This window comes from Moheibacter lacus (assembly GCF_014042165.1).
Lineage (GTDB): Bacteria > Bacteroidota > Bacteroidia > Flavobacteriales > Weeksellaceae > Moheibacter > Moheibacter lacus.
The window spans coordinates 1-461,373 of the sequence record NZ_JACDZE010000001.1; the positions used below are offsets into that span (position 1 = coordinate 1).

Annotated in this window: 444 protein-coding genes, 3 tRNA genes, 1 other RNA gene, 2 pseudogenes and 2 riboswitches (1 of these 452 only partly in view); of the genes and pseudogenes, 228 read left to right on the forward strand and 222 right to left on the reverse strand. The window is 36.7% G+C overall.

Annotation, left to right across the window (positions count from 1 at the left end; genetic code table 11):
• The 15 genes from HU137_RS00005 to HU137_RS00075 form a co-directional block, all read left to right on the forward strand.
• A partial coding sequence (locus tag HU137_RS00005; RefSeq protein WP_182041761.1) for a hypothetical protein occupies positions 1-510 on the forward strand: 510 nt, incomplete at its 5' end.
• A gap of 5 nt (positions 511-515) precedes the next feature.
• A complete protein-coding gene (locus tag HU137_RS00010) occupies positions 516-929 on the forward strand; it encodes a YeeE/YedE family protein (RefSeq protein ID WP_182041762.1) in 414 nt (137 codons plus the stop codon).
• A 12-nt stretch (positions 930-941) separates the two neighbouring features.
• Entirely contained in the window at positions 942-1,571 is a 630-nt protein-coding gene (locus HU137_RS00015; RefSeq protein ID WP_182041763.1) for a Crp/Fnr family transcriptional regulator, read from the forward strand.
• A 7-nt stretch (positions 1,572-1,578) separates the two neighbouring features.
• Positions 1,579-1,908 (forward strand): DUF202 domain-containing protein, encoded by a 330-nt coding sequence (locus HU137_RS00020; protein ID WP_182041764.1) that lies wholly within the window; start codon positions 1,579-1,581, stop codon positions 1,906-1,908.
• Positions 1,909-2,019: 111 nt separating this feature from the next.
• The gene (locus tag HU137_RS00025; protein ID WP_182041765.1) at positions 2,020-2,565 is read left to right on the forward strand and encodes a DinB family protein; all 546 of its coding nucleotides are present in this window, start codon (positions 2,020-2,022) and stop codon (positions 2,563-2,565) included.
• Positions 2,565-2,930: a carboxymuconolactone decarboxylase family protein gene (locus HU137_RS00030; RefSeq protein ID WP_182041766.1), complete on the forward strand. Its 366-nt coding sequence runs from the start codon at positions 2,565-2,567 to the stop codon at positions 2,928-2,930. Before HU137_RS00025 ends, HU137_RS00030 begins: the two co-directional genes overlap by 1 nt.
• 127 nt (positions 2,931-3,057) lie before the next feature.
• Positions 3,058-3,639: a TetR/AcrR family transcriptional regulator gene (locus tag HU137_RS00035; protein WP_182041767.1), complete on the forward strand. Its 582-nt coding sequence runs from the start codon at positions 3,058-3,060 to the stop codon at positions 3,637-3,639.
• 18 nt (positions 3,640-3,657) lie between these two features.
• Positions 3,658-4,983, forward strand: coding sequence for a TolC family protein (locus tag HU137_RS00040; protein WP_182041768.1), 1,326 nt, complete (start codon positions 3,658-3,660; stop codon positions 4,981-4,983).
• Positions 4,984-4,987: 4 nt separating this feature from the next.
• Positions 4,988-6,079 (forward strand): efflux RND transporter periplasmic adaptor subunit, encoded by a 1,092-nt coding sequence (locus HU137_RS00045; RefSeq protein WP_182041769.1) that lies wholly within the window; start codon positions 4,988-4,990, stop codon positions 6,077-6,079.
• A 55-nt stretch (positions 6,080-6,134) separates the two neighbouring features.
• Complete coding sequence (locus HU137_RS00050) at positions 6,135-7,307, forward strand: ABC transporter permease (RefSeq protein ID WP_246361454.1); 1,173 nt, start codon at positions 6,135-6,137, stop codon at positions 7,305-7,307.
• 3 nt (positions 7,308-7,310) lie between these two features.
• Complete coding sequence (locus HU137_RS00055) at positions 7,311-8,003, forward strand: ABC transporter ATP-binding protein (protein ID WP_182041771.1); 693 nt, start codon at positions 7,311-7,313, stop codon at positions 8,001-8,003.
• Between the two features lie 5 nt (positions 8,004-8,008).
• Positions 8,009-8,377, forward strand: a complete 369-nt coding sequence (locus HU137_RS00060) for a carboxymuconolactone decarboxylase family protein (protein WP_182041772.1) — start codon at positions 8,009-8,011, stop codon at positions 8,375-8,377.
• Between the two features lie 75 nt (positions 8,378-8,452).
• The gene (locus tag HU137_RS00065; protein WP_182041773.1) at positions 8,453-8,650 is read left to right on the forward strand and encodes a hypothetical protein; all 198 of its coding nucleotides are present in this window, start codon (positions 8,453-8,455) and stop codon (positions 8,648-8,650) included.
• A gap of 185 nt (positions 8,651-8,835) precedes the next feature.
• Positions 8,836-10,302: an MBL fold metallo-hydrolase gene (locus tag HU137_RS00070; protein WP_182041774.1), complete on the forward strand. Its 1,467-nt coding sequence runs from the start codon at positions 8,836-8,838 to the stop codon at positions 10,300-10,302.
• A gap of 20 nt (positions 10,303-10,322) precedes the next feature.
• Entirely contained in the window at positions 10,323-10,790 is a 468-nt protein-coding gene (locus tag HU137_RS00075; protein WP_182041775.1) for a PaaI family thioesterase, read from the forward strand.
• Positions 10,791-10,815: 25 nt separating this feature from the next.
• On the opposite strand, the gene cydB is transcribed toward HU137_RS00075, so the two are convergent.
• Together cydB and HU137_RS00085 are read right to left on the reverse strand one after the other, a co-directional pair.
• Positions 10,816-11,892: a cytochrome d ubiquinol oxidase subunit II gene (gene cydB / locus HU137_RS00080; RefSeq protein ID WP_182041776.1), complete on the reverse strand. Its 1,077-nt coding sequence runs from the start codon at positions 11,890-11,892 to the stop codon at positions 10,816-10,818.
• 6 nt (positions 11,893-11,898) lie between these two features.
• Positions 11,899-13,236 carry a cytochrome ubiquinol oxidase subunit I gene (locus HU137_RS00085; RefSeq protein WP_182041777.1) on the reverse strand — a complete coding sequence of 446 codons (1,338 nt, stop codon included), beginning with the start codon at positions 13,234-13,236 and terminating at the stop codon, positions 11,899-11,901.
• 232 nt (positions 13,237-13,468) lie between these two features.
• Here HU137_RS00085 and HU137_RS00090 point away from each other — a divergent pair, with 232 nt between their 5' ends.
• From HU137_RS00090 to HU137_RS00135, 10 genes are all read left to right on the forward strand, one after another.
• Positions 13,469-14,272 (forward strand): sulfite exporter TauE/SafE family protein, encoded by an 804-nt coding sequence (locus tag HU137_RS00090; protein ID WP_182041778.1) that lies wholly within the window; start codon positions 13,469-13,471, stop codon positions 14,270-14,272.
• Positions 14,273-14,365: 93 nt separating this feature from the next.
• Complete coding sequence (locus HU137_RS00095) at positions 14,366-15,784, forward strand: MBL fold metallo-hydrolase (RefSeq protein ID WP_182041779.1); 1,419 nt, start codon at positions 14,366-14,368, stop codon at positions 15,782-15,784.
• Positions 15,785-15,810: 26 nt separating this feature from the next.
• A complete protein-coding gene (locus HU137_RS00100) occupies positions 15,811-17,193 on the forward strand; it encodes an MBL fold metallo-hydrolase (RefSeq protein WP_182041780.1) in 1,383 nt (460 codons plus the stop codon).
• Positions 17,194-17,218: 25 nt separating this feature from the next.
• The gene (locus tag HU137_RS00105) at positions 17,219-17,866 is read left to right on the forward strand and encodes a peroxiredoxin (RefSeq protein ID WP_182041781.1); all 648 of its coding nucleotides are present in this window, start codon (positions 17,219-17,221) and stop codon (positions 17,864-17,866) included.
• Between the two features lie 71 nt (positions 17,867-17,937).
• Entirely contained in the window at positions 17,938-18,252 is a 315-nt protein-coding gene (locus HU137_RS00110; RefSeq protein WP_182041782.1) for a rhodanese-like domain-containing protein, read from the forward strand.
• A 43-nt stretch (positions 18,253-18,295) separates the two neighbouring features.
• On the forward strand, positions 18,296-18,667 hold the full coding sequence (locus tag HU137_RS00115; protein ID WP_220457161.1) for a rhodanese-like domain-containing protein: 372 nt from the start codon (positions 18,296-18,298) through the stop codon (positions 18,665-18,667).
• A gap of 40 nt (positions 18,668-18,707) precedes the next feature.
• Positions 18,708-18,926, forward strand: a complete 219-nt coding sequence (locus tag HU137_RS00120; protein WP_220457162.1) for a hypothetical protein — start codon at positions 18,708-18,710, stop codon at positions 18,924-18,926.
• Positions 18,923-19,147, forward strand: a complete 225-nt coding sequence (locus HU137_RS00125; RefSeq protein WP_182041784.1) for a DUF6132 family protein — start codon at positions 18,923-18,925, stop codon at positions 19,145-19,147. Before HU137_RS00120 ends, HU137_RS00125 begins: the two co-directional genes overlap by 4 nt.
• Complete coding sequence (gene trxA, locus HU137_RS00130; protein WP_182041785.1) at positions 19,125-19,418, forward strand: thioredoxin; 294 nt, start codon at positions 19,125-19,127, stop codon at positions 19,416-19,418. The genes HU137_RS00125 and trxA overlap by 23 nt, the downstream gene beginning before the upstream one ends.
• Before the next feature lie 40 nt (positions 19,419-19,458).
• Positions 19,459-19,995, forward strand: coding sequence for a GNAT family N-acetyltransferase (locus HU137_RS00135; protein ID WP_182041786.1), 537 nt, complete (start codon positions 19,459-19,461; stop codon positions 19,993-19,995).
• On the opposite strand, the gene HU137_RS00140 is transcribed toward HU137_RS00135, so the two are convergent.
• Positions 19,992-20,816, reverse strand: coding sequence for a flavin reductase family protein (locus HU137_RS00140; RefSeq protein ID WP_394367600.1), 825 nt, complete (start codon positions 20,814-20,816; stop codon positions 19,992-19,994). The two genes, HU137_RS00135 and HU137_RS00140, sit on opposite strands and share 4 nt — an antisense overlap.
• 321 nt (positions 20,817-21,137) lie before the next feature.
• Here HU137_RS00140 and HU137_RS00145 point away from each other — a divergent pair, with 321 nt between their 5' ends.
• Entirely contained in the window at positions 21,138-21,329 is a 192-nt protein-coding gene (locus HU137_RS00145) for a CsbD family protein (RefSeq protein WP_182041788.1), read from the forward strand.
• An 83-nt stretch (positions 21,330-21,412) separates the two neighbouring features.
• Positions 21,413-22,060 (forward strand): leucyl/phenylalanyl-tRNA--protein transferase, encoded by a 648-nt coding sequence (gene aat / locus HU137_RS00150; protein ID WP_182041789.1) that lies wholly within the window; start codon positions 21,413-21,415, stop codon positions 22,058-22,060.
• Positions 22,061-22,073: 13 nt separating this feature from the next.
• Here aat and HU137_RS00155 read toward each other — a convergent pair.
• The 7 genes from HU137_RS00155 to purB form a co-directional block, all read right to left on the reverse strand.
• Positions 22,074-22,147 (reverse strand) — tRNA-Gln (locus HU137_RS00155).
• Between the two features lie 65 nt (positions 22,148-22,212).
• The gene (guaA, locus tag HU137_RS00160) at positions 22,213-23,745 is read right to left on the reverse strand and encodes a glutamine-hydrolyzing GMP synthase (protein ID WP_182041790.1); all 1,533 of its coding nucleotides are present in this window, start codon (positions 23,743-23,745) and stop codon (positions 22,213-22,215) included.
• A 63-nt stretch (positions 23,746-23,808) separates the two neighbouring features.
• The gene (gene mtgA / locus HU137_RS00165) at positions 23,809-24,498 is read right to left on the reverse strand and encodes a monofunctional biosynthetic peptidoglycan transglycosylase (protein ID WP_182041791.1); all 690 of its coding nucleotides are present in this window, start codon (positions 24,496-24,498) and stop codon (positions 23,809-23,811) included.
• 115 nt (positions 24,499-24,613) lie between these two features.
• Complete coding sequence (purD, locus tag HU137_RS00170; RefSeq protein WP_182041792.1) at positions 24,614-25,900, reverse strand: phosphoribosylamine--glycine ligase; 1,287 nt, start codon at positions 25,898-25,900, stop codon at positions 24,614-24,616.
• A gap of 131 nt (positions 25,901-26,031) precedes the next feature.
• The gene (locus HU137_RS00175; protein ID WP_182041793.1) at positions 26,032-26,526 is read right to left on the reverse strand and encodes a hypothetical protein; all 495 of its coding nucleotides are present in this window, start codon (positions 26,524-26,526) and stop codon (positions 26,032-26,034) included.
• An 82-nt stretch (positions 26,527-26,608) separates the two neighbouring features.
• On the reverse strand, positions 26,609-28,120 hold the full coding sequence (purH, locus tag HU137_RS00180; protein ID WP_182041794.1) for a bifunctional phosphoribosylaminoimidazolecarboxamide formyltransferase/IMP cyclohydrolase: 1,512 nt from the start codon (positions 28,118-28,120) through the stop codon (positions 26,609-26,611).
• 89 nt (positions 28,121-28,209) lie between these two features.
• Positions 28,210-29,643 (reverse strand): adenylosuccinate lyase, encoded by a 1,434-nt coding sequence (gene purB / locus HU137_RS00185; RefSeq protein ID WP_182041795.1) that lies wholly within the window; start codon positions 29,641-29,643, stop codon positions 28,210-28,212.
• A 147-nt stretch (positions 29,644-29,790) separates the two neighbouring features.
• Between purB and HU137_RS00190 the strand changes: the two genes are divergently transcribed.
• On the forward strand, positions 29,791-30,108 hold the full coding sequence (locus HU137_RS00190) for a hypothetical protein (RefSeq protein ID WP_182041796.1): 318 nt from the start codon (positions 29,791-29,793) through the stop codon (positions 30,106-30,108).
• On the opposite strand, the gene HU137_RS00195 is transcribed toward HU137_RS00190, so the two are convergent.
• Positions 30,109-31,395, reverse strand: a complete 1,287-nt coding sequence (locus HU137_RS00195; protein WP_182041797.1) for an adenylosuccinate synthase — start codon at positions 31,393-31,395, stop codon at positions 30,109-30,111.
• A gap of 222 nt (positions 31,396-31,617) precedes the next feature.
• Between HU137_RS00195 and HU137_RS00200 the strand changes: the two genes are divergently transcribed.
• From HU137_RS00200 to HU137_RS00220, 5 genes are all read left to right on the forward strand, one after another.
• Entirely contained in the window at positions 31,618-31,938 is a 321-nt protein-coding gene (locus tag HU137_RS00200; RefSeq protein ID WP_182041798.1) for a c-type cytochrome, read from the forward strand.
• A gap of 81 nt (positions 31,939-32,019) precedes the next feature.
• Positions 32,020-34,344: a penicillin-binding protein 1C gene (gene pbpC / locus HU137_RS00205; RefSeq protein ID WP_246361455.1), complete on the forward strand. Its 2,325-nt coding sequence runs from the start codon at positions 32,020-32,022 to the stop codon at positions 34,342-34,344.
• 67 nt (positions 34,345-34,411) lie between these two features.
• Positions 34,412-36,049, forward strand: a complete 1,638-nt coding sequence (locus HU137_RS00210) for a S8 family serine peptidase (protein ID WP_182041799.1) — start codon at positions 34,412-34,414, stop codon at positions 36,047-36,049.
• A gap of 81 nt (positions 36,050-36,130) precedes the next feature.
• Positions 36,131-36,268, forward strand: coding sequence for a hypothetical protein (locus HU137_RS00215; RefSeq protein WP_182041800.1), 138 nt, complete (start codon positions 36,131-36,133; stop codon positions 36,266-36,268).
• Positions 36,243-37,055, forward strand: coding sequence for a hypothetical protein (locus tag HU137_RS00220; protein ID WP_182041801.1), 813 nt, complete (start codon positions 36,243-36,245; stop codon positions 37,053-37,055). Before HU137_RS00215 ends, HU137_RS00220 begins: the two co-directional genes overlap by 26 nt.
• A 61-nt stretch (positions 37,056-37,116) precedes the next feature.
• On the opposite strand, the gene fumC is transcribed toward HU137_RS00220, so the two are convergent.
• The gene (gene fumC / locus HU137_RS00225) at positions 37,117-38,502 is read right to left on the reverse strand and encodes a class II fumarate hydratase (protein ID WP_182041802.1); all 1,386 of its coding nucleotides are present in this window, start codon (positions 38,500-38,502) and stop codon (positions 37,117-37,119) included.
• 152 nt (positions 38,503-38,654) lie between these two features.
• Between fumC and HU137_RS00230 the strand changes: the two genes are divergently transcribed.
• Together HU137_RS00230 and HU137_RS00235 are read left to right on the forward strand one after the other, a co-directional pair.
• The gene (locus tag HU137_RS00230; RefSeq protein ID WP_182041803.1) at positions 38,655-38,861 is read left to right on the forward strand and encodes a hypothetical protein; all 207 of its coding nucleotides are present in this window, start codon (positions 38,655-38,657) and stop codon (positions 38,859-38,861) included.
• Between the two features lie 192 nt (positions 38,862-39,053).
• Entirely contained in the window at positions 39,054-40,958 is a 1,905-nt protein-coding gene (locus HU137_RS00235; RefSeq protein WP_182041804.1) for an endonuclease, read from the forward strand.
• Positions 40,959-41,006: 48 nt separating this feature from the next.
• Here the strand turns inward: HU137_RS00235 and HU137_RS00240 are convergent, their stop codons facing one another.
• Positions 41,007-41,654, reverse strand: a complete 648-nt coding sequence (locus HU137_RS00240) for an OmpA family protein (protein ID WP_182041805.1) — start codon at positions 41,652-41,654, stop codon at positions 41,007-41,009.
• A 141-nt stretch (positions 41,655-41,795) separates the two neighbouring features.
• On the opposite strand from HU137_RS00240, the gene HU137_RS00245 reads away from it, so the two are divergent.
• Entirely contained in the window at positions 41,796-42,740 is a 945-nt protein-coding gene (locus HU137_RS00245) for a UDP-3-O-(3-hydroxymyristoyl)glucosamine N-acyltransferase (RefSeq protein WP_182041806.1), read from the forward strand.
• Positions 42,741-42,804: 64 nt separating this feature from the next.
• Positions 42,805-44,103: an L-lysine 6-transaminase gene (gene lat / locus HU137_RS00250; protein WP_182041807.1), complete on the forward strand. Its 1,299-nt coding sequence runs from the start codon at positions 42,805-42,807 to the stop codon at positions 44,101-44,103.
• Between the two features lie 74 nt (positions 44,104-44,177).
• Here the strand turns inward: lat and HU137_RS00255 are convergent, their stop codons facing one another.
• Together HU137_RS00255 and HU137_RS00260 are read right to left on the reverse strand one after the other, a co-directional pair.
• Positions 44,178-44,726, reverse strand: a complete 549-nt coding sequence (locus HU137_RS00255; protein WP_182041808.1) for a hypothetical protein — start codon at positions 44,724-44,726, stop codon at positions 44,178-44,180.
• A gap of 51 nt (positions 44,727-44,777) precedes the next feature.
• Positions 44,778-45,290: a hypothetical protein gene (locus HU137_RS00260; RefSeq protein ID WP_182041809.1), complete on the reverse strand. Its 513-nt coding sequence runs from the start codon at positions 45,288-45,290 to the stop codon at positions 44,778-44,780.
• A 184-nt stretch (positions 45,291-45,474) separates the two neighbouring features.
• On the opposite strand from HU137_RS00260, the gene purM reads away from it, so the two are divergent.
• The 3 genes from purM (at position 45,475) to HU137_RS00275 (ending at position 48,728) form a co-directional block, all read left to right on the forward strand.
• Complete coding sequence (gene purM / locus HU137_RS00265; RefSeq protein WP_182041810.1) at positions 45,475-46,464, forward strand: phosphoribosylformylglycinamidine cyclo-ligase; 990 nt, start codon at positions 45,475-45,477, stop codon at positions 46,462-46,464.
• Between the two features lie 5 nt (positions 46,465-46,469).
• Positions 46,470-47,450 carry a succinylglutamate desuccinylase/aspartoacylase family protein gene (locus tag HU137_RS00270; RefSeq protein ID WP_182041811.1) on the forward strand — a complete coding sequence of 327 codons (981 nt, stop codon included), beginning with the start codon at positions 46,470-46,472 and terminating at the stop codon, positions 47,448-47,450.
• A gap of 129 nt (positions 47,451-47,579) precedes the next feature.
• On the forward strand, positions 47,580-48,728 hold the full coding sequence (locus HU137_RS00275; RefSeq protein ID WP_182041812.1) for a multidrug effflux MFS transporter: 1,149 nt from the start codon (positions 47,580-47,582) through the stop codon (positions 48,726-48,728).
• On the opposite strand, the gene HU137_RS00280 is transcribed toward HU137_RS00275, so the two are convergent.
• From HU137_RS00280 to HU137_RS00295, 4 genes are read right to left on the reverse strand one after another with little or no spacing between them, the layout of a single operon-like run.
• Positions 48,729-49,448, reverse strand: coding sequence for a DNA alkylation repair protein (locus tag HU137_RS00280; protein WP_182041813.1), 720 nt, complete (start codon positions 49,446-49,448; stop codon positions 48,729-48,731). It lies immediately after the preceding gene.
• Between the two features lie 5 nt (positions 49,449-49,453).
• A complete protein-coding gene (locus HU137_RS00285) occupies positions 49,454-50,995 on the reverse strand; it encodes an acyl-CoA carboxylase subunit beta (protein WP_182041814.1) in 1,542 nt (513 codons plus the stop codon).
• Positions 50,996-51,001: 6 nt separating this feature from the next.
• A complete protein-coding gene (gene accC / locus HU137_RS00290) occupies positions 51,002-52,444 on the reverse strand; it encodes an acetyl-CoA carboxylase biotin carboxylase subunit (protein WP_182041815.1) in 1,443 nt (480 codons plus the stop codon).
• A gap of 53 nt (positions 52,445-52,497) precedes the next feature.
• Positions 52,498-52,980, reverse strand: a complete 483-nt coding sequence (locus HU137_RS00295; protein ID WP_182041816.1) for an acetyl-CoA carboxylase biotin carboxyl carrier protein subunit — start codon at positions 52,978-52,980, stop codon at positions 52,498-52,500.
• Positions 52,981-53,046: 66 nt separating this feature from the next.
• Between HU137_RS00295 and HU137_RS13035 the strand changes: the two genes are divergently transcribed.
• The 3 genes from HU137_RS13035 to HU137_RS00305 all read left to right on the forward strand — a co-directional run bounded on the left by HU137_RS13035 (position 53,047) and on the right by HU137_RS00305 (position 55,298).
• Entirely contained in the window at positions 53,047-53,169 is a 123-nt protein-coding gene (locus HU137_RS13035; RefSeq protein ID WP_262890122.1) for a hypothetical protein, read from the forward strand.
• A gap of 125 nt (positions 53,170-53,294) precedes the next feature.
• Positions 53,295-53,561, forward strand: a complete 267-nt coding sequence (locus tag HU137_RS00300; protein WP_182041817.1) for a phospholipase D-like domain-containing protein — start codon at positions 53,295-53,297, stop codon at positions 53,559-53,561.
• 51 nt (positions 53,562-53,612) lie between these two features.
• Complete coding sequence (locus HU137_RS00305) at positions 53,613-55,298, forward strand: AAA family ATPase (protein WP_182041818.1); 1,686 nt, start codon at positions 53,613-53,615, stop codon at positions 55,296-55,298.
• Between the two features lie 44 nt (positions 55,299-55,342).
• Here the strand turns inward: HU137_RS00305 and HU137_RS00310 are convergent, their stop codons facing one another.
• Positions 55,343-55,750 (reverse strand): protease inhibitor I42 family protein, encoded by a 408-nt coding sequence (locus tag HU137_RS00310; protein ID WP_182041819.1) that lies wholly within the window; start codon positions 55,748-55,750, stop codon positions 55,343-55,345.
• A 228-nt stretch (positions 55,751-55,978) separates the two neighbouring features.
• Between HU137_RS00310 and HU137_RS00315 the strand changes: the two genes are divergently transcribed.
• The 6 genes from HU137_RS00315 to tamL are packed head-to-tail and all read left to right on the forward strand — an operon-like array spanning position 55,979 to position 64,612.
• Positions 55,979-56,287, forward strand: coding sequence for a YtxH domain-containing protein (locus HU137_RS00315; protein ID WP_182041820.1), 309 nt, complete (start codon positions 55,979-55,981; stop codon positions 56,285-56,287).
• Positions 56,288-56,321: 34 nt separating this feature from the next.
• On the forward strand, positions 56,322-56,666 hold the full coding sequence (locus tag HU137_RS00320) for a phage holin family protein (RefSeq protein WP_182041821.1): 345 nt from the start codon (positions 56,322-56,324) through the stop codon (positions 56,664-56,666).
• Positions 56,656-56,985, forward strand: a complete 330-nt coding sequence (locus HU137_RS00325) for a hypothetical protein (RefSeq protein ID WP_182041822.1) — start codon at positions 56,656-56,658, stop codon at positions 56,983-56,985. Before HU137_RS00320 ends, HU137_RS00325 begins: the two co-directional genes overlap by 11 nt.
• 7 nt (positions 56,986-56,992) lie before the next feature.
• Entirely contained in the window at positions 56,993-57,244 is a 252-nt protein-coding gene (locus tag HU137_RS00330) for a SemiSWEET transporter (RefSeq protein WP_182041823.1), read from the forward strand.
• A gap of 40 nt (positions 57,245-57,284) precedes the next feature.
• Positions 57,285-62,288: a translocation/assembly module TamB domain-containing protein gene (locus tag HU137_RS00335; RefSeq protein ID WP_182041824.1), complete on the forward strand. Its 5,004-nt coding sequence runs from the start codon at positions 57,285-57,287 to the stop codon at positions 62,286-62,288.
• The gene (tamL, locus tag HU137_RS00340) at positions 62,288-64,612 is read left to right on the forward strand and encodes a translocation and assembly module lipoprotein TamL (protein ID WP_182041825.1); all 2,325 of its coding nucleotides are present in this window, start codon (positions 62,288-62,290) and stop codon (positions 64,610-64,612) included. The genes HU137_RS00335 and tamL overlap by 1 nt, the downstream gene beginning before the upstream one ends.
• A 917-nt stretch (positions 64,613-65,529) precedes the next feature.
• Here tamL and HU137_RS00345 read toward each other — a convergent pair.
• The 4 genes from HU137_RS00345 to HU137_RS00360 form a co-directional block, all read right to left on the reverse strand.
• Positions 65,530-66,429: a helix-turn-helix transcriptional regulator gene (locus tag HU137_RS00345; RefSeq protein WP_182041826.1), complete on the reverse strand. Its 900-nt coding sequence runs from the start codon at positions 66,427-66,429 to the stop codon at positions 65,530-65,532.
• 97 nt (positions 66,430-66,526) lie between these two features.
• The gene (locus HU137_RS00350) at positions 66,527-67,447 is read right to left on the reverse strand and encodes a sterol desaturase family protein (RefSeq protein ID WP_182041827.1); all 921 of its coding nucleotides are present in this window, start codon (positions 67,445-67,447) and stop codon (positions 66,527-66,529) included.
• Between the two features lie 356 nt (positions 67,448-67,803).
• Complete coding sequence (locus HU137_RS00355) at positions 67,804-68,166, reverse strand: nuclear transport factor 2 family protein (protein ID WP_182041828.1); 363 nt, start codon at positions 68,164-68,166, stop codon at positions 67,804-67,806.
• A 48-nt stretch (positions 68,167-68,214) separates the two neighbouring features.
• Complete coding sequence (locus tag HU137_RS00360) at positions 68,215-68,454, reverse strand: hypothetical protein (RefSeq protein ID WP_182041829.1); 240 nt, start codon at positions 68,452-68,454, stop codon at positions 68,215-68,217.
• 174 nt (positions 68,455-68,628) lie between these two features.
• Between HU137_RS00360 and HU137_RS00365 the strand changes: the two genes are divergently transcribed.
• The 10 genes from HU137_RS00365 to purF all read left to right on the forward strand — a co-directional run bounded on the left by HU137_RS00365 (position 68,629) and on the right by purF (position 93,621).
• Positions 68,629-71,127, forward strand: a complete 2,499-nt coding sequence (locus tag HU137_RS00365; RefSeq protein WP_182041830.1) for a type I restriction-modification system subunit M — start codon at positions 68,629-68,631, stop codon at positions 71,125-71,127.
• Positions 71,121-72,362 (forward strand): restriction endonuclease subunit S, encoded by a 1,242-nt coding sequence (locus HU137_RS12905; protein ID WP_220457163.1) that lies wholly within the window; start codon positions 71,121-71,123, stop codon positions 72,360-72,362. Before HU137_RS00365 ends, HU137_RS12905 begins: the two co-directional genes overlap by 7 nt.
• A 32-nt stretch (positions 72,363-72,394) precedes the next feature.
• Positions 72,395-75,913 (forward strand): AAA family ATPase, encoded by a 3,519-nt coding sequence (locus HU137_RS00375; RefSeq protein ID WP_182041831.1) that lies wholly within the window; start codon positions 72,395-72,397, stop codon positions 75,911-75,913.
• 17 nt (positions 75,914-75,930) lie between these two features.
• Positions 75,931-82,608, forward strand: coding sequence for an AAA domain-containing protein (locus HU137_RS00380; RefSeq protein ID WP_182041832.1), 6,678 nt, complete (start codon positions 75,931-75,933; stop codon positions 82,606-82,608).
• Between the two features lie 55 nt (positions 82,609-82,663).
• Positions 82,664-85,717 (forward strand): type I restriction endonuclease subunit R, encoded by a 3,054-nt coding sequence (locus tag HU137_RS00385; protein ID WP_182041833.1) that lies wholly within the window; start codon positions 82,664-82,666, stop codon positions 85,715-85,717.
• Positions 85,717-86,421, forward strand: a complete 705-nt coding sequence (locus HU137_RS00390; protein WP_182041834.1) for a M48 family metallopeptidase — start codon at positions 85,717-85,719, stop codon at positions 86,419-86,421. The genes HU137_RS00385 and HU137_RS00390 overlap by 1 nt, the downstream gene beginning before the upstream one ends.
• Before the next feature lie 214 nt (positions 86,422-86,635).
• Positions 86,636-87,205 (forward strand): phosphoribosylglycinamide formyltransferase, encoded by a 570-nt coding sequence (purN, locus tag HU137_RS00395; RefSeq protein WP_182041835.1) that lies wholly within the window; start codon positions 86,636-86,638, stop codon positions 87,203-87,205.
• 69 nt (positions 87,206-87,274) lie between these two features.
• Positions 87,275-87,372: riboswitch (purine riboswitch) on the forward strand.
• A gap of 48 nt (positions 87,373-87,420) precedes the next feature.
• On the forward strand, positions 87,421-91,131 hold the full coding sequence (locus tag HU137_RS00400) for a phosphoribosylformylglycinamidine synthase (RefSeq protein ID WP_182041836.1): 3,711 nt from the start codon (positions 87,421-87,423) through the stop codon (positions 91,129-91,131).
• A gap of 89 nt (positions 91,132-91,220) precedes the next feature.
• The gene (purC, locus tag HU137_RS00405) at positions 91,221-91,943 is read left to right on the forward strand and encodes a phosphoribosylaminoimidazolesuccinocarboxamide synthase (protein ID WP_182041837.1); all 723 of its coding nucleotides are present in this window, start codon (positions 91,221-91,223) and stop codon (positions 91,941-91,943) included.
• Between the two features lie 187 nt (positions 91,944-92,130).
• Complete coding sequence (purF, locus tag HU137_RS00410) at positions 92,131-93,621, forward strand: amidophosphoribosyltransferase (protein ID WP_182041838.1); 1,491 nt, start codon at positions 92,131-92,133, stop codon at positions 93,619-93,621.
• Between the two features lie 2 nt (positions 93,622-93,623).
• Here purF and HU137_RS00415 read toward each other — a convergent pair whose 3' ends face one another.
• The 4 genes from HU137_RS00415 to HU137_RS00430 are packed head-to-tail and all read right to left on the reverse strand — an operon-like array spanning position 93,624 to position 96,937.
• Entirely contained in the window at positions 93,624-94,097 is a 474-nt protein-coding gene (locus HU137_RS00415; protein ID WP_182041839.1) for a hypothetical protein, read from the reverse strand.
• The gene (gldG, locus tag HU137_RS00420) at positions 94,007-95,680 is read right to left on the reverse strand and encodes a gliding motility-associated ABC transporter substrate-binding protein GldG (protein ID WP_182041840.1); all 1,674 of its coding nucleotides are present in this window, start codon (positions 95,678-95,680) and stop codon (positions 94,007-94,009) included. The genes HU137_RS00415 and gldG overlap by 91 nt, the downstream gene beginning before the upstream one ends.
• Complete coding sequence (locus tag HU137_RS00425) at positions 95,677-96,405, reverse strand: ABC transporter permease subunit (RefSeq protein WP_182041841.1); 729 nt, start codon at positions 96,403-96,405, stop codon at positions 95,677-95,679. The genes gldG and HU137_RS00425 overlap by 4 nt, the downstream gene beginning before the upstream one ends.
• On the reverse strand, positions 96,398-96,937 hold the full coding sequence (locus HU137_RS00430; RefSeq protein ID WP_182041842.1) for a CopD family protein: 540 nt from the start codon (positions 96,935-96,937) through the stop codon (positions 96,398-96,400). Before HU137_RS00430 ends, HU137_RS00425 begins: the two co-directional genes overlap by 8 nt.
• Positions 96,938-97,059: 122 nt before the next feature.
• Between HU137_RS00430 and HU137_RS00435 the strand changes: the two genes are divergently transcribed.
• Positions 97,060-97,596, forward strand: coding sequence for a GNAT family N-acetyltransferase (locus HU137_RS00435; protein ID WP_182043275.1), 537 nt, complete (start codon positions 97,060-97,062; stop codon positions 97,594-97,596).
• On the opposite strand, the gene HU137_RS00440 is transcribed toward HU137_RS00435, so the two are convergent.
• Positions 97,589-98,413 (reverse strand): SAM hydrolase/SAM-dependent halogenase family protein, encoded by an 825-nt coding sequence (locus HU137_RS00440; RefSeq protein WP_182041843.1) that lies wholly within the window; start codon positions 98,411-98,413, stop codon positions 97,589-97,591. The genes HU137_RS00435 and HU137_RS00440 overlap by 8 nt on opposite strands.
• Positions 98,414-98,482: 69 nt before the next feature.
• Between HU137_RS00440 and HU137_RS00445 the strand changes: the two genes are divergently transcribed.
• Together HU137_RS00445 and HU137_RS00450 are read left to right on the forward strand one after the other, a co-directional pair.
• Positions 98,483-99,430, forward strand: a complete 948-nt coding sequence (locus HU137_RS00445; RefSeq protein WP_182041844.1) for a PhoH family protein — start codon at positions 98,483-98,485, stop codon at positions 99,428-99,430.
• A 189-nt stretch (positions 99,431-99,619) separates the two neighbouring features.
• Entirely contained in the window at positions 99,620-99,784 is a 165-nt protein-coding gene (locus HU137_RS00450) for a DUF5522 domain-containing protein (RefSeq protein WP_182041845.1), read from the forward strand.
• Between the two features lie 159 nt (positions 99,785-99,943).
• On the opposite strand, the gene HU137_RS00455 is transcribed toward HU137_RS00450, so the two are convergent.
• The 6 genes from HU137_RS00455 to HU137_RS00480 all read right to left on the reverse strand — a co-directional run bounded on the left by HU137_RS00455 (position 99,944) and on the right by HU137_RS00480 (position 106,975).
• Positions 99,944-101,740 (reverse strand): acyl-CoA dehydrogenase family protein, encoded by a 1,797-nt coding sequence (locus HU137_RS00455; RefSeq protein WP_182041846.1) that lies wholly within the window; start codon positions 101,738-101,740, stop codon positions 99,944-99,946.
• A 46-nt stretch (positions 101,741-101,786) separates the two neighbouring features.
• Positions 101,787-102,965 carry an acetyl-CoA C-acyltransferase gene (locus HU137_RS00460; RefSeq protein WP_182041847.1) on the reverse strand — a complete coding sequence of 393 codons (1,179 nt, stop codon included), beginning with the start codon at positions 102,963-102,965 and terminating at the stop codon, positions 101,787-101,789.
• A 41-nt stretch (positions 102,966-103,006) separates the two neighbouring features.
• Entirely contained in the window at positions 103,007-103,363 is a 357-nt protein-coding gene (locus tag HU137_RS00465; RefSeq protein ID WP_182041848.1) for a four helix bundle protein, read from the reverse strand.
• Positions 103,364-103,452: 89 nt separating this feature from the next.
• A complete protein-coding gene (locus HU137_RS00470) occupies positions 103,453-105,807 on the reverse strand; it encodes a 3-hydroxyacyl-CoA dehydrogenase/enoyl-CoA hydratase family protein (RefSeq protein WP_182041849.1) in 2,355 nt (784 codons plus the stop codon).
• A gap of 8 nt (positions 105,808-105,815) precedes the next feature.
• Complete coding sequence (locus HU137_RS00475; protein ID WP_246361456.1) at positions 105,816-106,217, reverse strand: MarR family winged helix-turn-helix transcriptional regulator; 402 nt, start codon at positions 106,215-106,217, stop codon at positions 105,816-105,818.
• A gap of 296 nt (positions 106,218-106,513) precedes the next feature.
• Positions 106,514-106,975, reverse strand: a complete 462-nt coding sequence (locus HU137_RS00480) for a type I restriction enzyme HsdR N-terminal domain-containing protein (protein WP_182041851.1) — start codon at positions 106,973-106,975, stop codon at positions 106,514-106,516.
• On the opposite strand from HU137_RS00480, the gene holA reads away from it, so the two are divergent.
• Together holA and nhaA are read left to right on the forward strand one after the other, a co-directional pair.
• Positions 106,974-107,981, forward strand: coding sequence for a DNA polymerase III subunit delta (holA, locus tag HU137_RS00485; RefSeq protein WP_182041852.1), 1,008 nt, complete (start codon positions 106,974-106,976; stop codon positions 107,979-107,981). The two genes, HU137_RS00480 and holA, sit on opposite strands and share 2 nt — an antisense overlap.
• Positions 107,982-108,041: 60 nt before the next feature.
• Positions 108,042-109,379 carry a Na+/H+ antiporter NhaA gene (nhaA, locus tag HU137_RS00490; RefSeq protein WP_182041853.1) on the forward strand — a complete coding sequence of 446 codons (1,338 nt, stop codon included), beginning with the start codon at positions 108,042-108,044 and terminating at the stop codon, positions 109,377-109,379.
• On the opposite strand, the gene HU137_RS00495 is transcribed toward nhaA, so the two are convergent.
• The 11 genes from HU137_RS00495 to HU137_RS00545 all read right to left on the reverse strand — a co-directional run bounded on the left by HU137_RS00495 (position 109,369) and on the right by HU137_RS00545 (position 120,276).
• Entirely contained in the window at positions 109,369-111,234 is a 1,866-nt protein-coding gene (locus tag HU137_RS00495; protein ID WP_182041854.1) for a tetratricopeptide repeat-containing sensor histidine kinase, read from the reverse strand. The genes nhaA and HU137_RS00495 overlap by 11 nt on opposite strands.
• Positions 111,235-111,249: 15 nt before the next feature.
• Positions 111,250-111,870, reverse strand: coding sequence for a response regulator (locus HU137_RS00500; RefSeq protein WP_182041855.1), 621 nt, complete (start codon positions 111,868-111,870; stop codon positions 111,250-111,252).
• Positions 111,871-111,923: 53 nt separating this feature from the next.
• Entirely contained in the window at positions 111,924-112,607 is a 684-nt protein-coding gene (locus HU137_RS00505; RefSeq protein ID WP_182041856.1) for a hypothetical protein, read from the reverse strand.
• Between the two features lie 15 nt (positions 112,608-112,622).
• Positions 112,623-113,243, reverse strand: a complete 621-nt coding sequence (locus HU137_RS00510; RefSeq protein WP_182041857.1) for a hypothetical protein — start codon at positions 113,241-113,243, stop codon at positions 112,623-112,625.
• Positions 113,244-113,245: 2 nt separating this feature from the next.
• Entirely contained in the window at positions 113,246-114,034 is a 789-nt protein-coding gene (locus HU137_RS00515; protein ID WP_182041858.1) for a hypothetical protein, read from the reverse strand.
• Positions 114,035-114,046: 12 nt separating this feature from the next.
• On the reverse strand, positions 114,047-114,988 hold the full coding sequence (locus tag HU137_RS00520) for a hypothetical protein (protein WP_182041859.1): 942 nt from the start codon (positions 114,986-114,988) through the stop codon (positions 114,047-114,049).
• 2 nt (positions 114,989-114,990) lie between these two features.
• A complete protein-coding gene (locus tag HU137_RS00525; protein WP_182041860.1) occupies positions 114,991-115,653 on the reverse strand; it encodes a hypothetical protein in 663 nt (220 codons plus the stop codon).
• Positions 115,654-115,657: 4 nt separating this feature from the next.
• A complete protein-coding gene (locus HU137_RS00530) occupies positions 115,658-116,980 on the reverse strand; it encodes an OmpA family protein (protein ID WP_182041861.1) in 1,323 nt (440 codons plus the stop codon).
• A gap of 157 nt (positions 116,981-117,137) precedes the next feature.
• Entirely contained in the window at positions 117,138-118,070 is a 933-nt protein-coding gene (locus HU137_RS00535) for a polyprenyl synthetase family protein (protein WP_182043276.1), read from the reverse strand.
• Positions 118,071-118,116: 46 nt separating this feature from the next.
• Positions 118,117-119,052 (reverse strand): hypothetical protein, encoded by a 936-nt coding sequence (locus tag HU137_RS00540; RefSeq protein WP_182041862.1) that lies wholly within the window; start codon positions 119,050-119,052, stop codon positions 118,117-118,119.
• Between the two features lie 51 nt (positions 119,053-119,103).
• On the reverse strand, positions 119,104-120,276 hold the full coding sequence (locus tag HU137_RS00545; protein ID WP_246361457.1) for a class I SAM-dependent methyltransferase: 1,173 nt from the start codon (positions 120,274-120,276) through the stop codon (positions 119,104-119,106).
• A gap of 185 nt (positions 120,277-120,461) precedes the next feature.
• On the opposite strand from HU137_RS00545, the gene HU137_RS00550 reads away from it, so the two are divergent.
• On the forward strand, positions 120,462-121,760 hold the full coding sequence (locus tag HU137_RS00550; protein ID WP_220457164.1) for a mechanosensitive ion channel family protein: 1,299 nt from the start codon (positions 120,462-120,464) through the stop codon (positions 121,758-121,760).
• Positions 121,761-122,052: 292 nt separating this feature from the next.
• Here the strand turns inward: HU137_RS00550 and HU137_RS00555 are convergent, their stop codons facing one another.
• Genes HU137_RS00555 through HU137_RS00575 form a run of 5 tightly spaced genes read right to left on the reverse strand, consistent with a single transcriptional unit; the run spans position 122,053 to position 126,047 of the window.
• A complete protein-coding gene (locus HU137_RS00555; protein WP_182041863.1) occupies positions 122,053-123,150 on the reverse strand; it encodes an AI-2E family transporter in 1,098 nt (365 codons plus the stop codon).
• A complete protein-coding gene (locus tag HU137_RS00560) occupies positions 123,147-124,412 on the reverse strand; it encodes a methylmalonyl-CoA mutase family protein (protein WP_182041864.1) in 1,266 nt (421 codons plus the stop codon). The genes HU137_RS00555 and HU137_RS00560 overlap by 4 nt, the downstream gene beginning before the upstream one ends.
• A gap of 6 nt (positions 124,413-124,418) precedes the next feature.
• Entirely contained in the window at positions 124,419-124,766 is a 348-nt protein-coding gene (locus HU137_RS00565; RefSeq protein WP_182041865.1) for an FtsB family cell division protein, read from the reverse strand.
• Positions 124,763-125,389: a uridine kinase gene (udk, locus tag HU137_RS00570; protein WP_182041866.1), complete on the reverse strand. Its 627-nt coding sequence runs from the start codon at positions 125,387-125,389 to the stop codon at positions 124,763-124,765. The genes HU137_RS00565 and udk overlap by 4 nt, the downstream gene beginning before the upstream one ends.
• A 1-nt stretch (position 125,390) precedes the next feature.
• Positions 125,391-126,047 carry a SanA/YdcF family protein gene (locus HU137_RS00575; protein ID WP_182041867.1) on the reverse strand — a complete coding sequence of 219 codons (657 nt, stop codon included), beginning with the start codon at positions 126,045-126,047 and terminating at the stop codon, positions 125,391-125,393.
• A gap of 208 nt (positions 126,048-126,255) precedes the next feature.
• Between HU137_RS00575 and HU137_RS00580 the strand changes: the two genes are divergently transcribed.
• From HU137_RS00580 to HU137_RS00590, 3 genes are all read left to right on the forward strand, one after another.
• Positions 126,256-126,858 (forward strand): DUF4126 domain-containing protein, encoded by a 603-nt coding sequence (locus HU137_RS00580; protein ID WP_182041868.1) that lies wholly within the window; start codon positions 126,256-126,258, stop codon positions 126,856-126,858.
• Between the two features lie 397 nt (positions 126,859-127,255).
• Positions 127,256-130,942 carry a T9SS sorting signal type C domain-containing protein gene (locus HU137_RS00585; protein ID WP_182041869.1) on the forward strand — a complete coding sequence of 1,229 codons (3,687 nt, stop codon included), beginning with the start codon at positions 127,256-127,258 and terminating at the stop codon, positions 130,940-130,942.
• Positions 130,943-131,236: 294 nt separating this feature from the next.
• Complete coding sequence (locus tag HU137_RS00590) at positions 131,237-131,596, forward strand: hypothetical protein (RefSeq protein WP_182041870.1); 360 nt, start codon at positions 131,237-131,239, stop codon at positions 131,594-131,596.
• 3 nt (positions 131,597-131,599) lie between these two features.
• On the opposite strand, the gene HU137_RS00595 is transcribed toward HU137_RS00590, so the two are convergent.
• Genes HU137_RS00595 through HU137_RS00610 form a run of 4 tightly spaced genes read right to left on the reverse strand, consistent with a single transcriptional unit; the run spans position 131,600 to position 135,308 of the window.
• Complete coding sequence (locus HU137_RS00595; protein WP_182041871.1) at positions 131,600-132,949, reverse strand: UDP-N-acetylmuramate--L-alanine ligase; 1,350 nt, start codon at positions 132,947-132,949, stop codon at positions 131,600-131,602.
• Positions 132,949-133,764 (reverse strand): lysophospholipid acyltransferase family protein, encoded by an 816-nt coding sequence (locus HU137_RS00600; RefSeq protein WP_182041872.1) that lies wholly within the window; start codon positions 133,762-133,764, stop codon positions 132,949-132,951. The genes HU137_RS00595 and HU137_RS00600 overlap by 1 nt, the downstream gene beginning before the upstream one ends.
• A 33-nt stretch (positions 133,765-133,797) precedes the next feature.
• Positions 133,798-134,427, reverse strand: a complete 630-nt coding sequence (locus HU137_RS00605) for an NUDIX hydrolase (protein WP_220457165.1) — start codon at positions 134,425-134,427, stop codon at positions 133,798-133,800.
• A 44-nt stretch (positions 134,428-134,471) separates the two neighbouring features.
• The gene (locus HU137_RS00610) at positions 134,472-135,308 is read right to left on the reverse strand and encodes an RDD family protein (RefSeq protein ID WP_182041873.1); all 837 of its coding nucleotides are present in this window, start codon (positions 135,306-135,308) and stop codon (positions 134,472-134,474) included.
• A 26-nt stretch (positions 135,309-135,334) separates the two neighbouring features.
• Here HU137_RS00610 and HU137_RS00615 point away from each other — a divergent pair, with 26 nt between their 5' ends.
• Genes HU137_RS00615 through HU137_RS00635 form a run of 5 tightly spaced genes read left to right on the forward strand, consistent with a single transcriptional unit; the run spans position 135,335 to position 140,740 of the window.
• Positions 135,335-136,417: a stage II sporulation protein M gene (locus tag HU137_RS00615; protein WP_246361458.1), complete on the forward strand. Its 1,083-nt coding sequence runs from the start codon at positions 135,335-135,337 to the stop codon at positions 136,415-136,417.
• Entirely contained in the window at positions 136,404-137,159 is a 756-nt protein-coding gene (locus HU137_RS00620) for a hypothetical protein (protein WP_182041874.1), read from the forward strand. Before HU137_RS00615 ends, HU137_RS00620 begins: the two co-directional genes overlap by 14 nt.
• Entirely contained in the window at positions 137,156-138,379 is a 1,224-nt protein-coding gene (locus HU137_RS00625) for a DUF4350 domain-containing protein (protein WP_182041875.1), read from the forward strand. Before HU137_RS00620 ends, HU137_RS00625 begins: the two co-directional genes overlap by 4 nt.
• On the forward strand, positions 138,354-139,412 hold the full coding sequence (locus tag HU137_RS00630) for an AAA family ATPase (protein WP_182041876.1): 1,059 nt from the start codon (positions 138,354-138,356) through the stop codon (positions 139,410-139,412). Before HU137_RS00625 ends, HU137_RS00630 begins: the two co-directional genes overlap by 26 nt.
• On the forward strand, positions 139,412-140,740 hold the full coding sequence (locus HU137_RS00635) for a DUF58 domain-containing protein (RefSeq protein WP_182041877.1): 1,329 nt from the start codon (positions 139,412-139,414) through the stop codon (positions 140,738-140,740). The genes HU137_RS00630 and HU137_RS00635 overlap by 1 nt, the downstream gene beginning before the upstream one ends.
• 18 nt (positions 140,741-140,758) lie before the next feature.
• Here HU137_RS00635 and HU137_RS00640 read toward each other — a convergent pair whose 3' ends face one another.
• The 8 genes from HU137_RS00640 to tig all read right to left on the reverse strand — a co-directional run bounded on the left by HU137_RS00640 (position 140,759) and on the right by tig (position 149,328).
• Entirely contained in the window at positions 140,759-142,060 is a 1,302-nt protein-coding gene (locus HU137_RS00640) for a TlpA family protein disulfide reductase (protein WP_182041878.1), read from the reverse strand.
• Between the two features lie 73 nt (positions 142,061-142,133).
• The gene (locus HU137_RS00645) at positions 142,134-142,346 is read right to left on the reverse strand and encodes a hypothetical protein (protein ID WP_182041879.1); all 213 of its coding nucleotides are present in this window, start codon (positions 142,344-142,346) and stop codon (positions 142,134-142,136) included.
• A 32-nt stretch (positions 142,347-142,378) separates the two neighbouring features.
• On the reverse strand, positions 142,379-144,391 hold the full coding sequence (locus HU137_RS00650; protein WP_182041880.1) for a T9SS type A sorting domain-containing protein: 2,013 nt from the start codon (positions 144,389-144,391) through the stop codon (positions 142,379-142,381).
• Between the two features lie 94 nt (positions 144,392-144,485).
• On the reverse strand, positions 144,486-145,709 hold the full coding sequence (gene clpX / locus HU137_RS00655; protein ID WP_182041881.1) for an ATP-dependent Clp protease ATP-binding subunit ClpX: 1,224 nt from the start codon (positions 145,707-145,709) through the stop codon (positions 144,486-144,488).
• Positions 145,710-145,764: 55 nt separating this feature from the next.
• Positions 145,765-146,595, reverse strand: a complete 831-nt coding sequence (locus tag HU137_RS00660; RefSeq protein ID WP_182041882.1) for a hypothetical protein — start codon at positions 146,593-146,595, stop codon at positions 145,765-145,767.
• Positions 146,592-147,185, reverse strand: a complete 594-nt coding sequence (locus HU137_RS00665; protein ID WP_182041883.1) for a hypothetical protein — start codon at positions 147,183-147,185, stop codon at positions 146,592-146,594. Before HU137_RS00665 ends, HU137_RS00660 begins: the two co-directional genes overlap by 4 nt.
• Positions 147,186-147,196: 11 nt before the next feature.
• Positions 147,197-147,859 carry an ATP-dependent Clp protease proteolytic subunit gene (locus HU137_RS00670; RefSeq protein WP_182041884.1) on the reverse strand — a complete coding sequence of 221 codons (663 nt, stop codon included), beginning with the start codon at positions 147,857-147,859 and terminating at the stop codon, positions 147,197-147,199.
• A 77-nt stretch (positions 147,860-147,936) separates the two neighbouring features.
• The gene (gene tig, locus HU137_RS00675; RefSeq protein ID WP_182041885.1) at positions 147,937-149,328 is read right to left on the reverse strand and encodes a trigger factor; all 1,392 of its coding nucleotides are present in this window, start codon (positions 149,326-149,328) and stop codon (positions 147,937-147,939) included.
• Positions 149,329-149,452: 124 nt separating this feature from the next.
• Between tig and HU137_RS00680 the strand changes: the two genes are divergently transcribed.
• The gene (locus HU137_RS00680; RefSeq protein ID WP_182041886.1) at positions 149,453-149,920 is read left to right on the forward strand and encodes a hypothetical protein; all 468 of its coding nucleotides are present in this window, start codon (positions 149,453-149,455) and stop codon (positions 149,918-149,920) included.
• 13 nt (positions 149,921-149,933) lie between these two features.
• Here HU137_RS00680 and metF read toward each other — a convergent pair whose 3' ends face one another.
• The 5 genes from metF to HU137_RS00705 all read right to left on the reverse strand — a co-directional run bounded on the left by metF (position 149,934) and on the right by HU137_RS00705 (position 156,483).
• Entirely contained in the window at positions 149,934-150,896 is a 963-nt protein-coding gene (gene metF, locus HU137_RS00685) for a methylenetetrahydrofolate reductase [NAD(P)H] (protein ID WP_182041887.1), read from the reverse strand.
• 101 nt (positions 150,897-150,997) lie between these two features.
• The gene (locus HU137_RS00690; RefSeq protein ID WP_182041888.1) at positions 150,998-152,257 is read right to left on the reverse strand and encodes a pyridoxal phosphate-dependent aminotransferase; all 1,260 of its coding nucleotides are present in this window, start codon (positions 152,255-152,257) and stop codon (positions 150,998-151,000) included.
• 77 nt (positions 152,258-152,334) lie between these two features.
• Positions 152,335-155,001: a methionine synthase gene (metH, locus tag HU137_RS00695; RefSeq protein WP_182041889.1), complete on the reverse strand. Its 2,667-nt coding sequence runs from the start codon at positions 154,999-155,001 to the stop codon at positions 152,335-152,337.
• Between the two features lie 45 nt (positions 155,002-155,046).
• Positions 155,047-155,424: a hypothetical protein gene (locus tag HU137_RS00700; RefSeq protein ID WP_182041890.1), complete on the reverse strand. Its 378-nt coding sequence runs from the start codon at positions 155,422-155,424 to the stop codon at positions 155,047-155,049.
• 60 nt (positions 155,425-155,484) lie between these two features.
• A complete protein-coding gene (locus tag HU137_RS00705) occupies positions 155,485-156,483 on the reverse strand; it encodes a homocysteine S-methyltransferase family protein (RefSeq protein WP_182041891.1) in 999 nt (332 codons plus the stop codon).
• A gap of 81 nt (positions 156,484-156,564) precedes the next feature.
• Positions 156,565-156,666: riboswitch (SAM riboswitch) on the reverse strand.
• 164 nt (positions 156,667-156,830) lie between these two features.
• Here HU137_RS00705 and HU137_RS00710 point away from each other — a divergent pair.
• On the forward strand, positions 156,831-160,547 hold the full coding sequence (locus HU137_RS00710) for a T9SS sorting signal type C domain-containing protein (RefSeq protein WP_182041892.1): 3,717 nt from the start codon (positions 156,831-156,833) through the stop codon (positions 160,545-160,547).
• Positions 160,548-160,598: 51 nt separating this feature from the next.
• Here the strand turns inward: HU137_RS00710 and fsa are convergent, their stop codons facing one another.
• The gene (fsa, locus tag HU137_RS00715) at positions 160,599-161,255 is read right to left on the reverse strand and encodes a fructose-6-phosphate aldolase (protein WP_182041893.1); all 657 of its coding nucleotides are present in this window, start codon (positions 161,253-161,255) and stop codon (positions 160,599-160,601) included.
• A 350-nt stretch (positions 161,256-161,605) separates the two neighbouring features.
• Here fsa and HU137_RS00720 point away from each other — a divergent pair, with 350 nt between their 5' ends.
• The 4 genes from HU137_RS00720 to HU137_RS00735 all read left to right on the forward strand — a co-directional run bounded on the left by HU137_RS00720 (position 161,606) and on the right by HU137_RS00735 (position 166,998).
• A complete protein-coding gene (locus HU137_RS00720; RefSeq protein WP_182041894.1) occupies positions 161,606-162,700 on the forward strand; it encodes a T9SS type A sorting domain-containing protein in 1,095 nt (364 codons plus the stop codon).
• A 185-nt stretch (positions 162,701-162,885) separates the two neighbouring features.
• Positions 162,886-163,662: a hypothetical protein gene (locus tag HU137_RS00725; RefSeq protein WP_182041895.1), complete on the forward strand. Its 777-nt coding sequence runs from the start codon at positions 162,886-162,888 to the stop codon at positions 163,660-163,662.
• A 179-nt stretch (positions 163,663-163,841) separates the two neighbouring features.
• Entirely contained in the window at positions 163,842-165,950 is a 2,109-nt protein-coding gene (locus tag HU137_RS00730) for a S9 family peptidase (protein ID WP_182041896.1), read from the forward strand.
• Positions 165,951-166,116: 166 nt separating this feature from the next.
• Complete coding sequence (locus tag HU137_RS00735) at positions 166,117-166,998, forward strand: DUF808 domain-containing protein (protein ID WP_182041897.1); 882 nt, start codon at positions 166,117-166,119, stop codon at positions 166,996-166,998.
• A 60-nt stretch (positions 166,999-167,058) separates the two neighbouring features.
• On the opposite strand, the gene HU137_RS00740 is transcribed toward HU137_RS00735, so the two are convergent.
• Positions 167,059-168,372 (reverse strand): ammonium transporter, encoded by a 1,314-nt coding sequence (locus HU137_RS00740; protein WP_182041898.1) that lies wholly within the window; start codon positions 168,370-168,372, stop codon positions 167,059-167,061.
• Between the two features lie 140 nt (positions 168,373-168,512).
• Here HU137_RS00740 and HU137_RS00745 point away from each other — a divergent pair, with 140 nt between their 5' ends.
• The 6 genes from HU137_RS00745 to HU137_RS00770 are packed head-to-tail and all read left to right on the forward strand — an operon-like array spanning position 168,513 to position 174,538.
• Positions 168,513-168,920 (forward strand): DUF6146 family protein, encoded by a 408-nt coding sequence (locus HU137_RS00745; RefSeq protein ID WP_182041899.1) that lies wholly within the window; start codon positions 168,513-168,515, stop codon positions 168,918-168,920.
• Positions 168,921-168,937: 17 nt separating this feature from the next.
• The gene (prfB, locus tag HU137_RS00750) at positions 168,938-170,038 is read left to right on the forward strand and encodes a peptide chain release factor 2 (protein WP_182041900.1); all 1,101 of its coding nucleotides are present in this window, start codon (positions 168,938-168,940) and stop codon (positions 170,036-170,038) included.
• 4 nt (positions 170,039-170,042) lie between these two features.
• Positions 170,043-170,771 (forward strand): hypothetical protein, encoded by a 729-nt coding sequence (locus HU137_RS00755; RefSeq protein ID WP_182041901.1) that lies wholly within the window; start codon positions 170,043-170,045, stop codon positions 170,769-170,771.
• A gap of 9 nt (positions 170,772-170,780) precedes the next feature.
• Positions 170,781-172,145, forward strand: a complete 1,365-nt coding sequence (gene trkA / locus HU137_RS00760; RefSeq protein ID WP_182041902.1) for a Trk system potassium transporter TrkA — start codon at positions 170,781-170,783, stop codon at positions 172,143-172,145.
• On the forward strand, positions 172,142-173,704 hold the full coding sequence (locus HU137_RS00765; protein ID WP_182041903.1) for a TrkH family potassium uptake protein: 1,563 nt from the start codon (positions 172,142-172,144) through the stop codon (positions 173,702-173,704). The genes trkA and HU137_RS00765 overlap by 4 nt, the downstream gene beginning before the upstream one ends.
• A 6-nt stretch (positions 173,705-173,710) precedes the next feature.
• On the forward strand, positions 173,711-174,538 hold the full coding sequence (locus tag HU137_RS00770; protein WP_182041904.1) for a class I SAM-dependent methyltransferase: 828 nt from the start codon (positions 173,711-173,713) through the stop codon (positions 174,536-174,538).
• Between the two features lie 569 nt (positions 174,539-175,107).
• On the opposite strand, the gene HU137_RS00775 is transcribed toward HU137_RS00770, so the two are convergent.
• The 6 genes from HU137_RS00775 to HU137_RS00800 all read right to left on the reverse strand — a co-directional run bounded on the left by HU137_RS00775 (position 175,108) and on the right by HU137_RS00800 (position 180,825).
• Positions 175,108-176,055: a transketolase family protein gene (locus HU137_RS00775; protein ID WP_182041905.1), complete on the reverse strand. Its 948-nt coding sequence runs from the start codon at positions 176,053-176,055 to the stop codon at positions 175,108-175,110.
• Position 176,056: 1 nt separating this feature from the next.
• Complete coding sequence (locus tag HU137_RS00780; RefSeq protein WP_182041906.1) at positions 176,057-177,562, reverse strand: hypothetical protein; 1,506 nt, start codon at positions 177,560-177,562, stop codon at positions 176,057-176,059.
• Between the two features lie 2 nt (positions 177,563-177,564).
• The gene (locus tag HU137_RS00785; protein ID WP_182041907.1) at positions 177,565-178,410 is read right to left on the reverse strand and encodes a transketolase; all 846 of its coding nucleotides are present in this window, start codon (positions 178,408-178,410) and stop codon (positions 177,565-177,567) included.
• Between the two features lie 100 nt (positions 178,411-178,510).
• Entirely contained in the window at positions 178,511-180,022 is a 1,512-nt protein-coding gene (locus HU137_RS00790) for an NAD(P)H-hydrate dehydratase (RefSeq protein ID WP_182041908.1), read from the reverse strand.
• Between the two features lie 71 nt (positions 180,023-180,093).
• Positions 180,094-180,513 carry a hypothetical protein gene (locus tag HU137_RS00795; RefSeq protein WP_182041909.1) on the reverse strand — a complete coding sequence of 140 codons (420 nt, stop codon included), beginning with the start codon at positions 180,511-180,513 and terminating at the stop codon, positions 180,094-180,096.
• A 72-nt stretch (positions 180,514-180,585) separates the two neighbouring features.
• A complete protein-coding gene (locus HU137_RS00800; protein WP_182041910.1) occupies positions 180,586-180,825 on the reverse strand; it encodes a hypothetical protein in 240 nt (79 codons plus the stop codon).
• A gap of 72 nt (positions 180,826-180,897) precedes the next feature.
• Here HU137_RS00800 and uvrA point away from each other — a divergent pair, with 72 nt between their 5' ends.
• The 6 genes from uvrA (at position 180,898) to secD (ending at position 189,648) form a co-directional block, all read left to right on the forward strand.
• Positions 180,898-183,693: an excinuclease ABC subunit UvrA gene (uvrA, locus tag HU137_RS00805; RefSeq protein WP_182041911.1), complete on the forward strand. Its 2,796-nt coding sequence runs from the start codon at positions 180,898-180,900 to the stop codon at positions 183,691-183,693.
• Between the two features lie 36 nt (positions 183,694-183,729).
• A complete protein-coding gene (locus tag HU137_RS00810) occupies positions 183,730-184,317 on the forward strand; it encodes a zeta toxin family protein (protein WP_182041912.1) in 588 nt (195 codons plus the stop codon).
• The gene (locus tag HU137_RS00815) at positions 184,304-184,453 is read left to right on the forward strand and encodes a hypothetical protein (protein WP_182041913.1); all 150 of its coding nucleotides are present in this window, start codon (positions 184,304-184,306) and stop codon (positions 184,451-184,453) included. The genes HU137_RS00810 and HU137_RS00815 overlap by 14 nt, the downstream gene beginning before the upstream one ends.
• Positions 184,454-184,458: 5 nt before the next feature.
• Positions 184,459-185,070 carry a hypothetical protein gene (locus HU137_RS00820; RefSeq protein WP_182041914.1) on the forward strand — a complete coding sequence of 204 codons (612 nt, stop codon included), beginning with the start codon at positions 184,459-184,461 and terminating at the stop codon, positions 185,068-185,070.
• Positions 185,071-185,223: 153 nt separating this feature from the next.
• On the forward strand, positions 185,224-186,549 hold the full coding sequence (locus tag HU137_RS00825; RefSeq protein ID WP_246361460.1) for a PhoH family protein: 1,326 nt from the start codon (positions 185,224-185,226) through the stop codon (positions 186,547-186,549).
• Positions 186,550-186,750: 201 nt separating this feature from the next.
• Entirely contained in the window at positions 186,751-189,648 is a 2,898-nt protein-coding gene (gene secD / locus HU137_RS00830; RefSeq protein ID WP_182041916.1) for a protein translocase subunit SecD, read from the forward strand.
• 61 nt (positions 189,649-189,709) lie between these two features.
• Here secD and HU137_RS00835 read toward each other — a convergent pair whose 3' ends face one another.
• From HU137_RS00835 to glmM, 3 genes are all read right to left on the reverse strand, one after another.
• On the reverse strand, positions 189,710-190,336 hold the full coding sequence (locus tag HU137_RS00835; RefSeq protein WP_182041917.1) for a metallophosphoesterase: 627 nt from the start codon (positions 190,334-190,336) through the stop codon (positions 189,710-189,712).
• A gap of 85 nt (positions 190,337-190,421) precedes the next feature.
• The gene (locus HU137_RS12945) at positions 190,422-191,804 is read right to left on the reverse strand and encodes a tetratricopeptide repeat protein (RefSeq protein ID WP_182041918.1); all 1,383 of its coding nucleotides are present in this window, start codon (positions 191,802-191,804) and stop codon (positions 190,422-190,424) included.
• 93 nt (positions 191,805-191,897) lie between these two features.
• The gene (gene glmM / locus HU137_RS00845) at positions 191,898-193,313 is read right to left on the reverse strand and encodes a phosphoglucosamine mutase (RefSeq protein ID WP_182041919.1); all 1,416 of its coding nucleotides are present in this window, start codon (positions 193,311-193,313) and stop codon (positions 191,898-191,900) included.
• A 117-nt stretch (positions 193,314-193,430) separates the two neighbouring features.
• Here glmM and HU137_RS00850 point away from each other — a divergent pair, with 117 nt between their 5' ends.
• Entirely contained in the window at positions 193,431-193,748 is a 318-nt protein-coding gene (locus tag HU137_RS00850) for a GlsB/YeaQ/YmgE family stress response membrane protein (protein ID WP_182041920.1), read from the forward strand.
• Positions 193,749-193,818: 70 nt separating this feature from the next.
• On the opposite strand, the gene lpdA is transcribed toward HU137_RS00850, so the two are convergent.
• The gene (lpdA, locus tag HU137_RS00855; RefSeq protein WP_182041921.1) at positions 193,819-195,222 is read right to left on the reverse strand and encodes a dihydrolipoyl dehydrogenase; all 1,404 of its coding nucleotides are present in this window, start codon (positions 195,220-195,222) and stop codon (positions 193,819-193,821) included.
• A 139-nt stretch (positions 195,223-195,361) separates the two neighbouring features.
• On the opposite strand from lpdA, the gene HU137_RS00860 reads away from it, so the two are divergent.
• Positions 195,362-196,072, forward strand: a complete 711-nt coding sequence (locus HU137_RS00860; protein WP_182041922.1) for a DUF4397 domain-containing protein — start codon at positions 195,362-195,364, stop codon at positions 196,070-196,072.
• Positions 196,073-196,156: 84 nt separating this feature from the next.
• Here HU137_RS00860 and HU137_RS00865 read toward each other — a convergent pair whose 3' ends face one another.
• From HU137_RS00865 to HU137_RS00875, 3 genes are all read right to left on the reverse strand, one after another.
• On the reverse strand, positions 196,157-197,416 hold the full coding sequence (locus tag HU137_RS00865; protein ID WP_182041923.1) for an aminotransferase class I/II-fold pyridoxal phosphate-dependent enzyme: 1,260 nt from the start codon (positions 197,414-197,416) through the stop codon (positions 196,157-196,159).
• Between the two features lie 102 nt (positions 197,417-197,518).
• A complete protein-coding gene (locus HU137_RS00870; RefSeq protein WP_182043281.1) occupies positions 197,519-198,550 on the reverse strand; it encodes a PLP-dependent cysteine synthase family protein in 1,032 nt (343 codons plus the stop codon).
• 131 nt (positions 198,551-198,681) lie between these two features.
• On the reverse strand, positions 198,682-199,848 hold the full coding sequence (locus tag HU137_RS00875; RefSeq protein ID WP_182041924.1) for a GlmU family protein: 1,167 nt from the start codon (positions 199,846-199,848) through the stop codon (positions 198,682-198,684).
• 86 nt (positions 199,849-199,934) lie between these two features.
• Between HU137_RS00875 and aroB the strand changes: the two genes are divergently transcribed.
• Positions 199,935-200,993, forward strand: coding sequence for a 3-dehydroquinate synthase (gene aroB, locus HU137_RS00880; protein WP_182041925.1), 1,059 nt, complete (start codon positions 199,935-199,937; stop codon positions 200,991-200,993).
• 71 nt (positions 200,994-201,064) lie between these two features.
• The gene (gene msrB, locus HU137_RS00885; RefSeq protein ID WP_246361461.1) at positions 201,065-201,481 is read left to right on the forward strand and encodes a peptide-methionine (R)-S-oxide reductase MsrB; all 417 of its coding nucleotides are present in this window, start codon (positions 201,065-201,067) and stop codon (positions 201,479-201,481) included.
• An 11-nt stretch (positions 201,482-201,492) separates the two neighbouring features.
• Here the strand turns inward: msrB and HU137_RS00890 are convergent, their stop codons facing one another.
• Entirely contained in the window at positions 201,493-202,173 is a 681-nt protein-coding gene (locus HU137_RS00890) for a hypothetical protein (RefSeq protein ID WP_182041927.1), read from the reverse strand.
• Between the two features lie 127 nt (positions 202,174-202,300).
• Here HU137_RS00890 and HU137_RS00895 point away from each other — a divergent pair, with 127 nt between their 5' ends.
• From HU137_RS00895 to HU137_RS00930, 8 genes are all read left to right on the forward strand, one after another.
• Positions 202,301-202,840, forward strand: coding sequence for a DUF4199 domain-containing protein (locus tag HU137_RS00895; protein WP_182041928.1), 540 nt, complete (start codon positions 202,301-202,303; stop codon positions 202,838-202,840).
• On the forward strand, positions 202,840-203,820 hold the full coding sequence (locus HU137_RS00900; RefSeq protein WP_182041929.1) for a glycosyltransferase family 2 protein: 981 nt from the start codon (positions 202,840-202,842) through the stop codon (positions 203,818-203,820). Before HU137_RS00895 ends, HU137_RS00900 begins: the two co-directional genes overlap by 1 nt.
• Positions 203,821-203,853: 33 nt before the next feature.
• Positions 203,854-204,558 carry a GIN domain-containing protein gene (locus tag HU137_RS00905; protein ID WP_182041930.1) on the forward strand — a complete coding sequence of 235 codons (705 nt, stop codon included), beginning with the start codon at positions 203,854-203,856 and terminating at the stop codon, positions 204,556-204,558.
• A gap of 7 nt (positions 204,559-204,565) precedes the next feature.
• Entirely contained in the window at positions 204,566-206,272 is a 1,707-nt protein-coding gene (locus tag HU137_RS00910; protein WP_182041931.1) for a phospho-sugar mutase, read from the forward strand.
• Between the two features lie 249 nt (positions 206,273-206,521).
• Positions 206,522-207,256 carry a lysophospholipid acyltransferase family protein gene (locus HU137_RS00915; RefSeq protein WP_182041932.1) on the forward strand — a complete coding sequence of 245 codons (735 nt, stop codon included), beginning with the start codon at positions 206,522-206,524 and terminating at the stop codon, positions 207,254-207,256.
• Positions 207,256-208,239, forward strand: coding sequence for an acyl-ACP desaturase (locus tag HU137_RS00920; protein ID WP_182041933.1), 984 nt, complete (start codon positions 207,256-207,258; stop codon positions 208,237-208,239). Before HU137_RS00915 ends, HU137_RS00920 begins: the two co-directional genes overlap by 1 nt.
• 7 nt (positions 208,240-208,246) lie before the next feature.
• Positions 208,247-208,828, forward strand: a complete 582-nt coding sequence (locus HU137_RS00925; RefSeq protein WP_182041934.1) for a thioredoxin family protein — start codon at positions 208,247-208,249, stop codon at positions 208,826-208,828.
• 9 nt (positions 208,829-208,837) lie between these two features.
• A complete protein-coding gene (locus HU137_RS00930) occupies positions 208,838-209,413 on the forward strand; it encodes a TlpA family protein disulfide reductase (protein WP_182041935.1) in 576 nt (191 codons plus the stop codon).
• A gap of 249 nt (positions 209,414-209,662) precedes the next feature.
• Here the strand turns inward: HU137_RS00930 and HU137_RS00935 are convergent, their stop codons facing one another.
• A complete protein-coding gene (locus HU137_RS00935) occupies positions 209,663-211,876 on the reverse strand; it encodes a zinc-dependent metalloprotease (RefSeq protein ID WP_182041936.1) in 2,214 nt (737 codons plus the stop codon).
• A 59-nt stretch (positions 211,877-211,935) separates the two neighbouring features.
• On the opposite strand from HU137_RS00935, the gene HU137_RS00940 reads away from it, so the two are divergent.
• From HU137_RS00940 to miaA, 3 genes are all read left to right on the forward strand, one after another.
• Entirely contained in the window at positions 211,936-212,406 is a 471-nt protein-coding gene (locus HU137_RS00940) for a hypothetical protein (protein WP_182041937.1), read from the forward strand.
• An 82-nt stretch (positions 212,407-212,488) separates the two neighbouring features.
• On the forward strand, positions 212,489-212,833 hold the full coding sequence (locus tag HU137_RS00945) for a YkvA family protein (RefSeq protein ID WP_182041938.1): 345 nt from the start codon (positions 212,489-212,491) through the stop codon (positions 212,831-212,833).
• A complete protein-coding gene (gene miaA, locus HU137_RS00950) occupies positions 212,823-213,734 on the forward strand; it encodes a tRNA (adenosine(37)-N6)-dimethylallyltransferase MiaA (protein ID WP_182041939.1) in 912 nt (303 codons plus the stop codon). The genes HU137_RS00945 and miaA overlap by 11 nt, the downstream gene beginning before the upstream one ends.
• A gap of 86 nt (positions 213,735-213,820) precedes the next feature.
• On the opposite strand, the gene HU137_RS00955 is transcribed toward miaA, so the two are convergent.
• Positions 213,821-214,156 (reverse strand): tRNA-binding protein, encoded by a 336-nt coding sequence (locus HU137_RS00955; protein WP_182041940.1) that lies wholly within the window; start codon positions 214,154-214,156, stop codon positions 213,821-213,823.
• Between the two features lie 102 nt (positions 214,157-214,258).
• Between HU137_RS00955 and HU137_RS00960 the strand changes: the two genes are divergently transcribed.
• The 3 genes from HU137_RS00960 to HU137_RS00970 are packed head-to-tail and all read left to right on the forward strand — an operon-like array spanning position 214,259 to position 217,613.
• Positions 214,259-216,250, forward strand: coding sequence for an AAA family ATPase (locus HU137_RS00960; RefSeq protein WP_182041941.1), 1,992 nt, complete (start codon positions 214,259-214,261; stop codon positions 216,248-216,250).
• 52 nt (positions 216,251-216,302) lie between these two features.
• Positions 216,303-217,049, forward strand: a complete 747-nt coding sequence (gene fabG / locus HU137_RS00965) for a 3-oxoacyl-[acyl-carrier-protein] reductase (protein WP_182041942.1) — start codon at positions 216,303-216,305, stop codon at positions 217,047-217,049.
• 57 nt (positions 217,050-217,106) lie between these two features.
• The gene (locus tag HU137_RS00970; protein ID WP_182041943.1) at positions 217,107-217,613 is read left to right on the forward strand and encodes a hypothetical protein; all 507 of its coding nucleotides are present in this window, start codon (positions 217,107-217,109) and stop codon (positions 217,611-217,613) included.
• 104 nt (positions 217,614-217,717) lie between these two features.
• Here the strand turns inward: HU137_RS00970 and HU137_RS13100 are convergent.
• Positions 217,718-217,825: pseudogene (locus HU137_RS13100) on the reverse strand (S1 RNA-binding domain-containing protein); the annotation flags it as partial.
• A 142-nt stretch (positions 217,826-217,967) separates the two neighbouring features.
• Between HU137_RS13100 and HU137_RS00980 the strand changes: the two are divergent.
• Complete coding sequence (locus tag HU137_RS00980; protein ID WP_182041944.1) at positions 217,968-218,330, forward strand: hypothetical protein; 363 nt, start codon at positions 217,968-217,970, stop codon at positions 218,328-218,330.
• 3 nt (positions 218,331-218,333) lie between these two features.
• On the opposite strand, the gene HU137_RS13105 is transcribed toward HU137_RS00980, so the two are convergent.
• Positions 218,334-218,453, reverse strand: a complete 120-nt coding sequence (locus HU137_RS13105; protein WP_182043283.1) for a S1 RNA-binding domain-containing protein — start codon at positions 218,451-218,453, stop codon at positions 218,334-218,336.
• 132 nt (positions 218,454-218,585) lie between these two features.
• On the opposite strand from HU137_RS13105, the gene HU137_RS00990 reads away from it, so the two are divergent.
• Positions 218,586-218,948 (forward strand): hypothetical protein, encoded by a 363-nt coding sequence (locus HU137_RS00990; protein WP_182041945.1) that lies wholly within the window; start codon positions 218,586-218,588, stop codon positions 218,946-218,948.
• 3 nt (positions 218,949-218,951) lie between these two features.
• Here the strand turns inward: HU137_RS00990 and HU137_RS00995 are convergent, their stop codons facing one another.
• Positions 218,952-221,081 carry a Tex family protein gene (locus HU137_RS00995; protein WP_182041946.1) on the reverse strand — a complete coding sequence of 710 codons (2,130 nt, stop codon included), beginning with the start codon at positions 221,079-221,081 and terminating at the stop codon, positions 218,952-218,954.
• Between the two features lie 142 nt (positions 221,082-221,223).
• Here HU137_RS00995 and lysS point away from each other — a divergent pair, with 142 nt between their 5' ends.
• Positions 221,224-222,912, forward strand: coding sequence for a lysine--tRNA ligase (gene lysS / locus HU137_RS01000; protein ID WP_182041947.1), 1,689 nt, complete (start codon positions 221,224-221,226; stop codon positions 222,910-222,912).
• A 138-nt stretch (positions 222,913-223,050) separates the two neighbouring features.
• On the opposite strand, the gene HU137_RS01005 is transcribed toward lysS, so the two are convergent.
• The 6 genes from HU137_RS01005 to gcvP form a co-directional block, all read right to left on the reverse strand.
• Positions 223,051-224,013: an EamA family transporter gene (locus HU137_RS01005; RefSeq protein WP_182041948.1), complete on the reverse strand. Its 963-nt coding sequence runs from the start codon at positions 224,011-224,013 to the stop codon at positions 223,051-223,053.
• Between the two features lie 58 nt (positions 224,014-224,071).
• The gene (locus tag HU137_RS01010) at positions 224,072-224,389 is read right to left on the reverse strand and encodes a DUF6122 family protein (RefSeq protein ID WP_182041949.1); all 318 of its coding nucleotides are present in this window, start codon (positions 224,387-224,389) and stop codon (positions 224,072-224,074) included.
• Positions 224,390-224,515: 126 nt separating this feature from the next.
• Positions 224,516-225,052, reverse strand: coding sequence for a pyridoxamine 5'-phosphate oxidase family protein (locus tag HU137_RS01015; protein WP_182041950.1), 537 nt, complete (start codon positions 225,050-225,052; stop codon positions 224,516-224,518).
• Positions 225,053-225,254: 202 nt separating this feature from the next.
• A complete protein-coding gene (locus tag HU137_RS01020; RefSeq protein WP_182041951.1) occupies positions 225,255-225,545 on the reverse strand; it encodes a type II toxin-antitoxin system RelE/ParE family toxin in 291 nt (96 codons plus the stop codon).
• Positions 225,538-225,762: a type II toxin-antitoxin system ParD family antitoxin gene (locus HU137_RS01025; protein ID WP_182041952.1), complete on the reverse strand. Its 225-nt coding sequence runs from the start codon at positions 225,760-225,762 to the stop codon at positions 225,538-225,540. Before HU137_RS01025 ends, HU137_RS01020 begins: the two co-directional genes overlap by 8 nt.
• Positions 225,763-225,912: 150 nt before the next feature.
• Entirely contained in the window at positions 225,913-228,756 is a 2,844-nt protein-coding gene (gene gcvP, locus HU137_RS01030; RefSeq protein WP_182041953.1) for an aminomethyl-transferring glycine dehydrogenase, read from the reverse strand.
• Between the two features lie 106 nt (positions 228,757-228,862).
• Between gcvP and HU137_RS01035 the strand changes: the two genes are divergently transcribed.
• A complete protein-coding gene (locus HU137_RS01035) occupies positions 228,863-229,660 on the forward strand; it encodes a UbiA prenyltransferase family protein (RefSeq protein WP_182041954.1) in 798 nt (265 codons plus the stop codon).
• On the opposite strand, the gene HU137_RS01040 is transcribed toward HU137_RS01035, so the two are convergent.
• A complete protein-coding gene (locus HU137_RS01040; RefSeq protein ID WP_182041955.1) occupies positions 229,651-230,049 on the reverse strand; it encodes a DoxX family protein in 399 nt (132 codons plus the stop codon). The genes HU137_RS01035 and HU137_RS01040 overlap by 10 nt on opposite strands.
• A 99-nt stretch (positions 230,050-230,148) precedes the next feature.
• On the opposite strand from HU137_RS01040, the gene HU137_RS01045 reads away from it, so the two are divergent.
• The 4 genes and pseudogenes from HU137_RS01045 (at position 230,149) to HU137_RS01060 (ending at position 238,244) form a co-directional block, all read left to right on the forward strand.
• The gene (locus HU137_RS01045; protein ID WP_182041956.1) at positions 230,149-231,132 is read left to right on the forward strand and encodes a DNA topoisomerase IB; all 984 of its coding nucleotides are present in this window, start codon (positions 230,149-230,151) and stop codon (positions 231,130-231,132) included.
• Between the two features lie 297 nt (positions 231,133-231,429).
• Positions 231,430-231,936, forward strand: coding sequence for a pyridoxamine 5'-phosphate oxidase family protein (locus HU137_RS01050; RefSeq protein WP_262890123.1), 507 nt, complete (start codon positions 231,430-231,432; stop codon positions 231,934-231,936).
• A 33-nt stretch (positions 231,937-231,969) separates the two neighbouring features.
• Positions 231,970-232,519 (forward strand): annotated as a pseudogene (locus tag HU137_RS01055) (type 1 glutamine amidotransferase domain-containing protein).
• A gap of 148 nt (positions 232,520-232,667) precedes the next feature.
• Positions 232,668-238,244, forward strand: a complete 5,577-nt coding sequence (locus HU137_RS01060; RefSeq protein ID WP_182041958.1) for an alpha-2-macroglobulin family protein — start codon at positions 232,668-232,670, stop codon at positions 238,242-238,244.
• 61 nt (positions 238,245-238,305) lie between these two features.
• Here the strand turns inward: HU137_RS01060 and HU137_RS01065 are convergent, their stop codons facing one another.
• The 3 genes from HU137_RS01065 to metX form a co-directional block, all read right to left on the reverse strand.
• Positions 238,306-238,566, reverse strand: coding sequence for a hypothetical protein (locus HU137_RS01065; RefSeq protein ID WP_182041959.1), 261 nt, complete (start codon positions 238,564-238,566; stop codon positions 238,306-238,308).
• Between the two features lie 103 nt (positions 238,567-238,669).
• Positions 238,670-238,997, reverse strand: an RNA gene (rnpB, locus tag HU137_RS01070) — RNase P RNA component class A.
• Positions 238,998-239,218: 221 nt separating this feature from the next.
• The gene (gene metX, locus HU137_RS01075; protein ID WP_182041960.1) at positions 239,219-240,280 is read right to left on the reverse strand and encodes a homoserine O-acetyltransferase MetX; all 1,062 of its coding nucleotides are present in this window, start codon (positions 240,278-240,280) and stop codon (positions 239,219-239,221) included.
• Between the two features lie 161 nt (positions 240,281-240,441).
• Between metX and HU137_RS01080 the strand changes: the two genes are divergently transcribed.
• Complete coding sequence (locus tag HU137_RS01080) at positions 240,442-240,882, forward strand: OsmC family protein (RefSeq protein WP_182041961.1); 441 nt, start codon at positions 240,442-240,444, stop codon at positions 240,880-240,882.
• Between the two features lie 12 nt (positions 240,883-240,894).
• The gene (locus tag HU137_RS01085) at positions 240,895-242,061 is read left to right on the forward strand and encodes a trans-sulfuration enzyme family protein (protein WP_182041962.1); all 1,167 of its coding nucleotides are present in this window, start codon (positions 240,895-240,897) and stop codon (positions 242,059-242,061) included.
• A 77-nt stretch (positions 242,062-242,138) separates the two neighbouring features.
• Here HU137_RS01085 and HU137_RS01090 read toward each other — a convergent pair whose 3' ends face one another.
• Positions 242,139-244,670 carry an ATP-dependent Clp protease ATP-binding subunit gene (locus HU137_RS01090; protein ID WP_182041963.1) on the reverse strand — a complete coding sequence of 844 codons (2,532 nt, stop codon included), beginning with the start codon at positions 244,668-244,670 and terminating at the stop codon, positions 242,139-242,141.
• Between the two features lie 409 nt (positions 244,671-245,079).
• Here HU137_RS01090 and HU137_RS01095 point away from each other — a divergent pair, with 409 nt between their 5' ends.
• The 7 genes from HU137_RS01095 (at position 245,080) to HU137_RS01125 (ending at position 250,062) form a co-directional block, all read left to right on the forward strand.
• Positions 245,080-245,586 carry a hypothetical protein gene (locus HU137_RS01095; RefSeq protein ID WP_182041964.1) on the forward strand — a complete coding sequence of 169 codons (507 nt, stop codon included), beginning with the start codon at positions 245,080-245,082 and terminating at the stop codon, positions 245,584-245,586.
• A 14-nt stretch (positions 245,587-245,600) separates the two neighbouring features.
• On the forward strand, positions 245,601-246,557 hold the full coding sequence (locus HU137_RS01100; protein ID WP_182041965.1) for a hypothetical protein: 957 nt from the start codon (positions 245,601-245,603) through the stop codon (positions 246,555-246,557).
• 67 nt (positions 246,558-246,624) lie between these two features.
• Positions 246,625-247,410, forward strand: a complete 786-nt coding sequence (locus tag HU137_RS01105) for a rhomboid family intramembrane serine protease (protein ID WP_182041966.1) — start codon at positions 246,625-246,627, stop codon at positions 247,408-247,410.
• 25 nt (positions 247,411-247,435) lie between these two features.
• Positions 247,436-247,843, forward strand: a complete 408-nt coding sequence (gene mce, locus HU137_RS01110) for a methylmalonyl-CoA epimerase (protein WP_182041967.1) — start codon at positions 247,436-247,438, stop codon at positions 247,841-247,843.
• A gap of 87 nt (positions 247,844-247,930) precedes the next feature.
• Positions 247,931-248,004: transfer RNA gene (locus HU137_RS01115), tRNA-Ile, on the forward strand.
• Between the two features lie 111 nt (positions 248,005-248,115).
• Positions 248,116-248,475: a 30S ribosome-binding factor RbfA gene (rbfA, locus tag HU137_RS01120; RefSeq protein ID WP_182041968.1), complete on the forward strand. Its 360-nt coding sequence runs from the start codon at positions 248,116-248,118 to the stop codon at positions 248,473-248,475.
• On the forward strand, positions 248,476-250,062 hold the full coding sequence (locus HU137_RS01125) for an ABC transporter permease (RefSeq protein WP_182041969.1): 1,587 nt from the start codon (positions 248,476-248,478) through the stop codon (positions 250,060-250,062).
• A gap of 37 nt (positions 250,063-250,099) precedes the next feature.
• Here HU137_RS01125 and HU137_RS01130 read toward each other — a convergent pair whose 3' ends face one another.
• From HU137_RS01130 to HU137_RS01140, 3 genes are read right to left on the reverse strand one after another with little or no spacing between them, the layout of a single operon-like run.
• On the reverse strand, positions 250,100-250,708 hold the full coding sequence (locus tag HU137_RS01130) for a DUF4230 domain-containing protein (RefSeq protein ID WP_246361462.1): 609 nt from the start codon (positions 250,706-250,708) through the stop codon (positions 250,100-250,102).
• Positions 250,705-251,247: a thioredoxin family protein gene (locus HU137_RS01135; protein ID WP_182041970.1), complete on the reverse strand. Its 543-nt coding sequence runs from the start codon at positions 251,245-251,247 to the stop codon at positions 250,705-250,707. Before HU137_RS01135 ends, HU137_RS01130 begins: the two co-directional genes overlap by 4 nt.
• A gap of 36 nt (positions 251,248-251,283) precedes the next feature.
• Entirely contained in the window at positions 251,284-252,441 is a 1,158-nt protein-coding gene (locus HU137_RS01140; RefSeq protein WP_182041971.1) for a M14 family zinc carboxypeptidase, read from the reverse strand.
• 344 nt (positions 252,442-252,785) lie between these two features.
• Between HU137_RS01140 and HU137_RS01145 the strand changes: the two genes are divergently transcribed.
• The 4 genes from HU137_RS01145 (at position 252,786) to HU137_RS01160 (ending at position 256,647) form a co-directional block, all read left to right on the forward strand.
• Positions 252,786-253,226: a helix-turn-helix transcriptional regulator gene (locus HU137_RS01145; protein WP_182041972.1), complete on the forward strand. Its 441-nt coding sequence runs from the start codon at positions 252,786-252,788 to the stop codon at positions 253,224-253,226.
• Between the two features lie 38 nt (positions 253,227-253,264).
• Positions 253,265-253,852, forward strand: a complete 588-nt coding sequence (locus tag HU137_RS01150; RefSeq protein ID WP_182041973.1) for an acyl carrier protein phosphodiesterase — start codon at positions 253,265-253,267, stop codon at positions 253,850-253,852.
• Positions 253,853-254,119: 267 nt separating this feature from the next.
• Positions 254,120-255,748, forward strand: coding sequence for an acyl-CoA carboxylase subunit beta (locus tag HU137_RS01155; RefSeq protein ID WP_182041974.1), 1,629 nt, complete (start codon positions 254,120-254,122; stop codon positions 255,746-255,748).
• A gap of 113 nt (positions 255,749-255,861) precedes the next feature.
• On the forward strand, positions 255,862-256,647 hold the full coding sequence (locus tag HU137_RS01160; protein ID WP_182041975.1) for a DUF3667 domain-containing protein: 786 nt from the start codon (positions 255,862-255,864) through the stop codon (positions 256,645-256,647).
• Between the two features lie 13 nt (positions 256,648-256,660).
• Here the strand turns inward: HU137_RS01160 and HU137_RS01165 are convergent, their stop codons facing one another.
• From HU137_RS01165 to HU137_RS01295, 27 genes are all read right to left on the reverse strand, one after another.
• Positions 256,661-257,125 carry a hemerythrin domain-containing protein gene (locus tag HU137_RS01165; RefSeq protein WP_182041976.1) on the reverse strand — a complete coding sequence of 155 codons (465 nt, stop codon included), beginning with the start codon at positions 257,123-257,125 and terminating at the stop codon, positions 256,661-256,663.
• On the reverse strand, positions 257,122-257,475 hold the full coding sequence (locus HU137_RS01170; RefSeq protein ID WP_182041977.1) for a DUF488 domain-containing protein: 354 nt from the start codon (positions 257,473-257,475) through the stop codon (positions 257,122-257,124). The genes HU137_RS01165 and HU137_RS01170 overlap by 4 nt, the downstream gene beginning before the upstream one ends.
• Positions 257,472-258,194 (reverse strand): iron-sulfur cluster repair di-iron protein, encoded by a 723-nt coding sequence (gene ric / locus HU137_RS01175; RefSeq protein WP_182041978.1) that lies wholly within the window; start codon positions 258,192-258,194, stop codon positions 257,472-257,474. The genes HU137_RS01170 and ric overlap by 4 nt, the downstream gene beginning before the upstream one ends.
• Complete coding sequence (locus HU137_RS01180) at positions 258,191-258,616, reverse strand: hypothetical protein (protein ID WP_182041979.1); 426 nt, start codon at positions 258,614-258,616, stop codon at positions 258,191-258,193. The genes ric and HU137_RS01180 overlap by 4 nt, the downstream gene beginning before the upstream one ends.
• A complete protein-coding gene (locus tag HU137_RS01185; RefSeq protein WP_182041980.1) occupies positions 258,613-259,011 on the reverse strand; it encodes a group III truncated hemoglobin in 399 nt (132 codons plus the stop codon). Before HU137_RS01185 ends, HU137_RS01180 begins: the two co-directional genes overlap by 4 nt.
• Positions 259,012-259,021: 10 nt before the next feature.
• Positions 259,022-259,456: an RrF2 family transcriptional regulator gene (locus HU137_RS01190; RefSeq protein WP_182041981.1), complete on the reverse strand. Its 435-nt coding sequence runs from the start codon at positions 259,454-259,456 to the stop codon at positions 259,022-259,024.
• Between the two features lie 305 nt (positions 259,457-259,761).
• Positions 259,762-260,370: a sugar transferase gene (locus HU137_RS01195; protein WP_182041982.1), complete on the reverse strand. Its 609-nt coding sequence runs from the start codon at positions 260,368-260,370 to the stop codon at positions 259,762-259,764.
• Complete coding sequence (locus tag HU137_RS01200) at positions 260,370-262,871, reverse strand: exopolysaccharide transport family protein (protein WP_182041983.1); 2,502 nt, start codon at positions 262,869-262,871, stop codon at positions 260,370-260,372. The genes HU137_RS01195 and HU137_RS01200 overlap by 1 nt, the downstream gene beginning before the upstream one ends.
• 19 nt (positions 262,872-262,890) lie before the next feature.
• Entirely contained in the window at positions 262,891-263,676 is a 786-nt protein-coding gene (locus HU137_RS01205; protein ID WP_246361463.1) for a polysaccharide biosynthesis/export family protein, read from the reverse strand.
• Between the two features lie 38 nt (positions 263,677-263,714).
• Positions 263,715-264,833 carry a glycosyltransferase family 4 protein gene (locus tag HU137_RS01210; RefSeq protein ID WP_182041985.1) on the reverse strand — a complete coding sequence of 373 codons (1,119 nt, stop codon included), beginning with the start codon at positions 264,831-264,833 and terminating at the stop codon, positions 263,715-263,717.
• Complete coding sequence (locus tag HU137_RS01215) at positions 264,802-265,569, reverse strand: glycosyltransferase family 2 protein (RefSeq protein WP_182041986.1); 768 nt, start codon at positions 265,567-265,569, stop codon at positions 264,802-264,804. Before HU137_RS01215 ends, HU137_RS01210 begins: the two co-directional genes overlap by 32 nt.
• A gap of 11 nt (positions 265,570-265,580) precedes the next feature.
• Positions 265,581-266,699: an EpsG family protein gene (locus HU137_RS01220; protein ID WP_182041987.1), complete on the reverse strand. Its 1,119-nt coding sequence runs from the start codon at positions 266,697-266,699 to the stop codon at positions 265,581-265,583.
• 1 nt (position 266,700) lies between these two features.
• Entirely contained in the window at positions 266,701-267,678 is a 978-nt protein-coding gene (locus HU137_RS01225; protein ID WP_182041988.1) for a glycosyltransferase family 2 protein, read from the reverse strand.
• On the reverse strand, positions 267,675-268,745 hold the full coding sequence (locus HU137_RS01230; protein WP_182041989.1) for a glycosyltransferase: 1,071 nt from the start codon (positions 268,743-268,745) through the stop codon (positions 267,675-267,677). Before HU137_RS01230 ends, HU137_RS01225 begins: the two co-directional genes overlap by 4 nt.
• Before the next feature lie 42 nt (positions 268,746-268,787).
• On the reverse strand, positions 268,788-269,555 hold the full coding sequence (locus HU137_RS01235) for a formyl transferase (RefSeq protein ID WP_182041990.1): 768 nt from the start codon (positions 269,553-269,555) through the stop codon (positions 268,788-268,790).
• Complete coding sequence (locus HU137_RS01240; protein ID WP_182041991.1) at positions 269,545-270,531, reverse strand: polysaccharide deacetylase family protein; 987 nt, start codon at positions 270,529-270,531, stop codon at positions 269,545-269,547. Before HU137_RS01240 ends, HU137_RS01235 begins: the two co-directional genes overlap by 11 nt.
• The gene (locus HU137_RS01245) at positions 270,528-271,073 is read right to left on the reverse strand and encodes a serine acetyltransferase (RefSeq protein ID WP_182041992.1); all 546 of its coding nucleotides are present in this window, start codon (positions 271,071-271,073) and stop codon (positions 270,528-270,530) included. The genes HU137_RS01240 and HU137_RS01245 overlap by 4 nt, the downstream gene beginning before the upstream one ends.
• Complete coding sequence (locus tag HU137_RS01250) at positions 271,073-272,224, reverse strand: glycosyltransferase (protein ID WP_182041993.1); 1,152 nt, start codon at positions 272,222-272,224, stop codon at positions 271,073-271,075. The genes HU137_RS01245 and HU137_RS01250 overlap by 1 nt, the downstream gene beginning before the upstream one ends.
• Positions 272,221-273,135 (reverse strand): glycosyltransferase family A protein, encoded by a 915-nt coding sequence (locus HU137_RS01255; protein ID WP_182041994.1) that lies wholly within the window; start codon positions 273,133-273,135, stop codon positions 272,221-272,223. The genes HU137_RS01250 and HU137_RS01255 overlap by 4 nt, the downstream gene beginning before the upstream one ends.
• A complete protein-coding gene (locus HU137_RS01260; protein WP_246361464.1) occupies positions 273,132-274,295 on the reverse strand; it encodes a glycosyltransferase in 1,164 nt (387 codons plus the stop codon). Before HU137_RS01260 ends, HU137_RS01255 begins: the two co-directional genes overlap by 4 nt.
• Before the next feature lies 1 nt (position 274,296).
• Positions 274,297-275,301: a glycosyltransferase family 2 protein gene (locus HU137_RS01265; protein WP_182041995.1), complete on the reverse strand. Its 1,005-nt coding sequence runs from the start codon at positions 275,299-275,301 to the stop codon at positions 274,297-274,299.
• Positions 275,302-275,303: 2 nt separating this feature from the next.
• Positions 275,304-276,212, reverse strand: coding sequence for a glycosyltransferase (locus HU137_RS01270; RefSeq protein ID WP_182041996.1), 909 nt, complete (start codon positions 276,210-276,212; stop codon positions 275,304-275,306).
• Positions 276,205-277,326, reverse strand: coding sequence for a polysaccharide pyruvyl transferase family protein (locus HU137_RS01275; RefSeq protein WP_182041997.1), 1,122 nt, complete (start codon positions 277,324-277,326; stop codon positions 276,205-276,207). The genes HU137_RS01270 and HU137_RS01275 overlap by 8 nt, the downstream gene beginning before the upstream one ends.
• Positions 277,326-278,606, reverse strand: coding sequence for an ATP-grasp domain-containing protein (locus HU137_RS01280; protein WP_182041998.1), 1,281 nt, complete (start codon positions 278,604-278,606; stop codon positions 277,326-277,328). The genes HU137_RS01275 and HU137_RS01280 overlap by 1 nt, the downstream gene beginning before the upstream one ends.
• Positions 278,603-279,304 carry a WbqC family protein gene (locus HU137_RS01285; protein WP_182041999.1) on the reverse strand — a complete coding sequence of 234 codons (702 nt, stop codon included), beginning with the start codon at positions 279,302-279,304 and terminating at the stop codon, positions 278,603-278,605. The genes HU137_RS01280 and HU137_RS01285 overlap by 4 nt, the downstream gene beginning before the upstream one ends.
• Before the next feature lie 10 nt (positions 279,305-279,314).
• Positions 279,315-280,388, reverse strand: a complete 1,074-nt coding sequence (locus HU137_RS01290; RefSeq protein WP_182042000.1) for a DegT/DnrJ/EryC1/StrS family aminotransferase — start codon at positions 280,386-280,388, stop codon at positions 279,315-279,317.
• Positions 280,385-280,921 carry an acyltransferase gene (locus tag HU137_RS01295; RefSeq protein ID WP_182042001.1) on the reverse strand — a complete coding sequence of 179 codons (537 nt, stop codon included), beginning with the start codon at positions 280,919-280,921 and terminating at the stop codon, positions 280,385-280,387. The genes HU137_RS01290 and HU137_RS01295 overlap by 4 nt, the downstream gene beginning before the upstream one ends.
• Before the next feature lie 83 nt (positions 280,922-281,004).
• Between HU137_RS01295 and HU137_RS01300 the strand changes: the two genes are divergently transcribed.
• The 3 genes from HU137_RS01300 (at position 281,005) to HU137_RS01310 (ending at position 283,981) form a co-directional block, all read left to right on the forward strand.
• Entirely contained in the window at positions 281,005-281,781 is a 777-nt protein-coding gene (locus HU137_RS01300; RefSeq protein ID WP_182042002.1) for a class I SAM-dependent methyltransferase, read from the forward strand.
• A gap of 56 nt (positions 281,782-281,837) precedes the next feature.
• Positions 281,838-282,890, forward strand: a complete 1,053-nt coding sequence (locus HU137_RS01305) for an NAD-dependent epimerase (protein ID WP_182042003.1) — start codon at positions 281,838-281,840, stop codon at positions 282,888-282,890.
• A 92-nt stretch (positions 282,891-282,982) separates the two neighbouring features.
• Positions 282,983-283,981: a glycosyltransferase family 2 protein gene (locus HU137_RS01310; protein WP_182042004.1), complete on the forward strand. Its 999-nt coding sequence runs from the start codon at positions 282,983-282,985 to the stop codon at positions 283,979-283,981.
• Here the strand turns inward: HU137_RS01310 and HU137_RS01315 are convergent.
• Positions 283,963-284,655 carry an NAD-dependent epimerase/dehydratase family protein gene (locus tag HU137_RS01315; protein WP_182042005.1) on the reverse strand — a complete coding sequence of 231 codons (693 nt, stop codon included), beginning with the start codon at positions 284,653-284,655 and terminating at the stop codon, positions 283,963-283,965. The two genes, HU137_RS01310 and HU137_RS01315, sit on opposite strands and share 19 nt — an antisense overlap.
• Before the next feature lie 97 nt (positions 284,656-284,752).
• Here HU137_RS01315 and menD point away from each other — a divergent pair, with 97 nt between their 5' ends.
• Complete coding sequence (gene menD, locus HU137_RS01320; RefSeq protein ID WP_182042006.1) at positions 284,753-286,426, forward strand: 2-succinyl-5-enolpyruvyl-6-hydroxy-3-cyclohexene-1-carboxylic-acid synthase; 1,674 nt, start codon at positions 284,753-284,755, stop codon at positions 286,424-286,426.
• 19 nt (positions 286,427-286,445) lie between these two features.
• Here the strand turns inward: menD and HU137_RS01325 are convergent, their stop codons facing one another.
• The 5 genes from HU137_RS01325 to HU137_RS01345 all read right to left on the reverse strand — a co-directional run bounded on the left by HU137_RS01325 (position 286,446) and on the right by HU137_RS01345 (position 290,292).
• Positions 286,446-286,970 carry a C40 family peptidase gene (locus tag HU137_RS01325; protein ID WP_182042007.1) on the reverse strand — a complete coding sequence of 175 codons (525 nt, stop codon included), beginning with the start codon at positions 286,968-286,970 and terminating at the stop codon, positions 286,446-286,448.
• 116 nt (positions 286,971-287,086) lie between these two features.
• Entirely contained in the window at positions 287,087-287,515 is a 429-nt protein-coding gene (locus HU137_RS01330; RefSeq protein WP_220457166.1) for a hypothetical protein, read from the reverse strand.
• Between the two features lie 2 nt (positions 287,516-287,517).
• Complete coding sequence (locus tag HU137_RS01335; protein ID WP_182042008.1) at positions 287,518-288,063, reverse strand: RNA polymerase sigma factor; 546 nt, start codon at positions 288,061-288,063, stop codon at positions 287,518-287,520.
• Positions 288,064-288,309: 246 nt separating this feature from the next.
• Positions 288,310-289,302, reverse strand: coding sequence for a porphobilinogen synthase (gene hemB, locus HU137_RS01340; RefSeq protein ID WP_182042009.1), 993 nt, complete (start codon positions 289,300-289,302; stop codon positions 288,310-288,312).
• Between the two features lie 75 nt (positions 289,303-289,377).
• A complete protein-coding gene (locus tag HU137_RS01345) occupies positions 289,378-290,292 on the reverse strand; it encodes a helix-turn-helix domain-containing protein (RefSeq protein WP_182042010.1) in 915 nt (304 codons plus the stop codon).
• Between the two features lie 125 nt (positions 290,293-290,417).
• Between HU137_RS01345 and HU137_RS01350 the strand changes: the two genes are divergently transcribed.
• From HU137_RS01350 to HU137_RS01375, 6 genes are all read left to right on the forward strand, one after another.
• The gene (locus HU137_RS01350; RefSeq protein ID WP_182042011.1) at positions 290,418-291,977 is read left to right on the forward strand and encodes an aldehyde dehydrogenase family protein; all 1,560 of its coding nucleotides are present in this window, start codon (positions 290,418-290,420) and stop codon (positions 291,975-291,977) included.
• 71 nt (positions 291,978-292,048) lie between these two features.
• The gene (locus tag HU137_RS01355) at positions 292,049-292,423 is read left to right on the forward strand and encodes a DUF779 domain-containing protein (protein ID WP_182042012.1); all 375 of its coding nucleotides are present in this window, start codon (positions 292,049-292,051) and stop codon (positions 292,421-292,423) included.
• 41 nt (positions 292,424-292,464) lie between these two features.
• Entirely contained in the window at positions 292,465-293,148 is a 684-nt protein-coding gene (gene trmD / locus HU137_RS01360) for a tRNA (guanosine(37)-N1)-methyltransferase TrmD (RefSeq protein ID WP_182042013.1), read from the forward strand.
• A gap of 77 nt (positions 293,149-293,225) precedes the next feature.
• Positions 293,226-293,642 (forward strand): hypothetical protein, encoded by a 417-nt coding sequence (locus HU137_RS01365; protein WP_182042014.1) that lies wholly within the window; start codon positions 293,226-293,228, stop codon positions 293,640-293,642.
• A 15-nt stretch (positions 293,643-293,657) separates the two neighbouring features.
• The gene (locus tag HU137_RS01370; protein ID WP_182042015.1) at positions 293,658-294,218 is read left to right on the forward strand and encodes an RNA polymerase sigma factor; all 561 of its coding nucleotides are present in this window, start codon (positions 293,658-293,660) and stop codon (positions 294,216-294,218) included.
• Complete coding sequence (locus HU137_RS01375; protein ID WP_182042016.1) at positions 294,215-295,684, forward strand: hypothetical protein; 1,470 nt, start codon at positions 294,215-294,217, stop codon at positions 295,682-295,684. Before HU137_RS01370 ends, HU137_RS01375 begins: the two co-directional genes overlap by 4 nt.
• A gap of 24 nt (positions 295,685-295,708) precedes the next feature.
• Here the strand turns inward: HU137_RS01375 and HU137_RS01380 are convergent, their stop codons facing one another.
• A complete protein-coding gene (locus tag HU137_RS01380; RefSeq protein WP_182042017.1) occupies positions 295,709-296,236 on the reverse strand; it encodes a hypothetical protein in 528 nt (175 codons plus the stop codon).
• Between the two features lie 46 nt (positions 296,237-296,282).
• Here HU137_RS01380 and HU137_RS01385 point away from each other — a divergent pair, with 46 nt between their 5' ends.
• Positions 296,283-296,618 (forward strand): MGMT family protein, encoded by a 336-nt coding sequence (locus HU137_RS01385; RefSeq protein WP_182042018.1) that lies wholly within the window; start codon positions 296,283-296,285, stop codon positions 296,616-296,618.
• Between the two features lie 8 nt (positions 296,619-296,626).
• Here the strand turns inward: HU137_RS01385 and HU137_RS01390 are convergent, their stop codons facing one another.
• From HU137_RS01390 to HU137_RS01405, 4 genes are all read right to left on the reverse strand, one after another.
• A complete protein-coding gene (locus HU137_RS01390) occupies positions 296,627-297,430 on the reverse strand; it encodes a formyl transferase (protein WP_182042019.1) in 804 nt (267 codons plus the stop codon).
• Positions 297,420-298,082: a polysaccharide deacetylase family protein gene (locus tag HU137_RS01395; RefSeq protein WP_182042020.1), complete on the reverse strand. Its 663-nt coding sequence runs from the start codon at positions 298,080-298,082 to the stop codon at positions 297,420-297,422. Before HU137_RS01395 ends, HU137_RS01390 begins: the two co-directional genes overlap by 11 nt.
• 117 nt (positions 298,083-298,199) lie before the next feature.
• Complete coding sequence (locus HU137_RS01400) at positions 298,200-300,926, reverse strand: PD-(D/E)XK nuclease family protein (protein WP_182042021.1); 2,727 nt, start codon at positions 300,924-300,926, stop codon at positions 298,200-298,202.
• On the reverse strand, positions 300,926-301,252 hold the full coding sequence (locus HU137_RS01405) for a DMT family transporter (protein WP_182042022.1): 327 nt from the start codon (positions 301,250-301,252) through the stop codon (positions 300,926-300,928). Before HU137_RS01405 ends, HU137_RS01400 begins: the two co-directional genes overlap by 1 nt.
• 92 nt (positions 301,253-301,344) lie before the next feature.
• Between HU137_RS01405 and HU137_RS01410 the strand changes: the two genes are divergently transcribed.
• Positions 301,345-301,701: a hypothetical protein gene (locus HU137_RS01410; protein ID WP_182042023.1), complete on the forward strand. Its 357-nt coding sequence runs from the start codon at positions 301,345-301,347 to the stop codon at positions 301,699-301,701.
• Positions 301,702-301,715: 14 nt separating this feature from the next.
• On the opposite strand, the gene HU137_RS01415 is transcribed toward HU137_RS01410, so the two are convergent.
• Entirely contained in the window at positions 301,716-302,138 is a 423-nt protein-coding gene (locus HU137_RS01415) for an NUDIX domain-containing protein (RefSeq protein ID WP_182042024.1), read from the reverse strand.
• A gap of 74 nt (positions 302,139-302,212) precedes the next feature.
• On the reverse strand, positions 302,213-302,911 hold the full coding sequence (gene mnmD, locus HU137_RS01420) for a tRNA (5-methylaminomethyl-2-thiouridine)(34)-methyltransferase MnmD (RefSeq protein ID WP_182042025.1): 699 nt from the start codon (positions 302,909-302,911) through the stop codon (positions 302,213-302,215).
• 159 nt (positions 302,912-303,070) lie between these two features.
• Here mnmD and HU137_RS01425 point away from each other — a divergent pair, with 159 nt between their 5' ends.
• Complete coding sequence (locus tag HU137_RS01425; protein ID WP_182042026.1) at positions 303,071-304,141, forward strand: branched-chain amino acid aminotransferase; 1,071 nt, start codon at positions 303,071-303,073, stop codon at positions 304,139-304,141.
• 47 nt (positions 304,142-304,188) lie between these two features.
• On the opposite strand, the gene HU137_RS01430 is transcribed toward HU137_RS01425, so the two are convergent.
• Positions 304,189-305,031, reverse strand: coding sequence for a TerC family protein (locus tag HU137_RS01430; protein WP_182042027.1), 843 nt, complete (start codon positions 305,029-305,031; stop codon positions 304,189-304,191).
• 74 nt (positions 305,032-305,105) lie between these two features.
• Here HU137_RS01430 and HU137_RS01435 point away from each other — a divergent pair, with 74 nt between their 5' ends.
• Positions 305,106-306,029, forward strand: coding sequence for a DMT family transporter (locus HU137_RS01435; protein WP_246361465.1), 924 nt, complete (start codon positions 305,106-305,108; stop codon positions 306,027-306,029).
• Positions 306,030-306,051: 22 nt separating this feature from the next.
• On the opposite strand, the gene HU137_RS01440 is transcribed toward HU137_RS01435, so the two are convergent.
• Complete coding sequence (locus tag HU137_RS01440) at positions 306,052-306,948, reverse strand: MBL fold metallo-hydrolase (protein ID WP_182042028.1); 897 nt, start codon at positions 306,946-306,948, stop codon at positions 306,052-306,054.
• A gap of 130 nt (positions 306,949-307,078) precedes the next feature.
• On the opposite strand from HU137_RS01440, the gene HU137_RS01445 reads away from it, so the two are divergent.
• On the forward strand, positions 307,079-308,449 hold the full coding sequence (locus HU137_RS01445) for an HTTM domain-containing protein (protein ID WP_182042029.1): 1,371 nt from the start codon (positions 307,079-307,081) through the stop codon (positions 308,447-308,449).
• Between the two features lie 455 nt (positions 308,450-308,904).
• On the opposite strand, the gene rplS is transcribed toward HU137_RS01445, so the two are convergent.
• The gene (rplS, locus tag HU137_RS01450) at positions 308,905-309,249 is read right to left on the reverse strand and encodes a 50S ribosomal protein L19 (protein WP_182042030.1); all 345 of its coding nucleotides are present in this window, start codon (positions 309,247-309,249) and stop codon (positions 308,905-308,907) included.
• An 84-nt stretch (positions 309,250-309,333) separates the two neighbouring features.
• Positions 309,334-309,570, reverse strand: coding sequence for a putative signal transducing protein (locus tag HU137_RS01455; RefSeq protein WP_182042031.1), 237 nt, complete (start codon positions 309,568-309,570; stop codon positions 309,334-309,336).
• A 109-nt stretch (positions 309,571-309,679) separates the two neighbouring features.
• Between HU137_RS01455 and HU137_RS01460 the strand changes: the two genes are divergently transcribed.
• From HU137_RS01460 to HU137_RS01485, 6 genes are all read left to right on the forward strand, one after another.
• Complete coding sequence (locus HU137_RS01460; RefSeq protein ID WP_182042032.1) at positions 309,680-310,129, forward strand: GatB/YqeY domain-containing protein; 450 nt, start codon at positions 309,680-309,682, stop codon at positions 310,127-310,129.
• Positions 310,130-310,240: 111 nt separating this feature from the next.
• Complete coding sequence (locus HU137_RS01465; RefSeq protein WP_182042033.1) at positions 310,241-313,069, forward strand: TonB-dependent receptor; 2,829 nt, start codon at positions 310,241-310,243, stop codon at positions 313,067-313,069.
• A 77-nt stretch (positions 313,070-313,146) separates the two neighbouring features.
• On the forward strand, positions 313,147-314,142 hold the full coding sequence (locus HU137_RS01470) for a metallophosphoesterase (protein WP_182042034.1): 996 nt from the start codon (positions 313,147-313,149) through the stop codon (positions 314,140-314,142).
• Positions 314,143-314,148: 6 nt separating this feature from the next.
• Entirely contained in the window at positions 314,149-315,207 is a 1,059-nt protein-coding gene (locus HU137_RS01475; RefSeq protein ID WP_182042035.1) for a phytase, read from the forward strand.
• Positions 315,208-315,395: 188 nt separating this feature from the next.
• The gene (locus tag HU137_RS01480) at positions 315,396-315,767 is read left to right on the forward strand and encodes a septal ring lytic transglycosylase RlpA family protein (RefSeq protein WP_182042036.1); all 372 of its coding nucleotides are present in this window, start codon (positions 315,396-315,398) and stop codon (positions 315,765-315,767) included.
• Between the two features lie 81 nt (positions 315,768-315,848).
• Positions 315,849-316,895 (forward strand): endonuclease/exonuclease/phosphatase family protein, encoded by a 1,047-nt coding sequence (locus HU137_RS01485; protein ID WP_182042037.1) that lies wholly within the window; start codon positions 315,849-315,851, stop codon positions 316,893-316,895.
• Between the two features lie 18 nt (positions 316,896-316,913).
• On the opposite strand, the gene rsmD is transcribed toward HU137_RS01485, so the two are convergent.
• A complete protein-coding gene (gene rsmD, locus HU137_RS01490) occupies positions 316,914-317,465 on the reverse strand; it encodes a 16S rRNA (guanine(966)-N(2))-methyltransferase RsmD (protein ID WP_182042038.1) in 552 nt (183 codons plus the stop codon).
• A complete protein-coding gene (locus HU137_RS01495; RefSeq protein ID WP_262890124.1) occupies positions 317,426-318,262 on the reverse strand; it encodes a DUF3822 family protein in 837 nt (278 codons plus the stop codon). The genes rsmD and HU137_RS01495 overlap by 40 nt, the downstream gene beginning before the upstream one ends.
• 148 nt (positions 318,263-318,410) lie before the next feature.
• Between HU137_RS01495 and kdsB the strand changes: the two genes are divergently transcribed.
• The 3 genes from kdsB to HU137_RS01510 are packed head-to-tail and all read left to right on the forward strand — an operon-like array spanning position 318,411 to position 320,918.
• Entirely contained in the window at positions 318,411-319,157 is a 747-nt protein-coding gene (kdsB, locus tag HU137_RS01500; RefSeq protein ID WP_182042040.1) for a 3-deoxy-manno-octulosonate cytidylyltransferase, read from the forward strand.
• Positions 319,157-320,230, forward strand: coding sequence for an iron-containing alcohol dehydrogenase family protein (locus HU137_RS01505; RefSeq protein ID WP_182042041.1), 1,074 nt, complete (start codon positions 319,157-319,159; stop codon positions 320,228-320,230). Before kdsB ends, HU137_RS01505 begins: the two co-directional genes overlap by 1 nt.
• Before the next feature lie 16 nt (positions 320,231-320,246).
• Complete coding sequence (locus tag HU137_RS01510) at positions 320,247-320,918, forward strand: LolA-like protein (RefSeq protein WP_182042042.1); 672 nt, start codon at positions 320,247-320,249, stop codon at positions 320,916-320,918.
• 195 nt (positions 320,919-321,113) lie between these two features.
• On the opposite strand, the gene dgt is transcribed toward HU137_RS01510, so the two are convergent.
• The 14 genes from dgt to HU137_RS01580 form a co-directional block, all read right to left on the reverse strand.
• Positions 321,114-322,478, reverse strand: coding sequence for a dGTP triphosphohydrolase (gene dgt, locus HU137_RS01515; RefSeq protein WP_182042043.1), 1,365 nt, complete (start codon positions 322,476-322,478; stop codon positions 321,114-321,116).
• A 174-nt stretch (positions 322,479-322,652) separates the two neighbouring features.
• On the reverse strand, positions 322,653-323,450 hold the full coding sequence (locus HU137_RS13040) for a TPM domain-containing protein (protein WP_220457167.1): 798 nt from the start codon (positions 323,448-323,450) through the stop codon (positions 322,653-322,655).
• Positions 323,431-323,862: a TPM domain-containing protein gene (locus HU137_RS01525; protein WP_182042044.1), complete on the reverse strand. Its 432-nt coding sequence runs from the start codon at positions 323,860-323,862 to the stop codon at positions 323,431-323,433. Before HU137_RS01525 ends, HU137_RS13040 begins: the two co-directional genes overlap by 20 nt.
• Positions 323,863-323,868: 6 nt before the next feature.
• Positions 323,869-324,471 carry a LemA family protein gene (locus HU137_RS01530; protein WP_182042045.1) on the reverse strand — a complete coding sequence of 201 codons (603 nt, stop codon included), beginning with the start codon at positions 324,469-324,471 and terminating at the stop codon, positions 323,869-323,871.
• 87 nt (positions 324,472-324,558) lie between these two features.
• The gene (locus tag HU137_RS01535; RefSeq protein WP_182042046.1) at positions 324,559-325,044 is read right to left on the reverse strand and encodes an ABC transporter ATPase; all 486 of its coding nucleotides are present in this window, start codon (positions 325,042-325,044) and stop codon (positions 324,559-324,561) included.
• A 67-nt stretch (positions 325,045-325,111) separates the two neighbouring features.
• Entirely contained in the window at positions 325,112-325,477 is a 366-nt protein-coding gene (locus tag HU137_RS01540) for a methylglyoxal synthase (RefSeq protein WP_182042047.1), read from the reverse strand.
• 24 nt (positions 325,478-325,501) lie between these two features.
• The gene (locus HU137_RS01545; protein WP_182042048.1) at positions 325,502-326,068 is read right to left on the reverse strand and encodes a hypothetical protein; all 567 of its coding nucleotides are present in this window, start codon (positions 326,066-326,068) and stop codon (positions 325,502-325,504) included.
• 62 nt (positions 326,069-326,130) lie between these two features.
• A complete protein-coding gene (locus tag HU137_RS01550; protein WP_182042049.1) occupies positions 326,131-326,454 on the reverse strand; it encodes a type II toxin-antitoxin system RelE/ParE family toxin in 324 nt (107 codons plus the stop codon).
• Positions 326,420-326,668: a hypothetical protein gene (locus tag HU137_RS01555; protein WP_182042050.1), complete on the reverse strand. Its 249-nt coding sequence runs from the start codon at positions 326,666-326,668 to the stop codon at positions 326,420-326,422. Before HU137_RS01555 ends, HU137_RS01550 begins: the two co-directional genes overlap by 35 nt.
• 23 nt (positions 326,669-326,691) lie before the next feature.
• Complete coding sequence (locus HU137_RS01560; RefSeq protein ID WP_182042051.1) at positions 326,692-327,483, reverse strand: (Fe-S)-binding protein; 792 nt, start codon at positions 327,481-327,483, stop codon at positions 326,692-326,694.
• A 132-nt stretch (positions 327,484-327,615) separates the two neighbouring features.
• The gene (locus HU137_RS01565; protein ID WP_182042052.1) at positions 327,616-328,062 is read right to left on the reverse strand and encodes an LNS2 domain-containing protein; all 447 of its coding nucleotides are present in this window, start codon (positions 328,060-328,062) and stop codon (positions 327,616-327,618) included.
• A gap of 124 nt (positions 328,063-328,186) precedes the next feature.
• Positions 328,187-329,512: a (Fe-S)-binding protein gene (locus HU137_RS01570; protein WP_182042053.1), complete on the reverse strand. Its 1,326-nt coding sequence runs from the start codon at positions 329,510-329,512 to the stop codon at positions 328,187-328,189.
• 6 nt (positions 329,513-329,518) lie between these two features.
• Entirely contained in the window at positions 329,519-330,475 is a 957-nt protein-coding gene (locus HU137_RS01575) for an MlaD family protein (RefSeq protein ID WP_182042054.1), read from the reverse strand.
• Positions 330,476-330,505: 30 nt separating this feature from the next.
• A complete protein-coding gene (locus tag HU137_RS01580; protein WP_182042055.1) occupies positions 330,506-331,819 on the reverse strand; it encodes an N-acetylmuramoyl-L-alanine amidase family protein in 1,314 nt (437 codons plus the stop codon).
• 178 nt (positions 331,820-331,997) lie between these two features.
• Between HU137_RS01580 and HU137_RS01585 the strand changes: the two genes are divergently transcribed.
• Positions 331,998-334,478, forward strand: coding sequence for a putative LPS assembly protein LptD (locus HU137_RS01585; protein ID WP_182042056.1), 2,481 nt, complete (start codon positions 331,998-332,000; stop codon positions 334,476-334,478).
• Between the two features lie 206 nt (positions 334,479-334,684).
• Here HU137_RS01585 and HU137_RS01590 read toward each other — a convergent pair whose 3' ends face one another.
• From HU137_RS01590 to HU137_RS01605, 4 genes are all read right to left on the reverse strand, one after another.
• The gene (locus HU137_RS01590) at positions 334,685-336,007 is read right to left on the reverse strand and encodes a hypothetical protein (protein ID WP_182042057.1); all 1,323 of its coding nucleotides are present in this window, start codon (positions 336,005-336,007) and stop codon (positions 334,685-334,687) included.
• Between the two features lie 120 nt (positions 336,008-336,127).
• On the reverse strand, positions 336,128-337,582 hold the full coding sequence (locus HU137_RS01595; RefSeq protein WP_182042058.1) for a choice-of-anchor B family protein: 1,455 nt from the start codon (positions 337,580-337,582) through the stop codon (positions 336,128-336,130).
• 75 nt (positions 337,583-337,657) lie between these two features.
• Positions 337,658-338,629 (reverse strand): cytochrome-c peroxidase, encoded by a 972-nt coding sequence (locus tag HU137_RS01600; RefSeq protein ID WP_317169880.1) that lies wholly within the window; start codon positions 338,627-338,629, stop codon positions 337,658-337,660.
• A 92-nt stretch (positions 338,630-338,721) separates the two neighbouring features.
• Complete coding sequence (locus HU137_RS01605; protein ID WP_182042060.1) at positions 338,722-339,504, reverse strand: MbnP family protein; 783 nt, start codon at positions 339,502-339,504, stop codon at positions 338,722-338,724.
• 201 nt (positions 339,505-339,705) lie between these two features.
• Between HU137_RS01605 and HU137_RS01610 the strand changes: the two genes are divergently transcribed.
• The gene (locus HU137_RS01610) at positions 339,706-340,086 is read left to right on the forward strand and encodes a RidA family protein (protein WP_182042061.1); all 381 of its coding nucleotides are present in this window, start codon (positions 339,706-339,708) and stop codon (positions 340,084-340,086) included.
• 2 nt (positions 340,087-340,088) lie between these two features.
• Complete coding sequence (locus HU137_RS01615; RefSeq protein WP_182042062.1) at positions 340,089-340,535, forward strand: hypothetical protein; 447 nt, start codon at positions 340,089-340,091, stop codon at positions 340,533-340,535.
• On the opposite strand, the gene HU137_RS01620 is transcribed toward HU137_RS01615, so the two are convergent.
• Both HU137_RS01620 and HU137_RS01625 read right to left on the reverse strand, forming a co-directional pair.
• Positions 340,495-342,279 carry an aromatic amino acid hydroxylase gene (locus HU137_RS01620; protein ID WP_182042063.1) on the reverse strand — a complete coding sequence of 595 codons (1,785 nt, stop codon included), beginning with the start codon at positions 342,277-342,279 and terminating at the stop codon, positions 340,495-340,497. The two genes, HU137_RS01615 and HU137_RS01620, sit on opposite strands and share 41 nt — an antisense overlap.
• Before the next feature lie 70 nt (positions 342,280-342,349).
• A complete protein-coding gene (locus HU137_RS01625) occupies positions 342,350-342,958 on the reverse strand; it encodes a hypothetical protein (RefSeq protein ID WP_182042064.1) in 609 nt (202 codons plus the stop codon).
• Positions 342,959-343,041: 83 nt separating this feature from the next.
• Here HU137_RS01625 and HU137_RS01630 point away from each other — a divergent pair, with 83 nt between their 5' ends.
• The gene (locus HU137_RS01630; RefSeq protein WP_182042065.1) at positions 343,042-343,263 is read left to right on the forward strand and encodes a hypothetical protein; all 222 of its coding nucleotides are present in this window, start codon (positions 343,042-343,044) and stop codon (positions 343,261-343,263) included.
• Entirely contained in the window at positions 343,260-343,556 is a 297-nt protein-coding gene (locus HU137_RS01635) for a type II toxin-antitoxin system RelE/ParE family toxin (protein WP_182042066.1), read from the forward strand. Before HU137_RS01630 ends, HU137_RS01635 begins: the two co-directional genes overlap by 4 nt.
• Before the next feature lie 99 nt (positions 343,557-343,655).
• On the opposite strand, the gene HU137_RS01640 is transcribed toward HU137_RS01635, so the two are convergent.
• The 6 genes from HU137_RS01640 to nusB form a co-directional block, all read right to left on the reverse strand.
• A complete protein-coding gene (locus tag HU137_RS01640; RefSeq protein ID WP_182042067.1) occupies positions 343,656-344,351 on the reverse strand; it encodes a response regulator transcription factor in 696 nt (231 codons plus the stop codon).
• 7 nt (positions 344,352-344,358) lie between these two features.
• On the reverse strand, positions 344,359-345,906 hold the full coding sequence (locus tag HU137_RS01645) for a sensor histidine kinase (protein WP_182042068.1): 1,548 nt from the start codon (positions 345,904-345,906) through the stop codon (positions 344,359-344,361).
• A gap of 59 nt (positions 345,907-345,965) precedes the next feature.
• Positions 345,966-346,562 carry a dephospho-CoA kinase gene (gene coaE, locus HU137_RS01650; RefSeq protein WP_182042069.1) on the reverse strand — a complete coding sequence of 199 codons (597 nt, stop codon included), beginning with the start codon at positions 346,560-346,562 and terminating at the stop codon, positions 345,966-345,968.
• A 94-nt stretch (positions 346,563-346,656) separates the two neighbouring features.
• Entirely contained in the window at positions 346,657-346,989 is a 333-nt protein-coding gene (gene yajC, locus HU137_RS01655) for a preprotein translocase subunit YajC (protein ID WP_182042070.1), read from the reverse strand.
• Between the two features lie 10 nt (positions 346,990-346,999).
• The gene (locus tag HU137_RS01660) at positions 347,000-347,488 is read right to left on the reverse strand and encodes a DUF1573 domain-containing protein (RefSeq protein WP_182042071.1); all 489 of its coding nucleotides are present in this window, start codon (positions 347,486-347,488) and stop codon (positions 347,000-347,002) included.
• Between the two features lie 85 nt (positions 347,489-347,573).
• The gene (gene nusB / locus HU137_RS01665; RefSeq protein ID WP_182042072.1) at positions 347,574-348,488 is read right to left on the reverse strand and encodes a transcription antitermination factor NusB; all 915 of its coding nucleotides are present in this window, start codon (positions 348,486-348,488) and stop codon (positions 347,574-347,576) included.
• A gap of 71 nt (positions 348,489-348,559) precedes the next feature.
• Between nusB and HU137_RS01670 the strand changes: the two genes are divergently transcribed.
• Together HU137_RS01670 and HU137_RS01675 are read left to right on the forward strand one after the other, a co-directional pair.
• Positions 348,560-350,332, forward strand: coding sequence for an ABC transporter ATP-binding protein (locus HU137_RS01670; RefSeq protein WP_182042073.1), 1,773 nt, complete (start codon positions 348,560-348,562; stop codon positions 350,330-350,332).
• Between the two features lie 122 nt (positions 350,333-350,454).
• Positions 350,455-350,850, forward strand: coding sequence for a PUR family DNA/RNA-binding protein (locus tag HU137_RS01675; RefSeq protein WP_182043288.1), 396 nt, complete (start codon positions 350,455-350,457; stop codon positions 350,848-350,850).
• 93 nt (positions 350,851-350,943) lie between these two features.
• Here the strand turns inward: HU137_RS01675 and HU137_RS01680 are convergent, their stop codons facing one another.
• From HU137_RS01680 to HU137_RS01725, 10 genes are all read right to left on the reverse strand, one after another.
• The gene (locus HU137_RS01680) at positions 350,944-351,729 is read right to left on the reverse strand and encodes a zinc ribbon domain-containing protein (protein ID WP_182042074.1); all 786 of its coding nucleotides are present in this window, start codon (positions 351,727-351,729) and stop codon (positions 350,944-350,946) included.
• A 3-nt stretch (positions 351,730-351,732) separates the two neighbouring features.
• Entirely contained in the window at positions 351,733-352,827 is a 1,095-nt protein-coding gene (locus HU137_RS01685) for a Nif3-like dinuclear metal center hexameric protein (RefSeq protein WP_182042075.1), read from the reverse strand.
• A 72-nt stretch (positions 352,828-352,899) separates the two neighbouring features.
• Entirely contained in the window at positions 352,900-353,448 is a 549-nt protein-coding gene (locus HU137_RS01690) for a hypothetical protein (protein WP_182042076.1), read from the reverse strand.
• 104 nt (positions 353,449-353,552) lie between these two features.
• Positions 353,553-354,632, reverse strand: coding sequence for a peptidylprolyl isomerase (locus HU137_RS01695; protein WP_182042077.1), 1,080 nt, complete (start codon positions 354,630-354,632; stop codon positions 353,553-353,555).
• A 109-nt stretch (positions 354,633-354,741) separates the two neighbouring features.
• Positions 354,742-355,278 carry an FKBP-type peptidyl-prolyl cis-trans isomerase gene (locus HU137_RS01700; RefSeq protein WP_182042078.1) on the reverse strand — a complete coding sequence of 179 codons (537 nt, stop codon included), beginning with the start codon at positions 355,276-355,278 and terminating at the stop codon, positions 354,742-354,744.
• Positions 355,275-356,291, reverse strand: coding sequence for a DHH family phosphoesterase (locus tag HU137_RS01705; RefSeq protein WP_317169881.1), 1,017 nt, complete (start codon positions 356,289-356,291; stop codon positions 355,275-355,277). Before HU137_RS01705 ends, HU137_RS01700 begins: the two co-directional genes overlap by 4 nt.
• A gap of 91 nt (positions 356,292-356,382) precedes the next feature.
• A complete protein-coding gene (locus HU137_RS01710; protein ID WP_182042080.1) occupies positions 356,383-357,222 on the reverse strand; it encodes an ABC transporter permease in 840 nt (279 codons plus the stop codon).
• A gap of 1 nt (position 357,223) precedes the next feature.
• Complete coding sequence (locus HU137_RS01715; RefSeq protein WP_182043289.1) at positions 357,224-358,120, reverse strand: ABC transporter ATP-binding protein; 897 nt, start codon at positions 358,118-358,120, stop codon at positions 357,224-357,226.
• Positions 358,121-358,227: 107 nt separating this feature from the next.
• A complete protein-coding gene (locus tag HU137_RS01720) occupies positions 358,228-358,524 on the reverse strand; it encodes a YHS domain-containing protein (RefSeq protein ID WP_182042081.1) in 297 nt (98 codons plus the stop codon).
• Between the two features lie 32 nt (positions 358,525-358,556).
• Positions 358,557-359,213, reverse strand: coding sequence for an SCO family protein (locus tag HU137_RS01725; RefSeq protein ID WP_317169882.1), 657 nt, complete (start codon positions 359,211-359,213; stop codon positions 358,557-358,559).
• A 171-nt stretch (positions 359,214-359,384) separates the two neighbouring features.
• On the opposite strand from HU137_RS01725, the gene HU137_RS01730 reads away from it, so the two are divergent.
• The 4 genes from HU137_RS01730 (at position 359,385) to HU137_RS01745 (ending at position 363,216) form a co-directional block, all read left to right on the forward strand.
• Positions 359,385-360,260, forward strand: a complete 876-nt coding sequence (locus HU137_RS01730) for a heme/hemin ABC transporter substrate-binding protein (protein WP_182042082.1) — start codon at positions 359,385-359,387, stop codon at positions 360,258-360,260.
• Positions 360,261-360,338: 78 nt separating this feature from the next.
• On the forward strand, positions 360,339-361,373 hold the full coding sequence (locus HU137_RS01735) for a FecCD family ABC transporter permease (protein WP_182042083.1): 1,035 nt from the start codon (positions 360,339-360,341) through the stop codon (positions 361,371-361,373).
• Positions 361,373-362,149: a heme ABC transporter ATP-binding protein gene (locus HU137_RS01740; RefSeq protein ID WP_182042084.1), complete on the forward strand. Its 777-nt coding sequence runs from the start codon at positions 361,373-361,375 to the stop codon at positions 362,147-362,149. Before HU137_RS01735 ends, HU137_RS01740 begins: the two co-directional genes overlap by 1 nt.
• Before the next feature lie 35 nt (positions 362,150-362,184).
• A complete protein-coding gene (locus HU137_RS01745; RefSeq protein WP_182042085.1) occupies positions 362,185-363,216 on the forward strand; it encodes a hemin-degrading factor in 1,032 nt (343 codons plus the stop codon).
• A 38-nt stretch (positions 363,217-363,254) separates the two neighbouring features.
• Here HU137_RS01745 and HU137_RS01750 read toward each other — a convergent pair whose 3' ends face one another.
• A complete protein-coding gene (locus HU137_RS01750; protein WP_182042086.1) occupies positions 363,255-363,686 on the reverse strand; it encodes a universal stress protein in 432 nt (143 codons plus the stop codon).
• A gap of 165 nt (positions 363,687-363,851) precedes the next feature.
• Here HU137_RS01750 and HU137_RS01755 point away from each other — a divergent pair, with 165 nt between their 5' ends.
• The 4 genes from HU137_RS01755 to HU137_RS01770 all read left to right on the forward strand — a co-directional run bounded on the left by HU137_RS01755 (position 363,852) and on the right by HU137_RS01770 (position 366,732).
• Positions 363,852-364,724: a ChaN family lipoprotein gene (locus HU137_RS01755; RefSeq protein WP_182042087.1), complete on the forward strand. Its 873-nt coding sequence runs from the start codon at positions 363,852-363,854 to the stop codon at positions 364,722-364,724.
• A 196-nt stretch (positions 364,725-364,920) separates the two neighbouring features.
• Positions 364,921-365,274 (forward strand): hypothetical protein, encoded by a 354-nt coding sequence (locus HU137_RS01760; RefSeq protein WP_182042088.1) that lies wholly within the window; start codon positions 364,921-364,923, stop codon positions 365,272-365,274.
• Positions 365,275-366,069 (forward strand): SDR family oxidoreductase, encoded by a 795-nt coding sequence (locus HU137_RS01765; RefSeq protein ID WP_182042089.1) that lies wholly within the window; start codon positions 365,275-365,277, stop codon positions 366,067-366,069. It abuts the gene before it with no gap.
• A 48-nt stretch (positions 366,070-366,117) separates the two neighbouring features.
• Entirely contained in the window at positions 366,118-366,732 is a 615-nt protein-coding gene (locus HU137_RS01770) for a hypothetical protein (protein WP_182042090.1), read from the forward strand.
• A 17-nt stretch (positions 366,733-366,749) separates the two neighbouring features.
• Here HU137_RS01770 and HU137_RS01775 read toward each other — a convergent pair whose 3' ends face one another.
• Both HU137_RS01775 and HU137_RS01780 read right to left on the reverse strand, forming a co-directional pair.
• Positions 366,750-367,814 (reverse strand): inorganic phosphate transporter, encoded by a 1,065-nt coding sequence (locus HU137_RS01775; RefSeq protein ID WP_182042091.1) that lies wholly within the window; start codon positions 367,812-367,814, stop codon positions 366,750-366,752.
• A gap of 19 nt (positions 367,815-367,833) precedes the next feature.
• Positions 367,834-368,478, reverse strand: a complete 645-nt coding sequence (locus HU137_RS01780) for a DUF47 domain-containing protein (protein ID WP_182042092.1) — start codon at positions 368,476-368,478, stop codon at positions 367,834-367,836.
• 209 nt (positions 368,479-368,687) lie between these two features.
• Between HU137_RS01780 and HU137_RS01785 the strand changes: the two genes are divergently transcribed.
• Positions 368,688-370,919 carry an inorganic phosphate transporter gene (locus HU137_RS01785; protein ID WP_182042093.1) on the forward strand — a complete coding sequence of 744 codons (2,232 nt, stop codon included), beginning with the start codon at positions 368,688-368,690 and terminating at the stop codon, positions 370,917-370,919.
• A gap of 438 nt (positions 370,920-371,357) precedes the next feature.
• Here the strand turns inward: HU137_RS01785 and porV are convergent, their stop codons facing one another.
• Positions 371,358-372,539: a type IX secretion system outer membrane channel protein PorV gene (gene porV, locus HU137_RS01790; protein WP_246361466.1), complete on the reverse strand. Its 1,182-nt coding sequence runs from the start codon at positions 372,537-372,539 to the stop codon at positions 371,358-371,360.
• A 10-nt stretch (positions 372,540-372,549) separates the two neighbouring features.
• Positions 372,550-376,425 (reverse strand): type IX secretion system sortase PorU, encoded by a 3,876-nt coding sequence (gene porU / locus HU137_RS01795; RefSeq protein WP_182042094.1) that lies wholly within the window; start codon positions 376,423-376,425, stop codon positions 372,550-372,552.
• A gap of 158 nt (positions 376,426-376,583) precedes the next feature.
• Between porU and HU137_RS01800 the strand changes: the two genes are divergently transcribed.
• From HU137_RS01800 to HU137_RS01810, 3 genes are all read left to right on the forward strand, one after another.
• Positions 376,584-378,329, forward strand: a complete 1,746-nt coding sequence (locus tag HU137_RS01800) for an SUMF1/EgtB/PvdO family nonheme iron enzyme (RefSeq protein ID WP_182042095.1) — start codon at positions 376,584-376,586, stop codon at positions 378,327-378,329.
• A 72-nt stretch (positions 378,330-378,401) separates the two neighbouring features.
• Positions 378,402-379,694 carry a UDP-N-acetylmuramoyl-tripeptide--D-alanyl-D-alanine ligase gene (locus HU137_RS01805; RefSeq protein WP_182042096.1) on the forward strand — a complete coding sequence of 431 codons (1,293 nt, stop codon included), beginning with the start codon at positions 378,402-378,404 and terminating at the stop codon, positions 379,692-379,694.
• A gap of 46 nt (positions 379,695-379,740) precedes the next feature.
• Positions 379,741-380,274 carry a hypothetical protein gene (locus HU137_RS01810; protein WP_182042097.1) on the forward strand — a complete coding sequence of 178 codons (534 nt, stop codon included), beginning with the start codon at positions 379,741-379,743 and terminating at the stop codon, positions 380,272-380,274.
• 53 nt (positions 380,275-380,327) lie between these two features.
• On the opposite strand, the gene HU137_RS01815 is transcribed toward HU137_RS01810, so the two are convergent.
• Complete coding sequence (locus HU137_RS01815) at positions 380,328-380,849, reverse strand: IS1096 element passenger TnpR family protein (protein ID WP_182042098.1); 522 nt, start codon at positions 380,847-380,849, stop codon at positions 380,328-380,330.
• Complete coding sequence (locus HU137_RS01820; RefSeq protein ID WP_182042099.1) at positions 380,839-382,272, reverse strand: CCA tRNA nucleotidyltransferase; 1,434 nt, start codon at positions 382,270-382,272, stop codon at positions 380,839-380,841. The genes HU137_RS01815 and HU137_RS01820 overlap by 11 nt, the downstream gene beginning before the upstream one ends.
• 107 nt (positions 382,273-382,379) lie before the next feature.
• Between HU137_RS01820 and HU137_RS13070 the strand changes: the two genes are divergently transcribed.
• Positions 382,380-383,513, forward strand: a complete 1,134-nt coding sequence (locus HU137_RS13070; RefSeq protein ID WP_182042100.1) for a glycosyltransferase family 4 protein — start codon at positions 382,380-382,382, stop codon at positions 383,511-383,513.
• Here the strand turns inward: HU137_RS13070 and HU137_RS01830 are convergent, their stop codons facing one another.
• Together HU137_RS01830 and HU137_RS01835 are read right to left on the reverse strand one after the other, a co-directional pair.
• The gene (locus HU137_RS01830) at positions 383,514-384,068 is read right to left on the reverse strand and encodes an L-threonylcarbamoyladenylate synthase (RefSeq protein WP_182042101.1); all 555 of its coding nucleotides are present in this window, start codon (positions 384,066-384,068) and stop codon (positions 383,514-383,516) included.
• Positions 384,069-385,130: a glycosyltransferase family 4 protein gene (locus tag HU137_RS01835; protein ID WP_182042102.1), complete on the reverse strand. Its 1,062-nt coding sequence runs from the start codon at positions 385,128-385,130 to the stop codon at positions 384,069-384,071.
• A 76-nt stretch (positions 385,131-385,206) separates the two neighbouring features.
• On the opposite strand from HU137_RS01835, the gene HU137_RS01840 reads away from it, so the two are divergent.
• From HU137_RS01840 to HU137_RS01850, 3 genes are read left to right on the forward strand one after another with little or no spacing between them, the layout of a single operon-like run.
• Positions 385,207-385,971 carry a lipopolysaccharide kinase InaA family protein gene (locus HU137_RS01840; RefSeq protein ID WP_182042103.1) on the forward strand — a complete coding sequence of 255 codons (765 nt, stop codon included), beginning with the start codon at positions 385,207-385,209 and terminating at the stop codon, positions 385,969-385,971.
• Between the two features lie 8 nt (positions 385,972-385,979).
• Positions 385,980-387,881 (forward strand): DUF3857 domain-containing protein, encoded by a 1,902-nt coding sequence (locus HU137_RS01845; RefSeq protein WP_182042104.1) that lies wholly within the window; start codon positions 385,980-385,982, stop codon positions 387,879-387,881.
• Positions 387,882-387,884: 3 nt separating this feature from the next.
• Complete coding sequence (locus HU137_RS01850) at positions 387,885-389,597, forward strand: DUF3857 domain-containing protein (protein ID WP_182042105.1); 1,713 nt, start codon at positions 387,885-387,887, stop codon at positions 389,595-389,597.
• A 155-nt stretch (positions 389,598-389,752) separates the two neighbouring features.
• Here the strand turns inward: HU137_RS01850 and HU137_RS01855 are convergent, their stop codons facing one another.
• From HU137_RS01855 to HU137_RS01885, 7 genes are all read right to left on the reverse strand, one after another.
• The gene (locus tag HU137_RS01855; protein WP_182042106.1) at positions 389,753-390,733 is read right to left on the reverse strand and encodes a LuxE/PaaK family acyltransferase; all 981 of its coding nucleotides are present in this window, start codon (positions 390,731-390,733) and stop codon (positions 389,753-389,755) included.
• 48 nt (positions 390,734-390,781) lie between these two features.
• Positions 390,782-392,422 (reverse strand): Na/Pi cotransporter family protein, encoded by a 1,641-nt coding sequence (locus tag HU137_RS01860; protein WP_182042107.1) that lies wholly within the window; start codon positions 392,420-392,422, stop codon positions 390,782-390,784.
• Positions 392,423-392,598: 176 nt separating this feature from the next.
• Positions 392,599-393,345: a nucleotidyltransferase family protein gene (locus HU137_RS01865; RefSeq protein WP_182042108.1), complete on the reverse strand. Its 747-nt coding sequence runs from the start codon at positions 393,343-393,345 to the stop codon at positions 392,599-392,601.
• Entirely contained in the window at positions 393,342-393,695 is a 354-nt protein-coding gene (locus tag HU137_RS01870) for a four helix bundle protein (RefSeq protein ID WP_182042109.1), read from the reverse strand. The genes HU137_RS01865 and HU137_RS01870 overlap by 4 nt, the downstream gene beginning before the upstream one ends.
• A gap of 77 nt (positions 393,696-393,772) precedes the next feature.
• A complete protein-coding gene (locus HU137_RS01875; RefSeq protein ID WP_182042110.1) occupies positions 393,773-394,198 on the reverse strand; it encodes a RapZ C-terminal domain-containing protein in 426 nt (141 codons plus the stop codon).
• Complete coding sequence (locus HU137_RS01880; protein WP_182042111.1) at positions 394,176-395,210, reverse strand: aminoglycoside phosphotransferase family protein; 1,035 nt, start codon at positions 395,208-395,210, stop codon at positions 394,176-394,178. Before HU137_RS01880 ends, HU137_RS01875 begins: the two co-directional genes overlap by 23 nt.
• A gap of 66 nt (positions 395,211-395,276) precedes the next feature.
• Positions 395,277-396,224, reverse strand: a complete 948-nt coding sequence (locus HU137_RS01885) for an NAD-dependent epimerase/dehydratase family protein (RefSeq protein WP_182042112.1) — start codon at positions 396,222-396,224, stop codon at positions 395,277-395,279.
• Positions 396,225-396,450: 226 nt separating this feature from the next.
• Here HU137_RS01885 and HU137_RS01890 point away from each other — a divergent pair, with 226 nt between their 5' ends.
• The 8 genes from HU137_RS01890 (at position 396,451) to HU137_RS01925 (ending at position 403,460) form a co-directional block, all read left to right on the forward strand.
• On the forward strand, positions 396,451-398,469 hold the full coding sequence (locus HU137_RS01890) for a M13 family metallopeptidase (RefSeq protein ID WP_182042113.1): 2,019 nt from the start codon (positions 396,451-396,453) through the stop codon (positions 398,467-398,469).
• Positions 398,470-398,522: 53 nt separating this feature from the next.
• Entirely contained in the window at positions 398,523-398,807 is a 285-nt protein-coding gene (locus HU137_RS01895; RefSeq protein ID WP_182042114.1) for a rhodanese-like domain-containing protein, read from the forward strand.
• A 74-nt stretch (positions 398,808-398,881) separates the two neighbouring features.
• Positions 398,882-399,505 carry an endonuclease III gene (gene nth / locus HU137_RS01900; protein ID WP_182042115.1) on the forward strand — a complete coding sequence of 208 codons (624 nt, stop codon included), beginning with the start codon at positions 398,882-398,884 and terminating at the stop codon, positions 399,503-399,505.
• 271 nt (positions 399,506-399,776) lie between these two features.
• On the forward strand, positions 399,777-400,850 hold the full coding sequence (locus tag HU137_RS01905) for a 3-oxoacyl-ACP synthase III family protein (RefSeq protein WP_182042116.1): 1,074 nt from the start codon (positions 399,777-399,779) through the stop codon (positions 400,848-400,850).
• Positions 400,851-400,995: 145 nt separating this feature from the next.
• On the forward strand, positions 400,996-401,565 hold the full coding sequence (locus tag HU137_RS01910; RefSeq protein ID WP_182042117.1) for an RNA polymerase sigma factor: 570 nt from the start codon (positions 400,996-400,998) through the stop codon (positions 401,563-401,565).
• 1 nt (position 401,566) lies between these two features.
• Positions 401,567-401,755 carry a hypothetical protein gene (locus HU137_RS01915; RefSeq protein ID WP_182042118.1) on the forward strand — a complete coding sequence of 63 codons (189 nt, stop codon included), beginning with the start codon at positions 401,567-401,569 and terminating at the stop codon, positions 401,753-401,755.
• A gap of 20 nt (positions 401,756-401,775) precedes the next feature.
• Entirely contained in the window at positions 401,776-402,585 is an 810-nt protein-coding gene (locus tag HU137_RS01920; RefSeq protein WP_182042119.1) for a mechanosensitive ion channel family protein, read from the forward strand.
• Positions 402,586-402,887: 302 nt separating this feature from the next.
• A complete protein-coding gene (locus tag HU137_RS01925) occupies positions 402,888-403,460 on the forward strand; it encodes a C40 family peptidase (RefSeq protein WP_246361467.1) in 573 nt (190 codons plus the stop codon).
• Here HU137_RS01925 and meaB read toward each other — a convergent pair.
• Positions 403,450-404,418 (reverse strand): methylmalonyl Co-A mutase-associated GTPase MeaB, encoded by a 969-nt coding sequence (gene meaB / locus HU137_RS01930; RefSeq protein ID WP_182042121.1) that lies wholly within the window; start codon positions 404,416-404,418, stop codon positions 403,450-403,452. The two genes, HU137_RS01925 and meaB, sit on opposite strands and share 11 nt — an antisense overlap.
• Before the next feature lie 80 nt (positions 404,419-404,498).
• Here meaB and HU137_RS01935 point away from each other — a divergent pair, with 80 nt between their 5' ends.
• From HU137_RS01935 to HU137_RS01960, 6 genes are all read left to right on the forward strand, one after another.
• Positions 404,499-405,422 (forward strand): S66 peptidase family protein, encoded by a 924-nt coding sequence (locus HU137_RS01935; protein WP_182042122.1) that lies wholly within the window; start codon positions 404,499-404,501, stop codon positions 405,420-405,422.
• On the forward strand, positions 405,423-406,052 hold the full coding sequence (gene upp, locus HU137_RS01940; protein ID WP_182042123.1) for a uracil phosphoribosyltransferase: 630 nt from the start codon (positions 405,423-405,425) through the stop codon (positions 406,050-406,052).
• 1 nt (position 406,053) lies between these two features.
• Positions 406,054-406,422, forward strand: a complete 369-nt coding sequence (locus tag HU137_RS01945; RefSeq protein ID WP_182042124.1) for a YraN family protein — start codon at positions 406,054-406,056, stop codon at positions 406,420-406,422.
• A gap of 82 nt (positions 406,423-406,504) precedes the next feature.
• Positions 406,505-406,933, forward strand: coding sequence for a DUF2147 domain-containing protein (locus tag HU137_RS01950; protein ID WP_182042125.1), 429 nt, complete (start codon positions 406,505-406,507; stop codon positions 406,931-406,933).
• Positions 406,934-407,015: 82 nt separating this feature from the next.
• Positions 407,016-407,939: an anti-sigma factor gene (locus HU137_RS01955; RefSeq protein ID WP_182042126.1), complete on the forward strand. Its 924-nt coding sequence runs from the start codon at positions 407,016-407,018 to the stop codon at positions 407,937-407,939.
• Positions 407,940-408,160: 221 nt separating this feature from the next.
• Positions 408,161-410,323, forward strand: coding sequence for a TonB-dependent receptor (locus HU137_RS01960; protein ID WP_182042127.1), 2,163 nt, complete (start codon positions 408,161-408,163; stop codon positions 410,321-410,323).
• A gap of 88 nt (positions 410,324-410,411) precedes the next feature.
• On the opposite strand, the gene HU137_RS01965 is transcribed toward HU137_RS01960, so the two are convergent.
• Positions 410,412-411,509 carry an endonuclease gene (locus HU137_RS01965; protein WP_182042128.1) on the reverse strand — a complete coding sequence of 366 codons (1,098 nt, stop codon included), beginning with the start codon at positions 411,507-411,509 and terminating at the stop codon, positions 410,412-410,414.
• A 186-nt stretch (positions 411,510-411,695) separates the two neighbouring features.
• Between HU137_RS01965 and rpsT the strand changes: the two genes are divergently transcribed.
• From rpsT to HU137_RS01980, 3 genes are all read left to right on the forward strand, one after another.
• A complete protein-coding gene (gene rpsT / locus HU137_RS01970; protein ID WP_182042129.1) occupies positions 411,696-411,950 on the forward strand; it encodes a 30S ribosomal protein S20 in 255 nt (84 codons plus the stop codon).
• A gap of 10 nt (positions 411,951-411,960) precedes the next feature.
• Positions 411,961-412,035, forward strand: a tRNA-Glu gene (locus tag HU137_RS01975).
• A 213-nt stretch (positions 412,036-412,248) separates the two neighbouring features.
• Complete coding sequence (locus HU137_RS01980; RefSeq protein ID WP_182042130.1) at positions 412,249-412,653, forward strand: IS1 family transposase; 405 nt, start codon at positions 412,249-412,251, stop codon at positions 412,651-412,653.
• Between the two features lie 136 nt (positions 412,654-412,789).
• Here HU137_RS01980 and purE read toward each other — a convergent pair whose 3' ends face one another.
• Positions 412,790-413,296: a 5-(carboxyamino)imidazole ribonucleotide mutase gene (purE, locus tag HU137_RS01985; protein ID WP_182042131.1), complete on the reverse strand. Its 507-nt coding sequence runs from the start codon at positions 413,294-413,296 to the stop codon at positions 412,790-412,792.
• 88 nt (positions 413,297-413,384) lie between these two features.
• Entirely contained in the window at positions 413,385-414,512 is a 1,128-nt protein-coding gene (locus HU137_RS01990) for a 5-(carboxyamino)imidazole ribonucleotide synthase (RefSeq protein WP_182042132.1), read from the reverse strand.
• Positions 414,513-414,657: 145 nt separating this feature from the next.
• Here HU137_RS01990 and HU137_RS01995 point away from each other — a divergent pair, with 145 nt between their 5' ends.
• A complete protein-coding gene (locus HU137_RS01995) occupies positions 414,658-416,490 on the forward strand; it encodes an ABC transporter ATP-binding protein (RefSeq protein WP_182042133.1) in 1,833 nt (610 codons plus the stop codon).
• A gap of 6 nt (positions 416,491-416,496) precedes the next feature.
• Here the strand turns inward: HU137_RS01995 and HU137_RS02000 are convergent, their stop codons facing one another.
• On the reverse strand, positions 416,497-416,940 hold the full coding sequence (locus tag HU137_RS02000) for a hypothetical protein (protein ID WP_182042134.1): 444 nt from the start codon (positions 416,938-416,940) through the stop codon (positions 416,497-416,499).
• A 214-nt stretch (positions 416,941-417,154) separates the two neighbouring features.
• Here HU137_RS02000 and queG point away from each other — a divergent pair, with 214 nt between their 5' ends.
• Positions 417,155-418,105, forward strand: a complete 951-nt coding sequence (gene queG, locus HU137_RS02005) for a tRNA epoxyqueuosine(34) reductase QueG (RefSeq protein ID WP_394367596.1) — start codon at positions 417,155-417,157, stop codon at positions 418,103-418,105.
• A gap of 11 nt (positions 418,106-418,116) precedes the next feature.
• The gene (locus tag HU137_RS02010; RefSeq protein WP_182042135.1) at positions 418,117-418,629 is read left to right on the forward strand and encodes a hypothetical protein; all 513 of its coding nucleotides are present in this window, start codon (positions 418,117-418,119) and stop codon (positions 418,627-418,629) included.
• Between the two features lie 18 nt (positions 418,630-418,647).
• On the opposite strand, the gene HU137_RS02015 is transcribed toward HU137_RS02010, so the two are convergent.
• Entirely contained in the window at positions 418,648-419,535 is an 888-nt protein-coding gene (locus HU137_RS02015) for a helix-turn-helix domain-containing protein (RefSeq protein WP_182042136.1), read from the reverse strand.
• Positions 419,536-419,720: 185 nt separating this feature from the next.
• On the opposite strand from HU137_RS02015, the gene hemA reads away from it, so the two are divergent.
• The 8 genes from hemA to HU137_RS02055 all read left to right on the forward strand — a co-directional run bounded on the left by hemA (position 419,721) and on the right by HU137_RS02055 (position 426,952).
• A complete protein-coding gene (hemA, locus tag HU137_RS02020) occupies positions 419,721-420,971 on the forward strand; it encodes a glutamyl-tRNA reductase (protein WP_182042137.1) in 1,251 nt (416 codons plus the stop codon).
• Positions 420,968-421,885, forward strand: coding sequence for a hydroxymethylbilane synthase (gene hemC, locus HU137_RS02025; RefSeq protein ID WP_182042138.1), 918 nt, complete (start codon positions 420,968-420,970; stop codon positions 421,883-421,885). The genes hemA and hemC overlap by 4 nt, the downstream gene beginning before the upstream one ends.
• Positions 421,882-422,556, forward strand: coding sequence for a uroporphyrinogen-III synthase (locus HU137_RS02030; protein WP_182042139.1), 675 nt, complete (start codon positions 421,882-421,884; stop codon positions 422,554-422,556). The genes hemC and HU137_RS02030 overlap by 4 nt, the downstream gene beginning before the upstream one ends.
• A complete protein-coding gene (hemE, locus tag HU137_RS02035) occupies positions 422,540-423,574 on the forward strand; it encodes a uroporphyrinogen decarboxylase (protein WP_182042140.1) in 1,035 nt (344 codons plus the stop codon). The genes HU137_RS02030 and hemE overlap by 17 nt, the downstream gene beginning before the upstream one ends.
• Before the next feature lie 108 nt (positions 423,575-423,682).
• The gene (locus tag HU137_RS02040) at positions 423,683-424,573 is read left to right on the forward strand and encodes a helix-turn-helix transcriptional regulator (RefSeq protein ID WP_182042141.1); all 891 of its coding nucleotides are present in this window, start codon (positions 423,683-423,685) and stop codon (positions 424,571-424,573) included.
• Between the two features lie 5 nt (positions 424,574-424,578).
• Entirely contained in the window at positions 424,579-425,319 is a 741-nt protein-coding gene (locus tag HU137_RS02045; protein ID WP_182042142.1) for a hypothetical protein, read from the forward strand.
• A gap of 67 nt (positions 425,320-425,386) precedes the next feature.
• Positions 425,387-426,139 (forward strand): hypothetical protein, encoded by a 753-nt coding sequence (locus HU137_RS02050; RefSeq protein WP_182042143.1) that lies wholly within the window; start codon positions 425,387-425,389, stop codon positions 426,137-426,139.
• An 81-nt stretch (positions 426,140-426,220) separates the two neighbouring features.
• Positions 426,221-426,952 carry a hypothetical protein gene (locus tag HU137_RS02055; RefSeq protein ID WP_182042144.1) on the forward strand — a complete coding sequence of 244 codons (732 nt, stop codon included), beginning with the start codon at positions 426,221-426,223 and terminating at the stop codon, positions 426,950-426,952.
• A 4-nt stretch (positions 426,953-426,956) separates the two neighbouring features.
• On the opposite strand, the gene HU137_RS02060 is transcribed toward HU137_RS02055, so the two are convergent.
• The 7 genes from HU137_RS02060 to HU137_RS02090 form a co-directional block, all read right to left on the reverse strand.
• Positions 426,957-427,349, reverse strand: coding sequence for a GreA/GreB family elongation factor (locus HU137_RS02060; protein ID WP_182042145.1), 393 nt, complete (start codon positions 427,347-427,349; stop codon positions 426,957-426,959).
• Between the two features lie 216 nt (positions 427,350-427,565).
• Positions 427,566-427,910 carry a T9SS type A sorting domain-containing protein gene (locus HU137_RS02065; protein WP_182042146.1) on the reverse strand — a complete coding sequence of 115 codons (345 nt, stop codon included), beginning with the start codon at positions 427,908-427,910 and terminating at the stop codon, positions 427,566-427,568.
• 127 nt (positions 427,911-428,037) lie between these two features.
• Positions 428,038-428,859 (reverse strand): translation elongation factor Ts, encoded by an 822-nt coding sequence (tsf, locus tag HU137_RS02070; RefSeq protein ID WP_182042147.1) that lies wholly within the window; start codon positions 428,857-428,859, stop codon positions 428,038-428,040.
• Positions 428,860-428,972: 113 nt separating this feature from the next.
• Positions 428,973-429,749, reverse strand: a complete 777-nt coding sequence (gene rpsB / locus HU137_RS02075) for a 30S ribosomal protein S2 (RefSeq protein ID WP_182042148.1) — start codon at positions 429,747-429,749, stop codon at positions 428,973-428,975.
• 207 nt (positions 429,750-429,956) lie between these two features.
• Positions 429,957-430,343 (reverse strand): 30S ribosomal protein S9, encoded by a 387-nt coding sequence (rpsI, locus tag HU137_RS02080; protein WP_182042149.1) that lies wholly within the window; start codon positions 430,341-430,343, stop codon positions 429,957-429,959.
• Between the two features lie 2 nt (positions 430,344-430,345).
• Positions 430,346-430,801, reverse strand: coding sequence for a 50S ribosomal protein L13 (rplM, locus tag HU137_RS02085; protein WP_182042150.1), 456 nt, complete (start codon positions 430,799-430,801; stop codon positions 430,346-430,348).
• A 163-nt stretch (positions 430,802-430,964) separates the two neighbouring features.
• Positions 430,965-431,846: a T9SS type A sorting domain-containing protein gene (locus HU137_RS02090; RefSeq protein ID WP_182042151.1), complete on the reverse strand. Its 882-nt coding sequence runs from the start codon at positions 431,844-431,846 to the stop codon at positions 430,965-430,967.
• Positions 431,847-432,042: 196 nt separating this feature from the next.
• On the opposite strand from HU137_RS02090, the gene HU137_RS02095 reads away from it, so the two are divergent.
• Complete coding sequence (locus tag HU137_RS02095) at positions 432,043-434,463, forward strand: thiamine pyrophosphate-dependent enzyme (protein WP_182042152.1); 2,421 nt, start codon at positions 432,043-432,045, stop codon at positions 434,461-434,463.
• Between the two features lie 295 nt (positions 434,464-434,758).
• On the opposite strand, the gene HU137_RS02100 is transcribed toward HU137_RS02095, so the two are convergent.
• Positions 434,759-435,634 carry a cation diffusion facilitator family transporter gene (locus tag HU137_RS02100; RefSeq protein ID WP_182042153.1) on the reverse strand — a complete coding sequence of 292 codons (876 nt, stop codon included), beginning with the start codon at positions 435,632-435,634 and terminating at the stop codon, positions 434,759-434,761.
• A 67-nt stretch (positions 435,635-435,701) separates the two neighbouring features.
• A complete protein-coding gene (gene pruA / locus HU137_RS02105; protein WP_182042154.1) occupies positions 435,702-437,333 on the reverse strand; it encodes an L-glutamate gamma-semialdehyde dehydrogenase in 1,632 nt (543 codons plus the stop codon).
• 205 nt (positions 437,334-437,538) lie between these two features.
• On the opposite strand from pruA, the gene HU137_RS02110 reads away from it, so the two are divergent.
• The 3 genes from HU137_RS02110 to HU137_RS02120 all read left to right on the forward strand — a co-directional run bounded on the left by HU137_RS02110 (position 437,539) and on the right by HU137_RS02120 (position 438,888).
• The gene (locus tag HU137_RS02110) at positions 437,539-437,703 is read left to right on the forward strand and encodes a hypothetical protein (RefSeq protein ID WP_182042155.1); all 165 of its coding nucleotides are present in this window, start codon (positions 437,539-437,541) and stop codon (positions 437,701-437,703) included.
• A gap of 71 nt (positions 437,704-437,774) precedes the next feature.
• Positions 437,775-438,179 carry an Rrf2 family transcriptional regulator gene (locus HU137_RS02115; RefSeq protein WP_182042156.1) on the forward strand — a complete coding sequence of 135 codons (405 nt, stop codon included), beginning with the start codon at positions 437,775-437,777 and terminating at the stop codon, positions 438,177-438,179.
• A gap of 58 nt (positions 438,180-438,237) precedes the next feature.
• Positions 438,238-438,888 (forward strand): NAD(P)-dependent oxidoreductase, encoded by a 651-nt coding sequence (locus HU137_RS02120; RefSeq protein WP_182042157.1) that lies wholly within the window; start codon positions 438,238-438,240, stop codon positions 438,886-438,888.
• Between the two features lie 87 nt (positions 438,889-438,975).
• Here the strand turns inward: HU137_RS02120 and HU137_RS02125 are convergent, their stop codons facing one another.
• Positions 438,976-441,414, reverse strand: coding sequence for a TonB-dependent receptor (locus HU137_RS02125; RefSeq protein ID WP_182042158.1), 2,439 nt, complete (start codon positions 441,412-441,414; stop codon positions 438,976-438,978).
• On the reverse strand, positions 441,365-443,059 hold the full coding sequence (locus HU137_RS02130) for a M23 family metallopeptidase (RefSeq protein WP_182042159.1): 1,695 nt from the start codon (positions 443,057-443,059) through the stop codon (positions 441,365-441,367). Before HU137_RS02130 ends, HU137_RS02125 begins: the two co-directional genes overlap by 50 nt.
• Before the next feature lie 144 nt (positions 443,060-443,203).
• Here HU137_RS02130 and HU137_RS02135 point away from each other — a divergent pair, with 144 nt between their 5' ends.
• The 10 genes from HU137_RS02135 to HU137_RS02180 all read left to right on the forward strand — a co-directional run bounded on the left by HU137_RS02135 (position 443,204) and on the right by HU137_RS02180 (position 453,095).
• Entirely contained in the window at positions 443,204-443,503 is a 300-nt protein-coding gene (locus HU137_RS02135) for a hypothetical protein (RefSeq protein ID WP_182042160.1), read from the forward strand.
• Positions 443,500-443,796, forward strand: coding sequence for a cell division protein ZapA (locus tag HU137_RS02140; RefSeq protein ID WP_182042161.1), 297 nt, complete (start codon positions 443,500-443,502; stop codon positions 443,794-443,796). Before HU137_RS02135 ends, HU137_RS02140 begins: the two co-directional genes overlap by 4 nt.
• Positions 443,797-444,048: 252 nt before the next feature.
• Complete coding sequence (gene rny, locus HU137_RS02145) at positions 444,049-445,623, forward strand: ribonuclease Y (protein ID WP_182042162.1); 1,575 nt, start codon at positions 444,049-444,051, stop codon at positions 445,621-445,623.
• A gap of 393 nt (positions 445,624-446,016) precedes the next feature.
• The gene (locus HU137_RS02150; protein ID WP_182042163.1) at positions 446,017-446,991 is read left to right on the forward strand and encodes a ribonucleotide-diphosphate reductase subunit beta; all 975 of its coding nucleotides are present in this window, start codon (positions 446,017-446,019) and stop codon (positions 446,989-446,991) included.
• A gap of 48 nt (positions 446,992-447,039) precedes the next feature.
• Complete coding sequence (locus HU137_RS02155; RefSeq protein ID WP_394367601.1) at positions 447,040-448,713, forward strand: ribonucleoside-diphosphate reductase subunit alpha; 1,674 nt, start codon at positions 447,040-447,042, stop codon at positions 448,711-448,713.
• A 121-nt stretch (positions 448,714-448,834) separates the two neighbouring features.
• The gene (locus HU137_RS02160) at positions 448,835-449,653 is read left to right on the forward strand and encodes a DUF4846 domain-containing protein (RefSeq protein ID WP_182042164.1); all 819 of its coding nucleotides are present in this window, start codon (positions 448,835-448,837) and stop codon (positions 449,651-449,653) included.
• A 54-nt stretch (positions 449,654-449,707) separates the two neighbouring features.
• Positions 449,708-450,166: a protease complex subunit PrcB family protein gene (locus HU137_RS02165; protein ID WP_182042165.1), complete on the forward strand. Its 459-nt coding sequence runs from the start codon at positions 449,708-449,710 to the stop codon at positions 450,164-450,166.
• Between the two features lie 19 nt (positions 450,167-450,185).
• Positions 450,186-451,343 carry a cysteine desulfurase family protein gene (locus HU137_RS02170; protein ID WP_182042166.1) on the forward strand — a complete coding sequence of 386 codons (1,158 nt, stop codon included), beginning with the start codon at positions 450,186-450,188 and terminating at the stop codon, positions 451,341-451,343.
• The gene (locus HU137_RS02175; protein ID WP_182042167.1) at positions 451,343-451,831 is read left to right on the forward strand and encodes a CvpA family protein; all 489 of its coding nucleotides are present in this window, start codon (positions 451,343-451,345) and stop codon (positions 451,829-451,831) included. The genes HU137_RS02170 and HU137_RS02175 overlap by 1 nt, the downstream gene beginning before the upstream one ends.
• 121 nt (positions 451,832-451,952) lie before the next feature.
• Complete coding sequence (locus tag HU137_RS02180) at positions 451,953-453,095, forward strand: acyl-CoA dehydrogenase (RefSeq protein WP_182042168.1); 1,143 nt, start codon at positions 451,953-451,955, stop codon at positions 453,093-453,095.
• A gap of 56 nt (positions 453,096-453,151) precedes the next feature.
• Here the strand turns inward: HU137_RS02180 and HU137_RS02185 are convergent, their stop codons facing one another.
• The 3 genes from HU137_RS02185 to HU137_RS02195 form a co-directional block, all read right to left on the reverse strand.
• Positions 453,152-453,586, reverse strand: a complete 435-nt coding sequence (locus tag HU137_RS02185) for a type II toxin-antitoxin system VapC family toxin (RefSeq protein ID WP_182042169.1) — start codon at positions 453,584-453,586, stop codon at positions 453,152-453,154.
• Entirely contained in the window at positions 453,576-453,830 is a 255-nt protein-coding gene (locus HU137_RS02190; protein ID WP_182042170.1) for a DUF6364 family protein, read from the reverse strand. The genes HU137_RS02185 and HU137_RS02190 overlap by 11 nt, the downstream gene beginning before the upstream one ends.
• 496 nt (positions 453,831-454,326) lie before the next feature.
• Positions 454,327-454,785 (reverse strand): DinB family protein, encoded by a 459-nt coding sequence (locus HU137_RS02195; RefSeq protein WP_182042171.1) that lies wholly within the window; start codon positions 454,783-454,785, stop codon positions 454,327-454,329.
• A gap of 63 nt (positions 454,786-454,848) precedes the next feature.
• Between HU137_RS02195 and HU137_RS02200 the strand changes: the two genes are divergently transcribed.
• From HU137_RS02200 to HU137_RS02230, 7 genes are all read left to right on the forward strand, one after another.
• Complete coding sequence (locus HU137_RS02200) at positions 454,849-455,445, forward strand: Crp/Fnr family transcriptional regulator (RefSeq protein ID WP_182042172.1); 597 nt, start codon at positions 454,849-454,851, stop codon at positions 455,443-455,445.
• A 154-nt stretch (positions 455,446-455,599) separates the two neighbouring features.
• Positions 455,600-455,950 carry a hypothetical protein gene (locus tag HU137_RS02205; protein ID WP_182042173.1) on the forward strand — a complete coding sequence of 117 codons (351 nt, stop codon included), beginning with the start codon at positions 455,600-455,602 and terminating at the stop codon, positions 455,948-455,950.
• An 18-nt stretch (positions 455,951-455,968) separates the two neighbouring features.
• Positions 455,969-456,838 carry a pirin family protein gene (locus HU137_RS02210; RefSeq protein ID WP_182042174.1) on the forward strand — a complete coding sequence of 290 codons (870 nt, stop codon included), beginning with the start codon at positions 455,969-455,971 and terminating at the stop codon, positions 456,836-456,838.
• Between the two features lie 243 nt (positions 456,839-457,081).
• Positions 457,082-457,978 (forward strand): pirin family protein, encoded by an 897-nt coding sequence (locus HU137_RS02215; protein WP_182042175.1) that lies wholly within the window; start codon positions 457,082-457,084, stop codon positions 457,976-457,978.
• 61 nt (positions 457,979-458,039) lie between these two features.
• A complete protein-coding gene (locus HU137_RS02220; RefSeq protein WP_182042176.1) occupies positions 458,040-458,726 on the forward strand; it encodes an META domain-containing protein in 687 nt (228 codons plus the stop codon).
• 52 nt (positions 458,727-458,778) lie between these two features.
• Positions 458,779-459,312: an NADPH-dependent FMN reductase gene (locus HU137_RS02225; protein ID WP_182043294.1), complete on the forward strand. Its 534-nt coding sequence runs from the start codon at positions 458,779-458,781 to the stop codon at positions 459,310-459,312.
• An 8-nt stretch (positions 459,313-459,320) separates the two neighbouring features.
• A complete protein-coding gene (locus HU137_RS02230) occupies positions 459,321-459,710 on the forward strand; it encodes an OsmC family protein (RefSeq protein ID WP_182042177.1) in 390 nt (129 codons plus the stop codon).
• A gap of 76 nt (positions 459,711-459,786) precedes the next feature.
• Here the strand turns inward: HU137_RS02230 and HU137_RS02235 are convergent, their stop codons facing one another.
• Complete coding sequence (locus HU137_RS02235; RefSeq protein ID WP_182042178.1) at positions 459,787-460,206, reverse strand: hypothetical protein; 420 nt, start codon at positions 460,204-460,206, stop codon at positions 459,787-459,789.
• Between the two features lie 145 nt (positions 460,207-460,351).
• Between HU137_RS02235 and HU137_RS02240 the strand changes: the two genes are divergently transcribed.
• Both HU137_RS02240 and HU137_RS02245 read left to right on the forward strand, forming a co-directional pair.
• Complete coding sequence (locus tag HU137_RS02240; RefSeq protein ID WP_182042179.1) at positions 460,352-460,633, forward strand: GNAT family N-acetyltransferase; 282 nt, start codon at positions 460,352-460,354, stop codon at positions 460,631-460,633.
• Positions 460,634-460,687: 54 nt separating this feature from the next.
• Positions 460,688-461,373, forward strand: partial view of a DUF7619 domain-containing protein gene (locus HU137_RS02245; protein ID WP_182042180.1) — the 5' portion only. Its footprint extends 1,876 nt past the window's final position; 686 of the gene's 2,562 nt are visible here — the first part of the coding sequence; the start codon lies at positions 460,688-460,690; its stop codon lies beyond the right edge, outside the window.

Here is a 461,373-nt window from a genome sequence, read left to right on the forward strand (position 1 = left end):
TATCAAAAGCAGCTTGCTTACGAAAGCCGCTATGTGCAACCAAATGAAAACGGACAGGTTGCCAGCTTTATGCTGAAATACAAAAATGGACATTCTCAAATCAAAGCGGCTTATTCCAAAGCTTTTGAAACGGGCAGGTATTTATTCCCGAAGGAATTAGGAAGGGATCAGTTTTATACTTCCATGCCCAGAAGTCGTATGGAAGGACTTGGAGAAATTGATGTCTTTGCCATTGGTTATCAGCACAATTGGAAGCATTTATTTTTGAATATAGATGCTACAACAACTCACGGAGCAGTAATAAATGATTATGTATTAAACAAATACAATATCGATGATAATTACCAGATCAATACACGATTGCATTATGAATTTTCCAATTTTTTAAAAGGTCTTCATATCGAGTTGCTGTATGTCTGGAAACAAAACAAAAACGAGCCTAATACAAAATTGGTTGCGCAAAGAAGCGATTACAACCAAATCAATCTAATAACAAATTTTAATTTTTAAAAGCAATGAAAAATATAGTTTACTTACTAATCGGAACATTTTTCGGAATTGTTATGTACAAATCCGAAGCGGCATCCTGGTTCAGAATATATGAAATGTTCCAGTTCCAATCCATTCACATGTATGGTTTAATGGGAACTGCTTTAGCAGTAGGAATAATCGTAGTACAATACATCAAAAGAAACAAGGTAAAAGATATTACTGGAAATCCTATTGTTATTGCAGACAAGGATAAAAGTATTCCACGCTATTTAATAGGTGGTATTCTTTTTGGTTTAGGCTGGGCATTGGCGGGTGCATGCCCAGGGCCTATGTTTGTAATGACAGGTGCGGGATATTTCCCAATTTTAGTTGTAATTTTAGGAGCGATATTAGGAACCTGGCTTTACGGTCTGATGAAAGATAAATTGCCTCATTAAATCAAAATAAATATGGAAGAATTAATCCGTGACACCTATAGAGGGATATTTGAAAAAGAGCTGATTGAAGAAATAATTTCAGTTGCGAAGCTGGTCGAATTTAAGGAAGGTGATGTGTTAATCGATATAGGAAAATATATCAAAACCATGCCTTTGCTTATTAGTGGTGCTATAAAAATAATGCGTGAGGATTTTGATACAGGTGAACTGTTGCTATACTTCATCGAAAAAGGAGATACTTGCTCTATGACACTTACCTGCTGTATGGGCGATAAAAAAAGTGAAATTCGTGCCGTAGCAGAAAACAATGGTTTGGTAGCGATGATTCCCGTAGGGAAAATGGAAGAATGGATGGGTAAATATAAAAGCTGGCGTGCTTTTGTTTTTGAAAGTTATAATAACCGTTTCAATGAGATGCTCGCAGCCATAGACAATATAGCATTTACCAATATGGATAAGCGACTTTATAATTACTTGTTTGAAAAGAGTAAAATAAACGACTCCAATATCATTACCAAAACCCATCAGGAAATTGCTTACGAATTAAACAGTTCCCGTGTAGTAATTTCACGATTGCTGAAAGCATTGGAAAATGAAGGAAAAATAAAACTGAACCGTAATAATATAGAGTTATTATCTTAATTGATAAATGGATAAAAAAGAAGTCAATCAAGTTTCGGTTTCATTCAAAAAAGATCTAATACTTCGGGAGCAATTAGCCATCCAGCGTACATTCCTTGCTAACCAATCTACCTTCTTATCATTTTTAAGAAGTTCCATGTATTTTTTGGTAGCAGGCTTAAGTGTAAATAAGTTGGTAGCAGGTGAAGAGGCGGTAATTTTTGAGTACATTTTGTTCGTTATATCTGGTCTTTTACTAATTGTGAGTATTATAAATTATTTCCGAAACCATAAGAAAATCAAACAAAGTGAAATTCATATCGGCGATTATAAGCTGAAATATGAAAAAGATAAATAAAATTTTCATCAACAGCACATTGTTCCAAAGTAAAGTTTTTCTTGTGTAACAATGGTTACTGTACCTATCTCGGTTTCAAGCTAATTTTCACTAACGAAAATTTTAAGAAAAATGGAAAATAAGGCAACAATACAGGAGTTCAATCGGTTTTTAAGCATTCATGAACAATTGTATCTTCAAACCCTGAAATTACTGAAAGATGTTCCCGATGAAGTGTTTAAAAGTACACCAATTGATAACGATGTGATGTATCTCGGAACTCGTGTGAACACGATTAATATAGGTGGATTAATCCGTCATTTTGTATTGGCAGAAATTCATTGGTTTCAGGCAATGAAAGAAGGCGAAAATGGATTGCCAATTCCAAAACCTGATAATGCTTCTTTGTTGGAAAACATTGCAGATGGAAAAGAATTGGTCGAGAAATACAAGGAAGTTTTTCCCAAAGGATTTGAAATATTGAAAAGCTATACCGAAGAAGATTTGAACAAAACCGTTTCTTTTATGGGTAGAACTTATTCCGTAATGGCATTTTTGTGGATTACGTTTGGGCATCATTCGTATCATTTGGGACAAGTGGATATGCTTATGCGTCAAAATGGAATTTATCCGGCTGAATATATGGAATGGCCCAACACTTCAACCTTAATAGGCTAATGGAAAACATTAGAAAAAAGTACGAAGAACTGCTGGGTTTCGTTCCGGAAAACATCGAAAAAAGGTTAAAATTGGCAGCACTTTCAGACGAAACAGATGCCATAGAAATCATCGAAAAATACCGTGAGAAGCTGATTTATAGAAATCCGTTGGACAAGAAAACCCAGCAATTGGTTCACTTTGCTTTACTGATTGGCGGAATGCACAAAGAACCTGCAAAATTGCACGCCAAAGGAGCATTGAAAGCCGGAGCAACCGTGAAAGAACTTTTTGGAGTTTGCGAAACCGCAGCCATTACAGGTGGAATGCCTGCATTTAGCATGGCAGTAGATTGTGTGTTTGAAGCAATTGAAAATCCTGGTTAGAAAGCTGCTTAATAGCTTTATTGAAAAACGAGGATTTAATGTCCTCGTTTTTTTTGCTCTGTAACTTATGTTACAGTGTAACTTAATGAGACAAACTACTTTTGCTTTTTTAAATAGTTTGGATTAAATGAATTTGTCTGAAAGACAGCTGGAAATAATAAAGGCATCAGGTAAAATATTGATGGAAAGCGGCATTGCAGGACTTACAACTAAAAATTTGGCTCGTGAAATGCATTTTTCAGAAAGTGCTTTGTATCGTCATTTCAAAAATAAAGAGGCAATCGTAATACTATTAATTGCTTATTTATCAGAAAATATTACCCAGCGTTTTGATGCCATTATCAATACAAAGCAATCACCGGAAGAAAAGTTTACAACACTTTTTAAAAGTCAGTTTTCGTATTTCAAACAAAATCCGTGTTTCATCAATATTGTTTTATCAGACGGGTTGATTGATAATTCTGATGAGGTAAAAAATGCCATACAGCAATTATTACAAACCAATTTCATCCGTATCAATTCCCTGATAAAGGAAGGACAAGAGACAGGGGGTTTTAGAACAGTAATAGCTTCAGAAGAACTCGTGCATATTGTTATGGGAACGTTTCGGCTGCAAATGCTGAAGTGGAAATTGGCTTCTTTTGAATTTGATATTGAGGTTCAGGGACAAAAAACAATGAATAGCATTTTAGCTTTAATAAAGGTCTAATTTATAATATTTTTTTGAATGAGAAAGTTAGTGAATATTCACAAACATAAATTGCTTATAGTCATCCTTTTCTTGCCTGTTATGGTATGGTCGCAAGAGAAGAAAGAATTTCATACGCTGGACGAAGTACTTGCCTTTGCAAAGGAGAAAAAAGTCAGTTTCAGGAATGACATCATCCAGCAAAATTTAGCAGAGCTGAACAGAAAAACAGCAGTTGGAAATGCCTTTAATCCGAGAATTCCTGTATCGGCTCAGGTAATTGATAATATGAATTTGCAAACCAATTATATTCCTGCCGAAGTTTTCGGCGGTTTGCCCGGTTCTTTTCGTGAAATCACAATGGGGTTGCAATATGTCAGTACATTCAGCATACAACCGCAGTTCGATATTATTAACCTTGGAAAAATAAGCCGTATAAAACTTGCCAAAACCAATCAGGAACTGGTAGCCAATCAGCAAAAAATAAACGAATGGACTATTTATGACCAATTGAACGGTATTTACTTTAATATCTTATCGTTTCAGGGACAGCAAAAGATGGTAGAGCAGAATATCGTCATTGCAAAACAAATTTTAACCATCGTAAACAACAGGTTTGAAGAAGGGATTGTGCGAAAACAAGATGTAAACGAAGCCGAGGTGAACCTCATTCGATTACAGGATCAGCTTTCGCAATTGCAATTTAATATCCAAATCCAACAGCAAAATCTTGCTTTGTTTTTCGAGAATGAAGCCAGTCCCATTTTAAATCAAAACATTCGAGATTTTGATCATAAACAAATATTGACAGAAGCAAAAAACAATTTATGGGTAAACCATTATCAGCTGAGAGAAAAAATGGCAGAACAGGAATGGAAAGCGGCACAGAAACAACAGTTACCCGTTTTGGGATTTGTATCTTCCTTTAATTGGCAAAACTTGAGTAATGAGTCCTTTTTTCACCCTAATTCCAATTGGATTGATTTTAATTACGTTGGTCTTCGTTTGAGTTGGGATTTACCTACTACCGTTTCAAAATATTCGGCGGTAAAAGAGAAAAAAATGCAATGGCAAATGGCCGAAAATGATCGTATTCATTTTTCGCGTGAGAACGAAACCCGCAACAACAATTTGTTGGTGGAGTACGAAAAAGCATCTTCACAGCTCGAAAACTTTAAGAAAATTCAAACCTTGAAAGAAGATACTTATCAGAAATACTTCGATCAATATCAGGAAAATATTCTGCCCTTAGACAAATTACTTACTGCACAAACGGATATGTTGCTGAGCCAGCTAAATGTTATTACAGCTTTGGCAGGCATTGGATTTAGTGAAAATAAAATTATCATCAATAATAAGTTTTAGACGTATGAAAATAAAGTTGTTCGTTACCATTGTACTGTTTGTTACACTACAATCCTGTGGTTCAAAGGAAGAAGCACAGCCGGTGGTAAAAGATATAAAAGAATTAGTTTTTGCATCGGGAATGCTCGATTGGGATGATGCCTATCATCTGACGGCACAAACAGATGGCATATTGACCGAAGCTAATTTTGAGGTAGGAGACAAAATGAATACAGGAAAGATCATTGCGATTATCGACAATCCGTCTAACCGTATCAATACGCATTCGGCAGAGGAACAATTAACCATTGCCAACGAAAACCTAACGGAAAATTCGCCTGCCATTCAGCAACTGGAACAAAACATTCGCTATGCAGAAAGCAAATACGAGCAAGACAAACAACAAGCTGAACGTTATGAACGACTGTTCCAAAAGCAAAGTGTAGCCAAGGTAGAATTTGAAAATATGCAACTGGCAGCAAAAAATTCACTGGCACAGCTGAATGCCTTAAAAAAGCAAAAAGCAGAACTATTGCAACGTGCCAAATCACAGCAGATTTCTAACAAAAATCAGCTACAAAACAGCAAAGTGATAGAACGATACAATCAATTGATAATACCTCAAAGTGGTACGATTGTCAACAAGCTGAAATCAACAGGAGATTATGTCAAAAAAGGAGATATTGTTGCTACAATTGCTGATGATAGCAAGCCGGAAGTGGTATTGAATGTAGATGAAAAAAGCATCGGAAAAGTAAAATTGGGACAATTGGTTTATATCCAGTTCAACACAGATAAAAGCAACGTGTACGAAGGCAAAATCAGTGAAATAGTGGCTGCATTTGATGAAAAAACACAATCATTTGTTGTAAAAGTGTTGCTGAATGAAGCACCTTCAAGTAGTATTTACGGCACACAGTTGGAAGCCAATATTTTGACAAGCGAAAAGAAGAATGCTTTATTAATTCCGAGAAGTTATTTGGGCTTTGGAAATAAGGTAAAACTAAAAGGAAAAGACGACCCCGTTGTTGTAAAAACAGGTATTATTTCTACCGAATATGTAGAAATATTGGAAGGAATCAGTAAAGATGATATTCTGGAACATATAAAACCTTAGGCTAATGAATATTAATACAGACATAGCCAGAACCTATCTGTTTTCGGGCAAAAAAATGACTGCTGTAGCCGTTCTTGGTGTGTTGCTCGGAATGTCGATCTATATTTTCATGAACAGTTTACTGGTTGGTTTTGATAAAACATCTGACGAAAATATTTTCAAAAATACGCCACATATTCGGTTGTTTAATGATGATGTCATCAGCAAAAATCTGGTAAGTGATACTGCTGCCGAATACCTGATTTCTAATCCGAAAGTAGTACCCAAAGTCAATACTATCATTAACCCGAACGGAATTGCAGAAATGGTACAACAACAGAAGGAAGTAACTGTGGTAACAGCCCAGGTCAACACAAGTGTGTTTTATAATAACGGAAGAACTCAGGTAAGTGGATTAATCATCGGGATAAAGCCAGATGAAGCAGATATGATGTACAGCATTACTTCATCAATGGTTGAAGGTAAATTTGAAACCCTGAAATCCGACCCGAACGGCATCGTAATCGGTATAGGAATAGCAGAAAAAATGAACTTGGCACTTGGTGATAACATCAATCTTACATCACAAAAAGGTGTAACTAAGAACCTGCGTGTAGCAGGTATTTTTCGATCATTTAATTCAACTGCCGACGACACCAAATCGTACGTTAATCTATACACCGCTCAGCAATTGCTCAAAGAAAACAATGTGTATGTAACAGACATCAGTGTCAATGTAAAAGATCCGCACCAGGCGGCAGCCGTTGCCGAAAAGTTATCTCAATTAACCGGATACAAATCCGAAGATTGGAAAGAGAGTAACGAATCGCTGATGGCACTCAGCAAAATGCGGTTCATTATGATCAATTTTGTCTCTACAGCCATTATGCTCATTGCCGGTTTTGGCATTTACAATATCCTGAACATGACCGTTTCCCAAAAAATAAATGACATTGCCATATTAAAGGCTATTGGTTTTAAAGGGAATGACGTGATACGGATTTTTGTAACGCAGGCATTATCTATTGGGTTGATCGGTGTAGTTGGCGGAATGTTGATGGCATTGCTAATGATTACCTTGTTGAAAAAGGTTTACATCGGTGGTGACATCGGATACTTTCCTGTAGATTATGAACTGCAGAAATTCATTCAGGGAATTGTTATGGGCTTAGTGATTACATTTTTTGCAGGATACATTCCTGCCCGTAAAGCAGCAAAAGTAGATCCGGTCAGCATTTTTAGAAAGTAAATCATGGATAAGAATATCGTTTTAAAAACAGAAAATATCGACAAGTATTTTTATGACCCGGTAGAATTTCAGGTGTTGAAAAATATTGGTTTTGAGGTAGAGAGAGGAGAATTCTTAACACTTGTCGGGAAGTCAGGGAGTGGCAAATCTACTTTGCTCTATATCCTCTCCACTATGGACAGAGACTACAATGGAAATTTAGTGATAGATAATGAATTAATTACCGGAAAATCGGTTGATGAACTGGCTGCGATCCGAAACGAAAAAATAGGTTTTGTATTCCAGTTTCATTACCTGCTGTCAGAATTTACCTGTCTGAAAAATGTTATGATTCCTGCACTGAAATTGGGTAGGTTTTCCCCAAAAGAAATAGAAGAACGGGCTTATGAAAAGTTAAAAATGCTGGGTATGGAAGATCAGGCTCTCAAACCTGCGAATAAACTTTCGGGTGGACAGCAACAACGTGTTGCCATTGCCAGAGCGTTAATTAATGATCCTTTGATTATTATGGGTGATGAGCCAACAGGTAATTTGGACAGTAAAAATACAGACATTGTTTTTGATATTTTCAAAGACCTGACCCACAGTTTCGGACAAACCATTATCGCTGTAACCCACGATGATGAATTTGCTCAAAAAAGTGACCGAACCATAGAAATGAAAGACGGCTACATCATTGGCGGACATAAAAATTAAGTGCAATGAATAATAACATATCTATACCTCAAAACATTGAAAATCAAACTTCGTATAAAAGAAAAGTTTCTTTATCAGAACTATTGCGTTCGCTGATGTTAGCACCGAGTTCGGCAATAGTATTTATCAAAAATAAAAAGCAGAAAACCATTGATGAGCAACTTTTAGAACGATTGCAACTGGCAGTAACTGAGGTCAACGCTTGTGCCGTATGTTCATACGCCCATACGCAGATGGCATTAAAAATGGGAATGAATAACGATGAAATATCGGGTTTCCTTACGGGAGACAAAAGCTTTGTCAATCCCGAAGAATCGAAAGCCATCCTATTTGCTCAACATTATGCCGAAACACGTGGATTACCCGAACAGTAAACATACGAAGCCATTGTAAAAGAATACGGAAAAGAAGAAGCAAGAATTATATTGGCTGCCATTCAACTGATGCTGATGGGCAATATGATTGGTTTACCAATGAGTGCACTCCGTGCCAGAAAGAAAGGGAAACCTTATTCAGATAGTTCTTTGTTGTATGAATACGGAATGATTATAGCCGCTATATTCATAATTCCGATTGCATTGGTTGTTTCATTCGTAAAATGGATTTTTGGAAGACCGAATATCTATTTTGAGACCAACAAAGAATAGGTGAAAGATTAAAACAAAGGAACAATTGCTTTTTTGAATGTTTTTTTATTCCTGCACCCTATGTAACCTATGTTACTTTCTGCCCAAACTGTAAGTGCTAATTTTGAGGATTTATTACTACACTAATAACGTACTAAAGTTAGTATAGACAGTTTTAAACATTGAAATTTTAAAGCAAATAATATATGAAATCCATCTTCTTAAAAAATAATTTTCTTTGGTTATTAGCCATTTTCTTCTTATCGAATTCCTCATTTGCACAAACTCTTTTCTTTGAACGTGTTTATGACGAAACATTATCACAGGCAAGTTATGTGATCGGCGATACAGAAACCAAAGAAGCGATTGTCATCGACCCTAAAAGAGATATCGACACTTATCTGCAAATAGCTCAGACAAACAATCTGAAAATAACGAAAATTACCGAAACTCATATTCACGCAGACTTTCTCAGTGGTTCGAGAGAACTCGCAGCAGTTACGAAAGCACCGCTGTATTTATCTGACGAAGGCGGCAGAGACTGGCAATACGATTTTCCACACACCGGACTGAAAAATGGCGATAAAATTTCGGTTGGAAGTATTACGATAGAAGTCATTCACACACCGGGACATACGCCCGAAAGCCTGACTTTTTTGGTTAACGACGGCACAAAAAATCCAATCAAAGCCATTACCGGAGATTTTATTTTTGTAGGCGATGTCGGCCGTCCTGATTTATTGGAAAAAGCAGCAGGACAAATTGGTTCGCAGGAAGTTGGAGCAAAACAACTCTATCATTCTATTGAAAAATTTTTGAAATTACTCGATAACACCGAAATCTGGCCGGGACATGGAGCAGGTTCTTTCTGTGGGAAAAGTTTGAGCAATATTCCGCAATCTACTTTGAAACAAGAAAAATTGACCAATCCGGCTTTGCAATTTTCGGGAAAAGAAACCGATTTTGTAGCCTATATTTTGAGTGAGCAACCCGCTCCGCCAAAATATTTTGCGATGATGAAACATCTGAACAAAGTAGATCGTACGCTATTGGTTGAAGTTCCGAAATTGGCTAAACTCAATCAAAAAGAAACAGAAAATGCGATTAAAAATGGTTTACTCGTAATAGATGCCCGTCCAAAAGCAGTTTCAGGTAAAGGATTTATTCCTGGGAGTCTTCTGATTGAAAATATGAAAACATTTTCTACGTTTGTCGGTTCGGTTGTTGATTATCAAAACCAGATTATTTTGGTTGCCGAAGAAAATCAAATCGAAGATTTGACCCGAAAACTAATGCGTATCGGGATGGACAATATCTATGGGTACGTTACCAATCCGTCTGAACAAAATTTGGCTTTGCAAAATGTAAAAACCATTGATATAGATACTTTCAAATCATATTTGGGAAACAAAAACATTCAGAAAATTGACGTTCGTACCGAAAACGAATACAAAAGCGGTCATATCAAAGGTGTTGAAAATATAGCACTGAATACACTTGAAAACAATTTTGATAAAATCAATAAAAAAGAACCTGTCATCATCCATTGCCAAAGCGGAACAAGAGCGGCAATTGCTTATTCTATTCTTGTGAAAAACGGTTTTGAAAACATTCTGAATTATTCCGGTGGAATTAATGATTGGAAAGATAAAAACAACGAACTTGTGAAGTAATTTCAAATTCTCAAACAAGAATGCATCATAAAAGAAAAGCAATCCAAGATTTGTATCCCGATGAACTGGCACATTGCTATGGATGTGGAAAAAATAATCCAGATGGTCATCAATTAAAAACATATTTAATGGGAGATGAAACAATCGCCCATTTTACACCAGACGAAAAATTTACAGCAATTCCTGGAAGTGTTTACGGTGGTTTAGTAGCTTCCTTATTAGATTGCCACGGAACTGGTTCGGCTGCGGCTTTTGCTTGTCTGGCAGAAAATATTGATCTTGAAAATGTAGCAATTATTCCCATAAGATGTGTAACAGCATCGCTTAAAGTTGATTTTAAAGTACCTACACCAATGGGTAAAAAGCTGGAGCTAAAAGGAAAACTCCGAAGTATCGAGGGCAGAAAAATCTTGGTAGATATGACACTTTCTGCTGAAGGAATTGTTTGTGCGACAGGAGAAATTTTAGCGATAAAACTCAAAGACTAAGTTAAATGCTTAGTCTTTGAGTTTTTTAATGCTCTCCGTAACCTACATCATCCATTTTACCTTTAAAAACTCTGAACTGAATGATGAAATATGCAATCACTAAAATAGCCGCAATAATAAACCAATACAATCCTACTGACAATCCATATTCATGAGCTGCCACATTATGTACAGTTAATGAAGGATTAATTCCATTTGTAGATGGCAATAGTGTCGGAAACAAAGAAGCTATAGTAGTAGCAAAACTCCCAAAAATAAACATAGAAGAAAATAAAAATCCGGTGCTGTCCTTTTTAAATTTGTTAATTCTGAACAACCCGATTAGACCTACTGCACCAATTATCGGGAATATCCAAAGCCAATAATGCGTTTGCAGATTATTTAAAGGAAAGGGTTTTACATAATGCCATAAACCAGCGGAAATGACGACTAATGCCAACAGTACGAAATTTAGTTTAAAAATCACTTTTTTAAGCCGCCCGTTGAGTGATGTAGATGTTTTCAAAATAATCCAATTGGCCCCGTGAATGGTTAACGTTACAACAGCAACAAGTCCCAATAACAAGGTAAACCAGTCAATAACCCCCTGATGCTCTGCAAGTGGGTCAAATGTAGGATTCCAAAGTGCTAAAAAGAAATAATGAGGTTCCTGTGTAGAGACACCATTTTCCACCATCCCGAGATTTACGCCTCTTACTACATTACCTAAAGCGGCTCCAAAAAACAACGCTAACAGAAGACTGGCTATACCAAATGCTTTATCCCAAATAGCTTCCCACATTCTGTGATGTACTTGTCCCCGCAATTCCAGCCCTACAGCTCTGAAAATCAACAACCATAAAACCAGCATCAAGGGCAGATAAAAACCACTAAAGGCCGATGCATATAGCGTAGGAAATGCAAAGAATAAAACACCACCAGCCGCAATCAGCCACACTTCATTAGCATCCCAGAAAGGACCGATAGCATTGGTTACGGCTTTTTTTTCTTGCTCAGTCTTAGCCAAAAATAAATGTACAATTCCGGCTCCGAAATCATACCCATCGAGGATAACGTAAATCCCCAACATAACCATTAATACAATAAACCAAAATATTTCCATAACCATTTATTTTAATGCCATTTTAGCTTCAGGACCTTTCCGTATAATTTTTAAAACAAGTAAAAGAAAAAGCAGTCCAAGAAGCAAATACAGTCCAACAAAACCCAAAAGTGTAAATAATGCATTTCCCGAAGATACGGTAGGCGAAACGCCATCAACCATACGCATCAGATTGTAAACCAACCAAGGCTGTCTGCCCAGTTCCGCTGTGTACCATCCTGCCGTATTGGCGATATAAGGAAACGGAATCATAAACATCAGAATCCACAACAGCCATTTTGTTTTATACAATTTGCCTTTCCAGAGTAAAAACGATGCAAGTACCATAATACCAATGAAAATAGTTCCCAAACCAACCATAATATGATAACCATAATACAAACCGGGGACATTGGTAGGATGTATGGATTCATCAAATTCATTCAAACCTTTAATTTCAGCATCCCAACGCTGATACGTAAGAAAACTAAGTACATTGGGTACAGCGATTTTATTGTCCAGTTTTTTGTTTTCCATATCGGGCTGACCCACCAAAACAATCTCAGACCCTCCTTTTTCAGTTTCAAAAATACCTTCCATCGCAGCAAATGTTACTGGTTGGTATTTGACGACATTTTTAGCTGCCCAATCACCTGTAGGAAAAGCTAACATGACAGAAGAAATTACCCCGAAAACGACTCCGCTCTTTACAAAAATCTTCCCAAAGCGACTATGCTTATTACTCAATAAATAGAAAGCTCCAACGGCTGCCACAAAAAAAGAACTCGTTACTAACGAACCCATTTGATTATGTAGATATGAAGGCCACAGCCAAGGATTATTGAATAGAGCACCAAAATTTTTCAATATAAATTTTCCGTTCTCCAAAATTTCGTAACCGACAGGATGTTGCATCCAAGAGTGTGTAGCGATAATCAAAAAACCACTTGCCCACGAACCAATGAAGACCATCAGTCCTGATAAAAAGTGTAGTTTCTGTCCAAGTAGCTTTTCACCAAAAAGAAACATGCCCAGAAAAGAAGATTCTAAAAAGAAGGAGAACATTCCTTCCATTGCTAACGTTTGTCCGATGATACCTCCGGTAAGCTCAGAGAACTTAGCCCAATTGGTGCCGAACTGAAATTCCATTGGAATACCCGTTACAACACCCATTGCGAAGTTCAATGCAAATATCTTCATCCAGAATTTTGATGCATTATTGTAATCTTCATTTTTAGTTCTGAGAAATTTCCATTTAAAATAAACAATCATTAAGGAAAGTCCCATAGTGAGCTGAGGGAACAAATAATGAAAGGTAATCGTAAAGGCAAACTGTAGCCGATTGTAAAGGATCATGTCTTCCATAAGGAATATTTTAAGCGTTTGAATATCACGTTTTGTTACCGCATATATCCACCTTTTATATGCATCTGTAAATGTATTTATAAATTACAAAAACGATTGTAACACTTGTTACACAATATAGAATTAATAACCATCCAATGATTTTTAGTTTTAATTTTTAGCTCTGTAACAATTGTTACTGCCTGCGTTATCGTGGTATTCTAATTTTGTCGCATCATTTAATCATTGAATTATGGCGACAGATCTTATAGGCTATTTATTGGCCGTTTTAGTAGGTGTTTCATTAGGACTTATTGGTAGCGGAGGTTCCATACTTACCGTTCCTATTTTGGTGTATGTCATGGGCGTTAACCCCATATTAGCGACAGCGTATTCCTTATTTGTAGTGGGTACTACATCCTTGGTAGGTGGCGTTCAAAACGCCATTCAGAAAAAAGTAGATTTCAAAACCGTACTTATTTTTGGTATTCCGTCTATTGTTGCTGTGTATTTGACCAGAGCTTATCTGATGCCTTTAATTCCTGATGTGATTATCTCTATCGGAAGCTTTGAATTTACCAAACCTATCGCCTTGATGGTGCTTTTTGCCATCGTAATGATTTTTGCTTCCATATCGATGATACGTCCTTGTCCGCATTGCAATGATGTAGACACCGGTGAAATAAAATATAACTATCCGATGATTCTTCTGGAAGGAGCATTAGTTGGTACACTAACCGGATTGGTAGGTGCAGGCGGTGGATTTTTAATTATTCCCGCATTGGTTCTATTAGCAAAAATGCCGATGAAGTTAGCTGTAGGGACTTCCTTGTTTATCATCGCAGCAAAGTCACTCTTGGGATTCACAGGTGATTTGCAAGGTAGCGAAACAATTGACTGGACTTTGCTATCCATCTTTACCGGATTATCTGTTGTCGGAATTTTTATCGGGATTTTTCTGTCTAAAAAAATAGAAGGCAATAAACTTAAAGCCGCATTCGGCTGGTTTGTACTCGTAATGGGAATCTATATCCTCATCAAGGAATTATTCTTATAAAAAAACAGTCTTGTAACTTATGTTACTGAACAGGTTATAAGCAGGTTGTAATTTTGTAGTATAAAATTTAAAACAATTAAAAAATCATAAAGAATGAAAGTAGAACAAATTTATACAGGATGTTTGGCTCAAGGAGCTTATTATATTGAAAGTAATGGAGAAGCTGTGGTAATAGATCCGCTTCGTGAAGTCCAACCTTATATCGAAAAAGCGGAAAAAGACGGGGCTAAAATTAAATATGTATTGGAAACGCATTTTCACGCTGATTTTGTGAGTGGTCATTTGGATTTGGCTAAAAAAACCGGTGCAACGATTGTTTTTGGTCCCACTGCAAAACCATCATTTGACGCATATGTTGCTGAGGATGGTGAAATTTTACAAGTTGGAAATATCCAAATCAAAGTCATACACACACCGGGTCATACGATGGAGAGTACTTGCTTTTTATTAATTGATGAAAGCGGAAAAGAAACTGCTTTGTTTACCGGTGATACCTTATTCATCGGCGATGTGGGTCGTCCAGATTTGGCACAAAAAGTGATTGCAGATCTGACACAGGAAAAATTAGCGGCTCATTTGTACGATTCATTGCACAACAAAATCATTCCGTTAGCAGATGATATCATTGTCTATCCAGCACACGGAGCAGGTTCGGCTTGTGGTAAGAACATGAGCAAGGAAACGACCGATACCTTGGGCAACCAAAAGAAAACCAACTATGCTTTACAATCAATGACCAAAGAAAAATTCATCGAAGAAGTGTTAGATGGCTTAATGCCACCTCCTGGATATTTTCCAGAAAACGTGCTGATGAACATCAAAGGTTACGAAAGTATTGATGAAGTATTGAACAAAGGAACGCAAGCTTTAAGTCCTGAAGCATTTGAAACTGCTGCCAACGAAACTGACGCATTGTTGCTGGATACTCGTGATGCACAAACCTTTGCTAAAGGATTTATTCCAAATTCAATCAATATCGGTATTGATGGAAACTTTGCACCGTGGGTAGGTACACTCATTCCGGATATCAAACAAACCATTTTATTGATTGCAGACGAAGGTCGTGAGGAAGAAGTCGTTACCAGATTGGCTCGAGTTGGTTACGACAATACTATTGGTTATCTGAAAGGTGGATTTGAAGCCTGGAAAAATGCCGGCAAAGAAACCGACACCATCGAATCTGTTTCGGTAGATGAACTGGCAAAACGAATGGAAGAAAATCCAAACCTGGACATTCTGGATGTACGCAAAAAGAGCGAACATTTTTCAGAACACGCAATCGGTTCAAAAAACATCGCTTTGGATTATATCAACGAACATATAGCTGAAGTGAATAAAGACAAAACCTATTACGTACACTGTGCCGGTGGTTACCGTTCAATGATTTTCAACTCTATTCTTAGAGCCAGAGGATATAACAAACTTATCGACGTTCAAGGCGGATTTACGGCAATCAAAGAATCGGGAAAATTCAAGGTAAGCGATTACGTTTGTCCAACAACTATGCTTTAATTAATAACATTAAAATCTAAAAAAATATGTTTTTTCAACACGTATATGATAAAAGTTTAGCTCAAGCGAGCTACTTTATAGGCTGTCAGGCAAAAGGAGAAGCCATTGTAATCGATGCACAACGAGATATAGATGTGTATCTGGAAATTGCGAAGCAAAACAATATGAAAATTACCCATATTACAGAAACGCATATCCATGCCGATTTTCTCTGTGGTTCACGCGAATTAGCAGCAGTGACCGGAGCACAAATGTATCTTTCAGACGAAGGAGGACCAGATTGGGAATACCAGTTTCCGCATCATGCCAAGCTGAAACACGGTGACAAAATCAGTGTAGGAAACTTGACATTAGAAGTATTGCACACACCGGGTCATACACCGGAAAGTATCAGCTTTTTGTTGACAGACCATCCGGCTACAGATAAACCAGTAATGGTATTCACGGGAGATTTTGTTTTTGTTGGAGACATTGGCCGCCCTGATTTATTGGAAAAAGCGGCAGGTTTAGTTGGTACACAAGAAAAAGGAGCCAAACAGATGTATGAATCTATACAACGCTTTGCTGAATTGCCTGAATACGTGCAGGTATGGCCAGCACATGGAGCAGGCTCAGCTTGTGGCAAGGCTTTGGGAGCAGTTCCAAGTTCGACCGTAGGTTACGAAAAAATCCGCAACTGGGCATTTCAATACGAAGATGATGAAGCGGGCTTTGTGAAATATCTTTTGGAAGGACAACCAGAACCACCAAAATATTTTGCGATGATGAAACACTTGAACAAAGTAAATCGCCCATTATTAGTGGAGGTTCCTAAACACCCAAAATTATCGAAAGAACAGTTTTTGAATGCTTATAACAATGGATTGAAAGTTATCGATGCTCACAATAAAGTAGATTATGCAAAAGGATTTATTCCGGAAAGTATCAATATACAAGGCAATAATTCTTTCTCTACATGGGCAGGCTGGTTACTGAACTATCAAGAACAATTTGTTTTAGTTGCCGATGATAATCAAATCGAAGATTTGACCAGAAAACTGATGCGAATAGGCTTGGATAACATATACGGATACATCTCCAACGTAGAAGACTTGGGATTGGAACTGGAGACAGAAGATATCATAGACATAGAAGAATTCAAATCGTACATCGGAAACCCGAATGCTCAAATTGTCGATGTGAGAGGATTGACGGAATATGAAACCTACCATGTAGAGGGTGCAGACCATGTTTTTGTAGGAACGCTACCAGATCATCTGGATAAATTCAGCAAAGACAAACAAATCGTCATCCATTGCCAAAGTGGAGATAGAGCAACAATTGCTCAGTCATTGTTGGCTAAATACGGTTTCAAAAATGTCAAGAACTATTCTGCCGGAATGAAAGAGTGGATGGAAGCAAATAGTTAATTTAATAATCTTAAAATTTTAAAAAATGGAAAATCAAATAAATACAATGCCAAGAATTGGCGATATGGCACCCGATTTTGAAGCAGTAACTACTACAGGAGTAATCAAATTTTCGGAATACAACAAAGGAAGCTGGGTGATTTTATTTTCTCATCCTGCCGATTTCACACCGGTTTGTACAACAGAAATGACGGGCTTTGCCAACGAAAGCGATTTCTTCGAAAAGCACAATACCAAATTGATGGGGTTAAGCATAGACAGCATTCATTCACACATCGCATGGGTAAATGCCGTTGACGAAAAGACAGGTGTATTGTTCAACTTCCCGATTATTGCAGATTTGGATATGAAAGTAGCCAAATTGTACGGAATGTTGCAACCGGGCGAAAGCGAAACTGCAGCTGTCCGTGCCGTATTCATCATGGATCCGGCAGGAAAAATCCGTTTGATTATGTATTATCCTTTGAATGTAGGTCGTAATATGGATGAAATTAAACGTTCTTTATTGGCACTTCAAACATCCGATGAATACAAAGTAGCTATGCCACTCAACTGGCAACCGGGCGACAAAGTAATCGTAGGAGCACCAAAAACATTGGAAGGATTAAAAGAACGTAAAGCCGATACAACTTTAGAGCAAGTGGATTGGTATCTGGCTAAAAAATCAATTTAATCATTAAGAATAAGGAGATTGGCTTTACGTAAATTTAAGGTCAGTCTTCTTATCATAAATATTTACATCATATGTTAGAGTTATTAGACAAACTTTCTAAAGATAAGTTTTTAGATAAAGATTTTCTTTTTTTGGTTGATGTACGCACTCCTGAAGAATTTAATTCGGGAAGTGTTGACGGTGCCATAAACATACCATTAAGCGTATTGGAACAGGAGTTTTCACAATTTAAAAACAAAGAAAATATTATCGTTTTCTGCCGTAGCGGAGCCAGAAGTGGAAACGCAAAATTGATATTGGAACAAAATGGTTTTGAGCGTGTCCTCAACGGAGGCCCTTGGCAAAATGTACAGCAAGCCTTGGATGAAATATTACAGAAAAAGTAAATGACATATCACTTTTTCACTCAACGGTATAAATCCAAAAAAGATGCAAAAACAAAGTTTCAAATTCATTCTCATTATTATAATCGGAGTAGTTATGTTCGGAATTTTTAAGTTTTTATTTGGTCAGCAAGACAATTCGCAATTAAAAGAAATAATTGCGGATAACGCTTTTTTAGTTGATGTCCGCACACCATCTGAGTTTGCTTCCGGAAGCGTAAAAGGAGCCGTAAACATTCCGTTGGATAAAATTTCGGGACAGCTTCCAAAATTCAAAAACAAAAAACACATCGTTGTATTTTGCAGAAGTGGCAACCGTAGCGGACAAGCAAAGAGTATTTTAGAAAAAAACGGTTTTAATAACGTTGTCAATGGCGGAACTTGGAACAATGTACAGAAAGTAATTACAGAGAATTAAGAACAGACAAGTGAAAAACTATTTAAGCAACTGGAATTTTATGCGGATTATCCGTCTGGTTTTGGGTGTTGTTGTGATTGTCCAAGGTATTCAGGCAAACGAATGGATGTTCGTTGCTTTAGGCGGATTATTTACGCTAATGCCTGTATTCAACATCGGCTGTTGCGGTACGGCAGGTTGTAGCACTACTTATAACTCAAGAAAAAACAAAGCTACAGAATACATTACCTATGAAGAAGTAAAACCAAAACAGTTATGAATACATTTATAAGAAAAAACCTTTTAACCATCATAGGAATACCATTAGGTGCCATAGCCGGATTTCTCTATTGGAAATTTGTCGGCTGCAACACAGGTACTTGTGCTATCACATCAAACCCTATAAACAGTACTTTATATGGTTCCGTAATGGGAGGCTTGGTATTCTCCATCTTCAAAAAAGATAAAAAAGAAAAAAATGACATTTCAGGAAATAATTAATCAAGACAAACCCGTGTTAGTCGATTTTTTCGCTACATGGTGTGGACCTTGTAAAATGCAGGCTCCTATATTAGAAGAACTAAAAGAGCGTATTGGCGATACAGCAAGTATCATCAAAATAGATGTAGATAAGAATCCGCAAGTTTCGGCACAATACCAAATACGTAGTGTTCCGACATTGGCTATCTTCAAAAATGGAGAAATCAAATGGAGGCAGTCAGGGGTTTTTCCTGCGAGCGAATTAGAAAGATTGATAAAAGAAAATCTATAAAAAAATATGCTGAAACGGATCTGCTTAAAACCATCATTATATGAAAATCCACCTCGAAACCGACCGTTTGATCATCCGCGAAATTGAATTGACGGATGTCGACGATTTCTTCGAATTGGACGCTGACCCGGAAGTTCATAAATACATCTTGCAAACTCCTGTAAAATCCAAAGATGAAATTGTAGAAATCATCAAAATGATTCGTCAACAATACCAAGACAACGGCATTGCGCGCTGGGCGGTTACAGATAAAGTTTCAGGAGAAATGTTGGGTTGGTGCGGGATTAAATATTTCACAGATAAACTCAACGGTCACCAGAATTTCTACGAACATGGTTACCGTTTCAAACAAAAACACTGGAGCAAAGGTTATGCAACCGAGTCCAGCAAAGCAATTCTGGATTGGGCTTTTGAAAACCTAAACACAGATAAGATTTATGCGATTACCGATTTGGAAAATATAGGTTCTATCCATGTTTTGATCAAATTAGGATTTGAATTGAAAGAAGTTTTCCAATATGACGAAAAACTAAAATGCAATTGGTTTGAGTTAGAAAAATATAATCTAAATGCTTAATTGATTTTCAAAATTTCCCAAGCACCTTCTACATCACCTTCTTTCAATAAATCTTTCGCGTGTTGGTGTGCCAATTCATCGTCTTTAAATTCTGTTCCGAAAACCGCTTCTACATTTCCAAGCATCGCCAATTCATTTCCGGTAAAAATTTTACTTAGACGAATTGCCTCTGGAAGCGCATCGACTCCAATTCCTTTTGTGACCAAAGGTTTGGGGATTTCAAAAAGGGAATCACCGTTTGAATGTGTATAATAAGATTCACCCATTCGCCCAACCAAATCGATTAATTTGGTATCGATTTGACCACGTTCATTTAAAACCGATTCGTCCACATGGATCATTAAAACTTCACAAACCACAAGGGTTCCGGCTCCACCTCCGTCACCTAAATAAATCAAATCTTTTACTTTGCATTCAAAGGAAGCTTTGGATTCTTTGACTCTGGGCGGTTTAACCTTTAAAGAAGGTACTTCCGTAAAACCGGCTTTATGAAATTCGTTTACGCCTTTGTCATATTCGGTACTGGACAAAGAACTTTGGTGAACGATGTCATAAGAAACGGTGTTGATCACACATTCTCGAACTTGTTCTATATTTTCCAAAGTATGTTTGGTTGTGGTATCGCGCACTCTTCTAGATGGAGAAAACACCAAAATCGGCGGATTGGAACTGAATACATTGAAAAAACTGAATGGACTCAAATTCACCTTTCCTTCTTTGTCACATGTGCTGACAAGCGCAATGGGTCTAGGCGCAACTGCATTTTGTAAATATTGGATGGATTCGGCTGGTGTGACCTGTGTTGTATCGATGGTTTTTATGGACATAAATTTTAATTGAAAATAACAAAGATAAGAATAAAGAATTTCTTGAACCGACTAACCACGAGCCAGAACCATATAGTCAAATTCACCTAAAGATCAAAACTGAAATGCTTTATTTTACCTCTCCCAAAAATGACAAGCAGTTTCGAACTCTCCAAAGGAGTGGTAAAAAGGAAAATCCGACGCATTGCTTCAAGAGGATTATATATTAAGGTTTAACACAATTTCAATTTATTTAACAGGATTTTATCAATTGGATTCTATCTTAGGAATAATCGTTGAAATATTATTTAGCATAAACCAATAAAATTATAAATGATGAATAAATTAGAATTAGAAGGAAAATGGAACCAAGTAAAAGGTGCTTTCAAACAGAAATATGGAGAATGGTTCAAGGATGATGAAAGTATTTTAGAAGGACAATTCGATGAAGTAATTGGTAAAATCCAAGAAAAATCTGGGAAAACCAGAGAGGAAGTTGAAAAGTTAATTGAAAATTGGAAAGACTAATCACATATTTCGATTTAGAATGAATTGAATGCCCTATTTGGGGCATTTTTTTATTTTACTTTTGTTCCAATTGAATTTTGAAAATGAAAAAATTATCGGAAGAATTGATTTTCCCGGATTATGCAGCAACCAATTCCTACGGCATCATCGCTTATGGTGGTGATTTAAGTGTGGAAAGATTAAAATTGGCTTACTCAAAAGGAATTTTCCCATGGTTCAATGAAAACGAACCGATTCTTTGGTGGTTCCCAAATCCGAGATTTGTATTGTTTCCTGACGAATTAAAAATTTCAAAATCCATGAGAAAAATTCTGCGAAATGAAGAATTCCAGTTTACAGAGAATAATTGTTTTGAAGAAGTCATTTACAATTGCGGTCAAATCAATCGTCCCGGTCAAAAAGGAAGTTGGATCACAAATGAAATGAGGGAAGCATATATCCGACTTCATAAATCAGGAATCGCAAAAAGTGTAGAAGTTTGGCAAAATGAAGAATTGGTCGGTGGATTTTACGGCATCGAAACAAATGGGATTTTTTGTGGTGAGAGTATGTTTGCAAAAGTTTCAAACGCCTCCAAATCAGGATTCATATATTTTGTCCAAAAATACGCGGAAAAATATGCCATCATCGATTGTCAAGTTTACACGGAACATTTAGAAAGTTTAGGCGCACGTGAAATTTCTTCCGACGAATTCCTCAAGCTATTAAACAAAAAAAGCAACTCGATTTGAGTTGCTTTTAAGATGGTAGACCCACAGGGATTCGAACCCCGACAAACGGTACCAAAAACCGGTGTGCTACCGTTACACCATGGGTCTCCGTAATTGCGAGTGCAAATATAATCGTTTTTTTATTTCTTCCAAAAAGAAAATTACTTTTTTTCTTATTCCCATTCTATTGTTGCTGGCGGCTTTGAGCTGATGTCATAAGCCACTCTGTTGATCCCTTTGACTTCATTGATAATTCGACTCGAAACCTTATCCAAAAACTCATACGGCAAACGTGACCAAGTCGCTGTCATAAAGTCAATTGTGTTAGCAGAGCGGACTACAGCCGTATACTCATACGTTCTTTCATCACCCATCACACCAACCGATTTGACCGGTAAAAGCACTACGAAAGCCTGACTCACCTCATCGTACAAATTATTTTTGTACAATTCTTCGATGAAAATCGCATCGGCTTCCTGCAAAATTCTGACTTTTTCTTCATCCACTTCTCCCAAAACCCTGATTCCCAATCCCGGTCCCGGAAAAGGATGACGGTAAACCAGTTCTTTTGGGATTCCCAACTTTACGCCTACCTTACGGACTTCGTCTTTGAACAATTCGCGAAGCGGTTCTAACAATTGCAATTTCATTTCTTCCGGCAATCCACCGACGTTATGATGCGATTTTATGGTCGCTGAAGGACCTTTTACCGATTGAGATTCAATCACATCCGGATAAATCGTTCCTTGAGCTAGAAAGTTTGCATCTTCAAACGCCAAAGCTTCTTGATTGAAAACTTCCACAAATTCACGACCGATGATTTTTCTTTTTTCTTCCGGATCTGAAATTCCTTTTAATTTCGATAAAAATTGTTCACGTGCATCCACCAATTTGATGTTCATATGGAAATGCTTTCCATAATTTTCCATAACTTTTACGCCTTCATCTTTTCTTAAAAGTCCCGTATCCACAAAAATACAAGTCAATTGATCTCCGATCGCTTTATGGATCAAAACCGCTGCCACAGAAGAATCCACACCACCTGACAATCCGAGAATCACCTTTTGATTCCCTACTTTTTCTTTGATGCGCGCTACTTCAACTTCGATGAAATCTGACAAAGCCCAATTTTCTTCCGCTTCGCAAATGTCAAACACAAAATTTCGTAACAATTGCGTTCCATATTCGCTATGCGAAACTTCTGGATGAAACTGAACCGCATAAAGCTTTCTGGATTCATCTGCCATCGCTGCGATGACCGATTCTGATTTTCCGGAAATTTCAAATCCTTCCGGAACCTGAAAAACCTCATCAAAATGACTCATCCAAACCGTAGAACTTTCCGAAAAACCGTATAGTAATTTATTGGAATTCAACACTTTCAATTCCGCTTTTCCATATTCGCCTTTCTGTCCTTTTTTCACTTCTCCACCGAGCAAATGCGCTGTCAACTGCATTCCATAACAAATACCCAAAACCGGAATACCCAATTCAAACAATTCTTTCTCCACCAAATGGGCATCTTCTCCAAAAACCGATGAAGGACCGCCAGAAAGAATGATTCCTTTCGGCTGATGTTGTTTGATTTCGTCTAATGAAGCATTAAAAGGAAGAATTTCAGCATATACCCCAAATTCCCGTACCCTTCTTGCTATCAATTGATTGTATTGCGACCCAAAGTCTAAAATTAGAATTCCGTTTGTCATTTAATGAAGTTTGCGCAAAAATACGAGTCAATTATGAAATATGTATGATGAATGATGAATTAATTATTCGCCATCCAACAATTTCTTAATCTCAACATCACCTTCCAAATTCCGCATCTGACGTTCCACCCAATTTGCGCGTTTGCTGACATAACCACTCGGAGGGTTCACTCGGTATTTTTTAGGATTAGGCATATTGACCACGATTCTTGCGGCTTCATTTCGAGTCAATTGCGAAGCCGGTTTTTTAAAATAGCGTTGCGAAGCTGCTTCGATCCCAAATGTCCCAATGCCCATTTCGGAGACATTCAGATACATTTGGAGAATTCTTTCTTTCCCCCAAACCAGTTCGATCATAAAAGTAAAATAAGCTTCCAATCCTTTTCTGAACCAACTTCTGCCTTGCCACAAAAAAACGTTTTTGGCGACTTGCTGCGAAATCGTACTGGCGCCACGCAATCTTTTTCCTTTCTTTTTTTCATTGAATTCCAATGCCTTTTCGATGCTTTTTCGGTCAAATCCATTGTGCGTCGCAAACAATTGATCTTCCGAACCTATCGCCGCCAACTTTGCATTTTTAGGCATTGCTTCGTAAGAAATATAATCACGTTTCAATCCGTTTCCTTCCACCAAACTCACGATTTGGGTTACCGTAATCGGCGGATTCACCCATTTCAAAACCACAATGTAAACCAATTGAGCTATGAAAAGAATGATGAAAGTTTTCTTAAAAATTCTCCAAAATTTTTTCATATTTCATTTTAAGAATTCTAAACAACATAAGATTTTACTTTGTGTTCCTTGTGATAAACTTTGTGAACCTCGTGGTTTATTTTACCACAAGGGACACTATGATTAACAAAGTTCACTATGAGATTAATCCTATATCCTTTCGGTAATATTCGTAATCAAAATTGATTTTTTTTATGTTTTCATAGGCAATTTCCCTTGCTTTTTCCATGGTTTCGCCGATTCCAACCACATTCAAAACACGACCACCGGAAGTCAGGATTTTATCATTTTCCAATTTCGCGCCCGCAATGAAATACGGACAATCGACCTTTTCCAAACCTCGGATTTCAAATCCTTTTTCATAATTCAACGGATATCCGCCCGAAACCATCACCACACAACAAGCTTGTTGATTGGAAAAATTCAATTCAAATCGTTCACCCCGATTGGATTTCGTAACGACTTCATACAAATCATTTTCCAACAATGGCAAAGTCGTTTGGGTTTCAGGATCGCCCATTCGTAAATTGTATTCCAACAGATAAACGCCTTTTTCCGTGATCATCAAGCCAAAGAAAATCACACCGGAAAACAACAAATTATCTGCGATCAAACCATTTAAAGTCGGATATAAAATTTCTTTTTGAAAAGCTTCGAAATGCTCTTTTTTAAACAAAGGATTCGGAGCGAGAACGCCCATTCCGCCTGTGTTCAATCCTGTTTCACCTTCTCCGATTTTTTTATGGTCTTTTGCAGAAACAAAAGGAACGATTTCTTTTCCGTTGAAAAAGGAAAGAATCGACGCTTCAAATCCATTTAAATATTCTTCGATTACAACTTCCGCTCCCGCATCACCAAAGGTTTTGTCTTCCATAATGTCCAAAACCGCTTTTTTGGCTTCTTCAAAATCTTGACAAATGATGACACCTTTTCCTGCCGCTAAACCGCTTGCTTTTACGACAATCGGGAAATCTTGTGTTTTCAAATATTCGATTGCTAACATCGGACCTTGAAAATTTTTATAGGCTGCTGTTTTTACACCGTATTTCGCCATAAAATCTTTGGCAAAAGCTTTACTGGCTTCCAATTGCGCTGCTTTTTGATCGGGTCCGAAAATCTCCAATCCGGCTTCTTGAAACAAATCGACAATTCCTCTGGACAATACGTCTTCCGGTCCCACAAATGTCAAATCGATCGATTCTTCCTTTGCGAAATCCCGCATTTCTTCAAGAGAATTCAAAGAAACATTTGTCCCAATTTGAGCAGTTCCGGCATTTCCTGGAACAAAAAATAGTTCTAAACTTTCTCCTTTCTTTTTAAAGTCTTCTGAGAATTTCCAACCGATGGCGTGTTCGCGACCGCCGGAGCCGATGATGAGGATTTTTTTATAGGATGTAGAATGATGGTTGTTCGATGAATTCATTTGATCAATTTTCTCTGCAAAGATTGAAAATTTTACTGATAATTTTAACAAGCGCTTAAAAAGATTGGAACTTAAAATTGAAATTCAATTGCTATAAATAAATCATTTTTTTTTACAGAATCAGATGAATGCTATGAATTTGAATTTCCAATTTTTTCGATTTGGTCTTTTTCTGCCAATATATCATTTCGTGATTGGTAAATTAAAATTATCATCAGTATATAAGTCAGAATCCCTATTCCGCCACTGATGAAGTGATAAGTTGTATTGGCGTAAAAAAGTTCTAGGTTTTCAAAATAGAATTCACTTCTGAAAAATTCTTCAAAACCAATAGGAATGATAAATTGAAAAATTTGACTTAAAAATAATAATCCGATTACCACAAAAAATAAGGTTTCAAGTTTTATTACTTTCGATTTCAATATATGAATCAAATATTTCAATCCGGCCAAGATAAAGACCAGTTCAAATGTTTCACCGATAATTCCAATCCAAATTCCATTACCATTTTCCATATTCATCATGAAATCCATGAAGAGTTTTTTGATCGCATAGCCAAAACCAGAGATCGCTAACCAAAAGAAAATACCGATGCCGAGAAGGAGAATGGGCTGATTATTTTTCATTGAAATAATTTGTTTTAAAAAAACCTTCCAAATTTAAAATCCGGAAGGCTCAAAAATATTCAAATTATTTTATTCTAATTCATCAATGCAAAAAATGCCGCATCCCGGTAAACACCATCGGAATTCCATGTTCGTTACAAGCATCAATGCTTTCCTGATCTTTTACCGAACCGCCGGGTTGAATCAAAGCTGTAATCCCATTTTCCGCCGCAAAATCTACGGTATCTCTGAATGGAAAAAAGGCATCAGATGCCAAAACCAATTCCTCAGTTTGGACGCGTTTTGCACGCTCTATGGCCTGTTGCGCCGCCCAAATTCGGTTGGTTTGTCCGCCACCGATTCCAAAAGCTTGTCCGTTAGTTGCGACTACAATGGCATTGGATTTTACCCATTTCACAATTTTTTGTGCGAATACCAAATCATCCATTTGTTTTTCAGTTGGTTGTTTTTCGGTTACGACTTTCAAATCGGTAGAAAATTGATTGTCCACGCTTTGAACCAATAAACCTCCATCCACTTTTGCATAACTGACTTTGTCCGAAACCGGATTTTTTACTTTGATGATGCGCAAATTCTTTTTAGCACTAAAAACTTCCAAAGCTTCCGTTGTAAAAGCAGGAGCAATCACAATTTCCAAAAATATTTTGTTCAGATTTTCTGCCGTCGTCTTATTAACTTCAGCATTAAATGCAATGATGCCGCCGAAAATCGAAACAGGATCGCATTCATACGCTTTTTGGTAAGCTTCGTCAACAGAATTTCCAATCGCAACTCCACAAGGCGTCGAATGTTTTACTGCGCAACAAGTAATTTCTTCAAATTCAGAAACCACTTTATACGCCAAATCCATATCGCGAATGTTGTTAAAAGAAAGTTCTTTTCCTTGCAGATATTCGAAATCTTTCATCGCTCCATTTCCGGTTTTGTCTACATAATAGGCTGCTTTCTGATGCGGATTTTCACCATATCGCAGATCCATCACTTTTTCATAAGACGATTCTAAAAAATGAGGAAACTCATCATTCAATATATAAGTTGAAATCGCTGCGTCATAAGCCGATGTCAAATTGAAAACTTTTCCTGCAAGAATTCTTCTGGTTTCTAACGAAGTAGAACCTTTGGTTTCGATTTCCTGTTGGACTTTTGCGTAGTCCGCTACATCTGTCAAAACGGTTACATCATAATAGTTTTTGGCAGACGAACGCAACATGGAAGGTCCTCCGATGTCGATGAATTCGATCATTTCAGCTTCTGAAAGTCCGGTGTTCATTTTGGCAAAAAACGGATACAAATTCACGATCACGATGTCGATCGGGTTAATTTGATGTTCTGCCAAAGTCGCCATGTGCTTTTCGTCAGCACGACGCGCCATGATTCCACCATGAATCGCCGGATGCAAAGATTTTACTCTTCCATCTAAAATTTCCGGAAATCCGGTTACTTCTTTCACTTCGGTTACTTCCAAACCATTTTCTTGAAGATGATTAAAAGTTCCGCCCGTAGACAAAAGTTTATAGTCTTTTGAAATTAAAAATTGAGCCAATTCCAATAAATTGGATTTGTCTGAAACACTGATCAGTGCTTGCTTTTGCATTTGTTTTGTTTTTAAAGTTTATGTGTTTGAAATTCAATCCCGAAGTATCGAGGCTAAATTCACTATTTCAAATTCTAATCGGAAAATTATTAAACCTTCAAATCGGTTTCCAGTCCGATTAATTCTTTATTGTCATCCAAAATTGGTTGAACGTGTTCTGCCAAAAATTCTTCGGTCTGAATCGGTGCAAATCCTATGAAATTCACCGGATCCAAAACCTGTTGTAATTTTTCTTTATCGATATTGAACCGTTCGTCTGCCAAAATTCTTTCGACCAAATCATTTGGTTTCCCTTCCATTTTCACTTGTTTCGCCGCTTCCATGCTGTGTTCACGAATTAACTCGTGTAATTCTTGACGGTCACCTCCATTTTTCACACCTTCCATGATGATATATTCGGTTGCCATAAACGGCAATTCTTCCATGATTCGTTTTTCAATAACTTTTGGATAAACCACCATTCCGTCCAGGATATTATTCCAAATGATCAAAATCGCATCAATTGATAAAAAAGCCTGCGGAATGCTCAAACGTTTGTTGGCCGAATCATCCAGCGTTCGTTCAAACCATTGCGTAGATGCCACCATTGCCGGACTTGAAGCGAGTGAAATTACAAATTTTGCCAAGGCTGAAATGCGTTCGCTACGCATCGGATTTCTTTTGTAAGCCATCGCTGAGGACCCAATTTGAGATTTTTCAAACGGTTCTTCGATTTCTTTTAAATTTTGTAATAAACGCAAATCGTTTGTGAATTTATGTGCGGATTGCGCAATGTTGGAAAGCGTTGCCAAAACTTCTGCATCGATTTTTCGGTCATACGTTTGTCCGGTTACGCCCAATACTTTTTTGAAACCAAATTGTTCAGACAATTTTCTATCCAAGGTTTTGACTTTTTCATAGTCTCCGTCAAATAATTCTTTGAAACTCGCTGCTGTTCCGGTGGTTCCTTTTACACCACGGAAACGCAAAGTATCGATTCGGAATTCCAATTCTTCAAAATCCAATAAAACGGATTGCAACCAAAGGGTCGCTCTTTTTCCAACGGTTGTCAGTTGTGCGGGTTGGAAATGCGTAAATCCAAGAGTGGGTAAATCTTTGTATTCTTGCGCAAAATCATTCAATCCTTTGATGACGTTAACCAATTTCTTTTTAACGATGATCAAACCTTCACGGATTTGGATCAAATCAGTGTTATCTCCCACAAATGCGGAAGTCGCCCCGAGATGGATGATGGGTTTCGCTTTTGGAGCGATATCACCTAAAGTATGCACATGCGCCATCACATCATGACGGAATTGTTTTTCGTATTTCGCCGCAACCTCATAGTCAATATTGTGAATATTTTCACGGATTTCCTGCAATTGTTCATCGGAAATATCCAATCCCAATTCTTTTTGAATTTCAGCCAATGCTAACCACAGCTTTCGCCAGGTTGAAAATTTCATATCAGGCGAAAAATTATACAACATTTCATCGCTACTGTAGCGGGATTCAAGTGGGTTTTGGTATTTGTGATGACTCATTTTTATGGATTTGATTTGCAAAATTAAGCTTTCATAAAGTTTGGAAAAAGTTTTTACACTATAATTTAAGGATAGTTTAAACAGAATATTAACTTCTTTTGATTTGCCAATCCACTTATTCTAATTAATTTAGATAAAATTTGATTTATGAACACAAAACAACAATACCGCTATGCCGGCGCTGAAGAAGCGCTAGAAGAATTAAAGAATGAAGGATTTGTAAAAGATTTCAACATCAATTGCTGCGAAATCGAACAAAATCCTTCCGTTTTTGAAATCATTTACATTTACCGCTACGAAGGAATGTCCAACCCCGATGATGAATCAACTGTTTATGGAATTCATAATGCTGAATCAGGAGAAAAAGGTGTTTTCGTAGCAGGTGATTTGGCTTTTAATGAGGAACATGCTGCCCGGGTTTTACTACAATTGGAAATCGAAGGAAGAAAAGAAGAGTTGGAATGATTAAAACAACTCTTTACGTATGATATTTTGTGATCTATCCGGCCCAACGGAAACCAAATAGATTTCAATTCCCAAATATTCTTCGATGAAATGGATGTAATCTTGCGCAGCATCTGGTAACTCCCTGAAGGAGTTGATGTTACAAATGTCTTCATTCCAGCCTTTTAGCTCTTTGTACACCGGATTGTATTGATCCAATTTGGTAGTGGAAGCGGTAAAATAATCGATGATTTGACCGTCTTCGGTTTCATAAGCCGTACAAGCTTTGATGGTTTCAAATCCGCTTAAGACATCCAATTTTGTAATCACCAAATGCGTGATGCCATTGATTCGGCAAGCATGTTTCAATGCCACCAAATCGATCCATCCGGTTCTTCTCGGCCGTCCGGTAGAAGCACCAAATTCATGTCCGACTTTGCGCATTTGTTCGCCGATTTCGTTGTCCAATTCTGTAGGAAAAGGACCATTTCCAACGCGCGTACAATAAGCTTTTGAAACTCCGATAAGATTTTTCAATTTCGTCGGTGGAACTCCCGCTCCCACACAAACACCACCTGTAGACGGTGAAGAGGAAGTTACAAACGGATAAGTTCCATAATCGATGTCCAACATCAAAGCTTGTGCACCTTCAAAAAGGACATTTTTTCCTTCATCGATGGCATCATTTACCTCGACAACTGCATCGATCAATCGGTGTTTGATTTGTTCGCCGTAAGCCAAATATTGCGTATAAATTTCATCAAAATCCAATGCCGGTTTGTCAAATAATTTTTCAAACAAAGCATTTTTGATTTTTAAATTGATTTCCAATTTTTCTTTTAAAACTTCTGGATTCAATAAATCGATTGCACGGATTCCTACCCTTGCTACTTTGTCTTCATAACAAGGTCCGATTCCACGCTTGGTCGTCCCGATGGAATCCTTTCCTGCCGCTTCTTCCCTGTAAGTATCGAGTAAAATATGGTACGGCATGATGATATGCGCACGTCGATCTATGAATATATGATCGCTGGACAAACCTCGGCTTTCCAACGAAGCTACTTCATCCAAAAAACTTTGCGGATACACCACAACGCCACTTCCTATAATGCATTTCCCTTGGGACTGTAAAACTCCCGATGGCAATAAATGCAAGACAAATTTATCTTCACCTACATACACGGTATGCCCGGCGTTATGACCGCCTTGATAGCGAACGACAAAATCGGATTTGGCAGAAAGTACATCGGTGATTTTTCCTTTTCCCTCGTCTCCAAACTGAAGACCAACAACTACGTAAGTGGACATTTTTTGAATCGAAATTTAGCGCGCAAATAAAATTGGCTTGTTACCGCACAAAAATAATGGATTCAACCATTGGACACAAATAAATTCGAAAACAAAATGGTGAAGTTTTCAAGAGAATAAATTTTTAATGAATTCCAACATAATTTGGTATAAATCTAAATTGAGTTCGGCCTTTCATTTCTATAATTCAATTCTTTATCTTTAGATTTATAATTCAATCATATGAAAACAATTTTTCAAACATTTGGTTTTGTGATTGCAAGTTTATTTGTGGTAACCTGTGCAACCAAAGCCGTGACAGTAGCCAGTGCAGAAACAGCGCCTACAAAGGAATTTGTAAAAGCCAATTTTACGGAAGACCAATTGGCACAAGGAAAAACACATTTCGAAAACAATTGCGCCCAATGTCATAAATTATTTGATCCGAATTCTCGTAATGCTGAGAAATGGAACAACGTCTTAAAACGCATGTTGCCAAAGACAGATCTTAGGTATGAAGACGGCCGTTTGGTTCAGGCATATTTAGTTGCGAATTCCGAATAATCTGCTTTTTTCTAAGAAATCTGTTGAAAATATCATTCCGACTCTTCAAATTTGAATTAAATTCGAAGAAAATTTAAACTTTTGTTTCAAAGATTGAAAAGATTTCATCAAAAATACAAAATCCCAATCTGGACGATGTTTGGGATTTTTTTCATTTGGTACCTTTTCTTTTCCCTTCCCAAACCACTTTTTAAAGAAGAAACTTCCACGCTGATTTACAGCGAAGACAACCGATTGCTAGGCGCCACGATTTCAGGTGACGAACAATGGCGATTCCCTGCAAACGATTCCGTTCCCAAACGTTTTGAAATCTGCATCACCCAATTTGAAGATGCGTATTTTCGTCGGCATCCGGGAATAAATCCGGTTTCACTTTTTCGCGCTTTACGGCAAAATCTAAAATCAGACGGAATCGTCAGCGGTGGTAGTACGATCACCATGCAAACCATTCGTTTGGCCAAACAAAATCCGGAACGAACCTATGGCCAGAAATTCCTCGAAATCATTCAAGCCACTCGTTTGGAATTGACCCATTCAAAAGATAAAATCCTAAATCATTATGTTTCCCATGCGCCATTTGGAGGAAATGTAGTGGGATTGGACGCTGCTGCTTGGCGGTATTATGCCAAATCGGCTCATCAACTTTCCTGGGGCGAATCGGCTACTTTAGCGGTTTTACCCAATGCTCCTTCGCTTATTTTTCCGGGAAAAAATCAGGAATTATTGCTCAAAAAAAGGAACCGACTGCTTAAAAAATTATGGGAAGAAAAATTCATCGATAAAGAAGATTATGATTTGGCTATTTTGGAACCATTGCCTGGAAAACCCAATGCTCTTCCTGAAATTGCGCCGCATTTGCTCCAAACTGCATTGAAAACCCAAAAAGGAAAACGTCTGAAAACGACGCTGGATGCAAATTTACAAGAACAAGTTAGTTTAATTGTGGAAAATCACAAACAGCAATTTCTAGCCAACGAAATCCATAATTTAGCCGTTTTGGTATTGGAAATCAATTCAGGAAATGTCAAAGCTTATGTAGGGAATACTTATGATCGTTACAATGCTTATTCCAATCAGGTAGACATCATTCAAGCCAAAAGAAGCAGCGGAAGCATTTTAAAGCCTTTTCTCTATGCGAGCATGATTCAAGAAGGAAAATTATTACCTAAAATGTTGTTGTCTGACACACCGATGGAAATTACAGAAAATTATGAACGAAATTATTCGGGAGCAGTTCCGGCGGACGAAGCGCTGGCAAAATCATTAAACATTCCGGCCGTTCATATGTTGGAAAAATACAGCGTTGCCAAATTCCACCATCAATTGAAAGAATTTGGTTTTACAACCTTTACCCAAACGCCCAAACACTATGGTTTGTCTTTAATAGTAGGCGGTGGAGAAGTCACACTTTGGGAATTGGCGCAAGCTTATCGAAATTTAGCTTATCGGGTATTAAAACCCAACCAATTTGTATTCAATCCCAACATCGGATACTTAAAAAACAAAGAAGATGATGTGAAGAAATATCCGTTAAATGCGCCATCAGCCTATTTAACCGTAAAAGCACTTCAAGAAGTCGCAAGGCCGGAATCAGAAACAGGTTGGCAGGTATATTCCGGAAAAAACATCGCATGGAAAACCGGAACCAGTCATGGATTTAAAGATGCTTGGTCGGTGGGAATTACGCCCGAATATGTCGTAGCCGTTTGGGTTGGAAATGCAGATGGAGAAGGAAGACCTGGGATCATCGGTGTAAAAGCAGCGGCGCCAGTTATGTTTGATGTTTTCGGGCGATTAAAATTGAATTCCAAATTTAAGCAACCTGAAAAAAATTGGATTGAAGTGAAAACTTGTAAGGAAAGCGGCTATTTATTGGGAGAAAATTGCTCAACTTTTAATCGAACTGAAATTCCATCCACAGCAGAAAATGGTCCGGTTTGTCCATATCATCAAAAAATTCATTTGGATAAAACCAAAACATTTCGGGTTACAAATGAATGTTATCCCATTAGTGAAATGGTTACGGAAAATCGATTTGTGCTTCCACCAATTGAAGGCTATTATTTTAAAAAAATCCATCCTGATTATCAACCCGTACCAAATTTCATGAAAGGATGTCTGAATTATGGTGATCAAAACACATTCGCATTTGTTTATCCTAAAAGATTTACCAACCTCTATCTTCCGAGAGATTTTTCGGGTGAATTACAACCGGTTATATTTGAAATCGCATACAATCAGCCTGAAAAATCGCTTTTTTGGTATTTGGATGGAAAATATGTGGCTACTACACAAAATATTCATAAACTTGCGCTGAAACCAGAATCTGGTCGACATAAAATTACAGTTAGCGATACAGAAGGAAACCGCATTCAAAAATATATTACGATTGTAAACAAAGAATGAAGTTATTTGTAACAAATTCTAAACTTCATAAACTAATTGACATATCAAATAAATTAAAATTAATAAAATGAAAAAACTAATTGCACCTTTGTTATTGTTGGTGATGGGTTTTCAAGTCTTTGCACAAGAGACTGTAGACCAACAAGAACTGGAAAAAAGAAATTGGTTCCACAGTGATTTCACCAAAACCGGCATCTACGGTGTGGGAACTGATTCGGCACTTGAATTTTTAAAATCAAAAAATTTAAAACCCAAAACTGTAGTAGTTGGTGTTTTGGACAGTGGTGTAGAAATCGACCATGAAGATTTAAAAAATGAAATTTGGGTCAACAAAAAAGAGAAAGCCGGAAATGGAAAAGACAACGATAAAAACGGATTTGTCGATGATGTTCATGGTTGGGATTTCTGTGCAGATGCTTCCGGAAAGGATTACAATGAAGATTCTTATGAAGCAACGCGTGTGATGACTTTGTACAAATCTAAATTTGATTCGGGAAACAAAGCTGCGGATATGGAAAATATGCGCAAAATGCCGGTCGAATACCAAATGTACCTGAAAGCCAGAAAAGTTTGGGCTGATAAATATTATTCGGCCAAAAACAAATCGGCAGGAAATGATGCTGAAGCCAACCAAATCATGGCATTTTTAGAGGAATTGGCGGCTTACACAAAAGACATGAAACTCTCAAAAGCCGGTGTTCAAGCACTTCCAGAAACTTCAGCTGAAGAAAAAGACAAAAAAGCAAAATTGGATTTCCTGATTTCAAATAATCCTGAATTCGAAGGAAAAACTATGGCTGAAATCATCGCTGAAGCCAAAAAAGAATTTGGTATGGTCGATGAAAGCGAAAACAAAGATTTGCTGTATGCTTATAATCCAGAATATGATCCTGCCAAAGGAAAATTTGACATAAAAGGATATGGAAATGCAGAAGTGGAAGGCCCGGATGCGTTCCATGGTTCGCACGTTGCGGGAATTATCGGTGCTACAAGAGGAAATAAAATCGGGATGGATGGCGTAGCCGGAGGTTTGGTTCAAATCATGTCTGTCCGCATGGTTCCGGACGGTGACGAAAGAGATGAAGACGTTGCAGCAGGAATTCGCTATGCAGTTGACAATGGAGCAAAAATCTTGAACATGAGTTTCGGAAAAGCATTTTCTCCCAACAGAGAATTGGTGTATGATGCGATCAAATATGCGGACAGCAAAGGCGTTTTGATGTTCCATGCAGCCGGAAATGACAATAAAGATTTGGATTATAACACCAATTATCCGAGTAATTTTAAAGACAACGAAATGGAATCCATCGCAAAAAACTGGATCACGGTTGGTGCAAGCTCCAGAAATCCTGAAAAATTGAAAGCTTCTTTCTCCAATTTTGGAACAGTAAAAGTGGATATTTTCGCACCGGGAACAGAGATTTATTCGACCATTCCAGATCAATCTTATAGTTATGCACAAGGAACTTCAATGGCTTCTCCGGTTGCCGCCGGATGTGCAGCTTTGGTTTGGGCGTATTTTCCACATATGACATCGGAACAAGTAAAAGAAGTTCTATTTGATTCTGTTAACAAATCAGATGTGGTAGTAGAAGTAGGATCTGAAAAAGACAAACGCAAATTCAGTGATCTTTCGGTTACAGGCGGCGTGATCGATGTGAACAAAGCGGTTCGTTTGGCGTATGAGCGTTACGGCAAGAAATAATTGAGATTTTTTTATAATTCAAATTCCCTGAGGTCAAGGCTTCAGGGAATTTTTTATTTTTGCGAACTTAAAAATTCCTCCATGAAACACTTGATCTGTGCAATTGTATTTTTACAATTATCCTTTCTTAATGCTCAAATTATTTTCAACATCGGTTCCAATGATTATTATGAAGCCAGATTGTATCTGGAAGATGGAACATCAAAAATTGGATTTTGATGACAAAAAAGTTGTTAATTCTCAACCCCAATTGATCGCTGAAGGATTTTCTTCTGTTGAAACCAAATTGGGTTTGACCAACAAATTTTATTATTTCAAAACTTCAGAAAAGGCAGAAGAAGAAAAAATCCTGTTCAGTGATTTAAAAAGAATCGAACGAAAAGAATACCTTCCCGGTTCCAAAGAATCCCATTGGGTTGTTTATGAAAAATTAAAATTGATCATATTTGACAATCATTTGGAAAAAGATTTGGAAGTACCAGAATTTTTTGCGCCTGTCCGTTTCACAAATGGAAAAATAAATGTTTTCAGTTTTATCGAATCAACTTGCAAATCAAAAAATTACAGCTCTTGTAACATTTCAGGGCTTCATTTCTATTTCAAACCAACCGATAAAAATGAAGGCATCAAACCGACCAATTTTACATTTGGGAACTTTTTCACCATTTCAAAATTGACCGAAAAATATTATCTCTCCTTTAAACTTTTGGGTGAAGATTGTCCTGCATTTCAAAAGTTTGTGGAACAACATGAATCCCAAAACAAAGCCAATTTCCAACCGGATTTCGTGAAATTGGTTAAGAAAATTTATTACAAAGAATTGACCGAAACCTATAAAGATGATTACAAAGATCAACTGAAAACCGCAAAAAAAGAATTAAAAGACGATGCATATGATCAATTTGAAGGAGAATTGTATCAGAAATACTTAAATGATAGTAGCGAATTATTTTACAATGAATTATTTGATGAAATGATTGTGAACTACATCAATTCCTGCGAATAAAAAAATCCCGAGCTTCAAACTCGGGATTTCTATTTTCATTCGCCGCGGCGGACAAATAGGCTTACACCATCTCTTCCGGCTTCACCCAAACATCAAAATCTTCCGGCGAAACATAACCCAAACGAACGGCTTCTTCTTTTAAAGTTGTGCCGTTTTTATGTGCCGTTTGTGCAATTTCAGCTGCTTTATAATACCCGATTTTTGTATTCAATGCCGTTACCAACATGAGTGAATTGTCTACCAATTCTTTGATTCTTTTATGATTCGGTTCGATTCCGCTTGCGCAATGTTCATCAAAAGAAACACAAGCATCTCCGATCAATTCCGCACTTTGCAAAAAGTTATACGCCATCATCGGTTTGAACACATTCAATTCATAATGACCTTGAGTTCCTCCGATGGTAATCGCCACATCATTTCCCATCACTTGGGCAGCGACCATGGTCATCGCTTCACATTGTGTCGGATTTACTTTTCCAGGCATAATGGAAGAACCCGGTTCGTTTTCCGGAATGAAAATTTCGCCGATTCCAGACCGCGGACCCGAAGCCATCATCCGAATGTCGTTTGCGATTTTATTCAAAGAAACCGCCAATTGTTTCAAAGCACCATGAGATTCAACAATCGCATCATGCGCCGCCAATGCTTCGAATTTATTTTCCGCTGTGATAAATGGCAATCCAGTAAATTCTGCAATGTATTTTGCTACAAGAACATCGTATCCTTTTGGTGCATTCAATCCTGTTCCAACGGCTGTACCGCCCAATGCCAGTTCAGAAAGATGCTCCAAGGTGTTTTTCAAAGCTTTCAATCCATGATCCAATTGGGAAACATATCCGGAAAACTCTTGTCCTAGCGTCAATGGCGTGGCATCCATCAAATGCGTTCGTCCGATTTTCACTACATCTTTAAAGGCTTCTGATTTGGCTTTTAAGGTATTTCTTAGTTGTTCAACTCCGGGAATTGTTTTTTCGATGACTGCTTTGTAACAAGCGATGTGCATTCCGGTTGGGAAAGTATCGTTGGAAGATTGTGATTTGTTCACATCGTCGTTGGCTTTTAAAATCGGTTCGCCTTCCCCTATTTTTCCTCCGGCAAGAACTTGTGCGCGGTTAGCGATCACTTCGTTTACGTTCATGTTAGATTGTGTTCCGGAACCGGTTTGCCAGATAACTAACGGAAATTCAGCATCCAATTTTCCTTCTAAAATTTCATCACAAACTTCTGCAATCGCATTTCTTTTTTCTTCCGGTAAAACACCCAATTCGCAGTTGGCATAAGCCGCAGCCTTTTTCAAATACGCAAATCCATAAACGACTTCTTTTGGCATAGAAGCTTCCGGGCCGATTTTGAAATTGTTTCGGGAACGCTCTGTTTGTGCACCCCAATATTTATCGGCAGGGACTTTCACTTCACCCATCGTATCTTTTTCAATTCTAAATTCCATTTTATAAAAATTCTAAATTATATGTATCTGTTTGATTTTTAAAGGTTCAAATTTAAGAAAGGAAAATTGATTTTTACGGACAACTGATAATTTTCAGTTTCGTTTTGGAAATGAAATATATTTTTTACTTTTGTCAAGTTAAAATTAGTGTTATGGCTCAGTATTTAGGATTTGTATTTTTCTTGTTTATGGCATGTTGTGGATTTTGGGGAATTTTATTCTTCAGTTCCATCATCCCTTTTTGGTTAACCGGATGGTTCCGTATGAAAGCCAAGGAAAGAAAAGATGGACTTCATTTAGAAGTGCGTCCGATGTTACCTGAACAAGAAGGCGTAACTTTATTGTACAGCAAAAATTAATTCGAATTCAATTTCAAAACATAAAAAATCCCGATTCAAATGAGTCGGGATTTTTCGTTTTTCAGTAATTTCATACATTAAAATTCTTCAATCATTTTTTCATCAATGATTTAAAATTTAACCTAAATATTTCATTCAAATTAAAACGTAAATTACTGATTCATAATATCTTTACAAATTAACAAAAAACGCATGAAAAAAAAATCACTCCTTTTATTCTTATTTATTTTCACTCAAATCAACGCCCAAATCCCTTCAGGTTATTATGATGCGACGGTTGGATTAAGTGGCTATGAATTGAAATCAGCACTTCATGAAATCATTTCAAAAAATCACAATTGGAATTATGACGATTTGCCGGAATATTATGAACAAACCGATTTGGATGTTTATTATGATCATGACCCTTCCAATAATCCATCAGATGGAATGTATATTTTATTGGATATTTATTCGGAAATCCCAACCGGAGCAGATGATTATGAATACTATTCCACAGAATTAATCGGCAACACAAATGCTGAAGGAAATGGATACAACCGAGAACACATGGTTCCTCAAAGTACATTTTCCATAGGAAGTTTGAGTAATTATCCGATGTATTCAGATCTTTTTCATGTAATTCCCGCAGATGCTCGGATCAACCAATTAAGAAGCAATTTTCCTTATGGTGTTTGCGGAAATACGGTTTACTATACGTTTTCCAATTCATCCAAAATCTGTAATGATGCAACTCCAGAATTGGCTTATAATGGTCGTGTTTATGAACCGATTGACGAATTTAAAGGAGATGTTGCGAGATCACTTTTGTATTTTGCGGTAAGGTATGAAGGGAAATTTGCCCAATTCAATCATGGTGGCGATACTCCACCTGAGACTGACCGGTCCCAATTTGATGGAACGGAAGAACGGGCTTTTGAGCCGGCTTACATCGAAATGCTAAAGAATTGGCATGTGCTGGATCCGGTTTCTCAACGAGAAATCGATCGAAATAACAAGGTTTACGAGATTCAAAAAAACAGAAATCCATTTATCGATCATCCGGAATGGGTGGCGCTCATTTGGGATATAACTACCGATGATATTCCGCCATCAGCACCAACAGATTTGAATTCTCCACAACAATTTGCGCATTTCGTCAATTTAAGTTGGAATGCAAGTCCTGAACCGGATGTTTTGGGTTATAAAATTTACTTGAACGGAGAAGAAACACCCATCATTTCAACCAAAGCCACCCATATTTCTATCGATCATTTGACGCCAGGAACTATTTATAATTTCACTGTAAAAGCCTATGATAAAGGCTATTTAGAATCGGAAAACAGTAATGACATAAGTGTAACAACTTTGGAAACTGATGAATTTGCAAAAGATTTAATCATCACCAAATATTTGGAAGGAAGCGGGAACAATAAAGCCATAGAAATCACCAATAAAACCGGTCATGAAGTGAATTTGAACCGTTATCATCTCAACATACAATTTTATAGCACAACGAATGAAACCTATTATTATGGTGATAGTTTTCAATTGGAAGGAAAATTGGATGCAGAAGAAACCATCGTCGTCATCCATCCAAATGCCAATTTCAGCTGTTATGAGGTTTCACAAGCCCAATTCGTCACTGCAGCGCCACCTTTGAATTTTTCCGGAATCCAGTATGTTGAACTCGCTTATAATGGATATACAACCGTCGATGCCATTGGTGTAAAAGACATGGATAATTCCCTTGAAAATGTTTCACTTTACAGACTTGAAACCATCAACCAGCCGACTGATGTTTTTGACATTACGCAGTGGGAACAGCATGAAATGGACTATTGTGCAGGACTTGGTGGAACGATGGAAACTTCAGAATTGGAAGATGTATACACAAAGTTTAGAATCTATCCAGTTCCGGCTCGAGATGAACTTTTCATAGCAGGAGAGGAATTTGAAAAAATCAAAAGTTTAAATATCATGGATTTGAATGGCAGAAAAATGATCGAATTAAAAAATCCATTTCAGACCCAAAATAAATTGGATATTTCCAATTTGAATACCGGAATTTACATCCTTCAATTGGACGATGAAACCCATCATTTCATCAAGAAATAAAAAAAAGCGCTCAAATCTGGGCGCTTTTTCTATTCTATTTATTTCAAATTACTTTTTTGTAATTCTCAAATCCACACGACGGTTTTGGGCTTTACATTCATCCGAATCATTGGCCGGACAAACAAAATGTTGCGCTCCATAGCCTTCACTTTCGATTCTTGCAGCTTCCACTCCACCCGCGATTAATTTATCGGCAACTGATTTGGCTCTTTCAGTAGAAACCTTTTGGTTGACTGCCGCATCACCGGTGTTGTCTGTATAACCACCTACTTTTACGGTAGCGGTTGGAAATGCTTTTAAAAGCGTGATGATATTGGCTACTTGCGCTTCAGAGTTGGCAGTCAAATCTGCTTTTCCAGTAGAAAAATAAACCCGGTCAAGCGTCACCCAACCTTGGGTTTTATCATCGCTCACTGCAAAATTGGCATCATTTAACATCGCAAATAATTTATTTTCAGTTGAATTCTCACCAACTGCCATTTTGGATCCATCTGGCAATGTAAATTCAGTATTGTCTCCGATGTCATAAATATAATTTCCGTCTGCATCCAATTTGGAAACTGTTGCAGTTGCAGTATCAACAGTTGCAGTTTCTTCAGCCGGAGCCACGATTCCTTCTTTTTTCTCACATTTACATGCTGTAAAAGCCAACGAACTAGCAACTAAAACAGCCAAAATTCCTTTTTGTAATTTCATGATCTATTGATTTTTAAAGTTTTTATATTTTAAATCTTTGGTTCAATTATTATTCCAAATGAATCCAATATTATTTCGAAGGTAAAAGAAACATTCCAAAAAGAAAAAAATATATTTGTGCTTCCAAATAATTCTGATCAAATGAAATTTCCACAAATCCATACTTTAAAAGAAATCGCCGAAATCATCCAATCCCAATATGTAGGCAATGAAAATTTTCCTGTCGAAGGGCTAAACGAAATCCATGTCGTAGAACCGGGTGATATCGTTTTTGTAGATCACCCCAAATATTATGATAAAGCACTACAAAGCGCAGCTACGGTGGTTTTGATCAACAAAGAGGTGGATTGTCCTGAAGGAAAAGCCTTGTTGATATCAGATGATCCATTTCGGGATTTTGTAAAAATCGGTCAGCATTTTAATTCGTTTAAAACTTCCAATCAATCCATTTCTCCAACAGCTCAAATCGGAGAAGGAACACACATCCAGCCTGGAGCTTTCATCGGTCAAAATGTGAAAATTGGAAAAAATTGTTTGATTCATGCCAACGTTTCCATCGGAAACGATTCGGTAATCGGTGACAACGTAATCATTCATTCGGGAACGGTTCTGGGTGGTGATGGATTTTATTACAAAAAACGAGAAACGGGATTTGACAAATTAAAATCCGTCGGAAATGTGGTGATTGGAAACGATGTAGAAATCGGTGCCAATTGTACGATTGACCGTGGTGTTACGGCTTCGACAACCATCGGTGACGGATCGAAATTGGACAATCTGATTCAAATCGGCCATGATACGCTTATCGGAAAAAAATGTTTAATTGCTTCCCAAGTCGGAATTGCAGGATGTGTGGTCATCGGCAATGAAGTTACGCTTTGGGGGCAAGTTGGGATCAAAAGTGGAATTACGATAGCCGATAAAGTTGTGGTGATGGCGCAATCCGGAGTCGGACATGATTTGGAAGAAGGAAAATCTTATTTCGGTTCTCCGGCTGAAGAAGCGCGAAAGATGTACAAAAAATTGGCAGCCAATCAAATTTTGGTCAACGATTATTTGAATCGCAAAAAAGAAGGGAATTCCTGATTAAAATCCTAAAATTTTTCCTATAAATTCTTATGTTTGCAATAAGCAGACAAATCAATTATTTATGGAAACACAAACAATGAACGTACACGAAAGATTAGGAAAACATATATTGGCCGATGGATATCCGATTGTAATGGATATCGTAAAATCAAATGGTTCGTATATCGTCGATGAAAATGGAGATGAATATTTGGATATGTTCAGCATGTTTGCATCGGCTTCCATCGGGTACAACCATCCGCATTTGGTGAAAAATTTAGAATTTCTAGGTCGAATGGCCATCAACAAACCAACGGTTTCGGATGTTTATACAGAAGAATATGCTGATTTTGTAGACACATTTGAGCGTGTCGCCATTCCAGAAGAATTATCCTACGCTTTCTTCGTAGAAGGAGGAGCGCTGGCAGTTGAAAATGCGTTAAAAGCCGCATTTGATTGGAAAACGAGGTTGAACAAATCCAAAGGAATTGAAACTGAAGCCGGAAAAGTTATCCATTTCCAACAAGCTTTTCACGGACGTACAGGTTATACTTTGACCTTGACCAATACCAAAGATCCGAGAAAATACATGTATTTTCCAAAGTTTGATTGGCCAAGAATTCTCAATCCTAAATTGTATTTTCCGATTACGGACGAAAATTTAGCCCAAACGATTGAAAATGAAAAAATAGCAATTGACCAAATCGTGAATGCGATTGCTGAAAATCCAAATGAAATCGCCTGTATCGTCATCGAAACCATTCAAGCGGAAGGTGGAGATAATTATTTCAGAAACGAATTCTTCAAAGAATTAAGACGAATCTGTGACGAAAACGAAATCCTTTTGGTGTTGGATGAAGTCCAAACCGGAATCGGATTGACCGGAAAAATGTGGGGATTCCAAAATTATGACATCACGCCGGACATCATTTCATTTGGAAAGAAAACCCAAGTTTGCGGGATTCTAGCCAACAAAGAAAAGTTGGACCAAGTTCCAAATAATGTTTTTCAAGAATCCAGTCGTATCAACTCTACATTTGGTGGAAATTACATCGATATGTTGCGTTTCAAATTGATTTTGGAAGTCATCGAACAAGAAAATCTTTTGGAAAATGTACGGGTTCAAGGAGAATTTCTAAAAGGAGAATTGGAAAAATTACAAGCCAAACATCCTCATATGACCAATGTGCGTGGAATGGGACTTTTTGTTGCCTTTGATCTACCTTCAGATGAAGATCGAAGTGCATTTATCAACAAATGTTTTGAAAACAAATTGATCGTGCTTCCTTGTGGAACGCAATCCGTACGTTTCCGTCCGCATTTAAATGTAAAAAGAGAAGATTTGGAAAAAGCTTTGGAAATCATTGAAAGCATTTTATAATTCGAATTTAAATTCAAATTAAACCACATAAAAAAGTCCCGATGAATTCGGGACTTTTATTTTATATAAATGGATTAGAATTTAAATGCGGCACCTACACCCACTGAACCTAAGTTCCAGTTATCATCCCAATCTTCCGGCCCATCGTATTCATCCCAATAATCGTCTGCATATGCATAATTAATGGTTTTAAAATATCCGTAGATATCCACCATCGGCAGACTGAATCCGATTTGTGGACGTGCTAAAAATCCACCCTTACCGGCAGCATCACTTACACCGATTGCATACCCTAAATCCAAACCGGCATAAAAACGCTCGGTAAAATTAAACTTTGCTGATGCAGCAATCGGAATAAAAGTTTTATCCTCTTTGTCAAAATGATACCCTCCTCGATCGTATTCTTTCCCGAAGAAATGATCCACACCGATCATAGGCCCCACTTTTAATTTAGGAATAACACCAAAATAGTATCCAAAAGTAACACCCGTATTTACACTTGTTCCGTCTGTATCACCCACCGGTGCTCCTAAATAAGGTCCAACTTCAAAGGTTCCTTCCTGTGCTTGTAATCCTGCAAAACTAAAAATACCAAGAAATGCAGCTAAAACGATTTTTTTCATAATTGTACTTTTATTGTTTGTGGATACAATTTTCAAATACAATGCCAAATGTTAAAATTTAAAATTCAATCCAAGCGCAACGGAGGATAAACTATTGACCGCGGTGAAATTATATTCCGTGTCCTGATAATAATCTTGTGTTGCCAAAATCCCTTTATATGAAATGTATACATCGGTCAATTTTGTACTCCAACCAAAACGTGGGCGCACCATAAATCCTCCGTTGTATCCATCTTCCAATGCCACGGCATATCCTAAATCCAAACCACCAAACAAAGCAGGAATAAAATTGTATTTGGCAGAAGCTGCAATATCCAAAAAGCCTGCATCAATTCCATAGGTGTCATTGCTTATAAATTGATCATATAAAACGAGCGGACCTAATCTTAAATTTTCAACAGGTTGAAAATAATAGGCAACACCACCTCCTATATTTCCGCTCCTGCTACCGTATACCTCATTTACGGTCGTGCCAAAAAATACACCGATTTCGAAATTATTTTGGGCATTCGAAAAACCAAAGGCAAATAAGCCCAATAAAGATCCAATTAAAAATTTTTTCATACTGATTACGTTTTAATTATGAATTGAGAAATTAATTCAGCGAAAATAAAAGGGACTTTTAAATTAGAAAATACCGACTAATGGGTATTTTAAAGAAGAATTGGAACTATATTTCCTATCATTCCATGCCAATTTAAAAGGGGAATTTGTCTATTTTTGCAGCATTCAATTTTCACAAAATAAAATGAGCAATACATACAAATCTGCAGGCGTTGACAAAGAAGAAGGCTACCAAACGGTATCCAAAATAAAAAAAGCCGTTTCTGAAACCCATAACCCAAATGTCCTCAACGGCATCGGGAGTTTTGGGGCTTTTTACCAATTGTCCGGTTATAAAAATCCGGTTTTGGTTTCCGGAACCGATGGAGTCGGAACCAAATTGCGCATCGCTTTGGATGTAAAAAAATACGATACGGTCGGTGTAGATTGTTTTGCGATGTGTGCCAACGATATTTTATGTCATGGGGCTAAACCATTGTTCTTTTTGGATTATTTGGCGTGTGGGAAATTGGATTCCGATGTGGCAGCAGAAATCGTCGGAGGAATCGCAGCGGCTTGTAAAGAAACCGGAACAGCGCTCATCGGCGGTGAAACGGCCGAAATGCCCGGAATGTATCAGGTCGGGGATTACGACGTTGCAGGATTTTGTGTAGGCGTTGTAGAAAAAGATGAAATCATCGACGGCTCTCAGATCAAAGAAGGTCAAACTATCATCGGTCTTCCTTCCAGCGGATTTCATAGCAACGGATTTTCATTGGTTCGAAAAATATTTCCCGATTTCAATGAAGAATTTGAAGGAAAACCACTTTGGGAAACACTTTTAGTTCCTACTAAATTATACCAAAACGATATTTTTAAAATTCAGGAAAAAGTCAAACTGACCGGAATTGCGCATATCACCGGTGGCGGATTGATTGAAAATGTTCCTAGAATTCTACCAAAAGGATTGACTGCTGTCATCGAAAAAGCGAATGTAAATGTTCCAACCGTGATGCAAGAATTGATGAAACGCGGTGGAATAGCGGAAAACGAAATGTTTGGAACCTTTAACATGGGCGTAGGAATGGTTGTGATTTGTGCAGAAGCAGATGCGCAAACTGTTTTGGAAACCTTAGAAGGAAGTATGTTGATCGGGAAAATTGAAAAAGGGGAAGAAGAAATTGTTTTGAAATAATTTTCATGACCCAAACCGAGCGTTTTCATATTCTGGACAAAGAGGTATTGCCGGGCGAAACCAAAACCGTCAATCTGAAAATTGCCCAATTGCACACCATGACGGAATTGAAAATTCCCATCATCGTTTCGCATTCAGATGTAAAAGGACCTGTGGTTTTACTTTCTGCAGGGCTTCATGGAGACGAATTCAACGGTATTGAAACCGTCCGACAAATCATCCGAAAAAAAATAAATCGACCTAAAAAAGGAACGATAATTTGTATTCCTGTGATCAACGTATTTGGATTTGTCAACCAATCCCGTGAATTTCCAGATGGACGCGATTTGAATCGGGTTTTTCCTGGAAGTCGTGAAGGCTCTCTCGCCAGCCAATTTGCCTATAATTTGATGGAGCATATCATTCCTCTAGTAGATTACATCATCGATTTTCATGCAGGAGGAAGCAGTCGATTCAATGCTCCTCAACTCCGGATTGAAGAAAATCAACCGGAATTAGAGAATTTAGCTAATGCTTTTCAAACTCCTTTCCTACTCTATTCCAAAAACATAGAAGGTTCATTCAGAGAATCTTGTGATAAATTGGGGAAAAAATATTTGTTGTTTGAGGGTGGGAAATCATTGGACATCAACAAAAAAATCGTTCAAGAAGCAATTGACGGAACTTTGAGATTTCTCAACCATCTGGATATGTTAAGAGATGAATTTGAAGTGCCAAAAGTTGACAATCAGATGATATATATTCAAGATTCCACTTGGATCAGAGCCGATCTTTCCGGTTTATTTCAGAGCATTTCTCCGACCGGAACATTTGTGGAAGAAGGCCAAACCATCGCTTGGATTACAGATCCCTATGGTTCAGTTGAAGTTCCGGTTCTCGCCCCAAATTCAGGCTATATCATCAATGAAAATCAGGGTCCAATTGCATTTCAGGGTGATGCTATTTTTCATATTTCCACAGCTTTGATTGCAAAAGAATTGAATTAAATTTCAATCAAATTCAAATCTTTCCATTTTGCCAAAGCATCTTTATCGATTACCTTTGCAGCATTCCAAATGACAAATACAAAAATCAACAAATCTTTCCTAATCATTCTATTGGGAATCTTGGCCGCATTGGGTCCGTTTACAATCGATATGTATCTTCCGGGTTTTCAAAGAATAGCGGAAGATTTGTACACAGATGAGCAACATGTTGCCTTTACGCTTACCTCCTATTTCGTCGGAATCGCAATAGGACAGCTGGTTTATGGCCCTATCGTGGACAAATATGGCCGCAAAAAACCTTTGCTTTTTGGGTTGAGCATTTATATGCTAGCGGCGTTGGGTTGTGCTTTTTCGGTCTCAATCGACATGATGATCGGCATGCGTTTTTTACAAGCACTCGGTGGATGCGTAGGAATGGTTGCTTCTGCGGCGATCATCAGTGATGTTTATGAAATCCAAGCAAGACCTAGGGCTTTTTCCTATATCATGTTGGTAATGGGCGTTGCGCCTTTGATTGCACCTTCTGTAGGTAGTTTTTTCGTTGAACATGCGGACTGGTATTATATTTTTTATTTTCTTTCCGGATTTGCTTTTATGGTTGCCATGTTGATCTATTTTTTCCTTCCGGAAACCAGTCAATACATACATTCCAACAAGTTGAAAATCAAAATAATAGCTCTTGATTATTACCAAATTCTAAAAAATAAAACCTTTTTATTTTATACACTTGCGGGAAGCATCGCCATGTCCATATTATTTGCCTACATATCTTCGGCTTCTTATGTATTTTTGACTTTGTACAAATTGGATAAAACGACATTTTCCATACTTTTTGCGATCAATGCTTCAGGTTTGATCATCGGTAGTTATGTCAACGGCATTTTGACCAAAAAAATGGATTATATCCGGATTGCTAATTTCGCTTCTGTTCTATTGACCATCATTTCTTTCATCGTATTTCTTTGCGCATTTTTAATCGAAAATTTGGCATATCAATGGATTGTCGGCGGATTATTTTCCATTTTATTTACCATCGGTTTCATCAATCCAAATGCCACTGCAGCCTCTCTTTCACCCTTTACCGGAAATTCAGGTTCAGCCTCGGCACTGGGTGGTGCTATGCGTATGGGTGTCGGTGCGATGGTAGCAGCTGCCATCGGACTTTTTCAAGGAAATTCTTCCGTAACAATGTTTTTGACCATTTTGGTTCTGGCGTTTCTGGCCATGGTATTTTTGATTTTTTCTTACAAAAAGGCCAAACCTATCGCAGAAAAATGATCATTTCTCCATGGCTATGACTTTTAAATCTTTGGATAATTTTTCGATGGCGTACCGATAAGCCGTTCTCGGCATGATTTCCTTCCTGGCAACCACAAAGTCAAAAACTTCGCTTTCATGTTTTTCACTTAAGGTTTTTAATAACCAACCATATCCTTTTTGCACCATGTCATCATGATCAGGAATCAACAAATCTGCAATCTCAAAGATTTCTTTTTGAAACAAACCTTTTCTCGCTGGAACAATTAAAGAAACAGCTGCGGCTCTTTTCATCCAACGGTTTTCCGACTTCGTCCAATTTTTCAATTCCCCTAAGAATTCAGGATATTTCATTAAAAAATTGCCAATAGTTTTATTGCAAAACGTATCACATATCGCCCAATTTTCGATGTAAGAATCGATCCATCTTTCAAATGTTTTAAAATCAGATAGTTCATATTTCTTCCCAACGGATTCTGCATAAATACAAGCAATTCCCGCTTCTTCCAAAAAATTGGATTTGAATAATTCTTCGCATAAATCCATCACTTCTTGTTTGGAAAAAGATTTGATTTCGGATTTAAAAGCTTTGGCAATTTCCTTTACCACAGCCGATTTCACCCCGTAAATTTTTAGGTTTTGGATTTCTTTAAAAAAACGTTGAGCCGATGATTTGGTGGTTTCATCGGCTCGTTCTTTTAATTTTTGTCGGATTTCATTTAGGATGAATTGCACTTCCATTTTCCTTATAATGGGATGTTTCCGTGTTTGCGTTTCGGACCTTCTACGACTTTTCCTTCCAGCATGGCAAAGGCTTTGATCAATTTCCGTCTGGTATTTTGTGGTAAAATGACTTCGTCTATAAATCCGCGTTTAGCCGCTTCATAAGGTGTAGCAAATAATTCTGCATACTCTTTTTCTTTTTCTGCCAATTTGGCTTCGTGGTCATCTGCCTCGGCGATTTCTTTTTTGAAAATGATTTCAGAGGCTCCTTTTGCGCCCATTACGGCAATTTCGGCCGTAGGCCAAGCAAAATTCATATCGGCTCCGATGTGTTTGGAATTCATCACATCATAAGCGCCTCCATAGGCTTTTCGGGTAATAACCGTAACTTTTGGAACGGTTGCTTCGCTTAAAGCGTACAATAATTTGGCACCATGAACGATGATTCCATTCCACTCCTGATCGGTTCCCGGTAAAAAACCCGGAACGTCTTCCAGCACCAGCAAAGGAATGTTAAATGCATCGCAAAAACGGGTAAATCGAGCGGCTTTTATCGAACTGTCCACATCCAAACATCCGGCGAGAAACATCGGATTATTGGCAATGATCCCGATGCTTCTTCCGCCCAGTCTTGCAAATCCCACGACGATATTTTCGGCGAAATCTTTGTGGATTTCGAAAAAGGAATCCTCATCGATGATTTCATGGATAACCTCTTTCATATCATAAGGTTTGGTCGAACTTTCCGGAATGATTTCATCTAAATTTGGACGCAATTCATCACCCAATTCAAATGGATAATTTTCAGGCAATTCCGAATTATTTTGAGGCAAATAACTCAATAATTTTTTCACATCTTCCAGACATTCGACATCGTTTGCTGAAGTCGTATGGGCTACACCCGATTTAGTCGAATGTGTACTCGCACCTCCCAATTCTTCTGCTGTTACGGTTTCATTAGTTACCGTTTTCACCACGTTTGGACCTGTCACAAACATATAACTGGTGTTTTCCACCATCATCGTAAAATCGGTCATGGCAGGCGAATAAACCGCACCTCCGGCGCATGGTCCCATAATCGCCGAAATCTGCGGAATCACACCGGAAGATTGCACATTTTTATAAAAAATATCGGCATATCCGCCCAACGAACGAACTCCTTCCTGAATTCTTGCTCCTCCGGAATCATTTAACCCAATCATCGGTGCTCCGACACGAAGCGCCATGTCCATCACTTTGCATATTTTTTCTGCATGGGTCTCGGAAAGTGAACCGCCAAAAACCGTAAAATCCTGTGCAAAAATGTACACCAAACGTCCGTTAATCGTTCCATAGCCAGTTATGACTCCATCACCCGGATATTTCTCTTTGTCCATCCCGAAATCCGACGTTCGATGTTCTACCAACATCCCGATTTCTTCAAATGAACCGTCGTCCAAAAGATATTCGACACGTTCTCTTGCGGTTAATTTTTTCTTTCCGTGCTGTGAATCGATTCTTTTTTGACCTCCACCTAATTTTGCTTGCGCTTTCTTATCTTTTAATATTTTAATTTTATCGCTCATGAAATTTTATGAATTGGGTAGTCTTACTATTTTTTTGTCTTCTAAATATTGTTTCAATGCAATCAAAGCCGCTATTTCCGCTTCTTTGGAAGATTGTTCTTTGATGATCTCAGGATTATAATATTTCTTCACAAAATTGGTATCGAAATCTCCTGATAGAAAAGCTTCGTGCTCAAACACATATTTCCCAAACGGAAGTGTCGTTTGAATTCCTTTGATTTTATAATCCTCGATGGCTTTCAGCATGATGTAAATCGCTTCTTCACGAGTTTTTCCGTAAGTGATCAATTTGGCGAGCATCGGATCATAATAAATCGGAACATCCATTCCTTCATCGATTCCGTTGTCTACGCGAATTCCTTCGCCCTCCGGTAATTCATATACTTCCAAATTTCCTACACTTGGTAAAAAATTGTCCAATGGATCTTCTGCATACACCCGCAATTCCATCGCATGGCCTTTGATTTGTAAATCTTCCTGTTTGATCGGAAGTACTTCTCCTCTTGCTACGCGAATTTGTAATTCGACCAAATCCATTCCGGTTATCATTTCCGTCACAGGATGTTCCACTTGAAGACGTGTATTCATTTCCAAAAAGTAGAAATTTTTATTTTCATCCAATAGGAATTCAACCGTTCCGGCACCTACATAATCACAAGATTCAGCTACTTTAACGGCGGCTTCTCCCATAGCTTGACGAATTTCCGGAGTCAAAACGGATGAAGGTGCTTCTTCGATTACTTTTTGATGACGACGCTGGATGGAACATTCGCGTTCAAACAAATGCACGATGTTTCCATGCGTATCGGCCATCACTTGGATTTCGATATGTCGAGGCGAACCTACGTATTTTTCGATGAAAACCGAACCATCACCAAAAGCAGACAAGGCTTCCGAAGTCGCACGCTCCATTTGGGATTCAAATTCTTCTTCTTTCTCTACGATACGCATTCCTTTTCCACCACCTCCGGCAGAGGCTTTGATCAAAATCGGAAAACCGATTTCTTTTGCAACTTCTTTGGCTTTTTGAACGTCTGTAATCGCTTCGTCTAGTCCGGGAACCATCGGAATATCATAGGCTTTCACAGCTTCTTTTGCTGCCAATTTACTTCCCATGATGTGAATGGCTTTGGAACGAGGACCGATAAAAGTGATGCCGTTTTCCTCTGCTTTTTCAGCAAATTCGGCATTTTCAGAAAGAAATCCATATCCGGGATGGATTCCGTCCACCTTCAATTCTTTTGCTACTTCTATGATTTTATCACCCAACAAATAGGATTGGTTCGACGGAGCTTCTCCAATCAATACGGCTTCGTCTGCAAATTTCACATGAGGTGCTTCACGGTCGGCAGTCGAATAAACCGCAACGGTTTGGATGCCCATTTTTTTGGCCGTTTTCATCACACGAAGTGCAATCTCTCCTCGGTTGGCTACTAATATTTTCTTCATAATTATTTTCCTTTTAAGTCCGTTTCAGTGTCACACTAAGCGGAGTCGAAGTGTTATTCGAATTCAATTAACAATTGTCCTTTGTCTACAGCCTGACCTTTTTCTACCAAAATGGATTTGATTTTCCCGGCTCTCGGCGATGCAAAATTATTTTCCATTTTCATGGCTTCCAGTACCAACAAAGAATCATTTTCTTCCACTTCCTGCCCGACTTCTACGTTGATATTGAGCACTAAACCGGGCATAGGAGCTTTGATCGCATTGACCAATTTCCCTGCGCCAACTTCAAATCCCATTTCTTTGATGAGTTGATCCAAATGATTGGCTATGGAAACTTCATACTCATTTCCATTTACATTGACCTTATATTTTCGGTTCAAAAAATCTTCTGAAATGATGGTTGCGGTAAAAGAAGTATGATTTTTTAAAATCTGAAATTGATTATCAGTCAATTGGATACAGTCAAGCGATTCCGAATTTTGTTCAGATAAATCAAATGAAAATTGATCGTCGACCGAAACTTTATATGTATTCATATTCTATTTGTAAAAAATAATTGGCTAAAAATACATTAATTTTAGAGAACTGAATTCAAATTCCATGTGTCAAATACTTCAAATTGGATCAAAATCGCACAAGGGCTTTATTTGGTTATCCTCCTTTTGGTTTCACTGCGCATCATTTGGGACACGCGATCCATAAGCAAGACGATGGGATATCTTTGATTGTTTTTTTTTCGTTCCTTTTTTTGGGATTTTCTTTTATTTTTCATTTGGGATCAAATATAGAAAACGGAACAACTGCAAAAAGAAATTAGAGGCTGACGAGGTATTTTTAGAAGAATTTAGAAATGAAATCCAAAAAAAAGAGGAAAATTTTATTGACCTCTCCAACTGATGCAGTAACTCAATTTCAACCTTTGCTCAAAATTTTCACCAATCCTTTGTATGGTCAATACAGTCTGGCGTTCCAGCACAATCAAGCTGAAATTTTGGCTGATCAATTTGAAATGGATTTAAAAGATGCAGAGAAATTGGATTTAATCCAATGGAAAAATCGGCCTCAATACCAAAAATTGACCGAAAGGATCATCAGACTTTTGTCGCCATTTTTATAAGACTCCCCAATCTAAACTTTTATATTTGTCCTCTATTCATAAAATGAAAAAATGATCCAATCCAAAGCACTTGCCATCCTCAAATCTGGTCGAAATGTTTTTCTAACAGGATCTGCCGGTGCCGGAAAAACCTATGTACTCAACCAATACATCCAATACCTCAAAGAACATAAAGTCGGCGTTGCCGTAACAGCTTCCACCGGAATTGCCGCGACACACATGAACGGCCAAACGATTCATTCCTGGTCGGGAATTGGGATACGGGATGATATTTCCATTCGACATTTGTCCAAATTGAAAGAGAAAAAATATTTCCGCAACAAAATGGATGCTGTAAAGGTTTTGATCATCGATGAGATCTCCATGTTGCATCGGAACCAATTGGATTTGGTGAATAGGGTCTTGAAGTTTTTTAAAGAAAACGAAATGGCATTTGGTGGAATTCAAGTGATTTTTTCCGGAGATTTTTTTCAGTTGCCACCCATTGGAAACGATTTGGAAACTTCCCGTCAGAAATTTGCTTTCATGTCAGACGCTTGGCTTGATGCCGAACCTGTGATTTGTTATCTGACCGAACAACATCGACAGACGGAAAATGATTTGAATTATATTCTAAACGAAATCAGAAATGGTGAAGTCACCCAAAAATCCATTGATTTACTCGAAACCCGAGTAGAATTTCATCCCGATGAAGGTGAACAAGAAACCAAATTGTTTACACACAATGCAGACGTAGACCGCATCAACCAAATGCATTTGGAACAAATCGGGAAATCCTCCAAATTCTTTCAAGCAACTGTAAAAGGAAACGAAACTTTGGTTGAAATGTTGAAAAAGTCGGTTCTGGCATTGGAAAAATTGGAATTAAAAGTGGGCGCGCAAGTGATGTTTGTCCGAAACAATTACGAAGTAGGTTTTGTGAACGGAACGCTTGGCCGAATTACAGGATTTACCGATAAAGGAAATCCGCTGGTAAAAACCTTTGACAACGATTTGATCGAAGCCAAAGCGGAAACTTGGGCGATTGAAGACGAAACCGGTAAAGCTTTGGCCTCTTTTGTTCAGATTCCGTTGCGATTGGCTTGGGCGATAACGGTACACAAAAGTCAAGGAATGACTTTGGATGCAGCGATGATCGATTTGAGTCGGGCTTTTGAGAAAGGGCAAGGTTATGTAGCGCTATCACGACTTCGGGATCTGAGCGGGTTAAAGTTAAGAGGTTTGAACCAAACTGCGCTAGAAGTGGATGAGTTGGCTTTGAAAGCCGATTTCCGTTTCCGAGAATTATCGCAAGAATGGGATGATTCGCTGGAAGAAAAGGATTTAGAGAACGAATTCAAAGGATTTATCAAGCATTCGGGAGGTACAGTAGACAAAAAAGAAATCGCCAAAACAAAGGAAAAATTGGCACAAAAAGGAAAAGCAGAAAAAGTTTCTACCTATCAATTGACCAAAGATTTGGTGAGAGAAAAATTAAGTATAAAAGAAATGGCTGAAAAACGGGGATTGGGAACCGGAACGATTTTGAGCCATCTCATCCGGATTGCAGAAACCGATGCTGAAATTGATTTAGAAATGTATCGACCCGATGAAATCATCATCCAAAAGGTCAAAAAAGCAGCGGAAATTCAAAAGGATGTTGAAAAACTCAGTTTGGGGAAATTACATGCAGATTTGAATAAAGAAATCAGTTTTGATCAAATCAAACAAGCGCAGATTTTTTTAAACAGACCATAAAAAAAGCCCGAAAAATCAGGCTTTACTTTTTGTATTTTCAGAATTCATTCGACGATAAAATAAATCGCTTTCTTTTCTTCCGGTTGGTCTTCTCCCGGTGCAAATTTTTTAAATTCGATCAAACAAACACCGCTTGACTCACCCGTAATTTCATAGGTATGAACCCCTGGAACGCCTACCATTCCTTCCGGCGCTTCATTTTGTTGATAACCTGCATCATTCATTTTCACGATGCATTCTTGTTGGGTTTCGGTTTGCCAACTGTATCCGGTTGATGGATTTTCTTCCAAATTCACCACTACAGTTTTCCCGTTTTTCACTTTGACAAATTCCAAATGATTGTATTCGTTCAGACTAACTTTGTCCGGAAAATAATCCCATCTCTCTTTGACAGTCGTTTTGCAACTCATAAAAGCTAGGGAAGCGATAGATAGTAAAAGAAGTTTTTTCATCTGTCAGTAAATTTTAAGTGAATTTAAAAGAAATTTCAGAGAAATCAAATCTCTTATAAGGAAAATATGATAGGACACTAAATTCTAACCGGATTTAGATGAGTTTTTGCAATCTGAATTTTATTCGTAAGGTTTAGCTATGGAAATGTTAATTTTTTTGGTATCGTTTTTGTTTGAAATTCACTACCTAACTTCCTGATTTAAATCATTTTTAAAAAATATAGTATTATGGCAAATAAAAATGACTCATTCATTCTATTAACGGGATTATTAATCGGAGCTACTGCCGGTGCTGCAGCCGGAATTCTCCTTGCGCCTTGTGCGGGAAAAGATACAAGAGAAAAATTCAGGCAGGGAAGAGAAAGTATGCGGAATCGGTTGAGAAAACAATTGGAGTGCTTCAGCGATTTATATTGCAGTACAGAAAATGAAGAAATAAATCCGGTTGTGAAAGCTTCCAAAAGCACAGGAAAATCAAAACCATCCAAAGCTAAAACATCAAACATTAAGAAATCAAATAAAGGTAAAGGGGCTTAATCAGATATGCCCTTTTCTGTTTAAAAATTTCTGTATGATAAATTACTTTAAGAAATACATAAATCATGTGATTGCTTACGCCAAACTCGAAATCACCGATTCGGTCAGCAATATGATCGGCGCGGGTGTATTCGGGATTCTGGCCGGAGTTTGCGGACTTATGATTTTGTTTATGGGAAGCATCGCCACGGCTTATTTACTGAGCAATCTGCTGGAGGATCTCGGTACGGGGTTTTTAATTGTAATGGGATTTTATGTGTTGTTGTTTGTTTTGTTTATTTTGTTTAGAAAGAAAATTAAACTCTTATTTACCAACAATGTAGTGGAAGCCGCAATGGAAGCAATGGATGACCCAGAATCTGAAAATTATGAAAACTAAAGACATCAATACACTTGCAGAATTGAGACAAGCCAAAATTGAGCTCAAAATGAAAATGAAGCGCAAAGACAATGAGCTCCAGGGCAATGTGATTAATTCGCTTGCCAATAAACTTTTCTCCGGAAAAGGAAAGGTTCCCAATTATGTTTCAACGGCTTTGGACAAGAGCACGAGAAATGCAATTCGATTTCTGGCTCACAGAACGAAAAGAAATCCGAGAATCAAAAGACTCATCAAACCGGCTCTTATTACAGCTTTGGCAATTGCTATTCCCGTACTGGTTACGAAAGCCGGCGGATTATTAAAGGAAAAAGCCTAGTCTTTATATGGAAAATATTGTGGGAGGCGCAGCAGGGATTTTGACATCGGTTTCGATGATTCCGCAATTAATCAAAGTATTGAAAGAGAAAAATGTCGAAGATTTATCAGCTGGAATGCTCATTGTCTTGATTTCTGGTTTGTCTTTGTGGGTTTGGTATGGCATTATGAAAACCGAATGGCCGATTATTCTTTCCAATGCTTTTGCCGTCATGGTTAATCTTTGGTTGGGAATTTGTTTAATTATTTACAGAAAATAAGCTTAATTTTAATTGTTGTTTTGGTAAACTTATATTCAATTTGAAATTCAAACTAAATAAGAGAAAACTTTTAAAATGGATTGGCATTAGTCTAGGTGCAATCCTGATTTTGCTTATTTTACTGATTTTGAGCTTACGAATTCCGGCTGTACAGAATTATGTAAAGGACAAACTCATTGTTTATCTGGAAGATAAAATTCAAACAGAAGTACATCTCGACAAAGTTTATATCGCTTTTCCCAACCGAATTCTGCTCGAAAATCTGTATTTACAAGGTCAAGAACTCGATACATTATTGGCCGTCCGAAATTTGGATGTAGGATTGAATATGTGGAAATTGCTTGATTCTCAAGCCGATTTCACCTCGATTGATTTGCAAGGCGTTCGCGCCAATGTCGTGCGAAACCCTGACGGAACTTTCAATTTTGATTATATTCTCGATGCGTTTGCAACCGACGAAAAAGAAGAAGAATCCAAGCCATTTATCATTTCGCTCGATAAAATCGAATTGCAAGATATTGGGATTAGTTTCATCGACAATCAATCTTCAAATGATATCAATGTGTTTTTCAATCACCTGAAAACCCGGGTAAAAACTTTCGACTTGGAAGAAAATTCTTATGCGTTAGATGAATTGAATCTCGATGGATTAAAACTACGATTGCATCAGGATTTTGTAGAAGAAGTGGCAGAAAATGTCGAGAAAACAGTGGACTCACTCAATCAGCAAAAACCGATGAGCATTGATTTAAACGCTGTTAAATTCACCAATTTCAATGTGGATTATGGCGATGACAATGCCCAAACCTATGCGAAAATCTTGTTCAAGGAATTAAGTGCCGAAATCGATGAACTTGATCTGCAAAATAATTCCTTCGAAATCGACAAAGTTCTTTTGTCCGGTGCACGCATAAAGGCTGATTTATTCAGCCCGGAAAATTCACAGACGGAAACTACCGATGATGAAAGAAATAAAACAATTACTTCTACTCCCAAATTGATTTTGAATCAATTGGTGTTGGAAGACGTAGAAGCGGTTTACAATAATACCGCAATGGCAAACACTCAGCAAGGAATCGATTTCAATCATTTGGATTTCTCCGATTTAAACTTGGAATTGAGAAATTTTCAGATGGAAAATAATGAATTTGTCGGGAGAATTGAATCGGCCGAGATCCAAGAAAAATCAGGCTTACATATTCAAGAATTTCGGACCGATTTTGCTTATCAAGCCCAGCAAGCTTTTTTGAAAAACCTTTACTTGCAAACGCCCAAAACCATTTTACGCGATGAAATTGTTTTGAATTATTCTTCCATTGCTCAATTAAGCGAAGACTTAAGCAACGTCGAAATTTCAGCTGATTTGTACAATTCCAAAATCGGATTTTCCGATATTCTTACCTTGGCTCCCGATTTACGAAATACAACACCCTTCAATAAATATCCGAATGCTTCGCTCCATCTCGATGCGGAAATCAATGGAATTATCAGTGATTTATTCATTCAAAATCTGGAAGTTTCCGGATTGGATGATTTAAAACTTAAAGTTCGCGGGCGACTTCGAAATGCGACAAATCCTGAAAATATTTATTACGATTTGAACATAGCGGAATTTTCTTCTTTATCCAAAACCATTTACAACCTGGTTCCGCCCAATACCATTCCGCCCAATATTTCCTTGCCTTCTTCTTTCACCCTTCGCGGAAAAGCCAAAGGCACAACCGAAATCATCTATGCCGATTTAAAACTCAATTCCACATTGGGAAATGCGGCCGTTTTGGCCAATTTGAATATGCGTCAGAAAAATCGGGAAACCTATGATGTAAAAGCCAATTTACGTGATTTACAAATCGGAAAAATCATTCAAAACAAAGAATTGGGAGCTATTTCGGCCGATATATCCGCAAAAGGTGAAAGCTTTGATTTTGCCCGGGCAAATGCCGATTTAGCGGGCGATGTAGCTTATGTGGATTACAATGGCTATCGCTATCGAAATATGAATTTGATAGGGAAAATCCGAAATGGAAATTACGATATCGAATTGATTTCCAAAGATCCAAATGCCGATTTGAATTTAGTTGCTTCGGGTATTTTCAATGAAGAAAATCCTACTGTAAAATTAGACGGAACCATTACCAAACTGGATTTGAATCAACTTGGGTTTTATGCCGATCCTATGATCTTGGCCGGAAATATAGCCGCCGATTTTACCAATTTAAATCCCGATGAATTGAACGGGTATTTACATCTGAAAAATTTTGCTATTTCCGATACAGAAGAAGTCTTTCCTATTCAAGATTTGACATTGAATGCGCTTTACACTGCAGATTCGACCAAAATTAATTTGCAATCGCAAGTAGTGGATTTGGAGTTGAACGGAAAATACAAAATCACCCAAATTTTTGGTTCGCTTCAACAAACGCTTAATCAATACTATGAATTCCAGCCAGTTGGGGATTCCGCCATCATAGATCCCAATCAGTATTTTACCTTGGATGCAAGAATCAAAAATGACGATTTGATTCGGAAATTCCTACCGGATTTACAGAGTTTTGAAACCATTGTCATTAACGGAAATTATGATGCCGACAGTCGGAAACTTGAATTGAATGCAGAAATTCCCCAAGTTTCCTATGGCGAATATTTGGTCGAAAATGCGCGTGTCCAAATTCAAAATGAAAATCAGGCCATTCACTACAAATTAAATGTCGCCGGATTGAACAGCGAAAGTTTTGCTCTGAACCGTTTGAGTTTGTTTGGCGATGTGGCCGATAATGTCATTCGCTACAATTTGATTAAAAAGGATGAAAAAGAAGACAACCAATTTTTAATTGCGGGAACGGCGGAATCTTTAGGTGAAGTTACCGAAATATCATTGAATCCGGACGGATTGAAATTGGATTATAAAGATTGGGCAGTGGCCGAAAACAATAAAATTCAAATTGGACCTGACGGCATTTTTGCCGATAATTTCCGTATTTCCAATCAAGGGAATGAAATCCTTGTTCAATCTGAATCCAATTCACCCAATAGTCCGCTCAATGTAGAGTTTACCGATTTTGAAATTGCCAATATCACCGAAATCATCCGCAAAGATTCTTTGCTAGCCGAAGGAAGAATCAACGGAAATGTGCAGCTGCGAAACCTCACCGAAAACCTGAACTTTACGTCCGATTTGACCATTCGCGAATTGGGTGTTTTTGGTAATCCAATAGGCGATTTGGCGGTTAAAGTAAACAATACCGCCGGAAATATCTTGAATGCCGATGTAGCCCTAAGCGGTAATAACAATGATGTGAAAATTCTAGGCGATTACAATTTGGAATCCGCTAGTTTTGATTTGGCGATGGACATCAACCGTTTACAAATGCAAAGTGTTCAAGGTTTATCGATGAACCAGATCATCGAGTCGGAAGGTTATCTATCCGGAAATTTGAACCTCACCGGCACAACAGAAGCACCGAGGATTTTAGGTTCGGTTCAGTTCAATGATGTAGGCTTGCAAATTGCCCAAACGGGTAGCGATTTCCGAAATATCAACGACGAAATTGATTTTACGCAAAGAGGAATCGAATTTGACAATTTTAAAATCAACGACAATGACGGGAATTCCCTGAACATCAACGGACAAGTGCTTACCCAATCTTACCGTGATTTTGCATTCAATTTGGATTTGACGGCCGATGATTTCAAGGTCGTAAATTCAGAGAAAAACAACGAAGCTATTATGTACGGTGTGCTGTCCATTGATGCCGATTTGCGCATTCGCGGTGATTTGGATTTACCTATCGTGGACGGAAATTTAGCCGTAGCAGACGATACCGATTTCACATTTGTCCTTCCCCAAGAGTCGCCTACACTTCAGGAAAGAGAAGGAATTGTGGAATTCATCGACAAAGACCAACCGGTACTCAATGAGACTTTGGTTGAAAATACCTTGAATTCCCAAACCAATTTTACCGGAATGGATGTCAACGTAAATATTGAAGTGAGCAAAGAAGCCAAAATGTCGATTATTATTGACAAAGCCAATGGCGATTTCGTGGAACTTCAGGGAGAAGCAGATTTAACGGGAGGAATCGATCCATCGGGGAAAATAACGCTCGTCGGTGTTTATCAGGTTGAAAAAGGTGGATACGAACTCTCGGTGAGTATGTTGCGAAGAAAGTTTGACATCCAAAAAGGAAGTACCATTACCTGGAATGGTGAACCCACCGAAGCAACGCTGGACATCACCGCCATTTATAAAACCGAAGCACCGCCGATTGATTTGGTGGAACAACAAATCTCCGGAAAGTCCAATTCCGAAATGAACCAATACAAACAACGAATTCCATTCAATACCTTATTGAAACTCAAAGGAGAATTATTGAAACCCGAAATTAGTTTTGATATTGAAGTCGACGAAGAAAATGCAGGGGTTTCCACAATGGTTTTGGACGATACCAAACAAAAACTTCAGCAATTAAGGAACGAAGAATCGGAGTTGAATAAGCAGGTTTTTGCTTTGCTTTTGCTCAATCGTTTTGTGGGCGAAAACCCATTTGACAGTGGTTCGGGGCTTTCGGCCGAATCATTGGCTCGTCAGAGTGTGAGCAAAATTCTTTCCCAACAATTGAACAACCTTACCGAAGATTTGATCGAAGGTGTCGATTTGAATTTCGATTTGGAATCTACCGAAGATTATACATCCGGACAAAAAAATACCCGCACCGATTTGAATGTGGGCGTTAGCAAAAGATTGCTCAATGATCGTTTGAAAGTTTCAGTAGGCAGTAATTTCGGGATTGAAGGCGATGCGCGTCAAAATGAAAATACAACCAATATCGCCGGGGATGTGACCATTGATTACAACCTTTCCAAAGACGGCCGGTATATGTTGCGCGCCTATCGAAAAGACGAATACCAAGTGGCTTTGCAGGGACAAATCGTAGAAACCGGCGTGGGCTTTATCATCACTTTGGATTACGATAAATTCCGCGAAATCTTTCAGCGAAGCAAGGAAAAAAAGAAAAACAGAAACAAAGAAGTAGAATTTAAATAATGGGGAAAATTCATACATACATTCGTACGACAATGGTTTCGGGATTGGTCCTTTTGATTTCTTCTTGTAGCAATACGAAATACTTGAACGAAGGCGAAATGCTCTTTACCGGAGCCGAAGTCAAGATTGAATCAGACTCAATTCCACGCAAAGAACAAAAGGAATTAAAAGAAAATTTAGAAGAGAATTTAACACCCAAACCCAATTCTTCTTTTTTGGGCCTTCGGCCGAAATTATTCTTCTACAACATCACCAAAGAACCCGAAAAAGACAAAGGATTGCGTTATTGGATGAAGTACCGATTGGGCGAAGAACCGGTTTTATTGCAAGATGTAGACCGAGAATTCAACCGAGAAATTTTGGTCAACTATGCCGAAAACAAAGGCTATTTCAATGCAACTGCATCCTACGATACGATTTCCAAAAATAAAAAAGCAGAGATTCATTACACCGTAAATCCGGGCGCACAATATAAATTGGGCTTGGTTGAATATGAAAAAGATACCACGCTGATCAATACCGAAATTCAAAAATTAACCGATAAATCACTGCTCCAAACAGGTGAACCCTTTGATTTGGATGTGATCAAAGCCGAACGGGAACGAATCGACCGAAATCTCAAAGAACGGGGATTTTATTATTTCAGTCCGGAGAATATACTCGTTCAGGCCGATAGTACTGTTTCCAACGACCATAGAGTCGATTTGAATGTAAAATTGAAAGACAATACGCCGCAATTGGCCAAAGAACAATTCACCATCGACAAAGTAATTGTTTTTCCCAATTACAGTATGGATGAAGTGAAACTGGGCCGATATGGAATCCCAATGCATATCGATACTCTTTCGGGATATACCTATGAAAATATATATGTGGTGGATCACGAAAATAAGTTCAAACCCAAAATTTTTGACCGTGCGCTTTATTTCAAAACCGGTGATTTGTACAATCGATCCAATCATAATTTAAGTTTAAGCCGATTGATTAATCTTGGCGTTTTCAAATTTGTGAAAAATGAATTTGTCGTTTCAGATTCGGTCAATCAAAAGTTTGATGCGTATTATTTACTCACGCCAAGAGAACTCCAATCATTGCGATTGGAAGCATTGGGCCGAACAAATTCTGCAAATTATGCCGGAAGTGAGTTAAACCTGAATTGGACCCATCGCAATATATTTCGAGGTGCCGAACAATTGAAAGTCGCCGTTTTTGGTGCTTTCGATGTGCAGATGGGAGGACCGAAAGATGCCGCCAATATATTCCGCGCCGGTGCCAATGCACAATTGTCTATCCCACGAATTGTCGCGCCTTTTCGATTTCAATCTTCCAGTGCATTTGTTCCCCGAACCAATATTTCGATCGGATATGAATTTATGAACCGAACCGAACTCTATACACTCAATAATTTCAATGCTTCATTTGGATATGTTTGGAAAGAAAATGAACGGAAAGAACACGATTTAAAAATACTGGACATTACCTATATTTCGCCTGCCAATATCACCGAGAAATTCGATTCGATTTCGGCCAATAATCCATTTATGCAACGAATCGTAGAACCGCAATTGATTTTTGGACCAGTTTATTCGTACACCTACACCAATACGATGTTGCCCAAGAAAAACACGATTTATTACAGAGGTCGTTTGGATTTAGCGGGGAATTTGGCGGGATTAATTTCGGGTGGAAATGCAAAAGAAGGAAATCAAAAAGAAATATTTGACGTTCCTTTTAGTCAATATGCCAAAATTGAAAACGATTTCCGATTTTACCATAAATTAAATGATAAAAATTCCATTGCTACTCGTTTAATCGCCGGCGTTGCGTATCCGTATGGAAATTCCGAATACATCCCTTTTTCACGTCAATTCTTCATTGGCGGAAGCAATAGTATCCGTGCGTTTCGTGCCCGAACTTTGGGACCGGGAAGTTTTGATCCGAGGACTTTGGACAATGCATTTTTCTTCGATCAATCGGGTGATATAAAATTGGAACTCAATGCTGAATACCGACTCAATCTCTTTAATTTCTTGAATATGGCCGTTTTTGCCGATGCAGGAAATATATGGTTGGTCAATGAAGACCCCGATCGTCCGGGAGGAAAGTTTTCCAAAAATTGGTTGGACGAAATAGCTGTGGGAGCAGGATTGGGATTGCGAATGGATTTTTCAATTTTAATACTTAGACTGGATTTAGCAATGCCGCTCAGGGTGCCTTACTTCGAAAAAGGAGATCGCTGGGCTTTTGACAAAATTGATTTCGGTAACAGCGACTGGCGGAAAGACAATTTGATTTTGAATATCGCGATTGGGTATCCTTTTTAGAAGGTAGAAATTAGAGGGTAGAAGTTAGAATTTAGATTGTTGATTGAAAACTCAAACTCAAAGCACAAAACTCAAAGCGAAAAACACACAACTCAAACTGCAAATCGCAAAAAAAACTGCACTGAGATTCAATGCAGTTTTTCAAAAAGGAAACAAAACATAAACGAAAACATTTTGAGGGAAAATTTCATTTTCCGTTCAAATACTTAGCAATGATATGAAAAGTTTTTATGCCGATTTATGATTGGAGTCATAAAGTATAAATATTTAAAAATTAGCTATTTAGGAAATATTAATCTTTTGTTAAAGCTTAAATTATTTGAACTGGAAGGCTCATTATTTGATTTGGCTTAAGAAAATCTAAAAATTATGGACTTGTAAATTTTAAATTCAGAAACGGAATATCCCGGCTGCTACTTTGTGGTAGACAAAGAGGCCACGTCGTTAAAAACAACCATTGACCCTCAGTTTGGGGTTGAGAGTGTGCCTTTTAAACGAATTCAAGAAAAGGAAGAGGAGCAAATTCTAAACCTGTATCGAAAAGGGGGCGCCCCCGAATGGGAGATAAATTTTGGGGGTGAAAAGGATTTTTACATTGCCCAGCTCAGAAAATGCAAACTCTTCTAAAAAAGAAAGAGGTACAATTGGCGCGATTTTGGGATTCCTAATTAGATCAAAGAATTTGTATATGTTTTATCCTTACACTTTTGGTTGGTCCAAAACATCGCAATCGGGCTATTTTCTCTGTTTTACTCTATTATTCCAATCATAATCCACAGCTGGTACGAAACTTATCTTTGAGTTGAATTCTATTATTATTTCCTCGATAGAATTCGTTGGGTGTTTTTGCGGGATGGTGGCTACGGCAAGGACTGAAAAATAACACTTCAATTCAACCGAAAATATAGAAACCGAATTTAAGTGTATAACTTCAAGGCCGTTTTCAATTTGTTTTGGATCTCATCGGCCAGGGATTTTGGTTGTAAAACTTGGATAAATTCGCCATGAGAAAGAATTTCCTGTACAAAATCATAAGTGGGAACAATTTTAAGTTGGACAATCATTTCACCATTTTTATCTTGTAAAATCTGCTGCGAATGATGAAGCGGCATGGTTCTGATATAATTTCCCTGACCATTTATAAATTTCAATCCAATGATTTGGGGAGATTTTTCTCCCGGACCGACGATCCCAAAACAATCTTTGAAAAATTCTTTTGCATTGATTTTTTGCGGAAATTGAAATTTGGTTTGGGTGATTTGCAAAGCAAATAATCTGTCCAATCCAAATGTCCTGAACTCTTTTCTCTCCAAATCATACACAAAAACATACCATCTTTTCTTGAATTCTTTGAGCAAATAAGGCTCAACTGTTCTGATTTCGACATCTTCTGACCAGAATTTCTGATAACGAAATTGGATCTGAAAACGATTTTGAATGGCATAGAGCAAACCGCTGAGATTTTCCGTCCCTTCCGGTTTTCGGGTGTCAAACTGGATGAATTCTGAGAAAGATTGATTCAGGTTCAGAACTTGAAAAACATCCAAAGCCTCAAACATCCGTTCGCTGTATTCGTCCTGTTGATCTTCGTTGATGAAATAAACTTTTCTCGATCGATCAAATTTGATTTCAATTCCATAAAGTGTTTCGATCTCCTTAAGATCTCGTTGAAAAGTCCGCAAAGAAACTTCCAAATTCAATTCATGGAGTTCTGATTCAGATTGGAATTTATCGAGAATTTCATCAAAAGAAGCGGGATGATTTCTGAGTTTCTGAATGATGATGCGGTGACGGGAAAGGGATTCTTGTTTGGACATAAGTTTTCTCAATTGTTTTCATTTTCAAATTTAAGAATTCAAAGCGACATAACACGTCGTTTGTCCAAACATATTGCAAATGGAAAACCAAAATTAATTATTCCTTAAGCTTTTTTTCTTTGATTTTATCCCGATAAATGGCACCCGGACTTCCAAACATAAAGAATAATTTTCTCCGAATTCCTTTTGCTTGTTTCACATCGGCATAGATGTCTTTGTATTCGTGAAAATTCAGGTAAAGCGGATTCATGCTGGTGTTGATTTTGGTCGTCAATCCGTAGGTGGGTCTTTCCTCCTCCGGTTGATAAGTCCCAAATAATTTGTCCCAAAAAATAAAAATGGCAGAGAAATTCTTGTCGATGTATTTTTCTTCCGATCCGTGGTGAACACGGTGATTGGAAGGTGTCACCAATAATTTTTCGATCCAAGGATGAAGTTTAGGAACATGGTCTGTATGTTGCCAGAATTGAAATAAGACCGAAATCTGATTGGCAATAAAAAAAATAACCGGATGAAATCCCACTATGGCAATCGGAATAAAAAAGATGGTTTTGAAATGTTGGATCCAGCTGAGCCGGAAAGACACCGTGAGATTGTAACTTTCCGCCGAATGATGCACCACATGCGTTGACCAAAAGAAACGGTTAAAATGGGAAATGCGGTGCGACCAATAACTGCAGAAATCATATAAAATTAGACAAGGAATCAGCGTCCACCAATTGAGCATCATGCGCCAGGGAACCAGGTTGTATAAAAAAATACTGCCATAAATGAGGGTAGCTTTAAAGAAAAGGTTAATGGCCACATTGCCCAATCCGACAAAGAGTGAGCCTAGTGCTTCGGTGGTATTGTAACTTTTTTTTCCTTCTTTCCAGGAATACCAAATTTCTATTAAAGTGAGAATTGCCATAACGGGAATCGCATATACAATCAAGTTGGCTGATTCGCTTTCCAGAGAAGTTACATCTAAATAATCAATTTTTGGGGCACCCAACAGTTCATTAAAATCATCAAACATCGCATGAAAGATAGGGTTTCTAAATTTAATGAGTAAATGAAGCCCTTTAACGGAAGATGGGGTTTAGAATTTCGATGTGTCGAAGTAATTCTATAACTGTAGTCAGACAGCGGTAAAAAAGTATTAAATAAAAAGATTGTCTGCTTCGCAGAGTTTCAGGTTTCAGAGTTTGAGGTTTCAGTTTTCAAAGTTTTTCTCACCAATTTACTTCATCGTATTGTATCACCACAAGGAACACAATTTTAAATAAAATAGAGCCCGGTATTCAAATAAATTTTCGTTAATTCCTTTTCATACTCTATCCATACTCTATCTATACTTTATCTTTTCCTGAAAATTCTTTGTTTTTAACCTACTTAAATGGCTACACCACTTCCGCCTACGACTTTGATTCCTTCCTGAAATCTTTTCCAAAATCGTATGTATTGGTATCGGGCTTCAAAGGGTTCGGCTTGGTAAGTTCCTTTTAAATCGACCAACAAAACCACAATGGCCAAATCATCCATTGTTTGAAGTTCTTTTATCTCGGGATCCAGCCGGTTAATTTTCAGATGACCGCTGCGGTAGGTTTCCAAATCTTTTTCTTTGGTGAGGATTTCTCCGCCGGGAGCAATAAAAAGTAAATCTTCATGCAAAAGCACATCCAACTCTTTGAGATCACTGTTTTTAATGGCTTCATATAGCCGGTTTTCCTGTTCTAAAATTTCTGTTTTTGTCATTTATATATCTTAATTTTTTGATAATTCTAATTGGAAGATTCATTAAAATTAGATGCCTTTTTCATTTTTTAAAACGATTATCGTATTCAATCGCATAAACGATCCCCTATTCCAATACATTCGGGTAGATTCTGGTGTAAAATAAAAATCCATATACGAACCCTCTATACTGTGCATATCATGATTGTTGCTGGAAAATTCTAATTGATAATGCAAATGTCCTGTGTTCTGCGCTTTTATCATTCCGAATACCATCAGAATGAGAAGCAGTAAAAGTAATGTTTTCATGCTCTTCGAGTTTACACAAAGTTGATGAAATTTACGATGGTAGAGAGAATTTATTTGAAGTGTGAATCAATTGAAGATAGGGTTTACGGGAATCCGTATTATTAGATGATAATTATTGTTTATTTTCGGGGATTAAAATTTAAAATCAAACAATTTTAGGGTTAAAATATAATAATGGCAATCAAAAAATCTGAATTATACAGCTCGCTATGGGCTTCTTGTGACGAATTACGTGGCGGAATGGACGCCTCTCAATATAAAGATTATGTGTTGACGATGCTCTTCGTGAAGTACATTTCTGATAAATACAAAAACGATCCTTTTGGGGCGATTGAAGTGCCTGAGGGCGCATCGTTTGACGATATGGTGGCGTTGATTGGAAATCCTGAAATTGGCGATAAAATTAATAAACAGATTTTAAACCCGATTAAAGAAGCCAACCGGTTGACCGATTTCCCGGATTTTAACGACGAAAGCAAATTAGGAAAAGGAAAAGATTTGGTGGATACGGTGTCGAACTTGATTCGTATTTTCAACGACCAAAGCTTGGATTTTACTAAAAACTCAGCCGAAGGCGATGATATTCTGGGCGATGCTTACGAATTTCTGATGCGTCATTTTGCCACAGAATCGGGTAAATCCAAAGGGCAATTCTATACGCCTGCAGAAGTTTCGCGGGTGTTGGCAAAGGTCATTGGCATCAATGCGAACAATTCATCCAACCAAACCACGGCGTATGACCCTACCTGCGGATCGGGATCGTTGCTCTTAAAAGTGGCCAACGAATCGGGCAAAGACATCACACTGTACGGACAAGAAAAAGAAACCACAACCGCCAATTTGGCCAAGATGAATATGATTTTGCACAATAGCCCAACGGCAGAGATTGTGGCAGATAATACCTTGACCCGTCCGGCCTATAAGGAAGCCGATGGCAGTTTAAAACGTTTCGAATATGTAGTGGCCAATCCTCCGTTTTCGTTGAAAAGCTGGAGCAATGGGGTGAATGTAGAGGCCGACGAATTTGATCGTTTTGCCTTGGGTGTTCCGCCCGAAAAGAACGGCGATTATGCCTTTTTACTGCACATCATCAAATCCTTGAAAAAAACAGGTAAAGGTGCGGTGGTATTGCCACACGGCGTATTGTTCCGTGGAAATGCCGAGGGCGAAATCCGTAAAAACATCTTGAAGAAAGGCTACATCAAAGGCATTATCGGTTTGCCGGCCAACTTATTTTACGGAACGGGCATTCCCGCCTGTATCATTGTGTTGGACAAAGAATATGCCGAGCACCGCAAAGGGATTTTTATGATCGATGCGAGCAAGAATTTTGTAAAAGACGGCAACAAAAATCGTTTGCGTGAGCAAGACATTCGCAAGATAACCGATGTATTTAGTGCACAAGAAGAATTGCCCAGATACAGCCGAATGGTGCCAATGAGTGAAATTGCAGATCCTAAAAACGATTATAACCTGAATATTCCACGCTATATCGATACCCAAGAAGCAGAAGATATACAAGATATTGCGGCGCACTTGCAAGGTGGCATTCCGGAGCGCGATGTAGCGGCTTTGGACGCGTATTGGAAAGTGTACCCCAATTTAAAACAAAGTTTGTTTACGCCTTTGCGTGAGGGCTATGTACAGCTAAATGTCGCCGCAACAGATATTAAATCCACGATTTTTAATCATCCCGAATACCAAGCGTTTGCTACGGCTTTGGCAGATACGTACACAAATTGGTTGCAAACCCAAGCGCAACGTTGGTTGGCAGTCGGCGAAGGCAGCAACCTCAAAGAGTTGATTGCACAAATGAGCGAAGATTTATTGCAAGCTTTTGCCGATAATCCTTTGGTGAGCAATTACGATTTGTACCAACACCTGATGAGTTATTGGCAAGAGGTAATGCAAGACGATTTGTACATTATTTCGTTGGACGGATGGAAAGCCGGAAACGAATGGAACCGTCAAGTGATAAAAGGCAAAACGGGCAAAGATGGCAAAGCCGGCAAAGACAAAGAAGTGGCCGGATTGGCAGGTGTACAAGGCCGATTGATTGCTGCCGAATTGTTGGCAAAGGTGTATTTTGAAGACCTACAAGTGCAAATCAATGCACAAGAACAAGTGATAGAAAGCGCACAAGCAAGCTTGACAGAGATTGAGGAAGAACAAAGCAGCGAAGACGGATTGTTTGCTGATTTGGAAAAGATTAATGCCACCGAAGTAGGAAAACTTTTGAAACAATTACAACCTACCAAAAAGGCAAAAGCTGCTGCGAAACACGAATACGCAATGGTAGCAGAACCGGAAGCGGTTTATGAGACCAAAAGCAGTTTTGATGTATTAGAAGAATACGTAGCCTTAGACATTTCCATTAAAAAAGCCAATGCCGAAATCAAGAAACTGCAAGCGGAATTAGAAAAAGCCGTGATCGAAAAGTACGCTGAGCTGAGCGAAGAAGAAATAAAAGACCTCTTGGTGAACCAAAAATGGACAGCTCATTTGCAAAGTACTTTGGTGCAAGAACAAGACAAAATCTCGCAAGCCTTAACCCAACGCATCAATGCTTTAGCCGAACGTTATGCGACGACCTTAGGCAAGTTGGAAGCTGAAGTTCTCGAAGCCTCCAATAACGTAAAGTCTCACCTTGAAAAAATGGGATGGATATGGTAAAGCAAGGGTATAAACAAACCGAAATTGGGGTAATTCCTGAGGATTGGGAGGTTTACACAGTACGAGATTTAATTACTCTTTTAACTGATTATGATGCTAATGGAAGTTTTTCATCAGTTGCAGAAAACGTTAAATCATATAATTATCCAGAGTACGCTTGGTATGTAAGATCAACAGATTTAGAAAATAAAACTGATTTGTCTAATGTCAAATATGTAGATAAACCTTCATATGACTTTTTGAAGAAAACTTCTTTATTTGGAGGGGAATTATTATTTCTTAAAAGAGGCGATATTGGCAATGTATATCTATTTGAAATGAAAACAAATAGGGCAACTTTAGCTCCTAATTTGTATTTGTTAAAACTAAATGATATTTCATCATCTAAATATTTATATCAATATTTTATCAGCGAAAATGGTCAAAAGCAATTAAAAAGTAAAAATGCAGGTTCAACATTAGGAGCATTATATAAAGATGATGTAAAAGCTATGCTAGTCCCACTTCCCCCATTAGCCGAGCAAGAAGCGATCGCTGCGGCATTGTCGGATGCGGATGCGTGGGTTGAGAGCTTAGAACAACTCATCGCTAAAAAACGCCTCATCAAACAAGGCGCTATGCAAACCTTGCTGACACCAAAAGATGATTGGGAAGTGAAGAAGTTGGGGGAGGTAGCATCGTATAGACGAGGAAGTTTTCCTCAACCATATGGATTAGATAAATGGTATGATGATACTAATGGAATGCCTTTTATTCAAGTTTTTGATGTTGCCAAGAATAGAAAATTAAAAATTGATACTAAAAGAAAAGTTAGTGAGTTAGCTCAGCCAATGAGTGTATTTGTTCCAAAGGGGACTATTGTATTAACTATACAAGGTTCTATTGGACGAATTGCATTAACACAATATGATGCATATTGTGATAGAACTTTGTTGATATTTGAAAAAATAGATAGTAGTTTATATAAATTCTATTTTTTGCTAGCCGTAGAACAAATTTTTGAAATTGAAAAAGAAAAAGCTCCGGGAGGTACAATTAAAACAATTACAAAAGAAGCATTGTCCGATTTTAAAATAACATATCCAAAATCCCTTTCCGAGCAAGAGCGTATTGCAAGGATTTTATCGGATATGGATGCGGAGTTGGAGGCCTTGGAGCAGCAATTAGCGAAAGCGCGGCAAATCAAACAAGGGATGATGCAGGAATTGTTGACCGGGAGAACGAGGTTGGTGTAGATAATTGTAAAAAACTAAATGATAAAATCAAAATGAAACATATCTCCTTACGGTTAGCTTGGCACGATGACGGCTGGAACGGTCACATTTGTAAAAATCCTAGAGCAAATACCCATTGTGTGGGACAACATTCTTATCCGGGCGATTTGATTTCGCAGGCCAGGGATTTAGACTGGGAAGAGCAAGAAAATGTAGCAGGATGTCATTGTTCGGCAATTGACGGTATACCACCTTGTTCTTACAGCATCAATGCTTTTGGAAACGCCGCAATCAAAGGAGAAAGTAATCCGCCTGATTTCTTTAAGGATAATTCCAAAGGCATAGCGTTTGAAATTCCGGCTTCTACAGCCTGTATTTGGCCTTATGAACAGATGTATTCTGACGATATTAAGGCTGATAAAGGTTCATCGCAGACCTATAATTATACGAAAAGATTGGCTGCAGCTAAAAATTTCTTTAAAGAAGTAACACCAAACGAAAGTCTTGTATTTTATTATGCCAACAAAAGCAATCCCTTCAGCGAAGAGGATGATAGAAATTTCGTGTTGGTAGGTATCTCCAGAATTAAAAAAATTGGAGAGGTAATGTATTATGAAAATGTATCTGAAGAAAATAAAAAGAAATATGCAGATGGGTTTGTATGGCAGTTGCCTATCACGTCTAAATTTCCTGACGAAGGATTTGCAATTCCTTACCATAAGTACCGAGACCAACCTGAAATATTAGAAAGGATAACGTACATACCAGAAATTTCAGACAATTTTAAATACGGCACCAAACATATATCTGATGATGATGCTTTGATTTATGTGGAACGTTTAACAGAAATTGTAGATTTTTTGATAAATGTAGATGATACAGAAAATTGGGTAGAACGAAAAACCTGGTTGGTATCCTTGCAAAATGAACTTTGGAAAAAAAGGGGGCCATATCCTGGGCTAAATTCTGCTTTAGAAGCTTTGGAAATGCCAGAATTTATGGATTTCTATAAAGAAGCGGTAGCCAAAAGCGAAGGAATTAAAGCAAAAGAAACTATTTTCAGATATCTCAATGATAAAAAACTTACGGATTTTGTAGATAATTCCATTCATCCAGCTACACTAAAATCTTACCAGAAAAACTGGTATATCAAGTTGGAAAACCAAAATAAGCGAGATTTAATTGAAAATGTACTTTCAAGAATTGATTTGAAAACCAGCCAGATCAAGCTGATATTGGATGATAAAAGGGAACAAAATAATATTTACTCATCTATCGATGCAATCCTTGAAAATCCTTTCATTCTTCAGGAGGAATACATTGGTACTGATGCAAGCGATATCATCAACTTTGAAAAAATAGACCACGCTGTTTTACCTTCTCAGGAGTTGAGTTTGGATATTCTGGTTCCCAAAGATGATAATAGAAGACTGCGTGCTTTGATTATTGATTGTCTCAAAAAAGAGGACGTTCATTCATTCGTAGATCAAGTAACATTGTTAGAAAAAGTCAATCAAAAAATAAGCGTATATCCCGATTGGAAAAACATTCAATTCAATAAAGGATATATTGATTTTGAAAAGGACTTTTTTGAAGAGAAGCTCTTTTTTAGAACAGCGGAGAATATCACTTATGTCTATCTGAAAGACATCTACGAGCAAGAGCGTATAATAGAAAAACAAATTCGAAATTTGGTTGGCCGGTTGCCAATAGATGTGCAAAGACCGTTTAACGAAGCGAAATGGCAAAATGAAATATTCAAAGCGGATTGTAATTTGGATAGAAAAGCTCCAGAAGAATATCGAACTGCTGTTGAAAGTCAGGTTTTGGTATGTAAACAAATTTTTAGAAAGCCTATTAGCATTTTATCGGGTGCAGCAGGCACTGGTAAAACTACAGTAATCAATGCCATTATTAAAGCCATAAAATTCAGTTCAAATAATACTGAAAAGTGTTTGCTTCTAGCGCCTACTGGTAAAGCGTCAGACAGAATGAAAGAAGCAACTGGAGAAGAGGCGAAGACCATTCATCAATTTTTGGCAAGTAAAGGTTGGCTCAATCCTAATTTTACTTTCAAAAAAGAAGGCGGCAAAAAAGAGAGTGATATCACAACCTACATTGTTGATGAAACTTCAATGATTGACTTGACCTTAATGGCAACCTTATTCAAAGCCATTAATTGGGATTATGCCAAGCGCATCATATTTGTGGGAGACCCCAATCAGTTACCACCAATTGGGAAAGGGAAAGTTTTTGCAGAAACTATTGAATTTATCAAAGAGATTGACGAGGAAGCGTACGGTCATTTGCGGGATAATATGCGCCAGATGGAAAATAAGATCGACGGCAAGGGCACAGGCATTATTGATTTGGCTTCTATTTATGTGCAAGAAGATGGACATTCTTTTGAAAGCAAATCTGACACAGAAGATATACTGAAAAAGATAAATGAAAATGGTGAATTAGATCAAGATGTAAAAGTTCTTATTTGGGAAGATAATGTTTCTTTGGAAGAACAACTAATCTCTTCTATAAAAAATGATATGGAAGAGAGCGGAAACGATAATATTATGAATTATCAAGTGGTTTCGCCCTATCGGGGAGAATTATTTGGAACTGAGCACTTAAATAAAGTACTTCAAACAAATCTGAATAGTAAGAATGCTCAAAAAGGACTGCTCGGCGGAATAACCTATTTTGATAAAATTATCCAATTTACAAATCGAGCTGGTTTAAACTCTTACTGGTATAATAATTTCAAAATCGATAAATGGGAACGTGTTGCTGTTTATAATGGAGAAATTGGTCAGGTATGGATGCATCCATTTGACAAAAAATCCTATCATTATTCTACTAACATCAAGAGATTTAATGTTAAATTCAACAGACAGCCCCAATATTATATTGAGTTTAATAACGAAAATCAAGTAGTTGAAAATATCGAATTAGGCTATGCTATTTCAGTTCATAAATCTCAAGGGAGCGAGTTCAGTTATCTATATTTAATTATACCACAATCTAAACAAACGTTACTTTCCACAGAGTTGATCTACACAGGAATTACTCGTGCAAAAACAAAGCTTAGAATTTTTATTGAGAAAGACTTGAGTATTCTTCAGTCGTTAAGAAGACCAGAACGCTCAAAATTAAAATTTATAAATTCTTCCTTATTTGCGTTTAGACCATTGCCGATGGAATTTTCAAATATGGGAGCCTGGTATGAAGAAGGAAAGGTTCAAGCAACTTTAAGTGAATATTTGGTGAGAAGTAAATCTGAAGTGATTATTACCAACCTCCTGGTTACTAATGAAATGACCAGCTTTAAATATGAAACGCTATTGTATGCTCCTGATAAAACATTTTATCTCCCAGATTTTACAATCAATGTCAATGGGAAAACATACTATTGGGAACACGTAGGAATGTTGCATATACCGAAATATAAACAGCGCTGGGAAGAGAAGCAGAAATGGTATGAAAAGCATTTTCCAAATCAATTGTTGGTTACTTACGAAAGTGAAAACCTCACGAAAGAAGCCCAGAGAATAATTGACGAGATAAAAAGAAATTAGATTATAAATATGGTTCAATGAAAATAAAAGATATCCAACAATATAGAGAAGTTTTCAAAAATGTTATACGTAATGTGCCAGATCGCAATGAAAATTTTATTGGGAATTATTATTATGACGAAGTACAACAGAAAAGGATAAGAGGATGGTTTGATCTGTATTTTGGCCAAGCGGATGGTAATTCGACCGCCCAAAAAGGTGTTGAAAATAAACTGATTTCTTTCTTGGATATGGCAAGGGATGGCCAAGCTATTTATGAATTTTTACAAAATGCAGTAGATGCTGGTGCTTCCAAATTCTTAATGTTTTATAAAACCGATCCTGATACTAATGAAGATTATTTATTGGTCATTAACAATGGGGAAATGTTTACTACGGAAAGCATCATTTCTATTTTAAACATTGGTTCTTCTACCAAAACAAATAACTCTGAAAAAATCGGTCAATTTGGTATAGGATTTAAACTTGCGCATCGATTGGTTGGGAAAGACAATGCTATTGCAGAACTCTTGAATGATTTAAATGGTCCTATTCTGTATAGTTGGAAAAACAATGAAATTGCAAACTTACAAACGCCACTATCGGTCGAGGAATTTAAATATTCTTTTGATGACAAGAGCCACAAATTAACAGTTCAGGACGAGAATTCTTGGCTTTTCAAAATCCTTCTTACTACTTTTCCTTGTGCTTATAATGAAAAGCCTGTGATATGGGATGGTGAGGTAGTTTCAGAACCACCCTTCTCTGAAAAAGATTTAAATTTTTTACAGGGATGGCTTAATGAAGAAAGCTTACAACTACATCTTAAAAACGACTTCGAACAAGGCGCTCTTTTCTTGATGAAACTAGGTGAAGGTAAATTAAAAGAGATTAAGGATGAACCTAATCTCAAAGAAGGTGTTCGCTTTTCACTTGCGATTTTAAAAGAAACATCAGGAAATGGAAAAGGGCTATCTACTGCCGTAATCAATGAGGAGAAGGTGTATCATCCTGAATTAGATTTCCATAAAATCACCATCCCAAAAGAAGATAAAGATCAATATGCTTATGTTCGATTTGGGAAACCTTATGATGAATTAGACCAACATCAAATCAATGAACTAGCTAATGAAAGTGCTATTCAAATTTTGTTTGGTTTCAAAAATTATAATGAAATTGCTGATTTTTTTAAAGGCTCACCAAGTTTTTATCTTTATTTTCCTGTAAGCCAAGAGGTTCACAATTTTAATTATATTTTTCATTCAAACGCTTTGTACAAAGGTTCCAGCAGGGTCTTTTTACAAGCTGGTGGAGGTAAAGGACTTAATGAGCGACTGTTTGAAAAGACTGTCGAGCTTTTGGAAAAAGATTTACGAAAATTATTTAATGAGGATCTTAAAAAGTTCAAAAACTTATATAGTGCCTTTTTAACATCTGGAAAAACTCAAAATAATGAAAGTGAGTGGATTACAAATAGCTACACACGCCCAATAGATGAAATGCTTAAACGCATTGTTCCAGTAAAAAAGGCTGAAGGGGAATTATTGTTATTAGACAGTACATCAACCCGCAGCCCAATTTACTTGATCGATACCGAAATCGGAATTCTGGAAGATCAGTATTATTTCCTGTTTGACAAGGCTGAACTTTCTCTGGAATATTCCTTTAAGGCAATTGATAAATTGAATTTAAAATCATACAACATCTATGATATACTAAATATTGAAAATATAAGTAATCGTCTGAATCATTGGATTGATCATGATGAAGATAAGGCTAAACTGTTTTATAAAGAACTTACAGAGAATCAAAATACGCATCGTCCTAATTCTCTTACTGATGTTCAGAAGGCAAATCTTGTAAAAATTAAGTGGATTCAATTATCAGATGATAAAACATTTAGCACAATTCAAGAAATAGAAAAAAACACGCCTGTTTTTTTATTGTCTAAGACGCTGTACTCAGTAAAGGAAATTTTCCACAAACTAAATCTCTCTACAAGTAAATATGATTTAAGTGCTTTTATTGATAAATATAGGGGTAACTTTCAACAAAATGAACTGCGCCAGTTTACGTACAGTACACTGACTTCTATGTTTAGCGAGCAAGTTGAAACAAACGATTTAGACCAATTAGATAATAATGAACGATTTGCTTTATTCGAGGCTTTCAGAACTTTGGATGATAATCCTGGAGGAAGATTAAGCTTATTAAAATTATACAAAAATAGACTAGGCAACTACCAACCTTTAGGTCGATTAGCAAATGTTCAAGGCGGATTGTTAGGGTTGTTCTCAATTGACACTTCCCAGTTAACTGGAATTGATAGTAGGATTTTACAAAACTATTTAAAAGTTGATGGGACTGTACTTTATGAAAAGATTTATTATCCTCAATGGAAGGATTTATTGGAGTATGTCATTACTAACACAGGTAGTATCACACCTTCTAAAATCGTATCCGAAATCAATTATGCTTTTAATCATTCAAACTGGTCTGAGAAAGAGACACATTTACTATCCTCACACCAAGTTGTAATATGCAATGGTAAAGTTTTAGAAACGAGTAATATTCTCATTCCGCACAATGGGGAAATCGAAGATTACGGAAAAAAGCAGGAAAGTTTAGAGAAGTTTTATAAAACATATTTACCAGACCAAAAATTCTTAGAGATATTTACCACAAACAGTCCATTTGGATATAAAACAGAATTAAATGACCCTGAACTTCTATTAGAAAATATTTCGGAACAAGATGTGTTTGAAGTATTGAACCTTGCTCGTCAGTTCCAATTAGATTTTTTCGAAGACAACACAATAGAGAAACACAATAATTCTTACAATATCATTTCATCACGCAACAAACAGCAATATTTTTCAGAGGATGATAAAATAATTGATTTGATGGATGATTTGTCTACAACAAAATACGAATTATTACCGAATGCGTTTAGAGAATTTGCCGAAATGGTAAGTACGAGAGGTATAGAGCTTCACAAGTTATTCATCAGTAATAGTAGCATCTATGAAAATAATGGAACTCTTCACAAACTTCTGGAAGTTGCCGTTTCATTTGCTGAAGAATCACGTATAGAATTGTTTGAAAAACTTGAAAAAATTACACTTGACTTTGACGAAGAGGCTGATATAATTAATAAATTGATCCAGTTTATTAATTCAATAAGACGTGTTGATATTGATGAATTGCAGTCTAAAGTTGTTTTATCTAGGGGTACAGATGAAATCGTTTTAAATGTTTTACGCCCATCAATTTCAACGTTAACACTAAATCAACGCGAAATCGATTTTGAAAAAATATTTGGAGCAAAAGATATTGATAACATTGCGACAGATTTTTATAATAAATTTATAGACCGATCAGAAATTGATAAGAAATTTTTTATAAAATTATTAAAACTCGAAAACGTAACTGATAATGGAGAATTAAAAGATGCATTTCTCAATTCCTTAAATGATGGGAACGAAATAGTTACAATTTATCAGTTGTACTATGCGGTATTCTCAGGAGCGTTTTCAAATGATGAACTTGGACAATTTTACTTAATAAATATTGATGGTGAATTTTACAATTTGGATCATTCGTGGATTTTTTCTGAAGATTTTGACACTAATCTTTTCAAAGATGAAAATTTGCTTCACCATTGCTACGCTGAAAATCGTGAGATGCTAACTGAGGTTATTCATTCTGAGAACACTGGTATCAAGTTTTTCAGGATGAATGATGTAGCTGATTATTCGATTCTAAATGCTGAAGTAGATTACGTCCTTAGCCAGAAACTTGATTTTTTATACGATGTTCATAGTAAAACGCTTTTGCAAGATCGTGTAATAAATTATATAGAAATAAATGAATTTTTAGGTATGACTTCCTATAATAAAATTATTTCGGAAGTTTTCGAACAAGAAAATAATCTATCTCGGGAATTACTTGATTGGTATGCCGGTGATTTAAGTAAAAAAACTTTTCTTGAAGAATTGGGTTACAAATTTGATGATAACCCTGCCATTTTGTTTTTGAACGCTTTAGTACTTAATAATGAAAATTTTTCGGAGTTCAACATTAACGTATTTGAAAAAGATGATATTGAGCTCATTGTCGATTATTTATATCAAAATGAGATTTCATTTAGTTTAAGCAATAGGACTTTGATTAATAAGATGGTCGAACTAATTAAGATTTATTGGAGCTATCAACAAAATAGAATTTTATGCTATTTAGATGGATCAAAGCTTGGTGTTGAGAGCTCAGAGGAACTCTATGATTTTGATTATAATATTATTGATCAGATTTTAAGTAATTCTAATAGTGAAATCTTGACTCAATTTTTTAAAAAATACACAATACCTTATAAAGAAATTGCAGATTTATTTGGTGATGAAGAATTAAATATAGTTGAATTAAACTTTGAAATTATTCAAGATAGGTCAAATCATTTGAACGAATATTTTTATCACGAATGGAAAAAGAGCGTAAAAAATATCAATATATACAAAGGAGATTTTTTAGTTTACAATATGTATGCTGAAATTGATGGTGAAGATGTGTGCCTATGCGAGATTAGTTATCAAGATGATTTTTGGTTAAATGCTAATGGAAATCAGTTAGCATTATACTACACAACCAACAAGTCTCTAAAATCTTTGGTAGATCATTTTACTTCAGATGATTATGATGAATATGAAAGTTACAATTTGAGAATTTCTCTTAAAAACTTGGAAGAGCTTTATAATTCCTTTAATGCGACAATCTCAGAAGTTCTAGAAAATACAGATATAGAAGAAATCAAAGGATATTTTCAATCACAGATCGAGAAAGAGGAACGTAGAGTCCATCGGGAAGCAATTACATCTGAAATTAGAGAGACAGCCAAGTATTCAAAATCGTGGTTTATAAAATACTTGGAGTACCTCAATACAGTTACAGAGAAAAACAGCTCGCAAGATTTGCAGTTTTTAAGATTTAGTAAAATCGAGAAAACAGATAAGCCTAATTTCTACAAACTATCTGGTTGCAGTGGTGCAATACCTGAGAACATTGACGAATCTACTAACGTAAATATTAAAATAATTTCAGCCAGTCAAAGGCAATCTTATAGTATCCAAAATATTTCGCAGAAGAATCAAACAGTACTAATACAACTTAACCAAATTTTACCCGATACTTTGGTTGACAATTTTTTCGTAGGAGAAATCACCTATTCTCCAACAATTGATTTATTAGGACGATTGACAAATGCTTTTCATTATTTAGAAGATTGGGAAGATATAAATGCGAAGTTTCCTCCAATTCAGTATATTTATGGTCCACCTGGAACCGGGAAAACTACTTCACTTAAAAATAAAATTATCGGCTTAACAAACGACAATCCCAATGTAAAGATTCTTGTTCTGACTCCAACCAATAAGGCTTGTGATGTATTAGCCGAAAAGCTTTATGAAGAAAATTATGATAGCTTTATACGTTTATCTTCTCAGACATCCACAGCATTGCCGGAAGAAGTATATACGAATGATTTGAATGATGTTTCACTAGAAAATTTAAATGTGCTTATTTCTACGATTCATAGACATTCTTACTTCAAAGTAAATACTGATCATTCTCAGTTCTATTTATACAATTATGAAGAATGGGATTATGTTATTATCGACGAAGCGTCTATGATTAATCTGCCATATATAACATTTAGTTCCTTAATTAGCCTACAAAACAACCCCAATTGTAAGGTAATTATAGCAGGTGATCCAAAACAAATTCCCCCCGTACCAGAATTGAAAGATGCAGAAAGAGAAGAAATAGGAGTAGAAACGGAGAATATCTATTCAATGTTTGGACTTAAAAGCTTTGATAAAGAAACTCAAAAATCTGAAATAAGAGATATTGATAAGGTTGATAATTTAGACATACAATATCGTTCATTGCCTGAAATCGGTAATTTATTTAGTAATTTTTCTTATGAAGGTAAAGTAAGTTCAAATCGATCGTTGGATTCTAAAAGAGCATTACCTAAGCAATTACAAAATCTGTTGTCCGATTCAATTACATTTTTAGATGTTCCGCTGGAAAGAGATAACCAGCTTTTTAGTGTCAATAAATTGATTCACAGTTCATACCATCTTTATTCAGGTTTGTTGGTTTACGAATTGATTCGATTTTTTGATAAACATAATAATGATGAAAAGCAGTGGACGATTGGAATTATTTCACCTTACAAAGCACAAGCTGTTCTAGTCAGTCGATTAGTCGTAGATTTAAAATTAAAAACTAATATTCGTGTCTACGCTGATACTGTTCACGGCTTCCAAGGCGATGAGTGTGATATCGTGTTTTTTATATGTAACCCGAGTAGCTATCAATCAAAACCACACGATAAATCTTTACTGGCTAATGATTTTATTTATAACGTCGCTATTAGTAGGGCTAAGGATTATTTGGTAATCGTAAATCCGTTTGAAAAGCAGACCGAAAATAAATTCTTAAACCGATTGAAAACTATACATTCCAGTTTTACACAGAAAAATGTTGTAATTCAAAAGTCGAAAAGTTTTGAAAATTTAATTTTCAGTAATAAAAATTTCTTGGATGAAAACACATTTATAACAAGGCACGACGATGTAAATGTATATACTTCGGATGTCTATAGGTATTATATTAAAAAAAATGAGATTTCTATTGATTTTCAAATAACAAAAGCTTAATATTTTTTATTATTAAGGCCTATCTTAGTTTAGGGAAATAACTAAAAAAAGAATTATGATTAACCCAATCGAACGCAATACCCAAAATCGTATCATTCAATTGTTTCAAGAGCAATTGGAGTACACCTATTATGGCAATTGGGAGAAGCGTGAACATAATAGTAACGTAGAGGCGGATATTTTAAAAAAGAATCTATTAAAACGTGGGTATTCGGAAACTTTAGCCAATAAAGCGGTGAAGGAATTGACGGATTTGGCAATGACCAGCGCAGGGAATGTGTACCATCGTAATAAAACCTTATATGAAACTATTCGCTATGGTGTGAAAGCCCGACCCGAATTGGGTGAACAATTTGATACTATTTTTCCGATTGATTGGAAAGACTGGCGAAACAACGATTTTGGCATTGCAGAAGAGGTGACCTTAACCAAGGGTCAGCACGTTCGTCGCCCCGATATTGTGTTGTATGTAAATGGGATTGCATTAGGTGTTTTGGAGTTGAAACGTGGGACAACAGATATTGCCGAATCGGTAAATCAATCGATATCAAATCAGAAAGAACATTTTAACGAGTGGTTTTATTCGACTGTTCAATTTATATTGGCCGGGAATAATACCCAAGGATTAAAATACGGAACCATCGAAACGCCTGCCAAATATTTTTTAAGTTGGAAAGAAGATGAACACGACAATACAGCGTATAAATTAGATAAATACCTGAAAAAATTGTGCGCTAAGGAGCGTTTCCTAGATATTATCTATAACGCTGTGGTGTTTGATGCGGGGGTGAAAAAATTACCTCGACCACATCAGTATTTTGCCTTGAAAGCCTCGCAAGAATTTATACGCCGGAAAGAAGGCGGCATCATTTGGCATACCCAAGGATCGGGCAAATCGTTGATGATGGTGATGTTGGGGAAATGGATATTGGAAAATGTACCCAATTCGCGATTGGTGATATTGACCGATAGAACCGAGTTGGATGGCCAAATTGAGCGGGTGTTTAACGACGTGGGCGAAACTGACATTGCCAAAACCCGTTCGGGAAAGGAATTGATGCAATTTTTGCAAGCCTCTAAACCTCGATTGATTTGTTCCTTGATTCATAAATTCGGAAATAAATCCGAAACCGATTTCGATGCGTTTTTAAAAGAATTACAAGAAAATCCGGTACAAACCCAAGGCGAAATTTTTGTTTTTATAGACGAAGCCCACCGTACGCAAGGGGGTAAACTCAATCAAATTATGAAAGCGGTATTGCAAAACGCCGTTTTCATCGGATTTACAGGAACTCCTTTGTTGAAGCAAGATAAAAAAACAACGATGGATGTTTTTGGGCGATACATTCATACGTATAAATTTAATGAAGCGGTTGAGGACGGTGTCGTGAAAGATTTGATGTACGAAGGACGTTCTATTGAACAGCGATTAACCTCTCAAACAAAAGTCGATCAGTGGTTTGATTCGAAAACAGCTGGATTAAATGATTTCCAAAAAAATGAGCTGAAAAAGAAATGGGGAACGATGCAAAATGTGTTGAGCTCAAAGAGTCGAATGGAAATGATTGTGTCGGATATCTTGTTGGATTTCTCTACCAAGCCCCGGTTGAAATCGCAAATGGGAAATGCAATTTTGGTGGCATCAAGCATTTACGAAGCGTGTAAATATTACAACTTGTTTTTACAAACCGAATTAAAAAACAAATGCGCAATTATCACTTCTTATAATCCCAATGCAAGAGATATTTCATTGGAAGATACGGGCGCAGATAACGAAACCGATAAGGAATATATCTACAATACCTATGTAGAATTATTGAAGAATGTAAGTGTCAAAGGCAATAAATCCAAAACAGAAACCTACGAAACCGATTCGAAAGAGCAGTTTAGAAAAGAGCCGGCACGGATGAAGTTATTAATTGTCGTTTCAAAACTATTAACCGGATTTGATGCGCCACCGTGCTCGTATATCTACATCGATAAAAAGATGCAAGATCATACCTTGTTTCAAGCCATTTGTCGCGTGAACCGTCTGGATACCGATGATAAAGATTATGGCTATATCGTAGATTACATGGAATTATTTGGCAATGTAACCGATGCCATTAATGTATATACTTCAGAGTTAGATTCGGAAGGTTTTTCGAAAGAAGAGGTCGAAATTCATATCAAAGACCGTTTGAAGATAGCCAAAGATAGATTGTGGACAGCGATGGAAACCGTAGAAAGCATTTGCGAAAATGTCGCTTTGCCTAAATCACAATTGGATTATATTCATTATTTCTGTGGCAATACAGAAAATGAAGACGATCTAAAGGCTAATGAATACAAACGTATGGCATTGTACAAAGCCATTGTAGAATATATCCGCGCCTATGCGAATCTGAAAGCTGATTTTTCGGAGGCTGGATTTACGGAAAAAGAAATCAACACGTTCCATCAGAAATTAGATGATTATTTGAATCTAAGAGAAGTCATCCGCATTGCCAGTGGAGAAACCATTGACTTGAAAGCCTATGAAGCCGATATGCGTTTCTTGATTGATACCTACATTAAAGCAGAAGAATCGGAAACGATTAGTCCTTTTGAAGATATTTCCTTGTTGGATTTGTTAGAAACCAATATGGAAAAAGCCATAGATTCATTGCCCAAGGGCGTCAAAGGGAATAAAGAAGCTGTTGCGGAAACGATTGAGAATAATGTACGAAGTAAAATTGTAGAAGAACATCTGTTAGACCCAAAATACTTTGATCAGATGTCTGTTTTATTGCAGGAATTGATTGAACGCAGAAAACAAGAATCTATCAATTATCAACAGTATTTAGTAGAAATGGCGGAACTGATTCGTCAAGTCAATAAAGGCAAAACAGATGACGTTCCCTCGTCATTAAACACCAAAGGTAAAGTCGCTTTATATCACACGTTGGATAATGATGAGACTTTAGCCTTAGCTTGTGAAGAGGCTGTTCAATATGCCAAACAAGAAGGTTTTCGAGAAAATATTGCCAAGCAGAAATTGCTGAAGAAAGCCATATTTAACGTGGTAAATGACGTGAACAAAGTAAACGAAATATACAAAGTTATCGAGGCTCATAAAGACGAATATTGATGCGAAAGGAACAATTGAAGATTGGGCAGGTGGATATAGAGGTAACTTTCAAGCCGATAAAAAATTTGCATCTGAGCGTGCATCCGCCAAAAGGGCACGTCACTATTGCTTCACCCGAATTTTATGATTTGGAGAAAGTGAAAATTTATGCAGCAACAAAATTAGCTTGGATAAAAAGAGAACAACGCAAATTTAAAGAGCAACCTCGCGAAGAACCTCGATTGTATGTCAACCGGGAAAGTCATTATTTATTTGGTGAGCGCTATTTGTTAAAATTAATAGGGGCTACAAAAAATAAGGTGCAACCTGAGGGAAAGAATCTTACGATTTACACCAAAAACACGAATGACAAGGCTTTATTAGAAAAACAATTGTACGCTTACTATCGAAATGAATTACGAGGACGATTGCAAGTAATGATTGAAAAGTATGCAAAACAAATGGATATTGAGGTGCCTGCTTTTAAAATTCGTAAGATGAAAACCAAGTGGGGCAGCTGTGCAACAGATCATTCACGGATCTGGTTTAATATTGAGCTAGCTAAAAAACCATTGGACTGCATTGAGTATATTGTCGTACACGAATTAGTTCATTTATTAGAACGAAATCACAACAAGCGTTTTATTGCGTTGATGGATCAATTCTTACCCAATTGGCGATTGCAAAAAAAAATATTGAATGAGCTGCCTTTATCAGCAAATTAATCCTTTCCTTTGATAAAATCCACCCAATTCCTCCCTTCACTCTTGGGCGTAAAGAATTGGGTTTGAAATAGAGCAAATAATAAATCCCAAATCTAAAATCATCAATCTCAAATCCTAAATTTAATTTCCCCATCTACCCTCAAAATCTCTATCTTTGTGTCCCAAGAAACTATACGATATACTTTCTACAAACCTACATTATACACACAAAGAAATGAAAATAGCCGTATTTGTCTCAGGTTCAGGAAGCAATTTACAAAACATCATCGATGCCATCCAAGACGGCAGTCTTCCCAACACCGAAATCGCAATGGTTATGGCCGATCGCGATTGTTATGCAGTAGAGCGTTCGTTGGATTACGACATCCCGACCTTTTTACTCGAAGAAAAAAAGACATTTTCAGAAGATGCGGATCATAATCTCGAGGGAGAAAACATCGATCTAATCGTCCTGGCCGGATTTTTATCTATCCTTTCCAAAGAATTTGTTGAAAAATGGCAAGGAAAAATCATCAACATTCATCCGGCACTTTTACCCAAATACGGTGGAAAAGGCATGTACGGCAAACACGTTCATCAAGCGGTTCTGGATGCGGGCGACCAAGTTTCCGGTGCCACCGTTCATTTTGTAACTGCCGGAGTGGATGAAGGCGAAATCATTTTACAAGGAGAATTCGCAGTAGAAAAAACCGATGAAATAGCAGATTTACAAAGAAAAGTAGCTGAAGTTGAAAAAGAAATCATGATCCAAGCGATTCAAAAATTGACGGAAAAAATCGGATAATTTTTCAAAAGAATTAAACCATAAATTCTATTCTAAAAACAAAATAATTTCCGTAAATTTGTCGCTTGTTTTTAAAGTTAAAATTTCACTTGTATAAACCCGAGATAAGGTCGGGTGTTTCTACGGAAAACCATTAATTTTCCACTACAAATGAAGTTTTATGAATTCGTTTTCATATACTTCATTTGCAGTTTTAAAAAAGAATATAAAACGCTATGAATAAACGAATTTTTATTCAAAAAAAATCAGAATTTGACGTTCACAGTAGAAAAGTCACAAAAGAATTACAAAACCTTGTCAGCGGAATTTCGTGCAAGGTTTTTGTCATTTATGACCTTTTTGAAATCACAGAAAACCAATTGGAAAATGCACTGTGCGAGGTCTTTGCAGATCCAGTGACCGATATCGTTTACCAAAATTTCGAAGAAATTTTAACTTCCGACACCGTAAATCCCAAATCCTACTTTGCAACAGAGCCGCTTCCCGGTCAATACGACCAACGCGCCGATTCTGCCGATCAATGTTTACAACTCATCGGTTACAGAAATCCAAAAGTGAAGTCCGGCTATTTGTATGTTTTTGAAGAAATTTCCGATTCAGAATTGGAAAAAGTAAAAAACTATTTGATCAATCCTATCGAAGCCAGAGAAAAGGATTTAAGCCAACTTTCTTATAGCGAATCAACCGAAATCAAACCCGTTCCAACGGTTGAAAGTTTCATTCAATTTGATGCAAAACAATTAGAAAAATTGCACCAAGAATTTGGATTTTCGATGGGAATGGACGATTTGGAATTCATCCAAAATCATTTCAAATCCATCGATAGAAATCCAACTGAAACCGAACTAAAAGTTCTGGATACTTATTGGTCAGATCATTGTCGCCATACGACTTTTGAAACCGAATTGACTTCAATCAAATTTGAAAACCAATTCAAAGAAACCCTTCAAAAAACCTTTGATTATTATCTCAAATTAAGAGAAGAATTAAATATCCAAAAACCCATTCGTCTGATGGATATGGCGACGATTATGGGAAAATATTTGAGTAAAACCGGAAAAGTCCAAAACATTGACGTTTCGGAAGAAATCAATGCTTGTTCCATCGTCGTTCCCATCGATGTAGATGGCGTGGAAGAAGAATGGTTGTTGCAATTTAAAAACGAAACCCATAATCATCCAACGGAAGTTGAACCTTTTGGTGGTGCTTCGACTTGTGTGGGCGGAGCGATTCGTGATCCACTTTCCGGTCGTGCTTATGTATTTCAAGCGATGCGGATTACCGGTTCGGCTGATCCTTTGGAAAAAATTGAAGATACTTTACCCGGAAAATTACCGCAAAGAAAAATCACCAAAGAAGCTGCAAACGGATACAGTTCCTACGGAAACCAAATCGGACTGGCAACGACTTATGTCAAAGAAATTTACGACGAAGGTTACAAAGCCAAACGAATGGAAGTCGGTTTTGTCGCCGGAGCGGTGAAAAAAGATTGGGTACGCAGAGAAGAACCCAAAGCGGGTGATAAAGTGATTTTGTTAGGCGGACGAACCGGACGCGACGGAGTCGGAGGTGCCACAGGTTCCTCCAAAACCCATGATGGACAGAAATTGGAAGAATTGAGTTCGGAAGTACAAAAAGGAAATGCAATCGTCGAACGTAAAATCCAACGGCTCTTCCGCAACAAAGAAGTGCTTGCATTGATTAAAAAATGCAATGATTTCGGTGCGGGTGGTGTTTCAGTTGCGATTGGTGAAATCGCACGTGGCGTGAACATCGATTTAGATACACTTCCGTTAAAGTATTTAGGATTGAACGGAACCGAGTTGGCGCTTTCTGAATCTCAGGAACGAATGGCAGTAGTAGTCGAACGTAAAGATGTCGAAAAATTCATCCAATTCTCCGAAATTGAAAATTTGGAAGCAACAGTCGTGGCCGATGTTACCGATGACGAAACGATGACCATGTGGTGGAAAGGCGAGAAAATCGTGGAACTAGACAGAAAATTCCTCGATACCAATGGCGTAAGAAAACAAGCGGAAATTTCTGTAGAAAACGGAGAAAACCACTCTCCTTTTTCAGCCCAAGAATTTACCAAAGAAAATTTCATAGGTCAATTAAAAAAATTGAACCATACTTCCCAAAAGGGAATGGTGGAAATGTTTGATAATAATGTCGGACGAAGTACCGTTTTAAATGCTTTTGGTGGAAAATACCAAGATACACCGGAAGACATCAGCGTTCAGAAATTCCCAACTGACGGATTTACCGAATCGGTAAGCATGGCGAGTTTTGGTTTCAATCCGGAAATCAGCCGATGGTCGCCATATCACGGCGCTTATTTTGCGGTGATGGACAGTGTTTCAAAAATTGTAGCCGGAGGAGGAAATTACAAAGAAATCCGACTGACTTTTCAGGAATATTTTGAGAAATTAAAAGACGATCCATCTCGCTGGGGAAAACCATTTGCAGCCGTTTTGGGGTCGATTGAAGCGCAAAAACAATTGGGAATTCCTGCGATTGGTGGAAAGGACAGCATGAGCGGAAGTTATCAGGACATCGATGTTCCCCCGACTTTGATTTCATTTGCGGTGAGTCCAAATAAATCTTATAAAATCAATTCGTCGACTTTACAGCATACGAATTCAAAATTGTCCGTTTTCATTCCTAAATTGAATAAAAATCATTTATTTGACGAAGAAAATTTAAAATCGATATTCTATTATTTGTACGCCAACAACGGAAAAATTGATTCCGCAATGGCGGTAAAATCAGGTGGAATTGCCGAAACATTGGCTTTGATGGGATTTGGAAATGAAATTGGTTTTGAAATTAATTCAGAATTAGAATTGGTTAAAAATTATCCAGGCGCAATCATCATCGAGCATCAAATTGATTTGGATATTCCGGAAGAATTGAAGGAAAATTACTTCGAAATTGGAACAACCCATAAATCTTCAGATTTTAATTTCAATTCAATTCAAATTTCCATTCGCGAAGCAAAATCGGCTTGGAAATCAACATTTGCAGAACTTTTTCCTTACGAAGTACGAGGTACGAAGTCCGATCCCGAAATTTCGGGACGAGGTTTAAAAAATAACATCTCAGAAATCTTAATTCGTAAATCCAACATCGTAATTCCTAAGGTTTTCATTCCCGCATTTCCGGGAACGAATTCCGAATATGATAGTGCAAAAGCTTTCCAACGAGAAGGTGCCGAAACGGAAATTATCGTATTTAAAAATTTGTCGGAAAAAGACATCGAAGAATCGGTAGCTGCATACGCCAAAGCGATTGAAAATGCGCAAATTCTTTTCATACCTGGAGGATTTTCCGCTGCGGACGAACCGGACGGATCGGGAAAATTCATTGCGACTGTTTTGCGAAATGAAAAAATCAAAGAAAGCGTCCATAAATTATTGGAAAGAGATGGTTTGGTTTTGGGGATTTGCAATGGATTTCAAGGTTTGATCAAATCGGGATTATTGCCTTACGGCGAAATCAGACCATTGGAAGAAAACACGCCGACTTTGACTTTCAACGAAATTGGGCGACACATCGCACAAGTGGCGAAAATTCGGGTGACCAATAACCTTTCCCCGTGGTTAAAAGGAATGCAAGGAGAGGAATATTGGGTGCCGGTATCACATGGAGAAGGTCGATTTATGGCCGATGAGGAGAATTTGAAAAAACTATTTGATCAAGGACAAATTGCTACGCAATTTATTGACTTAGAAGGAAATATAGCAGAAGAAATGCCATTCAATCCAAATGGATCCATGATAGGAATCGAAGGAATTACGAGTCCATGCGGAAAGGTTTTCGGAAGAATGGGACATCCGGAAAGATTTGAAGAAGGATTGTTCCAAAACATCCCAGGAATGGGATATATGAACATATTTAAGAATGGAGTAGAATATTTTAAATAATAATCTCTGGGAAATTCTCGGCGGGTAAATTTAACCTCAAAGAGTCAAAGGAAACCGCAAAGAGCGCTGAGCAATAAAATAAAAACACAATGAGCCACACAAAAAAAGATTTCATCTACGAAGGAAAAGCCAAACAAGTCTATGCAACTGAAGACCCGAATTTGGTGATCGTATATTACAAAGACGATGCAACAGCATTCAACGCGCAAAAACGTGGAACGGTTGCTGACAAAGGCGAAATGAACAATAAGATTTCGACGTTGATTTTCAATTATTTAATTGGGAAAGGAATTCCGACGCATTACATCGAAACAATAAACGAACGCGAACAATTGGTTAAAAAAGTGGACATCATTCCGCTGGAAATGGTCGTTCGGAACTATGTTGCCGGAAGTATGGCGCAACGTTTAGGTTTGGAAGAAGGCGCAAAATCGCCTGTTACGATTTTTGACATTTGTTACAAAAAAGACGAATTGGGTGATCCTTTGATTAATGATCATCACGCCGTTTTGCTTGGAGCAGCGACTTATGAGGAATTGAAAGAAATGTACGAGGTGACCGATAAAATCAACGAAGCTTTAAAAGAATTGTTCTTAAAAGCCAATTTGATTTTGATCGATTTTAAAATCGAATTTGGAAAGGATAGTGAAGGAAACATCATTCTGGCAGATGAAATCAGTCCAGACACCTGCCGACTTTGGGACAAAGATACTTTGAAGAAATTAGACAAAGACCGTTTCAGAAGAGATTTGGGTGAGGTTTCTGAAGCTTATCATGAGGTTTACAACAGACTTTTGGAAGCGGTAAAATAAATACGATAAGTTCCGAAAACCGCAATAAAAACATTAAGAAGTTAAAAATTTAAAATTAAGATATATTAAGATTCAAATCTTTCATTAAGAAATACCTTAAATCAATTATGATTCTTAACCTTACTTAAAATTTTCTAAAAACACTAAACTGCTTAATGTTAAAAATAAAAAATAAAGTACACGCAAAATGAAAATCTGCACAAAAACATCAAATTTTCAGAACCGAATCTATCAACGAAATTGGTTAAAAACTACTTTCAACGATTCTATGGACAGCATGGAAGAGGAATGTGGCGTTTTTGGGATTTATTCGCCCAACAACATCGACACTTTTTCATTGGCTCAGTTCGGGATGTTTGCGTTGCAGCATCGCGGACAGGAAGCTGCCGGAGTCTCCGTTTTGAAAGAAGGAAATATCAAAACCTATAAATCAACCGGTTTGGTTTTGGATGTTTTTAAACAAATCGAGGAAATTGAAGAATTTCAAGGAAATGCAGCCATCGGTCATACGCGTTATACGACTGCCGGTGGTGGAAGTTCGAAAAATATTCAACCGCTGTATGCAGTGAATTATTATGGGAAACCGCATTTTTCCATTGCACACAACGGAAATGTCATCGAAACCGACGAATTAAAAGAAGAATTATACAAAGAAGGTTTGCCTTTTTTGGCGACTTCTGATACTGAAGTGATTTTGCGTTCGATTCAGAAACATTCAGATTTAAGCGTTCAGGAAGCCATCCAAAAAGGATTGAAAAACATACGCGGTGCTTATTCGGTTTTGTTGTTGACCAAAAATTCATTGGCCGCTTTTCGTGATCCCAATGGAATTCGTCCTTTGTGCATCGGGAAAATTGACGAAGAAACCTATGTTTTCAGTTCAGAAAGTTGTGCGTTGGATGCAGTTGGTGCCGAATTCATCCGCGATGTAGAACCTGGAGAAATCATCGTTGCAGACAAAGACGGTCTTCACTCCTATTCGCTTGAACAACCTTCAAAACAAAGAATTTGTGCTTTCGAATACATATATTTTGCGCGTCCCGATTCCAATATCCAAGGAAAAGACATTTATGATTTGCGTGTGGAAAGTGGTCGGAAATTGTATGAACAATCGCCTGTTGAAGCCGATGTTGTGATTGGCGTTCCCGATTCCGGAGTTCCGTCTGCTATTGGATTTTCAAACGCTTCTGGGATTCCATTTGAACCGATTTTGGTGAAAAACCGTTATATGAGCCGTTCGTTTATCGTTCCATCGCAGGAAATGCGCGAACGTGTGGTGAATTTGAAATTGAATCCGATTAAAGATAAAATCAAAGGAAAACGATTGGTGATTTTGGATGATTCGATTGTGCGCGGAACGACAAGTAAATTGTTGATCAAAATTTTAAAAGAAGCCGGCGCCAAAGAAATTCATTTCCGAAGTGCTTCGCCTCCGATTATTGCGCCTTGTTTTTTGGGCATTGATATGCCGACGAAAAAAGATTTAATTTCAGCCAATATGAATAATAAAGAATTGGCGGTTTACCTCGGTGTGGACAGTTTGGATTTTCTTTCAGTTCCCAATTTGATCGAAATCATCGGTTCAACCAATCATTGTTTTGGTTGTTTTACGGAGAAATATCCGGTGCAACGAAATGCATCAAAAGACGAATTTTATCAGAAGAAGATTGAGTATTGAGGTTAAGTGGTTAATAGATAATATTCATTTTCCTTAATAAAAATTCTTACAACGTCATAAATGATTCCACCGCCAGATTGTCTTTTCAATTCACAGGAAAAAGACGCCATTTGAGTAACTGGATTATACAGACAGAAAAAATATTCAAAATCAAATTCCTCATTGATTGATTGTAAATCTAACTGAATAAATTTTATTATTTCATTAACTAAAATTTCTCTATCTGAAGTAATTAGATATATTTTACCCTGAATTTTATCGGGTTTTCCAGAAATAATTTTTTCGACAAATTTTATAATTGACTTTTCATTTAATGTCGTCAAATCTATTAATTCAGTTTTAAGTTTATTTGGATTATCTAAATTAAAATAATTCATAATCAATTTTAAGCAAACCTCCTTCTCCGCCACCAAATCATCCCCAAACCAATTACCCAAATCACCAAAGCCGGCAGGATCAAATTGATCATCTGCCATTTGGATTTATCGAGTTGGAGTTTGGTTTCATTTAAATCGGGGATTTCTAATTTTCGGTTTTTAAGGTTCAGGAAATCAGTTTCTCCGAGCAAATAATCCACGCAGTTCAACAAGAAATTCTGGTTATCATAAGCCACCGGACGTTCTTTGGGATTGTCGGGTCGAAGTGAAAATCGGTCTTCACCCAAACGCATCGGTCTTCCCGATAAAACGTGGTTTTTCGCCACATCACCGTCAGAAACCACGATCAATTTCCCGTTTTGGGTTTCCGATTTGAAATTGGGAATTTCGTTTCGTTCATAGCGAGAAGCATACATCGATTTGAAATTTCCTTCCGCCAAAACAGCGAGTGGAATTCTTCCCATTTGGTATTCTTCTTTGTTGACATTTCCCACTTCTGCCAATTCCACCAAACTCATCGATGGTTGCAAAGTTGTATAAGGCGAAGTTGCCAATAAAACACTGTGTTCTATGTTTGGATTGTCGAGAAGTTCCATCGGATTGGCAAATTCAAATCGGACAGAAGTAATGGATTCCGTTATGGGATTGGGATCTGCACCAAATCCACGCACGAAATACGGCCAAGTATACGCGTTATAACTCACATTTCCGGCGGTCGTTTCACCATCAGCCAAAACGATTTTTGCGGCTTCCAAATCTTTTACAATCGCTGGAATGATGCGGATTCCATAGTTGAATAGAAAATCATTCAATTTCAAATCTCTTGGAAAAGCCACGATTTTTCCGCTTCTGAAAATGCTGTCCATTTCGGCGTCTACCGTTTCGGTCAGGAACATCATTTTCCCACCATTCATGATGTATTGATCCAACACCAATTTGTCAGCATCAGAAAAAGGCAAAGTGGGTTTGGCCGAAATCAAGGCATCAAAATGTTTGAGCGCTTCCAAATCCGATTGTTTTAATGTATAAGTCGAATCTTGAATCGGTTGAATATATACATCAACGTTGTAATTGTCGGCCAAAGCACGTCCGAAACCATCCATGTAGATTTGGGGTAATTCGTCGTGATGTACCAGAAATCCTACATTTTTGCGATTAACTTGGGTAATTCGTCTTATGTCATCCATAAACAAATACTCCAATTTTTCTGTGGAAGCCGCCGCTAATTGGTCAAAAGACAAAGCAGGATCGTTCACCAAAGTTTCCATCCAACCTTCCTTTTCTCCGTATTTTAATTGGGCATACGGATAAACATTCAGCACGCCATCATCTGTTTTTACCGGAGCCGGCGCGAGTCCGTTCTCTTGCAATTGGGCGGATGTATAATCTTTTGAAGGATTTAAAAATTGATAAGAAATCTGAGGATTGATGTTTCTGAATTCATCCAATAAAAAACTGATTTCATTTTTCAAAGTCCGGTAATCTCCGGAAAGTTGCCCTCCGAGTAAAACGTTTATTTTTAAAGGTTTATCAATTTTTTGAAGAATCGTTTGTGTCGTTTGGCTTAACGTATAACGTTTGTCATAGGTCATATCCAATCGTTTGAAAATGAACTCCGACAATACACCAATTCCAATTAAAATTAGAATAACAACTAAACTATTTCGTGTTGATTTTTTCATTTTTTCCGCTCCAAATTAAAATTCGTCAACACCAAAAATATTCCTATCAATACCAGAAAATAAACCAAATCCCTCGTATCGATGATTCCTTTCAACAACTGCTGATAATGCGTGTAAATCCCCAATTTTTGTACATAATAATCAGCTCCACCCAATAAATTATATGATGCCAAACTTTCAAACGCATAAAACAATATGAAGCACAAAAATATCGCTAAAACATAAGCTGCAACTTGATTTTTGGTCATCGAAGAAGTGAAAATTCCGATCGAAGCAAAAGTCGTTCCCATTAAAAACAATCCCAAATAGCCGCTGAAAAACACGCCGTAATCGAGTTGTTGGGTTTCGTTGATGAATTGATTTAAAGTATAAATAAAAATTAAAGTTGGCAACAGACAAAAAACCAAAACGATGACAACCGCCAGAAATTTCCCCCAAACGATTCCACAGATATTGATGGGTTGGGTGAATAACCATTGCAAAGTACCCGAGCTTTCTTCTTCGGCGATGGTTCGCATCGTCAAAGCCGGAATCAAAAACAACAAAATCCAAGGTGCGACAAAAAAGAAACTGCTCAAAGTCGCCGTTCCGATGTTGAATATGTTGAATTCGTTGTCAAAAAACCACAAAAACAATACGCAAATCAGCACAAACGCCGATGCGCAGATGTAGGCCATAAAACCCGTGAAATAGTTCGTTACTTCTTTTTTGAAAATCTTAATCATTCTTTCTGTTCACTAAACGGACGATCAGCATAATTAGTACGCCAACGCCTACAAAACTAATCAAAATCCAATACCAATACGTCAAAAATAATCCTTTTAAAATCACCGCAAAAACGATGATGAAAAGCAACAAAGTTGCAACTTCGTTCATCATCCTTAAACGAACCGATTTCATTTTGAATTGGTCTTGTTGGATTTCTTTCAGAGTCTTCCAACTCCAAAGATGATAACCTATTAGCAATAAAACTGCCGTTAATTTGATATGCATCCAGGGTTGTGTAAGCAGCGACTGATTTAAAAATAACATTGTAATTCCGGTTATGAGAACCAGAATTCCCGCCGGAACCGTGATGATATTCCATAATTTTCTTTCCATCAACCGAAATTGATTACGCAAAATGGATTGTTCTGATTCTGGATTATTTTGGGTTTCCGTATGGTAAATAAAAAGACGGACGATGTAAAACAGTCCGGCGAAATAACTGACCACAAAAATGATGTGAATGGCTTTAATGATGGGATAGAATTCCATAGGACAAAAATAATCAATACCTTAATATATCATTTAAAGTTGATTTGATAATTTCAACCTTCAAAAACTTTTTTTCATTTCATTAAATTAAAGTACTTTTCATTTTATTTGATTTAATTATGATGCATTTTTCCTTTCAACCTCAACTCGAAAATGAAACCCTAAAATTGGTTCCTCTCCAAGAATCGGATTTTGAAAAACTTTTTGAAGTTGCTTCTGATCCTGCAGTTTGGGCGCAACATCCCAATAAAAATCGATACAAACGAGAAGTATTCCAAACCTTTTTTAAAGGTGCAATGGAAAGTCCAGGCGCTTTTCTTGTCGTTGAAAAATCTACCGGCGAAATCGCCGGAAGCACCCGGTTTTATGATTTTAATTCTGAGGACAATAGCCTGTACATCGGTTACACATTTTACGGCACAAAGTTTTGGGGAAAAGGAATCAATCCACAAGCAAAAAAATTGATGTTGGATTATATTTTTCAATTTGTCGACAAAGTCAATTTTCATGTAGGCGCTTCCAATTTTCGATCACAAAAAGCCATGGAAAAACTTGGCGCTGTAAAAACAATGGAATTAAATGTGGCCTATTTTGGAGAAGAGGAAAAAACGAATTTTCAATATGAAATCCAGAAAAAAGATTGGTTAAAATCTAATTGAATTCGACATAAATTTCACTTCCTTTTTTCAAACCATAAAGCGTACTTGCTGCTCCAAAAGATTTAGGATTGCTTTTATAAATGGCGATTTCCAAATAACCGGAAGAACCAATCAAAGCCAAACCTTTCCCTACATAATCAAATTCTTTTTCGAAATCTTTTACGAAATCACTGTAATTCCGATACAATTCTGTAAATTCTTGATTGCGATGCCAAATCCTGAAATTTCTTTTTTTCCCAACCTTTTCAAATATTTTCTCAGAAATATTGGTAATTGCATTTCCATAATTGTCAATATAAATGACCGTTCCGATAATTTGTTTATTGTCTTTGATGACAGGACGCAATGCAGAAAGTTCTCTAAATGACTTTAATTTTTGTCCCACCACGGCGAGCATACCTCCTCTTGCCAGATGGCAAGCAACCGGAACAAATAAATCACGCGTTGGGAATACAGAATTTTCCTGAACCTGAGGCAATTTTATTTCTACCAATTCTTTTGGTGTCACTTCAGAACAAATTAAGGAAAGAATTCCGTTATCACTCGTTATGAAATAATGATCATCAATCAATGCTGCAATTGGAACTTTCGTAGGATTGGTAAGCGCATCGACTCCTAGTATGTGAATGGTTCCTTTTGGGAAATCTTTGTAAGAATTTTTGACAATAAAAGCGCCTTCAGCTATATCAAATGGTTGGATTTCATGCGAAATGTCCACAATCGTCACATCAGAAAGCTCCGTATAAATTTTTGCTTTCAATGAGGCAACATTGGCATCTTTTATTCCAAAATCAGTTGTTAATGTAATAATCGGCATGAAAAATCTGTTCCAGCAAACAAATATATTGCGTATTTTTGTATTGAATCGAATTTAAACACAAGACATTTGACAGAATTAAATTTAGAATTGGTTGATGTAAACATTCAAGAGTTTTACGGACCCAATAATGAAAACTTTAAAACTTTAAAATCCTATTTCCCCAAATTAAAAATTGTAGGTCGTGGAAGGACTATTTCTGCAGTGGGAAATGAGGATTTACTTCAGGCATTGGATCAAAAAATCGCTCAAATCATCACGCACATACAACACTTTAACCAACTGAAAGAAAAAGATGTAGAACATATTTTGGAACTCGACAGTTCTACCCAAAAAACAATGACAAACGCAAAAGAAGTTTTGGTACATGGCGTCAATGGCAAACTCATCAAAGCCCATACTCCCGGACAAATCGAATTGGTAGACAAAGTTTATAAGAACGATATGGTATTTGCCATAGGACCAGCCGGAACCGGAAAAACCTACACAAGTGTCGCACTTGCTGTTCAAGCGCTTAAAAACAAGGAAGTTAGAAGAATCATCTTAACGCGTCCTGCTGTAGAAGCTGGTGAAAGTTTGGGTTTTTTACCGGGTGATTTGAAAGAAAAACTGGACCCCTATTTACAACCACTTTATGATGCCTTGAAAGATATGATTCATTTTGAAAAACTGAATTCTTATTATGAAAAAGGAATCATCGAAGTGGCTCCTTTGGCGTTTATGCGCGGACGAACTTTGGACGAAGCCTTTGTCATACTTGACGAAGCGCAGAACACCACACATGCTCAGATGAAAATGTTCCTGACCCGAATGGGTAAAAATGCCAAATTCATCATCACCGGCGACCCTGAACAAGTCGATTTACCACCCAAACAGAAATCGGGATTAAAAGAAGCCATGTCTATTTTGGACAATGTTGATGGAATTGGGATGGTGAAATTGACGGAAAAGGATGTGGTCAGACATAAATTGGTTGGAAAAATTCTTCAGGCTTATAAAAAAGTAGATAATCAGTAATGAAATGATATTAGGTCATAAAGTCTCAATTTTGAAATGGGATGATTATTTGATTTTATTTATTTTTCTCATTCTCATCATTTTACCTGAATATTTCTCTAATTATTATTTTCATTAATTAATTTTACAACAGGTCTAATTATTTTTTCATATATCTACTTTGGCTAAAAAATAACGAACTAATTTGGAATGAAACAAGTTTTACAAGAAGGCGATTTTTACAAAACACCGGAAGGTTACATCGTTTTTACGGAACAATATCATTTGCGTCGTGGCTATTGTTGCAAAAGCGGTTGCCGGCATTGTCCATACGGATATGACAAAAAAACGGATACGTTTAAAAAGAAAAATTAGAGTCGCTTTGAGCGGCTTTTTTGTTGAGTTGAAACCAAAAAAAACCCCGGCATTTCTGCCGGGACCCTCTCTACTAAAACTTAAGTACCATGAAAACTCAACTACCTTATGAAAAGAATAGTACTTAACTGTTTATATTCCAAACATCGTGCCAAAGATTTAAAAAGAGTATTTATTTTCTTTTATTAAAAATTCAGCTACTTCTGTTTTAAGTTGAACGACATTTGGAAAATCATTATATCGTGTAAATCTTCTTAATCCTGAAAGCATCATGCGCTGTTCATCTCCCTCTGTAAAAGAAATGATTCCAGCTATTGCATTTTTCTTAATCACCTCTACGGAGTCAAACAACTGCAATTTAGCAAATTTTATTGATACCGCAGCATTTTCTTCCGAATTAGATTTTGAAATCTTCTCAGCTCGCAATATAGTACTTTCCGCCATATAAATCTCAATTAAAATAGAAGATGCCCGTAAAATCAACTGTTGATGTTTCTCCAAATCTGCTCCAAATTTTTGTAAAGCCGCTCCAGCAACCATAAAGAATGCTTTTTTCAAATTCGTTAAAATTTCTTTTTCTTGCGCAAAAAGTTCGGTATAATCCGGCACATCAAAGGATGGAATACTCATCAATTCATTGGCGACATTCATCGCAGGTGTCATCAAATCTACCCTGCCTTGAAAAGCACGTTTCACTAACATGCTGACGCTGAGTAAACTATTTATCTCATTGGTTCCTTCATAAATTCTTGAAATCCTCGCATCTCTCCAAGCTGCTTCCATCGGCATTTCTTTAGAATAACCCATTCCGCCATAAATCTGAATTCCTTTATCAGCCGAAATTTGCGCCATATCCGAAATCCAAACTTTTAAAATCGATGCTTCAATCGCATATTCTTCAATACCTTTTAATTCCGCTTCATTGTGTGGCATACCATTGGATACATTTTCAGCAATGGCTTCCTCTATATCTTTTGCAGCCCTGTAAGCTCCGGCTTCTGAAGCAAATGTCGCCACTGCCATATCAGCCAATTTTTCTTGGATTGCTCCGAAAGTATTGATGGAAACGCCAAATTGTTTGCGTTCAGATGAATAATTTATCGCGTTGGAAACAATTCTTCTTTGGGCATCTAGACAAGCCGCCCCCAATTTAATTCGACCAACATTTAACGCATTCATCGCGATTTTAAATCCGCCGTTTCGTTCACCCAACATATTTTCAACCGGAACCAAAACCTCATTGAAAAAGACTTGGCGTGTAGAAGAAGAAACAATTCCGAGTTTATCTTCTTCCTCACCTAAAGAAAATCCGTCTCCAGCTTGAGATTTTTCAACAATAAATGCCGTGATGTTTTTATCGTCTTCAATTCGCGCAAAAACGATGAATAATTCTGCAAAACCGGCATTGGTAATCCACATTTTTTGACCGGTGATTTTGTAATGTTTTCCATCCTCGGTCAAAACAGCTTTGGTCTTTCCGGAGTTGGCATCAGAACCTGCTTCTGGTTCTGTCAAGCAATAGGAAGCAAACCATTCTCCAGTCGCCAATTTCGGCAAATATTTCTTTTTCTGTTCTTCCGTTCCGTAAAGCGTAATGGGCATGGTTCCAATTCCCGTATGCGCCCCATAAGCCGTTGCTAATGAACCCGTTGCGCCCGAAATATAATCACAAACCAACATCGTTGTGACAAATCCCATTCCCAATCCTCCATATTCTTCCGGAACTGAAATGCCCAAAAATCCAAGCTCCCCTAACTTTTTCATCAAATCTTCAATCAAGGCATAATCCTTTTTTTCTATCTGATGTTTTTTTGGCCAAACTTCTCTGTCGATGAATTCCTTGGCCGATTCCAGCATCATTTTTTGTTCTTCACTGAAATCTTCCGGTGTAAATATATTTTCCCAAGTCAAATCCTTCACCAAGAATTCTCCTCCTTTTAATCGATTATTGCTCATTTCGTAATATTTTTAAATTTAATAATTTGAATTTCAAATTCAACATTTATAATAGCTCAAAGACGGAAGCCGCTCCCTGCCCGGTTCCTACACACATGGTTACCATTCCGTATTTTTTGTTCTGACGCTTCATTTCATCCAAAAGTTGAACGGTTAATTTAGTTCCGGTACAACCCAGCGGATGTCCCAATGCAATTGCTCCTCCGTTTACATTCACGATTTCTGGATTCAAATCCAAACCTCTCATTACAGCTAAGGATTGTGATGCAAATGCCTCGTTTAATTCGATTAAATCAATGTCCGATTGTTTTAGTCCGGCTTGTTCCAATGCTTTTGGGATAGCATACAAAGGTCCAATTCCCATGATTCTTGGTGGTACGCCAACTGTTGAATAAGACAATAACCTCGCAACTGGTGTCAGGTTCAACTCTTTCACCATTTCTTCTGACATAACCAAAACGAAAGCTGCTCCATCTGACATCTGAGAAGAATTTCCAGCTGTGACACTTCCGCCATTTGCAAAAACAGGTCTTAGTTTTGACAATACTTCTAAAGAGGTATCGGCTCTCGGTCCTTCATCCTGATTGAAAGTAACTTTTTTGGTTTGTACTTTTTCTTTCTCATCAAGCGAAGTGAATTCAACGTCAATTGGAACGATTTGGTTTTCAAACTTCCCCGATTCAATTGCTTTCATCGCTTTTTGATGCGATTGATACGCAAATTGATCTTGATCCTCACGCGAAACTTTGAATTCGTTTGCAACCGCTTCCGCAGTCAAACCCATTCCCCAATAATAATCGGCATTTTTCTCCGAAACCTTTGTGTCCGGAATTGGTTTAAATCCGCCCATCGGGATATAAGACATACTTTCAGCTCCTCCGGCAATGATACAATCTGCCATTCCGGTTCTGATCTTCGCCGCCGCAATGGCAATGGTTTCAGAACCTGAAGCGCAATAGCGGTTGACTGTAACGCCTGGAACTTTGTCCGTATTTAATCCCATTAAGGAAATCAATCTTGCCATGTTTAATCCTTGTTCGGCTTCCGGCATGGCACAACCTACGATGACATCGTCGATTCGGTCTTTATCCAGATTGGGAACATCTTGCATCATTCTTTCGATGACTTTAGCAGCCAACTCATCCGGGCGTGTAAATCGCAAAGTACCTCTCGGCGCTTTTCCTACTGCTGTTCTATATCCTGTAACTATATATGCTTGTTTCATTATTTTAAGTATATTGTATTGTTGTATAATGTATATTGTAATTAATTCTTTTCCAAAGATGATTGAAGTTTTATAACCATATTTTGAATATGTTGAATTTCCGATTCCAAATAAAGAAATTGTTCATCCGACAGATAGCCTATATTTTTTGAAATAATAATTTGAGTTTCAAATTCAAAAGAAGAACCAAGTGCAACTCCCAAAAAGTTAGCGAAATCTTTCTTTGATTTTCTTCCACATCCTTCTGCAATGTTCGAAGGAATCGAAACCACACATCTTCTGATTTGGGAAACTAACCCAAAGATTTCATCCTTTGGAAAACTCTTAGTTACCATATAGGTTTCCGTAACCAAATCAATTGCCTTTTGCCATACTTTTAACTCTTTAAAATAATTCATATTTTTTTTCTTTAATGAATTGATGTAAATTGTATTTTGTTTTTCTCTATTTTTTTAAACTATACAGAAATACAATATACTTTATACAATTAATTTCTCAATGGTTTTCCTGTCTTCAACATATGCTGAATTCTTTCCAATGTTTTTCTCTCACCACAAAGCGATAAAAAAGCTTCTCTTTCCAAATCCAATAAATATTGCTGCGAAACTTCGGTCGCTTCCGTAAGATTTCCTCCCGTCATCACATACCCCAATTTATTGGCAATCAATCGGTCATGTTCCGAAATATAATTTCCGGCGACCATCTGGTCAGAACCGACATAAAACATTCCCATCGCTTCTTTTCCGAGCACTTTTACTTTTTCCGGAATCGGTTGCGTATAACCAGAGTCAGCCAATAAAATCGCTTGTTTTTTTGCTTCTGCAATTTGGCGGTCTTTATTGACAACGATGATGTCTTCGTTTCGTATGAATCCTAAGTTTTTTGCTTCATAAGCTGAAGTTGCTACTTTGGCCATGGCAATCGATAAATACGCTTCACGCAAATGATTGGTTTTTACATCATCCTGCATCAAATGAAGTGAAGCGCGTCGTGTCATTTCTTTGGTTCCACCACCACCCGGAATTACCCCGACACCAACTTCTACTAGTCCCATATAAGTTTCTGCGGCTGCCACTATTTTATCAGCATGAAGCGAAATTTCGCATCCGCCACCCAGTGACATCCCATGTGGCGCAACGACAACCGGAATCGCACTGTGGCGAACTTTCATCATCGTATCTTGAAAAGTTTTGATTGCCATGTTCAATTCCCACCAATCTTGTTCGGCAGCCATCATCATGATCATCGCCAAATTGGCACCAACCGAAAAATTATCGGCTTGATTTCCGATGACCAATCCTTTATGTTCTTTTTCTGCCAATTCAATCGCTTTGTTGATTCCAGTGATGACACCACCGCCAATCGAATTCATTTTTGAACGAAATTCTAAATTGAGAATTCCATCGCCTAAATCCTGAATACTGGCTTCCGGATTGCTCCAAACTTCCGTGGTTTTTCGGATGTTGTCCAATATGATAAAAGCATCTTGCCCTGGAATTAAGGAATATTGTTTGGATGTAATATCATAGAAATATTTCTTCCCATCTTTTACCTGATAAAAAGTTTCAATTCCTGACTCAAGCATTTGTTTTACCCAAGTTGCCGATTCATATCCTTCGGATTCCAATAATTCCAATCCTTGTTTCACCCCAACCAAATCCCAAGTTTCAAAAGGTCCGTATTTCCAAGCATAACCGGTTTTCATCGCGTCATCGATTCGGTAGAGCGTATCGGAAATTTCAGGGACTTTTCGAGAAACATAAGCAAACAAACTCGCGAAATGTTTTCGGATCAATTCTCCGTGTTTGGATTTGTCTTTTAAAATTAGTCCCAACTTATTTCGTGTACTTCCGGCTTGTTTGGCCATCTCTAAAACCGGAATTTTCGCTCGTTCTAACGGTCGATATTCCAATTTTTCTAAATCCAAAGCAAATCGGTTGGTATTGCCTTCTTTGTCTATTTCTTTATAATAAAATCCTTTTCGAGTTTTGTCTCCCAAAAATTTGTTTTCCAACAAAAAATCCATCACTTTGGATGGTTTCAAATCTTGAATCAACACGTCATCCGGACAGTTTTGTTGCAATCCTTTGGTTACGTTTGCGGCCGTATCCAAACCTACTAAATCGGCCAATTTAAAGGTTCCGGTTTTCGGTCTTCCAAGTATGCTTCCTGTCATCGTATCTGCCTCTTCTATGGTCAATCCTATTTCCTGCGCCAGTTCCATCACTTTGGCCATCGAATAAACACCTACTCGATTTCCTATGAATCCGGGTGTATCTTTACATAAAACCGGTGTTTTTCCTAAAAACTTTTCTGCATAATGCTCAAAAAATGAAATTATGGAAGCATCGGTTTTGGGACCGGGAATGATTTCAAATAATTTCAAATAGCGTGGCGGATTGAAAAAATGCGTTCCACAGAAATGTTTTTGAAAATCTTCTGACCTACCATCTGACATCAAATGAATAGGAATTCCGGATGTGTTAGAAGAAATCAGTGTTCCTTCTTTTCGGAATTGATCCACCTTTTCAAACATCTGCTTTTTGATATCCAAACGCTCGATGATCACTTCGATCACCCAATCCGAATTTTTTATTCCTTCTAAATCATCTTCAAAATTTCCAACCTCAATTCGCGAAGCAAATTTTTTATCATAAATCGGAGAAGGATTGGATTTTAGCGCATTGTTCAAATGATCTCTTGCTATTTTATTTCGGTCTGGTCCTTCGGATGGCATATCAAGCAACACCACTTGAACACCGATTCCGGCTAAATGGCATGCAATTCCTGATCCCATCACACCGGACCCCAAAACGGTTACCTTTCTTATGTGCCTATTCATTTTATATTTTATTTAAGCGTTAATTCTTTTTTTTTATCAAATGTTTTTTTGTCAGAAGCTATTGCATTTATTTTTTGCAGTACATTAAAAAATATGTTCAATTCTTCAACGGAAATCTTTTGATGGATGGAATCATAAAAATTCAATACTACTTCTTTTGAGACATTTCGCATGGTCAAACCATCTTCAGTAAGTACAATTAATACACTTCTTCCATCTTCCGGATTCGGCTTTCTGGTGATCAATCCTCTTTCTTCCAAATTTTTTAAGGTTCGAGACAAACTCGTTGGTTCAATTCCCATTTTAGGACCTAATGAGGTGCTTGGCGTCCCAGATTTTGGATCAATGGACAATAAAGTAAATCCCATGACCATGGTCGAATTGAATTTGGATGCTTGTTCGTTGTACATCTTTTGAATTGTCAACCAGGTAGACCTTAGATATTGGTCAATCGTTAAATCAGTATTACCCATATTTTTTCATTAGAGAATAACAAATATAATCAATTTTATTATGCACGCATAGTAAAATGAAATAATTTTCTTAATTTACAATTATTTAACGAAACTGACAAATAACCGATGAATTGATAATTTAAGTATCCTTTTCAATCAATTTCTAAGAAAATTGGCTGAATTAATTTCAAATCATCTACGCAAAACCAAAGTCATTCATCATTTAACTAAAATGAAATGATGTGAAAAATTCAATCAAGTTTTACTGGTAAATCTTTCAAGAAATGATATTTCTGATTTTCTAAATCCATTTGGCAATAATAATGACCCAAACCATTGGTAACCATCAAATAATCAGCATCTAATTGAAGATTATACCGAGCAATTTGGTCAAAGGTTTCCTGCGAAATTTGAATCGAAGGTGCTTTGCATTCGATGATGATAAAGGGTTTTTCTTTTTTGAAGACGATGACGTCGGCTCTTTTTTTCATACCGTATAGAGAAACGACAACTTCAGTGTTAATGGCTGATTTTGCATATTTTTTTTCCTCCATTAGAAATTGGACAACATTTTGACGCACCCATTCTTCCGGTGTCAGCACCAACCATTTTTTACGGATTGTGCAAAAGATGTAAACCAAATCCGCTTCTTGTTTGAATCGAAATTGGTAATTTTCGGGAAAATTTAATTGAGGTAATTTTAACGCATTCATGAGTCAGCCAAATAGCATCATCAAAGATATTAAAAACAAAAAAATTGCTCCCCTTTATTTTCTTTCGGGTGACGAAGCTTTTTTTATCGACCAAATTTCCAAAACCATCGAAAACGAAGTGTTGACTGATGATGAAAAAGGATTTAACCAATCCATCATCTATGGAAATGATACAGACATGAGTGCCATCATCGGTTTGGCCAAACAATTTCCTATGGGTGCTGAGCGACAAGTCATCATCGTAAAAGAAGCCCAGCATCTTTCCAGATCCATAGATCAGTTGGAATCCTATGCAGAAAACCCTCAACCTTCTACTGTATTGGTTTTCAATTACAAAGGAAAAACACTGGACAAAAGAAAAAAGTTGGGAAAAACTTTACAGAAAAATGGTATTCTTTTAGAATTCAAAAAATTATATGAAAATCAAATTCCAGATTGGATTGAAACAACTGCAAAAGAAATGGGTTTGGCTCTTGAAACCAAATCTAAATTCATGATGACAGAATTTTTAGGGTCTGATTTAGGGAGGATTTACAATGAACTTCAAAAGTTAAAAATCGTCGCTGAAGATGGGAAAATCACACCTGAAATCGTTGAAAAAAACATAGGCATCAGTAAGGATTACAATAATTTTGAATTGAGAAATGCCATCGAAACCCGAAATGCGCCAAAAGCCTTCCAAATCATCAAATATTTCAGCCAAAACCCGAAGGACAATCCTCTCGTAGTGACGCTTTCTATTTTGTATCAAACTTTTTCCAATATCATCATTTTCCATTCACTGACCGACAAATCCCAAGGAAATATAGCCAAAGAACTCGGCGTTCATCCATTTTTTGTGAAAGACGCAACAGTCGCAGCTAAAAATTATCCTTTAAAAAAAGCAACACGCATCATTTCACTTTTACGAGAAACAGATGTAAAAAGCAAAGGTGTAGGTGCAACCGGAAACACCAGTCAGGGAGATTTACTACAAGAATTATTATTTAAGATTTTCATTCAATAGTGCTCAACCCCTTCAAAATCCCTCAAAAATTTTATCTTTGCGGCTCTAGAAAATTGAATAATGAGTGCAACCCGAAAATTCCCAATTGACAAAGTCGTTCAACCAATCCAAAGTTTCATCGCACAAGAAAAATCGGGTGGATTGGTGCTCGGTTTAAGTGTCATCGTTGCGATGATTCTAGCCAATTCTCCATGGGCAGAAGAATATCATCATTTCTTTGAGCATAAATTGGGACTTTATTTTGACGGAGGAATCGCACTTGAATACAGCATCCATCACTGGATCAATGACGGTCTGATGGCCATTTTCTTTTTTGTCGTAGGACTAGAATTGAAACGAGAAATCGTAGCCGGAGAGCTTTCCAATCCCAGAAAAGCCATGCTTCCCATTTTTGCTGCTATCGGTGGAATGGTCGTCCCTGCTTTGATCTATCTTTCCTTAAATCCTAGCGGCGATGCGCACCATGGATGGGGAATCCCGATGGCGACTGACATCGCCTTTGCCTTAGGTGTTTTGTATCTTTTAGGAAATCGAATTCCGCTGACTTTAAAAGTTTTTCTTACAGCCTTGGCGATTGTAGATGATTTGGGAGCTGTTTTGGTGATTGCGTTTTTCTACACCTCCGAAATCTCCATGGTCAGTTTGGTCTTTGGATTGAGTTTTTTATTGATCATGTATGTCGGCAATAAATTGGGGATCAGAAATATTTTATTTTATGGAATTTTAGGGATTTTGGGCGTTTGGACATCTTTTTTAGTTTCAGGAGTTCATGCTACCATTGCAGCTGTTTTGGCAGCTTTTACCATTCCGGCTGATGTAAAAATTCGAGAAAATTATTACATCGAAAAAATTCAAGGATATTTGAATCGATTTAAAAATTTAGACCCTAATAATGCGATTTCAACTTTGACCAATGAACAATTACATGTATTGGAAAAGGTAAAAAAAGCGACCGATCATGCTACGCCTCCTTTACAAAAGTTGGAACATGCCATGCATCCATTTGTCACTTTTGTGATCATTCCGATTTTTGCTTTGGCCAATGCGAGTGTTTCATTGATCGACATAGAATTTGATCAAATATTTGAAACCAATGTAGCCCTCGGAGTCGCTTTAGGACTTTTGATCGGGAAAGTAGTCGGCGTCGTTGGATTTACTTGGTTGGCCGTAAAAATGAAAATTGCGGTTTTTCCGGACGGAATGAATCTCCGAAATTTATTTGGGTTGGGGCTTTTGGCTTCCATCGGATTTACCATGTCGCTTTTCATTACTTCGCTTGCGTTCCGCCATCCGGAATACATGACACAAGCCAAAATCGGTATTTTTACCGCTTCTATCGTAGGTGGGATTTTAGGATATTGGGTTTTGAGCAGAGAGAGCAGAAAAGCTACAACTTAATTTCGGCTACCGCTTGCATGCCTCGGTCTTTTTTCTTGGCAAATTTAAAATTCCCTCCTATGGATTTTAATCTTTGGGAAATGCTGTACAATCCTTGGTTTCCTTCACCTAATTCTCCATCAAATCCAACGCCGTCATCGGTGACTTCGATTTGAAGTCCATTTTGATTTCGACCAAATGAAATGACCGCATTTTCTGCTTGTGAATGTTTGATAATATTGTTCACCAATTCCTGAATGATCCGGAACAACATCAATTGAAGTTGTTGGGAAACCCTTTCTGCTCCGCTGTTTTCATCCACCACCGAAATATTGATCAAACGGGTTTGGTTGATTTCCGATACAAAATGATGCGTGGCTTTGATGATGCCTTCGTTTTCCAGAACAGTTGGCAATAAATTATGTGCGATATGCCGAACGTCTGCATGGGTATGATCAAGGATTTGAGCAACTTTTTGGATTTGTTCGGCTTGCTTTTCTTCCGGCAAATGGAGAATCGTTTCCAAACTCATTTTTGCAGCGCCTATCATCGCAGCAACTCCATCGTGTAACTCATAAGAAATCCGGTTCCGTTCTCGTTCTTCGCCTTGGATGAAGGAATTCAAAATGGCGTTTTCTTTTTCCTGTTGGAGTTTTTGGAATTTGAGTTTTTGGGTTTTCCGATTGTAGATGAAAAATCCGCCCAATAAGGAAACCGCTAATGCTCCACCCAAAATGACATACAATAAATTGGCGCGTTGCTTCTGGATTTTCAGGTCTTGTTCGGCGATTTGTTTTTCTTTTTTTTCGGTTTCGTATTGGGTATTCAGTTCAAATATTTCTTTTGCATTTTCACCGGCAGAAATGGAATCTTTAAAAAGAGAGTAGGTGTGATAATAGTCGGCAGCTTTGGTTTTATTTCCATTTTTGAAATTGATTTTGGCAGCGGTAAAAGATGCCTTCATCAAATTAACATTGTCTCCCGCTTCCTTTGAAGCCAGAACTGCTTTTTCAGCATAGTTCAACGCCTCAGCATCACGACCCAATCGATCCAAAACATCTGCATATCGATAATAACTTGAAGCCAAATAAATAGGATTGTTTAATTCTTCCGCAAACCGAATCGATTTCTCACTGTAGACCAATGCTTTCTTCTCCTCTTTTTGGATTAGGGATAAAACATTATTCGATTGGGTTTTGGCGATTAAATCATTGGATTGTTCTGCCAATTCTAATGCTTTTTTTGCCCAATTTTTTACTTCTGCCGTATCTTTTTTAAAATAATATCCTAATGCCAAATTACTGGCCACCGTTGCAATAAAACGCTGATCATTGTTTTCTTTTAAGAGTGCATAGGATTTTTTCAAATAATCGATTTGTTTATCATCATTTCCCGATTCTCCGAGTAAAGTAGCAATATTGGAATACAAATACCCCAAATGCAAAGGATTTCCTCCTTCTTCCAAAATTTCCGCCGCTTTCAAATAGGATTTTATCGCTTTATCCAAATTCCCTTTGTAATAATGTACATTTCCCAACAGATTAAACGCATCCAGATCGGACCGGTATTTTTTTACAGGATTTGGATTTTTTAACGCCAAATTTGCGTAGCGCATCGCCGAATCAATTTCGGTTTTGCTCATAAAATAATAGGCTTTTTTAAAATAGAGAAAATCCAGAAAATCTACTTTTTCCTTTTTTCCGTTATGTATCAATTTATCAAATAAAACGGTACAATTCGGATGTTCAGATTGCAAACAATTTTCTATTTCTTTGATCCTTTTTGCATAATCAGGACTGAGGTTTGGGTCTAGTCTATTTTGTGCCCACAAGGAAATCGAAATAAAACATAAAAAGAGAAGGCTTATTTTTTTCATAAGTGATTTTTTTTTTCAAACTTTTACCAATCCCAGCATAATCGCTTTCCTGACGATTCCGGCGATGTTTCGGGCCTCGAGTTTGAGCATGATGTTTCCGCGATGGGTTTCGATGGTTTTTTCCGAGAGAAACAATTGGTCGGCGATTTCTTTGGTCGTTTTTTCCTGAACGATCAATTGCAAAACTTCCAATTCCCGTTCGGTCAAATCTACATTTGTTTTGGTCGTTTGGGTTTCAAAAAATACCTGTTGGGTTTTGGAACTGAAATATTTTTCGCCTTCCATCACTTTTTGCAAAGCGCGCTGAATTTCATCTCGTCCGTCAATCTTTAATAAATAACCGTCAAAACCCGCATTTACAGCCGATTTTATGGTCGACGAATCAGAATGACTGGTCAGTGCGATGATTTTCATGGATTCATTTCGTTTTTTAATTTCCGAAATAATTTCGCGGCCGTCGTGCCGCCCGAAATGAATATCCAACAAGAGAATATCAAATTTCGCCTGTTCCATAGCCGATTTCAGTTGATTAAAATCCTCGCTTTTTACTACTTTTTCCACAAAATCAAATGTGTTCAAAAGCATTTCCAAACCTTCCAAAACCAAAAAGTGATCGTCAGCAATCAGAATTTTCATCCGTATATTTTAGAGAACTCTAAAAATAATGAAAATCTGATTGGTTTTCCATTTTAATTTTGGTGCAAATACACGAAATATTCCGTGTTTGAGATCTCTTTTAATTTATAGCGTATTTGACCGTTGGCCAGTTGAGTTTTATCTCCCAATACCAATTGGTTTCCGGGCAAATTATTTGGAAAATCAACGGGTATTTTGGCTTCTAAATTTAATTTGTTGAAAAAATAAATCGGATCAAAATTTATAGGAAATTCAGCTAAATGTATACAGGTTTCATCTTCCGTTTTTTCATATTTCATTTTGAATTCTTTTCCCAAAATAGGCTCATATCCCAAGTCATTTTGATTGAATATTTTTGTTTCACCGGTTTCAAAATAATATTCCGGAATGTGTTTTACTTCTTTAAATTCTAATTTTTCTTCCCAACGAATCGATTTCCCGAACTCGTCTTTTGCTTGCATCCAAAAACTTCCATCCGGTTTTGCCAGTATCCAATCAAACATTTCACCCGAAACTCCATACGCTTCCACTGTAAATAACCAATATTGGAGCTCCGGATGAAAATAAACCACCATTTCTCCCTGATGCCCGAATTCATTTTCCGGAATCAGCTCATTTTTATATTCCCAAACCCAAGCTTGGGTAAAATTGATTTCCGAATTTTCCTTGTAACTAATTTGCCCAAAGACAGAAGATGAAAAAAGAAGTAAAATCGGAATGAGAAAGAATGGTTTCATAAAATTTAGGTTGAATTAATAGATAAAATCATCTTTAGAACTTCCCAAAGCTTGAAAAACAGGATGATGCAACGTAATAGTTCCTTCATAGTCTTTCCAATTTTCCGGTTTCTCAACGTCCATCGCTGCTCCGATTTTTCCTTTTACTTTTATCACGACTTTGTCTTTTTGCAATTGGGTGATTTCACCTTCCGCCTCAAAAGACATTTGAATTTCCATCGAATTGTCTTTAATGAATGTTTTTGAAAAAGTAAATCCATCGTTCTCTCCCACCACCATTTTCCCGCTGATGGGACGCAGGGTTGTAAGATCTTTTCCTGTAAAAGCCATCAGGATATTGTCTTGCCCGTTTTCACTTCCCGCGATGGTAATGGCGATGGTTTCTTTTGAGGCGGTAATACTTCCAAATCCGTTGGTAAATTGATTTTGGATGTTTTCATCTCCTATTTGAATATCGACAACAGCAGCATTTTCTTCGACATGACTGATATCCAAAGCGTCAATTTCCTGACCGGAAGCCGTTTCAATTGCTTTCTCGATCATTTCGGTTTTTAGTTCGTTTTTCTTTTCCTCCCATTTATTACAACCGGTGGCCATAAAAAACAGGATCCCCAGCATTCCTACATAATTTTTCATATTTATTTACATTTGTTTAAAATAATTTGGGCTAAATCAAAAGCAACTTTTTGGTTGATCTTTGGGTCATTGCTTACGTCAATCATCAATTCGAATTTCACTCCGTTTTGCAAAACCACCAATTCATTTGTCACCAAATTCCATCGTGCTGCATCACCCAAATTCATTACTTTTCGGTAACCTTCTGAAACCTCCTTGAATGCATCCATTAATTTTCCGGAAACTTCTTTTACTTGTTCTTTGCTTATGTTTTGTTCCTCCGCTTTTTTTACCGCAGCTTCGGCTTCGGCTTCGCCCGATTTTCCTTCCAAAATATCGTCTACCGCTTGATTGGCCAAATCCATTTCTTCATCGGTCAAAGCCCGATAATTATTTTCAAAATCATTTAAAGACATCGCTTTTATTCCTCTTACCTTAACGATATCGGGAATTTCCATTTCACGCGTAAGTCCTCTGACTTTCCCTATACGTTTGTTTTTAAATTTGAATAAAAATTCATGGTATTCCGGACTTTTCATCACTTTTTGGTATTTGGTTTCCAATTTTTCTTTCGAAAATCCGGTAGCCTTAAGCACATCGATTTCGGAAACCAATTGGTCGTATTTTTTTTGGTAATCGAGCAAACAGGAATTTCCACCCGAAGCATTCGGATCCAATTTTCTTCGGCTTTCCGCATTTTCAATCGCCGATTCCAAATCGATTTCGCCTGAATATGTCAATTTGTTTTTATCCTCGCTACAACTTATCAAAATGAGCGATAGAAATAAAATGGTGTATAGTTTTGTTTTCATTTGATGTTATTTTTAGTCTTCAATTCTTAGAACATTGGGTTTTGGATCTTCAATCCTCGGAACATTGGGCTGATTTCCTTTTGGCTCAACGGGCAATAAATCATCCTCTTTTGGCACGACCGGCAACAAATCGTCTTCATCTTCCAGATAAGGAACATTGGGTTTTGGATCGTCTTCAATCAAGGGAACATTGGGTTTTGGATCGTTTTCAATCAAGGGAACATTGGGTTTTGGATTTTCATTTTCCAGGGCATCCCAATCCACCGGATCTTCCCATTCTTTTGGTTTTACACAGGTATAGGAAATCGGAATTTTATTGATACAATCCTCTTTTGTCGGCACCCGAATGGTTACCGTGATGAGACCTTCTATCAATTTTTCATTTTTCAATTCGGCGATAAAAACCATGTTCATGGCATGATTCCCGAAATAGCCTCTGTATAAATTTGGGCGGATGCGCATCCATTTCACATCGGAACTATTCATCAAAAAACGACCATGAAAGGGTTTGGGGAATGTAACGATTCCAGATTGGGATTTTCCTTCCAACATGGATTTGAACAAATTGGAAGTTTGACCATAACAAACATCGCCTACGACTGTTCCGATCGATATTTTCCATTGGCCATCCAAAGGTTGAAAATTAGGATTGAATGGATAAATCATCGTAAATCCATCGCCACCATAAAATTTATCCAACTGCGAACGACTCATCTCCAATTCGACATAATTTTCCCAATTTCCATCGACTTTGACATCAACCACAATGGCATTTTCCGGTAAATTGGCGTAATAATTTTCCGTATTTCCGTCGACAATATCGTATTCCGTAGCATCGAGTTCAGATAATTGAAATGTACAACCATTTCCCATCTCACACGTAGCCAATATCAGTTTTTTGGCCAAAATAATTGGCGAAATCATCAAAAATAAGGCAACTAACAATCGTTTCATATTCAATTATTTAATGGATTTTCAATTATTAACTTTGTAAAAGCTATTGCTTTATTTCGGCTCAATTTTTCGTCTGGGAAATTGGTGGTAACGGTAAAAGAAATCCCGTCTACAAAGACATGCAATGCATTTACAGGTGTTTCCCAATAAGCTGATTCTCCGATATTTTCCCATTTCTCAAATTTTTGGATTTTGGAATTTTTGGCCAAATATTTTGCTTCAGAAATGGCGATGTCTGCATCAACGGATTGATCATTTGTGATCCGATCAATTTCGCTTTGAACGAAATCTTTGGATTCAAATTGATTTTGAAAATCCTTTTTTGAAATTCGTTTGACCAAACCCATTCCCAAAGAATTAAATTTTTCTATGTTCAATTCTTTTCCTGAACGGGTTTTTATCGATTCCTTCTGTCCATTTGGCCAACTGTATAGAACCATACGTTTGGAAACGTCCGGTGAAAAATTTTCATTGTAAATCTTGATTTTTTCTTCATCTGCTTCGGCTATTTCCGCCAATTTCTCTTTGGAAATGGTTGTCGGTTTTTTCATGATTTCGATGATCGTTTGGATGGTAAAATCCTCCGAAATTTGAATAGAATCGCCTAAATCCTTACAGGAAAGAATAATCAGAAAACAACAACCGATTAAAATTGACCTCTTCATAGCATTAGATTTTGATAAATTCTACCCGACGATTTTGCGCCTTTCCGGAAGTGGTTTGATTGGAATCAATGGGTTGAGATTCCCCTTTTCCATCGGTTTGCAATCGGGAAGCATCGATTCCAAATTCGTTAACCAAAGCATTTTTCACCGATTCTGCTCTATTTTTTGACAAAGTCAAATTCGCTTCGTCCGAACCGTCGCCATCGGTATGACCGACAATGGAAATAGTACCGGAAATTGATTTTATGGCTTGAGCGGCGTTGTTCAAAATAGACCAAGATTCGGGTTTAATTCGTGAAGAATTGACATCAAAATAAATAGCATTGGTGACGAATTTCCCATCTGATTTTATTTCTTGCGTGGCATTGGGAACTTTTCCTCCTACGCGTACATTGGTAATATACATCCCGTTTCCCCATTGATTGGAACTCATCATAAACGTATAATTTCCCTTTTTCAGAAAAGCATTTTGAAGATTAACCAATTCTTTTCCATTGTGAAAAATCTTAATGGAATTTCCGTTTCTGGAGATTGCCATCCGGTTGATTTCATTTGATTTCCAGGTATTATTATAGGTTTTGGTATAGAAATTCTGAATTTCCGGGTCCAATCCATATTCGCGGGTAGCGGAAATATTGAGAAACCCTTCCGAACCATAGGGATGTACATCGAGGGTTACTTCCGGTTTTTCATTGAAATGCAAATCAAAATTTTCGCGGTCGTCTCTTGCAACAAAACTAAATCTTAATCCACTTTGCATTTCCGAAACCGTTTCTGCATCTATGTACATATCCCATTCGATGGTGCAGTTATCGGGAAGATTTTTAAATCCGTTTGGAAAAAAATGTCCGTATCTTGGGATTTTCAACCAGTTTCCATCCTTCCCATTTAAAGAAGTGATTTGTGCAGGATTTTCCTGATCCCAATTATTTACAAACCAATTCCCGCTACCAGAACTTATTTGCGCCGTACTGAAATCTTCAAAAAACAATACTTCTTTCCCCGACACGAAAGTAGATCCTTCGTATTCCGAAAAATCGGTTTCATCCTCATTCGGATTCGTGTTTGAATTCGAGGAATTTGTGTGAGAAGGTTTAGATTTTGGATTTTCCTTTTTACCACTGTCTTTCTTCTTGTCTTTCTTTTTAAAAACCGAATTGATCCCATCTTCTATAGCGTCGATTCCGGCATCGATGGCTTCGTCGGTTTTCTGGTTGACTTTTTGGGTTGCTTTTCCTTTTGCCACATCTGTGGGATTATTGATTTGAGCACTCACAAAACAGTTGAGTACAAGCATCATAAATAAAAATGTACTTATTTTTTTCATCTTTGAAATGGATTAAAATTTCAAAGACAAAATTGATGTGAAAACAAGGACTATATTTCGGGGAAAATATGGAAATTTCAATTCAGGGTTTTCCCTGACCGTGAAGTTGATGAGTGGTTATTTGATTGATTTATTGAGAAATTTATAAATCACAAGCCTACTTCTCCCGTTCCATCACATAGTTGACCATGGTGCGAAGTGAAGTTTTGTATTCGCTTTCAGGGAATTCATCCAAAATTTGAAGTGCGTCAGCCGTGTATTGCTCCATGGTTTTTTGGGTGTACTCGATCCCGCCGTTATCTTTCACAAACTGAATAACTTCACGCACACGTTTTTTATTTTGGTTGTGACGTTTCACCGAATTGATCAACCAATCTTTTTCTTGTTTCGACACTTTATTCAAAACATGAATCAGCGGAAGAGTCATTTTTTGTTCCTTGATATCGATTCCCACCGGTTTTCCGATGATATCCGAACTCGTATAATCAAACAAATCATCTTTGATTTGAAACGCAATCCCCACCAAATTCCCAAATCTGTGCATCTTCTTACAAATTTCTTCTTCTGCACCCACAGATCTCGCGCCGGCTTCACAACAAGCTGCAATCAACGTTGCGGTTTTTTGTCGGATGATTTCGAAATAAACCTCTTCCGTGATGTCGAGTTTGCGTGCTTTTTCGATTTGAAGTAATTCACCTTCGGACATTTCTTTTATCGCGACCGATACGACTTTCAACAAATCAAAATCTTCATTTTCAGTCGAAAGAATCAAAGTTTTGGACAATAAATAATCACCGACCAAAACCGCAATTTTATTTTTCCAAAGCGCATTGAGAGAGAAAAAACCACGACGCATATCGGAATCGTCCACGACATCATCATGAACCAAAGTTGCCGTATGAATCAATTCGATCAGCGCAGCTGCCCTGTAACTTCTTTCCTGAAATTGACCGGTCAATTTCGCAGTGAGAAATACAAACATCGGCCGCATCTGTTTTCCTTTTCTGCGTACGATATAATGCGTAATCCTGTCCAGAAGCGGAACATTACTTTTCATCGACTGATAAAATTTCGTCTCGAAAAGTTTCATCTCTTCCGCAATCGGTGCTTTTATATTTTCAACAGTTTTTTTCACTTTATTCGGCTAAAGAATGGATACATTGAACACTTTGTTCCACATGGAAGGTTTTAAATTTAAAATCTTCATTGCTGAAACAAATCACACTTGGTTTGTCAGGTTTTATAGAAATTCCTTCAGTTTGACCAACTTGCGCTGTAAAACCAAGTGGCAAATTAAACTTGTTCAATTTATTGCTAAACAACAGTTCTTTTCCATTTTTGGGCAATGAAAATCCTGAGATAAAAGCCACACCATCAGGCGTATAACCGATGAGATAAAAACCATGAGTATTGGAAATCGGATTGGTATCTATAGTGGCGCCGGTCACCAAATAATTGGTTTTAAAAGTTTCCACTTTTATTGCTTGTTGTTTTCCCGGTTTGATATCTAAAATATAATGGCTGGTAGCCAGATTGGACCATTCTTTTGTAAACAAATGCAATTTTCCTTTGTAATAAAACATGGCTTCGCAGTCAAAATTGGTTTTCTTATTTCCGGGGTCGAAATCTTTTTGTTCCGGAAAGGAAAATTCGATTTTCTGAACTTCTACTGAAATTTCTTTTTTCTTTGATTCCAATTCTGAAATTGGAAAATAAAAAATCGCCAAATCTTTTCGTTTCCCATTGTTATTCCCAAAATCTCCGATGAAAAAATACTGATCACTTACAGCCAATTCTTCCCAATCTCTATTTTCAGCATTGGTGATTTTAACCGTTTGAATGATTTTCCCGGTTTCTGGGTTGATTTTATAGAGTTCCGGTTTTCCGCCACTATCATTTTGTCCCCAATAATGACCATCTATGATCTCTAACGAAGAAATTTCTTTTAGTTTCTCTGAAATTTCCAACGTTTTGATTTGATAATTTTCGATATCCAAGGTATCGATTTTCATTTGAGCTGAAAGATTCAAAAAATTCAAAATAAATATGACAGCTACTGTATAATTCTTCATGGAAGTGAATTCTCCTTTTGCTCCCCAAAGGTATTAAAAAGTTTCAGGTTTTTATAGCAGTCTCACAGACTTCAGAATATGTTTCCCCGAAATACTTTGGGTAAAAATTAAAGTTTGCGCTTCCGATTCCTTTAAATTGTATTTTTTTCGAATCAACTCAACCGACATCGGGTAGTTCTTTGAAACCACATGAAAAGCTTGGTTTTGAATCGTTTTTTTCGCGTCTTTTATTTCTTCAATAATTTTAAAAACCTTTCCGGGAAAAGATTTCACCAGATTTTCTGAAGTATAGAGATGCGTGTTTTTCTCCAATTTATCCAAATCAAATTGATGCCCAACCAATTTAAAAGCACCCGATTTTAACACGGCAGAATTGGGTTCGTAAATGTATTTTTTCACAGAAGATAATTGGGATTCAACTTTAGATTCACCTAAAAATTGAAATACAAATTCAAATTGATTCGATTCTAAATTTACAGCTTTGATAATAGGATTGACATTGTTTTCTTTTTTGCAAATCAACAACAGTTCTTTCATTTCATTTTTTACCGCAACCAGATGAATTTCATGAATTTGTGGAATTTGGTCGATGAGCATTTTCAGATCCAAAAGAGGTGAAAGTTTGACCATCAAAGTTTCGGTTCGACTTAATAATTCAGTCATCCATTCCAATAAATTGGGCTCTAAATCTTCCAATAAAAATTTTTTCTGCGAACCTTTTCTTCTAGCCGGATCCAGATATATTACGTCCCATTTTTGATCAGGATTTTCATGAAAAAAGGTCTCGAAATCTATGGCTAAATATTTTAAATTACCTTGACCTAAAACATGATAATTATGCGCTGAGATTTCCGCTAATTCAGCATTTCTTTCCAATGCGGTAACGGACTCAAATTCTTTGGAAAACGCAAAAGCATCGATTCCCATTCCGGCTGTTAAATCGATCAACGTATTTCCTGAAACCAGTTTTGATTTGTATTGAGCTGTAGTCCATGAAGAGGCTTGTTCGAGATTTAAACTGGGCGGATAAAAAATCGCTTTCGTTTCCGACAAAAAAGGAAATTTGGATTTGGCGATTTGGAAACCTTTAATTTGCTGCGCCAATTCTGCAGAAGAAACAGTTGGAAAAGGAGATTTACGCAAAGAAATGACCCGAAAATCTTCCTTTTGGTGTTGTAAAATGAATTCTTGAACTTCAGTTTCCAAAATTTGATGGTTCATCATGGTGCAAATAAGGACAAAATTAATGGAAAAATAATATTTGAATACAATAGGATTTTTATAAGAAAATCAATCTTTTAAATGATGAATGTTGGGCGAAAATATTTTCATCTCCAAGCAATTTCTTCTAAATTTGCAATTACAAATTGGCTCCACCATTCCGTAGGAGCGTTCAATCAAAAAGTTTTATGAGTTTAATGAAAATGGATCCGCAAGATTATATGTATGAATTTACACATGCAAAAATCCTAGAATGGGGATGGCCTGAGACTTCTTCGCATCTTGCTACTACATTTGGACTGATGATCGTACTGGGCATTTTATTGTTTGGGTTGCAGTTTCTTTTGTGGAAATTTTTCTTGAATTTTTTGGTGAAAGTTTCTAAAAATTCAAAGAATCAATTTGATGATTATTTGGTCCGAAATAAAATGATGCTCAATCTTTCCAGATTGATATTGATCTACGCTTGTTTTCCGGTTGTGGAGTTGGTTTTTTCTCATTTCGAAGATTGGATTTCTCCACTTGAAAAGTTTTTCAACATCCTATTGGTTGTCGGTTGGTTGATGGTGATCAACTCACTTTTGCGTTCCTTAAGAGATTTATTCAAAACCCAAAAGGCATTTGAAGGAAAACCGCTGAACAGTTATTTACAGGTGATCAATATTTTACTGGTTTTCATAGGTGGAGTCGTGATTTTCACTACGCTTACCGGAAAATCACCTTGGGCGTTTTTGACGGCGATGGGTGCTGCTTCGGCGATTTTGATGTTGGTTTTTAAGGATACGATTTTAGGTTTTGTCGCCAGTATCCAAGTAGCTACAAATGACATGGTAAGAATTGGAGATTGGATCGAAATGCCCAAATATGGTGCAGATGGTGATGTTGTGGAGATCAATCTCAACACGGTGAAAGTTCAGAATTGGGATAAGACAATCACGACCATTCCTACTTATTATTTGATCACCGATTCTTTTAAAAATTGGCGAGGAATGCAGGATTCGGGTGGTAGAAGGATCAAAAGAGCGGTAAATATTAAGATTTCGTCCATCCATTATGTCAATTCTGAAGAAATTGAAGAATTGAAAAAGATCAAACTCCTCGCTCCATTTATCGAAAAAAGACAAGCAGAAATCGACCGATACAATTCAGAAAACTTCCCTGACAGAAGCATGCCTGTAAATGGTAGAAACATGACCAACGTGGGACTTTTCAGACAATACATCAAAAAATATGTCGAAAACCATCCGGGTGTTCATCAAAACATGACTTTGATGGTCAGACAACTTTCTCCTACAGAATTAGGCTTGCCACTTGAGTTATATATGTTTTCAACGGACATCAATTGGACGACGTATGAAGATTTAATGTCTGATGTTTTTGACCATCTTCTGGCTGCGGTAAAATTCTTTAATTTGGAAGTTTTTGAATCTCCGGCTTCAGATGACATACGGAAATTGGGAAGTTTCAAGGAATTTCAGTTGAGTTAATGCTTTAAACCTGAGTTTGCTAATGTTTAATCGAACTTTTCAGTACACACAAAAAAAAATAATAGATTGTAATTCAGCTACATAAATACATTGTTTTTTCTTTTTAATCAGTGCGTATAAGTTGAAATAGTTTCTAGTTTTCGTGAAACATAGAATCATGAAAATAAATGACGTATCTCTATACCGCCAAAGGCGGATACAATGAAAAATAAATCATCATAAAGATCCTCCTATGTCGTTAAGATCATCATTATCAACCCTATATAATTTTTATTGTGTACTAAATTCGAAGTTATAAATTCTTCGTGATGCTCTGCACGATTTTATATTCGGAAAAGAATTCTTTCAAAACAACTCGCAAAACCGTATAAGCCGGAACGGCGATGGCTACTCCGATTACGCCAAATAAAATCCCACCGATCAAGATGACCAAAAAGATTTCGAGTGGATTGGATTTTACGCTTCGCGAATAAATAAGTGGTTGGTTGATGAAATTGTCCCAAACATGCGTAAGGGTATACCAGAACATGATCCATAAAACCGTCGGGATGATTTCTGCTCGAAAATCTAAACCTAAACCATGCAAATCACTCATCGACAAACTCGCCATGATCACACCTCCCAGAAGTGGGCCGATGTAGGGAAGCGGATTGAGCAAAGCACAAATCAATGCAATTACCGCTGCGTAATTGATCCCAAATGAAAGCAATATGATAAAATAAAAGGTAAACATGATCAAGACTTGCAAAGTCAAACCGATGAAATACCTTGACAACAAATCTTTGGTTTTGTCCAGCACGTTTTCAAACCTCATTTCTTCACCTTTTGGAGCGATGGCGACGATCATTTTATTGATCAAATCCCTGTCGCGCAAAAAGAAAAAAGTGATGAACATCACAGAAAAAGTATCGATCATCAACACGCCCAATGTGGTGATCGAATCGCCAAACATTCCGGAAAAACTCTTGATGTTCACATTTTTCACAGCATCATTCAGAAAACTTTCCAAAAGAGGAATGTTTAAAAAACCTAAGGAATCTGACAGTAATTTGATTTGGTTAGAAACTGCATCTTCAAATCGATCCATATGAATGAAATTCCCTAACAACCGATAAGGTTCGTTGAGCACAAGCGAAATGAACAAACTCACAAATGCAAAAATCAGAAACACAAAAAGCGAAATCGTGACAATCGAGCCGATCCAGTTGGGAATCTTTAGTTTATTGTGCATCAAATTCATAAGCGGACGACCGATCATCGCCAACACAAATGCGATCGCGAGATACGCAAAAACGGAACGAATCAACCATAGAAAATACAATGCAAAACAAATCAAAGCAGCTATTCCTAACGCCCTTAAAATACCGTAGGATAGCTGTTTGGGTGTCATAAATCGGATTCTATTTTTTCTGCCAATCTTTTTCTGATGATAGGTTGGATTTGGGTCATGATCGGAAGGCTCGGTTTTTCTACTGGTTTGGGTTGATCGGAAGGATTTCGGAATTTATTGACACCGATTAAAATCATTTCACCTTCATCAAACGCCATTTGTTCTCGATCTGCACTTTTTTGAATCATTTTTTGAATTCTTCCTTCAAAAAGTCCTTTTAAAAACCCACCTTCTTCTTCTAATTTTTTAAACAAATCCAAAGCATTTCTGCTCATCAATTCGGTCAGATTCTCAATGAAATAAGTTCCCGAAATGGGATCCATCACTTTATCGAAATAAGATTCTTTTTGTAATAACAATTGTTGTTTGGAAGCCAATTCTTCACTAAAATCACTGGATTTTCCTATGGAATCATACGGAAAAGCATACACCACATCTGCTTTTCCTTGAACTGCGGCGGCGGCTTCAAGACCAGAACGAATCACATTATTGTACACATCCAAAACGGATTTGTTACGAAGCGAAGTTTCCGCCAAAATGTAAACTTCAGCGTCAGAATTGTATTCGGCCAAAATCAGTTCCCAAAGATTTCGAAGTGCTCTTAATTTGGCAATTTCAAAAAAATAATTTCCGCCAACTGCTACTTTGAAATATAATTTTGGAGCAACTTTTTCTCCCAATGTCTCTAGGTATTCGACCGCTTGAGAAATCGCCAAAGCGATTTGAAGTACATGATTGGCTCCCGCATTTTGAAAAAGGGAAGCATTTACTTCTACTGATTTTGCGAAATTTCCTTCATCTATTAATTTTTCAGCCAATGCTAAATCTTCTTCCTCTGATCGGTACCAATCTCCTGATTCAGCAAAATGTCCTAAAACATCCAATCCCAAATATTTGAGGTTTTTAAACGAAGCGAAATTATTTTTTGACAATACTTCAAATGGCTTCTCTAAATCAAAAAATAAATCCAAATATTCCGGTAAACTTTTCAGTTTATCAATTTGTTGGTCCTTAATTTTCAAACCATATAAATAAGATGTATCTTGATTTGCATCAGGTAAAAATTGACCGATGATTTTCCAATCTTTTGTAGTTTGAATCGGAAAAACGGTTTGCAAAAGATCTTCTTGGGTATAAACCGGTTTGATCTGAATTCCTTCAGCTGTATCCCATACCAGCACTTCATTGTAATCCAGTCCTGCCAATTCAGCTTGGACTTTAAGTTTCCATTCTTGTGGGTTCAGTTGTTTAAAATCCTCCATTTTCAATTAAGGTTGTTCCTGCTTTTTTACTTTTTGCTCCTCTACGATAAAAACGTCTTCATTTTCTTTTTTCAAATAATGCTTTTCTCTCGCAACTCTTTCTATTTCAGATGCATTTATTTTCATTTGATGAATTTGAATCGTTTCTTTTTCCAATTTTTCTTCATAATATTTTTTATCTTTTACCAATTCCTTTATTTCACTATCCAATTCTTTATGAATGAAATAGGAGTTTTGGTCAAAAAAGAACATCCAAACTACAAATAAAACGGTAACGATCAAGTATTTATTGAGAAAAAAACGGTACCATCTACCTGATTTGGAGGTTTGTATTTTATCTTTTTTGGGATTCATGATTCTACTGTTGAGGCTAATTTATCTTTTATCAAAGTAGAAAGCAGTCTTATCGCTGCTTCGTTTTTCTTTTTCATGTTTGGAACGATGATGTCTGCATGATTTTTTGATGGTTCGATGAATTGAACATGCATGGGCTTTAAGGTAGTTCGATATCGATTCAAAACTTCATCTAAATCCCGTCCTCTTTCAGAAATATCCCGTTGAATTCTTCTGATCAATCTTTCGTCCGAATCAGCATGAACATAAATTTTCAAATCAAATAATTCGCGAAGCGCAGGATCTGTCAAAACCAGAATTCCCTCTACGATGATGACATTTTTCGGAGGTGTAATCAGGGTTTCGTCTGTTCGGCTGTGGGTTATGAACGAATAAACCGGTTGTTCAACGGTCAGACCATTTTTTAATTGTTGGACATGTGAAGTCAACAATTCAAAATCGATGGATCTTGGATGGTCAAAATTGATTTTTTCTCTTTCATCAAAGGAAAGATCTTGATGGTCTTTGTAATAATTATCTTGTGAAACGACCAACACATTTTCAGTATTGAGGTGTTTCAAAATGTTTCGTACAACGGTTGTTTTCCCGGATCCGGTTCCACCGGCTATTCCTATGATAAGCATATTATTCTTCGTTTGGAAATGATTCTTTATCCTTATAAAATTTAGGCATAGTCTCCAAAATATAAACATCCAATAGGGCTTTTACCCTCGCAAAATATTCTCTAGTAATGGTGATCGTACTATAACCTTTTGGGACATTGTTTGCGTTAAATCCCAGGCTGTAAATATCGTGATTTTTACCAATAAATATGGCGCGTTCGTTATGAAATTCTTGGGAAATGATGGTAAGTGAATCTTGCCCAAACACTTCCTTGGCGCGCAAAACCGAATCGAGTGTGCTAAATCCTGCAAAATCCTCCACGATTTTATCTTCCGGAATTCCCATTTTGATCAGTTCATTTTTCATGTCTCGGGTCTCGTTGTACTCCATGATCGAATTGTCACCACTGACGATGAGAAATTTCACTTTTCCGGATTTGAATAATTCTACAGCGGCTTGCATCCGGTATTTGAAATATAAATTTTCACCTCCACCTCGCACTCTTTTACTTGTCCCGAGCACCAAACCAGTCGGATTTTCCGGAATTTCTTGAAGATCATCATAGGTTTTTCCTTTCGACTCATGTTCCACCCAAAAGTTGGAAAACAACAAAATACTGGTAAAAAGAATGATCCCTCCCAATACCATTTTCCAAAACCTTCTCAATATCGTTTTCATTTCCATTTTAATTCGCCAAAATGACTTTAACAATTTTTAAATACCTACTCCGATGTACCTTAATCTAATATCCGTCCAAACATCCAACATCCATTTTCAGTTATGCTGAGCGGAGTCGAAGCACATCACCCATCATGCATCCAAAAATAATCAACTAAACTGTACAAAAAAATGTATCTTTAGATTTAAATTAAACAACTTATCCGCAATGGACTTTTTCGATACTTCCACCATCATGTCATTTTTTTTGGGAATTGGATTGGCGGCATCAGCCGGATTCAGGGTTTTCCTTCCACTTTTTGCTTTGAGTCTGGGTGCTCATTTCGGGGCTGATGTTTTGAATCTGAACGAAAGTTGGCAATGGGTAGGAAGTTGGCCGGCGATGATTACGCTGGGCGTAGCCACTCTGATTGAAATTGCGGCTTATTATATTCCGGTGGTCGATAATTTATTGGATTCCATTGCCATACCGCTTGCGGCGATTGCCGGAACGGTTTTGATGGCATCCACCCTTTTAGATATGGGTGAGGTAGCTACTTGGGCGCTTGCAATTATCGCAGGAGGTGGAACAGCTGCTGCAGTTAGCGGAACGACTGCCACCACCAGAGCGGTCTCGACCGGGACAACAGCCGGAACGGGAAATTTCTTGGTCACAACTGGAGAAACTGCCGCCTCTTCCGTTTTGAGTATTACTTCGTTTATTTGGGCGCCGCTGGCTTTTGTTCTGGTGGTAATTACACTTTATTTGGTGTATCGACTTTGGAAGAAAAGCAAAAAAATTCTCCTAAATGATCCGAGCCAAAATCGTTAATTCATCTCGCATTGTGTATCTAATTTTTAAAAACTTAATACCAACCACTTCAGTCGTTTAACATTTTATTAAACCAGTTATAGTTTGAAATCTGCTTAATTCTTTTATTTTTGTGGGTGTAATTTAGACTTTAAAAACAATCATTTCTATCCTCTCTCTACCCAAAAAATGATTTCAACTAAATTGCTTCCCCCATTATTTTTTTTGAGAGGTCATGATAAAAATTAATTGAATTAATTCATTAAATTTTTGTAAATTTCCTTGATCTTTTTTCCAATTATTGGATCCCCATCCTTTCAAATGTTTTCAATTTAATAATTTCATAACCCGCTATTAAACTAATAGTTAAGGAGTGAAATTAAATTTATGACATCTAATTCTCTAACACCTGACCGATATGAGAAATGTCTTTATTATAATTTTCCTATCATTGGTTACAGCCTACGCCTCAGCTCAAAGTATTTTCATTAGCCAATACATAGAAACTAATTTTGGAACAACGCCAAAAGGAATCGAAATTTACAATCCAACAGAAAACCCAATTGATTTTTCAGTTACAAATCTTGAAATTCAACAGGGTACAAATGGCGTCTCATGTTCCGATTTGACAACAATTAATTCCGGAATTTTAAATGCAAACGAAGTCTGGGTAATCGGCACTACCGAATTAACTGATTATGCAACTTCAAACGGAAGTGACCTTAGTGGTACAACAGAATACAGTTTTCTGTTTAATGGAAATGACGCATTGAGAATTTATTTAGGCGGAGCTCTCCAAGATGTATTTGGAACCTGTGGCTCTGACCCTGGTAGCAATTGGAATGGAAATGGTGTTTCAACGGAAAATCATAATCTTCAGATTAAACAAGGAATTTGCACTGGAACTCTTAATTTTTGGACAGATCCGAGTATACGATTTGATCAAATTGCAAACGGATCAACGATGACGGGATTTGGTGATGCGCCCAACTGTAGCGATTCATCAGACCCAACCTCCAGTCCTACCGACTTTTTCCGTAGCAAAACTGCAGGACCCGCTAACTGGAATGTAGCTGCTTCGTGGGAGTCTTCGACTGATGGTGTAGATTGGATAGATGCCACGTTATATCCGGACGACAACGCCAGTGGTGTTGAAATACAAGTTGGTCACAACATTCGCATCAATTCATCTGGTGTTGAAATCACCAATACCCAAGTATTTGGGACAATTGAAGTCACGACCAATTCTTCTTTTGATGTAAGCGGCGAATTGGATGAAATAGAATTGACCATAGAAAATGGCGGTGAATTTATCGTGAATTCAAATGGGAATTTCAATTCTACAACAGGAAATGCTTGGGGCTTGATCAAAACAGGTGGTAAAATCATCGCCGGTCCTAATATGGGTAGCGGAACATCTTTTGTCGATGCATATGTCGGTTATTTCAATGGTCTTTTTTATTTCGAAAATGATGCGATTTGCGAATGGGACAACGGTAACACCACTTTTGGAACAAGCTCAGCCGACGACGACGATTTCTTTTCTCCATATCAAACAGGAGATTTGGCTATTCTTCGCATCTTGACTACACCCGGATTTTCGTTTGGATCCAATGTAGAGGACAATGTTTTCCATGCCGTTATCGAATTTGTCGACGGAACTGAATTTTCTTTGGCCAATTCAGGATCCAAAACATTTGTAGGTGGCGTACGTGGAGAAGGAAGTTTGATAATGGAAAATAGTTGTGAACAAGTGTACATCGGAAACGATGAAGTTATTCCAGAATTGGGTGGAACAGCCAAAATCATTGTCAATCTCACAAATGATCGACTCAATTTCCCAAATGGTGCTGAAGTCCTAGCCGACGCTCTTTTCACCATCGAAAGCAATGACAATTCATCCGTTGCAATCGAAAGAATTGGCGGCAACATCCAAATCAACGGCATCCTCGACATCACCAATCTCCGGATCACCAATACAGCTTCTGGTGGAATTTTCGTCAACAATGGCGGAACTTTAAGAACCAGAAACACCGGCGGACTTTTTGGTTCAGGTTCAGCGATCGTGAATGATGCCAATTTTACCATGGAAACGGGAAGCACAGTGGAGTATTATGCCGATGTAACACAAGCCATCAGTTCGGGAAAAGAATATTATCACCTTATTTTTTCCGGTAACGGGACCAAAAATCCACAGAGTGCTACAAATGTAAACACAAACGGTTCTATCTATATCACAGGCAATCCTACGGTAAATTACACAACTCATAATCTTGGTTCTACCGACGGTAACTCTACTGACTTCACAATGGATGGCGGAAGCCTGATCATCGGAACCGGGGGAACACAACCTCGTCCCGGAGGAAGTTATACTATCACAGGTGGTGAAATCGAATTCACCGGAAACTCCAATACATCTATTCGCGTCATTCCTGACTATTATAATGTTAGGATTTCCGGACGAAATAAACAACCCGGCGCAAAAGGATTTACCATCACCAATTTATTAAATGTAGAACCAACAGGCCAACTGACCATCCCTACTTCTACCGACACCGAATCGCCCTATGTGCTCAATGCACTAAATGGAATCTCCGTTGAATCTGGTGGTGAATTGATTCTCGAAAACAACGCGGTTCTCATGCAAAATCCTGGCATTTCCAATTCGGGCAACATCACCCAAATCAGAAAAGCTATCGTTCCTTCGAACCAATACAATTTCTGGGCTTCACCCGTTTCCAATCAGGATTTGTATACATTCTATCCCGACATTCCCACCAACCGCGTCATGGTCTATAACACGGAAACCGATTTTTATACCATCATTCCCAATAACCCAAGCAATCCACCCGAATTCCAATTCGGAATCGGCTATTCCATCAAAGGTCCAACTTCCAATTTCCCAGCAGACGATAATGGCACGACCGATGTCACCGCGACATTCATCGGTACACCGCATAATGAATCTATCAATTCTACCGAAAACCAAATCGCGCTTTCCAATCTGGGACAAGGCTTTAACCTTATCGGAAATCCATTTCCTTCCAATCTCGATTTGCATCTTTTCAATGAAACCGCCGGTAACTCAGGGAAAATTCTACAATCCACTTTTTACTTTTGGGACAATAAAGACAACGATGATTTCTACCAACAAGGATCGGAATACGAAAATCAAAATTTTGCGATTTACAATGCCAGTGGATTCGGAACCGGTATTTCCGCTCCACGATTTGGGACCACCGGTAAAAAACCAAACGGCATCGTCAAACCCGGACAAGGTTTCATCGTACAAGCTGCTCCCTCAGCTACTTTTCTTGAAGTGAACAATGCCATGCGTTCTTCTACCGTCCTTAGAAACAGCGAATATTCTCCCTATTTTAAAAACGGAATTTCAATGGATAGCGATGACGAATACAGAAGAATCGATCAATTTTGGATCGAACTCATCAATCCCAACCAACTCCATCTTCAAACTGCTGTCGGATATTTCACGGAAGCAGAGAATGAATTTGAAGTTTATGATTCTGAGATACTTAGCGAATCCGTTTCTGATAACATTTATACACTGAGTAAAGACGACGTCAAACTGGCTATCCAGGGTAGAAAAGGAGTTTTCCAAAACCATGATGAAATTCCGTTAGGTGTGAAAATATTTGAACACGACCGTTACAAAATCCAATTGGAAGAAACCAAAGGAATTTTCATCAGCTATCAAAATATCTATCTGAAAGATAAATCACTGAACATCATTCATAATTTATCCGATGATGGTCCTTATGAGTTTGAAGCGCCGGCCGGCGTTCATAACGATCGTTTTGAAATTGTATTTAAAAAAGATTTCTCGTCTAATTCAGTTTTGTCAGCTGCAAACGGAAATGCTGTCAAGATCATCAAAAAAGATGGAATGGTTCACATCAGTTCTTCTCTATCCAAAATTACGGAAGTTGAAATCTTCAATCTTTCCGGTTGGTCAATTTATAAAAACGAAAATGTAAACCAGCAAATTTTAGAAATTCCAGCTATTTCCTTAGACAAACAAATCATCATCGTTACTGTCCAAACGGAAAACGGTGAGATCGTTTCCAAAAAATTGGTCAATAATTGAATTCAAAAATAATCATCTTAAAAATCCGCTTGAAAAGGCGGATTTTTTATTTGTAACATCATGAAGTTGTTTAAGAAATGAATTGGAACAAAAAGTTTAGAAAGTTTATTTAATGATTTAAACTTCCATCCTTCAATCAACTTGATGATTCCTTAAAAATTTTTAACAAATTGAATTATAAATAAATAAGAGCTTGAGTTAATTCGCATCTACCTTAAATCTTAATGATTAAACTAGCGAGCCCATGTGCAAAAACAATTATTTCACTATTTTTACGACGAAGCACCACCCCCTATGAAAAATTGTTTGGCTTATGGATTGATTATTTTTTCCGGTTTATGTCCGGAGATTTATGGGTATGCTCAGTTTTATGAAGAAACAGAAGAAGTTCCTCAAGGAATCTATCAGAATTACGAACTCTACCACGATTTGAACAACCGATTTTATGAACAATCTCAGGAGTTTGAATATTTTAAAAGCGAACCTGTCCAAGAAGTACCAACAGAAAATTATGCAGATGACGGTCCTCAAGATCCACCGAACGATGATGATCCACCGGTTCCGATTGGGAAATTATGGATCGTTATGGTTTTCCTTTCAGGACTAGGATTAGGCGTTTTCTACCAATCAAAAAGAGCCAAAGAAATGATTTGAAATTTATTGAAATAATTCTTTCAAATCTATCCCGCCAAAGTTAGCCGAACTCATCATCAAAAAGACTTTCCCGGATTTATCCATCAAATCCAAATAAGCTTTTAATTCATTTGAAGAAGTAAAAACTTGGATATTTTCATCTCCAAAGGCATCTTGAATGTCTGTCGGGGAAATGTATTCCATCCTTTTGATCGCCAAAGCTTCAGGATTATAATAGATGATTTTTTCATCAGCCTTATCCAGTGCCCCTTTGTATTCCGATAAAAATTCCGGATTCAAACTGCTGTAAGTATGCAATTCCAAACAAGCGATGAGTTTTTTATTTTCAAATTGTTCCTTAACAGCATTTGTCGTAGAAATCACCTTACTCGGTGCATGCGCAAAATCTTTATACGCAACGAAATCAGCCGTTCTATTGATTAATTCCAAACGTTTGGAAGCGCCTTTAAAAGAAGAAATGGCTTCATAAAAATCCTCATCCATCACGCCCAATTGATTACAAATCAATCTGGCTCCTTCCAAATTATTCAAATTATGTTTCCCAAAAACTTCTAGAGGAGTCGGTCCATCTTCGGTTTCCAAAAAAGAAATTCCATCCTCAATTCTGAATTCAGGTGTTTGGTAAGCAAATTTTTTCAAAGCTTTCTCCGAACTCCCCACGACTTTCACCACATTTTCATCCTCAGAATTATAAATCAAAGCGCCTCCATCTGTGATGGAATCTACAAATAATTCAAATTGATGCACATAATTCTCAAAAGTTGGAAATACATTCACATGGTCCCATGCAATTCCACTGATCAAAGCGATATTGGGTTGGTACAAAAGAATTTTCGGTCTTCGGTCAAGTGTAGACGATAAATATTCGTCACCTTCCATCACCATGAAATCGTTTTCTTCGGTCAATTTCACCATGACATCAAAACCTTCCAACTGGGCACCGACCATATAATCGACCTCTTTTCCATGATAGTGTAAAACATGCAAAATCATAGAGGTAATGGTCGTTTTCCCATGCGAACCAGCGATTACGACTCGGGTTTTGTCTTTGGATTGTTCATATAAATATTCGGGATATGAATAAATCTTCAATCCCAATTCTTGTGCGCGCATCATTTCCGGATTATCGGCATGGGCATGCATACCGAGGATGACGGCTTCTAGATCTTCCGTAATTTTTTCAGGAAACCAACCATTTTCTTCAGGAAGCAATCCTCTTTGTTTCAAACGAGTTGCTGAAGGTTCAAAAATAGCATCGTCAGATCCGGTTACTTGATATCCTTTTTCATGAAGTGCTATGGCCAAATTGTGCATGGCGCTACCACCTATCGCAATGAAATGTACTTTACGCATTAACTAAAAAAATCTTGAGGTTCACGGTCTTCCATGATTTCTTCTATGGGTTTCACCTTTAAAAATTCGGGAGATTGTTCGATGGCATCCATTATTTTTCTCATGATGGCATCGTAATCTTCATTTTCAAAATCAAAAGTCAAAGGCTCTTTAAATCGCATTGTCGCTTTCACGCCACGCTTTTTCATTTTCAAACCTTTCTTATCAAATGCCCTTCTAAATCCGTCGATCACAACAGGAACTACGATCGGTTTTGATTTTTTAACCAAAAGAGCTGTGCCTCTTCTTCCCGGTGCAAAAGCTTTAGTCGTTCCTTGTGGAAAAGTCACAACCCAACCGTTTTCCAGAGCTTTTTCGATGTTGGTGATTTCAGAAACATCTACTTTTCGGTTGATATCTTTTCCTGCATCTCTCCAAGTTCTTTTCACCATGATAGCACCTGTGTAGGCAAATAGTTTGGTGAGGATGTTATTTTTCATGGTCTCCTCAGCAGCGATATAGTAAAAATCGGTTTTTGGATTTAAAAGATAAACCGGATTTTTTATCGTATCCACAAATCCATTTTTCACGCTACAAAAAACATGGTACATTGCAAAAACATCTGCAAAGTAAGTTTGGTGATTGGATACAAAAAGTACATTTGTATTGGGCAAATTCACTAAATGCTCTGTTCCGGAAACTTTTAGTTTATTGAAACCATTGTATCTGTTATAAGTAAATCCTCCAAAAAGAAAAATCAATGATCTTTTCAGAAAATACAAATGACCAAAAGCATCTCTGTATACATTTTTCTTAACTGCCTTTTGTTTCGCCATTATCTTTCCCCTCTTATTAAAATGAATACAAATTTAAAGTTTTTCCAGCAATGCACCGAATTCACTTAAAATCATTGCCGTCGCTCCCCAAATATAAGACTCGTCTCCCAATTCATATCCCGGTATATCAACGGTATATTCACCAAATACACGCTCAAAATTCATCGGTTCTGCTTGCAAAAATGCTTCTAAATCAATAGGAATGATTTCGGCTACTTCTGCTTCTTCCGGTAAAAATTCAGGTGATCCATGGTGAATGCCTATAAATGGATACACCACAAAATTACTCGGTGGAATATAGAGTTCGGACAATTGTTTCAAAATTTCGATATTTTCTTCTTCCACACCCAGTTCTTCTACCGTTTCCCGGATTGCCGTATAGGAAAGATTGATATCCTCCGGCTCAAAAGCGCCGCCCGGAAGCGAAAATTGGTTTGAATGAACGCCGTCATAAGTATGTCGAAGTGTGACCGGAAAAACGATTTCGCCATCTTCATTTTCGTACAATAAAATCATGACAGCTGCAATTCTCGGATTGGTCTTTTTGATTTCTTCCAAATCATATTTCTCCCGATAAGGAGGTGAAAGCCTGGCTTGCGCTTCCCAACCCGGAAGTTCAGATTCGTAGTTTTCCAATTTCAATTGTAAATCGTCTAAAAACAAGGCAATAAATTTTTCCGCAAATGTAGGTAAGCTAATTCTTTGAATTACAATTTCTGCGTATAATAATTAAAATCTTTCATCACCGTATCAATAAATTCCACATCAGGTTGATCTGTTTGCACATCCATTACGGTTTCCAATTTGGTTCGCAATCTCTTTAAAGTAACTAGATCCCTATTTTTTCTGGCAACCACAAAAGTGTCTTTGATGATCCTTGCATCATTATCGGTCAATCGCATTACCTGATTGTATTTAGGAACATAAGAAGCTTGAATTTCTTCTAAAATCGTGATGTTGATTGAATGTTTTTCTTTGATTTTCAAAACGGTAGTCCCAGCTACTAAATCACCAAGACGTTGTGCGTTTTTAGTTCGAAGTATAAAAACAAAAGCTACCATCCCCGACATCATGATCATCAATCCGGAAAGAATATAAGCGGTCTCTTCACCAAAAAGTGGAATAAAAAACAACAACATGAAACTTCCTGTCCAGAAATCGATGAACCGGAATGCCCAACGAGTGAAATACTCAGAAAATCCTGCTTTATATCCATCCAATTTCACGACTTTGATCCGGCAAATCATTTTTCCAAATGTTTGGCCATTGAACAGGAATTCTGTCCAGAGCGAATAAAACAAAGCCGGAAACAATAAAATGGTATACATCATCCCCAAAAAAACCTGAACATCATAGTGCAGTTCCGGATTTTCAAAAAAAGAAGTACTCGCTCCCAAAACATCAAAAAATGTATATGAAATGACTACGATATAAAGTCCTATAAAAAACAAATCCAATAAAAAAGCCAACAAACGCCAACCCACCCCTGCGTGCTGAACATCTACCTTTACATTTAGAGGTGTTTTTATTTGTATGAATTCCATATTTTATCGGTTTTCAGAAAAGAAAGATGGCTATAAAACTACCATTAATTCATCTAACTTTTTATATTTACATTCCATTAAACCCTGAAAAATTCCCTTTGAGAGAAGCTGCATTTATCAAACAAAATAAAGAAAAATGGTTGGAATTTGAAAAATCATTGTACAAAACTTCGGAAAACAAACCGGAAAGATTGGCAGAACTTTTTATTCAGGTAAACAATGATTTGGCTTATGCCCAAACTTATTATCCTAAAAGTAATGTCATCAAGTATTTGAATGCCATTACGGCAACGGCTTACCATAAAATTTATGGGAAGAAAAAATCCGGAAAGGGATTTACCGGTTTTTGGACTTATGAAATCCCGATGATCATGTACAGGTACCGTCATTATTTTTATTTTTCGTTTTTTGTTTTCTTTTTGATGATATTGATCGGTGTATTTTCTTCTATCTATGAGCCGGAATTTGTAAGATCCTTTTTAGGAGACACTTACGTTGACATGACGGAAGACAACATTCAAAATGGAGATCCACTTGCGGTTTATAATAATGCAACGACTTTTGGGGATTTTAATAGTTTTTTCAGAATTGCACTCAATAATTTACGCGTTGGATTGATGTCTTTTTTGTATGGAATTTTTGGAGGTATTGGTTCGCTCTATTTCATGTTGGTAAACGGCATCATGGTGGGGAGTTTCCAATATATGTTTTTTGAAAAAGGACATTTCTTTCTTTCCCTCCGTACAATTTGGATGCACGGTGCCATGGAAATTTTTGCAATGTGTATAGAAATCGGTGCCGGAATACTGATGGGAACCAGTTATCTTTTTCCGGGTATCCTCACCCGCAAACAAGCCTTTTTTCAAAAAGGAAAAGCTGCTTTAAAAATTGTCATCAGCACCATTCCTTTTACGATTTCGGCGGCATTAATCGAAGGCTATCTGACCCAATACGCAAACGAAATGCCGATTCCGATTGCAGGAATCATTGTTTTGGGAACTTTAGGATTCATTTTTTGGTATTATTTGGTTTTTCCTCATTTTGTTTACAAAAGAAATCAAAATGACATTTCGTATCTCTTAAAAGAAATTGGAAATGAAAAAGCTTAATCCATTGATATTTTGTATCACGCTAGTTTGTTCCATTTCTTTTGCGCAAGAAATTACAGAAACCATTTCACCTCCTGAAGCGCAAGAAAGTTATGTGGATGAATATACGGAATCGTACGATGAGCCCAATCCTACTCCATCTAAAGAAGAAATCGGAGAAGTTTATTTCGAGAAAAGAAGTTTAAACCCAGACTTTAAAGACCAATACAAAGGAAAAAAATTTAACTATGAAAGGGTGATTAAGCCACCGTCTCCTCCACTTTTTAATTTCCCGACCGGTCTATTCCAAATTTTAATGTATATCGTTTTGGGCGCTATTGTGCTGATCGTAATTTATCTGATCATCAAAAATGCAGGTGGATTCTCATTTGGAAGCGAGAAGAAGAAAATTAAATTTGAAACTTCAGATGAAACTGAATTGGAGGATGAAGAAAATATCGCCAACAATGATTTTCTAAATTTGATCAAAAAAGCAAAATCGGATAAGGACTTTAGAAAGGCTATCCGATATTACCATCTTTGGGTTTTACAATCATTGGCCGATAAAAAACTGATCCATTGGAACAAAGACAAGACAGATTATGATTATTTTTTAGAATTAGGACAGCATTTGATCAAAGAGGATTTTTCAAATGGCATGTATGTGTATGACTACATTTGGTATGGTAATTTCCAACTGGACGCTGACCAGTTTAACATCGCCGAATCTATTTTTCAACGAACTTTAAATAAAATCAGATGAAAAATAGCCTTTTAAAATATACTTTCCTTTTCGTCTCCTTTTTCTTATTGGGTTGTGGAGAAAAGCCTGTTAATTGGAGTCGAACTTTTGATTCAAAAGACACGATTCCATTTGGAACATACATTCTCCGTCAAGAATTGACTGAAATTTTCCCCGGTATCAAAGTCGAAAACATTTCTGAATCTACTTATGATCATTTTCAAAATATACAGTACAAATACCGAACGGATCATTATTTTTTAATTTATGATGAATTGATTTTTGATGATGCAACTTGGGAGAAAATTGCTGAATACGTTAACCAAGGTGGTTCTGCTTTCATTTCAAATTCTGCTGTCCATCCCATTTTGGAAGAAATTTTGGGTATCCAAATTTCAACATTGGCTTATGAAGCTGCTCATCCTGTTGCTTCTTTGTCCGTAAAAATTCCTGAAAAAGAAAATCAATATGTTTATGAAAAGGGATTTGATACTGCTTATTTTTCAAATTATGATGAAAAAACAACGGAGGTTTTAGGGAACTTGAAATACAATGATGAGAAAAAACCCAATTTTTTAAAGATTTATTATGGTGAAGGCTATTTTTTATTGCACAGCGAACCGATAGCTTTTACCAATTATCATATGCTGAAAAAAAATCACCACCAATATGTTACCGATGTTTTTTCCTATCTAAATCCTGAGAACATCATCTGGGATAACCATCGAATGTTAAGACGGCAAACCGGAGAACGAAATGATGGTGGATTTTTCAATGGTTTGAGTTTTATCATGAAACATGAAGCGCTGCGCTACGCTTTTTTACTATTGGTCGTCATGGGAATATTGTATCTGATTTTCAATTCAAAACGCAGGCAAAAAGCAGTTCCCATCCTACTTCCCTACACCAATTACACACTTGAATTTGCCAAAACTCTTTCCGAATTGTACCGTTATAATGCAGATCACACGGCCATGGTTCGTTATAAAATCAATTATTTTTTGGAACAATTGCGTACCCATTATCAAATTACAGCAAAAGACACGGAAAAAGATTTTTCAGAAATATTAAGTTCGAAATCGGGAGTAGATCAAGAAACTTGTAGAAAATTGGTCTTGAAAATTGATATTTTAAAAAGCAAAAATTATCTAGACAAAGAAGATTTTTTTGCGATACATACCTTAATTGAATCGTTTAAACAGAAATCAAAAAATTATGGAAGAGCTGCCACAAGAAAATAATCATTCTTATCAACCACAACCCCAGGGAAATCAACCGGAAACTACACCACAACATAGCTCTGGATTGGATTTTCAAAATCGTATAGATTTAAGCAAAATCCAAAAAGGCGTAGCTGAAATCCGAAACCAGTTGGGAAAAGTCATCGTCGGACAAGAAGAATTCATCGAATTGCTTATGGTCAGCATTTTTGCCAATGGTCATGCGCTGATTGAAGGTGTTCCGGGCGTCGCCAAAACGATCACTACCAAATTAATCGCTCGCACGATGGATGTTGGCTTTAGTCGAATTCAATTTACCCCTGATTTAATGCCTTCAGATATTTTGGGGACCTCCGTTTTTGATATCAAAAAAAATGAATTTGATTTTAAAAAAGGACCTGTTTTTTCCAATATCATTTTAATCGACGAAATCAACCGAGCTCCTGCCAAAACCCAAGCAGCACTTTTTGAGGTCATGGCAGAAAGGCAAATTACCATGGATGGTGTTCAGTATGAAATGGAACACCCTTTTTTGGTTTTTGCAACTCAAAATCCGGTAGAGCAAGAAGGTACCTACCGTTTACCGGAAGCACAATTGGACAGATTTTTATTTAAAATAGAAGTGGGATATCCTTCGCTAGATGAAGAAATTGCCATTTTGGATGGCAACCATCTTCGTAAAAACGAGGATCCTACTGAATTGATTGGCGCTATTTTCAGTGCTAAAGAAATAGCGGAATTTCAGTATATCATACAAAATGTTTTGGTCGAACCTAAACTCATCCGCTACATCGCTTCTATCGTCCATACTACCAGAAACAATCCTTTTTTATTTTTAGGAGCTTCACCTAGAGCTTCGATTTCTATTTTAAATGCTGCCAAAGCAGTTGCAGCGATCAGAGGTCGGGATTTTGTCATTCCAGAAGACATAAAATTTGTTGCAATTCCGGCTTTAAAACATAGAATTGTGGTTTCTCCCGAAAAAGAAATGGAAGGAATTTCATCTACACAAATTATCAACCAAATCATCGAAAGCATAGAAATCCCACGTTGATGAATCCTTTCAAACAAATATTTTTACATCGTTTTTTTTTCTATTCGTTCATTTTGGTGATCGTCGGATTTTGTTTTGGTTTTTATTTTCCCATCATGATTTCCATAGCTCAGCTGCTTTTATTTGCGGTCATTTTGATTACAATGATTGATTTCAGTTTGTTGTACTCAAATAAAAAAGGAATTTCAGGAGGGCGATTGGTTCAAGACAAATTGTCCAATTTTGATAAAAATCCGGTTAAAATCCAATTGAAAAATCATTTTCCATTTCGAATTAAGTATACTCTCTTAGATGAAATTCCGGAACAATTTCAAATTTTTGATTTCAAGATAAAAGGATTGATTTCTTCCAAAAAAGAAATCGAATTGTCCTATGATCTGATTCCTTCAGAAAGAGGCGTTTATCGATTTGGTGATGTGAATGTTTTTGTCACCACACCACTTGGATTTCTACAAAGAAAAATCATTTTAAAAGCTGAAAACCAGATCAAAGTTTATCCTTCATTTTTGCATTTGAATCAATTTGGATTAAAGAATTTCAAAGCGCATATCAACGAAATTGGACAGAAGAAAATTCGCCGAATCGGTCATAGCATGGAGTTTGAGCAAATTAAAAATTATGTAAAAGGTGATGATTTCCGCACGATAAATTGGAAATCCACTGCCAAACATCAAAAATTGATGGTCAATCAATATGTAGATGAAAAATCACAACAAGTCTATTGTGCAATCGACAAAGGTCGTATGATGAAAATGCCATTTAACGGTCAGACTTTATTGGATTATGCGATCAATTCCAGTTTGGTTTTTAGCAATGTGGTTTTGCAAAATCACGATCGCGCAGGGATTTTTACGTTTTCCAATCAATTGGAGAATTTGGTTAAGGCAGAAAGAAGAACCAATCAATTGCATAAAATTTCTGAAGCGCTTTATGGAATTCAAAGCAATTTTTTGGAAAGCGATTTCGGAAAATTGTACAATTATATCAAATATAAAATTCCACAAAGAGGTTTGATTTTATTGTATACTAATTTCGACAGCATGGATTCCTTACATCGCCAACTCCCCTATTTATTGGGTATTCATAAAAACCATTTGTTGGTTGTGGTTTTTTTCAGAAATACGGAATTAGAAAATTTTCTTCAAAATCCAATTCAAGAGAATGACATTTATGAAAAAACTTTGGTCGAAAAATTCATCTATGAAAAACAACAAATCGTATTAGAATTAAACAAACACGGCATCCAAACCATTTTGACCCGACCGGAAGATTTGAGCGTCAATACGATAAACAAATACCTCGAGATCAAATCCCGAGGTATGCTGTAATCCTTTGATTTCTATAAATTATAATTCTACCAACTCTGAAATATGAGAGGCTTTTTTGATCAATTTATTGTTTTTATCTACCAACAATAAAGTAGGCGTAGAAGAAATTCCATAATCTTTCACCGATTGTGTATCCCACTGAAGAAAATCGGAATAGCTGATCCATTCAAAATCATTTGAAGCCGCCTTATATTCTGTTTCATCTATATCCAAAGAAATACTTAGGATTTCACCGCCTTCGAGTTTAAAATTTCGATAGTATTCTTTCACAAAGGGCATTTCATCGTTACAAGCCGGACACCATGAAGCCCAGAAAATGATGATCTTTTTGTCTGCTTTTATATCATAAAGGGATTTAGCACCTTTGATGGTTTGATCAAAAACGATATTGGGAACGACATTTCCGATGGTAGTTCCATTATGCGCAGCTAAATTGGATTTCAATTCATCAGTGATTTCACAGGTAAGTGCATTGGCTTTTGCATAATATTTCTCTAAAAGTGTAGCAAATTGATCCTGTGGCAAAGCTAGAAAAACAGTTGAAAGGACTTTTTGACCTCTTGGTGTTTCCAAATCTGTTTTCACCAAAAGTTCATCGATTTCTTTCTCGATTGTTGAATTGATTTGATCTTGAGAAGTTGCTCCCAAAATAGAGGCTCTCAGATAATCCAAAACCAATTTGAACATGAAGCCCGTTCCTTCTAAATAATTATTATCATTTACCAAACGAGTCAGGACTTTATGTTTATGGGTTTCGGCAGAAATTTTAGTATCAAAGGTTGAATTGGCCAATTTGCTGATAGAAGCATAGTATTTCAGCAAAGGTAAATCAAATGAACTGTTCAATTGCCCAATTCTATTTTCTTCCTTTTCTATGGCTTTATAAAACTCATCATTTTCTGAATATAGAGATTTGATAACGGGGAAAATGTTGGATTTCATGTCCATTAAACCTTCTAAAGTACTGAACTTTTGAAATCCTTTTGCTGTTTCACCTTCCATAATCTGAAGGTCTACAAAAGCATTGTTCTCCAGTTTAGCGGAAAAATTTAAATCCTCGTTATCGCTTAACAAATCTAGTGCTGCATGTCTGGTAACATCCGTTAAGCGGACTATACCGCTAAATTTTTGTGGAATTTTCACTGAGAATTTCCCATTTTTATCGGTCTTTACTTTGTTGATTAAAACATCGGTTGGACCATCGAAAATTCTCACCAAGACATCTTTTTCAGGATAATTTTTGATTTCACCGGTCACTTTAAATTGAGCATTTAAGGTACAGGCAAAAATAATTACCAAAACAGCGATTGCTTTCTTCATTATATTAATTTTTTTCAAATGTAAAAAAACCCTTTCTGATAAGAAAGGGTTTGAAATATATTAAAATAGTTAATTATGATCTAACTAATTTCCTTTGGTTCCATACAAAATAGGCAACAAAAATCAAGGCGATCATCAATAGAATGAAAACATACTGATCGATTGGTGTACTAGGAGCACCAGGACCACCCGCATCTTCACCTTGATCTGGTGGTGGAGGAACTTGTGCAAATATTTTGACGACTGGTAAAAGGAATGTCAAGAAGGTTAAAATAAAGTTTTTCATCAAATTGTTTTTTGGGTTTGAGTTGATTGCTCTTATTTTATGATTTTTTGGGTATAAACATCTCCGGTATTGGATTCAGCTTTCACGATATAAACACCGGTATTTGGTAATTTTAACTCAAAATCTGCTTGTGTATTTACATTTTTATAAGACATGATATTTCTACCACTCATATCATAAACTTTGATATCTGCAGAATTCCACTGATCACTAAATCGGATTTTATGAGTTTGCTGATCTTTGTAAATAACTGTTGCACTTGCCAATGTTTCATCTAACTCCATTTCACCTTTGTTAAATGCCGGTCCACCATTCCAGTATACCGTGTATCTATCTTCAACTTGTTTTTCAGAAACATCAACATAATAATTAAATTCTGTTGTGATCGGCATTAAGACATCTTCTGTTCTGTCATAGAAAAAGAAAGAATTTCCATCTACAAAATTGGTTTCATCTCCAGAAACTTTTGTGAAAATATCTTGGTAAAATAAATCTGCTTTTACATAATAACCGTTTAAATCTCCAGATTTTCTGTTGAAAAACACCGGAATTGGTTTGTTCACATAAGCCATATTTACGGCATTGATATGCATTTTTCTTGTAGAACTAGGAACAGGAGTTCCATCTAAGTTTTCTTGTGCCAAAAAGAATCCAGTTTTTGCATTAAAATCTGAATACTCTGACTCAAGTGCATTATCAGTACCATTGGTCACACCTGAATTGGTTACAATTACATAAGCTTTATTTCCAGCTGGAGCACCATTGCTTTTGTACAAATTCAAACCAAGTTGATAAAATTTAGGACGAACAGTACTTGTAGATGAAAATCCAAATCCATTTCCATCTTCATTCATTTCACCACCATCTGATCCAGTATTTTTTGAAGTTGTCACGCCACTACCTAATGAATTAGGAGTCATGCTAAAGGTTTTCAATTTATCACTGAAATTAATGGTTCTATTTCCGGTATTGGTAGCAGCGGTATTTAATACAACGATAAATGGTTCAAATGGTTTCACCAATAAGGCTGATGCATCACCACCCCAAACATTAGTTGCTTCATTATAAGTAGCGACTACCATGGCAGAAGAAGTCGACCCACTTCCATCATAACTCAAATCAGCAACTCTGGCCACCGCCAATAGTCCGTCAATATCATTGCCGTCATCATAACCAGGCGATGCTGGTGAACCTATGTAGGCCAAATCAATATTGGACGTATAAGGATTTCCAAACTGGAAAAAATTTCTACCATATCCTGCGTCATCTGCAACGGTTCTTACTTTGTCGTCAATATAAGTTTGGTATTTTTCGTTATAAGTGTTCTTTTTCCCTTTCCAATTGCTCCAAGGCACACCTCCAAAATGGTACATATTGGTGTTCATCGGAATATTTAAAAAAGCTTCGTTTGAAGCTACCCCACGATAGGCCAATTTATCGTTGGCTTCCATAATCGATTTGATATTCCCAGAATTGTATTCTAAATTTAGAATATAATATGCCGTTGGGCTATTGGCATCCAAAGTAGCACCGGCATTGAAGTGATCAAATTCAGGTTTTTGCACATTGTCCCAAGCCATCATGGATTTTTGATAACGATTATTTGAAGATGAATAAGAAGTTCCAAATAGGAATCCCATTGCTTCATCTACATTGGCAAAATGGAAAGGCATCGCAAATTGACCCCAGTTAAAAACTGCTGGATCAATCGTTCCTTTTTCCATCGTAAGTCTATCAGAAGAACTCGCTTCATTGATGATGACTTGACCGTAACTCGTGTTGTTACTCGGCACATCCCAAGTGCTGACAAAGTTTGCTCCTGTTGCGCTTGGATTTACATAATCACCATCGATTTTCACGTTTCCTGCGTTTTCAAACACAGCATTCGTAGTGGAGGTAACGTTTAAATTATCACCAAAATAAACTAAAGTATTGGGTTGAACTTTAACTTTGGCGGTTCCTGTAACATAAGTTTCTTGTGCATCGGATATCCCATGAGCTAATCCCATACACATGGCTAATAAGAAGTAGTTGATACTTTTCATATGAATTATTTAGGGTTGGTTTAATATAATTCAACTTTCATTTGCATGAAAATTTGCTACAAATATAGGTTTTTTTTCTATTTGCGAAATCTATTTAAACGATTTTTCGCACTTTCTTATTCTCATTGTTTAATTTAACTTGGTTATCTATCGCTTCTCTTGTCAAAGAAAATTTCTCAGGAAGTTCATCAATTCCATACATTAAATCAGTAAAAATCTCCTCCGTAACTGAACGTAAACCTCTTGCACCTAATCCTAATTCGTCTGCTTTTTCTACAATATAATCCAAAGCATCTTCCTCCACAGTTAATTCTACTCCATCCAATTCAAACAATTTTTCATATTGTTTGATCAGGGCGTTTTTCGGTTCAGTTAAGATTTGTTTCATCGCTTGGTTATCCAGCGGAGTTAAATTGGCAATAATCGGTAATCGCCCGATCAATTCAGGAATCAACCCAAAGGATTTCAAATCCATCGCATTTACTTCTTTCAGTAAATCTTGAGCATGCTTTGCGTTTTCATCATTTTTAAAACCAATCACATGTGTATTGAGACGGTTGGCTATGTGTCGCTCGATTCCTGAAAAAGCACCACCGGCGATAAATAAAATATCTTTTGTATTGACCTCAACAAATTTCTGATCCGGATGTTTTCTTCCTCCTTTGGGTGGAACATTAACAACGGTTCCTTCCAAAATTTTCAACATCGCCTGCTGAACACCTTCTCCAGAAACATCACGTGTGATAGATGGATTGTCATTTTTCCTTGCTATTTTATCGATTTCATCGATGAAAACAATTCCTTGCTCCGCCAAATCCACATCATAATTGGCGTCCTGTAAAAGTCTTGTCAAAATACTTTCCACATCTTCCCCTACATATCCTGCTTCTGTCAAAACCGTTGCATCAACGATGGCAAATGGAACGTTTAACATACGGGCGATGGATTTGGCCAATAAGGTTTTTCCGCTTCCGGTTTCACCGACTAAAATCACATTGGACTTATCTATTTCAACTTCATTTTCATCACGAGAAGGATTCAAAATCCTTTTATAATGATTAAATACCGCTACAGACATGATTTTTTTTGCATGATCCTGTCCGATGATATAATCGTCTAAAAACTTTTTGATTTCTTTCGGTGATTTTAGTGGTAATGGATTGACCAGATTGCTCTTGTTCTTAAATGAAACTTCCTCCATGACGATTCCATGAGCTTGCTCTATACATTGATCACAAATATGACCGTCAATCCCTGCAACCAACAAATTCACTTCACTCTTTCCTCTCCCACAAAATGAACACTTATTTTCTTCCAATTTAAACTCAATTTAAGTGCACAAAGGTACAAATAAAAATATTTTTATCAGAAATCTAATTGGGACTTAAATACTTTAAAATCCTTTTGGGACATATTTTTTTGATTTCCTCATCATTCAATAAAAAACCATAAAGCAAAATCACGATGAGTTCAAATTTCCATAAACCAAATTGGAACAACATGATGATGTGAATAAGGATGGATAGTAGGATGGCGAATCCTCTTGTCTTTTTCCAAATCACCATCGGTACAAAGCTCAATTGTTGAAAGATGATCAAATAATTGATGAATTTAGCCATAAATTCATGAGAAAGAATTCCATTCCAAACACTATCTTGAAACCCTGCATATTGTGAAAAACTATAAAAAACGGCAATTCCTTGCTGCCAATCTTTGTCCAAGATTTTAAAATAAGTATTGTTCAAATAAATCAAAAAAACATGCAAAATAATCGACCAAACTGCCAGTTTTGAGATCAATTGGAATTCTCCTTTCGATTTCTGAATTGAAAAATACTTAAAACTATCTACAAAAATAAAATACAACAAACTGAATTTCAATATCGTCTCACCCCAAGTCATCAATGGAAGTGTCAATTGGATCATCCAAAAATGAAAAACAAATACTAAAAACGAACTGATATTTTTTCCAATTCCCAATATGAATGCAATTAAAATTAAACCACTGATAGAAAAAAACAGCATGGAATATTCCGATAAGTAAGGAACAAATCCAGTTGTAGGCAAAAAAGCATTGAATTCCGGATTATATAAAATATCTGAAGATGGAAAAATAGAAACCAAATCCACCAACAAAACCATTCCTATCAAAACCCTAAAAAGAGATGGATAAATCCTTCGTTCCGCTGCCCAAAACTCCTTCATGGTTGTATAGATTCAGACGTTTGGAAGAAGACTTTCTCTCCTATGAAATAAGTAAAATCATCCTTATAATCTTTGTCAAAAGGCAAGACCATCGGTTTCCGCATCACAGAAATCGAAACGCTGTCTGCCTTTATATTTGGATTTTCCTTTAAATAGACTTTCGGGAAGTTTTTCAGATTTTGAACGATGGGAATGAGTTCTTTATGGGAAAGCAGTTTTTTATCGAAATCATTTTCTTTTCCTTTGTAAAACTCATTATACAAGGAAGTTTGATAATGAAAATCCAAAGTTTTCATCCAACCCAAATACAATCTTTCTTTGACAAAATAAGATTTGCTCTGAAAAATAGATTTCTCATTTTCTTTTTCTAAATATTTAGAAATCAATATTTTACCTTTCAACTCACCTTTCTCATAAAATTCGTAAGCAACATCATAATTGGTATTGGTCACTGGCGCAAACATCCGGTATCCGGTCGGGATCCATTCTTTAATTTGAGTTTTAAAATGATCTCCAGCAAAAAAGGTTACTCCGTACACGCCTGCCCAGTACAGGACAAACAATGTAAAAAGTAACCTTTCGGGTTTCATTTGAATTATTTTTACGTTCTCGGCAACAAAACTTCGTCCACCATCCCGTATTCTTTCGCCTCTGAAGAAGTCATCCAATAATCGCGTTCTCCGTCTTTCTGGATTCTATCAACCGATTGACCGGAATGATGCGCGATGATTTCATACAATTCTTCTTTCAACATCAAAATCTGCTTCAACGTAATTTCCATATCAGTCGCTTGTCCTTGTGCTCCACCCAATGGCTGATGAATCATCACTCTGGAATGTTTCAGCGCCGAACGTTTTCCTTTAGCGCCCGCACATAAAAGTACCGCTCCCATGGAAGCTGCCATTCCGGTACAAATTGTAGCAACATCCGGTTTTACGATTTGCATCGTATCGTAAATTCCGAGTCCAGCATGAACACCACCTCCAGGAGAATTGATGTAAATCTGAATGTCTTTTGAAGCATCTACGCTTTCCAAAAACAACAATTGCGCTTGGATGATGTTGGCGATTTCATCGTTGATCGGCGTTCCCAAAAAGATGATTCTGTCCATCATCAATCGCGAAAAAACGTCCATTTGTGCAACATTCAATTTTCGTTCTTCAACGATGTAAGGCGTCATGCTTTCCACATAACTGTCCACATGAAGACTGCTGATGTTTTGATGACCTGTTGCGTATTTTTTAAATTCTTTTCCGTAATCCATAATTTTATTTGTTACAATTATAGTAAACAATTCAAAAATAATACAAATCTTATTTTACTGACGAATTGTCCACTCGATTAATGAGCGTGATCATGCGCGTGGTCATGATCGTGGTCGTGATCATGTTGATGGTTTTTTTGTTTTTCTTCCATCAATTTCACAAACGCATCAAATGTAACTTTTTTCTCTTTTAATTTGGCATTTTCTTTAAAAGTCTGCATCATTTTATCTGCAAATACTTGATCTGCCATTCTTTGAAATTCTTGTTGGTTTTGTAACGAACCCTGAACGATTCTTTCCAAATCCTCTTCCGGCATATTGGATTGTCCATACATCGCCAATTGTTCTTTGATGATGTTGCGCATCGCAGCTTCCACATCAGCAAATTCTACTTTCAAATCATAAGCCTCAGCCACTTTAGATTCGATCAATTGGTAACGCAAACCGTTTTCTTCTTTTTTCAATTGTTCTGCAGCATCTTCTACCGATTCGATTTTTTCGTTAGAGAAATGCAACCAACGCGACAAAAAGTCAGTAGGTAAATCAAATTTTGTTTCTTTGATCAATTCTTCTACCACTTCATTCATCATTTGTTTGTCGGTCTCACGGCTGTACATTTTTTCCGCTTCATCTTTGATTTTCTGACGAAATTCTTCTTCTGAACTCACTGCGCCTTCACCATAAACTTTGTCAAATAAAGATTGGTCAACTGCTGATGGTTCCATCGCCGTAATTTCCAAAATTTCAAATTGCAATTGCCCATCAAAATCAGCTGCTTTTTCTGCATCCCAATTCAGGATTTGCTCCAAATTCACAGCATCTTCAGAAATTTCTTTGGATTTAACCACGATTACATCTCCAACTTTTTTACCGATGAATTTTTTCGGCTTCGCCAATTCGTCTACAAAAAGATAAGACTCTTTTTCACTTCCTTCTACTTCATTTTTTTCCGCATCCAATTCTTTCATCAAAACCTTCACGTTTGCACCTTCTTCTACTTTTTCCAAAGTTTTCATCGTCCCGAAACGCTTCGCGAAATTGTCTATGTATTTCTGAACTTCTTCATCTGTTACTTCGATCGAATAAGTATCAGCTTTGATTTTACTCAAATCCACTTTAAAGTCAGGCGCCAATCCCAATTCGAATTCAAAATTCAACGTATCGGCATCCCAATCCATATCGTCTTGTGCTTTTGGAAGCGGATTTCCCAGGATGGAAATTTTTTCTTTTTGGATATGATCGTTGATCGCGGTTTGTAACAATTGGTTCACTTCGTCAAATATGATGCTTTTTTCAAATTGCTTTTTCACGAAACTCATCGGAACCTGTCCTTTACGGAAACCTTTTATGGTCGCGTTTTTTCTATAATTGTTCAAGGCTTTTTCTACCTTTTCTTTATAATCGTCTTTTTCAATCGTAACGGTAAGTACAGCATTTAAATCGTCGATACTGTTTTGGGTAATGTTCATCTGTCTAAAAATTTTGGTCTGCAAAGGTAATTATTTTAATGGAATTTACGATTTTAGATTTCAGTTTTACAAATTGAATTAGAAACGGTTATATTTAGGAAATGATGCAAGAATTTTAATCAAAATGAAAACAGGAAAATTAATTCTTAAAATAGTAGCAATTTTAATTATCTCCATCTCGCTTTTTTATGCTTTTTTATTTTGTACCAAAAATGAAGAAAGTGGAGTGAAATTCGGAAATATTTTTACAAATCACCAAAATTATATTTCAAATTTAGAATTTAGAAAAAATATAAAAAAGGCTCTAAATCAAGATGAAAATGGCATTATTTGGTTATATGAAGTTCCTGTAGATGGAGAGAGTAGCTATGAAATGGGATATATTATTACTCAAATAATTTACAAAATAGGTGAAGAAAAATATTTGAAAATGGTAAAAAAGTTAAATATAGATCAGCAGCGTTTTGCATTAGGCTATATTACTGTCGGACTTGAATATGGGGACAATGATTATGATGGTGAGATGGATAATACAAAGTTTGAAAATGAATTCCCGCTTCTTTATCAGTATTACAAAAATTTAAGCGATTAAAATTGGCACTAGTTTACATTACTCCTCTCAAAACCCTCACCACCACATCCGATTTGCTCATCGTATAATAATGAATCAGTGGAATTCCATTTTCTATTAACTCTTTACTTTGGTTGATCGTCCATTCTGTCCCGATTTCTTTTACTTCTTTGTTGTCCTTGGCTTTTACCAATTCATCTGCCAACTCATCTGGTAAATCCACATGAAAAGTTTTGGGGAGAGCCGTAATTTGGGATTGGGTGGTGATGGGTTTCAGCCCGGGAATGATGGGAACTTCGATGCCTATTTTTCGGCATTTGTCTACAAAATCAAAAAATCGTTTGTTGTCAAAAAACATTTGGGTCACGATGTATTCCGCTCCCAAATCGACTTTCTTTTTCAAATAATTCAAATCGATATTCAAATTGGGCGCTTCAAAATGTTTTTCGGGATATCCTGCTACTCCAATGCAAAAATCGGTTTTGGAACTGTTTTCTAACTCGTCATCCAAATATTTACCCTTATTCAAATTGGCAATTTGCTCAAGCAATTCCGAAGCATAGCGATGACCATTGGGCTCTGCCATAAAAGTCGATTCCGATTTCACCGGATCACCGCGCAGTACCAATAAATTATCGATACCCAAAAAATTCAATTCGATTAAGGCATTTTCCGTATCTTCTTTATCAAAACCGCCGCAGATGATATGCGGAATCGCATCGACTTTGTAATGGTTTTGAATCGCTGCACAAATCGCCACCGTTCCGGGACGTTTTCGTACGCTTTTTCGCTCCAGAAGACCATTTGGATGTTTTTTATAGACAAATTCTTCACGGTGATACGTAACATCAATAAACGCCGGATTAAATTCTACCAATGGATCCAACGTGTCAAAAATATGCTGAATATTATTTCCTTTGGTCGGGGGTAAAATTTCGACAGAAAATGTCGGTTTCTTTTGTTGAATTGCGTTTTCGATGTGTTGGGTTACTTTCATATTTTTTCGTTATCCGAAATTCGAAGTTCGAGTTTCGATTTTCTTACTTTTATTTAAATTTTCCTTTTGCGAATTTCGAACTTCGAATTTCGAATTTCATTTTAATACAAATTTTCCAATGCTTTTTTCAAATTCGATAAAATCTCCGAAATATCCGATTTCGAAGTTGTCCCAACGGAAAGTCGGAACCAAGTCGAGTCAATTGAAGCACCAAATGCACTAAACGGAACCAATGCGACTTTTGCTTCTTTCAACAAATAACTGGTGATTTCCTGAACCGTTTCGATTTTATTTCCGCTTTCTGTCATTTTTCCGATCAAATCAAATTTCACCGTGAGATACAAAGCCGCTTCCGGCTCGATTACATCTACCGGAAATCCTTCCGATTTCATCTCCGCAAAACCTTTGTAAAATTCATCCAAACGAAAAGACAATTCCGATTTAATTTGGGTTAAATAAGATGCTACTTCATTTTCTTTGGTCAAAAATTCTGCAGTTGCCAATTGCTCAGGTTTAGGCGCCCATGCACCGATGTGCCCCAAAATATCTTTCATTTTATGGATGATTTTCTCCGGTCCAAATGCCCATCCTACGCGGACTCCGGTTGCAGCAAAGGCTTTGGATATTCCATCGATGAAAATCGTGTAATCCCGCATTTCAGGATTGAGCGAAACAGGATTATAATGCTCTGTTTCTCCATAGGTTAGCTGCCAATAAATCTGATCATACAACAAATACAAAGGTTTTAAATCCAATTCCTTTCTTCGTTTATTTTCTGCTACTATCAAATCAGAAATTTTTGCCAATTCCTCTTTTTCAAAAGTCGTCCCGGTCGGATTCAATGGCGAACAAACCGCAATCAAATCTACTTCTTGCATATAAGGTTCGATTTCTGCAGCCGTCGGCATGAATTTATTTTCCGGACTTGTTTCGATGACGATTTCTTTGTTTCTTGCCAAATACGTATAAGCATCATTGTTCCAAGATGGCGTCGGATACAAAACCGTATCTTCCAAATCCAAAATCGTTTGATACACCGCATATATCAACGGTCGCGCGCCACCGGAAATCAAAATTTCGTTTTCCGAATATGTCAATCCCAAATTCTTTTTCAAATAGTCAGAAACCGATTTTCGGAGTTGGATTTCTCCGTTTCCAAGCGGATAATTGGTCAAATCTTTTTCATATGCCTCGATGATCAAGGATTTTAATCTGTCAGGAATGGGAAAAATTTTGGAATCAAAATCTCCGATGGTCAAATTGTAAATTTTTTCACCTTGCGCTTGTAAAGCTTTTACTTCTCCGGCCAATTTGATGATGGCCGATCCTTTTAAATTTTCAGAAAGTTGTGATGTTTTCATTTTTGATGGATGTTGGATGCTGAATGCTGAATGCTTTAAACTATTCAAAATTCAACTCAATTATTTTTTCTATTTTATTAGTAAGTTGCTAAATTAGGCGACAACCATTTTTCTGCCAATTCTATCTCTATATTTTTTCTTTTTGCAAAATCTTCTACTTGATCCATTTTAATTTTTCCTACGCCGAAATATTTCGCTTCCGGACTTGCGAAATAATATCCGGAAACGGAAGAAACCGGCAGCATCGCCAGCGATTCTGTCAATTCAATTCCCGTTTTTTCTTTTACCTTTAACAATTCCCAAATCGATAATTTCTCCAAATGATCTGGACAAGCCGGATACCCAGGCGCCGGACGAATTCCTTTGTAGGCTTCTTTTATCAAATCTTCATTGCTCAAAACCTCATCTGCACTATAACCCCAATATTCTTTTCGGACTTTTTCATGCAAAAATTCTGCATAAGCCTCAGCCAAACGGTCTGCCAAGGCTTTAACCATAATTGAATTATAATCGTCATTATTCTCTTCAAAAGCTCTCGCAAAATCGGAAATTTCTTTTCCGGCCGTTACCGCAAAACATCCAACATAATCCTCAATTCCGCTTTCCTTCGGCGCTATGAAATCGGCCAATGAAAAATTGGGTAAATTCTTTGATTTTTTGGATTGTTGGCGCAGCGAAATAAATTGATTGATCTTAGTACCATCTTCATCGTAAATTTCGATGGTATCGTCTTCTACTGAATTAGATTTAAACAACCCAAAAATTCCTTTTGGTTTGGCAATATTTTCATTTTCGATCCGATCCAACATTTCCAAGGTATCTTTGTACAACTTTTTAGCTTCTGTTCCAATTAATTCGTCCTCCAACAAATCGGGAAATTTTCCGTGCAATTCCCAAGTTTTAAAATAAGGTGTCCAATCGATATAATCCCTTAATTCCGAAACGGTTGCCTCATGCAAATGAACTCCCAAATTATGTGGTTTAAAGGGTTTATTTGCTTCGAAATCAACTTTGAACTTATTTTCTCTTGCTTGATCTATGGTTAAATATTCTTTCTGAACCGTTCGGGAAAGAAATCCGTCACGAATTTTGTCATAATCTTTATGCGTTTCGACCAAAAATTCGTTTTGATTTTCACTGATCAATTTAGTCGCGACCGGAACAGAACGTGATGCATCCAAAATATGAATCACGGACGAATATTCAGGTGCGATTTTCACCGCTGTATGCGCTTTGGAAGTCGTTGCTCCACCTATCAACAACGGTAAATTCATTTCTCGTTTTTTCATTTCGCGGGCGACGTGAACCATTTCGTCCAGAGAAGGCGTGATCAAACCGCTTAGACCGATCATGTCTACTTTATGCTGAATCGCTTCTTCCAGAATTTTTTCAGCAGGAACCATCACACCTAAATCGATGATTTCAAATCCATTACAACTCAAAACGACAGAAACGATATTTTTCCCAATGTCGTGGACATCGCCTTTCACCGTAGCCATCAACACTTTAGCAGCGGGTTTATCAGTTTTGTTTCTGCGTTTTTCTTCTTCCAAATAAGGTGTCAAATAAGCAACCGCTTTTTTCATCACACGCGCCGATTTTACGACCTGTGGTAAAAACATCTTTCCGGCTCCAAACAAATCCCCGACGACATTCATTCCGTCCATCAGTGGACCTTCGATGACTTTCAAAGGTGATTCGATTTTGGCTAAAGCTTCTGCAGTATCCTCGTCGATAAATTCGGTAATTCCTTTTACGAGCGAATGTTCAATTCGTTTTTCCAACAACCAATTTCGCCATTCATCGTCTTTCTTTTTGGTTTTGGCTTCGCCTTTTACATTTTCAGCATAATCTATCAATCGTTCCGTAGCATCTTCCCTTCTATCGAGCACTACATCTTCAACCAATTCCAACAAATCAGGCGGAATGTTGTCATACACTTCGAGCATTTCAGGATTGACGATTCCCATATCCATTCCGTATTTAATCCCGTGGTATAAAAACACAGAATGAATGGCTTCACGCACCAAATTATTTCCCCGAAAGGAAAAAGAAGCATTGCTCACACCACCGCTTACCAAAGCGCCCGACAAATTTTCTTTGATCCATTTGGTCGCTTCAAAAAAGTCCAAAGCATTTCGCCGGTGTTCTTCCATTCCAGTTGCAAGCGGAAATATATTCACATCAAAAATGATGTCGTTTTTTGGAAAACCAATTTGATTCACCAAAATATCATACGAACGTTTACAGATTTCGATTCTTCGTTCTAAATTATCGGCCTGCCCGATTTCATCAAATGCCATGACGATGGCTGCCGCTCCATATCGACGAATTTTTTTGGCTTGGTAAATAAATTGTTCTTCACCTTCTTTTAAACTGATGGAATTGACGATGGCTTTACCCTGCACATTTTTGAGTCCGGCTTCGAGAATTTCCCATTTGGACGAATCAATCATAATCGGGACTTTGGAAATATCAGGTTCAGCTGCAATCAAACGTAAAAACCGAACCATGGCTTGTTTGCCATCGAGCATTCCTTCGTCCATGTTGATGTCGATAATTTGCGCACCTCCTTCGACTTGGTCACGTGCAATTTGCAAAGCGGCTTCGTAATCTCCGGATTTGATGAGACTCAAAAATCGTTTGGAACCGGTGACATTGGTGCGTTCGCCGACGTTTACAAAGTTTGAATTGTCTCGTATGTAGAGCGGTTCTAATCCGCTTAAAGTTAATTTTAAACTCATTCTTTTTTTAATAGCACAAAGTATAATGTATCAAGTTTAAAGTATTTATTCTTTTAAAAACCTTTCTGGAATTGATGGAAAATCATAATTCCACTTATTAGTTTTAGAATTATAAAACAAGTAGGGTGGATCAAATCCTTCCACAAAAACTAATTCAAATTCTTCATCATTAATTAAAATATATTCCGGAATAGTAGAGCCTATTTCATTAAAATTAAAATGTAAATTTTTTAACGTTTTCCAATCTCCTTCTTCGGGTAATTTTTGATTTTCACCTTTATATTTTTTAATATTATCAATCAAAGAATTTCCATATTCGATTTCAGATTTATATTTCAATTCAATTGGTAGATTAAACCAAATAATTATCCCTAACAAAAGAGCTATAATTAAACCCAATATTAAGTAAATTACTTTTTTCATGTTTGCATTTTTTTTCAGCCCTGCCAGGGTTTAGAACCCTGGCAGGGCTATTAAGGTTTTTTACACCAATTCCGGTAATTTTCTCGATTGAAAATCCTTTGCGAATTCAGCAATCGCTTTTATATGTTCCGGCGTTGTTCCGCAACATCCGCCGATGATATTGACCCAGCCGTTTTCGATCATCGGTTTTACATTTTCCAACATGATTTCCGGTGATTCATCGTATCCGCCAAAAGCATTGGGTAATCCGGCATTGGGATATACGCTGACATAAAAAGGCGAATGATCAGCTAAAGTTTCCACATACGGAATCATATCGGTCGCTCCCAGAGCGCAATTCAAACCGATGCTTAACAATGGAATATGCGAAAGCGAAATCAGAAATGCTTCGGTGGTTTGTCCAGAAAGTGTTCTTCCACTTCTATCCGTAATGGTTCCGGAAGCCATGAGCGGAACCTGAATTCCGGTTTTGTCCATTGCTTCCATAATTCCGAAGAATGCGGCTTTGGCGTTGAGCGTATCGAAAATGGTTTCGACCAAAATCGCATGGACGCCGGTTTTCAACAAAGGGATGGTTTGTTCTTTATAAGTTTCGACGAGTTCGTCATAATCCACATTTCGAAATCCGGGATCGTTGACATCGGGTGAGATGGAAGCCGTGCGATTGGTGGGACCGAGAGAACCTGCTACAAATCGCGGTTTCTCAGGATCTAAGGCGGTGATTTCGGCGGCAGCTTCCAGTGCCAATTTCGCAGAAGCAATATTTAATTCTTCTACCAAATTAACCATATCATAATCGATCATGGAAATCCTATTCGCATTGAAAGTATTGGTTTCGATAATATCCGCTCCGGATTTCAAATAATCCAAATGGATGTTTTTGATGATGTCGGGTTGGGTAATGGAAAGCAAATCGTTGTTTCCTTTCAAGGATTGGTGAAAATTTTTGAATCGTTCTCCCCGATAATCCTCTTCGGTCAAATTATGCCGCTGGATCATGGTTCCCATGGCGCCGTCGAGAATGAGTATTCTGTCTTTGATGATGTTGGTCAAATTCATTTTATACGTATTTCGTAGTTCGTATATCGAACTTCGTAATTAACAATTGACCTTATGAAAGAAATATGTGAAGAAATTCTTTCCTTATCTTTTCTCGGCTGAACCGAGATAGGATGTAGCACCCGTCTCAACGGGTTGCTAAGGTTTCACAGGGCCTAATCCCTCCACCTTTCTCAATAAGGTTCGCCAAAGGTATCGATTAATTTTTGAAATGGGCAAATAAAATTGGATTTGCAAAGCTATATTTAATGCTATCAGCAAGATGAAATTTTTGTAATTTTGTTTTTCAACCTAACCTAATGAAGCAAAAACTCTACTTTTTTTTGATATTTTTTTTCTTTTCAATTTTGAGCAGTATAGGGTTTGCTCAAATTAGTATCATTGAAAATTTCAACTCAACAACTGTCAATACGTTACCTGATGATTGGACTGTAGATGACGAGGATATTTATCCATTTTCAACCCTAAACACACCACACTCATGTGATGGTAAAGGTTTATCTGATAATGTTTCTAGCTTTTCCTTAAACAAAACTTCCTATGTTCAAACCCCAACGGATGTATCAAATGGTGCAATCGTCAATGTATCTTTTGATTTCAAAGTAGTGAACAATAGTTTTGGACCTTTATCTGGAAATTGGGGTAATTTATACTTTGAATACCAAGTTGGTACAAATCCTTCTTGGACAATCGCTCAAAACATAAACAACTCGAATTATTCATCTTCAAATACTTGTGTAAATCGCAATTTTACAATCCCCGCAATCAATTTCCCAAATGGCCAAAATGTTCGGTTTCGTTTTCGTGATGTTTATGGAACTGCAGGAACACCTGATTTTATTGTTATTATTGACAATGTAAATATTACCCAAACTGCGTCCAATCCCCCAAATTGTGATGCCAACTTAACTTCTCCCATTAATGGAGCGATCAATGTCCCTATTTCTACAAATCAGATAAACTGGAGTTTTGCGACCGGAGGAGCGACAAATTATAGAATCAGTATGGGAACGACACCGGGAGGTTCTCAAATTGCTAATAACATTGATTTGGGGAATGTAAACACGTATACGATTCCCGTTCAATTATTATACGCCACAACTTATTATGTGAGGATTGTTCCCACCAATGCATCTGGACCGGCAACAGGTTGTGTAGAACAAAGTTTTACAACTATTGCACCCATCACCATTTCACGCCCTTGGGAAGAACCTTTTCAAAGCAGCTACTCTGGCCCGCCAATCAATATATATGGATGGGAAGTGGATGATTACATCGTTTCAACTATGCCTTCTCGTTTTGCGGTCAATCCTGATAATTTAAATGGATATATTTTACACCAACAATTAAATGAACCCAAAAATTTTCAAACCATTTCTGTTGGGGTGATCCAAGCCGGGGATTTATTGGAATTTGATTATGCTTTTGGGCCATATGATTCCGGAGTTATTCCTGGACCTTCAGATGCTGAAATCCGAATTTATATTTCAACGGATTATGGCATCACTTATCCATCTACTCCAATTGCGGTTTTAACACCTAATTCAACCAATAATTGGCGAGATTTCAGTTATGACCTCAGCAGCTATGCCGGTCAATTTGTCAAAATTAAAATCGAAACCAATCCTTTACTCTCTCGCTTTTCTGCTGGGTTTGATAATTTTTATATCGGTCATGAAATCACTTGTGAACGAGCTGAGAACGTAGAGTTGGTCTATGTCGGAAGCACTTCCGCTCAGGCGACTTGGGACGCAGTATCGGGCGCTTCAAGTTATGATTGGATGGTTTTTTTAGATGGAGATGATCCAGAAATAGATGTGCCTGTTTTTACGGGCAATACCAATTCTACTACGATTACTGTAAACAATTTGGCACCGGGAACTGCCTATGATTTTTATGTTCAAACAGACTGTGGTGTTGATGGAGAGAGTTTCTTATCAGAAGTTTTGAATTTTACCACCCGTTGTTCAGCGATAGATGATTTCCCATATATTGAATCCTTTGAAGACAGTAGTGCCAACCGTCCATGTTGGCAAAATGAATATGTCGTTCCAGGATCGCTTCCGTTAAATTGGCGGTACATGTCCCAAACAGACCCTTACAGCATCATCAATACGCATGATGGTGTAAAATATGCGTTCTTCCAAAGAGACGTAAAAGATGGAAATACGACCAAATTGGTTTCTATTCCATTGGATTTGAGTGGAGTTTCACAACCCAAACTATCCTTTTGGTATGTGAATATGTACAACGAAGCCCCTGAAAGTTTAAGCATCAACACTTTAAAAGTTTATTATAAAACCAGTCCAAATGGCAATTGGATTCAATTGGGAACTACGTTTGATTCCGATGTTACCGAATGGACTAATGTTGAATTTAACCTTCCGAATCCGAGCAGCGAATATTATATCGCCTTTGAAGGAATGAATGATTGGGGATTGGGAATTGGGATAGATTCCGTAGAAATTTATGATGATTATACTTGTCCATTTGAAACAACTTGGGACGGAATGGCTTGGAGCAATGAACTTCCGGATGCTGACACAAAAGCCATCATCAATGGTGATTTTGTTTTAACATCTGATTTGACTGCTTGTCAAATTGAAATCACCGCATTGGGTTCTTTGGAAATCCCATCCAATCTGACTTTAAATGTAGTGGACCGAATCACCAATCTGGCGACTTCTGAGGATTTTATCGTCCGGAACGAAGCCAATTTAATACAAGAACGCGACGTCGAAAATATTGGAGAAATCCGGGTTCATCGCATCGGGATTCCATACAAACGGCTGGATTATACGATTTGGGGTTCACCCGTTTTAGGACAAGAATTAAAGGCTTTTTCACCTATGACGGTGAACAATCGCATTATGACTTATAACGGGACCGACGGATACCAGCCGGTTCCCGACATTTATGCCGATTTCATTCCGGGACAAGGCGTGATGTTCCGTGCGCCCAACAATTGGAGTTCTACGACTCCAGCTGCCTATCACGGCGTATTTACAGGTGTTCCGCAAAATGGGACTTACAGTTATCCGACGTATGAGGACAGTTACACATCGATTGGAAATCCTTATCCATCCAATTTAGATGCTTACGAATTCTTTATCGCCAATCCTAAAGTGGAAACTTTGTATTTCTGGACCAATTTGAATCCCGTAGAAAATGGCTCTTATTCGGGAAATAATTATGCTACACTAAATCTCGCCGGTGGAACCATAACGCCGACTTCACCTGATAATGGCGGCGAAAACGAAAAACCCAATGGCATCATTTCAGTTGGACAAGGTTTTATAGTAAAAACTTTAGATACTGAAGAAGTCGTTTTTAACAATGAAATGCGAACGGACAGCGATGCTCCATTCTTTAAAGGAGAAATAGAAAGGCATCGTTTTTGGCTCAATTTGACCGATCAAAATGACTATGGTTTTAACCAAATTTTAGTCACCTACATGAACGGAGCCACTGAGGGAATCGATACCCAAATGGATGCCAAAATGCTGAATTATAACGGCCCTGCTATTTTTAACCAGATTTTAGAACAGCCTTTTATCATCCAAAGCAGACCGACTCCTTTTGATATTCATGATCGAATTTCATTAGGGTTTAAATCCAATCGCCATGATCGATTCAAAATCCAATTGGCCAATTTCGACGGACTTTTCTCCCAAATCGACATCAAAATATACATCAAAGACCTTTACGACAACAGCGTACATTGTTTATCTGATTCCGAATTTGAATTTGAAGGTTATGAAGGATTTGAACTGAAAAGATTTGAGGTTTTTTATCTTCCCGAATCTGTCAATTTACAAACTGATGAATTTGCTACAAATGGCATCATTTTATATAAAAGCAGAGCATACATCGAAATTCTATCTGAATTCCAACACATTGAATCTGTAGAAGTATTTGATTTGAGTGGACGAAAACTTTGGTCAGATCAGGATTTGAATGCGAAAAAACACCGATTATTGTCTGCCAATTTCGGTTCGCAAATCCTACTCATTCAAATAAAATTGGAAAATGGAGAAATGGTTTCGAAAAAATGGGTGAATTAAAAAATCCCACCAATTTTGGATTGATGGGATGCTATTATAAAAATCGATTTCTTATTGATTTCCTTTTGCATGGTCAGCCAGAAACTGCGCCAATCCAATGTCTGTTAAAGGATGTTTCAATAATCCCATGATGGAACTAAGCGGTCCGGTCATCACGTCAGCACCGATTTTTGCACAATTCACGATGTGCATGGTATGACGGATAGAAGCCGCCAAAATCTGCGTATCATACAAATAGTTGTCATACACCAAACGGATTTCTTCGATCAAATTCAAACCGTCAGTCGAAATATCATCCAATCTTCCCAAAAAAGGTGAAACATAAGTTGCGCCGGCTTTTGCAGCCAAAAGCGCCTGGCCTACTGAAAAAACCAAAGTCACATTGGTTTTGATGCCGTTTTCAGAGAAATATTTACAAGCTTTCACACCATCTTTGGTCATCGGGATTTTCACGACGATTTGGTCGTTTAGTTTTGCAAGAGCTTTTCCTTCTTTGATCATGCCGTCAAAATCCGTTGAGATAACTTCCGCACTTACATCTCCCTCTACGATTTTGCAAATATCTTTGTAGTGTTTCAAAATGTTTTTCTCGCCTGTGATGCCTTCCTTTGCCATTAAAGAAGGATTGGTGGTTACACCATCCAAAATCCCTAAATCCTGCGCTTCTTTGATGTCAGCCAAATTGGCCGTGTCGATAAAAAATTTCATTTGTTGATTGTTTCAAAAGTTGGCACAAAATTAAGGGTTATCTTCATTAAAACCTGAGTTCGATTAATATTTGTAGGTTCAGACTTTTGTAAGATGAAAAGTTCGAGGCGGGAATAGGTAGATTTATCGGGATAAATCAAGTATTTCCAACGAAAAAATTTTCATCTTACAAATAAGTCATTTTGAAAATTTAGAATTTACAAATCTTAAAACTCACACCACTTAAAAATAGCGATCTGAATCCTAAAGATTAATCGAACTCAGGTTGAAAACATTATTTCAGATGAAAATTGAATTCAATTTATTTCTCCCTATTTTATAAATCATTAAATTAGCTGTAAATCAACACCATGAAAACTTTCACATTGCTTTTATTCTTTTTATCCATTCCGCTATTTATTTCAGCTCAAACTGAAGAATTGACCGATGAGGTTTGGTATTTGCATTGGGTGAAATTAAATGATCAGACCATCGAAAATCCTAATTTATTAGAATCCAATTCCTATTTATGGTTTGGAGTTGATAGTTTTTTTTCTGAAACCTGCCTTTCCGGAGGTGTTCATGGAAATTTTTCCATACTAGAAAATGAAATCTCTCTTTCAAATGTTAATACCTACCCAGGTGATTGTGAAGCTGACGCATCTATCCTTTTTAGAGAAGCTTACTACGAAATCATGTTGCAAGATTCATCTTTTTCTTTTACAATCAATCCACAAGAAGGAGGATTAATTGAATCAATCTGGGTAAATGAAGCAGGAAATGAATTGTATTTTACCAATCGTCCATTTTATAATTCAGCACCAACTGAAATAGACCAAATGAGTTGGTTTTTACAGTATGTAAAAATCGACGATGTCATTCATTATACTCCAAACAATGAAGAAGTTAACAGCGTTGTACTACAATTAAATGGATATCATTTCTCAACTGGTGTTTGTGCGCCTTTAGACGGATCTTTTGGTTTTTTACCTGACACAAATAAATTTAATATTATTGAAATGGCTGAAGGAATGCTAGAATGTGGGCCTGTATATGGAAATAACCAATTCCAAAATCTTTATCATGGCTATTTTTGGACCAATCAATTGGAAGAACTTGAATATGAATATACAGAAAATAGCGACCAGTCTAAATCATTAGTCATAACCGATTCACAAGGAAACCAATTGGTATATGGAGATGTTCAATTAAATACTTCAGAATTTTCATTGAATTCATTTGAAATCTATCCTAACCCTGTAAAAGATTTTCTTTCCATAGAAAATCCTAATTTAAACATCGATAAAATTCAACTATTGGATTTACAAGGAAAAATTGTCCTAGAACAAATCATTTCTTCTGCATCCATAAAATTAGACCTAAAAAATTTATCCAAAGGCATTTACATTTTGCAGTTAAAATCCAACCATCAAATCCTTCAATCAGAAAAAATCATCAAAAAATAATTCAATTCAAAGTTGGAATTTATGACTTCGAGGACGCATTCCTTGAGGTCATTTTTTTATGTGTTTATTTTTTATTTTTTCAATGGACACATGGAACTTTAGATGATTAAAATAATCTTTACGCTGTTTGTTTAAAGATTATTTTAATCATGTCGGTTTCATTATATTTGAGAAAATTTATTTCCATGACAAAACAAATTATTTGTTTCATATTATTGGTATGTTCCACTTTTTCATTGGCTCAAAATGTCAGCGATTTTAAATATATCATCATACCTGAAAAGTTTTCTGAATTTGATAAAAACGAATACCGCATGAATTATCACCTGATGCGGCTTTTAGGTGAAAAAAAATATGAAATTTTAAATGCCAATCCTTCTGAATGGCCGGAAGAAGTCCAGAAAAACAGTTGTTTGGCGTTGAATTCTGATATCTTAAAAGGGAAAAAGTTTTTAAAAAATAAGGTTGAACTCCTTTTTACTGATTGTCAAGGAAAAGAGATAGATCGTCTTGAAGGAATTTCAAATGAAAAATCCTATGCCGTCGGCTACCCAGATGCTTTAAAAAATGCTGTTCAATCACTTCGCATTTCTTTTCCCAAAGAATTGGATTACCAACCCAAAACTACTACTATCCCGACTGTTCCAACTCCGGAAATAAAAACACAAGGAAATATCTCCGAAAATAGTTGGATCGATAGCGGAATCGAATTCCAAAATGATGGACAATCTATCATTTTAACTGAACAAAAAGATGGTTCGTTTATTTTGATCGATAAAAATACTTCATCCATTTTCGCGCAATTGAAACCCTCTTCGAAAAAAAGCGTTTACCATGTAACCATTTCAGATCCTTCTGGAAACTACCATACCATTGGGTTCTATGAAGATCAAAATCTTACCATAGAATTCAAAACCAAAGACAATCAATTTTCTGCCAAATCCTATAAAAGAAAACCATAAATTCATTTCTATGAAATGTCCATTTACAAATCGACAATGATAATTTGGGCATCACATCTCACCATTTTAGAACAATAAATATTAATCGATGAAACACCCATTATTAAGTTTTAATTACACAGCGGAATGTTAACTGGGTGTTCCATGTGACATTAAAAAAAAACAATAAATATTAACACATGAAAATAAAATTCTCTACCGTCCTGCTAACTTTGAGTACATTTGCGCTCTTAAATGCCCAAAATATGCAAGCCCCGAAAGCAAAAAAAATCGATAAAAAATTAGAAATACACGGTGATGTCAGAACCGACGAATACTATTGGCTCAACCAACGTGAAAACCCGGAAGTCATTGATTATCTGAATGCCGAAAACGCCTATACAGATGCCATGTTGAAAGACACGGAGAAATTTCAAAAAGATTTATTTGAAGAAATCAAAGGCCGAATCAAAGAAGATGATTCCTCAGTTCCTTATAAATACAATGGCTATTGGTACGTTACCCGATTTGAAAAAGGAGGTGAATACCCCATTCATACCCGAAAAAAAGAAAGTTTGGATGCCAAAGAAGAAATCCTCTTTGACGTAAATGAAATGGCCAAACCTTTTAGTTATTATAATCTAAATGGACTAAATGTTTCGGAGAATAATCAATTGGTGGCTTTTGGACAGGATACACTTTCCAGAAGAATTTACACCATCCAAATCAAAGATTTGAAAACCGGAAAAATTCTTTCCGATAAATTGGAAAACACGACGGGTGGTTCCGTTTGGGCAACGGACAATCAAACCCTTTTCTACACTAGAAAAGATGCTACTTTACGCTCTTATCAAATATGGAAACATAAATTGGGGACACCACAGAGCGAAGATCAATTGATCTTTGAAGAATCTGATGAAACCTTTGGAACTTATGTATATAAAACCAAATCAAAAAAGTACATCATCATCGGTTCTTCCAGCACCGTTTCCAACGAATACCGCTTCATTCCTGCGGACCAGCCAAATGCAGAATGGAAAGTTCTTCAACCCAGAGAACGCGATTTGGAATTCAGTATCGAACATTACGGAAACGACTTTTATATTCTGACCAATAAAGACAAAGCCACCAATTTCAAATTGATGAAAACGCCGGTCGATAAACCGGGAAAAGAAAATTGGGTCGATGTCATTCCGCATAGAAAAGATGTGTATTTAGAAAACTTCGAAATTTTCAACGATTATTTGGTTCTTGAAGAAAGAACCAACGGACTGACCGAAATCCTCATCAACAGCTGGGATGGTAAAACCAGTTACAAATTACCTTTTAAAGAAGAAGTTTATACAGCGTATATTTCCTATAACCCTGAATTTGATTCTAAAATTTTACGATATGGTTATACTTCTATGACAACGCCCAATTCGACCATCGATTTTAACATGGTAGACAAAACCAGCGAAGTCAAAAAAGAACAACCGGTTCTAGGGGATTTCAAAAAAGAAAACTACAAAACCAAAAGACTGTGGGTTACGGCACGCGATGGCGTAAAAGTACCGGTTTCTATCGTATATCGAAAAGACACCAAAATTAGCCAAAAAACACCCGTTTTGCTTTATGCGTATGGTTCTTACGGCGCTACAATGGATCCTTATTTCAGTTCGTCAAGACTGAGTTTACTCGACAGAGGATTTATTTATGCATTGGCGCACATCAGAGGTGGACAGGATTTAGGACGACCTTGGTATGATGATGGGAAAATGTTAAAAAAGAAAAATACGTTCAATGATTTTGTGGATGTTTCGAAATATTTAATCGACGAGCAATACACTTGTGCCCAGCACCTTTATGCAATGGGTGGTTCTGCCGGCGGACTTTTGATGGGAGCCATCATCAACCAAGCGCCGGAATTGTACAATGGCGTTGTTGCGCAAGTTCCTTTTGTAGATGTGGTAACCACGATGTTGGATGATTCGATTCCGTTGACCACCGGAGAATACGACGAATGGGGAAATCCAAACGATAAAGTTTATTATGACTATATGAAATCCTATTCGCCATATGATAATATCGAGAAGAAGAATTATCCAAACATGCTCGTAACCACAGGATTGCATGACTCACAAGTTCAATATTGGGAACCCGCTAAATGGGTTGCTCGATTACGGGATTTAAAAACAGATGACAATCTTTTGATTCTAAAAACTGATATGGAAACCGGACACGGAGGAGCATCCGGACGATTTGAAGCCTTAAAAGAAATTGCACTCGAATATGCTTTTATCTTTAAATTAGAAGGAATTACAGAATAATTAATAATTACTTAAATATTGAATTAAAGTTGGTTTAAATATTTGAACGAACTTTTTTTTTCATTAAATTATTCATACGCTATGAAATTTTAAACATGAAACTTTAAAAATTGAACTTTAGACTTTAATCAAAATCCTTATTTTTACTCCAACTTAAAACAGAAAAATGGCTTCAGGAATATTTGCAGTTTTGGATGATATCGCCGCTTTAATGGATGATGTGGCGATGGCGAGTAAATTGGCAACCAAAAAAACAGCCGGAATCCTTGGTGACGACCTCGCTGTAAATGCTGAGAAAGCGACCGGATTTCTAGAATCAAGAGAAATTCCTGTTCTTTGGGCGATCACCAAAGGTTCATTTGTCAACAAACTCATCATCGTTCCGGTAATCCTTGCCTTGAATGCCTTTCTTCCGATTGCGACCAAAATCCTATTGATCATCGGTGGGATTTATTTGGCTTATGAAGGTGTGGAAAAAATCATTCATTATCTATTCCATCGAGAGAAAAAAGCGGAAGAAGTCATAGCAGAAAATAATTTGGACAATCGAGACGCAGAAAAAAAGAAGGTCAGATCTGCAATTATCACAGACTTCATTCTTTCACTCGAAATCATCATTATCGCACTCAGCACTGTGCTTGAAGAATCTTTTGTAACCCAAATCTTAACAGTTTCGGTCGTTGCAATTCTAGCAACTATCGGTGTATATGGAATCGTGGCACTTATCGTCCGCATGGATGATGCCGGATACAAACTCATCAAAAAATCGGGTGAAAAAGGATTTTTAAACAGCGTTGGAAATCTATTGGTAAAAGCGCTACCGATAGTCATCAAAGGTTTGGGTATCGTTGGAACCATTGCATTGATCTTTGTTTCAGGAGGAATTTTCATTCATCAAATCGATTATTTCCATCATTTATTGCCTGAAATCCCATCTATCATCAAGGAAATCGCAAGTTCATTGATCGTTGGTTTGCTGGCATTTTTTATTATAGAAGGCGCAAAGAAACTCTTCAAAACTTCAAAAATCGAAAAAGAAATACCCTAAAGCCATGTGTAAAACTTTAGGGTTCAATTCAGAATTTAGTATTTAAAATTGAAATCAGTTTCATAAACTTTCCCCATGTTGAGACAAATCCAAACCTATGCTTTCCTTTTCAGGTTGAACACGAAGTGGTGTAATTTTATTGGTAATGATCAACAAAACCCAAGTTCCCACAAATGCAAATACTGATACAGCTACCATTGCAATCATGTGTTTAAAAAATAAGGCAGTTTCACCATAAAATAAACCTTCAGTTGTCACGACAGCATTGATTTCACTGGTAGCAAAAACCCCAGTTAAAATCATCCCTACGATCCCTCCGACTCCATGACAAGGAAAAACATCCAAAGTGTCGTCAATCCCTACCTTTGAACGAAGACGCACAACATAACTGCTCACCAAACTTGCAAAAATTCCGATGAAAATTGAATGTCCTATGGTCACAAATCCCGCAGCTGGTGTAATGGCCACCAAACCTACAACTGCTCCGATACAAACGCCCATTGCCGATAGTTTCTGACCATTAATTTTCTCCAAAAACCCCCAAGCAAGCGCCGCTGCTGCAGAAGCCGCAGTCGTATTGGCAAACGCCTGAACTGCCAATTCATTGGCCGCAAAAGAAGAACCCGCATTGAATCCAAACCACCCAAACCACAACAAACTCGTCCCTAAAATCACATAAGTAATCCGAGAAGGTTTATGCTCCGGAAAACTTCTTTTTTTCAAAAACATTGCACCTGCAAGAGCTGCCCAGCCTGCACTCATGTGCACAACAGTACCTCCTGCAAAATCTAAAACACCCCATTTAGCCAAAATACCTTCCGGATGCCATGTAGCATGCGCCAAAGGCGAATATATAAATATGGAAAACAAAACGATGAACAACAAATAACCCCAAAACCTTACTCTTTCTGCCCATCCACCTGAAATCAATGCTGGCGTAATGATGGCAAATTTCAATTGGAAAACAGCAAATAAAAGGATGGGAATCGTCGGCGCTCCTGCCCAAGCTGTTTTTGTACCTATATCTTTCATAAACAAATGAGGAATAGGATTTCCGATAACCCCATATAAATCCGGCCCAAACGCAAGCCCATAACCAAAAATAAACCATAACACTGTGATCACAACCATCGCGATAAAACTTTGCAAAATGGTGCTAATTACATTCTTTTTGGTCACCATCCCACCATAGAAAAATCCCAAACCTGGCGTCATCAACAATACAAATGCCGATGCAACCAACATCCAAGCCATATCAGCAGAATTGAACTCAGGTTGAATGGTTTCTACCGTAGAATTTTGAAATAAAAAGGGTGTCAGCAAACTTAACAAACCGACACTCACCAATAAAATAATTAATATAATTTTCCTCATACCCCTAATTTAATTGGGGTAAATTTATTTATTCAACAACAAATCAACTTACAAACCTTGATTTTTTTAATACAATGAATGAATTTTTACAAATTTCATAATGAAATGGATTTTGTATTTTTAAATTATAAAATTCAGTTATGAAATTTTCAATTTTAGCAATTTTTTTGACAATCCTATTTGTCGGTTGCAAGACACAGGTCCCTGCTCCTTCTAAAGATGCTGATAACAAAATGACATTTGAGAAAAATGAGGAGAACCAATATGATATCGTGGTTTTTGATGGGCAGTATGATGTATATTTGATGACCATTGCACGCCCAGAAAGCTTTTATTCGGAGAATTATTACAAAATGAAAAACCAACAATATGTCAACGTTTGGAACAATCGCCATGCGCAACCTTTACGATTTGATCCTGATTTGTATGCAGTTCAGATTGATTATAATCCTCGGACAAATTATGGCTTAAAGTTGGAATACAAACTCTATAATTTCTTCAAATTCATCGAATGGAAATACAAAGTTAATTTAGAATTTGGGGGATAAATTGTATCTTTGCCCCTATGTTTAATAATGACCTGACAAAGGATTTAAGTCAAAGAATCAAGGACTTACACACCTATTTGGAAATAGAAAAAAAGGAAATCGAAATCGCGAATGAGGAAGAAAAAGCGGCTTCACCTGATTTTTGGGACAATCCCAAAGAAGCGGAAACTTTTATGAAAACCTTACGTTCCAAAAAGAAATGGGTAGAAGATTACACCAGCATTTTAAATTCTTTTAATGATTTGGAAGTTCTCGCCGAATTCAACCGCGAAGGAGAAGTTTCTGATGAAGAAGTTCAAAATCAATACGATACCACACTCAAATCTCTGGAAGACATAGAATTCAAAAACATGCTTTCTGAAGAAGGTGACAACCTAAGTGCCGTTCTGCAAATCACTGCCGGAGCCGGTGGTACAGAAAGTTGTGATTGGGCAAGTATGCTGATGCGTATGTACTTGATGTGGGCTGAAAAAAGCGGTTACAAAGTAAAAGAACTCAACTTCCAAGCGGGCGATGTGGCCGGTGTAAAAACCGTTACGTTGGAAATCGAAGGCGAATTTGCATTTGGATACCTGAAAGGTGAAAATGGCGTACATCGATTGGTGCGGATTTCTCCGTTTGACAGCAACGCCAAACGCCATACGAGTTTCGTTTCGGTTTATGTTTATCCGTTGGTTGACGATACGATTGAAATCGAAGTCAACCCAAGCGATGTCGAATTGCAAACTTCCCGTTCAGGTGGAGCCGGTGGACAGAACGTTAACAAAGTCGAAACCAAAGTTCAATTGACCCATAAACCAACCGGAATTGTGGTGGTTTGTCAAGTAGAACGCTCGCAATTGGCCAACCGTGAACGTGCCATGCAGATGTTGAAATCTGAATTGTACAAAATCGAATTGGAAAAAAGAATGGCTGCAAGAAGTGAAATTGAAGCCAATAAAATGAAAATCGAATGGGGTTCCCAAATCCGAAACTATGTCATGCATCCTTATCAATTGGTCAAAGATGTACGTACCGGATTTGAAACCAGCGATGTACAATCTGTGATGAACGGAGATTTGGACGAATTTTTAAAAGCCTTTTTAATGCTGATGGGCCAAAAAGAAGAAGAAATTTAATACCATGAAAATCCTAGGTCTACTGCTTTTTTTAATTTCCAATTCTTTTGTTTTTTCGCAAGAAATTCCAAAATCCGGAAAAAGCATAAAAGATTTCGTTCCAAATAATTGGAAGATTTACGATCAAGCAGAAGGTGATTTAAATAAAGATAAAAAGCCGGATGTCGTCCTCATTATCGAGGAAAAAAATCCTGAAAAAATTCAAGAAAATAGCCTTTTGGGTAGCCCAACGCTAAATCTCAATCCTCGTTATTTGTTGATTCTTTTCAAAACTTCAAACGGTTATGATTTGGTAGAAATCAACAAAACTTTTCTTCCCTCAGAAAACGATGAAGAAAGCCCTTGCCTTTTTGATCCATTATCGGAAGGAGGAATCGATATTAAAAATGGCGTTTTCACCTTGAGTTTGAATTATTGGATGAGTTGCGGTTCATGGTACACGAGTACGAACCATTATAGATTTCGGTATCAAAAAAATAATTTTGAATTGATCGGTTTTGATGCGCAAGAATTTCATAGAGCTTCAGGCGAAATGTCAGCTGTAAGCATCAATTTTTCGACAAAAAAAATGAGCATTACAACCGGAGGAAATATGTTTGGAGAGGACGCTGATGGAAATGAAATTGAAATCGAAGAAAAAACAGAATGGAAAACATTTAAAATCGATACACTACAAAATCTTAATTCCCTTAAAACCCCTATGGAATGGGAGTTTATGGGCTATTTTATTTAATTAGAATTCATGAGAATAATTATAGGAGGAGCAGGCGAAGTCGGATTTCATTTGGCCAAATGGTTGTCCAAAGAAATGCAAGACGTGATCGTTGTCGATACCGACAAAGATAAATTGAATTCGATTGAGTCCAATTTGGATGTCTTGGTTCATAGAGGTGATATCACCTCTTTTGAAACATTAAGAACAGTAAAAATTGATGAAGCCGATATTTTTATCACGGTTACGCAATTACAAAATACCAACCTTACTGCCGCATTGATTGCTAAAAAATTGGGCGCAAAAAAAACCATCGCACGCATCGTCAATCCTGAATTTTTACGCCGTGAAAATGCGGTTCCGGTGCAACGTATGGGAATCGATGTTCTGATCAGCCCGGAACAATTGGCAGCTAACGAAATCCATCATTTGGTGGAAGAATCTGCTTTTAATACGATGCATAGTTTTGCCAACGGCGAATTGAAATTACTCGGTACCATACTGGATAAAGATTCAAAGATTTTGAACAAACAAGTACGGGATATTTTTGACATCAGCAAGCAAGTTCCTTCTTTTATGCCCATTGCGATCATCCGACACAATGAAGATTTGAACGCATATGAAACCGTCATTCCACGTGGAGATACGGTTTATAAATTATTTGATCAGGTCTATTTCATCGCTCTAAAACATGCGAATGCTGATCTCTATTCGATCCTTGGGAAAAAACAAGAATTCTATAAAAATGTGGTCGTTTTAGGTGGTGGAAGCATCGGTAAAAAATCGGTCAGACTGCTCAAAAATAGCAAACACGAGGTGAAATTAATCGAAATCGACCGAAACAAAGCCTTTGATTTGGCAGATGAAATGAGCGATATTTTGATCATCAACGGTGATGGTCGAGACGGAGATTTACTGGAAGAAGAAGGAATTGGGAATTCCAACGCATTTATCGCCGTTACCGGAAGCTCAGAAACCAATATCATGTCTTGTTTGGTCGCCAAATCAAAAGGCGTTAAAAAAACCATCGCCCTGGTAGAAAACATGGATTATATCCATCTGAGTCAGGAAGTTGGAATCGATGCGTTTATCAATAAAAAACTTTTGGCAGCCGATAATATTTTAAGGTACATCAGAAAAGGTGATATCGTAGATGTAGCTGGGCTTTCTGATGTAAATGCGGAAGTAATGGAATTTAAAATCGACGAAGCTTCCCAATTGGTCAACAAAACTTTAAAAGATGTAAAATTCCCAAAAGAATCCATCATCGCCGGCATTGTGCGAAAAAATGAGGGCATCATCCCGACGAGTGATTTTGTTATTCAAACCGGAGATCATGTTTTAGTCATGGCCAAACCGGAAGCGATTTCTAAAATTGAGAATTATTTTCAATGAAAACTTTGAACTTTAAAATCGTTATAAACCTAATGGGCATGATGATGCTCATGAATGCCTTGTTCATGCTTTTACCGGTCATCATTTCTTTGATTTATCGAGATGGTTTGCATTTCCATTTAATTCTTTCCAGTGTTTTGGTGGCTTTTTTAGGAGGAATCACCTATTTCTCAACTAAAAAAGCAAAAAAAAAGCTCGGAAAAAGAGAAGGTTATTTGGTAGTGGGAATTGGTTGGATCGTTTTGGTATTAACCGGGATGGTTCCTTATTTGATTTCATCTACGTGTTTACCTGAAATAGCATTGGAAAAAAACAGTTGGAGCCTTACCAATTTATTTTTTGAAACCATGTCCGGCTATACCACAACTGGTTCCACGATTTTCAATGACATCGAAGTCATTCCGGAAAGTATCCTTTTTTGGCGAAGTTTGACACACTGGATCGGCGGTATGGGAATCATCGTGCTGGCCATTGCCATCCTTCCCTTTCTCGGAATCGGCGGCATGCAGTTATTTGTAGCCGAATCTTCCGGAATTGAAACCAACAAATTGCATCCACGCATAACGGACACTGCCAAAAGACTTTGGTTTTTGTATGTTTTTTTGACCTTTGTTCAAACTATATTATTATGGATGTTTGGTATGAATTTGTTTGATGCAGTCAACCACTCTATGAGTTCCATTTCCTCCGGCGGATTTTCCACAAAAAATGCGAGTACTTCTAATTGGAACCATTCCGCAGCGATTCAATATACCATCATCCTCTTCATGTTTTTTGCCGGAACCAATTTCATCATGTTGTATCATCTGATGAAAGGTCGCTTCAAAACTTTGTTACAAAATGAAGAATTCAAATGGTATTTGGGTGTGGTCTTGTCCATTTCTGTTATAGTTTCTTGCATCGTCTTTCTACATTCAGAGCCCGGTAACAACAGCATTCCTTTTGCCCAAATCAATGCTGAAACGGGACGATATACGTTTGAAAATTCATTCAGGTATTCACTTTTCCAAGTAGTTTCCATCATCACTTCAACCGGATTCACATCAGCAGACCATGGAGCTTGGCCGCCGTTTGTGATGATGATTTTCTTCGCATTGCTTTTTGTCGGTGCTTCTGCTGGTTCTACTTCCGGAGGTATCAAAATTGTACGTCATGTGATTTTATTGAAGAATTGTTGGTTTGAATTAAAAAGACTTATCCATCCCAATGCGATCATTCCGGTTCGTTACAATAAAAAAGCAGTGAGCCAAACGGTTGTTTATAACGTCATGGCATTTTTTGCCACTTATATGTTCATTTGGATTGCGAGCTCCGTTTTGATGACTTTGTTGAATTCCAATTCATTTGTTAGCGAATTTGATTTTATTTCCAATGCAAGTTTGACTGCCTCAAGTTTGGGAAATGTTGGTCCTGGATTGGGACATTATGGTCCTGTCAATAATTTATCGGGATTAACAGACAGTGCAAAATGGTTTACTTCCTTTTTGATGATTTTAGGTAGATTGGAATTGTTTACGATTTTGATATTATTTACGCCTTTTTTATGGAAGTCTAACTAATTGAATATGTTGATAAAGAAATTATACAAAACCCGACATTGGTTAAAAAGCAATCTCAAGGAACAATCCTATATAAAAGAAATCCGTGCTATCGACCACCCTACACTTACAGCGGTTTTGGAAACCTTTTTACAAGTAAAAACTTCCGATTTTGATCAAGAGGATTTTAAAGTTTTCTCGACTATCAAAAAATACCGAAATTATTTAGAAACCAATACTTCAAAAATTGATTATTCGGTATTTGGCATAAAAGATAGAACTGTAAATGAAATTTATCGTTCTGCTTCTTCACCTGAAATTTGGAGTCGATTTCATTACCTTTTGGCAAAAAATTTAGGTGTAAAAAACTATTTAGAAATTGGTACCAATTTAGGTATTTCAGGTTCTTATATCATTTCCGCCTTATCCAAACAGTCGGATTTCAAATTCCTGACCATGGAAGGAATTGAAGGTTTAAGTGATTTGGCCGAAACTCAATTCATGACATTGACCCAACCAGAAAATTTCGAAATCATAAGAGGACTTTATGATCAAACTTTCCCTGAATTGCTCCAAAAGGAAATCGTTTTTGAGGTATGTTTTATAGACGGAAACCATCATTACGAACCCACTTTACAGTATTTCGAAAAATTAAAAGAGAAAACCGCTGAAGTTGCCGTTTTTATTTTTGATGATATTTATTGGAATGACGAAATGGTTAAAGTTTGGGAAGTCATCAAAAAAGACAAAGCGACAACTTTTGCATTGGATTTATTCAAAATGGGCATCATCATCCTAGATCAAAAAGAAAATCGGCACAAGTCCGATTTTAATTTCTTCCTAACCAAAATTTAATAAAATAGAAAACCCTGCAAAGCCGAAGCCAGACAGGGTTTTCACTTTTCGAAACATTTGATATGAAAAAGGATTTCTCCACTTTCATGTTACCTGTTATCTAATCTTTCCGAAGAAAGCGAATGCAGGTTGTCTCAAAAAATTTGAGAACTTGCTTGTGTAATCAATAAAGTTTCGCTTGTTCTATTTCCATATTTGAAAATCTAAACCGATTGATCATCGTAACGATCAAATCGTCGAAAAAGCAGCCTTAAAAATTAAGTAAGCTCTCATGCTCTTTTTTTAATTCCCTTCACCGCTAAAAAAACAGATCCGATCATCGTTTGGAGCACTATTTGAAAGAACGTTAGTTCTACCAAAATGACATTAATTCCTTACAAATTGTAATCTTAATTTCCTTCCTTTTGATGTAACATCAGGTCGAAGAATCATTTTGATATTTCAAAGTTAACTTCTCTTTTCAGTATTTGCAAATAAATTCTATCTTACTTATTTACATTGATTTAACATGGGTTTTCAACAATTGTTCATTACCTCTGTAACCCAAAGCTGAAAAGCCATGACATGATTTAAATCATTATTTTTTTGACTTTATCAACAATTGCTTTTGCATCCAATCCATATTTTTTCATCAATTCTGCTGGCGTTCCACTCTCTCCAAAAGTATCATTTGTCCCAACAAAAGCTTGTCTTGCAGGATAATGTTCGGTCAAAAGTCTTGCAACACTCTCTCCTAGTCCTCCATAAATGTTATGTTCCTCACAAGTCACAACTTTTCCGGTTTTTCTAACTGAACGCAAAATGATGTCTTCATCCAGTGGTTTGATCGTATGGATATTGATGACTTCTGCTGATATTCCTTCTGCTTCCAATTCGTTTGCTGCTAGCATCGCTTCCCAAACCAAATGTCCGGTAGCAACGATCGTGACGTCTGTTCCTTCCTGGATCATCACGCCTTTCCCGATTTGGAAATCCTGATCGGGTGAAGTGAATACCGGAACGGAAGGACGACCAAATCGCAAATAAACCGGTCCTTCATATTCGGCAATGGCTATAGTCGCAGCTTTGGTTTGGTTGTAATCACATGGATTGATCACGACCATTCCCGGCAACATTTTCATCATACCCAAATCTTCGAGGATCTGATGCGTTGCACCATCTTCTCCAAGCGTCACACCGGCATGAGAAGCACAAATTTTTACGTTTTTTCCGGAATAGGCGATCGATTGACGGATTTGATCATAAACACGTCCGGTCGAAAAATTGGCAAATGTCCCTGTAAATGGTATTTTACCACCGATGGTCATTCCGGCTGCGATTCCCATCATGTTGGCTTCTGCAATTCCGATTTGGAAAAAACGCTCCGGATTTTCCTTTTCAAAAACTTCCATTTTTAACGATCCGGTTAAATCGGCGCAAAGTGCGACAACATTTGGATTGGTTCTTCCCAATTCTGTAAGTCCATCTCCAAAACCGCTTCGGGTGTCTTTTTTCTCGGTAAATGTTACGTCAATCATCTTAATCTAAATTATTTAAAAATTCGTTTAACAATTCTCTATCTTTTTTGGAGAATTTGTCTCGGTTGTTGTTAAAATACAATTGTTCGGAACGGATAGCATCCAACGTTCCTTTGTGCCAAACACTTGTTCCTTCAAATTCGCCCAAATACATATCGCAAATTTGACCGGCATAGTTTTTTGCATGTTTGGTTATTTCTTCATCGGAAAATTGAGGAACGATGGTCTCTAATTTTTTACAATAAACTGGCATTCCTTTCCAATAATTAGAATCCTCATTTAAAGAAGTCACGGCAAAACTTGAATCTTCAGGTTGTAAAGTTTGATACGTAGAATTATAATCATAAACATAAGGTTCATACTCGTCATAAATACCTGCAGCGTCAGAAACAGCTTCCGCAGCCTCTGCCCCTGCTAAGTTTGCCGCATATTCTGCATCCAAAGCCGCATTTTCAGCCGCAATTTCTTCTTGGGTCAATGGTTCAGTAAGTTCGATCGCTTCAATGTCTTTTTTCAAAAATTCGTAGAACATTTCCGCATCTTTTTTAGAAATCAAACCGGTTTTAGGAAGATTTTTCTTCATTCCTTTAATTTCCTTCAACGCAAATTCTTTGTATTTTTCTTCGTCACCTCTTTTTAAATAATAGGTATAACTACAAATACTTCCTAAATATGAACTGGCCATAGTAGAGGCATCATCAGACGAAAATTTTAATTTATAAAAGTCCATATAATCACAAAACTTAGGTTGCGTCATATAATTATAATAACTATCATAAGCATCTGCTGCCATATCTGTTGTTTCCCAAGCCAATTCTTCCTCTTCTTCTACTTTTTGAAGAGAGTCTTTTCTCTCTTGATAAGCGGCCAATTCTTTATCTAAATTGAATTGGATTGTTGAAGCAACTGAATGGATGGATTTTAACAAAATCCGCTCATTTTCATTTCCTTCAGGTGAAGTTACCGCAAGGACCAATCCTTTGATCTGCTTGCCTTCTTGTTTTGGCAATAAAAATGAAGTATTGTCTATTTCGCTGGTTTCATCTATACAAAGAACAAAATCTGAAGGTTGCACTTCTCCATCTTTGGTGATCAGTACATCATAATGATTACAAGTTTTCCCTAAAACGGTCAATGGTTCACGCTCTATTTTTTTCAATTCCACTTTATCATAAGGCGTATCAACGGCTTTACCATAACCATAATAATCCATTTGTTGGATAGAAAAATTATTTTCCAAATCCACATTTTGAACATTTATAAATTGATTTCCGTCGATAAAGGTATATCCTGCCTGACCCGATGTCCAAATCGGGAAATAAATCAATGAATTTTTAGTACTCTCCGAATAAACAGATGGAATATAATGTTTGGCAAAAACCACTTCTTCGTTAATTCCTTCAATGGCAGGAAATGCATAATCCAACCTTTTTGTGAACGAATAACTATTTTGAGCCAAAGAGAATCCGCAAAGTAAAATAATCGAAAGTGAAGTTAATTTCTTCATTTTTAATAATCTTTCAATTCCGTTTCCGGATTTTGAGTCAAAGCTTTTTCCAATTGTTCGTCGTTTGGCGCTTTTCCATGCCAAGCATGTGTTCCCATCATATAATCTACTCCATTTCCCATTTCTGTATGCAAAATGATCACGACAGGTTTTCCTTTTCCGGTTGCTGATTTTGCTTTTTCAAGTATGGCAATTACCTTTTCCAGATCATTTCCTTCTTTTTCTTCCAAAACCAACCATCCAAATGCTTCCAATTTGGCATGCAAATCACCCAAATCCAACACATTTTCAGTCGATCCATCGATTTGTTGTCCGTTATAATCTATGGTTGAAATGATGTTATCCACCTTTTTGGCAGCCGCATACATCAAAGCTTCCCAGATTTGACCTTCTTGTAATTCGCCATCACCATGAAGCGAATACACCAACTTATCGTCGTTGTTCAATTTTTTGGAAAGTGCTGCTCCTATGGCAACTGAAAGCCCTTGACCTAGAGAACCTGAAGCCATGCGGATTCCAGGCAATCCTTCATGCGTGGTAGGATGACCTTGCAATCTTGAATCGATTTTTCTAAATGTGCTCAATTCTTCTACCGGAAAAAATCCAAATCTGGCCAATGTACTGTAAAATACAGGCGAAATATGCCCGTTGGAAAGAAAAAACAAATCTTCACCGTTTCCATCCATGGAAAAATCGGTTGAAAATTTCATTTGCGTACCGTACAAAGCGGTGAAAAATTCGGCGCAGCCAAGTGAACCACCTGGATGACCACTGTTTACGGCATGAACCATGCGCAAAATATCTCTACGGGTTTGCTGAACCTGGGTCTTTAATTGTTCTAAAGTCATTGAAAATTTCTTTGTGTGCAAAAGTAAGGCTTTGCTTTTAAATACCTTGAGAACTATTTCCTTAATTTTTAAGAATTAAAGATGATTTTTCAACATAGTTTTATCCAAATAATTTTTTCATTCCTGTCGGAATAAAATTCAATATGTCTGAAGCGATTAAACTTTCTTGACCAATTTGCGCAGCAGCTTCATCTCCACAAAACCCATGCAAAAACACCCCAAACAAAGCTGCCTCTTCTGCTGTAAATCCTTTTCCCAAATGACCTGCAATGATTCCAGTCAACACATCTCCACTCCCTGCAGTTGCCATCCCCGGATTTCCTGTCGAGTTAAAATAAATCTGGGCATTAGGTAAATAAGTTTGAGTATAAGCTCCTTTGGACACCACTATCAAATTGTTTTTTTGAACGAATTCTTTTGTTTTTTTAATTTTCTCAAAAGAATCATTCCAGTTCCCGACCAATCGCTCCAATTCTTTATTATGCGGCGTCAAAATTGTTTTTTCCGGTAATTTATTGACCAACTCAGGGTTTTTGGCCAATAGATTAATTCCGTCTGCATCTATTATCATTTTTTTATTGGTCAAATCATTTTCTTCCAGAAATTGAGCAAACGCTAAAGCGGTTTTTTCATCTGTTCCGATTCCCGGCCCGATTGCAATAGTATCAAATCCGTCAACACTTGGAAAAGCGATGATTTTATCTTCAGAAAAATCGGTCATCACCATGGCTTCCGGAAAAGAAGTCTGAATGATCTGACAACCGCATTTGGGAACATATGCTGTGACCAATCCTGCTCCCGATCGCAATACTGATTTTGTGGTCAATAAAATGGCACCGATTTTACCGTAACTCCCACCGATGGTCACTACATTTCCAAATTCATATTTATGTGAAAAGACCGTTCGCCCTTTATGAAACTGAGGAATTTGATCCATTGAAAAGTAATGAAAATCAGCATTTTGACTTTCCATAGATGCCCAATCCAAACTAATATCCAAAATCTCAAATTGCGGTACATACTTCTCATTTTCAGGCAGAAACAAAGCCAACTTTGGGGTTTGAAAAGTCAGCGTAACTTCTGATTGAACGACCGCATCTTCAGGAGAATTGAGTTGATCACAAAACAAACCTGATGGAACATCTATGGAAACAACTGCATTTTCTGCTTGGTTGATTTGGTTAATTATAGAAATCCATTCTTGTTCTATCGGTCGATTTAGTCCATATCCAAAAATGGCATCGATGATGATGGAAAAAGGTTGGAATTCAAATTTCGTTTCGGAATCGTAAAATTCGATGGGTATTTTTGCGTCTTTGAGCCGTTTTTGGTTCGTTAAATTGTCCAAAGAATAATTGTTATTTTTTTGGAGATATACTTTCACATGTGAATTTTCACTTGCTAACAATCGGGCCAAAGCCAAACCGTCTCCACCATTGTTTCCTACTCCACAAATAATGGTGAAGTGATTTTTACTGACGTCCATATGGTTTTTCAACCAATTTAAAACCGCAGTTGCCGCTCTTTCCATCAGATTAATCAGGTCTACATCTTGAATTTTGATGGTTTGGGTTTCGACTGCTTTTAATTGTTGGGGCGATAAAATTTTCATGGAATAAATGTACTGAATTTGCATAAAAAAACCGGCTAAATAGCCGGTTAAAGATTCAATTTTGATTGGAATTAGTTTACTTTTACGTAGGTATAAACAAAATCGACATTGTTAAACTCTTCCGTCAATGTAAATCTTGTTTCGCTTGTAAATTCAATATCGTAATTTTTGGTCGTTCCACTGATCGTTACATTTAAATTATCGCCAGATTTCGTGTAAGAACCAATTACGGGACTATTAAGGGTTTCCGTACAAACGCCGTTTTCATCCTCTATGAATTCATCTTGAAGATAACTTCCATCTGTTCTGAATTGACGCGTGCCATTGTTTGAACATTCTTCTACAACTGTACCATTTACCGTGTAATTTGTGATTTCCCATCTTCCAACTACCGAATAATTTGGTCCATCACCACCATCATCATCTGAGCTACACGACAGCATCCCTAACCCAAGAGACAAAGCAAACAACATTGCAAATACTTTTTTCATTTGTTTCTATTTAATTGTTTTTAAACTAAACGTAATTTTAAGGTTTAAATTTTATCAACCTGAAAATTCAAGTCAAACTTCATACCATTCTCCACGATGTGGCAAAAGCCTATCCCGCACCGAAATCATTTCGTTTTCATTTACAACTAAATAAACAATTGTATATACATCAGAGACCTTTTCCACTCCCGTGATTTGATTTTTTAGATTTTCCATTTGGATAAATTCTTTCAAATGAATTTCATGGTGTTCAGCCGTTTTCTGCGCATCCGGCCCCCTGAAATCCCAAATCAATTTTAATTGCTTTTCCATTTGCCAAATGTAAAAAATACTTTTTCACTCTTTTAAAATTCCTTTTTGGTTTTTGTACCTTTGCACGTTCTTATGAAAAAAGATATTTCCACATTAGACCCCAAAGAATTTATCATCATAAAAGGTGCTAAACTTCACAATCTTAAAAACATAGATTTAGCCATTCCAAAAAATAAATTGGTGGTAATTACAGGTTTGTCGGGTTCCGGAAAATCTTCTCTGGCGTTTGATACGCTGTATGCAGAAGGTCAACGTCGATATGTAGAAAGTCTTTCTTCTTATGCACGACAGTTTTTGGGAAAATTGGACAAACCCCAAGTCGATTACATCAAAGGCATCGCTCCGAGCATCGCTATCCAACAAAAAGTCATCAGTACAAATCCCCGTTCTACAGTCGGGACGACAACTGAGATTTATGACTATTTGAAATTATTATTTGCGCGAATCGGGAAAACCTATTCGCCGATTTCAGGAGAATTGGTTCAAAAAGATACCGTAACCGACGTGATCGACTACATCCAATCACTTCCTGCAGATACTAAAATTTTAATCCTTTCTCCCGTTCCTTTAAATGCGGAAAGAAGTTTTGAGGAAAATCTGATCATCCTTCAACAACAAGGATTTTCACGTTTGGAAGTGGATGGCAATCAAGTGAAAATCGAAGATTTAATCGAATTCAAATTTGAACCTAAAAAAGACACCAAAATCTATTTAGTCATTGATCGTGTTTCGGTTCAAGAAGATGATTCTTTTTATCATCGATTGGCTGATTCTGTCCAAACGGCATTTTTTGAAGGAGAAGGAGAATTGATTATTAAAAATACAGAAAATGGAACCGAACATTTCTTCTCCAATGCTTTTGAAATGGACGGCATGGTTTTCAACGAACCTTCCATTCATTTCTTTAGCTTTAACAATCCTTATGGCGCTTGTCCGACATGCGAAGGTTATGGAAAAGTGATCGGGATCGATGAAAATTTGGTCATTCCCAATAAAAAATTGTCCGTTTATGAAGATGCAGTTGTCGCGTGGAAAGGTGACAAAATGAGCGAATGGAAAGATTGGTTTATCAAATCGGCATCTAGATTTGATTTCCCGATCCATAAGCCTTATCATCAATTGACCGACCAACAAAAGGAGATTCTCTGGAACGGAAAAGGAAATTGGGAAGGAATCGATGGTTTCTTTAAAATGGTGGAATCCAATGCTTATAAAATCCAATACCGCGTCATGCTTTCCCGTTACCGTGGCAAAACCAATTGTCCGAATTGTAAAGGAAAAAGATTGCGCAAAGAAGCTTCTTATGTCAAAATCAATGATAAAGCAATTCAGGATTTGGTGGATGTTCCTTTGGACGAATTGAAAGTGTTTTTTGATCATTTGAAATTAAATGAATTTGAAGAAAAAGTAGCCAAACGAATTCTTCACGAAATCCGTAGCAGAGTCGAATTTTTATTGGACGTAGGATTGAGTTACCTCACGCTCAATCGCGCTTCCAATACCCTTTCAGGAGGAGAAAGCCAAAGAATCAATTTGGCGACCTCGCTCGGAAGTAGTTTAGTGGGATCGCTTTATATTTTGGACGAACCTTCCATCGGACTACATTCAAAAGACACCGAAAGATTGATTGGCGTATTACAAAAGTTGAGAGATTTGGGCAATACGGTTATCGTGGTTGAACATGATGAAGACATCATGAAAGCGGCGGATCACATCATCGACATCGGACCGGAAGCTGGAACAAATGGTGGAGAAGTTGTCTTTGAAGGAACTTATCAAGAATTACTCAAAACCAAAACGCTTACAGCTGAATATTTAAATGGAAAATTGGAAATCGAAGTGCCTAAAAATCGGGTTCCATTTAAAAATTATGTCGAAATCAAAGGCGCACGTGAAAATAATTTGAAAAACATCGATGTAAAATTTCCGTTAAATACTTTAACCGTCGTTACAGGTGTAAGTGGCTCTGGAAAAAGTACGTTGATGAAAGAAATTCTCACACCGGCTTTGCAAAGAAACTTTGGGATTTACGGAAATAAAATCGGTGAATTTGACGAACTTTCAGGTGATCTGCGCAAAATCCAAAACATCGAACTCATTGACCAGAACCCCATCGGCAAATCTTCTCGTTCCAATCCGGTGACTTATGTCAAAGCCTACGACGACATCCGTGCGCTCTACGCCAAACAAAAAGCGAGTAAACTCAACGGTTTTGAAGCCAAACATTTTTCCTTTAATGTTGATGGTGGTCGCTGTGATGCTTGTAAAGGAGAAGGTACCATCACCATCGAAATGCAATTCATCGCAGATGTGGAACTCGAATGCGAAACTTGTCATGGAAACCGATTCAAAAAAGAAGTACTGGAAGTAAAATTTCATGGAAAAAACATTTCCGATGTTTTGCACATGACCATAGACGAAGCGGTTGCTTTTTTCCAAAAACACAATGAATCGAAAATCGTAGAAAAAATATTGCCGCTTCAAGAAGTCGGTTTGGGCTATGTTCAATTGGGCCAATCTTCCAACACCCTTTCCGGTGGTGAAGCCCAACGCATCAAACTCGCTTCGTTTTTAACGAAAGGACAAACCATCAAACCATCACTTTTCATCTTTGACGAACCAAGTACCGGACTTCATTTTCATGATGTCAAAAAATTATTGAAAGCATTGAGGGCTTTAATCGAAATCGGGCACACGGTTTTTGTCATCGAGCATCATATGGACATCATCAAAGCGGCGGATTGGGTGATCGACATAGGACCTGAAGGCGGTAAAAACGGCGGAAACGTTGTGGTTCAAGGCACTCCGGAAGAAGTGGTCAAAGAAAAGAAATCCTTTACCGGACAGTTTTTGGAGGAGAAGTTATGAAATAATTTGTATTAATTATTCATATATTTGAGTTCGATGACTGAAAAAAATCTCTACATAATTGCAGGTTGTAATGGTGCAGGAAAAACAACTGCTTCTTTTACTATTTTACCTGAAATATTGAATTGTAAAGAATTCGTAAACGCAGATGAAATTGCCAAAGGGCTTTCTCCTTTTCAACCGGAAAAAGTAGCCTTTGAATCGGGAAGAATTATGTTGAAACGAATTGATGAACTATTGTTAGAAAATCAAACATTCGCTTTCGAAACAACACTTTCAACAAGAAGTTACAAGAATAAAATTTTGGGAGCAAAATCAAATGGATACACGATTACAATTTTATTCTTTTGGCTTCAAACGATTGAATTAGCTAAAGAGAGAGTAAGGAGTAGAGTCGCTGAAGGCGGGCATAATATTGAAGAAAATGTAATTGAACGGAGGTATAAAAACGGAATCAAAAATTTATTCGATATTTACATACCCATTGCAGATGAAGTTTTTCTTTTTGACAATTCGGTAGGAAAACCGATTCTTTTAGCTCAAAAATTGTATGAAGAAACAATAAATATCGTTGAAAATATAGGATATGAAAAACTGAAAAATATTTATGATGAAAACAGTTGAAAAGCATTTTGAAACCAAAGATAAAATATTAAAAGGGTTAGATCTTTCTTATAAAAGATTATTAGAATTCAAAAGACAAAAAAAATCTGAATTGGTAATTTTAAAAGATGGGAAGATTCAAAAAGTAAAGCCTTAAAAAAAATGGCCCAAATTATTTTAAAAATAACTTTTGGCATTTTTATGTTTCTATTATTTCTCTCTTGTAATAATGAATTTCCAAAGTCAGACGAAGGCCAATTAAGAGAAAATGTAAAATATCACTCTGAATTAGGTTGGAAAATGGAAATTCCGAAAGGTTGGGAAAATATTCCTGAAGATGAATTGAAAGAGCAAAGAAAAAAACTTGAATCACAATTTTCTCAAATTTCTACAGACTTTAAAGCTTTTGATGATTTTGGGATTACTCTGAGAAAAAATCGTTTTGACACTTTTAATTCCATTTATTTTTTAAATGAAAACAATTCCTACACGAAAACTGATTTTCAAAAAGAGAAAATCGAAAAGTACAGAATATTAATAGATCATAACTCTAATTTCACAATTGATTCAACTGTTACGAAATCACTCAAGATTGGGGGTAAACAATTTGATTTCTATACATTTCTCATGGAAATTAAATACGAAAAACCACTTAAAACAACAGTATATACAGGAAAAGTGGGCAACTATCAAGTTTTGATTACAGTTAAAACTGAAGATGCAGTTTCAGAATCAGAGATCCTAAAATGTTTTTACAATTCAACTTTTGATTAAGTCTTTTAACTTGAAACCTTAAACTTTAACCCTGAAACCCTTATCTCCATTTGTTAATACTTCGTGTAAAATTGTTGATAGATTTTAAATTAATTTCACATTGGTCATTTAAAAATTTTGTCAATTAGACAAATTGAAAAAATGAAAAGATCAATGAAAAAGAAAATATTTGTATTGGATACTTCGGTGATCATCTTTGACCATAAATCCATCATGAATTTCGCAGAGCATGACATCGTACTTCCCATCACGGTTCTGGAAGAATTGGACACTTTCAAAAAAGGAAACGACACCAAAAATTTCGAAGCAAGAGAATTCATCCGCTTTCTCGATAAAAATTCAAAAGATCATTTGATTCAAGATTGGATTCCGCTTCCTGGAGAGGATAAAGGTTCGTTTAAAATCGCAATGGAAACAAACGGAATCGAGAAATCGGCCGTGAAAATTTATGGTTCAGATTCCATGGACAATAAAATCCTGAATTCATGTTTAATTGTTCAAAAAGACGAACCCAAACGCCAAGTCATCCTCGTTACCAAAGACGTAAACCTTCGTTTAAAAGCCAAAGCTCTGGGCATCAAAGCCGAGGATTATGAAACCGGAAAAGTTCAGAACATTGACAACCTTCCAACGGGTATCACCACTTTGACCAATTTCGATCAGGAAATCATCGATTCGCTCTATAAGGATTATGCTGTTCCGCTGGACATGATCGAAGGAAAAATGGAAGTTTCGGCCAATGGATATTATATTTTACAAGGCGATAAATCCTCAGCATTGGCTTATTATAATCCATTTGAACAACAATTGGAACGTGTCAACAAACAAACGGTTTTCAATATCAAACCCAAAAATGCGGAACAGGCATTTGCTATACATTCGATTCTGAAAAAAGAAATCAAATTGGTGGCTTTGCATGGCGTTGCCGGAACCGGAAAAACTTTGATTGCGCTTGCTGCTGCCATTGCGCAGAAAAAAGACTACAAACAGATTTATTTGGCGCGACCGATTGTACCGTTGAGCAATAAGGACATCGGCTATTTACCGGGCGATATCAAATCGAAAATCGATCCTTATATGCAACCGCTTTGGGACAATTTGAAATTTATCCAATATCAGTTTGACGAACAAGACAAAGAATACAAACAAATCAATCTGATGGTGGAACAAGAAAAGCTGATGATCACACCACTTGCTTATATAAGAGGACGAAGTTTGTCAGACGTGATATTTATCGTGGACGAAGCCCAGAACTTAACGCCCCACGAAATCAAAACCATCATCACACGCGCCGGAGAAAACACCAAATTCATTTTTACAGGCGACATCAAACAAATCGATACGCCTTATCTGGATGAACAATCCAATGGTTTGTCGTATTTAGTGGATCGCGTTCAGGGGCAGAAATTGTTTTCTCACATTCAGTTGGTAAAAGGCGAACGAAGTGAATTAGCGAATTTAGCCAATGAATTGTTGTAAATAGACTTTAATTTCTTGTTAAAAAAATCGAATTATCCGGCTGCAATATTTTGGTTAAGTGTTCAGATACTTCTATATTTGCCCGTTAAAAAATTCTTAATAAGACACCAATTAGGGATTGTCCATCAAAGTTTTGAGGTGGAACATTCCTCCTGAGATTCAGGTAGACAATTGAAAAACTAAAAAAAAAAAAACGAACAGATGAAAGGAAAATGGCTTATAGCGGGTATTGCAATTATTCTGGGGATTCTCTCCATCCGACAATTGAGTTATACCTGGTACACCAACAAAGTTGAGTGTGAGGCATATGAAAATTCGACAGACGAAGCACATGAGCAGATTGTATTGGACAGTTTGGCTAACGACACCCTGGATTTAGGGATCATCAGCTATAATTACCGCGATGCAAAAAACAAGGAAATGAAATTAGGTTTGGACCTACGTGGAGGTATCTCTGTGATCCTTCAGGTTCAGGTTCGTGACCTTTTAGAAGATTTAGCGGATCATAGCGAAAATCCCATCTTTGTTGAAGCATTGAATTCTGCTGACATCAAACAAAGATCTCAAGGTAACCGTGCGTATGTGGATATTTTCTTTGACGAATTTGAAAGAATCAGATCTGAAAAAGGACAGCAAAACTTGAAATATGCTTCTGCAGACCTTTTCGGAAATCGTCAAAATGCATCTTTCATCGAGTTCAACGAAACAGACGAATCCATTAAAGAAAAAATAAAAGACGATATCGATGCAAAAATCGGTACGGCTTATCAAGTAATTTCTTCCCGTATCAACCGATTTGGTGTGGTAGAACCTGTGATCCAACGTTTAGGTGGAGCTGGTGACGGACGCATTTTGGTCGAAATGCCGGGTGAGAAAAACAAAGAAAGAATTAAAAATTTGCTACAAAGTACTGCGAAATTGGAGTTCTGGAAAGTTGAAGCCAACAACCCACAGGTTACTTCTTATTTCAGTTCTGTTAACCCACAGAGTTTAGGTGTAAAAACTGATGCGCAGAGTTTGGCAGGAATCATTCAACCAGCTTTGGAAGGAAATTCAATGTTTTCTGTAGCAACAAAAGATACTGCGGTGATCAATGGAATTTTGAATTCGGAGAATTTAAAAGCCAACATGCCATCCAGCATCCGAAACTTTAAATATTTCTGGGGACAAAAACCGGTTCAAACCAAAGATGCGAACACCAACGGAAAATTCCTTTCTTTATATGCTTTGAGCGGAGATGCTCAAAATGCTCCATTGCTTTTAGGTGATGTAATCGACCAAGCTTCTGGTGAAAGAAATTCAGGTTCTATCTCAAACGAACCGATTGTTTCGATGAAAATGAATGCAGAAGGTGCACAGAAATGGGGAAGAATCACGGAAGAAAACGTAGGGAATTCCATTGCAATTGTATTGGATAACACGGTATATTCTGCACCGAACATCAACGAACCGATCAAAGGAGGAAGCTCTCAGATTTCAGGAAACTTCACACTGGATGAAGCAAGAGATTTAGCTAACATCTTACAAGCAGGAAGTTTACCGGCTTCGTCAAAAATCGTACAATTGGAAGAAGTTGGGCCTTCATTAGGTCAAGAAGCGATCAATAGTTCATTGATTGCCTTTGTCGCGGTATTTGTATTGATTTTGTTTTGGATGGTATTTTACTACAGCCGTGCGGGAATCTATGCTGACATTGCCGTAACGGTCAATACTTTGTTCCTTTTAGGATTGATGGTTGGACTATTTGGTGCAACGCTTTCATTACCGGGTATTGCGGGTATTATTTTGACATTGGCGATTGCGATTGATGCGAACATCATCATCAACGAACGTGTGAAAGATGAAATGTTGCATCATGGAAAATCATTGAAAGAATCCATTTCCATTGCATATTCATGGAAAGGAGCGATTTCAGCGATTTTTGACTCCCACTTGACTTCCATTATTACAGCAGCTATCTTATTGATCTTCGGTAAAGGTCCAGTTCAAGGATTTGCAATTACATTATTGATCGGTTTATTCTGTTCCTTATTTACTGCAATTTTCTTAACCAAATTGTTCATCGACAGAAGATTGGATCAAGGAAAAGATGTGGCATTCTTTACTTCGATTACTAAAAATTGGTTCCAAGGAATGAACATCGATTTTATGGCGAAACGTAAAATGTTCTACATCATTTCGATTGTAGTTTCTATCGCTTGTTTAGCCATTATTGCAGTTCGTGGATTTGATATGGGTGTAGATTTTGAAGGAGGTCGTACCTATACCATCCGATTTGAACAACCGGTAAGTGCAAACGATGTTAGAGTGAATTTGGAAAAAACATTGACAGACGATGATGGAACGACTACTGCTCCGACTGTGAAGATATTTGGTCCATCCAATCAAGTTAAAGTTACGACGAAATTAAAAGCAGATCAGGAATCTACTGCCATCGATAACGAAATCAAACAAAAGATTTATGAAGGTGTAAAATCCTTTTTACCTGCTAATTATACTTACGAACAATTCTCAAAAGACGATACAGCTATCGGAATCATGTCTGTTGTAAAAGTAGGACCTACCATTGCAGATGATACGACCAGAGCTTCCATTTTAGCGGTAATTCTAGCATTAATCGGTGTAGGTGTTTATATTTTATTCCGATTCAAATGGCAATTTGGTGTAGGAATCGTTGCAGGTGCTCTGCATGATGTCATCGTAATTTTGGGATTATTTGCAGCTTTACATGGTATTTTGCCATTTAACTTGGAAATCGACCAGGCCTTTATCGCTGCGATTTTGACCGTAATTGGTTATTCCATCAATGACTCGGTAATTATCTTTGACCGAATCCGTGAATACATGGGCATGTATCCAAAAATGCCTTTTGATGAATTGATCAATAAATCCACGAACAATACGCTTTCCAGAACGATGAATACTTCCATCAGTATGATTTTGGTGGTCTTGATCATCTTCATCTTCGGTGGTGAAACCATCAAAGGATTTATGTTTGCGATGTTGATCGGGGTGATTGTAGGTACTTATTCGTCAATTTATATCTCATCACAAGTGATGTATGATTTGACCAAAAATAAAATCAAAAAGTCAAATTAATCTTTTAGATTAACTCAATATAAAAAGCACATGGATTGATTTTCATGTGCTTTTTTTTATTTCAATTGGCTTTGTCTTTATCGTGAACTTCTATTGTAAATAAGCCGTTTACATTTCCATCAGCATCTACTTTTGCAGCTGATAATTTTTTCCCAAATCCTGCTCCGGTATCCAAATACCAAGCATCTGAAACTTCATCATAAGCTGGTTCATCTGTTACGATATGTCCGATGAATTGTCGTTTACCGATGTTTTTTAAAGGTTTTCGATTAAACAATTCTTCCAAATTATCTTCCATCATAGGAAAATCTGCATCTTCCGGAATTCCAGCGTGAGAAGTATATACGACACCATTTTGCCAATGATGTGGCAGTTTCCCCATCCAATTCAAAGTTTGGATGTAATCCAAATTATAATTTTCAAATTTCTGCTTGCTGATCAAATTGATGGAATCCCGGTAATATTCTTCAAAAAGATATTCGTTGTTTCCTTTTAAAATTACCATATTTTTTCTGTGAAGACTTTGGAGATTCATCAGAAATTCGATGACCGCAAACGTATGTTTTCCTTTGTTGACAAAGTCTCCGAGGATGATCAATTTTTCCTTTTCCGTGTCCCAATGTTTGTCCAATAGTTCCCGAAAGGTAAAATAACAACCGTGTATATCGCCCACTATGAAATAATTCACAACTTGAGTTTTCTCAAATTTATCGAATTAAAAAATTGGAGGCTTTAAGTTTGGGTAAAATTTGGGTTGTTTCTAGGGAAATTCTTTATTTTCTCTTGGCTCGCTTACGGCCTCCAATTTGAAATCGGTTTTCCAGAATCGGGTATTTTTTAAACATTTCGACTTGAAGAGATTCGTTCATTTCTGAAGCTTTTTTAAAGGCCGCTTCCCCGTTTTCTTCCTCTCCTAACAAATAGAAACAATTACTCAATTGATAATACAATTCAGCGCGATTAAAATGTTTCAAACTTCTGTAAACCGCCTCTATTGCTTTATGGTAATCCCCAATCGTAATCAATGTTTCGGTTAGTCCCAACCAATTGTAAAAATTATTGGGTTCCAATTCTACCAATCGGTAATAATCCAGCGTCGACTCTTCAAAACGAACCAATTGAATATGTAGATACGCTCTGCGTTTCCAATAATCGATGTTCAAATTGTCCAAATCCAAAGCACGATTCAAATAATAAAGTGCCTCATCATAATTCCCGATGCTCTCATACAAATCTGAAGTCGCCACCCAAGCCTGATCCAATTGCGGATCTTCATGGATCGACTGATGGAAAGATTTTAAAGCCTTAAAAGGTTTGCCCAATTTCACATAACAACTCCCGACTTTCAAATAAGTATAAGCTGCAGAATCATCCAATTCAAGTGTTTCTTCATACACCTCAATTGCCTTTTCATAATCTTCTAACTTTTCCAAACAAGCTGCCTTTTGGGTGTAGGCCATGATGCTTTTGGGATTGATGATCGTAGCATAATCAAAAGCACGATGCGCCTCTTCATAATCTTTCATGATCACATATTGTTGCCCCAATTGCGCCCAAGCGATATCTGAATAGGGCCGTAAATCGATGTACTGCAAAAGGAATTCGATGCATTCTTTGTTCAAATGCAAATCTTCAAAACACTGGACACAAGAAAAAAAAGCAAAATCATCATCCAAATCCAATTCCAGTGCCTTTTTGAAACAATAAAGCGCTTGGCTGATTTCGTTGAGATTCAGGTATTCATTTCCCATGCAATTGTAAATATATTCGCGATCATCGCCTTGCTCCAAAGCTTTTTCATAAAATTGAATTGCTTTCTTCGGGTTATCTTTCAACGACCAAAATCGGGCTACACAAATCAAATAATCCACATCATTTGCGCCGACTTCTTTTAAATCTTGGATCAATCCGGCCGCAGCTCTCAATTTTTCAATCGAAAGCAAGTATTCCAGTTTTTTTATTTGGATTTCAGAACTCGTCGGGTGCATATCCAGCGCATAGTCTAGCGCCTTTTTGGCATACGGCAAATCACCTACATCGAGATAATAGGCAATAATTTCATAGAAATCTTCCGTATCAAAATAGAAGTTCTCCCGGTTATCGAGCATTTGCTCAAATCGCTCAATCAAATCATTATTTAAAAATCCATCTTCCACACTACGAATTTAAGGAATTATTTAGGGTTTTCAGGCTTGAGAAATATCAGTTTTACACAGTTAATGAACAAGGGAAATTTGAAACTAATTATCCTAACTCAAACTTTTCAACTCCTCTATAAACCTATCACCTAAATCATCTGCTTTTTCTTGTGTAGGTGCTTCGGTATAAATTCTGATGATCGGTTCTGTATTGGATTTCCGTAAATGTACCCATTGGTCAGCAAAATCGATTTTCACTCCGTCAACCGTTGAGATTCCTGTCACATTGAACGAAGTCGAAATATTTTGATTTTCATATTTCGATTGAATTTTATTTAACAATTCATCTACATTGATTTCCGGTGTCAATTCAATTTTCTTTTTGCCCATAAAATACGCAGGATAAGAAGCCCTCAATTCACTTACTTTCAATTCTTTTTCTGCCAAATGACTCAAAAACAAAGCAATCCCTACCAAAGAATCACGACCATAATGTAACTCCGGATAAATGATTCCGCCGTTTCCTTCGCCTCCTATTTTCGCACCGATTGCTTTCATTTTGGTTACAACATTGACTTCACCGACGGCAGAAGCTTCATATTTCTGTCCATGTTTTTCTGTAACATCACGCAAAGCTCTGGAAGATGATAAATTGGAAACTGTTGCCGAAGGAGTTTTCCCCAACACATAATCTGCAACTGCGACCAAAGTATATTCCTCGCCAAACATTTCGCCGTCTTCGGAAATGATCGCTAATCGATCTACATCGGGATCGACCACAATTCCAAAATCAGCTTTTTCTTCTACCACTTTCTTCGAAATGTCCGTCAAATGTTCTTTTAAAGGTTCCGGATTATGCGGAAAATCACCTGTCGGGTCGCAATACATTTTCACATATTCCACACCCAATTTGTCCAAAAGTGGCGGAATGGAAATTCCTCCGGTAGAATTTACCGCATCGATTACGACTTTGAATTTCTTTTCAGCAATGGCTTTTGCATTGACCAACGGTAAATTTAAAATTTGGTCGATGTGCAATTGAATCGCATTTTCAAAGGTTTCGTATTTTCCCAAATCATCGACTTCTGCAAACTTAAATTCATCTGCTTCTGCAATTCTCAAGATTTCAGCACCATCATCTCCTGAAACGAATTCGCCTTTGGCGTTCAATAATTTCAAAGCATTCCATTGTTTCGGATTATGGCTTGCCGTTAAAATAATTCCACCATCAGCCTTGAAGTGCGGTACCATCACCTCAACCGTCGGTGTAGTAGACAACCCCAAATCAACCACATCTATTCCCAACCCGATCAGAGTTGAACTCACCAAACTGGAGATCATTTCGCCTGAAATTCGGGCATCACGACCGATGATGACTTTCAATTTTTTATCGGTTGTGGAGATTGTTGAAGCAAGCCAAGTGCCATAAGCAGCTGCAAATTTTACAGTATCGATGGGAGTAAGGTTATTGTTGATGGCTCCGCCGATGGTTCCGCGGATGCCGGAAATGGATTTGATTAAAGACATATCGTATTTAAATTTGGATGCTAAAGTACATCATTTGGTGGAATTCCTTAAAGTCTTGAATTAACAGTTGGATTAAATTTTAATTACTAAATTTGATAAAATCAAAATCTTAAAATTATGGAAACAACATCTGTACTCATTTTCGGCGCCATCGAAGGCGTTTGGAGTTTTCTGGTTTATTTGGTATTCGGTTTGATTGCAGCCGGAATCGCAAAGGCGATTACTCCCGGTAAAGATCCCGGAGGCTTTATCATTTCTTCTATCATCGGTATCGTTGGTGCTTATCTTGGTCATAGCATGAGAGCATGGTTGGGGTTGGATACGGACAATGAATTGAATTTCCTGAGTATTTCTGACTGGATTTTTACGGTTGGTGGTGCTTTAATTTTATTGTTTGTTTGGAAATTGATTTCAAAAATGTTTTCTAGATCCTAATCAGATTTCATCTATATAAAAAATCCGGAAACCTAAAGTCTCCGGATTTTTTTATGTTTTAATTGTTCATCTAAACATGCAATGGGCGTTTTTCTGTCGCATCAAGTGCGGCTTCTTTAACGGCCTCAGCGTACGAAGGATGTGCATGTGACATTCTTGCAAGATCTTCAGCACTTGCGCGGAATTCCATGGCTGTAACGCCTTCGTGAATCAAATCGGCAGCTCGGGCTCCTATCATGTGGAAACCAAGGATTTCATCGGTTTTTGCGTCTGAAATGATTTTTACCAAACCGTCGATATCTCCTGAAGCACGGCTTCTACCTAGAGCACGCATCGGGAAACTTCCGACTTTGATCGCCACTCCTGCTTCTTTTAATTCTTCTTCCGTTTTCCCAACTCCGGCAACTTCCGGCCAAGTATACACAACTCCCGGAATCAAATTATAATTGATATGTGGTTTTTGTCCGGCCAATTGTTCTGCAACCAAAACACCTTCTTCAGATGCTTTATGCGCTAACATTGCTCCTTGAACCACATCACCAATCGCATAAATATTGGTCACATTGGTTTGTAGATGATCATTGACTTTTACTCTTCCGCGTTCGTCTAATTCTACGCCGGCATTTTCAAGTCCCAATCCTTCTGTATATGGTTTTCTTCCTACTGAAACCAAAACATAATCACCTTCGAAACTTAATTCTTCGCCTTTTTTATTTTTTGCGGTAACTTTTACATTGTCACCATTTCTTTCTACTGCAGAAACACCTGTAGAAAGTTGGAATTTCATTCCTTGTTTTTTCAATACTTTTTGCAATTCTTTGGACATCGTTCCATCCATTCCCGGAATGATTTTGTCCATATACTCCACTACGGTAACTTCTGATCCTAATCGCAAATAAACGGAACCTAATTCTAAACCGATGACTCCTCCACCGATTACGATAAGGTGTTTCGGGATTTCTTTCAATTTTAAGGCTTCTGTTGAAGTAATGATTCTTTCTTTATCCAAATTGATAAATGGTAAACTGGAAGGTTTAGAACCGGTAGCGATGATGGTATATTTGGATTCGATGACTTCAGCCGAACCATCATTTTTTGTCACTTTCACTTTTGTAGCACTTTCAAAACTTCCAACACCTTCAAAAACGGTGATTTTGTTTTTGTCCATCAAATACTTAATTCCACCTGTAGTTTGGTCTACCACTTCTTGTTTTCTTTCTATCATTCTTGCCAAATTGGCTTTGGGTGGATTGATTTCGATACCATGGTTTTCAAAATTATGCGCAGCATTATGGAAATGTTCTGAACTGTCCAAAAGGGCTTTTGAAGGAATACAACCAACATTTAAGCAGGTCCCGCCTAGTGTTGGATACTTTTCTATGATGGCTGTTTTAAATCCCAATTGTGCGGCACGAATAGCAGCAACATAACCTCCCGGGCCAGAACCGATTACCGTTATATCAAATGAACTCATAAATGATTTTTGTTTGAATTTTTAAAAGCCCAAATTTAACTATTATCTCCGAGTTTGTCGGAATGATATTAATAAAAAATCCAATTTACACGCAACCTTTTAAGCGATTTCACGTCATTACAACAGAAAATTAAAAAAAATGAAGAGAGCAATTCAATCAATTAAAATGTTTGGAAAATTGGGTGTCGGGATTTTGGCAGGTTTATCGGTTACTTCCTGTTTGAATAATGATGATAGTGGCGACATCCCTATGGAAGATTCAGGTTATGTTTTATTTTCCAACATTTCTCCCGGTTCAACAGGTTTAAAGTTATTTGACGATGGTGAGCAGTTTAACAATGTAGCATTAAATTACAACGAATTCATTCCATTTACTAGAATGGGCATTGGGAATAATGTTTTGACCCTACAAGGAAATTCGTCCACTACGGATTTAGACACCATTAATTTAAGTGTGGAATTAAACAAACTTTACAGTGTTTTTGCAGTTAATTCTGCTGAGAATGTAGAATTATTGGCGTATTTGGATAGTCCGGTTCAGGCTTCACATCCAAGCAAATCAGTAATTCGATTTATACAACTTTCCCATAATTGTCCTACCGTAAAAGTAGCAATTGAAGGAATGGAAGGTGATTTGGGTACTTATAATTTCCGAAATGCCTCCTCCTTTTTTGAAATTGATCAAGTTTTCAATAAAAATTTATACCTGATCAATGCTGAAAGCAATGATACGATTTTCTCCAAAGCTGTTACGCTAAATGGAAATTCGACTTATTCGATTTTCTCTCAAGGAGATATCGAATCTGAAAATGAAAATTTGGACTTGGATGTTCAATATTTTTTATACTAAATTCCATCATTACATTTATTTACAAAAAATCCCTGTAGAACTGAGGTCTACAGGGATTTTATTTATGCTTTAATCTATTTCAAATCAATACTGAACGTAATCTACATCCATTTGCTCTGCTGCTTTTTTATAATAACCGGAATCCAGTTTTTCACGAATCGCATCAAATGCATTTAAAGTAAATTCGATGTCTTCATCTGTATGTGCTGCAGTGGGGATGATTCGGAAGATGATCGTTCCTTTTGGAATCACCGGATACACCACTACCGATACAAATACGCCGTGGTTCTCGCGTAAATCTTTGGCCATGATGGTGGCTTCAATCGGACTTCCTTCTAAAATAATCGGTGTAACCGGCGTATTGGTCAAACCTAAATTATAATTTCTGGCTTTCAATCCGGATTGGATTTTATTAACGTTTTCCCAAAGTTTGTCTTTCAACTCAGGTTTGGTTTTCAACAATTCCAATCGTTTCAAACCGCCTAAAGTCATCGGCATACAAAGTGATTTGGCAAAGATCTGCGAACGCAAATTGTATTGTAAATAACGGATTACTGTTTTATCTCCAGCAAAAAAACCTCCGAATCCGGCCATTGATTTTGCAAAAGTAGAGAAATAAACGTCGATTTGGTCTTGACAACCTTGCTCCTCACCTGCTCCGGCTCCTGTTTTTCCTAAAGTTCCAAATCCATGAGCATCATCCACTAAAATTCGAAAATCAAATTCTTTTTTCAAATCACAGATCTCCTTCAACTTTCCTTGCTCAGCCATCATTCCAAAAACTCCTTCCGTGATCACCAAAATACCACCTCCGGTTTGTTCGGTAATTTTTGTAGCACGGGCCAAATTTTTTCTCAAACTATCGATATCGTTGTGCTGGTAAGTAAATCTCTTCCCAAAATGCAACCGCACACCATCTACGATACAGGCATGACACTCTTGATCATAAACGATCACATCATTTTTTGAAACCAAAGCATCTATGGCAGAAACCATTCCTTGGTAACCGAAATTCAACAAATACGCTGATTCTTTTCCTACAAATTCAGCCAATTCTTGTTCCAATTGGTAATGGTATTTGGTTTGACCTGTCATAGCGCGAGCACCCATCGGATAAGCCATACCATATTTTTCAGCTGCTTCTGCATCCGTTTTTCTTACTTCAGGATGATTGGCCAGCCCCAAATAATTGTTTAAAGACCAGACCACAACGTCCTTTCCTTTAAATTTCATTCTTGGTCCTAATTCTCCTTCTAATTCCGGGAAAATGAAGTAACCTTCTCCATAGTCCGCAAATTGCCCCAAAGGCCCCGGATTTTTCTTAATTCTTTCAAATATATCCATGATAATTCTTAATTCTAATTAGGTTTATGTATGCAAAATGCTCCACAATTTCATTGGGAGCATTTATAAAATATAAATTATTCAGATTTTGTATTCATTTCGTTATTTAACGTACTGAATTGTTGCATTGGATTCCAAACCGTTTAAACGGCTATTTGTAAATCCTTGTTCAGCCATCCAATCATCACTAAATACTTTGGTAATATAGCGAGATCCATGATCAGGAAAAATCAATACTACACAATCATCTTCCTTAAACTGATTGGCCAATTGACGATAGGCTTGAACTACCGCACCACAGGTATAACCTCCCATAATTCCTTCTTTCAAAGCAATTTCTCTCGTTCTATAAGCACTTTCCTCGTCAGAAACCTTTTCAAAATGATCGATGATTCCGAAATCCGTTGCTTCAGGCACCAAATTCTTTCCTAAACCTTCAATTCTATAAGGATAAATTTCATTTTTATCCAATTCTCCGGTTTCGTGGTATTTTTTCAAAATAGATCCATAAGCATCAACACCGATTATCTTAATATCTGGATTTTGTTCTTTCAAATATTTCGCAGAACCCGACAAAGTCCCTCCTGTTCCACAACAAGCAATCAAATGGGTGATTTTACCTTCAGTTTGTTTCCAAATCTCAGGCCCTGTGGTTAGATAATGGGCTTCAATATTTTTCAAATTAAAATACTGATTGATATAAATGGAGTTTGGAGTTTCCTCCGCAATTCTTTTGGCTACTTCATAATAAGATCTAGGGTCGTCAGCAGCTACATTTGCAGGACAAATAAACACTTTGGCTCCGAGTGCTTTTAAATAAGCGATTTTCTCGTGCTTTGTTTTATCTGATACTGCTAAAATGCATTTATAACCCTTTACGATACTCACCATGGCAACACTGAAACCCGTATTTCCAGACGTGGTTTCGACGATGGTTGCACCAGGCTTTAAAAGCCCTTGTCTTTCCGCTTCTTCTATGATGTGAAGCGCAATTCTATCTTTGGTTGAGTGTCCCGGGTTGTAACTTTCCAACTTAGCGTAAACCTCACCTGGAATTTCTTGGCCAACTTTGTTTAATCGAACTAATGGCGAATCACCAATTAATTCTAAAACGTTATTATAAGTTCCAGTCATTACATTTAGTTCTTTACTTACAATCGGCAAATTTAAGAATTTTTATGAATTTACCCATTTTTCATCTGAGTATTATCAACAGTTATTTTTTCAAACTTATAAAAATTCTTTTATCTCACGATCGTAATTGGTTAATATTCCGTCACTTCGAAATAAATATGTTTTAAAATTTTTTTATCTTCTTCGGTTAATATCTTTTTCCTCCTTTCCATCATTTTTTGGGCTGCTTCATAACTTCGATCCAAATCAAATTTTGGTGAATTTTCATTTCCTCCCCAACTAAAAGAAGGGATAAATTTAGGCGGAAAACCCACCTCAAACAGGTTGGAAGACACTCCGACAACTGTTCCAGTATTAAATTGAGCATTAATTGCCGATTTTGAAAAATCTCCCATCATCAATCCACAAAACTGCAATCCTGTATCCTGAAAGGATTTCGATGGATAATTCCAAAGATTTACATTCGAATAATTATTTTTCAAATTAGAATTATTGGTATCTGCACCTAAATTGCACCATTCGCCCAATACTGAATTTCCTAAAAATCCATCATGACCTTTGTTGGAGTAGCCCATCAAAATAGAATTGTTCACCTCTCCTCCTACTTTACAATGTGGCCCAATAGTCGTTCCTGAATAAATTTTTGCACCCATATTCAGTTTGGCATTTTCACATAAAGCCAAACTTCCTCTGACCAAACTTCCTTCCATGATTTCAGCATTTTTCCCGACGTATATGGGACCAGAATTAGCATTCAAAATAGAGAATTCGACAATTGCTCCTTCTTCCAAAAAAATATTTTCAGCATTTCTAACTCCATTTGTATCTGAAATCGGCTGAGATTCACGTCCTTTTGTCATCAATTCAAAATCAAAATGAATCGCTTGATCATTGACCGAAAATAAATCCCATAATTTTTGAATATGGAGAAGTTCGCCGTTATAACGTATGGAATTGCTTAATTTTTCTAAGTTTTGAAAATCCTCCAAACTGATTTTACCGGCGATGAGTTCTTCATCTCGCTTCAAAACATGACCTACTTCTAAATTTAGAATTAAATCAACTAGCTCTGAATTAGGGAAATAAGCAGGATTTATAAATAAATTAACCTCATCAACTTTCAATAGGAATTTCTCTGATAAATAATCTTGAGTCAAATAACTATAATTCCCTTCAATTAATTTCTCCCATCGCTCTTTAAATGTTAAAATCCCAATCCGCAACTCCCCAAAAGGTTTTGTCAGCGTCAGAGGATGTAGATTATCCCATTCTTTATGGTCAAATAAGACGATGTTCATTCAAGAATTATTTGGAACAAATTTAATATTATTTTGATGTGAATTTATTCAATTCTAAATTAAAAACGAAATCCTACATTTGGAATATGAAACAAACACCCATATTTTTCAGTCAAATTTTCAACCATTTTAACCAAAAATTAGAAGAGAAAAATTATCCGCTCATTTTCATTTTGGTAGATGAAAATACGCACGAACATTGTTTGCCCCAATTTCTATCCGAAATGGAGGGAGCGCATACAATTGAAATCATAGAAATTCCGGCTGGCGAAGAAAACAAAACCATCGACATCGCAATTCAAGTTTGGGAGACGATGACCGAAATGAATGCTACTAGAAAATCTTTGATGATCAATTTGGGAGGTGGAATGGTTACAGATTTGGGAGGATTCATTGCCTCCACTTTTAAAAGAGGCATTGATTTCATCAATTTCCCGACTTCCATTCTCTCAATGGTAGATGCTGCTGTGGGAGGAAAAACCGGAATTGATCATAATGGAATCAAAAACATCATCGGGACTTTTGCACTTCCGGTGGGTACATTTATCCATCCTGAATTTTTACAAACGCTTCCCAAACGTGAATTTTGGTCAGGTTTGGCAGAGATGCTGAAACATGGTTTGATTTACGATAAAAATCATTGGGAGAATTTGATCAATTTGGAAAACCTAAATCCGGAAAGTGTTTCAGTTCTCATCTCCGATTCAGTTCAGATCAAAACCGAAATTATCGATAATGATCCTTTTGAATCCGGTATAAGGAAAATTTTAAATTTTGGACATACGATTGGACATGCGATAGAAAGCGAGTTCCTGGAGACTGAAAATCATTTATTACATGGAGAAGCAATTGCGATAGGCATGATGGTCGAATCCATTTTGAGTTTTGAAAATGAATTGATTTCAAAGGAGGAATTGGATGAAATCTTTACTCATTTGGTGCGAATTTTCGGGAAATTTTCAATTCCTGAAGACCTCATCCCCAATTTATTTCACTGGATGAAACATGATAAGAAAAATCAAAACGATCAGATCAGTTTCAGTTTATTGGATGGAATTGGTAAATGCAAATATGATATTTTACTCAACGAAAATCAGATTTCGGAAGGAATTTTGATGTACAATAGGAAATTGGCAAACTCATGAAATTTTTTATTTTTAGCGCAATGCTATTATTTTCAATAGGTTGCTCCCAACATAAATTAAAAGACACTACAATGGAAAAATCAAAATCACCCAATTTCCATGTTCAAAAATCAGATGAACAATGGAAAAAAGAACTAACGCCTGAACAGTTTTATGTCATGCGAGAAGCAGGTACTGAAAGACCATTTTCCGGTAAATACAATATGCATTTCGAAAAAGGAACTTACACTTGCGGGGCTTGTGACACACCACTTTTCACTTCAGATTCTAAATTTGACGGACACTGTGGCTGGCCGAGTTTTGACAAGGAAATTTCAGAAGGAAAAATACTCGAAAGAGAAGACCATTCTCATGGAATGACCAGAACCGAAATTCTTTGCGCCAATTGCGGAAGCCATCTGGGACATGTTTTTGATGATGGGCCTACAGAAACTGGATTGCGCTATTGTGTGAATTCGCTTTCTTTAGATTTCGAAGAAAAAAATTAAGGATGAAGTATTTATAGCGTATTGATGTAATCCGCTACTTTTTTCAAATCCTTTTCTTTTGATAAATTGATTTTATTATCTTTTAAAAACTTCTCAATTTCTTTGTTTTTTTCTTTAAAAAGTTGAAGGAATTTGTTTTTAGAACTAGGAATTAATATAATGGCACCTTCCGGAGTCCCCAGGAAAAACTCATCTTTAAGTGGCTTATATTCAGCTGTAGTATCTATCCCAAATCCACTTGCAGATTTTTTCCCTTCTACAAAACCTATTTTTTCTCTTTTATAAAGTGAAACTTTTTCGCCAGAAGTTAACTCTATCAAAAAACCTCTTTTCACATCATTCCCATCTTGATAATCTACAATTACATATTTCTTTTTTAAATCATCAAAATTCACCAAATTATATTGGCCTTTATCCAAATCATACGTCACACCATCTTTCTCAAATTCCATTTCATCAAAGAAAGCATTGTACCTCATTTTGAATGGCTTTTCTAAATCGTCGACAAAAGCGTACATGAAATTTTCTTGAAAATATTGTGATCCTTTTGCTTCTTTAGGTTGATTAACTTCTTTGTTCATGGATGAAGTTCCATATAAAGTATTGTACGAATTTCTATTTTGGAAAATGGTTTGTTGACCAAATCCAACTCCAAATCCAAACAATAACAATAAACCCATTATTTTTTTCATAATCCTCAACTATATAATTATTCAATACTACTAAATTAACCGCTTAAAATCAAAATTTTTTCAATAAAAAATCAATAAGACTTAAAACCAATCAAAAAATTTCACAATTCCACTACCTTTGCAAGCTATGAATGCAAACAAACAAATCCTCCGTTTAGGCATCGGTTTATTTATCATGACAATGCTTTTGTTTTTTTTGTTGATCTTTTTATTTTCAACCCAAGGAAGCATTACTGAAGCCCAACTTTTCAACTATTCGGCTTTAATCAATTGTTTTGCTTTGCCGGGGATTTATGCAGGAATGGGTTTTTATAGCGCCTTTAGGGTAGCAAAACAACGCCCGATTTCCTTCAGACAAGCTTGGCAATTGAGTTTTGTACCGATGTTCATCGGTGGATTTTTAAGTTTGGCTGCGATTTTTATCTTTTTCAACACATCAGGCGCTTGGGTAGAAGATAGCCTACAGCGTGGCTGGCATGATTTGGTCATGTCCGGACCCAATGAAGAATTCATGGAAAAAAATGGAGATTTTGTAAAAAATATGACTGATTTGAAAATCAATATGTTTACTTGGAAAACCTTCTTCCTTTCATTTTCCGTCATTCTCTTTTTTTACTTTTTGATTTCGAGTATCTTCGCAGTATTCTTTAAAAACAGACACATCTGATGCATATTTCGGTCGTCATCCCATTATTAAATGAACAAGATTCTCTCGAAGAATTGTTCCAAAGGATCAAATCGGTTTGTCTGGAAAATGAATTCAAATTCGAAGTCATTTTTATCGACGACGGCAGCAGTGATAATAGCTGGAAAGTAATCGAATTCCTATCAGAAGTTAACCCTGAAATCAAAGGCATTCGCTTTCGTAAAAACTATGGAAAATCCCAAGCGCTCATGGCTGCTTTCAAACAAGCTCAAGGTGAAGTTTTCATCACGATGGACGCTGATTTACAAGATTTTCCGGAAGAAATTCCTGAACTTTATGGGGAATTAAAGACAAAAAATGCCGATATCATTTCAGGTTGGAAACAAAACCGACAAGACCCGAAATTGACCAAAAATCTTCCATCCAAAATTTTCAATTCCGTGGCGAGAAAAGTTTCAGGACTAGAATTGCATGATTTCAATTGTGGACTGAAAGCTTATCGAAATGAAGTTGCAAAAGAACTGGAATTGCATGGTGATATGCACAGGTACATCCCAGTTTTGGCAAAAAATTTAGGATTTGGCCGGATTTATGAAAAAAGAGTCCGTCATCAGGCGCGGAAATATGGAAAATCAAAATTTGGGAAACGTCGATTTGTAAATGGTTTTCTGGATTTGATCACGCTTTCCTTTCTGAATAAATTTGGTACCAAACCCATGCATCTTTTTGGTGCTATTGGAACTTTGATGTTTATCATCGGCTTTCTAGCAGCTGTTTATTTAGGTTTAGACAAATTGTTTAAAGTCTACATCCTCGAAAAAAATGCAAGATTGATTACAGACAATCCATTTTTTTACATTTCACTGGTTGCCATGGTTTTGGGAACCCAATTGTTTCTCGCCGGATTTCTGGGCGAAATTCTGGTTCGCTTCACAAAAAACAAACAAGAATTTGAAATACGGGAAACGCTAAATCTGAATTCTAAAAAACAATTTTCTTAAATTGTAACCAATTCTAATTCCAAATATAACCACATGAAAAATATTATCTTACTCTTTTCAATCGCAACGCTCGCAGTTTCCTGTAGTTCAGGAATTGAAGGCGAAGGAGCTGCTACAGCAAAAAAAGAATTCGCAGTGGATCATTTCACTTCATTGGAAACCCATTGTAATTGCGAAATAACTTTAATTCCTTCTGATATTTCAAAAGTGGTGGTAGAATCGCATCAGAATTTAATTGATAATATGGACATCAAAACAAAAGGAAATGACTTGGTTATCAAAGAATTAAAAACTGTTGACAATTATGATTTGTACAATGTCAATGTGTATTTCAATCCAAATCTTAGCGAAGTTGAATTGAACAACCAATCCAAATTAAAAACATCAGGAACGCTAAAAGCAGATCAATTTTCATTTGAAATAAACGACCAATCTTCCATAACCGAAACCTTTTTGGACATCAAAAATTTAGATCTTGATGTTTCGGATCAAACCCAAATCAAGATGACCGGAACTGCGATCAATGTTGAAATAAATGCCTACGATGAATCTCGCACAGATTTAACTGAATTACAAGCAGTGGAAATCGATTTTCATGCAAAAGACAATGCTTCACTTTCCATCTATGCGATGAAAGATTTAAAAGGAACTGCCAAAGATAATGCGCAAGTTTCCTACAAAGGCGATCCCAATAAAAATACAACTGAAAAAGACAGAGCTATCATTCAAAAAAAATAATTCGGAAATGAACAATGCAATGGAAAGAGCCAATCTTTGGCTCAGCGAACAATATGATGTAGAAACAAGAAAATCCGTTCAAGATTTAATGAATCAAGACCCGGCAGAATTAGAAGATGCTTTTTATAAGGATTTGGAATTTGGGACCGGTGGAATGCGCGGAATCATGGGTGTAGGAACCAACCGAATCAACAAATATACGCTCGGAGCAGCCACCCAAGGTCTAGCCAATTATCTCAAACTAACATTTCCTGAAAAAGAAAAATCAGTTGCCATTGCTTACGACGTTCGAAATAATTCCGAATCATTTGCCCGAATCGTAGCGGATATCCTGACCGGAAACGACATTAAAGTTTATTTGTTTGAAGGTTTCAGACCAACTCCTGAATTGTCTTTTGCAGTTCGAAATCTAAATTGCGATGCCGGAATCGTTTTGACAGCTTCGCATAATCCTCCCGAATACAACGGCTATAAAGTCTATTGGAACGATGGCGGTCAAATCGTCCCTCCACAGGACGAAGCCATCATAAACGAAGTCAACAACGTTAAAGCTTCGGAAATTCAATTTCAAGGAAAAGAAGATTTGCTTCAATTTTTAGGCAAAGAAATGGACCAAGCTTTCATTCAAGCTTGTGTCAACCAAATCGGATTTACACAAAAAGGAAAAGAAGAAATCAAAATCGTTTTTACTTCCATTCACGGAACTTCTATCGCCATCATACCAGACGCTTTAAAAGCAGCCGGGTTTACAAATGTGCATATCGTAGAGGAACAAGCCATTCCAAATGGCAATTTCCCAACCGTTAAATCTCCCAATCCGGAAGAACCAGCCGCACTGAAAATGGCAATGGATTTGGCAGATGAAATCGGGGCGGACATCGTGATCGGGACAGATCCGGACGCAGATCGACTCGGAATTGCCGTAAGAAATTTCGATGGGAAATTGGTTTTACTCAATGGAAATCAAACCAATACGGTTTTGGTCGATTATCTTTTACAACAACGACAAAATGACGGAATGGACGGAACAGAATTCATCGGTTCTACCATCGTTACTTCTGATATTTTCTTTGATTTGGCAGAATATTATAACGTCGAATGTAAAGTTGGACTGACCGGATTCAAATGGATAGCGGACATGATCCGAAAAGCAGAAGGAAAACAAACGTTCATAGGCGGAGGAGAAGAAAGTTTCGGATTTATGGTAGGAGATTTCGTTCGGGACAAAGATTCCGTAACCTCTACCCTTTTGGCGTGTGAAATTGCGGCCAATGCAAAAGCCAATGACAGTAGTTTTTATGAAGAATTGTTACATATTTATTGCAAAACCCAATTCTACAAAGAAGATTTGATTTCAATTACAAAAAAAGGAAAAGACGGTGCAGCTGAAATCAGTCAAATGATGGCAGAATTCCGCCAAAATCCACCGAAATCTTTTGATGGTTCGAAAGTCGTCAGACTGGATGATTATCAAATTTCGGTTTCAAAAAATCTATCTTCTGGCGAAGAAAATTCCATTGATATTCCGAAATCCAATGTTTTGATTTTCTATACGGAAGATGGAAGCAAAATCGCAGCAAGACCTTCCGGAACAGAACCCAAAATCAAATTTTATTTTTCAGTCAAAACCAATTTGGACGAAATTTCCGATTTTGAAATAAAAGAAGATGAATTGACTGCAAAGATAGAAAGACTTAAAATCGAATTGAATTAAGAGCCTGTTTTAAATTTTAACTGAATTAATTTCGTATAGTAATATATCTTAACCTTTAAATATCTTTTTATGCTCTTTTTACCGTATTTTATCCTTTTTAATTTTGTTTTAGCCCGCTAAAACTGCAATCAAAAAGAAAAAAATCCATCTAAAAACTGCTATAAAAATAATTATTTATAAAATTTTAAACAGGCTCTAATTGAAATTTAGTTCTTTTAGCCCTATTTTTTAAAAGAAGGTCTCCAGAATATGAAAATAATCTCCATTTTTTTATCCGCAATTTATTATGTGTTTTTTGGGCTCACATTGGTCATCATGCATGTAGTTCAATGGCTTTGCTACAATATAGGCGGCTATTACCCACATCATAAATCAGTTCAGGCGATGAACTGGATATTGGTTGGTTGTACCAAAATCCTCGGTACTTCGCATCGATTTTCAGGAAAAGAAAAACTGAAAGAAGGCGTTCCTTATATCTTTGTGAGCAACCATCAAAGTATGCTGGATATTTCGCCAATCGAATGGTATTTGGCCGATTTTCATCCGAAATTTATCAGTAAAATCGAATTGGGAAAAGGAATCCCGAGCGTTTCCTATAATTTACAAAAAGGTGGTTCAGTTTTGATCGATAGAAAAGACCCAAGACAAGCGCTTCCGGAAATCAAAAAATTGTCCCAATACATCGAAAAACACAAACGTTCTGCAGTCATCTTTCCTGAAGGAACCAGAAGTCGTGATGGGAAATTAAAACCTTTTCGGGACAATGGTTTGAAGATGTTGGTCAAATATGCTCCTTCGGCATTAATCGTTCCGATTACTATAAATAATTCGTGGAAAATCGTAAAAAACGGTTCTTTTCCACTAACTTTGGGAACAAGATTTTCCATTCAGGTTCATGATCCGATTTCACCTAAATCGTTTGAAACAGAAGAATTAATAGTGAAAATCAGAGAAAGTATAGAATCAACATTAGAATCCAAATAATGAATCCAAAAGAAAATGTGCGGCTTGAAGTAATGGAGTTTATCGACAAAGATGTCAATCAATATTTGGATAAATTCCTGATCAGCCCTGAGAAAATTTGGCAACCAACAGACTTCCTTCCTGATTCACAGTCAGATACATTCCTTGATGACATCAAAGAATTACAGGAATTGTCAAAAGATTTGCCTTATGATTTTTGGGTCACTTTAATTGGTGATACGATTACAGAAGAGGCTTTGCCTACTTACGAATCTTGGGTAATGGAAATCGAAGGCGTGGACAATGAAGGTCGAAATGGTTGGTCCAAATGGTTCAGAGCTTGGACTGCGGAAGAAAATCGCCATGGAGATGTTTTGAATAAATTCATGTATCTGTCCGGAAGGATCAATATGCGGGAAGTGGAAATTTCGACACAATATTTGATTTCAGACGGATTTGACATCGGAACGAGTCGTGATCCATATAAAAATTTCGTTTATACCAGTTTTCAAGAATTGGCAACTTATATTTCGCATAATCGGGTTTCAGAAATCGCGAAAAAGAATGGTGTTTTCAGATTGGCAAAAATGTGTAAAATCATTGCAGGAGATGAAATGCGTCATCATTTGGCTTATGTAGAATTCGTGAAACGCATATTTGAAGTTGATCCAAACGAAATGATGTTGGCATTCCAACATATGTTGAAATTAAAAATCGTGATGCCTGCTCATTTTTTACGCGAATCAAATGAACCAATTGGAAGAGCATTTGAAATTTTTTCAGATTCAGCGCAACGAATTGGTGTTTATACTTCCTCAGATTATGTAGACATCATTCGAAAACTAATTAAACTTTGGGGAGTGGAAACCATGTCCAATTTAAATGAAGAAGGAGAAAAAGCACGTGATTTCATCGTGAATTTACCGGATCGATTGGACAGGATTGCACAAAGAATTGTCATCCCAAAAGAATCTCCAAAACTGAAATGGATTAACTCAATTTAAACGACTTATGGATTTATCGACTTATTTAGAAAAGGGATTTTCTTATGCTGATTATATTAAAAAAATTGAAGATCAATTATTTGACTTAAATGAAATAGGAGATCCAAATGGTTTCTCTAAATATTATGCGATGAACTTGAAACGCATCGAAAGATTGGACAAAACATTTGAATTGTCAGCAACCCAAAAATCAAAACTTCAATCTATCCCATCCAATTTTTCCTTATTGGTCATCAGCGAAGGCTGGTGTGGCGATGCTGCTCAGAGCATGCCTGTGGTCAATGTGATCATGGAAGAATTGGGCGTTGAGCAAAAAATTGTATTTCGGGATGAAAATCCGGAATTGATGAATGCCTATTTAACGGATGGAGCCAAATCTATTCCTATGTTTATAGGAGTGGATGAACAAGGAAAAGAGTTGTTTCACTTCGGACCTCGACCGGCTGGCGGCATGGATTTATTGGCCAAACACAAAGAAAATCCGGAAGTTTATACAGCGGATGAATTCCATAAAGATTTACAAGTTTGGTACAATCAAGATAAGGGAGAGAGCATTTTCAATGAATTAATTGCTGAAATTCCCAACTAATTTTTTAACATGAAATTGGACAAAAGAATTTTATTTGGTGGAATCGGTTTGGTCATATTGGGCTTATTTTTCTTTACCCCGATTGGAGATTGGGCAACCGATATGTTGAATAAAAAGACCCTTTCCGGTCAAAGTGTTGAGAAAATCGACCGAAATTTCAATCTAAATGACGAAGCATTGGCCATTTCATTAAAAGGATACAATGGAACTGCTGATACAAATTTAGCTGAGCTCAGAGGAAAAGTGGTTTTCATCAATTTTTGGGGAAGTTGGTGCCCGCCTTGTGTAGAAGAAATGCCAAGCATCCAGAAATTGTATGCGTCCAAAGGTGATCAAATCGCAATGGTTTTGATTACGATGAAAGACAGACCGGAAAAATTCGTTCCTTATTTGCAAGAAAACCAATACACGATGCCGGTTTATGAAGCCAATAGTTTGTTACCTAAATCTATGATTCCAGGCTCTTTCCCGACTACTTATATTTTAAATAAAAAAGGAGAAATCGTTTTAAAAGAAATCAAATCCAAAGATTGGAATGCGCCTGAAGTTCATGAATTGATCGAAAAATTGATTCAAGAAAACTAAATTCTGTTTCTTTATTTAAAAAATTAATACGCTGATTTGATTATTTTTAACTCAAAATCGCATTCATCTTTTATTTTACTGAAATCTCTTTTTCATCACCACTGATAAAGTAATTGTACTGATGTGTAGAAAGTTACACCTAGATCATCTTCTATCTTTCTTCCATCTTTCATCTTCCAAATAAAAATATCACATAAAAAAATGGTCAGGATTTCTCCCGACCATTTAGTATTTGATTGGATCAAATGATTATTTGATAACCAATTTATGAGTTGATGCACCATTTGCAGTATCGATCGTTACCATATAAACTCCACTAGGTAGGTTTACTTGGTAAGACTGATCTAGGTTTCCACCGAAATGATTATTGGTTTTGCTGTAAACTAATTTTCCAGCAGTGTCAAATATTTTCGTAGTGATATCACCTTTAGCAACGTTGTTTGCTTTCAAATAGAATTGACCATTGTTTGGATTTGGATAAAGACCAACCATAGACAAATTCATATCGTTTACGCCCATCGTTCCAACAAGGTTAAATGGTCTAGAAACTGCATAATAGATATTTCCTTCTGCTTCAATCAAGATTCTGCAATCTTCTCCGGCAACTGTACCGGAAGGAATTGTGATCGTTTCAGAACCATCATTTGGCGTACTTGCAGCAACGACTGTAAAGTTCGCTCCATTATCAGTAGACAATGAGATTTTCACGTTTTCAGTGTTAATAGGATCAACATTTGTTCCAGCTACATCCCAAGTAACTTCCATAGTATTGGTACCCAAATCTACATTCAAGTCTTCAGTTGGGCTTGTTACAACAAAAGGACCTGCGTCTCTTACAAAAACGCGCATATCGTCTTCTTTGGTTTGACCTCCTTCAGCATTATTGTCTCTTGCAGTAAAAGTAAAATTAAATACACGTGTTACGGTTGTTATGGATTCCCATTTACTTCTCCAATAACCTAAAGTTTCATTTACCGGAGTTTCCAATACATATTCAAATTTAGGCATGTACCTTACTGGAACAGTTTCATGTGGGTTGGAACGGAAGTTTGGCCCAATTGTTTTGGTAAAGGAAACTCTACTGTTAGCACCTGTAGTTGAACTATTTCCCGTGTCATTTTGCTCCCAATTATAAACCAAAGGATCTCCATCTGGGTCACTACCTGTACCTGTTAAAACAAATGCTGTACCGGTAGGGATGTTATAATCCTCTCCTGCACTTACTTCTGGAGCTAAGTTTGCTAAATCGGTGTTGTTTGCACAAGGCTTGTTTTGTAAATTGTTTTGTACTTGCTGGATACTTCTATACGTAAAATAATCATCAGAATGCGCCTGAACATTTTGTGCTGTAATTCCAGCATACCCCATGATGGTTGATCCACTTCCAGGTTCTACATTTACACCTGTTCCTTCTACAGCATGTGAAAAAGTATGGTTGGCTCCTAATTGATGCCCAAATTCATGCGCTACATAGTCAATATCAAACCAATCCCCTTCAGGCCCTCCACTTCCTGGTGAAGTATAACCTCTTCCTTTAGTTCCATTGACACAAATACAACCGATACAACCAGCACTTCCTCCTCCTCCAGAACGGTGAAAGATATGACCAATATCATAATTGGCAGCACCAATTACAGCATCAAGATTACTTTGCAATTGACTCTGTGTTGTCCCAATACTTCCAGGGTTAGTGTATGGATCTGTTGCAGCATTTAAATAAACTATTTCGTCGTTGTTATCTATCAAAATGAGTTGAAGTGCAAAATCTTTTTCATAAACACCATTTACTCGAGTCATGGTTGCATTAATTCCTCCCATCGCACCAACTAAAGTACCTCCAAAATACTGAGAATACTCACCTGTTACAGACTGCGCCAAACGGAAAGTTTTAAATACACCAGCATCAGATTTGTTAGCATTTACAATTTCATCAGAATCTCCCATCAAAGCTGCAGTTTCTTCAGTTGAACACTCAAAAGGAATGTCTCCTTGATTTCTATGGGTCTTTGAATCAAAAACAACATATTTATTACCATCCTCACTATATTGCTCTATAAATTCAGATTTCCCTGCTCTTAAAGTCATGGATTGAAAACCTGCAGGAGAAGTACTGAAACGCAAATAAGCATTTGGATCGTCGATTCCTATTCCGACATAAGCCCTGATTTCAGGAAATTTTGCTTGCAAGGCAGGTGTAAAATTGGATGCTTCCCAAACTTCATATTTCTCCAATTCTCCATTAGCATTTGGGATAGAAATAATAGTTCCCGCAGAGTTTGTAAAACGTGAGTTTACATTAACCAACTGCTGGTCAAGTGCTTGTCTGTTTAAAGTATAAAGTCCACTTCCCTCTATCCTTTCTTTTCCTTCTTTAACTTTTGCATCACCCAGCTTAGTCGCTGACCATTGTGAAAACCCAACAAATGGTGATACAAACGCTAAAGCCAATAAAATTTTTTTCATGTGTAAGCGTTTTTTTAATTGAATTAATTTATTTTCGTAAATATATTAAATTTTTAAAAATGAGAACACTTCCCATCCGTATTGTTTTTTTTACTTTTATCGTTTTTTTTACGCTGTCTTCTTTTTCCTGTGAGTCATCAAAATTGACCTCAGAATCGGCAACTACAATTTCGATGAACCAAATTTCCATTTCCTATACCGGAATGAGTGGATTTGAACAACATCAAATCAACCAAAACGAAGTGATTACCTCTACAAAAGGAAGAGGTGAAACAACAGCTGACGCTAAAAAAGAAATTTCCAATAAAAATTGGAAACAATTAAATCAATTGGTTTCTCAATTGGATCTTACAAAATTTGAGACTTGGGAAAGCCCAACGCAAGAAAGATTTCATGACGGTGCACGTGCCACTATTATAACCATTGATGCTAATGGCCAAACTTATACATCCCAAGCCTTTGATGAAGGAAATCCACCTGCAGCGTTAAATGATATTTATAAGTATCTAGAATCTATAACCAAGTCATAACAAGAGAATAGATTTCTTTTTGTTCAAATTATTGGAATGCTTTTTGATTTTTATCGTTTGTTGTATACTTAAACTCTAGACAATGAACAAATTAAAATTATTCAAACTCGCAGGAATCATAGGCCTTCAAGCCAAAACTTCCGAAATGTCTGCTACAGAAAGTGCCAAAGCTTTTGCCCGCATGATGATCGATACCGTTTCCGGAAAATACAAACCAAAAAAACGAAACCTACTGATTGGAACTGCAGTAATCGCTTATGTCCTTTCTCCGATAGACATCATCCCCGGTTTTATCCTCGATGATGCCGCCATCGTACTTTTTGCTTTAAAATATTTCGGGAGAGAAATCAACAATTATCTCGAATGGGAAAAAACACAAAAATTCAAAACCATCGTTACCGACGCAGAAATTCTGAATGAACCCTAAAAAAAATACACTTATCGTCATCACAGGCCCCACTGCCATCGGCAAGACGGGGCTTGCTGTTTTTATCGCCAAACAACTCAAAACCGAAATTATTTCTTTTGATTCCCGTCAATTTTACAAAGAAATGAACATCGGAACTGCCGTTCCAACAAAAGATGAATTGGCAGAAGTTCCCCATCATTTTATCCATAATTTAAGTATTCACGAGGATTATACCGTTGGAGATTTTGAACAAGATGCATTGAAAAAACTGGAAGAATTGTTTCAAAAATACGATTCTTTGGTCATGGTAGGGGGTTCGGGAATGTTTGAAAAAGCCGTGACCGAAGGTTTGGATGAATTCCCGAATGTCGATCCCAAAATAAGAGAAGAATTAAACCAAGAATTTGAAATATTCGGCATCGAGAAATTACAGGAAGAAGTAAAAAATTCTGATCCTGATTATTACCAACAAGTTGATCTGAACAACCATCACCGACTCATTCGTGCGCTGGAAATCATTCGCGAAACCGGAAAACCTTTTTCTTCTTTTCGGATAAATAAATCGGCTGAACGGAATTTCAACATAATAAAAATTGGTCTGGAATTACCGCGTGAAGAAATTTATGAACGAATCAATCGTAGAGTGGATTTGATGATGGAAAACGGATTGCTCGAAGAAGTCAAATCTCTTTACGAATTCAAACATTTAAACAGTTTACAAACCGTTGGTTACAGAGAATTATTTGATTATTTGGATGGGAAAATCGATTTTGATTTTGCGGTTTCAGAAATCAAAAAAAATTCACGTCGTTATGCCAAACGACAACTCACTTGGTACAGAAAAGATGAAAACATCCATTGGTTTTCGCCTGATAAAAAAGATGAAATCTTGAATCTAATTTTGAATTTAAAGTCTTAGCGAACTTTGTGTCTTCTTTGTTAACTTGGTGGTTAATTTTACCACAAAGAACACAATGTCTTTTCACAAAGATCACTATTCTACTTTTACCCTAATCTACAACCATTCTCCGTTCCTCTTTCCGGCGAAATCAACACTACATCTTTATTTTCATTGTAAACACCAAGCACCAAACATTCCGACATAAAATCGGCGATTTGTTTTTTCGGAAAATTGACAACAGCCAATATTTGTTTTCCGATCAATTCTTCTTTAGTGTACAATTTCACAATTTGTGCGCTGGATTTTTTGATACCCAACTCACCAAAATCCAATTTCAACTGATAAGAAGGATTTCTCGCTTTCGGAAAATCATTCACTTCCAATATGGTTCCCACTCGAATGTCTATTTTTTCAAAATCTGCCCAAGTAATTTCGTTCATTTTTGTTACTTTTTTACAAATAAAAGATATTAAAGAGTTATAAACGAAAGATTTTTATATAGATTCAAATGTTAAATTTGAAAAATATCTAACTTATTTACTATGACTTCATACGATCTTGTCTTAGACAGTCCTGAAAATAAAGAACTTTTCAAAGATTATCTTTTAAATAGTTCTGATCAACCATTGGTTTGTTTACCAAACTTTAATAAAATCAACATTTTCATTGGGTCAAATAATAGTGGCAAAAGTCGTTTCATTAGGAACTTAATGAAAGTAAAAGAATTTGAAGGAATTAATGACTACATAGAAACAATGAAAAAAATTGATAGTTATAATGAGGAAATTTCTAATTTAAAATCAATAGCAATAAGAAATAAAAATGAAATTCATCAAGGATATGGAGTTATGGGAAGTCAAACTAGAAGACATATTATTAATTCAGATTCTAGTTTAATAGAATTAACAAAAGATTCAAAATTTTTAGATTCATTAGAAATAAACAACAGTAAATTTAATGATGAACACCTTGTTAACTATGTATATAAAGCCAAATTAAAACTTGATATTGTTAAAAATCCTATTAAAGAATACTTACGAGCAAAAACTTACTACATTCCAACACTACGAACAGCACATTCTTTATTTTATTTAGAAGAAAAGGAAGAAAATCAAATCATTCAAGATTCCGATTATCAAAAAATGGAGGAAGATATTTTCTACCATACATTATCCAAAAATTACAAAATAGATAAAGAAATAGAAGTTTTTACGGGGTTGCATCTGTACCGAGAAATTTTAAATGCAAGAAACTCAGAAAGATCAATTAGAAAAAGATTTGAAAAATTTGAATCTTTTATAAGTAAAAACTTTTTTGATGGGAAACCAATAGATATCATTGCGAGATTTCAGAAAGAAGAAAATTTATCGGGAAAGAATTATAGCGAATTGATAAGTATAGATATTGAGGATGACAAACAAACTCGTTATTTATATGATCTAGGTGATGGAATCCAAGCATTAATTATTTTAATGTACAAAATATTTATGGCCGAAGAAAATTCATTTATTTTTATTGATGAGCCGGAAATCAATCTCCATCCCGGAATGCAACGATTATTTTTAGAACAAATAACTACAAATGCAGATTTAAAAAAGAAAAATCTCACCTATTTCATAACCACACATTCCAATCATTTTCTTGATTTGACAATAGAAAAAGAGAATGTTTCAATCTATTCTTTCACTCCAAAAATTAGTGAAGAAAAAACCAAACAGTTTATTGTTAAAAATGTGAATGTTGGCGATAATGAAATATTGCAATCTTTAGGAGTAAATAATTCTTCAGTATTTATGGCCAATTCTAGTATTTGGGTGGAAGGAATTTCAGATAGAAACTATATTAAAGGTTTTTTAAAATCATATTGTAATTTTATTAATGAAACTCCGCCCAAAGAAGACATCGATTTCGCATTTTTTGAATATGCCGGTTCAAACATTGACCATTATTTATTTGAAAAAGAATTTTCAATAGAAGAAAGTAAAATAATAATTAAAGATATCAATGCTTTAGCCTTAAGTAATAAAATATTTCTTTTGGCAGATTCTGACAATGAAAAGAAATCAACTAAAAAAGGAAAACGATTAATAAAACTAGAAGAACAAAAATCGAAAAATTTCATTCCGAAAATTCTTTGGGAAATTCGAGAAATTGAAAATATTCTTCCCAATCAAGTCTGGAAAAAAATTCTGATAAATTTTTGCAATAAATCTTTGGTAAAAAATCACAAAGAAAAGGTTTTGGATAGAATTAATGATGCATTGATAAATATTAATAGTTTAAAATATCAAAAGAAATATATCGGTGAATTTCTAAATGATATAAATAATCAATTAGGGAAAATTAGTAACTCTAATATTTTGAACACTTCAATCTATGAAAAACAAAAAGATGGAAGTTTTGGAACTTTCATAAATAAAAGACAATTAAGCGAATACATTCTTGAGGAAAACATTTCTTGGGAAATCTTTTCTGAAAGTAAATTGATTGAAGAACTTACAATTAGTATTTATGACTTTATTAAAAAGAAATGATTATCTATCTATTAACGCGAAATGCTTAATTTAGCCAAACCAAAAAATCACTATGGAATTACTCAAAGGAAAAACGGCCATCATCACAGGTGCCACGCGCGGAATCGGAAAAGGAATCGCTGAAGTTTTTGCCAAAAACGGTTGCAATGTCGCTTTTACATTTGCTTCTTCAGTCGAAAAAGCCAAAATTCTCGAAAATGAATTGGCAGAATTCGGCGTGAAAGCAAAAGGTTATCAGTCCGATGCTTCGGATTTTGATGCTGCGCAAAAATTGGTGGATGATGTGTTAGAAGAATTTGGGCAAATCGACATCGTCGTGAACAATGCCGGAATTACGCGTGACAATTTGTTGATGCGTATGAGTTTGGAAGATTATGAAGAAGTAATCCGTGTGAATTTGAATTCGGCTTTCAACTTAACCAAAGCCGTGACCAAACCGATGATGAAAAACCGTGCCGGTTCCATCATCAATATGAGTTCTGTAGTCGGTCGTAAAGGAAATGCCGGACAAGCCAATTACGCCGCTTCCAAAGCGGGATTGATCGGGTTTTCAAAATCCGTAGCGCTCGAATTGGGTTCTCGAAACATTCGTTGCAACGTGATTGCGCCTGGCTTCATCGAAACCGAAATGACGGAAAAATTGGATCCAAAAGCAGTAGAAGCTTGGAGAGCCGGAATTCCTCTTAAACGCGGTGGAACACCGGAAGACATTGCAAACGCTTGTTTGTTTCTCGCTTCCGATTTATCCAATTACATCACCGGACAAGTGCTTAGCGTGGATGGTGGGATGTATACTTGATTTACGAAGTACGAGTAACGAAGTACGATTTTTTTAATTTGAAAATATAAGATTTAGATGGAGAAATATATCGTAGTCTATGATTTTTTGTCTTTTGATATTTTCCCAAAAATCTTATCCTTTTTTTTTCCGTTAATTTTCTATTTCATCTCGACCTATGTTTTAAAAAAAACAGAGCAAGGGATAGAAGTATTTGGCAGGTTGCATGATGGAGAAATGGAATATGCTATTTTAAAATTAATGCAATACTTAGGGATTTTTAGTTTTTGTGCATTAATAATCTCTTATTCCTATAAATATTACAATTCTTACCAAATTTTTCATAGCAAGGAATTAATCATAATAGAAGGCAAAATCACAGATTTTAAAGAACCTTATGAAGACGGAAAAAAGTCTGAAAGATTTAATTTGAAGGGTTTCCATTTTGATTATCTAAGTGGTTTGATGCAAGATTGGGGATATAATTCTGAAGGAAATATTAAATCTGACGATTACTTAAAAGTATATTTTTATCAAAAAGAAGATAAAAATGTAATTCTGAAATTAGAGAAGAAGAAAAAATAATTTAATAGAAATCTTTGTGTTCCTTGTGAAATCCTAGTGTCCCTTGTGGTAAAATTCAACCACAAAGTGCACAAAGGGAATCACAAAGGTCACTAAACTAAAAACTACTCCAACATCGACAACTGAATTCGCTTTCGTTCCAAATCCACATCTGTTACGGTCACTTCCACGATTTGGTTCAGGTGAACGACTTGGTTGACATCCGAAATAAATGCTTTGGTGATTTAAGAATATAAAATTGCATATACAACACATTCCGAAACGGTATTGGCGATATTTGACAGAGAAGCAACTCTAAGATTTAGTAATATAAAACAAATTAAAGTTTAATTTTATAAAATATAATTTCAATAAATGAATTGGGAAGGTTTTGTAAAAACTGAAAGACTTGAAATTCAGTCAAAATATGAAAGTGAAATAAGGTTCGGTCCAGCTTATTTTAAACTTAAGTCTATTCCTGAAATTAAGCTTTTAGAATTTGATATTTATGGAGATTGGTTTTATAGACACAAATCATTCCTATTTCTACAACAATGGAATTCAACAAAAACACCAAATACAAATTTGATTTGTATAAACCTTAACTCTTTTGAATATAAAATTGTCTTAGATCGAATTCAGTCTGTATTTTGGCTAATGGAATTCAAAAACGAAAAACTTTATTTCATTGATGATTATAACAAAAAAAAATATTTGATTGATTTGAGTAAATTATAATAATCACTCCACCATCGACAACTGAATTCTTTTTCGTTCCAAATCTACATCTGTAACGGTAACTTCTACAATTTGATTCAAATGAACGACTTGGTTAACATCCGAAATAAATGCTTTGGTGATTTAAGAATATAAAATTGCATATACAACACATTCCGAAACGGTATTGGCGATATTTGACAGAGAAGCAACTCTATAAGATTTAGTAATATAAAACAAATTAAAGTTTAATTTTATAAAATATAATTTCAATAAATGAATTGGGAAGGTTTTGTAAAAACTGAAAGACTTGAAATTCAGTCAAAATATGAAAGTGAAATAAGGTTCGGTCCAGCTTATTTTAAACTTAAGTCTATTCCTGAAATTAGGCTTTTAGAATTTGATATTTATGGAGATTGGTTTTATAGACACAAATCATTCCTATTTCTACAACAATGGAATTCAACAAAAACACCAAATACAAATTTGATTTGTATAAACCTTAACTCTTTTGAATATAAAATTGTCTTAGATCGAATTCAGTCTGTATTTTGGCTAATGGAATTTAAAAACGAAAAACTTTATTTCATTGATGATTATAACAAAAAAAAATATTTGATTGATTTGAGTAAATTATAATAATCACTCCACCATCGACAACTGAATTCTCTTTCGTTCCAAATCTACATCTGTAACGGTAACTTCTACGATTTGGTTCAGGTGAACGACTTGGTTGACATCCGATATAAATGCTTTGGTGATTTTTGAAATATGAACGAGTCCGCTTTGTTTGATGCCGATGTCCACAAAACATCCGAAATTCGTAATGTTGTTGATGATGCCCTGAACTTTCATTCCGATTTTTAAATCTTCGATCGATTTGAGGTTTTTATCAAATTGAACCATCACCGCTTTCTGTCTCGGATCCAGTCCCGGTTTCTTCAATTCTTCCAAAATATCTTTCAAAGTCGGCAATCCCACTTTATCTGAAACATATTTTTCTACATTAATTTGAGCAATTAACCCTTCATTTCCAATCAATTCTTCAGTTGAAACTTTTAAATCTTTTGCCATTTTCTCCACCAATTTGTAGGATTCCGGATGTACAGCCGAATTGTCCAAAGGATTTTTACCATTTGGAATTCGGAGGAAAGCAGAGGCTTGTTGAAAAGCTTTTTCGCCCAATCTCGGAACATTTTTCAAACTTTCCCTCGAATCAAATTGTCCATTTTCTGACCGATAATTCACGATGTTTTCCGCCATTTTCTCACCGATTCCCGATACATAATTCAGCAAATGTTTACTCGCTGTATTCAGATTTACTCCGACTTTGTTCACGCAAAGCATCACAGTTTCATCCAATTCTTCTTTTAAAAGTTTCTGATCGACATCGTGCTGGTATTGTCCCACACCGATGGATTTCGGCTCGATTTTCACCAATTCCGAAAGTGGATCAGCCAGTCGACGACCGATGGAAACCGCTCCACGAACCGTTACATCAAATTGCGGGAATTCATCTCGGGCAATTTTTGATGCCGAATAAATCGAAGCGCCTGCTTCATTGACCACAAAAACTTTTAGGTTTCGATCAAATGGAATCGACTGAATCCAGTTTTCAGTTTCTCTTGAAGCCGTTCCGTTACCTATGGAAATCGCTTCGATTTGATAAGCATTCACCAAAGATTTGATCTTTTTGGAAGCATCATTTTTCTGGTTTTGAGGTGCATGCGGATAAACCGTTTCGTTGTGAATCAAATCTCCTTTTTCATCCAAACAAACGATTTTACAACCGGAACGATAGCCCGGATCAATCGCTAAAATCCGTTTTTCACCGAGTGGAGCTGCGAGTAAAAGTTGTTTCAAATTATTGGAAAAAACCTGAATCGAACTTTTATCAGCCTGTAATTTCGCTTCGTTCAGTCTTTCGTTGGAAAGTGAAGGTTCGAGCAATCTTTTGAAAGCATCAGCAATCGCATCTTCTATGATTTCGACCAAATCAGTTTGATTGGTTTTAAGAATGATATTTTCAATAGTTTCCAAAGCCAATTTCTTTTCAATTCCGACAGAAACTTTAAGAAATCCTTCATTCTCTCCACGTAAAATCGCCAATAAACGATGTGGCGCACAGCGTTTCAAAGGCTCTGAAAAATCAAAATATTGGGAAAATTTCTGGGCATTTTCTTCTTCTTTTTTTGATTTGACCACTTTTGATTCAATTATCGTTTCATAATTGAATTTCCGGCGAAGTTGATTTCTGACGCGCTCATTTTCGTTGATCCATTCGGCCATGATGTACTTTGCGCCTTGAATCGCATCTTCGATTGAATCTATTTCATCCGTTAAATATCGTGATGCCAATTCGTCCAAATCCCGAATCGGATTTTGTTTCATGATAATTTTGGCCAAAGGTTCCAAACCCTTTTCTTTTGCGATCGCGGCTTTGGTTTTTTTCTGTTTTTTGAAGGGCAAATAATAATCTTCCAACAGAATTTCATCATAACAATTTTCAATTTTCTGTTTCAATTCTGAAGTCAAAGCATTTTGTTCTTCGATGGATTTTAAAATGGATGTTTTTCTTTTTTCCAATGCTTCAAAATTCACCTTTAATTTTGCAATCATGGAAATTTGAACCTCATCCAAATCCCCTGTCATTTCTTTTCTGTAACGGGAAATAAAAGGAATCGTACAATCCTCATTTAAGAGTTGAATGGTATTTTCAATCTGTTTTGTGGCAACTTGAATTTGATTTTGAATAAATTGAATGATGGTCATAATTGAATTTGAAAAGGGTTCAAAAATACATTTAAGAAATTAATTTATCGAAGTCATTATAATAATCACCTCAAAAAACCTGATTTCAAACTCTTAATATCTAATTTCTATCTTACCTTTGCAGCTTGAAAATTTTCAAAAAATGCAATTATCCGAACAAGAAATCATCCGACGAGAAAAATTAGCAGAACTCCAGAAAATGGGAATTGAGCCCTATCCTGCTGCCGAATTTGAAATCAATTCATCTGCCCAAGACATAAAACAGAATTATGAAGAAGGCAAACAGGTGAAGCTCGCCGGACGTTTGATGTCGGTTCGGGTGATGGGTAAAGCTTCTTTTGCCGAATTACAAGACAGTTCAGGAAGGATTCAACTCTATGTTCAGCGGGACGATATTTCGACAGATGAAGAAGGAACTGCTTACAACGTTTTGTTTAAAAAACTATTGGATATCGGTGATTTCATCGGGATTGAAGGATATGAATTCAAAACCAAAGTAGGTGAAATTTCCGTTCACGTCACCAAATTGACTTTGTTGTCCAAAACTTTGCGTCCGCTTCCGATCGTGAAAACTGATGACGAAGGAAATGTACACGATGCGTTTACCGATCCGGAATTGCGTTACAGAATGCGTTATGTAGATTTGGTGGTAAATCCGCACATCAAAGAAATCTTTGTAAAAAGAACAAAATTGTTCAATGCGATGCGTGATTTCTTTAATGAAAAAGGCTATTTCGAAGTAGAAACGCCGATTTTACAAGCGATTCCAGGTGGTGCTGCGGCTCGTCCGTTTATGACGCATCATAACGCTTTGGACATTCCGTTATACATGAGAATTGCCAACGAATTGTATTTAAAACGGTTGATTGTCGGTGGGTTTGACGGTGTGTATGAATTCTCTAAAAACTTCCGAAACGAAGGAATGGACCGAACACATAATCCGGAATTTACGGCAATGGAAATTTATGTTGCGTACAAGGATTACAACTGGATGATGGATTTCACCGAAAAGTTGTTGGAGCACTGTGCCGTTCAAGTTAATGGAACGACGAAATCGACTTTTGGCGAACATGAAATCGACTGGAAAGCGCCTTATCCGAGAGTTTCGATGCGGGACGCGATTTTGAAATTCACCGATTTCGACATCAAAGGAAAATCGGAAGAAGATATCAGACAAGCGGCTGTTTCTATGGGAATTGACGTCAACGATACGATGGGAAAAGGAAAACTCATCGACGAAATATTTGGGGAGAAATGCGAAGGAAATTTCATCCAACCGACATTCATCACAGATTATCCGGTGGAAATGTCGCCACTTACCAAAAAACACAGAAGCGAAGAAGGTTTGACGGAACGTTTTGAATTGATGGTTTGTGGAAAAGAAATTGCCAATGCTTATTCGGAGTTGAATGACCCAATCGACCAACGTGAACGTTTTGAAGACCAATTGAAATTGTCCGAAAAGGGTGATGACGAAGCGATGTTCATCGACCAGGATTTCTTGCGTGCGCTGGAATACGGAATGCCACCGACTTCAGGACTGGGAATTGGGATGGACAGATTGATCATGTTTTTGACCAATAACCCTTCGATACAGGAAGTGTTATTTTTCCCTCAAATGAAACCGGAAAAAAAACAAGTTCAGGTAAGTGAAGAAGCGAAATCGGTTTTAGAATTGTTGAATAAAATTGGCAAAACAGATTTAAACGAATTGAAAAACCAATCCGGACTTTCGGGAAAAAAATGGGACAAAGCCATCAAAGAACTGACTGCCAATAAATTGGCGAAAGTTGAAAAAACAGATGATGGGCTTTTTGTGGAAGTCGTTTAAAAGACTTGTGTTCTTTGTGAATCCCGAACTATAGGGACTTTGCGGTTAATTTCATTACCACTAAGTTCACAAAGAAGACACAAAGTTCACTATAGAAGATAGAAAAAAGAACTGCCGGATGGTAGTTCTTTTTTTGAATTAAATTTTCCGTTTCTTCCCTAAATTCATCAAAATAATCGCAAAAAGGATGATCGCGATTCCCAACCATTGAATCCCCAAAACCGGTTCATTTAATAAAACAAATGCCATGGTTACCGAAACCGGAAGTTCTATGGAGGAAATGATACTTCCCAGTCCCAGTCCCGTTCTAGGAAAACCCAAATTGAATAAAATCGGCGGTAAAATCGTTCCGAAAATGGCTAAAAACAAACCATATTTCCAAAAGATAGAAAAATCAAATGACCGCGTTTGGTAAAAGGTAAAGCCGATTTGGTGGTAAAAGTTAACCAATCCTTCTGATAAAGAAGGTACAAACTGAGTGAAAGTAGCAAAGGTCAAAATAACTATGGTTCCACCGCTCAACATCAAAAAACTCTTTCTGAAAACGGGAAGATAATTCCCTAATTTATTGGAAGTAAACATAGTAGTCGAGAAAGAGCAAGCAGCCAGCATCCCAAACAAAATCCCGCGCCAGTCCAATTCGATTTTAGAATGAACCAAATTGGTAGCCAAAACAGTTCCTAATAAAATAATAATCGTAGCAATGATTTTCCGAATTGTTGGCAGTTGTCTATGTAAAATACTCTCTACAACTACGCTAATCCAAACAGATTGCATCAGTAAAACGATGGCGATGGAAACATTGATAAATTGAACCGATAAATAGTAGAATAAGCTCGTGAAACCTAGTGAAGTCCCGGCCAGCATTAATTTGATAACATCTGATCGAGAAGGTTGAGGCAATGCTTTTTCTGAACGTTGAGTTTGAATGATATTTAACAATAATAAACCGATGAACCCAAGTGTAAATTGGGAAGTTGTGACCTCTGCCGTTGTAAATCCTTCTTGATAAGCGATTTTTACAATCGTAGCCAGCATTCCATAAATACTCGCCCCAAAACCCACCAATAAAACCCCCTTTAAAACCTCTCTGCTTGACATAATTCAAAAATGACCTGCAAAATTCCAATTATTTTATGCATTGAACAAATCATTTGCATTAATTTAAACCAAAATTCCACCAACAATCAATCTGATCGGTCATCATGTGCATCAAAAGTCCGATGGCCATGATTCTGGTTTTGGGAAAAAAAAGCATCAAAAAGTATATCCCAATTGCCCAATAGGTATGAAGTGGATGAAAATTGATGCTGCAACGATTGGGATCAAAAATGGGCGAAGCCAATAAATGATCCAAGTCTACCAACATGGTCAACAATAAAATGACGTAGACTTTTTTCCAATCCTTTCTAAAAAAAGAAAAAGCAACAATCAATGGAAATCCTAAATGCAAAAAATAATGTACAAAATCTTTCATTTTTTTAAAAAAGTTCAACGTCATATTTGGCGCTAAACTAGGAATTTCTACAATTGGTTATAAACGCAGAATAAAAAAACGCAAACCCCAAAAGATTTGCGTTCCTTATAAATAATAAAAACAAAATTATTTGCTTTCTTCCACATTATGCTGACCATGAGCTCCTTTTACATGCTCATTTACAGTCAAATCTGGATTTACCGAATAAGCACTTCCAAATCCATTTACATAAGAACCGGATTTTGGTCTCAAATCAAACAATACAAAATCATTTAATTCAGCTAGCATTTTTACGATGTTTCCATGTCTTGCTTCCAAAGCTTTAACGGATTCATTAAAAAATTCGCTTTCGTTATCCACCAAAACCGCTTCACAATCAAGTGTCAAACGATTTCTGGCATAAATTTGTTTGTGTGCGGTTTCGTCTTCGATCAACATCACCGAAACCTTTTTTTGGTCGCGTAAGTTTTTGGTGTGTTTGGCCATAAAGGAAACCAAAACCTGAAAGCTCCCATTTAAATTGGCAAACGGTGCATAACTGGAATTGGGATTTCCCTCTGCATCAATTGTTCCTAAAATAACCGATTTAGTATTTTCAATTAATTCACCAATTTTTGGTGCTTTTGGCTTTACTTTCTTTTGATCTTCTATTATATTACTCATGTCGAACGTTTTGAATTTATAGCTTCAAAATTAATCAATCCAATTGAGTTGAAATATGATATAAAATAGTTGGAGCAATTTTGTCTAATTATTCAAATTGGAAAATTATTCGGTTACATAACTCTCCACACTCGGAGAAGTACAAATCAGGTTTCGGTCTCTCGTCCATTCTATCAGTCAAACTGCTTTTTATGGAGAATTTCTAAAAAAATTTCTGAATATCTCTACTTCCATGTAATACGCGAACTATCCTGATGTGATTTTGTAAAATTCTATAAAAAATCACATGAGAAACAAATGGAAAACTAAATAGTCCTTGCTTAATTTCATTTCGATTTTTACCCATTTCAGGGTTTTCTGAGAGATTTTCAAAACAATTTTTTAATTCAATTAAATATTGAATGGCAACATCTTTTCCAAATCTAAAATTCCCATATTCGTAAATTGATTCGATATCTTCTTGGGATTTTTTAGATAAAATGTATTTATCCATTTCTTTTTGATGCTATGATTTGATCCATGGTCACGGAAGCATTTTCCCCTTCCCAACCCAATTCAATTTCTTTTCTCAAATCCTGAATTACCTTTTCTCTGTAGATTTTATGAAGTCGCAAAGCATCTCTAACCAATTCGCTGTTGTTTTGATATTCGCCAGAAGCAACTTGTTCAGAAATATATTCTTCTTGTTTTTTGGTCAAACTGACATTCATAAGAAATTAATTTTATCTAAATATAGCAAATTTAGACATGAAATAATGTAAAAGTTGGAGAGATTTTGATTTAAAATATCAAAAAACCTCACAGGTTTCGGAAACCTGTGAGGTTTAATTATCACATTTTCAAATTATCAAATTGGAAAATTATTCGGTTACATAACTCTCCACGCTCGGACAAGTACAGATCAAATTTCGGTCACCAAATGCATCGTCAATTCGCGCTACCGGCGTAAAGAATTTGCGGTCTCTCACCCACTCCAGCGGATAAGCCGCTTTTTCACGTGAGTAAGGGAAATTCCAATCATCAGCCGTTACGATGTCCAATGGATGTGGTGCATTTTTCAACACATTATCATCCTGTGGGAAATCTCCGTTGGCTACTTCATCGATTTCGGCTTTGATTTGGATCAAAGCTTCTACAAATCGATCCAATTCTGCTTTACTTTCCGATTCTGTCGGTTCGATCATCAAAGTTCCGGTAACCGGAAACGAAACCGTCGGTGCATGGAATCCATAGTCCATCAATCGTTTGGCAATATCAGAAACTTCGATTCCCAGTTTTTTAAACGGACGGAAATCCAAAATGAATTCGTGTGCTACTACATTTTGCGCATTGGTATACAACACATCATAGTATTTTTCCAACTTCACTTTCATGTAGTTCGCATTGAGAATCGCATGTTTAGTTGAATTGGTCAATCCCTTTTCACCCAACATACGGATGTAAGAATAAGAGATCAATAAAATCAAAGAAGAACCATAAGGCGCAGCCGAATAAACCGTATCGGACTTTTCGCCCCCTGTTTCGATCAATGGATGTCCTCCCAAATAAGGCGCCAAATGACTTGCTACGCAAATCGGCCCAACTCCAGGACCTCCACCTCCATGCGGAATCGCAAAGGTTTTATGCAAATTCAAATGACAAACATCGGCACCGATCATTCCCGGAGCCGTCAATCCCACTTGAGCATTCATATTGGCACCGTCCATGTAGATTTGACCACCGGCCTCATGAACCAATTTCGTTACTTCTTTGATGTTGGAATCAAATGCACCATAAGTCGACGGATACGTAATCATCAAAGCTGACAAATTATCTCTATGAATGCCAATTTTCGCTTTTAAATCATCGATGTCAGTCTCACCACTTGGTAAATTTTTCACTACGACGATCTTCATTCCAGCCATTGCCGCAGAAGCAGGATTGGTTCCATGTGCAGATTCCGGAATTAAAACGACATTTCTATGACCTTCACCTTGATCGATTTGGTAAGAGCGAATCACCATCAAACCTGCATATTCGCCTTGCGCTCCCGAATTTTGCTGAACGGAAGTTGCAGCAAATCCTGTGATTTCAGAAAGGTAATTTTCTAAATTATGGATCATTTCCTGATAACCCAAAGCATAGGATTTTGGAACAAATGGATGAATCGAATTAAATCCGCTCCAACTCAAAGGCAACATTTCTGTCGCTGCATTCAGTTTCATCGTACATGAACCCAATGCAATCATGGAATGGTTGAGTGCCAAATCTTTTCGTTCCAAACGTTTGATGTAGCGCATCAATTCTGTTTCGGTATGATAAGATTTGAAAACATCATTGGTCAAAAATTCAGAAGTTCTGACCAATTCCGAAGGAATTTTGGCTTCCTTAAATTCAACTTTATCAATGGATTTTCCTTTTATTTCTGCAAAAATCCCGATTAAATGTTCCAATTCTTCTTCTGAAACGACTTCATCAATTGCGATGCTGATTTTTCCGTCTTCAAAGAAGTTCAATAAAATATGATTGGCTTCGAATTGTTCTTTCGTAACACTTTCTGCTTCGATTTGAATGGTATCAAAGAAATGATCATGAATGGTTTTATATCCCAATTCGTTCAAAGCATCATTTAACCGAACTGCTTTTTTATGGATGGTTTGGGCGATATTTTCCAATCCGTTTTTACCATGGTAAACCGCATACATTGCGGCCATCACGGCAAGAAGAACTTGTGCTGTACAAATGTTAGAAGTTGCACGCTCGCGTTTAATATGTTGTTCACGGGTTTGCAAAGCCATACGTAATGCAAATTTTCCGTTTCGGTCTTGAGAAACACCGATGATACGCCCCGGAATCTGGCGTTTGTAATCTTCCGTACAGGACATGAAAGCTGCATGAGGACCACCATAACCCATCGGAACGCCAAATCTTTGGGAAGTCCCAACAGCAATGTCAGCACCCATTTCTCCAGGTGATTTTAATAAAACCAACGCCATCAAATCTGTTGCCACAACCACTCGAATTCCCTTGGCTTTTAAATCGGAAATCAAATCTGTATAATCTGTAACTTTCCCTGATTTCCCCGGATATTGTAAAAGCGCACCATAGAATTCATCTGTAAAATCAAAATCGTCTGGATTTCCAGTTACAATTTCAATCCCCAGTCCGCTGGCTTTGGTTTCACAAACCGCCAAACTTTGAGGAAAAATGTCTTCTGCAATAAAAAACTTATGGGCTTCTTTTTTGTCTTTCCCTTTGGTTTCGTTCATCATGTGCATGGCTTCTGCACAAGCCGTTGCTTCATCTAGAAGCGAAGCGTTTGCAATAGGAAGTCCGGTCAGGTCTGAAACGACAGTTTGATAGTTCAACAAAGCTTCCAATCGACCTTGAGCGATTTCGGCTTGATAAGGTGTATAAGCCGTATACCAACCCGGATTTTCCAAAATATTTCTTTGGATAGGCGATGGTAAAATGGTACGGTAATAACCGTAACCGATGAAGCTTCTCGCCTTGATATTTTTATCTGCCAGTCCTTCTAAATGCTGAAGAATTTCATATTCAGATAAAGCTGATGGCAAATTCAAAGGTTGTTCAAATCTGATTTCAGCGGGCATCGTCTCGTTTATCAATTCATCAATTGATTCTTTCCCAATTTCAGAAAGCATTTCTACCGCATCATTTGAAAGTGTTCCGATGTGGCGAAGTGAAAAATCTTGTGTGTTCATATTTGTATTGCGGTGATTTTAATTGAAGCCCAAATTTACGATTATAAATCGGATTAAAAACTAATCTTTATCAACCGTTGTTGATATTCATTTATCTTTGTTTGCGATGATTCAATACTTTGAAAAATACCTCATCAGAACCAATCTATGGGTCGCCTTTTGTTTTGGTGGATTATTGGCCTTTTTCCAATTAAACCTTTATGAATTAAACCCTTATGTACTCGGAATCGTCTTCTTCGGTACTTTGGCCATTTATAACTTCACCCGCATCAAACACATCAAAGAATTTCGGATTTCGTTTCAGGAAAATTCTACTCAAATCATACTAACACTCATCGGTCTCATCGGCACACTTATTTGTCTTTTGCTGCGCGGATTTGAACTCAAAACATTCTTATACCTCGGAGTTTTGGCGTTTGTCAGTTTTTGCTATTCCCTACCCTTCTCCAATTTAGGACTTCGGGGCATCCCTTTTTTGAAGCTATTTCTCATCGCATTCGTTTGGGCGGGAAGTTCTATCGGACTTTTACTGGTGGTTCACCATTCACTGATTCAATACGTTTCTTTGTTTTTGGCAGTGTTTTTCTTTGTCATCGGCATCACGATTCCCTTCGACATTCGCGACAAAATCACCGACGAATCTGAACTCAAAACCATTCCCCAAACCATTGGATTGAATTCCTCAAGAATCCTGTCCCTGCTTTGTTTGCTGTTGAGCGGAATTTTATTTTATGAAGAATTCGGACACATGAATGATTCGATTCTCGCTTGGTGGTTTACGCTTATCATTTCCGCAATATTGGTTATGAATTCAAATGAGAAACGAAGTGATTTTTACTTCTCCTTTTGGGTAGAAAGCTGTTCGGTTTTACCATTGTTGATTTACCTTTTGCTTCAATTTTGACGCTTCTCGAATACGCCGCAAGCATACAATGCCCAAAGCATCAAAACAGGTTGAAAGAACAAACGAATCAGCCTTTTTGTATCCGTATCCAGTCCAAATGCATCAATCCCATTGACGTATTGCGAAATATTTCCCGGAAAAACAGCCAGAAAAAATAAAGCAACGACCCATCCCACCCATTTTTTGCTTCTACCTAAAATGAGAATTCCTAAGCCTAAAATAATCTCAACCACGCCCGAGGCAAGTACCACAAAGTCCTTGCTAAACGGTGTCCAGTCCGGCACCTGTGCCTGAAATTCAGTTCTTGCAAAAGTCATGTGTCCGATTCCCGCCATCAAAAGACTGAACCCCAAAACCCATCTCGCTATATTTCTTAAATCAAATTTCATAACTCATAATTGAATCTTAAAGTTAAATGATTTGATTCAAATCTAAATCAATCGCATCTATATTTTATTTAACTTTCCCTTACCAAATAATAATTCGCAATGTACATCCGCAAAAAGCACGGCAAAGGTTTCCGTTATTCAGACCGAAACGGCAAAACCGTTTCTGACAAAGAACTGAAAGATTACTTCAAATCACTGGTCATCCCCCCTGCTTGGAGCGATGTGGAAATCAATGAAAAGAAGAACGCCAAGATACTGGTTACAGGTCGCGACGACAAAGGCCGCAAACAATACATCTACAACCCTAAATTCCGAACCAAACAAGACCAGAAAAAGTTTGACCGAATCATTGCTTTTGCAGAGCAACTCGAACATATGCGCCGCGTGACCGGACAACATCTGCGCAAGAAAAAACTGACTCGAGATAAAGTTCTGGCGTCTATGGTTAGGCTTTTGGAAACCGCATTTTTCCGCCCCGGAAGCGACAACTACGCTAAAGAAAACGAAAGTTACGGCATCACCACGATGCGCAGCAAACACCTCAGCATAGAAGGAAACGAACTCATCTTTTCCTATACTGGCAAATCGGGAATCGAACAGGAAAAGCATATTCTCGATGCTAAACTCGCCAAAATCGTCAAAGAAATCGACGAACTTCCCGGCTACGAAATCTTTAAATACTACGACGAAGACAACCAAATCCGCGATGTAAAGAGCGATGACCTCAACGCCTACATCCGCGACGTGATGGGAGAAGAATATTCCGCCAAGGATTTCCGCACCTGGTCAGGAACGATGATTGCCGCAATTGCGCTCGACGAATTAGGAACTGTGGAGCCTAAAGACCAAAAACAACTGGACAAGAACATCCGTCAGGCCGTCATTGCCGTAAGCGAAAAACTGGGAAATACGCCCGCAGTAGCGAGAAGTTCCTATATTGATCCAAGGGTTATTGACGAATATTTAGACGGAAAAACCTTGAATTATTTCAACAAAGAAGTCGACCGTTTGCTCAAAAAACAACAAAACCTTTCCCGTGCTGAAGTCGGCGTACTCTGCTTACTCAAAGACCGCTTAAAATAAAAAACCGAACTTCTCTCAATTTCGGAAGAATTTTCTTGGGGTTTTCTTCGCTTTTTTTTCGGGTCATGTTAGGGGTAAGTCCATAATAAGTCCATAGTTTATATAGAGATACTATAGTTTAATTATGGGTTAAAATTTGAGATTTTTACTACATAATTCGAAGCAATTTCGAATAAAATCCCTAATAACCTTCAGATTAAATTATGGTATCAAGTTTGTAATAATTAGGGAGAATAAATTGAAAATTAAAGCTTTCAAAAATTCGGCATCAATTTTTTAACTCAAAAACAAATCAAAATGAGCAAAGAAAATTTATACAATCAGGATGCAATCAAAAAGTTGCAGGATATGGTCAACAAGATTGACATCGGCATGCTTTGTACGCATACCGACGATTCCAAACACGTTCATGCAGTTCCGATGAGCCGGCAGGAAGTAGACGATCATGGGAATATATGGTTCATCTATTCGGCATTGAGCGAAAGTTTCAAACACCTGCAAAAGGACAGCTCGGTTTGTTTGCTTTACTCCGACCCGGGAAGCTATAATTTCCTGAGTATTCACGCGGAAACTGAGACAACTCAGGACAAAGCACGCATCGACAAGTATTGGAATAAAATGATGGACGGTTGGTTTGAGCAAGGTAAGGATGACGTAAATATCAGAATCCTGAAAGTAATGCCGCAGGAAGCTCATTACTGGGACACCAAGTCCAATAAGCTGGTGACCTTTTTCAAAGCTGCAGTCAGTGGTATTTCAGGTGAGGATTTGGATGTAGGTCGTGAGGGAGATTTGAATATTTAAAATTAAATGTTTAACTATATAAAATAAATAATTATGTCTAAAAGAATTGCAATATTAGCCACACATGGATTTGAAGAAAGCGAATTAAAATCGCCAAAAGAACACATCGAACAACAAGGATGGACGGCCGAAATCGTAAGCCCCGAGTCAGGAAGCATCAAGGCCTGGGCTGAGAAAGATTGGGGTCAGGAATATAAAGTGGACAAGGATTTGAGCGCTGCTTCAGCTTCAGATTATGACGCATTGGTTCTACCGGGCGGTGTAATCAATCCCGATCAATTAAGAACAAATGACAAAGCTTTGAGTTTCATCAAAGATTTCTTCCAACAAAAGAAACCCGTTGCTGCGATTTGCCACGGGACCGCAGCTTTTGATTGAAGCAGAAGTAGTGAACGGACGCAAACTGACTTCGGTTAAAAACATCAGCAAAGACCTCAAAAACGCAGGTGCAAACTGGCAGGACGAAGAAGTAATTGTGGACGAAGGTTTAGTGACAAGTCGTACACCTAAAGACCTTCCCGCCTTCAACGCTAAATTGGTTGAGGAAGTTCGAGAAGGAAAACATTCCGGTCAACACGCTTAAATTTCAGCGGTTTACAAATCAAACGTCATCGAGTAGATGGCGTTTTTTATCTCCTACAATAAATCATTGCTTTTGAATAAGATTAGTGGATTTGAATAAAATGAAAGCATGTTTTTTGTAATTTTAAAAACAATTTGATTCCGATAATATGAAAAAATCCGTTATACTCCTGCTCACAGCACTTTTGTTCTTGGGTTGTAAATCTAAAAAAGACAACCAACTTTTCGAGGTAAATCCTGAATTTGCAGCCTACGTATCGGCCTATACATCAGGATTGGTTTCGACGGAAAGCAACATCAAAGTCATTCTCCACACTGATATTCCACTGGAATTAAATGAAGATCAATCGCTCAAAAATGAAGTGATGAGTTTTTCGCCATCCATCAAAGGTAAGACCTATTTGGTGGATAATTCGACTTTGGAATTTCATCCGGAAGAGAAATTGGAACAAGGTGAAATTTATACCGGAAAATTGGATCTAACTTCTATTTACACCAAAATACCTGATGAACTCAAAGTTTTTGAATTTCAATTTCAAGCCAAAAAACAGGATTTCACAGTAAGTCTGGATGGTCTTCAAGATACCCAAGATGGACAAGGAAATTATCAATTTTCGGGAAATATCTATACCGCTGATTTTGCGAACTCTTCTCAAATCAATGAATTACTCGAAGCAAAATTGGATGGAAAAAAACTGCCTGTTTCTTGGGAACATTCGGATAATCAAAAAAACCATCGGTTTACAATCAAAGGTTTAGAATCTGATGAAACTGCAAAAAATTTGATCTTAAAATGGAATGGAAAACCTTTGGAAATCAAAAAAAACCTAAAACAGGAATTTGAAATTCCGGCAACAAATGATTTTAAAATCACCCAAATCAAATCCGTTTCGCATCCCGAACAATATATTTCAGTCAATTTTTCTGAATCTTTACGTAGTGATGCCTTTTTAGATGGTTTGATCGAAATCAACCGCACCAATAAAAGTGAACAAAACAACAACGATTATTATTACGATTCTCAACCCGACAATTATATCAAATCGACGGTCATCAATGGAAATGAATTAAAAATCTATACCGCAAAAAAAATCGGTGGCGAATACGAACTTTCCATTCATCCCGGAATTTCAAGTGCTTATGGCAATAAAATCATAGCAACTCAAAAGGAAAAAGTAAATTTCATCAATTTATTTCCCCAAGTGAAATTCGTAGGAAATGGCAATATCATTCCTTCCTCTGATGGTAAAATCAATCTTCCTTTTCAAGCAGTAGGACTAAAAGCTGTACGTGTTGAAATCACCAAAATTTATGAAAACAACGTGCATCAATTTTTTCAGTATAATCATTACAATCAATCCAATAACCTAAAACCCGTTGGTAAAAAAGTCTTAAATAAAATTATACCCATCACAAATTCTGATAATTTTAATATCCATGAGTTGAGTGTCTATCAATTGGAATTGTCAAAATTTATAGAACCAGAACCCGGAGCGATTTACAACGTAGAATTTTCATTTCAACAAGATTTTGCTTCCTATCCATGTTCCGGAAATTCAGGTGAATCTGAAATATTGGCGCATGTAGAACCCAAAAAAGATGATTATGATACTGATGCTGAAATGTACATTTACGATGATTATGATTATTACTACCCAGATGGCTACAAATGGCAAGACAGGGACAATCCATGTACGGTTTCCTATTATACTTCGGAAAAAAATGTAAGCAAAAACGTATTGGCCAGTAACATTGGTTTAAACTTCAAAACCGGAAAAAATAAAACCGGATACGCCACCGTAACCGACATTCTATCTGCCAAACCGATGGAAAACGTCATCATCAAAGCCTATGATTTACAAAATCAATTGGTAGGCGAAGGAAGCACTGACGGTCAAGGTTTTGCAGAGTTTAAGATGAACAGAAAACCATTTCTGATCGTTGCTGAAAAAAACAAACAAAAAGGTTATGTAAGGGTAGACAACGGTTCTTCTCTCTCTCTTTCCAATTTTGATGTGGAAGGCGAATCTTCTGCTTCAGGTATAGGCGGATTCATTTATGGAGAAAGAGGTGTTTGGCGACCAGGCGATAAAATGCATCTCACCTTTGTGATGGACCAATCCATGACCCAAATTTCAGATGAACAACCTGCCATCATAGAGCTAAAAAGTCCTGATGGACAATTGATGCAAAGAAAAGTCAACAGCAATCCGGTAAACGGTTTTTATACTTTCGAATTGGAAACTGCTCCTGATGCCAAAACAGGAAATTGGACTGCCCAAGTGAAAATCGGTGGCATGACTTTTTACAAATCACTAAAAGTTGAAACCATCAAACCCAATCGACTGAAAATCAACACCATTTTCCCGGAAGAAATTATCACCAAATCAACTACAGGTCAAGGGTTTAAAATCAAAGCCAATTGGTTAAGTGGTGCTGACGCACAAAATCTAAAAGCCAATGTCCAAGCCAATCTTTTCTCGGAATCAACTCAATTTAAATCTTTTCCTAAATATTCTTTTTCTGACCCTTCCCGAAATTTCCCCATGCAGGAAATGACAGTTTTTGATGGAGCGCTCAACTCAAATGGTGAAGCCAATATTCCAACAAACATCAACCTCGACATCACACCTCCGGGAATGCTGAAAATGGGATTGTTCACAAAAGTATTTGAGTCAGGAGGTGACTTCAGCACTTCTTATGTCACAAAAGAATTTTCACCTTATTCGACTTATGTTGGTCTTCAAATCCCAACAGATAACGAATTCTACGAAATGCTCGAAACAGGAAAAGAACATACAGTTAACGTCGCAACCGTAGATTTTAAGGGAAATCCTGTTTCGAAAAGCGGCATCAAAGTCTTCATTTACCGCATGAAAAACTCTTGGTGGTACAATTCTGATTCAAATGATTTGGCTTATTATGTAAACCGTTCTTATGAATTTTTAACCGAAGAAAAATTGATTTCTACCACAAATGGAAAAGGATCGTTTAAAATCAATATTCCAAACGATCAATATGGAAATTATTTCATCAGAATTTTAGATCCGGAAAGCGGTCACGCAGCCGGAAAAACGATTTGGATCGATTGGCCCAACTGGAGAAGCCGTGGTGACGGAGCTACTGAAAGTGCTGCCATTTTAAACTTTAAAGCGGATAAAACTTCCTATAAAGTAGGTGAAAAAGCCCAAATTACCATTCCATCTTCTGTCGAAGGAAATGCACTTGTTAGTTTTGAAAATGGCGTAAAAGTCATCGAAAGAAAATGGATCACCACAGAAAAAGACCAAACCAAATTTGAGGTGGAAATTACGGAAGAAATGGCACCCAATTTTTATGTCAACATCAGTTTACTTCAGCCTCATAATGCGACAATCAACGATATGCCCATCCGCATGTATGGCGTAATTCCATTAACCGTTGAAAATCCAAATCGGAAATTGAATCCTATTATAAAATCACCTGAATCCATCCGACCAAACAGCAATTATTCTGTTTCTGTTTCTGAAAAATCAGGAAAAGAAATGACCTATACTTTGGCTGTGGTGGACGAAGGTTTACTGGACATTACCAATTTTAAAACACCCGATATTTACAATTATTTTAACCAAAAACAAGCGCTTGGTGTCAATACTTGGGATATTTTCAATTATGTACTCGGCGCTTATGGAGGAAGAATTGAAAGTGTATTCACAATCGGTGGCGACATGGCGCTATCCAATTCAAACAAAGAAAAAATCAACAGATTTAAACCAGTTGTACATTTTCTAGGTCCATTTACAATTGGGAAAGGAGAAAGCAAATCGCATCAATTGAAAATGGACAATTACGTCGGATCTGTAAAAGTGATGGTCGTTGCCGGAAATGAATCAGGGTTTGGAAATGCAGAAAAAAATATTGCTGTCAAACAACCATTGATGACTTTGACCACTTTGCCGAGGGTTTTGAATCCGGGTGATGAAATCACGCTTCCGATCAATGTTTTTGCCATGGAGAACAACATCAAAAATGTATCGGTTGCTGTTAAGTCCAATTCATTGATTCAAATAGAAGGTGAAAAAACACAAAATTTGAAATTTGAAAAAACAGGAGATCAGTTGGCCAACTTCAAATTGAAAATCCCTGAAAAATTAGGCAAAGCAACCTTGACCATATCTGCGGTTTCAGGTGGAGAAAAAACTTCAGAAAACATCGAAATAGAAGTTCGAAGCCCCAATCCTCCGATGACTTTTACGACCAGTCAAGAAGTCAGTGCCAACCAAAGTTGGACCAGCGTTTATGAGCCATTTGGCATGACAGGAACTACTGATACAAAGTTGGTTCTCTCCTCAGTTCCCAACCTAAATTTAGATGAAAGGATGCGCTATTTGATCCAATATCCACATGGATGCATAGAACAAACCACTTCAAGTGTTTTTCCACAATTGTTTTTAGAGCGTTTGACCAATTTAAGCGATGCACAAAAAAAAGATGTTCAGTATAATGTCGAACAAGCATTGAAAAAATTCAAATCTCACCAAACTCCTAGTGGTGGTTTGGCATACTGGCCAGGAATGGGAGATGCAGATAAATGGGGAAGTACTTATGCTTTTCACTTTGTATTGAAAGCAGAAGACTTAGGGTATAAAATTCCTGCGGGACTAAAAGATGGATTGATTAGATACCAAAGAAAAATAGCCAAAGAATGGAATGGCTACAATGACAAATACTATTACAACGACCTAGATCAAGCTTACCGTCTGTACACCCTCGCATTGTCCGGAAATGCAGAATTGGGATTGATGAACCGATTGAAAGAAAAGAAAACCAGTGTGGCAACGCTTTGGCGACTTTCTGCCGCTTACCAAATGGCAGGACAACAAAGCATCGCAAAAAAACTGGTAGGAAATTTAGCTACAAATGTAAAGGAATATAAATTTAACCAATACACCTACGGCTCTTCTTTACGCGATAATGCAATGGTTTTAGAAACTTTAACGCTCATTGGTGAGCGAGGCAAAGCACAGAATTTAGTTCGTCAAATCGCAAAAAATTTAAATTCAGAATCCTGGTACAACACCCAGACTACAGCATTTTCACTTTTGGCAATTTCGGAATTCCTCGGAAAAAATCAATCCGGTAAAAACATTGAAGCCACGGTTTTCATCAATGGAAAATCCACAAAAATTTCAAGTTCCAAACCGTTTTACAACTTAGATTTACCTGAAAAATCAGGTTCATTTACGGTCAAGGATCAATCCGGCACGCTTTTATTTGTCGATTTGGTACGAACGGGGACTACTATGGATGAAAAATTAGAACCATCACAGTCTAATTTAAACATGAAAATTTCGTATTTCACGTTGGACAACAAACCTATCGATCCAAATAAACTCAACCAAGGAACGGATTTTAAATGTGTCGTCAATATCACAAATCCGGGAATGATGGGGAATTATAAGGAATTGGCTTTGACCCAAATGTTTCCATCCGGTTGGGAAATCATCAATACGCGTGTCAATAATCAAGCGACTTCTGTACAAAATTTAGGGTTAAACTATCAAGATTTCAGAGATGACAGGGTTTATTCCTATTTTGATTTAAGCGCAGCCCAGCAAGTATCGATAACCATTTTACTCAATGCAACTTATAAAGGGAATTTCTATTTACCCGCAACTTATTGTGAAGCCATGTATGACAATTCCATTCATGCAGTGCTTCCGGGAAAAAGAGTGACGGTAAATTAAAAGATTTTCAGGAACAAAAAAACCGGTGAATTTCACCGGTTTTTTTATGATTAGCTAAAATTTATTTAGCCTTTTCTTCTCTTACAGCATTCATTTTTTCAGATTCAGCAGTTGTTCTAGCTGCAGCTTTAACAGAAGTACCTTTTGCAGCAGTAGCTGTATTTTGTCTTGTTTTTGCAGTAGAAACATTGGCATCAGCTTTTTTCTCCACTTTTGAAGCTTCAATTTTCTGAGCATCAGAAACTTTGTTTACTGCTGCTTTTTCTTGTGCAAATAAAGCAGGCGCAACTGCAATAGCAAATAAAGCGATAAATTTTTTCATAATTTTTTGATTTTACGGATTAACATTATAACCAAAGCTAAAAAAATTTTCGATACCTTTTGAAAAAATCTTCAATAAATCCTTTCAAAAATCTGATGAATAGAAAAATAGCAAGCCATAAGCCGGATTCTGTTTCCAATTCATTGGAACTTTGTCATTTATCTGGTTTCGCCGTTACCGACGAAATCTATCTGCCTACCCCTTGGCGTTGGACGAGCAGCCCTCACCCGACTGAGTCGGGAACCAATATACATGGCATTGCACCGCATAGAGTTTACCTGGTTTCACTACAGCCTTACTGTACTTGCTTTCTGTTGCACTTGTCCTCTCTCGGCTGAGCCGAGAGGACGGGTGTTACCCGTTATGCTGCTCTTTGGTGTCCGGACTTTCCTCCCTCCGCCGTGACGGAGAGCGACAAAGTGGCTTGCTGCTACAAAGATAGAGATTTAGGAATTAAATTTAGAACACGACAAAAATTGTATATGGTTGATAAAAATATCTTTATGATATTTAAGAATTCATAGAATCTGCCTTTGGCGGTATAGGGGTATATAATTATTTTGATCATTCTATGTTCCACGAAATGTGGAAACTATTTTAACTAATGAGCACTGATAAAATAGAAAAAAAACTATGCGCCTATGTGGTTAAATTACAGTTTATTATATTTTTTATCGTGTGTTGAAGCAATAAATATTTTCTTATCAGAAATCCAATCCTGTAAAATATCTTTAATTTTTTCTGATTCAACTAAAAAACCATCGTGACCATAAGCTGAATCTATTTCCCGATATACCGAATTGGGTAAATGATTTGCCAGATAAATTTGCTCTTCCTTTGGACATAAAATATCACTGCTGATTCCTACCACCAATACATTTTGTTCAATGCTTTCCAAAACAACTTCCAATGATGCCCTATTTCTTGCCAATTGATGCGTATCCATCGCTTCTGAAAGTTTAAAATAGGTCAAAGCGTCGAAACGACCGGCTAATTTTTCTGCCTGATATTGAACATAAGTTGCTGCTCTATGATTTTGAAAGGTGGACAAATTTGTATCAGACTGTTGTGATTTGAATAATTCATAATTTCGATAAGTCAACATCCCAAATGCCCGAGCCGCTTTTAAACCATGATCACCTAAGCCAATTTCTCCTTTTGCCCAATTTGGATCTGCAGTAATCGCCATCCTTTGTGCGGCATGTATCGCTTTTCCCCAAGCACTTTCTTCTGCCGAAGTAGCTATCAAAAACAAATTTTCAATTGAAATAGCATCCATAATCGCCCATTCCAATGCCTGATAACCACCCATACTTCCTCCAGCCAGAATTTGAATTCGTTCAATTCCCAAATGTTTTTGTAACAATTGATGCGCTTTTACCATATCCCGAATCGTAAAAAAAGGAAAGTCGATTCCATATTTCTGCGCAGTTTTCGGATTTAAACTTGTAGGACCTGTCGTTCCATAGCAACTTCCCAAAATATTGGCACATACTATAAAATATTTTTCAGGATCAAATATTTTTCCTTTTCCAACCAAACCACTCCACCAATCCTCAACATCTGCCGAAGCCGTAAGTGCATGACATATCCAAATGACATTGTCTTTGTTTGCATTTAAATTTCCATAAGTATAATATGCAATTTCAATTTCAGGAAGTTTATCTCCCAATTCTAATTCAAATGAATTTGGATATTTGAAGGTTTCTTTCATCTTTTCTAATTAATTGCTCCGAAATTTGTCCAATAGAAACTCCATTTTTAATGGAAATTTTAAAATACCGAAGCTATTTGCTTAATTTTTAATACGATTAATATTGAGTCAAAATAAGATCAAATATAATTGAATTCTTAAATTGCACTGAAAATACACCAATGACAAACATTCAAATTAACTATCATAATGACAGCAATTCTTTCATAGCGGAAGATGAATTTGGCAATATCATTACGTTCAGATCCGATCGGGAAACACATGAAAATTCTCCGACATCAACCGGAAAAAATTTAGGACCGATGCTTAGCCTTTTGATGGCGGTTGGTGCGTGTAGCGGAATCGACATCGTCATGATTTTGGACAAACAACGACAAGAATTTGACCAATTATCCATAAAAGTATCGGGCGAAAGAGAAAAAGACAAAACTCCTGCGCTATGGGAAACCATCCATGTTGCTTATTATTTAGAAGGTGATTTGGATAAGGATAAGGCAAATCGCGCAGCCGAATTGTCCATTACCAAATATTGTTCGGTGCTGGAAACGCTTCGCAGAGCCGGAGCTGAAGTATCATATGAAGTTTTTGTAAATACTAAATAATTAGTTAAAAAAATGGACAAAATCACGCAAGCCATCCGCACCCAAATCAATCAAACTGGAGAAAAAGAACATTCAAATCCACTCTTTATGACCAGTAGCTTCTGTTACGATAATGCAGAAGAAATGCGTGCTGTTTTTGCAGACGAGAAAGAAGGTAATATTTACAGTCGGTTCATCAATCCCAATACCCAAGAATTACAAGAAAAAATGGCCATTTTGGAAGGTACTGAATCGGCGTATGCCGTCGCTTCCGGTATGGCTGCCATGTTTGCGACTTTTATGGCTTTACTGAAACAAGGCGATACCTTAGTTTCTTGCAATGCCATTTTTGGGAGTACACATACTGTTCTCACCAAATATTTACCGAAATACGGCATCAACCAACATTATGTTCCGGTTGATGCAACCGAAGCTGAATGGGAAGCTGCAATTGATGAAAATACCAAAATGCTTTTTCTGGAAACACCGACAAATCCTGCTTTGGACATTTTGGATTTGGAAATGGTGGGAAGAATTGCAAAAAAATACCATTTGCTTTTTGTGGTGGACAATTGTTTTGCGACACCATTGATCCAACAACCTCAGAAATTTGGAGCCGATTTGATCATTCACTCCGGTACAAAATGGTTGGATGGTCAAGGACGCGTTTTGGGTGGAATCATTTGTGGAAAAAAAGAATTAATACATGAAATATATTTGTTCAGTAGGAGTTCCGGACCGGCGCTTTCGCCATTCAACGCATGGATTTTGAGTAAAAGCCTTGAAACACTGGATGTCCGTATGGAACGTCATGCTTCCAATGCACTTTATTTGGCAGAAAAATTGGCGCATCATGAAAAAATTGAATGGTTGAAATATCCACAACTTCTCTCGCATCCGCAATATGCAATTGCCAAAAAACAGATGAAAAATGGTGGTGGATTATTTGCCTTTAATTTAAAAGGTGGACTGGAAGCAGGTCGCCAATTTCTAAACAATCTGAAAATGTTGTCCTTGACCGCTAATTTAGGTGATACAAGAAGTATCGCTTCGCATCCGGCGAGTACTACGCATGCAAAGCTGACGGACGAAGAACGCATGAAAGTAAACATCACGCCGGGACTGATCCGTATTTCAGTTGGTTTGGAGCATAGAGATGATATTTTGGCCGATATTTTACAGGCTTTGGAGAATGTTTAAATGGATTGCAAAATATATTAAAACAAAAAACCATACCCGAATTGAGTATGGTTTTCAATTGATTTTATTTTAACTTTCTACGATTCCTGCTGAGCCGACTTTCCTTTTACAGAAATCTGAACGCCATCTTTGGCTTCATTTAGTCCGATTAATAATTTATCGCCTTCCGAAATCTCCGAATTGATGATTTCTTCTGCCATCGGATCTTCGATGTACTTTTGAAGGGCACGACGTAGTGGACGAGCTCCATAATCTTTATCAAATCCTTTGTCGGCAATAAAATTTTTAGCTTCTTCGGTCAGTTCGACTTCGTAACCCAAATCGGCAAGTCGTTTGTACAATTTTTCCAATTCGATGTCGATGATGTTGTAAATATCCTCTTTAGAAAGCGGATTGAACACGATGATATCATCGATTCGGTTTAAAAATTCAGGCGCAAAAGTCTTTTTCAAAGCACTTTCGATTGTACTTTTCGCACGATCGTCCGCTGTATCTTTTTTGGCTGTAGTTCCAAATCCAACTCCATCTCCAAATTCTTTCAATTGACGTGTTCCAATGTTAGAAGTCAAAATGATGATTGTATTTCGGAAGTCAACTTTTCGACCCAAACTATCGGTGATATGACCATCATCTAGAATTTGCAATAAAATATTGTAAACATCCGGATGGGCTTTTTCGATTTCGTCGAGCAAAATAACCGAATACGGTTTTCTACGAACTGCTTCTGTCAACTGACCTCCTTCTTCATAACCGACATAACCCGGAGGTGCTCCGATCAATCGAGAAATCGCAAATTTCTCCATGTATTCACTCATATCAATTCGGATGAGTGCATCTGGCGAATCAAATAATTCTGTCGCCAGGACTTTGGCCAATTGGGTTTTACCAACTCCCGTCGTTCCTAAGAAAATAAAGGATCCAATCGGTCTTCCCGGATCTTTCAATCCTGCACGGTTTCGCTGGATGGCTTTTACCACTTTTCCAACTGCTTCGTCCTGACCGATGACTTTTCCTTTCATCAAAGCACTCATCTGAGAAAGTTTTTTCAATTCTTTCTCGGCTACACGATGCACCGGAATGCCGCTCATCATGGAAACCACTTCTGCTACATTTTCTTCCGTTACCGTTTCACGATTTTCTTTTGAATCCTGCATCCAGTCTGACTGGGCTTTTTTCAATTGGGCTTCAATTTGTTTTTCGGTATCACGTAAACGTGCAGCTTCTTCGTATTTCTGGCTTTTTACAACTTTGGTTTTTTCTTCCCGAACTTCTTCGAGTTTCTTTTCTAAATCCAAAATTTCCTGTGGAACTTTGATATTTTTAATGTGAACTCTGGAACCGGCTTCATCCATCGCGTCGATGGCTTTGTCTGGCAAATAACGGTCGGTGATGTATCGATTGGTCAAATTCACACAAGCTGCAATCGCTTCGTCTGTATAATTGACGTTGTGATGTGTTTCATATTTGTCTTTGATTTGATTCAGAATTTGAACCGTTTCTTCCGGAGAAGTCGGATCTACCATAATCGTTTGGAATCGTCTTACCAATGCGCCGTCTTTCTCGATGTACTGACGGTATTCGTCCAAAGTCGTGGCACCGATACATTGTAATTCACCTCTTGCTAAAGCAGGTTTGAACATATTGGACGCATCCAGCGAACCGGTTGCTCCACCAGCTCCTACGATGGTATGCAATTCATCAATGAAAAGAATGATGTCATCATTTTTTTCCAATTCATTCATGATGGCTTTCATTCTTTCTTCAAACTGTCCACGATATTTAGTCCCGGCTACTAAACTCGCTAAATCCAACGTTACCACTCGTTTGTTGTACAAAACTCTGGAAACTTTTCGTTGGATAATTCGAAGTGCCAAACCTTCTGCAATCGCAGATTTTCCCACTCCCGGCTCACCGATGAGCAATGGATTGTTTTTCTTACGGCGACTTAAGATTTGGGAAACACGTTCGATTTCCTTCTCACGTCCTACCACCGGATCCAGTTTCCCTTCGATAGCAACTTGGGTTAAATCTCTCCCGAAATTATCCAAAACCGGAGTTTTGGTTTTGGTATTTCCCTTTGGAGCTTGTCTTTCAAATTCACCTGTTCCGCCTGCTCTTTCATCATCATCATCGTAGTTGGACTCCGCTTTAGGTGATTCGTCGATTTCGTCTTCCATAAATTGAAAATTAAATTCTCCTTTAATGATGGCATAATCCACTTCCATTTTTTTCAGAAGTTTGGTTACCGGATCATTTTCATTTCGAAGTATACACAACAATAGGTGAACAGTGTTGACAGTCGAATTTTTAAACAATTTGGCTTCTAGGAACGTCGTTTTTAAAGCGCGTTCTGCTTGTTTGGTCAATTGGAGATTTTGATTTTGGTTGGAGAAACTTTCTTTTGGAGGTGCCAATAACTCAATCTTTTCTCTAACCTCCTTCAAATCCACATTTAAACTTTCCAAAATAGAAACGGCTTTACTATCACCATCGCGTAAAATACCCAACAGCAAGTGCTCCGTCCCTATCTGATCATGCCCCAATCGCAAAGCTTCTTCCTTGCTGTAAGCAATCACATCTTTTACTTTCTGTGAAAAATTATCGTTCATTTTTTATCTCTTGCTAACAAATATAAATTATTCTCTGTCTAATTCGCACAAATAATGCCATAGTTATTAACGATTTATTGATAGGCAATATCTGCCAAATCTGGTGAAATCCATAATTTAATCGGACAAAATTTCAGTTTATTATATAAAATTCTAATTTAAATTAGACCAATGCGAGAATTCTTTTTCAAATTTAATCAGCTCAATTCCAACGCCATTCACCTCAACTAAAAATCAATTTTATTTATCAGATTCAATAAATAATATATGATTGTATGAAAACACAACGCCAAAGCGTAATTCTTTTTACTTTTACTGTTCCAATGTTAAAAATTCCATGTTTAAAAAATTTACCATAACTGCTTTTTTGCTTTTTTTGATTTTGGGTTGCAAGAAAATTGAAAATACCATGGGTTTCTCATCTCATTCTTCATCTGAAATAGAATTGTTTGAACTTTCGTTTGAAAATGTTTTTTTGTCTAATTTTTCTGCAAAATTCACTGATTCAGATACCATTTTTATGCAATACAATTCGGTCGAAACCAAATTAAAAGACAGCATTCAGCCCAATAAGTTTTATTATAGTTTGGTTCCTAAAAAACAAAGAAATGACTTGTACGACTTTATAAAAAAGATTGATTTCTCTAAATCCAATCAGGAATTTGATGAAGAAAAAATACCGAGAGGAATTGAATATCGACTTTATTTCACAAAAGATGGAGAAGAATATTTCTATGTTCTAAACCAATTGGACAAAGCACCTGAAAACCTGGACAGTTTGGTACATAAAGCATTGCGGATCATCCCAAAAACTAAAGATTTAAAAGTCTACTCTAAATCCGTTTCATTTAAAAGTAAAATCACCACACCTCCTGAAACACCTGAGTTTGAAGTGGATTCTTTAAATTTCGAATAAACATTTCAAATTCAATGTCTCCAAAACGAAAACTTTTTGAACATGAATATTGGCCTTACTGGTTATTTTATGCGCCATTTGTTCCATATTGGATTTGGAATTCCGTAAAATCCGGTTCTTTTAGTTATTTCTGCAAAGTCAATCCGGGAATCAAATTTGGCGGATTTCTCGATTATTCTAAATTTAAAATTCTCCAACAAATTCCGGATGACTTCAAACCCAAAACCCAATTTCTAAAATCAAAATCTGATTTAACTTTTGATTTCCCATTTGTAATAAAACCGGATTTGGGGGAGCGTGGTAGATTTGTTGAAGTCATCAAAACAATTGAAGATTGGGAAAAATACCCCATCCAGAACCATTTAATCGCGCAGGAATTTGTGGATTTACCGTTTGAATTCGGGATTTTCTACGCCAAACTACCCTATGAAAATCAAGGTCAAATTTTATCCATCACCGGAAAAGAATTTTTGGTTTACACAGCCGATGGAAATTCGACTTTAAAAGCATTTGTAGAGAATCATCCGCGAACGGTTTCGAGAATAAACTATTTAAAAGAGAAGTTTAAAGACGTTTGGGAAATTATGCTTCCTGAAAGAACTGAAATTTTATTGGAACCAATCGGGAACCACAATCGTGGAACGAGATTTCATGATACTTCCAATTTGATTTCCAAAGAATTGGAAAATAAAATTGATGAAATCGCAAAAGGAATCGATGGATTTCATTATGGTCGATTTGATGTAAAAACTCATTCGGAAGAAGATTTAAAAAAGGGAAAAATTATCATTTTGGAAATCAATGGTGCCAATTCTGAACCGACGCATATTTACGATTCCAAATTCACTTTGATTCAAGCCTACAAAGAAGTGAAACAGCATTTGGACATCCAATTTGAAATTTCCAAAAAGAACCCGAAAACCTATTCGTCTTTTGATTTTTATAAAGCAGTTCTGAAACGGATTTTCTAATTTCAGCAAATTTGTCAGTTGAAATCAAGTCGGAATGGTTTGTGAAATTTTTCTCTAAATTCAACTGATGAAATATCCTTTCCCAAAAAACACCTTATATGTCCCCATCATCCTTCTATTTTTGATTTGGATCACTTTTTTGTTTCAAAATTTAGGATTGGGGAGGTTCAATTGCTATGGAATCGTACCGAGAAATGGGTTGGGATTAAGAGGTATTTTATTGAGTCCATTGTTTCATGGCGGTTGGAAGCACATCATCAATAATTCTATTCCACTTGCGGTTTTGAGCTTTTTTGCGGTTTTATTTTACCAGAGAACTGCTTATTATGTCATCGCGCTTGGATGGATTTTTTCCGGACTATTAGTATGGTTGTTTGGGAATTTATTGCCTGGTGATGGAATCGGATGCCACATAGGCGCAAGTGGATTGGTTTATTTATTGGCTTCCTATGTATTTTTTAGTGGTATTTTCAAGCATTCTAGAAATTTAATCGCAGTTTCACTCATCGTTGTTTTTCTTTATGGAAGTATGATTTGGGGTGTGTTTCCGGAAGAATTCTTACCTAAATTTTATAGAGAAGATAGTAGCCCGATTTCCTGGGAAGGACATTTAGCAGGTGCAGTTGTTGGATTTATTTTTGCGGTCATCACCCGAAACCATGGACCAAAGCGCCAAATTTATAGTTGGGAAAATCAATCAGAACCTGATGCCCGCGAAAAATGGTTATGGGAAAAATATAAAGAATCACTTCCTGAAGAAGAAAGAAAAGCCATAGAAGAAAAATATGGAGAACAAAGGAATGAGGAATCTGAAGATGAAGATTATTGGTATCGAAATGATACTTTCAAATAAGAATTGAAACGCTTACTTTTGGATGATGATAAAAATCGAACATTTAGGCATAGCGGTTAAAGATTTAGAAACTTCCAATGAATTGTTCAGAAAATTATTGGGAAAACCTTTGTACAAAGAAGAAACCGTAGATTCTGAAGCGGTCAAAACATCTTTTTTTGAATTGGGTGAAAGCAAATTGGAACTGCTGGAAGCGATGAATGAAGATAGCGCCATCGCAAAATATTTGGATAAAAACCGAGAAGGAATTCACCATATAGCTTTTGCAGTTGAGGATATGAACGCAGAAATCCAACGACTTAAAAATGAAGGATTTCAGTTTATCAATGAAACGCCAAAAGAAGGCGCAGACAACAAATGGGTGGTGTTTTTACATCCCAAAACGACCAATGGTGTATTGGTAGAATTATGTTCTGACCGAAAAATTTTGTAGAATTTATCAGATTGTCTTAATATTGCAGTCCCAAAATGCGATCAAATCGAAATTCATTATTGGAAATTCGCACATTGCAATTGGAAAGGTCCTATAGCTCAGTTGGTTAGAGCACCTGACTCATAATCAGGTGGTCCTTGGTTCGAGCCCAAGTGGGACCACAAGAAAGCTTCAACAATCGTTGAGGCTTTTTTTTCTTCAAACTCCCGAGAAATCAGAAAGTAATTTCGCAGAAAAAGCCGTAATTTCGCAGAAACCAATAGCATCAAATTTTGGAAACAAATAGACAAAAAAAAGTAGCCACCGTTTTTCAGGAAGAATTATCAGAAATTTTCCGCAAAGAAGCCAAAGAACTATTTCCGGGGAAATTATTGACCGTGACTGAAGTTGCTGTTTCACCTGATTTATCTGTAGCCAAAGTCTATGTGAGCGTTTTCCCAACCAATGAAAAGGAACAAATCATCCAATTGGTCAAAGAAAAAGCACCTTATTACAGATCATTATTGGCCAAAACCGCTGCCAAAACCATGCGGATAACTCCGGAACTTTTGTTCTATTTGGATTCTTCTTTGGATGATATTGATAAAATTGACAGAGCATTACGTGGAGAAGGAAACAATCCTGTTTTGTAAATGAAAAACGTATCGCTTTTCATAGCTCGCCGCTACAATACTTATACCCTGCTGATCAGTATGGCGCTGATCTTGATTTCGTCTTTAATGGTCGGAACCTTGATTTATTCTGGAAATTTATCCCTAAAAATCATTCGGGATTTACTTTTTCCGGAACAAATACTCAGCAACAACCAACAAATATTGATCGTGGTTTTAATGCTCGGTTATCTTTTGATTCAAACCACTGCTATTTACTTATTATTCAATAAATTACTAAAATCAATTCCGAAAAATTATAAATTGGGAATTGCATTTTTGATTGCGTTTATTTCACTTGGGACTGCCGGATTTTTGATATTTAAAAATCTAAACCAAAGCATCGGGATCAATGCCTTGAACTTGGTTTTGATCTCAACAGGATTGTTGTCAATTATTTTTGGTTTGCTCAATTATATTTTTTCAAAACGAAAAATTACAGGCGTCAACATCATCACTTCCATCGCTGTTTTTGCCATCACCATAGCCACTTGTGCGCTATTTGTCATTCTTTCCGTATTCTCAGGTTTGGAAAAAATGAACATCCAATTTTTCAGCAATGTGAACCCAGATTTAAAAATTTCTCCGTCAAAGGGAAAAACACTAACTGATCTTGAGGTAATTACAGCCAAATTGGACAAAAAACCACAGGTTCTTTCTTATTCAAAAGTAATAGAAGAAAAGGTTTCAGTTGAATTTGAAAACAAACAAGACATTGCCTACATCAAAGGAATTGATAAAAACTATACGAATGTTGTTAAAGTGGATACCTGTATCGTCCATGGCTCGTTTTTATCATTTGAAAATCCAAATGAAATACTGGCTTCTGATGGTATAGCCAGACGCTTGCAGATGTACATAGACCATCAACATGCAAGTCTTCTGCGCATGCCCAAACCCGGAACAGGCTTGATTTCATCTGAAAATGAAGCATTTAACACAGCACTTGCTAATCCGGTTGGGATTTTTATCATCAATGATCAATATGACAAATACATTTATTCACCTTTAGAATTGACCCAAAACCTTTTAGAACTACCTCCCAATTCAGCTTACAGCATCGAGATCAAACTGCAACCCGGATTGAATCTTAACACGGCAAAATCTGCGCTTCAAAATGATTTGGGAAATTCGGTTTTGGTTCAAACCCGACAAGATTTGGATTCGACATTTTTAAAGGTCATGAATGTAGAAAACCTGATTATTTATTTGATTTTCACATTGGTAATCATCATCGCTACATTCAATTTGGCTGGAGCAATCATCATCATCATTTTGGATAAAAAAACCCAAATCAAAACCATGTGGAGTTTCGGGATGCGACTATCTCAAATCAAAAGGATATTTTTCCAAACCGGATTATTGATCACGGTATTTTCCATTTTATTTGGTTTGGGCCTAGGTAGCGCACTTGGGATTTTACAAAATCAATTCCATCTGGTGATGGCCAATGCTTTTGTTGCATTTCCATTTGAATTCACTTTAACCAATTATTTCACCGTGATTTTGACTGTGTTTTGCATCGGTGGATTTGTTTCTTGGATGGTCTCTCGGAAACTACCGGTCTGAAAGAATGATTGAGTGGTTGAGTGGTTGAGTAATAAAATCAATTGAATTTTAACTCCAATTCCTTTGCCAGAGCGGTTTTGTCAATAATTTTCCAGTCGTAAATTTTTGCCAATTGATACAATTCTCCTAAATTTTCAATCAATTGTTGATGGGCCTGATCTTCTAATTTTTTCTGATCAATTGATTTTTCGATGTGTTCAATTGCTCGTTTTTTGATTTCATTCAATTCATCTTTCTCAAAAGTATTGAAACGGCTTTGATCCAAATCATAAATGCTCACGTCCGGGAAAATTTCCAATTCCATTTCCGGTACTTTTTGAATATAGATGGTTTTATTTTCCTCATCCAATTCTACTTCCAATTTTTTCAAATCATAAGTCGCCTGTACTTTCACATTGACCAAAAAAAGCACTTTTTTGTCAAAACTGAAATAATCCTTTAATCCAGGCACATAAGAACTACTTTTATGCGAATAAACATCGGAAAACATTTGTTCTGCCACGATCATTTTATTCATTTTCTGAATTTCGTAGGCGATGACATGGGATTCATTCGTAGAACTATTGGTTTGAAATTGCTTCATAATGAAATAAGTCAGCAAAGCACCAAAGAGAATTCCGGCGATGATATAAACTGTTTTTTTCAATCTTCAAAATAATTAGGCGTCAACGGACTTTCATTCACAATCATCATGATATCTTCTTCTAGCGAACCTGAAACCGGTGATTCCACGATTCTCCCGACCTCCTCACCTGCTTTATAAAAAATAAAAGTCGGGACAAAACGGACGTCTTTCCCTATTTCTTCACTATAAAAACTCTTTTTGCTTTCATTTACCGCATAGGTTAAAATTCGTTGTTTAGGGAATTTGGCTTCATCCAAAATTTTCATAAGCCTTGGATATTCGCGGCGAGAATCCTCCGACCAAGTTCCCATAAAGACTTCGATGCGGAACTTTTTAAGCTTTCCTTTGAATTCCTTTACTAAAGCAGGATTAGTCGTATAAGTATCATATTCCTGATGGAACCATTCTGAAAATGGTTCTTTTAAAAAAGCTGTTCGATCTACACCACCCAGCAACATTTTGTTTCCGTCCTTTAAATTCACGACACGGTTAAAAATATAAGGACCTTCACAACTTGTAATCAAAAGAAGGAAAATCAGTACAAATAAGGAGTTTTTCATTGGTCTAATTTGAGGAAGTAAAGATAAAAAAAATGATCAGCCTTTGAAATTTCCATTTTCAAAGTGAATATTTCCTACAGAAAAATCAGCCAGTTCTCCGATTACCGGAAAAACAGAGGATTTCCCATGGTATTTTTCACCTTTCATATCTTGATCCAAATGACCGTAATAAGCCGATAAATCGCCTATTTCTTCAATTTTAGAGCAATAAATCACCTCTTGACTTTCCAAATCTACTCTTTCTTCAAAATAAATCCCAATGTCCAATATAGCATGACTTTCGCTCGATTCAACTTGAACATTTCGCAATATGATGTCCAAATATTTCTTTTGATTCAGTGGAATGTTATCGTAGTTCCTTTTTTCCATCACATCAGAGCGGGAAATTCTCTCAAAAGCCAATAAAATAGCCAAAGCATTGAACTTTCTGACTTGATTTCTACTATAATCATTTGGAAAATGTCCGGCTTCAAACAAAATACAAGGAAAACCCAATTTGGTAAAATTATCTCCGGTAGAATTGGGGTAGAATTCATCCGTAAATCTCGAAAGATGCCCAGGAATCACTGCTTCCAAGCCTTTTACCATATGATCAATCACCGCCATCGCTTTTATGCGAGACTCAGTTACAGATCGAATTTCATCTGGGGAAGGGGCTAAAAAGGCCATTGTCGCAGGTTTTGACTGATCACCAACATTGAAAATCGATCTTTGATCATGTAAATTGAACATAAAATCAGGTTGAATTTCAGATACAGCAGCTTTTAAAACCTTAATTTCAGGTGAAGCTTCTTGCAAAAAATCACGATTTAAATCTATTCCGGCAGCATTTCGACGTGTATAAAGCGAAGAACCATCAGGATTCAACATAGGTATATAATAGATGCATAATTCCTTTAATATAACATCTGACCATGAAGTTTCAGATTTTAAGAACGAAAAAACATCCAACATCGCCCTTGTTCCGGTTGATTCGTTCCCATGCATCTGCGACCAAATTAAAATTTTGACTTTTCCGGTCCCGATTTTTAACTGAAAAATTTCATTGCCCAAAAATGATTTTCCGATAGAAATTTTGTCCGGAAAATTTTGATCTAAATAAGATTTCAATTTTAAAAAAGGTAAGTATTTGGATTCCAATCCATCTACACGATGTTTTTCGTAATTATTGTTAAAAAGTACTGTCAATCCCATAAAACGAAGTTACAATTTTTTGAAAAGTGATTTTAAAGCGATTTAAGCGACTTTCAATTTTTCCATGAATCTGGGTTTAGAAAAATTAAAATAATGGCTGAAACAAGAGCCGAAAACACAATTTACATTTGTAATTTACAATTGTAAATAGATGATCATGAAAATATGTCAGGTATAGACCAATTTATTGTCAATATTATATTATATTTTACTTAACTCCTTTTTATCAAATATATAATTGATATTATATAAATCATTAGTATAACTTTACTTTAAGTCAAATTGACAAAATGATGGTTGAATATACTATTGTGAATTGTAAATTTTTAGTTTACTTTTGTAAAATGGAACTAAAAAATAGAATTCTTGAAATTTTGGAAAAATCGGGGCTCACACCCTCCGAATTTGCGGACAAAATTGAAGTGCAGCGATCGGCCATTTCGCACATCACTTCCGGACGGAACAAACCGAGTTTGGAATTTCTGATCAAAATCAAACAAGCCTATCCGGAAATCGATAGTGATTGGTTGATTTTTGGGACTGAAAAAAAGATAGAGTTGGAAGAAAATTTGACCAAAAAAGAAACAGATGAAAAATCGGACGACTCCTATCCCACCCTTTTTGAATTATTTGATTCTGATGAAAAAATTGAAAAAGAAGAGGCCGTAAAGGATTTTCCTCCTACAGAAAATTTAAAAACGCCGGCTGTTGAACCAAAGAAAATCAAGAGAGCCTTGCTATTTTTTGAAGATGGAACTTTTGAAGATTTTGTTTCAGGGAACTAAGTATTGCTGTTAGAAAATTCATTAATTTCGTTTCCGAGATGAATTTTCTAGCACATCAATACCTTTCTTTTCATAACTCTGAAATTCAGTTGGGGAACTTATACGGTGAAATCGTCAGAGGAAAAGATTATCTTCATTTCGAGAAAGGTCTCCAAAACGGGATTTTGCTGCATCGTGAAATCGATACTTTTACGGATGCGCATGATTTGGTTAAAAATAGCACGCAAAAGTTTCATGAAAAATATGGAAAATATGCGCCGGTAATCGTAGATGTATTGTATGATTATTTATTGATCAAAAATTGGGAAACATATTCTCAAGTTCCTTTTGACCAATTCGTCCAAGATTGCTATGCCCTTTTCAGTGAAAATTTTGAAACTTTCCCACCAAAACTCCAATTCATCATACAACATTTGCTTGAACATGATTGGTTCCATAACTACACCAGCATCGAAGGAATCAGCCAAACACTAAAAGGAATCAGTCAGCGAAGCAAATTCAAAAACAATATTGAAGAATCTACTCATGAATTTCTTTTGTTTGAACAAGATTTGCAAGAAGATTTCCAAATTTTCTTTCCTGAACTGATTTCTCATTGCAAATTATTTATTGCTGAGAACCAATAAATTTACCTTGGGAATTGCCCAAAGCTACCAACATTGAATTCCAACGAAGTTTGACTTCGCTTAAATAAATAATGAATTTAAATCCTGATAAAGTTCGAGATGAGAATTTCAGCGGAAACCTCGAGGAATTCTTTATATTAAAAATTAGCACATTGAACCCACTACCTATTGTACCATAGCCTACTCTTGATAAATTCAATTTAATCCAATTTTTGGATTTTTGAATTCAACTGAAAATTGTATTTTTAGCCGTCAAACAAACAAAAAATGGATTTAACGTTCAATCAACGAGAAGATAAAAACAAATTATTGGTTTCCGATTTGCGTCGGAAATTGGCTGAAGTCTATGTGGGTGGAGGTGAAAAAAGAATCAAAAAACACAAAGAAAAAGGAAAGTTAACTGCCAGAGAAAGAATCGATTATCTTTTGGACAAAGGAAAACCGAGCATAGAAATCGCCGCTTTTGCTGGATATGAAATGTACGAAGAAGATGGTGGCTGTCCTAGTGGTGGCGTTGTCGTCAAGATCGGTTATGTTTCTGGTAAACAATGTATAGTAGTCGCAAATGATGCAACGGTAAAAGCCGGAGCTTGGTTTCCGATTTCCGGTAAAAAGAACCTGAGAGCACAAGAAATTGCGATGGAAAATCGACTTCCGATAATTTATTTGGTGGACAGTGCAGGTGTTTATCTCCCTATGCAAGCTGAAATTTTTCCGGACAAAGAACATTTCGGACGGATTTTCCGAAACAATGCTATCATGAGTTCCATGGGCATCACCCAAATCGCTGCGGTGATGGGAAGTTGTGTGGCAGGTGGTGCTTATTTGCCGATTATGAGCGACGAAGCGATGATCGTAGACAAAACCGGATCCATATTTCTTGCCGGAAGTTATTTAGTAAAAGCCGCAATCGGAGAAGACATTGACAATGAAACACTTGGAGGTGCAACGACACATTGTGAAATTTCCGGAGTAACGGATTATAAAGCCAAAGATGATCAAGATGCGCTAGATCGCATCAAATCCATCATGGGTAAAATCGGTGATTATGAAAAAGCCGGATACAACCGTGAAAAACCGGCGAAACCGGCGCTGGACGAAAAAGAAATTTATGGAATATTGCCCGTTTCCAGGGCGGAACAATACGATATGTACGACATCATCAAGCGTTTGGTGGACAATTCCGAATTTGACGAATACAAAGGGGATTATGGAAAAACACTGATTTGTTGTTATGCAAGGATTGACGGCTGGGCAGTAGGTATCGTTGCCAATCAAAGAAAAATTGTCAAATCCAAAAAAGACGGAATGCAGTTTGGAGGTGTAATTTATTCGGATTCTGCCGATAAAGCAACAAGGTTTATTGCCAATTGTAACCAGAAAAAAATCCCATTGGTCTTTTTACAGGATGTCACCGGATTTATGGTCGGCTCCAAATCGGAGCATGGTGGCATCATCAAAGATGGCGCAAAAATGGTGAATGCTGTGGCGAATTCTGTCGTTCCAAAGTTTACAGTTGTAATCGGAAACTCCTATGGTGCAGGCAATTACGCCATGTGTGGGAAAGCTTATGATCCGCGGTTGATTTTCGCTTGGCCTTCAGCACAATTGGCGGTAATGGGAGGTGAACAAGCTGCAAAAGTGCTTTTACAAATCCAAGAGGCCACTTTAAAAGCAAAAGGAGAAATCATCGACGAAGCCAAAGAAAAAAAATTGCTCGAAGAAATTACCGAACGATACACCAAACAAACCAGTCCATTTTATGCGGCTGCAAGAATTTGGACCGATGCGATCATCGAACCGACGGATACAAGAAAATGGATTTCGATGGGAATCGAGGCAGCCAATCATGCTCCTATCGAAAAACCGTTTAATTTAGGTGTAATTCAGACTTAAAATGATTTAGAATAAAAAAATAAAAGCCGAAATCTGATTAGCATTTCGGCTTTTTTATTGTCCCATTCTTTTTCTCAATTTTCTATATTTGTGGTGCTTAAAACTTTTTCCCGATGAATGAAAATTCAGTTTGTGCCAATTGTGGATTTGATATTTCGTATAATTTTTGTCCCAATTGCGGACAGAAAAAATACAAAAGAATAGATGGTAAATACATCAAAGATGAGTTTCAATATTCGATTCTTCACACCAACAAAGGATTTTTCTATACGATGAAAAATTTGGTGAAAAATCCGGGGAAAACAGCAAGAACGTATATAGAAGGCAACAGAGTGAGGCATTATAAACCGATTCTTCTCGCTTTTGTTTTAAGCGGTATCACGACTTTTATTTCGTATAAAATTCTAAATATAGGTGATGTGATGGATGCTTATTATCAAGGACTTAGTGAAACCGAAGAAAAGAATGCTGTAATGAATTCGCTTAATTCTTTTTTGGCCAATTACATATCATTTATCATGATGCTCTCCATACCATTCTTTTCAGTTTTTAGTTTTTTGGTTTTCAGAAAGAAAGGATTAAATTATTATGAACATGTAGTCGCAAACGCTTTTCTGTATTCGTTTTGGGCCATCTGTAGTATATTCATTATTTATCCTTTGATGTACATTTTTAAAGATTCCTCGAAATTCATGATCACGCTCTCCTTTATATCGCTACCGCTTTTCATTCCTTTAGTCATTTGGTTTTATAAAAACCTATTTATGCAATTAAGTTGGAAGAAAATAATCATCAGAGTAATTTTGATTTCAATTTTGACTTCGATTTCCTATATGGTTTTCTCGATGATATTTGGCGTTTTGTATATGATTTTTTATCAAATCTCTCATGGGCGATGAGATGAAATTTGGATCATTTCCAAAATTCATCTTCCCAATCATCAACCAAAAGTTCTTGGTGCATTTTTTCTATGGCTTCCAATTCTTCTTCGGTTGCAACTTTCTGAATTTCACCAAATAAACTTCGTTCTTCAAAACGTATATGTTGCTCCAATTCCTCTTCAATCAGACTCAAAGAACGCTTGACATCTTCATTTTCCTCAAATAATCTTTCCAGTCTCCGATGCTCTTTTATCGCCCGTTTCTTTAATTTATCCTCATCAGACAGCAATGTAAACATGTATTTTTCCTCCGCCTCAAAATGAGGTTTCAAATGCGTTTGAAAAAACCAGTCCGTATATTTTTTCATCCGTTCAGCTTCGATTTCTCTGCGGAATCCTTCTCGTATTTTCCAACAGAGTAAAAGTCCGAAATGATGTTCCCGACTGAATTGTTGCAAAGCCGGATGGCGTTTTATGGGTTTTTTCTTTTCACTCATCTTTTTTGATTTAAAACTTCCTGTAAAACAATCGCATGGTTGATTTTTGGATCATGCGCCGCATATAATAAAGTAACGATTTTATTATCAGCAATTTGTCGGATTGCGTTCAATTCTTCTTCCTTATTTTCCAACTCTTTTTTGTATAATTTTGAAAATGCTTCAAATCGATCCGGTTGATGTCCAAACCACTTTCTAAGCTCTGTAGACGGTGCAATTGCTTTATTCCAATCATCCAATCGAGCGCGATCCTTAGAAATTCCTCTGGGCCATAACCGATCTACCAAAATCCTGTATCCATCCTCCGGTGAAACATCTTCATAAATTCGCTTTATCTGAATGCGTTTCATGCGAATTCAGCTTCGAGTTCTATGGCTTTTGGAAATAAAATGTTGTTTTCCAAATGGATATGTTGATGCAAATCCTCTTCAAATTCTTTGATCAAAGAAAAACTAACCCTGTACGTATTACAAGCATCATCCGGCGCCGTATATCGGTTACTTAAAGCACTGATTTTACGGAAATTCTCACCTTCATTGTCATGCTCTTGCATCATCATCGCAATCGGATTTTTTACCGTCCCGAAATGAGCTGGATCCAATTCTGTTTGAGATTGTTTGGCCGCAACCATTTTGCGGATGCGTGGAAATAAAACCAATTCTTCTTTTTTCATGTGCATAGACAATTCTCCTGCAGAATGAAGAAATAATTCCTGAATTTGTTCCAACTCAGGGTGTTTTCCACCATGAACTTTTACGATTTTTTCCAAATAAGGTTTGATCTCCGTAATTTTTGTTTCGACATAACGGTGGTGTTTTTTTTCAATATAATCTGCCAATAAATCCAAAGGCCAAGTTTTGAAATCAATCGAAGCTTCATTGGGCGTTTCCATTTTTGACTCCAATTCACTCAAAATCAATTTAATATCCAAATTCTTTGATTCACAAGCATCTTGAATCGTTCGGTTTCCATTGCAACAAAAATCGATGTCATATTTTTTGAAAATTTCTGAAGTGCGGTAATCTTTTGCAACCAAGTCTCCAATTATTGTCGTTTCTTTTGCATTCATCGCTCTAATTTTAAAAGTTTAATTCCTATCGTGATCAATAAAATCAATTTAATAATCTCTGCTCCTACATAATAAAAATGAAGCGGAGAAGAAGGTAAATCTACACCACTGATAATGGCGTCGGCCCGGCTGTTTAGCTCCGGAAGTATCCAAATAGTTTGGATGAATAAGATGAACAAAACACCATAAAACCAATAATTTTTATACAATTTAATTCTAATCAAACACAGGAAAAATATTATCGCTAAAAACCATTCGACTTTATTCAACGCTCCAAAAACCAATTTCCCAATTCCCAATCCGATGGGCAAACTCACTCCCGGCGCTTGAAATTTCAACCAAGCTTCCATGAAACTGATCGCTCCTATAAACCCAATCCAGACAAATACTGCAGCTGTGCTGATGTTCAAAGATGTTTTCATAACAGCGGGGTTTGTTGGGAATTTTTACGGAAATACTCGATTTTTAATAGAAACATTTCCGCCATGCGATTGCCTTGCCATTTGGCTAAATCTGCTTTTTGACCCAAATAAAGTTCATCTACGGTTGCAAAAAACAATTCCAACCAACGATCAAAATGTTCTTTTTCAATCGGCATTTTTAAATGTGGAACAAAAGGTCTTCCGCTATAGGTATGCTCTTCCAGCAAAACGGTTTGCCAAAATTTGTACATTTTCTCCAAATGCTCCGGCCATCTATCCTGAATGATGTCATTAAAAATCCCTCCGATCAATTCATCTTGGCGAACTTTTCCATAAAATGTGTCGACCAAAACTTTCACATCATCCAATTTTTCTATGTCTTTTCTTTCTTCCATTGCTATATTTTTACCGAATCAAAACCGATTCTCCGTTTTTTAAATTCATTGCCAAATCAAGGACTGAAGTTGTTTCCAACATGAATTTTAATTTATTTCGAATTTCAACAAAATGTCCATGTAACGGACATGGATTTTCTGCATCACAATTGTCCAAACCCAAACCGCATCCATCATACACCTTATCTCCATCTATGGCAAAAACAATCTCGCATAATTTGATTTCCGAAATGCGATGGTTCTCTATAAAAAAACCTCCAAAAGGACCGGTTTGGGATTTAACGATGTTGTGCTTAACCAACGTTCCTAAAATTTTGGCGGTAAAAGCGGTAGGTGAATCTGTGCTTTCAGCAATTTCACCCACTTTGATCCGCCTTCCCTCCAATGACTGTGTGAGAATGTAGACCACGGCTTTGATTCCATATTCGCATGACTTAGAGAACATCCGTTTGTTTTCTACAAAATTAAGGATAATTCTATTTAAGACAAATTTATCTTAAATAAAAATAGATGATTTTCAGCAGGTTAAAAACCTGATATCCCTTGTTCAAATTACAAATAGATTTTATAAGAATTTTGTCATGATTTTTGATTGTTTCACATCAAAAATACACACCCAAATAATCAAATCACCTATTAAAAAGCTTACCAATATTTAACTCTACGTAGCTTTTTGTTCAGATAAAAAATTAATAAACAATGAATTAAGCTAAACTTCTATAGTATTTTACGGATTTTATAACTTACTTTCTAGTTTCGATTAAAAGCATTCGATGAAACACTTTGATTAAAAATAGTTTGAAATAAATAGTTTAAATCCTTTGAAAAAGTCCAATTTTCCACATAAGATTTATTGATCCGAACTTTTTCCGGCCAAAGCACCTCATCATTATAGCGCTGTGGATTTTCTACTTGATTTAAAATTTCCTCTTCATTTTGAAAGGCGATTTGTGCAGGACCTGTGATGCCTGGTTTTACTGTGAGGATGATACGATTTTCATCTTTTAATTGATCTGCATAGCCGGGGACGTCGGGCCGAGGGCCTACAAAACTCATTTGACCGAGGAGAATATTGAAAATTTGGGGGGTTTCATCCAATTTAGAGTTACGTAGAAATTGACCGAACCATGTGATTTTATGGGTCTTTTCTGTCGTGATATCCACTTCATGCTTCCCTTTCATCGATCTGATTTTGAATATTTTGAAGAATTCTGCATTTTTCCCTACCCTGATTTGGGAAAATAATCCAAATTGCCCGGTGTCAAGCGTAGCAATTAAAATTAGAATAAAAACAATGGGCAATAAAACCGGAAGCAGCAAAATCGCTAAAGCATAGTCTAACAAAGCTTTAACCTTCATTATTTGCGGTTCATATACTTTTTTAAACTAAAAATTCGTTTCACTTTCCCTACGATGCTTGGATCATAATTGGCATCTTCTTCAAAGTAACCATAACCGTAGCCATAGCCATAGCCATAGCCATAACCGTAGCCATAGCCGTAACCATAACTTCCTTTTATTTGGAAATCGTTCAGTATGATTCCTATATTGGACACTTCTTCTTCATCGTATTTATCGGAAATTCCTTTGAGCAAACCTCTGTAAGTATAGTCAAAACGGGTTACATACAGGGTTGCATCTGCAAAACGCATCAAATCATAGGCATCAGCCACCAAAACGACCGGTGGCGTATCGAGCACGATAAAATCATATTGGGTTTTGAGTTCAGCAATCAGATTATCCAATGTTTCTGAGAGTAAAAGTTCAGATGGATTGGGTGGAATGGGGCCTCCGGTAATAATGTCCAGCGATTCTACTCTCGTTTTTTGAATGACTTCTTCAAGCGAGGAATTACCTGCAAGATAATTGGACAATCCTTTTTTATTGGTCAACCCAAATTCGTCAAAAATTTTCGGTTTACGCAAATCCATTCCGATCAAAATCGTCTTTTTACCGCTAGAAGCAAGGGCTGCAGACATATTCATCGACACAAATGTTTTCCCTTCTCCTCCGATGGATGAAGTGATAAGCAAGGTTTTATTGTCCGATTGGCCGCCTTTTTTAAATAGAAATTGCAAATTACTTCTGACAGCTCTAAAAGATTCTGAAATACCCGATTTTGGTCTTTCCAGCACCACCAAGGGAAGGTCGTCTGAATTGTTCCCGATGGTTCCGAGAAACGGAATAGAAGTAACTTTCACTACATCCGGGATTCCTTTTATTTTGGTATCAAGTACTTCACGGACCAATAGAAATAAGGTTGGTAAAACCAAAGCTGCTAAAACCGCAATCATCATATTGGTTCTTTTATCTGGTGAAATGGGTCCTTGATTCAAAAATTTGGCTTTATCGATTGGCGTAACGTCAGACACGTTTGAGGCGATGGTCAATTCCGCTTGACTGTACCGGGTTAATAATTGGTTATAAAGCGCATCATTTACCGCATAGCCTCTTGAAGCATCAAAAAACTGTTTCTCTTTTTCGGGCAATTGATATGCTTTGCTGTCGTATTCGGCCAATTTCTTATTGATCACACCCAATTCTTGGTTGATTTTATTTCGACTTGTACTGACCAAATGTTGGATATTGGATTTGGTTTCACCAATTCGATTATCTAGCTCTTGGATTTCCCTAGATTCAGGTTTATACAACAAACGCAGATTTTCACGCTCCAATTCCATAGAGCGCAATTTGGCAACTTCTGCCCCAAAATTCCCTTCACTCAAACCAACGATTTGTAAATCGATCATTCCTTGTGAACCGGCTTGATAAACGCTGTTACTTACTGAATTTAAGGCATTTATCTTTTCCTGATATTCGATTTTTTGTTTTTCCAGTGCTTTTACATTGGCCAAAATTTCTCCTTTTTCACCTCCGAAATCATAGATTTTTTCTCTTTTTTGGAGATTTTGGAATTCTGTAGAAGCGCTGTCGACTTTTTGTTTGACGATTCCTATTTGTTCCCCTATATAGGCCAATGTATTTTTTGCGATCAGGTTTTTTTCTTCCAATTCGGTTTCTCGAAGCAATTCTAAAGAATTGTTCACGATCTCAATGGCTTCTTGTTGCGAATAAGCCGTTTTGGAAAAACGGATGATGGAGCTTCCTTTTGACATCGGTGCGACCGAAATATTGCTTTTCACTCTTGCCGTTGCAGCATCCAAATTGGTCAATACAAATGAATATTTGTCCTCGGGATTAAAGTTGATTTTTCCTTTTGAGATTTTAAATCGGAAATGTTCACTTGTGATCCATTGATCAAAATTGGCTTTTTCCGGTAAACTAACTTTTACATTTTTGGAAATATTCTGGTCTTTTGCATAATTGTATAAATGATTAGAAGTCGGCGAAGTGATGGGAACGATAGAAAATGAATTTTCATTTAATTTTTTGATTTCCAACTCTACACCAAGGATTTGGTTGTGCGTGGTATCTACCTCAACAATAAATGGTGAAATATTTTTATGTGTATTGGACTTTTTAAAAGTTCCCTCCTCTTTATAGGCGATGTAAGCGCCGATTTTTTTTGCGACTTCAAAAGAATGTGTTCTGGATTGTAAAACTCGCGTCAAGATATCAATTTTCCCTCCGGTTCCACCCCAAATGAAGTTGATGGAATTGCTCCCGAAATCTGTATTTCCGGAAGATTTTGTCGAAACATGAAAGGTAGTTTCCGCCTGATAAACTCTATCTAGATAATAGTTATTGATATAAATAGCGAGAAAAACGGCAAAAATGACACTGAATAAATACAAAGCCCAGTTTCGAAGAATACGCGGGATGAATCGGTCGATTTCAAAGAACATCGCAGCGTTTTTCTTTTGGTTTTTATCAGAATTTTTAGGTTGATTTGTTTGCATGGTCTTAAAAACGAAATTCTTATAAATTTTTAAAGAAGAAATAAATCCCAATGATAGCAGCAATACCACCAAAAATAGTTGTGATGGTTTGAATTGGGTTGATTCCTATACCCCATTGTTTCTGTCTTCTCGGATTGATGATGATCACATCGTTGGGTTGTAACCAAAAGTACTCCGAATTCATCACAGATTCTTTTGTGATGTCCACCACGGCTCTCTGCGTTCCTTCCGGTGTAGTCCTTAGAATCTGAATATGATTCCGGTCTGCTACCGGCGTCAAATTTCCGGCCATCGCAAAGGCTTCGATCAAATTAAAATCGTATTGCTGAACAAAATAATTTCCGGAAGCGGCCTCCCCAATGATTGTAAAATTAATCCCCGGCATATTGACTTCGATATATGCCGCAGATGGTTCATAAATTTTATAAAATTCGGATTCTACTGCTTCTCTGGCCTCATCCATCGTTTTTCCTTCTAAATGGATTTTACCGATTCTCGGCAATTCTATGTTCCCATCTTCCTGAACCCGAACAGATTTTCCGCCTAAACTATTTGTTCCACCTGCAGATGTATTGGTAAAATCTCTTAATTCTTGTAAACTTATTCCATCACGAGTTGAAACCCGTATGTTGATCATGTCGTTTGCCTGAATGTGGTACTCCGGACGATTGAACGCAATCATTCCATTTTCATTCAATTTCAATTGTTCATCGGGTTGTATGTATTTTACATCTTTCAGCGGGATACAAGAGGTCATCACCACTAAAAAGCACAATAAAATGAGTTGTATTTTGGTTGGTCTCAAGGGCATAAATTTAGTTGTCAAATATACTATTTTTCAAGTTATAGGGTTTGTTCTCTTTTTTTGATTTTGTTCCGATTGATTCCTTCTCCAATTACCAATGGCAAATAGGACAAAATCAGTGCAGCAAGCGTTAAAGCAAGCAACATCAAGGTGATATTGGCATGACGGATCAAATAAGCAAATGCGATCAATAGAACATTTGAAATACAAATAATTACAGCAGTTTGTACATGGGAAAATCCTAATCGCAATACCCGATGATGGATGTGGCTTTGGTCTGCTGAAAACGGTGACTTTCTTTTCATCAGTCTGATGATGATCACACTCAAAGTATCAATCAATGGCACAATCAAAATTGCAATCGCCACAACCGGAGCACTTTTGATCATCACATACGGCATGGAAGACAAGTCGATGAATTTGATGGCCATAAAAGCAATCAGATAACCTACGACCATGGAACCGGTATCACCCATGAAAATTTTGTATTGGTCCGACATATTGAAATACAAAAAAGCCAATAATGCTCCTAAAACCGAAATCGCCAGAAAGCCCATCGAATATTCGTACAATCGGAAAAATATAAACACAAAACAAAGCGAAATCAATATCCCGACTCCACTTGCCAGACCATCTATTCCATCAATCAAATTATATGAATTGATGATCAAAACGATGATGAAAGTCGTGAAAATTACACTGACCAAATAAGGCAAATCAAAGATGCCAAACAATCCAAAAAAGCTATGAATCCGCACATCTGAGCCTACGACGATCATCAATGCACTTATGATTTGGGCGACCAACTTTTTCCGTGGTGCCACAACGAGCAAATCATCCATTAACCCTATGAAAAACAATAAAACCAGTGCTGCTGAGAAAAAATGAACTTCAAATAGCATTTCCGGACTGAAAATTCCGGTAACGACGGTAATTGCAAAATAAATAGCAACTCCTCCCAATCTTGGTACTTTCCGAATGTGTGAACTTCTCACACCAGGAACATCCATCAATTGTTTTCGATAAGAAACACGGATGATTTTGGGGATGGCAATAAAGGTCAGTAAAAAGGAAATCGAAAAAGATAATATGACTTTTAGATAAAGCGACGAATACCCAAGGAAATTAGCGATTACCTCTAAATTTAAGTTTTTCATACTTTTTCATTCCGTTCAGCGCCCAATTGAGCGTATAATAAGTTGATTGAAGCAAAGATAAATTTAAAAATTTAGAATAAACGGCAAATTGCTTGCGAAGTATTCTAAACTTATTTCGGGAATAAGAAGTTTTTCTGATTCTATAAATCGCCAATGGTTCTTTGATCGCTCGGGCTTCCGGTATTTTTTTGAGGATTTCGATCCACATCGCATAGTCCTCTCGCATGTCCACCTCCGGAATCCTAATTTTTCCGATTCTCGCTGAATCATACATGGCAGTCAACATGGGAATAGGACAATTGTATAGAATTCGATTAAACGTAATATGATCTTCTGCTATAAAATCTTCCAGCAAAGGTTTCAATTCCTCATCATGTCTTTTATAAGATGCATAGACCAATTCTTCTTTGTTTTCTACAAGAAATCGATGTGCCGTTTCCAGAAAATTTGGCGACCAAACATCATCACTGTCCAAAAAAGTCACGTACCGACCTTTCGCATTTTCAATTCCTCGATTTCTCGCTTCGGCAGCTCCTGAATTTGTTTCCAATTGGATCAAATGAATCCTCGGATCATGAAATGCATTGATCAATTCAACTGAACGGTCAGATGACTGGTCATCTACGACCCACCATTCCCAGTTGGTAAATGTCTGATTGAGTACCGATTGAATGGTTTCAGAAATGTACTTTTCCGAATTATAACATGGCGTAATGATAGAAATTTCCGGTTTCAAAGGTCAAAGGTTTATCTGGATAAAAAGCCATAAGGCACCCAAGTATTTAATGAAGAAGTATAGTTTCCAAATCCGGAACGGCTTCCCCAATTATTGTAAAAATTGATGTATAGTAATAAGGTATATGTCGTAAATGCAATATAGACGATGTTTTTATATAATTTATTGTCTTGCAGCGCTTTCACCATCCTTGGGACCACAAATATGATGTAAACGGTAAAGAAACCGGGCAATCTCGCCGCAAAAATACCATTCCCAAAAAAGAAATAAATCACAACCCCAAACAAATAAATATTTCGGAAATAAATGAACAATGGATCATTTTCCGTGACCGATTTATTGAAAACCACAATGGCCAATACAGTCAAAATCTTTACGATATCTCCCAAAACACCACCATCTGAAGATAATTCATTTGCATAATCATTGTAAGTTTCGGCCACACCAAACGGCATGAATTGCATGATCCCATCTATGGCGCCACTTAAACCCGTGACATTTGCCAGTACTGCAGCAACTACTAACAATACGATGGTCAAACTATTGAACTTAATTTTCACAATCCAATAGGCCAATAAAAACGCCAACACAGCCTTATGAAACAAAAATGCTAACACGAAACACATGAAAAACTTCCAAAATTTCCGCTCGATGATAAATGGAATGGAAAAAAACATGATGGCATTGGCCAAACCTTGACGTACATGCACATGTTCCTCAAACAAATAAGTCGGAATAAAATACATCAACAGCGACATGAATGCATATCCACCGTATTTGTAAATGATGCCGGATTTTAACCAAAGTGCGATGATCGCAATGATCAGTGTAAAGGAAGCATATCCGAGACCTATCGTATTGACCAATTTGTTTAAAACGACATAGCCCATTTCCATATCGACCATCTCTGAAAAAATTGGCAATTCAGCCCAACTGCTTTGCGCAATTCCCTCAAAAGCATTCCAGTAAGCCACCCAATCCGGACTGATTCCATAAGCCAATCCCGCCGCTCCCATCATCAAAATCACGATCATATTGAACCATCTCCGGTTCGCATCTTCGTCTTTTCTGACCTGATAAATGGTCGAACCAAGCAATAAAATCACTATGAGATTGTATATAAAACTCATCTTATATCAATTGAATTAACTTATGGTGAATCAAACCCAAAGCATAATAAATTTGCTTATTCATTGGCAAAGAAAACAAATAATTTGCTGTGAATCTTTTATATCGGATGATTTTTAATTTCGAAATCCCATATTTCTCCAATTGCCTATCCAATTCAACTATCATTTCTTTTTTCAATTGCTTATCTCGAACAAAAGCAACATAAGCCAAAAACGAATAATAACCCTGAAAAATAAAAAAACGTTCAAATTCTTCTTCAAACTCAGAGTAACGACTTTCATCAAATGCTTCTTTGACGCTTTCTATCGCCAGAAACATATCCAGCCCCTTTCGCGTATGCGTTTTCGTAATGGAATCCTGTCTTTCCAAATATTTGTAAAAAGGAGAATTGATTTTTGCGATGAATTTTGCTTCCAAAACCAATTTTGGAATCAACTCAATGTCCTCAAAATGAATTCCTTTCCTAAATCTATGCTTTTCAAATAATTCTTTTCTGAACAATTTATTACAAGCAAAACAGGCCATTTCTCCAAATATCCGAAAATCTTTCTCCAACTCTATCCGCTCAGGCAACTGCGGTGATTGTGGCATACCACGAAATACTTCGCCACGTTCATTGACCTTTTCCAAATCGCAAATTGAAATTTCTGCCCCATGTTCCATCGCCTTTTCATACAGCATTTCAAACATTTCTTCCGAAACGCTATCATCGCTGTCCACAAAACCGATGAAATCTCCCGAAGCCCTTTCTATCCCATAATTCCGGGCATCACTCAGTCCGCCATTTGGTTTTTCATACGCTTTGATATTTGGATATTTTCTAGCAAATTCTTCTATGATTTTCTGTGAACCATCTGTAGAACCATCATTGACCACGATGATTTCCAATTCCTTCAATGTTTGATGAACCAAAGAATCCAAACATTTCTCCAAATATTCGGCTGTATTGTAAACCGGTACGATGACAGATACTTTCATAAATTGCCCAATATTTGGTTGTACTTTTCTAAAATGATCTCTTTTGAGAATCTCGAGATGATGCTATTTTGAATCAATTCTGCTTCTTTTTCCTTTTCTACCAAATCAGAAATCCGCTCTGCAAATCCTTTTACATCATGAATTGAATGAATTTCACCATTGATTCCCGACTGGATGATTTCGTTGATTCCGCCTGGACAATCATTTGCCAAAGCATAGGTTCCACAAACGCCCGCTTCCAACAAAACATTTGGAAAACCCTCATAACGAGAAGAAAGTACAAACAAAACTGCCTGATGCAAATACGGATAAGGATTTTGTTTCAAACCTAAAAATGCTACATTTTCAAGTCCTAATACTTCTTTTTGCTCCGCCAACTTTTCACGATCACGGCCATCGCCTATGATCCATAATTTGATCGGTTGGTCTTTTAATTCTGCAAAAACATTTAACAACAAATCAAATCCTTTTCGTTCCGTCAAGTTTCCAATTGCTACCACATTTATAAATTCGTCTGAAAACAATTCCTCATCCGAAATCATTTGATTTTGAACAAATTGAACATCAACCGGATTATTGATTTTTACAATTTTTTTCGGTTGGATTTTTAAATTTTGAATCAAATCATTCATCATATCATCGGACTGAGCGATGATTCGGTGAAAATTATTGTAAAAACGGTAAAAGAATTTTATCTCCCGCCGTTTCACATGCTCCGAAACCACATTGGTTTCTCTTGCTACGAATTTCGTTTTTCGAAAAAACGGAATCACCGGCGACAAAAACGCACTCACCTCTCCCCAACCGCCAAAAACGATTTCCGGTTTATCTTTTCGGATCAATTGGATGACTTTAAAAATCGCATAACGAATTCTTGCAATCTTCAAATCGATCACTTTCACATCCGGTTTCAACAATTCCAACGGCATTCCTTCTTGACTAAACAAAACCAAGGTCGGTGTAAATTTCGTTCGGTCCAAATCATTGCAAAGCGTAAAAATGACACGCTCCGCTCCGCCAAATGTCAGTCCGGGCAATAAAAAATATATTTTTTTTGGACGATTCAAATTATTCAAATCACTAATTACTATTCACTAATTTCTTCAAAATCACTTCACTCCTTTTGTCAAATAATTCCACAAATACCCCCAAATCGTCGGATGATACCAAATTTGACTCTCCAATTTAGGTTCGATTTTTTGAATCGAATTTTTCTCCACATCCTCAATTGCCTTTTGCATCAGCGGAATTCCCGCAGCAGTTTGATAATAAGGATAAGTTGTAAAATTATCGTTCTTTTCCGGTTGAATCCTAGCTTGATACAAAATTCCGCCCGTATCGACACCTTTGTCCACCAAATGAACCGTTACGCCTGCGTTCTCCAAGTCCCTGTTAACCAACGCCCAATATCCGCCGTGAATGCCTCTATACCTCGGCGTTATGCCTTCATGTGTGTTGAGAAAAACCGCATTTACAGCAGTGAGAACTTTCTTTGAAACAATCCTACAACCATTTACTATTACCACATCTGGATTTATTTTTTGTAGAACATCAATGGATTCTTTTGAATTCACACTCGCAACATCGATTAATTTTTCTGTTGGAATTTCATTTTGATTCAAACCCAATTTTGCAATCACTTTTGTTTTCTGTTTTTTAGAAGAATTTCGAAGAATCGGCAACACCAGAATTCCAAATCCGATTTGCCCAATCACATTTATCCAACCCAATTTTTTCGCCCGATTTTTCATGATCGTTTTCATCGGAACCGGCGTTTCTCTTAAGACCAAATCAATATCCAAATCAGCCGCTAATCCATGGTACATGAACCTTGACGAAACTGCCGGACCGGTTAACATGACGATTTTAAGACTCATATTTCTCTTTAAAAAGTTCTACAACCTCACGCATATTCGCACTTTGCATATCGTATTTCAAATTCAAATTTTGATAATGTCTCAGAATTTCTTCCAACATCTCAAAATTGATTTCTTGATTGATTCCTATGTCATGCGGATGAAACCAAAGATGAAAGATTTTGCCTTTTTTGGCTGCATGATACATTTGATTTTTAATTCTTCTCAATTTTAAAAAATCAAATTTTGACTCCGATTTTTTATAAGGTCGCAACCATCGACTTGCTCGGATAGCATACAAATTCCCTTTATTGATTTCATCTAAATTTTGACAATGCTGATCACCCAAACAAATAAAATAATCCAAATACCGAACGGCTCGTTTCAGAATTCCTTCTTCCGCGCCTCGCGCTGCAGCATGAAACCAAGCTTTTTCTGTTTCTCTGTAAATTGAAATTCCATTTTCAGATAGGATTTTTAAATAATCCGGATTGATTTGATGGCGAGGAAATACAAAAGATTTCAACTCGATTTCATTGGCTTTCGCAATTTTTACTGCAGCTTGTAAATCAGCTTCAAATTCTTCATTGGTTTGTCCCGGCTCCAATCCATAATAATGCGAAAACGTATGCGTTCCGATTTCGTGACACGCATCTGACTTTACCATTTCGATTAATTTTTTACCGAAATAATAACGAGAATCGTTTAGATTTGAATCAGAAATATATCCGTTATATGGTGAGAGATTTTGATCCAAATAATTGGGTTTCAAATCAGGTAGGAATGAATTTAATTCGTCTAAATTCCTTGAAAACATAGCTCCAACAGTCGCAAAAGTCGCATGAATATCATATTTCTCAAATAACTTTAACATCTTCGGAATCACTTCCCAAACGCCCAAAACATTTTGTCCATATCCTTTAAAACTGTATTTGTCGCGGATGCCCCAAAACAATTCAAAATCAAGCGAAATCACAAAAAGTCCTTGCCGACTCATACGCGATTGTTTATGTAGCCTTCTATCGCTGTTTCGTTTTTCATCATACGTGCGGGATTGCCAACTACGATGGAATCATCCTCCACATCTGTTGTGACATAGGCATTGGGCGCTATCAAAACATTGTTTCCTATTTTAATTCCGCCAACTATAACAGCATTGGTTCCGATCCAAACATTATCTCCGATTTCCGGAACACCTTCTTTTCCGCCGCGATTGGTCTGACCGATGGTTACACCGTGCGCCAAATTGCAATTCTTTCCGATTTTTGCTTTTGGATTTACGACTACCGTTCCCCAATGTCCGAGATACAATCCACCTCCGATTTCGGTTTTATAGGAAATTTGGAATCCATATAAAACTTGGTAGCGACGCAACATCACCCGATAAAAAATTCCAATTGGACTTTTGGAAGATGTGTTTTGGGATTTCCTCAAATAATACAAAAACAACAATCCTGGATCTGAAAAAACATCCCAAAAATGCACTTTTTTGTATTTTCCGTTTTTGCGGAAATAATCTTGTTGAAGTAAAGTTGGCATTATAAAAGATCTAAAATTTCTTCTATTTTCTTAACCGAATTGGACAAAGAAAATGGATGTGTAAAATTAAGGATTTTGTTTTGATAGGTTGTTGCCAATTCAGGGTCGGTCAACATTCTTTTCATCCCATCATAAATTCCTTGTTCCGAATTCTCTACAATCAAACCCAATTCGCCATCGTTTAACATCTCACGAACTCCCGAAACATCAGTCGCCACAATCGGTTTATTTAAAGTCAAGGCTTCATACAAAACAGTTGGAAAACCTTCATATCGAGAAGAAAGCACAAAATAATCGGCCGATTTTATATAAGGATAAGGATTATCTGTAAAACCAAGCATGGTTGCTGTTTCATCTACTTCTAATTCGGTTTTCAATCTTTTCACATTTTCGAAATCATATCCGTCTCCGAGAATCAAAATCCGATGTGCAAACCCTTCTTCCAATAATTTTTTATGTACTTTTAATAAGCGATCAAATCCTTTTTGCGGAAAAACGGTTCCTACGGAAATGAACAATGGATGGAAGTTGGAAGAGGGAAGATGGAGGGGAATTTTTGATTTTTCTAAAATTTCATGGGTATCCAAAGGATTGTAAATCCGGACGATTCTTTTTCGTTCGTCTTCGGTTCGGGCTTGGTTTTCAAAATCCTTTTGGATGTGTTCGGAAATGACCATGATTTTGTCGAATCCAAAGAATTTCCGGATTTCAGCATCGGTATAATCGTGAAATTCCGTTTTCCGCAAATCATTATGTATCCAAACGATTTTTTTGGAGGTTTTCTGTGGTGAATTTAAAATATCATCCCGCATTCCATGAATCGCCGCAAATTCAATATCGTATTTTTTTCCTTTTAAAATAAACCGATACAAAAGAGAAGGAAAAGTTCTAAGTATTTTTTGAAAAATCACCCGATAAGCCTTTTGTGGTATATCCTGAAAGCGATTTGTGGTGATCATTTCACCATGATTTAGATAATAAATATTGATCCAATCCGGTATTTCTTTCAGGTATTTTCCCGAGTACAAATTCAACAATAAATCGATTTCATATTTCTCCGGTGAAATGTTTTGTAGAAAAGTTGTCAGCACTTTTTCCGCTCCGCCATGACGGAGGGAACCGATACGGATAAGTATTTTTTTCTTTTTCATTTGAATTTTAATTGAGTATAGATCCATGAAAAAGGATAAACTAAACAAGACAAAAATTGAAATTGATTCAATCCTCGGTTGATTTCAACTAAACTTTTCTTATTAACGATCGCGTACATTTGATAACCAATCAAATTCCGGATTAGTGTTTTAGGATATTTATACAAATCCTTTCCATAACTATTTAAAAAAGATTGATGACCCAACATTAATCCGTATCGGTTTTTTCCGCTCCAGCGCGTGTTGGAAACGGAAGCTGCATCGTTTTCGTCTTTGTGATAAGTTCGGATGATTTTATTGATAAATCTCGTTTTCAATCCTTTTGCGTCGTAGGTATTAAAAAAAACACTTTGCGGAATGTAAATTCCTTTTGGAAGAGAATGATCGTCAAATTGATTCAATTCATTCAAATAAGATTTCGTAAAAAACACACCATTTTTATCACCTCTCACCTTGTATTTGTACCGCATCTCAAAAATGCTTCCATCAAATTCCATAGGATATTTATCGCCTACTACATTTCCCTTTTCATCACCCGAAAGCCCCATTACGGAAATAAAATCCTCTTGATTTTCTATTTTTTCAGCTTCGCCAATTAAGATTTCAAAGGCATCGTTGGGATAGGAATCATCCGAATCCAAAATGATAAAATAAGGCGTTTGGACTTTTTTAATTCCGTTAAAAACGGTGTGAAATTTATGCTGGTTTTCGTTATAGAAATAATCAATTTCAAACGGAGAAGATTGCTGAAATCTCGCCACCAACTCTTTTGTGCCATCTGAAGATCCATCATCCATGATGATCCATTTAAAAGTTTGGGCCGTTTGAGTTTTTAAGGAATCAAATGCACGTTGCAACGTATGTGCCCGGTTAAAAGTTGGTGTGACTACTGTTAATTTCAAATCCTTCATTTTTTTAAGGCAAATTGGTTTTCAAAAACTGCTGTGACTTGATTATAAATTTTTTGGGCATCAAATTTCTCTTTGGCTTTTTCTGTTCCTTTTATTATGCTTTCTACCAATTGCGGTTCGATTAAAAATCGTTTCATCGCCTCATAAATTTTCTCTTCATCAAAATTAACCAAAATTCCATCCACTTCATTTTCAATCATTTCTGATATTCCGCCAACATTTGTGCTGATGATCGGTTTGCCCAATCCCATCGCTTCACCGATGATCAAAGGATAGGATTCAGATCGCGAAGGCAAAATAAAAAAATCAGCCGCTTTCATGTATGCATAAGGATTCTTTTTTGTGTCCAACAATAAAAATGTTTTTTCCACGCCCAATTCCTTCGTTTGGTTTGTCAAATTCTCCATTTCATTTCCACCACCGATTACCGCAATGGAATGCTGCAATCCTTCATCCAACAATCGTTTATGAATCCGTATCAGCGTATCATATCCTTTGCGGAAATGGAGTCGTCCGACCGATGAAAAAACCGGATGAACATCATAATTCACTTCCATCAATTCGGCTTTTGTTCTGGCTTCATCGATGTTGATGACGTTATAAATCACTGAACTTTTCGGGTATTTCACTTGATACAAATCATCGATGATTTGTCTGGTTTGAGCCGACCCAAAGATCATCCAATCAAATTTTTTCATCAGATTGATGCGCTTCATCACTCGATTTTGATCTTTATCATAACTCACATCCGTATGAAACCAACCGATTTTTCTTGATTTTTTGTTCGGCGAATTCAACACCCATTCAAATTCGGTATAACCCGGAGCGACTTCTATATCAAAATCTTCTTTCAATTTCCGATTGTATAAAATCGATGGAAATTTTTCATAAAAAGACAATTTCAATCGCCTTAAAACCAATTGAATTTTTTGAATCAATGGATTTTTTGAGAAATCTTCTTTTCCGCTGGCAATCGTTACCAGCCTTATGTTTTTTGGGATTTCGCTTCGGAGTTCACCTTGAAATAAATTCAACAATAAAGTGATTTCGAATTTTTCTTTTGGTAAATTTTCCAATAGATCCAATACGACTCTCGGAACGCCGCCCATTTCGAGCGAACGCAGTCGAAAAAGAACTTTTATTTTGGGTGGGTTGGCCATTTTATTCTATTTCGGCGCCTAAATTACGATATTGTTCTTTAAACTTATCGGCCCATTTTTTCCATTCTGAATATTGGGCATCCGGATGATTAGCTTTTTCTAAAAACGATTGAATGTATTGATCCGAAAAATCTTTCGGGTAATTTTCCATCGCATCGAACTCACCTTCCAACCAAGCTTCGTTTAAAATATGATTAATCACAAAGACATCTAACTGAAAGCCATACTTGTGAAATGTATTGGTAGCTGAAGATTTATAGGTTGTTTTGATAATTTCATCTTTAAAATAAGCGATAAAGTTTTTAGATTTATTTTTTTTATAAAAACCTATGGCATTTTTTATCTGTTGCTTTTCGTTTACACTGGAATTTAAATTTTCCCAGGTTTTCAACCAATATTCTTTTCGGTGAATCCCTGAAGAAATACTGATAAACAAATAATATTTATAGAATTCTGATGGTGAAATCATTTTTAGTTTCTTCAAAATTGTATAAACTCTAAACTTATCGGCAAATAACCAATCGATGATGGTTGAGTTGAGACTGAACAATTTAACTTTACGCCTCAAAAAACTCTCATGAATCTTCACTAATTTTTTACTATCAAGCGACATACTATTCCACCCTAATTTCAATAGAAAAATTTGCATATTTTCCATCTCATTACAAACTTCTTCTATGTTAATTGGAGCTGTAAACCAAACATCGTCTTCGATAACCAATACATATTCAGTTGAATTTTTCACTGCTTCATACCAATCTCTGGAAGGTATAATGCCGGAAACTTTATCTTGATTTTGGATCTGAAGTGATTTTTCGGTGTATTTTTCAGTTTGAATAATTTCTATACCCGAATGTTTCTTTTGAATTAGCTCGAGGTATTTTTCAGGTGTCCCATCATCAATAATTTTTATATGAAACTTTCCCGAAACGTTCTTTTGGATGCTTCTAAGACATCTGTCCAAATAGTGGGGACGATTAAACGATTTGATAAGGATAGTCACCATAATTATTTCACAAAAACAGATTTAATTATAAATTTCAATCTTTTAAAGAGCGGCAAAACTCTGTAGATTTCCCGTCCCCGTAGCATAGAGATTGTCTCTACGCTAAAATCGAGTTTGACTTTGTCTTTGAAAATATAAAATAATAGATTGTTTCTGTGTGAAATTAAATTTTCCAATATTTTTCCTTCAAAACCAAATCTTTCTATAATTCCATCGAGCGTTTGGACTGTTCGCTGTCTTTGTATATATTTTTCTTTGCCGCTGAAAACTCCCACGTTGATACGATAAGCTGCCATAACTTCTTTGTGATAATGGATGAACCCTAGGCGTGAATTAGCCATGTGCATGGCATAATCCCCCAAGGGCATATTTTGAAGCAACTTTGTATCGATTTCTGTTTTTCTAAAAATAACCGAAAGATTGGGGATAAAATTATTTAGTGCTAAATCTTCAGTACTTAGTTTGGATTTTAAGTTCAATGAAGGAAATTCGTTTATTTTTTCTCCATCAGGCGTAATTCGCATTGCTCGGTGAAAGGAGATGGAAAAGTTAGGATTAGCTTCTAAAAAGTCAACTTGCTTTTGCAATTTCAATGGATCAGTCCAATAGTCATCACCTTCGCACATAGCGATGTATTTGCCCTGAGCACGTGAGAAGTTGTAGGTTGATTGTATTGTGCGAACACCTTTTGACCATTGATTTTCTGTTTGAAATATTGGCTTGATGATATGTGGATATTTTTCCTGATACTCCTTAATTATTTTCGCAGTGCCATCTGTAGAAGCATCGTCATGAATTAGAACTTCATATTCAAAATCACATTTCTGCATCAGAAATCCATCCAAGCATTCCCGAATGTAAGGAGCGTGATTATACGTAATAGAACAAATGGAAACCATTAAATTATCCATGATTTGAGATTTTATTTACAAGTTGATCAAATAAATTATTTAGGGAAGACTTCATAAATTTTGAGTAGTTCCTTAGCAACTCCGTTCCTTCTTCCTTTTCCTCAATCAAACTGCTTAACAAATCAGGCATCTCGCCCAGTTGATGTTTTAGCATATGTAATCGAAATTGATGCCCATATAAATCCTGTAATTTGGTTCCTTGCCACTTATTCATTATCCCTGCAGGAATTCCAGCTGATAAAGCTGTAATATTTGCATGTAGCGAAGATGTTAAAGTTAATGATGAGTGGACAATAGTATCTGCTATTTCTAGGATGTTTAAATCGTTGTTAAGCAAAATAAATTCATCTGGAAACTCGTCCCAAATCATTTTTAAGTATTTATAATCTTCCCAAGGTCTGATAACAGGTAATAATACTACTTGAATGTTCTCTTCTTTTTGAAATTGATATAGATACTGAGCTATTTCTTTTGCTTCCTCGATCGTGATATTATTGATTTGAAAAATAAGGTACTCTTCTTGGGGAACATATTCTTTGTAGAATTTTCCTTTTGTATTTGTATAATCCAACAAATTCGGAAAAAGCCATCCCATATCTGGGGTTATTTCTATTTTAGAATTATTTGTTTGAAGATTACCTCCTTCTAACATTTTCTTGGACAGGTTCCCTCTAACCGAAACATAGTTCAGGTTTTCTATCGCTTTCTGTATTTTTAAAAAGTGTTCTTCTTTTTCTATAGGACGCACTCCAACAGAAATCCAAGCTTTAAAGGGACCGACTAAGTCTGTCCAATCAAAAATTATATCTGATGGTAGTTCTGTTTCCAATATTTGATTGTTTTTAGTATAAATTGGCTTCCAAGTTCTTTCATCAAAAAGATGAATAACTTCGCCTCCAAAGACAATCAAAGCGTCATAAGCATTTTCTGCAATTTTTTCTTTGCTGTAAGCGATATAATCAATCCCCTCAACACTGTAATTGCTGGGAGAATAAAAGTCAATAATAGGATTTTCAATCCTCTTTTCCATCTCCATTTTAAAAATATGAGAGAAAAGAATATCTCCAAAATTATCTATATCGGCAAACGAGAAAAAAGCTATTTTAATTGACATTAGTTTTTTATTAAAGATTTAATTCCATCTACATCAAATACCGGCATTCCTATTTGCTCAAAGACTTCTTTTCTTTCTTTATAGAAATTGTCTACAAAGATGGATGCAGGTTGTTGCATGTATTTAAATTTTTGATCGTTCATTTCCATATGTATGATTTCGTCAAAAAGATTTTCGGCAATATGGTATTTTTTTAAAGTTTCTTTTAAATCGAATTCATGCTTGGTGATTAAATAAACTTTTTTTCCTTGATTTTTACTTTGGTACACAAGAGAAATGGCATCCAGACAAACTTTTCCATTGATAATCAAGGTGTCGTCAAAATCAATGAAAAGATTCTCATATTCGATTTTATATTTTGCTTTGGTTTGGGAATACCTATAAAGCTCAATGTCTTTGTGCATTACATTTATTTCAACATCCATGTCAAAATAAGCAAATGTGGTCAAAAGAGGAAGGTTAACACCCTTGTAACGATCAAAAGCCATCGTTGTGGCTATTCTTGGACAGATTTCAAGTAATTTTAAATCTCCTGACTTGTCTTCTTTCACTTGAAAAAACCAAAGTCCTTTGAACTTTAGTTCATCGTTTATTTTCTTTCCTATTTCAAAACATGCATCAATAGTTGCTTGGTCAGCTTCTACATTGATGTGTGAAACACCGTTTCTAACCAGATGTCTTTTTCTTGGAAAGGCGTATAAAAGTTCGTTGTTTTTATCAGAAAAACAATCAACCGTAAATTCATCCCCGGGTAAGAATTCTGTGACTACATTATTTTCAAATAATTCATCTTTCAAATCAGATGCATCATTTATTTTAAATGTTCCAATGCTTCCATGTCCTTTATCTGGCTTACAAAAAATAGGGTACTCGGAAATTTCATTGGATTTAAAATACTGTCTTGGTACAAAGTCATATTTACTTAGCAAATCATAAGTCTTACTTTTATAACGAGCTACTTGATTTATATTAGGATCTACACCTACGATTTTTGTATTTATCTCATCTTTATTTTTTGATAGAAAATAAACCACATCGTCATGCGTAGGAAAAATCAAGTCTATACTATAAGTGTTTATGATTCTATTTAACTCATCTACAAAGTTTGCTTCTGAAATATTGGGAAGTGTAATTACTTTATTTTCAATAATCAAATCAGCAATACTCTCTTTGGAATTCGCTCCATATACATTTAAATGTACACTATACCTCAAAGATTCGTAAATCTCCAATGCGTTATCAGCACCACATGGATAAATTAAAATATTTCTTTTCTTCATATCAATTCATATTTATCCAATAATTTCAAGGTTTCCTCTTTGGAATTGAACATCAAGACATCAATAATCGAAAGCCAAGGAACAAATTCATTTTTGAATTGTTTGTAGACTATCGGCTTTGATTTAATAAAGTTCAAACCAATTCCTTCTTTTTGAAAATCTTCTTTTTGATACAATTCCTGTCCCCCCAACGCATTGATATAGTGAGTTGCGTTTTCTTTTTTGCAAATGTCTATTAATCTTTCTTGTCTTTCCATTCCTCGATTTTGGTATGACTCAGATGATTTTTTAAATTTTGTAGTTAAACCTAAATACTTCGATATTTCTAAAATGCTTCTTATGGCCAACTCACTAATCGAATTGTATTCCGTATCTAAAAGATTTTGGATGAAAGGTTGAATCTCATTATAAAAAGGCGCCTTTTTATAGGATGACAATGTTTGTAAAAACTTGGTTTTCCATTCCGGATACAATTCGCTATGTATAAAAGACTCCAAAATCAAATTGTTTTGGGAAACTTTCTGCATCGGCACTGTGAAAGTATAATCATTTCCATTTACCAATATCCTGTTTCGGTTAATCCAACCTTTTTTTATAAAATTCACATCATCATAAAACACAAAGGTATCTACCGCTTTTATCATTTGAAAATAACCGATGTAAGGAAATATATAAGGTTGCATCACTGCAATGGTCATCTCTCTTTTTTTAGATGGTTTTTATAACTTCTGAAATTCTTTTAACTACTACCTCCTCCAAATCAAAATAGAACGGCAAACACAGCACTCTTTTTGAAACACTATCCGTTACTTCCATTTCTCTGGGATCCAAATAAGGAAGTGCCGTCGCCAAACTCGGATAAAAATAACGACGGGTCTGGATTTGATTGGCTTCCAATTTTTCTTTGACCTTCAATAAAACTTCTTCGCTTTCCAACAAAATAGGATAATAAGCATAGTTTTGAGTTGCTCCGGAATGCCAAACAGGTTTCTGATGCGGAAAATCCTTTAGATTTTCATCATAAGATTCGCTCAAGGCTTCTCGCTTCTGATGGATTTTTTCAATGTAATTTAGGTTTACCAATCCCATTGCCGCATGAAATTCGGAGTTTTTGCCGTTTATGCCCAATTCTGCAAAACTATCAAACCCCGAAATCCCAAAGTTTCGGATGTACTTTAATTTTTGATTTAATTCAGAATGATTGGGTATCACCAGTCCTCCTTCGATACAGTGGTAAAGCTTGGTTGCATGAAGCGAACAAGTGGATATATCACCGTATTCAAAAATAGATTTACCGTTTACTTGTACTCCAAAAGCGTGCGCACCGTCGTAAATGACTTTGAGATTGTGTTTTTGGGCTATTTTCTCAATCGCTTCTACATCACAAGGATTTCCATAAACGTGTGTAGCCAATATGGCGGAAGTTCTCTCCGTGATGGCAGCTTCGATTTTACGGGGATCGATGTTCAGCGAATTTTTGTCAATATCAACAAAAACAGGCTTACAGCCTTCCCAGACAATGCTACTTGTAGTTGCTACAAAGGAAAAAGGGGTGGTGATGATTTCTCCTTTCAGCTCCAATGCTTTGATCGCCATTTGCAATGCCACCGTTCCATTGGTCACAAAAAGAAGGTGTTCTACACCCAAATGGGTTTTTAATTTCTCTTCCAATTCATTGGCAAGCGGCCCCATATTGGTCAGCCAATTGCGCTCCCAGATTTCACTGATGTATTTTTTATATTCTTCTTCCGGCGGAAGAAAAGGTTGGGTTACTAATATCATTTAGGTTGGTTTTTTAATATCAATTCCTGCTTATTAACAATGACCGAATTCGCCGGAACGTCTTTATGAATCACACAGCCGGCACCAATGATGGAATTATCCCCGATGCTTACGCCTTTCAAAACCACCGAATTACTTCCCAACCAACAGTTTTTCCCAATTTTCACAGCTCCATAAGTAAATTCTTTCCGATTTACGTTGAGTTCACCGTTTCCGTGGGAATAGGCATGATTATGGTCATAGACTTTTACACCTTCTCCAAAAATGGTATTCTCTCCTATTTCTATGGATTTCAAACAATTGACCGAACAAAAGTTATTCATAAAAACATTCTCGCCCATTTTTAATTCGGCATTTTTGCCCACCCAAATACTAATGTAATTCCGGAAATCAAGATTTTTCCCAAACTGAAGTTTCGCCGTTTCTGAAATTTGGGCAACAAAGCCAATTCCAATTTTCACACTTTTGGCTTGGCTACGGAACCGCTTTTCACTTTCACTTCTCAGCAGGTATATCAATAATTTCTCAAGCATAGGCAGGCTTATTTAAGAACAAACAAAGATATAATTTTTAAATTCTTCTAACTTATTATCTTTGTGCTCACAACATCAAACCCATGAATAAAATTACCGAAGTCGTAAAAATCTTCTTTGCTTATTTAGTCAGACCTCATCTTTATCCCGAATTGGGAAGAAAAATCATAAAAAATACGTTTCAACGCGGTTCAGCCACCAAAGGAAAAGAAACAGCGGAAAAATGGTGCAAAGAACGTTCAATCAGTCAGGAAGAAGCGATTCAATCCATCACAGGAAATCTTAATTATCCGAAATTGAATGAGAATTATTCAGAAATTCTTCAAAATGCTCAAAAAATAGAAGAAAATACACCCGTCAAAATGGGCGGTGCAGGCGCTTTGGATTTGATATATAATCTCTGCGAATTCACCCAAGCCCAAAATGCTTTGGAAACAGGTGTCGCTTATGGCTGGTCATCGCTTGCCGCTTTGCTTTCGCTATCCAAAAGAAACGGGACGCTTTATAGTTCCGATATGCCTTATCTGGGAAAGGATAATGACGTTTACGTAGGTTGCGTAGTACCGGAAAATCTTCGGAAAAACTGGAAGCTTTTTCGTTTTGCAGATCGGGAATCACTGCCGAAAATATTCAAAGAACAATCAGAATTTGATTTTGTTCATTACGATAGCGATAAATCCTACAACGGACGTATGTGGGCGTACAATGTCCTTTGGGACAAGGTCAAATCCGGCGGCGTTTTTATGAGTGATGATATTGCTGACAATGCAGCTTTTATGGATTATTGCCTTCAAAACAAAAGAGAACCTATTATTGTAGAATTTGACGGGAAATACGCCGGATTAATTCTCAAATCCTAATTTTTCTTTACCTAAAGACTAAATTAGAATCACCAAAATAATCCTAAATTTGTCGCATGAAAATTCTTATCACAGGTACAGCAGGTTTCATCGGATTTCATCTTGCTACGAAACTAATTGCAAGAGGAAATGAAATCATCGGATTGGACTCCATCAATGATTATTATGACATTCGCGTGAAATACGGACGCCTCGAAAGGACCGGAATTTCAAAAGAATCTATCGAATATAATAAATTGGTTCCGAGTTCAATTCATCCGAATTATCAGTTCATCCAACTTAATTTGGAAGACAAATCCAACCTGGAAAAAGTTTTTGCCGAACATAAATTTGACAAAGTCATCAACTTAGCGGCTCAAGCCGGTGTTCGCTATTCGCTTACCAATCCAGATGCTTATATCGATGCCAATATCGTCGGATTTTTGAATATTTTGGAGTGTTGCCGTCATCATCAAATTAAACATTTGACCTATGCAAGTAGTTCAAGTGTGTATGGTTTAAATGAAAACCAACCTTTTTCCACTAAGGACAATGTGGATCATCCAATCAGTTTGTATGCAGCGAGTAAAAAATCAAACGAATTAATGGCGCATACCTACAGTCATTTGTTTAAAATCCCTACGACCGGATTAAGGTTTTTCACGGTTTATGGCCCTTGGGGTCGCCCCGATATGGCATTGTTTCTCTTTACAAAAGCCATTTTGGAAAACCGACCGATTGATGTGTTCAACTACGGCGAAATGCAGCGTGATTTTACGTATGTGGATGATATCGTGGAAGGAATTATTCGTGTAAATGACAATCCGCCCAAGGAGAATCCGGACTGGAATCCGAATTCGGACGATGCTTCGGTTTCTTCTGCGCCTTATAAAGTTTACAACATCGGGAACAATAATCCAGTGAAGTTGATGGATTTCATCACGGCTTTGGAAAATAAATTAGGTATTACGGCAGAAAAAAATATGCTACCCATTCAGGCAGGTGATGTACCTTCAACTTATGCTGATGTTTCTGATTTAATCCGGGATTTGAATTATAAACCCGAAACGACCATACAAGAAGGAATCAATAAATTTGTTGATTGGTATCGGGATTTTTTTAAGGTTTAATTTCGTTCAAAATCGAGTTGTCAAGCAATCCTTGATAGTTGGATTTGCCAAATTATTTAGTCAAAATCAATTTGTTCTATAGATCTAAATCAATGCCTTTAGTCTCCATCAATATCCCGGTTTATAAATGCGAAAATTATATTTTACGCTGTTTGGAATCTGTGAAAAATCAGACATATAAAAATCTGGAAATCATATTGGTGAATGATGCCACACCCGACAACAGCATTGAAATTATTGAAAAATTCATTTCGGAAAATCCCGATTTGAACATTCAACTGCTTCACCACGAAAAAAATTCTGGATTATCGGTTGTCCGAAATACGGGAATTGATAATTCCAGCGGGAAATATATTTATATGCTCGATAGCGATGATTATATTTCAAATGATTGTATCGAAAAATTGGTTGAACTGGCCGAAAAAGAAAATACAGACATCGTCGTTGGCGAAACAATTTGCTTAGACTCGACTGATGGACAGGAAAAGTTGTTGTTTCCAATTCGTGCCGAAGAAAAAGCTTACGAAGGAAATGACTTTATTTTCGAAAGATTTATTGCGGGAGACTGGCCAATCATTGCTCCAAACAAATTATATAACCGTGAATGGATTTTAAAAAATGAGTTAAAATTCATACCCGGACTTTATTCACAGGATGAACTTTGGGCTTTTCATTGCGCCTTCAAAATCAACAAAATAGCTTTCCTAAAAGAGGTTACTTATATTTACTATCTGCATGGTGCCTCGACTATTTACAACAAAACCAAAGTCAATTTCGAAAACCATCAAACCATTGTCGAATGGTTTATAAAAGCTTATCAAGAAACCAATTCCAAACGAAAACAACTCATCAAAAAAAAGTTAATCGGCTTCAAGGAAACTACTTTGCAAATGCAATGGAAATCAATGCGGGACGATGTTCCTTACTGGAAACAAAATTATGCACGACTGAAAAAAGCGCCCAAATTGAGCCTTTCGGACTATTTTTCTTCGGAATTTACAACAGACCAAAAAAAGAGAAATTTATTCCTGAATTTGCCCACCGAATTAGGTTTCCGACTTTTTAAATGGCGTTACGAAAGAAAGTTCTGATAATATTTTTTCAAAATCCCCGACAAATAATTTTCCTTGTCCTGTAAATTATTTTTTCGGAAATAATTCTGAACATCGGGAATGTCAATCGAATAACTTTGTCCGGCCTTTAGCAATTCCAGTTCGGCTTTTTGTTGTAGAAATGTTTCGATGATTTGGATGATTTGAAGGATCGAATAATTGGACAAATAAGCAACATTGACGATCTGATTAAATCTTTGATTTTCTATCAATTCCAAAACAATTTCAACTACATCTTCCACATCGATTAAATTTCTCGAAGCCTCTATATGCGTCTTTATAACTTTATTTCCCCGAATTGAATTCACCAAAAAATTGATCAACGTATTTTTATTCCCGCCCTTTCCCACAGCATTACTTATGCGAACGATTAAATAATTTTCTGCTTCTGTCGCAATGATGTGTTCCATCGCCAATTTATGATTGACATACGCACTTGCATTTTTTGAAGAATCGTAAATACTACAGGTACTGAAATAAACAAAGAGTTGGTTTGGGTTTTCAAAAATGGTTTTTCGGATCAAATTTTCTTCCCGTAAAAATTGTTTTTCATCGGTCTCCAACGAATTGGAAACACCTGAAGCAAAAAAGACAATGTCCTTTTTATCAAAATTTCGGAACGCATTTGCGATTAAACCGTTTCCTATGATCATGGTTTAAGGATTGGGATTTTGAAACACAAATCTACAAATTCCAATCGACCCGATTCATAAATTCGTCCTACATTTGCGGAGCAAGAAGCACAGCAGATTGAAAAAATTTTCTAAAAAACTAAATGTTCAACTCATCGCCGAAACTTTTAAATCTTTCGGAATTGATCACATCGTACTTTCTCCCGGCTCAAGAAATGGCGCTTTGGCGACTCATTTTTCGCATCATCCCGACTTTAAAACCTACAGCATCGTGGATGAACGTTCGGCAGGATTTGTCGGTTTGGGCATGGCGCAACAACTGAAAAAACCCGTTGTGTTATGTTGCACATCAGGCTCTGCAGTAGTGAATTATTATCCAGCTGTGACTGAAGCTTTTTACCAAAACGTTCCGCTGATCATTCTTTCAGCTGACCGTCCGGAACATTTGGTGGATAATTTTGACGGCCAAACGATACGTCAAAAAAATGCTTTGGATCTTCACTGTTACCATAGCACGCAATTGACTGAAGATGAGTCAACTCAATCGCTGACAGAAAATTTAGGGCTCATTAAAAAAGCGGTCAGAAATTCGATTCAAAATTCCGGTCCGGTTCATATCAATATGCCTTTTTCAGAGCCTTTGTATGAATTTCAAGAAACGATAGACATTCAGTTTGAGGAATTTAAAATTCCGGATTTAGCTAAAGAAAATGACGAAATTGATGATGAAAAATTGATCCAAAAGTGGAATGCTTCACAAAAGAAATTGGTGCTCGTCGGCATGCAATTTCCGGATGAAAAATTAAATGAATGGATAAAAAAATTGGCGGATGATGATTCGGTTGTGATTTTAACCGAAACGACTTCCAATTTACATTCGCCCAGATTTTTCAATAAAATTGATTCGGTAATATTTTCGTTAAAAGATGAAATTTTAGAACATTTAAAACCTGAAATTCTTTTAACGGTTGGACAAAATGTAATTTCGAAAAAAGTGAAATCTTTCCTTCGAAATCACCAGCCACAAGAACATTGGCATTTGGATGAATTCTGGCAACCCGATACTTATCAGTGCCTTACAGAGAAAATTCAAATTAATTCAATTGAATTTTTAGAAGAATTCGTTCCGAAAATTATTCAACAAAAATCGCAGTATTTTAACGATTGGAATTCGATCCGAAAAGAAAAAGAAATTCATCAAAATGAATTTGCCGAAAACCAAACGTTCTCGGACTTCAAAGCGATGGAAAAATTAGTCGAAACTTATCCTGAAAATGCACAGATTCATTACAGCAATTCGGCGGTCATCCGTTACGCACAGCTTTTTTCTCATTCCGATAAAAATTCAATTTTCTGCAACCGCGGCACAAGTGGCATCGACGGATGTACCTCAACAGCGGCCGGAGCAGCAATTGTCAATGATATACAAACCGTTTTGGTAACAGGCGACATCAGTTTTTTCTACGACAGCAATGGGCTTTGGAACCCTTATATTCCCCATTCTTTCCGCATTATTTTATTGAACAATGGTGGAGGAAATATCTTTAAAATCATTCCGGGACCAGAAAATTCAGGTGTAGTTGAAACGGTTTTTGAAACAAGACACCATTTAAGCGCTGAACATTTGGCCGAAATGTTTGGATTTGAATATAAAAAGGTAGAAAATTTAGATCAACTAGAAGATGTTTTGGAAGATTTCTACGCCATTTCAGAAAAACCTAAATTACTGGAAATCAAAACATCAGAAATAGATAACGCAAAAATCCAACGTGATTATTTCAATTTCATTTAAGTTGAAACTTCGTAATTCTTTATAAAACTCGAGTGGCTTTTACAAATCTTTTGTTCCAATAGGTTTCTTCTAGAGAACTGACGATGACGCCTTTTGAAGTGGACGAATGGATAAAGAAAACCTCGCCGTTTTTCACTTTTTCAACAATTCCGACATGGCTGATGCTGGAACCGGAGGTTTTAAAAAACACCAAATCTCCTTCTTTTACTTCACGCAGTCGGATTTCTTTTCCTTGTTTGGCTTGGTCACGGGAGATTCTCGGCATTTTGATTCCGGCTGCGTCAAATGCATTGATCACCAAACCGGAACAATCTAAACCGCTTTTTGTCGTGCCACCGTATTTATAAGGCGTTCCGAGGTACCGATACGCTTCTTTCACAACCGAATTGGCTTCTTTATGAGCTGCATTGGATTTAGAATTCGTACGATCCCTAACTTCTCGTTTTTTGTATTCGGAAGATTTATAGGAGATTTTTCTGGATGAATTACAAGCAGTTATCGACATTAAAACCAAAACCAAAATAGTAGATCTCCAAATCCTCATACATCCGTTTTTTAAATTCAATTTAAATTTACAACGGATAAAATTAGAAATTCTTGTAGATATGAACAATTAATCAACAGGTTTTTCAACAGTTTTCAGCTAAAATCATACCTATCCTACTCTGGTTCAACTCCGGGCGGATTAAACAATCCCCAATCATCCAAAATATAATGCCAAGGATCGAAAGTTTTCACCCAGTTTCTAAATAAGATTTTAAATTCTTCAATTTCATTTCGTATAAGCTGAATATAATCTTGCTCACCCTCGATTCCAAAAATTTCCAACGCGCCAACTGAAACATAAATTTCTCTAGCTGCCTTTCTAATGATCGCTGCATTTTCCATCCTGATATCATAAATATCGGCTCCTTCTGCTCCTGCTATTTTTGCGGGAATAAGGATAGCATTTTCTAATAATAACGCAATCTGAAAATCTAAAAATTCCTGCTGATCTCCATCTAAAGTTTTCACAAATCGGTGTATGATTTCTGAAATTTCGATAGCCTTGATGAAAATAGGCAATTCTTTATGTGACGAATCCTTCATCCCTATCCATTTAATATTTCTTGAAGCAATTGTTTGGCTCTTAATATCCTAACTTTTACATTGGCCAATGTCAAATCCAATTCTTCTGCAATTTCTTTGTAGGTTTTTTCTTCTAAAAATCGAAGTTCTATGATTTTTCGGTATTCGGGTTTTAGTTTTTGAAGATGCAAAATCAAAGCATCATTGTCCTGTTGTTGAATCAACGAATCTTCAGGGCTTGGCAATTCTTCTTGAATTTCAATTACATAATTTTCGTCATCGAGCGAGATTTTCAAAGCCGGTTTTTTACGGATGTGGTCAATCATCGTATTATGAGCGATAGAAAGAAGCCAAGTTTTAAAATCAAAATCAGCATTATACAACTTTAATTTGGCAAAAACTTTTGTAAAGGTTTCGATGGCAATGTCTTCCGCCTCTTCTTCGTCCTTAATTTTCTGATAAACATAATTGAAAACATTGTCCCAAAAAATATCCATCAGCAGATTTTGCGCTTGACGTTTTCCTTTTTTTGCTTCGAAAATGACGGTTTGAAGTTTCTTTTTTTTCACAGTTTAAAAGACTAATTTACAGATAATTGGATTGACCTAAAAGTATCAAGTAAAAATCAAAGGGTTTACATTCTCTAAACACCTATCCCCTATTTTTAAATTAATTTGAATTCGATTTTCATTTAAATTAATTTAAAAACCGTGTTTTCTCTATAGATTTCACTGCAAAATACGCAAAAAAATAATTCACAGTTATTCCTCCGCTCTTCTTATTCAACCTAGGCTGCAATTTTTTTGCAGCCTTTTTTATGTTTGTAAAAGTTTCGCTGCTTCTTTCGCAAAATAAGTCGAAATCAAATCGGCGCCGGCCCGTTTAAATGCGGTCAAACTCTCGATCATCACTTTATCATGATCGAGCCAACCGTTTGCAGCAGCGGCTTTGATCATGGCGTATTCGCCACTGACTTGAAAAACAGACACCGGAATATTGTAATTTTCCTTCACCAATCTCACGATATCCAAATAAGCCATTCCGGGTTTTACCATCACGATATCAGCGCCCTCTGCGATGTCTTCTTCCACTTCTCTTAGGGCTTCATAAGCATTATGGTAATCCATCTGATAGGATTTTTTGTCTTTTGGAATTTCTTGGTTATCAACCGGCGCACTGTCAAGGGCTTCACGGAAAGGTCCGTAAAAAGCACTAGCATATTTTGCAGCATAGGACATGATACCAACATCTGGGAAACCACTTTCTTCTAGCGCTTCGCGTATGGCTCCAATTCTACCATCCATCATATCGCTTGGCGCGACAAAATCAGCTCCCGCTTCTGCATGAGAAACACTCATTTTCACCAAAGCCTCAACGGTTTCGTCATTTAAGATTTGGCCATTCCCGATGATGCCATCGTGACCATAAATTGAATAAGGATCAAGCGCAACATCAGGCATTACGATCATTTCCGGAATGGTATCTTTTATGGCTTTGATGGTTTGCTGCATGAGTCCGTCGGGATTCCAAGCTTCTTTTCCTGTATTGTCTTTTAAATCAGAATTGACTTTGACATAGATGTTTACGGCTTTGATTCCTAAATCCCAGATTTCTTTGACTTCTTCTATCGTCAAATCCAAGGATTGCCTGTAAATACCGGGCATCGATGAAATTTCATGTTTGACATTTTTTCCTTCCGAAATAAAAATCGGGAGAATAAAATCATTGGGTGACAAACTGCATTCTCTGACCAAACTTCTGACAGATTCATTTTTTCTAAGTCTTCTGGGGCGATTATAAGGAAACATGTAAAAATTTTTAAAGCACAAATTTAAGCAATTAGAAAAGGATTTACCCCAAATCTGTTCAAGGAATAATAAAAATCAATTTTCCGATGAAAGTCCTTTTTTGTATTTCAAAGGCGTAAATCCGGTCAGCGTTTTAAAGTGTTTGATGAATTGGCTGGGCGAAGCAAATGCGAGCGAATAAGCTATATCGGCTATGGAATTTTTAGTGTTTTCCAGTAAAAATTTGGCTTTCTTAATTTTTTCAATAAGAATAAATTCGTTGGGCGTCATCCCGATTTCTCTTTTAAAATGCCGGTGAAAAGTCGATTTGCTCATAAATGCCTTATCGGCAATTTCGTCGATAGTTAGTGCTTTGTGGTGATTTCTCCGAATGTAGTCGATGGCAAAAGCCAATTGATTGACATTGGAAAAAGATTGTGTTTTTTTCAACAATAGGTTCCTCGCATTGGATTGTAACAAATTTATAATCAACTCTTTGGTCGTCAATTTGCTGAGTGTGTCTCGGTATTGCGTATTGGAATTGGCCAATAAAATAATACGTTCGATGTTTCTGGAAAGAATAAAGTCATTTTCGAATTTAATAGAAGACAAATCCATCGCCCAAAGCGAATCATCCAATTTTGGTGCATTTTCATTGAGCATCATCAAGGTATCTTTTATTTCTTCAGGCGAAATTATCAGTGCCATACATCGCGTTGGATTTTGGTTTTCCGCATCTGGGAAATCAATCTGCATGGCTTTATGTCGATCCAAAACTAATGATTCTTCCGGTAAAAATTCAAAGGAATGTTCACCGCCGAAATGCATCACCTTTTTCCCGGAAAGCATGGTCAATAATGACATTTCATCAAATTCCAATTCAAAACCAAATGTTCTCATTTTGGTTTCAAATAAATGCAAATCCACCTCATCGGTATGAAAACTCAATTGATTTTCAATCGGCGTGATGACTTTTCCTTCTTCATAAATTTTTGAAATAGACGAATTCATAATTTTACTACTCGGTGTATCCTTGACACTAAAATAGTATTTTTTGACACATATCCATCTATTTTTTCATCAATTCAATTTCTAACTTTATCAAAATTAAAATTTTAACTTAAAATAAAGGAATTATGGACAATGAAAAAGAACAGGTTTTGGATGCTCCTACAGCAAGTCAAGCTCAAAATTCGACCGTAAAAAACTGGCCTAAATTTAAAGAACAATATGACAATTATATCGATGGAAAATGGACTCCACCTGTAAACGGAAAGTATTTTGACAATATTTCTCCGGTGAACGGAAAAGTTTTCACAAAAGCGGCGCATTCTTCCAAAGAAGATTTGGAATTGGCTGTAAATGCAGCGCATGAAGCTTTTAAAACTTGGGGGAAAACTTCAGCAACTGAAAGAAGCATCATATTAAATAAGATAGCGGATAGAATTGAAGAAAATCTCGAATATCTGGCAATAGTTGAAACCATCGACAACGGAAAAGCTGTGCGTGAAACTTTGAATGCAGACATTCCTTTGGCGATAGATCATTTCCGCTATTTTGCAGGTGTAATCCGTGCAGAAGAAGGCTCGCATGTAGAATTGGACGAGAATACGGTTTCTTTAATCGTTCATGAACCCATCGGAGTCGTTGCGCAAATCATTCCTTGGAATTTCCCGATTTTGATGGCCGTTTGGAAATTGGCTCCTGCATTGGCAGCCGGAAACTGTGTAATCCTGAAACCTGCTGAAAGCACACCAACTTCGATTATGGTGATGATGGAATTAATTGGTGATTTATTGCCTCCAGGAGTCGTGAATATCGTCAATGGTTTCGGTTCAGAATTAGGCCGCGCATTGGTCACCAATCCAAAAGTCAAAAAAGCGGCTTTTACAGGTTCTACGCCTACTGGTCGTTTGGTGATGCAGTATGCAACGGAAAACATCATTCCAGTAACCTTAGAATTGGGTGGAAAATCTCCCAATGTTTTCTTCAGTTCCGTAATGGACAAAGACGATGAGTTTCTCGATAAAGCTATCGAAGGAGCGGTTTTATTTGCTTTTAACCAAGGTGAAATCTGTACATGTCCTTCGCGTATGTTGATTCAAGAAGACATTTATGAAAAATTCATCGAAAAAGTAATTGCAAGAGTAGAAGCCATTAAGGTGGGTGACCCATTGGATACAACGGTCATGATGGGCGCGCAAGCTTCAAAAATTCAATACGATAAAATTGACAATTACATCAAATTAGGAAAAGAAGAAGGCGCAGAAGTGTTGACCGGAGGTGATGTCAATCAATTGGGAGGAGATTTGGAAAATGGATATTACATCAAACCGACGCTTTTCAAAGGACATAATAAAATGAGAATTTTCCAAGAAGAAATTTTCGGCCCTGTTCTAGCAGTTACGACATTTAAAACGGTAGATGAAGCCATCGAAATCGCCAACGATACATTGTATGGTCTGGGTGCAGGAGTTTGGACGCGTGATGCACATGAATTGTATCGAGTACCAAGAGCCATCGAAGCCGGAAGAGTTTGGGTGAACAATTACCATGCTTATCCTGCAGGAGCTCCATTTGGTGGTTACAAACAATCTGGAATTGGAAGGGAAAACCACAAAATGATGTTAGGTCATTACCGTCAAACCAAAAATATGTTGATTTCGTACAACAAAAATAAGTTAGGATTCTTTTAAGAATTGGGGGAAAGGAAGGTTAAGGGTAGTCTTAGGATTACCCTTTTTTGTAGAATATTAAAAGCAAAAAAATGATAAAAAGACTAGATGCCACAGAAAAAGCGGTGGATTTGATTCTAGAGTTAAAAGAAGCCCATGGAGAATTGATGTTTTATCAGGCTGGAGGTTGTTGTGAAGGCACTCAACCTCAATGTTTTGAAAAAGGTGGATATTTCCCGCGAATGAATGATGTGATGATCGGCGAAATTCTGGGTGCAGAATTTTGGGTAGACCGAGATTTGTTTGAATATTGGCAATACAGCCATTTCACATTGGATGTTTTGGATGGATTTGGGGTAGGCGGGTTTTCTTTGGAAACACCACTTGGAAAAACATTTAAAATTCATTATCGGCTATTTACAGAAGAAGAATTAAAAGAATTGGAACCCATTCGATTGATGGAATAACCAAATTTCCATCCCTACCAGAAATGTATTAATTTTGCCGGATGCGAATTGATATCATAACCGTTTTACCGGAACTTTTGAGAAGCCCTTTTGAAGCATCTATTTTAAAACGTGCACAAGACAAAGGACTAGTAGAAGTACATTTCCATAATTTACGCGATTATTCCACAGGGAAATACAAAAAAGTAGATGATTATCAATTCGGAGGTGGTGCCGGAATGGTGATGATGATCGAACCCATCGACAAATGCATTTCAAAATTGCAATCTGAGAGAAATTATGATGAAATCATTTACCTTACACCTGATGGTCAAACATTAAATCAAAACATAGCAAATGAACTTTCTTTAAAAGGCAATCTCATCATGCTTTGCGGACATTATAAAGGCGTCGACCAACGTGTGCGAAATCATTTTGTGACCAGAGAAATCTCCATAGGAGACTATGTTTTAAGCGGAGGAGAATTGGCGGCAGCTGTACTCGCAGACAGCATCATCAGACTTCTGCCGGGAGTTTTGAACGATGAAACTTCTGCACTTTCTGATTCTTTTCAAGATGATCTTTTGGCTCCCGAGGTTTATACAAGACCTGCCGAATACAAAGGCATGAAAGTGCCTGAAATCCTTCTATCAGGTGATTTCCCAAAGATCGAAGCTTGGCGCCATCAAAATGCTTTGGATAGAACGACAAAAAGACGTCCAGATCTACTCAACGATAAAAATTAATTTGTAACTTTCTGAATTCTTAATTTTTAACGCAACCTTTTCCATTTTTCACGTCTTAAATGAAAGGTTTATGGATTATGAAGAATTTTAAATGGATAGTAGCATTGATGTTGGCAGGACTGTTTGTAACCTCCTGTTTGGATGACGAGCCCACATTAAATGTCGATTATGTTTATGCACCTATTGACAGTATCATGATTGGAGAAATTCATCCAGCAAGAGAAGTGACGGAAATCAGGACTTATTTCACACGAAACAGCGAATGCGAAGCATTTTTTGACTATGATTACCAGATTGTTGGAAACGAACGGACGGTTTCGATTATTGTGTCCGATTTACAAAATGAAAACTGCTTAGATATTTCTGAAGCGGCTTCACAGACGTTACAATTTAGACCTGAATCTGCGGGAGATTATACTTTTCGTTTCTGGGCCGGAAATGATGAAAATGACGAACCCATTTTTATCGTCCAGGAAATCACAATTCCAGAATAACCAAAATAAAATGGATTGGATGAAAATCTGAAAATATTGGTCAAAAAATGTCAGGAAAACAAAACTTCTGCTCAGGCTGAATTGTACAATCAATTCTCTTCGCAACTTTTTTCTGTCTGTCTTCGGTATGCAGACAATGCAGATGACGCTCAGGACATTTTTCAAGACGGTTTTATCATGATTTTTCAAAAAATTAACCAGTTCCGTTTCGAAGGTTCTTTTGAAGGTTGGCTACGCCGAATCATGGTCAACTGTTGTATAGAAAAACACCGAAATAAAAACCACCTTTATGTCATCAATGAAGAATTGACCCCAGATGAAACTGCTGAAAATGATGATGAAGAATTTGATACAGAAGAATATACTTATGATGAGCTATTGGAAATTATCCGCTCATTACCAGACAGATACAATCAGGTTTTTAATTTATACACCATAGAAGGATATTCGCACCAACAAATTTCAGAAATGCTAAATATTTCTGTCGGGACTTCCAAGTCCAATTTGTCACGCGCCAGAGAAAAATTAAAAGAATTGATAAAAAAAAATAAAGAAATAAATGTTATGTCAAAATGAAAAATAAAATTGACCAATATTTTAAAAATATATTAAATACTCCACAAGAACCGCCTTCAGACGCTTGGGAGTACATCAAAAGCCGTATCCCAAAAGAAGAGAAAAAAAGATTTATTCCTTTGTGGGCTAGACTTTCCAGCATCGCTGCATTGTTATTGTTTTTAGTTGGAGGAAGTTATATGTTGAATTTATTTGAATTCAATTCCAATCAGAATTCATCTGAAAATCAAAATTCATCCAATTTCACCAAAGGAAATTCGACTTCAGATGGCGCTGTGGAAATTTGGACTCCAGCCAATTCTAATCCTGAAAATTTAAATCAAGTCGATCAAAATAGAAGTTCTTATCCAATCAATGGACAAAACAAAACCTATTCGTTTAAAAATCAACCCAATACAAACCATAATTCTCAATTCATTCAAAATCATTCTCAAAAAGCCCAATCTGATTATAATTCTACTTTAAATAACAACAACTCATCATCCGACCTCTCTGAAACGAGCCAAATACTGGATCAAAACCAAAACAACATGAATTGGGATCCAATTCTAGGACAACCAAAAATTGCCTGGAATACTCCGGATTGGGAAAATGAAATGTCGACTCCAAATCTTCAAAATTTAGCTGAAAACCCAATTAACAACCCATATTCAGGAAAATTAGAAAAAGAAGAACCTGAACTTTTGGCGCTTAACGCCGAAGAAAATAAAAAGAAAAAATCTAAAAACGATTTTAAAAAGAAACCTGAATTTGATCGATTTTACATCAGTGGATTTGTTTCGCCCATGGCGCTCAACACTTTTGTCGGAAATTCTATGCTCGCAGATGATATGAGCCAGTACAAAACTGAGAACAATATCACGTTGGCGTATGGACTGAAAGGTGCTTATGCAGTTAGCCCAAAAATCAAAATCAGAACAGGTGTTTCCGTGATTGGTTTTGAACAAATCACAAAAAATGTCCCGCTTTCTGTCAGCGTAGAAAATGGGGCTATGGCCTCCAGACATGATGCAAAAAACAACGTGCAATATAATGGCAATCTGCGCATAGATAACACCCAATCTGCTTCATTGGTTGAATCAGAATTAAATAATAAAACTTTAAATGGCGATATTCAACAACAATCCCAATACATAGAAATCCCGGTGGAAGCAGAAGTTTCTTTGTTCCAAACCAACTCGATTGGGATCAGCGCAACAGCCGGTGGAAGTACATGGTTGCTCTCTAAAAATAAAATTTTCGCACATACGGACGAATACACAGAAGAATTAGGAAAAGCTGAGAACCTGAACAACACTTCTTTCAGTGCCAATGCAGGTTTGAAATTTGACATGAAAATTTCTGAAACAGTTAACGTCAACGTCGAGCCTGCTTTCAAATATTTGATCAATCCTGTAAGCGATATCGAGAAATACAATCCTTACACCGTCGGTGTAAATGCTGGAGTGACCGTTTCATTGAAATAAAACCCTAAAAATCATTTCAGAAATTTATACTGAGATGATTTTTTCTTCCAATAAAACACGCTCTATAAAACTGCGAAGGATTTCCATATGGTTTTTGGCAATACGCTGACCGATTTGTGCCGAAACATAAGGGCCAATGATCAACAACAACCCAATTAAATTGGTCCAAACCCAAAATTCCCCAATCCCCAAAGCCAATTCGATCCAACCATACAATCCGGTTGTCAATAAAACCGCCGCGCCCAAACCATAAGAAAAAGCAAACAACGTCCAAACTGAAGATCTCGGCCCAAAAACGCCTCTGATGGTTAAATTACCAGAGGTTTCAGGTTCAATTTCCATACGCAATTGCAATTGAGGTGCCCAATATTCATCTCTGTTTTTCAAAACATAAATCGTCCCAACTTCCTCGTTACAATAACCTCCAAGTACTTTAAACCGATTTTTTAAGTGGATATTTAATTTTTGAGAAAACTCTTCTGCCGTCATTTCGGCCCTAACCTTAAACCTCGGCCGACTCCTGATCGCATGGATTTCTATTTCATTACTCATCAAATTATTCGAATTGGATGATTAAATTTACAAACAAATCATTTAGATGAATTCTAAAAATAAATTTGAACCTTCATTTTATGATAAGGTATATGAAGTCACTCGGAAAATTCCGTTTGGAAAAGTGACTTCCTATGGTGCAATCGCTGAGTTCCTCGGAAGAAAAGGTTCAGCTCGAATGGTGGGTTATGCGATGAACAATGCACATTATTTGGACGATGTTCCTGCTCATCGCGTGGTCAATAGAAACGGATTGCTCACCGGAAAACATCATTTCTCGCCACCCGATCTGATGCAACAATTGCTTGAAAATGAAGGAATAGAAGTAGAAAACGATAAAGTTTTGAATTTTAAAGAAGTCTTTTGGAAACCGGAATTTTAATTTAAAAATCACCTCACTTCTTTTTGAATTTTTCTATACTTCCAATATTGAAAAATCGTCGGATGTGTATAATTGGTAGAGTCATCCACTTCACCAACTTTTCTGGATTTTGGCTCTAAACCAGATTCCATTTCTTTAATTATTCTCGCTTGATTTTCTGCAATCCCGACCATTCCCTTCCAACTCAAAGTGAAATAACTATCTCCGTTCTCAATTGGTACGCTTGACTGATACAAAATATCGCCGGTATCCACTCCACTATCCAACCAAAAAACCGAATAACCTACTTTTTCCGGTTCTCCATTAAAAATCGCCCAAAACGGCGAATGAACACCACGGTAATCTGGTGTAATACCGGGATGACCTCCGATTACTCGACCATTGACGATGTTCCGAACTTTTTTTCCAACCCAATATCCACTATGAACCAAAATCAAATCCGGCTGTAAATTTTGGATAAACGCCATCGTTTCCGGTTTTCCATAATCTTCAGTTTGATGCGTCAAATAAGTATGTTTTTTTAAAATATTTTGGATTTCCGATTCTCTATAAATCTGATTGAAAATCTGGCGGTCTTTTTGTGAATTGAAGATTTTGTAATAAATTCTTCCTAAAACCTGCAAAAAAACACGTCCATATCCATGTTTCTTTCCGGCTATTTTCAAATAAGAAAAATCCACACCATTTTGGTGTTTATTGGCATTTACAACGCCCACCACATTCACATTTTTTTCTAACAAAACACTCAATGTTTTGTCAAAAATAATTCCGGTTCCAAAAAGGCAAACGACACGCAATGGTTTAGGATTCATATTTCTTGTTTTGAATGTATTGATGTATTGGAGAAATCATTTTTTTTATGGTTGATTTCATCTTTCGTTTGCGCTGTAAAGCGGATAAATTCTCCAATCCCAAAGTCTTAATAAACTCTGCATCTGACATTTGTACCTTTATAGAAAATCTCCCGAAAATTTCAGTTTCATTAAAAAACCTAGTTTCCGGAATGGGCTCAGAATCAAACACATACTTAAATCCGGCGGCTGAAGCTGTTTCATACGTTTTCTCATCAACATCACCTCCGGGAACGGAACAATGTGTAATTTCTTCTCCTAATATTTCTTCTAAAATAGCCTTTGAAGTTTTCCATTCGTCCAGCATTTGATCAAAGGTCAAACTTCTAAAAATCATGGGATGCGTATGTGAGTGAGATCCGATTTGATGACCGGATTGATGTAATTTCAAAATATCATTTTCAGATAGAAAACCTTTGGTACCGATTCGGTTTGTCGTGATAAAATACAATCCTTTCAACTCATTTTCTTCTAGAATTTTAGCCGATTTCAAATTGGAAATCCCACCATCATCAAAAGTGAAAAGAAATTGATCTACACTTAATTTTTCAGCCGAATTCACATAATTTTTAAAGATTTCTATATGATTTAAAAAAACTTCTTTTTTGTGCATATAGGCCAAATTGTCTTTGTTTTGAAATCCGGATTCCGAATATTCATCGATGACTTCATGGTATAAAAGGGCAAGTGTTTTCAGTTCAGGGATTTTTTCAGTTTTTACAAAGATAATTTATTGAAATTCGCTTTCAGACAAATCATTTAAAATACTTTCTCGACTCTCAACAAAGGGAATTTCCGGATTTAAAATCTCCTCAATTAAGTTGTTTAACGGCGATTTAATTTCATTTAAAATTTGGTTATCCAAAAAAGCCTCTTTTTCAAAATCCAATGGAACTACTCCTTTTTTTGGATATTTCAGCGGATAAATCCCAAATTGAACGTATTGATTTTCATGCTTTCCAAAAAACAATTGAGCATATAAAAACAATTGTAAAGCTTTTGAAAACCCACCTTCCAGAAAGACTTTCGGTACTTTCTCTGAAGTAATTTTCAGTTCGGTTTCATTCAAATAGCCGGTTTTATAATCAATCACCCGTTTCTGTCCATTTATCGCATCGATTCGATCAATGTAACCTTTTAATTTTACAATTTTTCCAGTTTCCAGCTTAAAATCTACCTCATATTTCTCTTCCAAACTTAAAATGACCAATTCCGATTCTTCAGCTATTTTCAAATCATTTTTCAATACATTTTCTACAAATGAATAAACGATTTTGTAGACCAAAAAATTCTTTCCTCTTTTAAAATCCTCACTCTTGTATTCATCCTTAAAATACTTTTCTACAACAGGTTCTAAATTTTTTATCAATGGAGAAATATCTGCAGGAATCAAGATTTTACCCAAAAGATTTTTGTATAATTCTTCAAGTGATTTGTGTACGATATTCCCCAAAATCCTTGCACCAACAGTTTCTTCTGCCTCTTCAAACTCCTCCAGATTCAACACTTTTTGTTGATAAAATTCGATAGGATTTCTCAAATACGAATTCAATGACGATGGAGAAATTCCTTGTTCAATCCAGTTTTCTAATGCTTTTTGTACTTCTTCTGACTTATGAATGACCAATTCTTGATGATCAAGAGATTCAAATTTAGGTAATGCAATTTGATGTCCAATTTCATGACCAGATTCTATTTCCATCTGGGTAATAAAACGACTTTTCTCACCCGAGCCAAACACATCCGGCTCCGAATTATAAACCAATTGGATGGTTTCGGCACGCTGCATCAAACGATAAAAATGATAAGCAAAAACCGCATCATTTTCCATGAATGTATTCAATCCCATTTCCTGTCTTATGTCGTAAGGAATAAACGAGTTTTCCACTCTTCCAGGCGGAAGAATTCCATCATTTGCTGACAAAAGAATTATATTTTTAAAATCCAGCAACCTGGTTTCGAGCAATCCCACGATTTGCAATCCTTCCAAAGGCTCTCCCACAAAGGAAATCGTTTCGTTTTGCAACAAACGATTGTATAGAACATAAAGCGTTTTAAAATCCTGAATATGCGGGTAGTCATTTAATTCTTTTTTCAATTGTGCAAAAAGCAAACTGAACCGATAAAGGTATTCCTTATCCAATTCATTGACCTGAATATCAGCTGATTCCATTTGAGCATCTATCCACCTTTGTAATTCATCAACAAAAAAGCTACAGTTTTCAGGAACATTGAAAAAATCAGAAAAAACACTTCCTTTTAGTTGTTCTTTTAAAAATTTGGGAGTGGAAAAAATATAATTTTCTCTTCTGATTTTTAAGGATAATTTTTCAGCCGCACCCGATTTTTCTTTCAAAATCGAACTGTCCAAAATATCCAATACATTTTTAAAATAATAGGTTTTTCCATTGCCCAACTTCTCCCGGTTCATTTGCAATTCAAAAACCGAACGAAAGAAATAAGCCATCGTAGCTTTGTTCAAAGGAAATCCCATGGTGATATTGACTTTCGGGATTTTTTCAGGAACCGAACTCAGAACCGCCGGAAGTAAAGTTTCTTCTGCCAAAACCACGGCAGTTTCTGTATACTCATCCTCCGGAATTTTTTCTAAAATTTGATGAAGGTATTTGGCTTGTCCCACTCTTTTTCCTATACCGGTTACCTCTATATTTTTAGGTTGTGAAAAATGGTCAAATTCCCAATTCCACTCTGAAAGACTTGATTTGTATTTTCTTAAAAAATAACCTGCTTCTTGATTGGAGTCTTCAAGATAATAACGATCCGCATCCCAGAAAAGTTTGGCTTGACCCGACTTTTCCAATTCAAAAACTATTTTCTTTTCGGCATTTGAGAGAGCATTTAGACCAACAAATACCAATTCATTGGTTTGACTTTCTATAAACTCAGGTAAATTCTCCACTGCTTTTTTGTACAATAAACCGCGGTAACCAAGACCTTTATTTTCTAAATCTCCATTGAGTTGGAAAAATAATTTTTTTGCCATTTCCCAGAATTGAAGATGGTTTTTCATCAAATCATTGCTTCCAATTTCCAGTTCTTCTTGCCCCCATTTTTTAATTCGTTCCAATGAAACCAAATAATCAAAAATCTGATTGGGATCGACCAAAGAAGTTTGGATGTCATCAAAATCTTTCTGCAAAGTAGGTATCCATTTCAAAAATTCTTCAAATAAAAGCGGTTTTTCAGCAATTTTCAGGTAAGCTTCATAAGCAGAGAACCAATATTGAATTTGCGAAACAACTTGTAAATCGGAAAGAGATGAAATAAAATCATCTATGCTGACAAACTGCGGCAACAACGCATTTCTCAAGTTTTTCTGAAAACTTTTTCTAAAAAAAAGAATGGCACGATTTCCAGGTAAAATGATGGTCGTATTTTCAAAACTTTTTTGGTTTTGAATCAATTGAGCAACAACTTTGTCGATGAATTTTTCCATCAGTTTGAAACGGCTTTAAGTCCTACAATAGAAGCAATCAAAGTGCAAATAAAGAAAATCCGCCAAAAAGTCGCCGGTTCATGAAAAACAAAAACCCCCATCAAAACCGTCCCAACTGCTCCAATTCCCGTCCAAACAGCATAAGCAGTTCCGATCGGAAGCGTTTCTGAAGCTTTGATCAATAAAACCATGCTGATGGTCAGACAAATTAAAAATCCACCATACCAAATGTAAGATTCGGCGCCTGAAGTTTCTTTTGCTTTTCCTAAACAAGAAGCAAAACCGACTTCAAAAAGCCCTGCAATAACCAGAATAATCCAGTTCATTTTCTTTGAAATTTAAGGAGGGAAAATTAAGAAATTTAAACCATGGCAAAAAACTTTGAATCTGAAACTTGAAACTTTAATACCTTTGCGCCATGAATAACACCGAATTGACATCCAAACAGAAATGGGAAAAAGTAGAACAGTTTTTTACTGAAAATTTTACCGATGGGGAAAAGCCCGATTTGGATACGATTTTATTTCTCATCGGTGTACAGGAATTGGGAAAAGGAAAACGCCGTTTCAAAAAAGATGACAAAGTAAATCTGCTCCACATTGCGGTTTGCAGGATTTTGGAACCATTTGGCTACTATCGTTTTGATGGTTTGGATAAGGATGGTTGGCCGCAATTTGAGTTTCTAGAACCTCTTCCCGATTTAAAAGCAAACGAACAGTCTATTTTAATGAAAAACGCTGTCATTCAATATTTTGAAGACAGAGAAATGTTTTAAATCACTTTCGAATTCTAAATAATATTTGAAGAATTCAATAACATTTCAACGACCAATTGATCTGTTTCCAACGTCAAATTTTCTGAAGCAAGTTCATCCAAATCTACCCAAATCAATTCTTGAATGTCCTGATCAAGCACTTTCAATTTGGAAATATCAATTGCCCGAACTTTATAATAAATCATCAAAATCTGTTCGTTTTCATCAAATCTGGATGCTAAAAAATAATCCTGTGTATAAAAATGTGCCAAAACCTCAATTTCCAGATTGAGTTCCTCAATAAACTCACGTTTCAAACAATCGATCAGTCCTTCTCCATATTCCAGTCCACCACCCGGAAACTTATCGATGATCATTCCTGCAAAAGGTTCGCGGATGATGAGCATTTGGTTTTGCTCCACAAGAAGCCCATATACTCTGACATTAAATGGTTTCATTTTGCACTGTTTTTTTTTAAATTCGAATTTAAAAATTCAACCCTATAAATCAAAACTACTCCACCATTCAACTTCTATTTTTTTCTCGCAACCAACATTTCACGTTTCCCCGGTGGCCCAGGTCGTTTTTCCACATCGAGACCAACCGTTTGCAGTGCGCGACGTACGCTTCCTTTTGAAGAATATGTGGTAAAAACTGCCTCATTTTTCATGGAATGGTATATTTTCTCAAATAATTCTTCCGTCCATAAATTGGGCTGAACACGAGCACCAAAGGCATCAAAATACACCAAATCAAATTCAGCAGTTGGAAAATCAAATTCAAGAAAATCGGCTTGGACTTTTTTGAGGTTGAAATTGGGTTCAATCGCTACGATTTCTTCCCAGTTTGCATGCATTAAATCGAAATAGTGTTTTTGGATTTCAGTCTCTGAAATTGGAATATTTAAATTGAATTCTTTTAAAGTTTTAGCATAATTTAATTTGGAAAATTCTTCTTCCGTAACCGGATATTTTTCTATTCCGGTATAATTCACTTTTATAGATTTTCCTAAAACTTCCAAAGCCGTAATCAAAGCATTTAATCCTGTCCCAAATCCGATTTCAAGTATGGAGATTTCGTTTTTATCCATAAAATCGGTCAATCCATTTTGGATAAAAACATGATAGGCTTCTTGGATCGCGCCATGTTTGGAATGGTAAGATTCGTTCCATTCCGGAATAAAAATCGTGGCGGAACCATCTTCTGTCTGAATTATTTTTCTATCTAACATTTAGAGAAAATCATGAATTGAATACTAATTTTATGGCGTTAAACCCATTGGGTTTCGGTCGATTCAAAAGTAATCAATAATAAAAAGTTGTTTACAACTTCATTTAGAATTATTATAAGTAAATTTGCGAAACGCAAAATAAAAGTAAAAATTGAGAGTATGATTATAGAAAAAATCGATAAATCAAGATTCACCCCTGAAATATTTAATATTCAATCATTTGGGACGGCATTTGCAGACCATATGTTGGTATGTTCGTACAAAGATGGAAAATGGGGAGAGCCCATTATAAAACCTTATGGAAAATTAGAATTTACCCCTGCGATGTCCGTTGCGCATTATGGTCAAGGGATTTTTGAAGGAATGAAAGCCTATAAAGGTTCTGAGGGAGATGTATTTCTTTTCCGTCCTGAAAAAAACTTTGAAAGAATGAACAAATCGGCAGTTCGTTTGGATATGCCGGAAATTCCGGAAGAAATTTTCATGGAAGGTTTAAAAGCTTTGGTAGATTTGGACAGACAATGGGTTCCGGACATCTACGGCATGTCTTTGTATTTGCGTCCTGTTATGTTTGCTACAGAAGAAGCCATCACCGCGCGTTCTGCCAATGAATATTTATTTGTCATCCTTACGGCAGTCGCACCAAATTATTACAACAAACCTCTTTCCGTTAAAGTTGCAGATCGTTATAGCCGTGCTGCAAATGGAGGTGTTGGTTACGCAAAAGCCGCCGGAAATTATGCAGGTTCTTTTTATCCGACGCATATCGCCAGAGAAGAAGGTTATGATCAAGTGATTTGGACCGATGATGCTACGCATACTTTGATTGAAGAAGCCGGAACCATGAATGTAATGGTTAGAATCGGGGACAAATTATTGACCGCTCCAACTTCTGAGCGTATTTTGAATGGTGTTACACGAGATAGCATGATCGAATTGGCCAAAAGCAGCGGAATTGATATTGAAGTGAGAAAAATTACGGTTGAAGAAGTTTACAATGCTCATAAATCCGGAGAATTAAAAGAAGTTTTCGGTGTTGGAACTGCAGTCGTTGTTAACAATTATGTGGCGGTTGGATATGGCGACGAAAGATTGGAATTGCCAGATTTACCATTGGAAGAATCCTATGGGAAAAGTTTGAAGAAAAAATTGGTCGATTTACAAATGGGCATCAGCGAAGATCCATTTGGATGGAGAATCAAAGTAGAAGAGAAATTGGTAGAAGCTTAATTCACTTCTTAAATCATAAAAAAAGCCGGAAATTTCCGGCTTTTTCATTATTCTTTTTCTTCGAATTCGGGATTGTTCAACTTCAGTTGTTTGGCTTTTTTACTCAATCTCATATTCAAGAATTCTACACCGAGCGAGAAGAAAATAGCGAAATAAATATAGCCTTTCGGAATCGCCCCCACATACGATCCAAACATTTTCAGGTGGGACAAATGCGCAGATTCGGCCAAAAGCATCACGCCGATTAATATCAAAAACGACAAAGCCAACATCTGAATCGTCGGATTATTATTCACAAATTTACTAACCGGACCTGCAAACAACAACATCACCAAAACTGCAATCACCACAGCCGTAACCATAATTGCCATCGCCGCTTCATGTGTCCCAAATTCAGCCGGGGTCACCATTCCAACTGCCGTCAGCACGCTGTCCAACGAGAACACCAAATCTACAGCAAGGATCTGAACGATTACTGAAACCAAACTATTTCCAGCTTTTTTGTATTCCGATTCTTCTTCATTGGGTTGATTTACTTCCAATTTATGATGGATTTCTGTGACACTTTTGTACAATAAAAACAGTCCTCCCAATAAAATAATCAAACTCTGACCGGTCATCGCACCTTCTAAAAAAGGTAAATCAAATGTCAACCAGCTGATGGGTTTGGTCAATGTCATCAACCATGTAATCCCAAATAAAAGACCTATGCGCATGAACATCGCCAAAACCAATCCTACATTTCGGGCCGTTTTCTGCTCTTTTCCTTTTAGTTTTCCGGATAAAATGGATATAAAAACGATATTGTCAATTCCCAATACGATTTCCAAGAAAGTTAGGGTAAGCAAAGCTACCCAAGCTGTCGGCTCCATTAATATACTTAAATCCATCGGTCAAAAATTTTTCGCAAAATTACAAAAAGATTTATCCCAGTTGATCGAAATTCAATAGGAAGAACCTAATTTTGAGGAAAATTTCCGATTTGATTTCAGCAGCTCAATTTCGTTTACAATTCATCGTCCTTTTATGGGGTTTTACGGGTGTTCTAGGAAAACTCATCGAAGTCGAAGCCGTACCGTTGGTTTGGTACCGCGTTCTGGTGGCTGCTCTTGTTTTGTTTTTCATCTTGAAAATCAGAAAAATTGATTTAAAATTAAATACACGAGATTTTGCGATGCTGTTGGGAATCGGCGTGATCATCGGACTGCACTGGATGGCATTTTTTGGTGCGATAAAAGTATCAAACGTTGCGGTTGCGCTGAGTACGCTTTCCACTGGTGCTCTTTTTTCTGCATTCCTCGAACCGCTTTTTTTTAAACGAAAAATCATTCTCTCCGAAATCATCCTCGCCGTTATCGTTTCGGGTTGTATTTTATTGATTTACAACGCCAGTCCGGATTATTGGCTTGGAATTGTTCTCGGTGTGATCTGCAGTTTTCTGTCAGCTTTATTTTCTGTATTGAACGGAAAAATCCATACGCGTTTTCCATCGCAAAAAATCATGTTTTATGAAATGCTCGGTGGATGGCTTGTCGTTTGTCTTTTTTTACCTTTTTTCGGCGGATTTTCTACACTCGTAGATGTTTCTTGGAAAGATTTGGGATTATTGATTTTGTTGGGCAGTTTATTTACCGCTTATCCGATGATCGAATCGGTAAATCTCATGAAATACATCAGCCCGTTTACTTTGTTGCTCAATGTCAATCTCGAACCGGTTTACGGCATCATCATCGCCTATCTCATCTTTGGAGAATCGGAAAAAATGACACCGCTTTTTTATATCGCGACGGTAATCATGGTTCTGGCGATTTTGGTAAATGGCCTATTAAAAAAACAAGCCGGAAAACCATTGCGCATGAAATGGAAATTTTGGGATTTTAGGAATTGAAACTATTATTAATTCTAACTTTCTAAATCCTCCCCTGCTCTTTCAATTTCCAATACCGCAAAAGTCCTGCAACCGACATCCAACTTGGGTTGGCATATTCGTAGCGAATTAAATCTTCATCAGAAACACCCGCTTTTTTCAATTGATTTTTAGTGTAGTCCATAAATTTTGGCGTGATTTCCTCCGCTGAAGTTTCGGCATCAAAATAGGGTTTCATCCAATTCGCCCAATCCTCCAAAATAATTTCCAATTCAGATAAATGTTTTTCAACCTCCTCCACAATCCCGAAATGCGTCAAATACAATTTTTCCGGTTTCAAATCTTTTAATTTTTGAATCGATTTTTTCCATTTCCCCAAATCAATATCGGGCGGCGGACAAGGTGGAACCACAGGTCCGTTGTTGATTTTCACGCCGGCAACATCTCCCGTGAAAATGATATTTTCAATCTGATAAGCATTGTGATGTACCGCATGTCCCGGCGTATAATGTACTTTAATTTCCAAACCGCCAATTTTCAAAACTTCGCCATCGTCAGCAGCCACCAAAAGTTTTTCATCAATCGGTTTCATCTCGCCCCAAAGCCTGTCCATATCGTCACCATAAATCATTTTGGCCGAATTCCAAAGCTTTTCCGGATTTTGAAGATGAGGCAAACCTATCGGATACACATAAATTTCCGCTCCATTTTCTGCAAATTTCCAAGCCGCTCCGGCATGATCAAAATGGATATGGGTCAACAATACATGACGCACATCTTTCCAATCAAATCCTTTCCTTTCGATGGCTATTGTCAAATGGTCAAAAGTCGTTTCAGGACCGGATTCGATAAGGATCAAACCATCAGAAGATTCGATTAAAAAAGAAGCGATAGAAGATGATTCGTCCAAAAAGTCCAAATCCATAATATGGGTTTGCATAAAAATTAGTTTCTAAAATTATTTGGAACAATTTACTAAAGTTTTTCAGAAATGGTACATTCTGAAAACAAAATCAAAGCAAACGCTGTTTCTATCTGAATTTTTAATAGTTTTGATTGGCTAAAATTCTATGTTAAGTAATATTTTATTTCAACGAATCGATAATTCACAAATCATCATCTTCCGCATCTTTTTCGGATTATTGATGGCGGTAGAATGTTGGGGTTCAATCGGTACCGGATGGGTTACGGAAACATTTGTTGAGACCAAATTCAGTTTTACTTTTATAGGATTTGAATGGACGAGATTTCTACTGGGAGAAACCATGTATTATGTCTATGGCTTTCTTGGTTTGATGGGCATTTTCATCATGTTGGGCGCATTTTACAGAATCACAACGGTCATATTTGCATTGGGTTGGTCGCTGGTATATTTCATGCAAAAGGAACATTATAACAACCATTATTACCTGGTGATGCTGATTGCTTGGTTCATGGTTTTCATTCCTGCAAACCGATACAAAGCGGTAGATGTTTGGCTTTGGCCTCAGATCCGTTCCAACTACAGCTATCTCTGGACGAGATTGATTTTCATACTCCAACTTTTGATTGTTTATACATTCGCAGCATTGGCCAAACTCTATCCGGGCTGGATGAACGGTGATTTTTTGATGATCCGTTACCGAAGTGTAGCGCGATGGGCGCATGAAAACATCGCTTGGGAACCGCTCACGGAAATGTTCCGGACAAGAGAATTTGCGCAGGTTTTTTCATGGTTGGGATTTGGATTTGATTTATTGATCGTACCCTTATTGTTATGGAAACGAACGAGAGTTTTCGCCTTTTTTGCAGCATTATTTTTCCATATTTTCAATTCGGCCACATTACACATTGGCATATTTCCCTATTTCGCTTTGGCTTTGGCGATATTTTGTTTCCCGGCAGAATCCATGCGGAAATTGTTTTTCCCTAGAAAAACTTCTTTCGTTCCCGGTTCAACCGAATTTCAACCTAGACATAAAAATCAGGTATTTTTCAGTTTTGTTTTTTCGGTTTATATCATTTGGCAAATTTATTTACCGCTACGTCACTGGCATATACCGGGTGATGTTTTATGGACCGAAGAAGGACACAGGCTTTCTTGGCGCATGATGTTGAGAACCAAATCTGCTACTACTCAATTTTTCATGGTGGACAAGGCTACAGGTGAAAGAAATTCGGTCAATTTGAACGAATACATGACCGGATTACAGCGAAATCGTGTTGTCACTCGACCTGATATGATTTGGTATTTCGTACAATACCTCAAAAAAGACCAATTGAAAAAAGGTAAAGAGATAGAAGTTTATGTACATTCCCGTTTATCTATCAACCGGGGTCCTTATCATAATTATATAGACAGTTCAGTGGATTTGGCAGATACCAAATGGGAATATTTCGGTCATCAAGATTGGATCCTTCCGGAACCGGAAGACTATTCGAAAAAAGAACCGATTCGATAAAAGACTTGAGATAAAAAAACATTAAGATTTCAGCACATGAAAAAAAACACAAAATACTGTAATGCAACCACATAGGCGCATAGTTTTTTTTTCTTATTTATCGGTGCGCATTAGTTAAAATAGTTTCCACTTTTCGTTGAACATAAAATGATCAAAATAATTTATTTAACCATATACCGCCAAAGGCGGCTACTATGAAAACTTAAATATCTTAAAGATCCTATTCCTATGTGGTTAAAGTTATTTTCATCAACCTTATACGATTTTTTTCGTGTACTAAACATTAAGATTTAAAGTTGCTGCGAATTCATACCAACTCATATTTGTCTTTCATTCAAAATCATTAAGATTTAAGAAATCAACATCTTAAATCGATCCGACGTTAAATCATTTGAATTCATTCCATTAAAAAACTCCCAACTTTCGAAGGGAGTTTCACTGAGAAATTAAATTTCTTATGCTTCTTTGATACGGGCTTTTTTACCTCTTAATTCTCTGAAGTAATAAATTCTCGCACGTCTAACTTTTCCTTTCTTGTTCAATTCAATTTTTTGAATCGCTGGTAAATTTACCGGGAAAATTCTTTCTACTCCTACCTCACCGCTCATTTTACGGATGGTAAAAGTTTCTGTAGTTCCTTGTCCTTTACGTTGGATCACTACCCCTTTGAAAAACTGGGTTCTGGTTTTACCACCCTCAGAAATTTCTGAATAAACCGTAATGGTATCACCTGTTGAAAATTCCGGAAATTCTTTTTTCGTTACAAATTTGTCTTGTACGTATTTTACTAAACTTTCCATTTTGATTATGTAATTTGTTAACATTGAGAAACATACACGGATTTCGTCAGAGGTTTGTCAATGGTGTGCAAAAGTATAAACTTTTTATAAATCTTGCAACGAATTCTTATAAATATTTAAAGCCTTTAAGAACTGACTTTGATCAACTTGAAGTCGAAATCCTTCTAAAAAAGTTGGACCAAATGAATAATTGATGTTTTCATTTAAAATAAATGCGTGGATGCCTTCCTCTAACAAACGATTTTTAACCACCTCAGCAGTCCAAAGGTTGGAGAAATTTTCAAGGGTCACAAACCGACGGTTTTCAAGTTCTTTGTTCATCTAACCAATTTAGTAAATAATTGGAAAAAATCAATGAAATAATTTCAAAATAAAATTGATCAAATAGAAATAATTTGAGGTTTGTATCTTTGTATAAAATTTAGAAAAAATGAGCATAGAAACCAAGATAATGGACCAGATGAAAGAAGCGATGAAAGCCAAAAACACCATCGCTTTGGAAGCATTACGCGCTATAAAATCCGAAATACTTTTAGTGAAAACTTCGGGTGGAAACGGAGAAATTTCGGATGTACAAGAAATCGCCATGCTTCAAAAATTGATCAAACAAAGAAAAGAGGCGGCTGAACAATTTTCTGCAAACGGCAGAGCTGAATTAGCCGAAAAAGAATTGGCGCAGGCGGAAGTCATCCAAACCTTTTTACCACAACAACTTTCCTCTGAAGAATTGGAAACAACCATAAGAGAAATCATCGCAGAAGTAGGCGCAACATCTGGAAAAGATATAGGAAAAGTAATGGGTGCTGCTTCTTCAAAACTGGCCGGAAAAGCGGAAGGGAAAGCCATCGCTGAAACAGTTAAGAAGTTGCTTAACTCTTAAAGCCTGTTTAAATATTAAAACAGAATCTTAAATATTTCTTTAAAAACTATTAATTTTCCCTTAACAGAAAAGATTTGACTTCAACATAGTTTTGCGGTAAAATTATTTTTTATGAGGTTCTTTCATCTACTTTTATTTCTTTTATCTCTCAATTTTTCATTTGCCCAGTCTTCTGGCATTATTTCAGGAAAAATTACGGAAAAAGACGGAAATCTATCATTGCCGGGAGCAGTAGTAACACTTAGCGAGGGGAATCGTTACACGATTTCCAATCAAGATGGCTCTTACGAATTCTTAAACGTTCCACAAGGAAATTATACCATCGAAGTAGATTATTTGGGTTATGAAATTACGCAACAAACTGTTACAGTAATAGGAAATGAAAATTCAGTTATCGATTTTCAATTAAGCGCTGAAACTCACATTCTTTCAGAAGTAGTCATATTGGGAGATCGATTGAAGGGACAAGCCAAAGCTTTGAACCAACAAAAAAACAATCAGAATATTACCAATGTGATCTCTTCAGATCAGGTTGGTCGTTTTCCCGATGCCAACATTGGCGATGCTTTGAAGCGCGTCCCGGGAATCACGATGCAAAATGACCAAGGAGAAGCAAGGAACATCATCATCAGAGGTTTGGCTCCCAATTTAAATTCGGTTACACTCAATGGAGACCGCATTCCTTCAGCGGAAGGTGACAATAGAAATGTGCAGATGGACCTCATTCCTTCTGACATGATTTCGACAATCGAAGTAAATAAAACCCTTACGCCAGACATGGATGCAGATGCAATCGGTGGCTCTGTCAACTTGATTACAAGGGCTTCGCCAAATGGTGAGCGTATTTCAGCAACACTTGCGGGCGGATACAATCCGATCAGAGAAAATGGAAATTATACGGCAGGATTTGTTTATGGCAATCGATTTTTTGATGAAAAATTGGGCTTGGTTTTCAGTGGTTCATATAACAACAATAATTTTGGATCTGATAATGTGGAAGGAGTTTGGGCAGAATATGAAGATGAAAGTAATGCAAACGATAATTTTGCATACATCGAGGAAATGGACATCCGTAAATATGATGTCCAAAGAATTAGAAGAAGTGTGGCAATTGCACTCGATTATGAATTCAATCAAAATCATAAAATCTATGCAAATGGTATATACAACTGGCGAGATGACCGAGAAAATCGTTTCAGAACAAGATACAGAAATATAGAACCCATTTTTGAAGGAAATAATGTGGTAGGATATGAAGGAAACATACGCCGTCAGACCAAAGGCGGTATAGACAATAACAAAAATAAAAATACCCGTTTAGAAAGACAGATTGTTCAAAATTACGCCATCGGTGGTGAACATTTATTGGGCTCAAAAATTGACATGGATTGGTCTGCAAATTATGCAACTGCAAGTGAAGATCGTCCAAATGAAAGGTACATCGAATTTCAAGGTTCGGGTTACACTTTTGAATCAGGTTTGAGTGATCCTAAAAAATTCAATTTAACACCTATCGGTGAATCGATTGAACAATATTCGCTCAAAGAAATTTCTGAAAACAATGATTGGACAGAGGAGAGAGAATTCGGTGCAAAACTAAATTTCAGAATTCCACTTTCTGTTATTACTGATCAAAAAGGACGTTTGCGTTTTGGTGGACGTTTGAGAATCAAGGACAAAGAACGGGACAACATCTGGACAGAGTATTCTCCAGTGGGAGATTTCGGAAATTTAAATCAAATCCCCAATGTATACTTTGATGGAGAAGGATACCAAGCTGGATCTCAGTATGTCCCCGGTTACTTTGCCTCTCCAGAATTTTTAGGGAATTTGGATTTAAACAATCCCAATTTGTTTGAAGGTGAATTGGTTCCGGCCGAATACCTTTCTCAGAACTACAAGGCAAAGGAAAATATTTATGCAGGTTATTTCAGATGGGACCAAGATTTCACCAATAAACTTTCCATGATTACCGGAGTCCGGGTTGAACATACATCGATCGATTACACTGGAAATTATGTTCAAGATGAAGAGGATTTAATCGGTGAAATCAACAATAAAAATGATTATACCAACATTTTACCGAGCATTGCTTTTAAATACAGTGCGAATAAAGATTTGATTTTCAGAGCTGCCTTCACCACTGCATTGGCGCGACCTAATTATTATGATTTGGCACCTTATGTAAGTTCATTTGTAGAAGACATGGAATTATTTGCAGGAAATCCAGATTTAGATGCAACTTATGCCTATAATTTTGATTTGATGGCAGAGAAATATTTCAAATCTGTCGGAATTCTTTCAGGTGGTGTTTTTTACAAAAATTTGAATAATTTCATTTACACTTATCGAAACAATCGATATTCAAGAGAGAATTTCGCCAATGATTTTCAAGATCAATTCAATCCGATTGAAGGTTCAGATGAATGGAAATTTATCCAAAAAAGAAATGGTGACAATGTAGATGTGTATGGGTTTGAAGTAGCTATCCAAAGACAATTCGACTTTATTCCAGGCAAGTTTTGGAAAGGATTAGGAATCTATCTGAACTATACTTTTACAGAGTCAAAAGCCAAAGGGATTACCAATGAAGATGGGGAAGAACGTACGGATGTTAACCTTCCTGGAACGGCTCCTCATATGTTCAATGGATCTCTTTCATGGGAAAACAATAGATTTTCGGCACGTGTTTCCCTGAATTATGCCTCAGATTATTTAGATGAATTGGGAGGTAGTGAGTTCGAAGATCGTTATTATGATGAGCAACTCTTTTTGGATGCCAATGCTTCCTTTAAGATTACTAAAAACTTCCGAATTTTTGCTGAAGCCAATAATTTAACCAATCAACCTTTGCGGTATTATCAAGGAATTAAGGACAGAACCATGCAGATGGAATACTATCAGCCAAGGTATAATTTCGGAGTAAAATTTGACTTTTAATTCATTCTTTAAAACATTATCAAATGCCGGCCGATGAGTAAAATGCCTCATCGGCTTGGTCATCAAAATAAATACCAATGAATAGATTTATATTTACATTTTGCCTTCTAATTTTCATCTCAAACTTATTCGGCCAAACTCCCTTTGAGTACGAAAAATCAACCGGATATTCCGGAAATGATATTCCAGGTTTAAAATATGAAGATGACAGTTTTAGTTTTTTGGTTTTGGGTGACTTTGGCAGAGTAGGAGATTATTATCAAAAAGATGTTGCGCGTGAGTTAGGTAACGCAATGATCGTTCTCGAAGGAGAGTTCATCGTTTCAGTGGGTGATAATTTTTATCCAAATGGAGTTCAAAGCACACAAGATTACCACTGGATTTCTTCTTTTGAAAATGTATTTACCAATCCTGCTTTGTACGCTGACTGGTATGTAGCCTTGGGAAATCATGATTATCGCGGCAATGTTCAAGCCCAAATTGCGTATTCTGATGTTAGCAGAAGATGGAATATGCCGGCGAGGTATTACAGCAAAACATTTGAATTGGAAGACGGTGAAAAATTATTGATGGTCGTGATGGACACCAATCCTTTTATTGACAGCTATCATGATAATCCTGAAAAATACAGGGAAATAGATACTCAAGACACTACTAAACAAAAAAACTGGTTGATCAAAACTTTAGAAACAAAAGATCCTGCGATAAAATGGAAAGTTGTAGTAGGTCATCATCCATTGTACAGCGGCGGAAAAAGAAAAACGAATCAAGACACTTTAGAATTTGAGAAAAAATTCGCCGATTTATTTGACCAATATAAAGTCGACGCCTACATCTGTGGTCATGAACACGACCTGCAAATCATCCAACCAAAAGGCAGATATACAACTCAGTTTCTTTCCGGAGCGGGAAGTGAAGTCAGAGAATCGGGTAATCGTGAAGGAACAATTTTTGCAGCAGCAGAGCCCGGATTTATGACATTTTCTTTTTTAAAGAATAAATTAATAGTACAAACTGTAAAAGCCGGAAAAGAAAAAGCGGAAGTTTTACATTCTTATGAAATCAAAAAATAAATTCGCATGAAAAATTTAATTATATCATTATCCATCATCACCTTAACTTTCTCATGTTCAGAGAAATTAGCGCCGGTTTTACCGGGTGCATTAACACCAGAAGTTATAACCGAACCCACTGAACACGACACTGACGATCCTGCAATTTGGATCAATCCTAATGATTTTTCAAAAAGTCTAATTATCGGTACCGATAAAGAAGTCGGCGGCGGACTATATGCTTATGATTTGGATGGAAAAATCGTCCATAAATTTCTCGATATGCAACGTCCAAATAATGTGGATGTGGCTTATGGACTAAATTTTAATGGGAAAAAAGTGGATATAGCAGTCACAACGGAACGTAAATCCCATAAAATCAGAGTTTTCAGCTTACCTGATTTGACACCAATTGACAATGGAGGTATCGAAATCTTTGAAGGTGAAACCGGTGAAGGATTCCGTGACGGAATGGGAATTGCCCTTTACACCAATCCAAATGGGGAAATTCACGCCATAGTCGGAAGAAAAACAGGCCCTTCAGAAAATTATCTTTGGCAATACAAACTTGCAGATGACGGAACCGGTAAAGTAATAGGAGAAGTAGTTAGGAAATTTGGGAAATACAGTGGTAAAAAGGAAATAGAAGCCATCGCTGTAGACAACGAACTGGGTTTTGTTTATTATTCGGACGAACAAGTTGGCGTGAGAAAATACCAAGCAAATCCCGAAAAAGGCAATGAAGAACTCGCATTTTTTGCACAAAAAGATGCAAAATCTGACCATGAAGGAATTGCCATCTATAAAAAAGACGATTCAACAGGATATATTTTGGTTTCCAATCAACAAAGAAATACTTTTTTGGTATATGAAAGAGAAGGACATAATGGAAATCCAAATGACCATCAATTGATAGCTGAAATTCCGGTCTCTACCATAGAGTGTGACGGCGCAGATGCCTCAAGTGTGAATTTCGGCTCAAAATTCCCCAATGGATTTCTGGTTGCCATGAGCAATCCTAAACTTTTTCATTTGTATGAATGGAATAAAATCCAAACCTTAATTGACCAAAATTATAAGCCCTAAAAAATTAGTTGTTAAAAAAATTAACAGTTTTTTAATTTTTAACAGAAGTTTAACCACACACTCAAACTTGCTTAAATAAAGCGTTTACAGCGATTTTCGGACTTATAATAAGTAGCAAAAAAAGCAAGGAGATGTTCAAAAAGAGGAAGCTTCGTACTTTTGCCGAGCAAATCTGAAATAAACGAATAATGAAATCAGTAATTACATTTGTATTGCTTATCGGATTTATCGCCTTCGGTGGTGCTGCTCTTTATAATGGGACCACTTGGTTATCCGGTAGTGGAAAAGCTTCTTGGTATGGAGATAAATTCCATGGTAAAAAAACAGCAAGCGGTGAAAAATATGATATGCATGATTTTACAGCTGCACATAAAACACTTCCGTTTGGAACAAAAGTAAAAATCACCAACCACAGAACAGGAAAATCTGTAGTAGTGGAGGTAAATGACAGAGGTCCATTTGTGAAATCCCGTCAATTTGATTTGAGCAAAGCTGCTTTTAATGAAATTGGTGATGTAAACAGAGGGATCATGTCCATAGATTATGAAGTGGTTAACTAATATCTTTATAAAAGAATTATCAAAAAGAGCTCCTGATTCCGGGAGCTTTTTTTGTATCTTAATTTAAAAATTCTTGAATCCATGGCCATTGACCTTATTTTTTATTTCTCTTCCTTTTTATGGATCAGCCTCAGTTTAATTCCTTTAATTCAATCACCCAAATGGTACATCAGAATCTGGGACTATCCTCGTTTTCAGTTTTTTTGCATTTCCATCCTTATCCTTTTGTATGCGGGAATCTTCGTGAAATTTGATCAACCTATGAAATGGATAATTCTGGGATTATTAATTGCCAATACCAGTTATTTATTTTGGTTCATCTATCCCTATTCTTTTTTTTCAAAAAAAATGTTGAATTCTGAACAGGAAAAAAACCCCAAACACAGCATTAAATTCCTCACCATCAATGTTTACCAAAAAAACACAGCCTTCCAAAAAGTCTTAACCAGAATTCAAGAAGTTCAAGCAGATGTTGTATTTTTATTGGAAACGGATGAAAAATGGAAACATGAAATGCAATCCCTGAAAAGCAACTTCCCCTATTTTATTGAAGTCCCAAAAGAAAACACTTATGGTTTATTGTTTTATTCTAAATTTCCAATTCAAAATAAGCAGGTCAATTATTTAATCGATAAAGAAATTCCATCCATCGTTGCAGATCTGGAATTGGGAGAAAAACGGATTCGAATATTTGGCATCCACCCCACTCCACCGGTTCCTATTGAAAATCAGGAAAGCACAGAAAGAGATGCAGAACTATTGATCGTAGGCAAAAAAGCCAAAGAATTTGATGGTCCTTCCATCGTCTTTGGAGATCTAAACGATGTTGCTTGGAGCCATACGACACGTTTGTTTTTAAGAATTAGCGAAATGCTTGATCCTCGTATCGGTAGAGGAATGTTCAATACTTTTCATGCCAAATATCCATTGATGCGTTGGCCGCTTGATCATTTTTTTGTGAGCAGTCATTTCAGATTAATTGACTTAAAAATTGAAAAAGAAGTTAATTCTGACCATTTCCCGATCAGCATCCACCTTTCAGTGAAATTTGAGGACAAAGAAAAAGAATTAGATGCCACTCAGTCCGACCATAAAGAAGCCAATAAAATCATTTCGGAAGCGAAATAATTTGAATTTTAATGAATGTTAAGACTCAAAATCAAAAAATGAAAAATGGACATTTCCATATTTTCGGGTTTGAAGCAAATGCGGATGCTCATCAAATTGAATATGGGACGAATGCTCCAAAACCAATTCTCCTTCCGGTTTTAACCAATCATTTTCTTTGACCAATTGAATGATTTTATCATAATCCGTTTGTTCAAAAACAAATGGCGGATCTGCAAAAATCACTTCAAAATTTCCAAACGAATTGCGATTTAGAAACTGAAAAACATCATTGCGCACGATGGAATTCACCTCACCTAAATTCATGCTTTGAATCATTTCACTTAAAAATTTCACACAACCAGCATCTTGATCCACAGAAACGATACGTTTACTTCCTCTTGACGCAAATTCAAGTGAAATACTACCGATCCCCGAAAATAAATCCAATATCGAAATTTCATCAAAATCATAATGGTTGTTCAGAACATTGAACAAAGCTTCCTTCGCAAAATCTGTCGTGGGACGAACGGGAAGGTTGGATGGAGCGTTTATTTTTTTCCCTCTGAATTGACCTGAAATGATGCGCATTTGGATATAGAATAAATGGTGAAATGTCTTAAAAACGCTTCGTCTTTTGAAGCCGCATATACATGACGAACGTATTTTCTTAGAATTTGGAACACTTTGGTCTCCGGCATCAATTCGCCGTAAGTTTTGACAACAACTTTGTTGGTGTCCAACTCCAATTGTTCCATAACAAAAAGCGTGAAAAACAATATATCCTCGCCCGTTGGGGTTTCAAATAGATTATAAAACAATACTTTGGATTCAGATGTTACGGCAATTTCCAATTGATGCTGATTCAAATTCAAATGAACTGTGGTTGGCAGTCCATTTTCAATCGACTTTAAAAACACCTCACCCGAATGAAAAAACTGAACCTTTCCATACTGTTCCTTGAGCTTTTTGATCAAAACAGAAGAAGTTCCATAAACAAAGGAAAATTCAGCCTCAGAAACTGAATGGATCAATTGATTGTCTTCGAATTCTGCTTCAGAAAAATTCAATAAAACTTCAGGATTTTCAGCTGCATAATCCTTGGGCACCAAACTGAAAAAAGAAGAAATAAAAGCTGCCTTGACCTCATCAAAATTTCTTTTCAACCTGAGGTTTACTTCCAATTCTTTGATGATTTCGGTTTCCCAAAGATTAAAGTGTGTGACTTTAAAATGAGAAACTTTATCGGTTTTCGTTGCTGAATCTGCTATCCAGAATGAAAAACCTTCTTTGTAAAAAAGAAAGTACAAGGATTTATTATGTTCTTTTTGAGCTAAAATAGTATCAAATTTTTCGGCGTAAAGATAATGTATTCCTGCAAAACCCAATTGTAAACAACGTTCAAAAAATCCACTCTTCCATTTGGATTCAAAAAATCATCTGAAAACTTGAATTGAAATTAAAGAATGAATCGCTTATTTGAACTTCTTTATTAATTGGATTTTCGTACTTTTGGTTTAAAGCAAAATCAAATATTTGAAAACAATTGCAGTAATACCGGCTAGATATGCCGCCTCTCGTTTTCCCGGAAAATTAATGGCGCAATTAGGTGCAAAATCCGTCATCCTTACGACTTATGAAAACACCTTAAAAACGGAACTTTTTGACGATGTTTTTGTGGTTACCGATTCTGAAATCATTTTTAAGGAAATTACAGGAAATGGAGGAAAAGCCATCATGAGTCTGACTGAACATCAAACCGGAAGTGATCGGATTGCGGAAGCAGTTGAAAATCTGGAATGTGATATCGTGGTCAATGTCCAGGGTGATGAACCATTTGTTAAAAAAGAAGCACTACAAAAATTGGTTGATGCGTATCAAAATGATTTGAATGATGAAATTTCTTTAGCCACTTTAGCGCAAGAAATCACAGAAGAAGAAGACATTTACAATCCAAATAGTGTAAAAGTAAATTGGGATGTCAATCTTTTTGCACTTTATTTTTCAAGAAGTCCAATTCCTTATCCACGAGAAACCAATTTTAAAGCCAAATATTACCAACACATCGGAATTTATGCTTTCCGAAAAACGGCTTTGTTAAAGTTCGCAAAATTACCTATGTTGCAGAACGAAAGAGCTGAGAAATTAGAGCAATTACGGTATTTGGAATACGGCATGAAAATCAAAGTATTGGAAACCGGATTTATGGGGATAGGAATCGATACAGTAGAAGATCTGAATAAAGCCAATGCTTATTTAAAAAAACAACAAACAACGGAGTGATGAGTTTCAAAAATTTCCCCATGGTGCCGCGCGTCGTTTATGGACGTGGAAGTGCTGAGCAAATTGAAGAAATAGCGGAACCCATTCGTAAAAATGGTTATCCGATTATTTATTTTGCAGACCATTGTTTTGAAAACAAATCACTTGCTCATCATATTCCGGTCAAGCGAAATGATAAAATCATTTTCATCGACACCTCTGAAGAACCGAAAACTTCTTATGTTGACAAAATCCGCGATGATCTTAAAGAAGAGTTTGGGAAAATTTCCGGCATCATCGGTTATGGAGGCGGAAGCGTCATGGACATGACCAAAGCCGTTTCGCTGATGATGACCAACCCTGGCTCGTCTGCAGATTATCAAGGTTGGGATTTGGTGAAAAATGAAGGCGTTTACCATGCCGGAGTTCCCACTTTGAGCGGAACCGGTGCTGAAGTTTCCAGAACTTGTGTGCTGACCGGACCGGTTCGTAAATTGGGGATGAATTCAGATTTCACGCCATTTAATCAAGTCATTTTAGATCCAAATTTAACACAAGGCGCACCAAAAGACCAAGCCTTTTTTACCGGAATGGATTGTTACATCCATTGTATAGAATCGCTAAATGGTACTTTCCTAAATGCTTTCAGTAAAAGCTATGGCGAAAAGGCACTCGAACTTTGCAAAAAAAATTATCTGGAAAAAGCCGAATGGGACGATGAATCCAACGAAGACTTGATGATGGCTTCCTGGCACGGCGGCATGAGCATTGCTTATTCGCAAGTTGGTGTAGCACATGCTTTAAGCTATGGACTTTCTTATATTTTAGGCATCAAACATGGAGTAGGAAACTGCATTGCTTTTGACCAAATTGAAGAATATTATCCGGAAGGCGTACATGATTTCAAAAAAATGGTCGATAAATTTCAAGTCGAAATCCCTAAAAATGTTTGTGCTCATTTAAGCGATAATGAAATGAATAAAATGGTGCAAGTCGCTTTGAATTTAGTTCCGCTTTGGGAAAATGCTTTGGGAAAAAACTGGAAAGAAAAAATCAATGAAAATACGCTGAGAGAATTGTATGAAAAAATGTAAAACTGAAGGGAGAATTATGAGATTTGATTTACGAGTTAAAATTTTATTTTTTATTGTTTTTGCTTCGCTAATTGGTCAAGCACAAACAGCAGAACAAATCATCCACCAGCATCTGGAAAATTCAGGTGGGATTTCCAATTGGAAAAAACTCAACAGCCTGATTATCAAAGGAGATGCGGTACTTGGACTGGAAGAATCCTATCCCATGACCATTTACCATCGTCGTCCTTACGATAAAAAAGTAACTTTTATGGTTCAGGGAAAAGAAATGCTCAACGAAGGTTTTGATGGAAAAAACGGTTGGACTTATAACGAAATCTCTGGTAAAAATGAAGTCTTAATCGGTTATGAACCTGATAGTTTCGATTCGGACATGATGGATTTTCAGAAAAAAGGATTTACGGCAGTTTATACCGGAAAAGCCAATTTCGAAGGAAAAGAATGCTACAAAGTAGAACTGACCAAAAATGTCAACAAAGTTACGTATTGCTTTTCCACAAAAGATTACACATTACTTTGGGAAGAAAATCAGGAAGAAAAATTGATGTATTACGATTATAAAAAATTCAACGGTTTGGAATTTGCTACGCGAATTGTGGGGCAACCCAAAGAAGGCGGCGAATACGTCATTCAATTTTCTTCCATTCAAATCAATCCGACAATTGACGATAAGGTTTTTAAATTTTAATTGAGATTTCATTTAAAACTAAGCTAATTTCTGCTTCTTCTTATAAATATTGCATTAAATGAAACATTATCGTTGTGAACTTTGTGAAATACTTTGTGACCCTAGTGGTTAAATTTTACCACAAAGAAACACGAAGTAGAAAACACAAAGTGCACTATAAAAGTTTATTATTTCAGAACTAAATCTTCAAAAAATCTATCGTCTCATCCCGATTTCGATTCCTTTGATTCTTCTGTACAATTCTGTTGCGTAATTATCTGTCATTCCTGACACAAAATCGAGCACACCCAGCATTTTTTCATAATCCGTTCCTTCTTCATAGATGAATTGAGTCGGAATTAATTTGATCGCTTTTTCTTCTGATTTGCTTCGATCAGTTTTTAAAATCGGTCCTGCAAAATGAGAAAGCAATTCATACATCACATTATAACCTGCATTTTCGATTTCGACTACCGAATGATGGTTGTAAATGAATTCGATAGAAAAAGCTTCAATTTCCTTTAAAACTTCAGCCGATTTTTCGTTTTGAATTTTCACCAAATCCAATAAAGATCGTTCAAGATTTCCTTCTAAAATTGGATCCAAGTGCGTTTCATAAACTTTAGCCGTTTCTCGAATCAAATTGCCAATGGATTTCGCACGTAAGTAAGCTATTTTCTCATTTCGATCAGAAATACCGTCCAGTCTGGATTTGACTTTATCAACTCCTTTTGGATCAAAAGATGCAATTAAACTCATCATCAAATCCTTGCATTTGTCATGGTCGATGATCCCCAGTCGATGCGAATCTTCCAAATCAATGATGTTGTAACAAATATCATCAGCCGCTTCCACCAGCCAAACAAAGGGATGTCGTTTGTAAATTTTAGGATCTTCACCATCTTGAATCATATGGGTGGTCGAAGCTATTTTCTCGAAATTCTCTTTTTCCGATTGAAAAAAACCAAACTTTTTACGATGAAGAAATTTTTTGTTTCGAGCGGTGGATTCACAAGGATATTTGGCGATGGCGGCCATCGTGGCAAAGGTCAAACTCAGCGCTGATTCGGATTTGCCATTTTGCTTGTGTGTGAGAATTCTTATCGCATTTGCATTTCCTTCAAAATGAACAAAATCGGTCCATTCCTTTTCCGAAAACCGACTTTTCAAGCTCTCCTCATTTCTTTCAAAATAAGAAGCAATCGCATCTTCACCCGAATGTCCAAATGCAGGATTTCCGATGTCATGACACAAACAAGCTGAGGAAATCACGTTGTATAAATTGTGCTGATAAAAATCAAGCGATTCTGGTTTTAAGACTTCTTTGAATCTATCTACGATAAATTCACCGGCTAAACTACCTAGCGAACGCCCAACTGAAGCCACTTCCAATGAATGCGTTAATCGATTATGCACAAAAACGCTTCCCGGCAATGGGAAAACCTGGGTTTTATTTTGCAAACGACGGAAAGCCGAAGAAAAAATAATTCGATCAAAGTCGCGCTGGTATTCGCTTCTCGTATCTTTTGTATGGTTAATTCCCAACCGTTGGGAAGAAAATATCTCGTTGATATCTGTCATGGAACAAATATAGAATTTGGGAATGAGTTAATTGGAAATTTAGAAATAAACTTATGATGGATGTTGGGAGTTGGATGTTGGATGATGGATGTAAGATGTAAGATGTAAGATGTAAAGTTATAAAGACTTGAAACCTTAAACTTTAAACCTTAAACAAAAAAGATTTTTGAGAATTTACCAACTACCACTGGCTCCACCGCCACCGAAGCTTCCACCACCAAATCCGCCAAATCCTCCTCCGGAACTTCCGCCGCCCCAAGAAGAACCGCCGCCGCCCCAGGAGCTGCTTCCGCCACTGGTAAAAATCACATCGCCCCAATTGAATCCTCGTCGGGAACGCGAACCTCCACTTCCACCACCTCCTTTGCTGGCGATAATGATGAAAATGATGATGATCCCTACAAAAAATAGAAAGACCAAAATTCCACCCAAATCACCTTTAGAAGATTTGGGTTCAGCTTCATATTGACCAGCCAATTGTTGCTGAATGGCATTGACCGCATTATCCAATCCTTGGTAATAATTGCCGTTTCGGAAAGAAGGAATCATTTCCCGATCGATGATGAGTTTCTCAATCGTCGGAGGCATTTTTGCCTGGAGGCCGTAACCGCCTCGCAAAGTTACCTTCCGGTCTTCATCGCTTACCACGATAACGATTCCATTGTGTTTATCTTTTTGACCAACGCCCCAATTCTCCCCTATTTCATTTCCAAGCAATTCGATCGGATAACCTTCCAAATTTTTGAAAGTTACCACGACGATTTGGGTTGAAGTAGAATCGTTAAAAGCGACCAATTTATTTTCCAATTGGCTGCGTTCAACCGGATTTAAAATTTCTCCAAAATCATGCACCAATTTTACTTCATGCTCATAATTTTTATCGGTAACTTGATAAGGTGTAACCTGCGCCCATGAAAAGATGGCACAAAGCAAAAACGATAAAAAAACTAGTCTAACTCCAACTGATCTCATCCGGCAATTCATTTTTATCATCGTCTTGATAAGGAAAATGTTGTTGTAAAGCTTCACCGGCCATTTTGATGCCAAGTGTCAATCCTTTGACATATTTTCCTTTTTTAAATTTTTTGATTACGGTTTTCTTGATTTCATCCCAAAAATCATCTGAAGTTACGGCATCGATGCCTTGATCGCCGATGATCGTGAAATTATGATCTGTAGGTGAAACATGAAAAAGAACACCGTTGCGGTCTTTGGTTTGGTCCATTTTGAGCGAATGAAAAACCGCAGCGGTAGTCTCAAGGTGATTTTCAGAAGGTTCAGCGTCGATGTGTACACGGATTTCGCCGCTTGTATTTCGCTCTGCTTCTTTAATCGCCTTGATGATTTTTTTTTCTTCCTTTTTGGATAGAGAAAATTCTTTCAAAGTAAATTAGTTTGAAAAGTCAATAGTTGGTGCTTTATCAGCTCCTTCAGCTGCTTTGAAATATCCTTTATCTTCAAATCCTCCGAAATTTGCAATCATATTGTTCGGTACTTTTTGGATATAATTGTTGTATCCTTGCGCAGTATCGTTAAATTTTCTTTGTTCAAACCGGATTTCGTCTGCCATACTTTCCAAACTGGTTTGGAGATTTAAGAAATTTTGATTCGCTTTTAATTCCGGATATCTTTCTACAACCACCATCAAACGGCTCAAAGCACTAGAAAGTCCATCTTGAGCTTGCTGAAATTGTGCAATATTTTCAGGAGTTAAATTGGTCGGATCAATTGTCGTTTGCGTGGCTTTTGAACGGGCTTCGATTACTTGTGTCAACGTTTCTTGTTCAAAATCTTTTGCTCCTTTTACGGTTTGAACCAATTGTTCAGTAAGATCAGCACGTTTTTGGTATGCAGTTTCCACATTTCCCCATTGGCCTTTCACAGCATTGTCAAGTGGAATGATCCCATTGTAAATGCCTACGCCCCATAAAACTCCGATTACAACCAAAGCCAAGAGCCCTACTATTCCACCGATTAAACAACCTTTTTTCATCTGTTTTCGTTTTTAGTTTAAATTGAATTGTAAATGTAAATGTAATTAATTTTTGGTTTTTTATTAAAATCTAAATTTGCTTGAAACTTAAGAAGTTTGTGCAGTATCTAACAAACTCCCAACCCAACTCTCTGAAATAGGCAATTCCCATCCTTCTTCAAATTCGCCAAGCGATGTAATCCCGTTATGAAAAACACTTGCATGAAGTGGAATTTCTCCGTTTTTTACTTTTTGTTTGAATTCGTTTAATGGTAATGTGATAATTTCTTCTCCTAAATTATAGGAAACCAACATGCGGTTGAGCAATCCGAAGTTGTATTTTTCTTCCAATCTTTTCACAATTCTGGTCATACTGTCGATGGAACAACCCGAAGCCATTTCTACATTTTCATCTACTGCAAGCACGATGAATCGATCATAAGGAATGGCATAAGCAGCGGTTAATTTCGCTCCGTGTGCGTTCCATTCTAGCATGAATTGATCGAGTGTTGTTTCGATTTCGGAAATTTCTTCTGCATTAAAATTTCGGGTGGATTGGAAAATCCATATTTTGGAATCTGATGGTAAATTCATCTTAAATAATTTTATACAAATATCTTGAATTTGTATAAAATTCGACTAAAAAGCTGATAGGAAATCTCTATTTCAAATGATCAATCAACAAAGATGCCGTAGCAGGATTGGTCGCAAGCGGCACATTCCAAACATCGCATAAACGGAGCAACATGTTGATATCGGGTTCATGCGGATGTTTATCCAGCGGATCTCTGAAAAAGAAAACCATATTGGTCTTTCCTTCTGCAATTCTGGATGCGATTTGGGCATCACCACCTCTTGGGCCTGAAAGCATTTTGCTTACTTGAAGTCCGGCTTTTTCCACAAAACTTCCGGTAGTTCCGGTTGCGATGATGTGGACATTGTTGTTTTTCAATTTATCGATGTTTTGCATCAAGAAGTTGACCATTTCGGCCTTTTTTCCGTCGTGTGCGATGATGGCGAGTTCCATTCTTTACTTTTAATTTTTGTAAAATTAAGGTTTCAATCTAAAATACTGCGCATTAATCACATAAAAAACGAAATTGATTTCTTTATCAAATCGCTCTGAGTTGATTTTATTCCATTCGGGGTTTCCAATGGCCATGAACCTTAAAATACCACCGGAATGGGGAATGTAAAAATCAGCGATTTGTTTTTCATTGAATTCGTATTGATAGCCTAAACCAGATGTTAAAGGAATCGACTGGAAACGGGTTTTGGGCTTTTTAATTTCATTTAACAATAAATCGGGATAATAATAACCGATGATGTTCAAGTAATAAGGTGTATCATTATGCAAAAACAAGGTTTGTTTATTTTTGGAAGAATGAATAGTGGATCTTTTGAGTTGATTTAATTCTTTGGCATTGATGTAGACGACATCGAGGTTGATGGTGTCGTGATAATAATCTTTGTATGCATTAAATTCCAATGTTTCTCCTCCAACAGGCATTTCAAAGGCTCTGTACATTTCTTTTTCTTCTGTTGGATTGGAAAATTCATAAAAGTTTGAGCAAGAAATCAGGAGTAGAGTCGATATAAGGAAGGGAATTATTTTCATCGATAAATGTTCATTTAATATTTCAATTTATTAATTTTTGTGTGAAATATTAGCGTTTTGCATTAAAGAAATTGCATAGGTCTTTTTCGATTGTCGAAGAAAAACATTAGATAAATTTCATTATTTTCTTGAATGATTTTGAAAAACAAGCTGACGTTTTGATGTACTAATGCTCTGCGAATATTTTTTGAATCTGGATAAATCGGAAATTGCAAAGGGTTTTCTTGAATTCTATTAATCGTTTTATCGGCCAGAAAATAGAAATCATCAATTTGTTTTTGCCCCCATTTGAATTTTAAAAATTCGAGTATTTCTTCAAAAGTAAATTTAGCAGCTTCAGTCCAAATGACTTTATTTACCGATTCCATATTGCTCTTTGAATTCATTCATCACATTTTCATGTTTGAATACTTTTCCATTTTGAATATCGGCTTCACTTTTTTCCAATAGTTGAAGGATTTTTTGCTTTTCTTCATCTGAAAATCTAAATGAATGAAGCGCGGTTTTTTGTTGGATGGATTGTAATAATTCTATTAAGGAAATGTCTTCTAAGGAAGTGATCCATTCAATTAATTTATATTTTTCGGCTTGGACATCCATCCTAACAAATTTAAAGAATTATTTTACAAATCCTGCGCCTCCGCAATTAATTCCGCCAAATCTTTCACCAAAACTTCTGACTCTTTATTGGCGTGTTTGATGCCGTCTGTCATCATCGTATTGCAAAACGGACAGCCGGTTGCGATGATGTTGGGCTGGATTTGAAGGGCTTCTTCTGTACGTTCGATATTGATGTCTTTGTTGCCTTTTTCTGGTTCTTTGAACATTTGTGCACCGCCGGCTCCACAACAAAGACCACGGGTTTTGCAACGTTTCATTTCGACCAATTCGGCATCCAATTTTTCAATCAAAGTTCTCGGTGCTTCATATACATTATTTCCTCTTCCCAAATAACAAGGATCATGAAACGTAATCCGTCTTCCTTTAAATGGCTGATTTCCCTCGATGGTCAACTTTCCTTCGTTGATGATTTTTTGTAAATATTGAGAATGGTGAAGCACCTCATAATTTCCACCCAAAGATGGATATTCATTTTTCAAGGTATTGAAACAATGCGGACAAGTCGTCACGATGGATTTGATTTCGTAGGCATTGAGGACTTCGATGTTCATCATGGCTTGCATCTGAAATGCAAACTCGTTTCCGGCGCGTTTTGCAGGATCACCTGTACAGCCTTCTTCCGTTCCCAAAACGGCAAATTCAATCCCTACTTTATTCATAATTTTCACAAAAGCTCTTGTGATTTTTTTGGCCCTGTCATCAAAACTCCCGGCACATCCTACCCAAAAAAGGACTTCGGGTTGAGTTCCTTCGGCCATGTATTGCGCCATCGTTTTTACCTGTAATTCTGCCATGAAAAAAGTTTGAACCAAAAGTAAGAAAATTTCTAATTTATCAATCTTTCAAAACAAGCAATAGCTTGTCAAAACCATATTTATTGAGAATTTGGAAATAATATAAATAAGAAATTCTATATAATTAAAAATTTACAACCCAGAATCATCATCAAAAACCTCGATGGTCACTTCTTTTTCGATCAAATCAGTAAATTTTCCTTTGTATCGGGTGGCTTTCACCAAATGGTTGTCGATCCAATGGTAATTTCCGCCTCTTGGTTTTCCAAAAAGAATTCCATGGTATTTGAATCCGTGTTTTTTCAACCAGGTTTCTGTGTATCCACGATGCGCTTCCGTTCGAGAAGTAAAGAAAAAGATAACATGCCCTTCGTCATACCAGCAATTTAAAGTTTCCAAAGCATCTGGATAAACTTCAGCCGTAAGCATGCGCTCCGGTTCTTCATTTGGGATGTCATCACAGATGGTACCGTCTATGTCTATCAGATAATTTTTAATCCCTTCTGGCAAAACCGGACTGATGTGCTCTCCATCTTGTAATTTTTCTTGCAATAATTTTTTGACTTCTTCGGTATTCATGATCGATTTCTTAAATTTCAAACAGATCGTAAAAATAGAAGAATACTAAATTTAATCGTATAAAATCTCAGATTTTATTCAAGTATTTATAAACAAATCAAAAATTAATTGAAAAATCAACAAATTACTCCACCCAATTCAAACGATCTTGTTGATTGAATTGCCATGGTGCGCTGTTGTTTTCGATGTTGGACATCATCAGGTTCAATTCTTGTGGAGCAGCAGACTGTTCCATCACCAAATAACGACGTAAATCGATGATAATGGAAAGCGGATCGATGTTGATCGGACAGGCTTGGGTACAAGCATTACAAGTCGTACAAGCCCAAAGTTCTTCGGCAGAAATATAATCGTTTACCAACATTTTCCCATCATCTTCCCATTTTCCCTTTTCATCGATGATTTTGCTGACATCTTCCAACCTATCACGCGTATCCATCATGATTTTACGTGGAGACAATTTCTTTCCGGTGATATTGGCAGGACATTCCGAAGTACAACGCCCACATTCGGTACAAGTATAAGCATTCAAAAGTTGAACGGCATTTAGGTCAAAAATATCTTTTGCTCCAAAGGTTTCCGGAACGGCTACTTCTGCTCCTTCAGCCGGTACTGCAAAAGGATCTGCGTTGGGATCCATCATCAATTTCACTTCGTTGGTAACGGATGCTAAATTGGTAAATTCGCCTTTAGGCAATAATTTGGAAAAATACGTATTGGGGAAAGCTAAAATGATGTGCAAATGTTTGGAATAGTATAAATAATTCAAAAAGAATAAGATTCCAACGATGTGAAACCACCAACAAATACGTTCGATTACCACTAAAGTTGTTTCACTCAAACCACTTAAAAACGGTTCGGTCAACCATCCACTGATGAAAAAACTTCCGGTTTGGGAATAATGATCAGCGCCTAATTTTTGCAAAGCTGTGTCGGCTCCGTTCATCGTCAACAAAGCCACCATAAAGGCAACTTCCATGTACAAAATATAATTGGCGTCGTTTTTCGGCCAACCTTTCATTTCAGGGTTCAGAAAACGTTTGACTTTGACGATGTTTCGTCTGATGAGAAAAATAACACAAGAAATCAAGGTCAACAAGGCCAATACTTCAAAGAAACCGATCATTCCTTTATAAAATCCGCCTAAAAATCCAAAGATACGGTGCGTCCCAAAAATCCCGTCGATGAGGATTTCCATGACTTCGATGTTGATCAAAAGAAAACCGACATAAACAAAACCGTGAAGGATAGCGGGAATGGGACGAACGCCCATTTTTCCTTGACCCAGCGCTACTCTAGCCATGGTTTTCCATCGATCAGCAGGACGATCAAAACGATTGATGGGTTTGCCCAATTTGATATTGCGAATCAGTTTTTTAACGTTTCGGCTGAAAAACCAAACCGCAAAAACTAACAATAAGGTAAACAGGATGTTATCGATGTATTGCATACATTATTATTCTTCTGGTGGCGCTTGCTTTTTACCAAAGATAGAAAATTGAACATATCGGTTGGGATTTTCTTTCAAATCGGCCAATAGTTCATCGAGCGTATTTGATGTTCTAGCCAAATTATCATAGAGCTCACGATCGTTCATAAGCGCTCCCAGCGTGCCTTTGCTGTTGTTTACGTTATCAAGCGTAGTATTTAATTTGGTAGATGCTTCTTCAAAGTTTTTGATAATTTTTTCCAATTCTAAATTATTGAACTTATTGGCAACCGTCCCAAATTTATCCATGGTTTGTTCAGCCGAAGCCAGGGTTGCTTTCAATTGTTCATTGTTGTTGGCAATCATTTGGTTGGCTTGGTCAGAAGTTTGGGTCAGGGATTTTGAAGTTTGTCCAAATGAAACCAGTGTTGCATCTAAATTTTTCAAAACTTGCTTCAGCGTTTGACGATTTTCTTCATCGAGCATTTTATCTACACTTCCCATCGTAGAATTAAAGGTCACCAAAAGCGAATCCAATTTTTGTTTGGTAGGTTCCAATTCTTTTGAAAAAACGTCAGTCAAAGAGGACTTCACTTTACCTCTTAGTGTATCACCGCTTTCAGCAGTTTGACCTTGATAATCCATTAACAACCTGACTTCGGCGCCGGACATCAGTCCCGGCTCATAAATTTCAGCTTCTGTATTGGTTGAAAAATTTAAATCTCTATCCAGCTTGATGGTCACCACAAAATAAATGGGCGAAACGTTGTCGATGATTTTGATTTCATCGACTCTACCGATGCGCAAACCGTTTACAGTAACAGGTTTTGAAGGAGCTAAACCACTTACGTTTTCATATTTGACATAGTATGTATTTCCACCTGAAAAAAGGTTTTTCCCTTTTAAAAAATTATATAAAGCATAGAAAGCTACCAATGTAACAATCACGACAAACCCCGTTTTCACTTCTTTTGTGATTCTCATTTTTCGAAAATTTTTGGCCAAAATTACGGATTATTTTTTGGCCGATTCATCAATTAACTTTTCTCCGTCAAAAGTGACAATGATGGCAGACTTAAATCCTTTGTCTTGTGCCAATTTTAAATCTTTTTGGGCTTGTTCATAGGTTTTAGTTGAACCATAGAAATATAGGTGCATATTTCCTTGTTTCACACGCAACACATTTTTCAAACCTCCAAATTTATTATCACGATCCCGGTATTTTTTATTGGAAGCTAGGAACTGGATACGGTAATTTTGGTTTCCTTCCAGTTTTTCATTGTTGATGAATTCAGCTACAAAGGCATCTTTAAATCCTTTTCTAATCGCATAAGCCAATAAATCATCGCGCTCAGAAGCCAGGTTGGTATTTCCATAATAATATTTAAATACATCTCCGAACTGAACCACTTCAACTCCGGTCAAACCGTTGAGTTGTTTGGCACTTGGTCCATATTTATTTTTTGAAACTAAGATTTGAATTTTAAAGGTTTTACCCGCAACCGGTTTTTCAACTTCTTTGGGTTTAACTTCTTCTTCTCCTGTGATACCATTTTTACGGTCGTATTCTTTTTTAAATTTTTTAAACGCCTCAAATAAACTTTCTGTTGCTTTCCTTTTTCCTAATTCTGAACCGAGGAAATTTCCTTCATCTTGATTGGAAATAAATCCAAGTTCGACTAAAACAGCCGGAGAACCATTGGTACGCAAGACGTGAAAATTACTTTGCTTCACACCACGGCTGGAACGACCATTTTTCACAAATTCTTCTTCTACCAATCTGGCATAGTCCAAACTTTGGTCTTTAAAAGCTGAGAACATAATTTCAAATGCAATGACAGCTTCCGGATCATTCGGGTCAAATTTTTGGTATTTTTCCTGATTGTCTTCCAATAAAATCACACTATTTTCCCGCTTGGCCACATCCATGGTTTCGTTGCTTCTACTTAGTCCCATCACAAAGGTTTCCGTTCCATACGCACTGCGATTGGTAGCTGAATTACAGTGAATGGACACGAACAAATTGGCATGATGGTGGTTAGCGATTTGCGTGCGTTCCCAAAGTTCTAGAAACACATCCGTTTTCCGTGTATAGACCACTTGTACATCTTTGAATTCTTTTTCAATCATTTTACCCAATCTCAAAGAAACATCCAGTACGATGTGTTTTTCATCTTCTACTACACCTCTGGCTCCCGAATCTTTCCCGCCATGTCCAGCGTCAATTACGATGGTAAATGACTTTTTTTGGGCGTTTATAGACACTCCCAGAAATAGGGTTAAAAGAAATGATAATAAAATTTGTTTGTTAATCCTTGTTAATCTCATTATTCAGCCACAATTTTTGATTACTTTTGACACGATTTAGCGCAAAAATAAGTTTATTACTTTGCATAAAAGATTTTTTAAATATCTATTTGCATTATTTTTTCTACTGCTTTTCAACAGTAAGGGATTTTCGCAAGTCGAGCCCGAATCTCCGGGTAAGACGGATTCTACTATAAATGTGGTAGATACCATCAAAATTGATACCGTTCGGGAAGAAAGGTTGGAAGATATTTTGGTTTATAATTCTGATGATCAAATTCATGAATGGCGCAAAAAGATGAGTTATTTGCTCCGAAATGCCATCGTTCAGTATACCGATATGGAAATCCGCGCGGACTATATCGAGATCAATTGGGAGACCGGCGATGTATATGCCGATGGAAAAAGGGATTCGCTCGGCATGATTACCGAACCTACCATTTTTAAACAAGCCGGAACTGAATACGAGCAACATAGCTTCAAAATCAATTTCAAAACCAAAGTCGGAATTGCTTATAATGTCCGAATGGTGGAAGGAGAAGGCGTCCTCATAGGTGATCGAGTGAAGAGAGCCAACGATAGTACGATGTACATCCGAGGTGCAGACTATACAACTGATACCTATTTTAAGGATAAAAAAACGGATGATCCGGATTATGTTTTGCGCACTCAGACTGCAAAATTCATAGACGGTAAAAACAAAGCCATGGTCACTGGCCCTATCAATATGCGAATTTATGATGTACCTACTCCTTTGACGTTGCCATTTGCTTATTTACCGATGGGTGAAACGAGATCTGCCGGTATCATCATTCCTTCCTTTGGGGAAAGAAATGATGTCGGATTTTTCTTAGAAGGTCTCGGTTTCTATTTGCCGGTTGGTGAATATTTGGATCTTTCTATTTTGGCAGATATTTACACCAAAGGAAGTTGGGGAATTCGTGCCAATTCCACCTACAAAAAAAGGTACAGATACAACGGTAGTTTTGGGCTAGATTACCAAAACAGAATTACGGGAATAAAAGGACTAGATGATTATTCCAAAACCAAGTTGTATTCACTAACCTGGAGACATTCACAAGATTCAAAGGCCAATCCCAATTTGATTTTTAATGCGAGCATCAATTACCAGAGTTCAAGGTATTACCGTGATGGAATCAATAATGGGAACATCATCAACGGAAATGTTTACCAAAACAATAGTAGTTCGTCGATTTCGGTTAACAAAACTTTTCCAAATTCTCCTTTCAGTTTGGCATTGACCGCTTCTAACAACTCCAATTTCAACACTGGAGTCATGCAATTTATGCTTCCACAATTGACTTTTAACATGAGTCGGATTTATCCGTTTGCGCCAAAAGCAGGAAGCAAAAAAGGATTGATTAAAAATTTGGCAGTAGGTTATAATTTAAATGTCATCAACAGCATCAATACAACGGAAGATGATTTATTTACAAGCCGCATGTGGGATGAAGCCAAAAATGGAGCCCGCCACAGGGTCGATTTGAACACGGGTATGACGCTTGGGTCTTATTTCCCAATCACTTTTACCGCCGGATATGAAGAAACATGGTATTTAAAAACATTTGAAAAATATTATGATCCAATTGAAGAAGAAGTTGCCGAATTGGATCAGAATGGATTTGATTCCTACCGTACATTTAATATGGGAGCGAGTGTAACGACCAATCTATATGGAACTTATCTGGCACCGGAAGATAAAGATGCAATGATCAAGGGAATTCGTCACGTGATTTCACCTACGGTTGGGCTTGGTTACAGACCTGATTTCGGGACGGAAGAATGGGGATATTATGATTATTACCGAGGTGCTGATGGTCGAAAAGTTTTGTATTCACGATTTGAGGGAGGTTATTATGGAGCACCACCGACTGGTCAAAATGCTTCATTAAATTTCAGTTTGCGCAATAATTTGGAGATGAAAGTTCGTTCCAAAACAGATTCGACCGGTTTTTCAAAAATCAAAATATTTGAATATTTGGACATTACGTCTTCCTATAATATGGCGGTTGATGAGTTCAATTGGTCTGATATCAACATTTCGGGTATGACCAGATTGTTCAATCAGAAATTGAATTTACAGTACCGAGCATCATTTGATCCATATAAAATCGTGTTTGAAGAAGGAGAAACCATCGGAACGCCTATCAATGAATTTGGTGCTTTTCGATTGAGCAGTTACAGCATCAATTTCGGTTATAATTTTGACAATAAAACTTTTGGTGGCGGAGAAATCGATTCAAAAAAATACAAAAAGCGAGGTGAAGTTAGAAATGAGAATTTCTATTTTGATGATGAGGATTATGCTCATTTTTCGATTCCTTGGAAATTGGGCTTAAATTTTACACATAATTACACACGAGGAGATAACCGAGAAGGCACACATGCGACTGTCCTTGCGCTAAATGCTTCTGTTTCACCATCTCCTTTCTGGAGCTTGAGCACTTCTACTTCTTATGATTTCCGTTCAAAAGAATTCTCCCAAGCTCGAATTTCGTTTAACCGTGATTTGAGAAGTTTTAATATTTCCTTTTCTTGGGTGCCATTTGGCCGATACAAAACATGGGATTTCTTTATCGGTATCAAAGCCAACATCCTGAAGGATGCAGTGAAATACGACCAAAATGCTTCTACACAATTGAGAGGTGGAAATTTCTAATTCTTTTTCATAAAACAATTCTCCTACTCATATGGACAATCTTTGATTTAGTTTTCTGACCCAAAAAATTAGTCTAAATAAATCATTCATAAAATTTTATGGCCTATGGATTATTAAAAAATTTCCATATAGATTTTCTCCTTAAAATCAGTGCATAAAAAAAACCGGAAACAATGTCTCCGGTTTCAATTTATTTCAAATAAACATTATCTCAATTTGATAATCAACAAATCATCCAAACCTTTATTCGTGGAAATATCCCCATCACTACTGGCCGAATTCCCGACAGCGACAATGGTATTGTCCGGTTTTTGAATGGCATCAAAAGCGAAATCCAATTGAGTTCCACCAACTGATTTCTGCCATAACAATTCCCCATTTGAATCAGTTTTTAATATCCAGGCATCATTTGAACCTTGATTTTGTCCTACGTCTCCATCTCCACTTTTTGAACTTCCTGAAACCAAATAGCCGTTGTCAGAGGTTCTCATCACGGAACGACCTACATCAAATCCGGTTCCGCCGTAGGTTTTACTCCAAAGAATTTCTCCATCCTGATTCATTTTGATCATCCATAAATCTGCAGATCCCTTGTTTTCCGGCACATCTTGATCGTTGCTTCTTGTATCACCTATGATGATGAAATTCCCATCACCGGAGTCTGTAATTGCTCGTGCTTCATCGATCCCAGATCCTCCGAAGTTTTTGTTCCAAACCAATTCTCCATTTTGGTCAATTTTAATCACCCAAACATCATAAGTTCCTTTGTTGTCAAACAACTCTACTTCATAACTATCTGAAGAACCGACGATAATATAACCATCATCTTCTGTTTGGATCGCTCCATAGGCTGTATCTGTGAAATATCCGCCATAATGACGACTCCATTCCTTATTTCCTTGTGCGTCCAATTTGATCATCCAATAATTTCCACCAGGATGTTTATTGAAAGTATTTCCCTCTCCACCAGATGCAAATGCGTCCAGCACGCCGGTCAATAAATAACCACCGTCATGCGTCGGAGTCAGAACCGTTCCTGCATCACCACCCACATATCCAAATGATTTCTCCCAAAGCAAATTTCCTTCAGCATCCAATTTGGCAATCCAATAATCTGACATCCCTGCATTTTCACTTACATCTCCATCGCTGCTCTGACTGTACCCCAAAATGGCATAACCTCCATCTGTCGATTGAACCAAATCAAAACCATGATCATTCTGGCTTCCACCATAGGTTTTAGTCCATTGGACACTGTCTTGATTGTCAAATTTAATCAGCCAAAAATCATAACTATCGTCATTTTTATCGGTAATATTACCGTCCATGCTTTGGGTTGATCCCAAAATGGCATAACCACCATCAAGGGTATTGATAATCGCTCTTGCATCATCGTTTTTTGAACCACCTAGAGTTTGGGTGAATTCGATTTCGTTGGCAAATTCTTCATCAGAAGAAGATGAAACGTCGTCATTTGAACAACTCCAGACCAAAATTCCTGACATCAATATTTTAAATACTAATTTCATGTGTATATTTTTAATTTTTTTAATTGACACATGCAACCTTAGATGATTAAAATAATCATTACGCTGTGTGTTTAAAGATTATTTTAATCATGTCGGTTTCATTTTTCTGTTTTTCAACAATTATCGGACGACCAATTTTTTGGTAGCTCCTTCATTGATTTTTACGATATAAACTCCTTTTGAAAAATTAGTTACAGGCAATGTAAATTCTTTTTGATTGATCCGGGTTTGAGTAAAAATCTCTTGCCCCAAAATGCTGTAAACCTTCACACTTTCTATCTGAGCATTTTTTCCTGCAACCAATTTGGCAAATGATGTTGCCGGATTTGGATAAATAGAAAAAGTGCCCATATTCATATCGTTCACGCCCATGGTTCCGTCACTTGGACGTACCAAAAAGAAACCTCTTGAAATATCACTGATGACGACGTTTCCACTTTCAAAATAAGGATAAACACTCCACGCACCGTCAAAATCGGCCACGTTGCTTTGCGGATAGGTATCAAAATACCCTATTTCTTCCATCGCATTATTTGAACTCGCTACATTAGAAACATCCACTACACGTAGTCCTGCTGTATAATTGGCCAAATAAAATTTATCTTCCAAAACATATCCATTATGATCGATGGCTTCAGTTGGGCCATAATATTCATTGTGAACTTGTGGATTATCCAAATCCTGAACATCAAAAATGATGGTTCTGGTATTGATCCCAAAGCTCTGCTCATCCAATTCATCGCCCAATAATAAATAATTTGAATCCTCTGTAAGCCAAGCTTGGTGCGTATATCCGGGACTATCGTAATCAATATCAGAAATTAAAACCGGATTGTTTTTATTGGTTACATCCACAAATACCACTTTGTTATTACTCCCAAAACTTCCATTGCTACCTATATAAATCTCACGACCGGTATAATCTGCGTCAGGACCATCATAAGTAACAACTTGCGCATCATGGGTATAGCCGCTATCTGCATAACCACCAGCTCCTTGAGGATTGAGAGGATCTGAAATATCAACAAATACTGCTCCACCTGAAAAATCATCACAACCTACCAAATAAGCATAAGGCTCAGATGGATTGATCACGATATTATGGCAACTTCCAATTCCTCCATAGCGTGCATCGGCATCAAAAACAACCGGCGGATTTGCGACATTTCTCAACCTCGTTAAATCAAAAACCTGCATTCCATGATTACCGGCAGCATCTGCTACGATAAAAGCATAATTTCCATAGACTTTAATATCTCTCCAAACACTGGAAAAAGTTTCCGTTTCTACTCTTCCTAAAAAAATAGGATTGATAGGATCGGAAATATCTATAAAAGCTGTACCATTGGTAAGCCCAACAATGGCATATTCCTTTCCAGAATCAGGATCTGTCCATCCCCAACTGTCATTTCCACTTTCCTGATTGCTTCCTGCCAAAACATTTAAGGAAAGTTGAGATAGCAAATCATATCCATTACAAGGATAATTCCCAGCCATTCCGTTTTCACAGGGAGTTTGTCCCATAAGGTTGATGGCATTTGCGCCAATGGCAAAAAGTAAAAGTAATTTTTTCATTTTCTATGTGTTAATTAAATTTTTAAGGGTGAAAGTTAATGAACTTCAATTCATTATACAATTTAAATTCATAAGTTAAAATTCTGAAAATGCTGGATTGCTTATAAAGTCTTGGTCCGTTAAAGTGTTTAAAAATTGAATCAAATCTTGTTTTTCTCCATCTGAAATAGGAATTCCAACTTGATCTCCATTTCGCAAAAGTGGATCTAGCCTAGGATTGTCTTCGATTCCTTCTCTATAAAAATCCAAAACAGCTTCCAGCGAATAAAATCTACCATCATGCATATAAGGTGAAGTAATGGCTATATTTCTCAGGCTTGGCACCCTAAATTTCATGGAGTCTTCCGGATTTAACGTCACCCTAAATAATCCTGCATCTGCCAATTGTTCATTAAAATACAAACCGGTATTTCGAAAAGATTCATCGGTTTGAAGCGCTCCGGCATGACAAGCACTGCATTTCTGTTCAAAAAGAATCCTTCCATTTTCTTCTGAATCGGATAAACTGATTTCTCCTTTTTTATATTGATCAAATTTGGATTGATCCGAAATCATGGTTGCCATAAATTGACCCAAAGCCATCAAAATCCGGTCGGCATTAATTTCTGAATCACCATACGCTTCACTAAACATATTTGGATAATTTTCATCTTCTGAAAGTTTCTGAATGATGTCCGGAAAATTGGAATCCATTTCTTCGAAAGCGCTAATCGGACTTATGGGTTGATCATTCAGTTCGTGAATCACACCATCCCACATGAAGCGGTTTAAAAAGGCAAGATTTTGTAACGGTGGCGCATTTCTCAAACCCAACCGATCATCTATCCCATGACTGATACTATGTCCATGATGCGTAAAAGCAAATTCCTGAATGTGACAAAAACCACACGAAATGGCATTGTTTCTGGACAATTTTCCTTCATAAAATAACTTCTTGCCGAGTGAAATTTTATTTCGGGTCAAAGGCGTTGATGCATAGGTAAATTCCGGGAAATAATTGGGAAATGAAAGTGTAACTATTTCATCTACCGGCGATCCTTCCTCCACTTCATCTTGACAAGAATTGATCAGAAAAAAACTAAAAATACAAATCCAAAAAACAATTTTTAAATGATTTACGGAGTTGGGGTTCATTAATTTTAATTATTATGAATATGCGAAATGCTGAACATCTTGCTTAAATTATTGGTCACATTTACCAAATGTTCAGATGATCCCATCGCTTCATGATTGGTATCATCCAAAATTAAATCTGTCTCTCCACTTAGATAATGATTCAAATCTGCTATGAAATGAATGCCTGGAAAAGTTTGGGGTGTAACGACCAATTGGTCCGGTAAATCCAATTCTATTTCTCGGTACAAATCTGGAGTTTCCGTTACGACCACATCACCCATATTTCCAGTATGATTGATAAAATTAACATCCAGAGCATCTGTTCCGTATTTCCCTTCTAATTTCGCAAAAATATATCCTGCCGCCCAAGACCAGTTCATCCCTTCTGCTCCGGCTTCAGCCCAAAATTCTCCCTGACTTTCTCCACCTAGCAAATAGGCGTCTTGACTGATTCCCAATCCAAATTTCACCTTATTGTAAACCCCAGCCGGAATCGAATCCAATTCTAAACTCACCTCATTATTGAAATTCGCATCGCTTTGGTCCACGATAAAAGCGCCTTTGTCAGGATCGTTTAAATGGAATGTGAAATTAACCCCTTCAGTATTGGTCAATGTAAAATTGCTCACGATATATTTCAAGGTAGAAAACTGGTGTTTCTGCCCACTGGAAGAAGTCTGTGTTGTATTGTTCAAAATGATCGGACTCAAACCTTCAAATCGATTGTCAAATTTAATTTGAACAGCTCCCCATTGCTCTTCAGGCGGATTTTGATCTGAATTTTCATCATCAGTTGAACAATTCAAAATGAATAATGAAAATAGCACGAACATTGAAGTTCTAAATAAATTGAGTCGCATGTATTGTGTGTTAAAAATAAAATTCAATACAAAAATAAAAAATTTTAGTTCATTCAATTCTAATTTACTAGAATTCCATTTCTTCATAAAAATGTCCAATTAAGAAGATTTAATTTCGAATAAATGAAACTTCAATATATTTGCAAAATGAAAAATACGATCAATACCCTAAACGCACCACAAGCCATCGGTCCATATAGTCAAGCCATTTCTTTTGATAAAATCCTTTTTATTTCAGGACAAATTCCTGCAAATCCGGCGACTGGAGAAATCGTTTCTGGTGGTGTTGCTGAAGAAACCCATCAAGTCATGAAGAACTTGAAAGCCATTTTAGAAGAAGCAGGAAGCCATTTTTCAAACGCAATCAAAACCTCCATTTTCTTAAAAAACATGCATGATTTCGCAGTAGTAAATGAAATTTATGCTTCCTATTTTGAAGAAGGAAACTATCCTGCTCGTGAAACCGTTCAGGTTGCAAAACTTCCGAAAGATGTTAACGTAGAAATTTCCATGATCGCTCACCTTTAATTATGGGGACATTTTTACGAAATTTTATTGCCGTCATTCTAGGACTAGCCGTTGCGCTGGTCATCATCACATTTGGGATTACATTAAATGACAATTGGATTGAATACGATTATTCAAGATTTCCGTATGAACACTGGAACCGTGTGATCCGCTATGCGGCTCGTACACCAGAAGTCAGAGATGAATTCTTTCTCGCACTGTTGTTTTCAAATGGTGTCGGTGCTATTTTTGGCGGATTGGTCACTGCCATGATCGTCCCAAAAGCCAAAAAAGCCTATGCCGTTTTTGTGGGATTTATTTTATTCCTCATCGCCATGGGTGATGTGATATTTACGCCAAATCATCCCACTTGGTATGAATTGGCCATTTTGCCGGTACTCTTTTTCTTTTCCTGGCTGGGAGGATTGATCACAGATTTGGTGTCGAAGAAACTGGCTCGTTTATCCTAACCGGATTTTCTGACAACCAAATCCCATCTTCAATCAGATGCGCCACTTCTTTTTGTTGCGAAATCAACTGAAGCAAATAGTCTTTGACTTCATGTTGTAAAACAAATTTGTTGAAAAAAGCCAATTCGTAGATTTCTACCGGAAGCAACCATTCGGTCGGATATTCCGATTTCATAATCTGAAAAATTTCGGACAATTTTTCTTCTACCACCAAATTATTTTCACGCATTCCCTTAAGTTCCTGGTACAATTCTCTGCGTTTTTGTTCCTTCGGTTCGATTTCCAATTTCTTTACTTTCGTTTCCAATTCGTGAGAAATCATGTTAAAAGAAGTAAAATCGGCCGGTCCGGCGTAAGCCGAAACGATGGATTTCCCAATCGCCATGTCATAAATTCCCCAATCCGGATGAAACAGAACTTCATCATGATGTTTAACTGTACAATTTTTAAAGGAAACGATCAGAACTTTTCCTTTTCGGTTTCGGGTTCCGGTGATGACTTCGCCTTCTACTGTGATTCCACCTTCAAATTCAAGTTGGGTCATTTCACCTTCCTTGATTTTATAGGCTTCCAAATCATAAGGCGACATATTTTCAATGGCGATATTGATGTTTTTTAATTTGCCTATCGGCGAACCAAATCCATGCGCATGATAATTCGTTCCGTGTCCGATCAATTCTTTTTCATGGTACGAAAGCGCCGTCGGACCTTCTGTTTGGATATAAACCGGATTGTCATGACCATCTGTAATGACACGTTTGAAAACACCAGAAACCTGAATTCCGGTGTTGTATTCGATCGTTCCGAGATTTTTAGATTCAATCAATTGTTTTATGCCTTCCGTCCCTCCGGTTCGCAATCCCATTTGGTTGGCAAATTGTTCCAAAACAAAATTCAAATGTGCAAAATCGGGCGTTACAAACAATTGCGGTTGTGGTTTGGTGATGTCAAAGGAAACGTCTGCCGCCGATAAATCATAAGGCAATTTTTTAACCTCATCTGTCATGCACCATTTGCTCTCACCGATGGACGAAAGCAGTCCCGCTCCATAAATCTTCGGATTTTCCAGATCGCCGATCAAACCATATTCTACTGTCCACCAATGTAAATTTCGGATTTTTGCCATTTCGGACAATTCGGTCATGGAATTTTGTAAATCCAATACTTTTTGCTCCGCCCGGTCGATGACTTTGGGATCGCTTTCCCTATCTTCCTTTACGATCGACAAATGCCGAATCGCTTCGTACATTTCATAGTCCAAAGCCGAAGAAATCGCTTTGCTCCCGATTTCCCCAAATCTTCTTAAATATTCAGCATATTCAGGATTGGCAATAATCGGTGCATGACCGGCCGACTCATGGATGATATCCGGCGCAGGTGTGTATTCTATATTTTGAATTTGTCGGATGTCTTGAGCGATTACGAGAACGTTATAAGCCTGAAATTCCATAAAAGCCGTCGGCGGGATAAATCCATCTACGGCAACTGCTGCCCAGCCTATGTCTTTCAGGATACGGTTCATCCCGTACATACTCGGAATGTTCTCGATGGAAATTCCGGTTTTCTGTAGTCCGTCTACATAACTTCCATGGGCTACTTTTTTCAGATAATCCACATTTTTGCGCATCACATACCGCCAAACCTCTTGATCCACCGGTGTGTAATTTTTATAATCCTGATCATTTATAAATTGTTTCAAATGCTCCGGCAATCGCCTCAATACTTCATTTTCTTCGTAAGCCATTTTGTTTGTTTTGGAAAAGCTAATTTACGGTTTTAATTTGAGAATGGTAAGGTTTGGAAGTTTGAAATTGTCATTCTGAATAGTTTTCAACCGCTTCTAATTCTTTGTTGTTAATGCGTCGAATCATATAAGCATTCATCCCATTGTCCTCCATAAAATTCAGAATATCATGCATAAAACTTCCTTTTAAAGTATCGTTTTTTAGGGCAAACGTAATATTCACCGGAGATTGTCTGTATTCTTTTCCGGCAATGATTTCATCTCTATTTTCAGTCAAATATTTTCTTATGTCGGTTAATTTAATGGGTTGAATACTGTCTAAATATTTATTGAAACTTTTTCGTTCTCTTTCTATATCGGAATTATCAATTACACCACAAAGTAGAACATCTGGGTAAGTTTTGGCTTTTGAATAATAAAAAGCATCCTCTTCATCCAAAATTATAAAATGAAATTTTCCAGAAACAAAGTCAGAAGGAATTCCTCTTAAAGTTTTTTGCTCTATTTCAAGACCTTTATCAAAAGCAGCATTTTTAATACTATCCAACCATCTATTATTTTCCGAAACAATGAATCGGTCTTTTCTTGGATAGTTTTTTTCATCTTCAACTGTCGCTTCTTTAGGTTGACAACTCAACAAAAAAATTAGTCCAAAAAATAAAATCCCAATTTTTTTCATAATCCCAAATTACAAAAAATCCCTTTCCGTAAAACGAAAAAGGATTTTCATTAACTTTGACTCAATCAAATTTTTCAAAAATCATGGACATACAAGCAGACATAAAATGGATACAAAATGAATTGAGCAATGTGAATGATCCGGATTTGATAGAGGCATTTAAACGATTGTTGCAGTTTCGAAAAAAAACAGAAACATTTACCTTAGAACAATACAATCTCGAGCTTAAAGAAGCTGAAAACCGAATAGAACAAGACAACTATTTAACTCAAGAACAGGTTGAAAAACGTTTAAGAGGATCATGAAAAAAGAAGTTGTATGGGATGAGTTGGCTGTACTTCAATTGGAAAGTCAATTGGATTACATCAAAGAAACATCCATTTTACAAGCAGAAAAAGTGAGAGAATATATTCTAGAGCAAACAGCAGAATTAGCAACTTTCTCAGAAAGACATCCAAAAGACAAATACAAAACGGATAACGATGGTACTTATCTTACGTTCGAAATTTACCATTACCGAATCTCTTATCGTATTACCCAAAATCAAATCAGAATTCTTCGATTTAGAAGCACTTACCAAAACCCGAAAGAATTTTAAGTTCAAAAAGTCGATAATTTGGGAGTTTGAAAATTATTCAATCAAAAATCCCTTTTCGTCAAACGAAAAGGGATTCAAAACGATTCCTATAAATGGAAATTATTCAGATACCAACAACCTAAACCCTTCTCCATGAATATTGACAATTTCCACGTTGGAATCGTCTTTTAAATATTTTCTTAGTTTGGCGATGTACACATCCATACTTCTGGACGTAAAATAATTATCATCATGCCAAATTCTCGTCAGTGCCACTTCTCTCGGCATCAAATCATTTCTGTAAACCGCAAGTAAGCGTAACAATTCACTTTCCTTTGGTGACAATTTATGCGAAATACTTCCAATTTGCAATTGGCGAAGCTTTGCATTGAAATGAAATTTCCCGATTTTGAATTCGTCCTGTTCAAATTTCTCTTCATCGGCCGAATGTCTTTGCAGTACGGCTCTGATTTTGTGAAGCAAGATTTCGGAATCAAAAGGTTTGGTGATATAATCATCAGCCCCGATTTTGTATCCGTTTAGCACATCATCGCGCATATTTTTTGCTGTAAGAAAAATGATCGGTTGTTCATTTTTCAAATCTTTGATTTCTTTCCCGAGTGTAAATCCGTCTTTTTTAGGCATCATCACATCCAGGATACATAGGTCGTATTCGGAAGATTTAAATTTTGACAAACCATCCTCGCCGTCAACAGCGTGGGTCACGTCAAAATCATTTATAGCAAGATAATCTTTCAAAACAGCTCCGAAACTCGGATCGTCTTCCACCAAAAGTAGTTTTTGCTTATCGTTCATGTTCTCGTTATTTAGTGGGCAATTTGATATAGAAAGTACTTCCTTTTCCCGGTTCACTTTCCGCATACACCTGCCCTTTGTGTAATTCTACTATTTTTTTAACATAAGCCAATCCCAGTCCGTGTCCTTTTACATTGTGCACATTTCCGGTTTCTTCCCGGTAGAATTGGTCAAATATTTTTTTCAAAACCGATTTGGACATCCCGATTCCTTCATCTCTCACTTCTATAACGTACATTTCTGCTTCGTTGTATGTTTTAACAAAGATTTGGGGATTTTCGCCCGAATATTTCCTTGCGTTGTCCAAAATATTGTTGATCGTATTTTCCAAATGGAAGGCATCACCATCCACTAAAGATCGACTCGCCTGATAATCTTCAAAAATAATGCCATTCAAATTATCTACGATGAATCGCATGGTCGATACACTTTTCTTTACCAGATCGTTAAGGTCAAATTCTTGTAAATGGATATCGACTTGATTTCGTTCCAATTTGGCCATTCGCAACACCATTTCCACTTGTGAATTCATCCGTTTGTTTTCCTGTTTGATCAAATCGGCATAATAACGAATTCGCTCATGATCAGAAATCACCTTATCATTTTTCAAAGCATCTGAAGCGATGTTAATCGTCGCAATCGGCGTTTTGAATTCGTGCGTCATATTGTTAATGAAATCGGTTTTGATTTCGGAAATATTGCGCTGCAGCTGCATATAATAAATCGCCAATGAAAACACCGAAATGATGATGATGGTAAAAATAATGGTCAACATCACGATGGGGATAATCGGTCCGAGAATCGACAATTGCTTGTCCGGAAAATAAGTCGTGAGCAGATATTGAGGTTTATCCGTATTGTCATAAAAAATCGGAATGGTGTATTCGCGGTCTTTCAGATCAAATTCTTCCGTCGCCACTTTGGTTTGGGAGGAATCGGCTTTTAAAATGGCCAATTGCGGATGAGATTGAACACCTCTTTTGCGCAATTGTTTGGTGAAAATAGAATCCAACGCATTGATATCAATTCTTGCATCAATCGGTCTGTTTCCCGCATCCAATCTCGCCAAACGCTCAATCGTATAAGTTGAATTTTTAAAATTCTCTTCCGTGTCCAAACTTAGGTTTTGGATCATATTGGCACCTGAATCTTTTGGGATTTTCAGCACTTTTTCTTGCGAATATAAATTGGCACTGATCAAACTATCGTTGTATTGTTCCGACATAGGCACGACTGAACGCTCTAAAATATAGCGGGTTAACGTGATGTAGGTAGTTCCTGCCGAATCCTGAATCAACTGAGATGACATCACTTGCGGTTTGTCGGTTGTAGATTTGAAATCGTTGTGTACATTTTCAAACCGCGTATAGTACAATTGCAATTCTTTCTGATTGATTTCTTCCGCTGTTTCGTTTAAGGCTTGATAAACGCGGCCGTTAAACTCTTCTGTATGCGAAACAAAGACCTTTTGCGTCCAATAAAACTGAATGATGACAAGGCCGATCAAAGCCACGCTCATTAAAATGATCAATATCTTATTGAATCCTTTTCTCATAGATAAGTAGTTACAAACTTAAGGTTTCCCGAAATGTTAAAATAAGGTTTAACATGCTATTAACTTGATCGAAATCGCTTTAACAATTTCTTATAAAGTTGGTCAAATTTTATTTTTAAATCTTCTAAATTTGAATTATTTTCAATCACAAAATCAGATTTTTCAATTCTTTGTGTATCTGTCCATTGATTGTTTATGCGTTGTCTGATTTGTTCTTCTGAGATTTCATCTCTTTTCAAAACTCTCTTGATGCGAATCTCTTCATCAGCAACCACTGAAACCACTAGATCACAGTCTTTATAAGAACCCGATTCAAATAAAATTGCCGCTTCTTTTACAACGAAATCGGATGCTTGATTTTCTACCCAATTTTGAAAATGTTTAAAAACTTCCGGATGAACAATTTGGTTTAATTGATGGAGTAATTCTTTGTCTTGAAAAACTTTAGACGAAACGAGTTTACGGTTATAGATGCCATTTTGATAAACTTCTTCACCAAATAATTCGGTTAATTCAGCAATGATTTTTTCATTTTCATTCATCAATTTTTTGGCTTCCAAATCTGCATTGTAAACCGGAATTCCCAGTTCCAAAAACCATTTGGCTATCGTGCTTTTTCCCGATCCGATTCCACCAGTAAGTCCTACAATTTTCATTTCTAAATTCGAATTTGAAATGTTAAAATTAATCTATTTCTACCAAAAAAAAGCCGAAGTTCAAACCCCGGCTTCTGAATTTATTTCGTGAGAATTAATCCTTTTTCTCGGTTGCAGCCGAATATCGACTAGCACTCAATTCTTTTGAAATCGCAGCACGTTCAAATTTGATTTTACCGGCCCCGGTTTCCAAAACAACCGTATCGTTTGATAACTCAAAAACTTTTCCATGAATACCGGAAGTTGTCACGACCCAATCTCCTCTTTTCAATTCTTCTTGGTATTTCTTTTCTTGTTTTTGTTTGCGTAAGTTGGGCCTGATCATCAAAAAATACATGATGATGAACATCCCACCAAACAACATCAATGTTGACCAACCTCCACCAGCATCTCCTGCTTGGGAAAAAATATAAGCTATTTGATTCATTTATTTAAAATTAAGATCCTGTCAAAGGATTTGGTTTTGCTGCCGGAGCTGCATCATTTGGTAAAGTTGCGATGAAAGTACAAACTTCTTTTCCTTTTACCGTGTTTGTCGTTAAAGTAACCGTTTTTTGTTGTCTTCCTTTTTGGGAACCTGCATCATAAGTGATTTTGATGGAATCTGTAGCACCTGGTGCGATTGGCTCTTTTGGAAATTCAGGAACGGTACAACCACAAGAACCTTTTGCATCTTTGATGATCAAAGGTGATTTTCCCGTGTTGGTGAATTTGAAATAATGGTCCACTTTTGCAGCAGCCGGAAGATTTCCGAAATCATAAGTTTCAGATTCAAAAGTCAACACAGCTGCGGTTGCAGGATCTACTACAGATTCGGCTTGTTCTTGTTTTTCTGCATCTGTAAACAATTCTGATGCTTTCTCGTCTTTGCATGAAGTCAATGCAAATGCTGCCAAAATCCCGACAGCCAATAGTGTATGTTTCATTTTATGTGAATTTAAATTTAAATTAAAGCGCCTAAATTTACTGAAACTATTTGATTTGACGCTATATGAAATATCTAAAACTAAGTTAAAATCCTTTCAATTCTTTTAAAGATCGATCCAAAATCCCATTCACAAAAATCTTACTCTTTTCTGTAGAATAAATTTTGGACAAATCGATGTATTCGTTCAGCGTAACTTTTGGTGGAATATTTTGGAAATAATGGAATTCAGTCAAAGCCATCTGCATCAACACCAAATCCAAAACCGCAATTCGATCCAGTTCCCAATTGGTCGCTTTCTCTTCGATCATTTTCAGCGTTTCTTCGCTATATCGGATGGTTTTTCGGAATAATTCGATGATAAACTCTCTATCATCATCGTCTTTGTATACTTTGAACAATTTGATTTTACCCGAACTTTTTGGTACAAAAGACTTTAGAGTTGTAACTACCATAGAATTGGCAATATGCAAATCATCTGCCCAATACAAATTCTTTTCCTCTAACCAATCATGAAGATTTTCATTGGGTGCGATAAATTTTTCATACAATCCGATAACGAAATCTTTGTCTGCGTCAAAAGAACGCTGAGGGTTATTCATGTAGGCTGCATACTCCTCAGTTGCGATGATTTCTTTGAAAATAGAATTGGGATAAGTATCCAATAAATCCCATTGTAATTGTTTGTTTTTTGAAGAATAGGCATTTAGTTCTTCGTTTTCATCCAAAATTCTAAAAATTGGATTTTCTACAAATTTTAAATTGGGATTTAAATCTTCAGGAGTTGGAAAATTCTTGTTTTTGGCCAATTCCATTTTATGTTCCGCTATGGATTTTTGAAATTCTAAAAGATTAAGAAGATAAATGTATAAATCATAAATTTCATCAACTCCTTTTAACATATTTCTCTCGATGGACCGTTGGTCTGCATCCTCACCTGAAGTCTTCCAAGCATAAACGGCTTGCATGGCTTTTTCACGAAGTTGTCTTCTTCCTAACATAATTTCAATTTTCAGCTTTTAATTCTGGATAAGCGACTGCAAAGGTAATCAAAAAGACGTAAATTTGCGCCGTGAAAGAATTATTGTCCTTAAATAAATTTCTTTGGAAATACCGTTGGGAGTTGATTGCAGGCTTTGTAATGATCATTTTGTCCAATTTTGTTTCCATCTTTTCTATCAATTATGTCGGAAATGCTATCGACGGAATCGAATCCCTTTTAACCAAATTCAAATCTGGCGAAGCTTCTGAATTAAGTGAAGTAAAAAAAGGACTGATGAACGCTGCATTGCTTTTCATCGGCCTGAAAGTTCTTGCCGGACTATTATTGGTCGGTGTTCGTTTGATGATCATCGCAACTTCCCGACACATTGAATATGATTTGAAAAATGACATTTATGAACATTACCAAAAACTTTCGCTTTCTTTCTACAAAAAAAATAAAACCGGTGATTTGATGAACAGGATTACGGAAGATGTGGCATTTGTTCGTCAATATTTAGGTCCCGGAATCATGTATCCGATGGATTTGATTTCGAGAGCAACCATCATTTTGGCATTTATGATCAACATCGATCCGCTGTTGACTTTATACACTTTAGGACCACTTCCGATTCTTTCTTTTTTGATTTATAAAGTGGCTTCTACGATCAATAAAAAAAGTACCGAAGTCCAAAAACAACAATCCAACATTTCTTCCATCGTTCAAGATACTTTTTCCGGCATACGTGTGATCAAATCGTTCAATACGGAGAATTCAACCCAAGAAAATTACGCAAAAGAAGCGGAGCTTTATGAGAAAAAAGCACTTTCCCTCGCCCAAACTGAAGCTTTCTTTTTTCCGCTTATGGTGCTGATTGTCGGTATCAGTAATTTATTGATTTTGTATATGGGAGGTGTTCGGTATGCCGAAGGAAAATTAAGCATCGGTGTGATCGCCCAATTTTTCATGTATTTGAATATGTTGATTTGGCCGTTTACGAGTTTGGGTTGGGTGACGATGTTGATTCAACGAGCAGAAGCTTCCATGACGCGCATCAACGAATTCTTAAAACAAAAACCGGAAATCCAAAATGCAGTAGAACATGAAACGCCGATCGAAGGAAAAATTGAATTCAAAAATGTAAGTTATACTTATGAGAACACCGGAATTGAGGCTTTAAAAAACCTTTCATTTACCATAGAAAAAGGGAAATCACTAGCGATTATGGGTAAAACCGGATCAGGGAAATCTACGGTCGTTTTATTGTTGGCCAGATTATTACAACCTACATCCGGACAGATTTTGATCGATGGCGTTCCTTATGAGAATTTGAATTTAAAATCGCTTCGCAAAGCCATCGGATTTGTTCCTCAAGAAGCTTTTCTATTTTCCGACACCATTCAGCAGAATATTTTGTTTGGAGCAGAAGATGGCAAAAATTTAGATGACGCAAAGAATTTTGCAAAAAAAGCAGCTGTTCATCAAAACGTCGAAGGGTTTAAAGATCGTTATGACACGATTTTGGGTGAAAGAGGCGTAACGCTTTCCGGTGGTCAAAAACAACGGATTTCCATCGCTCGTGCTTTGATCAAAGAACCGGAAATTCTAGTTTTTGATGATAGTTTATCAGCCGTTGATACGGAAACAGAAGAAGAAATTTTACGCAATCTGAAGTCTGAAATGAATCAAAAAACGACACTCATCGTAACGCATAGGATTTCTTCCGCCAAAAATGCTGATGAAATTTTGGTGTTGGATGATGGTCAAAAAATAGAATTAGGTTCTCATTCAGATTTGGTAGCAAAAGAAGGCGCTTATTTTTCTTTGGTCAAAAAACAATTAATAGAAACGGAAAACTTATAATTCAATTACACTTCCTAACTCCAAATGGCTTCAATCCTTTAAATTTTGATAGAAGAATTGTTATTTAACAAAATTTTTATAGTTTTGTTAGCAAAGTATTAACACTTCTTAAATTACACATGATGGGCGAAAATGAAAATTTTGAAAGATCTGAACCGGATGGAATTTACTCCAAAGTACTCAGAGCAGGTAGGAGAACTTATTTTTTTGATGTAAGAGAGACCCGAGCGGGTGATTATTACCTGACGATTACGGAAAGCAAAAAGAACACAAATGAGGATGGTTCTTTTTTCTACAAAAAACACAAAATTTATTTGTACAAAGAAGATTTCGGGAATTTCAAAGAGATTCTAAATGAAATCACTTCGTATGTAGTGGATGAAAGAGGTGAAGAGGTCATCTCTGAAAGACATCAAAAAAACTTTGATGGTTTTACAGAAACGCCTGTTTCCACAAACGGGGAGGCATCAAAACCTTCTACCGAATCTTTTACCGATGTAGATTTTGATGACATCTGATGATGTCATCTGAAATTTCAAGATGATTTAAAAGCACAAAAAAACCGTCTCGGCTAAGCCAAGACGGTTTTTTTTATGGGTTTGAGTGAAATTTTAACCTTTAAGCAAAGCTTCGATTTTCTCTTTTTCTTCTTGTGCCAATTCTCCATCAACTAAAATTCGTCCGCTGTGCTCATCAGAAATGATTTTCTTGCGCTGTGCGATGTCCATCTGTCTTTGAGGCGGAATCGTAAAGAAAGAACCTACAGAAGCATCTCTATGAACCGGAACTACGGCCAAACCATTTTTCATATTGCTGCGAATTCTCGTATAGGCTTTGAACAATCTTTCGTCCAAAATACCAGAAAACTCTTCTGATTTTTTGATCAAAAATGCTTCTTCCTTCTCTGTTTCTTTGATGATCGCATCCAACTCAGATTTTTTATGGTCCAAATGCGATTTCATCGAATCCAATTTGGTGTTGATCTCCTCTTGGATTTGTTTTTTATGGTCAATCTTTGCGTTGAATTCTTTGATTCTTTTTTCAGACAATTGGATTTCCAATTCTTGGTACTCCACTTCTTTTGCCAAAGAATCAAACTCACGGTTGTTTCTTACGTTATCCTGTTGCTTGGTGTATTTTTTCATCAAAGCTTCAGAATTTTTGATGGCTTCTTTTTTTAGCTTGATTTCACCATCCAATTCTTTGATTTCATCATCAATTTTATGAATTCGGGTTTCCATCTGAGCAACATCATCACTCAAATCTTCCACCTCCAGCGGTAATTCTCCACGTGTATTACGGATTTCATCCAAACGGGAATCAATTAATTGTAAATCATACAAGGCGCGCAATTTTTCTTCTACGCTCATTTCTTTTTGCTGATCTTTCTTTGCCATATCTTATGTGTAATGAACAGGATTCGTATTAATCTCTGATTTTTGGACTGCAAAATTAGGAAATTTTTCTGATAGATAAGCAGTTAATAAATTTTTAGTGAATTGTTCCGACTCATAATGACCGATATCTGCCAATAAAATTTCGTTTTCTGCTTGAAAAAAGTAATGGTATTTTAAATCGGCCGTCAAGTAAACATCCGCTCCTGTCCTTTTTGCATTTGCGATCGCAAAACTTCCAGAACCGCCTAGAACCGCTACTTTTTTGATTTTTTTGTTCAAAAATTTAGAATGACGGATCATTTCCGTCTGCATTTTTTCTTTTACAAATTTTAAAAATTCTTTTTCTTCTAATTCATTTTCCAATTCGCCTACCATCCCAATTCCGATCGTTTGGTTTTTATTTTCCAATTTAAAAATTTCATAAGCCACCTCTTCATAAGGATGATTTTTTTTCAAAGCCGATAAAATCTTTCCTTCCAAATCTTTGTTAAAAATGACCGAAATTCTCGTTTCCGGTTCATATTGGATTTTCCCGATTTCGCCTATATGCGGATTGGCGCCTTCTTTTGGTCGGAAAGTTCCCGTTCCCTCCAGATTAAAACTGCAATAATCATATTTACCGATGCTTCCTGCACCGGCTTCTGATAATGCTTTTCGCAAATTTGCCGCATCAGCAGTTGGAACATAGGTCACAAGATGACGCAATGTATCGTTTTGTGGAATCAGGATTTCGGTGTTTTTTAAATCCAATTGTTGAGCGATTTGATGATTCACCCCAAACTGCGAATTGTCCAAAGCCGTATGCGTCGCATAAATGTTGATGTCGTTTTTGATCGCCAATTGCACCACACGTTCTACATAATTTCTCCCGGTGATTTTTTTCATTCCGGAGAAAATAATCGGATGAAAACTTACAATCAAATTTGCACCTTTTTCGATTGCTTCTTTTACGACTTCTTCCGTCGTATCCAGCGTTACCAAAACCTTTAAAATTTCCGCATTTGGGTCACCGACCAGAAGTCCGACGTTGTCAAAGTCTTCAGCATAGGTCAAAGGTGCTAATTTTTCGAGTTCGGAAGTTATTTGGGAAAGTTTCATAAGGAACAAATATATCAATTCATTTTATAAAAAAGTAGAGCCGCATTGCAATGCATCTTTACAACGTATTTATTAATTTCTAAAATTCCATTCAACCATTAAAAAATTTTCTTCAGTCAACCCAAACTCAAGTGACGACTTTAGCCATTTATTTTGAGTTGATTGAATGTAATCTTTTTTCGATCTTTTACTTTCAGCAAAAATTATTTGATCATTTTTCCAAGCAACTACATCCCAGATTCCACCAAAATTGTGTGCATTAATCTTTGCAATTTCATTCAATAAATTTTGAATTTTATCATCGTCAATTGCATTATGAGTTTGATGTTTAAACCCTTCTTCATTCCATTCCGTCAAATGAATTGGTTTTAATTTTGGTTTTCCATACGTTTCAATCCACCTTGCATTCCAATTGTCCTGCAAAAATAAATTCATAATTGCCAGTTCAGCAAATATTCCAACATTATTAAAATCGATACAAGGTTTGCCTCCAAAAGTATTTTTAATTGGAGTTCCGTTCCATTTTTCAAATTCAATTTTGACTTTTGGAATTGAAATTATTTGATTATTTAATTCAAAAATTTCGACTGAATTAGGTTTTAGTTTTTCAGGATAAATCATTTATAAAAAATGTTTTTGAGATTTATATAAAACAAATCTCAAATATAAAAAAGTAGAGACGCAATGCATTGCGTCTCTACGAAATATTGGTATCTAAAATAGTTTTACTCCAAAATCTCCATATCGAAATAAAGCGTTGCATTTGGTGGAATCACACCGCCTGCGCCTTGTGGTCCATAACCCAAATCAGCCGGAATGATCAAGAAAACTTTTGATCCTTTTCTAAACAAAGTCAAAGCTTCCATCCAACCTTTGATCAATTGGGTTTGCCCTACGATCGCATCCAATGGCTGGTTTCTGTCATGCGAAGAATCCAATTTCTCACCGTCCTTCAGACGCAACGTATAATGTACTTTAACTTTTTCACCATTTTTCGGAACAGCTCCATTTCCCTCCTGCTCAATTACATACATCAATCCGGATTCTGTTTTCTGTGCATTGGCAGTCAAATCTTTCTGGCGTTGGATTTCTTTGTCTTTTTCGGCTTGTGCTTTGGCATTAATTTCTGCCAATTTCGCTTCATGAGCCGCTTCCGCTTTGGCAAAAGCTTCTCCTCCATCGTATTTTTTATATTGGTCACCTTTTTTGATGATGTGAACATGGTTGATCACGACATCTTCAACCGGACGATCTTGCGCACCTTTTTTCACATTGGCAATCGTATCGATCACATCCAGTCCGTCGACCACTTGACCGAAAATCGTGTGTTTTCCATCCAACCAAGGTGTCGGAACTTCTGTGATAAAAAACTGGCTTCCGTTGGTTCCTGGACCTGCGTTTGCCATGGAAAGAATTCCTTTTTTGTCATGCTTTCTATCAGAGAAAAATTCATCTGCAAAATCATATCCGGGACCGCCAGTTCCTTTTCCGTCGGGATCTCCACCTTGGATCATGAAATCTTTGATCACACGGTGAAATACGATTCCGTCGTAATAAGGCGTTCCAAGTGGTTTGGCTTTATTTTCTTTGGTTCCCTCGGCCAGACCGACGAAATTGGCTACCGTAAGTGGCGCTTCTTGCTCAAATAGTTCGATGGTCATGTTTCCTTTGTTTGTTTCCATTTGGGCATACAAACCATCCTTTAAACTGCTGTATTCTTCTTTACTCATTGATTCTGGTATTTTGACTGTAGAACAACTCGTTACAAGCGCTGCTACGGTCAGGATTGTTATTAATTTTTTCATCTCTTACTCATTATTGTTTTTAAAGGTCAGATGGAATTTGCTTTTAATTTTGAATTGTTTTTCGATTCTAAAAGCCAATTTCATTTTATGTCAATTATTTCGGTCAAATTTAATTCGATTTCTTTTGAATTTCCTGTATTTTGATTTTAAATATCAAAGGTTCATTTCCCAGTATTTTATTACGGTCGCCATATCCGCCATAAGCCAAAAAAGAAGGCAATAAAACCGTTGCCGCATCTCCTTTTTCGATCATCTGCAATGCAAATTGAATGCCTCTAGGCAAATCGGACCTTCCCATCATGATGGTTTGGGTTCCGGTTTCGGCTTCTGAATAAATTATTTCGTCATCAAAATTGGAAACCGAATAAGCATATTTCACCACATCACCTGATTTGGCCATGGTTTGGGTGGTTTCACCCGAATTGGAAATCCAAAATCCATATGAAGTTCTTTGAAATTTCAAATCTGAACGATCGATGTAATTTTGAATCAACGCATTGTCTTCATCCAGAATTTGTTTGTTTCGGTCATGCGAAAATTCCATGAATTTCGCACGGTCGTCATCATAACTCACCGGATATTGCACCACTTTATTTTTACAAGCTGCAAGACTTAATATTGCGCATATTAAAGCGATTTTTTTCAAATTTCTACGGCTTTTAGTTCTTCTTGATAATCATTCAATAATGCTCGGAATTTCGCCAAAGTTTCTTCTTTGCTCAATTCTGAGCGACCTCCGGCTGCATTGATGTGTCCGCCGCCGTTAAAATGTTTACGAGCAAATGTATTGACGTCAAAATTTCCTTTGGATCGAAATGAAATTTTGATGTAATCATGTTGTTGATCTTCAATAAAAATAACGGAAAACACAAAATCATTGATCCCCAAACCATAATTGACAAAACCTTCTGTATCACCTTTTTGTGAACTGAATTCCAGTTGTTGCTCACGCGACAAAAACATACAAGAAGCCCGATGTTCCGGAAAGGTTTCCATAGAATCCAGCGCGAGCCCCAAAAGCTTTAAACGATTGGGGGATTGCGTATCAAAAACGTTGTTGTTAATTTTATCGATTTCGATCCCGCGATCGAGCAATTCTGCAACCACTCTATGCGTGGCAGATGAAGTATTTCGGAAACGGAAATTCCCGGTATCGGTCATGATGCCGGTGTAAATGCATTCGGCAATGGTTTTATCGATCAAATCCAAATCGCCCATTTTCTCGATGAAATTATAAATCATCTGACATGTGGCAGGAATAGTGACGTCCGAATACATAAAATCAAATTCTTCCGGTTCTTGATGATGGTCGATCATGACTTTTGGTGCCGAAGAACGTTGCAACCAATCTCCCACTTCATCAATCCTGGCAATCGAATTGAAATCGAGAATGAAGATCAATTCGGCTTTTTCAATCAAAATTCTGGATTTCGCAGGATTGTATTCGCCGATGTTGATTTTCTTTGCACCGTCCATCCATTTCAGGAATTTGGGGAAGTCATTGGGCGCAACGATTTCACATTCATGACCCAGTTTGGATAGATAATGTAACATCGCTAAAGTCGACCCAATTGCATCACCATCCGGATTTCGGTGTGGAATCAATACAATTCGTTTGGGCTGGCTGAGCAAGTTTTTCAGCTGATCAAAATTCTCCATTTGCATAGTTTGCGAAGATAAACTATTGTGTAGAATTGAACAAAGTATAATTCGAAATCTGGTATTGAGAACCTTAACTACTTAATAAATATCACAAATCTCTCTTTTTCAATAACCTATAAGAAAGAAATAAAAATATGAAGGTATAAATAATGGAAGCTACTACAAATGTCCAATCTACTGTTGAATATTTAAAAACAGAACCTCCAAACACAAATCCTTCCATGCTCATTTTTGGGAGGTCAATCAATTTGGAAGAAGTGTTTAATGGAAGATAGTTGGAAATAAAAACACCATATGGATCTACTTTTTCGAGTCCTTTTTCCATCCAAGCTTTAAATAAAAATTCAACAGCCGAAATTGTTCCTTCTCCCATCCAAAGCACGATCAATCCCAAAAAAGCAAAAGCCGCTTTACGCAGTAAAATTGCTAAGAACAAAGCAATAGCAAAAAACAAATTCAACTTTAAAAAATAGGCTCCTACGAACTCCATTCCTTTAAAAATCCCTTCTTCAGATTGCGAAAAAGTCAACCCCAGAAACAAACAAATGCCCAATACAAAAACCGTGGAAAGGGAAGCAAATATCAAATTGGTTAAAATTTTTGAAGTCAAAAATTCTTTTTTGCTCAAACCATCGATCAAATTTTGTTTCAAAGTCCCGTTGGAGAACTCATTGGTCACGTTGGTAATAATGATAACCGCAATGAAGATTTTAGCAATTGCCACCAAAAATGTAATGTTTTGCCAAACAAAAGGAAAATCAAAAGTTCCGAGTTTCGCTATATCCAATTTCATCCCACCTATTTCAGGCTTGATCAGCGATAAAATCCCGCCGATCGCAAGCAGCATGAGGAAATAAATGATGGTGAAAATTCGGGTGGCTTTGTAATAAAAAATCTTATTCCATTCTATTTTGAGTAATCTGAGCATCTTAATTTTGGTTTTGGGTGATTTGTAAAAATTGGTTTTCCAGGCTTTCTTTTCGTTTCACCAAATGGGTCAAAACGATTCCTTTTTCAAACAATATCCGGTTCAAACTTTCTGCGCTTAAATCTTCTTTTAAAATGGCTTTGATCTGGCTGCCATTTTCCGCAATTTTATCAAAAGCGGTTATGGAATTCAAGGCTTGAAATAAAACGGAATTATCCGCAGAAGAAAGTTCAAAATACCCAAAACTCGCCGTCATTTCGTCTACACGACCACTGTAAAGCGTTTTTCCTTTTTCTAAAATTACCACATGCGAACAAACTTTCTCCACTTCATCCAACAAGTGACTTGCCAGAATGATCGTCGTTCCTTTTGCTGCAATATCGAGTATGATTTCACGGATTTTGATGATACCTTGCGGATCGAGACCGTTGGTCGGCTCATCCAAAATCAAGACATCGGGATCATTTAACATCGCAGCAGCAATCGCCAAACGCTGTTTCATCCCAAGTGAAAAAGTGGAAAATTTGTCTTTTTTACGGTCTAACAATCCTACGATTGATAACTTCTCATCGATCTTAGATTTGGAAGCACCTTTTATCAAAGCTACATTTTCCAGATTTTTCTCAGCCGACAAATAAGGATAAAAATTAGGTCGCTCGATGATGGCGCCAACTTTTTTAAGCGAATCAATGGAATGTTCTTTTTCAAACCACCGCCAGTGACCGTCCGTAGGATTTACCACGTTCAAAATCATCCCAAGTGTAGTGGATTTCCCACTTCCATTTGGACCGAGCAATCCATAAACATTTCCCTTCTCGACCGAAAAACTGAGGTTGTCCACAGCGGTCATACGTCCAAATTTTTTGGTGAGATGGTTGATTTCCAATACTTTTTCCATAGCCATAGTTCAATTCGAAGTTTAAATTTCGTTTGTTATTTAGTAGTCGTTTTGATAAAAATGTAACAGTTGAATGGGAATTTTTCCTAAATCCTTCTTTTTTAGGATCAATTCATCTTTGAAAGAAAGTTTTCCGGGTTTTCAGCAAAGGTTTCTTTGCAACCTGCGCTGCAAAATCCATAAACCTTACCTTGATACTGAATCGTGTCGGACAAATGTTCGGCCGTTTTCATCCCACAAACCGGATCCAAATCATTTTCAACCTCCACATCTAATTTATGTGCAGCATGCATCATCTGCTCATCTGCCTTGTGAACCTCAATTTCAGTTTGTTCCTCCTTTTGATTACAAGAAATTGCCATAATGGATAAAATACTAACCGATAAAATTTGGATGGTTTTCATATTTGAAATGTTTTTTGAATTTTAAATTTAAATTATTCTTCTAATAGTTTTTTGATGTCTTCTTTCAGCCATTCGATCTGCGGATGATATTGCCCGGCAAGACTTCCGTTTTTCCCTTCCGGATCTGTATAATTAAGCCCCGAATAATATAAAATCGGAAAGCCCCGTTCGTCATATCGAGATCGAATTTTCCCGTTTTTATCGATAAGAGCCAATTTACCACTGTGATTCAATCCTTCGGCTGTCGACTCGTCTTCGCCTACATAAATATTAAATTCAGTACTCAGCTTGTAGATATAATCACGATCACCGGTAAGGAAATGCCAATTCGGATTTTGAATCCCCAAACGGTCTGCATGGATTTTCAGATTTTCAGGCGTATCTCTTTTTGGATCAATCGTGATGGAAATCACCCCAAAATTGGAATCGGAAATAGCCTTTTCCACTTCTTTGAGATTTTGATTCATGATCGGACAAATCGTAGGACAATTGGTAAAAAAAAATTCGACGACATAAACTTTCCCGAGCATATCTTGATCGGAAATCGTTTGATTATTTTGGTTGGTCAATTCAAATTTCGGGACATCCATGACCTGAAACAATTCCTCATTTGTTTGATTTCGCCAAATATAAACCAGCAAAGGGACTATGGTTACGAGAGCCAGTATTAAACCTAATTTTTTCTTCACTTTACAAATTTAAGGTTTAAATGATTTGAACAAACGAACTTAACCTGATTAGAATCATGGTTAAAAAAAGTATAAAATCGGGGATTTCTGATCGAGGCGCTTAACTTATGTAAAATTAATTCAATAGTTTTGCGCTTATTTAGATTTAATAAAAATTAAAAAACCTCACGAATGAAAAAAATAACTTTAATGTTAGCGGTAGCTGTTTCGTTATCGGCCATTTCATGTAAAACTGATAATAAAGAAGTTAAGGATAAAGACGCAACCGAACAACCGGTTTCTGAAAACAAAATCGTCACCTTAAATGGTGCGATCACAGAAACGGTTGCGGCGCTTGGAAAAGGTAGTGAAATCGTAGGAAAAGACGTGACCAGCACTTTTCCGGCAGATTTAACTGCAAAAGATTTGGGACATGTAGGGAGAGGAATGACGATAGAAGGATTGATGTCTGTTAATCCAACTTTGATCATCGGGACTTCAAAAGAAGAAAATCCTGATTTGATGGGAAAAATCAAAGAATCAGGAATCCAATTGGAATTGATCAACCAAGAATATTCGGTTGAAGGCGCAAAAAAATTGATCAAAGACGTTGCTGGAATCGTTGGCGTAACTGAATTTCAAAATTTAAATGATAAGATCGATGCAGACATTGCGCAAATCAAACCTTTTGAGAAAAAACCAAAAGTACTTTTCATTTATGCACGTGGCGCCGGGAACTTAATGGTAGCCGGAACTGGAACGCCGATGGAGGCTTTGATCAAAATCGCCGGAGCTGAACCTGCCGTTACTGAATTTGCAGATTTCAAACCTTTGACACCAGAATCTTTGGTTCAGGGAAATCCAGATGTGATTTTGATGTTTGATTCAGGCGTTCAGAGCATGGGCGGAGTCGATGGACTTTTAAAAGTTCCAGGTGTAGTACAAACCAATGCAGGTAAAAACAAAAAAATCGTAACCATGGACGGTGGTTTGATGTCCAACTTCGGACCTAGAGTGGGTGAAGCTGCTTTGGAGTTGAATCAAAAATTAGCTGAAGCTACTAAATAATAATCATTTCAGATCTCCAAACTACTCCTTCAGATTTTACAAAAGTCAAGGTAATTTTGTAAGTCTTTTTTTTATAAAATGCAAAACAAATTATTCCTATATCTCAGTTCTGGTATCCTTTTGCTCATTCTTTTGGCGATTGGATCTTTGTACATGGGTGTTTATGATTTTGGTGGGAAATCACCCTTAAATGTTTTGCAAGGAATCCTATCAAATGATCCTAACATTTCACCCAGTGAAAAATATGTACTATGGGATGTACGGATGGCCAGAATCATCATGGCGATTTTGATCGGAAGTATTCTAGCCGTTTCTGGAACAGTGATGCAAGGGATGTTTAAAAATCCATTGGCAACTCCTGATTTAATTGGAATCACAGCCGGTGCTACTTTAATGGCTGCGATTACCATCGTTTTGGGTTCTTATTTTAGAGAATATTTACCTGAATTTTTGCAATTATCACTTTTGAGTATTGCCGCATTTATCGGCGCTTTGGTGACGACTTTTGCGGTTTATCGAATTTCCACAACCCAAGGAAAAACCAATGTGGTGATCATGTTGCTTTCAGGTGTTGCGATTTCGGCATTGGGTTTTGCGATCGTAGGATTTTTGATTTATTTATCGAAAGATGAACAGTTAAGAGATTTGACCTTTTGGAATTTAGGAAGTTTAGGAGGAGCTACTTGGACCAAAAATGGCATCCTGTTAGCAGTTTTGGTTCTTTCTTATATTGTTTTGATCAATAAAGGAAAAGCGCTAAACGCCATGATGTTAGGCGAAAAAGATGCCGAACATTTGGGTATTCCGGTTGAGAGAATCAAAAAACAAATCGTCGTTTTAACAGCTTTGATGGTCGGAGCATGTGTGGCATTTTCCGGAACCATTGGATTTGTCGGTTTGATTGTTCCCTATATTTTGCGTTTGATATTTAAATCCAATTATCAACTCGTCCTTCCACTTTCTGCCGTGATGGGAAGTATTTTGTTGTTGGTTGCCGATACCTTTAGCCGTACAATCGTTGCGCCATCCGAAATCCCAATTGGCGTTATCACAGCGTTTTTAGGTGCTCCGGTATTTATCGCAATTTTGATTCGTTTTAAAAATTCCATGTGATGATCAAAGGGAAAAACATCAACTATTCGCACAAAGAATTTGACATTTTAAAAGAGGTCAATGTGGAAATGCTAAAGGGAGAATTTCTCGCTATCGTAGGACCAAACGGCGCCGGTAAATCGACTTTGTTAAGTATTTTGGCCAATGAATTAACAGCCAAAAACAAAAATAAAATTTGGTTTAAAGAAAAAGAATTCAAACACTGGAATTTAAAAGATTTGGCTAAAAACAAAGCCAAATTTTCCCAGCATAACCCAAATGACATCACCTTAAACGTAAAAGATGTCGTGATGATGGGTCGCTATCCTTATTTCTATACGACACCTAATCACGAGGATTTTCAAGCAACTGAAGATGCGATGAAAGAAACAGATGTTTTTCATTTAAAAGAGCGGGAATATAACCATCTTTCAGGAGGTGAAAAACAAAGGGTGCATTTGGCAAGAGTCTTGACACAACTTAAAAATGAAGTGGCAGAAAAGCTTTTATTTTTGGATGAACCATTGAACAATTTGGATGTAAAGCACCAATACAAAGTTTTACAAACCATCAAAGATTTTACGCTAAAGTCCAATTCGGCCATCGTGGTTTTACACGATTTAAATCTGGCGGCGCAATTTGCAGATAAAATAATATTGATGAAAAACGGGAAAATTACAGCAGACGGAAAACCCCAAGATGTTTTTGTAAAAGAAATCATCCAAGAAGCTTATAATTTCCCTTGTGTTATTTTTAACAATCCGGTTACCCAAAAACCCATGATCGTGTTTGGGTAATCTTAATTTAATTTGAATTAAACGAAACAAAAAATATGAATATCGAAGCCAATACTTTAAAAGAAAAATGGAATGCTTTAAAAGCAGAACAACCGCAATTGCGCATCAGAAATGCTGCTGACGCACTTGGTGTAAGTGAAGGAGAATTATTGTCCACTCAAGTTGGAGAAGAAGTTACCGTATTAAAACCTGATTTTCCGGCGATTCTTTCAGAGATAGAATCTCTAGGAAAAGTAATGGCTTTAACGCGAAATGACCAATGCGTTCATGAAAGAAAAGGTGTTTATTTGAACGGAGATTTCAGTAGCCCTCATGCCCAACTTTTTGTAGGAGAAGACATCGATTTGCGTATCTTTTTAAGCCAATGGAAATTTGCTTTTGCTGTAGTAGAAGGTGATAAAAAATCATTGCAATTTTTCGGCAAAGACGGATTGGCGATTCATAAAATTTATTTGACCAAAGACAGTAATCCGGAAGCTTTTGATGCTTTGGTAGAAAAATTCACAGCTGAAGAACAACCTACAGGAATCCAAACCGAAGCCATTGCGCCAAAAGCACCAGAAAAACCGGACAGTGAAATCGACGTTGCAGGTTTTCAAACGGCTTGGAAAGAACTAAAAGACACCCATGATTTTTTCATGATGTTGCGCAAATTTGGGGTAAGCCGTGTGCAAGCATTGCGTTTGGCTCCAGATGCTACTTTTGCTAAAAAAATAGACAATGAAAAAGTGGTAAGCCTTCTAGAACAAGCTTCTGCAAGAGATTTACCGATCATGGTTTTTGTTGGAAACAGAGGAAACATCCAAATCCACACCGGAAACGTAAAAAAAGTAATGTGGCATGGTCCATGGTTCAATGTGTTGGATCCTAATTTCAATTTGCATCTCGATACTTCAAGAATTGCTGATACCTGGGTGGTACGTAAACCCACCGACGACGGAATGGTCACTGCGGTAGAAGTTTTTGATAAAAACGGCGAAATCATCGTCCAATTTTTCGGAAAAAGAAAACCGGGCATTCCTGAATTGGAAACTTGGAGAGATTTAGTAGCTGAATTGGAAGCTTAAAACAAAACGAAAATGAGACCTCTATTGAGGTCTTTTTTTTATTCGTTTGGAATCAACATCATCGGAATTTTTGATTTTTTGATTACTTGATCAGCAACACTTCCAATTAAAAACCGATAAGCCGCCGAGTGTTTGTTCAGCCCCATAAAAATCACATCGATGTTTTCGTCCTCTGCAACTTCCAAAATTTTTTCATGTGGCGTGCCGGATTTTAAAACATGCCGAAATGGAATGGCTGCTTCATTTAGTTCATCTTCTATCGCTTTGAGGCGCAAAAGGATTTGATGTTTGATATCATCAGCATGATGCGCCATGACCGGCTCTATTTCCAAAGAACGATTGTCCAACTCAATCGGATCTACATTCAACAAAATGATTTTACCGTCAAAAGCCTTTGCCCAATTTTTTGCGGCTGTCAAAACTTTCTGTCCATTTCCTTTAAAATCAACCGTTACCAATGCTTTTTTCATTTCTCTTTCATTTTTAGAATTCTTTTAAATTTAAGGATTTTGATGAGAATTCTCTCCAATTTTTTCCAAAAATTGATTTTATTAACATGAGAAATATTTTCTCTAATCATTTGGCAATTTGATGGTTCTGACGTTTTTTTGTATCCAATCAAATATTTGAATTTTATGAAATCTCTTGCTGCAATATTCTTCTTTTTCTCCTGCCTTTCATTTGGTATTTCTCAAGAAACCCTTCCTTATCAATTGTACAATAAAAAAGGAAAAACGGTGAAATTTGAAAAAATGGTGAATGATTTGGCCAATTACGACATCGTATTTTTTGGTGAACACCATAATAATTCCATCAATCATTGGCTGCAATTGCGTTTAACAGAAGCGCTGTATGCCAGAAAGCAAAACCGTTTGATCCTAGGCGCTGAAATGTTTGAACGTGACAACCAGTCTCAGTTATCGGATTATTTAAATGGAGAATTGGATGAAAAAGTACTGAAAGATTCCATGCGTTTGTGGAACAATTTCAATACAGATTATAAACCATTGGTCGATTTCGCAAAAGAAAAAAAGCTAAAATTTATCGCAACCAACATTCCGCGACGCTATGCTTCCATTGTGGCAAAAAAAGGATTGGATAGTTTGAATACGGTTACTGCAAAGGAAAAAGCATGGATGATGCAATTGCCGGTGGAAGTTACTTTGGACACGCCGGGCTATCCTGAAATGAAAGAAATGATGGGTGATCATGCTGGTTCAATGGTGATGAATTTCATTGCGGCTCAAGCGGTGAAAGATGCTACGATGGCCGAGTCCATTGCAGATAACTATCAAAAAGGACAATTGTTTCTTCATTATAACGGAGATTTTCACAGCAAACAATATGGGGGAATTTATTGGTACCTGAAAAAAATCCATCCCGAATTGAAAATTGCGGTGATTTCAGTTTTCGAATCGGAAGATGATGGACTTCCCGTTCCAAAAGAAGATTTTATTCCGACAGAATACAATTTGGTGTTTCCTGCAGATATGACCAAAACCTATTAATCTTCCCCCAACCCCTCCAAAGGAGGGGAACTTTAGTAAGAACGCTAAAATGTCCAATCCCGAGAAGAAATAATAAAGATTTCGGACACGTGGAAAACCAATCGCTCTTATATGCGGCATTTTTATCTAAAAAAAGAGAGGAAGAATTGCAATTTATTGATTATCTTTAGTAGCCCTAATCCAAACCATAAGTAATATGAAACCAATTGTACTATTGACATTCATCTTGTGTGGACTTACATCGGCGCAAGAAAATCTAAACGAAGCGGACTTAACGCAATATGTCGACAAACAAGTCAGGTATTGTGATTATGTTTATGGATCTCACGTCACGAAAGGTGAAAAACCTGTTATTTTATTGAATTTAGGAGCGGATTATCCAGATGCGAAATTGGTCGTGGCGATTTTCCATGATGATTGGAAAAACTTTGACTATCAACCGGAAGAATTTTTAAAAGAAAAACAAATCTGTGTCAAAGGGAAATTGGTTTTATACAAAGGAAAACCGGAAATCATCGTAAAAGGCCCCAAACAAATTGAAGTAAGATAAATGAATTTAGAAAATAAAATCGTCTGGATTACCGGTGCTTCAAGCGGAATCGGGAAACAATTGGCTTTGAATTTGGCCAAAAGGAATTGCAAACTTATTCTTTCTTCCCGAAATCTTGAAAAACTAGATGAAGTCAAAACCGAATGTCAAAAATTCACCTCTGATGCCGTTGTTTTACCACTTGATTTAGAAAAAATTGAGCTTTTAAAACCCAAAGGAAATGAAGCAGTCGAGGCTTTTGGGAAAATAGATGTTTTGATCCATTGTGGCGGCCTCAGTCAGCGTTCATTGATTGCAGAAACAGAGATTGAAGTCGACCAAAAATTGATGAATGTGGATTATCTCGGTACAGTGGCGCTGACGAAATCCATTCTTCCGCATTTCAAGCAAAACCAAACCGGAACTTTTGTGGTGATATCCAGTGTGATGGGGAAATTCGGTTCGCCTTATCGGTCAGGATATTGCGCCGCCAAACATGCGCTTCATGGATTTTTTGATGTTTTGCGAATGGAACATGAAAAAGACCAAATTAAGGTAACGATTATCTGTCCCGGATTTGTCAACACAGATGTCACGCGAAATGCAGTGATGGGCGATGGTTCTATTTACCGTCAACAAGACAAAAAAACGGAAGAAGGACTGGATGTAAAAGATTTTACGAAACGGATGATTCGAGCGATTGAAAAAGAGAAATTTGAAGTGTACATCGGTGGAAAAGAAGCCAAAGCGGTTTATCTCAAACGGTTTTTTCCAAAATTGCTTCATAAAGTAATCATGAAAAGTCAGGTGAGGTGATGAACTATTTCAAATTATTTTTCGTTTGAAAATGGAAACTTTCTTTACATGAAAAAATTACCCGCTCTATTTTTTATTTTCGTCATATTTTGGAGTTGTCAAAATACTAAACCAAAGAAGAAAATTGAAATTGATCATTCAAAAACCCAACCCATATTCATAAAACTAGGTTTATATCCTTCTTTTAACCAACCAGGAGAAATTCTCATTAATTTTAATGAAAAGTATATTTTATTTTATAATGCTTCTCCCTATTCTTATGAAGAATTATGGCGTTCAGAATACAATCAAAATATACCTGAAAAACAAAATAATTTATATTTTGAAAATCATTATACAATCGTCCCTTATCACTCGAAACTCTCTGATGATCAAATCAATCCGATTATCCAAAAAATCAACTCTTTATCAGAAAAGGATTATCAATTTGATCCAAATTTTATGATGCTAGATGGAATGTGTTATTATTTTCAAATTCTCTTTTCAGATCATACTTTTAGAGAAATCAATCCATTAAATTATCCAAATAAAAATCAATTCGAATTGAGCAAAATGATCATTGATTTAGTAGAAGAAAATTCTTTAAATGAAGCAAATGACCAAGTCTTAAATACTTTTAAAGATTATCAAAAAGGCTTAGAGAAAAGATACAACGAAGAGTAATTTATTCGAAATAAACTTTAAAACAACCTAATAAAATAATAAATCAACGCAGCGATCAAAGCTGAAACCGGGATGGTCAAAATCCAAGCCCAGAGCAAATTAATCGTTACGCCCCATCTTACAGCTGAAACTCTTTTCGTAATTCCAACTCCGATGATGGAACCCGTAATCGTATGGGTAGTAGAAACCGGAATCCCCAAATATTCCATGATATAAAGTGTCATTGCGCCGGAGGTTTCGGCAGCAACACCTTCAAGCGGAGTAACTTTTGTGATTTTGGTACCCATGGTTTTGACGATTTTCCATCCGCCGGACATCGTTCCCAAACCTATCACTAAGAATGAAACAAATGGTACCCAACCCCATTGGTCCACAAAATAATTGAATTGATTTTCAGAGGTGATCCAGTCTTGATGTCCTGCTTGCACATGATAAAATATAACCGCTGCACCTATGATTCCCATAACTTTCTGCGCATCGTTACCTCCGTGACCTAAACTGAACAAAGCCGAGGAGACCAATTGCAATCTACGAAACCAGTTTTCCGCCTTTTTATGGTTAGACCGCCTACAAATGTTCATGATGAGAATCGTGAGAAAATAGGCTATGAACATCCCGATCATGGGCGCAAGGAAAATACAAAGAAAAATAGGAATCACTTTTACATAATTGATGACGTCTTGACCATTTTCTGCAAAAGCTCCGGCATGTGCTATCGCTGCTCCCATAAATCCACCGATTAAGGTATGTGAGGAAGAAGAAGGAATCCCAAACCACCATGTCAATAAGTTCCAAATGATCGCCGCAATGATTCCGGCGAGAATGACTTCAAGTGTAATGAATTGTTCATTGACCGTTTTGGCGATGGTATTTCCAATTTTAAATTCGCCGATCCAATATTTGGAAATAAAATAAGCTGCAAAATTAAAAGATGCAGCCCATAAAACGGCTTGAAAAGGTGTTAAAACACGTGTTGCGACAATGGTTGCGATGGAATTGGCAGCATCGTGAAAACCATTTATAAAGTCAAAAGCCAATGCCAAAACGATGATCACAATCAGCAGTATCAGTTGAGTATCCATTCTGTTGAAATAATAAAATTTAGGAGTGTTTTACAGAAATTCCTTCCAGCACATCTGCAACGTATTTGCATTTGTCAGTCGTGGTTTCCAAAGCAGAAAATACTTCTTTGTACTTGATGATTTCTTTTACATTTTCGTTTTCATTAAAAATGTCAAAGATTTCTTTGTCGTAGATATTGTCCACTTTATTTTCCAATTTATTGATTCGCTCACAACATTTGATTACGGTTTTTGAATCTTTAAATCCTTCCAATGCTTCTATCGCTTTTTGAATATTTTCACAAGCTTCTAGATTTGCTTCGGTAATTTTCCGGATGGATTTTTTCACTTTTTCGACCTGATAAAGTTTCATTCTGCTTGCACTAGCATCGATAAAGTCGGTCACTTCATTCATTTTACTGGTCAAAGCATAAATATCCTCGCGGTCAAATGGCGTCAAGAAATTTTTACTCAGCTCAAAATTAATTTTATGGGTCAACTTTTCACTTTCTTCTTCTAATTTTCCAATTTTTGTGAAATATTTTTCCCGATCTTCGGCTTTTACATTTACCGCTTCATGAAGCGTTGAAGCCATTTCAACTAAAATTTTGGCATGTTGATGAAATAAAGGGAAGAACTTTTTATCCTTTGGCACTAGAAATTGTAGAAAACTATTCAACGACATAATTATTTTTTAATTGGTTGCAAATATCGCTATCTCAATATTAAATTAAAGTTAATTTAACTTATATTCAATATTAATTCATTTGACTTAAATTTAGACAATATAAATAGATGTCCTTTTATTTAAATTAAGGTTATGAATTTGAATTTTATTTAAATATAAGTTGAGTTGGTCGTAAAATTGCAAAAAATTTATTGGTACTTTTAAAAATGGAAACATCCTTTATCATTTTCATCGTCGTATTGTTATTCATTCTTGCCATTTCCGATTTGATCGTTGGGGTGAGTAATGATGCCGTAAATTTTTTAAATTCAGCCATCGGATCAAAAGTTGCGCCTTACAAAGTGATCATTTTAACGGCTATCGCCGGTATCATTTTGGGGTCGCTTTTTTCCAGTGGAATCATGGAAATTGCAAGAAAAGGGATTTTCCATCCCCAATTTTTTACATTTGACAAAATACTCATTGTTTTTCTGGCCGTGATGTTAACGGATATCGTTTTGCTCGACATTTTCAACACACTTGGCCTTCCTACTTCCACAACGGTTTCCATTGTTTTTGAATTACTTGGAGCAGCGTTGATGGCAGGTCTTTTGATTACGATTGATCAGAACGGTGTCATTTCTGATGCTTTTAAATTCATCAATTTCGAGAGTACGGGGTCTATTGTGTCAGGTATTTTCCTCTCCATAATTATTGCTTTCACCGCAGGTATTGTCATCCATTATTTTACGAGATTGGCATTTACCTTTCAATATGCCAAAAATTTAAATAAATATGGTTCTATTTACGCCGGACTCGGACTAACATCCATTGTTTATTTCTTGTTAATCAAAGGATTAAAAGGAACGACTTTATTGTCTTCAGAGACAAAATCATTTATCGACGAACATACCATCATCCTCCTTATCGCATTATTTTTCATTAACTTTTTGATCAGTTTTATTCTTCAAAAATTTTGGAAAGTCAATCCATTAAGAGTTGTGGTATTGGCCGGAACTTTTTCATTGGCCATGGCGTTTGCAGGAAATGATTTGGTGAATTTCATCGGGGTTCCTATTACCGGATTTTTGGCGTATGAAAATTGGAGTGCTTCTGGCGTTGCTCCAGAAAGTTTGTACCAAGATTATTTGGCCAGTAGCGATGTAATCGTACCCAATTATATGTTGCTCATTGCTGGAATTGTGATGGCATTGACGATTTGGTTGAGTGCAAAAGCAAAAAAAGTAACAGAAACAGAGGTAAACTTAGGAAGACAAGATGAAGGAGAAGAACGATTCAGACCTAACGAAGTTTCCAGAAATATCGTGACAACTTCCATGAGGATTGGAAATTTCTTCAACCTATTGGTTCCAACGCGTTTCCGCAATCGATACAATGTCAGTTTTGAAAAAAGCAAATTAAAAAAAGCGACCAAAACCCAAGAGTTTCCGGCATTTGATTTGGTGAGAGCTTCTTCCAATTTGATCATTGCTTCTATTTTGATCGCTTGGGCAACTTCTTTAAAACTTCCACTTTCCACTACTTATGTTTCTTTTATGGTGGCAATGGGAAGTTCACTTGCTGATAAAGCTTGGGGTAGAGACAGTGCTGTTTACAGAGTTGCCGGTGTAATGAGTGTAATCGGAGGATGGTTTATCACCGCATTCATTGCTTTTAGCGTTGCGGGAATATTTGCGTTAATCCTTTATAAAGGTGGAATGATCGGAACGATTATTTTGGTTTTAGTTGTGTTGGTTTACATCATTTTTTCCCATGTTTCTTTTAATAAAAAAGAAAAAAGAGCCAAAGAAAATAAAAACAAACTTTTGGATTTGGACGAGTCAGACATGGACATTTTAATGAAAAATCAATTGAAAACCTCCAGAATCATAACTGACATACAACAAGCTTATTCTCAAATATTTACCGGATTAAAGTCCAGCGACAAAAAGAAATTAAAAGAAGCGCTAAAAACGGTAAAAGACTTAGAGGACTACGCCAATAAAATGCGCAATAAAAACATCAAACTCATCCGAAATTTACAAACGGAAGATAGAAAACCAATTGAAGTTTTGATTTACAGTCCGGATTTGGTTCAAGATTTACTCCAATCTTTGGTTCAGATTTCCGAGGACAGTTTAAGTTATGTCAAAAACCTGCACAACCCTCCTACTGAGAGCTTTATCCTCACCGCAAAAGAAATGGAAGGGAAAATGCATTTGCTTTTTGACCAAATTACTCAAGCTTTGAACGAACCTGATACTGCTTCGCTAAAAGAAATTTCAGAAGTCAGAAACGAGGTTAGAAAGTTCATCAACAACTTTTTGGATGAACAAATCATAGACATCCAGAAAAATAATTTAGGTGTAAAACAAAGCGTTTTCCAAACCGCTATTTTCTTACAAAGCCGTGACATACAAGCTGTGTTGATGCGGATTGCTAAAATTTATTTTAAATAAGCTGAATTGATTTAGGTTTTTGAGAGTGTTTATTCTCACTTTATTTTTTGCAATTACAACCAAAATAAATTGTATTTAAATTTCTACAGATATAGCTAAGTCGATATAAAATGGCATAGAAATTTTGAGAATTTCAAGGCAAAAAACGCAGGCATAGCTTAGTTAAATCGAGTATTTTAACGAAAAAAATCAGTTTAATACACTAAAGATTTCAGTTGTATCTCTCTATTTTAAAACGTTCTGAATCCTAAAGATTAATCGAACTCAAGTTAAAAGTTCTCGATACATTTTTTGTTTCATTTCATTACACAAAAAACACTCGAACTGACGTAACCAAATAATTATCAATCAAGTTGAATTTGAAAGTTCAGAAATAGAATCATAAAAAAATGCCTGATCAATCACTCGATCAGGCATTTCCAATTCGTATAACAGAAATTAATAATCCCAGTTGTTATTGGTTTCACCTCCAAATTCCCAAGTAAGGGCAAAACGAAGGGTATTTTCAAGCGCATTATTGGTATCAGACATCGGAATCAAATAAGAGAAATCCAGCCCGAAAGCATTGTATTTCAAACCTGCTCCCAGCGTAACATGCTGTCTGTCTCCTTTCATAGGGCTTTCATGGAAATAACCACCACGTACAAATAAAACGTCATTGTAGGAATATTCAGCAGAAGCTCCCCAAGTGAATTCTTTCATTTCTTCGCCAAATCCTCCCGGAGCATCCCCAAATGAAGAGAACATTCCTTCTACTACACCTTTGTTTGGAATGTATCTAGACCCTGGCACTTCAGCCCCTGTGCTATCCGTTTCATATTGCGGAGTTGGTACGAGAAGTTTATTGGCTTCAAGCGTTACGGCAACGGTGTTATATTCGTCCAAAATAAAGTCATATCCAGCACCGATTCTTAAATTCGTAGGCAAATAAGCGGCGTTGTCCTCAGAGTTGGAATAATCCAATTTCGGACCGATGTTGCTGATGTTGAATCCGGCTCTTGCGCGTCCTTCAAAATTGCTAAAGCTATGTCTCGGCGTCTGATAAAAACCGGAAACGTCTACTGCAAAGGTATTGGCAGGTTGAACAGTTCCGTCGTCTATGTTGTTAAACAAATCGGAACGGATGAAACGACCTGTAACCGCCATGGAATAAGTATCTGACAATCTCAATCCATAAGACAAATCAAAGGCAAATTCGTTGGGTTTTGCAATCCCGGTATTTACAATTTGGGTTCCGACTAATTCGGTCAAATCGATTTCACCGATGTTGAAATAATACAAACTCGCGGACAACGTACTTCTTTCTTCTTGTCCCAAAAAGGTGTAAAACGAAGCATTTAATAAAAATACGTCATCTGTAATGCTACTCATATAAGGTGTATAGGAAACCGCTACACCAGAATAACTTTTACTGAAAGCATATTTAGCCGGGTTCCAATATTGTGAAAATGCGTCTGTTGAAGTTGCCGCCCCCATATCACCCAATGCGCCTGAACGGGCGTCTGGAGATACGCGTAAAAACGGCGCACCGGTTAGAACAGGGTTAGGCTGCTCTTCTTGTGCAAATGCCATCGCTGAAGCCAGCATAAGACATCCCATCGAAATTTTCTTTATCATCATCTTTAATTAATTATTTTAATATCACTAATTTTTCTATTGCTGTTGCGGATCCTTTGCAGGTCTCCGGATTTACCCCCCTCGCTGTGACGCGGTAAATATACACACCTTTTCCTATTTTGTCACCAAAATCATCCAATCCATCCCATGGAATTGCAAATCTTCCCGTCCTGTATCCTTCTCGCCAAGGCTCTGCTGAAACAGTTTGGCGAATGGTTTTGACCAATTTTCCTGAAATGGTAAAAATCTGAACCATGACTTCCAATTCTGTATCACAATTGTGCTCAAAATGAAAATAGGTCTGATTGGTAAAAGGGTTGGGCCAGTTCAATAATTTTTCGATGTGAATATGATCCGAGCCTTCTTCCATCACTACGAAATCTAACGTTTGCTCAGAGGAATTATTGTTGATATCCCAAGCTTTGAATACGATTTGATGATTTCCTAACTCCAAACTATTCAACCTGTACATCACTTGTCCTTTTTGGTAATCGAGTACTTGAGGGTTGGTACAAGGATTATTGTCGCCTCCTTCATAATATTCGTTCAACACATAAGTTCCTTCTACATTTTGGTCCAAAACTCCCGTTATATCGTGACCTATGGCAATTCCACTCGTATTGATTCCCGAACTGTCCACTAAACATGCCAACAAATAAGGATTTCGGTTGGTGATTCCGCCATCTACAAAGTTTAGATTGTTCATGTACAAACCGATTGTAGGGCCGTCATCATCATTGAGTCCTTCCGGATTTTGATCACCGACTTTTACGGTTTTGGTCGTTACACCATCGATGACATTATTATGCGCATAAACCGTAAATTTCCCATCACCAATTTCGTAGTTGATATCTTTTGGGATATAAAATTGGAATTTAAATTGACCATAAGTCACGTTGGTTCCACCTTTAAAGATTGAATTGATTTGTTCTTGATAGTCCATCACTTGCGGCGTTACAGAAGTACCCCAACCGTTATTGTTCAAAGTAGATTTGTTCACCGGTTTATCAAAAAGCACTCCATTTGCTTTTCCATTAAAGGAATTGTCGCGCATGGTTCCATTTTCATCTAGCACTTCACCTTCGATTTCGACAAAGTCCATCGCACGTAAAACTCCGTCAAAAGTATCGGCATCTTCTCCATTGATTTTGGTAATTTTGATTTGCCTTGGCGGTCTGGCGATGCTCATCATGGGATCACCTAAAAGGTTAACACTCAAATTATAACCAGAACTATCCATTACTTTTGCATTGGTCAAAGCCTGTCCAAGAGATTGATATTGGTCTCCCTGAACTTCCAAAACTTCTTCGATCACGTTTTCATTGAATACACCACCGAAATAAGTTCCAACCGGTCGGCTGGTCGTCAACATCGCAGAGGCACCACCCTGGGGTGCTTTGTACATATAAACTCCAGCCGATGGCAAATAATTTAAATCCCAAACGGTAAATTCACATGTGATGGTCATGACCACAGGAAGTCGGGAGTATAGTCCAGAAAAATTAGAGAAATTATTGATTTCTTCATAGGTGATCACCCTTTCTTGCGACCAACTCCTCGGGCCTCCATGTCCGAAATAAACGATCAGTGCTGTCCCTAAATTAAATCCATTTCCTATGATTTGGTTGACTTGAGGATAACGAGGACCGGCAGATGTGCTTTCTTCAACAAAAGAATCCAAATAGCCTTTTCTCAAAGTTGCATAACTGATATTATTTTCAATGAAAGTTGCAGAGGAGTTTTCAATATTGGCGTGAAATGGAACAGACCCAGACAAATCATCATCTACTATCAATAAAAATCTGGTTTTCCAATCACCAAATGAACTTCCTTGCCCCGTCAGTTTCTCATAGTAAGCTAAGGTTTTGTCCACCATCAATTTGGCTTCTTCAAGACTATGCGCCGGCATACGCCCAATGGCGATGTCCATCTCGTTGGAATTACTGGTTTCATATTCAACCGCCTGCCTTACATTCCCCAAAAGCACATCTGTATCATCCAACATTGCAAAAAAATCGTCCGACACAAAAGAAGCGTCCAAATTGGCTGAATTAAAACTGATATAAGCCGGAACGTAATTTGTATTGTCCACTACACGATCTTTATAATCAAAAGAAGCTCCACCCATCATCAACACATACTTCAATGGATTTCCGGTATCTCGTAGATGTTTAAAAAAGTCGCGGATCGCTGAAATATCAGGTGCACCAGAGGAGAAATCATTGTAAACTTGATCTGTTGTTACGACAATTGCTTTGACACCATCGTTCATGATTCTGAAATTGGCCAAACGAGAGGCTTCACTTAAAAAATTGGGATGGGCGACGATGACATATTCGACATCGGTATAGGACCGTAAATTTTGATTGGCGACATTTCCTACAAATTCAATTTCTGTAAAAGCCGCAGCCTCATTAAAGGCAACAAATTCGTTTAAAAAATAAGGACTATTGGATTGGTATTTAAAAATACCACCAGCATTTGTTACATTCATTGCAGTAGTATGGTCTGAAATGTTCCAAACCTTTGATGCCCCAGACAACGCAAATCCATAGACACTTCCATCGTTTAGATTTTGCAATTGACGGAAATTCATTTGGGTTCCATTAAAATTCAAATTGGCACGGTACCGCACTTCCAAATAATCCAGAAAAACAAAGGAAGCCGGATTGGAACTATTATTGGACGTCACAGTAAAATTAAAAGTATTTCCGGAAGTGGCAATTGATTCATTTGTAGCTCTAGAAACAAAATCTCCACCTGAAAAACTTTGACTTCCTGCAGATACGCCATTGACTGAGACATTAAAATTCACATTCGCAGCATTTTTCCCGATCATCTGACAAAGCGCATATACAGTCCCTGAAGCAGCTCCATTACCGTTGAGTGTAAAACTTTGACTTGGCTCGACGTTAAAGGACTCACCTACCCATTGTTTCCCTACTTGATTGACACTTAAGGAATCTTTCTCATAAAACTGGTAATCATCATATTGTGAAAATGTTTGAACCGGATTTCCCTCTATGGATTGGTCTTGAACTCTTTTTCCTTCATTTCCACCAAATGTGATGAAATAATAAGCATGGTCAGCATATTGATTGAATTTATGTCGAAGGTTTTCTAACGTAGAATCTGGCAATCTAAACCAATCATGTGGTCCTTGCGCATAAAAAAGGATGAAATCTCCATTGTCAAAACTTCCATCTTCCTCTCCTATAAATTGGATGGCATTTTCTTGAAGCGCTCCATATCGGAAATCTCCAGGATTCTCATTCAGTTGTTTCCCACCGTTTCCATAAATCTTTAAGGTAAGCGGATTAAAGTTGGTCGGAATTCCATTGGCATCAAAAAAGGATTTGTCCAATCTGAAAACACCAGATTTTGCCACCCTGATTTTATACCAATTCCCACTACGCAAAGCAGATGTCGTAGCTGGATCAAAAACATCATCTGTCCCCATATCAGAACTCTTTCCGGCTTGAGAAACAATCTGAAAGGAAGTGACTTTTTTGATTTGATTATTTTCTTTGACAAATGGAATCATGCTCACAGAAACAAAAAAACGGCCTCCGGCTTGACTTACTTTTGCTTTATACTCTAATTGATTGGGGATTTTTTCTACATTCAATTCACCACGTTCATTGGCAGAAAGGTTTTCAAATTGGATATTTTGAATCGAAATATTTTTCCATCCATCGGTCTCTTCCGAATAGCTGTATCTAGGCAAATTTTCACGTGCTGAATACCCTGGATTTGAGAAGAAAGGGAGTCGGCTGATGTTGTCCGGCCCTTTTTCATGGCTCTTCACTCCTTGCCATTCGATGCGAACGGTTTGGGCACTTGAATTCAATAGAGATAAAAACAGAAGAAAAAGCAAATATTTTTTCATGTTGTCTAAACGATATTTTGACAAATATATTCTATCTCACAATAAAAAAAGATTAAGCTCGTTAAAGATAGGCAGAGTAAAGTTGTCGAATTCGCAAGAATTTATTTTCTTTGCAAATCGTTTTTCGAAAAATTAATTGAAACAACACATATTATAATATGAACAAGGGTAGGATTTTAGCAATTCTTTTAGTAGCTATTTCGGTTACGGTAGTCAGTTGTACAGGTCACGGAGGTGGCAGGAAAAAAGGTGGTGGAACAAAAAAGTTCACCAGTACAACCGGATGGAAGCCCAATGACCAGAAAGGTTGGTTTTTCAGTGGGAAGAAAAAACCAAAAGTGAAAGCTTGGCCAGGAATGGTGTTTATAGAAGGTGGTTCGTTTACCATGGGATTGGTTAAGGATGATGTGATGCGGGATTGGAACAACACCCCAAAACGTATGCAAGTTCGTTCTTTCTACATCGGTGAAACCGAAATTACCAATTATCAGTACCGCGAGTATTTGACTTGGTTAAAAGTTGTTTTCCCTCCAGAGGAAGAACAATACAAACACATCTATGAAGGATCTGTTCCAGATACTGAAGTGTTCAACAACAAATTGTCTAGAAATGATTTTGACAATGAAACTTATTTGTTTTCTACTGAGTTCAGTTATTATCCCGTTGTAGGTGTTACTTGGCTTCAAGCAAGTAACTACTGTGATTGGTTAACTGACAGAGCAAACGAAAAAGCTTTGATGGACAAAGGAATTTTAAGCAAAGATTATTATTCAAACGAAGAATACAACTACGGTTCAAAATATTTTGATGCTGAATCTTACAAAAACAGTGACAGTAACGTAAAAGAAGCAATCGATACGACGAGATTGGCCAAACAAAACATGATCAAATCAACCAATCAACGCATCCAAAAAGCAAACCGTGCGACTGCTGCTCTTGACGTAAGTCCTTTCCGTTTACCTACGGAAACGGAATGGGAATATGCTGCTCTTGCGCTTCCTGCTGACAGAGAATACAACGAATATGAAGGAAAACCGGTAGTTCAAAATGAATTAAGAGGTGAGAAAGGACGTGCACGCGGTCAGTATATGGCCAACTTCAAAGTGGGTCGTGGTGACTATTCCGGAATCGGTGGATACGGAAATGACGGTTCAGCAATCACAAGTGATGTGAAAAAATTCCAATCCAATGAATTCGGAGTCTATGGAATGTATGGAAACGTTGCGGAATGGACAGCTGATGTATACCGTCCGATCATCGATGAAGAAGCAAGTGACTTTAACTATTTCCGTGGAAATGTGTATGAAACGACCATTGACAATGAAAACGGAGGTTTTGAGAAATATGAAGATGATGTAGAATTTGACACCTTAAACAATGGGAAATTGGCCTACAAATCTTTACCTGGGAAATACAAAAAACAAGTTGACCAAAACAACATCAACTACAGAGATGGTGACCGTATGTCATCATTAAACCCAAGACCGGAAGATGAGTATTTTGACGAAGGTTTTGCAACCACTATGATGGACTCACTTGGAAACATCGTCGAAGTTCCAACTACAGACTCTGCTTCAGGCGATTCATCTGTACTGGCTATGATGGGAGGTGGAACATCTGGAAGTTCTACTGACGAAATGTACAACGCTCCTAAAAGAAGATTCTACGTAGATGAAAAAGGTCGTATCATCCTTGAAAAAGATGATGAACAAAGAACTTCCAATATCAGCGACGAAGTTCGTGTAGTAAAAGGTGGTTCTTGGAAAGACCCTATCTATTGGTTAGATGCTGGACAGAGAAGATTCTTGCATCAAGCAGAAGCAAACAGTTGGATCGGATTCCGAGTTGCGCAAGATTACCAAGGTTCATTTGAGTCAAAAAGATCCAAATCTGGAACGAAATAATTCATTTGAATTCCAATAAAAACTTATCCCAATCTGAAATTTCAGATTGGGATTTTTTATACATTTACGCTTATGAACATTGAGAACCTTTATGCGATGTATTTGCGTTCACAGACCGTATCTACAGACACCCGAAACATCCCGATGAAATCCATTTTCTTTGCTTTAAAAGGAAATAATTTCAATGGAAATAAATTTGCAAAACAAGCCATTGAATCAGGAGCGCTATTTGCAATCGTTGATGAAAAAGAATATGCTGACGAGAGCGAAGACATTCATTATGTTGAAGACACCTTGAATGCTTTACAAAAATTGGCTGAATTTCATCGAGAAAAATTAACCATTCCCATCATCGCACTGACTGGAAGCAATGGAAAAACAACCACCAAAGAACTCATCACAGCAGTTCTGAGCAAAAGGTACAATGTTGCTTCTACTATTGGGAATCTCAACAACCATATTGGTGTTCCATTGACCTTGCTTTCCATTCATCCTAACCATGAAATAGCCATTGTGGAAATGGGTGCCAATCACCAAATGGAAATCGATTTTTTAAGCAAAATTGCCAAACCAGACTTTGGATACATCACCAATTTTGGAAAAGCACATTTAGAAGGTTTTGGAGGTGAAGAAGGCGTCATCAAAGGAAAATCTGAATTGTACGATTATTTGAAAAAAAATGAAAAAACCGTTTTTGTAAATTGTGACGATAAGAAACAAGTTGAATTAACGGAGGGCATACGAAAAATCACGTTTGGCTCAGACCCAAAAGCTGAATTCTCTTTCAAATTCTCCAAAAGTATAAATGGAGATTGTCCTGAAATCATTTATGATTCCACCCATTTTAAAAGCCAATTGACCGGAGATTACAACCAAAGTAATGTGGCAGCAGCCATCGCCATCGGACTGAAATTCGAAGTACCCATCGAAGACATTAAAGCCGCAATTGAAGAATACATCCCGGACAATAACCGTTCTCAGATCATCCATCAGAATGATCTAAAAATCATTTTGGACGCCTATAACGCCAATCCAAGTAGTATGCAAGCCGCTTTACTCAACTTCAGTAAAATGAAAGGTGATAAAGCAATCATTTTGGGCGATATGTTTGAACTTGGAGATGCTGCTGCAAAAGAACATCAAGCCATCATCGATTTAGCAGAAAAATTAGAATTTCAAACTATTTTCCTGATTGGAAAATTTTTTCATCAAATCGCCGTTAATTATAAGAATATCAGATCTTTTGAAAACCGAGAAACAGCAGAAAAATATTTCTCTGAAAATCCAATTCAAGAAAAACAACTGCTCATTAAAGGTTCCAGAGGCATGGCATTGGAAAAATTATTGGAAATTTTTTCCAGCTAAAAGAAAATTTATACATTTATAACACACATAAATTGACCGAAAAATAATGAAAAAGTTACCTAGCGCACTATTCCTTCTCGTTTTTATCTTTTTTTCATTTTCATTTTTTAGCCCGGACTATTTAGAATGGTCTTCTGAAAGAAATTTGACCTTTGCAGATTTTAAAGGATCGGCACCAAAATCGGCTTCCAAAGGCTCTGCCGTAAATTTATCTACGGTTTTTTCCTACCAAACCCAACATGTTCAAGGAGAAGTTCCAAAAATTACAATTCTGAACTATATCGATCGGAATTCCTCTTGGATCAAAGTAAAAAAACCGGAAGTGTTGGAATTGCAACAAATCAAATTTGATTATGCCGAATTGTATGCACGAAAAATCAGAAAAGAAATGGCACTTATGAACAAAAAAGGCATCAAAGACAAACAAAAATACCTGGATGTCATCGCAAAAATTGCTAAATCTTCGGAAAAAAGACAAAGAGCCAATAACGTCTTGCTGGAAGACCAGCCCCATTTGATCAAAATCATTAAAAAAGATATCAGTGATTCACTGAGTCTCTATAAAGAATTCAAGAAATAAAAAAGCGGCTTAATTGCCGCTTTTTTTATGATAAATTGAATTGAATCTTTATTTTAATAATCATCCATATCCATTTCAGAATCGATTTCTAAATCATCAAATGCAGCATCATCATCCTCATTACCATCCATACTTTCTTCTTCGTCCAGATTTAAAATCTCCATATTTCTTTTTGGAGCCTTTAAAGGCATCGCTCCATAGCGATAAACGGTCAAAGGATAATTTAAAACCGCTTTTTTATCCTCAATAGACACAACTTCTACCGAAAAAGTCCACATGTTCAAATAATCATAAACAAAGATCAAACGAGCCCCTACTTCCGGCAATACTTCATGAATGTGAAAATCGGCCATCGTTTCGTCCTCATTGGACTCATCCATGTTTTCCAACGGAATTTCTTTACCCTGACTCCAAGCTTCATCAGAAATGTAAAAAGAAGCCAATTCTTCTCCTTGCAAACTGAATGCACTCATTATTCCTTTGTACAACGTAAACAAAGTCTGTTTGTCACGAATTTCAATGTCCCTGAAAACCTCATCTTTTGTGTCGAGAATTACACGAATTTTATAAATCACTGTTCTTTAATTTTGGTGTCAAATATAATTTTTTTCCTAATTCCATCATATACTTTATCGCAGATTCGTAATTATTTTCAATTTCTCCCTCCAAAATGGCTTCCTTGATCGAATTCTTAATCAAACCCACTTCTTTACATGGCTGAATACCAAATGTTTCCATGATTTCTTCTCCTGAAACCGGCGGTTGAAAATTTCTTACTTTATCCCGCTCTTCTACCTCTTTTATCTTTTGTTCGACCAATGAAAAATTTTGCTTAAACCTTCTTTGCTTCCTTTCATTTTTGGTCGTTATATCAGCTTTACAAAGCGTGATCAAATCATCAAAATCCTCTCCCGCATCAAACAATAATCTCCTCAATGCAGCATCTGTAACATTTTCATCTACCAAAGCAATCGGTCGGGAACTCAATAAAACGATTTTTTGAACAAATTTTAAAGGATGACCCAATGGCAACTTCAATCGTTTGAACAACTTGAAAACCATTTTTGAACCGACAAATTCATGCGAATGAAAAGTCCAGCCTATCTTTTTATCATAACGTTTGGTCGGTGCTTTTCCTATATCATGCAATAAAGCCGCCCACCTCAACCAAATATTTTCAGTATTGGGCGCAATATTGTCAACGACTTCCAGCGTATGGTAAAAATTATCTTTATGCGTCTGTCCTTCCACCTCTTCCACTCCTCTTAGCGCCACCAACTCCGGCAAAATAAACTGCATCAAACCCGCATCATCTAACAACTTCAAACCAGTGGAAGGCTTTTCTGTCATCATGATTTTTTGGAATTCATCCATCACGCGCTCTTTTGAAACGATATCAATCCTTGAAGCATTTTTCTGAATGGATTGAAAAGAATTTTCTTCAATTTCAAATCCCAATTGCGCTGCAAATCGTATCGCTCGCATCATCCGCAAGGGATCGTCCGAATACGTGACATCAGGTTCAAGTGGTGTTCGGATGATTTTTCGTTCCAAATCTCCGATTCCATCAAAAGGATCTATCAATTCACCATAATTCTCTTCATTCAGAGAAATCGCCAAAGCATTAATCGTGAAATCTCTTCTTTTCTGGTCATCTTCCAGCGATCCATCTTCCACAAATGGTTTCCGGCTATCTTCAGCATAACTTTCTCTTCTAGCGCCCACAAACTCCAGATCGATTCCTTCCCATTTAAAATTGGCAGTACCAAATCTTTTGAAAACACTAAGTTTGGAAGCATCTGTAATTTTTGAATGAACTTTTTCAGCCAATTCAATTCCACTTCCCACTGTCACAAAGTCAATGTCTTTTTTAGAATCCCTTTTCAATAAAAAATCACGGACAAATCCGCCTACCACATAAGTTTCTTGTCCCAATTCTTTTGCAGACTGAGAGATGATTTTAAAAACTTTATGGGAAATGGCTTCCTGAAGATTCATTTTGCAAAGGTAAAATTTCATGTTAACTGAAAAAGCATTCACCGAAATTTATAAGAAGGATTTTAATTCTTTCTAATTTCTCTACATTTGAAGATCAAATTTGAACTGTGAAAATCGTTTATGTCATAGGATATATTCATGGTTGGGGTGGAATTGAAAGGGTTCTCGCCGGAAAAGCCAATTATTTGGTGAATAAAGGTCATGAAGTTGCTTTTGTAAAAATCTATCGGAACCAAGAAGAAAGGTATTTTCATTTTGACCCGAGAATCCAATTTTACGATTTGGATTTTGATTTTGACCAACAAAAAGGTTTAAGCAAAAAATTGAAATTCAATCAAAATAAAAAAGATTTCGTCCATAAAATCAACCAAGTTTTTCATGAAATAAAACCTGACATTGCCATTTCAACTTTTTGTAAGTATTCGCGGTTCATTTATCTATGCGATGACGGAAGCAAAAAAATCATCGAACGTCATTTCGCCAAATACAAACGCAATCAAATTTTTGTCAAATTCGACCGACTTCCATTCGGTAAAACCATTTCGTATTTGTACCGAAAAAAAGATTATGATGTAGTCAAGCATTTTGACCGATTTGTGGTTTTGACTGAGGAAGACAAACAAGATTGGGGGAATCTAAAGAACATCCTCGCCATCCCAAACCCGGTCACATTTGTTCCTAAAACCATTTCTGATTGCGACCAAAAACGCGCCATCGCGCTTGGCCGAATTTCCAAACAGAAACAATATGAAGTGATGTTAAAAATCTGGAAAGAAGTAGTAAAAAAACATCCGGAATGGACGCTTTCCGTTTATGCCAATGGTGGAAATCCTGAAAAATTGAGAAAATTGGCAAAGGAATTGGGGATTGAAAAGAATTTTGAGGTTTTTCCGACCACAAGAGAAGTGGAAAAAGAATTGACTTCAAGCTCCATTTATCTAATGACTTCGAAATATGAAGGCTTTCCTTTGGTCTTGCTCGAAGCAATGCGTTGTGGACTTCCCGTTGTGAGTTTTGCATGTAAATGCGGTCCTCGTGATATGATTTCTAATGGAGAAGACGGATTTCTAATCAAACCTGGAGATACTGAAAGTTTCGCTAAAAAAATCAATTATCTAATTGAAAATAAAGAAATTAGAAAAGAAATGGGACAAAAAGCTTCTGTCAGCATCCAAAAATTCTCAGAAGAAAAAGTCATGCAAAAATGGTTGAATCTCTTTGCGGAATTGATGAAAAAATAATCATTCTCTGATCACTTTTACTTGTCCGTCTGCCGATAATTTGATGATGGACGAACCTTGAAATTTCGGTGAAAATGTTTCAGTTTCCGGAAAAACAAAATCAACTTCCGTTTTTATTTTCTGCGAAATTTCTGCAAAAGAATGAGGTGTAGGTTCGCCGGAAATATTGGCAGAAGTCGAAACCAAAGGTGCATTGATTTTGGAAATCAATTTTTTACAAAACAAATCATCGGTCAATCTTATGGCGATCGTGTTGTCTTCTGCAATTAATTCTTTAGGTAAATTCTTCGGATTGTCATAAATAATGGTCACCGGTTTTTCAGACAAATCCATGATGTCCCAGGCCAAATCGGGAACATCTACAATTTTTTGCAGACGTGCCGGCGTATCGACCAAAATGATTAAAGATTTAGAATCTGGACGGTTTTTTATTTGAAAAATCTTTTGGATGGCTTCTGGATTGGTCGCATCACAACCGATTCCAAAAGTGGTGTCAGTCGGATACAAAATCGTTCCGCCGTTTTTCAATAATGCTATGATTTCGTTTGTTTCCATTTAGTCTCTGTAACAATTTACATATTGTTTTGCTGCCGTTTCCCAGCTGAAATAATCGGCTCTATTTTTTAGTTTTTCTTCGAATTCGAGTGGATTGGATGCAAACTCATTTAACTTTTCCATCAACAACTCCTTCATATAAACCGGATCAAAGTTTTCCCAATAAAATGCTGCATCACCTCCGATTTCCGGCAAAGAAGCCAAATTGGATAAAAATACAGGTTTCCCAAAACGCATCGCTTCAATCGGTGGCAATCCAAATCCCTCTCCTATTGATGGAAACAGAAATGCTTTGGCATTTTTGATGTAAAATTGTTTGCCCAATTCACTTACTCTTCCGGTCAGAAAAACACGGTTTTCCAATTTCAATTCTTGAATCAATGAACGGATAAAATCGCCATAAGGTTTTTGATTGGAACCGGAAATGATCAAATGATGATCCGGAATTTCTACCATCATCCGGACCAAAGACTCAAAATTTTTCTTTTCCAGAAAATCACCGATCGAATAAAAATAAGGCTGATCTACTGGAACTTCCGGCTGAAATGCAGTCGTATCCAAAAACGCTGTAATCGGATTTCCATTGTAAATGATGCGTTCTTCGACATTTGGCACCTGAAAATTTCGATGCGTTTGGTCTTTTGCATATTGCGAAATGTAAGTGATCAAATCAGCCCTTTTCAGTTTGTCTTTGAATCTTTCTGAACGCTCGATGTTCTTTTTGTTTTGTTCGTCTTCTGCAAAATTCACATCATGAACCGTCAAAATATATTTACCGGGTTTGACCATTGGTTCGACGCGGATATTCTGGTTCATGCAATGCCAAACATCGTATTTTTTGCGAATTCTAAAAATTTTATGTCTCTGGAAATCTACGTATTGCTTATACTTGAATGTCTTTCCAAATTCTTTTTTAAATCGTGAAGGATGTTTAAGATTTAAGGTAATTTCTACATCAGATGGAATGATTTTGGCGATGGCTTTGATGAGTTCGTAGTTAAAAATACCAAATCCTGTTGCTAAATTTTTTGCGTTATGCGATTCCAAAAAGACTTTTTTCATCTGTTTTATAGATAATTGTCCAAATATAAGTTGTCCGAACTGAAATACTATCATTATTTTTGCGCAAATCTGATCCATGATTTTTGAAATACATCCTGATTTTAAACCGAAGGAAGCCCAAATCAAAGCAGCTTTTGAAAATTTCGATAACACTGGAAACGACTTCATCATCGGCGAAAGAAACCGTATCAAACTATTTGAAATCGGGAATCAAACGGTGAATGTAAAATCCTTTAAAGTTCCCAACAAACTCAACCAATTCGTTTACAGATATTTCCGCAAATCCAAAGCGAGAAGGTCTTTTGAATATGCCAATTATTTATTGGAAAAAGGAATCGGCACACCAAAACCCGTGGCATTTCAGGAAAATCATGGAGGATTGGGTTTGCAAAGAAGTTTTTATGCCAGTTTGCATCAAGACTATGATTTAACATTTAGAGAATTGGTTGAAATCAAGGATTTCCCTGATGAAGAATTGATCTTAAGACAATTCACCCGTTTTTGTTATAAATTACACGAAGCCGGAATCGAGTTTAAGGACCATTCGCCCGGAAATACACTGATTAAAAAAATTTCGAATGAGTACTACGAATTTTATTTAGTAGATTTAAACCGCATGAATTTTCATGAAAACATGAATTTGGAACTCCGAATGAAAAACCTCTCTCGATTGACGCCAAAAAAGGAAATGGTCAAAATCATGGCTGAGGAATATGCCTCAATTTCAGGAGAAAATCATGAAAAACTTTTTACATTGCTTTGGGGATTTACAGAAAAATTCCAAACGAAATATCACAGAAAATTAAACGCCAAAAAGAAAATCAAATCGATCTTTAAATAAACCTCATTATGAAATTCAACATCTCTCTATTCAGCTTATTCTTTTCCATAATTTGTTTCGCCCAGCTCAATCCCAAAACCAAATGGGGTGAAGTTTCACAAGCAGAGATAGATTACAAAAAAGTATCATATGAGCCAGATGCTGGCGCAGTGATTCTTTATGAAGAAGGAAAGACGATCATATCAGGTTCTTTTCAAACCAAGGTGTACAGAAGGATTAAAATTTTAAATGAAAAAGGAATAGACGCCGCCAACCAACAGTTGACATTTTATGCTGAAAAGAACAAGGAAAAAATAGAGGGACTTAAAGCCCAAACTTTAAATATTGAAAATGGTCAAGTAAAAGCCTATCCAGTTGAGAAAAATTCAATTTTTGACATCAATCTTAACGAATTTTATGGTGCCAAAAAATTTACATTTCCCAATGTCAAAGTTGGCTCCATCTTAGAGTTTGAGTATGATTTTTATGATGAAAATGCATATCTGATAGACGCTTGGAGATTTCAACATGAACATCCGACTTTATTCAGCCAATATAGTTTGACCAATGAAACGCATAGAGAATATGCTTCTTTAATGGTGGGAGAAAAAATTGTTCAGCAATCTAAAAACAATAAATCAAAGGACGCAAGTAAATGGACCTTAACAAATCTGACAAGTTATTCATCCATTCCTTATTTGTACAATCCGGCTGATATGGCAGAGGGAATCATCCTTCAGCTAATGGGCTATTTTACGGATTCAAAAGGTGCTTTTAGCGAGATTGTTTTTAAAGAAGCGATTTCCAATTGGGCTGATGTTTCAAAAGAATTACAAAACTATTACAATGGTTTTGCAAATGCAGGTTTCGGAAAAGAAATTGCCAACTCCATCCCAAATGGAAATTCAGAAAAAGCCACCATAGAAAATGTGCATCAATATATGAAGCAAAATTATAAATGGAATAATTATCAAGCGCTATATCCACGTAAAACCAATAAAGAAGTTGAAAAAGACAAAACAGGATATTCTGCAGATTTAAACATTTTGTTGAACAGCATTCTGAAAGGAAAAGGTCTGAAAGCTGAATTGGTCATCATCAGTACCAGAGACAATGGAAAGTTGATCATCAATTATCCTTATTTGGGACAATTTAATACGATTGTCAATATGATTAGCCTAAAAGATGGATCAGTTATCTATATGGATGCCAGCGACTTAAGCAATGGTTTAGGTTTTATGCCCCTGCGTGATTACAACCATTATGGTTTAATCCTCAATTCCAAAGACAATAATTTCGCCAATTTGACCCAACCTATTTCTGAGTTTTCATCTGTCCAGCTTTATAATTTCAAAGAAAATCAATTTATCCTTTCTCGAAATGATAAAGCAAATGGCTATTTTCTTCAACAACAAAAAAAAGAAGCATTACCAAAAGGTCAAGAACAATACCATGAAGTAAAAAATGCATTGGATCTTTTGATGAATGAAACCAAAAAGGATTCAAAAATGGCAGAAGATGGAACTAGGATGGAACGGACTTTTTATGAGTCTGCCCCAATTCAATCTCAAAACTTCTTCACCATAGAAAATCCTTTAAAATCAACGGTTTCCTTTTTTAAATTGTCTGAAAACACCAGAGAAAGAGCATTAGAATTTAATTTTCCTTTTTATTATAAAACAGATGTCATCATTCCGATTCCGGATGGATATGAAGTACAAATCCCTCAAGATTTCCAGAGCAACCATTCAGCTTCAAGAAAAGAATTAAACTACTACCAAACTGCTGAAGTGAAAGACAATAAAGTCATCCTACATGTAGAATTCATCGTCACAAAACCAGCCTTTAGCTATGGTTACAAAGAAATCAAATCCTTCTTTGAAAAAGTCAACTTAGACGCCAGCAAAACGATTTTGATGAAAAAATCCTAAAAAATGAAATTCTTACTGCTCACTCTCTTCATTTTCCCCATTTTCATTCAGTCGCAAATTAATCCCAAAACCAAATGGGGCGATGTGTCTGATGCTGAAATCAATTTGAAAGAAGTGCCCTTTGAAAAAAATGCCGATGCTGTTGTGCTGTATGAATCCGGAGATTTGACCGTGGCTTATCAGAATTGGGGCAATAAAATTTATAAACGCATCAAAATCCTGACAGAAAAAGGAAAAGAAATGGCCGATTATGACCTGATCTATTTTAGTTTAAATGATTTTGAATCCATTTTAAGTCTCAACGCCCAAACCATCAATTTTGAAAATGGAAAAAAGGAAATTACGCCAGTTAAAAATAAAGACATTTATGATTTGCCCTATTCCGGTTATTACCGAACCAAACGTTTTGCTTTTCCAAATGTGAAAGTCGGTTCCATCATTGAGTTAGAATACAATTTGGTGAACCGTTTTCATTCCTACATGGAAGGTTGGGTTTTCCAGCATGAAATCCCAACGCTTTACAGTTCGCTTTCAGTGGATGTTCAAGCACCGGTGGATTATATCCCAATTTTACATGGCGAGAGAATCATTGCCGAATCCAAAGAAGAGAAAAAAAGAAAAAACCATAAAAACCATTGGACGCTTACGGACTTGCCTTCAATTGACCAACCCGAATTTTTATACAATCCCAGAGATTTTGAAGAACGAATCGATTTCCAACTCCGAGGTTACCACCATAAAAATGGAAGCTATGTCAACGAAGTCATCCATTGGACCGACATCAACCGAATTTTCAAAAAGGATTTCGTGAATTACTACGACGAAAAAACCACTCAAAATATCGGCAGAAGAATTCTAAATAAATCCGATGAAAAAGAACAAATTCAAGCCGCACTCGAATATTTTAAAACCAATTACCATTGGGATAATTTTACCAATGTCATTCCGCGGAAAAGCCTTTTAGAAGTGGATCAATCCAAAAAAGGTTCTACATCAGAAATCAATCTTTTGTTGCATTATGTACTCTTGGAAAAAGGCATCAGATCCCAATTGGTTTTGATCAGCAAACGGAAAAACAAAAAGCTACAAACCGCCTATCCTTATTTCAATCAATTCAGTTCCATCATCAATTTGATCACGCTGGACGATGGAAATACTTTTCTGATCGATGCCTCCCAACTGGCCGACTATGGTTTTCAATTCATGCCTTTGTACAATTACAACCACATCGGCTTGGTTGTCAATTCCGACAAAGCAGATTTCATTTCGGTAACGCCTCCTCTTTCTGAATTTCACTTAACGGAATCCTATCATTTCACTGAGCATAAAATAAATTCGCAAAAAATCGAGAAAAAATCAGGCTATTTTTTGGATGAAACCATATCAACCAATTATCCAACCCAAAAAGCTCTGGACATTCATTTTTCAGAAACCAGCCAATCTCCTGATTTAAAATTGGAAAACAACTTCATTTCTTCCAAAAAACAATTCCAATCTGAAAACCAAAATCCCAATTTTTTCACCTTTCAAAATCCTTTAGTTCCTAGCTTAAAACCATTCAATTTTACTGATGCACACCGTGACAAACCTATAGAATTTGATTTTCCCATGTACCAGAAAATCATCATTTCTTCTAAAATTCCAAAAGGCTTTCAAGTCGTTCTCCCAAAAGATTTCAATGCGCATTATCAATTGGGTGAAAATGATTTGATGTAATACCAAAACGCAGAAATTCAAAATGAAACTTTGGTGATTTCAATTGAATTCCTCATCAAAAACCTGATATTCAATGAAAAAGAATACTCCGAACTCAAATCCTTCTTTGAAAAAGTCAATCTTGATGCTTCAAAATCAATCTTGATGAAAAAGAATTAAACATCCGCAACCATCAAATTACAGCCGCGCACATCAGACTGATCAAACCGGCCGAGGATTTCAAATGAGCCATCCTCATGGATTTTCCCCAAATCATCGGTCGCAATGAAACTGCAAGAATTCAGATTGGCCAGATCGATTACATTGATTCCACCCGTTTTTCCATTATCCAAAATGGAAAACGGATCTTCTGTATCCCGAATCAGGACTTGCATCCAATCAGGCGTTTGAAACCTTGAATTTCCTTTGGAATAAGCCTGCGACAACAATTCCGTCATCCCATATTCCGAATGAATCTCCTCCACCCCAAAACCTTTTTTTAGAATTTGATGCAATTCTTCTCTGGTGATTTCTTCCTTGCGCCCCTTCATCCCACCGGTTTCCATTACGATGGTGTTTTTTAGTCCCAATTGATATTTCTCAACAAAATCAAGCATAGCAAATGAAACTCCGATCAAAATGGCCTTTTTCCCTTCCTTTTCATTTCTAATTAAATCATGGTACAATTTTTCATGATCGTACAAATAAAATCCGCCTTTTCCCGATTTTTCGATCCAGAATTCAACCATATCGATTAGCGAAGAACCTGTTCTTTCCAAATAGGAAGGCAACAAAGCAAAAATCGTATACTCAGAAAAATCGCCATAAAAATGCTGAAAACTCTTTTCCAAACTCGTTCTATAAAATTCCAAATCCGCAACCAAATGTCTGCTGGTCGCTGCCCCGGTCGTTCCGGAACTTGTGAAGATTTTTTCGAATTTTTGATTGCTTAAAAGAATTTCATGCGTTTTGAAAAATCGGATGGGTAAAAAAGGAATACCAGAAATCGATTGAATTTCCTCCGGATTGACCTTCAAAAACTTCAAATATTTCGCATAAACCGGATTTTCAATTGACTGAAAACGAAATACTTTCAACGCTAAACTTTCAAATTCTTCTTGATTTTGAATGGAAAAAATTTCTGCTTTTGAAATCATCTGTCAAATGTACCAACTTGAAACCTTAAACTATAAACTTTAAACAATTTATTTCCCCAAAGCCCGATTGGCTTGGTACAAATGATCGCCGATCAATTCATAGTTTTGAATCAATTCGGTATAGAAAAGTGCACTTCTCGCTGATAATTTTTCAGATTCAATTGCCTTTAAAAGAGCTTCTTCTGCTTTCTCGAATTTTTTGTCGATGGATTTCTCTATCTGTTTGGCTTCCAGCAAATCTACATTCCCATCGGTTTCATTTAAATTTTGAACCAAAGTCGTCGTAGCCATGGAAAGCGAATCTTGTAATTCCAACAACAATTCTCTCAATTTGGGCGTGATGAAACTATTGCTTTTTCTTCGCTCTTGATGGATGCTCGCAATCTTTATCGCCAAATCACCTACGTTCTCCAAATGATGACAAATCTCGATCAAACGATGGATGTTTAACGCCACTTCGCCGGACATTTCAAAATTATAAATCGAATTCAAATAATTCAATATACTTTTCTCCAATTCGTCACTTTCCTTTTCCAAAGTGAAAATCCGTTTGCGCAATTCTTTCAACTTTTCTTCATCGCTTTCAGAAATCATACGCCCCAAATTACTGATGATCTGACGTGTAATTCCGGCAAATTTCACGATTTCGCGATTGGCTTCATACACATACATTTTGGCCGTTGGACCAAATGGCCTTGCGATCAATTTCAACGAAGATTTGTCTCTTGAACTTTTCCAATATTTGTTTTCTGCCCAATCTGCCACCGAATTAATAAATGGCAATATCAAAAATGCAGAAACGACATTGAAAAAAGTATGGAAAGAAACCAATAGAATTTCGCCATCAGTTGAAACAAATTCCCTTAAAAAATCGATGATAAATGGAACAAAAAAGAAGATCAAAACTACACCTGCCAAATTAAAAAAGAAGTGAAACCAAGCGGTGATTTTTGAGGCCCTATTTCCTACCGTTGAGGCAATCAATGCTGCTGAAGTCGTCCCGATGTTGGCTCCCAAAACCATCATCGCAGCCTGTTCTATGTTCATTCCTTTTGAAACCAAAACCGCTGCCAATAAAGTAAATGCACTGGAAGAATGGAATAAAAAAGTAACGAAAATTCCGATCAATACAAATATGAGAGAAGAACCAAAACTCGTGTTTCCACCATGCTCTTGGATGTATTTGTAAAAGAATTCATGTTCGGTTAAATCAGGGAAAAATTGATTTAAAAAATAAAATCCGATGAAAATCAATGCCAATCCGATGAAGAAATCAGACCATTCTTTGGCCCTTTGGTTCCGGAAAAATAAAATGGTTACGGCAACGGCAATCATCGGCAATGCAAGCGATTCTATATGCCAAACCGTACCCAAACCGATGATGAACCATAGTTTAATTACCGTTCCGACATTGGCTCCAACGATGATTGAAAATGCACGCCGTAGGTTCAAAAGCCCTGCATTGACAAAACTTAACGTCAAAACACTCACGATGGAAGAGGATTGTAAAGCGCCGGTAAATACCGTTCCTGCCAGAACTCCCGAATATTGATTTTGGGTCATCCGATTCAAAAACTTTTGCAATTGACCGCCGGCAGAACGCTGCACACCTTCACTCATCACTTTCATTCCATAAAGGAAAAGCGATACAGAACCCAAAACATTAAAAATGAGTAAAAAGGTGGACATACTCTTATATTCAGTTTGCAAAATTAGGCGGTCTTATGTAAACTGATTGTTAAGGATTTGGGGATGAGAAATTAGATCTAGTTAGAATATTCTGCAAAATCAGCGAGATAGATTTGCGAGAGGATTTTGCCCGCCAATTGCGTAGATCAACGCAGATTTTAAAATTATTGCAAAATTTAAACGAAAATTCGCTCCGCTTCTAGCACACTTTCCGGTCGACCTACATCGATTAAAATCCCTCCACTATGATCAAAACCCAATATTTTTTCTTCTTTCATCAACTCCATATAAGTTGTCATGATAGAAAATTTCCCTGATTCAGGCATTTGTTTAAATAACTTTGGATCGATGATATGGATGCCACTAAAAGCCAGTTCTCGTAAAGGATTATCCGATACGATGATGGATTCTCCTGAATTTAAATTTCGCCAACCTTTTAATTCTAAATCCTTTTCAAACAATAATTTTCTTGAGCTATTTCGGTCAGAAACCGCCATTGTCACCAATGGCTTATTCCTGAGATGAAATTGAATCATTTCCTCAATATTTAAATCGGTCAAAATATCCACATTCATCACCAAAAATGGTTCATTTCCCAATAAATTCTTTGCTTTTACCAATCCTCCTCCGGTTTCCAGAACCTCATCAGATTCATCAGAAATATGAATTTCCACTCCGAAATTATTTTTTGAAACCAAAAAATCTTTGATTTGATCAGCAAAATGATGCACATTGATCACAAATTCATTGACCCCAAATTCTTTTAAATATTCGATATTTCTTTCCAGCAAAGGCTTTCCATTCACCATTGCCAATGCTTTGGGATGATGATCTGTAAAAGGCTTTAAGCGTGTGCCGAGACCGGCGGCGAATAGCATTGCTTTGGTGATGGAAGATGGAGGATGGAGGATGGAAGTATTCATTTTAAATTATTTCTAAATGCAATTAAAGAATTCATCAAATCATAAGCTAGTTTATAATTTTGATTAAATTCTTCATCGTTTATATAATATCTATTTTTTGCTTTATAAAGACAAGTAACAACTTCAGCTAAAGAGCGAATGGAATAACCCAAGAATCTTTGGAATTCGGGTTTTGATTGTAGAATTGAGCCTTCAGCAATATTTAAAGCTATTGAATCAACTGCGCGACGGATTTGAGAAGTCAGATTAAATTTTTCTTCGTCAGGAAATTCCTTAGAAAATTCAAAAATTATCTCTCCAAACTCCATGGAACGATGCCAAACTATAATTTTTTCAAATTTAAAACTCATCAGAAATCAATTTTCATATTCAAAAAACTTCCATCCTCCATCATCCATCCTCCATCTTCCATCTTCCATCTTCCATCCTAATAAACCTCATTCACCCAGTTCTTCGCTTCCTGCTCCACATGATGAACCACAACATTCACTTCCGGAAATTTTTTTTGAATGTGTTTTGCCATCGCATCAGCCGAATAAACCGAACGATGTTGACCGCCGGTACAACCAAAATTGATTTCCAAATTGGCGAAATTTCGACTCAAATAATCTTCAATCGAAATATCTACAATACTAAAAGCTGCAGTTAAAAAATCAGCCATTTTGGTTTGGGTTTCGAGATAATTCTTTACCGCTTCATCACGACCGGTTTGGGTTTTGTATGCTTGAATTCTACCCGGATTCAAAATTCCGCGACAATCAAAAACAAAACCACCTCCATTTCCTGATTCGTCCTGTGGAATTCCTTTTTTATAGGAAAAACTTCTTACGTTAATGTTTAATTTGTCGCTCATCGATGATTTGTTTTATGGTTTGAAGTGTTGATGTTTCAGTTAATTTTATGATTATTTTTTTCAATTCAGGATAATTTTCCAAAACTGAATAATTTTTTATTTTTTCTAAATTTTTCAATCCAAATCCTATGCTTTCTACGAAATGCTTTTTCCCTTCATAAATTCCTCTAAATCCATAAGTACCCAAAACCTGCAAAAGCCTTTCCAGCACGCATAAATCATATCCTTTTCTGAATTGAATTCCGTCTAAATCTTGACGTGTCAAATCGATGAATTTCTTGACATAAATTTCATAGCATTCTTCTTTCCAAATTTCCGACAAATCAGTTTTGGCCTGCCATAATATCGATACCAAATCATATTGAACCGGACCTTTCAAACCGCCCTGATAATCGATGAAATAAGGTTCGTTTTCATGGACCATGATGTTTCGGCTTTGAAAATCACGGTAAACGAAGTATTGTTCCGGAATTCGTTCAAAATCGTATGCAAATTTTTCAAAGTCCTGAATCAATTTCCCTTGGTTGAATTCAATTCCGAGAAGATTTAGAAAATAATTTTTAAAAGAAAATAAATCTCTTAAAACCAATGTAGAATTGAATTTCGGATAACTGAAAGATTTCGAATAATCTAAATTTTCATCTCCTAAAATCTGCATTCTTGCCAATTGACGAATGGATTTCTCATATAAAACTTTCGCTTCATCAGGTGATTTCAAAACGACATCGAGCAAAGTTCGGTTACCAAAATCGGACTGCACATACAAAGTGAAATCGTCTGAAACCTGAAAAATCTCTGGCAAATTTTCAATGACTTTGGAGAAATGCTCCGTGAAATAAATAAACGTTTGATTTTCTGCTACATTTTCACTTTCGGTCAGAATAAAGGATTGATCCGAATTATAAAATCGATAGTACTTCCTCGACGAGCCGCCACCAGAAAGCAATTCTAAAGTTTCAACCGCTTCTCCGTTGTAGTGTAAATTCAGGAATTCTCGAATTTTTTCGTTCATCAAAATACTTTCCCCAAAGTTATAATTTTAAACGACGTATAGACGCAATGCATTGCGTCTATACATTTATGAATTTAATTTCACTTTTAAATTCGCCAACATGGCTTCGGTCATTTTCCCCAAATCAAACTCCGGTTTCCAGCCCCATTCTTTTTGTGCAACAGCATCATCGATGCTCGCCGGCCAACTGTCAGCAATGGCTTGGCGGAAATCAGGTTTATACGTTATTTCGAAATCAGGAATTTGCTTTTGAATTTCTGCGGCGATTTCTTTCGGAGTAAAACTCATTCCATTTAGATTATAAGAAGTTCGGACAGTTAGTTTTTCAGCATCTGCCTGCATCAATTCAATGGTCGCCCGGATCGCATCATCCATGTACATCATCGGCAAAGCGGAATTTTCAGAAAGGAAACATTCATATTTTCCTTCTTCCAGCGCCTGATAATAAATATCTACCGCATAATCGGTGGTTCCGCCGCCCGGTCGGGTTTTCCAGCTGATCAATCCCGGATAGCGGATGCTGCGCACATCTACTCCGAATTTTTCATGGTAATAATTGCACCAAAATTCTCCGGCTCGCTTGGAAATTCCATATACCGTAGTTGGAATAGCCAAAGCATTTTGATCGGTATTTACCTTTGGCGTATCCGGTCCAAAAATGGCGATACTACTCGGCCAATACAATTGTTTGATTTTTTTATCTTTTGCTAAATCTAAAAATGTCAACAAAGATTCCATGTTCAGATCCCAACCTTTTCTCGGGTATTTTTCTGCAGTTGCAGAAAGCATGGCAGCGAGATGGTAGACAACTGTAATTTTATGTTTGGAAACAATTTCCTCAATCTGCGCATCATCCATCACATCCAATCTTTCATAATAAGGGTCACTCACTTTTTCTTTTTCCTGGATATCGGTAGAAAGCACATTTGCCTCACCATAAATTGTTCTTAAAGCCAATGCTAATTCAGAACCGATTTGTCCTAAAGCCCCTGTAATTAAGATTTTTTCTGACATAAATATTGTTTGTTTTGCAGCACAAATATAGCATTTATCCACATTGTCCCTTTTAAAAAAACTTTTTAGATTTGTAACATCTCGGTAAGGAGATGGACTAATTACACACCAAATAATTTAGAATGAAACCGACAAGATTAAAATAATTATTTGCCACACAGTGAAATAATTATTTTTAATCATCAAAGGTTACATGTGAACATTGAAAAGCAATAAAAATAACCACATGAAAAAACAAATTTTTCTAGGCTTGAGTTTAATCGGTTGTCTGTCTTTTGGGCAAAACGATTTTCATGCCGTAAAGCTTGAGTTTATGGACAATTCGGTTCGGCCTCAAGATGATTTTTACAATTTCGTGAACGGAAATTGGATGAAAACGACAGAAATTCCTTCTGATAGAGCGAGATGGGGTAGTTTTGATGAATTACGTGAAAATACGGATGTCGTATCATTGAATATTTTAAAAGGTTTGTTGGGTCAAAATCATCCAAAAGGAAGTGACCAACAAAAGATAGGTGATATTTATGAATCCTATGTCGATTTCGACTCCAGAGACAAAGCCGGATTAAAACCCATTCAGCCCTATTTGAACAAAATCGACAAAATAAAATCTGTAAAGGATCTTGAAACCTATTTGGCTGAAGTAACACCGATCGGATTGAATTCACTTTATGGATTTTATGTGCGTTCTCACATGAAAAACAGTAGCCAGAACGCTGTTTATTTGGGAGATGCAGATTTAGGAATGGGTAGAAATTACTACCAAAAAGAGGATGAAAACAATAAAAAATCACTGGAACAATATTCAGCTTACATTGATAAAATCTACCATTTCACAGCTGAAAAAACCAGGGATTTAAAAGGGCCGAAAATCATAGGTTTTGAGAAAGAAATTGCATCAACTTTATTTACCATTGAGGAATTACGCGATGATCGTTTACAATTCAATCCCTATGCAGTAAAGGATTTAAAGAATTTATCAAAAAACATAGATTTAGCTAAATTCATAGGAGATTTGGGGGTAAAAACGGACTCTGTGATCATCGGTGAGATCAATTATTTCAAAAAATTGGATCAAATCATCAATGAAAAAAACATTCCGATCATCAAACAATATTTGAAATTTCATTTGATCAATGGTGCAACCGGATATTTGACAAAAGAATTGGATGAATTGAATTTTGATTTTTATGGTAGACAATTAAGAGGACAGAAAGAGCAGCGTTCATTGGACAAAAGAGGTTTGGAATATGTCAATCGTTCTGCAGGCGAACTTTTAGGTAAAATTTATGTAAAAGACAACTTCCCACCGGAAGCCAAAGCCAATGCAAAGGAAATGATCGATTATTTATTCAAATCTTTCAGGGTACACATCAATGATTTGGAGTGGATGTCTGCAGAAACCAAAGTCAAAGCGATTGAGAAACTGAATAAATTTACAGTCAAAATAGGCTATCCCGACAAATGGAAAGATTATTCCAATCTTGAAATCGTTTCACACGATGAAGAATTCGCCTTATTCAAAAACCAAATGAATTTAAGAAAATGGCGATATGATTATATGTTCAACAAAATAGGAAAACCGGTTGATAGAACAGAATGGGGCATGTCACCTCAAACCGTAAACGCCTATTTCAATCCATCTAACAACGAAATCGTTTTTCCGGCTGCTATTTTACAATATCCGTTTTATGATTACAGAGCTGATGCTGCAGTAAATTTCGGAGGAATCGGAGCGGTAATTGGTCATGAGGTTTCACATGGTTTTGATGATAGCGGAGCGATGTATGACGGTGATGGAAACCTAAAAAATTGGTGGACTGAAGAGGATTTTACCAAATTCAATGCTGCCGGAGAAGCACTGGCCAATCAATACAGTCAATATGAACCGGTAAAAGAAACTTTTGTAAACGGGAAATTCACTTTGGGAGAAAACATCGGAGATTTGGGTGGATTAAACGTTGCTTATGATGCACTTTTGATGTATTTAAAAGACAAAGGAAATCCTGGAAAAATAGATGGATTTACACAAGAACAAAGATTCTTTATTTCTTGGGCAACGATTTGGAGAACCAAATCTACAGATGCTGCATTGATCAATCAAGTGAAAACAGACCCACATTCGCCCGGATATTTCAGAGCGATCGGACCACTGGAAAACATAGAAGGTTTTTATAAAGCTTTTGATGTAAAAAAAGGAGATAAAATGTTTAAACCTCAGTCAGAGAGAATCATCATTTGGTAATTATGGTTATCCCAAAAATATTCCGATGGCTATTTTTTAGAAAAATAATAAAGATGACAACATTAGATGCAATAAAGAACCCGAATGCAACATTGATAGACATTCGCGAACCTTACGAATTAGAAATCGACGGAAACGTTGAAAAAGCGATCAATATTCCGATGGGAGAAGTCCCGGACAGGTTAGATGAAATCAAAGCCATGCCCAAACCTATCGTGATTTTCTGCAGAAGCGGAAAAAGAGCTTCCTCCACTTTGAATTTTTTAAATGAAAATGGATTGGAAGAAGCCTTCAATGGAGGTGGATTTGCTGATGTAAATGAGATTTTAAACAGCTAAAAAACTAAACGGTATAAAGCAACTTTGTCAAAGTCTAGTATTTTGACAAAGTTTTTTATTTAATTTAATAAGGAATGACTAAAAAAGAAAGAGCGTTATTTGTTGTTGAAGAATTGGAAAAACTTTTCCCAAATCCTGCGATTCCACTAGATCATACAGATCCATATACGCTATTGGTTGCGGTGATGCTTTCTGCACAAACGACCGATAAAAAAGTAAATGAGGTTACACCTGACTTATTTGCGAGAGCCAATAATCCAAAAGCCATGCGTTTACTGGAAGTTGATGAAATCAAAGAAATCATCAAACAAATCGGACTTTCCAACACCAAAGCCAAAAACCTAAAACGACTTTCTGAAATCATCGAAGTAAAACACGATGGAGTTGTGCCTTCTACTTTTGAGGAATTGGAAGAACTACCGGGCGTAGGACATAAAACAGCCTCTGTGGTGATGTCACAAGCATTTGGACATCCTGCCTTTCCGGTCGATACGCATATCCATCGATTGATGACCCGATGGAAATTGACCAATGGTAAATCGGTAGAACAAACAGAAAAGGATGCTAAAAAATTATTTCCAAAAGAACTTTGGAACAAATTGCATTTACAGATCATTTATTATGGCAGAGCTTATTCACCTGCAAGAAGTTGGGATCTGGAGCGGGATTTTATTAGTAAAAAAATTCTTTCTAAATAAGAGCCTGTTTAAAATTTTATAAATATTTATTTTATAGCAATTTTTAGATGGATTTTGTTCTTTTTGATTGCAGTTTTAGCGGGCTAAATCAAAATTAAAAAGGTTAAAATACGCTAAAAAGCGCATAAAAAGATATTTAAGGCTAAAATATTATTCTTGTTCGAAATTAATTCCTTTAAAATTTAATCATGCTCTAAGTTCAATTTAAACTTAACGTTAAAAATCCAGTATAATTCTTAAATTTGCCGGTAATATATTTGAAATTTCCGCTATGTTAAATACAGTCATCACCGGTTCAGGACATTTTTTACCTGAAAAAATCGTAAAAAATTCAGATTTTATCAACTACGAATTTTATGATGAACAAGGTGTTTTTATTGAGAAACCCGTTTCGGAAATCATTCAAAAATTTCAGGAAATCACTGAAATTGAAGAGAGAAGGTATGCAGACGCAGGAGATTTCACTTCAGATTTAGCGGTGTATGCTGCAAAAAAAGCCATCGAAGATGCCGGAATCGACAAAGAGGATTTGGATTATATCATCGTAGCCAATAATTATGGTGACATCGACGCCATTTATCGTCAAGTGGACAATATGCCGTCCGTAGCAACACGGGTCAAACATAAATTGGGCATCAAAAACAACCATTGTCGTCCTTATGATATGTTATTTGGTTGTCCGGGATGGATTGAAGGATTGATTTTGGCGCATCATTTATTTTTGTCGGGAACTGCAAAAAAAGCATTGGTCATTGGGGCGGATACACTATCTAGAGCAGTAGACCCGCATGACAGAACTGCGATGATTTTTGCAGATGGAGCCGGTGCGGTAGTGCTTGAAGCAGTAGAAGATGAAGCCAAATACGGTATCATAGGCTATGATACGATTGCAGATAGTTTAGATGAAATGACGTATTTGTCCAATGATGTTTCTTTAAAGGAAGGATATGAAGGATCTAAAGTCAATATCAAAATGCGTGGAAGAAAAGTGTATGAATATGCTTTAAGAAAAGTTCCTGCATTGATAAAACGCGTGATTGACAATTCAGGGTTGGAGATCAACTCCATCAATAAAGTATTGCTACACCAAGCCAATGCAAAAATGGATCATGCTATGGTTGAAAGATTATTTAGACTGTATAATATAGATGAAATCCCTGAAGGAATTGCACCGATGACCGTTCAAAAATTGGGGAATTCTTCAGTCGCAACCGTACCTACGATGTACGATTTGATTTCCAAAAAGCAATTGGGCAATCATGAATTCCATGCAGGAGACCATATCATTTTGGGCTCAGTTGGTGCAGGAATGAACATCAATGCCATTCTGTATCAATTTAAATAATTTTAGGTTGAATTGTGTCATACCGATATTTTCTTAAATTCTAAAAACGGCAAATTTCTTAAACAAATGGATGATGAATTTTATAAATTCAAAATTATTTGTGACCTTTTTAAATTTCTGTGTCAAATAAGGTGAAGACAAGTTTATGGCGCCCCCAAAATCGTTTGAAATTATAACTGACGAGGAGCTTATACAGAAAATCACCCGAACAAATGACACGCATTTATTTGGAGTTTTGTATGATCGCTATACTTCTGTCGTATACAATAAATGTTTGGGATTTATCGGATCAAAAGAAGAAGCTCAAGATCTTACGCATGATATTTTCGTGAAGCTCTTTGTCAAATTAAAAACTTTTAAAGGTGAGGCTAAATTTTCAACATGGCTATATTCTTTCACTTATAATCACTGTGTAAATTATCTTCAGCGAGAAATTAAAGGAAATAAAAACACATTTAGTATTGATGAAAATCATGTAGGAGAAGCAGAGGAAGAAGAAATTTCAGATGCCCAAATATTTGAAATGAAAGCTGAAAAACTATACCGCGCCTTACAACTCATTTCTCCCCCTGAACGAGCAATCTTATTATTAAAATACCAAGATGATTTAAGTATTAAAGAAATATCAACCCTCTATTCGATAGGAGAGAGTGCCGTAAAAATGAGACTGAATAGATCAAAATTGAACCTTATCGAACTATATAAATCCTTATAAAATGGAAAATCCATTTAAAAATATAATTGAAAATCAACAGGTCCCGGAAATTATCCGTGACCATGTCATGAAGGATATACGCATGATAAAATTGGCTTTGGACATGACTGATTTGGTTTCGGTTAAATATCCTGCCTCTATTATCAATTTATTGAGTACGACTGAAAAAAAGAATAAGAAAAAAGATTAATACAAAGAAAACCACCCAATATGGAACTCCCATTTTACATAGTTGAAAATTTTTATGCTAATTTTTTAGAAGCCTTACCAGAAATTCTGAAAGGAATTGGCTTTGTGGTAGGCGCATTTTTATTGTACTATATTTTAATATGGATCGTCAAAAGAATTTTAAAATATTCGAAAATCGAAAAAGCCAATGATTTGTTGAATGAAATGGATTTCCTACAAAACATGAACATTCAGTTGAATCTATCTAAAATCATACTGGGCGGCCTAAAATTTATTTATGTCCTCATCGTCATGATCATCGGCTCTGAATTTCTTCAATTGCATATCGTTTCGGAACAAATAGGAAAATTACTGGAATACCTACCCAAACTATTTGTAGGTTTGGTCATTTTCATATTAGGCGTGTATTTGGCATCTCAAGCCAGAAAGTTGATTTATGCTATGATAAAATCGATTGACTCTGGAGGCGCAAAAGCCATCAGTTCATTGGTTTTTTATCTGATTTTTGTTTTCGTGTCGATTACGGCATTGAACCAAGTCGGCATTGACACTAAAATCATTTCTGATAATTTAACCTATATCATAGGAGCGGCATTGATCGCCGTTACCATAGCCGTAGGTTTGGGATCAAAAGATATCGTGTACAGACTCATCCTCGGATTTTATACCAAGAAAAATTTGGAAATTGGAATGAAAATTCAAATTGGACAAGAAATCGGCATTATAGAAAACATCGACAATATATGTTTGGTCCTCAAAACAAATAAAGAAAAAATCGTTTATCCCATAAAAAATATAACCGACTACGAAATCAAAATTTTAAATACCTAAAAATTACGAGTATTTAACCTAAACTCTAACCAGTTTAACATTCCCTAACCATTCAAAAATGTTGAACAAAAGGCTGTCGTCACCTAAGCGGCAGCTTTTATAAAAAATCGTTAAAGAAATTTAACATTCGTTAATGTTTTCATAAAATTAAACGATCCGAAGTTAACGACTCACTATTCCGATTAGATTTGCGTTTGTAAAGAAAAAAAACAAACAATTATTCTTGAAAGGAATCCGGTATGAAAGGACTTAAAATTCTAATCATCTTACTAGCCTCAACGTTCATAACCTCTTGTGGATCAATGATCTCCACAACTCAAGCAAAATCGAGTTATATTCCACTTGAACGTTCTTATTATACCCAAAGTTCCATTATCAATAAAAAATTATTTGCTGAAAATAAATCAGAAGAAGTCAAAACTGTTAAAGTTCAACCTGAGAAATCTGCCATCGAAGAATTAAACGAAATTCACTCCATGGCGATGAACTCTTTTGTTACCCAAATCCTTTCAGAAGCTGAAACCTATTTGGGAACTCCTTATCGATATGGTGGAACTACGCGAAATGGAATTGATTGTTCTGCTTTTGTTCAGAGCGTTTTCCAAATGTTTAACCACGAATTACCTCGTGTTTCTGCCGCTCAAGCCAAAGAAGGTCATGTCGTTTCAAAAGAAGAACTTCGAGCCGGTGATTTGTTGTTTTTCGCAACCAATGGTGGAAGCCGAGTTTCACATGTTGGAATTGTGCACAATGTTTCAGATGAAGGAGATATCGAATTCATCCACGCCTCAACTTCACAAGGCGTAACTGTTTCACCTCTGAGCATGACTTATTGGAACAAAAGATACCTTTACGCCAAAAGAATCATTGACTAATCACCATTTTTTTCGCCAACCATTCTTCCGCAATCAAATAAGGATTATTTTCTAAATCCCAAATTGGTGTTTCCTCATGAATCATCTTCATTACCTTTTTGACAGTTTGTTCTTTAATGTATTCTTGAATCCTCAAAACATTTTGTCCTTTTCTTCTTTTCTCTAAATATCCGGATTTTTCAACCCAACTAAAATAATCCAAAATCGCATCCCAAACCTCTTCCAAACCTTTCCCGGTCAAACCTGATCCTAAATAAACTTTTCGCTTCCATTCTGATTCCTTTTGTGGCAAAAACTGCATAGACCTTGCCAAAGTCACTTTTACTTCTTTGGCTTTATCAGAACCAAATTCATCCGTCTTATTGATAAAAATCAAATCCGACATCTCCATGATTCCTCTTTTGATCCCTTGCAAATCATCTCCAGCACCAGGAATTTGTAAAAACAAAAAGAAATCTGTCATTTCATGTACCAAAGTTTCAGACTGCCCTACTCCTACCGTTTCGATCAAAACCACATCAAATCCAGCCGCTTCACATAACAACATCGCTTCATAAGTTCGCGAAGCAATTCCACCTAGAAATCCACCAGTTGCAGAAGGACGGATGTAAGCTAACGGATTTCTGGCCAATTCTTCCATCCTCGTTTTATCTCCCAAAATACTTCCGCCGGACAAAGTACTGCTCGGATCAATCGCCAAAACCGCAACCTTCAAACCTTTATCGGTCAACAATTGCCCAAAACTTTCTATAAAAGTACTTTTTCCAACGCCCGGAACTCCTGTAATTGCGATTCGTTTTGATTTGCCCGTCTCCGGCATGAGTTCTTGGATCAATTGATGCGCACATTTTTGATGTTCAGCAAGTGAACTTTCGGCCAACGTAATTGCTTGACTGAGCATAACACGGTTTCCATTTCGGATGCCGTCTGCCATTTCTTGAATATTGAAAGTTTTCATTTCAAACAAATGTATGAAAATGGCTGTAGAATTTGGTTGGCAGTTATTTCTCAATTTTATAATTTTATCAAAAATTCAATTTGAAACCCGATTTTTTACTAGCCGGTGACCATGTTGCCATCATCGCTCCTTCCGGACGCGTTTTCAAAGAAGAACTCCAAGAAAATTTAGCATTTCTAAAGTCAATGGAATTAGAACCCGTTCTCGGAAATCATTTGTTTGAGGATTATGACAATGGTTATCATTACGCCGGAAAAATAGAGGATCGTCTTTATGATTTCCAATGGGCAATAGATGATGAGGATATCAAAGCCATCTGGTGTGCAAGAGGCGGATATGGTGCAGTCCAATTGATAGATCGACTCGATTGGGACCGTTTCATCCAAAATCCTAAATGGCTCATCGGTTATTCTGACATCACTGTTTTTCACAACCATTTGAACAATTGGGAAATCCCGACCATTCATGGTTTGACCATCAAAAAATTGAACACGGAATATCATCCCGAAACATTTTCAACGCTACAAAAAGCATTATTTGGTGAAAAATTAAAGTATGAAATTCCTTCCCATGCTTTGAATCAAATCGGCAATGCAAGAGGAAAATTAGTCGGTGGAAATCTATCGATCATTTATAGTTTGATGGGAAGTCTATCCACCATTCAAGGCGAAAACCTGATTTTGTTTATCGAGGACTGGAATGAAAACTGGTACCATTTGGATCGGATGATGATGAATTTAAAACGTTCCGGATTATTGAAGAAAATCAAAGGATTGATCGTCGGTAGTTTTACCAAAATGGATTTGGAAAATGAAAATCCCGATTTCCATACCGATTATGATCCGATGAGTTTTCAAATCATCCATCAATTCATGGAAAATTATACCATTCCGATTTGTTTCGGGTTTCCGGCAGGTCACATCGGTGACAACCGAGCGCTGATTTTAGGAACTGAAGTTGAATTCAATATCTCAAATGAAATCGTTAAATTAGAATTTTATTAGATGAAACAATTACACATCATACAACATCCGCTTATCCTTTCCAAAATGACGCAAATCCGCCGGAAAGAAACACCGACCAAAATGTTCAAAGAATTGGTCAATGAAATTGCTTCGCTCATGTGCTACGAAATCACGAGAGATTTGGAAACGGAAACCTTTGAAATCGAAACGCCGATTTGCAAAACGACCGGATATCGGATCAAAGGTGAGGATTTGGTTTTGGTGCCGATACTCAGAGCGGGACTTGGAATGGTGGAAGGCATCCAGAATCTCATTCCCAATGCCAAAACAGGACACATCGGGATTTACCGCGACCATGATAGTTTGGAACCGGTAGAATACCTCTGCAAACTTCCTCCAAACATGGAAAACCGAGACATCATCATTTTAGATCCGATGTTGGCAACAGGTGGATCTGCGGTGAAAGCAATTGAAATTTTAAAAGCGCATCAAGTGAAATCCATCCGTTTGGCTTGTTTGGTAGGCTGTCCGGAAGGTGTAGAATTGGTACATCAAAACCATCCTGAAATCCCAATTTTCCTTGCGGCAATGGATGAGAAATTAAACGAAAAAGGCTATATCGTTCCCGGATTGGGTGATGCAGGCGACCGGCTATTTGGAACAAATTAAGATGGCAGATCATATTGAATTTGGAATCGAAGCTGAAAAAAGAGCAGCCCAATTTTTAGAAGAAAAAAATTACAAAATTCTAAAAAGAAATTGGCGCTACATGAAAGCGGAAATCGACATCATCGCTGAGGATTTGAGTCGAAATCAAATCGTCATCGTTGAAGTAAAAGCCCGGAAAATCAATCCACTGGTCGATGCTGAAATTGCGGTTACATCAAAAAAAAGAAAACTTTTAATCAAAGCTGCCGATGCATTTATCGTAGAAAACGAAATCGCATTGGAAACCAGATTTGACATCATCAGCCTTTACAAGTCCAATTCTGGTTGGGAAATCCAACATTTGGAAAATGCATTTTTTGCCTACGAATAATTGGTATATCATTTGAATATGAAAAAATCATTATTTATTTAAAAAATAATGCTATTTTAGTATCAATCAAATTAAAGAAAAAATGAAAAAATTACTAACTGCTTCCATGGTATTGATGTTTGGCGTCATGGCATATGCGCAATCTCCATTAGGTACATGGAAAACTATAGACGATAAAACCGGAAAAGAAAAATCCTATGTGAAAATCTATGAAACCAAATCAGGGAAATTACAAGGTGATGTTACCAAAATTTTGACCGCCGGAAAAGAAGATGCAAAATGTACGGAATGTGAGGGCAACAACAAAGACAAACCCATCAAGGGTTTGACCATCATGTGGGGGATGGAAAAAGATGATGACGAATGGACAGATGGAAGCATTTTAGATCCCAACACGGGAAAACAGTACAAATGCAGTATGAAATTAAAAGACAAAAACACACTGGAGGTGAGAGGATATTTAGGTATTTCACTTCTGGGTAGAACCCAAACTTGGAAAAGAGTAGAATAAATGATGCTTTTTCCAATTCAAAAATCTCTTTCCACCAATACGAAGGAGATTTTTTTTATTTTTGATGCGTAAACAAAATCCGATGAAAAAAATAATGCTGATCCTGAGTGTGAGTTTGTTTTTCTACAATTGTAGTGAAACAGAAGTGCTGGATGAAACAGGAAGAATGGAGGTGACCGATTTTAATTTGCCGGAATTACCGGAGAATTATCATTATGAAGGATGGCTTTTGGTGGATGGAAGTTATGTTTCTGTAGGTCAAATCACCAATGATTCCATACAAAACAATCGGGCAAGATTTGACGAAATTGAAGTAACGGATTTGGCGACTGCCCAATCTTTTGCGATAACTGTAGAAGCCAGTGGATCTGCTGCGCCCTCCAATTATGTTTTAATTTTGGGTGATTTTAATGGAAATTCAGCCACTTTAACTTCAGATGCTCAAGTTTCAAATGGTGTAATGGGATTAGCCAAACGCATTTCCGCATCTTATACCGTGCAAAACGCTTCTGTTCCTTCGGAAGATCAGGGCAATTATGGCGTAAATGGTATTTGGTTTTTTAAAGGAACTGATGATACGATGGAAACAACGATCCAATTGGAATATGGAGACATCGATTACCAAGCTTGGCTAACCAAAACCGGAAGTGATGGTTTGGAATATGATTTAAATATGGGTGTGATAGAAAATGATACGATAGGTGATAATTCCCGAATTTTCATTCCGTCAGCTTATGCTTCAAACATTCCTGATTTCTCCGGTGAGGATTTTTTACAATTGCCCAGTGCTAATGCCGGTTCATTTCCTGAAGGCTTTTTTCCGGTTGACGTGCGTGGTGCGAAACTCATTTTAACACCAATCCCAAATGGGTACAATAATGTCACTGTTCCATTTCCAATTTCCATTTTGGAAACTACAGTTCCAAATGATGCAGTAAAAGACCCTAATTTAGTACGTGATTTTCAGATCAATACCAATTTTGGCGCCACAGCCACCAAATTATAAAGCTAAAATCCTTTGTGAAACAAGCAAAAGCTCTACCTTTGCCGCAAAATAACCAGAAAGGGGTGCTTTTTCAACTCGTTTGAAATGGCTGAGATTATACCCAAAGAACCTGGGCGGGTAATGCTGCCAAGGGAAATTGAGAAGATTTCATTGTTATTTCTGAAATAAAAAATATCTTCCATCTAGGGTAAATCCACCTTTCATTTAAGAATTTATTAAAAATGAAAAGTAGGATTTTTTTATGCGCTCTTGCGAGCGGAACTTTGGCTTTTGGTCAAGTTCAGGATTCGATCCAATCCAATGACAGTAAGGTAATTGAGCTTGATTATGCCAACATCGTCCAACGACTTCCGGTGACTTCGGAAAAGATCAGCAATCAAAAATTAAACGAAAGAAATTTAGGTCAAGACATTCCGACACTCATCGGGAACGCCACTTCAGTTGTCACCACGACTGATGCCGGTGCCGGAATCGGATATTCTTCTTTAAGAATTCGTGGGATAGAACAGGATCACATCAACATCACACTCAACGGTGTTCCGATCAATGATGGCGAATCTCAAGGCGTTTTTTGGGTAAACATGCCCGATTTGGTTTCCTCCACCAATTCCATTACCATTCAGCGTGGAGTGGGAACTTCCACTTCCGGAACCGGCGCTTTTGGGGCGATTGTCAACATCGATGCGACACAGCCTTCAAGAGAAATGTTCCTGGAATCAGCCAATTCTTGGGGAAGTTTTGCTACGCAAAAATATTCGCTTCAGGGAGGAACCGGTGCTATTCTAGACGGGAAATTGAGAATTGACCTAAACGCATCTTTAATCAAATCAGACGGCTACATCGATCGTGCATCCAGTAACATGCACTCCTATGGAATGAATGCCAAATATGATTTGAATGAAAAAACCAGCTTCCGCTATTGGACCTTTTTTGGGAAACAAGAAACCTATCAAGCTTGGAATGGAATCGATGCGGAAACGATGAAAGTCAACCGTACTTTTAATTCAGCCGGCGCCATTTATGATGCGGACGGAAACATCGTAGATTATTATGATAATGAAGTAGATAACTACCAACAACACCATAATCATTTGGTTTGGGATCAGCGTTATGGAAAAGGTTGGAAAAGTAATGCTACACTTTTCTATACCAGAGGAAAGGGTTACTACGAAAATTACAAACAAGGCGAAAATCTAGCTGATTTTGGTTTTGACAGTGAGATCGAAGGAACAGATGTGGTGCGTCAAAAATGGCTGGACAATCATTTTTATGGTTTAAATTTCAATTTAGAAAATCAAAATTTGGGGAATTTAAGTTTGGTGACCGGTGTATCTGCTGCGCAATATGTCAATGATCATTTCGGGAAAATCATTTGGGTGAAAGATTTTGACAACCAAAACACCAATCAGGAATACTACCGAAACGAATCCACCAAAAACGACGTATCTGCTTATGCAAAAGCACTTTACAAAGTCAATAATTTTGAGTTTTTTGGAGATATCCAATACCGATTTGTGGACTATAAAGCAGCATTAGTTCCGGGTGGTGAAAGTGGAGAAGAAGATTTCAGACCTTTTGAAGATGATTTCCATTTCATCAATCCTAAAGCCGGTTTGAATTATTTCGCATCGCAAAAAGACGTTTTCTATTTCTATTATGGCATGACCCACCGTGAGCCGAATCGTTCAGATTATATGGACAATCCTGATTTCATCAACAATGGAAATGCGCCGAAACAAGAAAAATTGCATGATTTTGAATTGGGTTATAAAAAATCGGGGAGATTCAATTTCACTGCCAATGCTTTTTACATGTATTACATCGACCAACTCGTTTCAACCGGAGAACTCAATGATGTGGGCGAATATATCCGTAAAAATGCCGGAGAAAGCTATCGCGCCGGAATTGAGCTAAGTGCAAATTATGGTATCTTACCACAGAAATTGTCGGTTTTCGGAAATCTTACTTGGAGTACCAATAAAATTTTGGATCATAAAGAAATCGGATATGATGCGGATTGGAACGAAGAGATCCAAGAATATGGTGATATGGACATCTCCTTTTCTCCTGACTGGATCGGTTCTTTCGGCGTGGAATACAGACCGGTTAAAGCTTTATCGCTCAATGTTGTCAACAAATATGTCGGTGAACAATTCATGACCAATACAGAATTGGAAGATGGGAAATTGGACAGTTATTTCCTGACCGATGTAGTTGTACGTTATGCACCGAATTGGTTCAATCTGAAAAACCTAGAATTTTCAGTTTTGGTCAATAATTTATTTGATGTGGAATATGAAAGCAATGGATTTTACTATGAAGGGCCCTATTATTATCCTCAAGCCGGTATCAATGTTTTGGGCGGATTTAAAGTTCGATTGTAAGAAAAACAGCAGATTACTTTTTATTGAATTACAAAAAAAGTTCCCGATGATATTTCAAAGGGAACTTTTGCATTTTATCTATTTGAATTTATTGCTTGATAAATTTCTCTGAAGTTTGATTTCCATCGACCGTCAATTTCAACAAATAAGCACCTTTGGCTAAATGACCTACGTTGATTTCAACATCTTTTGAATTTGGTTTTCCGGTTTGAACTTTTGCTCCTGAAACTGAAAAAATCTCCACTTTCTCAATATTTTTTTCCGCTTTCAAATTCAACATATTTTTTACAGGATTGGGATAAACCTCAACTTTCACATCCGTATTTACGTCAGCAACACTCATTCCTTCTCCCCAAATCTCATTTACCCATTCCGGATGATCTACAAATGGATTTCGGTTATGTTGGATATTATACACCGCATTATTTCGGTCTATTTCTTTCTGACTTACAGGATCTTGATTGTGCCAATTCAATAAAACAGCCACAAACCAATCTTCATAAACCTGATCATTGGTACCATTCAACGGATTATTTGAATCTGAATTAGGATTGTCCCAAGAGCTAGAAGTTACTTCATTTTCATATCGCGTTGCGAAATAAAACAAAATACGGGCGATATCCCCTTTGAACTCATCGATCGGCTCAAATACAACTCCGGTATGTCCGGGACTTGCAGAATTCCCTCTTTTAGAGCCATTGGTAGAAGTCCAAGAAGCAGTACCCACTTCACCAAATGGATAATTGCTTCTCATACCATTTACATAACCATCAGTTGGTAAAACTTGGTGCAAATCGGTACGCATGGGCAATTGTTCATTAAAAAATCCTTGAGGAAAGATATGTTCTTTGTTCCAGCAATCTGCTTCACTGTTATAATTTCCGCATTGATCACCTTCTCCGAAACCATAGTTATAAGCATCTGCCTCAGAAGGTCTTTCCGAATAAACATCCAACAAACTTCCGTCATTTTCAAAATAAAGGTCCTTATCGGTTTGGCTGTATTTACTATCCAAACTACCATAGGAAAGCACAGTGTGTCCATCGATGATATTTTTCAATGCGGTTTTTAAAGCATAACCTTCAAGTCCATCTGCATCATCATAATAACCAGATGGCACTTGCGCGCAAGCAACGGTAGAAAAGGCAACAAAAAAGAGTAAATTGTTAAATTTCAATAATTTCATTGTTTAAATTTTATTTGAAATGCAAAAGTATAAATTAACTGAGTAGGAAAATATGAAAACTTTTAAATTTTTTTTTGATAAACTATTGCAGATATCAAAATTTGTTCTAATTTTGCGCTCTCATTCAGTCAAACACTGATGAACTAGAAACAAAGAAATTTCAGATTTCACAAAGAATTAAATTTTATGGCAAATCATAAGTCAGCATTAAAGAGAATTAGACAAAACGCAGTAAAGAGAGATCGTAATCGTTACTATCACAAATCAGCTCGTACTGCAATCAAAAATTTGCGTGCTGAAACTGAAAAGTCAGCTGCTGAGGAACAATTTCCAAAAGTTTCATCTCAGATTGACAAATTAGCGAAACGCAATATCATTCACAAGAATAAAGCGTCTAACTTAAAGAGCAAATTGGCTAAGCACATCGCGGCTTTGGCTTAATATAAAAGTTGGCCCGTTCGTCTATCGGTTAGGACTTCAGATTTTCATTCTGGCAAGAGGGGTTCGATTCCCCTACGGGCTACCAAACAGGACAAATGATCAAATTGATTGTTTGTCCTTTTTCTTTTTGGGTGAAATTCATTGTTAATCTGAAAGATGGCGCTGTATCAAATATGTTGATTTAATACTTTTATTAAACCTGAAATCTGATTATCAATAATTTAAAATTTTTAAAATACAGAATGAGAGACAACCTTCGGGTTGTTTTTCTATTATTGGAAGTCTTAAATCTACTAAAATGGCTTCGATTACAATAAGGTGCATCAAATCTGTTGATGGAAATAATTCTATGGTTAAAAATGGAAAAACATCTTACGGCAAACAAAGGTTCATTTGCAAAACTTGTAAAAAGTCAAGAGTAGAAAATTATAAATCCAACGCATATCAGTCCGAATTAAACCAACAAATCATCTCATTAACCAAAGAAGGTCTAGGCATCAGAAGTCTGTCTCGGTATTTGAAAGTCTCTGCGACAAAAATTATCAGAAGAATAATTGAAATCGCCCGAACAATTAAGAAGCCTATGATTTCACTTGGAAAAGAATACGAAGTGGATGAAATTTGTATTTACATCGGAACTTTCATTCTATACCGTTTTCTTTTTTTCAATTTTAAGTTTCCTGATCAATTGAATAAAAATTAAGATGGCGCAAACCCAAGTCATTTCCTCGATTTAATTTGTTCAAAATTAAACAAGCTGTTTTAAAGAAAATTTAATCCAACATTATCTAATTCTAAATTCAAAAAAAACCACAATTTTAATAATTGAGGCTTTAAACTTATTGCTTATCAAAAGAATTGGGGAAATCCTTTTTGACCAAATCTATCTTTTCTTCTACTGCCTTTTTTAAATTCACTTGGTAAATCCCTACACGTTTTGCAATTTCGTCTTCAAAAGCTCCAATCATCCTCGCAGCCATAATACCTGCATTTTTAGCAGCATTCAGCGCAACGGTTGCTACTGGAATGCCATTGGGCATTTGTAAAATGGAAAGAATAGAATCCCAACCATCAATAGAATTGGAAGATTTAATTGGAACACCGATAACAGGCAATGAGGTCAAAGAAGCAACCATCCCTGGCAAATGCGCAGCTCCTCCGGCTCCGGCAATGATGATTTTCAAACCTCGACTCCTAGCCGATTGAGCATATTCTACCATCCTTTCTGGAGTTCGGTGAGCAGAGACGATGGTCAATTCATATTCGACCCCGAATTCATCTAAAATTTCAGCTGCTTGTTTCATGATCGGCAAATCACTATCGCTGCCCATGATAATTCCTACCATAATTTTTGTTTCAAGTTTAATGTTTCAAGTCTCATTTTCAAAGTATCAATATAATTATAAAGCAAAATATAGTTCATTTTCAAATTAACTAAACTTTCGCAGTAACCTTTACGGTTTGATTTACTTTTTCTATATTGGACTTTAACCGTTCCAAATCAGCATCTACCAAAGTTACATGACCCATTTTTCTACCTGGACGTGTTTCTTCCTTTGCGTACCAATGCAGGTAAATACCCGGAATCTCCAACATTTCTTCTAAATTTTCGACCTGAGCTTTTCCAGTTTCTCCCTCTGCTCCGATCAGATTGACCATCGCCGAAGTTGCATATAAATCTGTACTTCCCAATGGCAATCCTGCTAAAACGCGTAACATCTGATCAAACTGCGAACTTTTTGCTGCTTCAATGGTCGAATGTCCACTGTTATGAACCCTCGACGCTGTTTCATTTACCCAAATCGTTCCGTTTTTATTCAAAAACATTTCTACGGCAAAAACGCCGGGCGAATTTAAATTGGCAACTACCTTTCTCGCTATTTTCTCTGCTTCTATCGCATGCGTTTCCGATAAATTTCCGGGAACCAACAAATAATCCAGCAAATTGTATTCTTGATTAAAAACCAATTCCACTACCGGATAATTCACCAGATTGCCTTGATCATCCGCTACCACAACCACCGCAATCTCCTTTTCTAAATCGGCGGGCGTTTCATAAATCGAAGGAACCCTTAGGATTTTTTCGATTTCGTTTCTGGAATTCAAATATTGAACGCCTTTTCCGTCATATCCGCCTTTATTGGCTTTTTGAAAAAGCGGAAATTCCGTAACGACACAGATCAATTCTTTCCAATCTTCCAATACGAAATAAGGTGCAGTCGGAATCTGATGATCTACATAAAATTGTTTTTGGATGGATTTGTCTTGAATGATCGCCAAAGCTTCCGGATCAGGAACGATTCGTTTTCCTCTTTTTTTTAATTCGCGAAGCGCATCCACATTAACGTGTTCTATCTCAATCCCGATTGCATCCAAATCTTTTCCGAACGCTAAAACGGTTTCAAAATCTGCAAAATCACCCTGAACAAAATGATGCGCATGTTTGGCACAAGGCGCATTTACAGAAGGATCCAACACATGAATTTCATAAGGATATCGCAAAGCATTTTGCAAAAACATATATCCCAATTGTCCTCCGCCTAAAATTCCGATTTTCATCATACTGCAAATTTACTTCATATAGTTTAAAGTTTAAAGTTTCAGGTTTCAGGTTTTTCCAAAATCTTAATAGTCATCAAGTGAAATACTGATGACTTTTTACTTTTTACTTTTTACAATTAGTACCTTTGCTCAAATTTGACTTTCAATGAGCTTGTTAAAAAGAGCAATTCAATATACAAAACCTTATCGGTCTTCTTTTTTCATTGCCATCATCTGCAATTTTCTCTATGCGATTTTTAATGTGCTGGCATTGGCTTTTATGATGCCGATTCTCAATATTTTATTTGACGAGAAATCTAAACCTATTACGGAAAAACCAATTTATTCAGGCAATTTGCTTGAATTGAAAGATTACGCATCAGACTATTCTGCTTACAGCATGAGCCAAATCGCAATGGAAAGCGGACCTATTCAAGTTCTATTGATTTCTTGTATCGCTTTTATCATTTTGTTTTTCTTTCGAAATATATTTAGTTATTTATCGGAATTCTTTTTAATCGACTTACGTTCTGGCGTTTCTAGAGATTTCCGAGTAGATATACATAATAAAATTTTGGCGCTACCGGTTTCTTATTTTACAGAAAAGAAAAAAGGTGATATGCTGGTCAGAATTTCGAGTGACGTAGGTGAAGTTGAGGGAAATATCTTAAATGGTTTAGTGGAAATCATCAGAAGCCCAATCATGATCATCGTATTTGTCACTTCATTATTTTTAATGAGTTACCAATTGACTTTATTTGCATTATTGGTTTTTCCGATCATGGGAACGATCATTTCTTTGATTGGGAAAAGCCTAAAAAGAGATGCCGGAAAAGCCCAAGTCGAATTGGGAAACATCATGTCTTATGTAGATGAAACCTTGAATTCTTTAAAAATCATCAAAATTTTCAATGCAGAAAACCAAATCACCAACCGATTTGACGCTTCCATCAACCGCTACAGAAAATTGCTCCAAAAGGTCATGAAAAAACGCGCATTGGCTTCGCCTACAAGCGAATTTCTCGGTGCGATTACGATTGGGATGATCGTGTTTTTTGGTGGTAAATTGAGTTTGGAAGGAAATGGATTAAAGGGATCTGAATTCATCTTCTACATCGGAATTTTTTACACATTGCTCGATCCTATCAAAAGGTTTTCTCGTTCGCTTTCTGACATTCAGAAAGGTCAAGTTTCTGCGGAAAGAATATTTGAGCTTTTGGACACAAGAGTGTTGATCAAGGATGACGAACATGCCGTGGAGTTAAATGAATTCAAAGACAAAATCGAATTCAAAAACGTATCATTTGGCTATGCTGAAAAAAATATCATTCAAGATTTCAATTTGACGATAAAAAAAGGAGAAAGTGTAGCATTGGTGGGGCATTCCGGAAGTGGGAAATCAACTATCGCCAATTTGATCACCCGATTTTATGATGTAAGAGATGGCGAAATCCTCATCGACGGCATCAACATCAAAAATATCCAATTAAAAAGTTACAGAAAATTATTTGGATTGGTGACCCAGGACAGCATACTTTTCAATGACACTGTTTTTAACAATATCGCTTTGGGTGATGAAAATCCTTCTTTGGAAAAGGTTAAATCGGCAACACAAATCGGAAATGCACTTGAATTCATAGAAAAATTACCATCAAAATTTGAAGAATCGGTCGGTGAAGGAGGCGGAAAACTCTCCGGTGGCCAAAAACAAAGATTGAGCATTTCAAGAGCCGTTTATAAAAATCCACCGATCATGGTTCTGGACGAAGCGACTTCTGCTCTGGATACACAGTCAGAGAAACTGGTTCAAGATGCGCTTGAAAATATGATGCACAATCGGACTTCTATCGTCATTGCGCACCGGCTTTCGACCATCGTAAGTGCAGATAAAATCATCGTGATGGAAGAAGGTAAAATAAAAGAGTCCGGCACACACACCGAACTCATGAATAGAAATGGAGTCTACTCTAAATTAATCCAATTACAGAATTTGGATTAAAACAACTTATTGTCTTGTAAATTCCAGCAATACACTTTGCCCTTGAAAAATTGTTTGGGTCGTAAAAGTATTGTCGTTTTGAAAAGTTACGGTTGAGCTACTGGTTTCGCCAGATTCATCAAAAGTCACCGAATAAACATCATCGGTTTTAGTCCAAGTACCGGTTTGGGTCACGCCGATCACACAATTTTCAGGCGTAATCCCTTCTTCAAAAGTGTCAATTTCCAAAGAATTATCGTTCATGAAATTGTACAAATTCTGCATCGCACAGAAATTGGTTTGTAAAAGTTGATCATAAATACTTTCTTCTCCTATCCACGCATTTGAAACTTTCCAAGTCCCTACGATCAAATCATCATTTCCACTGGAGGAATCATCATCGTTGTTACAAGATACCGATAGAAATCCCAAAAGAAGCATCGGTAAAATCATTGCTCTGAATTTTTTCATCTATTTATTTTTTTCAAGAACCTGAGGTTCAGTTACATAATTATTTCGGAGGGATAGAACTTTGCCCTACCAAATGCCCATTATGGGCTTTTATTTTACTAAATTTAAATTGCAAAATCAATTTGGTATTCAAATCTTTTTACAACTGATTTAGTCCTATAACGAAATTCATTTTCTATATATTTCTAAATTTGCATAGTTATAAGACAATTTTGTGGAATTTTTAACAACATATCAGCGCAAAACAGGTCCTGCAGAACGCATCAAAAAGCGCGCTATGGAGCTGGGTTTCAATGCTTGTGGAATTGCAGAAGCAGAATTTCTAGAGGAAGAAGCGCCACGACTGGAAAGTTGGTTAAAACAAAACCTTCACGGAAAAATGGCGTATATGGAAAATCATTTTGATATGCGTTTGGATCCAAGACTTTTGGTTGAAAATGCGAAGTCTGTCATTTCATTGACTTATAATTATTTCCCGGAAAAAACCCAAACAAACGAAACTTACAAAATCGCCAAATATGCGTATGGCGTTGATTATCATTTCATTGTAAAAGAAAAACTGAAAGAACTTTTGGCCTTTATTCAAGAAGAATTTGGTGAAATTAACGGTCGGGCATTTGTAGATTCAGCTCCGGTTCTTGAGCATGCTTGGGCCAAAAAGGCAGGAATAGGATGGGTTGGAAAAAATAGTTTGACCATTTCCAAACAGAAAGGATCCTTTTTCTTTTTAGCAGAAATTATCCTCGATTTGGCCTTGGAATATGATGATCCTATTCAAACCGACCATTGCGGAAATTGTACCAGATGCATTGATTCCTGCCCTACAGAAGCCATACTTCCAAATAAAAAAGTGGATGGAAGCAAGTGCATTTCATATTTCACCATAGAATTAAAAGAAGAAATTCCATCTGAAATGACTGGAAAATTTGGAAATTGGATTTTTGGTTGCGATGTTTGCCAAGATGTTTGTCCTTGGAATCGATTTTCACTTCCAACGCAACAAGAAAAATTTAGTCCTAAAGAAGAAATCCTTCAATACACCAAATCGGATTGGGAAGAAATTACGGAAGATGTATTTCGTAGTATTTTTCAGAAATCTCCGGTAAAAAGAACGAAATTTGAGGGATTAAAACGCAATATTAAATTTGTTTCACAAAACAAATAAAACTTATCCAAATGAAAGCAAATCTCCTTTTCTTCTGTTTGTTATGGATCTCCTACACAAACGGACAAATTTCAACCACGCGGATGAATGATATCAGGATCAATTCAAGCTTATCCGAAGTTGAAACAGCTGTGGGGCAAAAATTAGAATTGTCTAAAAAATTGGATGATTGGTTATATACAACTACCGTTAACCAAAAAGGTTCAGAAATTGAATTGGGTTTTACGCAGTATACGGATGAAAATGGACAAAATACTACACAATTGTATGAAATCAAAACCAAATCCTCCAACATCAGAACCTTATCAAAACTGGGAATTGGCAGTAGTTTAGACGATTTATGGAAAGCTTATAAAAATTACAATGTGTCGATTTGGAATGCCTGGAATCCCGATACAGAAAAATATTCGACTACTGAAAGAGTTTTTCAGTTAAACGATAATGATGCTGCAACGGCTCTTTATTTTTATCTCAGAAATGGAAAGGTCTACGAAATCGTTTTATCTTTTAATGAAGGTTGCTAAGGCCACAAAAAATGATTTTCAAACTTGTTTTGAAAATTGTTTGGGGGTGATTCCATATTTCTTTTTAAACGCAGCGATAAAATGTGAGGGATTTTCATAGCCGATTTCGAAAGCGATTTCTTTTACCTGAAGCTCACCATTCTCCAATTTCTCACGTGCAAATTCTAGCTTTTTGTCTAAAACAAATCCATAAACCGTCGTTCCATAAACTTGTTTAAATCCTTCTTTCAATTTGTATTCGGAAAGACCGGTAATCTCAGAAAGTTCTTTTAAAATGGGCGGATTATCCATTCGGTCCAATAAAATATCCTTTGCTTCTTTTAGTTTTCTGGCATCTTTTTCATTGTCAAGAAAAGGACAATTTTCTTTTTGATTGGCTTCAGACTCGGAAAAATACAGCGTAAATAACTCAAACACTTTCCCAAGTACATATAAATTTTCAAAATGAGTAGAAAGGTTATGGTTTTCGATTTGGTTCAAAACCATTCTAACCGTGGTAGAAAAGGCTTGTTGGTTATAATATTTTTCGTTGGAATTGGAACTGTTTAAAAATTCCGCTCTGATATTATGATTGGAAAACAAATGATGCAATTTCTCTACAGAAACGAAAATCATACAAACCTTAGAATCAGCATTTAAACTTAAGTTCAATGGCAATTCCATTTTAGAGTTGTACATCAAAAAACTCGAACCATCAGCTAAACTTATGTTATATCCGCCATTGTTAAAATGAAAAGTCATCCCACCTTTGGTACAAAAATAAAATTGAATGTATTTTTTTTCAATTTTACGGGACAATGTGTCTGTAAATGCCGTATTATTATCCACATAGGCAACGTACATTTCAGAATCCGGCCAATATTCACTCACCCTACTTTTATGGGTATTTTCCAATTTATTTTCCATAGATGACATCCATCATAAAATCGTCCAAATTTACGAAACTCTTTTATGAATACACATTTAAACATGGATTTTTAGGTTTTTGTTTAGAATTATTCTAAAAAAAGAAATTTCGACAGATAGAGGTATTTTTACTGTTTTAGCGTTATTTTCCAAAGCCAAAGCCCTTTACTTTTGTTTTTGAATATATGATAGTAAAACCCTATTCAGATAAAGCGTTTTTTGCCATCGGTGTCAGCTATGAAAAAGCAGATGCAGAAACACGTGGTAAATTTACTTTTTTCCCGGAATCTGTTCCTGATTTTGTGCGTGAAGCAAAAGAAATCGGGATTGACAACTTTTTTATCGTTTCCACTTGTAATCGTTCAGAATTCTATGGTTTTTCCGAGAATCCGGAAACCATGATGGAACTTTATTGCAAACACTCAAAAGGGACCATGGAAGAAATGAAGGAAGTGGTTTCCATCAAAAAAAATGATGAAGCTATCCATCATTTATTTCAAGTTGCAGCAGGATTAAAAAGCCAAATTTTAGGAGATTTTGAGATCATCAGCCAAATTAAAATTTGGTTCAAAAGGTTTAAAAAACAAGGTTCGTCAGGAGCTTTTTTAGAAAGGTTGATCAATACAGCTATCCAAATCAGTAAAAAAATCAAAACCGAAACTACGCTAAGCAATGGCGCAGCTTCTGTTTCTTTTGCTGCAGTGCACTATATTATGGCTACCGAACCAGCCGTTTCGGAGAAAAATATATTGTTGTATGGAATAGGGAAAATTGGTCGAAACACTTGTACCAATTTGATCAAACATACGCAAAACGACCATATTACGTTAATCAATCGATCCAGAGAAAAAGCAGAATTGATGACGGAAAAATACGATGTCTTGGTAAAAGATCATACTGAATTGATCGATCAATTAAAATCAACCGATATTTTAATTGTCGCTACAGGCGCTGAAAGCCCGACTATTACAGAAGAAATGATCCCTTATGATAAAGAAATGACCATCATCGACCTTTCTGTTCCAGAAAATGTGATGCATACTTTGGGTTCTAGAGAAAACATTCAATTGATCAATGTAGATGGCTTATCCAAAATGGTGGACGACACCATCGGATCTAGAAAAGACGCTATACCAGCTGCCCAAGAGATCATCGAAACCTGTAAAACGGAATTTGACGAATGGTTAAAAACGCGTGAATACGTTCCCGTTATTCAATCATTCAAGGAGCGTCTTGAGTTTTTACAAGCATTTGAAACCAAAAATTTAAAGAAAAAAAATCCACAGATCAACGGAAAGGAGACATTAATTGCAGAAAAATTGGTTCAAAACTTGACCAATCAGTTCGCTTCCTATTTATTGGAAAATCGAGAAAATGCAGGGGAAACTATCGCCATGATGGAAGAAATTTTTCGATTAAAACAAATCAATGAATGAAACCCATAAGGATTGGTACAAGAAAAAGTCCATTGGCGCTTTGGCAAGCCCATTTGGTTGAAAAAAAATTAAATGAATTTCAAATTCCAACTGAAATCGTTCCGATCAGTTCTGAGGGAGACCTAAATTTAAAACAACCCATTTATCAACTCGGTATTACAGGCGTTTTTACGAGATCACTAGACATAGCGCTACTCAATCACCAAATCGACATTGCAGTACACAGTTTAAAGGATGTCCCAACTCTTCTTCCTGAAGGAATAAAACTTTCAGGGTTCATGAAAAGAGGCAATCCTCATGATATTTTGGTGTACAAATCAGATGATATCTTCCAAAAAGAAAAACGTACCATCGCAACCGGAAGTTTGAGGAGAACTTCATTTTGGTTACAAAAATACCCTCAGGATTCAGTTGTTGATTTACGTGGAAATGTTCAACTTCGAATTCAGAAATTAGTCGAATCCAATTGGGATGGGGCTATATTTGCCTATGCAGGTTTAGACAGAAGTGAAATACTGAATGAGCTAGTGGCTAAAAATTTAAAATTTAAAATTCTCGATTGGATGATTCCTGCTCCATCTCAAGGTATCGTAGGAATCACATCTCGATCCGGATTTGAAATGCCGGAAATTTCTGATGAAAATTCAAAAATTTCTGCCAATATAGAAAGACAATTTTTAAATGTGCTAGAAGGTGGATGTACAGCTCCTATCGGTGCTTACGCTGAAATTCAGGATGAAAAAATTATTTTTAAAGGTGCGATTTTATCTCTTGATGGTCAGAAAACAATATCAGTTGATGAAGTTTTTCCAACATCAAATTTCGAAAACAAAGGAAAAGAATTGGCTGAAAAATGTTTAGAAAAAGGTGCTAAAGAATTGATCCAACAAATAAAAAAACAGATCCAAAATTGAAAAAGGTTCTTTTCACAAAAGGAATTGACACCATTTGGTTAAGAGAAAATTTGACTGAAAATTTGGGATTTGAAATCGTCCCATTTTTAGAAATTAAATCTTTATCATCTGAACATTTTATTTCAAAAATAGACCCTAACTCCAATCGATTTATTATTTCCAGTCAAAATGCTGTGAAAGCAATTTCTAATTTGAATTTGGAAGGAGAATTTTTCGTTGTAGGACAAAATACTGCTAAAAAATTAACAAAAAACAACTCTAAAGTAGTTCATTTTAAGCATTATGCATCAGAATTAGGACAATACATAGTTCAAAATTATGAACCTCAAATTTGGAATTTCTTTTGTGGAAACACGCGCAGAGACACCTTATTTGAAATTTTAATTCCAAATGGTCATCAGATCAATGAAATGATATGCTATGAATCTACACCAAAGGATTTAATCATTGAAACAGGAAATTTTGATGCACTGGTTTTCTTTAGTCCTTTAGCGGTAAAAACCTTTTTTTCCAAAAATCAGCCTGCCGAAAAATCCATTATTTTCAGCATTGGAAATACGACCACAGCAGCATTGAAAAATTATACTAATAATCAAATAATTAATTCAGACATTCCTACCAAAGAAGATCTGATAAACAAAATAAACCAATATTATGACTCCGAAAAATGATTTATTGCTAAAGGCATTGCGTAGAGAAGAAGTAGAAAGACCTCCGGTATGGATGATGCGTCAAGCAGGTCGATATTTACCTGAATTTATCTCCTTACGTGAACAATATGATTTTTTCACTAGATGTCAAACCCCAGAATTGGCTGCAGAAATTACGGTTCAACCGATCAGAAGATTTCCGCTGGATGCAGCGATTTTATTTTCAGATATTTTGGTAATTCCACAAGCGATGGGCATGGATTTCGAGATGAAACCCAATGTAGGACCTTGGTTGGAAAAACCCATCAGAACTGCTGAACAAATCAAAGCGATTCAAATTCCGGATGTAGAAGAAACGCTTCATTATGTTTTTGAAGCCATAAAACTCACCAAAAAGGAATTGAACAATGAAATTCCTTTGTTTGGTTTTGCGGGTTCTCCCTGGACGATTTTGTGTTATTGTATAGAAGGAAAAGGATCCAAGGCTTTTGACACAGCAAAGAGTTTCTGTTTTCAACATCCCATTGCGGCGCATGAATTGCTTCAAAAAATAACAGATACCACGATTGCTTATTTACTGAAAAAAGTAGAATATGGTTGTGATGTGATTCAGATATTTGACAGTTGGGGCGGGATGCTTTCACCGAAGGATTATGATGAATTTTCCTGGCCATACATCGAACAAATCGTCAATGCAGTTGCTGAAAAAGCTCCTGTTACAGTCTTTGCCAAAGGTTGTTGGTATGCATTGGAAAAAATGAGTCAATCCAAAGCTTCTGCTTTGGGAGTTGACTGGACTTGTTCTCCCAAAACAGCTAGAAAATTGACTCATAATAACATTACTCTTCAAGGAAACTTTGATCCTTCTAGATTATTTTCCACTCCAGATACCATCCAGAGAATGGTCAAAGAAATGATTGATGAATTTGGAACAACAGGCTATATCGCCAATTTAGGCCATGGCATTTTACCAAACGTTCCGGTAGAAAATGCACAGGCTTTTATAGAGGCTGTGGTAGGTTATAAAAAGGTTGGATGAAGAAATCAATATTCTGAATTTTATTAGAATTCTAAATTAATAACTTGCAATGCCATAATTTAGCACAATGAAATTGCATCTTTGCTTTTCATGACTATAAATTAAATTATGGCAGTCAATTTATTTAACCGTTACATATGGCTGGTTGACACAATCAACCGAGCTGGTCAGATTAGTATTGATGAAATCAACAAAAAATGGTTGCGAACCGATTGGAGTGAAGGGCACAAAATTCCTTTGCGCACTTTTCATAATCATCGGAAAAAGGTTGAAGAACTATTTGATATCAATATCGAATGTAATGGCTTTAACCAATATTTCATTGCAACCGACATCGACAACGGTTTACGGAAATGGCTCCTTAATACATTCACAATCAATAATATTATCCATGAAAATTATTCAATAAAAGATAGAATTTTATTTGAATACATTCCTTCAGGACAATCATTTTTAACTACTATTATTGAAGCAATGCGAGATGAAGTTGTTATAAAATTTCATTACAAACCTTTTTGGTATAGCGAAATTCCGGAAATTGAAATTGAACCTCTTTGCATTAAGATTTTCAAACAACGTTGGTATGTCTTGGGGAAAAATTTAAAATTAAATGAACTACGAATTTATTCACTCGACCGAATTCAAAGCATTAATTCCACAAATACAAAATTTAAATTACCGAAAGGTTTTATACCTGCTGAATATTTTGAAAATGCTTTTGGAATTGTTGTTCATCCTCAAATTGAACCATGTTTGGTAAAAGTAAAAGCTTTAGGCAAGAGCATTGATTATCTGAAAAGCCTGCCATTACATCATTCACAACAAGAAATTGAAAGTAATAAGAAATATTCTGTATTTCAATATTATTTGGCTCCAACTTCCGATTTTAAACAACAGATTTTATCGTACGGAAACGATTTAGAAGTAATCACTCCCGAATATTTTAGAAAGGAGATATCTGTAACTATTAACAAAATGAAAAATTTGTATAAAAATTAGTGATCATGAATCCATCTGATAAAAACGAATTACTTAATTTAATTGAAAATGCTAAAGAGTTCGATAAAACTAAAAATTTAACCTTTCTCAAAAATGTTATACTCAATTATGAAAAACAAAAATACCATACATCACCAGGTAAATTTTCCTTTGATAAAATTAAATCAATAGGCGAAACTGCCTATCAACGCGCCATATTTTCATCGAATAAAGCGTCCTTTGAAAACTTAGGAGAAGTTGTTTGGAACGATTTGGAACTTCCAGTTAATTTTAGTAAAAGATCAAGACGAAGATGTGTGGATTTGATAGGCACACTAAAAAATGATAAACTGGTTTTATGTGAACTCAAATTTGCATCAGAAAAAAGTAATTCCAATAATCCAATTTACACAATTATCGAATTACTATTTTACTATTTTCTCATCAAAGAAAATAGAGCGGAACTTGATCATCATAAGGTTTTCCATAAAAACGAAGGATTAATATCATTTAAGTGGAGTAATTTTAATAAAGATTCAATTTTCATTGTTGGGGCAAATGAAAAGTATTGGACTTATTGGTTAGAACGGTATAAAAATCAAATAGATAAAATAGATGAATGGCTAAAAAAATTACCAATAGTAGTTCATTTTTTTTCTTCTAATAATTATGATTTTAAAAAGCAAAAAGGAAATTATGAAAAATATACCCCGAGCATTTTAGGAAAAACAAATTGGAAAGAAATTTTTGTAAAAGGAGAAAAATAATTTGCTCTGCCTGAATTTGGCATATCATACTTCTAATTTTGCTTCATAATTAATAAAATAAAGAAATATGAACACGATAAAATTAGTTAAGGATTATGGTGAGATTTACGATCATCTATTGTATAAGATCCGCAGTTCCAGTGAAAATTGGCTATATGACACTATTATTGAGCTAATTATTCGTAAAAAAATAGTACATGGTAATCTAACTATCCCTGAAGATGCAGAATGGCAATTCAAAAAGAATTATAATACGTTTCGGTACTTTGAAAATGATGAAAGAGATATTAATAACGTAATTGCAGGTGGCCCAGTGATAAAAGCAGTCGGTCATCTACAAGAAAATGAAATAGTTAAAAAATTGATTGAACTGAGACAAGACTGTTCTTTCCTTTATTTTATTATAGAAAATTTTTATGGAGAGGAGCCTAGTCTGTCTTTAATGGAAACAAATACGATGCTTTTAATTAAATTGATTTACGAAGGAATTAAGAACCAAAAGATTAAAGAATTTCCCGAGGACTATGGATTTTACATCTTTACAACCAATAAAATTTCTATGGATGTAACTCAATTAAAAGAAACATTAAAAAATAAAGTTTGTACAGAAATAAATTCTAATTTTCAGGATTCACCTATTAAAAATACCTTTGTTAATCCTGAAGAACTCATTTGGTTTAACAACAATATAGATGCTATTATTGAAAAACTTAACATTAAACAATTTGAATGGATAGAACTGATTGGATCCATCACTGATTTGAGAACTCATTTTGATCTATTAAATTGCTATTACCTATTTAAGCGTTTTGAGAAATAATCATGAGTTTAATAATAAAAATAGATCAATTCTTTCAAAGAACTTAAATTAAAATTATTAGTTAATTAAGTACTTAAAACTATGAACTATACTAACCACGAAAGAAATCACGCAATTTTACCTGGCAGAGAACAAGAATTATTTGAATTTCTCAATGCTTCTATAGTTTGCAATGGGAAAGCAGAACAACATAAACTAAAATATGCCAACAATTCCAATAGTGAAGATGCCCTTACATGGAGTTGCTTTGACAGGTTAAGAAACTTACCCAAAGAAAAAATTGAAGTTGCGCTCGAAGAAATTTTTGAAGATGCTTTTGGAGATTTCAAAGAAATAAATCAGCCAGTACCTGTTCCATTTTCTTTTGCAGATGAACAGAGTATTGAGATCTCTATTGGGAAAAATTTCACCGCTAAATCGGTAAAAGAAAGTACAGAAGTAGACATTTGCATCGAAACTAATGACAAACTTGTATTCTTCGAAGCAAAATTATACAGTAAAATTTCAGAAGCCAATGAAAAACACAAACATGACCAAATAGCCCGAAAATTGCACATAGGTATCGATGTAGCAAATGCTTCTAATCGTGAATTTTATTTCATATTTTTGGATATTGCACCTTGTAAAGAAATCCTGAAATATGGAGAGAAAAAACAAATGAATGCCAGAAGATTCTTGTACTACCGAAATCATCCCGAAAACCTAGTAAAACAACTGAAAGGCGTACCTTTTTCCCAAATTGAAGAAATTTCAAAAAACATGGGTTGGCTTACTTGGGCAAGTTTATATAAAACACTATTGCGCGTAATTTAAGATATCACTCCACCAAATGCTCGTTGGAAACATTTAAGATTTTGATCATCGTGCTTCCGCCAGGCATTTCCCAGTTGACTTCATCATTTTCTGAGAATCCGATTAATGCCACACCCAACGGTGCCAAAAGCGACACTTTACCTGCAGGTAAATTTGCTTCTTCCGGAAGGACCAATTGGATTTTCATTTTTCTTTTGGATTTTGCTTCTTCAATTTCAATTTCAGATCCGATGCGTATGATTTTGGGGTTTAATTCTTCATTTTTGATCACGATAGCACGGTCGAGTTCATCTGACAATTGTTTTGCTTCTTTCAGCACTTTTTGGTCTTGATTTCTCTTAATCAGATTTCGTAAAATTTGATAATCTGCCAATTCAATAATAGGCTTTAATTTCATGATGATAAATTTTTAATCAATAATAAATAGGTAAAACCTCATTTAAAATAAATGAGTAGAAATAAGAAATCTCCCGCTAAATTTAACGAGAGTGCTTAAGAAAGAAAGGCTTTATTATGCGCAAACAAAAGCGCATCTACAAGTTTTATAGATTTAACAATATTCAGTATGTAGGCCTTAAACGGCATAATGAATTGCTTTAAAAATATAATAAGATTATTGTTTGATCAGCGTAGCAACTTCAGAGGAGTTGTCAGAAAAGATTACTCGAACTAAATATTTGCCTTTTTTTAAGTTGCGTACATTTAGGTCGATCACTTTTGCATTGGTATTATACTGCTGTGAAAAAACTTCACTTCCTATGATGCTGTAAATAGAAATTGCTTTAATCTCTGCTTGACTTCCTTCAATTGCCAATTTTATATCAGTAATAGCCGGATTGGGTGAAATTTTTAAATTTTTGTCGCTTAAATTAGATGAAATAGCAATTCCATCCTTTGATTGTGCGTACACACTCAAGGTGGAAAAACATAAGAACATTAAAAGTAGAATTCTTTTCATCTCGATTGATACAAATTTAGGATTTATTTTTTCAATTACCAATATCTATACCAATAAATTTTCTCATAAAAAAAAATGCAGCTCTATATGAACTGCATTTCTAAATATTATATTTAAAAGAATATACTTACAAACTATAACGGATATAACCGGTAACAGTCAAATCAGCGTTTACAGATTTCACATGTTCTGATACAGAAACTTTTGCATCTTTGATAAATGGTTGGTGAACCAAAGTATTGTCTTTAAAGAATTTCTGTAATTTTCCTTTAGCGATGTTCTCAATCATATTTTCAGGTTTCCCTTCTTGACGCAATTGGTCTTTTGCAATTTCCAATTCCTGATCGATTACAGACTGAGAAACTTGACTTTCATCTAAAGCTACTGGGTTCATCGCCGCAACTTGCATAGCGATTTCTCTTGATACTTCTTCGGCTCCATCAACAGAAGCAGAAAGTGCTACAACTGCTCCGATTTTATTTCCAGCATGGATATAAGCGTTAACAAAAGGACCAGCCAATACTTGGAAAGTACCGATTTCGATTTTCTCTCCGATTACTCCGGTTTGCTCTGTCAATTTTTCTGCTACGGTGATTCCATCCAATTGAGCATTCAATAATTCTTCTTTATTTTCAAAAGTAAGCGCCATATCAGCCAATCTTTGTGCCAATGCAACAAAGTCTTCGTTTTTAGCAACGAAATCAGTTTCACAATTCAAAGAAACGATTACTCCTTTTGTGTTGTCACCATTTACTTTTGCAATCACAGCTCCTTCTGTACTTTCTCTATCAGCACGATTTGCAGCTACTTTTTGTCCTTTTTTACGAAGGATTTCGATTGCTTTATCAAAATCTCCACCTGCTTCTTCCAAAGCCTTTTTTGAGTCCATCATACCCGCTCCGGTAGCATTACGAAGTTTACTTACTTCTGCGGCAGTTGCTTTATACATTGTTAATTTATTTAATGGTTAATATTGAATTCTAAAATAAAAAGTAGTTCTTCCATAAGCGAAAGAACTACATTAATTTATGATTAATTTTGATGATCAAACATCATGTATGATTATTCAGCGTCGTTCGTTTCTTGCGCTTCAACTTGAACCTGAGCTTCTTCTGCCCCTTTTGGTTCATCTTTGGATTTGTCTTTTTCCGCTTTTCTTGCAGACAACCCTTCTTTGATAGCATCTGTAACATTTTGTAAGATGATATCAACTGATTTTGAAGCATCATCATTTGCAGGAATAGCAAAATCAACTTCTCTTGGATCTGTATTGGTATCTACCATAGCAAAGATTGGAATCCCCAATTTTTGTGCTTCAGCAACTGCAATATGCTCTCTTACAGTGTCTACGATAAAGATTGCAGAAGGAATACGTGTCATATCTGATATAGATCCTAAATCTTTTTCCAATTTAGCTCTTTGACGATCTACTTGTAAACGCTCTTTTTTAGACAAAGTTTCAAATGTTCCATCTTTTTTCATTCTGTCGATGGAGTTCATTTTTTTAACCGCTTTACGGATGGTAACAAAATTAGTCAACATACCTCCCATCCATCGTTCAGTGATGTAAGGCATATTTACTTCTTCTGCATGTTTTGCTACAACTTCTTTTGCTTGTTTCTTCGTTGCTACAAAAAGAATTTTTCTTCCTGAAGAAGCGATTTTCCCAAGTGCATTGGAAGCTTCTTCCAATTTTACAGCTGTTTTATGAAGATCGATGATGTGGATTCCGTTTTTCTCCATGAAGATATAAGGAGACATATTAGGATTCCATTTTCTTGTTAAATGACCGAAGTGTACTCCGGCTTCTAACAATTCTTTTACATTTGCTTTTGCCATTTTCTTTGTTTTTAGTTTACGTTCCGCTTATTCAGCAAGCAATGTTTGAGTGGTTGAAATGATCTCGCCAAAAACATTTAGATGCTAAACCAACCGGAAAATGGTTTGTTTAATATTTAGTTTAAAGTTCAATGTTTAAGGTTTGAAGTTTTTATGACAATTGGTCTGATTCAAAACTTCGTGCGTTAAACAACAAACAAATTCTTCTTAACGTTTTGAGAATTGGAAACGCTTACGAGCTTTCTTCTGACCAAATTTCTTACGCTCTACCATACGAGGATCACGAGTCAATAATCCTTCTGGTTTCAATTGAAGTCTGAAATCTGCATCTACTTCGCAAAGTGCTCTGGAAATCCCCAAACGGATAGCTTCCGCTTGACCGGTAATTCCTCCTCCAAAAACTTTCACATCTACATTGTATTTTCCTTTGTTTCCGGTAATAGCCAAAGGCTGCTCTACCTTATATTGTAAAACACCTGTAGTGAAATAGTCTTTCAATTCGCGACCATTGATGTAAATTTCGCCGTTACCTTCTTGTAGATAAACTCGAGCTACTGAAGTTTTTCTTCGGCCTATTTTGTGAACGATTGCCATAATTATAAATATGCTTTAATGTCTATTGATTTTGGTTTTTGACCTTGATGTGGATGCTCTTCACCTGTGTAAACATAAACGTTTGACAAGATTTGAGCTCCTAACTTGTTTTTTGGAAGCATCCCTTTTACTGATTTTTCAATCAAACGGATCGGATCTTTATCAAACAATTGCTGAGCAGTCAAACTTCTCTGCCCACCTGGATAGCCTGTGTGACGAATGTATAATTTTTCGTCCCATTTTTTTCCGGTTAACTGAATTTTATCGGCATTTAACACCACCACATAATCTCCACAATCAGCATGAGGTGTAAAACTTGTTTTGTGTTTTCCTCTTGCCAATTTAGCAACTCCTGATGCCAATCTACCTAAACTTAGGCCGGCAGCATCTACTTGAATCCACTCCTTTTGTGCGGTTTCTTTATTTGCCGATATTGTTTTATAACTCAACGTATCCACTGTATTGATTTTTAATAATTTATATATTGTGAATGAAAATTCGGGTTGCAAATGTAGGAATTCATTTTGTTTTTCCCAAATGCTTTTCAGATTTATTTTAATTAATTGAAAATAAAAGTGCCCCGACACTCGGAGCACTTTAAAATTTTATGTCGTGAATTAATTATTTAACCACAACTTTTTTCGTCAACGTTTCATTTCCAGCTTGGATTTTTACGATGTAAACTCCAGATGGCAATGCACCCATGTTAACTTGAGTAGATTGAGCATTTGGATTAGCTTTCAAAACTTGCTGACCCGCAGTATTAAATACCGCAACATTTGAAATGTTTCCTTTTGCAGAAATGTTTACGTTATCTTTCACAACGGTTGGGTAAACTGCAATTGAAGAACCTGTCATATCACTAACACCCATTTGGTCAGTAAATACGATATCGTCTACATAGTAAGAGTTGTTTGCGTGGATACTGAAGAAGTCAACACCACCGATTTGAGGCGCATTTGGAGACTCATCCAAACCAGCCAATCCATTGTAAACTTCAGTTCCATCTAAAGTTACAACTACTGTGTTTGCATCAATGTCATAAACAAATTTCAATGTAAACCACTCATCATATGGAAAATCAAATGGATAGAAGAAGTCATCGCCTCCATATAAGATTCCTTGATCTGGATAATCTTCATAATTAACTTGATCATTAAAGTGGAAACTCAATCCCCAAACTCCTCCAGTAGTAGCTGGATCTTGATCCTCTTGGAAGTTAAAATAACCAGTTAATCCAAATTCAATGAACAATTTCATTTCATATTCCCAAACTCCAGAATTTTTATTGCCAAGCATTAAAATCGCATCTTGCACACCATCATTCCCAATGTATCCTGATTGTGAACCAGAAGAGGCTTGATCGTTTGCAATGATAATGTTCTCTGCACCAGAAGCTCCAGACCAAGTCGTCCAATGACCACCGAAATATGGACCCAATGGATACGAATCAAAGTTTTCTGTTAACTGCGCATTTGCCGAAAATCCAATGACTAATGACAATGCTAAAAAATAGATTTTTTTCATAATTTTCCTTATTAATTTATAGTTATAGACTGTAAAATTATTTAAAACTTTCTTAAAATCAAAATTCATTTCAGTTAAAATTTAATGTTTGTAGGCTGAAAAAACACCTACCCCAGTTTATTTCAATCTTATTTAGTATTTTTGCCTTCTTATAATTTTATAGATTATATCCATGCAAACACAAACAGAAAATAAACTTTCCTTTCAAGAATTTAAAAATCAAATATTGGATGATTATAGAACCGCAATTCTTTCTCGCGAAACCAGTTTACTGGGAAGAAGAGAGGTTTTAACGGGAAAAGCCAAATTTGGAATTTTTGGAGATGGAAAGGAATTACCGCAGATTGCGATGGCTCGCGTTTTTAAAAATGGAGATTTCCGCTCTGGATATTACCGTGACCAAACTTTTATGTTTGCAATTGGTCAATTGAGCATAGAAGCTTTTTTTGCGCAATTGTATTCCAATACCAATTTAGAAAAAGAGCCTTCATCAGGGGGGAGACAGATGACTTCCCACTTCGGTACGCGTTCTCTAAATGAAGATGGAAGCTGGAAGAAATTGACCGAACAAAAAAATTCAAGTTCCGATATCTCACCTACTTCCGGTCAAATGCCTCGTTTACTTGGTCTTGCGCAAGCTTCGAAATTTTATCGAAACCATCCCGACGCCGATGCTGAAAATAATTTTTCTATATCCGGGAACGAAATTGCATTTGGAACCATAGGTGACGCAAGTACCTCCGAGGGACCATTCTGGGAAACCATTAATGCAGGTGGCGTACTTCAAGTTCCCATGATCGTTTCCATTTGGGATGATGGCTACGGAATTTCAGTTCCCGCCAAATACCAACGTACCAAAGCCAATTTAAGCGAATTGCTCTCCGGATTTGAACGAAATGAAAACCAACGTGGCTATGAAATCATCACCGTAAAAGCTTGGGATTATCCGGCGCTAATCGACGCCTACCAACGCGCAGAAAAACTAGCTCGTGAAGAACATATTCCATGCGTAGTTCATGTAAGAGAGTGTACGCAACCACAAGGTCACTCTACATCCGGATCGCATGAACGCTACAAATCAGAAGAACGTTTGAACTGGGAAAAAGATTTTGACGGCATCACAAAATTCAAAGAATGGATCCTCAATTTTGATGCAGGAGATGAGAAAATTGCCTCAATAGAAGAATTAGAAAATATAGAAGCCGAAGCCAAAAAAGAAGTGAAAACGGCTCAAAAACAAGCTTGGGACGATTATTTGAATCCAATTGTTGATCTAAAGAATAAGGCGGTTGAATTGCTAGAAAATTTAGCCAACAAAAGTTCAAATAAAACCTTTATCGAAACCGAAATCAATTCGCTGAAAGCCAAACAAACACCTTTCAAAAAGGACATTTACAGTGCAATTCGAAAAGTTTTCCGATTGACTAGAAGTGAAAACATTTCAGCAAAAGAAGAATTGAAAAATTGGTATGACGAACGAATGAAAATCGAAGAGGATATTTATTCGTCGCATTTGCATAGCCAGTCCCAATGGAGCGCAACAAGCGTCCCACAGATTCAACCAGAATTCTCCACTGACCAAATGGAGGACGGTCGTGTCGTATTGCGAGATAATTTTGATAAAATATTTGAAAAATATTCCAACGTATTGGTTTTTGGTGAAGATGCCGGAAACATCGGTGATGTCAACCAAGGACTCGAAGGTCTTCAAGAAAAATATGGTGAAAGCAAAGTAGCCGACACCGGAATTCGTGAAGCTACGATTATGGGACAAGGAATCGGGATGGCGATGCGTGGACTTCGTCCGATTGCGGAAATCCAATATTTAGATTACGTATTGTATGCATTGCAATTGATGTCTGACGATTTGGCAACGGTTCAGTACCGAACCAAAGGAGGTCAAAAAGCACCGGTAATCATCCGTACACGTGGACACCGACTAGAAGGAATTTGGCATGCAGGTTCACCGATGGGCGGAATCTTGAATTTGGTACGTGGAATTTATGTTTTGGTGCCAAGAGATTTGACCAAAGCTGCAGGTTTTTACAATACGTTGTTGCAGTGTGACGAACCGGCTATCGTTGTGGAAAGTCTGAACGGATACCGCTTAAAAGAAAAAATGCCTTCCAATTTAGGTGAATTTACTACACCAATCGGTGAAGTCGAGATCACCAAAGAAGGTTCTGACGTTACGCTTGTAACTTATGGTTCAACTTGGAGAGTCGTGACGGAAGCCGCAAAAGAATTGGCGCAATTGGGCATCGATGCAGAAGTGATCGATATTCAGTCCTTGTTGCCATTTGATTTGAAACATGACATCGTAAAAAGTTTAGAGAAAACCAATCGTTTGGTAGTCATCGATGAAGATGTTCCGGGAAGTGCTTCTGCTTTTATGTTGCAACAAATTTTAGAAGTACAAAACGGTTATTTCCATTTGGATAGCAAACCGACTACCATTACGGCTAAACCACACAGACCGGCTTATGCGACCGATGGTGATTATTTCTCCAAACCTTCTGTAGATGACATCGTGGAAAAAGTCTATGAATTGTTTCATGAAGCAAAACCCCAAGATTTCCCTGAATTATTTTAAGAATTAAGTTCAAAAATAAATATTTCAAATCCGTCAGAAATGGCGGATTTTTTTTTCCCATTTTATTAGGATACTCAATTTGCGTGAGGGATGGAGGTATTGTTTGACTACGTCGAACCACTTCGTTAGGTTTGAGCTCTTTCTTTTTGTTGACTGAGGTTCTCATTGTTGACTGAGGTTCTCGAAGTCAAACAAAAAGAAAAGCGAGTGCCTAGAGCCCGACCCCGTTGCGGAACGGAATTCTAAATTGGTTCAAATCTGAATCGCAACGGGGTCACGCCTAAATTTATATGATTCAATTCACCACTACCCTATCAGGCTCCACATGAATAAGGACATCGGCTATTTCCGGCAACCTCTTCCTAACTTCATCTTTGAGATTATGCGCAATGGTATGGCCTTGCATCACCGTAAAATTGGCATTGACGATCAAATGCAGGTCGACATAATAGACCATCCCCATCTTTCTGACATGGATTTTCTCGATGGCAATGACATCTGAAACCGACTTTGAGATTTGGATAATTTCGTTTGACAATTCTTCATAAATCTGTTCGTCAGAAATTTCACTGATGATCGGTTTAAAAATTCGATAAGCATTGTAAATAATGATCCCTGAAGCAATCAAGGCCGCAACATCATCTGCCGCCTCAAATCCATCACCAAATAAAATCGCCACCGAAATCCCGACGAATGCCAAAACGGATGTAATCGCATCACTCCGATGGTGCCAAGCATCTGCTTTTAAGGAAGAACTATTGGTTTCTTTGCTTTTCCGCATGACGTAATGGAAAGCCAATTCTTTGAAAAGAATGATTCCGCCGAGTACAAAAAGCGTGAAAACTTTCGGACCTTCATGTGGCGTTTGGATGTTTTGGATACTTTCGTAGGCAATTACCGTCGCTGAAATCACTAAAAACCCGATAACCGCGAAAGTGGACAAGGTTTCAAATCGACCATGTCCATAAGGATGATTTTCGTCGGGCGGTTTGGTCGAATATTTCAGTCCGATCCAAACGAGAATCGAAGCAAAAACGTCAGCAGTCGATTCAATCGCATCTGCAATCAACGCATAAGAATTTCCCAAAACACCGGCAACGAATTTAATTGACGCAAACGCAATGTTGCCGAGAATACTGAAAACCGAAGTTTTAATCGCTTCTGAACTCATGTTTTTCTTTTCTAATAAAAAACCTCAAAGATTTGAACTTTGAGGTTTTATGTTTGAATGATCTAATTTAATCTTTCGCTAAAAACGGATAGCGGTAATCCTTTGCCGGAACAAAGGTTTCTTTTACCGTTCTCACGGAAACCCATCGCATCAAATTCATCGCTGAACCAGCTTTATCGTTTGTTCCGGAAGCTCTCGCTCCACCAAATGGCTGTTGTCCTACAACAGCTCCGGTTGGTTTGTCATTGATGTAGAAATTTCCTGCCGCATTTTCCAAAGCTTTGATTCCTTGGTTTAACACATATCGGTCTTTGGCAAAAATCGCTCCTGTCAATGCATAATCAGAAGTCGTATCGACCAATTCCAATGTTTTCTCCCAATTTTTATCTTCAAATACATAAATGGTCAAAATCGGGCCGAAAATTTCCTCTACCATACTTTCATAATGAGGATCTGACGCTAAAATAACGGTTGGTTCTACAAAATAACCGACTTTATCGTCACATTTTCCACCGAAAACGATTTCTGCGTTTTTGGATTTTTTTGCTCGGTCGATGTAACCTTTGCATTTTTTAAACGAATTTGCATCGATTACCGCCGTCACAAAATTGGAGAAATCTTCCGGAGAACCCATTGTGATGGAATCCAATGCTTTTTTCATTTCTTTTTCAACTTTTGGCCAAAGACTTTTGGAAACATAAGCCCTTGAAGCTGCCGAACATTTCTGACCTTGGTATTCAAATGCTCCGCGAACCAAAGCTGTTGCTACTTCTTGCGCATCTGAAGATTTATGTGCGATGACAAAATCTTTTCCGCCTGTTTCTCCAACGATTCTTGGATAGGTTTTATAAATATCAATATTGTTTCCAATTTGTTTCCAAAGTGATTTAAATACCGAAGTTGATCCTGTGAAATGCAATCCTGCAAAATCAGGATGTTCCATTACGGTTTTTGAAGTTGCTGCTCCGTCTGTCAAAACCATGTTGATCACACCATCCGGTAATCCTGCTTCACGGAAAACTTCCATGATGATTTCTGCCGAATAAATCTGCTTATCTGAAGGTTTCCAAACGACCACATTTCCCATCAATGCCATCGAAGCCGGAAGATTGGCTGAAATTGCAGTGAAATTAAATGGGGTGATGGCAAATGTAAATCCTTCTAGTGGTCTATATTCTACTCTGTTCCAAACGCCTTCAGATGAAATCGGTTGGTCAGCATAGATTTGGGTCATGAATTCTACATTGAATCTTAAAAAGTCAATCAATTCACAAGCAGCGTCGATTTCCGCTTGAAAAACGTTTTTGGATTGACCGATCATCGTTGCGGCATTGATTCTTGCACGGTAAGGTCCGGCCAATAAATCTGCTGCTTTTAAAAAGATCGCTGCGCGATTTTCCCAACTCATATTTGCCCAATCTCTTCTCGCTTTCAACGCAGCATCGATTGCGGCTTTCACGTCATCTTGGGTTCCTTCGTGGTAATACCCCACGATGTGCTGATGGTCATGCGGCGGACGGATTTCCTTTTTGTTTCCGCTCTTTACGACTTTACTCCCGATGTACTGAGGAACTTCGATTACCTGTTTGTACATTTTTTTATAAGTTGCCTGTAGTTCTTCCCGTTCAGGTGAACCCGGAACATAGGATTTTACTTCTTCATTGGCTACAAAGGGTATTTGATAGATTCCTTTTGGCATAATGGATTTGTTTTGATTGTTTTGTGAAAAATTTTGAAGTGCAAAGGTACGAAGGAAAGTTTTAAATTCGGAGTTTTGAACTCTAAAATACAATTCTCATCATACAGAAACAGCAGAATTGAACATTTTTGAATTTCGAGTTTTAAACGATCTGAAACCAAAAGGTTTATCCAACCCAACTTGTAAAGAAATAGCTGATTGATCCTTGAAATCACAATCAGACCGACGGGATTTTCAAGTCGGTTATTTTGCAGTCAATAAAAAAGGGGAAGTCGGCACCTATTCGATTCGCAAAGGATTTTCCTATACGATTTACCAAAACGGTGAAAACAAACGAGTGGATCCGGGGTTTTATTTGGAAGGGAAGTGATTTTTAAGTTAGAATTATGAATTTAATGTAATAAAAATTGTTACAATTAAAAATTTATCTATATTTGCAGCATGAATAACACAAGATTTGCAACGGCGATTCATATTTTGACTCTTTTAAAACAGAGTGATTCGGACTGGCTTTCTTCGGAATGGATAGCGGGAAGCATCGGTGTGAATCCGGTTGTGGTTCGTAAGGAAATCGGTGTTTTAAAAAAAGCGGGATTGATTGAAAGTCAAAGAGGAAAGGAAGGTGGTTGTCGTTTGAGGAAAACGGAGATAAATTTGGCTGAGATTTATTTGGCAGTGAAAAATTCGGAAGTTTTGGGAAAGAAAAATTTGACGCCCAATCCAAATTGTGATATAGGTAAAGATATCAATAAAAATTTGGATAAATTGTTTCAAGAAACGGATGAACAAGTCGTCGGGTTTTTAGGAAATTGTTCTCTTGAAGAATTTGCTTTGCTATTTGCTTAAAAAAATTTGAATTAATATGTAACAAAAATTATTACAAATAAAATAAAATTAAATGAATATGAAAAAAGTAGCAGTAATAGGTGCAACCGGGTTTGTCGGTTCAAAAGTGGTAAATGAATTAGCCACTCGTGGTTACGAAGTAAAAGCTATCGCAAGAGATACTTCAAAAGTGGACCAAGCGGAGAATGTACATCCCGTAAATGTGGATGTTTACAACGAAGTGGAATTGGCAGAAAAATTAAAAGGTAGTGATGCTGTAATCAATACGTTTAATGCAGGATGGACAAATCCAAATTTGTACGATGATTTTTTATTTGGCTCAAGGAATATTGAAAAAGCAGTTGAAAATGCTGGAATTAAGAGATTTATAACAGTAGGTGGTGCAGGAAGTTTATTTATAGATGGAAAGCAGATTGTAGATGGTTCAGATTTCCCTTCAGAAATTAAACCTGGTGCTACAGCTGCGAGAGATTTTTTGAATGAATTGAAACAAAACGAAAAGTTGGATTGGACTTTTTTTTCTCCGGCTATCGAAATGCATCAAGGTACTTCTGGCGTAAGAAAAGGTACTTATAGAACTGGAACAGAAAATCCGGTTTTTGATGAAAATGGACGAAGTGTTTTATCTGCTGAAGATGTAGCTGTTGTCTTGGTAGATGAACTAGAGAACGAGAAATTCATTAAACAACGATTTACTGCAGCTTACTAATAAAAAAGAGTATTCTTAATTAATGCAAAAAACCTCGAAAATCTCTATTGTTTTCGAGGTTTTTTGTATTAAACAAGTCAAATATTATTAAAACTTCATCCTGATTTTCGCATTGATAAAACGTCCGGTCAAACGGTTTGGAACACCATAAATCATCGAACTGTTTACATCACGTACCCACGTATTGGAAATTTCGTTTCGGATGTCGAAAATGTTGAATAAGTCAACGCCTAAGGATAGTTCTTTAAAGTTTTTCCAGAAATTTCCATTTGCTTTTAATTCTTTTTGGTTGATGAATTCTTTGATAAATCCGATGTCAACACGTTTGTAATCGGTCAAATAATTTTGGAAATCATACGGATCGGTTAAAGGCGGTGCGCCGTTTGGCAATCCTGACGCATACACCAAATTCACATTGACTTTAAACGACGGTAAAATCGGCATATAATCTTGGAAGAAAATCGAAGCTTTGAACCTTGGGTCAGTCGGCAATGGAATATTTCCACGATCGTCGATGTTTTGGAAAGCGCGTGCATACGACAAACTCAACCAAGAATCCACGCCCGGTACAAATTCACCGAACAAACGCATATCCACACCATACCCATATCCTTTTGCGTTGTTGTCAGCCGTGTATCGGATGCGCACATTGTCCACAAAATACGGATTCAGGTCGTTGAACATTTTATAATAGGCTTCTGTCGTCAATTTAAACGGACTGTTCCACATCGTAAATTCATAGTCATGACCTAAAATGAAATGAATGGATTGTTGGGCTTTTACTTCATTGTTCAGCGTTCCATCCAATCGTCTTACTTCTCTGTAAAAAGGCGGCTGATAATAAATTCCGGTGTTAAAACGGAAAGTCATGTTTTCTTCCCAGTCCGGTTTGATGGCGATTTGCGCGCGAGGTGAAATGTTGAATTCTTCATTGAAATCCCAATAAGTTGCTCTAACACCTCCGTTTACCAAGACCTTTGAGCCACCCCAATTGAATCTTTTGGTATATTGCGCATAACCTGAAAAACGGTTGGTTTTTAATTCGTTACGTGCATGAACGCTGTAATTTAACACCAAATCGGATTCGTCCAAAACGCCCGGCTGGTAATTGCCCGGAACTGAATATCCGGTGGAATCCAATAATTGCCATTCGCTCATCAAATCACGGATGTCTTCCTGTTGGTACTTCACGCCCCATTCGATGTCGGTATTGACATCCAATTTGTATCGACCACGATGTTGTGCACCGACCACCAACGCATCAAAATTATTTCTAGCATGGTCGATTTGGCTTCCGATGTCGTAAGTAACTTCTATGTTTCCTTCACCGTCCAATTCGTTCAAACGGTAAGCACCATAAATATCAAAGTATTCGCGTTCTTTTGAATGAAAAGCAAAAGCATCTACAACCAAATCCAATTTTGAATTTGGGGTATGCCGAACGGTTATGGATCCTGATTCCGTCGCAAAACGATCTTCTTCATTTCCGTCATAAAAAACGGTCAAACTCATCGGTGTATCAAGCGTTCCAAATTTGGTATCGCGGTTTTTTGGGACCAATTCAAATTTGCTATCGGTCTTTGCACCTAGAAAGGAAACCTCCCATTTCGAATTGAATTTATAATTGATATTGGCTTGAACGTCATAATAAACCGGATTGAAATCACTTTCACCGTCCAATGTGTTCAAAACCAAATTTCGATTTTGATAGCGTGCCCCGACGATTGCCGATAATTTTTTATTTTTAGAAGCACCGCCTACGGTCAAACTCCCACCCATCAAACTGGCTTCGAGTGTTGCTTCGAATTCTTTTGGGCGTTTGTAAATGATGTCGAGAACAGAAGACATTTTATCGCCATATTTGGGTTCCCAACCACCGGCTGAGAAATTCACGGCATCTGTCATTGCCGGGTTTACAAACCCCAAACCTTCTTGTTCGCCCGAACGAATGAGTTGTGGTTTATAGATTTCGATTCCGTTGACATAAATAAGATTTTCATCAAAATTCCCACCGCGCACTCGGTATTGGGAGGTCAATTCTGAACCGATGCTCACCGACGGTAAACTTCCCAACATTTCAGCAACACCACCGGTCATCCCGATGGAGGTTTCCATCGCAGCCGGATCAAGTGAAATACTGTTCAGGGGTTTCTCATTGGTTCTACGTAAAATCACAGCGCCTTCGAGCTGGACGCTATTGGCGAGAATGATGTATTTTTCCAAAGTTTCGCCTTCGGCTAAATTGACCGTTTCGGTAAAAGTAGATTTCCCTTCTTGTTCAAATTGAATTTCCACATCAGATCCAGAGGAAATTTCTATCGAGAAATCCCCATTTCCATCTGTGTAAACTGTATTGATCCCGTCCGAAACCGAAACATCCATGAGTGGAAGTTGGTATTCGTCAAAAACTTTTCCTTTAAACGTGGCTTGCTGTGCATAGATAAATCCGGCAAAAAATAAAAAGAGAAAAAATAAATTAACTCTTGTTGAAATTGACGGTGTAGGTGGCTGTATTGTTCTTTTCATCCCAAACTTTTAATTCTAAATTATGTTTTCCGGAGGCAATTCCTTCACGGTTTAAATCGATGGTCAATGATCTCGTTTTTTGATCATAATTGGACAAAATCCATTTTCCATCTACATAAGCATCAAAATCCTCAATCCCTGACTCACTGTCGCTTATGGTAAAACGAATGACTCCTTTGGCGCCCGTAAATGTACTATTTTCTTTGATATTAACGGGATTTATTGTCGGTTTCGTATTGTCGATTCCGACAGAAAAAACACCGAAGTCACGGGTTTCGCCCACAACTTTTCCGTTTTTGTACTCCGCCGTGATGTATTCCTTTTTCCAAGCACCCCGTTTTTGGTATTCAAGAATCAAAATCGCTTTGTCCAATTGAGCGGTTGGAATTCCTTCCGGTTCTATTGAGATGGTATAATAGTTATGAACAGGTATGTTCCAATCGTGTACCCAATGTTTTCCGTTTTCTGATTTTCTGTATTTGAATTCTAAATCTTCATAAATCACACCTTTAGGCATAGAGATTTCGATTCCGTCTTGTTTGAAATGATTTTCCTTGTCCCAATTTAATACGATAGTAGATTCATCTATCGGCTTTTCAGCGGGAGGTTTTTTACCGGAAATTTTGAATTTGGATTCTTTTTTATTTCCTGCATAATCGAGGACTTCGATTCGGATGGCGTAGGTTTTTCCTTCTTCCACATCGAGAATGCCGTTGTTTTGAAGATTGGAATACATTTGAATCGGATCTCCTTCTTTTTTATACAATTGATAGACCCAACTGTTGTTTCTCAAACGATCTTCATAGTCCACCAAACAATTGATGGCGCGAGACCAATTGAAATTCAAACGTTCAGCAGTATAAGTATAATGTGGTTGCTCATCTACAAAGACATTGATTTGGTAAACACCATTCATGTTGGAAGCGCCGTTGTGCTTGTCATAAGCTTTGATACCCAAACCAACTTTTCCAGAAACTGAAAGCGTGGTTCCGGCAGAAACGACTTGACGGGAAGTTTTTCCGTTCACATTTCCGTTGATCGGATAAATATAAGTTCCATTGATCAAAGGCGCACTGGTGTCGGGAACATCAAATCCGAAGAGAAATGGGTTGATCGGTTCTTCGGTTTTGGTATCGCGAATTTCAAAGTGTAGATGTGGACCACCTGAACCGCCAGAATTTCCGGAAAGCGCTACGATATCAGCTGAATTTACTTTTAATTCGTCTTTTTTCGGATAAATTTCAACCGAGAAGGTTTCGTTTTTATATTGATATTGACGGACGTATTCTTCTATTTCAGGACTAAATTTCTGCAAGTGTCCGTAAACGGAAGTGTAACCATTTGGATGGTCGATGTAGAGTGCATTTCCATATCCGCGAGCCGAAACATTGATTCGGGAAATAAAACCATCACCAACTGCATAAATATTATAGCCTTCTTTTTGATTGGTTTTGATGTCGATTCCGCTATGGAAATGGTTGTTTCTGAGTTCAGCGAAATTACCGGAAAGATAGTTGGTAATCCCGAGTGGATTACGAAATTCGCCTTTTGGATACTCCACTTTTGATTCCTCTTTTTCGGGCGAATTTTGGGCGCAAGTACTTAAAAATACCAATCCGAAAAGCAGAACATTTAATTTCTTCATTTAGGTCAAATTTGGACAAAAATAAGGATTTATATGAAAGAGGAATTCTTGAAATTCGAAATTAAAATTAGAATCCTTTATTTATTTATACAAAAAAAGTTACCTTTGCGTTAAATAAGTTAGGACAAAAAGTTCTCTTATCAAATGGATCAAAATGAGTCAAATTTCATAAATCTTGAACAAAAGCTCTATCAACTGGTAGATGCTTATAGAAATATTAAAAAAGAAAAAGAGTCGCTGAAGGAGGAAATAGATGCGTTGAAAGATAGTTTAAAAACATCGAGATCAGAAGTGTTAAAGTTAAAGGATGATAATGATCGGCTGAAAGTGGCAAATGCCATGTTGGGAGATGAAGAACACAGAAGATTGATGAAATTGAGGGTTAACAAACTTATAAAAGAACTGGATGTTTGTATCGCTCAAGTGAAAAAGGAAAAAGGATGAGTACGCTAAAAGTGAAAATCAACATAGCCGGAAGACAATATCCTTTGAATATCAATGCAGAAGAGGAAGAAGCAGTGCGAAATGCAGGAAAGGAAATTAATAACCTGATTCAAGAATTTGAAGACAGATATGCAGTAACGGACAAACAGGATGCAATTTCAATGGTAGCCCTTCAGATGGCTTCAAAATACAATTTGCTTAAAAAGTCCGGCTCAGGAAATGAAGTTCAAATGAATGAAAAATTAGATCAATTGATAGATCTCATCGATAGAGAATTAGAAGAAAATAAATAAAATTAAGACGTTCAGCTGTTTGAATACAGTAAAAATACTATCCCACATTAGTTCTAACATTTTGGTAAGCTCAACGCCAGTTTTGTAACCGGGTGAAAGTTGTCCGGAAAGCGGGCCGCAACAACGCAAGTTGTTCAAATTTATTTGACAGCGGATTCTTGACTGACAAAATAGCCTAAAACCTGTTTTCAGGAGCTTACGCAAAACTTATTTAACTAGTGTGGGATTTTTTATGACCTAAAATGAAAAAAAATGGACACAACTATGACAATAATTGTAGGTATTGCAGGGCTCGTAATCGGAGCTGTTTTAAGTTATTTCCTTGCGAAAAAATCAGTTGATAAAGAGAACCAAATACTGGTTGATGATGCGAAAAGAAAAGCCAAAGAAATAGTAGGAGATGCCGAAAAAGAAGGCGAAGCCATCAAAAAAGAAAAAATATTTCAAGCCAAAGAAAAATTTCTAGAATTAAAATCTGCTCACGAAGAAGCCATCAACCAAAGAGAAAGAAAAACGGCTGAATCTGAATCTAAAGTAAAAGAAAGAGAAGATAAATTAAAATCGGATTTTTCAGACATTCAAAGACAAAGAGATTTGTTAAAAAATGAATTGTCCAATCTTCAATCTCGTCAGGACAAATTGAACCTGAAACAGAAAGAAGTCGATACGATGCATAAAAAGCAAGTAGAGGTTTTGGAAAAAGTTTCCAGTTATACTGCTGAAGAAGCCAAAGCTGAATTGATGGAAACGCTTAAGGATGAAGCGAGATTGAAAGCCCAAGCCCATATCCAGGAAATCATGGAAGAGGCAGAATTGAATGCAAAAAACGAAGCGAGAAAAATCATCATCGGTTCGATTCAAAGAATCGGAACAGAACAGGCTGTTGAAAACGCCGTTTCTGTGTTTAACATAGAGTCAGATGAAGTAAAAGGACGCATCATAGGCCGTGAAGGTCGAAATATCCGCGCGATAGAAGCTGCAACCGGAGTTGAAGTTATCGTAGATGATACGCCGGAAGCGATCATTCTCTCTTGTTTTGATCCGGTAAGACGTGAAATCGCCCGGCTTTCATTACACCGATTAGTAACAGATGGGAGAATTCACCCTGCAAGAATCGAAGAAGTCGTTGCAAAAACGACCAAACAAATCGAAGATGAAATCATCGAAGTAGGTAAAAAAACCATCATGGATCTCGGGATTCATGGTTTGCACAAAGATTTGGTAAAAATCGTAGGTCGCATGAAATACCGTTCTTCTTATGGTCAAAACTTGCTACAACATTCACGTGAAGTAGCGCATTTGGCAGGAACGATTGCAGCTGAATTAGGTTTGAACCCTAAACTGGCCAAACGAGCTGGTTTATTGCACGATATAGGGAAAGTTCCGGATCAAGAATCCGAATTACCACACGCTATTTTAGGAATGCAATGGGCCGAAAAGTATGGTGAGCATCCAGATGTAGTCAATGCCATCGGAGCGCATCACGACGAAATCGAGATGACAGCTTTGATTTCGCCGATCATTCAGGTAGCCGATGCGATCAGCGGCGCAAGACCGGGTGCAAGACGTCAAGTGGTAGAATCTTACATCCAACGATTAAAAGATTTAGAAACAACGGCTTTGAGTTTTGATGGTGTAGAGAAAGCATTTGCGATTCAAGCCGGACGAGAATTAAGGGTCATGGTGGAAAGCGATAAAGTAGACGACGCAAAAGCATCAGAATTGTCCTTTTTAATTACCGATAAAATCCAAAATGAACTCACCTATCCTGGACAAGTTCGGGTAACTGTAATCCGAGAAACAAGAGCAGTCAATGTAGCGAGATAGATCAGAATATTTTGATAAAGATTTAAAAAAATCCGAACAAAAATTGAAGTTTTAGTTCGGATTTTTTTCATGACGAAAGTCAGCTTCTATCGCTTTACAGTAAAATGTTTTAGCTGAATCAGTTCGTAAATTTAAACAAAATTTAAAATTCGCAATTATTTGATTATCAGATTTTTAATTCAATGTTAATAACCTTTTGATTACTTTTCATGAAAGAGTCGTCAAACTTTCATTTGAAATTATAATTTTGAAAATACCTAAGTACTCAAGCAAAAAACAAGCAATGTTTTGACTATGAACAGATTCAGTTTTTGACAATTGAATCCATAAGATCGACACCGTTATTTTTTTGAGACTTTAAATGTTTGAATTAAAAAAAAATCAGTTTGCCCTATGTCCATATTTGACAAAAGAATCAATTACAAGCCGTTTGAATATCCAGGCATTTTCCAATTTACAGAAGCCATCAATAAATCCTATTGGGTACATAGTGAAGTAGACTTTACCGCAGACACCCAGGATTTTCATTCTCACTTAAATGTTGCAGAAAGAACAGCCATTAAACACAGTTTACTTGCGATCGCCCAAATTGAGGTAGCAGTTAAAACCTTTTGGGGCGACATTTACCAACATTTCCCAAAACCTGAGTTTAACGGTTTGGGCGCTACTTTTGCAGAATGTGAATTTCGTCACTCAGAGGCTTATTCGCGACTTTTGGAAGTTTTGGGGTATAATGAAGAATTTGAAGGCTTACTCGAAGTTCCCGTGATCAAAGAAAGAATAGAATATCTTTCTGCAGCTTTAAAAGATGCTCGATCTCAAGACCGTAAAAAATATGTAGTCTCTTTGATTTTGTTTTCCATTTTGATAGAAAATGTTTCCCTTTTCAGCCAATTCGGGATCATCCTTTCCTTTACCAAATTCAAAGGATACATGAAAAATGTAAGCAACATCATTGCTTGGACTTCAGTTGATGAGCAAATTCATGCAAATGGTGGAATCTATATCGTCAATAAAATCAGAGAAGAATTTCCTGACTTTTTTGATGAAGAAACGGTCAACTATATCCTTGAAACTGTTGAAAATTCGATTGACATAGAAAGTAGAATCCTCGATTGGATTTTCATTGAAGGTGAAATTGAAACCGTCAATAAAACCAATTTGCTCAATTTTATGAAATTTAGAGTAGATGATAGCATGAAGAAAATTGGATTAAAACCGATTTACCATATTTCTCAAGAATTATACAAACCAATGGCTTGGTTCGAAGAAGAAGTTTTTGCCAATAGCTTAGACGATTTCTTTGCCAAAAGGCCAACTGATTATACCAAACACGACAAACCGATTACCGCAAACGATTTATTCTAACCCCAAAAAGAAACAAACTATATGGAACCAAACAACAGCGAACTCCCAATGCAAGCAGCAATACAACCTGAGTTAATGGAAAAACTTTGGTGGAAAAATGAAGAAAGTGAACAGATCTTAAACAGAGGTTATCTGTTAAAAGGAGAAACAGTAGAAGGCGCAATTGAAAGAGTAGCAACTGCAGCCGCAAAACGCTTGTACAAGCCGGAATTGATCGAACCTTTCAAAGAAATGATCGAGCGCGGATGGATGAGTTTGAGTTCACCGATTTGGGCCAATATGGGTACGCAACGAGGATTGCCTATTTCTTGTTTCAATGTTTTTATTCCGGACAGTATAGAAGGGATCACACACAAATTGGGGGAAGTGATCATGCAAACCAAAATAGGTGGAGGAACTTCCGGTTATTTTGGTTCTTTAAGGGAGCGCGGAAGTGCGGTAACAGACAATGGAAAAAGTAGTGGTGCCGTAAGTTTCATGAAATTGTTTGACACTGCCATGGACACCATTTCTCAAGGTGGTGTCAGAAGAGGTGCCTACGCAGCTTATTTGGATATCGACCATGCAGACATCGAAGAATTCTTGAAAATAAAAAGCATCGGTAACCCGATTCAAAACCTATTCACAGGCGTTTGTGTGCCGGATTATTGGATGCAGGAAATGATAGATGGAGATACGGAAAAACGCCAGATTTGGGCAAAAGTGATAGAAAGTCGTCAACAAAAAGGATTGCCTTATATCTTTTTCTCAGACAATGTAAACCGTAACAAACCACAAGTTTACAAAGACCTGAACATGCGCATCCATGGAAGTAATCTTTGTTCCGAAATTATGCTTCCGTCCAGTGAAGAAGAATCATTTATCTGTTGTTTGTCTTCAATGAATTTAGAATTGTATGACGAATGGAAAGATACAGAAGCCGTTAAATTGGCGATATTCTTTTTGGATGCCGTATTGCAAGAATTCATCGAAAAAACAGAAGGAAACCACTATCTGGCATCAGCAAACCGATTTGCTAAACGACACAGAGCACTTGGTTTGGGCGTTTTAGGATGGCATTCCTACTTACAGAAAAATATGATCCCATTTGAAGGTTTGGAAGCCAAAATGAAAACAAGCGAAATCTTCAAACACATTCAAGACAGAGCCGATAAAGCAACGCAAGAATTAGCGAGAATTTATGGAGAACCGGAATTGCTTCGCGAATATGGAAGAAGAAATACCACGACATTGGCAATTGCTCCAACCACTTCATCCTCAGCTATTTTAGGACAAACATCACCTGGGATTGAGCCTTTTGCTTCCAATTATTACAAAGCAGGATTGTCCAAAGGAAATTTCATGCGGAAAAATAAATATTTGGCCAAATTACTTCAAGAAAAAGGTATGGACAACGAAGATACATGGCGAAACATCATGTTGAATCAAGGAAGTGTACAAGGATTGGATGGTTTGACCGAACATGAAAAAGCAGTTTTCAAAACTTTCCGTGAAATCAGTCAGTTGGAAATCATTCAACAAGCGGCCATCCGTCAAAAATTTGTAGACCAAGCCCAAAGTTTGAACCTCAATATTCCTGCAGAATTGCCAATCAAAGATGTAAACAACCTGATGATAGAAGCTTGGAAGTTGGGTGTAAAAACCTTGTATTACCAACGTAGTCAAAGCGTTTCAAAAGAAATGGTAACCAATTTGGTGAGCTGTAGCAGCTGCGAATCTTAATTAAAATGAAATAAAATGAAAAGCCATGATTGAGGCAATCATGGCTTTTCTTGTTAGAAAACAGATTGGAATAGTTTTTGTTATCATTTGAAGTTGGGGCATAAAAGGAAGCGTTTATCTGATGAAAAAACTACTATTTATTTCGTTTATTTTAGTTTCAGCTGGTTCGTGTAACACATTGAACCAGGAAAGTGTGCTCTATCCTAATTCCATGAACTTGGTTGAAAGTACACCTTTGATGAACGACCATGGGAAAACCGTTTTAGAGCGATTTGATGCACCACTTGGATACAATCGCGTTGCTGTTTCGCCCAACACTTTCCCACACTATTTGAGAACTTTAGAGTTGAAGCCGGAAGGCTCCATGGTTCAATTTTATGATGGAAAAACCAAACCCAACAACAACGTTTATGTCTCGGTGGTAGATTTACCGATTTCCAAACAAAATGTTCAAATTTCTTCAGATTCCGTCATCCGACTTATTTCCGAATACCTTTTCAAAACTGGTCAATACGATGAAATAGGCTTTCATGCCAATAAAGAAAAACTGGCTTTCAGTGAATTTGCCAAAGGAGATTTTTCCAGAAAAAATTTTGAAAAATACATGGACTTCGTGATGGAAAAAGTATCCACACCTAGTTTTTGTGCAGATTTAAAACACATTCCTTTAAAAGAAATCAAAATCGGAGACATTTTTGTACAAAACACCCAGCCAAACGGACATGCCGTTATCGTTGTGGATTTGGTTGAAAATGCAAAAGGAGAAAAACTATTTCTATTGGCCCAAGGATTTCAACCGGCGCAAGAAATTCAAATTCTGGCCAACCCAAGCCGAGAGGATATCAGTCCTTGGTACGCATTAAAAGAGGGAGAACTTTTGACTCCTGAATGGCGCTTCATGACTTCAGACCTCATGAGGTTTGTGTTTTTACCAAATTAATTTCCATTTCGTCCCAAATTATTTCTGTAAATTTGGGGTTAAAATCATTTCGAAATGAAAAAAATAATTTTTTGTTTTGGGATTTTGCTTTTTGCAGTTTCCTGCAGCAATTCTCAAGCAACCTCAGATGAAGCCTCAAAAATGAAAAATTTCGAAATTCTTTACCAATCCGAATATGGCGGAATTGGAGTTGAAAAAACAGAAATTTATACTGAAGCGGAAACCTTTGCCAAAATGTGGAACGAAACCATCAATGTTTATTCCGAATCCGCAGAAATTCCGACAGTAGATTTCGATAAAAAAATGGTCATCGCCAAACATTTTCAAAGCCAAAATAGCGGTGGAACCGAATATGAAATTCAATCTGTCAATCAAACCGGCAATAAAACAGAAGTTTTATACAAAGCAACTCCACCTGATGGAATGGCAACCATGGCGATCACCAATCCGCTGATCATTCTCGTTGTCAACAAAGTCCAAAGTCCGATGGTAGAATTTAAAGCGCAAAAATAACACACAAAATAACACATAAATGCGAAAAATTTATTTGGACAATGCTGCAACTACACCTATCCACGAGGAAGTGATAGATGAAATGGCAGATTGTATGAAAAAAACATTTGGAAATCCATCTTCCACACACGTTTTTGGACGGGAAGCAAAAGCCAAAATGGAATTGTCAAGAAAAAAAATCGCTGAAGCTTTACAAGTATCACCTGCTGAAATCGTCTTTACTTCCTGTGGAACCGAATCCAATAATTTGATCATTCGTTCTTCTGTTGATCATTTGGGAGTCAAACGCATCATCACTTCCAATCTCGAACACAAATGTGTAAAAGAAACGAGTTTGGAAATGGGCGAATGTAGAAATGTGGAAGTTGTAAAAGTAAAAACCGATGTAAATGGATCTGTTGATTTAGAAGATTTAGAAAAAATACTTAAATCTTCCGATCAAAAAACTTTGGTGACTTTGATGCATGCCAACAATGAAATCGGAAATCTTTTGGATGTCAAAAAAGTACAGACTTTATGTGAAGAAAACGCAGCGCTATTCCATACCGATACCGTTCAAACTTTGGGTCACTACCCCATGGATTTGAGTGAATTGAAAGTAGATTTCGCATCTTGTAGTGCACATAAAATCCATGGCCCGAAAGGAATCGGATTTGCCTACATCAAAAAATCAACCAGACTTCGCCCCCAGATTACCGGTGGAGGACAAGAACGCGGATTGCGTTCAGGGACCGAAAATGTCTATGGTGTAGTTGGGTTGGCGAAAGCATTTGAAATGGCAATTCAAGATTTGGACAAACATAAAACTCATATTGAAAGCCTAAAAAAATATACCATTGACCAATTAAAAGCGACCATTCCTGGTGTGGAATTTAACGGACTTTCTGCCGATTTGGAAAAAAGTTTGTACACGGTTTTGAACATCCGTTTGCCGTTCAAAGATGCTTTAATCGGCTTCGAATTGGAATTAAAAGGAATAGCAGTTTCGCAAGGAAGTGCTTGCAGCTCAGGTGCAGCCAAAGTCTCTGCAGTGATTGAATCCATTTTAACACCGGAACAAATCGAAACGACCACACCCATCCGTGTTTCTTTTAGTTGTTATAACACCAAAGAAGACATCGATGCATTGGTAGGCGTTTTGAAAAACATCTCCGAGAAACATTTGGTGCCGCATTGATGAATTATTTGGATTGGTTTTTTGTATTCATTTTAGGTTCAGGCGCAGTTTGGGGCTACCAAAAAGGATTGATAAAAGCAATATTAGGTTTTTTAGGAATCGGATTGGCGATTTGGATCGGATTTAAATTCTCCGAATTCGCAGTGCCTTATGTCGCTGAAGTGGATTTTATTCCAATCGAATTAGTGAACCTTGTTGCTATCGTCCTTACGATCATCCTCATTTATTTCGCTGTGAAAATCATCGCAAAAATTTTGCATTCCATTACGCATACCATCGGATTGGGAATTTTCAACCGATTGGGAGGTGTAGTGTTCGGAATATTAATTAACTTATTTATGCTGGGCGCTTTGGTGTATTATGTTTTGCCGTTTTTTGACTCGATGATCGGTTCTGAAATGATTTCACAAAGTAAATTGATGCCGTACTTACATGATGTAATCGATTTATTTAAAATGAATTTCCATTTGGTAAAAGAATCTTTGTGAGACTTTGAGGATTCTAAGTTTTATTGTGTTTAATTTTCCAAATAAGAAATTGTTTTAATTCTTAATCAACCTTAGATTTTTTTTCTAGAAACCTTATATTTGAACCACAAAAACGAACAAAATGGATTTCCAATTATCAGAAGAACAGTTGATGATACAACAAGCCGCAAGAGATTTTGCGCAAAATGAATTATTACCCGGCGTAATCGAACGCGACGAACACCAGAAATTTCCGACCGAACAAATCAAAAAAATGGGCGAACTCGGATTTCTTGGGATGATGGTCGACCCGAAATACGGAGGTGCCGGACTCGATACGATTTCCTATGTTTTGGCGATGGAAGAAATCTCCAAAGTTGATGCATCGGCTTCTGTGGTGATGTCCGTCAACAATTCATTGGTTTGTTGGGGATTGGAAAAATTTGGAACAGAAGAACAAAAAGAAAAATATTTGACCAAATTGGCGACCGGTGAACAAATCGGTGCATTTTGTTTGTCCGAGCCGGAAGCTGGTTCAGATGCAACTTCACAACGCACCACAGCGGAAGACAAAGGCGATTATTATTTGCTAAATGGAACCAAAAACTGGATCACAAACGGTGGAACGGCTTCGGTTTATTTGGTGATGGCGCAAACCGATCCGGAGAAAGGCCACAAAGGAATCAATTGTTTGATCGTGGAAAAAGGAATGGAAGGTTTCCAAGTTGGTTTGAAAGAAAATAAATTGGGAATCCGAGGTTCCGATACGCATTCCTTGATGTTTACGGACGTAAAAGTTCCCAAAGAAAACAGAATCGGTGAGGACGGATTTGGATTTACCTTTGCGATGAAAACCTTGTCCGGCGGACGAATCGGGATTGCATCTCAAGCCTTAGGAATCGCAAGCGGCGCTTATGAATTGGCACTAAAATATTCAAAAGAAAGAAAAGCATTTGGGAAAGAAATTTCTCATCATCAAGCAATCGCTTTCAAATTGGCCGATATGGCGACCAATATCGATGCAGCTCGTCATTTATGTTTACACGCAGCTTGGTTAAAAGACCAAAAACAAAACTTCGACAAAGAAGGTGCAATGGCCAAATTATTTGCCTCAAAAACGGCGATGGATGTGACGGTAGAAGCCGTTCAAATCCACGGCGGATATGGATACGTGAAAGAGTATCATGTAGAGCGATTGATGCGCGATGCAAAAATTACGCAGATTTACGAAGGAACATCCGAAATCCAAAAAATCGTGATTTCAAGATCGGTTTTGAAGGATTAATTTCGAAAAATATTAAAAAGAAACCATCGAGGAATCGGTGGTTTTTTTGTTATTTCCTATTGATTTTCTTGACTTTCTTTCCATTTTAAAAAATTCAATGGGGTCATAACCGCAATGGAAGAATTTTGGTAATCCTTTGTGTTTCGGGTGATGATCGCATCCAAATCTTTTATGGTCAGCGCAGAAGAATATTGAATTGAATCTTCAAAATCTGAAAAATTATTTTTTAAAGCCTGAAGAATTTCTGTTTTTGTCGTTCCTACTATTTCCGTCATATTTAGTAAAGTCGCCACAACTTCCAAGGTTTTTTTATGCCCTAAAAATTTTCGAACGATGTAATAAATATTGTTGATACTTACGGCAGATAAATAGAGACTTAAAACGCCCTGTTCATTTAATTCAAAGAGTTCACTTGCCGGATTTGCGTGTGGTTCTCGATCCGTGAAAAAATCGATGACAACGTCCGAATCAATAAATAATTTAAACGCCATATTTTTTGGAAAGTTCTTCGGTTAAGATTTTTTTGTAATCAAAATCTTCGTTGGAACTGATAATTCCGCGTAGTTTTTTGACATTGGGAGAAAGTTGTTTTTTTTCTATTCTTCTTCGGTCAACGGTAACCAATTTGAAATAGTTTTCCACTATTTCAGATAAACTCTGCCCTTTCTCTTTTGCGTATTCTTTTGCAATCTCGATGACTTCTTTTTCAATGGTCAATGTCAGTTTTGTATTCATAACCAAACGCTTTGCTAACAAAGGTAGGGATTTTATAACACGTGTTATAAAATATTTTTAAGCACGTGTTAGAATTTTTTGTACAATCACTCAACTACATTGCCGTTCCTTCTAAATAACATTTTTCCTTGATTTTTAATTTGATAGGAATAATTTTCAAAGCATATAGGAATTGAATCACTCCGAACACTTTGATTAAATAAAAAAATACTATCTTTTTTAATTTCAAATTTACCTTTTGATCGACACTGACAATTATATACAGTATAAGTTGAATCACGTAAAAATTTAAAATTGTAATGAAATTCCAAAGTGTCTATTCCACGAACAAGAAATATTGGCTTTTCATACAAAGGAACAGATAATTTATTTTCATAATTTCCTACTAATTCAATTTGTGGTGCGCAAGAAAATAGTGAAAACACTACTAATATATAGTATTTAAATCTATGGACATATATGTTATTTTTCAGAAATATACTCTTCATTATTTTTTTCAAACCACCCCAAACTGCTCAAAATGATGCGTAAAATGTTTGGAATGAAAGATTTTCCATTCGTCATAAATCAACCAATTCAAAACCGGATGCAAGGTTTTCTGCTCCGGATTTTCCGTAAAAAATGAATGAAAATCATCGATTTCAGAAGTCAGTTTGTCGATGGCAACTTCCAGATTTTCATAACGCAGCGGAAGTGGTTGATCTTCCGGAATTCCTTTGGCTTTTACGCCTTTTGGGAATTTCATATCGGTATAAATCAATTGTTGTTTAAAAGATTCTGCCGATTCCTCGCTTCTGGAAAGTGGAAAATTGAGCTTCCCAGTCGAAATTTTCATCAAGACAATCAAGTGTTCCACCATGTGTTGCGCCGTCATCACACCAAATTTGGCGGGTGTTTCCGGTGTTATTTTTTCTAATTGAGGAAGAATATCATTTTTGGATGTAAAGTTTAGCATCATAATTATTTTTCAAATGGAAATGTACAAAGAAAGCCGTATTTTCAACCAAAATTTAAAAAAATGTTTGATGAGCTTTTGGTTTATTTAGAAGGAAAGTTGGTAGAGGTAACACCTGAAATGAAAAATTTGATGAACGAACATTTGATTCGTCAAACGGTCAAAAAAAACCAAATTATTTTGCGTCCGGGAGAAGCTTGTCATCATACATTTTTTGTTGCCAAAGGATTGTTGCGCGCCTATACGATCGATGAAAATGGGAAAGAACATATTTTGCAATTTGCACCGGAAAATTGGTTGATATCAGATCGATCAAGTGTTTTGTTCAATGAAGTTTCGGAGCAATTTATCGATGCAGTAGAAGACTCAGAAGTGATTTTGATCGAATCCGGATTTTTTGAAAAATTAGCGGAAATCAGTCCGAGTTTTCAGCGTTTCAATATGTTGGCGTTGAACAATCACATTCGGCATTTGCACAAACGCATCAATTTATTGATCAGCGCATCGGCAGAAGTTCGTTATATGGATTTCATCAAATTATACCCCGATATTTTGTTGCGCGTTCCCCAATTGATGGTCGCTTCTTATCTTGGCATCACACCGGAATCGCTCAGCCGTGTTCGAAAAGAATTGGCACGAAAAAACTTCAAACCCAATTGATTTTCATTCTTATCTTAGATCAATCCCCCACCCAATTGTTTGTTGTATTTTAATGACATAATTAAAAGAAAATCAATAAAATACGTTCTTATCCTACATCAATTTTCAGCTGAATTTCGCATTGTAATTTTGTTGAACAAATAAGAGATAAACAATGAGAAATTTAGAAGTTTTGGTCGTTATTCCTTTCCAAAAAATGCCTAAAGTTTTAAACTGGAAAGTTACCACCACAAACAATGTAGATGCAGCGATTGAAAAAATTCAAACCTCTGCTTTTAAAGTATTGGCTATTCACAACTCAATTGACGAATTGGAAAAAATAAGAGGTAAAAAGCTTGCTTATTTATTGGATTCCGATTTGGTGGTTGTCGAATTTGAAAATGCGAATGAATTGGACAGAAAAGTCAATGAAACCTATTGGAAATCAAAAAAATATTCGTCCAATTTGGTGTATCACGATAATTCGTTTGGATTGGAATTAAACGATTTTATAAAATTCAAATAAAAATTTAAGAGATTAAAAATGAAAACAAAAAGCATAGAAAAAATCACGAGACCGGGAATTCCACATTTCGTAGGGGATGGATTTAGAGTACATAACTTTATTCCCGGCACACAGACGATGCAAAGGATGGATCCGTTCATCATGCTGGATTACAATTCCAAATACAATTTCCCGCCATCCGAAATCCCAAAAGGAGTCGGCGTGCATCCGCACAAAGGATTTGAAACGGTTACCATTGCGTACAAAGGCAGAATCGAGCACGGCGACAGTTCCGGTGGTGGTGGCGTAATCGGCGAAGGCGATGTTCAATGGATGACGGCGGCTTCGGGTGTTTTGCACAAAGAATTTCACGAAACCGAATGGAGTAAAAAAGGCGGTGAATTTCAAATGGTGCAATTATGGGTCAACCTTCCGGCAGAAGACAAAAAAGGACCGGCCAAATACCAAGCAATTTCCAAAAACGAAATTAAAAAAGTCGAATTGAGCGAAGGTCGTGGTCAAGTACAAGTAATCGCCGGAGAATTTAATGGTGAAAAAGGTCCGGCTAGCACATTTACTCCGATTTCTATGTACAATATAGAATTGAAAGCCGGTAAAAAATTGGAGTTGAATTTTCCTGCGAATTATACGACCGCTTTGGTTGCGATTGAAGGTGATTCTAAATTGAACGACACTGAATTACCACAGGATCATTTTGCGCTTATGGCCAATGATGGAGAAGAATTTTCTATCGAAGCAACAACCGATTCCATCGTTTTGGTTTTAAGTGGTGAACCGATTAAGGAGCCAATTGCAGCGCATGGCCCATTTGTGATGAATACACGAGATGAATTGGTTCAAGCTTTTGAAGATTTTAATTTGGGGAAATTCGGGTATTTAGAAGATTAATTGTAATGGTTGTCCTGAATTCTCGGGATTTGATTCTGAATGATTAAATTTGTGAGAAAGCATTTAACATTTTATTATCAATACTCATGAAGACCTGAAAGGAAACAACAGTTTTAAAAACTGCGTTACAAACGCTGTGGAGGCAAGATGCTCGTTGCAAACGAGCACCTGTTGTCCAGTTGTTCAAAATCTAACGTCAATCGTAAAAACATCACAACAAAAATTGTAATTAAAAATTAAAAAATGCAATCCAACGTAGGTTTAATTTTAGAAGAAAAAGCGGCAGACATCGGCAATTTTTTGGTCGGAAGATTATTGCCATTTAAAGAAAAAAGAGCCGTAGGTCCGTTTGTTTTCATCGATCACATGGGACCGACTTGTTTGAAAGAATACCAGAATTTTGATGTTCCGCCCCACCCACACATCGGGCTTTCCACTTTGACCTATCTTTTTGAAGGCTCTATTTTTCATCGGGATTCGATGGGAAATGCTGTGGAGATCAAACCGGGTGAAGTGAATTGGATGACTGCAGGAAAAGGTGTCGTACATTCGGAAAGAACGCCGGATTATCTGCGAAATTCACCTCAATTTTTACATGGATTTCAAATTTGGATTGGGCTTCCAAAAGCATTGGAACAAAGCGATCCGAGTTTTTTTCATATCGATAAAGATCAAATTCCGGTTTGGGAGGAAAATGGAATTCAATTCAAATTGATCGCAGGCGAATTGACCGATAAAAAATCGCCGGTTCCAGTGCATAGTCCACTTTATTTTTTGGAGATTAAAACGAAAGAAGCACAGAAAGTTAATATTGGTCATAAATTATTTGGAGAAGTTGGGATGTATGTTTTGGACGGAACGGTAAAAATTGAAGGAAATGATTACGGCTCCAAACAATTGTTGATTGCAAAAAATGCTTCGCTTTGCGAATTTGAAACCAATGGAGAAACGACTCTGTATTTGTTTGGTGGAGAACCTTTTGAAGAAGAACGATTGATGTTTTGGAATTTCGTGAATTCAGACAAGGAAATTCTGGAAGCAGCAAAGAAAAATTGGCGAGAACAAAATTTGGATGCTTTTCCAAAAGTTCCGGGAGATGAGGAAGAATTTGTTCCTTTTCCTGCTAAAAAATTAAATTAAATAAAAATTGAATTGGCTCAATCTAGGAATAGTTCTTGCCAAATGTTCTAAAAAATAAACAATGAAAAAATTTGCAAACCTATTTTCCATCGCTTTTCTACTCGTATTTTTATCGGCATGTTCCAATTCAAAATTGAATTCCAATTCCACTAAGATTTGGGTGAGCGGTTATAAAGTGGTAGCTTCAGCCGGTGCAGGAAAATCGATGGTTTATTTGGTGAATAAAAATTTGGATTATAAAGAAGGGAATTGGGAGTATTTCTATGCACCGATTGATGGTTTCTCCTTTGAGGAAGGCGTTTTAAAACAAATTGAAATGACTGAAGAGAAGTTAGACCCATCAACGGTTCCAGCAGACGCTTCTTCCATCCAATATACTTTTGTGAAAGATGTTCAGGCGTTCCCAGACCCACGTTTGAAGTTGAAAGGAAAATGGGCGATATCAAAGATAAATGGCGAAACTTTTGATGAAAAAATTGAAATGCCGACCATGGAAATCGATTTCAATCAATTAGTGGTTTCCGGTAGTGATGGCTGCAATCAATACTCCGGAAAAGTCCTAGAATTGACTGCTTCAGAAATTCAAATTGGGGAGTTGGCATCCACAAAAAGAGCTTGTTTAAAAGCCGATATTTCGCATTTGTTTTATCCGGCGATGAAAGGAAAATTGACTTATGAAGAAAAAAACGGATCATTGATTTTGAAAAATGCTTCCGGAGAATTGAATTTCATTTTGAGCTCCAAATAAACCTAATTAATTGATATTCTAATCTTTATAAAAAACTAAATACTTCTAAATGATGAAAATACTTGCCTTTGCAGGAAGCACCTCTTCCACGTCCAGAAACCGACAATTGGTAAAATATGTTTTGAAAAATTTCGAAAGCGACGAAATCAATCTCATAGATTTAAATGACTACGAAATGCCCATTTTTTCTGTAGACAAAGAAAAAAAAGGCTTTCCTGAAGCTGCTAAAAAATTCTTAAAAAACATAGAAGAATGCGATGTGATCATCTGCTCTTTGGCAGAACATAACCGGATTTATGCTGCAGCATTTAAAAATATTTATGATTGGGCTTCGCGAATTGAAGTAAAAGTTTGGCAAGGAAAACCCATGTTTTTGATGACGACTTCCACCGGAAAATACGGTGGCGGAAATGTGATGGAACATGCAAAAAAACATTTTCCGGGTTTTGGTGCCGACATTAGGGAAACTTTTTCTTTACCGCAATTTGATGAGAATTTTGATGTGGAAAAAGGGGAAATTACCAATGAAGATTTGGCTAAATCGCTTCAAGAAAAAATAAAAAATTTCAAGAAATCTTTGAATTAATTAGATCAATGCATACAGTAAAGGCAAAAATTGGAAAAGAAAAATATAGAACGGTTATCGAAACCGACACCCATAGTTTTGTGACAGATGAACCCATGAGTTTGGGAGGAAAAGATTTGGGTCCAGATCCTGGGGAATTACTCTCTAGCTCTTTGGCAGCCTGTTCTGCTGCCACAATTAAAATGTATGCAGATCGAAAAGGTTGGGAGCTAGAAGAGGCTGTGGTAGAAGTTGATTTTAAAAAAATTGAAAAAACCGATACAACTCAGTTCTCCAAAAAGATTTATTTAAGCGGAAATCTGGATGAAGAGCAGAAAAAAAGGCTACATGAAATCGCTTCCAAATGTCCCATCCATAGATTGTTGATGGGAGAAATCAATATCGATTCAGAATTATAGCTAAATCAACATAAAATGGCATAGAATATTTTGACATAAAAAAAACCCTGACTGTCAGGGCTTTAAATATTAGTTCTTATTTTTTGTCTCGGCTAATTTTCTTTCTTTTTTCCATTTCTTCGTGTCGTTTTTCACGTTCAATGGTAAATTGTTTGTACTGATCAGCTGTCAAAATCGTTTTTAGTTTAGCGTCCATTTCTTGACGATGCGCATCTTTTTTTGCTTTGAATTCTTTTTTCTCTTCATCGGTCAATGCTCTTTTTCCAGTTTCAGATTTTAAAGAATTGCCTTTTTCATTTCGCATAGCTTGACGATCTTCTTTGTTTTCTTCAAACATTGTTTGGATTTCAACTTTCTGTTTTTCAGTCAGATTCAAATTTTCAAACATTTCCATTTTATCACGTGGTGGTTTTGGTCGATCCTCTTTTTCTGTTTTCTCTTGGGCTGAAACGGCGATGACCAATGTCAATGCAGTTAGTGTGATGGATTTTTTCATTTCTAATGATTTTAATTTGTTGAATAATTTAGTTGTTAACTGAATTTCAATTTATGTGCCTAAAAAACAATCTTTTAGAAATATATAGACAAACTGTCCAAATTTGTCGACGAATTCCCTAATTTTATGATTTCAATAAGAATTTATGGACATTCAACGAATCAACAACGGGAACAAAGGCTTTTTTCAAGCGATGGAAAATGGTGTTCAAGCCGGACTTATGACCTATTCTTGGGCCGGAAATGATAAATTTATCATTGACCATACAGAAGTCGATGAAAAGTTCAATGGTCAAGGTGTCGGAAAAAAAATGGTGATGGAAGCGGTAGATTTTGCCCGATCCAACAACCTGAAAATCATCCCGCTCTGTCCTTTCGCTAAATCGGTTTTTGATAAAGTCGCTGAAATTCAGGATGTGAGAGGGTGACTTTAACATTTCAAATTGTAAAAATGTTTATTTTTGCTCATCTAGAATTTACCCATGAAAAAAATCTATTCTCTTCTATTTCTTTTGTTCTTTCTTACACTTCAGGCGCAAATCGTTAATATTCCAGATCCGAATTTTAAGGCGAAGTTGTTGGAGGCAAGTCCTTCAAATAATATTGCTAAAGATGTTAATGGGAATAATATTACTATTGATGTGAATGGAGATAATGAAATACAAGTTAACGAAGCTTTAAATGTATATTATTTAGATGTGAGTTTTACATTTAGTATAACTAATATTGAAGGAATTAATTCATTTTCAAATTTAGTTTTTCTTGATTTTAGTGAACAAAATATTTCAGAAGTAGATTTAAGTAATTTAATAAATTTAAGAATACTTAATTGTACTGAAAACGACTTATCTTCAATAAACCTTTTTGCACTTACAAATCTTGAACATTTTGAAAGTGTAAATAATCATTTATCTAGTGTGGTTTTTTCAAATTCTGGAACCTTAAATTATTTGGATTTAAGTAGTAATTCTTTTCAACACATTAATTTTGCTAACCTACATAACTTAGAATATTTAGATTTATCATCTAACTTCTTTGATTCTCTTGACCTCTCAAATCTTTCAAATTTGAAACATTTAGATTTGTTTAATAATGGATTGAGTTCAGTTGATTTATCAAATTTGAATGTTTTAGAGTATTTAAATTGTGAAAGTAATGATTTGACTAA

Bases quoted from the DNA above. Each gene is read 5' to 3' on its own strand.
- HU137_RS00010 (WP_182041762.1), top strand. From the start codon at position 516: ATGAAAAATATAGTTTACTTACTAATCGGAACATTTTTCGGAATTGTT.
- HU137_RS00015 (WP_182041763.1), top strand. From the start codon at position 942: ATGGAAGAATTAATCCGTGACACCTATAGAGGGATATTTGAAAAAGAG.
- HU137_RS00020 (WP_182041764.1), top strand. From the start codon at position 1,579: ATGGATAAAAAAGAAGTCAATCAAGTTTCGGTTTCATTCAAAAAAGAT.
- HU137_RS00025 (WP_182041765.1), top strand. From the start codon at position 2,020: ATGGAAAATAAGGCAACAATACAGGAGTTCAATCGGTTTTTAAGCATT.
- HU137_RS00030 (WP_182041766.1), top strand. From the start codon at position 2,565: ATGGAAAACATTAGAAAAAAGTACGAAGAACTGCTGGGTTTCGTTCCG.
- HU137_RS00035 (WP_182041767.1), top strand. From the start codon at position 3,058: ATGAATTTGTCTGAAAGACAGCTGGAAATAATAAAGGCATCAGGTAAA.
- HU137_RS00040 (WP_182041768.1), top strand. From the start codon at position 3,658: ATGAGAAAGTTAGTGAATATTCACAAACATAAATTGCTTATAGTCATC.
- HU137_RS00045 (WP_182041769.1), top strand. From the start codon at position 4,988: ATGAAAATAAAGTTGTTCGTTACCATTGTACTGTTTGTTACACTACAA.
- HU137_RS00050 (WP_246361454.1), top strand. From the start codon at position 6,135: ATGACTGCTGTAGCCGTTCTTGGTGTGTTGCTCGGAATGTCGATCTAT.
- HU137_RS00055 (WP_182041771.1), top strand. From the start codon at position 7,311: ATGGATAAGAATATCGTTTTAAAAACAGAAAATATCGACAAGTATTTT.
- HU137_RS00060 (WP_182041772.1), top strand. From the start codon at position 8,009: ATGAATAATAACATATCTATACCTCAAAACATTGAAAATCAAACTTCG.
- HU137_RS00065 (WP_182041773.1), top strand. From the start codon at position 8,453: ATGGGCAATATGATTGGTTTACCAATGAGTGCACTCCGTGCCAGAAAG.
- HU137_RS00070 (WP_182041774.1), top strand. From the start codon at position 8,836: ATGAAATCCATCTTCTTAAAAAATAATTTTCTTTGGTTATTAGCCATT.
- HU137_RS00075 (WP_182041775.1), top strand. From the start codon at position 10,323: ATGCATCATAAAAGAAAAGCAATCCAAGATTTGTATCCCGATGAACTG.
- cydB (WP_182041776.1), bottom strand. From the start codon at position 11,892: ATGGAAATATTTTGGTTTATTGTATTAATGGTTATGTTGGGGATTTAC.
- HU137_RS00085 (WP_182041777.1), bottom strand. From the start codon at position 13,236: ATGGAAGACATGATCCTTTACAATCGGCTACAGTTTGCCTTTACGATT.
- HU137_RS00090 (WP_182041778.1), top strand. From the start codon at position 13,469: ATGGCGACAGATCTTATAGGCTATTTATTGGCCGTTTTAGTAGGTGTT.
- HU137_RS00095 (WP_182041779.1), top strand. From the start codon at position 14,366: ATGAAAGTAGAACAAATTTATACAGGATGTTTGGCTCAAGGAGCTTAT.
- HU137_RS00100 (WP_182041780.1), top strand. From the start codon at position 15,811: ATGTTTTTTCAACACGTATATGATAAAAGTTTAGCTCAAGCGAGCTAC.
- HU137_RS00105 (WP_182041781.1), top strand. From the start codon at position 17,219: ATGGAAAATCAAATAAATACAATGCCAAGAATTGGCGATATGGCACCC.
- HU137_RS00110 (WP_182041782.1), top strand. From the start codon at position 17,938: ATGTTAGAGTTATTAGACAAACTTTCTAAAGATAAGTTTTTAGATAAA.
- HU137_RS00115 (WP_220457161.1), top strand. From the start codon at position 18,296: ATGCAAAAACAAAGTTTCAAATTCATTCTCATTATTATAATCGGAGTA.
- HU137_RS00120 (WP_220457162.1), top strand. From the start codon at position 18,708: ATGCGGATTATCCGTCTGGTTTTGGGTGTTGTTGTGATTGTCCAAGGT.
- HU137_RS00125 (WP_182041784.1), top strand. From the start codon at position 18,923: ATGAATACATTTATAAGAAAAAACCTTTTAACCATCATAGGAATACCA.
- trxA (WP_182041785.1), top strand. From the start codon at position 19,125: ATGACATTTCAGGAAATAATTAATCAAGACAAACCCGTGTTAGTCGAT.
- HU137_RS00135 (WP_182041786.1), top strand. From the start codon at position 19,459: ATGAAAATCCACCTCGAAACCGACCGTTTGATCATCCGCGAAATTGAA.
- HU137_RS00145 (WP_182041788.1), top strand. From the start codon at position 21,138: ATGAATAAATTAGAATTAGAAGGAAAATGGAACCAAGTAAAAGGTGCT.
- aat (WP_182041789.1), top strand. From the start codon at position 21,413: ATGAAAAAATTATCGGAAGAATTGATTTTCCCGGATTATGCAGCAACC.
- guaA (WP_182041790.1), bottom strand. From the start codon at position 23,745: ATGACAAACGGAATTCTAATTTTAGACTTTGGGTCGCAATACAATCAA.
- mtgA (WP_182041791.1), bottom strand. From the start codon at position 24,498: ATGAAAAAATTTTGGAGAATTTTTAAGAAAACTTTCATCATTCTTTTC.
- purD (WP_182041792.1), bottom strand. From the start codon at position 25,900: ATGAATTCATCGAACAACCATCATTCTACATCCTATAAAAAAATCCTC.
- HU137_RS00175 (WP_182041793.1), bottom strand. From the start codon at position 26,526: ATGAAAAATAATCAGCCCATTCTCCTTCTCGGCATCGGTATTTTCTTT.
- purH (WP_182041794.1), bottom strand. From the start codon at position 28,120: ATGCAAAAGCAAGCACTGATCAGTGTTTCAGACAAATCCAATTTATTG.
- purB (WP_182041795.1), bottom strand. From the start codon at position 29,643: ATGAGTCATCACAAATACCAAAACCCACTTGAATCCCGCTACAGTAGC.
- HU137_RS00190 (WP_182041796.1), top strand. From the start codon at position 29,791: ATGAACACAAAACAACAATACCGCTATGCCGGCGCTGAAGAAGCGCTA.
- HU137_RS00195 (WP_182041797.1), bottom strand. From the start codon at position 31,395: ATGTCCACTTACGTAGTTGTTGGTCTTCAGTTTGGAGACGAGGGAAAA.
- HU137_RS00200 (WP_182041798.1), top strand. From the start codon at position 31,618: ATGAAAACAATTTTTCAAACATTTGGTTTTGTGATTGCAAGTTTATTT.
- HU137_RS00210 (WP_182041799.1), top strand. From the start codon at position 34,412: ATGAAAAAACTAATTGCACCTTTGTTATTGTTGGTGATGGGTTTTCAA.
- HU137_RS00215 (WP_182041800.1), top strand. From the start codon at position 36,131: ATGAAACACTTGATCTGTGCAATTGTATTTTTACAATTATCCTTTCTT.
- HU137_RS00220 (WP_182041801.1), top strand. From the start codon at position 36,243: ATGGAACATCAAAAATTGGATTTTGATGACAAAAAAGTTGTTAATTCT.
- fumC (WP_182041802.1), bottom strand. From the start codon at position 38,502: ATGGAATTTAGAATTGAAAAAGATACGATGGGTGAAGTGAAAGTCCCT.
- HU137_RS00230 (WP_182041803.1), top strand. From the start codon at position 38,655: ATGGCTCAGTATTTAGGATTTGTATTTTTCTTGTTTATGGCATGTTGT.
- HU137_RS00235 (WP_182041804.1), top strand. From the start codon at position 39,054: ATGAAAAAAAAATCACTCCTTTTATTCTTATTTATTTTCACTCAAATC.
- HU137_RS00240 (WP_182041805.1), bottom strand. From the start codon at position 41,654: ATGAAATTACAAAAAGGAATTTTGGCTGTTTTAGTTGCTAGTTCGTTG.
- HU137_RS00245 (WP_182041806.1), top strand. From the start codon at position 41,796: ATGAAATTTCCACAAATCCATACTTTAAAAGAAATCGCCGAAATCATC.
- lat (WP_182041807.1), top strand. From the start codon at position 42,805: ATGGAAACACAAACAATGAACGTACACGAAAGATTAGGAAAACATATA.
- HU137_RS00255 (WP_182041808.1), bottom strand. From the start codon at position 44,726: ATGAAAAAAATCGTTTTAGCTGCATTTCTTGGTATTTTTAGTTTTGCA.
- HU137_RS00260 (WP_182041809.1), bottom strand. From the start codon at position 45,290: ATGAAAAAATTTTTAATTGGATCTTTATTGGGCTTATTTGCCTTTGGT.
- purM (WP_182041810.1), top strand. From the start codon at position 45,475: ATGAGCAATACATACAAATCTGCAGGCGTTGACAAAGAAGAAGGCTAC.
- HU137_RS00270 (WP_182041811.1), top strand. From the start codon at position 46,470: ATGACCCAAACCGAGCGTTTTCATATTCTGGACAAAGAGGTATTGCCG.
- HU137_RS00280 (WP_182041813.1), bottom strand. From the start codon at position 49,448: ATGGAAGTGCAATTCATCCTAAATGAAATCCGACAAAAATTAAAAGAA.
- HU137_RS00285 (WP_182041814.1), bottom strand. From the start codon at position 50,995: ATGAGCGATAAAATTAAAATATTAAAAGATAAGAAAGCGCAAGCAAAA.
- accC (WP_182041815.1), bottom strand. From the start codon at position 52,444: ATGAAGAAAATATTAGTAGCCAACCGAGGAGAGATTGCACTTCGTGTG.
- HU137_RS00295 (WP_182041816.1), bottom strand. From the start codon at position 52,980: ATGAATACATATAAAGTTTCGGTCGACGATCAATTTTCATTTGATTTA.
- HU137_RS00300 (WP_182041817.1), top strand. From the start codon at position 53,295: ATGAAATCCAAAAAAAAGAGGAAAATTTTATTGACCTCTCCAACTGAT.
- HU137_RS00305 (WP_182041818.1), top strand. From the start codon at position 53,613: ATGATCCAATCCAAAGCACTTGCCATCCTCAAATCTGGTCGAAATGTT.
- HU137_RS00310 (WP_182041819.1), bottom strand. From the start codon at position 55,750: ATGAAAAAACTTCTTTTACTATCTATCGCTTCCCTAGCTTTTATGAGT.
- HU137_RS00315 (WP_182041820.1), top strand. From the start codon at position 55,979: ATGGCAAATAAAAATGACTCATTCATTCTATTAACGGGATTATTAATC.
- HU137_RS00320 (WP_182041821.1), top strand. From the start codon at position 56,322: ATGATAAATTACTTTAAGAAATACATAAATCATGTGATTGCTTACGCC.
- HU137_RS00325 (WP_182041822.1), top strand. From the start codon at position 56,656: ATGAAAACTAAAGACATCAATACACTTGCAGAATTGAGACAAGCCAAA.
- HU137_RS00330 (WP_182041823.1), top strand. From the start codon at position 56,993: ATGGAAAATATTGTGGGAGGCGCAGCAGGGATTTTGACATCGGTTTCG.
- tamL (WP_182041825.1), top strand. From the start codon at position 62,288: ATGGGGAAAATTCATACATACATTCGTACGACAATGGTTTCGGGATTG.
- HU137_RS00345 (WP_182041826.1), bottom strand. From the start codon at position 66,429: ATGTCCAAACAAGAATCCCTTTCCCGTCACCGCATCATCATTCAGAAA.
- HU137_RS00350 (WP_182041827.1), bottom strand. From the start codon at position 67,447: ATGTTTGATGATTTTAATGAACTGTTGGGTGCCCCAAAAATTGATTAT.
- HU137_RS00355 (WP_182041828.1), bottom strand. From the start codon at position 68,166: ATGACAAAAACAGAAATTTTAGAACAGGAAAACCGGCTATATGAAGCC.
- HU137_RS00360 (WP_182041829.1), bottom strand. From the start codon at position 68,454: ATGAAAACATTACTTTTACTGCTTCTCATTCTGATGGTATTCGGAATG.
- HU137_RS00365 (WP_182041830.1), top strand. From the start codon at position 68,629: ATGGCAATCAAAAAATCTGAATTATACAGCTCGCTATGGGCTTCTTGT.
- HU137_RS12905 (WP_220457163.1), top strand. From the start codon at position 71,121: ATGGTAAAGCAAGGGTATAAACAAACCGAAATTGGGGTAATTCCTGAG.
- HU137_RS00375 (WP_182041831.1), top strand. From the start codon at position 72,395: ATGAAACATATCTCCTTACGGTTAGCTTGGCACGATGACGGCTGGAAC.
- HU137_RS00380 (WP_182041832.1), top strand. From the start codon at position 75,931: ATGAAAATAAAAGATATCCAACAATATAGAGAAGTTTTCAAAAATGTT.
- HU137_RS00385 (WP_182041833.1), top strand. From the start codon at position 82,664: ATGATTAACCCAATCGAACGCAATACCCAAAATCGTATCATTCAATTG.
- HU137_RS00390 (WP_182041834.1), top strand. From the start codon at position 85,717: ATGCGAAAGGAACAATTGAAGATTGGGCAGGTGGATATAGAGGTAACT.
- purN (WP_182041835.1), top strand. From the start codon at position 86,636: ATGAAAATAGCCGTATTTGTCTCAGGTTCAGGAAGCAATTTACAAAAC.
- HU137_RS00400 (WP_182041836.1), top strand. From the start codon at position 87,421: ATGAATAAACGAATTTTTATTCAAAAAAAATCAGAATTTGACGTTCAC.
- purC (WP_182041837.1), top strand. From the start codon at position 91,221: ATGAGCCACACAAAAAAAGATTTCATCTACGAAGGAAAAGCCAAACAA.
- purF (WP_182041838.1), top strand. From the start codon at position 92,131: ATGAAAATCTGCACAAAAACATCAAATTTTCAGAACCGAATCTATCAA.
- HU137_RS00415 (WP_182041839.1), bottom strand. From the start codon at position 94,097: ATGGCAGATGATCAATTTGATCCTGCCGGCTTTGGTGATTTGGGTAAT.
- gldG (WP_182041840.1), bottom strand. From the start codon at position 95,680: ATGAAAAAATCAACACGAAATAGTTTAGTTGTTATTCTAATTTTAATT.
- HU137_RS00425 (WP_182041841.1), bottom strand. From the start codon at position 96,405: ATGATTAAGATTTTCAAAAAAGAAGTAACGAACTATTTCACGGGTTTT.
- HU137_RS00430 (WP_182041842.1), bottom strand. From the start codon at position 96,937: ATGGAATTCTATCCCATCATTAAAGCCATTCACATCATTTTTGTGGTC.
- HU137_RS00435 (WP_182043275.1), top strand. From the start codon at position 97,060: ATGCATTTTTCCTTTCAACCTCAACTCGAAAATGAAACCCTAAAATTG.
- HU137_RS00440 (WP_182041843.1), bottom strand. From the start codon at position 98,413: ATGCCGATTATTACATTAACAACTGATTTTGGAATAAAAGATGCCAAT.
- HU137_RS00450 (WP_182041845.1), top strand. From the start codon at position 99,620: ATGAAACAAGTTTTACAAGAAGGCGATTTTTACAAAACACCGGAAGGT.
- HU137_RS00455 (WP_182041846.1), bottom strand. From the start codon at position 101,740: ATGAGCAATAATCGATTAAAAGGAGGAGAATTCTTGGTGAAGGATTTG.
- HU137_RS00460 (WP_182041847.1), bottom strand. From the start codon at position 102,965: ATGAAACAAGCATATATAGTTACAGGATATAGAACAGCAGTAGGAAAA.
- HU137_RS00465 (WP_182041848.1), bottom strand. From the start codon at position 103,363: ATGAATTATTTTAAAGAGTTAAAAGTATGGCAAAAGGCAATTGATTTG.
- HU137_RS00470 (WP_182041849.1), bottom strand. From the start codon at position 105,807: ATGAATAGGCACATAAGAAAGGTAACCGTTTTGGGGTCCGGTGTGATG.
- HU137_RS00475 (WP_246361456.1), bottom strand. From the start codon at position 106,217: ATGTACAACGAACAAGCATCCAAATTCAATTCGACCATGGTCATGGGA.
- holA (WP_182041852.1), top strand. From the start codon at position 106,974: ATGAGTCAGCCAAATAGCATCATCAAAGATATTAAAAACAAAAAAATT.
- HU137_RS00480 (WP_182041851.1), bottom strand. From the start codon at position 106,975: ATGAATGCGTTAAAATTACCTCAATTAAATTTTCCCGAAAATTACCAA.
- nhaA (WP_182041853.1), top strand. From the start codon at position 108,042: ATGAGTGCAACCCGAAAATTCCCAATTGACAAAGTCGTTCAACCAATC.
- HU137_RS00495 (WP_182041854.1), bottom strand. From the start codon at position 111,234: ATGAAAAAAATAAGCCTTCTCTTTTTATGTTTTATTTCGATTTCCTTG.
- HU137_RS00500 (WP_182041855.1), bottom strand. From the start codon at position 111,870: ATGAAAATTCTGATTGCTGACGATCACTTTTTGGTTTTGGAAGGTTTG.
- HU137_RS00505 (WP_182041856.1), bottom strand. From the start codon at position 112,607: ATGAAACCATTCTTTCTCATTCCGATTTTACTTCTTTTTTCATCTTCT.
- HU137_RS00510 (WP_182041857.1), bottom strand. From the start codon at position 113,243: ATGAAAAATTATGTAGGAATGCTGGGGATCCTGTTTTTTATGGCCACC.
- HU137_RS00515 (WP_182041858.1), bottom strand. From the start codon at position 114,034: ATGAAAACAAAACTATACACCATTTTATTTCTATCGCTCATTTTGATA.
- HU137_RS00520 (WP_182041859.1), bottom strand. From the start codon at position 114,988: ATGAAACGATTGTTAGTTGCCTTATTTTTGATGATTTCGCCAATTATT.
- HU137_RS00525 (WP_182041860.1), bottom strand. From the start codon at position 115,653: ATGAAGAGGTCAATTTTAATCGGTTGTTGTTTTCTGATTATTCTTTCC.
- HU137_RS00530 (WP_182041861.1), bottom strand. From the start codon at position 116,980: ATGAAAAAAATAAGTACATTTTTATTTATGATGCTTGTACTCAACTGT.
- HU137_RS00535 (WP_182043276.1), bottom strand. From the start codon at position 118,070: ATGAAACTTTTCGAGACGAAATTTTATCAGTCGATGAAAAGTAATGTT.
- HU137_RS00540 (WP_182041862.1), bottom strand. From the start codon at position 119,052: ATGAAGAATTATACAGTAGCTGTCATATTTATTTTGAATTTTTTGAAT.
- HU137_RS00545 (WP_246361457.1), bottom strand. From the start codon at position 120,276: ATGATGAACCATCAAATTTTGGAAACTGAAGTTCAAGAATTCATTTTA.
- HU137_RS00550 (WP_220457164.1), top strand. From the start codon at position 120,462: ATGAGTTTAATGAAAATGGATCCGCAAGATTATATGTATGAATTTACA.
- HU137_RS00555 (WP_182041863.1), bottom strand. From the start codon at position 123,150: ATGACACCCAAACAGCTATCCTACGGTATTTTAAGGGCGTTAGGAATA.
- HU137_RS00560 (WP_182041864.1), bottom strand. From the start codon at position 124,412: ATGGAGGATTTTAAACAACTGAACCCACAAGAATGGAAACTTAAAGTC.
- HU137_RS00565 (WP_182041865.1), bottom strand. From the start codon at position 124,766: ATGAATCCCAAAAAAGATAAAATACAAACCTCCAAATCAGGTAGATGG.
- udk (WP_182041866.1), bottom strand. From the start codon at position 125,389: ATGCTTATCATAGGAATAGCCGGTGGAACCGGATCCGGGAAAACAACC.
- HU137_RS00575 (WP_182041867.1), bottom strand. From the start codon at position 126,047: ATGAAAACGATATTGAGAAGGTTTTGGAAAATGGTATTGGGAGGGATC.
- HU137_RS00580 (WP_182041868.1), top strand. From the start codon at position 126,256: ATGGACTTTTTCGATACTTCCACCATCATGTCATTTTTTTTGGGAATT.
- HU137_RS00585 (WP_182041869.1), top strand. From the start codon at position 127,256: ATGAGAAATGTCTTTATTATAATTTTCCTATCATTGGTTACAGCCTAC.
- HU137_RS00590 (WP_182041870.1), top strand. From the start codon at position 131,237: ATGAAAAATTGTTTGGCTTATGGATTGATTATTTTTTCCGGTTTATGT.
- HU137_RS00595 (WP_182041871.1), bottom strand. From the start codon at position 132,949: ATGCGTAAAGTACATTTCATTGCGATAGGTGGTAGCGCCATGCACAAT.
- HU137_RS00600 (WP_182041872.1), bottom strand. From the start codon at position 133,764: ATGGCGAAACAAAAGGCAGTTAAGAAAAATGTATACAGAGATGCTTTT.
- HU137_RS00610 (WP_182041873.1), bottom strand. From the start codon at position 135,308: ATGGAATTCATACAAATAAAAACACCTCTAAATGTAAAGGTAGATGTT.
- HU137_RS00615 (WP_246361458.1), top strand. From the start codon at position 135,335: ATGGCTATAAAACTACCATTAATTCATCTAACTTTTTATATTTACATT.
- HU137_RS00620 (WP_182041874.1), top strand. From the start codon at position 136,404: ATGAAAAAGCTTAATCCATTGATATTTTGTATCACGCTAGTTTGTTCC.
- HU137_RS00625 (WP_182041875.1), top strand. From the start codon at position 137,156: ATGAAAAATAGCCTTTTAAAATATACTTTCCTTTTCGTCTCCTTTTTC.
- HU137_RS00630 (WP_182041876.1), top strand. From the start codon at position 138,354: ATGGAAGAGCTGCCACAAGAAAATAATCATTCTTATCAACCACAACCC.
- HU137_RS00635 (WP_182041877.1), top strand. From the start codon at position 139,412: ATGAATCCTTTCAAACAAATATTTTTACATCGTTTTTTTTTCTATTCG.
- HU137_RS00640 (WP_182041878.1), bottom strand. From the start codon at position 142,060: ATGAAGAAAGCAATCGCTGTTTTGGTAATTATTTTTGCCTGTACCTTA.
- HU137_RS00645 (WP_182041879.1), bottom strand. From the start codon at position 142,346: ATGAAAAACTTTATTTTAACCTTCTTGACATTCCTTTTACCAGTCGTC.
- HU137_RS00650 (WP_182041880.1), bottom strand. From the start codon at position 144,391: ATGAAAAGTATCAACTACTTCTTATTAGCCATGTGTATGGGATTAGCT.
- HU137_RS00660 (WP_182041882.1), bottom strand. From the start codon at position 146,595: ATGAAGGAGTTTTGGGCAGCGGAACGAAGGATTTATCCATCTCTTTTT.
- HU137_RS00665 (WP_182041883.1), bottom strand. From the start codon at position 147,185: ATGAAACCCGAAAGGTTACTTTTTACATTGTTTGTCCTGTACTGGGCA.
- HU137_RS00670 (WP_182041884.1), bottom strand. From the start codon at position 147,859: ATGGATTACGGAAAAGAATTTAAAAAATACGCAACAGGTCATCAAAAC.
- tig (WP_182041885.1), bottom strand. From the start codon at position 149,328: ATGAACATTACCCAAAACAGTATCGACGATTTAAATGCTGTACTTACC.
- HU137_RS00680 (WP_182041886.1), top strand. From the start codon at position 149,453: ATGAAAACAGGAAAATTAATTCTTAAAATAGTAGCAATTTTAATTATC.
- metF (WP_182041887.1), bottom strand. From the start codon at position 150,896: ATGAAAGTAACCCAACACATCGAAAACGCAATTCAACAAAAGAAACCG.
- HU137_RS00690 (WP_182041888.1), bottom strand. From the start codon at position 152,257: ATGAAAACATCACAACTTTCTGAAAATTTAAAAGGATCGGCCATCATC.
- metH (WP_182041889.1), bottom strand. From the start codon at position 155,001: ATGAGTTTAAAATTAACTTTAAGCGGATTAGAACCGCTCTACATACGA.
- HU137_RS00700 (WP_182041890.1), bottom strand. From the start codon at position 155,424: ATGAAAAAAGTAATTTACTTAATATTGGGTTTAATTATAGCTCTTTTG.
- HU137_RS00705 (WP_182041891.1), bottom strand. From the start codon at position 156,483: ATGAATTTGACCAACATCATCAAAGACAGAATACTCATTCTCGACGGC.
- fsa (WP_182041893.1), bottom strand. From the start codon at position 161,255: ATGAAATTTTTTATCGACACGGCCAATTTGGCTGACATCAAAGAAGCG.
- HU137_RS00720 (WP_182041894.1), top strand. From the start codon at position 161,606: ATGAAAACTTTCACATTGCTTTTATTCTTTTTATCCATTCCGCTATTT.
- HU137_RS00725 (WP_182041895.1), top strand. From the start codon at position 162,886: ATGACAAAACAAATTATTTGTTTCATATTATTGGTATGTTCCACTTTT.
- HU137_RS00730 (WP_182041896.1), top strand. From the start codon at position 163,842: ATGAAAATAAAATTCTCTACCGTCCTGCTAACTTTGAGTACATTTGCG.
- HU137_RS00735 (WP_182041897.1), top strand. From the start codon at position 166,117: ATGGCTTCAGGAATATTTGCAGTTTTGGATGATATCGCCGCTTTAATG.
- HU137_RS00740 (WP_182041898.1), bottom strand. From the start codon at position 168,372: ATGAGGAAAATTATATTAATTATTTTATTGGTGAGTGTCGGTTTGTTA.
- HU137_RS00745 (WP_182041899.1), top strand. From the start codon at position 168,513: ATGAAATTTTCAATTTTAGCAATTTTTTTGACAATCCTATTTGTCGGT.
- prfB (WP_182041900.1), top strand. From the start codon at position 168,938: ATGTTTAATAATGACCTGACAAAGGATTTAAGTCAAAGAATCAAGGAC.
- HU137_RS00755 (WP_182041901.1), top strand. From the start codon at position 170,043: ATGAAAATCCTAGGTCTACTGCTTTTTTTAATTTCCAATTCTTTTGTT.
- trkA (WP_182041902.1), top strand. From the start codon at position 170,781: ATGAGAATAATTATAGGAGGAGCAGGCGAAGTCGGATTTCATTTGGCC.
- HU137_RS00765 (WP_182041903.1), top strand. From the start codon at position 172,142: ATGAAAACTTTGAACTTTAAAATCGTTATAAACCTAATGGGCATGATG.
- HU137_RS00770 (WP_182041904.1), top strand. From the start codon at position 173,711: ATGTTGATAAAGAAATTATACAAAACCCGACATTGGTTAAAAAGCAAT.
- HU137_RS00775 (WP_182041905.1), bottom strand. From the start codon at position 176,055: ATGATTGACGTAACATTTACCGAGAAAAAAGACACCCGAAGCGGTTTT.
- HU137_RS00780 (WP_182041906.1), bottom strand. From the start codon at position 177,562: ATGAAGAAATTAACTTCACTTTCGATTATTTTACTTTGCGGATTCTCT.
- HU137_RS00785 (WP_182041907.1), bottom strand. From the start codon at position 178,410: ATGACTTTAGAACAATTAAAGACCCAGGTTCAGCAAACCCGTAGAGAT.
- HU137_RS00790 (WP_182041908.1), bottom strand. From the start codon at position 180,022: ATGAAAATTTTATCGCCCCAACAATTAAAAGCAGTCGAAACCCAAACC.
- HU137_RS00795 (WP_182041909.1), bottom strand. From the start codon at position 180,513: ATGAAAAAAGTATTTGCAATGTTGTTTGCTTTGTCTCTTGGGTTAGGG.
- HU137_RS00800 (WP_182041910.1), bottom strand. From the start codon at position 180,825: ATGGAAAAGCAATTAAAATTGATTTGGGATTTCAGGGGGCCGGATGCG.
- uvrA (WP_182041911.1), top strand. From the start codon at position 180,898: ATGAAAAAAGATATTTCCACATTAGACCCCAAAGAATTTATCATCATA.
- HU137_RS00810 (WP_182041912.1), top strand. From the start codon at position 183,730: ATGACTGAAAAAAATCTCTACATAATTGCAGGTTGTAATGGTGCAGGA.
- HU137_RS00815 (WP_182041913.1), top strand. From the start codon at position 184,304: ATGAAAACAGTTGAAAAGCATTTTGAAACCAAAGATAAAATATTAAAA.
- HU137_RS00820 (WP_182041914.1), top strand. From the start codon at position 184,459: ATGGCCCAAATTATTTTAAAAATAACTTTTGGCATTTTTATGTTTCTA.
- HU137_RS00825 (WP_246361460.1), top strand. From the start codon at position 185,224: ATGAAAAAGAAAATATTTGTATTGGATACTTCGGTGATCATCTTTGAC.
- secD (WP_182041916.1), top strand. From the start codon at position 186,751: ATGAAAGGAAAATGGCTTATAGCGGGTATTGCAATTATTCTGGGGATT.
- glmM (WP_182041919.1), bottom strand. From the start codon at position 193,313: ATGTCTTTAATCAAATCCATTTCCGGCATCCGCGGAACCATCGGCGGA.
- HU137_RS00850 (WP_182041920.1), top strand. From the start codon at position 193,431: ATGGAAACAACATCTGTACTCATTTTCGGCGCCATCGAAGGCGTTTGG.
- lpdA (WP_182041921.1), bottom strand. From the start codon at position 195,222: ATGAGTTCATTTGATATAACGGTAATCGGTTCTGGCCCGGGAGGTTAT.
- HU137_RS00860 (WP_182041922.1), top strand. From the start codon at position 195,362: ATGAAGAGAGCAATTCAATCAATTAAAATGTTTGGAAAATTGGGTGTC.
- HU137_RS00865 (WP_182041923.1), bottom strand. From the start codon at position 197,416: ATGGATATATTTGAAAGAATTAAGAAAAATCCGGGGCCTTTGGGGCAA.
- HU137_RS00870 (WP_182043281.1), bottom strand. From the start codon at position 198,550: ATGACTGGAACTTATAATAACGTTTTAGAATTAATTGGTGATTCGCCA.
- HU137_RS00875 (WP_182041924.1), bottom strand. From the start codon at position 199,848: ATGAACATCGTCTTATTTGACCATAAAGAATGGGATAATCTACATCCT.
- aroB (WP_182041925.1), top strand. From the start codon at position 199,935: ATGAAACAAACACCCATATTTTTCAGTCAAATTTTCAACCATTTTAAC.
- msrB (WP_246361461.1), top strand. From the start codon at position 201,065: ATGGAAAAATCAAAATCACCCAATTTCCATGTTCAAAAATCAGATGAA.
- HU137_RS00890 (WP_182041927.1), bottom strand. From the start codon at position 202,173: ATGAAAAAAATAATGGGTTTATTGTTATTGTTTGGATTTGGAGTTGGA.
- HU137_RS00895 (WP_182041928.1), top strand. From the start codon at position 202,301: ATGAATGCAAACAAACAAATCCTCCGTTTAGGCATCGGTTTATTTATC.
- HU137_RS00900 (WP_182041929.1), top strand. From the start codon at position 202,840: ATGCATATTTCGGTCGTCATCCCATTATTAAATGAACAAGATTCTCTC.
- HU137_RS00905 (WP_182041930.1), top strand. From the start codon at position 203,854: ATGAAAAATATTATCTTACTCTTTTCAATCGCAACGCTCGCAGTTTCC.
- HU137_RS00910 (WP_182041931.1), top strand. From the start codon at position 204,566: ATGAACAATGCAATGGAAAGAGCCAATCTTTGGCTCAGCGAACAATAT.
- HU137_RS00915 (WP_182041932.1), top strand. From the start codon at position 206,522: ATGAAAATAATCTCCATTTTTTTATCCGCAATTTATTATGTGTTTTTT.
- HU137_RS00920 (WP_182041933.1), top strand. From the start codon at position 207,256: ATGAATCCAAAAGAAAATGTGCGGCTTGAAGTAATGGAGTTTATCGAC.
- HU137_RS00925 (WP_182041934.1), top strand. From the start codon at position 208,247: ATGGATTTATCGACTTATTTAGAAAAGGGATTTTCTTATGCTGATTAT.
- HU137_RS00930 (WP_182041935.1), top strand. From the start codon at position 208,838: ATGAAATTGGACAAAAGAATTTTATTTGGTGGAATCGGTTTGGTCATA.
- HU137_RS00935 (WP_182041936.1), bottom strand. From the start codon at position 211,876: ATGAAAAAAATTTTATTGGCTTTAGCGTTTGTATCACCATTTGTTGGG.
- HU137_RS00940 (WP_182041937.1), top strand. From the start codon at position 211,936: ATGAGAACACTTCCCATCCGTATTGTTTTTTTTACTTTTATCGTTTTT.
- HU137_RS00945 (WP_182041938.1), top strand. From the start codon at position 212,489: ATGAACAAATTAAAATTATTCAAACTCGCAGGAATCATAGGCCTTCAA.
- miaA (WP_182041939.1), top strand. From the start codon at position 212,823: ATGAACCCTAAAAAAAATACACTTATCGTCATCACAGGCCCCACTGCC.
- HU137_RS00955 (WP_182041940.1), bottom strand. From the start codon at position 214,156: ATGAACGAAATTACTTGGGCAGATTTTGAAAAAATAGACATTCGAGTG.
- HU137_RS00960 (WP_182041941.1), top strand. From the start codon at position 214,259: ATGACTTCATACGATCTTGTCTTAGACAGTCCTGAAAATAAAGAACTT.
- fabG (WP_182041942.1), top strand. From the start codon at position 216,303: ATGGAATTACTCAAAGGAAAAACGGCCATCATCACAGGTGCCACGCGC.
- HU137_RS00970 (WP_182041943.1), top strand. From the start codon at position 217,107: ATGGAGAAATATATCGTAGTCTATGATTTTTTGTCTTTTGATATTTTC.
- HU137_RS00980 (WP_182041944.1), top strand. From the start codon at position 217,968: ATGAATTGGGAAGGTTTTGTAAAAACTGAAAGACTTGAAATTCAGTCA.
- HU137_RS00990 (WP_182041945.1), top strand. From the start codon at position 218,586: ATGAATTGGGAAGGTTTTGTAAAAACTGAAAGACTTGAAATTCAGTCA.
- HU137_RS00995 (WP_182041946.1), bottom strand. From the start codon at position 221,081: ATGACCATCATTCAATTTATTCAAAATCAAATTCAAGTTGCCACAAAA.
- lysS (WP_182041947.1), top strand. From the start codon at position 221,224: ATGCAATTATCCGAACAAGAAATCATCCGACGAGAAAAATTAGCAGAA.
- HU137_RS01005 (WP_182041948.1), bottom strand. From the start codon at position 224,013: ATGTCAAGCAGAGAGGTTTTAAAGGGGGTTTTATTGGTGGGTTTTGGG.
- HU137_RS01010 (WP_182041949.1), bottom strand. From the start codon at position 224,389: ATGAAAGATTTTGTACATTATTTTTTGCATTTAGGATTTCCATTGATT.
- HU137_RS01015 (WP_182041950.1), bottom strand. From the start codon at position 225,052: ATGAGTAATATAATAGAAGATCAAAAGAAAGTAAAGCCAAAAGCACCA.
- HU137_RS01020 (WP_182041951.1), bottom strand. From the start codon at position 225,545: ATGGATAAATACATTTTATCTAAAAAATCCCAAGAAGATATCGAATCA.
- HU137_RS01025 (WP_182041952.1), bottom strand. From the start codon at position 225,762: ATGAATGTCAGTTTGACCAAAAAACAAGAAGAATATATTTCTGAACAA.
- gcvP (WP_182041953.1), bottom strand. From the start codon at position 228,756: ATGAACACACAAGATTTTTCACTTCGCCACATCGGAACACTTTCAAAT.
- HU137_RS01035 (WP_182041954.1), top strand. From the start codon at position 228,863: ATGATTCAATACTTTGAAAAATACCTCATCAGAACCAATCTATGGGTC.
- HU137_RS01040 (WP_182041955.1), bottom strand. From the start codon at position 230,049: ATGAAATTTGATTTAAGAAATATAGCGAGATGGGTTTTGGGGTTCAGT.
- HU137_RS01045 (WP_182041956.1), top strand. From the start codon at position 230,149: ATGTACATCCGCAAAAAGCACGGCAAAGGTTTCCGTTATTCAGACCGA.
- HU137_RS01050 (WP_262890123.1), top strand. From the start codon at position 231,430: ATGAGCAAAGAAAATTTATACAATCAGGATGCAATCAAAAAGTTGCAG.
- HU137_RS01060 (WP_182041958.1), top strand. From the start codon at position 232,668: ATGAAAAAATCCGTTATACTCCTGCTCACAGCACTTTTGTTCTTGGGT.
- HU137_RS01065 (WP_182041959.1), bottom strand. From the start codon at position 238,566: ATGAAAAAATTTATCGCTTTATTTGCTATTGCAGTTGCGCCTGCTTTA.
- metX (WP_182041960.1), bottom strand. From the start codon at position 240,280: ATGAAAGAAACCTTCAAATATCCAAATTCATTTGAATTAGAATTGGGA.
- HU137_RS01080 (WP_182041961.1), top strand. From the start codon at position 240,442: ATGACAAACATTCAAATTAACTATCATAATGACAGCAATTCTTTCATA.
- HU137_RS01085 (WP_182041962.1), top strand. From the start codon at position 240,895: ATGGACAAAATCACGCAAGCCATCCGCACCCAAATCAATCAAACTGGA.
- HU137_RS01090 (WP_182041963.1), bottom strand. From the start codon at position 244,670: ATGAACGATAATTTTTCACAGAAAGTAAAAGATGTGATTGCTTACAGC.
- HU137_RS01095 (WP_182041964.1), top strand. From the start codon at position 245,080: ATGGGTTTCTCATCTCATTCTTCATCTGAAATAGAATTGTTTGAACTT.
- HU137_RS01100 (WP_182041965.1), top strand. From the start codon at position 245,601: ATGTCTCCAAAACGAAAACTTTTTGAACATGAATATTGGCCTTACTGG.
- HU137_RS01105 (WP_182041966.1), top strand. From the start codon at position 246,625: ATGAAATATCCTTTCCCAAAAAACACCTTATATGTCCCCATCATCCTT.
- mce (WP_182041967.1), top strand. From the start codon at position 247,436: ATGATAAAAATCGAACATTTAGGCATAGCGGTTAAAGATTTAGAAACT.
- HU137_RS01125 (WP_182041969.1), top strand. From the start codon at position 248,476: ATGAAAAACGTATCGCTTTTCATAGCTCGCCGCTACAATACTTATACC.
- HU137_RS01135 (WP_182041970.1), bottom strand. From the start codon at position 251,247: ATGAAAAACTCCTTATTTGTACTGATTTTCCTTCTTTTGATTACAAGT.
- HU137_RS01140 (WP_182041971.1), bottom strand. From the start codon at position 252,441: ATGGGATTGACAGTACTTTTTAACAATAATTACGAAAAACATCGTGTA.
- HU137_RS01145 (WP_182041972.1), top strand. From the start codon at position 252,786: ATGGAACTAAAAAATAGAATTCTTGAAATTTTGGAAAAATCGGGGCTC.
- HU137_RS01150 (WP_182041973.1), top strand. From the start codon at position 253,265: ATGAATTTTCTAGCACATCAATACCTTTCTTTTCATAACTCTGAAATT.
- HU137_RS01155 (WP_182041974.1), top strand. From the start codon at position 254,120: ATGGATTTAACGTTCAATCAACGAGAAGATAAAAACAAATTATTGGTT.
- HU137_RS01160 (WP_182041975.1), top strand. From the start codon at position 255,862: ATGAATGAAAATTCAGTTTGTGCCAATTGTGGATTTGATATTTCGTAT.
- HU137_RS01165 (WP_182041976.1), bottom strand. From the start codon at position 257,125: ATGAGTGAAAAGAAAAAACCCATAAAACGCCATCCGGCTTTGCAACAA.
- HU137_RS01170 (WP_182041977.1), bottom strand. From the start codon at position 257,475: ATGAAACGCATTCAGATAAAGCGAATTTATGAAGATGTTTCACCGGAG.
- ric (WP_182041978.1), bottom strand. From the start codon at position 258,194: ATGAATGCAAAAGAAACGACAATAATTGGAGACTTGGTTGCAAAAGAT.
- HU137_RS01180 (WP_182041979.1), bottom strand. From the start codon at position 258,616: ATGAAAACATCTTTGAACATCAGCACAGCTGCAGTATTTGTCTGGATT.
- HU137_RS01185 (WP_182041980.1), bottom strand. From the start codon at position 259,011: ATGGAAGAAAGAAAAGACATAGAAAAATTGGATGATGTGAAAGTTTTG.
- HU137_RS01190 (WP_182041981.1), bottom strand. From the start codon at position 259,456: ATGTTCTCTAAGTCATGCGAATATGGAATCAAAGCCGTGGTCTACATT.
- HU137_RS01195 (WP_182041982.1), bottom strand. From the start codon at position 260,370: ATGAAGGTTAAAGCTTTGTTAGACTATGCTTTAGCGATTTTGCTGCTT.
- HU137_RS01200 (WP_182041983.1), bottom strand. From the start codon at position 262,871: ATGCAAACAAATCAACCTAAAAATTCTGATAAAAACCAAAAGAAAAAC.
- HU137_RS01210 (WP_182041985.1), bottom strand. From the start codon at position 264,833: ATGAAAAACTTAAATTTAGAGGTAATCGCTAATTTCCTTGGGTATTCG.
- HU137_RS01220 (WP_182041987.1), bottom strand. From the start codon at position 266,699: ATGAGTTTTATATACAATCTCATAGTGATTTTATTGCTTGGTTCGACC.
- HU137_RS01225 (WP_182041988.1), bottom strand. From the start codon at position 267,678: ATGAAAGTATCTGTCATCGTACCGGTTTACAATACAGCCGAATATTTG.
- HU137_RS01235 (WP_182041990.1), bottom strand. From the start codon at position 269,555: ATGAGTCTTAAAATCGTCATGTTAACCGGTCCGGCAGTTTCGTCAAGG.
- HU137_RS01240 (WP_182041991.1), bottom strand. From the start codon at position 270,531: ATGAGTCGGCAAGGACTTTTTGTGATTTCGCTTGATTTTGAATTGTTT.
- HU137_RS01245 (WP_182041992.1), bottom strand. From the start codon at position 271,073: ATGCCAACTTTACTTCAACAAGATTATTTCCGCAAAAACGGAAAATAC.
- HU137_RS01250 (WP_182041993.1), bottom strand. From the start codon at position 272,224: ATGAAAAAGAAAAAAATACTTATCCGTATCGGTTCCCTCCGTCATGGC.
- HU137_RS01255 (WP_182041994.1), bottom strand. From the start codon at position 273,135: ATGAAGGATTTGAAATTAACAGTAGTCACACCAACTTTTAACCGGGCA.
- HU137_RS01260 (WP_246361464.1), bottom strand. From the start codon at position 274,295: ATGGCCAACCCACCCAAAATAAAAGTTCTTTTTCGACTGCGTTCGCTC.
- HU137_RS01265 (WP_182041995.1), bottom strand. From the start codon at position 275,301: ATGGTGACTATCCTTATCAAATCGTTTAATCGTCCCCACTATTTGGAC.
- HU137_RS01270 (WP_182041996.1), bottom strand. From the start codon at position 276,212: ATGGATAATTTAATGGTTTCCATTTGTTCTATTACGTATAATCACGCT.
- HU137_RS01275 (WP_182041997.1), bottom strand. From the start codon at position 277,326: ATGTCAATTAAAATAGCTTTTTTCTCGTTTGCCGATATAGATAATTTT.
- HU137_RS01280 (WP_182041998.1), bottom strand. From the start codon at position 278,606: ATGAAGAAAAGAAATATTTTAATTTATCCATGTGGTGCTGATAACGCA.
- HU137_RS01285 (WP_182041999.1), bottom strand. From the start codon at position 279,304: ATGACCATTGCAGTGATGCAACCTTATATATTTCCTTACATCGGTTAT.
- HU137_RS01290 (WP_182042000.1), bottom strand. From the start codon at position 280,388: ATGATATTAGTAACCCAACCTTTTCTTCCGCCGGAAGAAGAATATAAA.
- HU137_RS01295 (WP_182042001.1), bottom strand. From the start codon at position 280,921: ATGCTTGAGAAATTATTGATATACCTGCTGAGAAGTGAAAGTGAAAAG.
- HU137_RS01300 (WP_182042002.1), top strand. From the start codon at position 281,005: ATGAATAAAATTACCGAAGTCGTAAAAATCTTCTTTGCTTATTTAGTC.
- HU137_RS01305 (WP_182042003.1), top strand. From the start codon at position 281,838: ATGAAAATTCTTATCACAGGTACAGCAGGTTTCATCGGATTTCATCTT.
- HU137_RS01310 (WP_182042004.1), top strand. From the start codon at position 282,983: ATGCCTTTAGTCTCCATCAATATCCCGGTTTATAAATGCGAAAATTAT.
- HU137_RS01315 (WP_182042005.1), bottom strand. From the start codon at position 284,655: ATGATCATAGGAAACGGTTTAATCGCAAATGCGTTCCGAAATTTTGAT.
- HU137_RS01325 (WP_182042007.1), bottom strand. From the start codon at position 286,970: ATGAGGATTTGGAGATCTACTATTTTGGTTTTGGTTTTAATGTCGATA.
- HU137_RS01330 (WP_220457166.1), bottom strand. From the start codon at position 287,515: ATGAAGGATTCGTCACATAAAGAATTGCCTATTTTCATCAAGGCTATC.
- hemB (WP_182042009.1), bottom strand. From the start codon at position 289,302: ATGTTTCCTTATAATCGCCCCAGAAGACTTAGAAAAAATGAATCTGTC.
- HU137_RS01345 (WP_182042010.1), bottom strand. From the start codon at position 290,292: ATGAATTCGTCTATTTCAAAAATTTATGAAGAAGGAAAAGTCATCACG.
- HU137_RS01350 (WP_182042011.1), top strand. From the start codon at position 290,418: ATGGACAATGAAAAAGAACAGGTTTTGGATGCTCCTACAGCAAGTCAA.
- HU137_RS01355 (WP_182042012.1), top strand. From the start codon at position 292,049: ATGATAAAAAGACTAGATGCCACAGAAAAAGCGGTGGATTTGATTCTA.
- trmD (WP_182042013.1), top strand. From the start codon at position 292,465: ATGCGAATTGATATCATAACCGTTTTACCGGAACTTTTGAGAAGCCCT.
- HU137_RS01365 (WP_182042014.1), top strand. From the start codon at position 293,226: ATGAAGAATTTTAAATGGATAGTAGCATTGATGTTGGCAGGACTGTTT.
- HU137_RS01375 (WP_182042016.1), top strand. From the start codon at position 294,215: ATGAAAAATAAAATTGACCAATATTTTAAAAATATATTAAATACTCCA.
- HU137_RS01380 (WP_182042017.1), bottom strand. From the start codon at position 296,236: ATGAGTAATGAAATAGAAATCCATGCGATCAGGAGTCGGCCGAGGTTT.
- HU137_RS01385 (WP_182042018.1), top strand. From the start codon at position 296,283: ATGAATTCTAAAAATAAATTTGAACCTTCATTTTATGATAAGGTATAT.
- HU137_RS01390 (WP_182042019.1), bottom strand. From the start codon at position 297,430: ATGAATCCTAAACCATTGCGTGTCGTTTGCCTTTTTGGAACCGGAATT.
- HU137_RS01395 (WP_182042020.1), bottom strand. From the start codon at position 298,082: ATGCACAAAAAAGAAGTTTTTTTAAATCATATAGAAATCTTTAAAAAT.
- HU137_RS01400 (WP_182042021.1), bottom strand. From the start codon at position 300,926: ATGGAAAAATTCATCGACAAAGTTGTTGCTCAATTGATTCAAAACCAA.
- HU137_RS01405 (WP_182042022.1), bottom strand. From the start codon at position 301,252: ATGAACTGGATTATTCTGGTTATTGCAGGGCTTTTTGAAGTCGGTTTT.
- HU137_RS01410 (WP_182042023.1), top strand. From the start codon at position 301,345: ATGAATAACACCGAATTGACATCCAAACAGAAATGGGAAAAAGTAGAA.
- HU137_RS01415 (WP_182042024.1), bottom strand. From the start codon at position 302,138: ATGAAACCATTTAATGTCAGAGTATATGGGCTTCTTGTGGAGCAAAAC.
- mnmD (WP_182042025.1), bottom strand. From the start codon at position 302,911: ATGTTAGATAGAAAAATAATTCAGACAGAAGATGGTTCCGCCACGATT.
- HU137_RS01425 (WP_182042026.1), top strand. From the start codon at position 303,071: ATGATTATAGAAAAAATCGATAAATCAAGATTCACCCCTGAAATATTT.
- HU137_RS01430 (WP_182042027.1), bottom strand. From the start codon at position 305,031: ATGGATTTAAGTATATTAATGGAGCCGACAGCTTGGGTAGCTTTGCTT.
- HU137_RS01440 (WP_182042028.1), bottom strand. From the start codon at position 306,948: ATGCAAACCCATATTATGGATTTGGACTTTTTGGACGAATCATCTTCT.
- HU137_RS01445 (WP_182042029.1), top strand. From the start codon at position 307,079: ATGTTAAGTAATATTTTATTTCAACGAATCGATAATTCACAAATCATC.
- rplS (WP_182042030.1), bottom strand. From the start codon at position 309,249: ATGGAAAGTTTAGTAAAATACGTACAAGACAAATTTGTAACGAAAAAA.
- HU137_RS01455 (WP_182042031.1), bottom strand. From the start codon at position 309,570: ATGAACAAAGAACTTGAAAACCGTCGGTTTGTGACCCTTGAAAATTTC.
- HU137_RS01460 (WP_182042032.1), top strand. From the start codon at position 309,680: ATGAGCATAGAAACCAAGATAATGGACCAGATGAAAGAAGCGATGAAA.
- HU137_RS01465 (WP_182042033.1), top strand. From the start codon at position 310,241: ATGAGGTTCTTTCATCTACTTTTATTTCTTTTATCTCTCAATTTTTCA.
- HU137_RS01470 (WP_182042034.1), top strand. From the start codon at position 313,147: ATGAATAGATTTATATTTACATTTTGCCTTCTAATTTTCATCTCAAAC.
- HU137_RS01475 (WP_182042035.1), top strand. From the start codon at position 314,149: ATGAAAAATTTAATTATATCATTATCCATCATCACCTTAACTTTCTCA.
- HU137_RS01480 (WP_182042036.1), top strand. From the start codon at position 315,396: ATGAAATCAGTAATTACATTTGTATTGCTTATCGGATTTATCGCCTTC.
- HU137_RS01485 (WP_182042037.1), top strand. From the start codon at position 315,849: ATGGCCATTGACCTTATTTTTTATTTCTCTTCCTTTTTATGGATCAGC.
- rsmD (WP_182042038.1), bottom strand. From the start codon at position 317,465: ATGCGCATCATTTCAGGTCAATTCAGAGGGAAAAAAATAAACGCTCCA.
- HU137_RS01505 (WP_182042041.1), top strand. From the start codon at position 319,157: ATGAGTTTCAAAAATTTCCCCATGGTGCCGCGCGTCGTTTATGGACGT.
- HU137_RS01510 (WP_182042042.1), top strand. From the start codon at position 320,247: ATGAGATTTGATTTACGAGTTAAAATTTTATTTTTTATTGTTTTTGCT.
- dgt (WP_182042043.1), bottom strand. From the start codon at position 322,478: ATGACAGATATCAACGAGATATTTTCTTCCCAACGGTTGGGAATTAAC.
- HU137_RS13040 (WP_220457167.1), bottom strand. From the start codon at position 323,450: ATGAGATCAGTTGGAGTTAGACTAGTTTTTTTATCGTTTTTGCTTTGT.
- HU137_RS01530 (WP_182042045.1), bottom strand. From the start codon at position 324,471: ATGAAAAAAGGTTGTTTAATCGGTGGAATAGTAGGGCTCTTGGCTTTG.
- HU137_RS01535 (WP_182042046.1), bottom strand. From the start codon at position 325,044: ATGAATTTACCATCAGATTCCAAAATATGGATTTTCCAATCCACCCGA.
- HU137_RS01540 (WP_182042047.1), bottom strand. From the start codon at position 325,477: ATGGAACTCGCCATCATCGCACACGACGGAAAAAAGGCCGAAATGGTC.
- HU137_RS01545 (WP_182042048.1), bottom strand. From the start codon at position 326,068: ATGAAAATAATTCCCTTCCTTATATCGACTCTACTCCTGATTTCTTGC.
- HU137_RS01550 (WP_182042049.1), bottom strand. From the start codon at position 326,454: ATGAATTCAAAGAGCAATATGGAATCGGTAAATAAAGTCATTTGGACT.
- HU137_RS01555 (WP_182042050.1), bottom strand. From the start codon at position 326,668: ATGGATGTCCAAGCCGAAAAATATAAATTAATTGAATGGATCACTTCC.
- HU137_RS01560 (WP_182042051.1), bottom strand. From the start codon at position 327,483: ATGGCAGAATTACAGGTAAAAACGATGGCGCAATACATGGCCGAAGGA.
- HU137_RS01565 (WP_182042052.1), bottom strand. From the start codon at position 328,062: ATGAATACCGAAGAAGTCAAAAAATTATTGCAAGAAAAATTACAAGAT.
- HU137_RS01570 (WP_182042053.1), bottom strand. From the start codon at position 329,512: ATGCAATACATCGATAACATCCTGTTTACCTTATTGTTAGTTTTTGCG.
- HU137_RS01575 (WP_182042054.1), bottom strand. From the start codon at position 330,475: ATGAGAATCACAAAAGAAGTGAAAACGGGGTTTGTCGTGATTGTTACA.
- HU137_RS01580 (WP_182042055.1), bottom strand. From the start codon at position 331,819: ATGAGATTAACAAGGATTAACAAACAAATTTTATTATCATTTCTTTTA.
- HU137_RS01590 (WP_182042057.1), bottom strand. From the start codon at position 336,007: ATGAAATTAGTATTTAAAATATTGATGTCAGGAATTTTGGTCTGGAGT.
- HU137_RS01595 (WP_182042058.1), bottom strand. From the start codon at position 337,582: ATGAAAAAATTACTTTTACTTTTTGCCATTGGCGCAAATGCCATCAAC.
- HU137_RS01610 (WP_182042061.1), top strand. From the start codon at position 339,706: ATGAAAAATACGATCAATACCCTAAACGCACCACAAGCCATCGGTCCA.
- HU137_RS01615 (WP_182042062.1), top strand. From the start codon at position 340,089: ATGGGGACATTTTTACGAAATTTTATTGCCGTCATTCTAGGACTAGCC.
- HU137_RS01620 (WP_182042063.1), bottom strand. From the start codon at position 342,279: ATGGCTTACGAAGAAAATGAAGTATTGAGGCGATTGCCGGAGCATTTG.
- HU137_RS01625 (WP_182042064.1), bottom strand. From the start codon at position 342,958: ATGAAAAAAATTGGGATTTTATTTTTTGGACTAATTTTTTTGTTGAGT.
- HU137_RS01630 (WP_182042065.1), top strand. From the start codon at position 343,042: ATGGACATACAAGCAGACATAAAATGGATACAAAATGAATTGAGCAAT.
- HU137_RS01635 (WP_182042066.1), top strand. From the start codon at position 343,260: ATGAAAAAAGAAGTTGTATGGGATGAGTTGGCTGTACTTCAATTGGAA.
- HU137_RS01640 (WP_182042067.1), bottom strand. From the start codon at position 344,351: ATGAACGATAAGCAAAAACTACTTTTGGTGGAAGACGATCCGAGTTTC.
- HU137_RS01645 (WP_182042068.1), bottom strand. From the start codon at position 345,906: ATGAGAAAAGGATTCAATAAGATATTGATCATTTTAATGAGCGTGGCT.
- coaE (WP_182042069.1), bottom strand. From the start codon at position 346,562: ATGAAAATTGTAGGACTTACTGGTGGAATCGGATCGGGAAAAAGCACG.
- yajC (WP_182042070.1), bottom strand. From the start codon at position 346,989: ATGAATCAAATAGCTTATATTTTTTCCCAAGCAGGAGATGCTGGTGGA.
- HU137_RS01660 (WP_182042071.1), bottom strand. From the start codon at position 347,488: ATGAAACATACACTATTGGCTGTCGGGATTTTGGCAGCATTTGCATTG.
- nusB (WP_182042072.1), bottom strand. From the start codon at position 348,488: ATGTTAGGAAGAAGACAACTTCGTGAAAAAGCCATGCAAGCCGTTTAT.
- HU137_RS01675 (WP_182043288.1), top strand. From the start codon at position 350,455: ATGGGCGAAAATGAAAATTTTGAAAGATCTGAACCGGATGGAATTTAC.
- HU137_RS01680 (WP_182042074.1), bottom strand. From the start codon at position 351,729: ATGGCAAAGAAAGATCAGCAAAAAGAAATGAGCGTAGAAGAAAAATTG.
- HU137_RS01685 (WP_182042075.1), bottom strand. From the start codon at position 352,827: ATGAAACTTTCCCAAATAACTTCCGAACTCGAAAAATTAGCACCTTTG.
- HU137_RS01690 (WP_182042076.1), bottom strand. From the start codon at position 353,448: ATGATTTATCCTGAAAAACTAAAACCTAATTCAGTCGAAATTTTTGAA.
- HU137_RS01695 (WP_182042077.1), bottom strand. From the start codon at position 354,632: ATGAAAAAATTAATAACAATCCTGACCGTAGCAGCGCTTGTAACGAGT.
- HU137_RS01705 (WP_317169881.1), bottom strand. From the start codon at position 356,291: ATGGAGAATTTTGATCAGCTGAAAAACTTGCTCAGCCAGCCCAAACGA.
- HU137_RS01710 (WP_182042080.1), bottom strand. From the start codon at position 357,222: ATGCTCAGATTACTCAAAATAGAATGGAATAAGATTTTTTATTACAAA.
- HU137_RS01715 (WP_182043289.1), bottom strand. From the start codon at position 358,120: ATGGAAAAAGTATTGGAAATCAACCATCTCACCAAAAAATTTGGACGT.
- HU137_RS01720 (WP_182042081.1), bottom strand. From the start codon at position 358,524: ATGAAAACCATCCAAATTTTATCGGTTAGTATTTTATCCATTATGGCA.
- HU137_RS01730 (WP_182042082.1), top strand. From the start codon at position 359,385: ATGAAAAAAATAACTTTAATGTTAGCGGTAGCTGTTTCGTTATCGGCC.
- HU137_RS01735 (WP_182042083.1), top strand. From the start codon at position 360,339: ATGCAAAACAAATTATTCCTATATCTCAGTTCTGGTATCCTTTTGCTC.
- HU137_RS01740 (WP_182042084.1), top strand. From the start codon at position 361,373: ATGATCAAAGGGAAAAACATCAACTATTCGCACAAAGAATTTGACATT.
- HU137_RS01745 (WP_182042085.1), top strand. From the start codon at position 362,185: ATGAATATCGAAGCCAATACTTTAAAAGAAAAATGGAATGCTTTAAAA.
- HU137_RS01750 (WP_182042086.1), bottom strand. From the start codon at position 363,686: ATGAAAAAAGCATTGGTAACGGTTGATTTTAAAGGAAATGGACAGAAA.
- HU137_RS01755 (WP_182042087.1), top strand. From the start codon at position 363,852: ATGAAATCTCTTGCTGCAATATTCTTCTTTTTCTCCTGCCTTTCATTT.
- HU137_RS01760 (WP_182042088.1), top strand. From the start codon at position 364,921: ATGAAACCAATTGTACTATTGACATTCATCTTGTGTGGACTTACATCG.
- HU137_RS01765 (WP_182042089.1), top strand. From the start codon at position 365,275: ATGAATTTAGAAAATAAAATCGTCTGGATTACCGGTGCTTCAAGCGGA.
- HU137_RS01770 (WP_182042090.1), top strand. From the start codon at position 366,118: ATGAAAAAATTACCCGCTCTATTTTTTATTTTCGTCATATTTTGGAGT.
- HU137_RS01775 (WP_182042091.1), bottom strand. From the start codon at position 367,814: ATGGATACTCAACTGATACTGCTGATTGTGATCATCGTTTTGGCATTG.
- HU137_RS01780 (WP_182042092.1), bottom strand. From the start codon at position 368,478: ATGTCGTTGAATAGTTTTCTACAATTTCTAGTGCCAAAGGATAAAAAG.
- HU137_RS01785 (WP_182042093.1), top strand. From the start codon at position 368,688: ATGGAAACATCCTTTATCATTTTCATCGTCGTATTGTTATTCATTCTT.
- porV (WP_246361466.1), bottom strand. From the start codon at position 372,539: ATGATGATAAAGAAAATTTCGATGGGATGTCTTATGCTGGCTTCAGCG.
- porU (WP_182042094.1), bottom strand. From the start codon at position 376,425: ATGAAAAAATATTTGCTTTTTCTTCTGTTTTTATCTCTATTGAATTCA.
- HU137_RS01800 (WP_182042095.1), top strand. From the start codon at position 376,584: ATGAACAAGGGTAGGATTTTAGCAATTCTTTTAGTAGCTATTTCGGTT.
- HU137_RS01805 (WP_182042096.1), top strand. From the start codon at position 378,402: ATGAACATTGAGAACCTTTATGCGATGTATTTGCGTTCACAGACCGTA.
- HU137_RS01810 (WP_182042097.1), top strand. From the start codon at position 379,741: ATGAAAAAGTTACCTAGCGCACTATTCCTTCTCGTTTTTATCTTTTTT.
- HU137_RS01820 (WP_182042099.1), bottom strand. From the start codon at position 382,272: ATGAATCTTCAGGAAGCCATTTCCCATAAAGTTTTTAAAATCATCTCT.
- HU137_RS01830 (WP_182042101.1), bottom strand. From the start codon at position 384,068: ATGGAAACAAACGAAATCATAGCATTATTGAAAAACGGCGGAACGATT.
- HU137_RS01835 (WP_182042102.1), bottom strand. From the start codon at position 385,130: ATGAAAAAAGTCTTTTTGGAATCGCATAACGCAAAAAATTTAGCAACA.
- HU137_RS01840 (WP_182042103.1), top strand. From the start codon at position 385,207: ATGATTTTTGAAATACATCCTGATTTTAAACCGAAGGAAGCCCAAATC.
- HU137_RS01845 (WP_182042104.1), top strand. From the start codon at position 385,980: ATGAAATTCAACATCTCTCTATTCAGCTTATTCTTTTCCATAATTTGT.
- HU137_RS01850 (WP_182042105.1), top strand. From the start codon at position 387,885: ATGAAATTCTTACTGCTCACTCTCTTCATTTTCCCCATTTTCATTCAG.
- HU137_RS01855 (WP_182042106.1), bottom strand. From the start codon at position 390,733: ATGATTTCAAAAGCAGAAATTTTTTCCATTCAAAATCAAGAAGAATTT.
- HU137_RS01860 (WP_182042107.1), bottom strand. From the start codon at position 392,422: ATGTCCACCTTTTTACTCATTTTTAATGTTTTGGGTTCTGTATCGCTT.
- HU137_RS01865 (WP_182042108.1), bottom strand. From the start codon at position 393,345: ATGAATACTTCCATCCTCCATCCTCCATCTTCCATCACCAAAGCAATG.
- HU137_RS01870 (WP_182042109.1), bottom strand. From the start codon at position 393,695: ATGAGTTTTAAATTTGAAAAAATTATAGTTTGGCATCGTTCCATGGAG.
- HU137_RS01875 (WP_182042110.1), bottom strand. From the start codon at position 394,198: ATGAGCGACAAATTAAACATTAACGTAAGAAGTTTTTCCTATAAAAAA.
- HU137_RS01880 (WP_182042111.1), bottom strand. From the start codon at position 395,210: ATGAACGAAAAAATTCGAGAATTCCTGAATTTACACTACAACGGAGAA.
- HU137_RS01885 (WP_182042112.1), bottom strand. From the start codon at position 396,224: ATGTCAGAAAAAATCTTAATTACAGGGGCTTTAGGACAAATCGGTTCT.
- HU137_RS01890 (WP_182042113.1), top strand. From the start codon at position 396,451: ATGAAAAAACAAATTTTTCTAGGCTTGAGTTTAATCGGTTGTCTGTCT.
- HU137_RS01895 (WP_182042114.1), top strand. From the start codon at position 398,523: ATGACAACATTAGATGCAATAAAGAACCCGAATGCAACATTGATAGAC.
- nth (WP_182042115.1), top strand. From the start codon at position 398,882: ATGACTAAAAAAGAAAGAGCGTTATTTGTTGTTGAAGAATTGGAAAAA.
- HU137_RS01905 (WP_182042116.1), top strand. From the start codon at position 399,777: ATGTTAAATACAGTCATCACCGGTTCAGGACATTTTTTACCTGAAAAA.
- HU137_RS01910 (WP_182042117.1), top strand. From the start codon at position 400,996: ATGGCGCCCCCAAAATCGTTTGAAATTATAACTGACGAGGAGCTTATA.
- HU137_RS01915 (WP_182042118.1), top strand. From the start codon at position 401,567: ATGGAAAATCCATTTAAAAATATAATTGAAAATCAACAGGTCCCGGAA.
- HU137_RS01920 (WP_182042119.1), top strand. From the start codon at position 401,776: ATGGAACTCCCATTTTACATAGTTGAAAATTTTTATGCTAATTTTTTA.
- HU137_RS01925 (WP_246361467.1), top strand. From the start codon at position 402,888: ATGATCTCCACAACTCAAGCAAAATCGAGTTATATTCCACTTGAACGT.
- meaB (WP_182042121.1), bottom strand. From the start codon at position 404,418: ATGAAAACTTTCAATATTCAAGAAATGGCAGACGGCATCCGAAATGGA.
- upp (WP_182042123.1), top strand. From the start codon at position 405,423: ATGAAACAATTACACATCATACAACATCCGCTTATCCTTTCCAAAATG.
- HU137_RS01945 (WP_182042124.1), top strand. From the start codon at position 406,054: ATGGCAGATCATATTGAATTTGGAATCGAAGCTGAAAAAAGAGCAGCC.
- HU137_RS01950 (WP_182042125.1), top strand. From the start codon at position 406,505: ATGAAAAAATTACTAACTGCTTCCATGGTATTGATGTTTGGCGTCATG.
- HU137_RS01955 (WP_182042126.1), top strand. From the start codon at position 407,016: ATGAAAAAAATAATGCTGATCCTGAGTGTGAGTTTGTTTTTCTACAAT.
- HU137_RS01960 (WP_182042127.1), top strand. From the start codon at position 408,161: ATGAAAAGTAGGATTTTTTTATGCGCTCTTGCGAGCGGAACTTTGGCT.
- HU137_RS01965 (WP_182042128.1), bottom strand. From the start codon at position 411,509: ATGAAATTATTGAAATTTAACAATTTACTCTTTTTTGTTGCCTTTTCT.
- rpsT (WP_182042129.1), top strand. From the start codon at position 411,696: ATGGCAAATCATAAGTCAGCATTAAAGAGAATTAGACAAAACGCAGTA.
- HU137_RS01980 (WP_182042130.1), top strand. From the start codon at position 412,249: ATGGCTTCGATTACAATAAGGTGCATCAAATCTGTTGATGGAAATAAT.
- purE (WP_182042131.1), bottom strand. From the start codon at position 413,296: ATGGTAGGAATTATCATGGGCAGCGATAGTGATTTGCCGATCATGAAA.
- HU137_RS01990 (WP_182042132.1), bottom strand. From the start codon at position 414,512: ATGATGAAAATCGGAATTTTAGGCGGAGGACAATTGGGATATATGTTT.
- HU137_RS01995 (WP_182042133.1), top strand. From the start codon at position 414,658: ATGAGCTTGTTAAAAAGAGCAATTCAATATACAAAACCTTATCGGTCT.
- HU137_RS02000 (WP_182042134.1), bottom strand. From the start codon at position 416,940: ATGAAAAAATTCAGAGCAATGATTTTACCGATGCTTCTTTTGGGATTT.
- HU137_RS02010 (WP_182042135.1), top strand. From the start codon at position 418,117: ATGAAAGCAAATCTCCTTTTCTTCTGTTTGTTATGGATCTCCTACACA.
- HU137_RS02015 (WP_182042136.1), bottom strand. From the start codon at position 419,535: ATGGAAAATAAATTGGAAAATACCCATAAAAGTAGGGTGAGTGAATAT.
- hemA (WP_182042137.1), top strand. From the start codon at position 419,721: ATGATAGTAAAACCCTATTCAGATAAAGCGTTTTTTGCCATCGGTGTC.
- hemC (WP_182042138.1), top strand. From the start codon at position 420,968: ATGAAACCCATAAGGATTGGTACAAGAAAAAGTCCATTGGCGCTTTGG.
- hemE (WP_182042140.1), top strand. From the start codon at position 422,540: ATGACTCCGAAAAATGATTTATTGCTAAAGGCATTGCGTAGAGAAGAA.
- HU137_RS02040 (WP_182042141.1), top strand. From the start codon at position 423,683: ATGGCAGTCAATTTATTTAACCGTTACATATGGCTGGTTGACACAATC.
- HU137_RS02045 (WP_182042142.1), top strand. From the start codon at position 424,579: ATGAATCCATCTGATAAAAACGAATTACTTAATTTAATTGAAAATGCT.
- HU137_RS02050 (WP_182042143.1), top strand. From the start codon at position 425,387: ATGAACACGATAAAATTAGTTAAGGATTATGGTGAGATTTACGATCAT.
- HU137_RS02055 (WP_182042144.1), top strand. From the start codon at position 426,221: ATGAACTATACTAACCACGAAAGAAATCACGCAATTTTACCTGGCAGA.
- HU137_RS02060 (WP_182042145.1), bottom strand. From the start codon at position 427,349: ATGAAATTAAAGCCTATTATTGAATTGGCAGATTATCAAATTTTACGA.
- HU137_RS02065 (WP_182042146.1), bottom strand. From the start codon at position 427,910: ATGAAAAGAATTCTACTTTTAATGTTCTTATGTTTTTCCACCTTGAGT.
- tsf (WP_182042147.1), bottom strand. From the start codon at position 428,859: ATGTATAAAGCAACTGCCGCAGAAGTAAGTAAACTTCGTAATGCTACC.
- rpsB (WP_182042148.1), bottom strand. From the start codon at position 429,749: ATGGCAAAAGCAAATGTAAAAGAATTGTTAGAAGCCGGAGTACACTTC.
- rpsI (WP_182042149.1), bottom strand. From the start codon at position 430,343: ATGGCAATCGTTCACAAAATAGGCCGAAGAAAAACTTCAGTAGCTCGA.
- HU137_RS02095 (WP_182042152.1), top strand. From the start codon at position 432,043: ATGCAAACACAAACAGAAAATAAACTTTCCTTTCAAGAATTTAAAAAT.
- HU137_RS02100 (WP_182042153.1), bottom strand. From the start codon at position 435,634: ATGAGTTCAGAAGCGATTAAAACTTCGGTTTTCAGTATTCTCGGCAAC.
- pruA (WP_182042154.1), bottom strand. From the start codon at position 437,333: ATGCCAAAAGGAATCTATCAAATACCCTTTGTAGCCAATGAAGAAGTA.
- HU137_RS02115 (WP_182042156.1), top strand. From the start codon at position 437,775: ATGAATAACACAAGATTTGCAACGGCGATTCATATTTTGACTCTTTTA.
- HU137_RS02120 (WP_182042157.1), top strand. From the start codon at position 438,238: ATGAAAAAAGTAGCAGTAATAGGTGCAACCGGGTTTGTCGGTTCAAAA.
- HU137_RS02125 (WP_182042158.1), bottom strand. From the start codon at position 441,414: ATGAAAAGAACAATACAGCCACCTACACCGTCAATTTCAACAAGAGTT.
- HU137_RS02130 (WP_182042159.1), bottom strand. From the start codon at position 443,059: ATGAAGAAATTAAATGTTCTGCTTTTCGGATTGGTATTTTTAAGTACT.
- HU137_RS02135 (WP_182042160.1), top strand. From the start codon at position 443,204: ATGGATCAAAATGAGTCAAATTTCATAAATCTTGAACAAAAGCTCTAT.
- HU137_RS02140 (WP_182042161.1), top strand. From the start codon at position 443,500: ATGAGTACGCTAAAAGTGAAAATCAACATAGCCGGAAGACAATATCCT.
- rny (WP_182042162.1), top strand. From the start codon at position 444,049: ATGGACACAACTATGACAATAATTGTAGGTATTGCAGGGCTCGTAATC.
- HU137_RS02150 (WP_182042163.1), top strand. From the start codon at position 446,017: ATGTCCATATTTGACAAAAGAATCAATTACAAGCCGTTTGAATATCCA.
- HU137_RS02155 (WP_394367601.1), top strand. From the start codon at position 447,040: ATGCAAGCAGCAATACAACCTGAGTTAATGGAAAAACTTTGGTGGAAA.
- HU137_RS02160 (WP_182042164.1), top strand. From the start codon at position 448,835: ATGAAAAAACTACTATTTATTTCGTTTATTTTAGTTTCAGCTGGTTCG.
- HU137_RS02165 (WP_182042165.1), top strand. From the start codon at position 449,708: ATGAAAAAAATAATTTTTTGTTTTGGGATTTTGCTTTTTGCAGTTTCC.
- HU137_RS02170 (WP_182042166.1), top strand. From the start codon at position 450,186: ATGCGAAAAATTTATTTGGACAATGCTGCAACTACACCTATCCACGAG.
- HU137_RS02175 (WP_182042167.1), top strand. From the start codon at position 451,343: ATGAATTATTTGGATTGGTTTTTTGTATTCATTTTAGGTTCAGGCGCA.
- HU137_RS02180 (WP_182042168.1), top strand. From the start codon at position 451,953: ATGGATTTCCAATTATCAGAAGAACAGTTGATGATACAACAAGCCGCA.
- HU137_RS02185 (WP_182042169.1), bottom strand. From the start codon at position 453,586: ATGGCGTTTAAATTATTTATTGATTCGGACGTTGTCATCGATTTTTTC.
- HU137_RS02190 (WP_182042170.1), bottom strand. From the start codon at position 453,830: ATGAATACAAAACTGACATTGACCATTGAAAAAGAAGTCATCGAGATT.
- HU137_RS02195 (WP_182042171.1), bottom strand. From the start codon at position 454,785: ATGCTAAACTTTACATCCAAAAATGATATTCTTCCTCAATTAGAAAAA.
- HU137_RS02200 (WP_182042172.1), top strand. From the start codon at position 454,849: ATGTTTGATGAGCTTTTGGTTTATTTAGAAGGAAAGTTGGTAGAGGTA.
- HU137_RS02205 (WP_182042173.1), top strand. From the start codon at position 455,600: ATGAGAAATTTAGAAGTTTTGGTCGTTATTCCTTTCCAAAAAATGCCT.
- HU137_RS02210 (WP_182042174.1), top strand. From the start codon at position 455,969: ATGAAAACAAAAAGCATAGAAAAAATCACGAGACCGGGAATTCCACAT.
- HU137_RS02215 (WP_182042175.1), top strand. From the start codon at position 457,082: ATGCAATCCAACGTAGGTTTAATTTTAGAAGAAAAAGCGGCAGACATC.
- HU137_RS02220 (WP_182042176.1), top strand. From the start codon at position 458,040: ATGAAAAAATTTGCAAACCTATTTTCCATCGCTTTTCTACTCGTATTT.
- HU137_RS02225 (WP_182043294.1), top strand. From the start codon at position 458,779: ATGAAAATACTTGCCTTTGCAGGAAGCACCTCTTCCACGTCCAGAAAC.
- HU137_RS02230 (WP_182042177.1), top strand. From the start codon at position 459,321: ATGCATACAGTAAAGGCAAAAATTGGAAAAGAAAAATATAGAACGGTT.
- HU137_RS02235 (WP_182042178.1), bottom strand. From the start codon at position 460,206: ATGAAAAAATCCATCACACTAACTGCATTGACATTGGTCATCGCCGTT.
- HU137_RS02240 (WP_182042179.1), top strand. From the start codon at position 460,352: ATGGACATTCAACGAATCAACAACGGGAACAAAGGCTTTTTTCAAGCG.